Source organism: Kitasatospora sp. cg17-2 (genome assembly GCF_054031055.1).
In genome coordinates, this window is sequence record NZ_CM132923.1 from 6,790,189 (window position 1) to 7,251,561 (window position 461,373).

General features: G+C 73.6%; 357 protein-coding genes, 1 tRNA gene, 6 rRNA genes, 4 pseudogenes and 1 riboswitch (1 of these 369 only partly in view). Of the genes and pseudogenes, 215 read left to right on the plus strand and 153 right to left on the minus strand.

What is annotated here, in order from left to right:
- The 3 genes from ACW14Y_RS28645 to ACW14Y_RS28655 form a co-directional block, all read right to left on the minus strand.
- Window positions 1-115, minus strand: partial view of an ABC transporter substrate-binding protein gene (locus ACW14Y_RS28645; RefSeq protein WP_380300490.1) — the 5' portion only. 1,247 nt of this gene lie to the left of the window's left edge; only the first 115 of its 1,362 coding nucleotides appear in the window; the start codon lies at window positions 113-115; the stop codon falls past the left edge of the window.
- Window positions 116-237: 122 nt separating this feature from the next.
- Window positions 238-1,425 (minus strand): ROK family transcriptional regulator, encoded by a 1,188-nt coding sequence (locus tag ACW14Y_RS28650; protein ID WP_380300491.1) that lies wholly within the window; start codon window positions 1,423-1,425, stop codon window positions 238-240.
- 260 nt (window positions 1,426-1,685) lie between these two features.
- The gene (locus ACW14Y_RS28655; RefSeq protein ID WP_380390056.1) at window positions 1,686-2,900 is read right to left on the minus strand and encodes a mechanosensitive ion channel family protein; all 1,215 of its coding nucleotides are present in this window, start codon (window positions 2,898-2,900) and stop codon (window positions 1,686-1,688) included.
- Window positions 2,901-3,379: 479 nt separating this feature from the next.
- On the opposite strand from ACW14Y_RS28655, the gene ACW14Y_RS28660 reads away from it, so the two are divergent.
- Window positions 3,380-4,024: an HNH endonuclease gene (locus ACW14Y_RS28660; RefSeq protein ID WP_340634232.1), complete on the plus strand. Its 645-nt coding sequence runs from the start codon at window positions 3,380-3,382 to the stop codon at window positions 4,022-4,024.
- Between the two features lie 112 nt (window positions 4,025-4,136).
- Here ACW14Y_RS28660 and ACW14Y_RS28665 read toward each other — a convergent pair whose 3' ends face one another.
- Window positions 4,137-8,258 carry a beta-N-acetylglucosaminidase domain-containing protein gene (locus ACW14Y_RS28665; RefSeq protein ID WP_456983810.1) on the minus strand — a complete coding sequence of 1,374 codons (4,122 nt, stop codon included), beginning with the start codon at window positions 8,256-8,258 and terminating at the stop codon, window positions 4,137-4,139.
- A 624-nt stretch (window positions 8,259-8,882) separates the two neighbouring features.
- On the opposite strand from ACW14Y_RS28665, the gene malQ reads away from it, so the two are divergent.
- On the plus strand, window positions 8,883-11,069 hold the full coding sequence (gene malQ / locus ACW14Y_RS28670; protein WP_380300494.1) for a 4-alpha-glucanotransferase: 2,187 nt from the start codon (window positions 8,883-8,885) through the stop codon (window positions 11,067-11,069).
- A gap of 20 nt (window positions 11,070-11,089) precedes the next feature.
- The gene (locus ACW14Y_RS28675; RefSeq protein WP_030395011.1) at window positions 11,090-11,320 is read left to right on the plus strand and encodes a hypothetical protein; all 231 of its coding nucleotides are present in this window, start codon (window positions 11,090-11,092) and stop codon (window positions 11,318-11,320) included.
- 150 nt (window positions 11,321-11,470) lie between these two features.
- Here the strand turns inward: ACW14Y_RS28675 and pepN are convergent, their stop codons facing one another.
- Entirely contained in the window at window positions 11,471-14,050 is a 2,580-nt protein-coding gene (gene pepN / locus ACW14Y_RS28680; RefSeq protein WP_380300495.1) for an aminopeptidase N, read from the minus strand.
- A gap of 138 nt (window positions 14,051-14,188) precedes the next feature.
- Window positions 14,189-15,964, minus strand: coding sequence for an outer membrane protein assembly factor BamB family protein (locus ACW14Y_RS28685; RefSeq protein ID WP_456983812.1), 1,776 nt, complete (start codon window positions 15,962-15,964; stop codon window positions 14,189-14,191).
- A gap of 623 nt (window positions 15,965-16,587) precedes the next feature.
- Here ACW14Y_RS28685 and ACW14Y_RS28690 point away from each other — a divergent pair.
- The 3 genes from ACW14Y_RS28690 to ACW14Y_RS28700 all read left to right on the plus strand — a co-directional run bounded on the left by ACW14Y_RS28690 (window position 16,588) and on the right by ACW14Y_RS28700 (window position 21,621).
- The gene (locus tag ACW14Y_RS28690; protein ID WP_266274211.1) at window positions 16,588-17,772 is read left to right on the plus strand and encodes an ROK family transcriptional regulator; all 1,185 of its coding nucleotides are present in this window, start codon (window positions 16,588-16,590) and stop codon (window positions 17,770-17,772) included.
- Window positions 17,773-18,003: 231 nt separating this feature from the next.
- Entirely contained in the window at window positions 18,004-19,923 is a 1,920-nt protein-coding gene (dxs, locus tag ACW14Y_RS28695) for a 1-deoxy-D-xylulose-5-phosphate synthase (RefSeq protein WP_380300497.1), read from the plus strand.
- Window positions 19,924-20,067: 144 nt separating this feature from the next.
- Window positions 20,068-21,621, plus strand: a complete 1,554-nt coding sequence (locus tag ACW14Y_RS28700) for an ArnT family glycosyltransferase (protein ID WP_456983814.1) — start codon at window positions 20,068-20,070, stop codon at window positions 21,619-21,621.
- Window positions 21,622-21,732: 111 nt separating this feature from the next.
- Here ACW14Y_RS28700 and ACW14Y_RS28705 read toward each other — a convergent pair whose 3' ends face one another.
- The 5 genes from ACW14Y_RS28705 to ACW14Y_RS28725 form a co-directional block, all read right to left on the minus strand.
- The gene (locus tag ACW14Y_RS28705; RefSeq protein WP_380300499.1) at window positions 21,733-23,862 is read right to left on the minus strand and encodes a 3-hydroxyacyl-CoA dehydrogenase NAD-binding domain-containing protein; all 2,130 of its coding nucleotides are present in this window, start codon (window positions 23,860-23,862) and stop codon (window positions 21,733-21,735) included.
- Between the two features lie 2 nt (window positions 23,863-23,864).
- Window positions 23,865-25,082 (minus strand): thiolase family protein, encoded by a 1,218-nt coding sequence (locus ACW14Y_RS28710; RefSeq protein WP_030395004.1) that lies wholly within the window; start codon window positions 25,080-25,082, stop codon window positions 23,865-23,867.
- Window positions 25,083-25,488: 406 nt separating this feature from the next.
- The gene (locus tag ACW14Y_RS28715) at window positions 25,489-26,766 is read right to left on the minus strand and encodes a ribonuclease D (RefSeq protein WP_380300501.1); all 1,278 of its coding nucleotides are present in this window, start codon (window positions 26,764-26,766) and stop codon (window positions 25,489-25,491) included.
- 170 nt (window positions 26,767-26,936) lie between these two features.
- Window positions 26,937-27,656, minus strand: a complete 720-nt coding sequence (locus tag ACW14Y_RS28720; RefSeq protein ID WP_266274206.1) for a response regulator transcription factor — start codon at window positions 27,654-27,656, stop codon at window positions 26,937-26,939.
- A gap of 317 nt (window positions 27,657-27,973) precedes the next feature.
- The gene (locus tag ACW14Y_RS28725) at window positions 27,974-28,636 is read right to left on the minus strand and encodes a DUF3000 domain-containing protein (protein WP_380300502.1); all 663 of its coding nucleotides are present in this window, start codon (window positions 28,634-28,636) and stop codon (window positions 27,974-27,976) included.
- A 327-nt stretch (window positions 28,637-28,963) separates the two neighbouring features.
- On the opposite strand from ACW14Y_RS28725, the gene hemE reads away from it, so the two are divergent.
- Window positions 28,964-29,977, plus strand: coding sequence for a uroporphyrinogen decarboxylase (gene hemE / locus ACW14Y_RS28730; protein WP_380300525.1), 1,014 nt, complete (start codon window positions 28,964-28,966; stop codon window positions 29,975-29,977).
- 52 nt (window positions 29,978-30,029) lie between these two features.
- On the opposite strand, the gene ACW14Y_RS28735 is transcribed toward hemE, so the two are convergent.
- Window positions 30,030-31,052, minus strand: coding sequence for a DUF4349 domain-containing protein (locus ACW14Y_RS28735; RefSeq protein ID WP_456983816.1), 1,023 nt, complete (start codon window positions 31,050-31,052; stop codon window positions 30,030-30,032).
- 136 nt (window positions 31,053-31,188) lie between these two features.
- Window positions 31,189-31,629, minus strand: a complete 441-nt coding sequence (locus ACW14Y_RS28740) for a DUF523 domain-containing protein (protein ID WP_456983817.1) — start codon at window positions 31,627-31,629, stop codon at window positions 31,189-31,191.
- Between the two features lie 89 nt (window positions 31,630-31,718).
- Between ACW14Y_RS28740 and ACW14Y_RS28745 the strand changes: the two genes are divergently transcribed.
- From ACW14Y_RS28745 to hemQ, 3 genes are all read left to right on the plus strand, one after another.
- Entirely contained in the window at window positions 31,719-34,091 is a 2,373-nt protein-coding gene (locus tag ACW14Y_RS28745; protein WP_456983819.1) for a hypothetical protein, read from the plus strand.
- A 90-nt stretch (window positions 34,092-34,181) separates the two neighbouring features.
- The gene (hemG, locus tag ACW14Y_RS28750; RefSeq protein ID WP_456983821.1) at window positions 34,182-35,618 is read left to right on the plus strand and encodes a protoporphyrinogen oxidase; all 1,437 of its coding nucleotides are present in this window, start codon (window positions 34,182-34,184) and stop codon (window positions 35,616-35,618) included.
- Complete coding sequence (gene hemQ / locus ACW14Y_RS28755; RefSeq protein WP_053648820.1) at window positions 35,615-36,340, plus strand: hydrogen peroxide-dependent heme synthase; 726 nt, start codon at window positions 35,615-35,617, stop codon at window positions 36,338-36,340. The genes hemG and hemQ overlap by 4 nt, the downstream gene beginning before the upstream one ends.
- Window positions 36,341-36,412: 72 nt before the next feature.
- On the opposite strand, the gene ACW14Y_RS28760 is transcribed toward hemQ, so the two are convergent.
- The 3 genes and pseudogenes from ACW14Y_RS28760 to ACW14Y_RS28770 form a co-directional block, all read right to left on the minus strand.
- Window positions 36,413-37,189, minus strand: coding sequence for a TIGR04222 domain-containing membrane protein (locus tag ACW14Y_RS28760; protein WP_380300507.1), 777 nt, complete (start codon window positions 37,187-37,189; stop codon window positions 36,413-36,415).
- 100 nt (window positions 37,190-37,289) lie between these two features.
- Window positions 37,290-38,357: a TIGR04222 domain-containing membrane protein gene (locus tag ACW14Y_RS28765; RefSeq protein ID WP_456983823.1), complete on the minus strand. Its 1,068-nt coding sequence runs from the start codon at window positions 38,355-38,357 to the stop codon at window positions 37,290-37,292.
- 198 nt (window positions 38,358-38,555) lie between these two features.
- Window positions 38,556-39,841, minus strand: a pseudogene (locus ACW14Y_RS28770) (DUF692 domain-containing protein).
- Window positions 39,842-40,281: 440 nt separating this feature from the next.
- Between ACW14Y_RS28770 and ACW14Y_RS28775 the strand changes: the two are divergent.
- From ACW14Y_RS28775 to ACW14Y_RS28810, 8 genes are all read left to right on the plus strand, one after another.
- The gene (locus tag ACW14Y_RS28775; protein WP_380386934.1) at window positions 40,282-41,202 is read left to right on the plus strand and encodes a GNAT family N-acetyltransferase; all 921 of its coding nucleotides are present in this window, start codon (window positions 40,282-40,284) and stop codon (window positions 41,200-41,202) included.
- Between the two features lie 300 nt (window positions 41,203-41,502).
- On the plus strand, window positions 41,503-42,249 hold the full coding sequence (locus ACW14Y_RS28780; protein WP_380300510.1) for a hypothetical protein: 747 nt from the start codon (window positions 41,503-41,505) through the stop codon (window positions 42,247-42,249).
- A 221-nt stretch (window positions 42,250-42,470) separates the two neighbouring features.
- Window positions 42,471-43,493 carry an MBL fold metallo-hydrolase gene (locus ACW14Y_RS28785; protein ID WP_380300511.1) on the plus strand — a complete coding sequence of 341 codons (1,023 nt, stop codon included), beginning with the start codon at window positions 42,471-42,473 and terminating at the stop codon, window positions 43,491-43,493.
- A 137-nt stretch (window positions 43,494-43,630) separates the two neighbouring features.
- Window positions 43,631-45,544 carry an ATP-binding protein gene (locus ACW14Y_RS28790; protein WP_456983825.1) on the plus strand — a complete coding sequence of 638 codons (1,914 nt, stop codon included), beginning with the start codon at window positions 43,631-43,633 and terminating at the stop codon, window positions 45,542-45,544.
- A 98-nt stretch (window positions 45,545-45,642) separates the two neighbouring features.
- Window positions 45,643-46,035, plus strand: coding sequence for a roadblock/LC7 domain-containing protein (locus ACW14Y_RS28795; RefSeq protein WP_030394988.1), 393 nt, complete (start codon window positions 45,643-45,645; stop codon window positions 46,033-46,035).
- Window positions 46,032-46,394, plus strand: coding sequence for a DUF742 domain-containing protein (locus tag ACW14Y_RS28800; RefSeq protein ID WP_380300513.1), 363 nt, complete (start codon window positions 46,032-46,034; stop codon window positions 46,392-46,394). The genes ACW14Y_RS28795 and ACW14Y_RS28800 overlap by 4 nt, the downstream gene beginning before the upstream one ends.
- Window positions 46,372-47,007: a GTP-binding protein gene (locus ACW14Y_RS28805; RefSeq protein ID WP_380300514.1), complete on the plus strand. Its 636-nt coding sequence runs from the start codon at window positions 46,372-46,374 to the stop codon at window positions 47,005-47,007. Before ACW14Y_RS28800 ends, ACW14Y_RS28805 begins: the two co-directional genes overlap by 23 nt.
- Complete coding sequence (locus tag ACW14Y_RS28810; protein ID WP_456983827.1) at window positions 47,004-48,242, plus strand: cytochrome P450; 1,239 nt, start codon at window positions 47,004-47,006, stop codon at window positions 48,240-48,242. Before ACW14Y_RS28805 ends, ACW14Y_RS28810 begins: the two co-directional genes overlap by 4 nt.
- 95 nt (window positions 48,243-48,337) lie before the next feature.
- Here ACW14Y_RS28810 and msrB read toward each other — a convergent pair whose 3' ends face one another.
- From msrB to ACW14Y_RS28830, 4 genes are all read right to left on the minus strand, one after another.
- Window positions 48,338-48,742 carry a peptide-methionine (R)-S-oxide reductase MsrB gene (gene msrB / locus ACW14Y_RS28815; protein ID WP_266274191.1) on the minus strand — a complete coding sequence of 135 codons (405 nt, stop codon included), beginning with the start codon at window positions 48,740-48,742 and terminating at the stop codon, window positions 48,338-48,340.
- A gap of 21 nt (window positions 48,743-48,763) precedes the next feature.
- Window positions 48,764-50,167, minus strand: coding sequence for a UDP-N-acetylmuramate--L-alanine ligase (murC, locus tag ACW14Y_RS28820; protein ID WP_456983828.1), 1,404 nt, complete (start codon window positions 50,165-50,167; stop codon window positions 48,764-48,766).
- Window positions 50,168-50,312: 145 nt separating this feature from the next.
- Entirely contained in the window at window positions 50,313-50,774 is a 462-nt protein-coding gene (locus ACW14Y_RS28825; protein ID WP_380300516.1) for an indole-3-glycerol phosphate synthase, read from the minus strand.
- Window positions 50,775-50,915: 141 nt separating this feature from the next.
- Window positions 50,916-51,683 carry a pyrimidine reductase family protein gene (locus ACW14Y_RS28830; protein ID WP_456983830.1) on the minus strand — a complete coding sequence of 256 codons (768 nt, stop codon included), beginning with the start codon at window positions 51,681-51,683 and terminating at the stop codon, window positions 50,916-50,918.
- A gap of 62 nt (window positions 51,684-51,745) precedes the next feature.
- Between ACW14Y_RS28830 and zapE the strand changes: the two genes are divergently transcribed.
- The 6 genes from zapE (at window position 51,746) to ACW14Y_RS28860 (ending at window position 58,006) form a co-directional block, all read left to right on the plus strand.
- Complete coding sequence (gene zapE, locus ACW14Y_RS28835) at window positions 51,746-52,825, plus strand: cell division protein ZapE (RefSeq protein ID WP_456983831.1); 1,080 nt, start codon at window positions 51,746-51,748, stop codon at window positions 52,823-52,825.
- A gap of 69 nt (window positions 52,826-52,894) precedes the next feature.
- Window positions 52,895-53,269, plus strand: a complete 375-nt coding sequence (locus tag ACW14Y_RS28840; RefSeq protein ID WP_380300519.1) for a type II toxin-antitoxin system RelE/ParE family toxin — start codon at window positions 52,895-52,897, stop codon at window positions 53,267-53,269.
- A complete protein-coding gene (locus tag ACW14Y_RS28845) occupies window positions 53,266-53,574 on the plus strand; it encodes a helix-turn-helix domain-containing protein (RefSeq protein WP_320441052.1) in 309 nt (102 codons plus the stop codon). The genes ACW14Y_RS28840 and ACW14Y_RS28845 overlap by 4 nt, the downstream gene beginning before the upstream one ends.
- A gap of 44 nt (window positions 53,575-53,618) precedes the next feature.
- The gene (gene uvrB / locus ACW14Y_RS28850; protein ID WP_380386946.1) at window positions 53,619-55,721 is read left to right on the plus strand and encodes an excinuclease ABC subunit UvrB; all 2,103 of its coding nucleotides are present in this window, start codon (window positions 53,619-53,621) and stop codon (window positions 55,719-55,721) included.
- A 468-nt stretch (window positions 55,722-56,189) separates the two neighbouring features.
- Window positions 56,190-56,771: a TerD family protein gene (locus ACW14Y_RS28855; RefSeq protein WP_380300521.1), complete on the plus strand. Its 582-nt coding sequence runs from the start codon at window positions 56,190-56,192 to the stop codon at window positions 56,769-56,771.
- A gap of 224 nt (window positions 56,772-56,995) precedes the next feature.
- The gene (locus ACW14Y_RS28860; protein WP_456983833.1) at window positions 56,996-58,006 is read left to right on the plus strand and encodes a TerC family protein; all 1,011 of its coding nucleotides are present in this window, start codon (window positions 56,996-56,998) and stop codon (window positions 58,004-58,006) included.
- 74 nt (window positions 58,007-58,080) lie between these two features.
- On the opposite strand, the gene ACW14Y_RS28865 is transcribed toward ACW14Y_RS28860, so the two are convergent.
- Both ACW14Y_RS28865 and ACW14Y_RS28870 read right to left on the minus strand, forming a co-directional pair.
- Window positions 58,081-58,734: an MBL fold metallo-hydrolase gene (locus ACW14Y_RS28865; protein ID WP_093860106.1), complete on the minus strand. Its 654-nt coding sequence runs from the start codon at window positions 58,732-58,734 to the stop codon at window positions 58,081-58,083.
- Window positions 58,735-58,791: 57 nt separating this feature from the next.
- Window positions 58,792-59,553: a maleylpyruvate isomerase family mycothiol-dependent enzyme gene (locus ACW14Y_RS28870; protein ID WP_456983835.1), complete on the minus strand. Its 762-nt coding sequence runs from the start codon at window positions 59,551-59,553 to the stop codon at window positions 58,792-58,794.
- Between the two features lie 268 nt (window positions 59,554-59,821).
- Here ACW14Y_RS28870 and uvrA point away from each other — a divergent pair, with 268 nt between their 5' ends.
- From uvrA to ACW14Y_RS28925, 11 genes are all read left to right on the plus strand, one after another.
- The gene (gene uvrA / locus ACW14Y_RS28875; protein WP_340634209.1) at window positions 59,822-62,734 is read left to right on the plus strand and encodes an excinuclease ABC subunit UvrA; all 2,913 of its coding nucleotides are present in this window, start codon (window positions 59,822-59,824) and stop codon (window positions 62,732-62,734) included.
- A gap of 135 nt (window positions 62,735-62,869) precedes the next feature.
- Window positions 62,870-63,304, plus strand: a complete 435-nt coding sequence (locus tag ACW14Y_RS28880; RefSeq protein WP_380308046.1) for a Rieske (2Fe-2S) protein — start codon at window positions 62,870-62,872, stop codon at window positions 63,302-63,304.
- A 51-nt stretch (window positions 63,305-63,355) separates the two neighbouring features.
- Window positions 63,356-65,446 carry an excinuclease ABC subunit UvrC gene (gene uvrC / locus ACW14Y_RS28885; RefSeq protein WP_380308048.1) on the plus strand — a complete coding sequence of 697 codons (2,091 nt, stop codon included), beginning with the start codon at window positions 63,356-63,358 and terminating at the stop codon, window positions 65,444-65,446.
- A gap of 118 nt (window positions 65,447-65,564) precedes the next feature.
- Complete coding sequence (gene rapZ / locus ACW14Y_RS28890; RefSeq protein WP_266274180.1) at window positions 65,565-66,476, plus strand: RNase adapter RapZ; 912 nt, start codon at window positions 65,565-65,567, stop codon at window positions 66,474-66,476.
- Window positions 66,477-66,542: 66 nt separating this feature from the next.
- Window positions 66,543-67,673 (plus strand): gluconeogenesis factor YvcK family protein, encoded by a 1,131-nt coding sequence (locus ACW14Y_RS28895; protein WP_380308051.1) that lies wholly within the window; start codon window positions 66,543-66,545, stop codon window positions 67,671-67,673.
- On the plus strand, window positions 67,664-68,644 hold the full coding sequence (gene whiA, locus ACW14Y_RS28900) for a DNA-binding protein WhiA (RefSeq protein ID WP_030394969.1): 981 nt from the start codon (window positions 67,664-67,666) through the stop codon (window positions 68,642-68,644). Before ACW14Y_RS28895 ends, whiA begins: the two co-directional genes overlap by 10 nt.
- A gap of 334 nt (window positions 68,645-68,978) precedes the next feature.
- Window positions 68,979-69,983 carry a type I glyceraldehyde-3-phosphate dehydrogenase gene (gene gap, locus ACW14Y_RS28905; protein ID WP_266274178.1) on the plus strand — a complete coding sequence of 335 codons (1,005 nt, stop codon included), beginning with the start codon at window positions 68,979-68,981 and terminating at the stop codon, window positions 69,981-69,983.
- 151 nt (window positions 69,984-70,134) lie between these two features.
- Window positions 70,135-71,340: a phosphoglycerate kinase gene (locus tag ACW14Y_RS28910; RefSeq protein WP_456983838.1), complete on the plus strand. Its 1,206-nt coding sequence runs from the start codon at window positions 70,135-70,137 to the stop codon at window positions 71,338-71,340.
- Between the two features lie 7 nt (window positions 71,341-71,347).
- Window positions 71,348-72,133, plus strand: a complete 786-nt coding sequence (gene tpiA / locus ACW14Y_RS28915; protein WP_266274175.1) for a triose-phosphate isomerase — start codon at window positions 71,348-71,350, stop codon at window positions 72,131-72,133.
- Between the two features lie 87 nt (window positions 72,134-72,220).
- Entirely contained in the window at window positions 72,221-72,457 is a 237-nt protein-coding gene (gene secG, locus ACW14Y_RS28920) for a preprotein translocase subunit SecG (RefSeq protein WP_030394965.1), read from the plus strand.
- Between the two features lie 205 nt (window positions 72,458-72,662).
- Window positions 72,663-72,950, plus strand: coding sequence for an RNA polymerase-binding protein RbpA (locus ACW14Y_RS28925; RefSeq protein ID WP_030308030.1), 288 nt, complete (start codon window positions 72,663-72,665; stop codon window positions 72,948-72,950).
- A gap of 80 nt (window positions 72,951-73,030) precedes the next feature.
- Here the strand turns inward: ACW14Y_RS28925 and pgl are convergent, their stop codons facing one another.
- The 5 genes from pgl to tkt form a co-directional block, all read right to left on the minus strand.
- Entirely contained in the window at window positions 73,031-73,819 is a 789-nt protein-coding gene (gene pgl / locus ACW14Y_RS28930) for a 6-phosphogluconolactonase (RefSeq protein ID WP_456983841.1), read from the minus strand.
- Entirely contained in the window at window positions 73,816-74,901 is a 1,086-nt protein-coding gene (opcA, locus tag ACW14Y_RS28935; RefSeq protein ID WP_380308057.1) for a glucose-6-phosphate dehydrogenase assembly protein OpcA, read from the minus strand. The genes pgl and opcA overlap by 4 nt, the downstream gene beginning before the upstream one ends.
- Window positions 74,898-76,445: a glucose-6-phosphate dehydrogenase gene (gene zwf, locus ACW14Y_RS28940; protein ID WP_380308069.1), complete on the minus strand. Its 1,548-nt coding sequence runs from the start codon at window positions 76,443-76,445 to the stop codon at window positions 74,898-74,900. Before zwf ends, opcA begins: the two co-directional genes overlap by 4 nt.
- 67 nt (window positions 76,446-76,512) lie before the next feature.
- Window positions 76,513-77,652, minus strand: a complete 1,140-nt coding sequence (gene tal / locus ACW14Y_RS28945; protein WP_375979951.1) for a transaldolase — start codon at window positions 77,650-77,652, stop codon at window positions 76,513-76,515.
- Between the two features lie 90 nt (window positions 77,653-77,742).
- Entirely contained in the window at window positions 77,743-79,839 is a 2,097-nt protein-coding gene (gene tkt / locus ACW14Y_RS28950; protein ID WP_380308059.1) for a transketolase, read from the minus strand.
- A gap of 508 nt (window positions 79,840-80,347) precedes the next feature.
- Here tkt and ACW14Y_RS28955 point away from each other — a divergent pair.
- A complete protein-coding gene (locus ACW14Y_RS28955; RefSeq protein WP_380308061.1) occupies window positions 80,348-81,289 on the plus strand; it encodes a heme o synthase in 942 nt (313 codons plus the stop codon).
- Window positions 81,290-81,370: 81 nt separating this feature from the next.
- Here the strand turns inward: ACW14Y_RS28955 and ACW14Y_RS28960 are convergent, their stop codons facing one another.
- On the minus strand, window positions 81,371-82,012 hold the full coding sequence (locus tag ACW14Y_RS28960) for a DUF2461 domain-containing protein (RefSeq protein WP_456983844.1): 642 nt from the start codon (window positions 82,010-82,012) through the stop codon (window positions 81,371-81,373).
- Between the two features lie 72 nt (window positions 82,013-82,084).
- Here ACW14Y_RS28960 and ACW14Y_RS28965 point away from each other — a divergent pair, with 72 nt between their 5' ends.
- Window positions 82,085-82,423 (plus strand): hypothetical protein, encoded by a 339-nt coding sequence (locus ACW14Y_RS28965; protein ID WP_327074319.1) that lies wholly within the window; start codon window positions 82,085-82,087, stop codon window positions 82,421-82,423.
- 86 nt (window positions 82,424-82,509) lie between these two features.
- Here ACW14Y_RS28965 and ACW14Y_RS28970 read toward each other — a convergent pair whose 3' ends face one another.
- Window positions 82,510-83,496 (minus strand): COX15/CtaA family protein, encoded by a 987-nt coding sequence (locus ACW14Y_RS28970; RefSeq protein WP_456983846.1) that lies wholly within the window; start codon window positions 83,494-83,496, stop codon window positions 82,510-82,512.
- Window positions 83,497-83,770: 274 nt separating this feature from the next.
- Here ACW14Y_RS28970 and ACW14Y_RS28975 point away from each other — a divergent pair, with 274 nt between their 5' ends.
- Together ACW14Y_RS28975 and ACW14Y_RS28980 are read left to right on the plus strand one after the other, a co-directional pair.
- On the plus strand, window positions 83,771-85,171 hold the full coding sequence (locus tag ACW14Y_RS28975; protein ID WP_456983847.1) for a choice-of-anchor A family protein: 1,401 nt from the start codon (window positions 83,771-83,773) through the stop codon (window positions 85,169-85,171).
- A 333-nt stretch (window positions 85,172-85,504) separates the two neighbouring features.
- A complete protein-coding gene (locus ACW14Y_RS28980; protein ID WP_380308067.1) occupies window positions 85,505-86,260 on the plus strand; it encodes an LAETG motif-containing sortase-dependent surface protein in 756 nt (251 codons plus the stop codon).
- Between the two features lie 99 nt (window positions 86,261-86,359).
- Here the strand turns inward: ACW14Y_RS28980 and ACW14Y_RS28985 are convergent, their stop codons facing one another.
- The gene (locus tag ACW14Y_RS28985; RefSeq protein WP_266315769.1) at window positions 86,360-87,079 is read right to left on the minus strand and encodes an ABC transporter permease; all 720 of its coding nucleotides are present in this window, start codon (window positions 87,077-87,079) and stop codon (window positions 86,360-86,362) included.
- Between the two features lie 41 nt (window positions 87,080-87,120).
- Window positions 87,121-88,047, minus strand: coding sequence for an ABC transporter ATP-binding protein (locus tag ACW14Y_RS28990; RefSeq protein ID WP_380311986.1), 927 nt, complete (start codon window positions 88,045-88,047; stop codon window positions 87,121-87,123).
- Between the two features lie 164 nt (window positions 88,048-88,211).
- On the opposite strand from ACW14Y_RS28990, the gene ACW14Y_RS28995 reads away from it, so the two are divergent.
- From ACW14Y_RS28995 to ACW14Y_RS29030, 8 genes are all read left to right on the plus strand, one after another.
- A complete protein-coding gene (locus tag ACW14Y_RS28995) occupies window positions 88,212-89,057 on the plus strand; it encodes a helix-turn-helix transcriptional regulator (protein ID WP_380311984.1) in 846 nt (281 codons plus the stop codon).
- A 9-nt stretch (window positions 89,058-89,066) separates the two neighbouring features.
- A complete protein-coding gene (gene sufB, locus ACW14Y_RS29000) occupies window positions 89,067-90,482 on the plus strand; it encodes a Fe-S cluster assembly protein SufB (protein WP_380311981.1) in 1,416 nt (471 codons plus the stop codon).
- A gap of 61 nt (window positions 90,483-90,543) precedes the next feature.
- The gene (gene sufD, locus ACW14Y_RS29005) at window positions 90,544-91,776 is read left to right on the plus strand and encodes a Fe-S cluster assembly protein SufD (RefSeq protein ID WP_380311979.1); all 1,233 of its coding nucleotides are present in this window, start codon (window positions 90,544-90,546) and stop codon (window positions 91,774-91,776) included.
- Between the two features lie 5 nt (window positions 91,777-91,781).
- Entirely contained in the window at window positions 91,782-92,099 is a 318-nt protein-coding gene (locus ACW14Y_RS29010) for a bifunctional 3-phenylpropionate/cinnamic acid dioxygenase ferredoxin subunit (protein ID WP_030394948.1), read from the plus strand.
- 6 nt (window positions 92,100-92,105) lie between these two features.
- Entirely contained in the window at window positions 92,106-92,870 is a 765-nt protein-coding gene (gene sufC, locus ACW14Y_RS29015; RefSeq protein ID WP_030394947.1) for a Fe-S cluster assembly ATPase SufC, read from the plus strand.
- 26 nt (window positions 92,871-92,896) lie between these two features.
- Window positions 92,897-94,144: a cysteine desulfurase gene (locus tag ACW14Y_RS29020; RefSeq protein ID WP_380311988.1), complete on the plus strand. Its 1,248-nt coding sequence runs from the start codon at window positions 92,897-92,899 to the stop codon at window positions 94,142-94,144.
- Between the two features lie 17 nt (window positions 94,145-94,161).
- A complete protein-coding gene (gene sufU, locus ACW14Y_RS29025) occupies window positions 94,162-94,611 on the plus strand; it encodes a Fe-S cluster assembly sulfur transfer protein SufU (protein ID WP_030394945.1) in 450 nt (149 codons plus the stop codon).
- Window positions 94,612-94,634: 23 nt separating this feature from the next.
- Complete coding sequence (locus ACW14Y_RS29030) at window positions 94,635-95,012, plus strand: metal-sulfur cluster assembly factor (RefSeq protein ID WP_360016362.1); 378 nt, start codon at window positions 94,635-94,637, stop codon at window positions 95,010-95,012.
- 226 nt (window positions 95,013-95,238) lie between these two features.
- Here ACW14Y_RS29030 and ACW14Y_RS29035 read toward each other — a convergent pair whose 3' ends face one another.
- A complete protein-coding gene (locus ACW14Y_RS29035; protein ID WP_380386971.1) occupies window positions 95,239-96,102 on the minus strand; it encodes a hypothetical protein in 864 nt (287 codons plus the stop codon).
- Window positions 96,103-96,264: 162 nt separating this feature from the next.
- Window positions 96,265-96,696, minus strand: a complete 432-nt coding sequence (locus tag ACW14Y_RS29040; RefSeq protein ID WP_380308879.1) for an NUDIX hydrolase — start codon at window positions 96,694-96,696, stop codon at window positions 96,265-96,267.
- Window positions 96,697-97,058: 362 nt separating this feature from the next.
- Between ACW14Y_RS29040 and hemC the strand changes: the two genes are divergently transcribed.
- Complete coding sequence (gene hemC, locus ACW14Y_RS29045) at window positions 97,059-98,021, plus strand: hydroxymethylbilane synthase (protein ID WP_456983852.1); 963 nt, start codon at window positions 97,059-97,061, stop codon at window positions 98,019-98,021.
- On the opposite strand, the gene ACW14Y_RS29050 is transcribed toward hemC, so the two are convergent.
- Both ACW14Y_RS29050 and ACW14Y_RS29055 read right to left on the minus strand, forming a co-directional pair.
- The gene (locus ACW14Y_RS29050) at window positions 97,982-98,953 is read right to left on the minus strand and encodes a hypothetical protein (RefSeq protein ID WP_380386974.1); all 972 of its coding nucleotides are present in this window, start codon (window positions 98,951-98,953) and stop codon (window positions 97,982-97,984) included. The two genes, hemC and ACW14Y_RS29050, sit on opposite strands and share 40 nt — an antisense overlap.
- Window positions 98,954-98,984: 31 nt before the next feature.
- On the minus strand, window positions 98,985-99,509 hold the full coding sequence (locus tag ACW14Y_RS29055) for an ATP-binding protein (RefSeq protein ID WP_456983854.1): 525 nt from the start codon (window positions 99,507-99,509) through the stop codon (window positions 98,985-98,987).
- Between the two features lie 221 nt (window positions 99,510-99,730).
- On the opposite strand from ACW14Y_RS29055, the gene ACW14Y_RS29060 reads away from it, so the two are divergent.
- Window positions 99,731-101,005, plus strand: coding sequence for a helix-turn-helix domain-containing protein (locus ACW14Y_RS29060; protein WP_380308871.1), 1,275 nt, complete (start codon window positions 99,731-99,733; stop codon window positions 101,003-101,005).
- Between the two features lie 157 nt (window positions 101,006-101,162).
- A complete protein-coding gene (locus tag ACW14Y_RS29065) occupies window positions 101,163-101,810 on the plus strand; it encodes a Uma2 family endonuclease (RefSeq protein WP_456983856.1) in 648 nt (215 codons plus the stop codon).
- 255 nt (window positions 101,811-102,065) lie between these two features.
- On the opposite strand, the gene ACW14Y_RS29070 is transcribed toward ACW14Y_RS29065, so the two are convergent.
- Window positions 102,066-103,400: an MFS transporter gene (locus ACW14Y_RS29070; RefSeq protein ID WP_380392633.1), complete on the minus strand. Its 1,335-nt coding sequence runs from the start codon at window positions 103,398-103,400 to the stop codon at window positions 102,066-102,068.
- Window positions 103,401-103,756: 356 nt separating this feature from the next.
- Between ACW14Y_RS29070 and ACW14Y_RS29075 the strand changes: the two genes are divergently transcribed.
- Window positions 103,757-105,385 (plus strand): hypothetical protein, encoded by a 1,629-nt coding sequence (locus ACW14Y_RS29075; protein ID WP_456983858.1) that lies wholly within the window; start codon window positions 103,757-103,759, stop codon window positions 105,383-105,385.
- Between the two features lie 48 nt (window positions 105,386-105,433).
- Here ACW14Y_RS29075 and ACW14Y_RS29080 read toward each other — a convergent pair whose 3' ends face one another.
- Window positions 105,434-105,880, minus strand: coding sequence for a VOC family protein (locus ACW14Y_RS29080; protein ID WP_380308863.1), 447 nt, complete (start codon window positions 105,878-105,880; stop codon window positions 105,434-105,436).
- A 272-nt stretch (window positions 105,881-106,152) separates the two neighbouring features.
- On the opposite strand from ACW14Y_RS29080, the gene ACW14Y_RS29085 reads away from it, so the two are divergent.
- Complete coding sequence (locus ACW14Y_RS29085) at window positions 106,153-107,343, plus strand: hypothetical protein (protein WP_380392637.1); 1,191 nt, start codon at window positions 106,153-106,155, stop codon at window positions 107,341-107,343.
- Window positions 107,344-107,621: 278 nt separating this feature from the next.
- Window positions 107,622-109,106, plus strand: coding sequence for an alkaline phosphatase PhoX (locus ACW14Y_RS29090; protein ID WP_380308860.1), 1,485 nt, complete (start codon window positions 107,622-107,624; stop codon window positions 109,104-109,106).
- A gap of 99 nt (window positions 109,107-109,205) precedes the next feature.
- Here ACW14Y_RS29090 and ACW14Y_RS29095 read toward each other — a convergent pair whose 3' ends face one another.
- A complete protein-coding gene (locus tag ACW14Y_RS29095; protein WP_380392639.1) occupies window positions 109,206-110,807 on the minus strand; it encodes a PucR family transcriptional regulator in 1,602 nt (533 codons plus the stop codon).
- A gap of 312 nt (window positions 110,808-111,119) precedes the next feature.
- On the opposite strand from ACW14Y_RS29095, the gene pruA reads away from it, so the two are divergent.
- From pruA to ACW14Y_RS29110, 3 genes are all read left to right on the plus strand, one after another.
- Window positions 111,120-112,748, plus strand: coding sequence for an L-glutamate gamma-semialdehyde dehydrogenase (gene pruA / locus ACW14Y_RS29100; protein ID WP_380392641.1), 1,629 nt, complete (start codon window positions 111,120-111,122; stop codon window positions 112,746-112,748).
- Window positions 112,749-112,895: 147 nt separating this feature from the next.
- Window positions 112,896-113,825, plus strand: a complete 930-nt coding sequence (locus tag ACW14Y_RS29105; protein WP_328954647.1) for a proline dehydrogenase family protein — start codon at window positions 112,896-112,898, stop codon at window positions 113,823-113,825.
- Between the two features lie 185 nt (window positions 113,826-114,010).
- Window positions 114,011-114,706 (plus strand): RraA family protein, encoded by a 696-nt coding sequence (locus ACW14Y_RS29110; protein ID WP_456983860.1) that lies wholly within the window; start codon window positions 114,011-114,013, stop codon window positions 114,704-114,706.
- Window positions 114,707-114,723: 17 nt separating this feature from the next.
- On the opposite strand, the gene ACW14Y_RS29115 is transcribed toward ACW14Y_RS29110, so the two are convergent.
- From ACW14Y_RS29115 to ACW14Y_RS29125, 3 genes are all read right to left on the minus strand, one after another.
- On the minus strand, window positions 114,724-115,215 hold the full coding sequence (locus tag ACW14Y_RS29115; protein WP_456983862.1) for an N-acetyltransferase family protein: 492 nt from the start codon (window positions 115,213-115,215) through the stop codon (window positions 114,724-114,726).
- A 64-nt stretch (window positions 115,216-115,279) separates the two neighbouring features.
- On the minus strand, window positions 115,280-116,536 hold the full coding sequence (locus ACW14Y_RS29120; RefSeq protein WP_456983863.1) for a TerD family protein: 1,257 nt from the start codon (window positions 116,534-116,536) through the stop codon (window positions 115,280-115,282).
- Between the two features lie 172 nt (window positions 116,537-116,708).
- Window positions 116,709-118,214, minus strand: coding sequence for a hypothetical protein (locus ACW14Y_RS29125; protein ID WP_456983864.1), 1,506 nt, complete (start codon window positions 118,212-118,214; stop codon window positions 116,709-116,711).
- A 462-nt stretch (window positions 118,215-118,676) separates the two neighbouring features.
- Here ACW14Y_RS29125 and ACW14Y_RS29130 point away from each other — a divergent pair, with 462 nt between their 5' ends.
- Complete coding sequence (locus ACW14Y_RS29130; protein ID WP_266274146.1) at window positions 118,677-119,180, plus strand: SsgA family sporulation/cell division regulator; 504 nt, start codon at window positions 118,677-118,679, stop codon at window positions 119,178-119,180.
- Between the two features lie 154 nt (window positions 119,181-119,334).
- Here the strand turns inward: ACW14Y_RS29130 and ACW14Y_RS29135 are convergent, their stop codons facing one another.
- Complete coding sequence (locus ACW14Y_RS29135) at window positions 119,335-120,855, minus strand: GAF domain-containing protein (RefSeq protein ID WP_456983867.1); 1,521 nt, start codon at window positions 120,853-120,855, stop codon at window positions 119,335-119,337.
- Window positions 120,856-121,349: 494 nt separating this feature from the next.
- On the opposite strand from ACW14Y_RS29135, the gene ACW14Y_RS29140 reads away from it, so the two are divergent.
- The 4 genes from ACW14Y_RS29140 to ACW14Y_RS29155 all read left to right on the plus strand — a co-directional run bounded on the left by ACW14Y_RS29140 (window position 121,350) and on the right by ACW14Y_RS29155 (window position 124,840).
- Entirely contained in the window at window positions 121,350-122,111 is a 762-nt protein-coding gene (locus tag ACW14Y_RS29140) for a phosphatase PAP2 family protein (protein WP_456983869.1), read from the plus strand.
- Window positions 122,112-122,347: 236 nt separating this feature from the next.
- Complete coding sequence (locus ACW14Y_RS29145) at window positions 122,348-122,860, plus strand: pyridoxamine 5'-phosphate oxidase family protein (RefSeq protein ID WP_380307551.1); 513 nt, start codon at window positions 122,348-122,350, stop codon at window positions 122,858-122,860.
- A gap of 138 nt (window positions 122,861-122,998) precedes the next feature.
- Complete coding sequence (locus ACW14Y_RS29150) at window positions 122,999-124,120, plus strand: TIGR03364 family FAD-dependent oxidoreductase (protein ID WP_380438277.1); 1,122 nt, start codon at window positions 122,999-123,001, stop codon at window positions 124,118-124,120.
- Window positions 124,121-124,156: 36 nt separating this feature from the next.
- A complete protein-coding gene (locus tag ACW14Y_RS29155) occupies window positions 124,157-124,840 on the plus strand; it encodes a phosphonatase-like hydrolase (protein WP_266313410.1) in 684 nt (227 codons plus the stop codon).
- A 151-nt stretch (window positions 124,841-124,991) separates the two neighbouring features.
- Here ACW14Y_RS29155 and ACW14Y_RS29160 read toward each other — a convergent pair whose 3' ends face one another.
- Window positions 124,992-125,657 carry an HAD family hydrolase gene (locus tag ACW14Y_RS29160; protein ID WP_456983872.1) on the minus strand — a complete coding sequence of 222 codons (666 nt, stop codon included), beginning with the start codon at window positions 125,655-125,657 and terminating at the stop codon, window positions 124,992-124,994.
- Between the two features lie 497 nt (window positions 125,658-126,154).
- On the opposite strand from ACW14Y_RS29160, the gene ACW14Y_RS29165 reads away from it, so the two are divergent.
- Window positions 126,155-127,582 (plus strand): sulfatase family protein, encoded by a 1,428-nt coding sequence (locus ACW14Y_RS29165; protein ID WP_456983874.1) that lies wholly within the window; start codon window positions 126,155-126,157, stop codon window positions 127,580-127,582.
- Between the two features lie 85 nt (window positions 127,583-127,667).
- Window positions 127,668-128,648: a formylglycine-generating enzyme family protein gene (locus tag ACW14Y_RS29170; RefSeq protein ID WP_456983876.1), complete on the plus strand. Its 981-nt coding sequence runs from the start codon at window positions 127,668-127,670 to the stop codon at window positions 128,646-128,648.
- A gap of 32 nt (window positions 128,649-128,680) precedes the next feature.
- Here the strand turns inward: ACW14Y_RS29170 and ACW14Y_RS29175 are convergent, their stop codons facing one another.
- From ACW14Y_RS29175 to ACW14Y_RS29200, 6 genes are all read right to left on the minus strand, one after another.
- Window positions 128,681-129,001, minus strand: coding sequence for a DMT family transporter (locus ACW14Y_RS29175; RefSeq protein ID WP_266274140.1), 321 nt, complete (start codon window positions 128,999-129,001; stop codon window positions 128,681-128,683).
- Between the two features lie 6 nt (window positions 129,002-129,007).
- Complete coding sequence (locus ACW14Y_RS29180; RefSeq protein WP_266313414.1) at window positions 129,008-129,682, minus strand: HAD family hydrolase; 675 nt, start codon at window positions 129,680-129,682, stop codon at window positions 129,008-129,010.
- Window positions 129,683-129,805: 123 nt separating this feature from the next.
- The gene (locus ACW14Y_RS29185; protein WP_380307563.1) at window positions 129,806-130,891 is read right to left on the minus strand and encodes an ABC transporter ATP-binding protein; all 1,086 of its coding nucleotides are present in this window, start codon (window positions 130,889-130,891) and stop codon (window positions 129,806-129,808) included.
- A 23-nt stretch (window positions 130,892-130,914) separates the two neighbouring features.
- On the minus strand, window positions 130,915-131,775 hold the full coding sequence (locus tag ACW14Y_RS29190; protein ID WP_380307565.1) for an ABC transporter permease: 861 nt from the start codon (window positions 131,773-131,775) through the stop codon (window positions 130,915-130,917).
- Window positions 131,763-132,731 (minus strand): ABC transporter permease, encoded by a 969-nt coding sequence (locus tag ACW14Y_RS29195; protein ID WP_266274136.1) that lies wholly within the window; start codon window positions 132,729-132,731, stop codon window positions 131,763-131,765. The genes ACW14Y_RS29190 and ACW14Y_RS29195 overlap by 13 nt, the downstream gene beginning before the upstream one ends.
- 65 nt (window positions 132,732-132,796) lie before the next feature.
- Window positions 132,797-133,966, minus strand: a complete 1,170-nt coding sequence (locus tag ACW14Y_RS29200) for an ABC transporter substrate-binding protein (RefSeq protein ID WP_380307567.1) — start codon at window positions 133,964-133,966, stop codon at window positions 132,797-132,799.
- Between the two features lie 340 nt (window positions 133,967-134,306).
- Here ACW14Y_RS29200 and ACW14Y_RS29205 point away from each other — a divergent pair, with 340 nt between their 5' ends.
- A complete protein-coding gene (locus ACW14Y_RS29205; RefSeq protein WP_266274665.1) occupies window positions 134,307-135,113 on the plus strand; it encodes a GntR family transcriptional regulator in 807 nt (268 codons plus the stop codon).
- 103 nt (window positions 135,114-135,216) lie between these two features.
- Here ACW14Y_RS29205 and tmpA read toward each other — a convergent pair whose 3' ends face one another.
- Together tmpA and ACW14Y_RS29215 are read right to left on the minus strand one after the other, a co-directional pair.
- Window positions 135,217-136,887 (minus strand): 2-trimethylaminoethylphosphonate dioxygenase, encoded by a 1,671-nt coding sequence (gene tmpA / locus ACW14Y_RS29210; RefSeq protein WP_456988277.1) that lies wholly within the window; start codon window positions 136,885-136,887, stop codon window positions 135,217-135,219.
- 118 nt (window positions 136,888-137,005) lie between these two features.
- The gene (locus ACW14Y_RS29215; RefSeq protein WP_380438265.1) at window positions 137,006-138,106 is read right to left on the minus strand and encodes a pyridoxal-phosphate-dependent aminotransferase family protein; all 1,101 of its coding nucleotides are present in this window, start codon (window positions 138,104-138,106) and stop codon (window positions 137,006-137,008) included.
- A 99-nt stretch (window positions 138,107-138,205) separates the two neighbouring features.
- Between ACW14Y_RS29215 and ACW14Y_RS29220 the strand changes: the two genes are divergently transcribed.
- The 4 genes from ACW14Y_RS29220 (at window position 138,206) to glnII (ending at window position 142,608) form a co-directional block, all read left to right on the plus strand.
- Window positions 138,206-139,327 carry an amidohydrolase family protein gene (locus ACW14Y_RS29220; RefSeq protein WP_380307573.1) on the plus strand — a complete coding sequence of 374 codons (1,122 nt, stop codon included), beginning with the start codon at window positions 138,206-138,208 and terminating at the stop codon, window positions 139,325-139,327.
- A gap of 84 nt (window positions 139,328-139,411) precedes the next feature.
- Window positions 139,412-140,089, plus strand: a complete 678-nt coding sequence (locus ACW14Y_RS29225) for a uracil-DNA glycosylase (RefSeq protein ID WP_380307575.1) — start codon at window positions 139,412-139,414, stop codon at window positions 140,087-140,089.
- A gap of 198 nt (window positions 140,090-140,287) precedes the next feature.
- Entirely contained in the window at window positions 140,288-141,415 is a 1,128-nt protein-coding gene (locus ACW14Y_RS29230) for an SCO1860 family LAETG-anchored protein (protein WP_456983880.1), read from the plus strand.
- 170 nt (window positions 141,416-141,585) lie between these two features.
- Window positions 141,586-142,608, plus strand: a complete 1,023-nt coding sequence (glnII, locus tag ACW14Y_RS29235) for a glutamine synthetase GlnII (RefSeq protein ID WP_340634169.1) — start codon at window positions 141,586-141,588, stop codon at window positions 142,606-142,608.
- Between the two features lie 105 nt (window positions 142,609-142,713).
- On the opposite strand, the gene ACW14Y_RS29240 is transcribed toward glnII, so the two are convergent.
- Together ACW14Y_RS29240 and ACW14Y_RS29245 are read right to left on the minus strand one after the other, a co-directional pair.
- A complete protein-coding gene (locus ACW14Y_RS29240) occupies window positions 142,714-143,145 on the minus strand; it encodes a GNAT family N-acetyltransferase (protein WP_380302905.1) in 432 nt (143 codons plus the stop codon).
- Between the two features lie 81 nt (window positions 143,146-143,226).
- Window positions 143,227-143,874 (minus strand): hypothetical protein, encoded by a 648-nt coding sequence (locus tag ACW14Y_RS29245; RefSeq protein WP_456983882.1) that lies wholly within the window; start codon window positions 143,872-143,874, stop codon window positions 143,227-143,229.
- Between the two features lie 179 nt (window positions 143,875-144,053).
- Between ACW14Y_RS29245 and ACW14Y_RS29250 the strand changes: the two genes are divergently transcribed.
- From ACW14Y_RS29250 to ACW14Y_RS29260, 3 genes are all read left to right on the plus strand, one after another.
- A complete protein-coding gene (locus ACW14Y_RS29250; RefSeq protein ID WP_380302910.1) occupies window positions 144,054-144,596 on the plus strand; it encodes a hypothetical protein in 543 nt (180 codons plus the stop codon).
- A complete protein-coding gene (locus tag ACW14Y_RS29255; protein WP_380302912.1) occupies window positions 144,569-145,417 on the plus strand; it encodes an MOSC N-terminal beta barrel domain-containing protein in 849 nt (282 codons plus the stop codon). The genes ACW14Y_RS29250 and ACW14Y_RS29255 overlap by 28 nt, the downstream gene beginning before the upstream one ends.
- Before the next feature lie 98 nt (window positions 145,418-145,515).
- Window positions 145,516-145,884, plus strand: coding sequence for a hypothetical protein (locus tag ACW14Y_RS29260; protein WP_456983885.1), 369 nt, complete (start codon window positions 145,516-145,518; stop codon window positions 145,882-145,884).
- 10 nt (window positions 145,885-145,894) lie between these two features.
- Here ACW14Y_RS29260 and cobC read toward each other — a convergent pair whose 3' ends face one another.
- Together cobC and ACW14Y_RS29270 are read right to left on the minus strand one after the other, a co-directional pair.
- The gene (gene cobC, locus ACW14Y_RS29265; RefSeq protein ID WP_456988279.1) at window positions 145,895-146,920 is read right to left on the minus strand and encodes an Rv2231c family pyridoxal phosphate-dependent protein CobC; all 1,026 of its coding nucleotides are present in this window, start codon (window positions 146,918-146,920) and stop codon (window positions 145,895-145,897) included.
- A 104-nt stretch (window positions 146,921-147,024) separates the two neighbouring features.
- A complete protein-coding gene (locus ACW14Y_RS29270; RefSeq protein ID WP_456983887.1) occupies window positions 147,025-147,519 on the minus strand; it encodes a cobalamin biosynthesis protein in 495 nt (164 codons plus the stop codon).
- Between the two features lie 483 nt (window positions 147,520-148,002).
- Here ACW14Y_RS29270 and ACW14Y_RS29275 point away from each other — a divergent pair, with 483 nt between their 5' ends.
- The 7 genes from ACW14Y_RS29275 (at window position 148,003) to ACW14Y_RS29305 (ending at window position 154,604) form a co-directional block, all read left to right on the plus strand.
- The gene (locus ACW14Y_RS29275) at window positions 148,003-148,914 is read left to right on the plus strand and encodes an alkaline phosphatase family protein (RefSeq protein WP_380302918.1); all 912 of its coding nucleotides are present in this window, start codon (window positions 148,003-148,005) and stop codon (window positions 148,912-148,914) included.
- Between the two features lie 5 nt (window positions 148,915-148,919).
- A complete protein-coding gene (locus tag ACW14Y_RS29280) occupies window positions 148,920-150,377 on the plus strand; it encodes an MFS transporter (protein WP_456983889.1) in 1,458 nt (485 codons plus the stop codon).
- Window positions 150,374-151,411, plus strand: a complete 1,038-nt coding sequence (locus tag ACW14Y_RS29285) for a TolB family protein (RefSeq protein ID WP_380302922.1) — start codon at window positions 150,374-150,376, stop codon at window positions 151,409-151,411. Before ACW14Y_RS29280 ends, ACW14Y_RS29285 begins: the two co-directional genes overlap by 4 nt.
- Before the next feature lie 134 nt (window positions 151,412-151,545).
- A complete protein-coding gene (locus ACW14Y_RS29290) occupies window positions 151,546-152,424 on the plus strand; it encodes a hypothetical protein (protein WP_456983891.1) in 879 nt (292 codons plus the stop codon).
- Window positions 152,405-153,004 carry a Uma2 family endonuclease gene (locus tag ACW14Y_RS29295; RefSeq protein WP_456983892.1) on the plus strand — a complete coding sequence of 200 codons (600 nt, stop codon included), beginning with the start codon at window positions 152,405-152,407 and terminating at the stop codon, window positions 153,002-153,004. The genes ACW14Y_RS29290 and ACW14Y_RS29295 overlap by 20 nt, the downstream gene beginning before the upstream one ends.
- A 48-nt stretch (window positions 153,005-153,052) precedes the next feature.
- Window positions 153,053-153,961 carry a hypothetical protein gene (locus tag ACW14Y_RS29300; protein WP_456983893.1) on the plus strand — a complete coding sequence of 303 codons (909 nt, stop codon included), beginning with the start codon at window positions 153,053-153,055 and terminating at the stop codon, window positions 153,959-153,961.
- 103 nt (window positions 153,962-154,064) lie between these two features.
- On the plus strand, window positions 154,065-154,604 hold the full coding sequence (locus ACW14Y_RS29305; RefSeq protein WP_380302930.1) for a hypothetical protein: 540 nt from the start codon (window positions 154,065-154,067) through the stop codon (window positions 154,602-154,604).
- 54 nt (window positions 154,605-154,658) lie between these two features.
- Here ACW14Y_RS29305 and ACW14Y_RS29310 read toward each other — a convergent pair whose 3' ends face one another.
- Together ACW14Y_RS29310 and ACW14Y_RS29315 are read right to left on the minus strand one after the other, a co-directional pair.
- Entirely contained in the window at window positions 154,659-155,276 is a 618-nt protein-coding gene (locus ACW14Y_RS29310) for a TOPRIM nucleotidyl transferase/hydrolase domain-containing protein (protein ID WP_402723623.1), read from the minus strand.
- A 71-nt stretch (window positions 155,277-155,347) separates the two neighbouring features.
- The gene (locus ACW14Y_RS29315) at window positions 155,348-155,677 is read right to left on the minus strand and encodes a hypothetical protein (RefSeq protein WP_380393131.1); all 330 of its coding nucleotides are present in this window, start codon (window positions 155,675-155,677) and stop codon (window positions 155,348-155,350) included.
- Window positions 155,678-155,805: 128 nt separating this feature from the next.
- On the opposite strand from ACW14Y_RS29315, the gene ACW14Y_RS29320 reads away from it, so the two are divergent.
- Both ACW14Y_RS29320 and ACW14Y_RS29325 read left to right on the plus strand, forming a co-directional pair.
- On the plus strand, window positions 155,806-156,162 hold the full coding sequence (locus tag ACW14Y_RS29320) for a hypothetical protein (protein ID WP_456983896.1): 357 nt from the start codon (window positions 155,806-155,808) through the stop codon (window positions 156,160-156,162).
- A gap of 127 nt (window positions 156,163-156,289) precedes the next feature.
- Complete coding sequence (locus ACW14Y_RS29325) at window positions 156,290-156,820, plus strand: hypothetical protein (protein ID WP_456983897.1); 531 nt, start codon at window positions 156,290-156,292, stop codon at window positions 156,818-156,820.
- Window positions 156,821-156,846: 26 nt separating this feature from the next.
- Here the strand turns inward: ACW14Y_RS29325 and ACW14Y_RS29330 are convergent, their stop codons facing one another.
- The 5 genes from ACW14Y_RS29330 to ACW14Y_RS29350 form a co-directional block, all read right to left on the minus strand.
- Window positions 156,847-157,305 (minus strand): hypothetical protein, encoded by a 459-nt coding sequence (locus tag ACW14Y_RS29330; protein ID WP_456983899.1) that lies wholly within the window; start codon window positions 157,303-157,305, stop codon window positions 156,847-156,849.
- Between the two features lie 71 nt (window positions 157,306-157,376).
- On the minus strand, window positions 157,377-158,159 hold the full coding sequence (locus ACW14Y_RS29335) for an HNH endonuclease (RefSeq protein WP_456983900.1): 783 nt from the start codon (window positions 158,157-158,159) through the stop codon (window positions 157,377-157,379).
- Between the two features lie 109 nt (window positions 158,160-158,268).
- Window positions 158,269-159,384: a hypothetical protein gene (locus tag ACW14Y_RS29340; protein ID WP_456983902.1), complete on the minus strand. Its 1,116-nt coding sequence runs from the start codon at window positions 159,382-159,384 to the stop codon at window positions 158,269-158,271.
- A gap of 65 nt (window positions 159,385-159,449) precedes the next feature.
- On the minus strand, window positions 159,450-160,001 hold the full coding sequence (locus ACW14Y_RS29345; protein WP_380302944.1) for a hypothetical protein: 552 nt from the start codon (window positions 159,999-160,001) through the stop codon (window positions 159,450-159,452).
- A 120-nt stretch (window positions 160,002-160,121) separates the two neighbouring features.
- Window positions 160,122-160,529, minus strand: a complete 408-nt coding sequence (locus ACW14Y_RS29350) for a RidA family protein (RefSeq protein ID WP_380302946.1) — start codon at window positions 160,527-160,529, stop codon at window positions 160,122-160,124.
- Between the two features lie 155 nt (window positions 160,530-160,684).
- On the opposite strand from ACW14Y_RS29350, the gene ACW14Y_RS29355 reads away from it, so the two are divergent.
- Window positions 160,685-161,047, plus strand: coding sequence for a winged helix-turn-helix transcriptional regulator (locus ACW14Y_RS29355; protein ID WP_380303007.1), 363 nt, complete (start codon window positions 160,685-160,687; stop codon window positions 161,045-161,047).
- Window positions 161,048-161,107: 60 nt separating this feature from the next.
- Here the strand turns inward: ACW14Y_RS29355 and ACW14Y_RS29360 are convergent, their stop codons facing one another.
- The 3 genes from ACW14Y_RS29360 to ACW14Y_RS29370 all read right to left on the minus strand — a co-directional run bounded on the left by ACW14Y_RS29360 (window position 161,108) and on the right by ACW14Y_RS29370 (window position 163,075).
- The gene (locus ACW14Y_RS29360; RefSeq protein WP_456983904.1) at window positions 161,108-161,959 is read right to left on the minus strand and encodes an SDR family oxidoreductase; all 852 of its coding nucleotides are present in this window, start codon (window positions 161,957-161,959) and stop codon (window positions 161,108-161,110) included.
- 102 nt (window positions 161,960-162,061) lie between these two features.
- The gene (locus ACW14Y_RS29365) at window positions 162,062-162,823 is read right to left on the minus strand and encodes an NUDIX hydrolase (RefSeq protein WP_456983905.1); all 762 of its coding nucleotides are present in this window, start codon (window positions 162,821-162,823) and stop codon (window positions 162,062-162,064) included.
- A 66-nt stretch (window positions 162,824-162,889) separates the two neighbouring features.
- The gene (locus tag ACW14Y_RS29370; RefSeq protein WP_375978825.1) at window positions 162,890-163,075 is read right to left on the minus strand and encodes a DUF397 domain-containing protein; all 186 of its coding nucleotides are present in this window, start codon (window positions 163,073-163,075) and stop codon (window positions 162,890-162,892) included.
- Window positions 163,076-163,168: 93 nt separating this feature from the next.
- Here ACW14Y_RS29370 and ACW14Y_RS29375 point away from each other — a divergent pair, with 93 nt between their 5' ends.
- Window positions 163,169-163,828 (plus strand): hypothetical protein, encoded by a 660-nt coding sequence (locus ACW14Y_RS29375; protein ID WP_456983906.1) that lies wholly within the window; start codon window positions 163,169-163,171, stop codon window positions 163,826-163,828.
- Between the two features lie 23 nt (window positions 163,829-163,851).
- Here the strand turns inward: ACW14Y_RS29375 and ACW14Y_RS29380 are convergent, their stop codons facing one another.
- Window positions 163,852-164,058, minus strand: coding sequence for a DUF397 domain-containing protein (locus ACW14Y_RS29380; protein WP_456983907.1), 207 nt, complete (start codon window positions 164,056-164,058; stop codon window positions 163,852-163,854).
- Window positions 164,048-164,887 (minus strand): helix-turn-helix domain-containing protein, encoded by an 840-nt coding sequence (locus tag ACW14Y_RS29385; RefSeq protein ID WP_456983909.1) that lies wholly within the window; start codon window positions 164,885-164,887, stop codon window positions 164,048-164,050. The genes ACW14Y_RS29380 and ACW14Y_RS29385 overlap by 11 nt, the downstream gene beginning before the upstream one ends.
- A 123-nt stretch (window positions 164,888-165,010) precedes the next feature.
- On the opposite strand from ACW14Y_RS29385, the gene ACW14Y_RS29390 reads away from it, so the two are divergent.
- Genes ACW14Y_RS29390 through ACW14Y_RS29400 form a run of 3 tightly spaced genes read left to right on the plus strand, consistent with a single transcriptional unit; the run spans window position 165,011 to window position 165,956 of the window.
- Window positions 165,011-165,247 (plus strand): hypothetical protein, encoded by a 237-nt coding sequence (locus tag ACW14Y_RS29390; protein ID WP_456983910.1) that lies wholly within the window; start codon window positions 165,011-165,013, stop codon window positions 165,245-165,247.
- Window positions 165,244-165,447, plus strand: a complete 204-nt coding sequence (locus ACW14Y_RS29395) for a hypothetical protein (protein ID WP_456983912.1) — start codon at window positions 165,244-165,246, stop codon at window positions 165,445-165,447. Before ACW14Y_RS29390 ends, ACW14Y_RS29395 begins: the two co-directional genes overlap by 4 nt.
- Before the next feature lie 20 nt (window positions 165,448-165,467).
- Complete coding sequence (locus ACW14Y_RS29400; protein ID WP_456983913.1) at window positions 165,468-165,956, plus strand: NUDIX domain-containing protein; 489 nt, start codon at window positions 165,468-165,470, stop codon at window positions 165,954-165,956.
- 462 nt (window positions 165,957-166,418) lie between these two features.
- On the opposite strand, the gene ACW14Y_RS29405 is transcribed toward ACW14Y_RS29400, so the two are convergent.
- The 9 genes and pseudogenes from ACW14Y_RS29405 to ACW14Y_RS29445 form a co-directional block, all read right to left on the minus strand.
- Window positions 166,419-166,637 carry a hypothetical protein gene (locus ACW14Y_RS29405; protein WP_456988425.1) on the minus strand — a complete coding sequence of 73 codons (219 nt, stop codon included), beginning with the start codon at window positions 166,635-166,637 and terminating at the stop codon, window positions 166,419-166,421.
- A gap of 121 nt (window positions 166,638-166,758) precedes the next feature.
- Entirely contained in the window at window positions 166,759-167,133 is a 375-nt protein-coding gene (locus tag ACW14Y_RS29410; protein ID WP_456983914.1) for a hypothetical protein, read from the minus strand.
- Complete coding sequence (locus ACW14Y_RS29415; protein WP_456983916.1) at window positions 167,130-171,449, minus strand: CHAT domain-containing protein; 4,320 nt, start codon at window positions 171,447-171,449, stop codon at window positions 167,130-167,132. Before ACW14Y_RS29415 ends, ACW14Y_RS29410 begins: the two co-directional genes overlap by 4 nt.
- A gap of 281 nt (window positions 171,450-171,730) precedes the next feature.
- Window positions 171,731-171,850, minus strand: a pseudogene (locus ACW14Y_RS29420) (transcriptional regulator); the annotation flags it as partial.
- A gap of 177 nt (window positions 171,851-172,027) precedes the next feature.
- Complete coding sequence (locus tag ACW14Y_RS29425) at window positions 172,028-172,948, minus strand: serine hydrolase (RefSeq protein WP_456983917.1); 921 nt, start codon at window positions 172,946-172,948, stop codon at window positions 172,028-172,030.
- 162 nt (window positions 172,949-173,110) lie between these two features.
- Entirely contained in the window at window positions 173,111-174,103 is a 993-nt protein-coding gene (locus ACW14Y_RS29430; RefSeq protein ID WP_456983919.1) for a hypothetical protein, read from the minus strand.
- The gene (locus ACW14Y_RS29435) at window positions 174,100-174,585 is read right to left on the minus strand and encodes a SigE family RNA polymerase sigma factor (RefSeq protein ID WP_456983920.1); all 486 of its coding nucleotides are present in this window, start codon (window positions 174,583-174,585) and stop codon (window positions 174,100-174,102) included. The genes ACW14Y_RS29430 and ACW14Y_RS29435 overlap by 4 nt, the downstream gene beginning before the upstream one ends.
- 323 nt (window positions 174,586-174,908) lie before the next feature.
- A complete protein-coding gene (locus tag ACW14Y_RS29440; protein WP_456983922.1) occupies window positions 174,909-176,804 on the minus strand; it encodes a CocE/NonD family hydrolase in 1,896 nt (631 codons plus the stop codon).
- A 554-nt stretch (window positions 176,805-177,358) separates the two neighbouring features.
- Window positions 177,359-177,916, minus strand: coding sequence for an RICIN domain-containing protein (locus ACW14Y_RS29445; protein WP_380391489.1), 558 nt, complete (start codon window positions 177,914-177,916; stop codon window positions 177,359-177,361).
- A 368-nt stretch (window positions 177,917-178,284) separates the two neighbouring features.
- On the opposite strand from ACW14Y_RS29445, the gene ACW14Y_RS29450 reads away from it, so the two are divergent.
- Complete coding sequence (locus tag ACW14Y_RS29450) at window positions 178,285-179,592, plus strand: outer membrane protein assembly factor BamB family protein (protein ID WP_456983924.1); 1,308 nt, start codon at window positions 178,285-178,287, stop codon at window positions 179,590-179,592.
- 37 nt (window positions 179,593-179,629) lie between these two features.
- On the opposite strand, the gene sigJ is transcribed toward ACW14Y_RS29450, so the two are convergent.
- Window positions 179,630-180,553, minus strand: a complete 924-nt coding sequence (gene sigJ / locus ACW14Y_RS29455; protein WP_380391495.1) for an RNA polymerase sigma factor SigJ — start codon at window positions 180,551-180,553, stop codon at window positions 179,630-179,632.
- Between the two features lie 109 nt (window positions 180,554-180,662).
- On the opposite strand from sigJ, the gene ACW14Y_RS29460 reads away from it, so the two are divergent.
- Together ACW14Y_RS29460 and ACW14Y_RS29465 are read left to right on the plus strand one after the other, a co-directional pair.
- Entirely contained in the window at window positions 180,663-181,061 is a 399-nt protein-coding gene (locus ACW14Y_RS29460; protein WP_380391498.1) for a hypothetical protein, read from the plus strand.
- A 58-nt stretch (window positions 181,062-181,119) separates the two neighbouring features.
- Complete coding sequence (locus ACW14Y_RS29465) at window positions 181,120-182,757, plus strand: serine protease (protein WP_456983926.1); 1,638 nt, start codon at window positions 181,120-181,122, stop codon at window positions 182,755-182,757.
- Between the two features lie 27 nt (window positions 182,758-182,784).
- Here ACW14Y_RS29465 and ACW14Y_RS29470 read toward each other — a convergent pair whose 3' ends face one another.
- Both ACW14Y_RS29470 and ACW14Y_RS29475 read right to left on the minus strand, forming a co-directional pair.
- The gene (locus tag ACW14Y_RS29470) at window positions 182,785-183,657 is read right to left on the minus strand and encodes an arylamine N-acetyltransferase family protein (protein WP_456983927.1); all 873 of its coding nucleotides are present in this window, start codon (window positions 183,655-183,657) and stop codon (window positions 182,785-182,787) included.
- A 133-nt stretch (window positions 183,658-183,790) separates the two neighbouring features.
- Window positions 183,791-184,396 (minus strand): GNAT family N-acetyltransferase, encoded by a 606-nt coding sequence (locus ACW14Y_RS29475; RefSeq protein WP_380391507.1) that lies wholly within the window; start codon window positions 184,394-184,396, stop codon window positions 183,791-183,793.
- 223 nt (window positions 184,397-184,619) lie between these two features.
- On the opposite strand from ACW14Y_RS29475, the gene ACW14Y_RS29480 reads away from it, so the two are divergent.
- From ACW14Y_RS29480 to ACW14Y_RS29500, 5 genes are all read left to right on the plus strand, one after another.
- Window positions 184,620-185,168: a sortase-dependent protein gene (locus ACW14Y_RS29480; protein ID WP_456983929.1), complete on the plus strand. Its 549-nt coding sequence runs from the start codon at window positions 184,620-184,622 to the stop codon at window positions 185,166-185,168.
- The gene (locus tag ACW14Y_RS29485; protein ID WP_402723645.1) at window positions 185,155-185,988 is read left to right on the plus strand and encodes a class F sortase; all 834 of its coding nucleotides are present in this window, start codon (window positions 185,155-185,157) and stop codon (window positions 185,986-185,988) included. Before ACW14Y_RS29480 ends, ACW14Y_RS29485 begins: the two co-directional genes overlap by 14 nt.
- A gap of 158 nt (window positions 185,989-186,146) precedes the next feature.
- Window positions 186,147-187,127: a hypothetical protein gene (locus tag ACW14Y_RS29490; protein WP_456983931.1), complete on the plus strand. Its 981-nt coding sequence runs from the start codon at window positions 186,147-186,149 to the stop codon at window positions 187,125-187,127.
- Window positions 187,124-187,936 (plus strand): response regulator, encoded by an 813-nt coding sequence (locus ACW14Y_RS29495; protein ID WP_456983933.1) that lies wholly within the window; start codon window positions 187,124-187,126, stop codon window positions 187,934-187,936. Before ACW14Y_RS29490 ends, ACW14Y_RS29495 begins: the two co-directional genes overlap by 4 nt.
- Complete coding sequence (locus ACW14Y_RS29500; RefSeq protein WP_456983935.1) at window positions 187,933-189,222, plus strand: sensor histidine kinase; 1,290 nt, start codon at window positions 187,933-187,935, stop codon at window positions 189,220-189,222. Before ACW14Y_RS29495 ends, ACW14Y_RS29500 begins: the two co-directional genes overlap by 4 nt.
- 211 nt (window positions 189,223-189,433) lie before the next feature.
- On the opposite strand, the gene ACW14Y_RS29505 is transcribed toward ACW14Y_RS29500, so the two are convergent.
- From ACW14Y_RS29505 to ACW14Y_RS29530, 6 genes are all read right to left on the minus strand, one after another.
- On the minus strand, window positions 189,434-190,927 hold the full coding sequence (locus tag ACW14Y_RS29505) for a M6 family metalloprotease domain-containing protein (RefSeq protein ID WP_380310006.1): 1,494 nt from the start codon (window positions 190,925-190,927) through the stop codon (window positions 189,434-189,436).
- A gap of 237 nt (window positions 190,928-191,164) precedes the next feature.
- Entirely contained in the window at window positions 191,165-192,556 is a 1,392-nt protein-coding gene (locus ACW14Y_RS29510; RefSeq protein ID WP_456983937.1) for a cobyrinate a,c-diamide synthase, read from the minus strand.
- A 65-nt stretch (window positions 192,557-192,621) separates the two neighbouring features.
- Window positions 192,622-193,227, minus strand: coding sequence for a cob(I)yrinic acid a,c-diamide adenosyltransferase (cobO, locus tag ACW14Y_RS29515; RefSeq protein WP_266274082.1), 606 nt, complete (start codon window positions 193,225-193,227; stop codon window positions 192,622-192,624).
- A 6-nt stretch (window positions 193,228-193,233) separates the two neighbouring features.
- Window positions 193,234-195,390, minus strand: a complete 2,157-nt coding sequence (locus ACW14Y_RS29520; protein WP_456983940.1) for a putative cobaltochelatase — start codon at window positions 195,388-195,390, stop codon at window positions 193,234-193,236.
- On the minus strand, window positions 195,387-196,901 hold the full coding sequence (locus tag ACW14Y_RS29525) for a cobyric acid synthase (protein ID WP_380310012.1): 1,515 nt from the start codon (window positions 196,899-196,901) through the stop codon (window positions 195,387-195,389). Before ACW14Y_RS29525 ends, ACW14Y_RS29520 begins: the two co-directional genes overlap by 4 nt.
- Window positions 196,898-197,869 (minus strand): cobalamin biosynthesis protein, encoded by a 972-nt coding sequence (locus ACW14Y_RS29530; protein WP_456983942.1) that lies wholly within the window; start codon window positions 197,867-197,869, stop codon window positions 196,898-196,900. The genes ACW14Y_RS29525 and ACW14Y_RS29530 overlap by 4 nt, the downstream gene beginning before the upstream one ends.
- Window positions 197,870-197,972: 103 nt before the next feature.
- A riboswitch (cobalamin riboswitch) is annotated at window positions 197,973-198,171 on the minus strand.
- A 274-nt stretch (window positions 198,172-198,445) separates the two neighbouring features.
- Between ACW14Y_RS29530 and ACW14Y_RS29535 the strand changes: the two genes are divergently transcribed.
- The 3 genes from ACW14Y_RS29535 to ACW14Y_RS29545 all read left to right on the plus strand — a co-directional run bounded on the left by ACW14Y_RS29535 (window position 198,446) and on the right by ACW14Y_RS29545 (window position 202,299).
- Window positions 198,446-199,192, plus strand: coding sequence for a helix-turn-helix domain-containing protein (locus tag ACW14Y_RS29535; protein WP_456983944.1), 747 nt, complete (start codon window positions 198,446-198,448; stop codon window positions 199,190-199,192).
- Window positions 199,193-199,361: 169 nt separating this feature from the next.
- Window positions 199,362-200,477 carry an alpha/beta hydrolase family protein gene (locus ACW14Y_RS29540; protein ID WP_380310018.1) on the plus strand — a complete coding sequence of 372 codons (1,116 nt, stop codon included), beginning with the start codon at window positions 199,362-199,364 and terminating at the stop codon, window positions 200,475-200,477.
- A gap of 385 nt (window positions 200,478-200,862) precedes the next feature.
- Entirely contained in the window at window positions 200,863-202,299 is a 1,437-nt protein-coding gene (locus tag ACW14Y_RS29545) for a hypothetical protein (RefSeq protein WP_419932775.1), read from the plus strand.
- Between the two features lie 112 nt (window positions 202,300-202,411).
- On the opposite strand, the gene ACW14Y_RS29550 is transcribed toward ACW14Y_RS29545, so the two are convergent.
- From ACW14Y_RS29550 to ACW14Y_RS29590, 9 genes are all read right to left on the minus strand, one after another.
- Window positions 202,412-203,290 carry a CDP-alcohol phosphatidyltransferase family protein gene (locus ACW14Y_RS29550; protein WP_380310022.1) on the minus strand — a complete coding sequence of 293 codons (879 nt, stop codon included), beginning with the start codon at window positions 203,288-203,290 and terminating at the stop codon, window positions 202,412-202,414.
- Window positions 203,277-203,969 (minus strand): phosphatidylserine decarboxylase, encoded by a 693-nt coding sequence (locus ACW14Y_RS29555; RefSeq protein ID WP_030398303.1) that lies wholly within the window; start codon window positions 203,967-203,969, stop codon window positions 203,277-203,279. Before ACW14Y_RS29555 ends, ACW14Y_RS29550 begins: the two co-directional genes overlap by 14 nt.
- A 468-nt stretch (window positions 203,970-204,437) precedes the next feature.
- Entirely contained in the window at window positions 204,438-205,640 is a 1,203-nt protein-coding gene (locus ACW14Y_RS29560) for an acyl-CoA dehydrogenase family protein (protein ID WP_266274075.1), read from the minus strand.
- A gap of 161 nt (window positions 205,641-205,801) precedes the next feature.
- Window positions 205,802-206,305, minus strand: a complete 504-nt coding sequence (locus ACW14Y_RS29565) for a MaoC family dehydratase (protein ID WP_375978747.1) — start codon at window positions 206,303-206,305, stop codon at window positions 205,802-205,804.
- A gap of 23 nt (window positions 206,306-206,328) precedes the next feature.
- Window positions 206,329-207,288, minus strand: a complete 960-nt coding sequence (locus tag ACW14Y_RS29570) for an HpcH/HpaI aldolase/citrate lyase family protein (RefSeq protein ID WP_340636237.1) — start codon at window positions 207,286-207,288, stop codon at window positions 206,329-206,331.
- 20 nt (window positions 207,289-207,308) lie between these two features.
- A complete protein-coding gene (locus ACW14Y_RS29575; RefSeq protein ID WP_456983948.1) occupies window positions 207,309-209,336 on the minus strand; it encodes a protein meaA in 2,028 nt (675 codons plus the stop codon).
- A gap of 9 nt (window positions 209,337-209,345) precedes the next feature.
- Complete coding sequence (gene ccrA, locus ACW14Y_RS29580; RefSeq protein WP_380310554.1) at window positions 209,346-210,683, minus strand: crotonyl-CoA carboxylase/reductase; 1,338 nt, start codon at window positions 210,681-210,683, stop codon at window positions 209,346-209,348.
- 409 nt (window positions 210,684-211,092) lie between these two features.
- Window positions 211,093-212,013 (minus strand): TetR family transcriptional regulator, encoded by a 921-nt coding sequence (locus ACW14Y_RS29585; RefSeq protein ID WP_380388311.1) that lies wholly within the window; start codon window positions 212,011-212,013, stop codon window positions 211,093-211,095.
- Between the two features lie 179 nt (window positions 212,014-212,192).
- Window positions 212,193-213,968 carry a 3-hydroxyacyl-CoA dehydrogenase family protein gene (locus ACW14Y_RS29590; RefSeq protein WP_380438177.1) on the minus strand — a complete coding sequence of 592 codons (1,776 nt, stop codon included), beginning with the start codon at window positions 213,966-213,968 and terminating at the stop codon, window positions 212,193-212,195.
- A gap of 518 nt (window positions 213,969-214,486) precedes the next feature.
- On the opposite strand from ACW14Y_RS29590, the gene ACW14Y_RS29595 reads away from it, so the two are divergent.
- The 3 genes from ACW14Y_RS29595 (at window position 214,487) to ACW14Y_RS29605 (ending at window position 218,884) form a co-directional block, all read left to right on the plus strand.
- Window positions 214,487-215,959, plus strand: coding sequence for a glutamine synthetase (locus tag ACW14Y_RS29595; protein WP_456983950.1), 1,473 nt, complete (start codon window positions 214,487-214,489; stop codon window positions 215,957-215,959).
- A gap of 4 nt (window positions 215,960-215,963) precedes the next feature.
- The gene (locus tag ACW14Y_RS29600) at window positions 215,964-217,094 is read left to right on the plus strand and encodes an amidohydrolase family protein (protein WP_456983952.1); all 1,131 of its coding nucleotides are present in this window, start codon (window positions 215,964-215,966) and stop codon (window positions 217,092-217,094) included.
- A gap of 302 nt (window positions 217,095-217,396) precedes the next feature.
- Complete coding sequence (locus ACW14Y_RS29605; RefSeq protein WP_380310565.1) at window positions 217,397-218,884, plus strand: S8 family peptidase; 1,488 nt, start codon at window positions 217,397-217,399, stop codon at window positions 218,882-218,884.
- A gap of 112 nt (window positions 218,885-218,996) precedes the next feature.
- Here ACW14Y_RS29605 and ACW14Y_RS29610 read toward each other — a convergent pair whose 3' ends face one another.
- The gene (locus ACW14Y_RS29610) at window positions 218,997-219,890 is read right to left on the minus strand and encodes a HipA family kinase (protein ID WP_380310567.1); all 894 of its coding nucleotides are present in this window, start codon (window positions 219,888-219,890) and stop codon (window positions 218,997-218,999) included.
- Between the two features lie 301 nt (window positions 219,891-220,191).
- Here ACW14Y_RS29610 and ACW14Y_RS29615 point away from each other — a divergent pair, with 301 nt between their 5' ends.
- From ACW14Y_RS29615 to ACW14Y_RS29655, 9 genes are all read left to right on the plus strand, one after another.
- Window positions 220,192-220,632 (plus strand): SRPBCC family protein, encoded by a 441-nt coding sequence (locus ACW14Y_RS29615; protein ID WP_030398291.1) that lies wholly within the window; start codon window positions 220,192-220,194, stop codon window positions 220,630-220,632.
- Window positions 220,633-220,817: 185 nt separating this feature from the next.
- On the plus strand, window positions 220,818-221,972 hold the full coding sequence (locus tag ACW14Y_RS29620; protein ID WP_380305368.1) for a glycosyltransferase: 1,155 nt from the start codon (window positions 220,818-220,820) through the stop codon (window positions 221,970-221,972).
- Window positions 221,973-222,306: 334 nt separating this feature from the next.
- A complete protein-coding gene (locus ACW14Y_RS29625; protein WP_380305370.1) occupies window positions 222,307-223,830 on the plus strand; it encodes an exopolysaccharide biosynthesis polyprenyl glycosylphosphotransferase in 1,524 nt (507 codons plus the stop codon).
- Between the two features lie 8 nt (window positions 223,831-223,838).
- Window positions 223,839-225,164: an O-antigen ligase family protein gene (locus tag ACW14Y_RS29630; protein WP_380438168.1), complete on the plus strand. Its 1,326-nt coding sequence runs from the start codon at window positions 223,839-223,841 to the stop codon at window positions 225,162-225,164.
- The gene (locus ACW14Y_RS29635; protein WP_380388294.1) at window positions 225,161-226,891 is read left to right on the plus strand and encodes a lipid II flippase MurJ; all 1,731 of its coding nucleotides are present in this window, start codon (window positions 225,161-225,163) and stop codon (window positions 226,889-226,891) included. The genes ACW14Y_RS29630 and ACW14Y_RS29635 overlap by 4 nt, the downstream gene beginning before the upstream one ends.
- Window positions 226,881-227,879 carry a polysaccharide deacetylase family protein gene (locus ACW14Y_RS29640; RefSeq protein WP_380388292.1) on the plus strand — a complete coding sequence of 333 codons (999 nt, stop codon included), beginning with the start codon at window positions 226,881-226,883 and terminating at the stop codon, window positions 227,877-227,879. Before ACW14Y_RS29635 ends, ACW14Y_RS29640 begins: the two co-directional genes overlap by 11 nt.
- The gene (locus ACW14Y_RS29645; RefSeq protein ID WP_380438166.1) at window positions 227,876-228,991 is read left to right on the plus strand and encodes a glycosyltransferase; all 1,116 of its coding nucleotides are present in this window, start codon (window positions 227,876-227,878) and stop codon (window positions 228,989-228,991) included. The genes ACW14Y_RS29640 and ACW14Y_RS29645 overlap by 4 nt, the downstream gene beginning before the upstream one ends.
- Window positions 228,992-229,055: 64 nt before the next feature.
- Window positions 229,056-229,913, plus strand: coding sequence for a hypothetical protein (locus ACW14Y_RS29650; RefSeq protein WP_456983958.1), 858 nt, complete (start codon window positions 229,056-229,058; stop codon window positions 229,911-229,913).
- Window positions 229,910-231,076: a GNAT family N-acetyltransferase gene (locus tag ACW14Y_RS29655; protein ID WP_402723660.1), complete on the plus strand. Its 1,167-nt coding sequence runs from the start codon at window positions 229,910-229,912 to the stop codon at window positions 231,074-231,076. Before ACW14Y_RS29650 ends, ACW14Y_RS29655 begins: the two co-directional genes overlap by 4 nt.
- 12 nt (window positions 231,077-231,088) lie before the next feature.
- Here the strand turns inward: ACW14Y_RS29655 and ACW14Y_RS29660 are convergent, their stop codons facing one another.
- A complete protein-coding gene (locus tag ACW14Y_RS29660) occupies window positions 231,089-232,402 on the minus strand; it encodes a glycoside hydrolase family 26 protein (RefSeq protein WP_380305384.1) in 1,314 nt (437 codons plus the stop codon).
- Window positions 232,403-232,780: 378 nt separating this feature from the next.
- On the opposite strand from ACW14Y_RS29660, the gene ACW14Y_RS29665 reads away from it, so the two are divergent.
- From ACW14Y_RS29665 to ACW14Y_RS29710, 10 genes are all read left to right on the plus strand, one after another.
- On the plus strand, window positions 232,781-233,713 hold the full coding sequence (locus ACW14Y_RS29665; protein WP_456983960.1) for a hypothetical protein: 933 nt from the start codon (window positions 232,781-232,783) through the stop codon (window positions 233,711-233,713).
- A gap of 240 nt (window positions 233,714-233,953) precedes the next feature.
- Window positions 233,954-235,552, plus strand: coding sequence for an ABC-F family ATP-binding cassette domain-containing protein (locus tag ACW14Y_RS29670; RefSeq protein ID WP_266313500.1), 1,599 nt, complete (start codon window positions 233,954-233,956; stop codon window positions 235,550-235,552).
- Window positions 235,553-235,940: 388 nt separating this feature from the next.
- Entirely contained in the window at window positions 235,941-236,174 is a 234-nt protein-coding gene (locus ACW14Y_RS29675) for a helix-turn-helix domain-containing protein (protein ID WP_030398279.1), read from the plus strand.
- 232 nt (window positions 236,175-236,406) lie between these two features.
- Window positions 236,407-237,213, plus strand: coding sequence for an enoyl-CoA hydratase/isomerase family protein (locus tag ACW14Y_RS29680; RefSeq protein ID WP_380305388.1), 807 nt, complete (start codon window positions 236,407-236,409; stop codon window positions 237,211-237,213).
- A 197-nt stretch (window positions 237,214-237,410) separates the two neighbouring features.
- The gene (locus ACW14Y_RS29685; protein ID WP_043478613.1) at window positions 237,411-237,917 is read left to right on the plus strand and encodes an Asp23/Gls24 family envelope stress response protein; all 507 of its coding nucleotides are present in this window, start codon (window positions 237,411-237,413) and stop codon (window positions 237,915-237,917) included.
- Window positions 237,918-237,974: 57 nt separating this feature from the next.
- Window positions 237,975-238,166 (plus strand): hypothetical protein, encoded by a 192-nt coding sequence (locus tag ACW14Y_RS29690; protein WP_030398276.1) that lies wholly within the window; start codon window positions 237,975-237,977, stop codon window positions 238,164-238,166.
- The gene (locus tag ACW14Y_RS29695; protein WP_380388282.1) at window positions 238,166-238,525 is read left to right on the plus strand and encodes a hypothetical protein; all 360 of its coding nucleotides are present in this window, start codon (window positions 238,166-238,168) and stop codon (window positions 238,523-238,525) included. The genes ACW14Y_RS29690 and ACW14Y_RS29695 overlap by 1 nt, the downstream gene beginning before the upstream one ends.
- Window positions 238,522-238,740 (plus strand): hypothetical protein, encoded by a 219-nt coding sequence (locus tag ACW14Y_RS29700; RefSeq protein WP_380305392.1) that lies wholly within the window; start codon window positions 238,522-238,524, stop codon window positions 238,738-238,740. Before ACW14Y_RS29695 ends, ACW14Y_RS29700 begins: the two co-directional genes overlap by 4 nt.
- The gene (locus tag ACW14Y_RS29705; RefSeq protein WP_380438154.1) at window positions 238,737-239,498 is read left to right on the plus strand and encodes a DUF6286 domain-containing protein; all 762 of its coding nucleotides are present in this window, start codon (window positions 238,737-238,739) and stop codon (window positions 239,496-239,498) included. Before ACW14Y_RS29700 ends, ACW14Y_RS29705 begins: the two co-directional genes overlap by 4 nt.
- Complete coding sequence (locus ACW14Y_RS29710) at window positions 239,495-240,136, plus strand: alkaline shock response membrane anchor protein AmaP (RefSeq protein WP_380388278.1); 642 nt, start codon at window positions 239,495-239,497, stop codon at window positions 240,134-240,136. The genes ACW14Y_RS29705 and ACW14Y_RS29710 overlap by 4 nt, the downstream gene beginning before the upstream one ends.
- Window positions 240,137-240,165: 29 nt before the next feature.
- Here ACW14Y_RS29710 and ACW14Y_RS29715 read toward each other — a convergent pair whose 3' ends face one another.
- Window positions 240,166-240,939, minus strand: a complete 774-nt coding sequence (locus ACW14Y_RS29715; RefSeq protein ID WP_380305398.1) for an SDR family oxidoreductase — start codon at window positions 240,937-240,939, stop codon at window positions 240,166-240,168.
- Between the two features lie 179 nt (window positions 240,940-241,118).
- Between ACW14Y_RS29715 and ACW14Y_RS29720 the strand changes: the two genes are divergently transcribed.
- Entirely contained in the window at window positions 241,119-241,562 is a 444-nt protein-coding gene (locus tag ACW14Y_RS29720) for a MerR family transcriptional regulator (RefSeq protein ID WP_380388276.1), read from the plus strand.
- A gap of 3 nt (window positions 241,563-241,565) precedes the next feature.
- Window positions 241,566-241,898: a thioredoxin gene (trxA, locus tag ACW14Y_RS29725; protein WP_323182228.1), complete on the plus strand. Its 333-nt coding sequence runs from the start codon at window positions 241,566-241,568 to the stop codon at window positions 241,896-241,898.
- A gap of 19 nt (window positions 241,899-241,917) precedes the next feature.
- Here trxA and ACW14Y_RS29730 read toward each other — a convergent pair whose 3' ends face one another.
- Window positions 241,918-242,715: an SURF1 family cytochrome oxidase biogenesis protein gene (locus ACW14Y_RS29730; protein WP_380388274.1), complete on the minus strand. Its 798-nt coding sequence runs from the start codon at window positions 242,713-242,715 to the stop codon at window positions 241,918-241,920.
- A gap of 31 nt (window positions 242,716-242,746) precedes the next feature.
- On the minus strand, window positions 242,747-243,745 hold the full coding sequence (locus ACW14Y_RS29735; RefSeq protein WP_380388272.1) for a DEDDh family exonuclease: 999 nt from the start codon (window positions 243,743-243,745) through the stop codon (window positions 242,747-242,749).
- 193 nt (window positions 243,746-243,938) lie between these two features.
- On the opposite strand from ACW14Y_RS29735, the gene ACW14Y_RS29740 reads away from it, so the two are divergent.
- From ACW14Y_RS29740 to moaA, 4 genes are all read left to right on the plus strand, one after another.
- A complete protein-coding gene (locus tag ACW14Y_RS29740; RefSeq protein ID WP_380305409.1) occupies window positions 243,939-244,982 on the plus strand; it encodes a zinc-dependent alcohol dehydrogenase family protein in 1,044 nt (347 codons plus the stop codon).
- 277 nt (window positions 244,983-245,259) lie between these two features.
- Entirely contained in the window at window positions 245,260-245,616 is a 357-nt protein-coding gene (locus ACW14Y_RS29745; protein WP_266274043.1) for a DUF485 domain-containing protein, read from the plus strand.
- Window positions 245,613-247,223 (plus strand): solute symporter family protein, encoded by a 1,611-nt coding sequence (locus ACW14Y_RS29750; RefSeq protein ID WP_380388269.1) that lies wholly within the window; start codon window positions 245,613-245,615, stop codon window positions 247,221-247,223. The genes ACW14Y_RS29745 and ACW14Y_RS29750 overlap by 4 nt, the downstream gene beginning before the upstream one ends.
- Before the next feature lie 92 nt (window positions 247,224-247,315).
- Window positions 247,316-248,305 (plus strand): GTP 3',8-cyclase MoaA, encoded by a 990-nt coding sequence (gene moaA, locus ACW14Y_RS29755; RefSeq protein ID WP_456983968.1) that lies wholly within the window; start codon window positions 247,316-247,318, stop codon window positions 248,303-248,305.
- An 18-nt stretch (window positions 248,306-248,323) separates the two neighbouring features.
- Here the strand turns inward: moaA and ACW14Y_RS29760 are convergent, their stop codons facing one another.
- The 6 genes from ACW14Y_RS29760 to ACW14Y_RS29785 all read right to left on the minus strand — a co-directional run bounded on the left by ACW14Y_RS29760 (window position 248,324) and on the right by ACW14Y_RS29785 (window position 254,279).
- A complete protein-coding gene (locus ACW14Y_RS29760) occupies window positions 248,324-248,557 on the minus strand; it encodes a hypothetical protein (protein ID WP_030398262.1) in 234 nt (77 codons plus the stop codon).
- A gap of 335 nt (window positions 248,558-248,892) precedes the next feature.
- Complete coding sequence (locus tag ACW14Y_RS29765) at window positions 248,893-249,282, minus strand: DUF3099 domain-containing protein (protein WP_380305416.1); 390 nt, start codon at window positions 249,280-249,282, stop codon at window positions 248,893-248,895.
- A gap of 102 nt (window positions 249,283-249,384) precedes the next feature.
- Window positions 249,385-249,933: an RNA 2'-phosphotransferase gene (locus tag ACW14Y_RS29770; RefSeq protein ID WP_380388264.1), complete on the minus strand. Its 549-nt coding sequence runs from the start codon at window positions 249,931-249,933 to the stop codon at window positions 249,385-249,387.
- Between the two features lie 33 nt (window positions 249,934-249,966).
- The gene (locus tag ACW14Y_RS29775) at window positions 249,967-251,370 is read right to left on the minus strand and encodes a metallopeptidase TldD-related protein (RefSeq protein WP_380388262.1); all 1,404 of its coding nucleotides are present in this window, start codon (window positions 251,368-251,370) and stop codon (window positions 249,967-249,969) included.
- Complete coding sequence (locus tag ACW14Y_RS29780) at window positions 251,370-252,932, minus strand: TldD/PmbA family protein (protein ID WP_456988282.1); 1,563 nt, start codon at window positions 252,930-252,932, stop codon at window positions 251,370-251,372. Before ACW14Y_RS29780 ends, ACW14Y_RS29775 begins: the two co-directional genes overlap by 1 nt.
- 201 nt (window positions 252,933-253,133) lie before the next feature.
- Window positions 253,134-254,279: an MBL fold metallo-hydrolase gene (locus ACW14Y_RS29785; RefSeq protein ID WP_380388260.1), complete on the minus strand. Its 1,146-nt coding sequence runs from the start codon at window positions 254,277-254,279 to the stop codon at window positions 253,134-253,136.
- A 374-nt stretch (window positions 254,280-254,653) separates the two neighbouring features.
- On the opposite strand from ACW14Y_RS29785, the gene fabG reads away from it, so the two are divergent.
- Window positions 254,654-255,376, plus strand: coding sequence for a 3-oxoacyl-[acyl-carrier-protein] reductase (gene fabG / locus ACW14Y_RS29790; protein ID WP_380305424.1), 723 nt, complete (start codon window positions 254,654-254,656; stop codon window positions 255,374-255,376).
- A 3-nt stretch (window positions 255,377-255,379) separates the two neighbouring features.
- Window positions 255,380-256,147, plus strand: coding sequence for an enoyl-ACP reductase FabI (gene fabI, locus ACW14Y_RS29795; RefSeq protein WP_030398255.1), 768 nt, complete (start codon window positions 255,380-255,382; stop codon window positions 256,145-256,147).
- 78 nt (window positions 256,148-256,225) lie between these two features.
- On the opposite strand, the gene ACW14Y_RS29800 is transcribed toward fabI, so the two are convergent.
- The 4 genes from ACW14Y_RS29800 to ACW14Y_RS29815 form a co-directional block, all read right to left on the minus strand.
- The gene (locus tag ACW14Y_RS29800; RefSeq protein ID WP_456983972.1) at window positions 256,226-257,281 is read right to left on the minus strand and encodes a hypothetical protein; all 1,056 of its coding nucleotides are present in this window, start codon (window positions 257,279-257,281) and stop codon (window positions 256,226-256,228) included.
- Window positions 257,278-259,446 (minus strand): DUF6571 family protein, encoded by a 2,169-nt coding sequence (locus tag ACW14Y_RS29805; RefSeq protein ID WP_456983973.1) that lies wholly within the window; start codon window positions 259,444-259,446, stop codon window positions 257,278-257,280. Before ACW14Y_RS29805 ends, ACW14Y_RS29800 begins: the two co-directional genes overlap by 4 nt.
- Window positions 259,443-259,811, minus strand: coding sequence for a WXG100 family type VII secretion target (locus tag ACW14Y_RS29810; RefSeq protein WP_380312350.1), 369 nt, complete (start codon window positions 259,809-259,811; stop codon window positions 259,443-259,445). The genes ACW14Y_RS29805 and ACW14Y_RS29810 overlap by 4 nt, the downstream gene beginning before the upstream one ends.
- Before the next feature lie 119 nt (window positions 259,812-259,930).
- Window positions 259,931-260,602, minus strand: coding sequence for a FadR/GntR family transcriptional regulator (locus tag ACW14Y_RS29815; protein ID WP_456983974.1), 672 nt, complete (start codon window positions 260,600-260,602; stop codon window positions 259,931-259,933).
- Window positions 260,603-260,687: 85 nt separating this feature from the next.
- Between ACW14Y_RS29815 and ACW14Y_RS29820 the strand changes: the two genes are divergently transcribed.
- The 3 genes from ACW14Y_RS29820 to ACW14Y_RS29830 all read left to right on the plus strand — a co-directional run bounded on the left by ACW14Y_RS29820 (window position 260,688) and on the right by ACW14Y_RS29830 (window position 262,858).
- On the plus strand, window positions 260,688-262,016 hold the full coding sequence (locus tag ACW14Y_RS29820) for a CynX/NimT family MFS transporter (protein ID WP_456983976.1): 1,329 nt from the start codon (window positions 260,688-260,690) through the stop codon (window positions 262,014-262,016).
- A 79-nt stretch (window positions 262,017-262,095) separates the two neighbouring features.
- Window positions 262,096-262,218 (plus strand): SGM_5486 family transporter-associated protein, encoded by a 123-nt coding sequence (locus ACW14Y_RS29825; RefSeq protein WP_266274030.1) that lies wholly within the window; start codon window positions 262,096-262,098, stop codon window positions 262,216-262,218.
- A 112-nt stretch (window positions 262,219-262,330) separates the two neighbouring features.
- Window positions 262,331-262,858 (plus strand): SixA phosphatase family protein, encoded by a 528-nt coding sequence (locus ACW14Y_RS29830; protein ID WP_380312358.1) that lies wholly within the window; start codon window positions 262,331-262,333, stop codon window positions 262,856-262,858.
- 115 nt (window positions 262,859-262,973) lie between these two features.
- Here the strand turns inward: ACW14Y_RS29830 and serB are convergent, their stop codons facing one another.
- Window positions 262,974-264,248, minus strand: coding sequence for a phosphoserine phosphatase SerB (serB, locus tag ACW14Y_RS29835; protein WP_380310214.1), 1,275 nt, complete (start codon window positions 264,246-264,248; stop codon window positions 262,974-262,976).
- A 275-nt stretch (window positions 264,249-264,523) separates the two neighbouring features.
- Between serB and ACW14Y_RS29840 the strand changes: the two genes are divergently transcribed.
- The 3 genes from ACW14Y_RS29840 (at window position 264,524) to ACW14Y_RS29850 (ending at window position 269,194) form a co-directional block, all read left to right on the plus strand.
- Window positions 264,524-267,082, plus strand: coding sequence for an FHA domain-containing protein (locus ACW14Y_RS29840; protein WP_456983979.1), 2,559 nt, complete (start codon window positions 264,524-264,526; stop codon window positions 267,080-267,082).
- A gap of 347 nt (window positions 267,083-267,429) precedes the next feature.
- A complete protein-coding gene (locus tag ACW14Y_RS29845; protein ID WP_380310230.1) occupies window positions 267,430-268,551 on the plus strand; it encodes a GAF domain-containing sensor histidine kinase in 1,122 nt (373 codons plus the stop codon).
- Window positions 268,544-269,194, plus strand: a complete 651-nt coding sequence (locus tag ACW14Y_RS29850) for a response regulator (RefSeq protein WP_173862035.1) — start codon at window positions 268,544-268,546, stop codon at window positions 269,192-269,194. Before ACW14Y_RS29845 ends, ACW14Y_RS29850 begins: the two co-directional genes overlap by 8 nt.
- Before the next feature lie 42 nt (window positions 269,195-269,236).
- Here the strand turns inward: ACW14Y_RS29850 and ACW14Y_RS29855 are convergent, their stop codons facing one another.
- Complete coding sequence (locus ACW14Y_RS29855) at window positions 269,237-270,037, minus strand: hypothetical protein (protein ID WP_380310219.1); 801 nt, start codon at window positions 270,035-270,037, stop codon at window positions 269,237-269,239.
- A gap of 147 nt (window positions 270,038-270,184) precedes the next feature.
- Between ACW14Y_RS29855 and ACW14Y_RS29860 the strand changes: the two genes are divergently transcribed.
- The 7 genes from ACW14Y_RS29860 to ACW14Y_RS29890 all read left to right on the plus strand — a co-directional run bounded on the left by ACW14Y_RS29860 (window position 270,185) and on the right by ACW14Y_RS29890 (window position 276,164).
- Window positions 270,185-270,976, plus strand: coding sequence for an ABC transporter ATP-binding protein (locus ACW14Y_RS29860; protein WP_030398243.1), 792 nt, complete (start codon window positions 270,185-270,187; stop codon window positions 270,974-270,976).
- Window positions 270,977-271,169: 193 nt separating this feature from the next.
- Window positions 271,170-271,592, plus strand: coding sequence for an NfeD family protein (locus ACW14Y_RS29865; RefSeq protein ID WP_030398242.1), 423 nt, complete (start codon window positions 271,170-271,172; stop codon window positions 271,590-271,592).
- Window positions 271,593-271,602: 10 nt separating this feature from the next.
- Complete coding sequence (locus tag ACW14Y_RS29870; protein ID WP_380310221.1) at window positions 271,603-272,661, plus strand: SPFH domain-containing protein; 1,059 nt, start codon at window positions 271,603-271,605, stop codon at window positions 272,659-272,661.
- Between the two features lie 173 nt (window positions 272,662-272,834).
- Window positions 272,835-273,593 (plus strand): sulfite exporter TauE/SafE family protein, encoded by a 759-nt coding sequence (locus tag ACW14Y_RS29875; RefSeq protein ID WP_043478652.1) that lies wholly within the window; start codon window positions 272,835-272,837, stop codon window positions 273,591-273,593.
- Between the two features lie 88 nt (window positions 273,594-273,681).
- Window positions 273,682-273,837, plus strand: a complete 156-nt coding sequence (locus ACW14Y_RS29880; RefSeq protein ID WP_456988284.1) for a DUF1272 domain-containing protein — start codon at window positions 273,682-273,684, stop codon at window positions 273,835-273,837.
- A complete protein-coding gene (locus tag ACW14Y_RS29885) occupies window positions 273,827-274,129 on the plus strand; it encodes a 4a-hydroxytetrahydrobiopterin dehydratase (protein ID WP_380310225.1) in 303 nt (100 codons plus the stop codon). Before ACW14Y_RS29880 ends, ACW14Y_RS29885 begins: the two co-directional genes overlap by 11 nt.
- A 118-nt stretch (window positions 274,130-274,247) precedes the next feature.
- On the plus strand, window positions 274,248-276,164 hold the full coding sequence (locus ACW14Y_RS29890) for an outer membrane protein assembly factor BamB family protein (RefSeq protein ID WP_456983982.1): 1,917 nt from the start codon (window positions 274,248-274,250) through the stop codon (window positions 276,162-276,164).
- Between the two features lie 81 nt (window positions 276,165-276,245).
- On the opposite strand, the gene ACW14Y_RS29895 is transcribed toward ACW14Y_RS29890, so the two are convergent.
- On the minus strand, window positions 276,246-276,782 hold the full coding sequence (locus tag ACW14Y_RS29895) for an HNH endonuclease (RefSeq protein WP_380310228.1): 537 nt from the start codon (window positions 276,780-276,782) through the stop codon (window positions 276,246-276,248).
- 342 nt (window positions 276,783-277,124) lie between these two features.
- Between ACW14Y_RS29895 and tyrS the strand changes: the two genes are divergently transcribed.
- From tyrS to ACW14Y_RS29925, 6 genes are all read left to right on the plus strand, one after another.
- The gene (gene tyrS, locus ACW14Y_RS29900; protein WP_380310231.1) at window positions 277,125-278,387 is read left to right on the plus strand and encodes a tyrosine--tRNA ligase; all 1,263 of its coding nucleotides are present in this window, start codon (window positions 277,125-277,127) and stop codon (window positions 278,385-278,387) included.
- 529 nt (window positions 278,388-278,916) lie between these two features.
- Window positions 278,917-280,440: ribosomal RNA gene (locus ACW14Y_RS29905) — 16S ribosomal RNA — on the plus strand.
- Window positions 280,441-280,718: 278 nt separating this feature from the next.
- Window positions 280,719-283,838 (plus strand): 23S ribosomal RNA (locus tag ACW14Y_RS29910).
- 109 nt (window positions 283,839-283,947) lie between these two features.
- Window positions 283,948-284,064: ribosomal RNA gene (gene rrf / locus ACW14Y_RS29915) — 5S ribosomal RNA — on the plus strand.
- The 16S, 23S and 5S rRNA genes sit together here, the layout of an rRNA operon.
- 128 nt (window positions 284,065-284,192) lie before the next feature.
- On the plus strand, window positions 284,193-286,043 hold the full coding sequence (locus ACW14Y_RS29920; RefSeq protein ID WP_456988427.1) for a hypothetical protein: 1,851 nt from the start codon (window positions 284,193-284,195) through the stop codon (window positions 286,041-286,043).
- Entirely contained in the window at window positions 285,935-286,807 is an 873-nt protein-coding gene (locus ACW14Y_RS29925) for a tetratricopeptide repeat protein (protein ID WP_266274652.1), read from the plus strand. Before ACW14Y_RS29920 ends, ACW14Y_RS29925 begins: the two co-directional genes overlap by 109 nt.
- 119 nt (window positions 286,808-286,926) lie before the next feature.
- On the opposite strand, the gene ACW14Y_RS29930 is transcribed toward ACW14Y_RS29925, so the two are convergent.
- Entirely contained in the window at window positions 286,927-288,297 is a 1,371-nt protein-coding gene (locus ACW14Y_RS29930; protein WP_380310476.1) for a DUF1015 family protein, read from the minus strand.
- 93 nt (window positions 288,298-288,390) lie between these two features.
- Here ACW14Y_RS29930 and ACW14Y_RS29935 point away from each other — a divergent pair, with 93 nt between their 5' ends.
- Together ACW14Y_RS29935 and ACW14Y_RS29940 are read left to right on the plus strand one after the other, a co-directional pair.
- On the plus strand, window positions 288,391-289,005 hold the full coding sequence (locus tag ACW14Y_RS29935; protein ID WP_380310478.1) for a tetratricopeptide repeat protein: 615 nt from the start codon (window positions 288,391-288,393) through the stop codon (window positions 289,003-289,005).
- A gap of 92 nt (window positions 289,006-289,097) precedes the next feature.
- Window positions 289,098-290,141 carry an HAD-IIA family hydrolase gene (locus ACW14Y_RS29940; protein ID WP_456983984.1) on the plus strand — a complete coding sequence of 348 codons (1,044 nt, stop codon included), beginning with the start codon at window positions 289,098-289,100 and terminating at the stop codon, window positions 290,139-290,141.
- 52 nt (window positions 290,142-290,193) lie between these two features.
- Here ACW14Y_RS29940 and ACW14Y_RS29945 read toward each other — a convergent pair whose 3' ends face one another.
- Window positions 290,194-290,541: an SCP2 sterol-binding domain-containing protein gene (locus tag ACW14Y_RS29945; RefSeq protein ID WP_030396083.1), complete on the minus strand. Its 348-nt coding sequence runs from the start codon at window positions 290,539-290,541 to the stop codon at window positions 290,194-290,196.
- A 186-nt stretch (window positions 290,542-290,727) separates the two neighbouring features.
- On the opposite strand from ACW14Y_RS29945, the gene ACW14Y_RS29950 reads away from it, so the two are divergent.
- From ACW14Y_RS29950 to ACW14Y_RS29965, 4 genes are all read left to right on the plus strand, one after another.
- Window positions 290,728-291,579, plus strand: coding sequence for a hypothetical protein (locus tag ACW14Y_RS29950; protein WP_456983985.1), 852 nt, complete (start codon window positions 290,728-290,730; stop codon window positions 291,577-291,579).
- Window positions 291,572-291,787 (plus strand): hypothetical protein, encoded by a 216-nt coding sequence (locus ACW14Y_RS29955; RefSeq protein ID WP_456983986.1) that lies wholly within the window; start codon window positions 291,572-291,574, stop codon window positions 291,785-291,787. Before ACW14Y_RS29950 ends, ACW14Y_RS29955 begins: the two co-directional genes overlap by 8 nt.
- A gap of 45 nt (window positions 291,788-291,832) precedes the next feature.
- On the plus strand, window positions 291,833-292,639 hold the full coding sequence (locus tag ACW14Y_RS29960) for a TlyA family RNA methyltransferase (protein ID WP_456988287.1): 807 nt from the start codon (window positions 291,833-291,835) through the stop codon (window positions 292,637-292,639).
- A 92-nt stretch (window positions 292,640-292,731) separates the two neighbouring features.
- Window positions 292,732-293,634, plus strand: coding sequence for an NAD kinase (locus ACW14Y_RS29965; RefSeq protein ID WP_340636286.1), 903 nt, complete (start codon window positions 292,732-292,734; stop codon window positions 293,632-293,634).
- A gap of 54 nt (window positions 293,635-293,688) precedes the next feature.
- On the opposite strand, the gene yczR is transcribed toward ACW14Y_RS29965, so the two are convergent.
- Window positions 293,689-295,212, minus strand: coding sequence for a MocR-like transcription factor YczR (yczR, locus tag ACW14Y_RS29970; protein WP_456983987.1), 1,524 nt, complete (start codon window positions 295,210-295,212; stop codon window positions 293,689-293,691).
- Between the two features lie 135 nt (window positions 295,213-295,347).
- Between yczR and yczE the strand changes: the two genes are divergently transcribed.
- The 3 genes from yczE (at window position 295,348) to ACW14Y_RS29985 (ending at window position 299,394) form a co-directional block, all read left to right on the plus strand.
- On the plus strand, window positions 295,348-296,121 hold the full coding sequence (gene yczE / locus ACW14Y_RS29975; protein ID WP_380310490.1) for a membrane protein YczE: 774 nt from the start codon (window positions 295,348-295,350) through the stop codon (window positions 296,119-296,121).
- Between the two features lie 191 nt (window positions 296,122-296,312).
- Window positions 296,313-298,046 carry a DNA repair protein RecN gene (gene recN, locus ACW14Y_RS29980; protein ID WP_380391438.1) on the plus strand — a complete coding sequence of 578 codons (1,734 nt, stop codon included), beginning with the start codon at window positions 296,313-296,315 and terminating at the stop codon, window positions 298,044-298,046.
- Window positions 298,047-298,224: 178 nt separating this feature from the next.
- On the plus strand, window positions 298,225-299,394 hold the full coding sequence (locus ACW14Y_RS29985) for a glycosyltransferase family 4 protein (protein ID WP_380391424.1): 1,170 nt from the start codon (window positions 298,225-298,227) through the stop codon (window positions 299,392-299,394).
- A gap of 19 nt (window positions 299,395-299,413) precedes the next feature.
- On the opposite strand, the gene ACW14Y_RS29990 is transcribed toward ACW14Y_RS29985, so the two are convergent.
- Window positions 299,414-301,429, minus strand: a complete 2,016-nt coding sequence (locus ACW14Y_RS29990) for a glycoside hydrolase family 15 protein (RefSeq protein WP_380391422.1) — start codon at window positions 301,427-301,429, stop codon at window positions 299,414-299,416.
- Window positions 301,430-302,244: 815 nt separating this feature from the next.
- Between ACW14Y_RS29990 and ACW14Y_RS29995 the strand changes: the two genes are divergently transcribed.
- The 10 genes from ACW14Y_RS29995 to ACW14Y_RS30040 all read left to right on the plus strand — a co-directional run bounded on the left by ACW14Y_RS29995 (window position 302,245) and on the right by ACW14Y_RS30040 (window position 315,703).
- Complete coding sequence (locus ACW14Y_RS29995; RefSeq protein WP_380437307.1) at window positions 302,245-303,888, plus strand: CTP synthase; 1,644 nt, start codon at window positions 302,245-302,247, stop codon at window positions 303,886-303,888.
- Between the two features lie 94 nt (window positions 303,889-303,982).
- The gene (locus ACW14Y_RS30000; protein WP_456983989.1) at window positions 303,983-304,627 is read left to right on the plus strand and encodes an NUDIX domain-containing protein; all 645 of its coding nucleotides are present in this window, start codon (window positions 303,983-303,985) and stop codon (window positions 304,625-304,627) included.
- 600 nt (window positions 304,628-305,227) lie between these two features.
- Entirely contained in the window at window positions 305,228-307,291 is a 2,064-nt protein-coding gene (locus tag ACW14Y_RS30005; RefSeq protein WP_456983990.1) for an AAA family ATPase, read from the plus strand.
- Between the two features lie 261 nt (window positions 307,292-307,552).
- A complete protein-coding gene (gene ald / locus ACW14Y_RS30010) occupies window positions 307,553-308,668 on the plus strand; it encodes an alanine dehydrogenase (RefSeq protein ID WP_030396096.1) in 1,116 nt (371 codons plus the stop codon).
- Between the two features lie 471 nt (window positions 308,669-309,139).
- Complete coding sequence (locus ACW14Y_RS30015; protein WP_380299711.1) at window positions 309,140-310,207, plus strand: ParA family protein; 1,068 nt, start codon at window positions 309,140-309,142, stop codon at window positions 310,205-310,207.
- 41 nt (window positions 310,208-310,248) lie between these two features.
- Entirely contained in the window at window positions 310,249-310,842 is a 594-nt protein-coding gene (locus ACW14Y_RS30020; RefSeq protein WP_380299777.1) for a hypothetical protein, read from the plus strand.
- Between the two features lie 301 nt (window positions 310,843-311,143).
- Entirely contained in the window at window positions 311,144-312,088 is a 945-nt protein-coding gene (locus tag ACW14Y_RS30025; RefSeq protein ID WP_380391417.1) for a segregation and condensation protein A, read from the plus strand.
- A gap of 368 nt (window positions 312,089-312,456) precedes the next feature.
- The gene (gene scpB / locus ACW14Y_RS30030; RefSeq protein WP_231978738.1) at window positions 312,457-313,050 is read left to right on the plus strand and encodes an SMC-Scp complex subunit ScpB; all 594 of its coding nucleotides are present in this window, start codon (window positions 312,457-312,459) and stop codon (window positions 313,048-313,050) included.
- Between the two features lie 63 nt (window positions 313,051-313,113).
- Complete coding sequence (locus ACW14Y_RS30035; protein ID WP_380391415.1) at window positions 313,114-314,499, plus strand: pseudouridine synthase; 1,386 nt, start codon at window positions 313,114-313,116, stop codon at window positions 314,497-314,499.
- Window positions 314,500-314,719: 220 nt separating this feature from the next.
- Window positions 314,720-315,703 (plus strand): helix-turn-helix domain-containing protein, encoded by a 984-nt coding sequence (locus ACW14Y_RS30040; protein WP_266274002.1) that lies wholly within the window; start codon window positions 314,720-314,722, stop codon window positions 315,701-315,703.
- Between the two features lie 102 nt (window positions 315,704-315,805).
- Here ACW14Y_RS30040 and ACW14Y_RS30045 read toward each other — a convergent pair whose 3' ends face one another.
- From ACW14Y_RS30045 to ACW14Y_RS30055, 3 genes are read right to left on the minus strand one after another with little or no spacing between them, the layout of a single operon-like run.
- The gene (locus ACW14Y_RS30045) at window positions 315,806-316,168 is read right to left on the minus strand and encodes a DUF952 domain-containing protein (protein ID WP_266274001.1); all 363 of its coding nucleotides are present in this window, start codon (window positions 316,166-316,168) and stop codon (window positions 315,806-315,808) included.
- 55 nt (window positions 316,169-316,223) lie between these two features.
- Window positions 316,224-317,849 carry a DUF4139 domain-containing protein gene (locus tag ACW14Y_RS30050; RefSeq protein WP_380299714.1) on the minus strand — a complete coding sequence of 542 codons (1,626 nt, stop codon included), beginning with the start codon at window positions 317,847-317,849 and terminating at the stop codon, window positions 316,224-316,226.
- Window positions 317,850-317,852: 3 nt separating this feature from the next.
- Window positions 317,853-320,225: a DUF4139 domain-containing protein gene (locus ACW14Y_RS30055; protein ID WP_456983994.1), complete on the minus strand. Its 2,373-nt coding sequence runs from the start codon at window positions 320,223-320,225 to the stop codon at window positions 317,853-317,855.
- A gap of 358 nt (window positions 320,226-320,583) precedes the next feature.
- Between ACW14Y_RS30055 and ACW14Y_RS30060 the strand changes: the two genes are divergently transcribed.
- From ACW14Y_RS30060 to der, 3 genes are all read left to right on the plus strand, one after another.
- Entirely contained in the window at window positions 320,584-321,669 is a 1,086-nt protein-coding gene (locus ACW14Y_RS30060) for a prephenate dehydrogenase (RefSeq protein WP_380299716.1), read from the plus strand.
- 235 nt (window positions 321,670-321,904) lie between these two features.
- Window positions 321,905-322,624: a (d)CMP kinase gene (gene cmk / locus ACW14Y_RS30065; RefSeq protein WP_456983995.1), complete on the plus strand. Its 720-nt coding sequence runs from the start codon at window positions 321,905-321,907 to the stop codon at window positions 322,622-322,624.
- 219 nt (window positions 322,625-322,843) lie between these two features.
- Window positions 322,844-324,301, plus strand: a complete 1,458-nt coding sequence (der, locus tag ACW14Y_RS30070) for a ribosome biogenesis GTPase Der (protein ID WP_380299718.1) — start codon at window positions 322,844-322,846, stop codon at window positions 324,299-324,301.
- A gap of 236 nt (window positions 324,302-324,537) precedes the next feature.
- Here the strand turns inward: der and ACW14Y_RS30075 are convergent, their stop codons facing one another.
- Both ACW14Y_RS30075 and ACW14Y_RS30080 read right to left on the minus strand, forming a co-directional pair.
- The gene (locus ACW14Y_RS30075; protein WP_456983997.1) at window positions 324,538-325,347 is read right to left on the minus strand and encodes a hypothetical protein; all 810 of its coding nucleotides are present in this window, start codon (window positions 325,345-325,347) and stop codon (window positions 324,538-324,540) included.
- A gap of 363 nt (window positions 325,348-325,710) precedes the next feature.
- Complete coding sequence (locus ACW14Y_RS30080; RefSeq protein WP_380299720.1) at window positions 325,711-326,583, minus strand: hypothetical protein; 873 nt, start codon at window positions 326,581-326,583, stop codon at window positions 325,711-325,713.
- A gap of 680 nt (window positions 326,584-327,263) precedes the next feature.
- On the opposite strand from ACW14Y_RS30080, the gene ACW14Y_RS30085 reads away from it, so the two are divergent.
- The 8 genes from ACW14Y_RS30085 (at window position 327,264) to ACW14Y_RS30120 (ending at window position 334,735) form a co-directional block, all read left to right on the plus strand.
- Window positions 327,264-328,079, plus strand: a complete 816-nt coding sequence (locus ACW14Y_RS30085; RefSeq protein WP_456983998.1) for a transglycosylase family protein — start codon at window positions 327,264-327,266, stop codon at window positions 328,077-328,079.
- A gap of 236 nt (window positions 328,080-328,315) precedes the next feature.
- On the plus strand, window positions 328,316-329,062 hold the full coding sequence (locus ACW14Y_RS30090) for an alpha-ketoglutarate-dependent dioxygenase AlkB family protein (protein ID WP_456984000.1): 747 nt from the start codon (window positions 328,316-328,318) through the stop codon (window positions 329,060-329,062).
- A gap of 210 nt (window positions 329,063-329,272) precedes the next feature.
- On the plus strand, window positions 329,273-330,133 hold the full coding sequence (locus ACW14Y_RS30095; RefSeq protein WP_375982148.1) for an acyl-CoA thioesterase: 861 nt from the start codon (window positions 329,273-329,275) through the stop codon (window positions 330,131-330,133).
- 234 nt (window positions 330,134-330,367) lie between these two features.
- Window positions 330,368-331,174, plus strand: a complete 807-nt coding sequence (locus ACW14Y_RS30100; RefSeq protein ID WP_380299723.1) for a DUF1684 domain-containing protein — start codon at window positions 330,368-330,370, stop codon at window positions 331,172-331,174.
- Window positions 331,175-331,361: 187 nt separating this feature from the next.
- Window positions 331,362-332,678 carry an MFS transporter gene (locus ACW14Y_RS30105; RefSeq protein WP_456984002.1) on the plus strand — a complete coding sequence of 439 codons (1,317 nt, stop codon included), beginning with the start codon at window positions 331,362-331,364 and terminating at the stop codon, window positions 332,676-332,678.
- 145 nt (window positions 332,679-332,823) lie between these two features.
- Window positions 332,824-332,900, plus strand: a tRNA-Pro gene (locus ACW14Y_RS30110).
- Between the two features lie 660 nt (window positions 332,901-333,560).
- On the plus strand, window positions 333,561-334,091 hold the full coding sequence (locus ACW14Y_RS30115; RefSeq protein WP_266273861.1) for a SigE family RNA polymerase sigma factor: 531 nt from the start codon (window positions 333,561-333,563) through the stop codon (window positions 334,089-334,091).
- The gene (locus tag ACW14Y_RS30120; RefSeq protein WP_456984003.1) at window positions 334,088-334,735 is read left to right on the plus strand and encodes a hypothetical protein; all 648 of its coding nucleotides are present in this window, start codon (window positions 334,088-334,090) and stop codon (window positions 334,733-334,735) included. Before ACW14Y_RS30115 ends, ACW14Y_RS30120 begins: the two co-directional genes overlap by 4 nt.
- Window positions 334,736-334,774: 39 nt before the next feature.
- Here ACW14Y_RS30120 and ACW14Y_RS30125 read toward each other — a convergent pair whose 3' ends face one another.
- On the minus strand, window positions 334,775-335,380 hold the full coding sequence (locus tag ACW14Y_RS30125) for a matrixin family metalloprotease (protein ID WP_380388057.1): 606 nt from the start codon (window positions 335,378-335,380) through the stop codon (window positions 334,775-334,777).
- Between the two features lie 620 nt (window positions 335,381-336,000).
- On the opposite strand from ACW14Y_RS30125, the gene ACW14Y_RS30130 reads away from it, so the two are divergent.
- Both ACW14Y_RS30130 and ACW14Y_RS30135 read left to right on the plus strand, forming a co-directional pair.
- Entirely contained in the window at window positions 336,001-337,602 is a 1,602-nt protein-coding gene (locus ACW14Y_RS30130) for an endonuclease NucS domain-containing protein (RefSeq protein WP_456984004.1), read from the plus strand.
- Complete coding sequence (locus ACW14Y_RS30135) at window positions 337,602-338,291, plus strand: 8-oxoguanine DNA glycosylase OGG fold protein (protein WP_456984005.1); 690 nt, start codon at window positions 337,602-337,604, stop codon at window positions 338,289-338,291. Before ACW14Y_RS30130 ends, ACW14Y_RS30135 begins: the two co-directional genes overlap by 1 nt.
- 57 nt (window positions 338,292-338,348) lie before the next feature.
- On the opposite strand, the gene ACW14Y_RS30140 is transcribed toward ACW14Y_RS30135, so the two are convergent.
- From ACW14Y_RS30140 to ACW14Y_RS30155, 4 genes are read right to left on the minus strand one after another with little or no spacing between them, the layout of a single operon-like run.
- Complete coding sequence (locus ACW14Y_RS30140; RefSeq protein WP_456984006.1) at window positions 338,349-339,158, minus strand: shikimate dehydrogenase family protein; 810 nt, start codon at window positions 339,156-339,158, stop codon at window positions 338,349-338,351.
- 1 nt (window position 339,159) lies between these two features.
- Window positions 339,160-340,242: a 3-dehydroquinate synthase family protein gene (locus ACW14Y_RS30145; protein WP_456984007.1), complete on the minus strand. Its 1,083-nt coding sequence runs from the start codon at window positions 340,240-340,242 to the stop codon at window positions 339,160-339,162.
- A 47-nt stretch (window positions 340,243-340,289) separates the two neighbouring features.
- A complete protein-coding gene (locus ACW14Y_RS30150) occupies window positions 340,290-341,288 on the minus strand; it encodes an ROK family protein (protein ID WP_456984009.1) in 999 nt (332 codons plus the stop codon).
- Window positions 341,288-341,728, minus strand: a complete 441-nt coding sequence (locus ACW14Y_RS30155) for a type II 3-dehydroquinate dehydratase (protein WP_030397945.1) — start codon at window positions 341,726-341,728, stop codon at window positions 341,288-341,290. The genes ACW14Y_RS30150 and ACW14Y_RS30155 overlap by 1 nt, the downstream gene beginning before the upstream one ends.
- Before the next feature lie 162 nt (window positions 341,729-341,890).
- On the opposite strand from ACW14Y_RS30155, the gene ACW14Y_RS30160 reads away from it, so the two are divergent.
- The 8 genes and pseudogenes from ACW14Y_RS30160 (at window position 341,891) to mhpA (ending at window position 370,577) form a co-directional block, all read left to right on the plus strand.
- Window positions 341,891-343,057, plus strand: coding sequence for a DegT/DnrJ/EryC1/StrS family aminotransferase (locus ACW14Y_RS30160; RefSeq protein ID WP_380437265.1), 1,167 nt, complete (start codon window positions 341,891-341,893; stop codon window positions 343,055-343,057).
- Between the two features lie 8 nt (window positions 343,058-343,065).
- Window positions 343,066-344,181, plus strand: coding sequence for a Gfo/Idh/MocA family protein (locus ACW14Y_RS30165; RefSeq protein WP_456984012.1), 1,116 nt, complete (start codon window positions 343,066-343,068; stop codon window positions 344,179-344,181).
- Window positions 344,182-344,448: 267 nt separating this feature from the next.
- Window positions 344,449-345,174, plus strand: a complete 726-nt coding sequence (locus tag ACW14Y_RS30170) for an HAD-IA family hydrolase (protein ID WP_380306392.1) — start codon at window positions 344,449-344,451, stop codon at window positions 345,172-345,174.
- A 537-nt stretch (window positions 345,175-345,711) separates the two neighbouring features.
- The gene (locus ACW14Y_RS30175) at window positions 345,712-359,424 is read left to right on the plus strand and encodes an SDR family NAD(P)-dependent oxidoreductase (protein ID WP_456984014.1); all 13,713 of its coding nucleotides are present in this window, start codon (window positions 345,712-345,714) and stop codon (window positions 359,422-359,424) included.
- A gap of 41 nt (window positions 359,425-359,465) precedes the next feature.
- A pseudogene (locus ACW14Y_RS30180) lies at window positions 359,466-363,047 on the plus strand (type I polyketide synthase); the annotation flags it as partial.
- A 528-nt stretch (window positions 363,048-363,575) separates the two neighbouring features.
- Window positions 363,576-368,017 (plus strand): annotated as a pseudogene (locus tag ACW14Y_RS30185) (type I polyketide synthase); the annotation flags it as partial.
- Between the two features lie 134 nt (window positions 368,018-368,151).
- Window positions 368,152-368,940, plus strand: a complete 789-nt coding sequence (locus ACW14Y_RS30190) for an arylamine N-acetyltransferase family protein (protein ID WP_380306875.1) — start codon at window positions 368,152-368,154, stop codon at window positions 368,938-368,940.
- Entirely contained in the window at window positions 368,937-370,577 is a 1,641-nt protein-coding gene (gene mhpA, locus ACW14Y_RS30195; RefSeq protein ID WP_456984017.1) for a bifunctional 3-(3-hydroxy-phenyl)propionate/3-hydroxycinnamic acid hydroxylase MhpA, read from the plus strand. The genes ACW14Y_RS30190 and mhpA overlap by 4 nt, the downstream gene beginning before the upstream one ends.
- Window positions 370,578-370,678: 101 nt before the next feature.
- On the opposite strand, the gene ACW14Y_RS30200 is transcribed toward mhpA, so the two are convergent.
- Together ACW14Y_RS30200 and ACW14Y_RS30205 are read right to left on the minus strand one after the other, a co-directional pair.
- Window positions 370,679-371,920, minus strand: a complete 1,242-nt coding sequence (locus ACW14Y_RS30200) for a 3-deoxy-7-phosphoheptulonate synthase (protein ID WP_380394740.1) — start codon at window positions 371,918-371,920, stop codon at window positions 370,679-370,681.
- Window positions 371,917-374,814 (minus strand): AAA family ATPase, encoded by a 2,898-nt coding sequence (locus ACW14Y_RS30205; RefSeq protein ID WP_456984018.1) that lies wholly within the window; start codon window positions 374,812-374,814, stop codon window positions 371,917-371,919. The genes ACW14Y_RS30200 and ACW14Y_RS30205 overlap by 4 nt, the downstream gene beginning before the upstream one ends.
- 517 nt (window positions 374,815-375,331) lie before the next feature.
- Between ACW14Y_RS30205 and ACW14Y_RS30210 the strand changes: the two genes are divergently transcribed.
- On the plus strand, window positions 375,332-378,160 hold the full coding sequence (locus ACW14Y_RS30210) for a BTAD domain-containing putative transcriptional regulator (RefSeq protein ID WP_456988290.1): 2,829 nt from the start codon (window positions 375,332-375,334) through the stop codon (window positions 378,158-378,160).
- Here ACW14Y_RS30210 and ACW14Y_RS30215 read toward each other — a convergent pair.
- From ACW14Y_RS30215 to ACW14Y_RS30245, 7 genes are all read right to left on the minus strand, one after another.
- Window positions 378,150-379,187: an LLM class flavin-dependent oxidoreductase gene (locus tag ACW14Y_RS30215; RefSeq protein ID WP_380311711.1), complete on the minus strand. Its 1,038-nt coding sequence runs from the start codon at window positions 379,185-379,187 to the stop codon at window positions 378,150-378,152. The genes ACW14Y_RS30210 and ACW14Y_RS30215 overlap by 11 nt on opposite strands.
- 25 nt (window positions 379,188-379,212) lie before the next feature.
- Window positions 379,213-380,403, minus strand: a complete 1,191-nt coding sequence (locus ACW14Y_RS30220; RefSeq protein WP_380311713.1) for an acyl-CoA dehydrogenase family protein — start codon at window positions 380,401-380,403, stop codon at window positions 379,213-379,215.
- A complete protein-coding gene (locus ACW14Y_RS30225) occupies window positions 380,400-382,247 on the minus strand; it encodes a dipeptide ABC transporter ATP-binding protein (RefSeq protein WP_456984020.1) in 1,848 nt (615 codons plus the stop codon). The genes ACW14Y_RS30220 and ACW14Y_RS30225 overlap by 4 nt, the downstream gene beginning before the upstream one ends.
- A gap of 2 nt (window positions 382,248-382,249) precedes the next feature.
- The gene (locus ACW14Y_RS30230) at window positions 382,250-383,107 is read right to left on the minus strand and encodes an ABC transporter permease (RefSeq protein ID WP_456984022.1); all 858 of its coding nucleotides are present in this window, start codon (window positions 383,105-383,107) and stop codon (window positions 382,250-382,252) included.
- Entirely contained in the window at window positions 383,104-384,081 is a 978-nt protein-coding gene (locus tag ACW14Y_RS30235) for an ABC transporter permease (RefSeq protein ID WP_380389332.1), read from the minus strand. The genes ACW14Y_RS30230 and ACW14Y_RS30235 overlap by 4 nt, the downstream gene beginning before the upstream one ends.
- 1 nt (window position 384,082) lies before the next feature.
- Entirely contained in the window at window positions 384,083-385,729 is a 1,647-nt protein-coding gene (locus ACW14Y_RS30240) for an ABC transporter substrate-binding protein (RefSeq protein ID WP_456984024.1), read from the minus strand.
- A gap of 289 nt (window positions 385,730-386,018) precedes the next feature.
- Window positions 386,019-387,455, minus strand: coding sequence for an MFS transporter (locus ACW14Y_RS30245; protein WP_456984025.1), 1,437 nt, complete (start codon window positions 387,453-387,455; stop codon window positions 386,019-386,021).
- Window positions 387,456-387,629: 174 nt separating this feature from the next.
- Between ACW14Y_RS30245 and ACW14Y_RS30250 the strand changes: the two genes are divergently transcribed.
- Entirely contained in the window at window positions 387,630-388,064 is a 435-nt protein-coding gene (locus ACW14Y_RS30250; protein ID WP_380306797.1) for a winged helix-turn-helix transcriptional regulator, read from the plus strand.
- Window positions 388,065-388,188: 124 nt separating this feature from the next.
- Complete coding sequence (locus ACW14Y_RS30255) at window positions 388,189-388,419, plus strand: DUF5302 domain-containing protein (protein ID WP_456984027.1); 231 nt, start codon at window positions 388,189-388,191, stop codon at window positions 388,417-388,419.
- 210 nt (window positions 388,420-388,629) lie between these two features.
- On the opposite strand, the gene ACW14Y_RS30260 is transcribed toward ACW14Y_RS30255, so the two are convergent.
- Window positions 388,630-388,824 carry a hypothetical protein gene (locus ACW14Y_RS30260; RefSeq protein WP_456984029.1) on the minus strand — a complete coding sequence of 65 codons (195 nt, stop codon included), beginning with the start codon at window positions 388,822-388,824 and terminating at the stop codon, window positions 388,630-388,632.
- Window positions 388,825-389,018: 194 nt separating this feature from the next.
- Window positions 389,019-389,324, minus strand: coding sequence for a hypothetical protein (locus tag ACW14Y_RS30265; protein ID WP_456984031.1), 306 nt, complete (start codon window positions 389,322-389,324; stop codon window positions 389,019-389,021).
- 204 nt (window positions 389,325-389,528) lie between these two features.
- Between ACW14Y_RS30265 and ACW14Y_RS30270 the strand changes: the two genes are divergently transcribed.
- Complete coding sequence (locus tag ACW14Y_RS30270; protein ID WP_456984032.1) at window positions 389,529-390,254, plus strand: esterase/lipase family protein; 726 nt, start codon at window positions 389,529-389,531, stop codon at window positions 390,252-390,254.
- Window positions 390,255-390,549: 295 nt separating this feature from the next.
- Here ACW14Y_RS30270 and ACW14Y_RS30275 read toward each other — a convergent pair whose 3' ends face one another.
- The 4 genes from ACW14Y_RS30275 to ACW14Y_RS30290 form a co-directional block, all read right to left on the minus strand.
- Window positions 390,550-391,158 carry a hypothetical protein gene (locus ACW14Y_RS30275; protein WP_456984034.1) on the minus strand — a complete coding sequence of 203 codons (609 nt, stop codon included), beginning with the start codon at window positions 391,156-391,158 and terminating at the stop codon, window positions 390,550-390,552.
- A gap of 12 nt (window positions 391,159-391,170) precedes the next feature.
- Window positions 391,171-392,940, minus strand: coding sequence for a DEAD/DEAH box helicase family protein (locus ACW14Y_RS30280; RefSeq protein WP_456984035.1), 1,770 nt, complete (start codon window positions 392,938-392,940; stop codon window positions 391,171-391,173).
- Window positions 392,937-395,462 (minus strand): ATP-binding protein, encoded by a 2,526-nt coding sequence (locus tag ACW14Y_RS30285; protein ID WP_456984036.1) that lies wholly within the window; start codon window positions 395,460-395,462, stop codon window positions 392,937-392,939. Before ACW14Y_RS30285 ends, ACW14Y_RS30280 begins: the two co-directional genes overlap by 4 nt.
- 89 nt (window positions 395,463-395,551) lie before the next feature.
- Window positions 395,552-396,967 carry a PIN-like domain-containing protein gene (locus tag ACW14Y_RS30290; protein WP_456984038.1) on the minus strand — a complete coding sequence of 472 codons (1,416 nt, stop codon included), beginning with the start codon at window positions 396,965-396,967 and terminating at the stop codon, window positions 395,552-395,554.
- 427 nt (window positions 396,968-397,394) lie between these two features.
- Between ACW14Y_RS30290 and ACW14Y_RS30295 the strand changes: the two genes are divergently transcribed.
- Window positions 397,395-398,732, plus strand: a complete 1,338-nt coding sequence (locus ACW14Y_RS30295) for a DNA cytosine methyltransferase (protein WP_456984040.1) — start codon at window positions 397,395-397,397, stop codon at window positions 398,730-398,732.
- Here ACW14Y_RS30295 and ACW14Y_RS30300 read toward each other — a convergent pair.
- Both ACW14Y_RS30300 and ACW14Y_RS30305 read right to left on the minus strand, forming a co-directional pair.
- Entirely contained in the window at window positions 398,725-399,222 is a 498-nt protein-coding gene (locus ACW14Y_RS30300) for a very short patch repair endonuclease (RefSeq protein ID WP_456984041.1), read from the minus strand. The two genes, ACW14Y_RS30295 and ACW14Y_RS30300, sit on opposite strands and share 8 nt — an antisense overlap.
- A 492-nt stretch (window positions 399,223-399,714) precedes the next feature.
- Entirely contained in the window at window positions 399,715-400,602 is an 888-nt protein-coding gene (locus tag ACW14Y_RS30305) for an NAD(P)-dependent oxidoreductase (protein WP_380389326.1), read from the minus strand.
- A 53-nt stretch (window positions 400,603-400,655) separates the two neighbouring features.
- Between ACW14Y_RS30305 and ACW14Y_RS30310 the strand changes: the two genes are divergently transcribed.
- Window positions 400,656-401,033 (plus strand): winged helix-turn-helix transcriptional regulator, encoded by a 378-nt coding sequence (locus ACW14Y_RS30310; protein WP_380306801.1) that lies wholly within the window; start codon window positions 400,656-400,658, stop codon window positions 401,031-401,033.
- Between the two features lie 192 nt (window positions 401,034-401,225).
- Here the strand turns inward: ACW14Y_RS30310 and ACW14Y_RS30315 are convergent, their stop codons facing one another.
- From ACW14Y_RS30315 to ACW14Y_RS30350, 8 genes are all read right to left on the minus strand, one after another.
- A complete protein-coding gene (locus tag ACW14Y_RS30315) occupies window positions 401,226-402,218 on the minus strand; it encodes an LLM class flavin-dependent oxidoreductase (RefSeq protein ID WP_380389324.1) in 993 nt (330 codons plus the stop codon).
- Between the two features lie 58 nt (window positions 402,219-402,276).
- The gene (locus ACW14Y_RS30320) at window positions 402,277-403,839 is read right to left on the minus strand and encodes an AMP-binding protein (RefSeq protein ID WP_456984042.1); all 1,563 of its coding nucleotides are present in this window, start codon (window positions 403,837-403,839) and stop codon (window positions 402,277-402,279) included.
- 44 nt (window positions 403,840-403,883) lie between these two features.
- Entirely contained in the window at window positions 403,884-406,646 is a 2,763-nt protein-coding gene (locus tag ACW14Y_RS30325) for a non-ribosomal peptide synthetase (protein ID WP_456984044.1), read from the minus strand.
- A complete protein-coding gene (locus ACW14Y_RS30330; protein ID WP_456984046.1) occupies window positions 406,643-411,826 on the minus strand; it encodes an amino acid adenylation domain-containing protein in 5,184 nt (1,727 codons plus the stop codon). Before ACW14Y_RS30330 ends, ACW14Y_RS30325 begins: the two co-directional genes overlap by 4 nt.
- Window positions 411,823-413,553, minus strand: a complete 1,731-nt coding sequence (locus tag ACW14Y_RS30335; RefSeq protein WP_456984048.1) for a hypothetical protein — start codon at window positions 413,551-413,553, stop codon at window positions 411,823-411,825. The genes ACW14Y_RS30330 and ACW14Y_RS30335 overlap by 4 nt, the downstream gene beginning before the upstream one ends.
- Window positions 413,554-413,717: 164 nt before the next feature.
- On the minus strand, window positions 413,718-414,038 hold the full coding sequence (locus tag ACW14Y_RS30340; RefSeq protein WP_456984049.1) for an acyl carrier protein: 321 nt from the start codon (window positions 414,036-414,038) through the stop codon (window positions 413,718-413,720).
- Window positions 414,039-414,172: 134 nt separating this feature from the next.
- Window positions 414,173-420,952 (minus strand): condensation domain-containing protein, encoded by a 6,780-nt coding sequence (locus ACW14Y_RS30345; protein WP_456984051.1) that lies wholly within the window; start codon window positions 420,950-420,952, stop codon window positions 414,173-414,175.
- The gene (locus ACW14Y_RS30350; protein ID WP_456984052.1) at window positions 420,949-424,221 is read right to left on the minus strand and encodes a type I polyketide synthase; all 3,273 of its coding nucleotides are present in this window, start codon (window positions 424,219-424,221) and stop codon (window positions 420,949-420,951) included. The genes ACW14Y_RS30345 and ACW14Y_RS30350 overlap by 4 nt, the downstream gene beginning before the upstream one ends.
- Window positions 424,222-424,781: 560 nt before the next feature.
- On the opposite strand from ACW14Y_RS30350, the gene ACW14Y_RS30355 reads away from it, so the two are divergent.
- The 12 genes from ACW14Y_RS30355 to ACW14Y_RS30410 all read left to right on the plus strand — a co-directional run bounded on the left by ACW14Y_RS30355 (window position 424,782) and on the right by ACW14Y_RS30410 (window position 440,500).
- Window positions 424,782-426,065, plus strand: coding sequence for a hypothetical protein (locus ACW14Y_RS30355; protein WP_456984053.1), 1,284 nt, complete (start codon window positions 424,782-424,784; stop codon window positions 426,063-426,065).
- Window positions 426,065-427,600 carry a class I adenylate-forming enzyme family protein gene (locus tag ACW14Y_RS30360; protein ID WP_380309039.1) on the plus strand — a complete coding sequence of 512 codons (1,536 nt, stop codon included), beginning with the start codon at window positions 426,065-426,067 and terminating at the stop codon, window positions 427,598-427,600. The genes ACW14Y_RS30355 and ACW14Y_RS30360 overlap by 1 nt, the downstream gene beginning before the upstream one ends.
- On the plus strand, window positions 427,587-428,924 hold the full coding sequence (locus ACW14Y_RS30365; protein ID WP_456984054.1) for a type III PLP-dependent enzyme: 1,338 nt from the start codon (window positions 427,587-427,589) through the stop codon (window positions 428,922-428,924). Before ACW14Y_RS30360 ends, ACW14Y_RS30365 begins: the two co-directional genes overlap by 14 nt.
- Window positions 428,921-429,178, plus strand: a complete 258-nt coding sequence (locus tag ACW14Y_RS30370; protein ID WP_380309043.1) for a phosphopantetheine-binding protein — start codon at window positions 428,921-428,923, stop codon at window positions 429,176-429,178. Before ACW14Y_RS30365 ends, ACW14Y_RS30370 begins: the two co-directional genes overlap by 4 nt.
- Window positions 429,175-430,419 carry an acyl-CoA dehydrogenase family protein gene (locus ACW14Y_RS30375; RefSeq protein ID WP_456984055.1) on the plus strand — a complete coding sequence of 415 codons (1,245 nt, stop codon included), beginning with the start codon at window positions 429,175-429,177 and terminating at the stop codon, window positions 430,417-430,419. Before ACW14Y_RS30370 ends, ACW14Y_RS30375 begins: the two co-directional genes overlap by 4 nt.
- Window positions 430,412-431,596, plus strand: coding sequence for an acyl-CoA dehydrogenase family protein (locus ACW14Y_RS30380; protein WP_456984057.1), 1,185 nt, complete (start codon window positions 430,412-430,414; stop codon window positions 431,594-431,596). Before ACW14Y_RS30375 ends, ACW14Y_RS30380 begins: the two co-directional genes overlap by 8 nt.
- The gene (locus ACW14Y_RS30385; RefSeq protein ID WP_456984058.1) at window positions 431,593-432,381 is read left to right on the plus strand and encodes a 4'-phosphopantetheinyl transferase family protein; all 789 of its coding nucleotides are present in this window, start codon (window positions 431,593-431,595) and stop codon (window positions 432,379-432,381) included. The genes ACW14Y_RS30380 and ACW14Y_RS30385 overlap by 4 nt, the downstream gene beginning before the upstream one ends.
- 1 nt (window position 432,382) lies before the next feature.
- Complete coding sequence (locus ACW14Y_RS30390) at window positions 432,383-433,396, plus strand: hypothetical protein (RefSeq protein WP_456984060.1); 1,014 nt, start codon at window positions 432,383-432,385, stop codon at window positions 433,394-433,396.
- Entirely contained in the window at window positions 433,393-434,949 is a 1,557-nt protein-coding gene (locus ACW14Y_RS30395) for an amino acid adenylation domain-containing protein (RefSeq protein WP_380389298.1), read from the plus strand. Before ACW14Y_RS30390 ends, ACW14Y_RS30395 begins: the two co-directional genes overlap by 4 nt.
- Before the next feature lie 66 nt (window positions 434,950-435,015).
- A complete protein-coding gene (locus tag ACW14Y_RS30400) occupies window positions 435,016-435,531 on the plus strand; it encodes a flavin reductase family protein (RefSeq protein ID WP_380309055.1) in 516 nt (171 codons plus the stop codon).
- A gap of 98 nt (window positions 435,532-435,629) precedes the next feature.
- Window positions 435,630-436,934: an MFS transporter gene (locus tag ACW14Y_RS30405; RefSeq protein WP_380389296.1), complete on the plus strand. Its 1,305-nt coding sequence runs from the start codon at window positions 435,630-435,632 to the stop codon at window positions 436,932-436,934.
- A 278-nt stretch (window positions 436,935-437,212) separates the two neighbouring features.
- Window positions 437,213-440,500 (plus strand): AfsR/SARP family transcriptional regulator, encoded by a 3,288-nt coding sequence (locus ACW14Y_RS30410; RefSeq protein WP_456984063.1) that lies wholly within the window; start codon window positions 437,213-437,215, stop codon window positions 440,498-440,500.
- 73 nt (window positions 440,501-440,573) lie between these two features.
- Here the strand turns inward: ACW14Y_RS30410 and ACW14Y_RS30415 are convergent, their stop codons facing one another.
- Window positions 440,574-441,140, minus strand: coding sequence for a PadR family transcriptional regulator (locus ACW14Y_RS30415; RefSeq protein ID WP_380309061.1), 567 nt, complete (start codon window positions 441,138-441,140; stop codon window positions 440,574-440,576).
- A 122-nt stretch (window positions 441,141-441,262) separates the two neighbouring features.
- On the opposite strand from ACW14Y_RS30415, the gene ACW14Y_RS30420 reads away from it, so the two are divergent.
- From ACW14Y_RS30420 to ACW14Y_RS30465, 10 genes are all read left to right on the plus strand, one after another.
- Window positions 441,263-441,697 carry a nuclear transport factor 2 family protein gene (locus ACW14Y_RS30420; RefSeq protein ID WP_380309063.1) on the plus strand — a complete coding sequence of 145 codons (435 nt, stop codon included), beginning with the start codon at window positions 441,263-441,265 and terminating at the stop codon, window positions 441,695-441,697.
- Complete coding sequence (locus ACW14Y_RS30425; RefSeq protein WP_380309065.1) at window positions 441,694-443,181, plus strand: phytoene desaturase family protein; 1,488 nt, start codon at window positions 441,694-441,696, stop codon at window positions 443,179-443,181. The genes ACW14Y_RS30420 and ACW14Y_RS30425 overlap by 4 nt, the downstream gene beginning before the upstream one ends.
- Window positions 443,182-443,243: 62 nt before the next feature.
- The gene (locus tag ACW14Y_RS30430) at window positions 443,244-444,377 is read left to right on the plus strand and encodes an FAD-binding oxidoreductase (RefSeq protein WP_456984066.1); all 1,134 of its coding nucleotides are present in this window, start codon (window positions 443,244-443,246) and stop codon (window positions 444,375-444,377) included.
- Between the two features lie 64 nt (window positions 444,378-444,441).
- Entirely contained in the window at window positions 444,442-445,341 is a 900-nt protein-coding gene (locus ACW14Y_RS30435; protein WP_456984068.1) for an alpha/beta fold hydrolase, read from the plus strand.
- A gap of 591 nt (window positions 445,342-445,932) precedes the next feature.
- Window positions 445,933-447,456: ribosomal RNA gene (locus tag ACW14Y_RS30440) — 16S ribosomal RNA — on the plus strand.
- A 278-nt stretch (window positions 447,457-447,734) separates the two neighbouring features.
- A 23S ribosomal RNA gene (locus ACW14Y_RS30445) occupies window positions 447,735-450,853 on the plus strand.
- Window positions 450,854-450,938: 85 nt separating this feature from the next.
- Window positions 450,939-451,055, plus strand: a 5S ribosomal RNA gene (rrf, locus tag ACW14Y_RS30450).
- Between the two features lie 168 nt (window positions 451,056-451,223).
- Window positions 451,224-452,681, plus strand: coding sequence for a glyceraldehyde-3-phosphate dehydrogenase (locus tag ACW14Y_RS30455; protein ID WP_327074554.1), 1,458 nt, complete (start codon window positions 451,224-451,226; stop codon window positions 452,679-452,681).
- 302 nt (window positions 452,682-452,983) lie between these two features.
- A complete protein-coding gene (locus ACW14Y_RS30460; RefSeq protein WP_456984070.1) occupies window positions 452,984-454,744 on the plus strand; it encodes a glycosyltransferase family 2 protein in 1,761 nt (586 codons plus the stop codon).
- A gap of 283 nt (window positions 454,745-455,027) precedes the next feature.
- A complete protein-coding gene (locus ACW14Y_RS30465) occupies window positions 455,028-457,919 on the plus strand; it encodes an SGNH hydrolase domain-containing protein (protein ID WP_456988292.1) in 2,892 nt (963 codons plus the stop codon).
- Between the two features lie 173 nt (window positions 457,920-458,092).
- Here the strand turns inward: ACW14Y_RS30465 and ACW14Y_RS30470 are convergent, their stop codons facing one another.
- Window positions 458,093-459,340, minus strand: a complete 1,248-nt coding sequence (locus tag ACW14Y_RS30470; protein ID WP_456984072.1) for a serine hydrolase domain-containing protein — start codon at window positions 459,338-459,340, stop codon at window positions 458,093-458,095.
- Window positions 459,341-459,756: 416 nt separating this feature from the next.
- Here ACW14Y_RS30470 and ACW14Y_RS30475 point away from each other — a divergent pair, with 416 nt between their 5' ends.
- Window positions 459,757-460,515, plus strand: coding sequence for a DUF5995 family protein (locus ACW14Y_RS30475; protein WP_456984074.1), 759 nt, complete (start codon window positions 459,757-459,759; stop codon window positions 460,513-460,515).
- Window positions 460,516-460,612: 97 nt separating this feature from the next.
- A complete protein-coding gene (locus ACW14Y_RS30480) occupies window positions 460,613-461,329 on the plus strand; it encodes a flavodoxin family protein (RefSeq protein WP_380301651.1) in 717 nt (238 codons plus the stop codon).
- Window positions 461,330-461,373: the final 44 nt, after the last annotated feature.

Genomic DNA, 461,373 nt, shown 5'->3' on the forward strand with positions numbered 1-461,373 from the left:
CGCCGCCGTCGCTGCTGCCGGTGCAGGCGGTGGCGAGCAGGGCGAGGACGGCGCTGCCGGTGACGGCGGCGAGCGTCCGGCGGCTTCTGCGGGCGGGGGAGGTGGTGGATTGCACTTCGAGGTCCTCCTGGGGGTGCCGCGGGCAGGCGTCATTGCCTCGGGTCCCGCGTTCGGGATGGGGAGAGGTGGGTGCAGGGTCGAGCGGTGCGGGCTGTGCGTGAGGCGGTGGGTCGGGTGTCAGTGGGTGGAGAAGACCGCCTCGCGGGCGGCGGCCAGCGCGCGGGCCAGCGCGCCGATCAGGACGGGCGAGCCGGTCAGCGCGCTGCCGCGGACCTCGGGCCGGGCGGGCGAGATCCTGGCCAGCTCCTCCTGGACCAGCGCCCGCAGCCGTTCGCCGCCGGCGGTCGGGACCCCGCCGGAGAGCACCACCAGCCGGGGGTCGACGACGGCGACGATCACGGCCAGGCCGACGGCCAGCCGGGCGGCCAGTTCGGTGAGGAAGGCGTCCCCGGCCCCCGGGGCGGCGAGGGCCCGGGCGACCGCCTCCTCGGCGGTCGGCGCGGCGATCCCGTGCTCCTTGGCCAGGGCCCGGACGGCGGGGGCGCCGACCAGCTCCTGGAACCCGCCGGAGTTGCGCCGGCGGACGTCCCGGACCGGCGAGCCGGGGACCGGCATGTAGCCGACCTCCCCGGCGCCGCCGGTGAAGCCGCGGTGCAGCCGGCCGGCGATCACGATCGCGGCGCCGGTGCCCTCGCCCGCCCACAGCAGCACGAAGTCCTCGAAGCCGCCCGCCGCGCCGGAGGACTGCTCCGCGACGGCGGCGAGGTTCACGTCGTTCTCGATCGTCACCGGCGCGCCGATCGCCTCGGCCAGCCCCTCGGCCAGCCGCGGCGCGTGCCAGCCGGGCAGGTGCGAGGCGTACCGCAGCTTGCCGGTGACCGGGTCGGGCGCGCCGCCGACGCCGATCACCACGGTGTGCAGCGCGTCCTCGGCGAGCCCGGCGGCGCGGACCGCCTCGGCCACCGCGTCGGCCACCCGGGGCACGGTCGCGGCGGCCTGCCAGCCCTTGGTGGGGACGACGTGCTCGGAGAGCGTGGTGCCGCTGATGTCGGCGACCGCGACCCGGACGTGGCTGTTGGTGACGTCCAGCCCGGCGACGTACCCGGCGGCGGGATTCACCTGGTACAGCTGCGCGTTGGGCCCCGGTCCGCCGGCCGTGGTGCCCACCGGCAGCACCAGCCCGGCCGCTTCCAGCCGGGCCAGCAGCTGCGAGGCGGTCGGCTTGGACAGCCCGGTGAGGGTGCCGATCTGCGTGCGGGAGAGCGGTCCGTTCGCCAGCAGCAGTTCGAGCGCGGCGCGGTCGTTGATGGCCCGCAGCAGGCTGGGGGTGCCCGCGAGGGGAGTCTTGGTGTGGCTTCTGGTCACGTGACGATCCTCCTCCTCGGGGCGGCCGGCATTCCGGTCGGGCCAGGCGCGAACTGTTAGGAAACTTTCCAGTCGCTTGGGACAGGACCGTACGGGCCCCGTCAGCGGAGTGTCAATGGCCCTTCGCACGGAGGATGCCGACTCGTTACCGGACGGCCCCCGAACACCCCGGAACCCGCTCCCCCGACGACCTCGGGACGGCACGGAGCCCCGCCTCCGCGCGCTGCGGAAGCGGGGCTCCGTGAGCCTGTGCCGGTGGGTCAGGGGGTCCTGGTCGGGTCGGCCGGGGCGGGTGGCGGGGACGGTATCGGTGTGGCCGCCTTGTAGCCGGCCGAGGACGGGTCGGCCAGTGCGGACGGCGGGGCCGGGTCGGTGCCCGGGGCCGGGGCCGCGGCGGCGCTCAGCACCATCGCGGCGGCCGTCCCGGCGGCCGCGCCCGCGGCGGCGGCCGGCGCGACCTCCTCCTTGACCTTGATCCCGGCCTCGTCGAAGACCTCCTTGAGCCGCTGGCGCAGCGCCCGCCCCACGCTCAGGGACTTGCCGGGGGCGGTCCGCGCCTCGATCCGCAGCACCACCGAGTCCGCCGCGACCGACTCCACGCCCAGCACCGAGAACGGCGCCCAGACCAGCTCGTCGAACGGCGACTCCTTGGCCAGCGCCTCCGCGGTGTCCTTGATCAGCGCCTCGACCCGCTCCAGGTCCTCCTTGTAGCCGACCTGGACGTCCACCGAGGCGGTCGACCAGCCCTGGCTCATATTGGCGATGCGCTTCACCTCGCCGTTGCGGATGTACCAGATCTCGCCACCCGCGCCGCGCAGCTTGGTCACCCGCAGGCCGACCTCCAGCACCGTGCCGGTGGCCACCCCGGTGTCGATCTCGTCGCCGACGCCGTACTGGTCCTCCATGATCATGAAGACCCCGGAGAGGAAGTCGGTGACCAGGTTGCGGGCGCCGAAACCGATCGCCACACCGGCCACACCGGCGCTCGCCAGCAGCGGCGCCAGGTTCACCCCCAGCGCCGACAGCACCATCAGCGCCGCGGTGCCCAGGATCGAGAACGACGCGACGCTGCGCAGCACCGAGCCGATCGCCTCGGCCCGCTGCTGGCGCCGCTCGGGGTTGACCACCCCGGTGTTGGCCAGCAGCCCGCCCAGCCGGCTGGGCTCGTCCTCGCTCTCGCCGGGCCGCACCATCCGCGTTATCAGCTGGGTGATCACCTTGCGCACCATCGCCCGCAGCACCAGGGCCAGCACGATGATGAAGACGATCCGGACGCCGCTCGCCAGCCAGTCCTGCCAGTGCGAGTCGAACCAGCTGGCGGCCTGCCGGGTGGTGTCGGAGACCTCCTGCGCGCTGGTCGGGATTCTGAGGTCCGGCAACTCCGGGGCCGTGGGAGTCGGGGACGGCGCGGGCGTCGAGGCCGGCGTCGTCGTGGACGCGTCGGCGAGGAGGCCGGCGGCACCGGAGCGGAACACGTGCGGGACCTTCCTGCAGGGGTCGTGACCCGGTCCGCCGCCGCGGTGCCCACCCGGGGTTGGCACGCCCCTGGCCTGCGGACCGTCCGCCTACCCTAGCCGCCGTCGGGTCGGCGGCCCGACACGCCGAGGCCACGCCGAACGGGCCGGGCCGGTCCGCCGCAGGGCGCGCACACCCGTCCGGACGCCCCGTCAACGCCCCCGCACGCCGCGTTCCGCGCTGCTCCGCCCGGCCCAGCGACACCCCGACGGGCCCCCGGCGACACCCCGGCGGGGCACCGGAGTGCAACCCGCGCTTCCCCCGGGCATACCGGGTATGACAGAACCCACACCCGGAGTTCACATCGGGTCCGTTACACAGGAGTGGTGGCGCCGTACAAAGGCGTAAGGCGACACTGGGGTGGATCACGCACCCGTTGCGTGATCCAACCGCTCGTCCCGGCGCGAGCCACGCGCCGCAGGCGTCCAAGGAGGCATCCGTGCCGCATGTCCTGGTCCTCAACGCGTCCTACGAGCCACTCGGCGTCGTATCGATGCGCCGCGCACTCATCCTCGTCCTCAATCACAAGGCGGTCAGCCTGGAGGACTCGGGGGTCACTCTGCACAGCGCCACCAGCGCCCTTCCGGCGCCGTCAGTCGTCCGTCTGACCCGCTTCGTCCGGGTCCCGTTCTGCGGGCCGGTCCCGCTCACCCGCCGGGCGCTGTTCGCCCGCGACCACGGTCGTTGTGTCTACTGCGGGGCCGCCGCCACCAGCGTCGACCACGTCATCCCGCGCAGCCGGGGAGGCCAGCACCGCTGGGACAACGTGGTGGCGGCCTGCCGCCGCTGCAACCACACCAAGGCCGACCGCCATCTCACCGAACTCGGCTGGCGGATGAAACGACCACCCGCGCCGCCCAGCGGCCTGGCCTGGCGGATCATCGGCACCGGGATCAAGGACCCGCGCTGGCGGCCCTACCTGGAGCCGTACGGCGGGAACGACCAGCTGCGCGCCCCGCAGTGGGGCGAGTACGAACACCACGACCATATCGACCCGGCCCACCCGGTCCCACTCGGCCGGGCCCACGCCGGTCACCCCGCCCCCGTCCGCCGCGGTGAGCAGCCGGAACCGCTCTCCGCCTGAGTCCGCACCACAAGGGCTTGCCCGTCGTCATTCCCGGTACGCCTCATGGGCCGCCGCGCACCCCGCACCGGGGAGCACGGCGGCCCGCCGTTTGCGCCTCCTCGGGAGGGCCCTAGGGCTTCGGCCGCGAGGTGGTCGGACTGCCGCTCGGCGTGCCGCCACCGGCACCGGCACCCGGCCCCGTGGTGGTCGGGGAGGGCGTCGGCCCGGTCGGGGAGGCCGAGGGCGTCGGCACGGCCGGCGGCGTGGTCGCCGTCCCGCCCCCCGGGACCCCGGTCTGGCCGCCCGGCTGCCCGGTCGGCGGTGTCACCGGCGGCGTCACGGGCGGGGTGACCGGAGGCGTCACCGGAGGCGTCACCTGGCCGTCCGCGGGGGCGACGGCGTACAGCTCGACGCCCCAGAGCGAGTAGCCGTACTTGGTCGCCCTGGCCACGCCCTGGATCCGCAGGAACTTCGCGCCCGGCGCGTCGAAACGCACCGTCTCGTTGCCGCCCCTGCCGTCCCCCACGGTCGCGACCGTGGTCCAGGACCGCCCGTCCGCCGAGGACTGGATCTTGTACGCGGCGGCGTACGCGGCCTGCCAGTGCAGCACCGCCGAGCCCAGATGGGTCGCCCTCGGCAGCTCCAGCTGCACCCAGGCGTCGTCCGCCGCCGGCGAGGACCAGCGGCTCTTCGGGTCCTGGTCGGCCACCGCCGAGGCCGGGAAGTTCGCGGTCTCGTCGCCCGAGGAGGTGGCCACCGCGGTGATCGCCAGGTCGGGACCGCCGGTCGGCGGCACGACGTGCACCTGGAGCACCTGGCGGACCGTGGTCTGGCCGGCCACGAACACCACCGGCACCTGGTACGTCCCGGACGGCGTCTCCGGCCCGGCCGTGACCAGCAGCGGTACGCCGACCTTGCCGCCGCGCGGCACGCTCACCCCGGTCACCGGCGCCACGGTCAGCCCCTTGGCGACGGCCGGCACCTCGGTGCGCAGCTCCCCGGTGACCCCCTCCGGCCGTCCGGCCTCGACGGTGACCCGGGCCTGCACCGGCACGGCCTCCCCGGTCACCGCGTCCACCGAGGCGTCGGCCAGGCTCAGCCGGGCCGCCGGGGCGTCCGCGTACCAGGGGATCACCTGGTTGACCACGGGCGGCTCCCCGCCCGGCTTCCAGGCCAGCCGGAACGCGTCGGCGGGCTGACCGCCGGCCGCGAGCTCGTTCCACCCCGGCTGCACGGTGCCGATCTCGGTCCAGGTGCCGTCCGGGTGCCGCACCGCGACGGCGGCCGAGGCCCGCACCCCCGGGTCGGTGAGCACGGTCAGCCGGTCCAGCGGCCGGGCGGCGCCCAGCTCGACCGTCAGCGGCTCGTCCTGCGCGGTCGGCGCGGTGGCCGCCCGGTAGGCGGTGTCCGGGTTGCCGTCCAGCACGGCGGAGGCCGAGGAGCCGGGCAGCGCGGCCGGGCCGCCGGAGACACTGGCCGGCAGCTCGTCCGGCGCGGTCACCGAGAACTCGCGCACCGCGACCGCGGTCTTCTGCGCGGCGGTGGCCCGCAGCCGCACCGCCCGGACCACCGTCCCGGCCGGCACCTGGGCGGAGACGGACTTCTGGTTCTTCACCGAGGCCAGCTTCTTCCAGCCGCCCTCCCCGGTGGAGTACTCCAGCACGCCGTCCCGGATGTAGTCGTCCAGCGCGCTCTGCCCGTCCGGGCCGCTGCCCCAGGAGCCCATCAGCACGGTGACGCTGCCGACCGGGCGCCCGCCGCCGAGGTCCAGGCCGACCGAGTCGCCCTGCTGCGGCGGCGCCGAGCTCCAGTAGAAGGTGTCGGCGACGCCGTCGGCCATCAGCGCCGGCAGGTGGTCGTGCGCGGTGCCCAGGGTGGTGGTCGCGGTGATGCCGCCGCCCTGCACGCCGGCCCAGGTGTCGGCCGCCTGCAGCGCCCGCTCCAGGAACGGGCCGAGCACGCCCGCGCCGACCGTCGCCGGGCTCTGGCCGAGCTGCTCGCGCAACTTGGTCAGCTCCACCCGGGCCTTCCAGGCGGCCCCGCCGTCGCCGCCGCGCTGGGCCAGCAGCATGTCCAGGGCGGACTGCCCGGCGAGCCCGAAGTCGCGCAGCGGCGCCAGCCAGGGCGCGGCCTCGGCGGCCAGCGGGGCGGTGGCCTGGGCGGCGGCCAGGGTCTGCTGGGCGCCGGCCATCGCCGTGAACGCCTCCCGCAGCGGCGCGGCCGACTCGATCAGCCTCGCCACGTCCGGCGCCGCCCCCGAGGTCGGCTCGGCGGACGCCCAGAACCGGTCCATCAGCGGGAGCAGATAGCCGGACTCCTGCTTGGTCAGCGGCGAGGACACGCTGTTCCCGGCCAGCGCGGTGACCGCGGCCAGGGAGTCCCCGGTCGGCGTGGCCGTCGCGCCGGTCGGTCCGGCCAGCGAGCGCAGCGCCGCCCGCCAGGAGTCCTCCGGCTTGTAGGCGGAAGGGTTCCAGGCGAAGTCGCCGGCCGTGGAGAGCGCGATCCGGGAGGCCACCGGCTGCCGCATCGCGCCGGTCAGCATGACGGCCGACCGGCTCGCCACCTCGCTGTCCCGGCCGGTGTAGGCGCCCAGGAAGAGCCGGTCCGGGGTGGCGTCGTTGACCGGGTAGTTGTCCATGGTGACCAGCGGGTGCCCGTACAGGTCGCCGGTGTCCGTGACCTGGGTGCCGGTGATCCGCTCCGGGATCACCCCGACGCCGCTCCAGGCCACCTGCACACCGGAGGGCAGCGCGGCGGCCAGCGCCGTCCGGTACGGGCTGGAACCCTGCTGGTGGTACTCGGTGGGGACGACCGACAGCGGTGCCAGGCCCGGGTTCCGCGCGATCAGCCGGTCCTGCACCTTCGCCGCCAGCTCCGCCTGCGCCCGCGCGGCCGCGGCCGGGCCGGTGCCGTACTTGGACCGGTCGTCGGAGCAGTGCCACTCCTCGTAGGACACGTCCAGGAACTGCAGCTGGAACGCCGAGAAGCCGAGCCGGCGCAGCCCGTCCAGCTTGGCGACCAGCGCGTCCGCGTCCTTCCCGGAACTGAAGCAGAAGGACTGCCCGGGGTCGATCGCGTAACCGAGCGTGACGTGGTCGCGCGCGGCGCGGACGCCCAGCGCGCGCAGGTCGTTCTCGCGCTCCCGCGGGTAGGCGTCCCGCCACCGGGCCAGCCGGTACGGGTCGTCGCCCGGCGCGTAGAGGTAGAAGTTCTGCTTCGACCGGCCGAGGAAGTCCAGCTGGTCGAGCCGCTGCTGCTGCGTCCACGGGGTGCCGTAGAACGCCTCGGCGGTGCCGCGCACCGGCGCGCCGGACGGCCAGTCGCGCAGCACGATCCCGGGCAGTCCGAGACCGGCCGCGCCGGGCAGCTGGCCCTGGTCCGCCGGGACGGCCGCCAGCAGCTGGCGCAGCGACTGCGCGGCGTAGAAGGTGCCGGCCGCGTCGACGCCGGCCAGCACGACCGCGCCGTAGCTGCCGCCACCGGCCACCGGCAGCTGACCGGCCGCCAGCACATGGCCGCCGGACGGCATCCCGGCGGTGGTGGGCGCGGCGGTGTCCTTGCCGCCGGCCGCGACGGTGAGCTCGCGCAGGATCCGGTCGGTGGCGCCGCCCGCGCCCTCGGCGGGTCCGCCGACGTACACCACGAGCGAGCCGGCCACCGGCGGACCCGGCTCCGGCAGCGGGGTCACGGCGGTCGCGCCGGCGATGCCGAGCACCTCCCGCACCGCGGTCACCGCGCCGGGATCCGCGTTCGGCGCGGTGACCAGGGTGACGGCGCCCGGCACGGTGACCGGCTTCCCGGTCACGCGCTGCTCCTGCGGACGCGGGAACACCTGGGGGTCGCCCAGACTGCCGAGCGGCGTCTGCGGAGTGCCGCTCGCGGTGCTCACCACGTCCGGACCCGGCGTGTACCCGGGACCGAAGGCGTACGCGGCCGGTCCGCTCACCAGCAGGCCGCCGACCACGGCGGCCGCCGACAGGGTGGCCGCCACCTGGAGGGTCCGCCGGCTCGGCGCCCCCGGGCGGGCGGCCCGGGCGCGCTCGGCCCGGACCGAAGGCAGCAGCGGCGAGGTGCCCTTGAGGTCGGCGATCAGCCGATCGGCCGTCCTGGGCGCCAGTTGACGGCACGTCCGTGCGGTGGCCCGACGGGCCGCGAGCGCCGTCGGGTGCTGGAGCACCTCGCGCAGGGCAGCGCTCTGCTCCAGCTGCTGACGGAACCGCCGGCCGGCCACCTCGGACACTCGGGCTTGCACAGGAGCCTCCTAGCCAGGCCGGAACCACATCGCGGCACAGCCCACCAGCTCTGTTTGACGGTGTCAACGTCGTCGACGGGTATGCCGACTTTGTCCGATTTACCCGCGACTGCAACCCTTCGCGCACCCTCTTTTTTGGGGCTCGGCTCGCCTCCGGGGCGCTCTTGTCCGGTGCCGACGGTCGGCGCTCCAACGCCGCTCCTTCGTCACGTCGTCCTCGCTCCTCCCTTTCGGCACCGGCGCGCCCCTTCGGCTCGCTCACCCCTTTTTCGGGCTCGGCTCGCCTCCGGGGCGCTCTGGTCCGGCGCCGACGGTCGGCGCTCCCTCGCTCCTTCGTCGCTCCCTCGCGCTCTCCCTTTCGGCACCGGCGCGCCCCTTCGGCTCGCTCGCGGGTCGTGCCGGGCCGGGGTCAAAGACTCACCCGTGGGTGGTGCGGTGGGACTCACCCGTGGGTGGTGCCGGGGGACTTGGCAGTGCGTGGTGCCCTTGCGTCCGTGCACTCGCGGTGCCCTGTCGGTTCCCGGTTCCGTTCCCCCTCGTGTCGCGCCGGGTCACCGGGTCGTCACCCGGGTAGGACTGTGCCTGTCCTGACTGGGCGTTGCCGAGACATCGCAGGAGCCGCGAGTGGCCGCTTATCTCGACCGTGACGGAGCCGACGCACTGGAGGTGCCGGCCCAGGACGCGCCCCCGCCGCCGCCCGAGCTGGTGGCGCTGGCGCAGGCCCACGGGGTGGACACCCGCCAGGGCCCCGGCGGGGTGCCGACCGGCGCCCGCACCCTGGTCGCCGTGCTCGCCGCACTCGGCGTGGCCGCGGCCACCCCCGACGCCGCCCGCGAGGCCCTCGCCCGCCACCGGGAGGAGCAGCGCGTCCGACTGCTGCCCCCGACCGTGGTCGCCCGGGCCGGCCGCCGCACCGCGCTCGACCTCCCCGCCGACACCGGGCTCACCGTCGTCCTGGAGCGGGGCGAGCGGTGGCGGCTGCCGAACGGCCACGCCCACTGGCTGCCCGCCGACCTCCCGCCCGGCCGGCACACCCTGCTCGCCGAGGCCGGGGACCGCACCGCCACCGCGCACCTGATCGTCGCCCCCGACCGCCTCCCCGCCCTCCCCGGCCGGGGCTGGGGCTTCCTCGCCCAGCTGTACTCCGTCCTCTCCGACCGCTCCTGGGGCATGGGCGACCTCGCCGACCTCGCCGACCTGGCCACCTGGGCGGGCTCCCTCGGCGCTGGCTTCGTCCAGATCAACCCGCTGCACGCGGCCCTGCCCTCGAAGCCCTCCGACCCGTCCCCCTACCGCCCCTCCTCCCGGCGCTTCGCCGACCCGGTCCACCTGCGGATCGAGGAGGTGCCCGAGTACGCCTACCTGGCGGGCGAGGAGCGGGCCGAGGCCGACGAGCTGCTCTCCCGCGCCGCCCGGCTGCGCGCCGAGGTGCTGGTCCACGACGGCCTGATCGACCGCGACGAGGTCTGGGCCCTCAAGCGCCGCGCCCTGGAGCTGCTGCACGCCGCGTACCGCCGGTACGCGGACGGGCACGGCACCGTCCGCACGGCCGCGTTCGACGCCTACCTGGCCCGCGAGGGCGAGTGGCTGGAGCGGTACGCGGTCTGGAACGCCCTGGCCGAGCGCCACGGCGCCGACCACCACCACTGGCCGAAGGGCCTGCGCCACCCCGACTCCCCGCACGTCCGGCACGAGGCCGCCGAACTGGCCGACCGGGTCGCCTTCCACCGCTGGCTCGCCTGGCAGGTCGACCGCCAGCTCGGCCGCGCCCAGCAGGCGGCCCGCACCGCGGGCATGCCGGTCGGCCTGGTGCACGACCTCGCGGTCGGCGTCCACCCGGACGGCGCCGACGCCTGGGCGCTCCAGGACGTCCTGGCCGCCGGGATCTCGGTCGGCGCGCCGCCGGACGCCTTCAACGCCCACGGCCAGGACTGGGGCCTGCCGCCCTGGCGCCCGGACGCGCTGGCCGCCGTCGGCTACGCGCCCTTCGCCGAGCTGATCCGCTCCGCCGCCCGGCACGCCGGCGCGCTGCGGATCGACCATGTGATGGGCCTGTTCCGGCTCTGGTGGGTGCCGGCCGGGCACGCCCCGACCGAGGGCGTCTACGTCCGCTACGACGCGGAGGCGATGCTCGCGGTGCTGGCCCTGGAGGCCCACCGGGCCGGCGCCGCCGTGGTCGGCGAGGACCTCGGCACCGTCGAGCCGGGGGTGCGCGAGGAACTGGCGGAGCGCGGCGTGCTGGGCACCTCGGTGCTCTGGTTCGAGCGGGACTGGCAGGGCGGGGGCGCGATCCTGCCCCCGGGGCGCTGGCGCCCGGGCAGCCTGGCCACCCTGACCACGCACGACCTGCCGTCCACCGCGGCCCGCCTCTCCGGCGAGCACGTCGAGCTGCGGCACCGGCTCGGCCTGCTCTCCCGCGCGCTCGGCGAGGAGCAGGCGGAGGCGGCCGCCGAGCTGGCCGACTGGCGGGCCGAGCTGCTCCGGCTGGGCCTGCTGGCCGAGGACGAGCCGCTGTCGGCGGCCGCGCTCTACCGGTTCCTGGCCGACACCCCGGCCGAGCTGGTCGGCGTCTGGCTGCCGGACGTGGTCGGCGACCCGCGCCCGCAGAACCTGCCCGGCACCTGGGACCAGTACCCGAACTGGCGGCTGCCGGTCGCGGACGGCAACGGGCGCCCGGTCACCCTGGACGGCCTGGCCGCCGCCCCGGACGCGCGGACCATCGCCGACCTGCTGCGCTCCGTGGGCACCCGACCGCCCGCAGGCCCCGGACCGGCTCCCGAAAGGCCGACCCCGCCGAGCGGCCCGGCATAAGTCACGGGTAAGTTGGCACCGTGGACAAGAGGAACGCTTTGCGAGCCGGCGCGGTCACCGCCACGGTCACGCTGATGATGCTGCTGTCGTCGCCCGCCATGGCCCTCACCCGGGACGACGGCGACGACCCGGGTAGCGGCCTGAGCGTCGCCCAGACCCTCGGCCTGTACGTGCTGCTCCCGATCGCGGCCTTCGTGATCATCGGCGGCCTGGCCGCGATGCCGTACGGCAACAAGGACAAGAAGAAGTAGCCGAGGGCCCTCCACCACGGCCCAGCACAGAGCCCGAGGGGGCGCCGGACGAGGTCCGGCGCCCCCTCGGGCGTTTCCGTTCGGTGCGGGGTGCGACCCGGTGCGGGGCGCGTCCCCCTCCGCGCGGGAGGGGGACGCACCCCGCCGGTGTCAGCGCTCCCCGGCGGCCCGGTCGACGGCCTGCGCCCTGAGCGCCCGCTCCACCCCGGCCCGCGCCTCGACGATCTGACGGCGCAGCGCCGGCGACGGCTCCGCGGCGGTCAGCCAGGCGTCGGTGGCGTCCAGGGTGCCCTGCTCGACCAGCAGCGCCGGGTACAGACCGGTGATGATCTGCTGCGAGATCTCGTGGCTGCGGCTCTCCCAGACGCCCTTCACCGCGGCGAAGTACTTCTCCGCGTACGGCGCCAGCAGCTCGCGCTGGTCGGCCTGCTGGAAGCCGCCGATCACCGCCGCCTGCACGTAGTTGGTCAGCTCGTCCGAGTCGACCACGGAGGCCCAGGCCGCCGCCTTGGCCTCGGCCGTCGGGCGGGCCGCCCGGCAGCTGGCCGCGTGCTCCTGGCCGGCCGCGGTGTTGTCGCGGGCGAGCTCGGCCCCGATCGCGGCCTCGTCGGCCCGGCCGGTCGCGGCGAGGCGGCCCAGCAGGGCCCAGCGCAGCTCGGTGTCCACGGCCAGGCCGGGGATCACGGTACCGCCGTCCAGCAGCCCGGCCAGCAGGTCGAGCTGAGCGTCGGTCCGGGCGACGGAGCCGAGCACCCGGGCCCAGGCCAGCTGGTGGTCGCTGCCCGGCTCGGCGTCGCGCAGTGCCTGCTCGGCGGCCTCGGCCCAGCGGGCCAGGCCCTGCTCGCGCCAGTTCGGGTCGGCGTAGACGTCGAGCGCCAGCTTGACCTGGCGCTGCACCGACTGGACGACGCCGATGTCGCTCTCCCGGGGCAGGCCGGAGAGGGCGAGCGTCAGGTAGTCGCGGGCGGCCAGCTCGCCGTCGCGGGTCATGTCCCAGGCGGAGGCCCAGCACAGCGCGCGCGGCAGCGCCTCGGTGAAGCCGCCGAGGTTCTCGGTGACGACGGCCAGCGAGTCCTCGTCGAGGCGGACCTTGGCGTAGGTGAGGTCGTCGTCGTTGAGCAGGATCACCGCGGGGCGGTGGCGGCCGACCAGCTCCGGCACCTCGGTGCGCGGGCCGTTGACGTCCAGCTCGATCCGGTCGGTGCGCACCAGCGCGCCGTCGTTGAGCTCGTACAGGCCGACGGCGATCCGGTGCGGGCGCAGCACGGCCTCGCCCTTGGCGCCGGCCGGGAGCGCCGGGGCGGTCTGCAGCACGGCGAAGGACTCGATCTCGCCGTCCGTGTTGAGGGTCAGCGCGGGGCGCAGCACGTTGATGCCGGCGGTCTCCAGCCAGGCGGCGGACCAGGACTTGAGGTCGCGGCCGCTGGCCTTCTCCAGCGCGCCGAGCAGGTCGCCGAGGCGGGTGTTGCCCCAGGCGTGCTGCTTGAAGTAGGCGCGCACGCCCTCGAAGAAGGCGTCCTGGCCGACGTACGCCACCAGCTGCTTGAGCACCGAGGCGCCCTTGGCGTAGGTGATGCCGTCGAAGTTGACCTGGACGTCCTCCAGGTCGTTGATCTCGGCCATGATCGGGTGGGTGGACGGCAGCTGGTCCTGCCGGTACGCCCAGGTCTTCATCTGGTTGGCGAAGGTGGTCCAGGAGTTGGGCCACCGGGAGCCGGGCGCCTCGGCCTGGCAGACCGCCTCGGCGTAGGTGGCGAACGACTCGTTCAGCCAGAGGTCGTTCCACCACTCCATGGTGACGAGGTCGCCGAACCACATGTGGGCGAGCTCGTGCAGGATCGTCGCGGCGCGGGCCTCGTACGCGGCGTCGGTCACCTTGGACCGGAACACGTACTGGTCGCGCAGGGTGACGGCGCCCGCGTTCTCCATCGCGCCGGCGTTGAACTCCGGGACGAAGAGCTGGTCGTACTTGGCGAACGGGTAGGGGAAGTCGAACTTCTCCTGGAAGTAGTCGAAGCCCTGCTTGGTGACCTCGAAGATCGCCTCGGGGTCCAGGAACTCGCGCAGCGAGGGCCGGCAGTAGATGCCCAGCGGCACCTTCTGCTCGCCGTTCTCGTAGCTGTCGAAGACCCCGACGTAGGGGCCGGCGACGAGCGCGGTGATGTACGAGGAGATCCGGCCGGTCGGCGCGAAGTGCCAGACCCGGGTGTCGCCCTCGCCCTGCGGCTCGGGGGTGGGCGAGTTGGAGACCACGACCCAGTTGGCGGGCGCGGTCACGGTGAAGGTGAACGCGGCCTTGAGGTCGGGCTGCTCGAAGGAGGCGAAGACCCGGCGGGCGTCCGGCACCTCGAACTGGGTGTACAGGTAGGTCTCGCCGTCGACCGGGTCGACGAACAGGTGCAGGCCCTCACCGGTGTTGGTGTAGGCGCAGTCGGCGACCACCCGCAGCTCGTTCTCGGCGGCGAGGTCCGGCAGCGCGATCCGGCTGTCGGCGAAGGCGCTGTTGTCGAGCCGTACGCCGTTGAGGACGATCTCCTCGACGCTCGGGGCGACGAGGTCGATGAAGGTGGCCGCGCCCGGGGTGGCGGCGGTGAACCGGACCACGGTCGTGGACCGGAACGTGCCCCCCTCTCGGGCCGAGCTCAGGTCGAGCTCGATCTCGTACGCGTCCACGTGCAGGAGGTCGGCCCGGGTGCGGGCCTCGTCACGGGTCAGGTTGGTGCCGGGCACTCGCAGGACTCCTTCGTCGGGCTGATGCCTGGCATCCTGCCATGTCCGTCCGCGGGCTCCGAGGGGATATCCCCGGGGACGCCGCGGGCGGGGCGGTACGGGCCGGTCGGGCCCGCACCACCCCGCCCGGGGGTGCCGCTACTTCTTGACGAACTTGAACACCGGCGCGTCGATGCTGCTGCGGGAGAACCCGTAGAGCGCGCCGTCCGAGTTCAGCACGAACTCGTTGCTGCTCAGGCTGATGCTGAAGGAGGACGAGGAGTCCTTGCCGAGCGCGATGGTGCCGAGCTCGCTGACGGCGCCGTCGGCGGGGGCGAGCGAGGCCAGCTTGGCGTCGGTGCCGTAGCCCATGTCCATGATGACCCGGACCTTGCCGTCCTTGTCGGTGCCGGAGACCAGCCGCAGGCCGTCCTTGGCCTTGCCGTCGGTCGACCAGAGCCGCTTGCCGGTGTTCAGGTCGTAGGCGTTCACCGCGGGCTTGGTCGGGTTGGTCTGCACGTACAGGGTGGTGCCGCTGACCACGCTCTGGGTGATGGCGTCGCCCAGGCCGCTGAGCCGCAGGCTGTCGTAGCCGGGCTCCTTGACGGGCATCTGGGTGCCGGGCTTGTTGGTCTTGTCGAACGGCAGCACGTAGTCGCCGTTCGCGCCGCTGGACATCGAGACCACGAGCGGCTGCTCGGAGAGCACCTTGTCGACCCGCTCGATGCTGCCGGTCAGGGTGATCGGCGCGGGGGAGGCGACCTTGCCGGTGTCCGTCTCGACGATCACCAGCTGCGACTTGACGGTGGTGTTGAGGCCGTAGCAGCGGTCGGTGACCACGATCTGGGCGCCGGCGACGGTGCCGTAGACGCTGCAGTCCTTCTCGCGCGGCTGGAACGACCAGGCCGCGGAGCCGTCGGCGATGTTGACCGCGGCGGCCGTGTTGGCGCCGATGCCGACCACCTTGTCGGTGACGGTCAGGGTGGGGGAGGTCATCCGGCTCTGCCCGACCTTGACGGTCCAGCTCAGCTTGCCGGTGGTGAGGTCGACCGCGGCGATGGTGGAGCAGTCGCTGTCACCGGTGTTCAGCGCGATCGCGGCGATGTGCTTGGAGTTGGCGCTGTACGAGGCGGAGCAGAACTCCTTGGCGCCGGAGGGCACCGGGATGTTCCACGCCTCCTTGCCGTCCGAGGTGTTGACGGCGCGGATGCCGGTGGTGTCGGCGCGCACCGCGACCTTCTCGGCGCCCCAGATGGCGAGCATCCGGGTCGAGCCGCTGACCGAGCTGGCCGGCTTGTCGGCCGCCCAGGCCGGGTTGTAGGCGCCGGCCTTGCCGCCGCCACCGCCGCCCGTGCCGCCGGTGGCGCCGCCGGTGGCCGGCGCGGTGACCGTCCCGCCGGTGGCGGTGACGTCCCCGCTGGGTCCGCCGGTGACCTGGCCGGTGGTGCCGCCGGAGGCGGTCGGCTGGTCGTCCTTCTTCTTCTTGTCGTCGGTGAACAGCACGATCAGCGCGGCGACGATGGCGATCGCCAGCACGCCGCCGATGATGCCGCCCCAGACCATCACCGGGTTGCGCTTCGGCGGGGCGACGGGCGCCGGGGCGCCCGGGTAGCCGTAGCCGCCGCCCTGCTGCGGGTAGCCGTAGCCGGCCGCGCCGCCGTCGGCGGGCGGGGCGGTGTAGCCGTACTGCTGGCCCGCGACCGGGGCGCCGAACTGCGGCTGGCCGGCGGAGGGGTCGTACGGGCCCACCGGCGGGGCCTGCGGCGGGGCTCCCGCCGGGCCCTGCGAGGGGAAGGCGGGGGCGGTGGGCGCGTAGGCGTACGCCCCGGCGGCCCCCGGAGCCCCGGCCGGCGGCGCGGGCGGCGCGGCCGGGGCCGGCGGTGCGGCCTGACCGGGGACCGCGGCCCCGTCGAGCTGTGTCTGCTGGTCGGCCACGGCCGCCGGGTCGACGCCGCCCGCCGGGCGTCCGAGCGATACGCCCCGGTTGTCCGGACCGCCGCCGGAAGCTTCGCCAGCCCCCGGTGTAGGGTTGTCCCCTGCCATCTGATGCCCCGTCATGTCTGGAATCGTCCCGGGAGCGGCGCGCATCCGCGGCCGCCGGGACGGGTGAGATTGGGCACCATCGTACGGGGGGCCGGTTTTCGGACCCGCGTCGGAACCTGCGCTCCCGGCCGCGCCCGCGCCGACCTGCGGCGCTGTCAGTCCCCGGCCCGCCCCGCCGACCTGGGCCGGGGCCGGTCCGCCGGCCCGCCCGCACCCCCTCGCGGGCCTTCCGCCCTCACCACCTCTTCGCCCACTCTCCCCCGTGCCTTCACCGGGACTCAGGCCTCAGGGCCTGTCTCTTGGATCCTTGCCGGGGTCGCGGCGCCGGGGCACGCACCTCGCCGCGTTGTCGTCGGTCGCCAATGCTCCGCAGTGGCTCCCTCCTCCGCCTTGCGATGCACGCACCCCAGCGCCGCGACCTCACCCGACAAAATCCAAGAGACAGGCCCTAGGCTTCAGGAGTTGAAAGGGGACACCCGGCGGAGGGGTCCCCGGCCCCCTTGGGAGGGTGGATCATGTCGACGGACACTCCGGGCTCGCAGTCCTCGCTGCACCGGGCCAACCTGGAGCGGGTGCTCCGCGCGGTGCGGATGGCCGGCTCGCTGACCCAGGCCGAGATCGCCCGCGGGACCGGACTCTCGGCGGCCACGGTGTCCAACATCGTGCGAGAACTGAAGGAGAGCGGCACCGTCGTGGTGGCCGACACCTCCTCCGGCGGACGGCGCGCCCGCAGCGTCTCGCTCAGCGGTGACGCCGGCATCGTGGTGGGGATCGATTTCGGCCACACCCACCTGCGGGTCGCGGTCGGCAACCTCGCCCACCGGGTCCTCGCCGAGGAGAGCGCCCCGATGGACGTCGACGTCTCGGCCGCGCAGGGCTTCGACCGGGCCGAGGCCCTGGTCGAGCGGCTGCTCGCGGAGGCCGGCTTCCGGCCGGACAAGGTGATCGGCGTCGGCCTGGGCGTGCCCGGCCCGATCGACGTGGAGACCGGGGCACTGGGCTCCACCGCGATCCTGCCCGGCTGGACCGGCATCGCCCCCGGCCGCGAGCTGGCCGAGCGCCTCGGCATGCCGGTGCACGTCGACAACGACGCCAACCTCGGCGCGCTCGGCGAACTGGTCTGGGGCGCCGGCCGCGGCCTGAGCGACCTCGCCTACATCAAGGTGGCCAGCGGCGTCGGCGCGGGCCTGGTGGTCAACGGGCAGATCTACCGGGGCCCGGGCGGCACCGCCGGCGAGATCGGCCACATCACCCTGGACGAGGCCGGCCCGGTCTGCCGCTGCGGCAACCGGGGCTGCCTGGAGACCTTCGTCGGCTCCCGCTACCTGCTGAACCTGCTCACCCCGACCCTCGGCGCCGAGCTCAGCCTGACCCGGGTGGTCGAGCTGGCCCACCAGGGCGACCTCGGCTGCCGCCGGGTGATCGCCGACGCCGGCCGGCAGATCGGCACCGGTGTGGCCACCCTCTGCAACCTGCTGAACCCGCGCCGGGTGATCCTCGGCGGCGACCTCGCGGACGCCGGCGAGCTGGTGCTCGCACCGATCCGCGACTCGGTGGCCCGCTACGCGATCCCCAGTGCCGCCCGCCAGCTGTCGGTGGTCCCCGGTACCCTGGGCGGCCGGGCCGAGGTCCTGGGCGCGCTCGCCCTGGTCATGAGCGAGGCGGGGGACTCCAGCGCGCTCGCCGTCGCCCGCCACTGATCCCCGTCGTCCGCCACCGGGCCCCGGGTTCCGCCCCGGCCGGGTGCAACGACACGCCGGTTTTCCGCGTTCACCCGAAAGAGTGACCGCCGAGGTGGCTGGCGCGTACCGGCCGTCGGCACCGGACGCCCCGCCCGGCGTCCGGTGGGCGGACATTAGACTCGACCGGTCGACACCGGGCAGCGACGCCCGTCGGACCTCCGGTCCGCGAATACGAACGAGGAGGAACGGGTGGCCCTGCTGACCCGCATTCGGGGACCGCGCGATCTCGACCGGCTCACGCCCGGACAGCTGGCCGCACTGGCCCAGGAGATCCGGACCTTCCTGGTGACCGAGGTCTCCAAGACGGGCGGCCACCTGGGCCCGAACCTCGGCGTGGTGGAGCTCACCATCGCGCTGCACAAGGTGTTCGACTCCCCGCGCGACCGCATCCTGTTCGACACCGGCCACCAGAGCTACGTGCACAAGCTGCTCACCGGCCGCCAGGACTTCTCGGGGCTGCGGACGAAGGGCGGCCTGTCCGGCTACCCCTCGCGCACCGAGTCCGAGCACGACGTGATCGAGAACTCGCACGCCTCCACCGTGCTCTCCTACGCCGACGGCCTGGCCAAGGCCAACCAGCTGCTGGGCAAGCACGACCCGGTGGTCGCGGTGATCGGCGACGGCGCGCTCACCGGCGGCATGGCCTGGGAGGCGCTCAACAACATCGCCGACGCCAAGGACCGCCCGGTCGTCATCGTCGTCAACGACAACGAGCGCTCCTACTCGCCGACCATCGGCGGCATGGCCAACCACCTCGCCACCCTGCGCACCACCCAGGGCTACGAGCGCTTCCTCTCCTGGGGCAAGGGCACCCTGCAGCGCACCCCGGTGGTCGGCCAGCAGCTGTTCGAGACCCTGCACGGCGCCAAGAAGGGCCTGAAGGACTTCATCGCCCCGCAGGGCATGTTCGAGGACCTCGGCCTCAAGTACATCGGCCCGATCGACGGCCACGACCTCACCGCCCTGGAGTCCGCGCTCACCAAGGCGCGCGGCTTCGGCGGCCCGGTGATCGTGCACTGCCTCACCGAGAAGGGCCGCGGCTACCACGCCGCCGAGAACAACGACGAGGACCGCTTCCACGCGGTCGGCGTGATCCACCCGGAGACCGGCCTGCCGATCAAGAGCTCCGGCAAGGACTGGACCTCGGTCTTCGCCGAGGAGATGGTGGCGCTCGGCCACGAGCGCGAGGACATCGTCGGCATCACCGCCGCCATGCTCCACCCGGTGGGCCTGGCCCCGTTCGCCGAGGCCTTCCCGGACCGGATCTTCGACGTGGGCATCGCCGAGCAGCACGCCGTCACCAGCGCGGCCGGCCTGGCCACCGGCGGACTCCACCCGGTCTTCGCGGTCTACGCGACCTTCCTGAACCGCGCCTTCGACCAGGTGCTGATGGACGTCGCCCTGCACAAGCTGGGCGTCACCTTCGTGCTGGACCGCTCCGGCGTCACCGGCACCGACGGCGCCTCGCACAACGGCATGTGGGACATGTCGATCCTCCAGGTCGTCCCCGGCCTGCGGCTCGCCGCCCCGCGCGACGCCGACCAGGTCCGCGCCCAGCTGCGCGAGGCCGTCGAGGTCAAGGACGCCCCGACGGTGGTCCGCTACTCCAAGGGCTCGGTCGGCGAGGCCGTCCCCGCGGTCGCCACGGTCGGCGGCATGGACGTCCTGCGCGCCGCCGTGCCCGACTCCCTCGGCGGGGCCGAGGACGGCCGCCGGGCCGATGTGCTGATCGTCTCGGTCGGCGCGCTCGCCCCGATGTGCCTGGAGGTGGCCGACCTGCTGGCCGCCCAGGGCATCAGCTCCACCGTGGTGGACCCGCGCTGGGTCAAGCCGGTCGACCCGGCGCTGCCCGGCCTGGCCGCCGAGCACCGGGCGGTCGTCACGGTCGAGGACAACGGCCGGGTCGGCGGCGTCGGCGCGGCGATCGCCCAGGCGCTGCGGGACGCGGACGTGGACGTGCCGCTGCGCGACTTCGGCATCCCGCAGCAGTTCCTGGACCACGCCTCGCGCCCGGAGATCCTCGCCGAGATCGGCCTCACCGCCCCGGACATCGCCCGGCAGGTGACCGCCCTGGTCTCCCGGCTGGACGTCGCCACCGTCGAGGCCTGACCGCCTCCGAGGGAGTACCGCCGTCCGGGGAGCGCCCCGGACGGCGGCCGTCCGCCCCGGCTCTGCGACAGCTCTGCAACAGTGAGGCCGATAATCGCACCAAAGGCGGGACCGGCGCTGCCCGTGCCGATTCCGCCCGGTAGGTTGTCATCCGTGCCGACCCCCACCCGAACCCGCTCGACCGCGCTCACCGAGCGCCTGCCCCTGGGGGTACCCTCGGCCAACGGCTGGGAGCGGGTGAAGACCGGTTACTGGTCGCGTCTGGTGCCGCTGCTGGCCCTGGTCGCCCTGCTCACCCACCTGCCGTCCTTCGTCCGCCCGGTCTGGAGTCCCGACGAGGGCTTCCTGGCCACCCAGGCGCGGATGCTCGCCGACGGCGGCGTGCTCTACGACACCGTGGTGGACCGCAAGCCCCCGCTGCTGCCCTGGCTCTACCAGGCCTGCTTCACGGTCTTCGGCTCCGCCTCGCTCTGGCCGCTGCGCACCCTCGCGGTGGCCGCCCACCTGGTCACCGCGATCCTGCTGGCCTCGATCGCCCGCGGCCGCTGGGGCAACCGGCCGCGGCTTGCCGGCGCCGGACTGCTCTACCTGCTGGTCTCGATCGGGCTCTCCCCGGAGGACACCCAGGCGGCGACCTTCGAGGTCTTCATGCTGCCCGCGATGGTGGCCGCCTTCCGCTACGCCGAACGCCGCCGCTGGCTGGCCGCCGGCATCGCGGTGGCGCTCTGCTCACTGACCAAGCAGACCGGCGGCGCGGTGCTGCTGCCGGTGCTCTGGATGCTCCTCCAGGACGCCCGGCAGCGCGGCGTGCGCTGGATCCCCGCCCTGTTCAAGATCGGCTTCGGCTTCACCCTGCCGATAGCGCTGGTCGCGGTGATCCTGACCAAACCCAAGGGCTTCCTGTTCTGGGTGGTCACCGGCAGCGGCGACTACGCCACCTCCGGCGGCGCCTGGCTGCAGATGCTCGGGCGGGCGCTCGGCAACTCGGCGATCCTGATCGGCGCCGGGCTCGGCTTCCTGCTGCCGGTCGGCCGGCGGCTGTGGCTGAAGTACCGGCACCGCCCGCTGCCGGTGGCCGGCGAGGAGCACGGCTCCACCACCGACCTGTGGATGTGGCTGCTGTCCTCGGTCGTCGCGGTCAGCGTCGGCTTCCACTTCTTCGGCCACTACTACCTCCAGCTGATGCCCCCGCTGGTGCTGCTGGGCACCGGGGCGGTCGCCACCTCGGCGGTCCGCTGGAAGCCGGTGCTGGTGTACACCACGGCCGCCGCCACCGTCTTCTGGGGCCTGGCGCTGGCCTGGCCGGGGGAGCGGCTGGACCGCACCACCGAGGTCGCCACCGCCGTCGCCGCGCAGACCACGCCCAAGGACACCGTGCTGGTCTGGGGCATGCACCCGGAGCTGTACTGGCTCGCCGACCGCAAGCCCGCCACCCGGTACCTCACGGCCGGCTTCCTGACCAACTACAGCGGCGGCAAGGACGGCAGCCCCAACGTCGGCGAGCAGTTCTCGATGGCCAACGCCTGGCAGACCTTCGACCAGGAGATCGCCAAGGGCCTGCCCGAGGTGGTCGTCGACGACTCCGGCCTCGCGCCGTACCAGCCGGGCATGATCCCGAAGATCGAGAACCTGCTGGACACCCACTACGAGATGGTCGGCGTCTTCGCCGACACCGTCGTCTACCGCCTCAAGCGCTGACGACGCGCCCGGTACCCGCCGGGAGGCCCGCGACGGCCCCGTACGGGCCGCGGGAGAACGACGGAGGGCCCCGGTGACCGTCAAGGTCGCCGGGGCCCTCCGCGTTCATCCTCAGGCGGGCACGGAGGCCAGGCCCGGGGCGAGGAAGCGCTTGCCGTTCACGCGCTCCGAGATGCCCTCACGGTCCAGGTACGGGGTGATCCCGCCCAGGTGGAAGGGCCAGCCGGCGCCGGTGATCATGCAGAGGTCGATGTCCTGCGCCTCGGCGACGACACCCTCCTCCAGCATCAGACCGATCTCCTGGGCGACGGCCTCCAGGGCGCGGCCGAGCACCTGCTCCTCGGTCAGCACGGTGTCGCCGAAGGTGAGCAGCTCCAGCACCTCGGGGTCGAGGACCTGCTGGCCGTCCACCCAGGTGTAGAAGCCGCGCTTGCCGGCCTTGACCACCTTGCCGAGGTTCTCGGAGACGGTGAACCGCTCCGGGAACGCGCCGTGCAGGGTCTCCGAGACGTGCAGGGCGATGGCCGGGCCGACCAGCTCCAGCAGCACGATCGGGGACATCGGCAGGCCGAGCGGCTCGACGCCCTTCTCGACGGTGGCGATCGGGGTGCCCTCGTCGATGATGCCCTGGATCTCGCCCATGAAGCGGGTCAGGATCCGGTTCACCACGAACGCCGGGGCGTCCTTGCAGAGCACCGCGGTCTTCTTCAGCTTCTTCGAGACGCCGAAGGCGGTGGCCAGCGAGACGTCGTCGGTCTTCTCGCCGCGGACGATCTCCAGCAGCGGCAGGATCGCGACCGGGTTGAAGAAGTGGAAGCCGACGACCCGCTCGGGGTGCTTCAGCTTCGAGGCCATCTCGGTGACCGAGAGCGAGGAGGTGTTGGTCGCCAGCACACAGGTCGGCGAGACCACGTTCTCCAGGTCCGCGAAGACGGTCTGCTTGACGCCCATCTCCTCGAACACGGCCTCGATCACGAAGTCCGCGTCACCGAAGGCGGCGGCCTTGTCGAGCGAGCCGGAGACCAGGCCCTTGAGACGGTTGGCCTTGTCCTTGCCGATGCGGCCCTTGTCGAGCAGCTTGTCGATCTCGGCGTGGACGTAGCCGACGCCCTTGTCGACGCGCTCCTGGTCGATGTCGGTGAGGACCACCGGCACCTCCAGCCGGCGCGCGAACAGCAGCGCCAGCTGCGAGGCCATCAGACCGGCGCCGACGACGCCGACCTTGGAGACCGGGCGGGCCAGCGACTTGTCCGGCGCGCCGACCGGGCGCTTGGCCCGACGCTGCACCAGGTTGAAGGCGTAGATGCCGCTGCGCAGCTCGCCGCCCATGATGAGGTCGGCCAGGGCCGCGTCCTCGGCGTCGAAGCCGGCCTGCAGGTCCTGGTCCTTGACCTGGGCGATGATGTCCAGCGCCCGGTACGCGGCCGGGGCCGCCCCGTGCACCTTGGCGTCGGCGACCAGCCGGCCCCAGGCGACGGCGTCGTCCCAGGCCTTGCCGCGGTCGATCGCCTCGCGCTCGACGGCCACGTCGCCCTTGAGGACCTTGGCCGCCCAGAGCAGCGACTGCTCCAGGAAGTCGGCCGGCTCGAAGATCGCGTCGGCGATCCCCAGCTCGAACACGTCCTTGCCCTTGAGCTGCTTGTTCTGCGCCATCGAGTTCTCGATGATCACCTTGACGGCCTTGGCCGGGCCGATCAGGTTCGGCAGGATGCTGCAGCCGCCCCAGCCGGGGACGAGGCCGAGGAAGACCTCGGGCAGCGAGAACGCCGGGACGCCCGCCGACACCGTGCGGTAGTCGCAGTGCAGGCCGACCTCGACGCCGCCGCCCATCGCCGCGCCGTTGTAGAAGGCGAAGGTCGGGACGGGCAGCGCGGCGATCCGCTTGAAGACCTCGTGGCCGCCCTTGCCGATGGCGAGCGCGTCCGCGTGCTGCTGGAGCAGCTCGACGCCCTTGAGGTCGGCGCCGACCGCGAAGATGAACGGCTTGCCGGTGATCGCGGCGCCGACGATCGTGCCCTCGGCGGCCTCGGCCTCGACCTGGTCCAGCGCCTCGCTCAGCTTGAGCAGCGAGCCCGGGCCGAAGGTGGTCGGCTTGGTGTGGTCGAAGCCGTTGTCCAGGGTGATCAGGGCCAGCCGGCCGGCCTGCAGCGGCAGGTCCAGGTGGCGGACGTGCGCGGTCGTGACGACCTCGCCGGGGAAGAGCTCGGCGCCGCGGGTCAGCAGCTCAGTCGTGGTGCTCATGCTCACTTACCACCCTCGAAGTGCGGGTTCTCCCAGACGATGGTGGCGCCCATGCCGAAGCCGATGCACATCGTGGTGAGGCCGTAGCGGACGTCCGGGCGCTGCTCGAAGCGGCGGGCCAGCTGGTTCATCAGGCGCACGCCCGAGGAGGCCAGCGGGTGGCCGAAGGCGATCGCGCCGCCGAACGGGTTGACGCGCTCGTCGTCGTCGGCGATGCCGTAGTGGTCCAGGAACGCCAGGACCTGCACGGCGAAGGCCTCGTTGACCTCGAACGCGCCGATGTCGTCGATGGTCAGACCGGCCTTGGCCAGCGCCTTCTCGGTGGCCGGCACCGGGCCGATGCCCATGACCTCGGGCTCGACGCCGACGAAGGCGTAGGAGACCAGGCGCATCCGGACCGGGAGGCCGAGCTCCTCGGCGACGTCCTCGGCGGCCAGCAGCGAGGCGGTGGCACCGTCGTTCAGACCGGCCGAGTTGCCCGCGGTGATGTTGCCGTGCGGGCGGAACGGGGTCTTCAGACCGGCCAGGCTCTCCATCGTGGTGCCCGGGCGCATCGGCTCGTCCGCGGTGGCCAGGCCCCAGCCGGTCTCGCCGACCTCGGGGTTGGTGTTGCGGATCGAGATCGGCACCAGGTCGGGCTGGATGTCGCCGTTGGCGTACGCCTTGGCGGCCTTCTCCTGCGAGCGCACGGCGTAGGCGTCGCAGCGCTCCTTGGTGATGTGCGGGAACCGGTCGTGCAGGTTCTCCGCGGTCATCCCCATGAACAGGGCGGACTCGTCGACGAGCTTCTCGGAGACGAAGCGCGGGTTCGGGTCGACGCCCTCGCCCATCGGGTGGCGGCCCATGTGCTCGACGCCACCGGCCACGACCACGTCGTAGGCGCCGAAGGCGATGCCGCCGGCGGTGGTGGTCACGGCGGTCAGCGCGCCGGCGCACATGCGGTCGATCGCGTAGCCGGGGACGGACTTCGGCAGGCCCGACAGCAGTGCTGCGGTGCGGCCGATCGTCAGACCCTGGTCGCCGATCTGCGTGGTGGCCGCGATCGCGACCTCGTCGATGCGCTCGACGGGCAGGTTCGGGTTACGACGCACGAGCTCCCGGATGCACTTGACGACGAGGTCGTCGGCACGGGTCTCGTGGTAGATGCCCTTCGGGCCTGCCTTGCCGAACGGGGTGCGGACGCCATCGACGAAGACGACGTCCCTCGCGGTACGAGGCACGGGGGCTCTCCTCCCAGGGACCAACGGTTCAGTGGGCAGGCTGCCGCGAGCCGTCGCAGGAATCGACGCGGGCGGCGCCGCCCACGGCCATGCTACCCGCCGGTAACCACCCTGCCCAGGCCCGGAAGCCGCAACACCGGATGTGTTGTCGCCCACTCTGTGATTCACCCGCTCGCCTCCGGGCGCTCCGGTCCGGTGCCGACGGTCGGCGCTCCGATGCCGCCCGTACCTCGCGGCCTCCTCGCGCTCTCCCTTTCGGCACCGGCGCGCCCCTTCGGCTCGGGGCCGGCCGGTGCCGGCCGGGGCCGAGGCGGGTTCGGGGTCGGCTCGGGGTCCGGGGCGGCCGAGTACGACGAAGGGGACGCCGCCCGCTCCGGGCGACATCCCCTTCTCCGTTCCTCCCCGCTCAGCCCTGCTGCGCGCCCGTGCCGGCCTTGGCCTCGGCGCCGGCCTTCGCCGCCTCGACGAAGGCGGCGGCCAGGACCGGCGCGACCAGGTCCACCTGCCACTGCCGGGCCCCGAGCCGCCGCAGCACGGCGGCCACGTTGGCGGCCGAGGCGTCGGCGGGCGGCTCCCAGGACACCCGGCGGACCAGGTCCGGGGTGATCAGGTTCTCGGCCGGCAGGTGGTGCCGCTCGGCCAGCTCGCCGACCGCGGCGCGCGCGCCGCTCAGCCGGGCGGCCGCCACCGGGTCCTTCTCGGCCCAGGCGCGCGGCGGCGGCGGGCCGTCGTGCGGCGCGGCGGCCGGCGGCAGCTGGTTCTCCGGCACCTCCCGCCCGCGCTGGACGGCGGCCAGCCACTGCTCCAGCTGGCGCCGGTGCACCCGGGGCCCGAAGCCCTGGACGCCCTGCAGCGCGGCGATGTTCAGCGGCATGGCCAGCGCGGCGTTGACGATCGCGGCGTCCGAGAGCACCCGGCCCGGCGAGACGTCCCGCTCCTGCGCCGTCCGGTCGCGGGCCAGCCACAGTTCGCGCACCACGGCCAGTTGGCGCCGCCGGCGGACCTTGTGCAGCTGCGAGGTGCGGCGCCACGGGTCGGTCCGCGGGGCCGGGCGGGGGGCGGCGGCGATCGCCGCGAACTCCTCCAGGGCCCAGTCCAGCTTGCCCTGGGCGTCCAGCTCCTGTTCGAGTGCGTCGCGCAGCTCGACCAGCACCTCGACGTCCAGGGCGGCGTAGCGCAGCCACGGCTCGGGCAGCGGACGGGTGGACCAGTCCACCGCCGAGTGCTCCTTGGCGAGGCTCAGTCCGAGCACGCTCTCGGTCATCGGTCCGAGGCCGACCCGGGCGAAGCCGGCGATCCGGCCGGCCAGCTCGGTGTCGAACAGTCGCTGGGGTCTCATGCCGACCTCGGCCAGGCAGGGCAGGTCCTGGGTGGCGGCGTGCACCACCCATTCCGTGTCCGCGAGGGCCGCGCCCAGCCCGCTGAGGTCGGGGCAGGCGATCGGGTCGATCAGCGCGGACCCGGCGCCCGCGCGGCGTAGCTGGATGAGGTACGCCCGCTGGCCGTAGCGGTAGCCGGAGGCCCGCTCGGCGTCGACGGCGACCGGTCCGGATCCCGCGGCGAAGGCGGCGACGGTGTCGGCCAGCGCCCGCTCGTCCGCCACGACCGGAGGGATCCCCTCCTTCGGTTCGAGGAGCGGGACCGGGGCTGCTTCTTCTGGGATGGCTGCTACGGCGTCGGTCACCTACCAAGGGTACGACGGACCCCGCGACCGGGAGTGTTGTCGGACTGGTCAGACCGATGAAGGGGCCCGCCCGAGGCTCTCCGGACGGGCCCCGCAGGGCGTTCGCGGCCGCGGTGCGCGGCGGCCCGGGAGGAAACGTTCCTCCTGGGCCGCCGCAGCGGCACCGGGGCTCAGTGGATGATGCCGGTGCGCAGCGCGACCGCGACCATGCCGGCGCGGTCGCCGGTGCCGAGCTTGCGGGCGATCCGGGCGAGGTGGCTCTTCACGGTGAGCGCCGAGAGGCCCATCGCCACGCCGATCGCCTTGTTGGACTGGCCCTCGGCGACCAGCCGCAGCACCTCGACCTCACGGCCGGACAGCTCGCGGTAGGCGGTCTGCTGGGCGCCCGGCGCGCCGTGGGCACCGGGAGCGCCGCCGGGAGCCCCGGCCGCGCCCGGCATGCCGGGCATCCCGGGGCGCCGCATCCGGCCGGCCAGCCCGGCGGCGCCGAGCGGCATGCCGGGCCTGCCCGGCATGGCGACATTGGTGCGGGTGCCGGTCACGACGTAACCCTTGACCCCGCCCGCGAGCGCGCTGCGGACGGCGCCGATGTCGTCGGCGGCGGAGAGCGCCAGCCCGTTGGGCCAGCCGGCCGCGCGGGTCTCGGCGAGGATGGTCAGCCCCGAGCCGTCGGGGAGGTGGACGTCGGCGACGCAGATGTCGCGCGGCGTGGAGACCCGGGGGCGGGCCTCGGCGATCGAGGACACCTCGATCACGTCCCGGACGCCGAGCGCCCAGAGGTGACGGGTGACGGTGTTTCGGACGCGGGGATCGGCGATGACCACCATGGCGGTGGGCTTGGTCGGGCGGTAGGCGACCACGTTTGCGGGGTGCTCAAGAAGGACCGACACCAGGCCTCCTGCGGGAGTGGCGGACGGAACCCCGAGGGGGCGGTCGGAGTGTTCCGCGTTCGGAAAGGGTCACAGTCTGCTTCGGCAGCAACCGTGCCCGGCTTTAGCGAAAGATCACGATCCAGTGAGTAACAATACGGACAAATCGCGCAGGTGACTGATTACGACATGCCTGGAATTCGCACAAAATCGATCAGGATCGACACGAAGCAGTCGGATTCGACCGGATTGTTGACGGAGAGCCGCACCGAAGTCACACTCCGTCAGCCCTGGGGGTGGCGGCGCGTCCGGTGATGACGACGCGGCGGCGCCACTCCTCAGTGCGAGCGCGGACGTCGCCTGGCGGGCATCGGGACCACTCCACCGAGTGACGTGACGTCGGCGGGCGCGTGCGGCGCCGCGGCCGCGGGCGGCAGGCCCGCGCTGATGCAGAGCAGGTCCCCCCAGGCCGACAGGTGCCGCTCGAAACGGCCGTCGGCCGGCGTCCAGGACGCCCTGATCTCGATCTCGGTGGTCGACGCGCGCTCCGCCAGCCCGCCGAAGTACTGCGAGGCGCAGAGCGACACCGTGCCCGACGGCTCCGTGTACCCGGCGCCGTGCGCCTGCAGCGCGTCCAGCAGCCAGGCCCAGCCGACCTCGGAGAGCATCGGGTCGCCGGCCATCTCCGGCTCCAGCTCCGCCCGGGTCATGGTGACCACGCGGAAGTCCCCGTTCCAGGCTTCCTGCCCGGCCGGGTCGTGCAGCAGCACCAGTCGGCCGTCGGCCAGCTCCTCGCCGTCGACCTCGACGGTGGCGGTCAGCGCGAAGGAGTGCGGCGCCAGCCGGCGCGGGGCCGGGGCGGGGGAGAGGACGAGCTCGGGGCGCAGCCGGGCGCCGGAGAACGCCTCCACGGCGGCCCGGAACTCGCTCGGCGCCGCCTCCCGACCCGTTCCGCCACCTGCTCCGCCACCCTGTGCGGGGTGCCCTCCGACCGCTGCCATGACCCGAAGACTAGGTCGAAAACCCGGGTAATCGCCGTAACTTCTGCCCGCGCGGCGCGCCGGGGCGGCAATCCGGCCAGATCTCCGGCCGGATCCCCGCCCGGGGCCGCGCCCGGTTCCCCGGTCGGACCCCCGTTCGATTCGCGTTCGGATCGTGTTCGGGTCCCGTCGGGTCCTGGAGGAACCGACGGGACCGCCGGGACGGGCGGGTCCGGGCCGCGTGCGAAGATTTGGAGCGTGAGCGAGACGACGGCAGTCCCCCCGACCGGCGCCACCCCCGGTCAGCAGCCCGACGCGCGCCGCGGCGCCGCGTACGACTCGGCGTTCCTGCGCGCCTGCCGGCACGAGCCGGTACCGCACACCCCGGTGTGGTTCATGCGTCAGGCGGGCCGCTCGCTGCCCGAGTACCTGAAGGTCCGCGAGGGCATCCCCATGCTGGAGTCCTGCATGCGGCCCGAGCTGGTCAAGGAGATCACCCTCCAGCCGGTGCGCCGGCACAAGGTGGACGCGGCGATCTTCTTCAGCGACATCGTGGTCCCGCTCCGGGCGGTCGGCATCGACGTCGACATCAAGCCCGGCATCGGCCCGGTCATCGCCGACCCGATCCGCAGCTTCGCCGACCTGGAGCGGCTGCGCCCGCTGGAGCCGGACGACGTCCCCTACATCACCGAGGCGGTCGGCCTGCTCGTCGACGAGCTGGGCACGACCCCGCTGATCGGCTTCGCCGGCGCCCCCTACACCCTCGCCAGCTACCTGATCGAGGGCGGGCCGTCCAAGAACCACGAGAACACCAAGGCCATGATGTACGGCGCGCCCGACCTGTGGGCCGCCCTGCTCGACCGGCTGGCCGGGATCACCGCCGCCTTCCTCAAGGTGCAGATCGAGGCCGGTGCCTCGGCGATCCAGCTGTTCGACTCCTGGGTCGGCGCGCTCGCGCCGGACGACTACCGCCGCTCGGTGATGCCGGCCAGCACCAAGGTGTTCGACGCGGTGGCCGGGTACGGCGTGCCGCGGATCCACTTCGGCGTCGGCACCGGTGAGCTGCTGGGCCTCATGGGCCAGGCCGGCGCGGACGTGGTCGGCGTCGACTGGCGGGTGCCGCTGGACGTCGCCGCCGAGCGGGTCGGCCCCGGCAAGGGCCTCCAGGGCAACCTCGACCCGGCGGTGCTGTTCGCGCCCACCAGCGCCGTGGAGACCAAGGCCCGCGAGGTGCTGGACGCCGCGCAGGCGCTCGGCGGCAGCGGCCACATCTTCAACCTCGGCCACGGCGTCATGCCCAGCATGGACCCGGACGCGCTCAGCCGCCTGGTCGCCTTCGTGCACGAGGCCAGCGCCCGCTGACCCGTCGTCCGGTGGCGGCCCCTCCGCGGGGGCCGCCACCGGCGGGTCCGGATCAGTGCGCGGGTTCCTCCTCCGCCGCCTGCGCCTCGTCCTCCTGCTCCGCCGGAGCCGGAGCCGGAGCCGGGGCCGGAACCGGGGCCGGGGCCGGGGCCGGCTTCCGTCGGCGGCGCAGCACCCACACCACCGCCGCCACCGGCGCGGCCACCAGCAGGAACGGCAGCACGGCGGCCACCGTCACGGCGACCCCGCGCACGATCGCGCCCAGCAGGTGCCAGCCGCCGCCGAGCGCCGAGCCGACCGAGGCCCAGAACCCCTTGTCCTTCGGCGCGTCCGGCACGTCCTGGACCGGGCCGGCCTTCTGCCGCACGTCCAGCGTGACGGTGGACAGCGAGGTCCGCGCCGACAGCTCCTTCACCTGCTTCTGCAGCGATTCCAGGTCCGCCTCCCGGCGGCTCAGCTCGCTCTCCAGACTGACGATCTCGGCCAGCGTCTTCGCCTGCGCCATCAGCGCGCGCACCCGGTCCACGCTCACCTGCTGGCTCTGCATCCGGCTGTTGACGTCCGCGACCTGCTGGGTCAGGTCCTCGGCCTGGCTGCGCCGGGAGAGCACCTCGCCGAGCCCGGCCAGCTGGTCCAGCGTCGGCTGGAACGCCGCCGAGGGCACCTTCACCGTGATCTGCCCGCTCTGCGGGCCGCCGTCCCCGCCGGAGCTCCCGGTCTCGCTCGCCACATAGCCGCCCGCCGCGACGGCCAGGTTCCGGGCCTTCGCCAGCGCCGTGTCCACCTGCGCCGTCCGGACCGTCAGCTGCGCCGAGTACGCGATCTGCCGGGAGTCCACCGCCGGCGTCACGCCCGGCTGCCCGGGCGGCGCCTTGGGCGCCGCCGAGGCCACCCCCGGCGCCCCGACGGCGGCGTCCGCCTTGGCCGCCTCCCCGGCGGCGGCCTGCGCCGGGGCGACCGCCGACATGTCCTTGCTCGCGCCGTCCCCGCTCGCCGAGCACCCCGCCGCCAGCACCGCCGCCGCGGCCACCGCCGCCAGCGCCCCCGCTCTCCGCCGCCCTCGTCCTCGTCCCACGATCGAGCCCTCCCCGTCCTCGGTACCGGCACCCCCTCCCGGGGCACCCACACCATTTCGACGGACCCCGCCCCACTCCGGACCCACCCGGGAGGTCGCAGCTCGATCACGTCTCGGCTGCGGAGCGGACAAGGCGTCAGACCGCCTCCACCGTGATCCCCGCCCGCCGCAGCAGCGCCGCCGTCACCCCGTCACCCGGCCGCAGCTCCCCGGTGAACGTGCCGTCGTAGATCCGGCCGCACCCGCAGGACGGGCTTCGTGCCATCAGCAGCGCCCGCCGCGCCCCGGCGGCCTCGGCCGCGGCCAGCGCCTGCCGGGCGCCGGCCAGGAACGCCTCGGTGCAGTCCGCCCCGGTCGCGTCCACCACCCGGGCCCGCCCGTCCAGCACGTCCGCGCCGTCCCCGCCGACGATCTCGGCCGGCGGCCGCGGCGTCGGCAATCCGCCCGCCCCCTCCGGGCAGACCACCACCGCCCGCCCCGCCGCGAGCGGCCCGAGCACCTGCGGCGAGTCCTTCGACCGCCCGTCGTACCGACACGGCACACCGGCCAGACACGCGCTCACCAGGATCTTCTCCATGCCGGGAGCCTACGGGCGGACTCGTCGGCGTACGTGCCCGCCGGCCGGGCGTATGCTGCCGCCGTTCAGCACACGGGAGAGGGGGCCCGGTGGGGGTCGAGAACGGGGTCGCGGGGCGCGTCGACCGGGTGCGCAACGAACTGGCCGGGTCGACGGTGCACGGGCACGTCGTCCAGGCGGGTGACGCCCACATCACCGTGAACCTCCCGGGACCGCCGGGCGCCGCGGTGCCGCGCGGGCCCCTGGGACGGCCGATCGGCGGCTGGGACCCCCACGACCTGGAGGTCCACCCCGCCGACGTCGCCGGAACGGCGCGGGTGCTGCCCGGCTACGTCCGCCGCCGCCACGACGAGGTGGCCGCCGAGGTGGTCCGGGACGCCGCGGCCGGCCGCAGCGGGCTGCTGGTCCTGGTCGGCTCGTCGTCCACGGGCAAGACCCGGGCCTGCTGGGAGGCCGTCCAGCCGCTCGCCGCCGAGGGCTGGCGACTGTGGCACCCCTTCGACCCGACCCGCGCCGAGGCCGCGCTGGCCGACCTGGAGCACGTCGGGCCGAGAACGGTGGTGTGGCTCAACGAGGCCCAGCACTACCTCGGCCACCCCCGGGAGGGCGAGCGGATCGCGGCCGCCCTGCACACCCTGCTCACCCGGCCCGAGCGCGGACCGGTCCTGGTACTGGGCACGCTGTGGCCGGAGTACGAGGCGCAGTACACCGCCCTGCCCCGGGCCTCCGGGCCCGATCCGCACAGCCGGGTCCGCGAACTGCTCGCCGGGCGCACGGTGACGGTGCCGGACGCCTTCGACGAGCGCGCGCTGCGCGAGGCCGACGCCCTGGCGGCCTCCGGCGACCGGCTGATGGCCGACGCGCTCGTCCGGGCCCGCTCGCACGGGCGGGTCGCCCAGGACCTCGCGGGCGCGCTCGAACTGCTGCGCCGCTACGAGCGCGGCACCCCGGCCGTCCGGGCGCTGCTGGAGGCCGCGACGGACGCCCGCCGCCTCGGGGTCGGGCTCCACCTTCCGCAGGCCTTCCTCGTCGACGCCGCCGCCGACTACTTCGGCGACCGCGACTGGGACCGACTGGCGGACGACTGGGCCGAGGCCGCCTTCGCCGACCTCGGCCGCCCGGTCCACGGCAAGGAGGCCCCGCTGGGCCGGACCAGTCCGCGCCCGGTGCGCAGGCCACCGGGTACCCCGGCACCCGCCGCCCCGCCCACGGCGGCAGCCGGGCCGCTGTTCCGCCTGGCCGACTACCTCGAACAGCACGGCCGCACCGCCCGCCGCCGGCTCTGCCCGCCCGCCTCCTTCTGGCAGTCCGCCCTCGCCCACCTCACCGACCCGGGCGACCTCGACGCCCTGGCGTCGGCGGCCGAGCGGAGGCACCGGCTGCAGTGGGCGCACCACCTGCGCCTCCGGGCCGCGGACAGCGGGGATCCGGACGCGCTGATGGAGCTGGCCCGGAGTCTGGAGGAGGCCGGCGACGCGGCGGCGGCCGAGGCCCTCGCCTGGCGGGTGGTCGAGGCCGGTGACGTTCACGCGGTGATCGAGCTGGGGCACATGCGCGACGAGATCGGGGACAAGGAGGGGGCGGCCGCCCTGTACCGGCAGGCCGCCGCCGCCGGGCACCCCGTCGCCGTGACGGACCTGGCGTGGCTGCGGGAGCAGGACGGTGACCAGGAGGGAGCCGAGGCCCTCTATCTGCGAGGTGCGGCGGAGGGCGACGACTACTGCCTGATCCAGCTGACCCGTCGGCGTGCGGCGGCGGGGGACCTGGTCGGCGCCGAGGAGTTCGCCCGCAGGTCGGCTGCCGACGGTGAATTCGACGCGCTGATCGAGTTGGCCGAGTTGCTGGAGAAGAGCGGTGACCTCGCGGGGGCCGAAGCCCTCCATCGCCGCGCCGTCGGTGCCGGCCACACTTACGCCCTGCTCCACCTGGGGGAGATCAGGGAGAAGGCGGGGGATCCGGAGGGTGCCGAGGCCTGCTACCGCGAGGCCGTCGGCGCGGGGCACACCTTCGGCTTCACCGCCCTGATGCGGATGAGGGAGGGAAGCGGCGACCGGGAGGGGGCCGAGGACCTCGCCCGGCTGGCCACCGATGCCGGGAACGTCTACACCCTGACGGAGCTGGTGCGGTCGCGGGAGGAGGCCGGCGACCGGACGAGCGCCGAAGCGCTCTGCGTCTGGGCCGCCGCCCGGGGCGACAACCAGGTCCTGTCCGATCTGGTGCGGATGCGCGAGGAGGCCGGGGACCGGGCCACGGCCGAGGCCCTTGCCTGGCAGGCCGCGGACGCCGGGCTCTTCTCCGCCGCGGGCACCCTGGCGTACCTGTGGGAACGCGCGGGGGACCGGGCCGCGGCCGAGGCCCTGCGCCGCCGGCTCACCGACGCCGGTGGAGCGGCGTACGTCGCCACGACGACGTGGCCGCACGGGCTGGACCCGGACGGGTCGCCCAGCGCCCCGTGGCGCTGACACGGGAGGCGGGACAGCCCCGGACCCGCCCGCAAGGGGCAGAAGCGGGCGGATTGAGGCAAAGGTGTAAAGCCTGCGAGACTTCGGGGCATGGCGCAAGCACATGTCGTGGTGATCGGCGGCGGGATCGCGGGGCTGACCGCGGCCGCCGTGGCCGGTGGGGGTGCGGGGGAACCGGCCCGGGCGCGGGTGACGCTGCTGGAGGCGTCGGAGCGGCTGGGCGGGAAGCTGTGGGGCGGTGAGGTCGGCGGGGTCCGGGTGGACCTCGGGGCGGAGTCGATGCTCGCCCGGCGGCCGGAGGCGGTCGAGCTGGCGCGGGCCGTCGGGCTCGCGGAGCAACTGGAGCCGCCGACCACCGCCAGGGCCGCGATCTGGACCAGGGGCGCGCTGCGACCGCTGCCCGGCGGACAGGTGATGGGCGTCCCCGGCGACCTCGCCGCGCTGGCGGACTCCGGTGTGCTGAGCCCCGAGGGGCTGGAGCGGGCCCGGAACGAGGTGGTGGGGGAGGCGGTCGCGGACGATGTCGCGATCGGCCGCTACGTCGCCGACCGGCTCGGCCGCGAGGTCGTCGACCGGCTGGTGGAACCGCTGCTCGGCGGCGTCTACGCCGGGCACAGCGACGAGATCTCGCTGCGCGCCGCGGTGCCCGCGCTGCTGCCGGTCGCCCGCGGCGGCGGATCGCTGATCGAGGGCGTGCACGGCTTGGCCACCCGCCCGACGACGGTCGGCACCCCCGTGTTCCAGGGCCTGCGCGGCGGTCTCGGCACCCTGCCGGAGGCGGTCGCCGCGGCCTGCGCCGCGGCCGGCGTCGACCTGCGCACCCGCACCGCGGTGACGGAGCTGCGCCGCACCCCCGACGGCTGGCGGGTGACCACCGGCGACGGCGAGGTGCTCGCCGCGGACGCCGTCGTGCTGGCCGTGCCCGCGCCGGCCGCCGCCCGGCTGCTGCGCGCCGACGTGCCCGCCGCGGCCGCCGAACTGGACACCGTGGAGTACGCCGGGATGGCGCTGGTCACCCTGGCCTTCCGCCGCGCCGACCTGACCCGCACACCGGTCGGCAGCGGCTTCCTCGTCCCGCCCGTGGACGGCCGCCGGATCAAGGCGTCCACCTTCTCCTCCAACAAGTGGGGCTGGCTGGAGCGGTCCGCGCCGGACTCCTTCGTGCTGCGCACCTCGCTGGGGCGGCTGCGCGAGGAGGAGCCGTTGGAGCTGGCGGACGAGGAACTGGTCGCCCGCTCGCTGGCCGACCTGGGCGAGGCGATCGGTCTGACCGCCCGTCCGTACGACACCGCCGTGACCCGGTGGCGGGCCGGACTGCCGCAGTACCCGGTCGGCCACCTGGACCGGGTGGCCCGGATCCGGGCGGCGGCGGACCGGGCGGGAGCACTGGCCCTGTGCGGGGCCGCGTACGACGGCGTGGGCATCCCGGCGTGCGTCGCGAGCGCCCGGGCGGCCGTCGCCGCGCTCGACCGAGTACTGACCCCGCTGGCCGGGGCGAACGTCACCGAGAGGACAATGGGCGCATGACTGAGACCGCTGAGCAGCAGGCCGCCGAGCAGCCCGCCAAGTTGAAGGCGCGGGACCTGAACCAGGTCATCCGCTACACCATGTGGTCGGTGTTCAAGCTCAAGGGCGCGCTGCCCGAGGACCGCACCGGCCTGGTCACCGAGGTCGAGGAGCTGTTCGCCCAGCTGGACGCCAAGGACGTCACGGTGCGCGGCACCTACGACGTGTCCGGTCTGCGCGCGGACGCCGACATCCTGGTGTGGTGGCACGCCGCCGACTCGGACGACCTCCAGGAGGCGTACAACCGCTTCCGCCGCACCGGCCTGGGCCGGCAGCTGGAGCCGGTCTGGTCGAACATGGCGCTGCACCGCCCGGCGGAGTTCAACAAGTCGCACATCCCGGCGTTCCTCGCCGACGAGCGCCCGCGCGACTACGTCTGCGTGTACCCGTTCGTGCGCTCCTACGAGTGGTACCTGCTGCCGGACGCCGAGCGGCGCGCGATGCTCGCCGAGCACGGCCAGATGGCGCGCGGCTACCCCGACGTGCGGGCCAACACGGTCGCCTCGTTCGCGCTGGGCGACTACGAGTGGCTGCTCGCCTTCGAGGCGGACGAGCTGCACCGGATCGTGGACCTGATGCGCGACCTGCGCCCGTCCCGGGCCCGGCTGCACGTCCGCGAGGAGGTGCCGTTCTTCACCGGGCGCCGCAAGCCGGTCGCCGAGCTGCTCAACGGCCTGGTCTGAGCAAGCCCGCGTCCTGACACCCCGAAGGGCCCGTCCGCCGGAGAACTCCGCGCGGACGGGCCCTTCGGGGTGTCAGTGGCGGCGCAGGGCGGCGCGCAGCCGGGCGTCCTGGAGGGCGGCGGGGCCGTTCATCGCGACGGCGGTGAGCAGTTCGCGCTCCTCGTCGTCGGTGAGGCCGTGCTGGCGCGCCGGGCGGACCTCGCGCAGCACCTCCTGGCCGATCGGTGAGGCCCAGCGGGTGTACGGGTAGACGTCGACCCGGGCCATCAGCAGGGTGCCCGAGGTGAGCACCAGCGGCAGCGAGAACCAGGCCAGCGGGGTCAGCGCGTCACCGTCGACCAGGCCGCCGACGACCAGCGCCGCGGCCAGCAGGACCACGGAGAGCAGCAGCGCCTGCCGGACCTGCCGGACCACCAGCACGGTGTGCCGCCGCACGGTCGCCGGGGTGGCCAGCCCGGCGAGCGAGAGCCGGCTGCCGATCTCCAGCACGGTGGGGTGCGCGGCCATCGCCGCCCGCAGGTCGTCGGTGCGGCACTGGCCCTCGGGGCCGACGGTGGCGATCACCGCGCGCTCCAGCCGGCTGCGGCCGCGCGGGTCGACGACCGTGGTCCAGCCGGTGTGGGCGAGGTGCAGCCGCCCCCGGGAGGCCATCAGGACGAGCGCCAGCTCGACCACCCGGTCCGGTCCGCCGGCCAGGTAGGCCGTCTCGTACAGCCCGATCCCGACCGCCTCGGACGGCCGGGGGCCCTCCTGACCGGACAGCGCGTCGGCGGTGGCGGTCGTCCGGACGAGCCGGATGCAGGAGAGCACCGCGGCGACGCAGGCCGGGAGGAGGAAGAGCAACCACATGGGGTTGTTGTAGTCCCGGCCGCGCCGCGCGCGGAACGTCTTCCCGGACCGCGATACCGAACTGTGACGTCCGGTGCGTCCTCGGCTCCGGGCCGGGGGCTCAGGACCCGCAGCCCCCGCCGCCTCCGCAGCTGGAGCCGCCGCCGCAGCTGGAGCCCGAGGAGGAACCGCAGGAGGAGCCCGAGGAGCAGCTGGAGGAGCTGCCGCAGCCCGAACCCGAGGATCCGCAGGAACCGGAGGAACCGGAGGAGTCCGAGGAGGAGCCGCACCAGGTGGCCGGGCCGGTGGCGCAGGAGGAGCCGGAGGAACCGGAGGAACCGGAGGACGAGGAGCCGGTGCCGCCGGCGGCGGCGAAGGCCCGGGCCGACTGGTCGCCGGCCGCCGCGGCGAGCATCGCCTCGTGCAGTTCCGCGTCGCCGAGTCCGTCGGCGCCGAGCAGGGCCAGGCCGCCCATCGCGACGGCGCCGAGCAGGACGGCGTCGGCGCCGCTCACGAACACGCCGTGGTGCGGGTGCCAGGGCTTGCCGGTGTCCATCAGCCCGAGCTGGCGGCGCCCGGCCGGGGTGACCCGGCCCTTGGGCGGACGGGTGACCAGCAGCGAGACCAGGCCGAGGAGGAGCAGCACCAGCGGGATCCAGAGCGAGGGGCCGTCGCTGCCCGGCTCGTCGGAGGTCAGCAGCAGGGCGGCGACGGCGAACGCCAGGGTGACCGCCTGGGCGAGCCAGATGCTCCGGTTCGCGGTCCGGGCCCGGCGCAGCCGCTCCGGGTTGCGCAGCAGGCCGCGGGCGGCCAGGGCGTCGCCGACGGCCTGGACGGCGGGCGCGCGCATCACCGCGACGCGCAGCGAGTCGAGGTCCCGGCTGCGGGACGGGCCGATCGCGTCGACGATCGCGCCGTCGACCTCGTCGACGGGCTCGGTCGCGGTCAGCGTGACCAGTCGGGAGCGGCTGACCACGACGTGGCCGCGCCGGTGCATCCGGACCAGGGCGGTGTCGAAGACCCGGCCGGGGCCACCGGACAGGAAGGCGGCCTCCAGCAGGGCGATGCCGCGACCGGGCAGGCCCTTGGGGTCGCTGACGCGCCGCGCGGCCTGCTTGGCCTGCCAGGCGTAGAGGACGGTGGCGGCCAGCAGGACGCCGGGCACGAGGTAGAAGGCGTTGTGCCACATGAGTGGTTCCCCCGGGTGGTGAGACATGGTTCGGGCGCGCGTGGCGCCGTCGTGGGGCGGTGGTGGGGCGTCGGTGGGGCGCTGTCCGCGCTGTCCGCGCGGTGCCGGGTGCGGTCCGGACGGACGCGCGGCCCGGGTGGGCGGTGGCGTCGGGGCGGACTCGGCACGGGTGCCGCGGGAGCGGCGCCGGTGCGGGGCTCAGGCCTCCCGGCCGGACCGCAGGGCGCGGCGCAGGCGGGCGAGCGGGCCGGGCCGACGTTCGGAGCGGTCCTCGGGCGCCGGGTGGAGCCAGCGTTCCAGGTCCCGCCGCTGGTCAGCGGACGGTTCGGGGCGCCCGGTGAGCGCCCAGGCGGCGAAGGCCCGGGCGTCGGCGCGGTAGCCGCCGGTCTGCGGATTGCCGCGGGCGTAGGCGAGGAACAGCGGCCCGTACTGCGCGCCGAGCAGGCGGGGCAGGTCCGGGGCCACCTTGGCGGTGGTGTCGCGCCGCTTGGCGGCCAGGCCGATCGCCTGGGCGCGCACCTGCGCCGGGTCGAAGCCGGGCGGCACCGGGCCGCCGGCCACCAGGGCGGTGAGCAGTTCGGTCTGCCGGGCCGCCAGCCGGGCCCGCGCGGCGTCGGTGGCGGAAGCGTTGTCGCTGTCGGTGTCGGACGTGCGGCCGGTGGTGGAGACGGTGTCGGTGCCGGGCGCGGAAGCCGCGTCCGGGCCGAGGGCGGCGGTCACCGGCCGCCCTCCAGCACCCGCCGGACGGCGTCGAGTTCGGCCGCCAGCTCGGCCGGCGGCGGGAACGCGGCATCGCGCTCCAGCAGCACCCCGGGCGGCGCGACCCGGGCGCACAGCTCGGCCAGCACCTCCAGCACCGGTTCGGTGACCGGGTGGGCGTGGGTGTCGTGCCAGACCCCGTCGACCATGGTGCCGCCCGCGACGTGCACGTAGGCGAGCGCCTCCAGCGGCAGCCGGTCCAGTTCGGCGGCCGGGTCGATACCGAGGTTGACCCGGTTGGTGTGCAGATTGGCGACGTCGATCAGCAGTCGGACCCCGGTCCGCTCGACCAGCTCGGCCAGGAACTGCCCCTCGGTCAGCTCGTCGTCCGGCCACGCCAGCTGGGCGGCGATGTTCTCCAGGGCCAGCGGCACCGGCAGCTGGTCCTGGGCGATCCGCACGTTCTCGGCGACCACCCGCAGGGCGTCGCGCGAGCGCGGCACCGGCAGCAGGTGGCCGGCCTCCAGGCCGCCGGCCCGGACGAACGCCAGGTGCTCGGTGACCACCGGGGAGCCGAGCAGCGCGGCCGTCCCGGCGAGCCTGGCCAGCCGGTCCGGGTCGGGCCGGTCGGCGCCGCCGAGGCCGAGTCCGACGCCGTGCGGGACCACGGTGAGGCCCCGGTCGAGCAGGATCCGCAGGGAGGCGGGGAGGTGGTCGTCGCAGATGTTCTCGGCGACGACCTCGACCCAGTCCAGGCCGGGCTGCCGCTCGACCACGGTGTCGATCTCGCTGCGCCAGCCGAGGCCGACGCCGAGCCGGCGCGCGGTGCCGGTGCCCGCGGTGCCGTTGCCCGCGGTGTCGGTGGTGCTGGTGGTCGTGCGGCCGGTGGTGGTGGTGCTGCCGGTGGTGCCCGTCGTCGTTGCGGGCGGCTGCGGAGCGGTCCGCAGGGTGGGGGAGGTCATCGGTGCGCCCCCTTCGGAGGGCTGGGTGGAAAGCCGTCGGTCGGCGCGGGCCTCGTCGCCAGGGCCGCCGGGCTGTGGTGCTGAGCATGTCCCCGGACCGAGCGGCTGCCAAGCCTCGGCCGGTCATCTCAGAGCATTACTTGAGCTTGGCGTTGAGTCAATCCGCGATCTCGGCCCGAATTTCCCGCATCACCGCTGGTGGGGACGGCTCCGGTGGAAAACGGGTTCGCGGACGGACCGACGGTGGCTACTGTGACGCAGCTATGACACCGCTGACGATTCGTGCCTTCCGCCCCGAGGACGCCGAGGCCGTGGCGGCCGCCCACCGGGCCGGGCGTGAACACCTGGTCGAGGCACCCGAGATGTTCGTCTGGCTGAACTCCCAGCAGACCAAGGGCCATTACCGCACCTTCGTCGCGGAGCTGGACGGCCGGGTGGTCGGCTCGGTCCGCTGCGGGGTGGTGACCGGGACCAGTACCACCGGCGTCGGCCACGCCAACGGCAGCGTGCTGCCCGAGTACCGGCGACGCGGCGCCTTCACCGCCCTGCTGGCCGCCGCCGAGCGGCACCTGGCCGGGCACGGCGTGGTCGAACTGCACAGCTGGGTGGACGAGGAGCCCGGTCCGCGCGCCTTCGCCGCGGCCCGGGGCTTCGCCGAGGGGCGGATCGCCCACTTCGGTGCCCGGGACCTCGCCCGTCCGCTGCCGGAGGCCCCGCCGCTGCCGGCCGGCGTCGAGCTGCGCCCGGCGCGCGACTGGGCGGCCGACCCGCACCCGGTGTTCCTGGTCGAGGCGGACGCGATCCGGGACGAGCCGGGCGAGGTCGTGATGGACGCCGCCGACTACGAGGAGTGGCTGGCGGGGGAGTGGCACCGCCCGGCCTTCGACGCCGGCCTGAGCGTCGTGGCCGCGGTCGACGGCCGGCCGGCCGCGTTCACCGCCGTGCACACGGACGGCGCGGACCGGTACTGGTCGGCGTTCACCGCCTGCCGCCGGGACTTCCGGGGCCGGGGGCTGGCCAAGCTCGCCAAGCTGGAGTCGTTGCGCCTGGCCCGGGAGGCCGGTCTGCGGCACGCGTACACCTCGAACGACGCGACCAACGCGCCGATGCTGGCGATCAACGCCTGGCTGGGTTACGAACGCTGCGCGAGCGAGCGGAAGTTCATCAAGCGCCTGGGCGGCTGACGGGCCCCGGCCCGGTCGGGCGGGCTCCGTTCCGCCCGGGGCCGGACCGCCCGGGCCGGACCGCTCGGGGTAGGACCGCTCGCGGCGGGACCGCCCGGGGCAGGGTCCGTCCCGGCCGGTCATGACGGAGCGTGACACCCGTCGGCCCGACGGGCGGGCCGGCGGACTGAGCCGGACGGGTGAATCGGGCGCGCGGAGGGGCGTGGCGGCCGTGTGTCGGCCCGGCAGGGGAGTTCCCGGGGTTCTACGGGGCATCACATCGGCGCAGACAGTTCGTGCCCGAGTGATCACGGGGGTGTCGTGGAGATCCTGCTCCAGATCCTGATCGGGTTCGTTCCGGCGGTGATCGGCTTTCTCGCGGCGCGGTCGCTCGCCCGGACCCGCCTCTTCCTGCGCTACGGCTTCCTGCGCGCGCTGCTCGGTCCGTACGGCCGGGTGCAGATAGTCACCCCGAGTATCGAGGTGGGCGAGTTCGCCTACGCCAAGGACGGCTGCCGGCTCACCAGCCGGGGTCCCCGGAACGTGCTGTTCATGCCGATGGCCGAGGCGCGGGCCATCGCCGAACTCACCGACCTGCTGCGGAAGATCAACCGCAAGGCCACCATCGAGCTGGTCACCGCGGGCGCGCAGGACCCGCGGATGCCGACCTTCTCGGTCGGCGGGCCGAGCGTGAACGCCTACTCGGCGGGCGTCCTGGCCACCGCCTTCCCGGACTTCCGGCTGGAGCACCCGCAGGCGGCCCGGGCCCGCTGGGGCGGGATGGCCTTCGAGGCGCAGTACAACGCGGCCGACGAACTCGTCCGCGACCACGGCTTCGTGTTCGTCACCCGGACGTCCCGGCAGGCGCCCTGCGTGGTGCTGTGCGGGGTCTTCGCCTTCGGTTCGGCGATGGCGGTGGAGGCGCTCGCGGCGGCCGGGCGGCAGTCCGCGCTGGCCGGGCTGTTCCGCTCGGGGGAGAAGGGGTTCGTCGCCGTCGAGGGCCGGGTGATCGGCCTGGACACCGTCGACGTGACGGTGGAGGTCTGCCGCGTCCTGCCGTCCGGCTGACCGGGCGTCTGCCGATCCGGTGCCTGCTGACCGGACGGCGGCTGACCGGGTGTCTGTCGATCCGGTGCCTGCTGACCGGACGGCGGCTGACCGGATCCTGGAACGGCGGCGGGCGGCGAACCGGGAGGAATGGGGCGGGACGGGAGAGTCCGGGGCGGGGAATGGCCGAAAACGCCAGGGTTCCGCTCCACCGCTGTCACATCATCGGCATAATCGCGGCCATGACGATCAACCGTGCGAACGTGAGCGCGATTGCCGAGGACCTGTACGTCTGGCTCCCGCCGAAGCGGGGCTGGGGCCTGGCCAACTGCGGACTGCTCGCCGGGCAACGCACCGCGTTGTGGATCGACACCCCCTACGACCCCTCGCTGGCCGCCGAGTTCCTCGCCGAGAGCCGCAAGCGGCTGGCCGACGGCGTCGACGTCGACCGGATCGTCGTCACCCACGCCAACGGCGACCACCTCTGGGGCGCGGGCGTGCTGCCGGACGCCGAGGTGATCGCCACCCGCGAGGCACTGGAGCACATCCACTGGGAGCCGACGCCCCAGCAGACCCACGCGCTGGTCACCGGGAGCGACCCGGACTCGCCGCTCGGCGACTACCTCCGGCGCCACTTCGGGCAGTTCGACTGGTCCGGGACCGAGCCGGTCCACCCGGACACCGTCTTCCAGGGCGAACTGGAACTGCGGGTGGGGGAGTACCCGGTGCAGATCACCGGCCTGCCCGCCGCCCACACCGGCGGCGACCTCATCGTCCACCTCCCGCACCAGCGCGCGGTGTTCACCGGCGACGTGATCTTCGGCTCGACCGCCGCCCAGCCCGGTGACCACCCCTCGCACTGGGCCGGTCCGCTGGAGAACGTCATCGCCGCCTGCGAGCGGATCCTCGCCACCGGCGCCCGGATCATCGTGCCCGGCCACGGGCCGGTGCTCGACCGGCCGGGCGTGCACGAGCACATCGCCTACCTCGGCCACGTCCGCGAGCGCACCCACGCCCTGCACACCGCCGGGCTCACCGCGCTGGACGCGGCCCGCCGGATCATCGCCGAGCAGCGGTACCCCGAACTCGGCCTGCCCGAGCGGCTGGTGCTCACCGTCGCGGCCGAGTACCGGCACCTGGACGGCAGCGAGGTGCCGAACATCCTGGCGGCGATGAACCAGGTGGCGCTGGTGGCCCGTGAGATCGACGAGGACACTCGCGGCCGGACGCCCCGTCCGCGCGCGGACGGCCGCGCCACGGCCTGAGCCCTCGGCCCGCGGCACCCGTTCCACCGCACCTGTTCCACCGCACGCGTTCCACGGCACCTGTTCCACCGCACCCGCCCGCCGCCGCCCCTCCCGACCGAGCCCGCTCTTCGTACAAGGAAACTCCGAGGACGTCGATGACGCAGTTCCTGGTACCGGCCCTGGCGCTGATCGCGCTCGCCGCGCTCGTGGCCGCCGCGCTCCTGGCGCGCGGCCGCTCGCGCGCGTCGGCCCGGGCCGAGGCCGCCGAGGCCGCCTCGGGCCTGGCCGCCGAACGCGCCCGCGCCGCCGAGGGGCAGACCGCCCGGGCCGAGCAGCAGGCCCGCGAGGCCGTGGCCGAGTCACGGCAGGCGGCCGTGGAGGCCAGTGCCGCGGCCGACCGCGCGCTGGCCGCCGAGGACCGCGCCCACCGGGCGGAGAACCGGGCCGCCGAGGCCGGACAGCGCACGGCCGAGGCCGACCACCGGGCGGCCGCCGCCGACCAGCGGGCCGACACCGCCGAGCGGCGCGCCGCGGCGGCCGAGGCCGACGTCGCCGCCCTGCTGGCCGAGATCGGCCACCTCGCCACCGAGCGGGTGGCCGCCGCCGCCCTGCGACTGAGCCACCCCAACGCGCCGATCGCCGGACCGCTCGACGCCGCCGCCGTCGGCCCGGCCGCCGTGCAGGCCCTGCAGGCCGTCCTGGACGCGGCCTCCGCCGCCGTCACCGACGAGCGGGAGCGCGTCGACGCCGCCGCCCGCTCCGCGATGCGCGGCGCCACCTCCAAGATCCAGACGCTGCTCTACCAGATCCAGAGCCTGGTCCAGCAGCTCCAGGACGACAACGACGACCCCCGGCTGCTGGAGGTCGACTTCCGCAACGAGGTCGCGCTGCGCCGGATCCAGACCGTCGCCGTGCTGTGCGAGGCCTGGCCGGGCCTGGCCCGCACCGACTCGCCGCTCGCCGAGGTGGTGGTCGGCGCACTCTCCCGGGTGCCCGGCTACGCCCGCATCAAGGTGGCCAACCACCTGCGCGAGGGCCGACTGGCCGTGGTGGCCCGGGCCGCCGAGCCGGTGGCCATCGCGGTCGCCGAACTGCTCGCCAACGCCACCGCCTACTCGCACCCCGAGACGGACGTGCCGGTCACCCTCCAGCAGGGCGGCCGGGGCGCGCTGGTGATCGTCGACGACAGCGGCATCGGGATGGAGGAGGACCAGCTCCGCCGGGCCCGCCGACTGCTGGCCGGCCCGTCCGACGTGCTGCTCACCGAACTGGGCAACCCGCCCCGGACCGGGTTCGCGGTGGTCGGCAAGCTGGCCCGGCAGTACGGCTTCTCCTGCCACGTCGAGCCCTCCCCGTACGGGGGGATGCGCGCCCTGGTCCGGATCCCGGCCGGGCTGCTGACAGTGGTGGACGAGCAGCAGCCGTTGTCGGTGCTCACCCCGCTGCCGCTGCGGGCCGGATCCGGTCCGGCCGGTCCGGCGCCCGCCCCGGGCGGACGCGCCCGCGAGGGTGTCCCGGCGATCCACGTCGTCCCCCCGGTGGCGGACCTGCCGGACGCGGCGGGCCCGTCCGACCCGCCGCGCCCGTCCGACGGAGCGCCGGTGCACGCCGTCCCGCCGGTGCGGGCGGTGCCGGACGAGCCCGCCGCGCCGGACGACGGCACCGGACTGCCCAGCCGCCGCCGACGCCGGCCGGTGCCCGCGCAGCCCTCGCCCGCCGACGGTGCCGCGGCACCCGTGCCCGGCGCCGTCCGCCCGGTGCGGACGCCCGAGCAGGCGGCCGCCCGCTGGCAGGCGCTCCAGCACGGCACCGGCTCCGGCCGCGCCGCCGTCGCGGAAGCGGAGGCGGAGGCCGTCACCGCGGAAGCCCCGGAAGCCGCCGAGGTCACCGAGGCCGCCGAGGTCACCGAGGCCGCTGAGGCCGCCGCCCCCCAGAGCCCCCACTCCCCGTCCCCCGAGGCGACCGGCCCCGCCGGCGCCGACCGGGCGGCCCCGCCCCGCCCCGACGCCGCCCACACCGGCGCCGGCCCTGCGGCGGCGTCCGGCCGCCGGAGCACCCAGACCTCCTGAGGAGCCGCGCCGTGAGCAGCACGTCCAGCCCCAGCACCGCCACCCCCGCACCCGCCGGCGCGCCCACCGGCGGCGCCCCGGCCGTCGCCGCCGAAGGGATCGGGTGGGTGCTGAGCCCGCTCCTGGAGCTGCCGGGCGTCGTCCACGCGGTGATCGCCACCGGCGACGGCCTGGTCGAGGCCGCCTCGGCCGGCCTCGGCCGCGCCTCCGCCGAGCGGGTCGCCGCGATGACCGCCACCGTCCACGCGGCCGCCCGCGCGTTCACCACCGCCTTCACCGACACCGAGCAGCCCCGGCTGGCGCAGACCGTGGTCGAGTCCGAGCTGGGCTTCGCCGTCGTCGTCCCGGCCGGGGAGAACACCTCGCTCGCGGTGTTCACCACGCCCGAGGCCCAACTCGGCAACGTCGCCTACCAGATGCAGGTCCAGGTGGCCGCCCTCGGCCGCGCCCTGGCCAGCCCGGCCAGGCGGCAGGACGCCCCGCGGTCATGACCGCCGTCCCCCGCAGGCGGATGGTGCCCGCCTACCTGGCCACCGGCGGCCGGGCCCGCGCCGGCGCCGACGGATTCGAACGGCTCACCGTGCTGTTCGCGACCGCCGCCGAGCAGCCGGAGGCGCTCGCCGAGCTGGAGGCCGAGCACCGGCGCCTCTGGGAGCTGCTGCGGCCCGGCGCGCTCACCGTCGTCGAGGCCGCCGCGCACCTGCGGCTCCCGGTCAGCGCGACCGTCTTCCTCGCGGCCGACCTGGTCGAGGCGGGCTGCCTGCACGCCCGCGCGCCGATCCCCCGCGCCCAGCAGACCGACCGCTCCCTCGTCGAGAGGCTCCTCGTTGGACTCCGCACTCTCCGGTAGGCCGCCCGGTCCGGGGCGCCCGGACCGGGTGGGCTACCTGCCCGACCCCGAACAGACGCTGATGAAGCTCGTGGTCGCCGGCCCCTTCGGCGTCGGCAAGACGACCTTCATCCGCACCCTCTCGGAGATCCCCACCCTGCACACCGAGGAGGCGATGACCGAGACCGGCGCCCCCGTCGACGACCTGGCCGGCCTCCCCGGCAAGACGACCACCACGGTCGCGGTCGACTTCGGGCGGCTCACCCTGCCCGGCGAGGTGGTGCTGTACATGTTCGGCACCCCCGGCCAGCGGCGGTTCTTCCCGCTCTGGCAGGACATCGCGCGCGGCGCCCTCGGTGCCCTGGTCCTGGCGGACACCCGCCGGCTCGCCGACTCCTTCGAGATCATGGACATGGTCGAGGAGCAGGGCCTGCCGTACGCGGTCGCCGTCAACCGCTTCCCCGAATCGCCGCCGCACCCGCCCGAGGTCCTCCGCGCCCACCTCGACCTGCACCCCGCCACCCCGCTGGTGCTCTGCGACGCCCGTGAGCGCGGCTCCAGCCTGGACGCCCTGATCGCCCTCACCGAACACGTCCTGCGCGGCCTGCCGCCCTCCGCCCCGGAGCAGTCATGACCACCCCCACCGCGCACCCCCCGACCGACCGGCCCCCGACCGACCGGACCCCGATCGCCCTGCACGGTCCGGCCTTCGCCGCCGACCCGCAGACCGTCTACGAGCGGCTGCGACGACAGGGCCCGGTCGCCCCGGTGGAGATCGCGCCCGGCGTCGAAGCCCTGCTGGTCACCGACTACCAGGCCGCGCTGGACCTGCTGCGCGACACCGACACCTACTCCAAGGACTCCCGGGCCTGGCAGCAGACCGTCCCCCCGGACTCCCCGCTGCTGCCCGTGCTCGGCTACCGGCCGACCGCGCTGTTCAGCGACGGGGAGACGCACGCCCGCTACCGGCAGGTGATCACCGACGGCCTCGCGCTGCTGGAGCCGCACCTGCTGCAGCGCCGGGTCGCCGAGGTCGCCCACCGGCTGATCGGCACCTTCGGGGCCACCGGCTCCGCCGACCTCATCGCCGACTACGCCCGCCGGCTGCCCGTCCACGTGGTCACCACCTGGTTCGGCGTGCCCGACGAGCACCGGGAGCGACTGGTGGCCGGCATCGTCGGCATGATCGAGTCCACCCGGCAGGCGGTGACCGCGTACGCGGACCTCGTCGCCGTGGTCACCGCGATGGTCGCCGAGCGCCGCGAACGCCCCCGGCACGACCTGACCTCGTGGTTCCTCACCCACCCGGCGGGGCTCGACAACGACGAGGTGGTCCGGCAGATCACCCTGACCATGATCGCCGGGAACGAGCCGACCACCAACCTCATCGGCAACGCCCTGCGCCGCCTGCTCACCGACGCCCGCTACGCCGGCTCGCTGTTCGGCGGCGCGATGACCGCGCACCAGGCGATCGACGAAGTGCTCTGGCACGAGCCGCCGCTGGCCAACCTCTCCGCCCACTACCCGCGCTGCGACACCGTCCTGCACGGCCGGGCGATCCCGGCCGGCTCGCTCGTCCTGGTCTCCTACGCCGCCGCCAACTCCGAGGCCGCCCCGCCGGCCGACGGCCCCGACACGGCCGGGCTGCCCAGCGGCGAATCGGCGCACCTGGCCTGGGCGGCCGGCCCGCACGCCTGCCCGGCCCGCGACCCGGCGCTGCTGATCGCGATCACCGCCGTCGAGCAGCTGACCAGCCGGATCGGCGACCTCGAACTCGCCGAGCCCGCCGACACCCTGCGCTGGCGCCCGGGCCCCTTCCACCGCGCCCTGGTCCGCCTCCCGGTCCGCTTCACCCCGCTGGAGGGCTAGGTCCGGACAGCGGCAGGCCCGACCGCGGTGGGTCGGACAGCAGCGGGCCCGGCACCCCGCCTGGGGTACCGGGCCCGTGGCCGAGGCCGTCGCCCCTACTCGGCCGGCTTCAGCGTCAGCGAAACGCTGTTGATGCAGTACCGCTGGTCCGTCGGCGTGCCGTAGCCCTCGCCCTCGAAGACATGGCCCAGGTGGCCGCCGCAGCGGGCGCAGCGCACCTCGACCCGGCGCATGCCGAGGGTGGTGTCCTCGATGTACTGGACGCGGTCGCCGGCCAGCGGCGCGTAGTAGGACGGCCAGCCGCAGTGGCTGTCGAACTTGGTCTCCGAGCTGAACAGCTCGGCCCCGCAGGCCCGGCAGCCGTAGACGCCGACGGTCTTGGTGTCGGTGTACTCGCCGGTGAACGGGCGCTCGGTGCCGGCCTCCCGGAGGACGTGGTACTCCTCCGGCGAGAGCTGGTCACGCCACTCGGCGTCGGTCTTCTCGATCTCGTAGCTCATGACGGCTCCAGGTCGGGGGACTCAGACGTTGGTGGAAACGTTCGCGAGGTGCTCCAGGATTTCCGGACCGAGGTTGGTGACGTCCCCGGCACCCATGGTGAGCAGCAGGTCGCCCGGGCGGGCCAGGCCGGCCAGCAGGGCCGGGGCGGCGGCGAAGTCGTGCTCGGCGGTGACCTCGGCACCGGCCCGGCGGGCGGCGTCGAGGATCAGCTCGCTGGTGACACCGGGGATCGGGTCCTCGCGGGCCGGGTAGATGTCCAGCACCACGGAGGCGTCGGCGAGCGCCAGCGCGGCGCCCATCTCCTCGGCGAGCTGCTGGGTGCGGCTGAACAGGTGCGGCTGGAACACCACCAGCACCCGGCCCTCGGTGGCCTCCCGGATCGCCTCCAGGTCGGCGGTCATCTCGGTCGGGTGGTGGGCGTAGGAGTCGATCACCTGGACGCCGCCCGCCTCGCCCTTGAGCTGGAGCCGGCGGCGCACGCCGGTGTAGGCGCCGAGGGCCTTGGCCAGGTCCGCGGCCGGGACGCCCAGCGCGACGCCGGCGGCCAGCGCGGCGACCGCGTTGTGGGCGTAGTGCCGGCCGGGCACCGAGACGGTGAAGCCCAGCTCCTCGCCGCCCAGCAGCACGGTGACCTCGCTGGTCATGCCGCGCGCGACGACCGACAGCACCCGCAGGTCGGCGTCCTCGGCGGCGCCGACGGTGACCACGTTCAGGCCCTCGCGGCCGGCCACCCGGGCGGTCAGCTCGCGGGCGCCGTCGTGGTCGGCGGAGACCACCAGGGTGCCGCCGGGGGTGATCCGGGCGACGAAGGTCTCGAAGGACTCGTGGATCTCGTCGATCGAGGCGTAGTTGGCGTGGTGGTCCAGCTCCACGTTCAGCACGATCGCCACCTCGGGCGCGTACTTGTGGAAGCTGCGGTCGCTCTCGTCGGCCTCGGCGACGAAGATCTCGCCAGTGCCGTGGTGGGCGTTGGAACCGGGGGCGTCGAGGTCGCCGCCGATCGCGTAGGACGGGTCCAGGCCCAGTTCGCCGAGGGCGACGGCGAGCATGCTGGTGGTGGTGGTCTTGCCGTGGGTGCCGGCCACCGCCAGCGCCCGGCGGCCGCCCATCAGCGCGGCGAGCGCGTCGGAGCGGTGCACCACCGGGATGCCGCGCTCGCGGGCCGCGACCAGCTCCGGGTTGTCGGCGCGGATGGCGCTGGAGACCACGATGCTGCTGGCGCCGTCCGGCACGTGCTCGGCGGCGTGGCCGATGTGGACGCCGGCGCCGAGGGCGCGCAGCGCGAGGACGGTCTCGGACTCCTTGGAGTCGCTGCCGGAGACGCTGGCCCCGCGCACCGCGAGGATCTTCGCCAGGCCGGACATGCCGGCGCCGCCGATGCCGATGAAGTGCGGGGCGTGCAGGTCGTGCGCGGCGTCGTTCAAGGCGGGGCTCCGTACGGGGCGGGGACGGGGGAGGTGCGGACGACGGTCGTTTCGTCCTCGCGGCCGGGGCGCGCCGGACCGCAAGGACGATTCTGCACCACGACGGCGTCCGGACCCCGCCCCGCCCGACCCGGGAAGGGCGGGGTCAGGAGTCGCTGGCGAACAGCCGCAGCACGGGGACGCCCACCTTGTGGCGGGCCTGGGAGGCCCAGTCGCGGTGGAAGAACTCCTCCACGAAGTGCGGGGACGTGAGCACCACCACCTCGTCGGCCCGGTGCTCCTCCACCACGGCGCGCAGCCGGTCCAGCGGCTTCTCCTCGACCAGTTCGCCGACCGCCTCGGCGCCGGCCCGGCGCAGGTGGCGCAGGCTGTGCTCCAGCGACTCGGTGGCGACCGTGGGCCCGCTCTCGGACTCGTCGTGCTCGTGCACCACCTTGTCGAGGTGGCCGAGGGCGACGTCGTCCAGCGCCCGCAGCAGCTCGTCCTGCTTGCCGCGCGGCTGCATCAGGACGACGAAGGACACCTTCTCCTCGCTGTGCAGCGTGGTGACGAGCTCCACGTCGGCGTCGGAGAGCGCCTTTTCGATCATCAGTACCGTCTTGAACACGTGAGTCCCTTCCAGACACCGGCCCCCGGGCCCCGGCCACGCATCCCATACTGCCCGGCGGAAGCTTTCCGCACGCTGCTCACCCGGCACACGGGCCACGCGGAGGAAGTCCCGGAAGGGAGCGGGATCACGGTGCGGAGGTCATGGGGTCGGCGGACGCAGGTAACGGGTGAAGAGGAATCCTTTCTGCTCGATCAATGAGACCAGCCGCATCCGTCGCACGTCAGGCATTTCCGCATCGTGGATGATGCGCGGCGCGTCGCCGCCGGTGATCAGCGGGGCCAGCGACAGGCACAGCTCGTCCAGCAGGTCCGCGGCGGCCAGCTGCCCCAGCAGCCGGGGGCCGCCCTCGGTCAGCAGCCGGGTCCAGCCCCGGTCCGCCAGCGTCGCGACCGCCGCCCGCAGGTCCACCGAACCCCGGCCGACCGCGATCACCTCGGCCACCTCGGCCACCGCCGCCAGCTCGCGCGCCGGAGCGTCCTCGGTGGTGACCACCACCGTGCGCACCAGCGGCTCGGTGAACAGCGGCGCCGCGAGGTCCAGGCCCAGCGAGCGGCTGACGACCGCGATCACCGGGGCCGGCGCCTGCCCGGCCGCCCGGCGCGCCCCGGCGAACCCGGCCGGCGCCGCGGCCGGGCCGTACCCCTCGGCGCGCACCGTCTCGGCGCCCACCATCACCACGTCCGACAGTGCCCGCAGCACCCCGAAGATCCGCTTGTCGGCCGGGCTCGACAGGCCCTCCGAGAGCCCGTCCAGCCGGGCCCCGCCGTCCAGGCCGGCCACCATGTTGGCGCGCAGCCACGGCCGGCCGTGATTCACCTGCCCGGGGTACGCGTACACGGCGGCGAGCGCCTCCGACGACTCCGGATCCTCGAACGCCGCACCCGGCGGACCGATCAGCTGCTGCATGCCCCCAGTCTCGCAGCGGCCGGGGTCGGAGTCCGCGCCGAGCGGGCGTACCCTTGACCACCGTGCCCGCACCCTCCAGCCCCGACACCGCGACCGAGCCGATAGCCGGCGCCACCGGTTCGCCGATCGCCCTCACCGACCGCCGTCCGGTCGTGCCCGCCGAGCGCCTGGTCGCCGAGATGGTGCCGCCGCCGCGCTTCTCCGACGTGAGCTTCGGGACGTACCTCCCGGACCCGGGCCAGCCCAGCCAGTACGAGGCCGTGCAGGTCCTGGAGCAGTTCGCGGGCGCGCTCAACGGCGCGAGCGGCGCCGCGCCCAAGCGCGGCTGGTTCCGCCGCGGCACCCCGGCCCCGGCCGGCCCGTCCGGCATCTACCTCGACGGCGGCTACGGCGTCGGCAAGACCCACCTGCTCGCCTCGCTCTGGCACGCCGTCCCCGGCCCCAAGGCCTTCGGCACCTTCGTCGAGCTGACCAACCTGGTCGGCGCGCTCGGCTTCCAGCAGGCCGTGCGGACCCTGTCCGACCACCGCCTGCTGTGCATCGACGAGTTCGAGCTGGACGACCCGGGCGACACCGTCCTGGTCTCCACCCTGCTCGGTCGCCTGGTCGAGAACGGCGTCAAGCTGTGCGCCACCTCGAACACCCTGCCGGAGAAGCTGGGCGAGGGCCGGTTCGCCGCCGCCGACTTCCTGCGCGAGATCCAGGGCCTGTCGGCGCACTTCCGCCCGATGCGGATCGACGGCCAGGACTACCGCCACCGCGGCCTGCCCGACGCCCCGCCCCCGTACCGGGACACCGAGGTCGACGCGGTCGCCGCCCGCACCCCCGGCGCCTCCCTGGACGACTTCGACACCCTGCTCGCCCACCTCCCCGCCGTCCACCCCAGCCGCTACGGCGCCCTCCTGGACGACGTCACCGCCGTCTGCCTGCGCGGCGTCCGCCAGGTCGACGACCAGTCCACCGCCCTGCGCCTGGTCGTCCTCGCCGACCGCATGTACGACCGCGAACTCCCCATCACCGCCTCCGGCCTCCCCTTCGACCAGGTCTTCCCTGAGGAGATGCTCCGCGGCGGCTACCGCAAGAAGTACCTCCGCGCCGTCTCCCGCCTCGTCGCCCTCGCCCGGGACAGCGCCAAGAACTGACAGCGTGACCTCCGGCCCCGTCCGGCGTTGCTCCCTGCGGAACGAAGGGGGAGACGGAGAGGGGTGCAGGTGACCGGGGACCGGGCGGTCCGGACGATCGAGATCGAGCCCGAGGTGCGGGCATGGCTGCGTACCTGCTCGACCGCCGAGTACCGGGCGGTCGAGCGTGCCGCCGACCGGCTGGCCGAGGACGGCGAGATGCTTCCTTTCCCGCTTGCCAGCCATCTCGGGGGTCCGCTGAGGGAGCTGCGGATCGGTCCGAGGCGGGTCACCTACTGGCTCGCCCCCGGCCGACGGGCTGTGCTGCTGACGGTCTTCCGCAAGACTAGGAGCCGCGAGACCGACGAGGTCGAGCGGGCGCACCGGGCGCAGAAGGCGTGCGAGGCCGAGCACGGGCCCGCCGGCGAGCACGAGGTCTACGACAGGGACGAGGAGGAGCGATGAGCGGCGGCTACCACACCCGCTGGGTCGTGCCACCGGAACACCGGGAGACCGAGGAGTACCGGGCCGCAGGTCGGCGGATGGCCCTGGCCGAGGCGGTCCATGCCCGCCGTTCGGCTCTCGGCTGGACTCTCGCCGAGCTCGCCGAACGGACCGGCCTGGACGAGGAGACCGTCGAGAGTATCGAGGAGAGCGGCGTCGACCCCACGCTGCCGCTGATCGAGCGGCTCGCCGCCGCCTTCGACTCGGCGGTCCGGATCGACCCCGCGGCGGAGCCCGCCATCACCTTCGAGGCGCATGCGGCCTGAGTGAACGGGCTCCGGTTGTCGGTGGTGGGTCGTACGGTGGTGGCGTGCGACCCATCACGAGTATTGAGCGGTCAGTGGCGCCCTTCGAGGTCGTCAGTCCCTACCAGCCCAACGGTGACCAGCCGGCGGCGATCGCCGAGCTGGAGCGGCGGATCCGCGGCGGGGAGAAGGACGTCGTCCTGCTCGGTGCCACCGGTACCGGCAAGTCGGCCACCACGGCCTGGATGATCGAGAAGCTGCAGCGGCCCACCCTGGTGATGGCGCCGAACAAGACGCTGGCGGCGCAGCTGGCGAACGAGTTCCGCGAACTGCTGCCCAACAACGCGGTCGAGTACTTCGTCTCGTACTACGACTACTACCAGCCCGAGGCGTACGTCCCGCAGACGGACACCTACATCGAGAAGGACTCCTCGATCAACGAGGAGGTCGAGCGGCTGCGCCACTCGGCGACCAACTCGCTGCTGACCCGCCGGGACGTGGTCGTGGTCGCGTCGGTGTCCTGCATCTACGGCCTCGGCACCCCGCAGGAGTACGTGGACCGGATGGTGCGGCTGAAGGTCGGCGAGGAGATCGACCGGGACGTGCTGCTGCGCCGCTTCGTCGACATCCAGTACACCCGCAACGACCTGGCCTTCAGTCGCGGCACCTTCCGGGTCCGCGGCGACACCATCGAGATCTTCCCGGTCTACGAGGAGCTGGCCGTCCGGATCGAGATGTTCGGCGACGAGATCGAGGCGCTGTACACGCTGCACCCGCTCACCGGCGAGATCATCAGCCAGGACGACTCCGTGCACGTCTTCCCGGCCTCGCACTACGTGGCCGGTCCGGAGCGGATGGAGCGCGCGGTCACCGACATCGAGAAGGAGCTGGAGCAGACCCTCGCCAGGATGGAGAAGCAGGGCAAGCTGCTGGAGGCCCAGCGGCTGCGCATGCGCACCACCTACGACCTCGAGATGCTGCGCCAGATCGGCACCTGCTCCGGGGTCGAGAACTACTCGATGCACTTCGACGGCCGTGAGCCCGGCTCCCCGCCGAACACCCTGCTGGACTACTTCCCGGAGGACTTCCTCCTGGTCATCGACGAGTCGCACGTCACGGTGCCGCAGATCGGCGCCATGTACGAGGGCGACGCCTCGCGCAAGCGGACCCTGGTCGAGCACGGCTTCCGGCTGCCCTCGGCGATGGACAACCGCCCGCTGAAGTGGGAGGAGTTCCTGGAGCGGATCGGCCAGACCGTCTACCTGTCGGCGACCCCGGGCAAGTTCGAGCTCTCCCGGGGCGACAGCCCGGTCGAGCAGATCATCCGCCCGACCGGCCTGATCGACCCCGAGGTGATCGTCAAGCCGACCGAGGGCCAGATCGACGACCTGGTGCACGAGGTCCGCAAGCGGGTGGAGAAGGACGAGCGGGTCCTGGTCACCACCCTCACCAAGAAGATGTCCGAGGACCTCACCGACTACATGCTCGGTCTGGACATCCGGGTCCGGTACCTGCACAGCGACATCGACACCCTGCGCCGGGTCGAGCTGCTGCGCGAGCTGCGGGCCGGCGAGTACGACGTGCTGGTGGGCATCAACCTGCTCCGTGAGGGCCTGGACCTGCCCGAGGTGTCGCTGGTGGCGATCCTGGACGCGGACAAGGAGGGCTTCCTGCGCTCCGGCACCTCGCTGATCCAGACCATCGGCCGCGCGGCCCGCAACGTCTCCGGCCAGGTCCACATGTACGCGGACCGGATCACCCCGGCGATGGAGAAGGCCATCGACGAGACCAACCGCCGCCGGGAGGTCCAGCAGGCGTACAACAAGAAGCACGGGATCGACCCGCAGCCGCTGCGCAAGAAGATCGGCGACATCCTGGACACCCTCGCCCGCGAGGACGTGGACACCGACGAGCTGCTCTCCACCGGGTACCGCGCGCCCGGCGGCAAGGGGGCCAAGGGCAAGGCGCCGGTGCCGGCCCTGGGCGCCGACCGCAAGCCGGCGAAGTCGATGCCGGCCGCGGAGCTGGCGGATCTGATCCAGTCGATGACCGACCGGATGCACGCCGCCGCGACCGACCTCCAGTTCGAGGTGGCGGCCCGGCTGCGCGACGAGGTCAAGGAGCTGAAGCGGGAGCTCCGGCAGATGCGCGAGGCCGGTATCGCGTAGCACCGGCCCCGACTGCCCACCGGGCGTGGCCGGTTCTCCCCCCGGCCGCGCCCGCCGGTGCGTCACGGCCCCGGCGAAGGGGTACACGGCGGGAAAGGCGTTCGACGGCAGGGCTCAGGCCCTGTCTCTTGGATTTTGTCGGATCAGGCCGCGGCGTCGGGGTGCGTGCATCGCAAGGCGGAGGAGGGAGCCACTGCGGTGGGGGCACCTCCCGGCCGGAGGCTGGGGGCCATTGGCGACCGACGACAACGCGGCGTGGGGGTACCCCCGGCCGAAGGCTGGGGGAGTGCGTGCCCCGACGTCGAGGCCCCGGCAAGGATCCAAGAGACAGGGCCTAGGCTGGCCTGCGGTGCCGTCCTTGTCGGGCGGCCGGTAAAGAGGGGGCCTCAGCCGGGGGACGGCAACGGGGTGTTCCACCGTGGAGCCGGCGCGGGGATCCCGTGCGGCTGGGCAGAGAGGACAACCGCCGTGTCGGTGAACCTGGCCAAGGGACAGCGGGTCAGTCTGCAGAAGGGCCCGGGGGAGACGCTCACCGTGGTCCGGATGGGCCTGGGCTGGCGGGCGGCGCCCCGGCGGGGCCTGTTCGGCAGCCGGACCCGGCAGATCGACCTGGACGCCTCGGCGCTGCTGTACGCCGAGCACACTCCGTCCGACGTGGTCTTCTTCCAGCACCTGGAGAGCTCCGACGGCTCGGTCCGGCACACCGGGGACAACCTGGTCGGCGGCTCCGGGGCGGGGGAGGACGACGAGGCGATCCTGGTCGACCTGGCGCACGTGCCGCCGCACATCACCCAGGTGGTGTTCACGGTCAGCTCCTACACCGGGCAGACCTTCGCCGAGGTGCAGAACGCGCACTGCCGGCTGGTGGACGAGTCGACCGGGCTGGAGCTGGCCCGCTACGACCTGACCGGCGGCGGTCCGCACACCGGGCAGATCATGGCGAAGGTGTTCCGGGACGGCGCCGGGGGCTGGGAGATGCAGGCCATCGGCGCCCCGGCGAAGGGCCGCTCCTTCCAGGACCTGCTGCCGGCCATCGAGCCGTTCCTCTGACCGCTCCTCTGACGGTTCTTTACCTTCTTTACCTTTCCTTGGGAGTGCTGTTACCCTTCTTGCAGCGGAGGGGAGTATTCCCTCGCAGTCGTCCCCGTCATCACGGGTGCCCGTCGCGGCATCCCGGGGCGCTGGTCCACGGTCGCGCAGCCGCGCGTCCGACGGGCGGAAGAGACCTCCGGCAGTGACGATGACTGTCTCGCCTACCTGCCGGAGGAGCAGTAGTGGACGTTTCCGTAAGTTTGTGGGTCGGCACGATCGTGGTGCTTCTGGCACTGGTCGTCGCCGATTTCTTCATCGGTGGTCGCAAGCCGCACGAGGTCTCGATCAAGGAAGCCGGCGTCTGGACCACGGTCTGGGTCGTGCTGGCGGCGATCTTCGGCGGTTTCCTCTGGTGGCACTCCGGCGCGACGCCGGCCGGTGAGTTCTTCGCCGGTTACATCACCGAGAAGTCGCTCAGTGTCGACAACCTGTTCGTCTTCATCCTGATCATGGGCAAGTTCGCGGTGCCGCGGATCTACCAGCAGCGCGTGCTGATGTTCGGTGTGATCATCGCCCTGGTGCTGCGCGCGGTCTTCATCGCCGGCGGTGCCGCGCTGGTCGCCCAGTTCTCCTGGGTGTTCTTCATCTTCGGCGGCTTCCTGATCTGGACGGCCTGGAAGCTGATCAAGGAGGCGCGGGCCGACGAGGAGGACGAGGAGTTCGAGGAGAACCGCCTGCTCAAGTCGATCGAGCGGCGCTTCCCGTCGACCGACAAGTACCACGGCACCAAGCTCTTCGTCCGGGAGAACGGCCGCCGGCTGATGACCCCGATGCTGATCGTCATGATCGCGATCGGCACCACCGACGTCCTGTTCGCGCTGGACTCGATCCCGGCGATCTTCGGCCTGACCCAGGACCCGTACATCGTCTTCACCGCCAACGCCTTCGCCCTGATGGGTCTGCGCCAGCTGTACTTCCTGATCGGCGGCCTGCTGAAGAAGCTGGTCCACCTGTCGTACGGCCTGTCGATCATCCTGGGCTTCATCGGGGTGAAGCTGGTGCTGCACGCGCTGCACGAGCAGGGTGTGCACGTGCCGGAGATCGGCATCCCGTTCTCGCTGGGCTTCATCGTGGTGGTGCTCGCCGTCACCGCCGTGACCAGCCTGATGGCCTCCAAGAAGGCCGCCCTGGCCGAGCAGGCCGAGCAGGGCGGACAGGGCGGGCAGGGCGAGCCGGAGAAGCTGGACGCCTGACGCACCCCCTCCCCGAACCGGGCGGGCCCGCGACCGAGCAGTGGTCGCGGGCCCGCCCGTTCGGCTGTCGGCGGCTACCAGCCGCGCTCGCGCCACTCCGCGAGGTGCGGGCGCTCCGCCCCGAGGGTGGTGTCGTCGCCGTGGCCGGGGTAGACCCAGGCCTCGTCCGGCAGCACGTCGAAGATCTTCCCGGTGACGTCCCGGAAGAGGCTCGCGAAGGCGTCCTTGTCGCCCCAGGTGTTGCCGATGCCGCCTGGGAAGAGGCAGTCGCCGGTGAACACGTGCTGGTGGCCCACCGGGTCGTCGTAGACCAGCACGATCGCGCCGGGGGTGTGGCCGACCAGGTGCCGGACGGTCAGCTCGCAGCGGCCCACCGCGAGGGTGTCGCCGTCCGCGAGCGGCAGCGCGGTGGGGACGTCGATGCCCTCGGCGTCGTGCTCGCCCGCCGCGGTCCGCGCGCCGGTGGCGGCGACCACCTCGGCCAGCGCCCCCCAGTGGTCGTGGTGGCGGTGGGTGGTGACCACGGTGGCCAGCCGCTCGCCGACCGTCTCCAGCAGCACCGGCGCCTCGGCCGCCGCGTCGATCAGCAGCTGCTCGTCGGTGTCGCGGCAGCGCAGCAGATAGGCGTTGTTGTCGTGGGGGCCGACCGCCACCTTGGTGATGATCAGGTGCGCCAGCTCGCGCACGTCCGGCGGCCCGCCGACCTTGACCGCTCCGTGGTACGTCATACGTCCGCTCCTTGTCGGGCTACAGGGTCAGGGCCATCCTCGCGCCTGCGAGGGGGCTCAGCCCAACGGGGGGAGGACCGGCAGGCCGGTGCCGGGGGTGCGGCGCAGCTCGGCGCCGTCGGACCGGCCGGAGAGCCAGGCGAGCAGGGCGCGGACGGGGCCCTCGACGGTCAGCGCGGGGGTGCCGGCGCCGATCACGGCGCGTTCGGCGGTGTCCTCGGCCAGCAGCTCGACGGCGGGCAGTCCGGCGCCGGCCGGCCCGGCCAGCTTCTCGGCGAGCTGCCGGAACTCGACGGTGGCGAACTCCTCCGGCCAGTGCGCGGGGGTGTAGCCGGCGTCCAGGTCGACGTGGTGGTACTCGACCTCCGCCAGCCGCCGCCAGGGGATCTCCGCGGCCGGGAAGACGATGCCGCTGCGGTGCTTGACCTCCGCGGCCCAGGCCCCGTCCGGCAGCAGGGCGGCCGCCGCTCCGAAGCGGGCGTGGGAGGCGCGCAGGTCGGCGAGCTGCTCGTCCGCCGGGCGGGGCGCGCCCGCCTCGATGTCCCGGTCCCGGACCTCCTGGTTCGGGTACTGCGGGATGTCGGTGCCGGTGCGGGCGCCGTCCAGCAGGTTGACCAGCGAGTCGGCGTTGCGGGCGAGGTGGGTGAGGACGTGGCCGCGGGTCCAGCCGGGCAGCGCGGAGGGCCCGGCGACGGCCTCCGCCCCGATCCCGGCGACGGTCCGCAGCAGCAGGCGGGTGCTCTCCTCGACCTCGGCCAGGCGCCGGGCGGCGACGGCGGGCAGGGGGGTGGTGGCGGGGTCGGTCCGCGGGTCGGTCATCGATTCGGCCTTCGGTGGGAGACGGCGCGTTGCCCCGAGGGGGCTTCGCTCGTTGACCAGGTGACGCTACCGCCGTTGCCCGCCGCCGAGCAGGGACTTTTCGGTCCGCGCGTCAAGACTCCGCGCGCCGTCCTCACTCGTTCGGGTGGACCCGGCTGGACGAGCTCGATAATCGAACGCGTGAGCTAGTAGGCTGGCTGCCGCATCCTGGTAGAAGTACATCCCTCGAAACCCAGCCCTCTCGCCCCGGAGAAAGGCGCCAGAAGCAGTGGCCGACCGCCTCATCGTGCGCGGTGCTCGCGAGCACAACCTCAAGAACGTCTCGCTCGACCTGCCCCGCGACTCCCTCATCGTCTTCACGGGCCTCTCCGGCTCCGGCAAGTCCTCGCTGGCCTTCGACACCATCTTCGCGGAGGGCCAGCGCCGCTACGTCGAGTCGCTGTCCTCCTACGCCCGGCAGTTCCTGGGCCAGATGGACAAGCCCGACGTCGACTTCATCGAGGGCCTCTCCCCGGCCGTCTCGATCGACCAGAAGTCCACCAACCGCAACCCCCGCTCGACCGTCGGCACCATCACCGAGGTCTACGACTACCTCCGGCTGCTGTTCGCCCGGATCGGCAAGCCGCACTGCCCGCACTGCGGCCGCCCGATCGCCAAGCAGTCCCCGCAGGCCATCGTCGACAAGGTGCTGGAGCTCGCCGAGGGCACCCGCTTCCAGGTCCTCAGCCCGGTGGTGCGCGAGCGCAAGGGCGAGTTCGCCGACCTCTTCGCCGACCTCCAGTCCAAGGGCTACGCCCGGGCCCGGGTGGACGGCGAGACGGTCCAGCTCGCCGAGCCGCCCAAGCTGAAGAAGCAGGAGAAGCACACCGTCGAGGTGGTCGTCGACCGCCTCACCGTCAAGGACAGCGCCAAGCGCCGGCTGACCGACTCGGTGGAGACGGCCCTGCGGCTGAGCGGCGGCATGGTCGTGCTCGACTTCGTCGACCTCCCGGAGGACGACCCCGAGCGCGAGCGGATGTACTCCGAGCACCTCTACTGCCCGTACGACGACGTGTCGTTCGAGGAGCTGGAGCCGCGCTCGTTCTCCTTCAACTCGCCGTTCGGCGCCTGCCCGGACTGCTCCGGCCTCGGCAACCGGATGGAGGTGGACCCGGAGCTGGTGGTGCCCGACGACGAGCGCTCGCTGGACGAGGGCGCCATCCACCCCTGGTCCGGCGGCCACACCAAGGAGTACTTCCAGCGGCTGATCGACGCCCTCTCCGGCGAGCTGGGCTTCCGCACCGACATCCCCTGGGCCGGGCTCCCGGCCCGCGCCAAGAAGGCGCTGCTGTACGGCCACAAGCACCAGGTCGAGGTCCGCTACCGCAACCGCTACGGGCGCGACCGCTCCTACACCACCGGCTTCGAGGGCGCGGTGCCCTTCATCCAGCGCCGCCACCAGGAGGCCGAGAGCGACTCCAGCCGTGAGCGCTTCGAGGGCTACATGCGCGAGGTGCCCTGCCCGACCTGCCAGGGCAGCCGGCTCAAGCCGGTGGTGCTGGCGGTCACCGTCGAGGGCCGCTCGATCGCGGACGTCTCCTCGATGTCGATCAGCGACTGCTCCGACTTCCTCGGCGCGATGAAGCTGAACGCCCGGGACAAGCAGATCGCCGAGCGGGTCCTCAAGGAGGTCAACGAGCGGCTGCGGTTCCTGGTCGACGTCGGTCTGGACTACCTCTCGCTGGACCGCGCGGCCGGCACCCTCTCCGGCGGCGAGGCCCAGCGGATCCGGCTCGCCACCCAGATCGGCTCCGGCCTGGTCGGCGTGCTCTACGTGCTGGACGAGCCGTCCATCGGCCTGCACCAGCGCGACAACCACCGGCTGATCGAGACCCTGGTCCGGCTGCGCGACATCGGCAACACCCTGATCGTCGTCGAGCACGACGAGGACACCATCAAGATGGCCGACTGGGTGGTCGACATCGGCCCCGGCGCCGGCGAGCACGGCGGCAAGGTGGTGCACTCCGGCTCGCTGAAGCAGCTGCTCGCCAACAAGGAGTCCCTCACCGGCCAGTACCTGTCCGGCAAGCGGAGCATCCCGATCCCGGCCGCCCGCCGCGCCCGGGACAAGAAGCGCCAGCTCACCGTGCACGGCGCCCGCGAGCACAACCTCAAGGACGTCACGGTCGGCTTCCCGCTCGGCACCTTCACCGCGATCACCGGTGTCTCCGGCTCGGGCAAGTCCACCCTGGTCAACGACATCCTCTACACCCACCTCGCCCGGGAGCTGAACGGCGCCCGCACGGTGCCCGGCCGGCACACCCGGATCACCGGCACCGACCTGGTGGACAAGGTCGTGCACGTCGACCAGTCGCCGATCGGCCGCACCCCGCGCTCCAACCCGGCCACCTACACCGGCGTCTTCGACCACGTCCGGCGGCTGTTCGCGGAGACCCAGGAGGCCAAGGTCCGCGGCTACCTGCCCGGCCGCTTCTCGTTCAACGTCAAGGGCGGCCGCTGCGAGAACTGCTCCGGCGACGGCACCATCAAGATCGAGATGAACTTCCTGCCGGACGTCTACGTGCCGTGCGAGGTCTGCCACGGCGCCCGCTACAACCGGGAGACGCTGGAGGTCCACTACAAGGGCCGGTCCATCGCCGAGGTGCTGGACATGCCGATCGAGGAGGCCCTCGACTTCTTCGAGGCCGTCCCGGCGATCGCCCGGCACCTGCGCACCCTCAACGACGTCGGCCTCGGCTACGTCCGGCTCGGCCAGTCCGCGCCGACCCTCTCCGGCGGCGAGGCCCAGCGGGTGAAGCTCGCCTCCGAGCTGCAGAAGCGCTCCACCGGCCGGACGGTCTACGTACTGGACGAGCCCACCACCGGCCTCCACTTCGAGGACATCAGCAAGCTGATCAAGGTCCTCTCCGGCCTGGTGGACAAGGGCAACACGGTCATCGTCATCGAGCACAACCTCGATGTCATCAAGACCGCGGACTGGATCGTCGACATGGGCCCCGAGGGCGGCTCCGGCGGCGGCAGCGTGGTCGCCGAGGGCACCCCCGAGGAGATCGCGGCCGTCTCCGAGAGCCACACCGGCAAGTTCCTCCGGGACATCCTGCCGGGCGGCTTCGAGGAGGCCCCGGCCGCGCCCGCCAAGGCCAAGGCCCCCCGCAAGCGCGCCGCGGCGGCGCGCAAGTAGCGGACGGGCGTCGCCGCCCACCCCCGCCCGCCCCCGGCACCCCGGGGGCGGGCGGAGGCGCGGCGCATAGAATTCCGGGCGGCCCGCAGCCGCGAAGCCGCCGCCGAACGCCGCCGCCGAACCAGGAGCACCCTCATGTCCGAGGCCCCCGAGAGCCCCACCCCCTCCCGCCGCACCCTGCTCTGCGGGGCCGCGGCCGTCCTCGCCGCCGGCGGCACCGTCGCCGTCACCGGCTGCTCCTCGACCTCCTCCGGCTCCGACTCCGCCGCCAAGACCCCGGTCGACCTCGGCCCGGCCTCCGGCGTCCCGGTCGGCGGCGGCACCGTGTTCCGCGAGAAGAAGATCGTCGTCACCCAGCCCGCCGAGGGCCAGTACAAGGCGTTCAGCGCCAAGTGCACCCACGCCGGCTGCATCGTCGACCAGGTCAAGAACCAGAAGATCCAATGCCCCTGTCACGGCAGCATGTTCGGCATCACCGACGGCGCCGTGCAGGACGGCCCGGCCCCGACCCCGCTGCCCGCGTACGACGTGGTGGTCGAGGGCGGCAACCTCAAGGTGACCCCGCGCTGAAGCAGTTGATCTCCCGCACGCGCCCCCGGCCCGAGTCGGTACGGTGGACCCATGGCTGACCCGTCCACCTACCGTCCGGCGCCGGGTGCGATCCCGACCTCGCCCGGTGTCTACAAGTTCCGCGACGCCCACGGGCGGGTCATCTACGTCGGCAAGGCCAAGAGCCTCCGGCCCCGGCTGTCCTCCTACTTCCAGGACCTCGCCGGGCTGCACCCCCGCACCGCCACCATGGTCACCACCGCCGCCTCGGTGGAGTGGACCGTCGTCGCCACCGAGGTCGAGGCGCTCCAGCTGGAGTACTCCTGGATCAAGGAGTTCGACCCCCGGTTCAACGTCAAGTACCGGGACGACAAGAGCTATCCGGAGCTCGCGGTCACCCTCAACGAGGAGTTCCCGCGGGTCCAGGTGATGCGCGGCTCGCACCGCAAGGGCGTGCGCTACTTCGGCCCCTACGGCCACGCCTGGGCGATCCGCGAGACCGTCGACCTGCTGCTGCGCGTCTTCCCCGTCCGCACCTGCTCCAACGGCGTCTTCAAGCGCGCCGCCCAGGTCGGCCGCCCCTGCCTGCTCGGCTACATCGGCAAGTGCGCCGCGCCCTGCGTGGGCCGGATCACGCCCGAGGACCACCGGGCGCTGGCCGAGGACTTCTGCGACTTCATGGCCGGGCGCACCGGCAACTACCTGCGCCGGCTGGAGACCGAGATGCAGGAGGCGGCCGCCGACCTGGAGTACGAGAAGGCCGCCCGGCTGCGCGACGACATCGGCGCCCTCAAGCGGGCCATGGAGAAGAACGCGATCGTCCTCGCCGACGCCACCGACGCCGACCTGCTGGCCGTCGCCGAGGACGAACTGGAGGCGGCCGTCCAGATCTTCCACGTCCGCGGCGGCCGGGTCCGGGGCCAGCGCGGCTGGATCACCGACAAGGTCGAGGACGTCGACACCGCCGGGCTGGTCGAGCACGCCCTCCAGCAGCTCTACGGCGGCGTCGGCGGCGGCGCCGAGGACCGCGGCGAGGCCGTCCCGCGCGAGGTGCTCGTGCCCGCGCTGCCCGACCCGGCCGAGCCGGTGCGGGAGTGGCTGGGCGGGCTGCGCGGCGCCCAGGTCGACCTGCGCATCCCGCAGCGCGGCGACAAGAAGGACCTCATGGCCACCGTGCAGCGCAACGCCCAACAGGCGCTCGCCCTGCACAAGACCAAGCGCGCCTCCGACCTCACCACCCGCAGCCGCGCCCTGCAGGAGATCACCGACGCCCTGGAGCTGGACAGCGTCCCGCTGCGGATCGAGTGCTTCGACATCTCCCACCTCCAGGGCGAGGACGTGGTCGCCTCGATGGTGGTCTTCGAGGACGGCCTGGCCCGCAAGAGCGAGTACCGGCGCTTCGAGATCAAGGGCTTCGAGGGCCAGGACGACGTCCGCTCGATGCACGAGGTGATCAGCCGCCGGTTCCGCCGCTACCTCCAGGAGCGCGAGCGCACCGGCGAGTGGGCCGTGCCCGAGGAGGGCCCCGAGGACACCGCCGACGCCGCCGCCGAGGCCGTCGGCACCGCCGTCGACGGCACCGGCACCCGGGCCGAGGACGGCCGCCCCCGGCGCTTCGCCTACCCCCCGCAGCTGCTGGTCGTCGACGGCGGGCAGCCGCAGGTCGCCGCCGCCCGGCGGGCCCTGGACGAACTCGGCATCGACGACGTCGCGCTGTGCGGCCTGGCCAAGCGCCTGGAGGAGGTCTGGCTGCCCGGCGAGGACGACCCGGTGGTGCTCCCGCGCAGCAGCGAGGGCCTCTACCTGCTCCAGCGGGTCCGCGACGAGGCCCACCGCTTCGCCATCGGCTACCAGCGCGGCAAGCGTTCCAAGCGACTCACCGCCGGAGAACTGGACTCCGTCCCCGGCCTCGGCGAGACTCGCCGTCAGGCGCTGCTCAAGCACTTCGGCTCGCTGAAGAAGCTTCGGGCGGCCACCGTCGACGAACTCTGCGCGGTCCCCGGCATCGGCCGGCGGACGGCGGAGACCGTTGCGGCGGCGTTGTCGTCCCGTACACCTGCCGCACCAGCGGTGAACACCGCCACGGGCGAGATCATCGAGGACGGCGCCGACGAGCCGGCGCCCGCGGCGCCCGAGACCGCACCCATCCAGGAGACGCCATGACGGCCGACGCCGCCCGTCAGTCGGCGTGCCCCGCGCCCACTCGTCCGAGTGAGGCCGGGAAGCATGCCCGCGCGACGCGCGTTCTCCACAGCAGAACCACCGAGAGCGGGGAACCGAAGTGACCGTGTCCGATTACGGGGGCACCGCCCGGCCGGAGGCCGGCGGCGAGAACACCCCGGAGCTGGTGATCATCTCCGGCATGTCCGGGGCGGGCCGCTCCACCGCCGCCAAGTGCCTGGAGGACCTGGGCTGGTTCGTCGTCGACAACCTGCCGCCGGCCCTCATCCCGACCATGGTCGACCTCGGAGCCCGCTCCCAGGGCAACGTCGCCCGGATCGGCGCCGTGGTGGACGTCCGGGGCCGGCAGTTCTTCGACGACCTGCTGACCTCGCTGGACGAGCTGGAGAAGCGCGGCGTGCGGCTGCGCGTCGTCTTCCTCGACTCCTCCGACGACGCCCTGGTCCGCCGCTTCGAGAGCGTGCGCCGCCCGCACCCGCTCCAGGGCGACGGCCGGATCGTCGACGGCATCGCCCAGGAGCGCGAGCTGCTGCGCGAGCTCCGCGGCGAGGCCGATCTGGTGATCGACACCTCCAACCTCAACGTCCACCAGCTCCGGGCCAAGCTCGACGCCCAGTTCGCCGACCACGACGAGCCCGAGCTGCGCGCCACCGTGATGTCCTTCGGCTTCAAGTACGGCCTGCCGGTCGACGCCGACCTCGTGGTGGACTGCCGCTTCCTGCCGAACCCGCACTGGGTGCCCGAGCTGCGGGCCAGGACCGGCACCGACGCGGACGTCGCCGACTACGTGTTCCAGCAGCCCGGGGCCAACGAGTTCCTCAACGGCTACGCCGAGCTGCTGCGCATTGTCACCGAGGGCTATCGCCGCGAGGGGAAGCGTTACATGACCCTTGCCGTAGGCTGCACCGGTGGCAAGCACCGCAGTGTCGCGATGTCCGAGCGGCTGACGAAGCGTCTGATCTCGGACGGCGTGGAAACGGTGCTCGTCCACCGTGACATGGGACGGGAGTAGCCGCCGCACCCCTTGCCGGGCCGCCGGCGGAGGTCGGCGGCCCGGCAAGAGGAACGCGAGGTAGGTGTGACGGGATACGTGCCCGGGCGGCAGCTGCAGAACAAGACCGCCGACCGGAGCGGGAGCACGGTCAGGTCCATCCTGACCGGCCGGTCCCGCACCGGGGCGGCCCGCACCGGCCCGGCCCGTCCCCACCAGGCGCCCAGGAGCAGTCAGGCCCCGCGGATCACCGCGCTCGGCGGCGGCCAGGGCCTGTCGGCCTCGCTCTCCGCGCTGCGCCGGCTCACCACCGACCTCACCGCGGTGGTGACGGTCGCCGACGACGGCGGCTCCAGCGGCCGGCTCCGCGAGGAGCTCGGGGTCCTGCCCCCCGGCGACCTCCGCAAGGCGCTCGCCGCGCTCTGCGGGGACGACGACTGGGGCCGCACCTGGTCCGAGGTGATCCAGCAGCGCTTCACCGGCACCGGTGAGCTGGGCGGCCACGCGGTCGGCAATCTGCTGATCGTCGCGCTCTGGGAGAAGCTCGGGGACCCGGTGGCGGCCCTGGACTGGGTCGGCCGGCTGCTCAACGTCCAGGGCCGGGTACTGCCGATGTCGGCGGTCCCGCTGGACATCGAGGCGATAGTCCGGGGGCACGATCCGGCCTTCCCCACCGAGCTGGGCGCCGTCCGCGGCCAAGCCAGCGTGGCGGTCACTCCCGGCACCGTGCAGTCCGTCCGGCTCGTCCCGGACGAGCCGCCCGCCGTGCCGGAGGCGGTCACCGCGGTGCGGGAGGCGGACTGGGTCGTGCTCGGCCCCGGTTCCTGGTTCACCAGCGTGCTGCCGCACCTGCTGGTGCCCGAGCTGGTGAAGGCCCTGGTGGAGACCCGCGCCCGCCGCCTGCTCACGCTGAACCTCGCCCCGCAGCCCGGCGAGACCGAGGGCTTCACCCCGCAGCGTCATCTGGACGTCATCGCCGACCACGCCCCCGCACTCGCGGTGGATGCGATCCTGGTGGACGAGCGCGCCGTCACCGGCGGCGCCTTCGGCCAGGCCGACCTGGCCGGCCTGGAGAAGGCCGCCGAGCGGATGGGCGCCGCACTGGTGCTCGGACGGGTCGCCCGTACCGACGGCACGCCGCGACACGACCCGGAGCTCTTGGCCGCCGCGTACGACCGGATTTTCCGGACACATGGAAGGATCGGGCCATGGCGATGACTCCAGCGGTGAAGGACGAAATCAGCCGGCTCCCGGTCACCCGGGCCTGCTGCCGCAAGGCGGAGGTGTCGGCGATCCTGCGTTTCGCGGGCGGGCTGCACATCGTGAGCGGCCGCATCGTGATCGAGGCGGAGCTCGACACCGGAGCCGCCGCCCGGCGCCTGCGCAAGGACCTGCTGGAGATCTTCGGACACTCCTCGGACCTGGTCGTGATGGCCCCCGGCGGCCTGCGGCGCGGCAGCCGCTACGTGGTCCGGGTGGTCAAGGACGGCGAGCTGCTCGCCCGCCAGACCGGGCTGGTCGACGGCCGCGGTCGCCCGATCCGGGGTCTGCCCCCGGCCGTCGTCTCCGGCGCCACCTGCGACGCCGAGGCGGCCTGGCGCGGCGCCTTCCTGGCCCACGGCTCGCTCACCGAGCCCGGCCGCTCGTCCTCGCTGGAGATCACCTGCCCCGGTTCGGAGGCCGCCCTCGCCCTGGTCGGCGCCGCCCGCCGGCTCGGTATCCCCGCCAAGGCCCGCGAGGTGCGCGGCGTGGACCGGGTGGTGATCCGCGACGGCGACGCGATCGGCGCGCTGCTCACCCGGCTCGGCGCGCACGAGTCGGTGCTGGCCTGGGAGGAGCGCCGGATGCGGCGCGAGGTGCGGGCCACCGCCAACCGGCTCGCCAACTTCGACGACGCCAACCTGCGCCGCTCGGCCCGGGCCGCGGTCGCGGCCGGCGCCCGGGTGGCCCGCGCGCTGGAGATCCTCGGCGAGGAGGTGCCCGAGCACCTGGCCGCCGCGGGCCAGCTGCGGATGCAGCACAAGCAGGCCTCGCTGGAGGAGCTGGGCGCGCTCGCCGACCCGCCGCTGACCAAGGACGCGGTGGCCGGCCGGATCCGCCGACTGCTGGCGATGGCCGACAAGCGCGCCTCCGAGCTCGGACTGCCGAGCACCGAGGCCAATCTCACCGACGAGATGGCGCTCAGCTGACGCCTCCCGCCGACCGGGTCCGGCCGGGGTCTTGACGATCGCACCCGGAGATGATCCACGCGCCGGTGTCCGCCATGCGGGCACCGGCGCTGTCGTGTCCGGGGGCAGGGACGGGCCGCCGCCGGGGGCCTTCGCGAGGGTCGGGACCAACTGCCCGGACGGGCAAGGCCGGACGGCCCGAAATCGGTGGGAACACGCGCCACGCCAGGGGTTGCGCAATCGCCTGATGTGCTCCACCCGGCCTCGGAGGGGTAGGGTCATAGGCGGTCGGGGACATCCCAAAATTCCACCCCGTCGGCATAGCGTCCGGCGTACCTAACGAGGAGATCGGTTCGTGACGATCCGGGTAGGCATCAACGGATTCGGCCGCATCGGCCGCAACTTCTTCCGTGCGGTTAAGTCCCAGGGCGCGGACATCGAGATCGTCGGCGTCAATGACCTGACCGACACCAAGACCCTGGCGCACCTGCTCAAGTACGACTCGATCCTGGGCACCTTCCCGGGCGAGGTGTCCCACACCGCGGACAGCATCACCGTCGACGGCACGACCTTCAAGGTCATCGCCGAGCGCGACCCGGCCAACCTCCCCTGGGGCGAGCTGGGTGTCGACATCGTCATCGAGTCGACCGGTATCTTCACCAAGGCCGAGGCTGCGAAGAAGCACGTCACGGCCGGCGCGAAGAAGGTCATCATCTCGGCGCCCGCCACCGACGAGGACATCACCATCGTCATGGGCGTCAACGACGAGAAGTACGACGCCGCCAAGCACACCGTCATCTCCAACGCCTCCTGCACCACCAACTGTGTGGCGCCGCTGGCCAAGGTGCTGAACGAGAACTTCGGCATCGTCAAGGGTCTGATGACCACGGTGCACGCGTACACCAACGACCAGGTCACCCTGGACTTCCCGCACAAGGACCTGCGTCGCGCCCGCGCCGCGGCCCTCAACATCATCCCGACCTCGACGGGTGCCGCCAAGGCCACCGCCCTGGTCCTCCCGGAGCTCAAGGGCAAGCTGGACGGCACCTCGCTGCGCGTCCCGGTCCCGACCGGCTCGATCACCGACCTGGTGGTCACCCTGGAGCGCGACGTCACCGTCGCTGAGGTCAACGAGGCTTTCCAGAAGGCCTCCGAGACCACCCTCAAGGGCATCCTGCAGTACACCGAGGACCCGATCGTCTCCTCCGACATCGTGAACTCGCCGTTCTCCACGATCTTCGACTCGCTGATGACCATGGTCCAGGGCAACCAGGTCAAGGTCTTCGGCTGGTACGACAACGAGTGGGGCTACTCGAACCGCCTCGTCAACCTGACCACCCTCGTCGGTGCCGGGATCTGACGCAGCGGGAGCTGACGTGAAGTAGGGGGGAGGGCCCGGAAGGCATGTGCGAAGCCGACCGGGCCCTCCGTCTGCGCACCCTCAACTCCCCTTTGACGGCCCGCTGTTGTGCCGTCGCCTGCTCCACCATCTCGCCAGGAGACCGAAGACCGTGAAGACCATCGAAGATCTGGACGTCGCCGGCCGGCGCGTGTTCGTGCGCGCGGACCTGAACGTCCCGCTGTCCGGCGGCACGATCACCGACGACGGCCGGATCCGCGCCGTCGCCCCGACCATCGCCAAGCTCGTCGAGCGCGGCGCGAGGGTCGTCGTCGCCTCCCACCTCGGCCGCCCCAAGGGCGCGCCGGACCCGCAGTTCTCCCTCGCGCCGGTGGCCGCCCGCCTCGGCGAGATCCTCGGCCGGCCGGTCGCGTTCGCGACCGACACCGTGGGCGAGAGCGCGAAGGCCACCGTCGCCGCCCTGGCCGACGGCGAGGTCACGCTGCTCGAGAACCTGCGCTTCAACGCGGGTGAGACCAGCAAGGACGACGCCGAGCGCGGCGCCTTCGCCGACGAGCTGGCCGGCCTCGCCGACCTCTACGTCGGTGACGGCTTCGGTGCGGTGCACCGCAAGCACGCCTCGGTGTTCGACCTGCCGGCCCGCCTGCCGCACGCGGTCGGCGACCTGATCGCCACCGAGGTCGGCGTCCTCAAGCGCCTCACCGAGGAGGTCGAGCGCCCGTACGTGGTGGTGCTCGGCGGCTCCAAGGTCTCCGACAAGGTCGGCGTGATCGACAACCTGCTCGGCAAGGCCGACCGCATCCTGATCGGCGGCGGCATGGCGTTCACCTTCCTCAAGGCCAAGGGCTACGAGGTCGGCAGCTCGCTGCTGCAGGAGGACCAGATCCCGACGGTGCTGGACTACCTCAAGCGCGGTGAGGAGAACGGCGTCGAGTTCGTGCTGCCGGTGGACGTCGCGGTCTCCGGGTCGTTCCCGGACGTCAAGACGCAGGCGCCGGTCGAGGACTTCGCCGTCGTCGCCGACGACGCCATTCCGGCGGGCACGCTGGGCCTGGACATCGGCCCCCGCTCCGGCGCGCTGTTCGCGGAGAAGCTGGCCGACGCGAAGACGGTGTTCTGGAACGGCCCGATGGGCGTCTTCGAGCACCCGGCCTTCGCCGACGGCACCCGGGCCGTCACCCAGGCCCTGATCGACAGCGACGGGTTCACCGTGGTCGGTGGCGGCGACTCCGCCGCGGCCGTCCGCATCCTGGGCTTCGACGAGACGAAGTTCGGACACATCTCGACCGGCGGTGGCGCGAGCCTCGAATACCTGGAGGGCAAGACCCTCCCCGGTCTCGCCGCACTGGAAGGCTGAATCACGCATGACTGAGCGTCTCCCGCTGATGGCGGGCAACTGGAAGATGAACCTCAACCACCTCGAGGCCATCCAGCACACCCAGAAGCTGGCCTTCGCGCTGGCCGACAAGGACTACGAGGCGGTCGAGGTGGCCGTCCTCGTGCCGTTCACCGACCTGCGTTCGGTGCAGACCCTGGTCGACGGCGACAAGCTGAAGATCAAGTTCGGCTCGCAGGACATCTCGCAGTACGACGGCGGGGCCTACACCGGCGAGATCTCCGGCCCGATGCTGTCCAAGCTGAAGTGCACCTACGCGGTGATCGGCCACTCCGAGCGCCGCGAGTACCACGACGAGACCGACGAACTGGTCAACGCCAAGGTCAAGGCCGCCTACCGGAACGGGATCACCCCGATCCTGTGCATCGGCGAGCCGCTGGAGATCCGCAAGGCCGGCACCCACGTCGAGTACACGCTGGCCCAGCTCGACGGCGGTCTGAAGGACGTCCCGGCCGACCAGGCCGAGTCCGTCGTCGTCGCCTACGAGCCGGTCTGGGCGATCGGCACCGGCGAGGTGGCGACCCCCGAGGACGCCCAGGAGGTCTGCGCCGCCATCCGTGCCCGGATCGCCGAGCTGTACTCCGCCGAGCTCGCGGACAAGGTCCGGGTGCTGTACGGCGGTTCGGTCAAGTCGTCGAGCGCGGCCGGTCTGATGGCCAAGCCGGACATCGACGGCGGCCTGGTCGGCGGTGCCTCGCTGGACGCCGAGGAGTTCGTCAAGATCGTGCGGTACCGTGAGCAGGCAGTAGGCTAACGCCGCCGCAGCAACGTAGGCTTTGGGGCCGGACCACCCGACGTGGTCCGGCCCCTTCGCCGAAGATACGAGAGAGTTGGTCCCGCCGTGGTTCTCGGGTTCTCGATTGCCCTGATCGTCTTCAGCCTGCTGATGATCCTCCTGGTGCTGCTGCACAAGGGAAAGGGCGGCGGCCTGTCGGACATGTTCGGTGGCGGCGCGATGTCCACCGGCGGTGGCTCCGCGGTCGCCGAGCGCAACCTCGACCGCATCACGATCGTGGTCGGTCTGGGCTGGTTCGCCTCGCTGTTCGTACTCAGCATGGTCCTGAAGTACAAGAGCTGACATACCTCTGACGCCCCGTCGCCCCGCGGCCTATCCTGGAAGGGTCCGGGGCGGAGCCGGTGGTGGCGCATCCTTAACTCCTGCTTACACTAGGACGACTTTCGCCACCGACGCGCATCGCGGCGCGTCGGCGCACCAGCACGCAGGGAGTCAGACCGTGGCAAGTGGCAACGCCATCCGTGGCAGCAGGGTCGGAGCCGGCCCGATGGGTGAGGCGGAGCGCGGCGAATCCGCCCCCCGCAACCGGATCTCCTTCTGGTGTGCCAACAAGCACGAGACCCGGCCGAGCTTCGCGGCCGAGGCGGTCATCCCGGACACCTGGGACTGCCCGCGCTGCGGCTTCCCGGCCGGGCAGGACGAGCACAACCCGCCCGCGCCGTCCCGCAACGAGCCGTACAAGACGCACCTGGCGTACGTCCGCGAGCGGCGCACCGACGCCGACGGCGAGGCGATCCTCGCCGAGGCGCTGGCCAAGCTCCGCGGCGAGATCTGAGCAGGCGAACACCGAAGGGCGCCACCCGTGACGGGTGGCGCCCTTCGGTGTTCCCGAGTGTTCCCGGGTGTTCCCGGGCCTCAGGCGGAGGCCGGGGGGTACAGCTGGGGCGGCAGCCGGTCCGCGGCGGCGCGGTCCAGCAGCCACAGCGTGCGGCCGGTGCCGTGCGCGCCGGAGGCGGGCGCCTGCAGCTCGCCCGGGCCGGACAGGGCCAGCGCGACCGCGTCCGCCTTGTCCTCGCCGGCCGCCAGCAGCCAGACCTCGCGGGCGGCCCGGATCGCCGGCAGGGTGAGCGAGATCCGGGTCGGCGGAGGCTTCGGCGCGCCGCGCACGCCGATCACCGTCAGCTCGGTCTCCCGCACCCCGGGGTGCTCCGGGAACAGCGAGGCGACATGGGTGTCCGGGCCGACGCCGAGCAGCAGCACGTCGAAGGCGGGCACCCGGAGCCGGCCGGCCGGGCCGGCCGCCTTCGCCAGCTCCTCCGCGTAGCGGGCCGCCGCGGCGTCCACGTCCGAGCCGTCGACGCCGTCCGAGGCGGGCATCTCGTGCACCCGCGCCGGGTCGAGCGGTACGGCGTCCAGCAGCTCGGCGCGGGCCTGGACGGCGTTGCGCTCCGGGTCGCCGGAGGGCAGGAACCGCTCGTCGCCCCACCAGAGGTCCAGCCGCGCCCAGTCGATCGCGTCGCGCGCCGGGGAGGCGGCGATCGCGGCCAGCAGGGCGTTGCCGTTGCGTCCGCCGGTGAGCACCACCGAGGCGGCGCCGCGGGCGGCCTGGGCGTCCACGATCCGGGTGATCAGCCGGGCCGCGGCCGCCTGGGCCATCAGCTCCTTGTCCCGGTGGACGACCAGCTGCGGGGTGGCCGAGGTCATGCGCCCGCCTTCTTGGCGGCGCGCTTGGCGGAGCCCTTGCGGGCCCCGCCGTCGGCCTCCCCGGCCGGGGCGGTGGCGGCGGCCGTCTCCTCGGCCACGGCCTCCTCGACGGCCACGCCGGCGGTCGCGGTCACGGCCGCCGGCTCGGTGGTGGCCGGCTCCTTGAGCCGCTCCACCGGGGTGCGGACGGCCGTCGCGTAGATGTCGTCCGGGTCGAGCCGGCGGAGCTCCTCGGCGATCAGCTCCGAGGTCTCGCGCCGCTTGAGCGCCACCTGGCGGTCCGGCGAGCGGGGCATCGAGAGCGTGCCCAGCAGGCCGTCCGGGCGGTCCAGGGTGATGTCCCCGTCCGTGGTGCGCAGGTGCACCGCGGTGATGCCCGGGCCGTTGGTGACGACCCGCTCGACCGGCACGTGCAGCCGGTTGTGCAGCCACAGGCCGAGCAGTTCCACGCTGGGGTTGTACGACTCGCCCTCGACCACCGCGGAGGTGATCGCGGACGGCCGCTGGTCCAGCGCGGCGGCCAGCATCGAGCGCCAGCCGGTGATCCGGGTCCAGGCCAGGTCGGTGTCGCCCGGGGTGTAGCTCTGGGCCCGCTGGGCGAGCTGGCCGACCGGGGACTCGGCGGTGACCGCGTCCGTGATCCGGCGCTGGGCGAGCGCGCCGAGCGGGTCCTGCGCCGGGTGCAGCGGCGCGTTCTCCGGCCACCAGACCACGACCGGGGCGTCCGGCAGCAGCAGCGGCAGGACGACCGACTGGGCGTGCGCGGCGAGTTCGCCGTGCATGCGCAGGACGACCGTCTCGCCGGAGCCGGCGTCGGAGCCGACCAGGATCTCGGCGTCCAGACGGGTCTCGGCGCGGGCCCGGGGCGAGCGCCCGGCGCGCTTGATGACCGCCAGGGTGCGCGAGGGGTGCTCGCGGGAGGCGTCGTTGGCGGCCCTGAGGGCGTCGTAGGCGCTGCCCTCGTCGGTCACGATCACCAGGGTGAGCACCATGCCGGCGGCCGTCGAGCCGCTGGCCCGGCGCGCCTCCATGAGCGCTGCGTTGATCTTGCTGGACGTGGTGTCCGTGAGGTCGGTCTTCATGGCCGGCGCCAGCTCCTGCCGTCTCGTGCGAGCATCTCGTCCGCCTCGGCCGGGCCCCAGGTACCGGCCGCGTACTCGGCGGGCTTGCCGTGGGCGTCCCAGTACTTCTCGATCGGGTCGAGGATCTGCCAGGAGAGCTCGACCTCCTGGTGACGGGGGAAGAGGTTGGCGTCGCCGAGCAGCACATCGAGGATGAGCCGCTCGTACGCCTCCGGGGAGGACTCGGTGAAGGACTCGCCGTAGGCGAAGTCCATCGTGACGTCCCGGACCTCGAAGGAGGTGCCCGGCACCTTGGAGCCGAACCGCACGGTGACGCCCTCGTCCGGCTGCACCCGGATGACCAGGGCGTTCTGCCCCAGCTCCTCGGTCGCGTAGGAGTCGAACGGCAGGTACGGGGCGCGCTGGAAGACCACCGCGATCTCGGTGACCCGGCGGCCCAGCCGCTTGCCGGTGCGCAGGTAGAACGGCACCCCGGCCCAGCGGCGGTTGTTGATCTCCAGCTTGATGGCCGCGTAGGTGTCGGTCTTGGAGTCCGGGTTGATGCCGTCCTCGTCGAGGTAGCCGCCGACCTCCTCGCCGCCCTGCCAGCCGGCCGTGTACTGGGCGCGCACGGTGTGCTCGCCCAGGTCGGCCGGGAGCTTGACGGCGCTGAGCACCTTGAGCTTCTCGGCCACCAGCGCCTTCGGGTGGAAGGACGCCGGCTCCTCGATGGCGGTGAGCGCCATCAGCTGGAGCAGGTGGTTCTGGATGACGTCACGGGCGGAGCCGATGCCGTCGTAGTAGCCGGCCCGGCCGCCGATGCCGATGTCCTCGGCCATCGTGATCTGCACGTGGTCGACGTACGACCGGTTCCAGATCGGCTCGAACATCTGGTTGGCGAAGCGGAGCGCCAGGATGTTCTGGACGGTCTCCTTGCCCAGGTAGTGGTCGATCCGGAAGACCTCGTCCCGGGGGAAGACCTCGTGGACGATCCGGTTCAGCTCCTGGGCGGACTCCAGGTTGTGGCCGAAGGGCTTCTCGATGACGGCGCGGCGCCAGGACCCGCTCGGCGGATCGGCCAGCCCGTGCTTCTTCAGCTGCTGGACGACGGTCGGGAAGAACTTCGGCGGCACGGACAGGTAGAAGGCGAAGTTGCCGCCGGTGCCCTGGGCCTGGTCCAGCTCCTCGATGGTCTCGCGGAGCTTGTCGAAGGCGTCGTCGTCGCCGAAGTCGCCCTGGACGAAGCGCATGCCCTTGGCGAGCTGCTGCCAGACCTCCTCGCGGAAGGTGGTGCGGGCGTGCTCCTTGACCGCGTCGTGGACCTCCTTGGCGAAGTCCTCGTCCTCCCACTCGCGGCGGGCGAAGCCGACGAGCGAGAAGCCCGGCGGCAGCAGGCCGCGGTTGGCCAGGTCGTAGATGGCCGGCATGAGCTTCTTGCGGGAGAGGTCGCCGGTGACCCCGAAGATGACCAGGCCGGACGGCCCCGCGATGCGCGGGAGCCGCCGGTCCGAGGGGTCGCGAAGCGGGTTGACGGGTGCCGGCGGGAGGTCGTCCGCGTCCTGCACCGGGGTCAACTCGGGGAAATCAGTGCTCACTTGATGGGCTCCGCTTTCGTGCGCCGTTCGCAGGGGGTCACTTCTCGTCGGCGAAGGAGGCGAGCGAGGCGGTGACGGTGTCGAGCAGCTCGTTCCAGGACTGCTCGAACTTCTCGACGCCCTCGTCCTCCAGCACCTGGACGACGTCGTCGTAGTCGACGCCCGCGGCGGCGATGGCGTCCATCACGGCCTTGGCATCGGCGTAGTTGGGGACGATGGTGCCGCCGGTGACCACGCCGTGGTCGTCGGTGGCGTCCAGGGTGGCCTCGGGCATCGTGTTGACGGTGCCGGGGGCGACCAGCTCGGTGACGTAGAGGGTGTCCGGCAGCGCCGGGTCCTTGACGCCGGTGGAGGCCCAGAGCGGACGCTGCGGCTTGGCGCCGGCGGCCTCCAGGGCGACCCAGCGGGCGTTGCCGGCGCTCTTGCCGTCCACGCTGCCGAAGACCTCCTCGTACGCCTGGTAGGCGAGGCGGGCGTTGGCCAGCGCGGCCTTGGAGCGGAGGTCCTTGGCGTCGCCGCCGATCTTCTCCAGGCGCTTGTCGATCTCGGTGTCCACGCGGGACACGAAGAAGGAGGCGACCGACTCGATCTGGGAGAGGTCCAGGCCCTTGGCCTTGGCGGCCTCCAGGCCGGTCAGGTAGGCGTCCATGACGGCCTTGTAGCGCTCCAGCGAGAAGATCAGCGTGACGTTGACGCTGATGCCCTTGCCGATGACCTCGGCGATCGCGGGCAGACCGGCCTTGGTGGCGGGGATCTTGATGAAGACGTTCGGGCGGTCGACCAGCCACCACAGCTGCTTGGCCTCGGCCACCGTGGCGGCGGTCTCGTGGGCCAGCCGCGGGTCGACCTCGATCGACACCCGGCCGTCGCGGCCGTTGGAGGCGTCGTAGACCGGGCGCAGCACGTCGGCGGCGTCCCGGACGTCCGAGGTGGTGATCATGCGGACGGCCTCGTCCGTGGTGACCTTGCGGACGGCGAGGTCCTTCAGCTGGCCGTCGTAGGAGCTGTCGCCGCCGCCGATGGCCTTCTGGAAGATGGTGGGGTTGGTGGTCACGCCCACCACGTGCTTGTGCTGCACCAGCTCGGCGAGGTTGCCGCTGTTCAGCCGCTTGCGGCTGAGGTCGTCCAGCCAGATCGCCACGCCTTCGTCGCTGAGGCGCTTCAGTGCGTCGGTCATGGTGCTTCAGTCCTTACGTCTTTTGCTGCTGTGGGGTGTGTGGGGCGGGCCGGGGAGCCGATGTGCGGTCGGCGCCCCGGCCCGGTACCGCTAGCGGTTGACGGCCTCGAGCGAACGCAGGGCGTTGTGGGCCTCGGCGACGACGCGCTCGGCGGTGATGCCGAACTCCTCGAACAGCACCTGGTAGTCGGCGGAGGCGCCGAAGTGCTCCAGCGAGACGATCCGGCCGTGGTCGCCGACCAGCTCGCGCCAGCCCTGGGCGATGCCGGCCTCGACCGAGACGCGGGCCTTGACCGACGGCGGCAGCACGCTGTCGCGGTAGGCCTGGTCCTGCTCCTGGAACCACTCGAAGGACGGGATCGAGACGACGCGGGTGGCGATGCCCTCGGCCTCCAGGACCTCGCGGGCCTTGACGGCCAGCTGGACCTCGGAGCCGGTGCCGAGCAGGATCACCTGCGGGGTGCCGCTGGAGGCCTCGGCCAGGATGTAGCCGCCCTTCGCGGTGCCCTCGGCGGAGCCGTACACCGTGCGGTCGAAGGTCGGGACGTTCTGGCGGGTGAGCGCCAGGCCGACCGGGCCGGGGTGGGTGGTCTGGCGCTCCAGGACGGTGCGCCAGGCGACGGCGGTCTCGTTGGCGTCGGCCGGGCGGACCATGGCCAGGCCCGGGATGGCGCGCAGCGAGGCCAGGTGCTCGACCGGCTGGTGGGTCGGGCCGTCCTCGCCGAGGCCGATGGAGTCGTGCGTCCACACGTAGGTGACCGGCAGCTTCATCAGGGCGGCCAGGCGGACGGCGGGGCGCATGTAGTCGGCGAAGACCAGGAAGGTGCCGCCGAAGACGCGGGTCTTCCCGTGCAGCGCGATGCCGTTCATGGTGGAGCCCATGGCGTGCTCGCGGATGCCGAAGTGGATGGTCCGGCCGTAGGGGCCGGCCGACTTCAGCGGGTTGCCCTCGGGGAGGAAGGAGCTGTCCTCCTCGATGGTGGTGAGGTTGGACTCGGCGAGGTCGGCCGAGCCGCCCCACAGCTCCGGGATCACCGCGCCGAGGGCCTTCAGGGTCTCGCCGCTGGCCTTGCGGGTGGCGACGGCCTTGCCGGCCTCGAAGACCGGGACGGCCTTCTTCCAGCCCTCGGGCAGCTCGCCGGCCGTGATGCGGTCGAACTCGGCGGCGCGGTGCGGGTTGGCGGCGCGCCAGGCGTCGAAGGACTTCTCCCACTCGCCGCGGGCGGCCTTGCCGCGCTTGACGACCAGTCGGGCGTGCTCGATGACCTGGTCGCTGACCTCGAAGGACTTCTCCGGGTCGAAGCCCAGGACCTTCTTGGTGGCGGCGATCTCGGCGGCGCCGAGCGCGGAGCCGTGGGCCTTGGCGGTGTTCTGGGCGTCCGGGGCCGGCCAGGCGATGATCGTGCGCATAGCGATCATCGACGGGCGGGAGGTCTCGGCCTTGGCCGCGGCCAGGGCCTCGGCGAGCGCCGCGACGTCGATGTCGCCGTTGGACTTCGGCGTCACGCGCTGGACGTGCCAGCCGTACGCCTCGTAGCGCTTGAGGACGTCCTCGGAGAAGGCGGTCTCGGTGTCGCCCTCGATCGAGATGTGGTTGTCGTCGTAGAGCGCGACCAGGTTGCCGAGCTTCTGGTGGCCGGCGAGCGAGGAGGCCTCGGCGGAGATGCCCTCCTCCAGGTCGCCGTCGGAGACGATGGCCCAGACTGTGTGGTCGAACGGCGACTCGCCGGCCGCGGCGTCCGGGTCGAACAGGCCGCGCTCGTAGCGGGCGGCCATCGCCATGCCCACGGCGTTGGCGATGCCCTGGCCGAGCGGGCCGGTGGTGGTCTCGACGCCGGCGGTGTGGCCGTGCTCGGGGTGACCGGGGGTACGGCTGCCGGCGACCCGGAAGGCCTTGAGGTCGTCGAGCTCCAGGCCGTAGCCGGAGAAGTAGAGCTGGGTGTAGAGCGTCAGACTGGTGTGCCCGGGGGAGAGGACGAACCGGTCACGGCCGGCCCAGGCCGGGTCGGTCGGGTCGTGGCGCAGGAAGCGCTGGAAGATCAGGTAGGCGGCGGGGGCCAGCGACATGGCCGTCCCCGGGTGTCCGTTGCCGACCTTCTGAACCGCGTCCATCGCCAGGACCCGGGCCGTGTCGACGGTCCGGTCGTCGAGGTCCGACCACTCGAATGCATTCGGCGTCGTGCTCACCCTGTCTCAGGGCTCCTTCCATGTTGAAGAGTGACCCCGTGAGGGACCGGGTCGGCCACGTCGCTGGGGCCGGACGCTGGGTGGTGCCGGTCACGGAGGGTAGATCCCGCTTCTGTGGGCGAGCCTACCGTCCGGCCTGGGGCTCACCCTCCGTGGTGGGAGAACCCTGGCATGTTGGCAGTCATTCCCCGGACATTTCGTGGACGACCGTGCGACCTGAGGTCCGGTCCCTTTGTCCACCCTCGCCCGGATCCGTCCGGTTCGCCTCTCCGGCGCGCGGGACGGGGGACCGGGGGTCCGGGTGGGTCCGGGAGCGGCGTCGGGGACAACGTTCCTGGTCGGGGCGGCGGGGGTTCACCCGGGGGTGTGCGTTCCGCCCCGCCGGGGCACCCCGGGGCCGGTGGGGAGATATGGAGCGTCTAAGGTGGCGTGGTACGCGCAGAGCGGACGATTCGGGAACAACGTTCCGGTGGCCGCCTGTGAGGATTCATCTTCAGTTGGGGTGTTAGTGACCGCCGTCGAATCCCGTCCCGCCGGGGTCACCGGGGCGACGCCTGCGCACCGGCCGTTCGGGGCCCGTGTCGGCGCCTTCGTCGCACTGACCAAACCGCGGATCATCGAGCTGCTGCTGATCACCACGGTGCCGGTGATGTTCCTGGCGGAGCGCGGGGTGCCGAACCTCCTGCTGGTGCTGGAGGTGGTCATCGGCGGTTACCTCTCGGCGGGTGGCGCCAACGCCCTCAACATGTACATCGACCGCGACATCGACGCGGTGATGTCCCGCACCGAGCGCCGGCCGATCGTCACCGGCATGGTGTCGCCGCGCGAGGCGCTGGTGTTCGGCATCGCGCTCGGCGTCCTGTCGACGGTCTGGCTGGGCGTCCTGGTCAACTGGCTGTCCTCGGCGCTGGCGCTGGGCGCGCTCCTCTTCTATGTGTTCGTCTACACGCTGGGGCTGAAGCGCCGCACCGCGCAGAACATCGTCTGGGGCGGCATCGCCGGCTGCATGCCGGTCTTCGTCGGCTGGGCGGCGATCACCAATTCGCTCTCCTGGTCGGCGCTGGTGCTGTTCCTGGTGATCTTCTTCTGGACGCCGCCGCACTACTGGCCGCTGTCGATGAAGGTCCGTGAGGACTACGCCCGGGCCGGGGTGCCGATGCTGCCGGTGATCAAGGGCAACCTGGCGGTGGCCAAGCAGATCGTCGCCTACTCCTGGGTGATGGTGGCGGTCTCGATGCTGCTGTGGCCGCTGGCCGACACCAGCTGGCTGTACCCGACCGCCGCGGTGGTGCTGGGCGCGTTCTGGCTGAAGGAGGCGCACGCGCTGTACGGGCGGGCGAAGTCCGGTGTGGTCGGCGCCAAGCTGAAGGAGATGCGGCTGTTCCACTGGTCGATCACCTATCTGACGCTGCTGTTCGTGGTGATCGCGGTGGACCCGTTCGTGAAGTGACGCGGTGACGCAGACGTGAGGAAGGGCCCCGGTCGAGTCGACCGGGGCCCTTCGCGTTCCTGGCGGCGGGGCGGACAGGCCCTAGCGGTCGGGCAGCTCGGAGGGGCCGACATGGCCGTCCAGCCAGTCCTTGAGCGGCTGCGAGGCGCGCAGGAAGCCGGTGATCCGCTCGTACGCGGCGCGGGTGCCCAGCCAGGGCTCGGGGGCCCACTCCTGCCAGGCGATCAGGCCCTTGTGGCGGAGCAGTTCGATCCGCGGGTGGTCCTTGGGGTAGCCGCGCGGGGCGGACTTCAGGGAGTCCCGGCCGACCACCTCGGGGCCGGCCCGGCGGACCCGGGCGGCCACCCGCTCCAGCTCGGCGCCGGAGACGTCCTCGGCGACCGAGGCCCGGTAGCGGTCCAGCTGGTCGGGCGCGAGCCGGTACAGCCCGTTGCCGCAGGCCAGGCCGTCGGCGGAGAGCTGGACGTAGCCGCCGGCCGCCAGATGGGCGCCGATGTGCGTCTTGTACGGGGACTTGTCGGCGCTGAACCGCACGTCGCGGTTGGGCCGGAAGATCCTGCCCGGCCCGAACTCGGGCTCCAGCTCGTCCAGCAGCCGTTCCATCGGCTCCCGGACGGCCTGCTCGTACCGGTCCTTGTGGGACTGCCAGAAGGTCTTGGAGTTGTCGGCCTCGAGGTGCTCGTAGAAGTCGAGCGCCTCGGCCGGCCAGCCGTCGAAGGTCACCCCACCAGTATGTGGCCCGGTGCACACGGCGCTCCCGTCGCCAGCCCTCCTACCGCTCGGTAGCATGCGGGCATGAGCAGCGCAGAGACCGCCACCCCCGCCGCGCCGGACGCCCGTGCCGAGCGCCGTGCCAAGCGCATCGCCAAGCACCTGACCGCCTTCGCCGCGGCGCACGGCGGCAGCGCCGACGGCGTCGTCGAGTACGTCGGCGCGGTCGCCACCCGGATCGTCGTGGTCGGCGCCGACGGCGCCTGGGGCGACCAGGTCGCGCCCAGCTACGCGGTCGGCCGCCGGGCCGCCGAACTGGCCGGGGTCACCCTGCACGACAACTTCGAGGGCGAACTCGGCCTGAAGGTGCGCACCGGCGCGTACGAGTGGAAGCGGATGGCCGGCATCCAGATCGGCGGCTGACCCCGCCGCGTCGCAGACGGTCAGGGCCCCGGTCTCCAGGAGACCGGGGCCCTGCTGCGTGCTGCGTGGCTCGCGGGGTGCCGGGGTCAGGCGGTCGCGGGCTGGGGGGTCCGGGTGGGGGGCGCGGCCGGGGCCGGGGTGTCCTCGCGGGTGCGGAGGGCGAGCGGGATGCGCAGGGCGGCGATCCAGATCAGGGTGGCGCCCAGCATGTGCAGGCCGACCAGGAGCTCCGGGACGTCGGTGAAGTACTGGACGAAGCCGATCACGCCCTGGAGCAGCAGGCCGACCAGCAGCTCGCGGGCCCGGGCCCGGGCGGCCGGCGGGGCCTTGACGGCGGCGAACACGAAGACCACCGCGATCGAGAGGCCGATCGAGAGGAACGCCAGGTCGGCGTGGGCCTGGGCGAGGCGGTCGTAGTCCAGCGGGATCCGCGGGACCATCTTGTTGTCCTTGGGGGTCCCGGGGTGGTGGCCGGCGCCGGTGACCAGGGTGCCGACGGCCACCAGCAGGCCGATCACGCCGACCAGGGCGTAGGAGAGCCGCTTGATCGGCTCGGCCACCAGCGGGCGGGCCGGGCCGTCGCCCTCCTTGGACCGCTCCCACATCTGGGTCGCGACCCAGACCAGGGCCATCGCGGCGATCAGGTGCAGTGCCACCGTGTACGGGTTGAGGCCGGTCAGCACGGTGATGCCGCCGAGCACGGCGTTGCTCATCACCAGCCAGAACTGGGCCCAGCCGAGCTTGGTCAGGCCGCGCCGACGGGGCCGGGCGCAGCGCGCGGCGACGATCGCCCAGCCGACGGCGGCGCTCAGCACGTAGGTGAGCATCCGGTTGGTGAACTCCACGACGCCGTGGAAGCCCATCTCGGCGGTCGGGGTGAGGCTCTCGTCGGTGCACCTCGGCCAGGTGGTGCAGCCGAGGCCGGAGGCGGTGAGGCGGACGGCACCGCCGGTGACGACGATCACCACGCTCATCACCAGCGCGGCGAACGCGGCGCGCTTGACCATGGCGGCGGAGGGCTGCCAGCGCTCGGCGAGCAGGGAGAAGGGGGTGGTGTTAGGCACGGCGTCCATGGTATGCGGCCTTACAGCCGATCTTGGGGCGGGGGCTCGGGCGTCGGTCGGACGGGTGTCGGCGGGCCTTCGCGGGTGTCGGTGGGTGCCCGCCGGGCGGCCGGTGTCGACTTGGCGGCAAAACCACCGAGGGCATGGCGGGGCAAAGCGGATCATTCGGGCAATGCAGTCATTGGTCTTGACCAATTGCCTACATGGCCGAAAGAGTGCGGTTTGGTCCATACCTTTTTCAGGACCCCTCCCACACCCCCGCACGCAAGCGGAGATCCTGCACATGCGCATATCCGTTCCCGCCGCAGCGCTCGCGCTCGGCGGATCGCTCGTTCTGGCCGGGCTCGTCGCCCCGGCCGCCGCCCAAGCCGCCCCGAACCAGTGCCTGAGCCTCGGGGTCGCCAACCTCTACGGGGAGTTCGTCGAGGGCGACGACACCCACACGCCGGACGCCGAGGGTGCGGTGGCGGTCGGCGGCAACGCCGACTTCACCGGCGGCTTCTCGGTCGGACAGGAGCTGACCCCCGAGCAGGTGAAGGCGCTGCCGGGCGGCAACGCCCTGGTCGTCGCCGGCAAGATCACCGGCCACAACACCCAGGTGATGAAGGGCAACGGCGTCTACGGCTCGAAGGCCGAGGGCGCCGTGGTCCAGGCCCACCAGGGCACGATCGCCCAGGGCAAGTCGCCGATCGACTTCGCCGCCGAGTTCGCCCGGGCGCGCGCCGTCTCCACCACGCTCGCGGGTCAGCCGCAGACCGCCGGTGCCACGGTCGAGGCCAAGGGCAAGGGGCTCTACCTCACCGGTGGCGACGCCGCCTTCAACAGCTTCACCGTCTCCGCCGCCGTCCTCCAGGGCGCCACCGAGATCTATGTGAAGGTGCCGGCCGGCTCGGTCACCGTGGTCACCGTCACCGGCGACTCCTACGACATGGCGGCCGCGAAGACCACCGGCTTCTTCCTCTGGGACGAGGGCAAGAAGGCCTACGTCCTGGACGACAAGCTGCAGAGCGCGCACGGCGGGGCGGTCCGCTCCAAGCTGCTCTGGAACTTCCCGACCGCCACCAAGGTGGTCAAGAGCAGCCTGGCCGCCTGGTCCGGCACCGTGCTGGCGCCGAACGCGGCGCTCGACCTCGGTTCGGCGGCCCCGGTGAACGGCTCCGTCATCGTCAAGTCGCTGACCGGCAAGGGCGGTGCGGAGACGCACCACTACCCGTTCACCGGCTGCCTGCCGACCACGCCGCCCACCACGCCCCCGACGACGCCGCCGGTGACGCCGAGCACCCCGCCCACCACGCCGCCGGTGGTGCCGCCGACCGGTACGCCGTCGGCGAGCGTCACCCCGAGCACGCCGGGCTCCACCGGGACCCCGAGCACGCCGCCGACCACCCCCGGCACGACCGGCACCCCGGCGCCCTCGGTGACCCCGAGCGCCTCGGGCAGCCCGTCCGTTCCGGCCACCGCCAGGCCGAGCGGGTCGGCGAGCCCGTCCGCGAGCGCGTCCGCCACGGCGGCCGTGCCGGGCGCCTCGGCGTCCCCGTCGGCCGGTGCCGTCACCGAGGGCGGCCTCGCCCACACCGGTTCCGGTCCGGTCGTGCCGCTGACGATCGCCGGTGCCCTGGCCCTCGCCGCCGGTGGCGCGCTGGTCCTGGTGGCGCGTCGGCGCAAGGCGGCCGGCCTGGTCTGACCCGTCGCGGTCCGCTTCGCACCATTGGAAGGCGCGTGACCCGTTCTGCTCCTTCAGGCACCCCTGATGATCGAAAATGATCATCAGGGGTGCAGTCTTTCGGCCACCCTGACGGTGTCCATTCGGGTCGGCAGCAGCGGCGTCGCCCGAGCTGACGGGCCTGCGGGGCCGCCGAAGCACATCCGAATGTCACCGGAAAGTCGAAATCCGGACGTGCAGCGGGGTGTGGAGCGACAGGGGGCTGCCGGTAGAGTCCCCCGGACAGTCGTGGCGGGCCACCGCTGTTCCACTCAATGCGCCTGCTGCACAAGACCGTTCGGAGGGAACTACGAAATGGCGCGACAGCGGCGGCAGATAGGCCTCGGCAGTGCGGCGATCGCGGGAACGGCCGTGGCGGCCGTCCTGCTGCCGGTGGCGCTGGCGACCAGTGCCTCGGCCCACGTCCCGACCTGGCAGGTCACCTGCGACAAGATCGTGATCGACCTCGCCAACTACAGCGACAAGACCGGCGTCAAGAACGCCGTCAGCCTGACCGTCGACGGCGAGAAGGTGCTGGACCAGAAGGAGTTCGGCAAGACCTTCAAGCAGACCTTCCCGGTGAAGGACCACAGCGCGCCGATCAAGGCCACGCTCGTGGTGACCACCACCGAGGACCCGAAGAACCAGGACTGGAACAAGACGGAGACGAAGACGATCGAGGTCTGCGCGACCCCGACGCCCACTCCGACGCCCACTCCGACCGTCACCCCGACGCCCACGCCGACCCCCACGGCGACGGTGACGCCCACCCCGACGCCCACCGCGACGGTGACGCCGACGCCGAGCCCCACCGCCACGGTGACGCCGACCCCGCCCCCGGTCACCCCGACCGTGACGCCGAGCCGGCCGGCCACGCCCACGTCCAGCCCGTCGACCGCGGCGCCCGTTCCGCCCAAGACCTCCTCGCCGACCCCGGCCGGCCCGGCGCTCGCCGCGACCGGTAGCAGCGACGCCACCCCGGTCATCGCGGCCGTCGGCGGAGGTGTCGTGCTCCTCGGCGGCGCGCTCGTCCTGCTCGCCCGCCGCCGTCGCGGCAGCGACCAGGGCTGAGGTACGGCGCTGCGCGCACCCAGGCGGTAGTGACGCCGACGGCCCCCGGTTCAGCTGAACCGGGGGGCCGTCGGCGTTGTGTCGCGTGGCCGGGCGGGCCTACTCCCAGCGGAAGAAGCGCGCGGCGGCGGCGAGGCCGAGGACGGCCCAGCCGCCCAGCAGGCCGAGGTCGGCCCACGGCACCCCGGCGCCGTCCTGGAGCACCGAGCGCAGGCCGTCCGAGAGCGCGGCGATCGGCAGCAGCTCCAGGACGGACTGCGCCGCCGCCGGGAACTTCGACAGCGGCACGACCACCCCGCCCGCGAGCAGCAGCAGGACGAAGACCAGGTTGGCGGCCGCCAGCGTGGCCTCCGCCTTCAGCGTGCCGGCCATCAGCAGGCCGAGCCCGGAGAAGGCGGCGGTACCGAGCACCAGCAGGGCGGCCACGGTGAGCGGGTTGCCGTGCGGCGACCAGCCGAGGGCGAGCGCGATTACCGACAGCAGCGCCACCTGGAGCGCCTCGGTGACCAGGACGCAGCCGGTCTTGGCGGTCAGCAGCGCCCAGCGCGGCAGCGGGCTGGCGCCCAGCCGCTTCAGCACGCCGTAGCGGCGTTCGAATCCGGTGGCGATGGCCTGCCCGGTGAAGGCGGTCGACATCACGGCGAGCGCGAGCAGTCCCGGCGCGAGGAAGTCGACCCGCTTTCCGGGCCCCTCGACGGCGACGATGTCCACCGCGGAGAAGAGCACCAGCAGCACCGTCGGGATGACCACGGTGAGCAGCAGCTGCTCGCCGTTGCGCAGCAGCATCCGGGTCTCGAACGCCGTCTGGGCGAGCAGCATCCGGCCGACCGGCGCCGCTCCGGGACGGGGGGAGTAGTCGGTCACGAGCGCAGGTCCCGTCCGGTCAGGTCGAGGAAGACGTCTTCGAGGCTGCGGCGCTGCACCGCGAGCCGCTCCGGGAGGATGCCGGAGGCCGCGCACCAGGCGGTGACGGCGGCGAGCAGCTGCGGGTCGACCGGGGCCTCGACGCGGTAGCTGCCGGGGGAGGGCTCGGCGGCGGTGGCGCCCTCGGGCAGCTCCTTGAGCAGGGTGGTGAGGTCGAGGCCGGGCGGGGCGTCGAAGCGCACGCTCGACTCGGCGCCGCCGCGGCACAGCTCCTCCGGGGTGCCGCCGGCGATCACCCGGCCGCGGTCGACGATCGCGACCCGGTCGGCGAGCTGCTCGGCCTCGTCCATGTGGTGGGTGGTGACGACCACGGTGACGCCGTCCCGGCGCAGGTCGCGGACCAGCTCCCAGGTGGCGCGGCGGGCCTGCGGGTCGAGGCCGGCGGTGGGCTCGTCCAGGAAGACCAGTTCGGGGCGGCCGACCACGGCCATCGCCAGGGCGAGCCGCTGCTGCTGGCCGCCGGAGAGCCGGCGGTAGGTGGTGCGGCCGCAGGAGCCCAGGCCGAGCCGTTCGACCAGCGCGTCCACGTCCAGCGGGTCGGCGTGCAGCTTCGCGGTGTGCCGGAGCATCTCGACGGCGCGGGCGCCCGCGTACACGCCGCCGGACTGGAGCATCACGCCGATCCGGGGGCGCAGCTCGGCGTTCTGCGCGACCGGGTCGAGGCCGAGGACCCGGACGGTGCCGGCGTCGGGGCGGCGGTAGCCCTCGCAGGTCTCGACGGTGGTGGTCTTGCCGGCGCCGTTCGGGCCGAGCACGGCGGTGACGGTGCCCCGGTCGATGCGCAGGTCGAGACCGTCCACCGCGGTCTTCTCGCCGTAGCGCTTGACCAGCCCGGTGATCTGGACCGCGGGTTCGGATTGCATGCCTGTGAGTCTAAGAGGGGCCAACGGATGGCCCCGACACCGGGTTTGGTGATCATTTCCGCAGGTCAGGTAAGGCTAACCTGCGTGACAGATGCCACGGGTGAGGTGTGGGTCACGGCTTGTCCTGCCGGAAGTAATTACGCAACACTGGTGTTGTGAAAAACATGCGCGAGCACTCCACGCAGCAGGAGGCCGAGTCGGCCCCCGGCTGTGCCGTGCCCGCGACGGCGGCAGAGGTGCTGCTGGAGGGCCATCGGGCCACCCGGGACCGGGTCGCCCGGTCGATCCTGGACCACGGCCCCTCCTCCGCCGCCGACCTGGCCAGCAGGCTCGGTCTGACCACCGCCGCCGTCCGCCGTCACCTGGACGGCCTGACGGCCGCCGGTCTGGTCGAGTCCCGCGAGCAGCGGGTCTACGGCAGCCGCGGCCGGGGCCGCCCGGCCAAGGTCTTCGCCCTGACCGACGGCGGTCGCGACGCCTTCTACCAGGCGTACGACCAGCTCGCCGCCGACGCCCTGCGCTGGATCTCCGACGCGGTCGGCGGCGGCAAGGCCGGGGAGGAGGCGGTCGCCGCCTTCGCCCGGGCCCGGTTCGGCCGGCAGGCGGAGAAGTACGGGGAGGCCCTCAGCTCCGCCGGAGCGGGCGAGCGCACCGAGGCACTGGCCCAGGCGCTCAGTGCCGACGGGTACGCTGCCACGGTGCGGCGGGTCCCGTCGGCCGCGGCCCAGGCCCCGGCGGGCGCGCAGCTCTGCCAGCACCACTGCCCGGTCGCGCACATCGCCGAGCAGTTCCCGCAGCTCTGCGAGGCGGAGACCGAGGTCTTCTCCCAGTTGCTGGGCACCCATGTGCAACGGCTGGCCACCATCGCCCACGGCGACGGGGTCTGCACGACCTATGTGCCGGCACCCGGTGCCGCATCGTCGCCCGCCCTGCGCACCGCCGCGGGCCGGGACACCGATGCCGCGCCGACTGCCGGTACGTCCACCGATGATTCAGCGTCCGCGCGTTAGGAAGCTCGCATGACTGACACCGTTTCGCACCCCGAGCTCGACGGCCTGGGCAACTACGAGTACGGCTGGGCCGACCCGGACGTCGCCGGCGCCGGGGCCAAGCGTGGGCTCAGCGAGGACGTGGTCCGCGACATCTCGGCGAAGAAGAACGAGTCCGAGTGGATGCTGAACCTGCGTCTCAAGGGCCTGAAGCTGTTCGGCAAGAAGCCCATGCCGACCTGGGGCTCCGACCTCTCCGGCATCGACTTCGACAACATCAAGTACTTCGTCCGCTCCACCGAGAAGCAGGCGGAGTCCTGGGAGGACCTGCCGGCGGACATCAAGGCCACCTACGACAAGCTGGGCATCCCGGAGGCGGAGAAGCAGCGCCTGGTCGCCGGTGTCGCCGCCCAGTACGAGTCCGAGGTCGTCTACCACCAGATCCGCGAGGACCTGGAGGAGCAGGGTGTCATCTTCCTGGACACGGACACCGCGCTCAAGGAGCACCCGGACCTGTTCCACGAGTACTTCGGCACCGTCATCCCGACCGGTGACAACAAGTTCGCCGCGCTGAACACGGCCGTGTGGTCCGGCGGCTCCTTCATCTACGTGCCGAAGGGTGTCCACGTCGACATCCCGCTCCAGGCCTACTTCCGGATCAACACCGAGAACATGGGCCAGTTCGAGCGGACGCTGATCATCGTCGACGAGGACGCCTACGTCCACTACGTCGAGGGCTGCACCGCGCCGATCTACTCCTCGGACTCGCTGCACTCCGCGGTCGTGGAGATCATCGTCAAGAAGGGCGGCCGCTGCCGCTACACGACCATCCAGAACTGGTCGAACAACGTCTACAACCTGGTCACCAAGCGCGCCGTGGCGTACGAGGGCGCGACCATGGAGTGGGTGGACGGCAACATCGGCTCCAAGGTCACCATGAAGTACCCGGCCGTCTACCTGATGGGCGAGCACGCCAAGGGCGAGACCCTGTCGATCGCCTTCGCGGGCGAGGGCCAGCACCAGGACGCCGGCGCCAAGATGGTGCACATGGCGCCGAACACCTCCTCCAACATCGTCTCCAAGTCGGTGGCGCGCGGCGGCGGCCGGACCTCCTACCGGGGTCTGATCGAGATCGGCGAGGGCTCCAAGGGCGCCAAGTCCAACGTGCTCTGCGACGCGCTGCTGGTCGACACCATCTCCCGCTCGGACACCTACCCCTACGTGGACGTCCGCGAGGACGACGTGTCCATGGGCCACGAGGCGACCGTCTCCAAGGTCAGCGAGGACCAGCTCTTCTACCTGATGAGCCGCGGCATGACCGAGTTCGAGGCCATGGCGATGATCGTCCGCGGCTTCGTCGAGCCGATCGCGCGCGAGCTGCCGATGGAGTACGCGCTGGAGCTGAACCGGCTGATCGAGCTGCAGATGGAGGGCTCCGTCGGCTGACCCGCCGACCGCCCGCCGTCCATCGACCATTTTTTTGAGGAAGAGAGCACAACGAACAGCCATGGCTGACGTCCAGAACAACTCCGGCTCCACCACCGCCGGTTCGATCGAGGTCGGCACCGCCGGTGCCGGCGCCCAGCTCGCCGGTCCCGGCACCGGCCGGGACAGTGTCCGCCAGCCGATCGACGCGCGCGTCGCGGTGGCGCCGTCCTTCGACGTCGCGGACTTCCCGGTGCCCACCGGCCGCGAGGAGGACTGGCGGTTCACCCCGATGCACCGCCTCGGCGGCCTGCACGACGGAACCGCCGCCACCGCCGACAAGGGCGAGGACAAGGTCGAGCTGAGCCTGCCCGAGGGGGTCACCGCCGAGACCGTCGGCCGTGACGACGCCCGCCTCGGCAAGGCCGGCAAGCCGGTCGACCGGGTCGTCGCGCAGGCGTTCAGCGCCTTCGAGCAGGCGCTCGTGGTCACCGTCCCCAAGGAGACGGTGCTCACCGAACCGGTGCGGATCGACGTGCACGGCGAGGGCGGCACCCGCTTCGCGCACGTGGTCGTCGACGTCAAGCCGTTCGCCGAGGCCGTCGTGGTGATCAACCACACCGGCACCGGCACCCGGGCCGCCAACGTCGAGCTGCTGGTCGGGGACGGCGCCAAGCTGACCTTCGTCTCGGTCCAGGACTGGGACCGCGACGCGGTGCACGTGGCCCAGCAGACCGCGCTGATCGGCCGCGACGCCTCGCTGAAGTCCGTCGTCGTCACCTTCGGCGGCGACGTGGTCCGGATCCACCCGCGGGTCAACTACGCCGCTCCCGGGGGCGAGGCCGAGCTGCTCGGCCTCTACTTCGCCGACGCCGGCCAGCACCTGGAGCACCGTCTGGTCATCGACCACGACACCCCGCACTGCCGCTCCAACGTCGTCTACAAGGGCGCGCTGCAGGGCAAGGACGCGCACGCGGTGTGGATCGGCGACGTGCTGATCCGCGCCGCCGCCGAGGGCACCGACACCTACGAGCTCAACCGCAACCTGGTGCTCACCGACGGTGCCCGGGTCGACTCGGTGCCGAACCTGGAGATCGAGACCGGCGAGATCGTCGGCGCCGGCCACGCCTCCGCCACCGGCCGCTTCGACGACGAGCAGCTCTTCTACCTGCGCTCCCGCGGCATCCCGGCCGACGAGGCCCGCCGCCTGGTGGTGCGCGGCTTCTTCGCCGAGCTGGTCCAGCAGATCGGTGTCACCGAGATCCAGGACCACCTCATGGAGAAGATCGAGGCCGAGCTGGAAGCGGCGGTCTGACACCCATGAGCTTCCTTCGCGCCTGTGCGCTGAGCGAACTGGCTGAGGACGTGCCCAAGCGCGTCGACCTCAACGGCGTACCGGTCGCCGTCGTCCGCACCGACGAGGGGGTGTTCGCGGTCAACGACATCTGCTCGCACGCGAACGTCTCGCTGTCCGAGGGCGAGGTCGAGGACTGCATGATCGAGTGCTGGCTGCACGGCTCCAGCTTCGACCTGCGCACCGGCAAGCCCTCCGGCCTGCCCGCCACCCGGCCGGTCGCTGTCTACCCCGTAAAGATCGAAGGGGACGATGTGCTCGTCTCCGTCAACCAGGAGTCCTGAGTACACATGGCTACCCTTGAAATCCGCGACCTGCACGTCTCCGTCGAGGCCGAGAACGGTCCCCGGGAGATCCTGAAGGGCGTCGACCTGACCGTGAAGCAGGGCGAGACCCACGCCATCATGGGTCCGAACGGCTCCGGCAAGTCCACCCTGGCCTACTCCCTGGCCGGTCACCCCAAGTACACCGTCACCGGCGGCTCGGTGCTGCTGGACGGCGAGGACGTCCTGGAGATGTCCGTCGACGAGCGCGCCCGGGCCGGCGTCTTCCTGGCCATGCAGTACCCGGTCGAGGTCCCCGGCGTCTCGGTCTCCAACTTCCTGCGCACCGCCGCCACCGCCGTCCGCGGCGAGGCCCCCAAGCTGCGGCTGTGGGTGAAGGAGGTCAAGGAGGCGATGGCCGCCCTCCAGATGGACCCGGCGTTCGCCGAGCGCAACGTCAACGAGGGCTTCTCCGGCGGCGAGAAGAAGCGCCACGAGATCCTCCAGCTGGAGCTGCTCAAGCCCAAGGTCGCGATCCTCGACGAGACCGACTCCGGCCTGGACGTCGACGCGCTGCGGGTCGTCTCCGAGGGCATCAACCGGGTCCGTTCCACCGGGGAGGTGGGCACCCTCCTGGTCACCCACTACACCCGCATCCTGCGGTACATCAAGCCCGACCACGTCCACGTCTTCGCGGGCGGCCGCATCGTCGAGTCCGGCGGCGCCGAGCTGGCCGACAAGCTGGAGGCGGAGGGCTACGAGGCCTATGTGAAGGGTGGCGCGTCCGAGTGACCTCTTCCACGCACGAGTCGGCGGTCCTGTCGGGCCTGCTCGACACCGACGCGATCCGCAAGGACTTCCCGGTCCTGCAGCGGCTGCTGCACGACGGCAAGCCGCTGGTCTACCTGGACAACGCGGCCACCTCGCAGAAGCCCCGCCAGGTGCTCGACGCCCTGAACGCCTACTACGAGCGGCACAACGCCAACGTCCACCGCGGCGTGCACGTGCTCGCCGAGGAGGCCACGGCGCTGTACGAGGGCGCCCGGGACAAGGTCGCGGCGTTCGTCAACGCGCCGAGCCGCAACGAGGTGGTGTTCACCAAGAACGCCTCCGAGTCGCTCAACCTGGTCGCCAACATGCTGACCTGGGCGGACGAGCCGTACCGGGTGGACGCCGAGTCCGAGATCGTCATCACGGAGATGGAGCACCACTCCAACATCGTCCCGTGGCAGCTGCTCTCGCAGCGCACCGGCGCGAAGCTGAAGTGGTTCGGGCTGACCGACGAGGGCCGGCTCGACCTGTCCAACATCGACGAGCTGATCACCGAGAAGACCAAGGTGGTCTCCTTCACCCTGGTCTCCAACCTGCTGGGCACCGTCAACCCGGTCGAAGCGATCGTGCGCAAGGCCCAGTCGGTCGGCGCCCTGGTCGTGATCGACGCCTCGCAGGCCGCCCCGCACATGGTGCTGGACGTCCAGGCGCTGGAGGCCGACTTCGTCGCCTTCACCGGCCACAAGATGCTGGCGCCGACCGGCATCGGCGTGCTCTGGGGCCGCCAGGAGCTGCTGGAGGACCTCCCGCCGTTCCTCGGCGGCGGCGAGATGATCGAGACCGTCACCATGGGCTCGTCCACCTACGCCCCGGCGCCGCACAAGTTCGAGGCCGGCACCCCGCCGATCGCCCAGGCGGTCGGGCTGGGCGCGGCCGTCGACTACCTGACCGGTATCGGCATGGAGCGGATCGCCGCCCACGAGCACGCCATCACCGAGTACGCGATCGAGCGCCTGCTGGAGGTCCCGGACCTGCGGATCATCGGCCCGCGCACGGCCGTCGACCGCGGTGCGGCGATCTCGTTCACGCTGGGCGACATCCACCCGCACGACGTGGGCCAGGTGCTGGACGAGCAGGGCATCGCCGTGCGCGTCGGCCACCACTGCGCGCGGCCGGTCTGCCTGCGGTACGGAATTCCCGCGACCACGCGGGCGTCGTTCTACCTGTACTCGACTCCGGGTGAGGTCGACGCGCTCGTGGAGGGCCTCCACCACGTCCGGAACTTCTTCGGCTGAGGACGGGGCACGCGACCATGAAGCTCGACTCGATGTACCAGGACATCATCCTGGACCACTACCGCAACCCGCACGGCAAGGGGCTGCGGGACGGTGACGCCGAGGTGCACCACGTCAACCCGACGTGCGGCGACGAGATCACCCTGCGGGTGAAGCTCGACGGCTCCACCGTGGTGGACGTCTCCTACGAGTCCCAGGGCTGCTCGATCAGCCAGGCCAGCGCCTCGGTGCTGAACGACCTGGTGGTCGGCAAGACCGTGGGCGAGGCCCAGGCGGTCCAGGAGGCGTTCCTGGAGCTGATGCAGAGCAAGGGCCAGGGCGAGGGCGACGAGGAGGTGCTGGAGGACGCGGTCGCGTTCGCCGGCGTCTCCAAGTACCCGGCCCGGGTCAAGTGCGCCCTGCTCAGCTGGATGGCCTGGAAGGACGCCACCGCCAAGGCCCTCGCCGAGCACCCCGCCACCGACTGACACCGCAGAGGAGGACACCCGCCATGACCGAAGAGACCACCTCCCCCGCGGAGGAGACCGCCCCGACCGGCCCGGTCGGCACCAGCGCCGGCACCGTCTCCGTCGAGGACCTCACCGAGGCCCTGATGGACGTCGTCGACCCCGAACTGGGCATCGACGTCGTCAACCTGGGCCTGATCTACGGCGTCCACATCGACGACGCCGACGTGGCCACCATCGACATGACCCTCACCTCGGCGGCCTGCCCGCTGACCGACGTGATCGAGGACCAGGCCAGGACCGCCACCGACGGCCTGGTCAAGGACCTGCGGATCAACTGGGTCTGGATGCCGCCGTGGGGCCCCGACAAGATCACCGACGAGGGCCGCGACCAGCTCCGCGCCCTGGGCTTCAACGTCTGACCCGACCTGGGCCATTCGTTGACTCGCCTGCCGCTGCCGCGCGAACCGCAAGGTTCGCGCGGCAGCGGTGTTTTCGGGGGGCACCCGCGTGGGATGTCCGGCGTTGAGCAGCTCTACCGCCGTTCCCCACCGTCCACCCCCCACCCGCCTCCCGGCGGGTGCCCACCCCCGGCCCGGCCGCGTGCCGCCCGGCCGGGCGGCACGCGGTGCTGAGGGGTCGCGTATCTCAGGCGGCGATGTGTGCGGGCCGTCCGCCGGTCATCGCGGAGCGCAGGGCGGTTCGGACTCGGGCGGCGCCTGCGGTTGCCACCTCTGCCCCCTTGCCGATCGTGAGGGCGCCGGTTGTCAGACCGGCGCACGGGCGGCAGATGCCCGGCCGGGGCACTGGGTCGTGGCACTTGGCGCACTCGGCGTACCGGGCCGGTGGCCGTGCGGCGGACTGGGCGGGCGGCATCTTGTGCTCCAGCCGGTAGCGGATGACGGCCGCCGCCGAGTGCATCGGGGTGGGCAGGCCCGGCAGCAGGGCCTGAGCGAGGTCGGCCGGGGTGCTGCCGCGCTCCAGCCACTGTGCGACCAGGGGCGCGAGTTCGGCGGCCTCGGCCTCGCCCAGGCGCAGGCGTGGTTCGGGCCGGATCACGCGGAACAGGGTGGCCACGGCTTCGCGGACCTCTTCGGCCTTGCTGTCGTCGGCCGAACTCGCGGGGAGGGAGGGTTCTTTGCGCCGGTTCTTAGGAGGAGGGCTGTCAGTGTGCCCGGCACCCGCTCCACCGGATGCCGGACGGGTGGCATCCGGCGAGGACCAAGGCGTGTCGTACACGTGGGTCTCGGTGCGGATGGTGCCGTCCGGCATCCGGATCTTCTCGACGCGGTAGTAGCCCGCGTCGGTCAGCTCCTTCAGGGCCTTGCGGATCGCGCCGCGCCCCTGCGGGCTGCTGTCGGCCATGTGCCGGCCGTCCTCCCGCCAGCCGTCGGGGCGGGAGAGGAGGTCCGCGAGCAGGCCGCGGGCGGTGTAGGAGAGCCGTCGGTACTGCAGGACGGCGTTGGGCAGCACGGTGAAGTTGCGCACGTGGGCGCTACGATGGACTCGCATCGGGAGTGATGGCTCCTGTTGCCGGACCCCGGAGCGTTGGCGCGCTGCCGGGGTCGCCTTTTTCTCTTTGAGTACGGAACGTACCACGGTATTTGACGCACCGTGAGGCGCTTTTGACACCCAGTGAGAGTCTGGCGTACGGACGCGGCGACCGGTCGGCGGCTACCCGGCGGCGAGGAGTTCACCGCGTTCGACGGCCGCGCGGAGAACCGCGGCGATCTCCTGGGGCAGGAGGTTGATCGCGTCGATGGCTTCGGTGGTGAGGGGGATCTCCTCCAGGAGGTAATCACCTCGGCCCTCCTCGCTGAACTCGGGCCCGGTGCGGTCCTCGAAGCTCCACTTCTCGATGGTGGCGAGGTAGAAGTCCTCGTGGTCGGTGTCGGTTTCGATGGTGCGGAGGTGGCGGACGATCCGCGGCTCGCCGGCGATCTCCTCGCGGACCTCGCGCAGCAGAGCCTGCTCGGGGCTGGTGTCGGTCGGCTCGATCTTGCCGCCGACGATCACCCAGTACGGGTCGACGCCGGGGCGGATGCGCTTGATCAGCAGCGTGGTGTTGTTCGGGGTGACGAGGACGGCGCGGACGCGGTGCTGCACGGTGGTCTCTTCCTGTTCGGTGGCGTGGGGCGGTGAGCGGAGAAGCTTGCCATACGTGCAAGGACCGGCCGATATTGAAGGACGCGCTGCACGCGGCCGTGCGCCGAGCTCACCCGCGTTGTCGGTCGTGACACCCGGCGGTCGAGCACGGCCGAGATCGCCCGCTCGTGGACGAAGCCGGTCCGGCCGGCGCGTTCAATCTGCGATGGCGTCGATCAGGTCGCGGGCGCCGATGCGGATCGTGCTGCGGTTGGGCGGCATTCGATCTCTCCAATCACGACTCCGACAAACCGTCGGAAAAAGGTGGGCCGGTGTTCGAGTAGCATCCGGTCAACATCTCTTCAGGTGCCGGGAGTTCGGGAATGCGGAAGCTGATTGTCGGATCGCGGGCCAGTCACCTCGCGCGAGCGCAGGTCAAGGAGTTCCTGGCGCCGCTGCGGGAGCGCTTCCCCGACGTCGAGTTCCGCCACCAGGTGATCCTCGAAGGCGGTGACCGGGACCGGAAGACGGCCTTGTCGCAGGTGTCGGCCCTGTCCGGTGGCTCCGCGTTCTCCACTGAGCAGGAAGCCGCGCTGGTGCGGGGCGAGGTGGACGTGATCGTCCACTCGCTGAAGGACCTGCCGACCAGCAGCCCGCCCGGCCTGGTGCTGCTGCCCCCGCCCGGCCGCGAGGACGTGCGGGACGCCCTGTGCGGCTCGACGCTGGCCGGCCTGCCGCAGGGCGCCCGGGTCGGCACCTCTGCGGCCCGCCGGATCGCCCAGTTGCTGCACGTCCGCCCGGACCTGGTCTTCGTGCCGATCCGCGGAAACGTGCCGCCTCGGCTGAACAAGCTCAAGACGATGAACCTCGACGGCGTCGTGCTGGCAGCGGCCGGGCTGGTGCGACTCGGTCTGGACGACGCGATCGGCGAGCTGCTGGGGCTGGACCAGTTCCCCCCGAGCCCCGGCCAGGGGGCGCTCGGGATTCAGATCCGCGAGGACAACGGGCTGGCTCAAGAGATCCTGGCCGACACCGGCGACCCGGTGGTGGACGCGGAGGTTCGGGCCGAGCGTGCGATGCTCGGCGAGCTGCACGGCGGGTGCTCGGTGCCGGTCGGTGCCTACGCGAAGGCCGACGGCGAGACGCTGTCGCTGCACGCGCAGGTCACCTCCCTGGACGGGACGAAGCAGGTCGAGGCCCGCTTCTCCGGCCCCGTCTCGGAGCCGGAGAAGTTGGGCATCCAGGTGGCCGGCATTCTCCTGGGCCAGGGCGCCGAGGCGATCCTGTCGGAGATTCGCCCGGCCGCTCAGCCAGTCAGCAGCCGCGCGAGGTCGGCAGCGGCATAGGTGATGATCCGCTCGGCGCCCGAGCGCTTGAGCATCGTGAACAGCTCCAGCAACGGACGGAAGTCCCGCCGCCCGGTGCCCGGATCGACGGGCGCGAGCCGGGTGTACTCGCCGGAGACGGAGAACGGCATCAGCGGCGCCGACGTCTTCTGCTTGAGGGTGGTGAGCACGTCCACCGAGAGCATCCCCGGCTCCAGCAGCAGCATGTCCGCCCCCTCGCCGACGAAGGCGAGGCCGGTGTCCACCGCGGTCTCCGGCTGGCGCGGGCTGATCTGGAACGGCCGGTGGACACCGGAAGCGGGGGTGGCTCGCATGGTGACCCGGTAGCCCTCGTAGAGGGCGGAGTCGAAGATCAGGTGCGGCATGGTCGCCACGTCGCGGTGGCCGTTCTCGTCCAGAGCCGCTCGCACGCAGGCGGTGGTGCCCCGGATCATCGCGGCCGGTCCCACGATGTCGGCGCCGGCTCGGGCCTGGAGGACGGCCTGGGCGGCGATCATCGCCGCTGTGCGGTCCAGGTCGATTCGGCCACTGCTGGTCAGGTGGCACTCGCCGGTGTCGGTGTGGCCGCACAGGCAGTTCTCGGTCATCACCGCGATGCCCGGTTCGGCGCCCTTGGCGGCGTGGATGGCTCGGACCATCAGGCTGTCCGGTGCGACGGCGCCGGACGCCCCGGCGTCGCGGTGCAAGCTGTTGGCGAACACCTTCACCGAGCGGATCCCCAGGGCGGCGAGGTCTCGCACCGTCTGCGGGATCTCGGCCACCGTGACGGTCGGCATCGGCCGGTCGGAGTCCTCGCTGTCCTCGCGGACGAGCAGGACCATCGACAGGTCGGCCGCTGTGAGCGACGGGCCGTCCAGGAAGCTGCGGACGGCGGCCCGGCCGTGGAGCCGGGCGGTGTCCGTGAGCGCGGCGTGGTGCTGGGTGGTGGTCATGTCGTCCTCTCGATCGCTACGGGCGCCCGGGTCAGCGGGCGCGGGAGGCAGCCGGGGCGGGCGGGTGTATCGGTGGGCGGCGCGGGCCGGACAGGCGGCGGGCCACCGCGCGGGCCGCCCGGCGGGGGTGGACGAGTAGCCGACGCCGGGTGAGCGGCTGCTCGGGCAGGGAGACCTCGGCCCAGACCTTCTTGCCCCGTGCGGTGTGCTCGGCCCCGTGGCTGAGGGCCAGGCGCTCGATCAGGAACATGCCCCGGCCGGTCTCCTCGTCCGGGCCGGACACCTGGTGGCGGGGCAGGTCCTGCGAGCCGTCGTAGACCTCGATGATCAGGCGCCGCAGGTCGAGGTTGGCGCGCACCCCGACGGTGAGCATCGCTCCGGTGGTGTGTCGCACCGCATTGGTGACGAGTTCCGAGATCACGGTGTTCATGGCCAGGCTGCTGTCGTCGTCCGTGCGGACGCCCCACTGTTCGATCAGCCGTCCGAGCCGCTGGCGGCTGATGGGGGCGGAGGCGGGGTCGCGGACCAGGAAGAAGCTGCTGCTGCACACGCGCATGTCGAAGGAACCCTTCGGGGCGTCAGAACGGAGCTGGGGGCTTGGGGGTGCCATGCGGAGGGAAGAACGGATCTCGCCCGGCCGTCCGCTTGACTGGTACACAGTCAACTACGTTCCGTAGTGCAACCGGTGGTGCCGGCAGGGGGTGCATTTCTCGCACGGGGGGCCGCTTCGGGGGGCCAGGATCGGGCACCAGTCAGTCAAAGGCTTGGGGGACCGGCATGATGGCACCGAACGGCATCGGCGCCGCGCTGAGGCGGATCCGGGAGACTGCCGAACTCACCCGCGAGGAGCAGGCCCTGCTCTTGCAGGACGCTCAAGGCGGTACGTGGTTCGACCCGGAGAACCTGAAGCGCTGGGAGACCGAGCGGCGCCTGCCGACCCCGAGGTGGCACCAGCTGCTGGCCGACGGGTACGGGCTCTCGGTGGAGGAGGTCGCCCGAGCGGTGGCCGCCTCGCGGCGCTGGCGCAAGCTCCACCAGCAGCCGGTCGACGACGGAGGAGAGGAGGGTGCGGCGGTGAATCGACGACAGTTTCTCGGCGCGGCGGCACTGGCGACAGGGGTCGCCGCGCTGCCCGGCATCGCGGAGGCACGACAGGGGATCGACGCCGGCCTGTCCGGCTCCGACGCCGGCGATCTCGCCTACCTCGACGGGGCGTTCGAACGCCATCGCGGCGGCTATCGCGGTCGGGCACCGGGCGTCGTGCTGGCTCAGATGCGCCAGGACCTCGGCCTCCTGCAAGCCGTCCTCAGCCGCCCGCACCCTGCCGGTACCCGCACCGACCTGGCCCGCACCGCAGCCGGGATCACCGGACTGGTCGCGATCATCCAGCACGACCGAGGCGACCAGCGCGACTCCCACGGCTGGTTCGCCACCGCCGAGAAGGCTGCCCGCGAATCCGGCGACCAGCACATGCTCGCCTGGGTCCTGGCCCGGCATGCGATGGTCCCGCTCAACTACGGCGCCCCGAACGCCGCCGCGAACCTGGCGATCAGCGCCCGCCGTGAGGCAGGCCGAACCCCCACGGCCGCCGCGGCCCTGGCCGCCGCCGTCACCGCGCGCGCCCTGGCCTCCATCGGTGACGACCGAGGAGCCCTCCGTGCGGTCGCGGACGCCCGCAACATCGCCGAACACCTCACCACCGCGCAGGCCGCCGACACCTGGTTCGGCTACCCGCTCCAGAAGCACCACGTCCACCTGTCCCAGGCGTTCACGCTGATGGGCCGCACCCGTGAAGCAAACGCCGAACAGGAAGCAGCCCTCGCCCTCACCAAATCGCCGTCCGTCATGACCAGGGCCCTGCTGACCATGGACGCCGCGACCTGCCTGAGCATGGACGGCGACCCGGTCGCGGCCGCTGACATGGCCGTTGGGGTTTGGCAGCAGCTCCCGGCGGGGTTCCGGGACGGGCTGGTCCGCTCCCGCGCCGAGGCCCTTCACCGCACCCTCGCCGGATCGGCTCACACACGGCTCGGAGAGGCCCTGGTTGGTTGAGGCGGCTCGGACGTAGCGGGGGTGGGGTCCGGAATTCGATCAGCCGCCGACTGGGTAGAACGGCCGAAGGTCAATCCGCTGCCTCCCAAGCCGCTCCTTCGGGGGAAATGGCTTGAGGAAACTGCTCTGTCCGGGACCGGGCGGCCAGGCTGGGGGCATGTCGTCCGTTGTTGCCACCGGGCAGTGGGTCCTGCCCGAGTCGCCGTATGCGCTCTGGGTCCGGGGCGAACTCGACGGGCATCTCGGGCTGCCTGAGCGGCTCCGGGTAGAAGTAATCAGTGGAGAGTTCGTTGTGACACCGTATCCACCGGTGGTTCACGCCCTCATCCTTTCTGACCTGCATGAGTGGCTGTTCCGCGCCGAGTCCAGGGACGAAGGCTTCCCGTGGCAGGTGTTGCAGCACGTTGGTGTCGATCTTGCCGAAGTCGGGGACGGCTACTGTTCCGACCTCGTTCTGGTGAGCGCTGAGGCGGATCTGCTGGAAAACGCGGAGGACCGGTATCTCCGCCCGGACGAGATCAGCCTGGTCGCCGAGGTCACGGCGTATCCCGGCGCACACAACGACCGGAGCCCTGTGTCCGGCAAGCCCACCAAGTGGAGCGGATACGCGCGGAATGGGGTGCCCTACTACCTGCTGGTGGATCGGGATCCGCGGCAGTCGGGCATCACCTTGTTCGGCGAGCCGAACAGGGCTGAGGCTGCGTACCGAACACTGGGCGAGTGGAAGTTCGGCGAGGCCGTTCGGCTGCCGGGGCCGTTCGACGTCGAGATCGACACCGGTGCCTGGAAGCCCTGGAGCGAGTAGGCGTGGTGGAACGCCGCCGCCCGCCTGAGTACCTCGCCGCCCTGCTGCGTCCGCGCCTGCGCGCCGCTTGGCGGCGCGCGGGCGGGGCTGGGGCGGGCGCCCGCCGCTGGGCGGGTGGGGGGTGGACGGTGGGGAACGGTGGGAGAGCTCTCCAGCGAAGCGGGTGATGCGCGGGTGTTCACCCGATGTGCGGAAACGCCGCTGCCCGGGACTTCGGCGGAAGTCCCGGGCAGCGGCGTTCGGTGTGCGTGGCGGTCAGGCCGCCGGCTTGGGCTTGCGGGCGACGGCGACGGCCAGGGCGGCGCAGAGGGTGGCCGCGAGGACGGCGAAGCCGCTGACGGCGGGGAGCAGGCCGTAGGACTGGACGAGGGCGCCGACGGCGACGATGGGGAGGGAGGAGCCGAGGTAGACGATGACCCAGAGGGAGGAGAGCTCGGAGCCCCTCCGTTCGGGGTTCATCGCGCCGACGGCGGTGGTGAACAGGGAGCGGAAGGCGATGCCCTGGCAGGCGCCGCCGAGGACGCTGCCGATGAAGAGCAGCGCCGGGGTGCCGGTGTACCCGGCGGTGACGACCAGGGCCAGGCCGGTGGCCAGGCCGGTCATGCCGAGCGCGATGACGACGCGGTCGGCGGTCGGCGGGACGAGCAGCTGGGCCAGCGCCGAGGAGCCGAGCAGCAGGGCCGCGACCACGGCGCCGATCAGCTTGGAGTCGGTGTGCAGCAGCTTGGTGGCGAAGGCCGGGGCCAGGCTGAGGTAGACGCCGAAGACCGCGTAGGAGATGAACCCGGCCATGGCGGCGAGCAGGAACTCGCGGCGGCCGGTGCGCGGCAGCCGCAGGCGCTGCGGGAGCAGGTGGGCCGGGGTGGTGATCCGGGGCGGGTCGGCCGGCGGGCGGTTGCGGCCGGGCATCCGCGGGTGGACCAGGGCCAGCGGCACGCAGAGCGCCAGCAGGGCGATGGCGTGCAGCAGGAACGGGCTGAGCAGCGGGTCGGCGCCCCCGGCCAGCAGGGCGCCCACCACGGGGCCGAGTGCGACGCCGCCCGCCGAACACGCCAGGGTGATCTTGGCGGCCAGGGTCGGCCGGTCGGGCAGCAGGTCGCCCAGGGCGGCACCGGCGGCGCCGGTGGTCAGGCCGACGGCTATGCCCTGGACGGCGCGGCCGGCGGCGAGCTGCCAGAAGCTGCCCGAGGTGGCGAACACGACGTCGCCGACGGCGGACAGCGCCACGGCGGGCAGGATCAGGGCGCGGCGGCCCAGGTGGTCGGACCAGTGGCCGACCACGGCCAGCACCGGGACGAGTGCGAACACGTAGATCGCGAAGAGGACGGTGGTGTCCAGCGCGGTCAGGTGCAGCTGTTGCTGGAGCAGTGAGTAGATCGGCGTCGCCAGATTGGCGCCGATCAGCATGAGGAGCAGCGCGCCGGCGACGAGGCCGACGCGGACACCGCGCAGCGCGTTCCAGCGGCTGATCGCGGCGAGCCGGAGCTGGGCGCGGGGCGCGAGCTCCAGGGGAAGCAGGGCCTCCGACAGTCGGCGTCCGTCGAGCTGCGCGGTGCGCAGGCCGGAGCCGGCGGGGGAGAGGTCCGCCATGGCAGGGGTCTCCTGTGGCCGGGCACCACGCGGGTCGGCGGGGTGTGCCGGCGCGCCCGTCCTGGGCGCTGTGGTGGTGGCCTCGGTGCGGGCTCCCTGGTGGTGCAGGTGAGCGAGAGCGGGGCTACGTTGCCCGTCGGTGCGCGCGGGGTTGTGCGCGGTACCGACTTCGAAGGATAAGGGGTGGGCGCGCGCGCGGCGCGCGCCCCTGGAGGCCGGGCGTCGGGGGTGCCCGGCCTATACGCTGAGGTAGTGGGCCGGTACGCGGAGGTGATCTCCGCGGCCCCGGCCCGGCTGACCGTTCGGTGCAGCCCGATGGTGCTCGGTGAAGCTCGGTGTAGGGAGAACGCGCAACGATGGCCGCACGACGTCGCAGGAACGCCGGCCCCTCGGCGGCGGGGACCCCGGGCGAGGGCGCGGTGCTGCCCGCCGACCTGGAGCTGCAGGATCTGTACGGCGCGTTCGCCGCGCACGGACTGGACGACGAGGACCTCGACGACGCGGCGGTGCTGGTGCCGCCGGTCCGGCTGCCGGCCGAACCGGAGCTGGCCGCGCTGGCGAAGGCCGTCCCGATGTTCGACTGGGCGCTGCGGCTGTCCCGCTGGGCGGCCCCGCACCGGGCGGTGGACGAGTTCGGCGACCTCACCGCCCCGGACCGGGTCCCGGCCGCCCGGCTGCTCGGCCTCGCCCCCGAGGAGGGGGAGGCCCCGGAGGAGGCGGTGGTCGAGGCGATGCGCGCCTGGTCGCTGGCCTGCGACCTGGACCTCGTCGAGATCGGCACCACGGCGGCCGGTGAGCACGTCGCCGTCCCGGGCCCGGACCTGGAGCCGGCCGAGGAGGGCGACCCCGAGACCGTCCTGGAGCTGTGGCTGACGGCCGCCGGCATCGTCCGCGAGCTGGCGGTGGAGGCGGACTCCCAGGACCTGGAGCGGGAGGACGACGGGGACGCCGAGGCGGAGGAGGACGAGGAGGGCCTGGGCGAGGTCGAGGACGCCCGGGACGAGGCCGCCGAGCTGCTCGACGAGGCGCTGCAGGTGCTGTACGAGACCACGGCCTTCGCCGAGCCGGGCACCGAGACGGTGCCGCTGGGCGTGCTGGCGGCGCTGCTGGTCGTCCCCGAGGGCGAGGAGCCGAGCGACGAGCTGCTGGGCGACATCACCGATGTGATGGTGGCCCTGGACCCGATGCTCGCCGACCTCTCCGAGCTGGGCCTGCTGGACTACCGGCCGATCGACCCCGAGCTCTTCGACGAGGAGGAGGGCGAGGAGACCGCCGGGGCCGGCCCGGACGGCGGGCCGGCGGAGCTGGACGAGGCGGAGTCGGCCCGGTTCGGGCTGGTCCGGCTCACCCCGCTCGGCCAGTACGGGATCCGCCAGTGGCTGCTGGAGGACGGCTACGACGCGCCGCTGGTCGGCGATCTGGCCCGGGGGGACGCCGCCGAGCTGCTCCGCGGGGTCAGCGAGGCCGCCAATGTGCTGCCCGAGGAGGAGCTGAACGTCTGGATCGAGGGGCGGGACCCGGTGGCGGCGGCGCGCGAGCTGCTGGAGGCGGCGCGCGGCAACGACGCGTACGCCCCGATGCGGCGGATGCTCTGCCACTCGGCGCTGACCCTGCTCGGCGCGCCCGCCGAACCGGCCGTGCGGGAGGTGCTGGGCGATCCGGAGCTGGGCGGCGGCGCGGCGGCCTGGCTGGTCGCGCTCGGCGCGGCGGACGTGCCCGCGCCGGACCGCGCGACGGCGCTGTGGACGGTCGTCGACGCCTTCGCGGCCCAGCTGCTGGACACCGGCGGCGATCCGGACCAGCTGCGCGAGCTGGTGGCGGAGCTGCCGGTGACGGAGGAGCCGGCGGACTACCTCGGTGAGCTGTGGCGGGTCGAGCACCCGTACACGGCGGACGTGCTGGAGGCGGTCGGCGAGATGCACCCGGACCGGGCGGTGGCGAAGGAGGCCCGCAAGGCGGCGTTCAAGGCGCGCTCCAAGGGCTGAGGCGGCGAGCCCCCGCCCCCGCCGGTGCCCGGTGCGGCGGGTGGGGGCTCAGCGGGGCAGGTCGAGCGAGCCGTCCTCGGTGAACGGGAAGAACGGGTTGTGGGCCAGCTCCCAGAGGTGGCCGTCCGGGTCCTCGAAGTAGCAGGAGTAGCCGCCCCAGCCGGTCGGTGCCGGCGGCTTGACCACCCCGGCGCCGGCCTCCACGGCCGTCGCCAGCGCGGCGTCGACCAGGGCCGGGGACTCCAGGTTCACCGCGAGGGTGACGCCCCGGAAGGCCGGCTCGCCCGCGGACGGCACGCCCGCGTCGGCGGCCAGCTCGTCGTGCGGGTAGAGGCCGAGCACCGAGTCGGCGGTGCGGAACCAGACGATCTCCGGGCTGGAGGCGGCGGACCGGTGCCAGCCGAGCGCCTCGTAGAAGCGGGCGCTGCGGTCGAGGTCGGTCACGCCGAGGGTGACGATGCTGAGCCGGGCCGGGAAGTCCGTGGTTGCTGTCATGCCGCCAGCGTAGGGAGGGGGACCGACAGCGGCGCCCCGGGCAGGGCCGTCCGGCGGGACGGGGACGGGCCGGGACGGTGCGGGGTCGGACGGGACGGGAAGGTGCGGATCGGCCGGGTGCGCAAAGGGCCTGATGACCCGGCAGGTCGGGCCACGTATCGTTGCCGGGGTCTACGGCACGGCGGGAACGGCGAGGACAGGGGGTGCGGCGCGGGATGACGCGGGCGAGCGGAGGCGGTCGGAGCGGTCGGTACGGGGACGGTGCGGGCACGGTGGACCCGTGCGGCCGCCCGGGGGACTGTCCGCGCGAGTGCCGGGTCGGTGACCTGGAGGAGTTCCTCGGCGGTCAGGAGGACCTCGCCCGCCGGACCCTCGACGCGGCCGACTTCCCGTTGTACGGCGTGGTCCCCGCGGCCGGACCGGGCGGTCCCGTCGCGCTGGTCGCGTTCGGCGGCGGCGCGGATCCCGTTCCCGGCTGGGTCGAGGTCGGCACCGGCGACTGGACCTCGGCGGCCGGCCCCTACGTCACCGTTCGCACCCACCGGCCGGGCGCCGACCGGTACGAGCCGCTGCCCGAGCTGGAGGACGTGGTCGAGGACGAGCGCGACCGGGTCTACGAGCAGCTCGGCGTCGACGAGGGCGACACCCCGGGCCGGGTCAGGGCGCTGCGCGAGTGGATCACCGTCGACGGCCGGGCGCACGCCGTCGAGGTGCACGAGGACCGGCGCGGCCTGTGGTCCGGCACGCCGCTGCCCGGCTGCTGCCCGATGGGCGGCGCCGAGCCGGTCTGGGCGGGCCGGTTCCGGGTGGACGGGCTGACCGTGACGGTCTGCGGGCGCGGGGTGCCGCCGGGCGGCGTGGAGCTGGCCCGGATCCAGGACCCCGAGAGCTGTCTGCGCGGCCGTACCGCGCTGCTGCGCGAGCTGGCCGGCCGGCGCGGCCGGTGCCTGCCGGTGGAGCGGCGCGAGCTGGCCCCGGTCAGCGGTCTGGAGGCGCACCGGGAGGTGATCGCGCACGGCATCAGCGAGGCCGCCGCGGTCGAGGCCCGGCTGCGCTCCGGGCGGCCGCCGCGGCCGCTGCGGGGGGCGCGCGCGGAGGCGGGCGCGCTGCGGTGGGAGTCGGCGGTGCGCCAGCAGATGCGGCTCGGCTCGGAGACCAGGGCGGAGGCGGCGGAGGCGGTGGCCGCGCTGGTCGAGCAGCTCCGGCGGCTCTCCCAGCTGACGCACTGGGTGGTGGGTACGCCGGAGGGCGACGCCGCGGTCGAGGAGTCGATCCGGTACTCGGTGTTCGCCAGCGAGGTGGCGAGCCTGCCGGCGCAGCGGGCCTGGCAGCGGGTGCGGAGCGGGGAGCAACTGCGGAGCGGGGAGTGGGGGGAGAGCGGGGAACAGGGGGAGCAGCGGATGGCCGAGCAGCTGTGGCTGGCGGCCTGGGAGCAGTGGCGGGTGGCGCGGGCCGGCCGCTGAGGCGGCCGGGCGGCGGGCCCGGTTGAACAGTGACCCTCCCGGGGGCCGAACGGGGGGTGGCCGGGGCCCGGCCGGTGGTGTGACCTGTGGGGACATGGCAAAAGTTGAGTCATGGGTTCGAATACGGTCGGCAAATGGCCGCTCTGACGCGGTGTCCCCTTTACCGGGCGTTCACCGGACGGGCGGAGTCTGCTGGGCGTCGACGACCATTCTCGACACCTCGCACGCCGCGCACCGGGTCCGCCCGGTCGGCTCCCCAGCCTTCAGGAGTGACTGCCATGTCGCTGTCCCGTCGGGACTTCGTCAACCGTTCCACCCTCGTCGGGGCCGGCGTACTGATCGCCGGCAGCGCGGAGGCCCTGGCCACCGCCCCGGGTGCGATCGCAGCTCCGGTCGGTGGCGAGGCTCCGGCCGCCGAGGCCGCCGAGGCCGAGCGCCTCGCGGTGGGCTACGGCCCGCTGGTCGCCGACACCCAGGGCGGCCTGCTCGCCCTGCCCAAGGGCTTCAAGTACAAGGTCGTGAACCGCGCCGGCGTCACCAAGCTGCGCACCGGTGAGTTCACCCCGAGCAACCACGACGGCACCTCGGCGTTCGAGGACGAGCGCGGCGGCAACCTGCTGGTCGTCAACCACGAGCTGGGCGGCGCCCGCGCCAACTGGCCCAACCCGGTCCCGCTGACCGAGGGCCACGTCTACGACCCGGGCGCGGCCGGCGGCTGCACCATCGTGCACGCCAAGGCCAACGGCACGGTCGAGCAGTGGGTCGGCATCGCCGGCACCGCCACCAACTGCGCCGGTGGCGTCACCCCGTGGGGCACCTGGCTGTCCGGCGAGGAGACCGAGGACAAGGCCGGCAAGAACGGCTTCACCAAGGACCACGGCTACATCTTCGAGGTCGACCCGTTCGACGACGACTACAACCGCGACCCGCAGCCGGTGAAGGCCTTCGGCCGCTACGCCCACGAGGCCGTCGTCGTCGACCCGAAGCGCGGCCACGTCTTCCTGACCGAGGATGCCTCGAACCCCAACGGCCTGCTCTTCCGCTGGACCCCGCCGGCCGGCTTCAAGCACGGCCGCTACCAGCTGCGCAAGCTCGCCGCCGACGCCGGTGTGCTGGAGGCCTTCAAGGTCTTCGACGCCCAGGGCAAGTTCATCGACGACCTGTCCCGCGCCACCAAGGTCGGCACCACCTACGGCGTGGACTGGGTCAAGGTCCAGGACCGCGACGCCAAGACCGTCTCCGTCCGCAAGCAGTTCAAGGACGGCGAGGTCACCCGCGCCCGCAAGCTGGAGGGCATGTGGTGGGGTGACGGCGGCTTCTACTTCGTCTCCAGCTTCGCCCGCTCGGAGAGCCCGCTGCAGCACGACGGCCAGGTCTGGTTCTACAGCCCGGTCCGCCGCACCATCACCCTGAAGGTCCTGCTGGGCGTCAACACCGACGTCTGGGGCGACCACGACAACTTCGACGGCCCGGACAACATCACCGTCTCGCCCTACGGCGGCATCGTGATCGCCGAGGACGGCGAGGGTGTCTCGCACCTGTTCGGCGCCACCGAGGACGGCCTGACCTTCCCGATCGCCCGCAACGAGCTGAACATCGGCACCGCCGAGAAGCCCGAGTTCAGCGAGTTCACCGGCGTCACCTTCTCGGACGACGGCAAGACCCTCTTCGCCAACATCCAGACCCCGGGCATCCAGCTGGCCATCACCGGCCCGTGGCACCGCCTGAACGAGCACAAGCGCGGCCAGGGCTACGGCCAGTGAGCTGACCGCGAGTGAGTGATCGGGGCCCGCTTCGGCGGGCCCCTTTCGCGTGCCCGGGAACGTACGGGCCCCGGGGCCGACCGCGGAGGGCGTGCGCCGTCAGGAGTCGGTCGGCAGCCGCAGCTGGAGCATCGCCAGCAGCCGCTGCTGCGGCTGCGCCAGGTCGATCCCGGTCAGCTGCTCGGCCCGGCGGACCCGGTACCGCAGGGTGTTCGGGTGGATGTGCAGGGCGTCCGCCGCGACCCGGACCTCGCCCAGCGCGTCCAGCCAGGCCAGCACCGACTCGGCGAGCCTGGTCCCGTGCCGGCGGTCGTAGGAGGTCAGCGCGGTGAGCCTGGGGTCGCGCAGGCCGCCGCGCTCCTGGAGCAGCGCCAGCACCTCGCTGACCAGCACCTCCGCCTGGACGTCGATCAGCGCCGCGACCTCCAGGTCGACGCCGCCCCGGCCCATCGCGTCCAGGATCCGGTCCGCCTGCGCGCGCGAGTCGGGCACCTGGGCGAGGCCCTCCACGGTCGAACCGAGCGCCGCCCGCAGCGGGACGCCCAGATGGTCCCTGGCCGCCTCGACCACCTCCTGCGCCCAGCCGCGCACGGTGGCCATCGGCAGATTGGCGGGCAGGTCGGGCAGCAGCACGTACACCCGGGACTCGATCGGCGCGAGCAGCGCGGCCCGGTGCCGGGCCGCCGTGTGCACCGAGATGAGGCCGGTCACCTCGGCCCTGGTGAGCTGCTCGGTGGTGCCCGCGCTGTACGCCAGCACGGTGGCCGGGCGCCGCACGTCGAGGCCGAGGTGGGTGGCCAGCGACTGCGGGCCGGTGGAGCCCTCCAGCAGGCCGGTGACCAGGGTCCGGGTGAGCCGGACGTCCGCGGACAGCTCCCGGCGGCGGCGCACCAGCTGGGCCGCGGCGACCCGGGCCGCGCCGACCAGCGCCTGTTCGGCCAGCGGCGCGAGCGGCCGGGAGCCCTCCTGCACCCAGATGGTGCCGAGCGGCTGCGCGCCGGTCCTGATGCCGATCGCGAGCCGGCGGCGCAGGCCGAGCTCCGGGTGCGGGTCGACCGCGATCACGGTGTCCGAGGTGCGCAGGTGCTGGAAGACGCCCCACTCGCGGAGCTTGGAGAGGTACGGCTCGGGGCCCTGCCAGCCGAGGATGGAGAGCCGGCGCAGGTCGTCGACCTCGTCGGAGTCGGAGGAGCGCGAGTAGGCGAGCACCCGGCTGGAGGTGTCCTCGATCGAGACGATGCCGTTGGTGAGCACGGCGACGGTCTGGGCGAGCGAGAACAGGTCGCCGGCGTTGTGCTCGGGGGAGCCGGGCGCGTCCGGGGTGTCCGGGCCGGCGATGATCGCCCGGGCCAGTGAGTCGAGGTGCTCCCAGCGGGTCTCCCGGCGCACCGAGAGCAGCGCCACGCCGGCCTCGGTGGCCGCCTCGCGCAGCGCGTCGGCCTGGCCGGGGGCATCGAGTTTGACGGCGACCGCGGCGGCCCCGGCCCGGCCGGCCGCGCGCAGCGCCGGGAGGGCGGCCCGGCCCCGGGCGCCGATGGCGAGCACGAGCTCGCCCGGGGCGGCGGTGGGCGGGTCCTCGGGGTCGAGGATGGCCACGTCGCGGACCGGGACGTCGAGGCCGTGCGGGGCGGTCTGGAGCTCGACCAGCGGCTCGCCCAGGGACATCAGCAGCTGCCGGAGCGGGAGGCCGGGGGTGGTCATCGGGCCTCCTCAAGGGTGTCCGACGGGTGGGGCGGGGGCGCCCGCCGGGGCAGTCGCGGGGGCGGCCGGTGGCGGGTCGGTGGCGGGGCGGGAGTGAGCCGGGAGTGGGGCGGAGGTGGGACGGGAGTGGCCGGCGGGTGGCCGAAGGGTGGCTTTCGTCCGAATCCTTCATCCGGTCGGACAACGCCGTCCGGATGATTTTAGCCGTCCGGCCAATCAAGCGGGCCCTGATGCAGGAATAGCGTTCGTCATGTGGCCGTCGTGCGATCCGCGTCGGCATCCCCCGCAAGGAACGAAGGAGAGCGTGCGCTCATGGATGCTGTGACCCAGGTCCCCGCGCCGGTGAACGAGCCGGTCCACAGCTACGCCCCCGGCAGCCCGGAACGGGCCCGCCTGGAGGCGAAGCTGAAGGAGCTGGGCGGCCAGGAGCCGGTCCAGCTGACCATGACGATCAACGGTGAGCGCCGCATGGGCGGCGGCACCGAGTTCCACGTCGTCCAGCCGCACAACCACGCGGCGAGGCTCGGAACCCTGCGCAACGCCACCCAGGCGGACGCGCAGGAGGCCATCGACACTGCCCTGGCCGCGGCCCCGGCCTGGCAGGCGCTCTCCTTCGACTCCCGCGCCGCGATCTTCCTGCGCGCCGCCGACCTGCTGGCCGGCCCCTGGCGCGAGACCCTGGCCGCCGCCACCATGCTCGGCCAGTCCAAGACCGCGCAGCAGGCCGAGATCGACACCCCCTGCGAGCTGGTCGACTTCCTGCGCTTCAACGTGCACTTCGCCCGCCAGATCATGGCCGAGCAGCCGATCTCCTCGGACGGCGTGTGGAACCGCAGCGACCACCGCCCGCTGGAGGGCTTCGTCTACGCGATCACCCCGTTCAACTTCACCGCCATCGCCGGCAACCTGCCGACCGCGCCGGCGCTGATGGGCAACGTGGTGCTGTGGAAGCCCTCGCCGACCCAGCAGTTCTCCGCGCACCTGCTGATGCAGCTGCTGGAGGCGGCCGGCCTGCCCAAGGGCGTCATCAACATGGTGACCGGCGACGGCCTGGACGTCTCCGCCGTCGCGCTGAAGCACCCGGCGCTGGCCGGCATCCACTTCACCGGCTCCACCGCCACCTTCCAGCACCTGTGGCGCGAGGTCGGCACCAACATCTCCGGCTACCGCACCTACCCGCGGATCGTCGGCGAGACCGGCGGCAAGGACTTCCTGGTCGCCCACCCGTCCGCCGACCGGGCCGTGCTGAAGACCGCCATGACCCGCGGCGCCTTCGAGTTCCAGGGCCAGAAGTGTTCGGCGCTCTCCCGTGCCTACGTCCCGGCCTCGATCTGGGCCGAGCTGAAGGACGAGTTCCGCGCCGAGGTCGACGGCCTGACCATGGGCGACGTCACCGACCTGTCGAACTTCATGTCCGCCGTCATCGACGACCGCGCCTTCGCCAAGAACAAGGCCGCGATCGACCGCGCCCAGGCCGACCCGCAGGTCGAGGTCCTGGCCGGCGGCACCTACGACGACAGCGTGGGCTGGTTCGTCCGGCCGACCGTGCTGGTCTGCCAGGACCCGGCCTCGGAGTACTTCCGCGACGAGTACTTCGGCCCGGTCCTCGCCGTGTACGTCTACGAGGACGACAAGTACGACGAGATGCTGACCCAGATGGAGTCGGTCTCGGACTACGCCCTGACCGGCGCGATCATCTCGCAGGACCGCGAGGCCGTTCAGCACGCGATGCTCAAGCTGCGCAACGCGGCCGGCAACTTCTACATCAACGACAAGCCGACCGGCGCGGTCGTCGGCCAGCAGCCGTTCGGCGGCGCCCGTGCCTCGGGCACCAACGACAAGGCCGGCGCCAAGCAGAACCTCGCGCGGTGGACCTCGACCCGCTCGGTCAAGGAGACCTTCGTCCCGCCGACGGACTACCGCTACCCGCACATGGGCTGACCGTCCCACCGGGACCCGTTCGCGGTCCCCTGACGCCCCCGGCCCCGCAGCCGGGCGGCGTCCCCACGGGCGGCGAGCCCACCACCCCCCTGGGCTCGCCGCCCGTCCTTTCTGCCACCCCAAGAAACACTCGCTCCAGGAGTCACGATGCTCCGTTCCGCCCTCCTCGCCGCCTCCCGCTCGGCCCAGGTCCGCACCGTCGTCGAGAAGTTCCCGCCGACCCACGCGATAGTCGAGCGCTTCGTCGCCGGCGAGGCCCTCGACGACGCCGTCACCGCCTGCGACGACCTCGTCGCGACCGGCCGCAAGGTCACCCTGGACCACCTCGGCGAGGACACCCGCGACGCCGCCCAGGCCGCCGGCACCGCCGAGGCCTACGAGCACCTGCTCAAGGCGCTCAAGGAGACCGGCCTGGCCGCCGGCGCCGAGGTCTCGGTCAAGCTCTCGGCCGTCGGCCAGTTCCTCCCGGTGGACGGCGAGAAGATCGCCCTGGAGAACGCCCGCCGCATCTGCGAGGCCGCCGCCGACGCCGGCACCACGGTGACCCTCGACATGGAGGACCACACCACCACCGACTCCACCCTCGCCATCGCCCGCGAGCTGCGCCAGGACTTCCCCTGGCTGGGCGTCGTGCTCCAGGCCTACCTGCGCCGCACCGAGGCCGACTGCCGCGAGTTCTCCGGCCCCGGCTCCCGGGTGCGCCTGTGCAAGGGCGCCTACAAGGAGCCCGAGTCGGTCGCCTTCCAGGGCAAGCACCAGGTCGACCTCGCGTACGTCCGCGCGCTCAAGGTCCTGATGGCCGGCGAGGGCTACCCGATGATCGCCTCGCACGACCCCAACATGATCAAGATCGCCGGCCAGCTGGCCCAGTGGAACGGCCGCAAGCGGGACTCCTTCGAGTACCAGATGCTCTTCGGCATCCGCCCCGAGGAGCAGCTCCGCCTCGCCGGCGAGGGCAACACCATGCGCGTGTACCTCCCGTACGGCGAGGAGTGGTACGGCTACTTCATGCGCCGCCTCGCCGAGCGCCCGGCCAACCTCACCTTCTTCCTGCGCGCCATGGCCACCCGCGGCTGACCCCCGCGGCACCCGCCCGGCCCGGGTCCCCCTTCCGCGATGGGGGGACCCGGGCCGTCGTGCGTCCGGGGGTGCCCCGTGCGAGGGCTGGGCCGGGTGTGGCGGGATTTCACTCGATGGGGGGAGGGGGGATCGGCGTAGGATCTTCGTGCTGGTGAACTCTGGCGTGCGAGCGAGGAGTTGGCATGGTGCTGAAGCGGTTCGCGGAGCTGTCCACGCCGTTGGTGGCGGATGCGTGCATGCGGGTGGGGGTGGGGTTGCGGGTGGCGCCGGCCGGGGTGGTGGGGGTGGTGCCGGGGGGCCGGGTCGCCGGGCGGGTGCTGCCGGTGCGGCACTACGGGAGTGTGGACGTGTTCCTGGAGGCGTACGGCGCGGCCGAGCCGGGGGACGTGCTGGTGATCGACAACGGCGGGCGGACCGACGAGGCGTGCGTCGGGGACCTCGCGGTGCTGGAGGCGCGGGCCGCCGGGATCGCCGGGGTGGTGGTGTGGGGGCTGCACCGGGACACGCCGGAGCTGGTGGAGATCGGGCTGCCGGTGTTCAGCTACGGCAGTCTGCCGCTCGGGCCGCTGCGGCTGGACGGGCGGGAGCCGGAGGCGCTGGCCACGGCGAGGTTCGGGCCGCACCTGGTGAGCGCGGCGGACGCGGTGTTCGCGGACGCGGACGGCGTGCTGTTCGTGCCGGGCGCGCGGCTGGACGAGGTGCTGGAGACGGCGGCCGGGATCGCCCGGACCGAGCGGGCGCAGGCGGAGCGGATCAGCTCCGGCGACACGCTGCGGCGGCAGACGTCGTTCGACGAGTTCCTGGAGCGCCGGGCCGCCGACCCGGGGTACAGCTTCCGGCAGCACCTGCGGCGGGTCGGCGGGGCGATCGAGGAGTAGGCGGAGGCCCGGGGGCCTCAGAGCGCCAGATGCATGACGTGCAGGGCGACGTAGCCGTCCACCGGGTGGTGGAAGGCCTCCGGGACGGTGCCGACGACGGTGAAGCCGAGCGACTCGTAGAGCTTCACCGCGTGCTTGTTGGACGCGACCACGGCGTTGAACTGGATCGCGCGGTAGCCGGACCGGCGGGCCCAGTCGATGCTGTCGAGGACGAGCGCCCGGCCGATGCCCCGGCCGCCGTGCGCCGGGTCCACCATGTAGCTGGCGCTGGCGACGTGGCCGCCGTTGCCCATCTGGTTGCGGTTCGTCTTGGCGGTGCCGAGCACCGCGCCGGTGGCCTCGTCGACGGCGACCACGGTGCGGTACGGCTCGGGCAGCAGCCACCACTCCCGGCCCTGCTCGAACCCGAGGTCGAGCGGGTAGGTGAAGGTCTCGCCGGCGGCGACGATGGACTGGAAGAACGGCCAGATGCCCGGCCAGTCCTCGGTGGTGGCTTCCCTGATCAGCATCCGGACATGATGCGCGGCGGGCGGCGGGAGGTCCAGTCGTTTTCTCCCGCCGCCCGACCGGTCGTCAGAGCATCGAGGAGGCCGGCTTGACCATCGCGCGGGCGGTCTTGGCGTCGACGTACTCGCCGATCGCGGTCATCACCCATTCGCCCGAGTACTGGCGGACCAGCTTGCACATCACCACGCCGGTGCGGGCCTCGGACTGGGTGAGGTCGAAGCGGACCAACTCCTGGTTGGTACCGGCGTCGACCAGTCGGCAGTAGGCGTTCTTGACCTCGGTGAACTTCTGGCCGGAGAAGGAGTTCACCACGAACACCAGGCCGCACACCTCCGGCGGCAGGCCGTCGAGGTGGACGGTGATCGACTCGTCGTCACCGCCGCCCTCGCCGGTCAGGTTGTCGCCCGAGTGGGTGATCGCGCCGTTGAAGATGCCCAGCTTCATGAACCAGGCGGTGTCCAGCTTCTCGCGCTTGGCGTCGAAGGCGAGGCAGGAGGCGTCGAGGTCGATGTTGCGGCCGCGGCCGGCGGGCTCCCAGCCGAGGCCCATCCGGATCGAGGAGAGGAAGGGCTTGCCGTTCTTCTCCAGCGAGACCGAGCCGCCCTTGGTGAGGCTGACCCGGCCCTTGTCCAGGGTGACCTTGGTGAGGGAGGGCGCGGTCGCCGCGGCGGGCGGGGCCGGGGGCATCGGGGGCGCGCCCTGCGGCATCGGCGGGGCCGAGGCCATGGCGAGCCGGGGGTCGACCGGACCGGCGGCCGGCGGCGGGGTGGGCGCGGCGGGGGCCGGGGCGGGCGCGGGCGGCGCCACCGGGGCGGGCGGCTCCTCGACCGAGACGCCGAAGTCGGTGGCGATGCCGGCCAGGCCGTTCGCGTAGCCCTGGCCGACCGCGCGGACCTTCCAGGCGCCGTTGCGCTGGTAGACCTCGACCACGATCAGCGCGGTCTCCCGGCCGAGCGCCGGCGAGGTGAAGGTGACCAGCACCTCGCCGCTGGCGGCGTCGCGGACGGTCGCGGTCGGCTCGATGCCCGCGAAGGTGGCGCCGGCCTCGTCGGGGCTGGCGGTCACCACGATCTTGCTGATCCCGGCCGGGACGGCGGCGGTGTCGACGATGATGGCGTCCGGGCTGCCCGCGGCGGCCGGGCGGTGCGTCACCCCGGGGCCGTTGGGGGCGTTGTAGAAGACGAAGTCGTCGTCCGAACGGACCTTGCCGGCATCGGTCAGCAGCAGGCCCGAGACGTCCAGCGCCTTGGGTGCGGTGACCTCGACGGTCACCCGCGCGGCGGTCAACGGGGCGTTGCCGCCTTGGGTCAGGACCGTGGACACGAACTCCTCCTGGGAATGACGTGGTGCGGGGCCGGCCCCGGCGGTGGGGCGGCTGTGCCGACTGGCGACCACAGTAACGAACGAGGTCGGCCGGATGAGCCCGAACGGGCCGCTGACCTGTCGGGTTGTCCGACCGGAGCGGACGGGCGCGCCCGGGCCGGATCGGGGCCGCTCAGCGGGCGGGTACGGGTGTGGGTGTGGGTGCGGACGCCGATGCCGGTACCGGTGCTGACGTCGGCGCTGCGGGACCGGGACCGCGACCGGGCCGGGCGTCGGTGCCGTTCGGTGCCGCGAAGGTGCCGAGGGCGGCGACGGCGCGCGGCCGGTCGATCCCGAAGGCGCCGGCCTTCCAGGACTCGGTGGTCCGGGGCGCGGCGCGGCGCGGTGCGGGCGGCCGGACGCCGAGCACGGCGAAGGTGTACCGGCCAGGGCGGACGTCGGTGCCGGCCGGGGTGGTGAAGCGGTACACCGCCGCGCCGCGCTCCTGGTGGGCGGTGATCACGGCGCCGGCCAGGTCCGTCCAGACGGTGCCGGCCCCGGGGGCCAGCGCGCCCGGGGCGAGCCGGAACTCGGCCTGGAGCGCGGTGAGCGGCTCGGTGACGGTCAGTGCGAGCAGGTGGCGGGTCCCGTCGCGACCGAGCTGCTGGACCAGGGCCGCGCCGGTGAGCGCCAGGTCGTCGGCGCTGTCGGTGCCGGTGTCGCCCTTGACGCCCTTCCCACCCTTGTCGCCGGTGCCGGTGGTGCCCCCGGTGCCGGTGGTGCCGCCCTTCTCGCCGACCGGGTCGGTGCCGGTGCCGCTGCCGGGGTCGGTGAGGGTCTCGCCGGTCCAGGCGGGCGGGGGCGGCGTCGGGGTGCCCGGGGCGGGGGCGAGCGGGCGGGGCGCGGTCGGTGAGGGGGAGGGCGCGGGGGTGGCCGGGGCCGTCGCGGTGGGCGCCGGCTCCTCGGCGGGTCGGTCGGCGGTCGACCGGTCGGCGTTGCGGGAGGCGAGCTGCTCCTCGGCGGGCTGACCGGCGGCGAGGGTGTCCTGGCCGCCGCCGGCGGTGCCCGTACCGGTACCGGTGCCTCCCCCGGCGGGTTCGCCGGTCACGCCGTGCCGGGGCGGCGGGCCCTCGGCGAGCGGTACGCCGGTGGGGGAGCCGCCGCGGGGCGCGGCCGGGGTGGTGGACCTCGGGCCGGGGGTGGCCCCCGGGGCCCGGGGACCGGTGGTCGGGCCGCTCGGGTCGTCCGGATCGTTCGGCCTGTCGGCGTCGGCGGGCCGGTCGGGACCGGTCCGGCCGGGCAGGGGGACGGCCGGGGTGGCCGGGGCACGGCCCGCGGTGGCGGCCGAGGCGTCGGCCTCCTGGTCGGCCGTGGTGCCGGAGGCAGGCCCGGAAGTGCGGCCGGAGGCGGTGCCCGAGCCGCTGTCGGGGCTGACGGCCGGGCTGGGCGGCGGGGCGCTGGAGCCGACCCGGGCGACCCCGGCGCGGCGGCCCACGCCCTGCTGCTCGTTGAGTAGCAGCGTGGTGGCGATGCTGATGCCCACGACGGTGGACATCGCCATCGCGGCGCCGGAGAACCGCAGGGTGGGCAGTCGCAGGCGGCCGCCGAACGGGCCGGGCCGTCCGTGCCGGCCGTGCCTGGTGCGGTAACGGTCGTGCGGGTACGCCGCGTCCTGCCCGGTGTCCTCGGACGGACCCACCGGACCCCTCCCTCCCCTGAAGTCACCGTTGCGGTCGCGGCATTCTCCCACGTACCGACGGCGGTGCCGGTGCCGCCGACCGGGCGGACGGCCGCCGGCCGGTCCTGGGACGGCCGGTCCGACCGGGATCCGGTCGGGGAGCGTCGTCCGGGACGCGTCCGGGCCCGGCCCGAGTGCCCCCCGGGGCCGCGCGTGCGGAGTCCGCCGGGTGCGCGCGCGGGCGTGCGCCGGCAGGGGGTCGAGCGTAGCAGCGGGTACCCGGGTGCTGGCCAGAGCCCGGACCGAATGGATCAAATCCGTGGACAACCCTTTGACCAGCGGAAGTTGACGGTCCGTCTGACAAGGGCGGTAAGGGACCCCGGTCGCGTTCGGGGATTATTGCAACCCCCTTGCAACCCTTGCCGGTGTGTCGCGCGGTGGCGCAGTCTGGAGGGCATTCCACGCCGTCCCGGAGAGACCGTCATGCCGCCCGACCCGCTGCCAGCACCCTCCAGTGCCCCTCTCGCCGCTACCCCCACGGGCGGCGAAGAGGCAGGCTCCACCGCCGCTCCGGCGGCGGTGGAGGAGGTGCTGTCCCTGCGGATCTCGCTGGGCGAGGAGGTGGTCGGAGAGGTCCGTACGCGGTTCCGGTTCGACGCCGCGCGCCCGTACGAGGTGCTGCTGACGTTCCATTTGGGGCGGCCGGACGAGGCCGACTGGGTGTTCTCGCGCGAACTGCTGCGCGACGGCCTGCGCTCGTTGAGCGGTCAGGGCGACGTCAAGCTGTGGCCGGCCTACTGTCCGTGCCACGGCTCGACGTTGCACCTGGCGCTGGAATCCCCGCACGGCAGCGCCCTGCTGGAGGTCTCCAAGCCGAAGGTCCGGGCCTGGCTGGACCGGACGTACGCGCTGGTCTCGGAGGAGGCGGAGCGGGCCCACGGGCCGAGCGACGCCGAGCTGACCGAGCTGCTGTCCGGCGGCCGCTGAGCCCGGAGCGGGTGACCCGGGCCGACGGACGGTGCCCGCCCGGGCGGACGGCTCCCGGACGGACGGCTCCCGGGCGGACGGCTCCCGCCGGGAGGGACGGCGCCCGGGCCGGTGGCGCGTGCAGGCCGGTGGCGCGTGCAGGCCGGTGGCGCGTTCAGGGCGGTGGCAGCGCGACCCGGCCGGTTCGCGGACCCGGCAGCTGGCCCGGTAAGGGCGGGGGGCCGGGGAGTCGGACGGTGCCGCCGGCCAGTCCCGCGCGGAGCCTGCGCACGGCCGGGCCCGAGGAGGACGGCAGCAGGTCGTAGGGGTCCTCCGGTCCGGCCACACTGACCAGGACCGATTCGGCGAAGCGGTACGGCCGGTGGGCCAGCAGGCCGCCCAGGTGGCGGCGGAGCCGGGACAGCTCGGCCCGCACCGTCACCGTCCTGGCCGGGTCCCCGAACAGCGCGTCGGCCAGCTGGGCCGCGCTGAGGCCGTTCCGTTCGGTGGCGAGCAGGAGCAGCAGTTCGGCGTGGCGGGGGCTGAGCGCGTGCGACCAGCTGCCGGCCGCGCCGTGCACCGACAGCGCCGGGCTGCCCGGCCGGCGCAGGTCGAGCCGGACCCGGGCGCCCTCGGCCTGTTCGGCGAGCAGTCCGCCGAGGCCGCCGAGCCCGTCGCGGGCCGCGGGGCCGCCGGGTCCGTCGGGGCCGCCGAGGTCGTCGGGGTCCCCGGCCGGGGCCGGAACGGTGCTGCGGAGCGGGACGGGGCGGACCAGCCAGCCGTCGGCGAGCGGCTCGATCACGCACTCGCCCAGGCTGGGCAGCCAGTGCACGGCGGTGGCGCTCCAGCCCTCGGCGGGCAGTCGCAGCCGGGCCGGTGGCGGCAGGCCGGCCGCGGCGGCCGTCCAGCCGGCCGCGTCGACGACCAGGGCGGGCCCGTTCACCCGGGCCAGCATCGGGGCGGCGAGGGTGCGCAGGTGGTGCAGTGATTCGAGGCGGCGGGCGCGCAGCTCGGTCTCGGCGAGCTTGGCGGCGGTGGCGGTCAGCTGGAGCAGGTAGGGGCGGACGGAGTGGGCCGGGCCGCTGAGGTTGATGGCGCCGATCAGCCGGCCGGTGCCGGGGTCGTGCACGGGGGCGGCGACGCACGTCCAGGAGTGGTGGCTGCGCAGGTAGTGCTCGGCGGAGTGGACCTGCATCGGGCGCTGGGCGCGCAGGGCGGCGGCGATCCCGTTGGTGCCGACGCTCTCCTCGATCCACCGGGCGCCGGTGAGGAAGCCGATCCGGTCGGCGCTGCGGCGCAGGCCGCGCTCGCCCTCCTGCCAGAGGATGTGGCCGTCCGCGTCGGCGATGGCGAGGATCAGCGGCGGCTGGCCGGACTGTTCGAGCAGGGTGCCGCGCAGGACGGGGAGCAGCGGGTCGAGGCCGCTGGTGCGGCGGCGGTGCTCGATCTCGGCGGGGCCGAGGTGGACGGCGGCGGCGCCCGCGTCCGGGTCGAGGCCGAGGCGGCGCAGGCGCTCCCAGGAGTCGCCGATCTCGGGGCGGGGCTGGGACAGGGGCGGGTCGTCGGGGGTGGTGTCGCGGGCGGCGGCGCGGGCGGCGGCCTCGGCGAGGGCGCGCTCGTGGACCTTGGCGAGCTCCGCCGCGGTCTGCGGCGTACGACGTTCGGGTCGTCGGGTCTGCCGTCCTGGCTGCCGCACTCGGTTCGCTCCTCGCCGCCGTCCGAGGGCGCGCCGGGGCCGACGCGCTGACGAAAGAGTACGGGCGCCACCCGTTCCTGGGGATGGGGTCTGCCAACTCGGAATACCCGACGGTATGCGAGTGGACATGCCAATGACCGGGAGTGTCCGACCGGGGGTGGGGAGGGGTGTGACGAGGGGCCGGGAGCCATGGGCAGGCGCCCGGTTCCGGGGCGGTCGGGGCGGGCGGCCGCAAGCGGGCGCGCGGGGCCTGCGGGGTGCGCGCCCGGCGCACGGGTGCGTGGCAGGGGCGCGTGTCCGGATGCTGGTCACGGTGACCGGTGCGGGGGCGGGCGGCCGGGCGGGCGGCGGTCCGGTACGGGCGCGCCCGGTATCGACCGTTGTCCGGTGCTCATCGTCGTTCTGGTAGTAGTTGTCCTTATGCTCCCGATTGTTTGCAAAGTGTTCGGTGACCGGCCGGTCCGCCGTCACGCCGGTGCCGACCGGTGACGGCCATGGCCCCGGTGCACGAGGCGGTGGTGCACGAGGCGGTGGTGCACGAGGCGGCGGTGCACGAGGCAGCGGTGCACGAGACGGTGGCGCACGGCCTGCCGGTGCACGCACTGGCCGTGTACGACGGCAGCGGCGTCTCCGGCGGCCTGTACAGCCGGGTGGTCGGCTGGGCGGACGCCGCGCCGCACTGGCTCGACCGGCTGGTCGCGCTCTGGTCGCTGCTCGGCCTCGGGCTCTTCGCGCTGCTGATGCTCGCCGCCTGGTGGCGGGCGCGCGACGGCGGGCCGGCGATGATGGCCCGGGTGCTGGCCTCGGCGCCGGTCGTGCTGGTCGCCTACGTGGTGAACTCCGGCTTCAAGGGCGTGGTGGAGGAGGTCCGGCCGTGCGCGCAACTGCGGGTGCGGGACACCCTGGAGAGCTGCCCCGGGCCCGGTGACTGGTCCTTCCCGAGCAACCACACCGTGATCGCCTTCGCGGCGGCCGCCGCGCTGTTCCTCGTCGACCGGCGGATCGGCGCGGTCGCCGCCGTGGCCGCCGTGCTGATGGGCGCCTCCCGGGTCTGGGTCGGGGTGCACTATCCGCACGACGTGCTGGTGGGGGCGGTGGTCGGCGTCCTGGTGGCGGTGCCGCTGGTGCTCGCGGCCGGCCGGGCCGGGCCGCTGGTGGCGCACGCCCGCACCGGTCCGCTGCGGCCGCTGCTGGGCGCGGGGGCCGCGGCGGCGGTCGTCGGCGCAGGCCGGCCGGTCGGCGCGCGGCGGGACTGAGCGGGGCCGAGCGGGACTGAGCGGGACCGGGCGGCACTGAGCGGGACCGGGCGGGACCGGGTGGCGCCGGGCGGTCCGGAACCGGCAGGTTGGACGCTGTCCCGACCCTTGTGCGGCAGGGGTACCGGGGAAGAGCATGTGAGCCGGGCGTGGCGGCCCCCGACGGGGGCACCCGCCCGGCTCAGTCGTGCCAGGGCGCCGCGCGCCGGGCGTGTCAGTGGAGGGAAGTGCTGCCCATGCCGTACCGACTCGACATCACCCAGGGGGACTGGCCGGCCGAGGAGATCGGCAAGGGCGTCGAGGGACTGCTGGCCGAGGCGATGGTGCTCACCCTGGCGACGGCCGGCCACGAGCACGGCCCGCACGCCAACCTCGCCTTCTTCGCCTACGACGAGGACCTCGTCCTCTACTTCGTCAGCGAGCGCTCCACCCGGCACAGCCACCACCTGGCCGAGGAGGCCAGGGCGTCGGCCACCGTGTTCCTGCCGCCGCCGGTCTTCGGCGAGCAGCTGCGCGGCCTCCAGCTGACCGGCAGCGCGGGCGAGGCGTGGGGGCGGCAGGCCGAGTCGGCGCTGGCCGCGTACCAGGGGCGGTACCCGGCCTTCGCGCAGGACGAGGAGGTGCGGCGGCAGTTCCTGACCGGTGGCGGGGCGGCGGCGCTGTACCGGTTCCAGGTGGAGGGGCTGACGGCGGTGGACGAGCCGAAGTTCGGCCGGCGGAACTACCTGCGGGCGGCCGTGCGGCGCTGACCCGGGGCCGGGGCGCCCGTCCGGCGGTGGTCGCGGGGTCCGGCGGGCGCCATGTTGGCTGTACAACTTTTCGGTTGGTTCATCTGCGGTCCGCCACTCGGACTCCCCTCGGACACCTGACGGCATCAGCCTGGCCGCATGAGAGTCATCGTCGTAGGAGCAGGCGTGCTCGGCACCATGCACGCCTGGCAGGCCGTCGAACGCGGCCACGAGGTCGTCCACCTGGAGCGCGAGGCCGAGGCGCGCGGCGCCTCGGTGCGCAACTTCGGCCTGGTCTGGGTCAGCGGCCGCGCGCAGGGCGAGGAACTGGACACCGCGCTGCGGGCCCGCGAACTGTGGGAGCGGATCGGCGGGCAGGTCCCCGACCTCGGCTTCCGCGCCAACGGCTCGCTCACCGCGATCCGCACCGAGGCCGAACTCGCCGTCGCCGAGCAGGCGCTGACCCTGCCCGACGCCGCCGCGCGCGGCTACCGGCTGCTCGACGCCGAGCAGACCCGGGCCGCCAACCCCGCCCTGCGCGGCAAGCTGCTCGGCGCCCTGTGGTGCGAGCGGGACGCCGCGGTCGAGCCGCGCACCGCCCAGCCCGCGCTGCGCGCCGCCCTGACCGCCACCGGCCGGTACACCTTCCTGCCCGGGCGCGAGGTCCGCGACGTCGTCGGCGAGCACGCCGTCCGCGACGACCACGGCGACGTCCACACCGGTGACCTGGTGATCCTCTGCACCGGCGCCTGGCTGGGCGGCCTGGTCCGCGAGCTGGCGCCCGAACTGCCGGTCCGCAAGGTGCGGCTGCAGATGATGCAGACCGACCCGCTGGACGAGCCGCTGACCACCTCGGTCGCCGACGGCGACTCCTTCCGCTACTACCCGGCCTTCGCCGGCCACGCCCTGGACCACCTCCGCGAGGTCCAGCCGCAGCCGCCGGTCGCCGCCGAGCACAAGATGCAGCTGCTGATGGTCCAGCGCCGGGACGGCGGTCTGACCATCGGGGACACCCATGAGTACGACCACCCCTTCGGCTTCGACGTGGTCGAGGACCCGTACGACCACCTGGTCGGCGTGGCCGAGGACCTGCTGGGCCGTCCGCTGCCCCGGGTCCGCCGCCGCTGGGCCGGCGTCTACGCGCAGTGCGTCGACACCACCCGGGTGGTCCACCGCGAGCGCGTCCGCGACGGCGTCTGGCTGGTCACCGGCCCCGGCGGCCGGGGCATGACCTGCTCGCCCGCGATCGCCGAGACCACCGCCGAACTCGCCAACCTGTAACTCCGCCCACCTGCAATCCTGTCGAAGGAACTGAACATGTCGAACGACATCCGCCTGGTCGTCCTGGACATGGCCGGCACCACCGTGGCCGACGACGGCCTGGTCGAGCGGGCCTTCGGGGCCGCCGCCGGCTCGCTCGGGGTCGAGACCGGCAGCGCCGAGCACGCCACCATGCTGGAGCACGTCCGCGCCACCATGGGCGAGTCCAAGATCTCGGTCTTCCGCCACCTGTTCGGCGAGGAGGAGAAGGCCCAGCGGGCCAACACCGCCTTCGAGGCCGCGTACCACGACCTCGTCGACGCCGGCCACTGCGCGGCGCTGCCCGGCGCGGCCGAGGCCATCGCCGAACTCCGCGGCCAGGGCCGCAAGGTGGTCCTCACCACCGGCTTCTCCCGGTCCACCCAGGACCGCATCCTGGCCGCCCTCGGCTGGCAGGACATCGCCGACCTCACCCTCTGCCCGGCCGAGGCCGGCCGGGGCCGCCCCTACCCGGACCTCGCGCTCGCCGCGCTGCTGCGCACCGGCACCGACTCCGTCCGGCAGATCGCGGTGGCCGGTGACACCGGCTACGACATGCTGACCGGCGTCCGGGCCGGGGCCTCGGTGGTCGCGGGCGTCCTCACCGGCGCCCACGACGAGCAGCGGCTGCGGGCCGACGGCGCGACCCACGTGCTGAAGTCCGTCGCCGAGCTGCCGGCCCTGCTGGGACCGGTCGGCTGAGCCGGACTCCGGGCGGGGTGCGACGCGAGGCGCGCCCCGCCCGGTACCGGGTCGTGTCGTTCGGGCCCAGCAGGGGCCTGCACTCCCCGGCCTTCGGTCGTGGGGGTGCCCCCGTCCGACGGGACCCGAACGGCACCACCTGCTCCCTGTCCTACCGGCCGACCGAGGCCAGGAGGGCGGGGAGTTCGCGCATGTCCTCGAAGACCACCGTGTCCGGGCCGGCCAGCCGGGCGGCGGGGGTGAGGCCGCCCGCGTAGCCGAAGGCGCGCATGCCGGCCGCGCGCGCGGCCAGCACGCCCGGGGCGCTGTCCTCGACGACGGCGCAGGCCGACGGCGGCACGCCCATCCGCCGCGCCGCGTGCAGGAAGAGGTCGGGGGCCGGCTTGCCCCGGGCGACCTCGGTGGCGCTGAAGATCCGGCCGGCGAAGCGGTGGTGCAGCCCGGTCCGGCCCAGGGTGTGCGCCATCTTCTCGTGCGAGCCGCTGGACGCCACACAGGTCGGCAGGACGATCGCGTCGAGCGCCTCCGGCAGGCCGTCGACCGGCTCCAGCCCGGCGTCCACCTGCTCGGCGTGCCGGCGCACGAACTCCGCCCACCAGCGGTCGGCGGTCTCCCGGCCGAGCCGCTCGGCGACCTGCTCGTCGATCGAGGCCATCGAGCGGCCGATGAAGCGCTCCACCACCTCCTCCTCGGTGAGCGGCCAGCCGAGTTCGGCGCCGAGGCCGATCTGCACCCGGGCCGCGATCCGCTCGCTGTCCACCAGGACGCCGTCGCAGTCGAAGATGACGAGCCGCACCGGCTCCGCAGGAATGATCATCGTCGGAGGATAGCCGCGAGGGCCCCGGAGTTGGCGAGGGGAAACCTGCGGCCGGATCTCCGAAACGGTGCCGACACAAAAGCGCGCGGGTATTGCCAGTACTTGCCGGGAACTCCTAAAGTCGCACGCATGGCAGCTGGAGAGTTCCTGGCTGCTCGTCGGCACGTCGATTTCGGACGGCTCGCGAGCGCCCTCTGTACGGCCGCTCCGGCGTGAGCCGGCGGCGGTCCCCGGGCGGGTGGACGGGGACCGGCCGCAGCGCGTCGGACCTACCCGGGGTGGCTCGCACCCGCACCGTTCGTGCAGGTCGGTGAGGTTCCCCGAGGTGTTCGCCGCGGATCTCCGGCGAGTCTCCGTACCCGTGAATTCAGTCCGGGGCACGGGTGCGACGTCGCCTCGACCGGTGGTCCGCCTCCCGTGAACGAATTCCGGTGGCACCTGCGGGGAATTCCCCCGACCGGTGTTCCGGAATCATCGACCAGTATGGAGGCAAGGCAATGAGCGAAATCGGTGATTCGGAGCCGAACGGTAATTCCGCGATCGGCCGGCGGGGCTTCCTCGCCGGTGCCGCGGCCGTGGCAGCCACCGCCGCCGCCCCGGCGGCGGTCCAGCTCGCGGCCGCCGCCCCGGCCGCCGCGGCCGGCGGCACCCGGCCGAACATCCTGCTGATCGTCACCGACGACCAGCCCAAGCAGACCGAGTGGGCCACCCCGCAGACCGTGGACTGGATCGCCGGCCACGGCGTCCGCTTCACCCACGGCCACGTCACCACGCCGCTCTGCGCGCCCTCGCGGTCCTCGGTGTTCTCCGGCCGCTACGCCCACAACCACGGCGTGCGCAACAACGGCGCCTCGCACAGCCTGGACCAGCACACCACCGTCCAGCGCTACCTCAGGGAGGCCGGCTACCGCACCGGACTGTTCGGCAAGTACCTCAACTCCTGGACCCTGGCGGACAATCCGCCGCACTTCGAGGAGTGGGCGCTGCTCCAGCCCGCCTACAACGACGCCAGCTGGAACGTCAACGGCACCGTCCAGACCCTCCCCGGCTACACCACCAACATCGTCAGGAACCGCACCCTGGCCTTCCTCGACAAGGCCGCCACCGACTCCCGCCCGTGGTTCGCCTACGTCACCCCGTACGCCTCGCACGCGCCCAACGTGCCCGCCCCCAAGTACGCGGACACCGTCGTCCCGCCGTGGAACGGACGCCCCTCGGTGCCCGAGGCCGACCGCAGCGACAAGCCCGGTTACATCCAGAGCGCCACCGCCACCCTCGCCGACGGCCAGGCCGTACGGACCAAGCAGCTGCGCACCCTGCTCTCCGTCGACGACGCCGTGCAGGCGATCCACGACAAGCTGGTGGCCCTCGGGCAGCTGGACAACACCCTGGTCATCTACCTCGGCGACAACGGCTACACCTGGGCCGACCACGGCTGGCTCAAGAAGTCGGTGCCCTACTCCCCGGCGCACGAGGTGCCGTTCTACCTGTCCTGGCCGGCCGGCGGGCTCGGCGCGGGCACCAGCGACCACCGGATCGTCGCCAACATCGACGTCGCCCCGACGATCCTGGACGCCGCCGGGATCACCCCCGACACCCCGCAGGACGGCCACTCGCTGCTCACCGCGTACAGCAGGAACCACCTGCTGGTGGAGTGGTGGAAGCAGGGCACGGCGGCGGGCGGACCGCCCACTTGGTCCTCGTACGTGGCGGCGGACAAGCAGTACACCGAGTACTACGCGCTGCACACCGACGCCAACGGCACGGTGTCCGGGACGGGCGAGGTGAAGTTCCGCGAGTACTACGACCTGGCCGCCGACCCGTACCAGCTGACCAATCTGCTGTACCAGGCCACGCCGCAGCAGGAACAGGCGCTCGGTGTACCGGCGCTGGCGGCGCAGCTGGCGACCGACCGGGCCGCCTGACCCGGCGCGCCCCCGCAGCCCGCACCCCACCGCGCCCGGGGCGGCGGCCGTCCGCCGCCCCGGGCCCCGACGGACGAGGACCCCCGTGTCGACCACCAAGCCCTGCTGCATCCCCGGCCGCGACGCCGCCGCCCCGGCCCCCGTCGCGCTGCTCCCCGTCGCGCCGGCGCTCGCCGCCCCGCCCCGGACCTCGCGGGTCGCCCGGCAGCTGACCGGCCTGCCCGGCGGGCGCTTCCTGATGGGCACGGACGACCGGACCGGCTACCCGGCCGACGGCGAAGGGCCGGTCCGGGCGGTCGAGTTGAGCCCGTTCCGGATCGCGACGACCACGGTCACCAACGCCGCCTTCGCCACCTTCGTCAAGGCCACCGGCCACCGCACCGAGGCCGAGAGCTTCGGCTTCTCGTACGTCTTCGAGGGCTTCCTGGAGCCCGGACTCGCCGCCGCCTCACCGGCGGTGGCCGCCGTGCCGTGGTGGCGGGCGGTCGCCGGGGCGAGCTGGCGGGCGCCCGAGGGACCGGGCTCCTCGGTCACCACCCGCCAGAACCATCCGGTGGTGCACGTCTCCTGGCACGACGCGCAGGCGTACTGCGCCTGGTCGGGCACCCGGCTGCCGACCGAGGCCGAGTGGGAGTACGCGGCCCGCGGCGGGCTGGAGCAGGCCCGCTACCCGTGGGGCGACGAACTCACCCCGGGCGGACGGCACCTGTGCAACATCTGGCAGGGCGTGTTCCCCACCCTGAACACGGCGGCCGACGGCCACCGGGGGACGGCCCCGGTGACGGCCTTCCGGCCGAACGGCTTCGGGCTCCACAACACCGTCGGCAATGTGTGGGAGTGGTGCGCCGACTGGTTCAGCCCGGACTTCCACCGCACCGGCCCGGGGCGGGAGCACCGCCGCGACCCGCTCGGCCCGCCGGACGGCACGGCGCGGGTGATGCGCGGCGGCTCCCACATGTGCCACGAGTCCTACTGCAACCGCTACCGGGTGGCGGCGCGCAGCTCGAACACGCCGGACAGCTCGGCGGGCAACATCGGCTTCCGGGTGGCCGCCGACGCGGGGTGAGCCCGAGGGCCCGAGGGCCCGGGGGCCCGGGGTCAGTGCCCGCCCTTGAGGTTGAGCACGACCACGCCGACGATGACCAGGCCGAGGCCGAGCCACTGCATCCGGCCCAGCGACTCGCCGAAGGCGACGACGCCGATGCCGGCCACGGCGGCGGTGCCGGCGCCCGACCAGACGGCGTAGGCGACCGAGACCGGTATGTGCTTGAGGGCGCGGCCGAGCAGGGCGAAGGACAGGACGTAGCCGATCGCCACGCCCACGCTCGGCCAGAGCCGGCTGAAGCCCTCGGTCAGCTTGAGGCAGCTGGTGGCACAGACTTCACTGATGATCGCCAGGGCGAGGAGTACGTAGGGCACGGAGCATTAAACCCCGGGCACGGCGGTGAGCCGTCCGAGGAGGTCCAGGTCCGCGTGCTCCAGGCTGTCCAGCAGGGTGATCCGGGAGCCGTTCGGGATCGCGGTGCCGGTGGACGGGACGGCGAGCACGGCGCAGCCTGCGGCGGAGGCGGAGGCGACCCCGGTCGGGGTGTCCTCGACGGCGACGCAGGTGGCCGGGTCCAGGCCGAGCCGGGCCGCGGCCGCGAGGTACGGGTCCGGGGCGGGCTTGGTGCGCGGGGTGTCCTCGGCGGCCAGGGTGACCGCGAACCAGTCCCGGCCGATGGTGCCCAGCACCATGTCGACCACCCGGCGGGGCGAGGCGGAGACCAGCGCGGTGGGCACCCGGGCGTCGCGCAGCTCGGCCAGCAGGGCGAGCGCGCCGGGGCGGGGGACGGTCTCGGCGGCGACCTTGCCGGCGAAGGAGTCGCCGAGCCGGTCGGCCAGCTCGGCCGCGCTGAGGGTGGTGCCGCTGACCCGGTGGAGGTGGGCGGCGGTGTGCTCGATCGCCTGGCCGAGCACCTCGGGGGCGTCGGCCTCGGTGAGCGGGTGGCGCAGTTCGTCGGCGAGTTCGGCGGCGGCTTCCCACCAGAGGTGCTCGGTGTCGACGAGGGTGCCGTCCATGTCGAAGAGGACGGCGGCGGGTGGGGGAGTTTCAGGCATGGCGGTACCTTCGGTGGTGCACGCGGAGGGTGGACGGGTCGGGCCGTGCGGCCCTGGCCGTGTGGGTCGGCTCAAGGCGGGCCGGGTGGGCCGGGTTCGGTTCGGTTTCGGTTCGGGTGCGGCTCAGACGCTACGCCGGTCGACCAGGACCGGGCGCTCCGGCAGGGTCAGCGCGGCGCGCGAGCCGACCGGCAGGCCGGCGGCGGCCTCGGTGGGCAGGTCGGCCTTGACGTCGGTGCCGTCGTTCAGGCGGACGGTGAGGCGGGTGACCGCGCCCAGGAAGGACGCCGAGACGACCAGCGCCACGCCGTGCTCGTCCGGGGTCAGCCGGACGTTCTCCGGGCGGACCAGCACCTGGAGCGAGCCGTCGGCGGGCAGCGCGCCGTCCACGGCGTGGCGGCGGCCGAGGACCTCGACGCCCTCGCCGGAGCGCTCGCAGGGGATGCGGCTCATGGTGCCGACGAACTCGGCGACGAACGCGGTGGCCGGACGGGCGTACAGCTCGGCGGGGGCGGCGCACTGCTCCAGCCGGCCGGACCGCAGGACGGCGACGCGGTCGGCCATCGACAGCGCCTCCTCCTGGTCGTGGGTGACGAACAGGGTGGTGATCCCCAGTTCCTGCTGGAGGCGGCGGATCTCCTCGCGCAGCGACAGCCGCACCTTGGCGTCCAGCGCGGACAGCGGCTCGTCCAGCAGCAGGACGCGCGGCTGGAGGGCGAGCGCGCGGGCGAGCGCGATGCGCTGCTGCTGGCCGCCGGACATCTGGTGCGGGTAGCGGCCGGCGTGCTGCGGCAGGCCGACCAGCTCCAGCAGTTCCTTGGCGCGCTTGGTCCGCTCGGCCTTGCCGGCGCCGCGCATCCGCAGGCCGAAGGCGACGTTGTCGGCGGCGGTCAGGTGCGGGAACAGGCTGTAGGACTGGAATACCATGCCGGCGTCGCGCTTGTGCGCGGGGATCGCGGTGATGTCCTTGCCGTCGACCAGGACCTGGCCCGAGTCGTGCTGCTCGAAGCCGGCCAGGATGCGCAGCGCGGTGGTCTTGCCGCAGCCGGACGGGCCGAGCAGGGCGAGCAGCTCACCGGGCCGGACGGTCAGGTCGAGGCCGTCCAGCGCGGTGGTGGCGCCGAAGGTGCGGCGCAGCGAGCGGAACTCGACGGTCGCGCTGCCGGAGGCGGTGGTGGTGCCGGTGACGGGGGAGATGGCCGTGGTCATGATGGGTGACTCCGGGGGTGGTTTCAGGAGGTGGCGGTCTTGGAGCCGCGCTGACGGCTGAGGCCGGCCAGCAGGAGCAGCAGCAGCCAGGTGAGCAGCAGGCTGAGGATGGAGACCGCGACCGACATGTGGGCCTGGCTGTTTCCGACCGAGTAGATCCAGACCGGGAAGGGCTGGTACCCGAGGATCGAGGCGGCGGTGAACTCGCCGAGCACGAGGGCCAGGGTCAGGAAGGAGGCGTTGAGCAGCGCGCCGCGCAGGTTCGGCAGGACCACGGTGAACACCGCGCGCGGCCAGCTCGCGCCGCAGTTGCGGGCGGCCTCGACCAGGGTGCGGACGTCCACCGCGCGCAGGCCGGCGTCCAGGGAGCGGTAGGCGAGCGGCAGGGCCATCAGCACGTAGGCGATGACCAGCACCAGCGGGAAGTCCGGGTCCTGGATGAACACGAAGGTCTGGAAGAACGGGGTGTCCATCAGGTAGTCCGGGCCCCAGCGGAGCACGCCGATCGTGCCGGCGGTCAGGGCGACCGGGGGGACGACCAGCGGCAGGGTGCAGAGCACGTCGATCACCGGGCGCAGCCGGGGCGCGCCGAGCCGGACCGCGATCAGCGCCGGGACCAGCAGGAGCAGCAGCACCAGCACGGTGACGAGGGCGAGGCCGAGGGTCAGCCAGAGGCTGTCCAGGAAGCCGGGCGCGGAGAGCAGCCCGGTGTAGGCCTCGAAGGAGATGCCCTTGGGCTCGTCGATCGAGAACCAGGCGGAGGCCGCGAGCGGGATCACGAAGTACACGCCGGCGATCAGCAGCACGGCGCCGCGCCACCAGCGCACCTTGGGCCGGCGGGTGGCCTGGCGGTGGGTGCGGGCGGGGGAGGTCAGCTGAGCCATCGGGCGCTCCGGCGCTGGAGGGGGAGGTACACGGCCATCACCAGGACGGCCACCACGATCATGTTGAGGCTGAGCGCGAGGGCGAGGTTGCCCTGGCCGACCAGCACGTTGCCGGAGAGCGCGTCCGCGATCGAGCGGCTGACCAGCGGGACGGTCGCGCCGACCATGGCGGCGGCCGTGGCGTAGGCGGCGAAGGCGCTGCCGAAGAGCAGGACGAAGCCGCCGAGCAGCGAGGGCAGCAGGATCGGCAGGGCGACGTGGCGCCAGTACTGGTAGGTGGTGGCGCGGTTGTTCTGCGCCGCCTCGCGCCACTGGACGCGCAGGCCGTCCAGGGCCGGGGTGATGGTGAGCACCATCAGCGGGATCAGGAAGTACAGGTAGACGATCGTCAGGCCGGTGAAGGTGTACAGCGACCAGCCGTGGTCGGTCAGGTGCAGCAGCCTGGTGATCTCGCCGGCGTTGCCGAGGGTGGCGACGAACGCGAAGGCGAGCGGCAGGCCGCCGAAGTTGGCGAGCACACCGGAGGCGGTGAGCACCGCCTGGCGCAGCCAGCCGCGGTTGGAGGTGACGACCGCCTGGGCGAGCGGCAGGCCGATCAGGGTGGCGAGCAGGGCGGTCAGCGCGGAGAGCTTGAGGCTGCTCAGCATCGCGGTGAGGTAGGCGCCCTGGACGGAGGCCGTCACATTGTCGAAGGTGAACTGCCCGGCACCGGTCTCCGCGTCGCTGGAGGTGGTGAACGCGCCGATCACGATGGCGACGGCGGGGAGTCCGAAGCCGATCACGAAGAACAGCAGCAGCGGCAGGGTGGCGAGCCACGCGCCGCCGAGGCGGGCGAGCGGGCCGCGCCGCCGGGTGGGGGCGGGGGTGGTGCGTGCGGCGGTGGTCGACGCCCCCGCGCCGCCACCGGGTTCGGTGGCGGCGGGGGTGGTCGGCACCGGGGTGGGAGCCGTGGTCATGAGTGCCTTGTCTCAGCCGGATGAGTGGTGTCTCAGCCCGATGGGTGGTGCGTGGCCGGGGTGGGTCAGCCCGCGATGGCCTTGGTCCAGTTCTCGGTGACGACCTTCTTGGCCGCGTTGATCTGGTCCACGGTCGGGAAGTTGGTGAACGGCTTCTCGACGGCCGGCAGCTTGGCGGCCGCGGTGGCGTCCAGGGTGCCGTCCTTCTTCAGGGCCTCGAAGGTGGACGGGGTGGCGTAGCCGCCGAGGAAGAGGTTCTGGCCCTCGGCGCTGAAGAGGTACTCCTGCCACAGGCGCGCGGCGGCCGGGTGCGGGGCCCACTTGTTGATCGCCTGGTTGTAGAACTGGGCGTAGGAGCCGTCGACCGGGATGGAGACCTTCCAGTCGACACCCTTGTCCTTGAACTGGTCGCTGTAACCGGCGTTCAGGTAGGACCAGTCGATCGAGATCGGGGTCTCGCCCTTCTCGATGGTCGCCGGGGTCGACTCGACCGGGTTGAAGTTGCCCGACTGCTTCAGCTTGCCGAAGAAGTCGATGCCGGGCTGGATGTTGTCCAGCGAACCGCCGTTGGCGAGCGCGGCCGCGTAGACGCCGCCGAAGGCCGAGCCGGACTTGGTCGGGTTGCCGTTGAGGGCGACCTGGCCCTTGTACTCCGGCTTGAGCAGGTCGGCGAAGGTCTTCGGGCAGTTGGCGATCTTCTTGGCGTCGCAGCCGATGGAGATGTAGCCGCCGTAGTCGTTGACGCGGGCGCCGGTCGCGTCCTTCATGCTCTCCGGCACCTTGTCGAAGGTGGCCACCTTGTAGGGGGCGAGGATGCCGTCCTTGACCGCCTGCAGGGCGAAGGCGCTGCCCAGGTCGACCACGTCGGGGGCGCGGTCCTGGCCCTTGCGGGAGTTGATCGCGTTGATCTCGTCCTGGCTGGAGCCGTCCGGGTTCTCCTCCTCGACCTCCAGGCCGTACTTGGCCTTGAAGCCGTCGATGATCTTGCCGTAGTTCGCCCAGTCCCGGGGGAGCGTGATGACGTGCAGCTTCCCCTCCTTCTTGGCGGCGGCGACCAGGCCGTCCAGACCGCCGAAGTCGGCGGCGGAGGTGGCGTCCTTGGCGTCCTTGGTACCGGCCTTGGCGGCGTCGCCGGCCTTGGCGGTCGAACCGGCGGAGCCGCAGGCGGTCAGGGAGAGCGCGGCGGCGGTCAGTACGGCCGCGAAGGCGGCGGCGCGGGCGCGGTGCACGGTCACGGGGAAGTCTCCTGTAAAGGGGGCGTACTGCGAGGGGGCGTTCGCGGGGGGTCCGCGGGCCTGCGTCTCGCGAAGGGCGGCGGGCCGGCCGGGTGAGAGGCCGATCGCGTCGTCCGAGTTGACTAGCCAACTTCGCTGACGGGGGTAAGTACGCCGGAGTCCGATGACGGGAAGGTGAACGGATGGCCCAGAACCGGGGTCGGCTGCGGGAACGGTCGAATCAGATCGCCGGCGGATGATCGCCGGAGTGCGATGCTTCGGAAGCGCAGCGGGATATGGTCGGGCTGTCCGCGCCGGTACGGGCTGCGCAGGACACCGCCCAGGAGGGACATTGACTGACGTGGCACTGGAGCCGGGGCGCCCCGAGAGCCGCCCGACCGGCGCCGCCGGGGCCGAGCGCACGTCCGGTTCGCTCTACCGCAAGGTCGCCGCCGACCTGCGCGAGGCGATCACCACCGGAGCGTTCGGCGAGGCCGGCCGGCTGCCCGCGGAGGGCGCGCTCGCCGAGCAGTACGGCGTCTCGCGCGGCACCGTCCGGCAGGCCCTCGCGGTGCTGCGCTCGGACGGACTGGTCACCTCGCGCCGGGGCACCCGTCGCGTCGTGCTCGGCACGGCCCGGGTGCAGAGCTTCTCCGAACTGCTCAGCTTCACGCACTGGGCCTACTCGATGGGCGAGGAGCCCGGCGGCATCCTGGACTCGCTGGTCCGCCGCCCGGCCGACGCCGCCGAGCGCGACCAGCTGCGCCTCGAACCGGGCGACGAGGTCTATGTGACGGTCCGGCTGCGCACCCTCTCCGGGAAGCCGGTGATGGTCGAGCGGACCATCTACCCGCCCCGGGTGGGCGAGATCGTCGCGGAGCTGCCGCCGGACGTCGTCTCGCACACCGAGGTGCTGCGCGAGCACGGCATCCTGTTCACCGACGCCGATCACACGATCGACATAGTCGCGGCCAACGCGGACGACGCCCGGCTGCTGGGCTGCCGGCGCGGCGGTCCGCTGCTGCGCGAGCGGCGCCGGACCACGGACCCGACCGGCACGCCGGTGGAGTGGTCCCAGGACCGCTACCTGCCGGGCACGGTGGCCTTCAGCATCCACAACTCGCTGGCCGCGTCGGCGCTTTCGCGGCACGCGCGGGAGAGTGACTGACGCCGGGGGCGTCGCCCGCACCGCTGCACCGCTGCACCGCTGCACCGCCGCACCGCCGCACCGCTTCGACGGCGGTGCGGCGGTGCGTGGTTGACGGCGCGGGTCAGCGCATCAGCGCGGCCAGCAGCGGCCGGAAGTGCGTGAAGTCCGGCGTCACCGCGTCCGCCTCCTTCGCCTCGTCGTCCCAGCGGCGGACCGCCACCGCGTCCTCGGCGCCCGGGTGGGCGGCGAAGGCGGCGGCCTCCTCCTCGGACATCGGCCCGCCCTGCACCTGGAGGGTGTACTCCGAGGCCTCGGACAGCCGGGCCCGGTACTCCGGCTCGGCCGCGCACAGGTAGCGCTTGGCGGCCACGTGCAGCCGGACCGGCTCGGTGACCTCCGGGCCGAACCAGCGGGCCAGCCAGTCCGCGCCGGTGTGGCTGTGCCGGTTGTCCCGGCCCGCCATCAGGTCCCGCCCGTGCAGGGCCCCGTGGCTGTGCTTGTCGAGCGAGAGATGGCCGACGTCGTGCAGCAGCGCCGCCGCGACCAGGTGCGGGCCCGCGCCCGCCGCCTCGGCCAGCGCACCGGCCTGCAGCATGTGCTCGGCCATGGTGACCGCCTCGCCCAGGTACTCCCCGGCGCCCTCGCCCTCGAACAGCGCGGCCAGTTCGTCCAGCGCCGCCGAACGGCGCTCCAGCACGGCCAGGCTGGAGGACAGCGAGTCCAGGTCGGCGTAGCAGCCCTGGAGGTGGCGGTAGCCGTCCTGGGCGAAGGCCGTCCGGGCGTGCAGCAGCCGGACGTTGTCGAAGATCAGGCAGTCCCCGGGGTCGAGCCGGAACTCCAGCTGCAGCGCCGGGCGCAGGGTGATCGCGGCGAACGCCCGGTAGGCGGCGTAGAAGGCGTCCAGCTCCGCCGCCGGACCGCGCAGGGTCGCGATCGAGCGGTTGTTGAACCGCACCTCGCGGATCCGCCCCAGCGGGTCCACCTCGATCAGCGGCCGGTCGGCGCGCAGTTCGGTGCCCCGGTCGCGGAACACGAACGGCACCGGGGTGCGGGTCAGCACCGCGAAGTGCTCCGGCGCCTCCGCGCGCAGCAGTGCCGCCGCGTGGAAGCCGTCCACCAGGCCGGAGTCGCCGCCGGTGGCCGAGTTCTCCAGGCAGTGCAGCAGTTGGAGGGTGGGCACCGGGTCCCGGTACGGGTTGTCGGTGTGCGGGGTGATCGCGGCGCTGGTGAAGGCGAGGTTGTTCGGGTCCGGCTCGACCCGGACGTCGAACAGCGCGCCGTAGTTGGTGATCCGCACGTACCCGAAGGTCTCCGCGACGGCCAGCACCTGCCGCTCCACCGCCGGGACGCCGCGCAGCACCGCGAAGCCGGAGCGGCGGACGGCGGTCAGCACGGCGGCCCGTTCGGCCGGGTCGGCCAGGTAGGTGTCCCAGTTCGCCTCCGGGATGCCGCGGGCGAAGTCGGCGGCCGCCCAGAGCCGCTTGTCGGCCTCCGTCCGGCCGTCGCCGTCCTCGCTCCGGGTGAGCCACTCGGACGGGTAGCGCGAGCGGTGCCCGTCCGACCAGAGCACCTCCAGGTGGCCGTCCAGCTCGGCCCGCGCGGCGATCGCCAGATCGTCCGGCAGGTCGGTGATCTGGAACAGCTTCTGCCCGTTGCGCGGGTCGCGGCACTCGGCACAGGGGCAGTTGTCGCGCAGCCAGTACGGCGACAGCTCGGTGGTGGTCATGGTGTTCTCCTCGGCGGCCCGGCGGTGGGGGGTCGAAGTTGTACAGACAACTTCTCCGTCGCGCAGGAGCCTGCCCCGGGCCGGTGAGGTCCCGGTGCCGGGGGAGTGAACGGCTCGGGAACGCTCGGGAACACCGCCGACGGCCGGGAGCGCGCGCCCCCGGCCGTCGGTCCTCCGCCGGGTGCTACCGCCCGGCGGTGAGCGCCTGCTCCCAGGCGGTGTCCGCCGCGGTGAGGGCGGGGGCGGGGTCCGCGCCGGTCGCGGTGGCGAGGGCGGTGAGGGTGGCGCGGACGGTGCCGAGGTCCGCGGCGGTGCCGTAGTGGTTCACCCGCAGCATCGTGGCGGCCAGCGCGCCGCCGCCGGCCTGGACCGGGAGCGAGGGGTCCAGCCGCAGCAGTTCGCGGGCGAGGCCGGTGGCGTCCAGGCCGTCCGGGGTGCGCAGGGTGGTGGCGACCGGCGCGGCGTGCGCGTCGTCCGGGACGAAGGGGGCGAGCGTGCCGAGCGCCCGGACGCCCGCGCGGACGGCGGCCGCGGCCGCGCGGTGGCGGGCGATCACGGTGTCCAGGCCGTCCGCCGCGATCCGGTCCAGGCAGGCGCCGAGCGCCAGCATCTCCAACTGCGCGGGCGCGTGCGGCAGGGCGGTGCGGCCGGCGTCCGTCCAGCGCTCCTTCCAGTCCAGCAGCGAGAGGTAGGAGCGGCGCGGGGCGGCCGGGTTGGCGGCGATCCGCTCCCAGGCCCGCGCGGAGACCGAGACCGCCGAGACGCCGGCCGGGCCGCCCATGGCCTTCTGCCCGCCGATCACGCACAGGTCCACGCCCCAGGCGTCGGTCAGCAGCGGCTCGGCGGCCACCGAGGCGACCGCGTCCACCATCAGCAGCGCGCCGTGCTCGCGCACCGCGGCGGCGATCTCCGCGACCGGGTTGGTGTTGCCGGTGGCGGCCTCGGCGTGCACCAGCGAGACGAAGTCGATCGCCGGCTCGGCCGCCAGGGCCTCGGCGACCTGCTCGGCGCTCACCGCGGTCTCGAACGGCACGGCCAGGTCGACCACCTTGGCGCCGCAGTCGCGCAGCCAGTTGCCGAAGGTCTGGCCGTAGGGGCCGGTGACGATGTTGAGCGCGGTCGAGCCCGGGTGCGCGGCGCCGCGGATCGCCGCCTCCAGCGGCAGCAGCGCCTCGCCCTGGGTGACGACGACATCGGCGGTGGTGTGCAGCAGCGCGGCGACCTTGTCCTCGATCGCCGCGAACTCGGCGGCGGTGAGCGGGGGAAGGTCGAGGAAGGGGCTCACGGTCTCGGGGCCTTTCGCGGGGAGGGGCGGTGCCGGTCCGAACGAGTCTGCCTCACATTCGCCGCTCGCAGGGCGCGGCGCCGTCGGTAGAGTGCCGCCATGAGCGATGGCGCGGTGCTGCACGTCCGTGGTCGGGTGCTGGTGGGGCCGGAGGACGTCCGGGACGAACTCTGGGTGGTCGACGGCCGGGTGACCTTCTCCCGGCCGACCGCCGTCGGGTCCGACCCGGGCCCCGGGTCCGGGTCCCGGGACGTCCGGACGGTCGAGGGCTGGGTGCTGCCGGGCCTGGTGGACGCGCACTGCCACGTCGGCCTGGACGCGCACGGCGCGGTCGACGCCGCCACCAGCGAGAAGCAGGCGATCACCGACCGCGACACCGGGACCCTGCTGCTCCGCGACGCCGGCTCGGCCGCGGACACCCGCTGGATCGACGAGCGGGAGGACCTGCCGCGGATCGTCCGGGCCGGCCGGCACATCGCCCGCACCCGCCGCTACATCCGCAACTACGCGCACGAGATCGAGCCCGGCGACCTCGCCGCCTACGTCCGGGCCGAGGCCCGGCGCGGCGACGGCTGGGTGAAGCTGGTCGGCGACTGGATCGACCGGGAGCAGGGCGACCTCACCGCCTGCTGGCCCGGCGACGCGCTCACCGAGGCGATCGCGGCGGCGCACGAGGAGGGCGCGCGGGTCACCGCGCACTGCTTCGCCGCCGAGTCGCTGCCGGACCTGCTGGCGGCCGGCATCGACTGCGTCGAGCACGCCACCGGGCTGACCGAGGAGCTGATCCCGGTGTTCGCCGAGCGCGGGGTCGCGATCGTCCCGACGCTCGTCAACATCGCCACCTTCCCGCAGCTGGCGTCCGGCGGCGAGGCCAAGTTCCCGGCCTGGGCCGCCCACATGCGCCGGCTGCACGAGCGCCGCTACGACACGGTGGGCGCCGCGCACGACGCGGGCATCCCGATCTACGTGGGCACGGACGCGGGCGGCTCGCTGGCCCACGGCCTGGTCGCGGAGGAGGTCGCCGAGCTGGTGAAGGCCGGACTCGACCCGGCCGAGGCGCTCTCGGCGGCGAGCTGGGGCGCGCGGGCCTGGCTGGGGCGGCCCGGTCTGGAGGAGGGCGCCCCGGCGGACTTCGTGGTGTACGCGGAGGACCCGCGCGCCGATGTCCGGGTGCTGGCCGATCCGCGGCTGGTGGTGCTGCGCGGCCGCCCGGTGGCCTGAGCGGGGGCGGTGCCCCGTACGCCGGTGCCCGGGTCGGCGGTCGTGGTGGCAGGGCTGTCCGAGTAGGCCGATAGGGTTACGCCCATGGCACCGCGTCCACTGAATGAGATCGTCGAGCCCGGGTGGGCCACCGCGCTGGAGCCGGTGGCCGGGCGGGTCGCCGCGATGGGCGACTTCCTCCGCGCCGAGCTGGCCGCAGGCCGCACCTATCTGCCCTCCGGACCGAATGTGCTGCGTGCCTTCCAGCAGCCCTTCGCCGACGTCCGGGTGCTGATCGTCGGCCAGGACCCGTACCCGACGCCCGGTCACGCCGTCGGCCTCAGCTTCTCGGTGGGGGAGGACGTCCGTCCGATCCCGGCCAGTCTGATCAACATCTTCCAGGAGTACGGCAGTGACCTCGGCCTGCCGCAGCCGTCCAACGGCGACCTCACCCCGTGGACGCGGCAGGGCGTGCTGCTGCTGAACCGTGCCCTGACCACCGCCCCGCGCAAGCCCGCCGCGCACCGGGGCAAGGGCTGGGAGGAGGTCACCGAGCAGGCGATCCGCGCCCTGACGGCGCGCGGCGGCCCGCTGGTGGCGATCCTCTGGGGCCGGGACGCGCGCAACCTGCGGCCGCTGCTGGGGCAGATCCCGGCGATCGAGTCCGCGCACCCGAGCCCGTACTCGGCGAGCGGCGGCTTCTTCGGCTCCCGGCCGTTCAGCCGGGCCAACGAACTGCTGGTCCAGCAGGGCGCCCAGCCCGTCGACTGGCGGCTGCCCTAGCTCCAGCAGGCCCGGCTTCAGCAGGCGCGGCTCCAGCAGAACCGGCTCCAGCGGACCCAGCTTTAGCAGACCCGCGTCACCCATGAGCGTCAACATCACCCCAACGGGTGAAATGACTCTCTGTATGACTCGTATGACGGATCGTTTGAGAAGACTGGCGGCTCATCCAATTCCTGTCGTTGGTCGTGGGGTACCGCCATGTCTTCTCGCTCGTACCGCTCCTCCCGTTCCCACCGTTCTTCCCGTTCCGCTCGACGAATCGTTTCCGCAAGCGCCGCCGTCGCGGTCTGCACACTGCTCACCGTTCCGACCGCCATGGCGGCCCCGGGCGCCCCGGGTGGTCCGGGCACCGGGACCGCCGCTCCCGGCTCGCCGGGCAAGGCGCGCGCCGTCACCGCCGAACTCGACCTGGACGTCCGCCTGTTGAACAACGCCGTGGACGTCCCGGTGAACGTCTCGCTCAACAAGGTGGAGTCCCCGGCGCAGCGCGACGGCACCGTGCTCACCGCCAAGGTCGACGGCGTCGACCAGTCCGGACCGGTCACCCTGGTCAAGGCCGACGTCGGCAAGTCGGTGACCAGGACGGACGCCAAGGGCGCCACCGCCTCCGTCACCCTGGCCGACGCCGATGTGCACGCCCCCGGCCTGCCCGGGACCACCCTGCTGGGCCTGGAGGCGCTCACCGCCACCGCCACCTGTCCGGTCGACGGGCAGCCGACCGCCGACGTGGTGGCCCCGGCCAAGCTCACCGTGCTCGGCAAGTCCGTCACCGTCAGCCTCTACGGGCCGACCAAGGTGGACGTGCCGCTGGTCGGCAGCGTGTCGGTGGAGTTCTCCAAGAAGACCACCACCTCGACCACGGCCGCCGCCTCGGCGCTGGAGGTCCAGGTGGCGGTGGACCCGCTCAACCTCAATGTCGCCAAGGTGACCGGCACCATCAGGATCGCCTCGGTGAGCTGCGAGAAGCCGGTGCCGGCCGCGCCGACCGCCACCCCCACCTCGACGCCGTCGGACGCCGCCCCGAGCGTGACCCCGGCCGCCCAGCCCGTCGCGGACGTCACCCCGTCCGGAGCTCCCTCCGGAGCCCCGTCCGCCCCCGGCACCGCCCGCGCCGCCGCCCCGCAGACGGCCGGCACGACCCCCGCCGCCCGCCGGACCGGCACCGGCACGTCCTCCGCCGCGCCGGACCACCTGGCGTCCACCGGCGGCAACGACGCCACCGCCCCGCTCGCCGCCGGAGCCGCGGCCCTGGTGGCCGGCGGCGCCTTCGCCCTCTGGGGCACCCGCCGCCGCCGCGCGGTCGCGGCCCACGCCCGCCGCCACTGAGCCCTGGTCCCCCTCGGGTGCGGGAGTGCCACCTGCGGCACTCCCGCACCGTGACCGTGCCAATGCGGACGGTTGGTTCACATGCGCGTTACATGAGAGGAACAACCGGGAAACGGCGCCTTGCAACGCTACGCGGGCACCCACCACCCAGTTATGCGAGGTACACCGCCGTGGCAATCAAGGCCGAGTACATCTGGATCGACGGCACCAAGCCGACCGCCAAGCTCCGCTCCAAGACTCGTGTCCTGCCGAACGCCGAGAAGATCCCCACCTGGGGCTTCGACGGTTCCTCGACCAACCAGGCCGAGGGTCACGCCTCGGACCGCGTGCTGGAGCCGGTCCGGGTCGTCAAGGACCCGATCCGCGGCGGCGACAACATCCTCGTCCTCTGCGAGGTCAACGAGACCGACGGTACCCCGCACGAGTCCAACACCCGTGCCCTGCTGCGCGGTGTCGCCGAGCAGTACGAGGCGCAGGAGTCGATCTTCGGCATCGAGCAGGAGTACACCTTCTTCAAGGGCTCCCGCCCGCTCGGCTTCCCCGAGGGCGGCTTCCCGGCCCCGCAGGGCGGCTACTACTGCGGTGTCGGCGCCGAGGAGGTCTTCGGCCGCGAGATCGTCGAGCTGCACCTCGACCGCTGCATCGACGCCGGCCTCGCCATCTGCGGCATCAACGCCGAGGTCATGCCCGGCCAGTGGGAGTTCCAGATCGGCCCGGTCGACGCCCTGACCGTCTCCGACGACATGTGGATCGCCCGCTACCTGCTCTACCGCACCGCCGAGGAGTTCGGCATCGACGCCACCCTCGACGCCAAGCCGGCCCGCGGCGACTGGAACGGTGCGGGCGCGCACACCAACTTCTCCACCAAGGCGATGCGCGAGGGCTACGACGCGATCATCACCGCCTGCGAGTCGCTCGGCGCCTCCCAGGAGCTGGTCCTGGAGCACGTCACCCAGTACGGCGCCGACATCGAGTCGCGCCTGACCGGCAAGCACGAGACCGCCCCGTGGAACGTCTACTCCTACGGCGTCTCGGACCGCGGCGCCTCGGTCCGCATCCCGTGGCAGGTCGAGGTCGAGCAGAAGGGTTACATCGAGGACCGTCGGCCGAACGCCAACGTCGACCCCTACGTCGTCACCCGCCTGCTGATCAACACCTGCTGCGCCGCCCTGGAGAAGGCCGGCCAGGTCTGATCCACGGCTCTCCGCCGGTAGCGACACGTACGCCCGCAGGGCCTCCCCGTACGACGGGGAGGCCCTGCGGGCGTTTCCGGGGCGCCGTTCCACCGCGCACGGGCGTCACTGCTGGCCGAGGACCATCCACTTCTCCGGCTTCGCCATCGGCTCGAAGCCGACCTTGGCGTAGACGGGGTGGGCGTCGGCCGTGGCGAGCAGCAGGCGGCGCAGGCCGTGGGGCGCGAGGTGGTCGCGGACGGCGGCGGCGAGGGCGGTGCCGAGGCCCCGGCCGCGGGCGGCCGGGGCGATGTAGACGTCGCAGAGCCAGGCGAAGGTGGCGAAGTCGGTGACCACCCGGGCGTAACCGAGCTGGGCGCCGGAAGCGCGCTCGTAGACACCGAAGTTGAGCGAGCCGGCGATGGCGAGGTCCTGCTTCTCGCGGCTGCGGCCGAGTGCCCAGTAGGCGTCCTCGGACAGCCACCGGTGGATCAGCGCGGCGTCGAGGCGCGCGGGGTCGGTGGAGATCTCGTAGCCGTCCGGCAGTTCCGTGGTCATGGCCGGATCCAAGCAGAGCGGCCGCCGCCGGACCAGCGATTACCGGTCCGGCGGCGGCCCGACGGGCGCGGGCCGGTCCGGTCAGTGGATCGGCACGGCCTCCGCGGGCCGGGTGTGCCAGTTGGTGACGATCGGCTTGTCCACGTTGGTCGGGCCGATCGGCAGGCTGACCGGGTCGGGGTCCGGGTCGTTGACGCCGACGATGACGTCGCTGAACTGGATCGCCTGGTTGTCCTTGGTGGTCTTGGTCATGACGCCCGCGTAGGCGCCGTCCGACCCGCTGAGCTTGATCGGCTGGGCGGCGGTCTGCTCGGCCTTGGCCGCCTCGATGCCGCCCGAGCCGAAGGCGATCACGGGGCGGCGGGCGGCCAGGGTGCAGGTGACACCGGGCTTGGCCTTGACGGTGATCAGGATGTAGCCGCCCGCCTGGGACTCGGCCTTGGCGGTGAGGACGACGTCCTTGGTGGCGCAGGTGCCGGCGGCCGGGGCGGAGGCGGAGGGCTTCCCGGTGGTGGGCGCGGCGGCCGGTGCGGACGTGGGCGCGCCGGCCGGGGCGGAGGTCGGTGCGGCCGGAGCGGCCGGGGCCGTGGTGGCGGGGGCGGCGGCGGCCGAGGTGGCCGGGCCGGACGCGGAGGTGGCGGGGTCGCTGTTCTCCGGACCGCACGCGCTCGCGGTGGCGGCGAGGGCCGCGACGGCGACGGCGGTGAGAACGAGACGGCGCGGGCGCATGGCGGATCCCCCAGGGTTGTGACTGCCGGTGTCGCTCACCGGCGCAGCACGACCGTACGCCGGGGTCGTTCACGGTCCGGTGCGGGAATGATCCCGATTCTGTTCCGGACCGCCCCGGGCCCTCCCGGCCGTCGCAAAAAAGATGGTCAAGAAGCGCACCGCGCGGGACCATTCGCATCATGACCACCCTCCCGCTGCTCCTCCTCGACGTCGACGGCCCGCTGAACCCGTTCGCCGCCCAGCCGTCGGAACAGCCCACCGGATACGGCACCCACCACGTCCGCCCGGACTTCCTGCTGGCGCGCTTCCCCGGGAAGCCGGTCGAGGAGGTCGAGCCGATCCGGCTCTGGATCAACCCCGACCACGGCCCCCGGCTGCTCGGCCTGCCCTTCGAACTGGTCTGGGCGACAGCCTGGAAGGGCGAGGCCAACACCTGGATCGGCCCGCTCGTCGGCCTGCCCGAACTCCCCTTCATCGCCTGGCCGAAGATGTTCCACGAGGACCCGGACGGCCTGCACTGGAAGACCAGGGTCCTGGTCGAGTGGGCGGCCGGGCGTCCCTTCGTCTGGGTGGACGACGAACTGGGCCCGCAGGACACCGAGTGGATAGCCGCCAACCACCCGGGCCCGGCGGCGACGTACCGGATCCACCCCGGGGTCGGCCTGCGGGCCGAGGACTTCGACACTCTGCGGGAGTGGGCCCGGACCGAGCTGGGGGCCTGAGCGCGGTGCTGGTGGCCACGGTGGAGCGGCTGTGCCGGTACCCGGTGAAGTCGATGCTCGGCGAGGACCTCCGGGAGGCGGAGGTGTCGGAGCGCGGCATCGCCGGCGACCGCGGGTGGGCGCTGCTGGACGCCGACAGCGGACGGGTGGTGAGCGCCAAGAACCCCCGGCTGTGGGCGGGCGTGCTCGGGTTCACGGCGGTCACCGGTCCGGGCGGCCGGGTGGCCGTCCTCGGTCCGGACGGCGGGGCCGTCGACGAGGGCGGGCTCTCGGAGCGGCTCGGCCGCAAGGTCCGGCTGGTGGACGTGCCGCCGCCGGGCGCGAGCGTCGAACGGTCCGTCCCGGAGGAGGTCCTGGCACGCGGTGTGCGCGCCGAGGTCGGCTTCACCGTCAGCGAGTTGGGACGCGGCGCGCCGTCCGGCACCTTCTTCGACTTCGCGCCGCTCCACCTGCTCACCACCGCCGCCCTCGCCGCCGCGGACGCGCCCGCGGCGGCGGCCGGGCGGTACCGCCCCAACCTGGTGCTGCGGACTCCCGACGGTGTCTCCGGTTTCGTCGAGAACGACTGGGTGGAGGGGGAGTTGGCGGTCGGGCCGGAGCTGCGCCTGCACGTCGTGGCGGCGACGCCGCGCTGCGCCGTCCCCACCCTCGCGCACGGGCCGGGGCTGCCGCGCTCGGCGGCGGCGCTGCGGGTGCCCGCGGAGCGCAACCGGGTGGTGCCGCTGCCGGGCATGTCGGCGCTGCCCTGCCTGGGTGTGTACGCCCGGGTGCTGCGGCCGGGGCGGGTGCGGGTCGGGGACCGGGTCGGGCCGGTGGCCTGAGGGTTGCCCGGAGGGGCTGCCCGGAGGGGTTCTCCCGAGGGCTTTTCCCGAGGGCTTTTCCCGGGGAGGCGGAACCGGTTGCCGCTCCAGGAGGTCCCATGAGTACCAGCACCGAGTCCGGGGAGGCGACCGGGATGGGCGGCGGGCACCGGCAGTTCGAGGACGTGGCGGGCGTGGGCACGGACGGCGAGGGTACGGCGGGCGTGGGCACGGACGGGAGCGCGGGCGGACGGACGGCGCGGTGGGCGCGCTGGGCGGTGGTCGCGATGGCCGGGGCGACCCTGGCGGTGGTGCTCCTGACCTCGGGGGACGGCGGCTCGGGCGGGCGCTCGGCGCCGATCACGGTGACGGTGACGACGCCCTCGGGCACGCCGACGCTCACCGTCCCGGGGCCGGGACCGGGGGCGGGGTCGGGAGCGCTGCCGTTCGCGACCTCCGCCGCCCTGGGGCGGCCCGCCGTCCCCTGACTCCGACCCGCTAGGCCAGGGCCTCGGCGAGCGCGGCGAGGAACGCGTCCGTGGTGCCCTCGTCCCGGACGGCGATGCGCAGCCAGTCCGGGCCGAGGCCGGGGAAGGTGTCGCCCCGGCGGACGGCGAAGCCGCGTGCGCGCAGCCGGTCGCGCACGGTGTCCGCGCCGGGCAGCTCGACCAGCACGAAGGACGCCGCCGGTTCGCCGTGCACCCGGACCTCGGGGAGGGCGGCCAGTCCCTTCAGCAGGTGGTCGCGCCGGAGCCCGAGCTCGTGGGCGGCCCGCTCGGCCTCGTCGAGCGCGGCCGGGGCCGAGCAGGCCTCGGCGGCGACCAGGGCCGGGGTGGAGACCGGCCAGAGCGGCTGGGCGGCGGCGAGTCCGGCGATCAGCGGGGCGGGGCCGAGCACGTAGCCGATCCGCAGCCCGGCCAGCCCCCAGGTCTTGGTGAGGCTGCGCAGGACCACCACCCGGCCAGGCAGCTCCCGGGCAGCGGCCAGGGACTCGCTCTCCCCGGGCACGGTGTCCATGAACGCCTCGTCGATCACCAGGGTGCGGCCGGGCCGGGCCAGGGCGGCGACGGCGGCGGCCGGGTGGAGCACGGAGGTGGGGTTGGTGGGGTTGCCGAGCACCACCAGGTCGGACTCCTCCGGCACGGCGCCGGCGGTCAGCCGGAAGCCCTCGGCGGGGGAGAGCAGGGCACGGTGCACGGGGTGTCCGGCGTCCCGCAGGGCGGCCTCGGGCTCGGTGAACTGCGGGTGTACCACCGTGATGTGACGCGGCCTCAGTACGCGGGCGAGCAGGACGAACGCCTCGGCGGCGCCGGAGGTGAGCAGCACCTCGTCCACCGGGCGGCCGTGCCGGGCGGCGACGGCGGCGCGGGCGGCGGTCCCGTCGGGGTACGCGGCGAGGTCGGCGAGGGTCGCGGCGAGGCGGGTGCGCAGCCAGTCCGGGGGTGTGCCGGTGCGGACGTTGACGGCGAGGTCGACCAGGTCGGCGCCGTCGGCGCGGACCTCGGCGTCCCCGTGGTGGCGCAGGTCCGGCTCGTGCGGCTGGCGCGGCTGGCGCGGCTGGTGCGGCTGGTGCGGCTCGTGCGCGCCGGGTCCGGCGGGTCCGGCGGGTTCGGCGGGGGAGTGGGGGGTCACGGGCGCTCTCCTGCGTTCCGGTGGTGGGGGGTGCGGGCGACGGCGGCCGTCGCGGACGCGGTCTTCTGTTTGGGGACGAGGAGTTCGCCGCCGCCCGTCGCCGCCAGGGCCGCCGCCTCGGCCACGCTGACCGTCCCGACCGCCTCGCCGACGGTGCCGGAGGGGTTCGGCACCCGGACGGCGGCCAGCGCCCCGGCCGGGTACTCGGCCACGGGGACGCCGAGCGCCGCCGCGGCGGCCCGGACGGCGGGGTGGCCGCCCTTGCCGGTGAGCGTCGCGAGTGCGCGGACGGCGTCGGCGGGCAGTCCGGCTCCGTCGAGGGCCCGCAGGACCAGCTCCAGCAGTTCCGTCTCCGCGGCGGTGGCACGCACGCCGACGCCGACGACGAGGCCCTCGGTGACGAAGGGCCGGTCGTCGCCGTCGAGCCGGTCGCCGCCGACGACGAGGCCCTCGCCGACGAGGGGCCGGCCCTCGCCGTCCGGATTCCTCACCCCGTACTCACCGTCCGCTCACGTCCAGCTCCTCCACGTCACCCGCCCGACACCTGCCCGAGGGCCGGACGCCGGTCGGCCCGCACCGGCCGCCGCCGGGGGCCACCGGGAGCGGCCGAAATCCGCCGGTCGCCGCCCGGGCGGAATGCCGCAGGTCAGGGCGATACCGGGCGTCGGGGGCCGCCGGAAATCCCACCACGCCCGCGACGGACGGGTCAATCGGGTCGATTGTGACGTTCCCCGGCATCCGTCCGGCGGCGAAGCTCGGCCACCGATCCCTGTTCGCCAGTTCTTCACCTCTCCGCCGAGGCCCCCGCCACCGGGCCGCTCCTACTGTTTGCGGCGCTCCGAAACCGCCGGTGCCCCGACCGGCGGTCCTCTCCCACCCGGCAGTACCCGGCGGCCGGGTGAGCCTGCCCTGCCCGCCGCCGGCCCCGACGCGACACGGAGGACACCATGCCCGAAACTCCGGACACTGTTGACATGAGCGCCACCACCCCGAGTGCCGGGGGTGCCGCCCCGAGCCGCCCCCGCCGCCGCACGCTCACCGCCTCGGCCGCCGGGCTCGGCCTCGTCGCCGGCTCGCTCGGCCTCTGGGCCGCCACCGGCACCACCGCCTCGGCCGCCGCCCTGCCGACCCCCGACCACGTGGTCGTCGTCGTCCTGGAGAACCACGCCTACACCCAGGTCATCGGCAGCTCCAGCGCCCCGTACATCAACAACACCCTCGCGGCCGGCGGCGCCACCCTCACCCAGTCGTTCGGGCTCACCCACCCCAGCGAGCCCAACTACTACCAGCTGTTCTCCGGCTCCAACCAGGGCCGCACCGACGACAGCTGCGTCTCCGTCGGCTCGATCAACAAGCCGAACCTGGCCTCCGAGCTGATCGCCGCCGGCCAGACCTGGGGCAGCTACAACGAGGGCCTGCCGAGCCAGGGCTCGACCGTGTGTTCCAGCGGCAAGTACGCGCAGAAGCACAACCCGTGGTTCGGCTTCTCCAACGTGCCGACCAACACCGCGTACACCATGACGCAGTTCCCGACGAACTACGCCACCCTGCCGAAGGTCTCCTTCGTCGTCCCCGACCTGTGCAACGACATGCACGACTGCTCGGTCGGCACCGGCGACACCTGGATCAAGAACAAGCTCGGCGCCTACGCCACCTGGGCCAAGGCCAACAACAGCCTCCTCGTGGTCACCTTCGACGAGGACAACCGCCTCGCCGGCAACCGCATCCCCACCGTCTTCTACGGCGCCCACGTCACCCCGGGCTCCACCACCGCCACCACCTACAACCACTACAACGTGCTGCGCACCCTGGAGGACCTCGCCGGCCTGACCAGCCACGCGGGCAACGCCGCCACCGCCGCCACCGTCACCGGCATCTGGAACTGACGCCCGTGTACGTCGCGGACTCCCGCAGCTCCAAGGCCCCCGTCGCCCCGGCCGAGACCCGGCCGGGGCGGCGGGAGGCCGCCGACGGAGCCGGCCCGGCCGACGGGCCCCGCACCGGCGACGGACCGCGCGCCGCCGGACGCCGCACCGCCGTCCGGGCGGCCGTCCCCGGCACCGTGGTGGCCCTGGGCGTGGTCAGCCTGGTCACCGACGTCTCGTCCGAGATGGTCAGCGCCGTCCTGCCGCTCTACCTGCTCACCGGCCTCGGCCTGTCCCCGCTCGGCTTCGGCCTGCTCGACGGCATCCAGAACGGCTTCAGCGCCCTCGTCCGTCTGCTCGGCGGCCACCTCGCCGACCGCCGGGGGCGCGACGGGGCGCCCCGGCACAAGGCCGTCGCCGCCGTCGGCTACGGACTGTCCGCGCTCTGCAAGCCGCTGCTGCTGCTCGTCCACACGGTGCCGCTGATCGGCGCCGTGGTCGCCGTCGACCGCACCGGCAAGGGCCTGCGCACCGCCCCGCGGGACGCGATGATCTCGCTCGCCACCGAACCGGCCCACCGCGGCCGGGCGTTCGGCGTCCACCGGGCGATGGACACGGCGGGCGCGCTGCTCGGCCCGCTCACCGCCTTCCTCGTCCTGCGGCTGGCCGGCGGCCCGATGCTCGCCGACGGCGGCCAGCAGCAGGGCTACCACGCGGTGTTCGCGGTCAGCGGGTGCGTCGCGGTGCTCGGCGTGCTCGTCCTGCTGCTGTTCGTGCCGAACCGGCTCCACGACGTCGGGCCGTCCTCCGGCGCCGCACCCTCCGACGCCCGCCCCCGGCTGCGGGACGGCCTCGCGCTGCTGCGCGTCCCCGGCCTGCGCCGGCTCACCGTGTGCGCGGTGCTGCTCGGCCTCACCACCGTCAGCGATTCCTTCCTCTACCTGCTGGTGCAGCGCCGGCTCGGCCTCGCCGTCGAGTACTTCCCGCTGCTGCCGCTCGGCACCGCGGGCGCTTTCCTGCTGCTCGCCGTGCCGCTCGGCGCGCTCGCCGACCGGATCGGCCGCCGTCGGCTGTTCCTGGCCGGGCACGGCGTCCTGCTGCTCGCCTACGGCCTGCTGCTGTCGCCGCTGGACGGCCCGGCCGCCGTGGTCTGCGTCCTGCTGCTGCACGGCTCCTTCTACGCCGCCACGGACGGTGTGCTCGCCGCCGCCGCGGCCGACACCGTCCCCGCCGAGCGGCGCGGCGCCGGTCTTGCCCTGGTCGGCACCGGGCAGGCGCTGGCCCGGTTCGCCTGCTCGCTGGCGTTCGGCGCGCTGTGGAGCGCGGTCGGCGGCACCACCGCGCTGACCTGGTCGGCGCTGGCGCTGGCCGGCTGCGTCACCGGGGCGGCGTTCGTCCTGCGCGAGCCCGCCGCCGCTGCCGCTCCCGTCGCGGCTCCCGGTGGGCCCGCTCCCACGACCGACGACTCCGAGGTGCCCTCGTGACCACCGCCACCCTCTCCAACCGCACCCGGGTGCTGATCCTGCTGGTCGCCGTCGTCCTGCTCGGCGCGGTCGGCACCGGCGCCGTCCTGTGGGCCTCGGACCGCTCCGCCGAACGCGACCGCACCCAGGCCGGCGGCCCGGTCGTCACCCGGGGCGAGGTCACCCTCAAGGATCCGGCCGCCCGGCAGTTGGTCTTCCGCAACATGGCCTGGGGCCCGCACCGCGACGAGGTCGTCACCGTCCCCGCCGGCCACCCCGACGGCCCGCGCACCTCCTCCGGCGTCCAGTGCCTGCGCTTCTACGCCGCCGCCGGCACCGGCATCTGCCTGCGGGCCGACCGGGGCGCCCTCCAGGACACCTACCGGGCCGTCGTCCTCGACGACCACCTGCGCGAACTGCGCTCCTTCCCGGCCGCCGGCATCCCCACTCGCTCCCGGGTCTCGCCCTCCGGCCACCTCGCCGCCTGGACCGTCTTCGTCAGCGGCGACTCCTACGCGGGCACCGACTTCTCCACCCGCACCTCGATCGTGGACGTCCGCGACTGGAACCTCCGGGAGAACCTGGAGGAGTTCGACGTGGTCAAGGACGGCAAGCCGTACCGGGCGCCGGACGTCAACGTCTGGGGCGTGACCTTCGCCGACGACAACACCTTCTACGCCACCGTCGCCACCGGCGGCCAGACCTACCTGGTCCGCGGCGACCTCGCCGCCCGCACCCTCACCACCCTGCACCAGAACGTCGAGTGCCCGTCCCTCTCCCCGGACGGCACCCGGATCGCCTACAAGAAGCGGGTGCCCGGCGCCTCCGCCGACGCCCCCTGGCGGCTGTACGTCCTCGACCTCGCCACCATGACCGAGACCGCCACCGCCGAGCAGCGCAGCATCGACGACCAGGCCGTCTGGTCCGACGACCGCACCCTGCTCTACGCCATGCCCGGCGACTTCGGCGCCGACCTGTGGACCGTCCCCGCCGACGGCAGCGGCGCGGCCGGGCGGCTGCTGGAGGCCGCCGTCGCGCCCGCGTACCTGGGCTGAGCGGAGGGGCGCACGAGGCTGATCGGGGTGGTTGGTCCCATTCGGAACTCGGAGCGTAGGGTCCAGGACGAGTACTACGAAGGGCCGCGCCCCCTACCGGGCGACCACGACGACGGACCGGGGGAACGGGAACAGTGAGGCAACGAGGGCCCGACGGCGGATCGCCGCCCGAGCGTGCGACCAGCGAATCCTGGCCGGCCCTGCACGGCCGGCCGGTGCTGCGCCGCACCGTCGCGATCGGTCTGGTGGTCTTCGTGTCGGTACTGGCGGCCCTCGCCGTCCGGGGCGTCAACGCGCTCACCATCGGCCGGGGCGCCATCGAGACCGACCGCGACCGCGCCGAACTGCTGGCCGGGCTCCACCCGTCCCAGCACCCGGGCGCGGGCCGCTACTACGTCCCGGTCGGCGCCGTCTACACGCGCGGGGCGGACGGCCTGCCGGTCGCCTACCTGCACTACCGGCTGGCGGGCGGGCGCGAGGTCGGCATCGGCGACTTCCTGCGCACGTACGACCTGCCCGCCCCCGGCGCCGTCGCCCCGCTGCCCGCCGACCTGACCGAGGCACTGGGCGGCGACGAGCCGGCCTCGGCCCCGGAGCTGGGCGCGCCGCTGCCGGCCTCGGCCTCGCCGTCGCCGTCGGCTTCCCCCTCGGCGCTTGCCGACGCCGCGCCGTCCACTTCCGCGCTGCCCGACGCGGTGCCCGACGCGGTGCCCGACGCGCTGCCCGACGGGGAGCCCACCGACGGTCCGGCCCCCGACGCCGACGCGGTCCCCGCCGACCCGGCGGAGGCCACCGAGCCCGCCGGCGAGACCGCCGACCCGGAACCCGCGGAGCACATCGCCCCCGCCGCCGACCCGGCCGCCGACCCCGGCCCCAGCCCCACCCCGACACCCGAGGGCACCGAGGAACCCGTCACCGACCCCACCCGCAACCGGGCCCGGCGCATCTACGTCGCCCCCGACCCGGCCGGTCTCCCCGGCGCCGCCGACATCTATGTCCGCGCCACCGGCTGACCGGGTCGGGCTGCGGTTCGACGCCTTCGAGGCCATCGCCGCGACCGCCGCCCGCCACGACGTCGTACTGGAGCTCGTCGGCGGCGAGCTCGCGGTCCGGCCCGCGCCCGACGGCGACCACGGTCAGATCCTCGCGTGGCTCCAGCGGGCCTGCGCGGAGCGGCGGCCGGACCTCTGGCTCTTCCGTCGGCAGGGCCTGCGCCTCCTCCCGCCCCACCGGGCCGGTGCCGCCCAGCAGCCGGGTGCCGCCCGCCCGGACGGCACTCTGGCGCCCGCCGAGTACTTTGCCGGGCAGGGCGAGTGGGCCGACTCCCGTGGTGTGCTGCTGGTCGCGGAGGTCACCTCCTTCGACCGGCGGGCCGACGAGCGGGACCGGGTCGAGAAGCCCCGGGCGTACGCGGAGGGCGGCATCCCGCTCCATCTGCTGGTCGACCGGGACAACGACACCGTCACCGTCCACAGTGAGCCGGTCAAGGGCAGCTACCGCGGGACCCGGACCTACGACTACGGCGAGCGGGTCGAACTTCCCGGTCTCGACATGGTCCTGGACACCGAGGAGCTCAAGGACTACGGCCGCTGACCCAACCCTCCTGCCGGTGTTGTCGGTTGGCCGTGCTGTACTCCCGCCATGACGCTTGAGAACAGCACGCCGCCGCCCGGCCGCTCCGCGGAGTGGGAGGCCACCCTGGCCGAGGCTTTCGGGGAGGTGCTCGGCCGGCCGCTCGCCGAGCACGGGGACGCGGACGCCCGTTACGGGGCCTATTACGGCGGCAACTTCCTCGACGAGGCCGAGCTCGACCACGACCCGGTGTGGGTCGGCCGGGCGGCGCTCGCGGGGGAGCAGACGATCGGCCCCGGTGACCTGCTGCTGACCCCGCCCGGTGACACCGCCGAGACCGAGTTGGTGTTCGACGCGAGCCGGTCGCTGTTCTGGGTCGACCCGCGCGAACTGCCCGACACGCTGGCCGCGTTCGGCGCCGATCTCGCCGCCGCCGTCGCGGCGTCCGAGGGCGGGCAGTGGCGCGGCGCCCTGCTGGGCGCGGAGTTGGGCCGGATAGCCGGGCACCACGGCGTCGACCTCGCCTCGGCCGACCTGTCCCGGGAGCTGTGGACGCTCTGGCAGGGCCGGATCGCCTCCGGCGACACCCTGCTCGACGCCCTCCGCGCCGCGACCGGCCTGACCGACGCCACCTCGCCCGAGCTGGTCCCGGCCGGCCTCGGCGACAGCGCCGACGAGGTGGCGGAGGAGGCCCACGAGCTGGTGGCCGGTGTGGCCGATCCGGCCCTGCGGGACTACCTGGCGGCCTTCTGCGACGAGGAGTCCCACGACCTCGCCCTCGTGCGCTTCGCCCCGGCCGACGTCGACGTCGACGTCGACGAGGACGAGGGGGACGACTTCCCCGACGAGGACTACGACGACGACTACGACGCTGACGACTTCGACGACTACGACGAGTCGCAGGGCGGAACCGTCGTCGTCCGCTGGGACGGCGCGGTCGACCAGTACGAGGTCACCGTCCGCCGCGTGATCGCCTGACCCCCCGACGGTTCGCCCCGGGCCCTCCCGCGCGGAGGGCCCGGCACCCGGGGGACGAACCCAGGGGATAAAGTCGCGGGGCGAACCGATCTGCGGTGCGCGCGTGGACCCGAAGGAGCAGACCGTGGGCGAGGCCGTCTCCCCCGAGACCGGTGCCGACACCGTGGACCCCCGCCGGGGTGCGGAGCTCGCGGCGCGCTGGTGGAAGTGGGCACTGTCGGCCCCGGCGGAGCGCAGCCCCGTCGGTGACACCACCGGCGAGTTCGCCAACTGGCGCCAGCCCTCGGACGTCTGGTTCCTGGCCGGCACCTACGGCGGCCGCGTGGTGCGCCGTTGCCCCATCCCCGCCGGGAAGCCGGTCTTCTTCCCGGTCTTCAACACCCAGCGCTTCGCCTTCGGCCTGTCCGCCGCGCCGTGGCGGGTCGAGACCTCCCGGGCGGAGGCGACGCTGAACGGTGTGCCGCTGCGGGTGCAGGAGTTCGCGTCCAGGCGGTTCCTGGTGATGGGCATCCCGCGCGTCGCCTGGGGCCAGTGGTGCGCCCTGGACCCGCTGGCGCCCGGTCAGTACGTGCTCTCCATCAAGGCGAGGGCCGGCGAGTTCTCGGTCGACACCACCTACCACCTGGACGCCGTCGAGTACTGACGGTCGCGTTCCGGCCGTCCCGTTCCGGCCGTCCCGTTCCGCTGTCCCGTCGGCTCAGACGGCGGCGAGCAGGTCGCGCAGCGGGGCCGGCTCCTGCCCGGGGGTCAGGGCCTGCACCAGCAGATGCCCGTAGCGGATCTTGCGGCCCTTCTTGGTGCCGAGGAAGCGCCGCAACTGCCCCTCGGCCGGGCGGCCCTGGTGGGCGGGCTGGCGGACGAAGGTCTGCCACGCCGGGAGGTCCCCCTCGTCCCGGACGATCTCCACCACCCTGGCCACGCCCAGCGCGCGGATCAACTCCTCCTCCAGGTCCGCCACACAGACGAAGAAGTCCTCGCGCGGCGCCCCCGCCCGGTCGAGTCCGCGCTCGTAGAAGCCCTGCTCGTTCGCGTCGCACAGCCCGGTGAGGCGCAGCCCCAGCCCCGGCGGCCCGAGCAGTTCGGCGTAGCGGGCTACGTTCATCGCCCCGCCCATGGAGACGACGCACACCCCGTCCCCGGCCAGGTCCCGGCCGTGGCGCGCGGCCAGCGTCCCGACGGCGGCCAGGTCGCTCGGCCCCTCCACCAGCACCGCCGTCCGCGCCCCCACCCGCCCGGCCAGTTCCCCCGCCGGCCCACCGGGTCCGCCCGCCGCCCAAGCCGTGATCGCGTCCCGGAACGCTGCCATGTCCGCCATGCTGCGCATTCTGCTCCGCCGGGGCGCGCGGAGCCCGCCATTTTCGCCGCGTCGGCTTCCTTCGGTCTGCGCTACAGCACGGCCACGCAAGAACTCAGGTCGGGGGTCAGGAACACCAGGTGCGAGTCCTCGCCCATTCCCACCTGCCTCATGGCAACGAGGGCGTCTCCGGCACGCCAGAGGTGGGGCAGTCCCTGTTCGAAGTCCTTACAGGTGAGGATGCCCTCCTTCGCCATGCATGCGGCCCGCCAGGTCCAGATGTCGAGAATCTCGCCGACCGGCACCGTCGTTCCGGCGAACCCCACCCGGAACGAAGTCCCGGCGCGCAGGGCTTGCGCAGCACGGTCTGCCCCCTCGGTCCCGTGCCGTTCGAGGGCGGCGATCAGCTCTTCGCGATCCATGACAGGCAGTATGACGTTCGGCGGATGCCAAGGGCTCGTCGGCCCGCTGAGCCGACAGCGGAGCCGGTCGGGAAGCCCCGGGGATCGATCATCCGATGGTGACGCCCGAGGTCACGTACGGTGTGGCCATGACCGAGGGCCTTCCCCCCGATGTGGCCGACGTGCTCGATGCCCTCCTCGACGCCGATGATCCGGTTCATGCTGCGCTCCGCGCCCAGGTGTCCCACCTGAGCGTCTCGGGGCGGTGCACCTGCGGCTGCGGCACGGCCTACTTCGACCTCGACCGGTCCGCAGTCCGGCCGGCCGCCTTCGGGCCGGGCACGGTGGTGGCCGCCGAAGCCCAGATCCTGACCGAGGCCGGCGACTGCCTGGGCGAAGTCCTGGCCTTCGCCGAGTCCGGCCACCTCTCCTGGCTGGAGGTCTGCTCCTGGAGCGACACGGTCGAGGTCACCCTTGCCCTGGCCCGGCGAACGCTGCGCCGCTGATGCCGGTGTGCCCTTGCGTGGGAAGTCGGTCGGTCCGACTTCCCACCCCCTCTCCCTCTCCAGGAGCGGTCATCGTCCGCCGAATTCCGATGGCTGCTCGGGTGGACGCCGGGCAGACTCCCCTTCCATGAGGATGGGGATCACCGGCTACGAGCCGTCGTTCGTGTTCGGCATCGAGGCGGTTCGGGAGGCGTACGGGGCACGACTGGCGGCGCTCGTCGGTCGGCGGCTGACCGGCTTTGCGGTGGTGCGCTTCGTGGAGGACGGGAGCTGGTTCGCCGACTGTCCGGTGGTGCTGGACTTCGAGGGTGTCCGGGTGGAGGTGAGTCATTGCTACCTCGACCGGCTCTCGATCGGCTGGAACGACATCGACACGACGGTCGCGATCGCGAACTGGGAGTGGTTCGAGTTCACACCCGAGTGGTCCGGCCAGGACGAGCGCCTGGCCCCCTTCGTAGGCCGGGAGTTGTGGGAGGTGGCCCTGCTGGAGTGGTCCCCGCCCGAGCACGTCCGCGACATGGCCAGGGGCATGGTGGCCGTGGAGTTCGTGTTCGACGACGGCCACCTGCGGATCGCCAACGGCCTGGATGAGAACACCGTCGAACTCGACCCGGCCGCACCGGAGTACGTCCGGCACCGCCTCCCCGCCCCGGAGTAGGAAGTCGGCCGGGCCGACTTCCTGCGTCAGACGAAGGGGCCGTCCAGGACCTCGAACGAGCAGCGCTCCGATACGACGTACTGCTTGGACCAACTGCTGGCAACGTCGTGAATCGCCCGGGGCGACCACGCATCCGGTCCCGGATCCAGGTCCAGCACGAAGAACCATTCCGAGCAGCCGAGCTTCAGCCCGTCCGTGAGGACCTGCAAGGGGTACGGGCGGCTCTCGGAGAGCCGGTACTCGTCGATGCCCCGCATCGCGATCCGCACCAGCTTCCACCCGTGCAGCCTGCTGTTCGGCGAGTCGTCCCCCGGGGTGGTGCGGTCCATCGCCTGGATCTCCACCTCGATCGTTCGGCGGGCGCGATCGCCGCGCGGAAGGGCGATCGAGATTCCGGTGATGACACCGTCCTCGAATCCCAAGAATCGTTCGAGGAAGTCGGGAACGGACTCCTCGGAAAGATCTGCCTGCATTCCTTGACCCATCTCTGCGGTCGATGGTGACGGTGAGCCGTCGAGGCCCTGCGGCGACCCGGGCCCTTCCGGTCGCGCTGTGCTCAGGCCCCCGTCATGGCGGCCTCGTGCCGCTGCCGGGCGATTCCCGCCAGCAGCTTCCGCAGTTCGGCGACCTCGGCGTCCCGCCCCCGGGTCTTCACGGCATGGCAGTTGGGGCAGAGCACCACCATGTTGGCCGGGTGGTCCGGGCCGCCCTCCCCCAGGCCGTGGACGTGGTCGACCTCGACGACGGGCATGTCGTTGCGGCCGATCACATGGAAGCCGGGGTGGCCGCAGCCGGGATTCTCGCAGCGGCCTCCGGCCCGTTCCAGGACCAGCGAGCGGAACACGGCCGAGCGCACCGCCTCGGTCGTCAGCGCCGTGCTCGTGGCGGGACGGGCGAGCTGCGCGGCTTCCTCCGCCTCGACGCGCTGCCGGTAGGTCGGCGCGGCGGGAGGTTCGGGTGTCGGTTCCGGTGTCGGCGCCGCGCACCAGGCCGGTACGGGCACGGCGTGGATCCTGGCCAGGTCGAAGCCGCGCTCGGTCAGACGGAATTCGGCCTGCTCGATCTCCTCGTAGGTGAACAGGTGGTCCCTGAACCACGGAAGACACACAGCGAACTCGACACTCGAATCGAGCATCTCCTTCATCCACAGGGTGGTCAGGCCGGTGGACGGCTTGCCCTGGGCCAGGAGCTGCTTGGCGGTGGTCACCCCACCGGACGTGCTGACCATCCTCTGGAACTCGTAGGGGGTGTACCCCGCCTTCCGCAGCGCGGGTATGCCGTCGAGGAGATACTCCGCGAACCGCTTCCCACGCTCGCCGTACCCGTCGTCACGCACCATCCCGCGCACACCTCCCCCGGCGTGCGCGCTCCTCACCCACGCCGCCGCCGATCCTAGCCAGGCCCGCATCGGGGCGTCTGGTGACCGGGAAGTCGGCCGGGCCGACTTCCTACTCCGCAGGCTCCGCCGCCGCCGCGATCATGCGGTGCAGGACCGCTGCCGGTACCGCCGGGTTGGCGGCGGCTTCCGCGGCGGTGGCCGGGTCCTGGAGCAGGGTGACCAGCAGCGCCGGGGGCAGGGCCGGGTGGCGGTGGGCGAGGCGGCGGACGTTGGGGGACGGGTCGGTGGTGAGGGCGACGACTGTGGCGGGGGCGAGGCGGGGGTCCTCGGCCGCGCGGGACCGGACCTCGGGGTCGGGGTCGTGGGCGAGTCGTTCGGCGAGGGCGGCGGGGGCTGCCGGGTCGTCGAGGGCGAGCATCCGCAGGCGCGGGTGGGGGTCGTCGGCGAAGCGCAGCAGGTCGGCGCGCGGGAAGTTGGGGTGGTTGCGCGGGCGGCCGGGGAAGGAGAAGGTGCCGTTCCAGCCGTCCGCCCAGAGGTCGAGCAGCAGCCAGGACGGGGCGTCGTCGCAGGATTCGGTGAGGAACAGCCGGACGGCGAAGTCCTCGTCACGGGCGAGGAGTTCCACCACATCGGCGGGCAGTCGGGGCGCGCGGGCGACGCTGCGGCGGATCCAGAGGCGGGGGGAACCGGCCAACTGCCGCATGGCGGCCGGGTCGTCGAACAGGGCGGCGACCCACCACAGGGCGCTGGTTGGCACCGGGGGATCGGTGTCCGGGACGGCGTCGGCCAGTGCCGCGATCTCCGCAGGAGTCGCGGGCGGCCGGGCGTCGGTCTCGGGGGCGGGCTCGATGCCCCGCGGCCGGGGCACCCGCTCGCGGTGGGCGGCCGCGTCCGCCGCCAGTTCCGTCAGCAGGGTGTGCTCCGGTTGCCCGGCCCGCGCGGTGAGCAGGCGTTCCCACTGGGCGGCCGAGAGTTGCCCGCTGTCGACGGCCTGCCCCCAGACCCGCCGGTGCGGGCTGGCCACGACGGCGTCCAGGACGGCCGGGGGCAGGTTCGTGCGCATCAGGAATGTGGAGTGCCAGTGCCCGGCGTCGAGAAGGGCGAGCAGTACGTCCTCCGGCGCGGCCGCGCTGAGCCCGATCCCGTGCAGCCATTCCCGCCCGAGCCGCGCGGACGGCACGGGAGGGTGGAGGAGCGCCGCCCACGGGTCCTGCTGATGATCCATTCCCGCAGGGTAGTACGCGTGGGAAGTCGGCGGGCCCGACTGCCCACGCCAGGGGGAGGGCGGGGTCAGGAGCCGCCCTCCCCCGCGGCGCTCAGGGCCGCCGCAAGGTGGCTGTACTCGGGCAGGCTCGCCCCGACGGCCTTCTCGTACCGCACGGCGTCGGCGATCCCGAGCTTCTCGCCGGTGGGGAGGGCCCGGTTCGACGTCCACAGGAGCAGCCGCAGTTCCTCGTTCTCGACGGCGAGGAGCGGGGCGGAGGACTCCAACGGCGCTCCGTTGTGCAGTCTCCACTCGGCGACGTCGTTCCAGAAGTCGGTCAGGGTGTCCCAGCAGATCGCGCTCCGGGGGCCGAGCAGCGGGCGGATGTCCTCGGGGGAGCGGAACTCGTCGAGGCCGTGGGAGGTGAGGTTCTGGAGGTTCTCCAGGACGCGCACGGCGAACGCGTACCCGGCCTCGTCCACCAGCGCCTCCTCACCGACTGCCAGGATCTCCGCGGTCGAGGGGTGGTCCCGTTGGGCGGCCCGGTAGGCGATCCGGCGGGCGAGGTGCAGCTCGTCGCCGGTGTCGTCCGGTGCGGGCAGGGGAGCGGTGGGGCGGCGGCGCCAGGGGAATCGCACGGTCGTTCTTTCGGTGGGCATCGGTGGCGATCATGATCTCCCACCCCCGGCACCCCGGCGCACCGGTCCCGCCCGCGCGGGAAGTCGGCGGGTCCGACTTCCCGCGCAGGGCTCTGCGGCTCAGGAGAGGACGGCCACGGCCTCGACCTCCACCAGGTGCTCGGGCACGTCCAGGGCCGCCACGCCGAGCAGGGTGGCCGGCGGGGTGGCGGTCGTCCCGAGCTTCGCGGTGGCGCGCCGGACGCCCTCCAGGAGCGCGGGCATCAGCTCGGGCGTCCAGTCGACGACGTGGACGGTCAGCTTCGCCACGTCGTCGAAGGTCGCGCCCGCTCCGGCCAGGGCGGTGGCGACGTTGAGGTAGCACTGCTCGACCTGGGCGGCGAGGTCACCCGCGCCGACGGTGGCACCGTCGGCGTCCCAGGAGACCTGTCCGGCGACGTACACCGTCCGCGAGCCGGTGGTGACCGCCACCTGGTGGTAGACGTCGATCGTGGGCAGCCCGTCGGGGTTCAGCAGGGTGATGGCCATGGCGGCTTCCGTCTCCTCGTGCTCTCTTGTGGTGACTCGGTCACCGTAGGAGAGTGGTCGCCGACGTGGAAGAACGCACTTTTCGGTGACTGGGGAACCTCAAGGTGAGCAAGCAGGTCAACGGCTCGGCGACGGCGACGGCGACGGTGACGGTGATGGCGACGGACCGGGCGGACGCGATGCGGGCGGACTCGCTGGCGCGGGAGATCTTCTCGGACATCGCCAACAAGTGGGCGCTGCTCATCGTCGAAGCGATCGGCGACGACACCCTGCGCTTCACCGAGCTGCGCAAGGAGGTCGACGGCATCAGCCACAAGATGCTCACCCAGAACCTGCGCCTGCTGGAGCGCAACGGCCTGGTCGAGCGCACGGTGCACCCGACGGTGCCGCCGCGCGTCGAGTACACCCTCACCGAGCCCGGCCGGGCCCTGCGCGCCACGGTGGGGGCCATGTGCGACTGGACGCACCGCCACCTGGATGCGATCGAGGAGGCCCGCCGGCGCTTCGGCGCCGTCTGAACGGCGTCCTGAACGGCGTGCTGAGCGGCGTTCTGAACGGCGCGCTGAACGGCGCCCCGCTCAGCGGAAGTCCGCCGCGTGGTCCACCGCCCACTCCCGGAAGGCCCTCGCCGGGATTCCCGTGATCCGCTCCACCGCGTCGTTGACGGGCTCCGGGCGGTCGAGCATGGCCGTCTGGGCCGGGAGCACGGCCGCCACCAGCTCCGCCGGCCAGCCCGCGGCCCTCATCCGCTCGGCAGCCTCGGCCGGTGCGATCTCCTCGAACCGCAGCGGCCGTCCGACCGCCTCGCCGATCAGCGCCACCTGCTGTTCCTGGGTGACCAGTTCGGGGCCGGTGAGCAGGGGGCGGGCGCCGAGCAGGGTGTCCGTCGTCAGTGCCTGAACGGCGACGGCGGCGATGTCGGCCTCGTGGATCAACGGGCGGGCCAGCTGCGCCAACGGCGCCCGGACCGCGCCGGTCGTGCGGAGTTCCTCCGCCCAACCCAGCGTGTTGCTCGCGAAGCCGGTCGGCCGCAGCGCCGTCCATGCGAGGCCCGAGTGCTCGATCAGCCGCTCCAGTTCCGTGTGGAACGCGGTGATCGGGTCACCCGGCGCGTCCTTCCCGTCCCCGACCCCGGCGGACGACAGGTAGACCACCCGTCGGGCGTGCTTCCCGATCGCGTCGATCACCTCCGCCGCGCCCTCGGCGCCCAGGAACGGCCACACCAGGAACACCGCGTCGACGCCCTCCAGGGCCGCGCCCAGGGACGCGGGGTCGCCGAGGTCGCCCCGCACCGCCCGCACGCCCTCCGGGAAGTCCGCCTCCCCCCTCACCAGGGCCCGCACGGGTACGCCCGCCGCGTGCAGTTGGGCCACCACCGAACCGCCGACCCGTCCGGTCGCGCCGGTCACCAGGATCGTGGGCTGTGTCATCGGAGTCTCCTCGTCTCGCCGTTCGATGGCACGACCCTCGTACATCAACCGAGGTTCAGGTCAAGCGGCTGTCGGCTGCCGGCGGCCGGATGTCCCGACCGGTCAGGGCATCTGCCGCCGCCCCGGCTGTCGGCGGGCGAGGTGGCGGAGGACCGGGGTGAGGTAGTCGGCGTGAGGGCCGGGCAGGCCGGGGAGGTCGGCGGGGGAGCGGACGAAGGCCAGCTCGACCAGTTCCCGTTCCGGCGGCGCGAGGGCGGTGAAGTGCTCGCGCAGGGCCGCTTCGGGGAGGGGCGGGGCGAGGAAGAGCACACCGACGCTGCCGTACTGGCCCCGGGTGACGGCCCGGAGCTCCAACTCGGCCGGGGTGGTGGTGACTCCGGTCTCCTCGGCCAGTTCGCGGACGGCGTTGCGGCGCAGCGCGGCGAGGTCGAGGCGCTCGCCGTCGGGCGGGGGTTCGACGGAGCCGCCGGGGAACTGCCAGCGCCCGGGGGCGGCGGTGGTGGGGGACATCCGGCCGACGAGCAGGCGGCCGTCGTCGGTGGTCTGGAGGACGCTGACGGAGAGCGAGGCGGTGGGGGCGGTGGCGGAGGGGACGCGGCGCAGGGCGTAGTGGCGGTAGGTCACCCGGGACCAGGAGACGTGGAGTTCGCCGGGTCTTGGCCACGAGGTGTCCGCGCAGGCCACCGCGGGCCCGTCGAAGAGGGTGGGATTGGCCAGGACCATGGTCGCCCAGAGCTGGTCCCGGGCGCGCCGCTCCTCGGCGGTGAGGCGAGGAGCGGCGACCTCGGCGAGCCGGATCCGGCGCACACCGAGGACCTCGGCGAGCGGTGGTGGTGGGGGAGTTGGGGCGGCTGCTTCACGCATCCGCCCATCGAAGCAGTCGGAGGGGGTGCGGGTCAGCCGGACGCGGCGGGGGGAGGGGGCCCGGGTTCAGAGAATGTCGAACTCGTCGTGCTTGACGGCGGTGACGAAGGCGCGCCAGGCGTCGGCGGGGAAGAGCAGGGCGGGGCCGGCGGGGTCCTGGGAGTGCCGGACGGGGACGAGGCCGGGGTGGTGGTCGGCGACCTCGACGCAGTCGCCGCCTTGGCCGCAGTGAGTGCTCTTACGCCACGACATGGTCCAGGAGTTCCCTTCTGTAGGCCTGCGATCCACGGTAGGGGAAGGAAAACCCGGGGGACAGAGGGCGTACAGGCGGGGTAGGACTGCCTGGTGGAGTTGAGGACGACGGTCCACCGGGTGCGGCACGGTGGCGAGGAGTACCGGGTGGTGAGGGCCGTCCCTCGGTCGGGGCGGACGGTGCTGTTCCGGAAGGAATGGTCGCTGGACATGTTCGTGGACCTGGAGGGGGCCCGGAACGTGGCGGCGGCGTGGGGGTTGGCGGCGCGGTCGCGGCGGTCGCTGGTGTACCTGCCGTTGCGGGCCGAGCGGGAGGGACCGGGTGCGCTGCCGGGGTGGTTCCAGTCGCCGGTGGTGGACCTGGTGCTGGTGCAGGGCGGGTTGGGGTTTCCGGTGTCGCGGTGGAAGGCGGTGCGGGGGAGGCTGGGGGCGGGGCAGTCGCAGGTGATGGAGATCCCGGAGACGGACTTCTCGGGGGAGACGGAGCCGGAGGAGTGGCGGCGGGACGAGTTGAGGTTCGGGTTCGCGGCCGAGACGTTGTTCCTGACCGGGAGCGCGGCGGCGTTCCGGTGGACCGGGGCGCGGGTGCATTCGCTGGTGCGGGACGGTCCGGCGCGGGTGTTGGCTGGGGCGCCGTGGTCGCCGTACGACAGCGTGATGTTGCACCACGCGGGGGACCTGACGGCGAAGGGGCCGGTGAAGGGCCCGGGAGTGCTGAGCATCGAGTACGCGCACGGGTGGAGAGCGGGATGAGCCCGACCGGTGGTTCAGAGAGTTCAGATAGCGCCGAACTCGCCGTCCTGGACGGCGGTGACGAAGGCGCGCCAGGCGTCGGCGGGGAAGAGGAGGGAGGGGCCTTGCGGATCCTTGGAGTCTCGAACCGGCATGGCGCCTGCGTGACCGTCGGAGACTTCGACGCACCCGCCCTGACCGTTGCTGTAGGTGCTCTTGCGCCAGTGGGCACCGCTGAGGTCAACGGACATGATCCTCGAAGTCCTTCCGTACTTTGCGGATGAAGGTCAGTGACGCTCCTCGCGAGAGCGATTCGACCTGCAGCCGATCGTAGTTGCTCACCCATCCCGCCACTGTCTCGGCATCGCGTTCAAGATACCCACGCTGGAGGGTCTCGGTGTAGCCCATCATGCGACGGTCGGGAAGTGTGAGCAGAACGAGCGGATGGTTCAGCGGTCTGTCCTCGCCGAGTTCCAACGGGGCGATCTGGAGCACATTTGTGGGTCTTTCGGCCAACGTCTCCAGATGTGAGAGCTGTTCGATCATCACAGCGGGGCCACCGATCGGCCTGAGCAGGCAGGTGGCATCGAGCACGGCCTGAAGGCTCGGGGGACGGCTCGCGGACAGTCTGCTCTGCCTGGTGCGGAGGAAGGCCAGCCGTTCGGCCGCCCGTTCCGTGGTCGAGACGCCTTGTCGCACTGCGGCCATCTCGTAGGCCGTGGCATAGGACTGAACCTGGAGCAGTCCAGGAACGACAGCGATCTCGAACAGCCTTATGGCGGTGGCTCGGGCCTCCTGTTCGGCGAACTCCGGGAAACCTTCGATGAGCAGGCTGTGTTTGAGCTGATCGAGCATCAGTTCAAGTGTTCCGCCGGTGTCGAGCGCACGATCGGCCTCCTGGGCGAGCCTGAGACTTGGAGGCTCCACGCCCCGTTCAATTCGCGAGATGTAGGACGCAGAGAAGTTGATGATTCGACCAAGTTCGGTCTGGGTCAGCCCTCGCGCGTTACGTGACCTGCGAAGTTGAACGCCAAGTGCAGCACTCGGGGATGACGAGGAGTCAAGTTCACGCTGGTTCATGGTGGCCTCAATTGAACGCAAATCAATTCGCCAGTTCTGCGGCTTTCGATCGTAGCCCCGACCCCCCCACTATGGATACGGGTCGTAGTGATCCAGACGCACAGCGCAACCAGTGGAGCCCCCATGCCCGTCTACACCCCTGCCGTCGGCGAGGTCGTCCGCGACCTCGCGCACCTCGACACCTCCGGCAAGCCCCTCGAAGCCGTCTACATGGACACCCTCGCCGGGCTCGTCTACCTCCGCCACGAGGCCGGCGGCTGCGAGTGGACCACCAAGCCCAACCGCATCCAGGCCCTGCCCAACCCCCGCTTCCTCACCGTCCAGCACCCCAGCCGGCCCCGCATCTCCGACGTGGCGTGAACCGCTCCCTCCGGCTCGTCACCGCCGCCCTCGTCGTCCCCACCCTCAGCGCCCTCGCCGCAGCCCTCGTCTGCTGGCCCATCCACGACGGACCCCTCGGACCCCAACTCCTCATCTTCGGCCTCATCCTCGCCACCGGCATCAGCGCCGGACTCCCCGCCTGCCTCACCTGGCTCACCCCCAAGAACCCCGACGACTGACCACCCTCGGGAGCCCCGCCGTGCTGCACCACCTCCCCACCCTCCTCGCCACCCCGCCCCGCCGACGCCACCACCACCACGCCCTGATCCTCAACCGCGACGGCGCCCTCCTCGCCATCGGCACCACCCACCAGTCCGGCCTCGTCCTGCCCGGCGGACCCGCCGAAGCGAACGAACTCCCCCACCACGCCGCCCGCCGCCACACCGACACCCAGACCGGCCTCGTCCTCCCCCTCCTCACGATCCTCGCCACCGACCACACCCCCAGCAGACTCCTCCCCGAAGCCCTCCACCTCGTCCACTGGGGCGGACGCCTCACCCCCGCCCAGGAATCCACCGTCGCCCGCCACCGACCCCCGCACACCGTCACCGCCGTCCACTGGCTCCACCGCGCCCAACTTGCCGACACCATGCACCCCGACCACCACCGCCGCACCACCCACGCCCTCGACGCCCTCACCCGAGGCACCCACCTCCCCCTCCTCCTCCACGGCACCCCCGCCGAATAGCCCCGGAACGCGAGAAAGCCCCGGACCGACACCCGGGGCTTCCGCCCGACAACTGTCGGGCTGCGAACAATCCCTCCCGAACGGTCGGAAGCCTTTGTCCTTCCGGTCTTGATGGCTGTGCTTTCGCTGGTCCGGCACAGGTTCAGCGGCGCTGCGGCGGTGGCGACGTGTCGTGTCGTCCCTCGGGTGGAGGTTGGGGATGCCGTCGGTAGTGGGGGTGCTGGAACGGCGTGAGCTCACCGCTCGCCGCCGGGTGGACGAGCTGCGGGAGGAGGCCGATCGCATCCACGCCGAGCTGATTGTGGCTGGGCGTGAGTGGAACGAGTGGGCCGTCGCCCGCTCGCGCGTGGGCGAGGTGCTGGCCCCGGACGACGGCTCCGCCGCCTCCCAGGGCCGACGCCGTCCCGAGAGGGAGGCGGCTGGCGGCCCGGGGCCGGCTGGTCGGGTCGGCGCCGGGCCGGTTCACGCTTGCGAAGGGCGTGGCCGGGCAGGACGGCGGGTCATGAGCGTCGTCATCGACCAGCGGACCATTGCCTCCGCGCTGCTGGTGGAGCGCTCATAGCCATGCACGAGGCGGCGGCTTCGCATCAGGTGGGCGAAGAACCTTCCCACGATCCACCGCTTCGGCAGCACGACGAAGCCGTGCATGGTGTCGCTGCGTTTGACGATGGCCAGGACCACGGCGAGCTTGCCGACGTGCCCCGGCGCCCGACCGTCCGATGAGCCCCCTCCGCCTGGCAGTGGCTACGGCTGTGGGAAAGCTGCGAGGTCGGCCGCGGCCCGGGGTGTCGGTTCCCGGGGTTCAGTCCGTCGGGGGCTCGTCGGCGATGAGGTCCAGGAGCTGGTCGGGGGTGAGGGTGGCGAGGTCGACGGAGCGGTCCACGCGGACGAGCCGTGCCGTCGTCTGCTCGGTGGACAGCTGCCGGGCTCGTTCGATGAGTTCGCCCGCGCGGCGCCGCTTGCGGATCCGATCGGCGATGTCCGCGACCGCGAGCACGGCGGAGGGCACGGACAGGAGCAGTGACATCACCGCCACGGGGTCGACGCCCTTGGTGCCCGGGCCGGTCACCGTTGCGGTCGACGGAACGGTGTCGGCGGGGTGGCCCCAGTCGGCGGCGACCGCCGCAATGTTCTCCCGGGCAGCTTCGGCTCCAGGGCCGACAATCTCGATGATCATGATTCCTCGTCTTCGTCGCCGATGGTTTCCATGAGCTCGTCAGCCAGGGACACGATGTCTGCTGCGTCGATCACAGCGGCAGCGGCCCGGCACGCCTGGAGCACTTGTCGGGCCTGAGCCCGTGCACCTGAGGCCAGCATCACCTGCCCCAGAGTGATCCCGACGACCGCGATACCGTCCGGCCGTTGTAGTTCCAGGAAGTGCTGGAACGAGGTGACCAGCCTCGGCACCGCTGCGTGGAGGTCCCCACCGTCCAGGTCGATTCTGGCCAGGTCCCAGTTCGCTGCTGCGATGCCGTCGATATCGCCGAGCCGTTCATTGACTTCCAAGCGCTTCAGCTGCAGCTCAACGGCTTCGTCGACCTGACCGCGCTGCTGCAGGATGTGCGCGATCTTTCCCCAGGTGATCGCTGTGGAGCGGGTGTCGCCGATCCGTTCGAAGGCCGGCAGTTCGACCTCGTGGCGGATCCGCAGGGCCTCGTCGACTTCCCCGCGCTGCTGCAGGGCGTCCGCGATCTTTCCCCAGGTGATCGCTGTGGAGCGGGTGTCGCCGATCCGTTCGAAGGCCGGCAGTTCGACCTCGTGGCGGATCCGCAGGGCCTCGTCGACTTCCCCGCGCTGCTGCAGGGCGTCCGCGATCTTTCCCCAGGTGACTGCTGTGGAGCGGGTGTCGCCGATCCGTTCGAAGGCCGGCAGTTCGACCTCGTGGCGGATCCGCAGGGCCTCGTCGACTTCCCCGCGCTGCTGCAGGATGTCCGCGATCTGCCCCCAGGTGACTGCTGTGGAGCGGGTGTCGCCGACCCGCTGGTACGCCGGCAGTTCGATCTCGCGGCGGATCCGAAGAGCCTCCTCCACCTCCCCGCGCTGCTGCAGGATGTCCGCGATCTGCCCCCAGGTGGCCGCGGTGGAGCGGGTGTCGCCGATCCGTTCGAAGGCCGGCAGTTGGACCTCGCGGTGGATCCGCAGGGCCTCGTCGACTTCCCCGCGCTGCTGCAGGGCGTCCGCGATCTTTCCCCAGGTGATCGCGGCTTCGCGGGTGTCGCCGATCCGTTCGAAGGCCGGCAGTTGAACCTCGTGGCGGATCCGCAGGGCCTCGTCGACTTCCCCGCGCTGCTGCAGGGCGTCCGCGATCTTTCCCCAGGTGATCGCGGTGGAGCGGGTGTCGCCGATCCGTTCGAAGGCCGGCAGTTCGATCTCGTGGCGGATCCGCAGGGCCTCGTCGACTTCCCCGCGCTGCTGCAGGGCGTCCGCGATCTTTCCCCAGGTGATCGCGGTGGAGCGGGTGTCGCCGATCCGTTCGAAGGCCGGCAGTTCGATCTCGTGGCGGATCCGCAGGGCCTCGTCGACTTCCCCGCGCTGCTGCAGGATGTCCGCGATCTGCCCCCAGGTGACTGCTGTGGAGCGGGTGTCGCCGACCCGCTGGTACGCCGGCAGTTCGATCTCGCGGCGGATCCGAAGAGCCTCCTCCACCTCCCCGCGCTGCTGCAGGATGTCCGCGATCTGCCCCCAGACGAATGCGGTGGAGTGGGTGTCGCCGAGGTCGGTGAACAGTTGCAGGGCCTGGTGCAGCAGGGTCTCGGCTTGTGCGGTTTCACCCCGGGTGATCAGGCGGTTGGCGTGGTCGTGGAGGACTGCCGCGTGCTCTGCCGGGTCGGTGTGCTGGGCGTCGGTCTGGATCTGCTGGACGGCGCGGTGCAGGAGGGTGTCGGCACGTTCGCCCTCGCCCCTGGTGACAGCCGCGAGGGCGACGACACGCAGCAGGGTCAGGGGGACGGGGTGGTGGCGGTCGAGGAGGGCGATCGCGTGGTGGCCGAGTGCGGCGGCGGCGGAGGCCGGGCCCCGGCGCAGGGCGGCCACGGCCGCGGCGGCGCAGTCGGCGGTGACGGCGGGGTGGTCGGCGTCCAGGGCGAGGCGGGTCAGCTGGAGGTCGAGGTCGTTGCTGCGGCGAGGGCGGGGTGCGGGTCCGCCCCATCGGGTGTGGAGGGGTTCGACGGCGAGGGCGGCCAGGGTGTTGCGTTCGTCGGCGCTGAGGGGGGTCAGGTGTCCGGCGGCCAGGGCGTTGACGGCCACGGCGGTCGTGGGCCGGTGGTACTCGTCCGGGTAGGCGTCCAGGAGGCCCAGGCCGCGCAGGCGGGTCGCCGATCCGCCGATCGCTTCGGCGAGGGTGTCGACGACGGGTTGCGGGACGGGGAGGGTGAACAGGGTGCAGGCCCGCAGCAGGTCCCGGTGGGCGGGGCCGGCCTGCTGGAGGAGGGTGTCCAGGGCCAGGTTCTCCAGGAACGCGGCCAGGTCGGGATCGCCGGCGGGGTCGCCCTGGCTCAGGTAGGCCTCCATCGCGGTGATGGCGGCCTCGGCGCGGGCCGGGTCGACCTGTGCGCCGTAGACCAGGCGCAGCACGATCAGGTCCTGGAGTCCGGGGTTGCCGCGGCTGACTTCCATGGCACGTCGGGCCAGGTCGGTCCGCCGCGCGGGTTCGGTGTCCGGGAGGCGGTTCTCGGTGGTGGCGAGGTCCTGTTGGCGGCGGCGGAGCTTGTGTTGGGCGGCTGGGGAGAGCGGTTGGAGCTGGACCGCCTCCAGGCGGCTCTCCAGGCCGTCGAGGGTGAAGGTGTAGCGGCTGGTGAGCAGGAGTCGGCTGTCGGTGGTGGCCGGGTCGAAGGCGGAGATGACGTCGGCGAGCACCTCGCTGTGTGCGTTGTCGACCTGGTGCAGGCCGTCGGTGTTGGGGGTCAGGATCTGTTCGAGGTCGTCGACGACCAGCAGGAGGGGCCGGCGGGTTCCCTGCGTCTGGGCGCACGGCCCGGTCAGCAGGTCGACCAGGAGCGCTCGGAAGCGGTCCGGGTGCTCGCGGACGTCGGCGCGCCCGTCCCTGAGCAGGGCACGGGCGTCGGGAAACGGTTCCACGGCTCTCTCGACGGCGTCGAGGATCGCCGCCCGGGTGTAGTCGCCGAACACGACCGCGACCGCCCGGTCGGGCAGGCGGTCGGCGATCCGGGCGGCCAGGCTCGACTTGCCCAGCCTGCCCTGCCCGTGGAGCAGCACGCCCCCGTGCCGCCGGCCGCGCAGGGCCCGCAGTGCCTGCTGGAGTTCCGGGCGTCGGCCGACGAACATCCCCGCTGCCGCGACCGGTACGTCGTGCTTGCTGCCCAGGAATGTCGTGGTCGCGTGGTGTGCGGGCGCCATCCGGCGCTTGACGGTTCCCGCGACCAGCGGGCCGCCGCCCGCGGGCCCCAGCCACAGCCGTGCCAGGTGCCAGTCCGCGCGCACGTGCTCGTCGGGGCACTGCAGCAGTCGGCGGCGGGCGGCGGCCACGGCCGCGGCCACCCCGGCACGGAGGCCGAGCTGGGAGTAGAGGTGTTCGGCGAACAGGGTGGCGGCCCGGTCGCTGACCGAGCCGTCCCAGCCGATGACCGCGGGAATCCCGGCGGCCACCAGTTCCGTGGCCAGCGAGTGCGCCACCGCAGCCCCCGGCCCGGCGGCCGGGGCGCCCCGGCGCCCGGCGCCCGCGGGAAGGTGTCCGGCGACATCCGCGCCGGTGGCCGTCAGGCAGGCCGACACGAACGCCAGCCGGGGTGGGGGCGTCAGCAGGCCCACCAGCTCCTTCGCGCTGGTCGGACGCCCCTGCCCCAGATCGTCCTCCAGCAGCAGGACCGGCGTGGCAGGCGCCCCGGGGCTCTCGCGCCAGTTGTGCAGCCCGTGGCACGACAGGTGGACCACCGGCATCCCGCCCAGCTCCGCCAGCCGCGCCCCCAGCCGCTCCGGGTTGCCCGAGTCCTCGACCACCAGGTCCAGGCCCGTCTCTCCGACAGCCCCGAGGATCGCCAACTCCTCCGCCTCGTAGTCGAGCTCGTTCTGCCCCCGGGGGGACGAGGCCATGAACGCGACCCCCAGCCGCCGGTCGTCCAGGGAATCCGCCGGGCCCCGGCGGCCGAGCCGCCGCACCACTGCGAACTGCTCGGGCTCCTCCACGAGGAACCCGCCCCCGTCAGCGGCCAGCAGCTCGAAGGGGGCCCGCAGCAGCGCCCACTCCGCAGCGGACGGCCTCCTCGGCCCACGGACCTCGAACAACACCGGTACCGGAGCCTCGTCCATCAACCGCGCCAACCAGTGGCGGTCCCCGTCCAGCCACCCGTACAACTCCCGCCCCAGCGCGAGCAGGACCTCCCGCCGGGAGCCACCGCGCACCGCGTCCACGTACCGACCCGCGACCGCGGTCAACCAGGCCACGTCGGAGTCCCGCAGCAACCTGCGCGGACCGAGCCCCTCCCCGCCGACGACCAGCTCGAACCCGCCGTCCTCCATGACCAGCCCAGTGATCATCTTGCCCCCCTGACGTCGCACCCGGCCCGCACCCCCGTGCATAGTGCCACTCAGGTACGCGAGTTGGGTGCCGGACGCACTTTCTTCCAGCTGGACCGAGCCCCAGAAACAGCGTGAGAAACCCCGCTCCTGCTGGGCTCGGGCCCTGTCCACAAGGGGTCGACCCCACGGCCGACAGGCAGCTCGCCCTATGCAGGACGTCAGTTCGATCGAGGTCCCTCAAGAGCGGAACAACCACTCAATCCGGACAACTCGCGGCGCTCTCCATGAGACGAGCGCGTGATCTGACTGGGCCGGGTGAGCGTCGAGGCCGCGTTCAGGGTGTCCGCATGGACACTGCTGTTGTCGAAGACGGTGAACGTCTGCATGGGCCACACGGTCCGCTGCGTCGCGAACGGAAGTGCGCGCCGTCGACTGGGCTTTCCCCGCCCCCGGTGCTGCATGGGCCGACACCGCGTACCTGGTCGTCCGGTTGAACCCCGGGCGCGCCGTGGGGACACGCTCAGCGCCCACGGGCTGGCCTGGCTGCGGCACCGTCTCGGGTAGTGCCCCGGGGCGGCCATGGGGCAAGGGAGCGCTCAGGGCGTTCGCACCAGGGCGTCGACCGCAGCTGCCGCGACCCGCTCGACGAGGGTGATGCCGGCCTCCTGGGTGGGCTGGCCGTCGGTGAGGACGACGACGAGCAGGCTGTGGCCGGCGCGTTCGACGATGCCCACGCTGTTGACGACCCACAGCCGAGTCGTCCCGTCCGGGAGCCAGCCGTTCTTGAGCACGGGCGGGGTGCCGGGTGATCCCGCTGCGCCGACGCCCCAGTTCTGTCCCTTGTCGACGGTGCCCATGAGGGTCCGCAGGTACGACCGGGAGGCGGCGTTCAAGGGGGAGTTCTGGGTGAACACGGCCTTCAGGAGGGCGATCTGGTCACCGGCCGTGGTCCGGGTCAGGCCCCAGGGCACCCTTTGCCCGGCGTGTGCCGAGGAGAGTCCGAGTCGGGCGTTGGCGGCGTCCAGACCTTGGCGCCCGCCTATCTCGCCCCAGAGCTTCTGCGCCGCGTCGTTGTCGCTGGCGCGGATCATGTCGGAGGCCAGTTGCCGCTGGGCGGAGCTGAGTTGATCGCCGCGGTCCTGTGCCCGGAGCAGCAGGGCGGCCAGGATGTCGACCTTGACGATGCTCGCGGAGGTGAAGGTCTCGGTGGGCGACGTGGGTGAACCGTAGGCGGCCGAGCGGCCCGAGGTGAGGTCCTCGACGGCGAGGGCGTACCGGCCGCGGTGCGCCCCGAGTCCGTCGAGCGCGAGGCGCACGGCCTGCTCCGGCGTGGTCGTGGTCGTGGTGGAAGGCGCCGGTTCGGAGAGCAGGGCCGGCGCCGACGGGCTTGCCCGTGCGGCCGTCGGCGGCGGGCCGGAAGGGGCGCCATCGGCGGGGCCCGGGGTCGGGACCAGGACGTGGGCCACCAGGGCGGCGCCCACGAGTACGGGAATGGCGAGGGCTGTCCGGTGCTTCATGCGGTACTCGCTCTCCGATGTCCGGGCATGCGGACATCGCCTGTTGGCCGCCGAGGGCGGTCACGGGCGGCCAAGAGTGGTCAAGGGCGTGCGGGGGTTGCCGGACGCGCCGCCGTGCGGGCGCGGTCCGGTGTCGTCGGCCTCAGAGGCGGCCGGTGCGGCTCACTTGCCGCAGGAAGTGGCGATCTTCGCGTTCTCGTCGATCTCGATCGGGAACGCGTACGGGCCGCCGAGGTTCACGGTCCATCCGTGAGTGAGGGTTCCGGACGAGGGGTTGTCGGCGAGCCAGAACGGGGTGGTGGTGGAGGAACAGGTCCCGGCGGTCGGGCCCTGGACGGAGCGGAGGTTCGCGGTCACGAACTGTCTTCCGAGCCTCGACATCGCCGTGGAGTCACCGGACTTGGCGGCCGCCACCAGCCCGCCGTAGAAGCCGGAAACCGTGGGGTCGCCGCCGCCCTTGCTGCCTCCGGCGACCGTTCGGCAGGTCAGGTCGGTCACCTTCCCGGTGGACCCGTCGAAGGTCGGGGAGGGGGCCCGGTCGAGCCGTTCGACCCCCTGGTACAGCAGGACCTCGCCCGCCACCAGCACGCCGTCGACCGAGGAACCGCAGGTCACGCCGGTGGAGTCGGCGCCCCAGATCCGTTGGTACGTCGACTCGTCGGCGAACAGGGCCGCTACCGCCGCCGGGTCCACCTGGGAGCGGGCGGCCGGGTTCTGGTAGCGCAGGGCGGCGAGGAGCAGGGTGCTCGTCGTCCGGGCCGGGTCGGCCGGTTTCGAGGCCGAATCCGAGGTCGAGGCTGAGAACGAGGCCGAATCCGGCACCGAATCCGGCTCAGAAGCGGAGGCCGAAGCCGAAGCCGAGGGCGAGGGTGAGGCCGAGGGTGGCTCGACGGGCGGGGGAGAGGGCGGCAGCACGGCACTCGGCGCGGTCGGTGCCTGGACGGGCAGCGAGACGCGGTCGTGATCGGCGCGGGACAGGAAGCCCGCGCCCAGGGCCACGATCGCCACGGCCGCCGCCGCACCGGCCTGCAGACGCCGACGGCGCCGCCGTACCGACCTGACGAGGCCGTCGACGTCGTAGCTGTACGGCGGTTCCTGCCGTGAACGGTCGAGCATGGCCGCGGCCAGCTCCTGCTCCAGGTCGTAGTCCTTCATGCCACCCCTCCGGAACGTGAGTGCACTGGCCGGGCGTCGACGGTCGACCGGAGTTTCGACAGGCCCCGGGCGATCTGGGACCGGACCGAGCCGGCCGAGATGTTCATCAGGTGGCCGATCTCCGCGTCGTCGAGATCCTCGAAGTACCGCAGCACCAGGACGGTGCGCATACCGATCGGCAGGGACTGCAGCTCGCGCATCAACGCGTCGCGGACCACGAGCCCTTTGTACGGATCGACGTGCCCGTCCCCGATCCCGTCGTCCAGGGGTACTTCCTCGTGCCCGCGCAGCTTGCGCCAGCGGTCGTTGGCGAGGTTCACCAGGATCCGGCGCGCGTAGGCCTCCGGTGCGTCGGCGGAGCGGACCCGGCGCCAGTTCCGACAGACCTGCTCCAACGTGGACTGCACCAGGTCGTCGGCCAGATGACGCTCGCCGGTGAGCAGCAGCGCGGTCCTGAAGAGGGCCGAGGAGCGTGCATGCACGAATGCCGTGAAGGCGGGGACGTCAGCGCTTCGCATGGTCACCCGGCTGATCTCTGTTGAACATCTTCGTCTCCCCCCGAAGCCCCCCTGGCTCCCCCGCCGAACCTGACGGAGCTCGGCTCGCGGCTGCTGCACGCGATCTTCGGTCGTGACACAAGCGTTACGTTCGCGACGGGCTTCCGCGCCCGCGGCCGGGGGCGACCGGTCGTGGCCGAAGCAGGCCGAAGCAGGCCGACGCAGGCCGGACGGGCCGCCGGCGCGATGTGCGTCGGCGGCCCGAGGCCGGATGCGGTGCGGTGCGGCGCCCGCCGGGGCGCGGGTGCTCAGCCGACCACCGGCAGGTCGACGTAGGAGGGCCGGACGGTGCCGTGGCCGATGGTGTAGGCGGCCCTGCCGTCGGCGGGCCGGAGTTCGAACGAGTCGGGGTTGGCGGCGGCGACGGTGAGCCGGATCCGGTCGCCGGCCTTGAAGAGGACCGAGGTCGGCTGGAGGTCGAGGGTGACCCGCTGGGGCGTGCCCTGCGGGAACGGGGTGGAGTCGGCGGCCGCGAAGGTGCGCGGGGTGCGCAGCCGGCGCCAGTCGGGGTTGCTCCACCGGGAGGCCACCGCCCCTTCGGCGAGGGCGAGTTGGCCTTCGGTGATGTAGGTGACGCGGCCGTCCGGGGCGACGTCCTCCAGGTAGACGTGCAACGCGCCGTCGCTCGCGCCGCTGACGCCGGTCACGTCGAGGGTCACCCGGCCGAGGCCGGTGACCCTGGTGTCCTGCTGGACGGGCGGGCCGGTGTAGCTGAGCAACTCGCGGTCGACGGCGGCCCGGTCGGGGTAACTGACCGGGTCGCCGCTGAGGTTGGTGTTCCAGCGGTCGAGCGGGCCGGTGCCGGCGGTGGGGGCGAGGGTCAGCGGGTCGCTGTCGGGCCGGCCGGGGGCCGGTGGCTGCGGTTTCCGGTCGAGGGTGTTGCCGTCGGCGAGGTAGAGCCGCCGGTTCGCCGTCCCGGGGACCGGCCAGCGGTCGGTGGTCCGCCAGGTGCCCTCGTTGAGGGTGTAGTAGTGCACGAGCCGCTCGCCGTCGGGGCGTTCGTGGTACCTGACGTAGCGGTCGAAGAACGCGACGGTGCGCTCGCCGATCTCCCGGCGTTCGGCTCCGGTGAGCGGGCGGCTGGGCAGGAACGGGTCGGCGAGGTAACCCTGACCGTGGTTCCAGGGGCCGATCCAGCTCTCCTGGGTGTTCGACAGGCCGGTGAACTGGGACAGCACGCCGTTGGGCGTGCCGGCGTCGAGCCAGCCGGCGTCGGTCAGGACCGGGACGCCGCCCGCCTCGATGGCGCCGCTCCGGGGTGCCACGCCGGTGACCTTCCAGCTCTGCGGGCCGCTGGCGTAGTCCCGGTGCGTGCCGTTGCGGGCGAAGTCGACGAGGTTGGCGTTCCCGGCGTGCTCGGCGCGGGCGGCGGCGCGCAGCGCGGGGCCGTCCGGACCGTCGACGGGCTTCGGCGCGGTGCCGGTCAGCCCGTACTCGTCGCAGAGCCGCCGGGTCTCGTCGCTGGTCGCGCAGGTGGTGCCGCCGGTCCGGTCGAGGATCCGCAGCAGCAGGCCGTAGACGGCGACCCGCGGCTCGATCAGCAGCCCGCCGGGGCGGATCAGATCCTCGTAGGGGTCGAAGTCGTAGGAGTTCGGCGCGGCGGCGGTGATGTGGTGGTTGCGCAGGCCGAGGGCGAGCATCGCGGTGTCTCCGCCGTAGGAGACGCCCGTCGTCCCGACCCGGCCGTTGGACCACGGCTGGGCGGCGATCCAGTCGGCGAGCGAGCCGCTGTCGTTGATCAGCGTGGTGCCGAGTTCGGCGGTGAGCGTGCCGAACGAGGCTCCGGTACCGCGCAGGTCGGTCACGACGTAGGCGTAGCCGCGGTCGTTCCAGCCGCCGGCCTTCCCGGCCCGGGGGTCGTTCTCGGGCCCGCCGGGGTGCTCGCGGGAGCGCCAGTACCGTTCGGTCTCCAGGACGGTGGGCAGTCGCTGGCCGGGGGTGGTGCCGGCCGGCAGCCAGACGTCGACGGCGATCCGGACGCCGTCCGGCATCGCGACGTACAGCGAGCGCAGCCGCGGCAGTTCGGCGGCGGCGGAGGTCGGCCCGGGAGCGGCCGCGGCGGCCGGGGCGATCGCGCACGTGAGCGCGGCGACCGCCGCCAGCAGTGCGGTCAGTGGACGGCGGGCGAAGCGGGGTGGTGGCACGGGGTCCTCCTTCTGGTGGCGACGTGCCGGGACCCGTTCCGCGCGGAGACGGCGTTCCGGAACGTCGGGCGCCAGTACGCCGGAGCCGGATCGTCCGCCAATGTGCGTACTGCGCAAGGATGTTGATGCTCCATCAGTGAACGTCCGGCGCTTCCGAAGTGTTGCTGCGGGAACGGGGCGGACCTGCCGTCCCGCCCGGCCCCGTGGCCGGTTTCGGGCGCCGCACGCCGAATCCTCGCAACGCCGCTCGGTGGGGCGACATCCCATACTGATGGGGGGTGAATCGGCCCATGAGAGGTACCCCGAACCCCTGAGCTCCGGGTCCGTTCGTCCATGCGGACGGTTTGCGCGCCGATGGGCGGGCTGCCGGAACTCCGGGGCTCCCCGGCTCGTCGACCTGCCGGGACGGGCGGGACGGGCGGGACGCTGTCGCGTTCAACACCAACGCCGACTGGTTCACCGGCGAACGGAAGCTCGCCGAGGCCGAGTTCTGCGGCTGACCCGACGACCTCCCACGGCCGCCGGGCGGGAACGGCCGGGCCCGTTCCTGTTGGTCAGTTGAACAACCAGTACTGGTTGGCCTGGCTGCCGCAGTCCCACAGCATGACCACCGAGCCGCGGCCCCAGTCGTAGATGTCCGCGCACTGGCCGGGGAAGGCGATGCTTTCGAGGTGGGTCGGGCCGACGGCGGACTCGATCTTCCAGGACTGCCCCAGGCCGTTGCCGCAGACGTTCTGGATCAGCTGCTCCCCGTGGCCGAGGGAGCCGTCGGCGCAGTACTGGCTGGCCTCGTTGCGGATGTTCCAGCCCCCGCTGGCGCTGTTCCAGGAGAGGGTCCAGGACTGGTTGCTGCCGCCGTGGCACGCCCACATCTGGACCCACGGCCCCCTGCCCCAGTCGTAGGCGTCCAGGCACTTGCCGGCGGCCTCCGGGCTGGCGCTGGTGGCCGTGTAGGTCCGGTCGAGCTGCACCGCCGCTCCGGTCGCTCCGGCCGCTCCCGCCGGAGACGCCGCGGGCTGTCCGCCCGCAGCGGCGGCGGCCGGCGCGGCGCACAGCACCAGCGCGGCCCCGGCGGCCCCGAGGATCGGGCCGAGTCGCTGGGAAACGTTCACGTGTGGACTCCCGAGGTCGGACGGCGTCGGTCCCCCGACGCTAGGACAGCGCCGGAGTCCGTGCACAGACGAGTACCGGCCGTTCGTGACGGCGCCCGGACGCCGCCGCCCCAGGGCGGTCCGGGCCGGGCCCGCCCCGCGCCACGCCGCGGCCACCCGGCCTCGGTAGAGTGCCCGGACTTCAGTCGACGATCACCGGGGGCGGGTTCATGGAGCGGCGCGGGGCGAGACGGCGACTGGTCTGCGGGGGCCTCGGGGGAGCGGTGGTCGGGGCGGCGGCCGTGGGATACGTCATGGGAGGGGCGGCGCTGTCCGAGGCAGGCGGCTGCGGCAGCGTCACGGGGCCCTGCCCGCCGGGGATGCCGGCCATGCTGGCGACCGGCTTCGTCGGCACCGTCGCCGCGATCGTCCTGCTCACCGCCGCCTTCCTGTCCGAGGGGCCGAAGACGGGCCGTCTGATCGCGGCGGTCCTCTGCTGCGCGCTGGCGGTGCCCGGCAGCGCGCTGGCGTTCGGCCGCCTGCAGGGGCCGCCGCCCGTGCGCCCCGCCTGGTCGGCTCCGGCGGACCAGCCCGCCCAGACCGTGGCGGTGGCCGTCTGGCAGGACGGCGAGACCGTCGTCCGGGTGCGCGCCGACCGCTTCGACGCCTACCGCGCGCGGACGGGCGAGTCCGCCTGGACGCTGGACGCACCTCCCCGGAAGTCGGTCTGCGCGGTCTCGCCCGCCGTCGACGGGCTGGCCGCCGTCGGCTACGGCAGCGCCCCCGCGCCGTGCGACCAGCTCGCCGCCGTCGATCTGCGCACCGGGCGCGAGCTGTGGCGCAAGGACGGCGTCCGGTCCTCGGCGATCGAACTCGTCGGCCCCGCCACCCTGGTGGCCCTGGACGGCGAGCAGCTCGCCGCCTTCGGCCTGCGGGACGGCGCCCCGGCCTGGACGGCGGCGCCCACCGCCGGGTGCGGCTTCCGCGCGCTGTCCGCCTCGGCCGCCCGCGTCGTGGCCGTCGAGTACTGCGCGACCGCGGACCCGGCGACGGGGACGGGGACCACCTGGCTGCGCGCCTTCGCCCCGACCGGCGCGGCCCAGTGGCGGACGAACCTCGGCGCGGAGAACGAACCCGCCACCGCGGCCGTGCTCGCCGTCGACCCGCCCACCGTCCGCCTGACCGAGCGCGGCAACCGGGGCCTCGACGCCGTCCTCTCCTTCGCGGCCGTTGACGGAGCGCCCCGGGCGACGATCCCGGTCTCCTCGGCCGACTACGAGCTGACGTCCCTCCAGAAGCCCTCCGCCTCGTTCCGCCTCCGCCCGGTCCGCCCGGTGGCGGTGGTCGGCGACCTGCTGGTCGTCGCTGCCGCCCGGCCCGGCGAGCTGAAGAGCACGTTCGTCGTCGCCCACTCGCTGACGGACGGCTCCCGGGCCTGGGTACGGAAGGTGGACGGCCAGGTGCGGGCCGTCACCGCCGCGCCGGACGGCCCGCTGGTGGCCGTCGAACGGGGCCGCAACCTCGACGTCGTGCACCGCCTCGCCGGGGCGGACGGCCGCACCGTCGAACGGACCGACGTCCGGAAGGCGTCCCTGTACGGCACCCCCTGGCTGGGCCGCACCGACGACCGCTACGTGTTCGTGCAGGAGAACGGCACCACGTACACCCGGCCGGCGCTGGGCGTCCCGCGCCACTGAGCCGCCGGGGCGCCGGGCCGCCGCACCGTTCCGATCGTCAGGTCGCCGTCCAGAGGCCGAGCTTCTCCGGGTTGCGGACCGCCCAGATGCGGGTGATCCGGCCGTCCGCCACGTCCAGGGCCGCCACCGTGGCCGTGGCGCCGTCGCGTCGGGCGACCAGGCCGGGGCGGCCGTTGACGGTGCGCTCCAGCAGGACCAGGCCCGGGGCCCACTCCGCCATCTGCGCCAGGTACTGGGCGATCCGCTCGCCGCCCTCGACCGGCCGGACCACCGCGCTCACCAGTCCGCCGCCGTCCGCGACCATGACGGCGGACGGATCGAGGAGGCCGACCAGGGCGCCGATGTCCTTGGCCTCCCAGGCCTGTCTGAACTCCCGCACCACGACGGCGCTGCCGGCCGCCGGGGCGGGGGCGGCGCCGACCCGGCGGCGGGCCGAGGTGGCCAGCTGGCGGCAGGCGGCGGGGGTCCGGTCGACGATCGCGGCGATCTCGGGGAACGGGTAGCGGAAGACGTCGTGCAGCACGAACACCACCCGCTCGGCCGGGGTCATCGACTCCAGCACCACCAGGAACGCCATGCCCACCGACTCGTCCAGGGTGATCCGGTCGGCCGGATCGGCCGCCCTGCCCGCCCCGACCGCCCACTCCGCCGTGTCCGGCAGCGGCTCCGGCAGCCACTCGCCGACGTAGCTCTCGCGCCGGACCCGGGCCGAGCCCAGCACGTCCAGGCAGACCCGGCTCAGCACCGTCGTCAGCCAGGCGCCGGGCGAGGCGATCGCCGCCCGCCGCTCCGGCGCCTGCGCGTACCAGCGGGCGTAGGCCTCCTGCACGGCGTCCTCCGCCTCGGCCACCGAGCCGAGCATCCGGTAGGCGAGGCCGACCAGGTGCCGCCGCTCGCCGACGGCCGCGTCGGCCCCGTGCCCGAACCCCGTCCCCCGGTCGAACCTCGTGCCCGTGCCCATCGCGCCGCCCCCGTTCCTCGCCGCCCGCCTCACACTTCGCGGACCTGTTTCGTCGAACCAGCGGGACACTACCGACCCACCGCCGCGAGGCAGGAAGAGGGACCGCACCATGGCCACCACGACGACGACCCCGCCCGCACGCCGCAGCCTCACGCTCCTCCGCGCCGGCATCGCCGCGCAGACCGTGGCGATCTTCTACCAGGCCGCCACCGCCGGCCTGTTGCTCTCCACCTCCTACGGCGAGACGCTGCACAGCGTGGGCGCCCGGGTGATGTACGGCGCCTCGATGGTCTACCTGCTCGCCGCGGTCCTGGCCTGGCGGCCCGGCGGCGGCCCGGCCCGGCCGATCCTGTACGCGACCGGCTTCCTCGTCCTCGCCTCCGTCCAGGTGGTCCTGGGCGTCACCCACCACCCGGCGCTGCACGTGCCGCTGGGCGTGCTGATGTTCGGCCTGAGCCTGCTCGACCTGGGCCGCAGCCTGACCGCCGGGGCGCGCGGCGCCCGCTGACTCCCGCAGCGCGACCCGGGGCACGGGAACTCCGTCGCTCCGGCGGACAGGAGAGGGCATGACCACTACGTCCCTCCTGCCGCGCCGGAGCGTCCTCCGGGTCCTGACCGGCGCCGCCGCCCTGGGCGGTGCGGCGGCCGCCTCCCTCCGTGTCCCCGGTTCCGCCGCCTTCGCCGCCGAGCCGGGGACCGAGCCGGAGGCCGAGCGGGCGACCGAGCCCGAGACGTACACCCTGACGATCCGCCACCTCGGCCGGGACGGCCGGGTGCCGACGCGCTACCGGACCTCCGTCACCGGGATCTCCGGCCCCGGCGCCGGCCGGTCCGAGCAGCCCCACGACGCCTCCGGCACCGCCTCCGTGCGGCTGCCCGGGGGCCGCTACCTGCTGGAGAGCAGCCTCTGGACGGACCGGGTGCCGGACGGCACCGACTGGATCGTCCAGCCGCGGCTCGACCTCGACCGCGACACCACCGTCACCGTCGACGCCCGGACCACCGCCCCCGTCGACGTCACGCCGCCGGACGCCGCCGCGGCCTTCCTCACCGGCGGCATGTTCATCGAGGTCACGCACGGGGGAGCGACCAGGATGGCCAGCATCGTCAAGGCGACGCCGACCCTGCGCACCGCCCATCTCGGGCCCGAGGCCGAGGCCGGTTCGGTCCGGCAGTGGTACGACTCCTACTGGCGGACCCGCACCGGCGGCTACGCCCTCGGCCGGACCTTCTCCGGCACCCGCGCGCTGACCGGGCTCACCCACCACTACGCGACGGCGGAGCTGGCCGCCCTGGAACTCCGCGCCCTCGCCCGGCCGGACCGCGACGGAGCGCCGGCCGGGACCGCGGGCATCGACCTGTCGCCGACGCTGGGCCCGGCCGCCGGGCCCAGCGTCGGGGCCTCCTGGTCCGTGCCGGTACCGGGGACGGCCACCCTGTTCGTCACGCCCCTGCGCGGCGCCTGGGACCTCGTGTACACGGCCCCCGCGGCGCCCGGCACCCGCCCGAACCGCTACTTCGTCGACGGCCTCGCCGTCCGGGCCGGAAGCACCACCACCCACACCTTCGACGGTCCGGTGACCGGCCCCGCGCTCACCGGCCGCGCCGGCGTCGAACGGGACGGCGACGTCCTCACCGTCGATCTCCCGCTGCTCGCCGACGGCGACGGCCATGTGCCGACGGCGCCGTCCTTCGACACGGCCTGGGCCGGGCTCCACCGCGACGGCGTGCTGCTCCACGCGCGGTCCGGCCTGCTCGACCGCGCGACGTTCACCGTGCCGCCCGGCCCGGCCCCGTACCGGCTGGCCGCCACGGTGGCCCGCCGGGGTGCGACCGGCGCGACCACCCGGGTCAACGTGTCCTGGACCTTCCGCTCGGCCACGACGGCCGGACCGGCGCCGGTGCCGGTGAGCGTGGTCCGGTTCTCGCCCGGGCTCGGCCCGGACGGCACCGCGGCGGCCGGGAGCCCGATGCGGGTGCCGGTCACCGTGCAGGGCGCCGCCGCGGGCGGCCGGGTCCGCTCGCTGACGGTCTCGATGTCCGCGGACGGCGGCCGCTCGTGGACGGTGCTGCCCGTCCACGAGGGCGCCGTCACGGTGCCGAACCCGGCGGCGGGCAGCACGGTCTCGCTGCGGGCGGAGCTCACCGACACCGACGGCAACACCCTCGACCAGACCCTCGTGGACGCCTACCGCACCGGGTGAGCCGTACCGAGGAGGCCGTTGCCCCGGTCAGCGCTCCGGGCGGACGCCGGGCGGCGGGGTGATGCCGAACTCGGACTCCAGCAGCTCCCGCAGCGCCTCCGGGCCGTCGACCCGCTCCACCGTCACCGTGCCGTCCCGCGCGGTCCGGGTGAGCGTGCTGCCGTCCAGGGCCAAGTGCCCGTCGGCGTGCGTCCGTTGCACGAACAGTCGGCGGAACGGCGAGCGCGGGTGGGTGGACACGTGCCAGTTGGCGACGCCGATGTCGGGCAGCGGCGCGGCGTCCAGGGTGAAGGACACCAGCTCGATCCAGGTGTCCCCGGGCCGGGCCGCCTGGAGCACCCACACCGGTGCCGGGCCGTCGGCCTCCTCCAGCACCAGCCGGTGCCGGCGGCCCCGCCCCTCCCGGACCAGCCCGGGGATCATCGGCAGCGGCTCCAGCAGGGCGTCGGTCGACCCGAAACCGACGTCGACCAGGTACCGCCCGTCGACCAGGTACCGCCCGCCGCCCGCGGTGCCGGGCCCCTCGCCGCCCCCGGGCCCCTCGCCGCCCCCGGGCACCTCGACTCCCAGCACCAGGTGGGTGCGGGGCCGGATCTCCCCGGGGCGGGCGCCGACCCGCACCCGTCCGGTGTACCGGGTGACGCCGTAGCCGAGCTGTTCGAGCACGTCGGCGAAGAGGGTGTTCTGCTCGAAGCAGTACCCGCCGCGCGAACCGGCGACGAGCTTGGCCTCCAGATCGGTGAGGTCCAGCGAGGGCACGGTGCCGACCACCACGTCGATGTTCTCGAACGGGATGCCCAGCACATGCGCGTGTTGCAGTGATCGGAGCGTGTCGAGGGTGGGAGCGCGTCCGCCGTCCCATCCGATGCGTGCGAAGTACTTGTCGAGATCGACGCTCATACCGCCACCGTACGGACCGGACGCCGCCCGGGCCTCCGGCTGCGGTTCGGGTCGCCCTGGACCCTCCGACCTAGGTCCGTTCCGTGCCGTCGGTCGAGACGGAACAGGATCGGTCGGAAGCGTTCGTCCCTGCTCAGAGCTCCCAGGACCGGGGCCGCGCCAGCGCCTCCCACTCGGGCCGGAGCAGGGACAGCACCGCGGCGTCGTACCGGCGGCCCCGGTGCAGGCAGGCCGAGCGCCGCACGCCCTCCTGGACGAAGCCCGCGCCGGCCAGCACCGCGAGCGCCGGGGCGTTGCCGGTGTGGGTGACGGCCTGGAGGCGGTGCAGGGGCAGTTCCCCGAAGGCGAGGTCGACCAGCGCGTCCAGCGCGGCCGGGCCGTGGCCCCCGCCCCGGTGCCGCTCGTCCAGGAGCAGCGAGACCTCCGCCGTGCCGTCGGCGAGGTCCTGGTCGAAGAGGGCGATGTGGCCGATCGGCGTGCCGTCCGGGAGCAGGACCAGGAAGTCGTCCCGCTCGCTGTCGTCCCGCTGGCGCTCCAGCCGCTCCCGCAGGGCGGACAGGGCGCGCGGCCAGTAGCCGATCTGGTGCACGGCCACGGGATCGGAGCGCCAGCGCTGCAGCAGTTCGGCGTCGTCGACGTCGACCACCGCGAACCCGACGCCGCGGCCCCGCCAGCACACCTCCCGGTCCGCCGCCTCGATGCCGTCCTCGGTCCCGGGTGCGTTCTCACTGTCGGTCACGCGTGGATGCTACGAGCCCCGCACCGGCCGCCACCAGCGAATTTCCCGTCCCCGGCACGGGTGTCACGGCCTCCCCGCCGGACCGCCGGGCGAACGTTACACAGCCGATGGAGCGCTGTGACACGACCGGCCGGGGACCGCGACACGGGCTTCCTAACGTCAGTCCCGACGCACCGGCCACAGGGTGCCGGAGCCCGCGTCACCACCATGAAGGAGAGCTCGCATGGCTCTGCGTACGACCACGAACCGCGCCCGGCGGTCGGCCGCCGTCTCCCGGCTGACGGCCGTCTGCGCCCTGACCGGCGCCGCCCTGATGGCGACCGTCACCGGTGGTCAGGCCTGGGCCGACGGCGGCGCGCCGGCCGCCCCCAGCGCGGCCGCCGCGCCCGCCACGCCCACCGCCACGCCCTCCGCCGCGCCGGCTGCCCCCTCCGCCGGTGCGGGCAGCGGCCCCGCCGTCAAGGCGCCCCAGCAGCCGGAGCGGCCCCCGACGGCCCAGGCCGTCCCGCCCACCGTCGAGCAGGGCAAGGAGCAGGCGAAGACCGCCACGCCGACCGCGCAGCCCGAGGGCGTCCAGCCCAAGCCGCAGGCGCCCACCGACGCCAAGCCGCAGGTGCGCGAGGTGCCCAAGGGTGCCGCCCAGGCCGGTGACGGCTCCGGGGCCGGCGACTCCTCCGGCCTCGAGCTGGTCGGCGGCGGCGCCGTCGCCGCCGTCGGCGCCGGTGCCCTGGGCTTCGCCGTGCTGCGCCGGCGTTCCGGTGCGCGGGGCTGACAACGCCCCCGGGTCCTCCCCGCACCCCGTCGCCGCCGGTCCGGACGGCGGCGACGGGGTGCGGGCGGCGCGGGGCAGCCGGGCCCGGGACGCTTCGCGGCACGGCCGCCACGGGCGCCGGGCCGGATTCGGGGCGGGGCTGAACCGGAGCGTCTTCGGCGCGGCCGGGCTGCTCTGCCTGGCGATCGGTGCGACCGTCGCGGTCTCCGGCCGCGCGGAGCCGCCGGTGGTCCGGGTGGAGACCTCGGCCCGGCAGGCCCCCGACGCCACCGCCCCGGCGGCGCCGGCCCCGTCGTCACCCGCCCCGTCGACGGCGCGGACCGGCAGCGGGTCGGAGACGCCCGCCGCCCCCCGCGCCCTGGCGGCCTCGGTCCCGACCCGGCTGCTGATCCCCTCGGCCGGCGTGGACGCCCCGGTCACCGGTCTCGGCCTGAACGCCGACGGCACGGTCGAGGTGCCGGCCGCGGACCGCGCCGACGAGGTCGGCTGGTACCGCAACGGCCCGACGCCCGGGGAGACCGGGCCCGCCGTCCTGATCGGGCACTACGACACCGCGCACGGCCCGGCGGTGTTCCACCACGTGCCGAAGCTGAAGCCGGGCGACCTGATCCAGGTCCGGCGGGAGGACGGCGGCACGGTCGACTTCCGGGTCCGCGCCCTGCTCCAGTACGCCAAGGGCGAGTTCCCCACCGAGACGGTGTACGGGAACACGAAGGGGCCCGAGCTGCGTCTGATCACCTGCGGCGGCCGGATCGGGGCCGACGGCCACTGGACGGACAACATCGTCGTCCTGGCCGATCCGGCGGCGCCCGTAGGCTGACGGGGGTCGAACGGCGCCCGGCGGTGTCCCCGCCGGGCGCCCGCCACGTCGGCCGGGGCGCGATCGGACCGGCACCGCGCTCGTAGCAGGACCCGCGCACGTACCAGGACCCGCGCACGTAGCAGGACCCGCGCACAGGACAGGAAAGGACCCGGAGGATGAGTACCGCACCTCGCCGTGCCGTCCCGCGCCGCGCCGTACCTCGCCGTGCCGCCCCCCGCCGCTCCGCCCCCCGCCGCACCGCCGCACGGTCCCGCCCCGCCCTCCTGCTCCCCGTCCTCCTCGCCGCCGCGGCGCTCGCGCTCCCGGTCGGCTGCGCCGCCCCCGGCGAACTGCGCGACCACGGCGCGGTCGCGCCCGTCACACCCTCCCCGGCCCGGGTGCCGCTCTGGCCGAGCGCGCCCACCGCCCCCTCGCCGACGCCGCTGGAGCCCACCGGGAGCCGCAGCCCGGAGCCCGCGCCGCAGCCGGTCCCCGACCTCGCCGTCCCCGGCCAGGACGTCACCGCCGTGGACGTCCGCGCCCTGGTCACCAAGGACCCCGGCGTCACCCAGGACGAACGGCGGGTCCTCGAACCGTGCCCCGGCTGCGAGCTGCGCGCCCCCGAGTACCGCGACCTCACCGGGGACGGCCGGCCCGAGCTGCTGCTCGCCGTCGTCCTCGCCGACACCGTCGTGCTGCACGTCTACACCGCCTCCGCCGACCGGCTGCTGCCGATCCACCGGGTCACCCTGCTGAAGGAGTTCGGCGCCGAGACGGTCGGCACCGACCTCTGGCTGTACGAGCCGACCGGCTCCTTCCGGACCGGCCGCCTCTACCGCTGGGACGGGGTGCGGCTGGCCCTGGCCGACCAGAAGGTGGAGGGCATCGGGCCGACCCCGGAGCCCGAGCCGACGCCGCCGACCGCCGAGAAGCCGACGGTGGAGAAACCGCCCGGCACCGGCCCGACCGCCACGTCCGGAGGAGGGGCCGGAGGCGTGGCCGTCAAGCCCTCGGCCCCCTCCCGGCCCACCAGCACCCCGTCCGCCGGCGCGGGCTCGGACGCGGCCGTCGGCAAGCAGCCGCAGCCCAACCCCGCTCGTCCTGCGGCGCCCAGCGCCACGCCCACCGCCGTTCCCCTCCCGGAGACGAAGCCATGAGCCCCACGGCCGCCGGCCACCCGAGCATCCTGATCGTCGAGGACGACGAGGTGATCCGGGAGGCGACCAGGATGGCGCTGGAACGCTACGGCTTCCCGGTCGCCACGGCCGCCGACGGGCTGGAGGGGCTGGAGATGTTCCACGCCGTGCGGCCCGACCTGGTCCTGCTGGACGTGATGCTGCCGCTGCTCGACGGGGTCGGGCTGTGCCGCCGGATCCGGGAGGAGAGCCAGCTGCCGATCCTGATGATGTCGGCCCGCACCGATCCGGTGGACGTGGTGTCCGGGCTGGAGGCGGGCGCGGACGACTACGTGGTCAAGCCGTTCGAGAGCGCCGTGCTGGTCGCCCGGATCCGCACGGTGCTCCGCCGCGTCCGCGTCGTCCCGGCCGAGGCCGCGCCCTTGCCCGAGCCTCGGCCCCAGCCCGCGTCCGCCTCCGTTGCCGTGCCCGCCGACCCGCCGGTTCCCCCGGTCCCGCCGCTCCCCCCGGTTCCTCCGGTCGCCCCCGCCCCCCGCACCCCCGTCCGCAGCTTCGACGGCCTGGAGGTCGACACCGACTCCATGGAGGTCCGGGTGCACGGCGCCCTCGTCCCGCTCACCCCGACCGAACTGCGCCTCCTGCTGGAGTTCACCGCCGCCCCCGGCATCGTGCTGGAGCGCGCCGTCCTGCTGGAACGCGTCTGGGACTACGAGTGGGGCGCCGACACCCGCGTGGTCGACGTCCACGTCCAGCGGCTGCGCGCCAAGATCGGTGCCGGCCGGATCGAGACCGTCCGGGGCTTCGGCTACAAGCTCAGGCGGGCCGAATGACCCTGCGCCGCCAGATCGCCACCGCCGTCGCCGCCATCTCCGTCCTGGTCGCGGTCGCGGTCGGGCTGCTGGTCCACCAGGCGATGGTCCGCCAGCACGTCGACCAGGCCCGGGACTCCGCCGTCACCGCCCTGGACGCGGCGCTCGGCTCCTACGAGCGCAACGAGGAACTCACCGGCGGCGGCCGTCGGCACGCCGTCCTGGACGACCCGGAACTGCCGGCCCGGCTGCGCGCCCTGGCCGCCGGGGGGCGGCGCGGGTCGCTGCTGGCCCAGGGGCCCGAGGGCGAGTCGGTCTGGGCGGCGGCGCCGGTCCGGGGCCGCGGCGAGGTGCTGTCCGTCCGGATCGGCTTCGCCCAGGACCGGCAGGCCATCGCGGACCTGGACCGGATCATCCTGCTCGCCGTCGTCGCCTCCGTCTTCATCACGGTGCTGGCGGGGGTGCTGGTCGCCGACCGGATCAGCCGCCGGCTGCGGACGGCGGCGACCGCCGCCCGGGCGATCGCCGCCGGGGGCACCGACACCCGGATCGGCGAACTCGTCGACGGACGGGACGAGGTGGCCGACCTCGCGGCGGCGGTCGACCTCATGTCGCGGGAGTTGCACCGGCGGCTGGAGGACGAGCAGCGGTTCACGGCGGACGTCGCGCACGAGCTGCGCACCCCGCTGACCGGGCTGGTCACGGCGGCCGAACTGCTCCCGCCGGGTCGGCCCACCCAACTGGTGCAGAACCGCGTCCAGGCCCTGCGCGCCCTGGTCGAGGACCTCCTGGAGGTGTCCCGGCTGGACGCCGACGTCGAACTGCCCGACCTCTCGGCGGTGCCGCTGGAGCGCGCGGTGCGCCGCACGGTGGCGCTGACCGGCCTGGAGGTCGAGGTGGAGATGGCGGCGGACGCCTCGGTCCGCACCGACCTGCGCCGCCTGGACCGCATCCTCGGCAACCTGCTCCTCAACGCCGACCGCCACGGCGGCGGCCCGATCTTCCTGCACGTCGACGGCCACCGGCTCACCGTCCGCGACCACGGCCCCGGCTTCCCCGCCGAACTCCTCCGCGACGGCCCGCAGCGCTTCCGCACCAGCGTCCGCGAACGCGGCCGCGGCCACGGCCTCGGCCTCACCATCGCCCAGGGCCACACCCGCGTCATCGGCGCCGCCCTGACCTTCACCAACCACCCCACCGGCGGCGCCGTCGCCACCCTGCTCCTCCCGGAGGCCCCCGACCCCGCGGCCGACCCCGCGGCCGACCTCGGCGCCGACCTGGCCCCCGACGAAGACCCGTCCCCCTGATCCGGCCCGGACGCGGGACGGATCAGGGGGACGGGACCGCCGCCGCTGCCCGGGCCGGCCTCTCGGTCCGTACCGGAGCGGCGACGCCGGAGCCACCGGCGGGGCCGCTGCCCGGAACGGCGGGCGGGGCGGCGGTCGTCCCGGTCCGCTCCGGGGCGGCCCACGGTCGTTCGGACGCTCCCGGAACGGAGCGGGTGGTGTGTTCGGTGCCTCACTCGACGGTCACGCTGACCTCCATCCGGTCGTCCCCCGGGGTGCCGGCGACCTCGATGGTGACGCCGCTCCAGTGGCCGTCCGGTTCGTTCAGCGGCGGGTTGCTGTGCTCGCCGAGGAGGTTGTTGCCGAGCGACGGGTAGAGGTCGTCCTTGTCGCCGCGGTTGGGCACGACGGCGTCCGCCAGGTCGCGGCGGCCGTCGGCCTGCAGCAGCTCGATGGCGAGGTGGTTCTCGTCGTTGACGTTGTCGATGGACTCGTCCACCGCGTAGACGGCGATGCCCTGGTCCGGCAGGAAGGCGTCCTGGCCGCTCTGCCGACGGTACTCGACCACGATGTACTGCTTGGGCTGCATCCGCTGGCTGCGGACGACCAGGATGTCGCCGCCCTCGGAGACCGGGCGCAGCACGATGTCCTTGACGGTGCTGGTGATCTTCTGCGGCTGGGTCCAGTCGTGGAACATCCGGAGCATGCCGTTCGGGTACACCGGCCGGTCGCCGGCGTGCTGCCGGTCCGGGCCGCCCCAGGAGCCGGAGGCCATCAGGCAGTAGTCGCCGAGGCCGCTGGAGACCGCCTCCACGTTCGGGTTCCCGGTGTCGTAGAAGTCGGCCCAGCGGGCGGCGAGATGGCCCCACTCGTGGGAGCAGACGCCGACCCGGCAGTCCTCGGGGACGGTGAGGAAGGTCTGGACGGTCAGGCTCGAATCGGTCGGGAAGCCGGGGGTGAAGCTCCACTTGGCGCTCCACAGGGCCCCCGGCCGCTGGACCTTCGGGACCGCCTCGGCGCCGCGGCCGGCGTGCACGATGAACAGCGCGGTGACGATGCCCTCGCCCAGCACGTCCAGCTCCTCCGGGAACTTCACGCCCTGCTGGCGGGCGATCTTCAGGGTGTCGGCGGCCATGCCCACTTCGTTCTTGGGGAAGTGGGCGGAGTCCTGGCCGGACAGGCCGTTGGCGTAGAACGAGAGCGGGTGCGGCAGGCGGAACCAGCCGTGCACCTCGCCCTGGACGTCGATGCCGCCGTTGGCGGGAGCGGCGGGGTCGAAGCCGCTGACGCCGTGGTAGTAGTCGCGCATCGAGCCGGTCGGGAACGTTCCGGAGCTGAACAGCAACTGTTCGAAGTGCTCGACGGTGTGGGCGGGGTCGTGCGGCTGGTCGGGGAAGTCCACCAGCAGTACCAGGGTGGGGACGACGCCCTTGAGCTTCTCCGACGGGTGGTCGATGAGCTGGGCGTCGCTGCGCGGACCCGGGCGGAGGGCGCCGTCGTCGAGGCCGACGACGTTCTCGCCGCGCCACTGGGTGCGCAGGACACGGTAGTACTGGCCGAAGGAGATGCCGTCCGGGAGGCGCCGGGACGCGACCAGGTCCCGGTACTCGTCATGGAGCTCGTCCAGCGCGGCCGGTGACAGCGGGACGGGGCAGGAGTGCGGACGGTCGTGGGGGAGGTCGACGGGGGAGGGACGGTGATGCAGCGGGGTTAAGGTGTGACGCATGGTGACGGCTCCTTCGAGCCCGTTCACCCCGCCGGGGCGTGTACGGCGCCGCGGGGACGTGTTCGGCGCCCCGTCGAGTAGGCGGTCGCCGGCAATCGGTCGGCTCGCCGAAAGGCGGTCGGGTCTGGCCGGTACCGGTTGCGAAAAGGGCGATATGCGGTTGTTTGTCCCTATTCTGACGCTCCGGACGGCCAAAAGACCAGACCCGAGGGGTCGTCGGATCCGCCGTCGGCCCGCTCAGCCGGTCCGGTGCGCGGCGGCCGCCGCGGTGAAGGCGGCGGCGAGCTGCGGGTATCCCGCCCAGTGCAGATGCAGATACGAAGCGTGAACATTCTTGGCGCCCGCCGTGCCCGCGAATCCTTCGAAGTGCAGACCGGTCGGCAGCCGCCAGCCCCAGGCGGGCCGTTCGCCGTGCTCCGGCTCGCAGACCGTCCGGTGGAACTCGTGCCCGCGCAGCCGGGCCCCGCCGGGCAGCAGCGTCGAGTCCTCCAGCGCGACCGCCTCCCGGTACCCGAGCGTCAGCCGCTCGGTCATCCGGGCCGAGGTGTCCAGCACCCCGCACATCGGCAGGCCGTCCAGCTCCCGCCCGAGGTAGAGCAGCCCGGCGCACTCGGCCGCCACCGGTCCGCCCGAGGCGGCGAACGCGGCGATCGCCGCCCGCAGTTGCCCGTTCGCGCTGAGTTCCCGGACGTACAGCTCGGGGAAGCCGCCGCCGATCACCAGGCCCGCCGTGCCCTCCGGCAGGGCGTCGGCGTGCAGCGGGTCGAAGGGCACCACCTCGGCGCCGGCGGCGGTCAGCAGCTCGGTGTTCTCGGCGTACGAGAAGGAGAACGCCGCGCCCCCGGCCACCGCGATCCTCGGCCGGGCCGCACCGGGGGCGGTGGCGAGCGGGGCCACCTCGTCGGCCGGGTCCCACGGCTCCGCCGTCAGCGGCGGGGCGGTGCGGGCCAGTGCCAGCACCTCGTCCAGGTCCACCGAGGCGGCGACCAGTTCGCCCATGTCGGCCACCGCCCGCAGGGCCTCCGCCGAGCGTTCGACGGCCGGGATCAGCCCCAGGTGCCGGGACGGTGTGGCGACCGCCGCCGAGCGCCGCACCGAGCCCAGCACCGGCACCCCGGAGCCCTCCTCCAGGGCCTGGCGCAGCAGCCGTTCGTGCCGGTCGGAGGCGACCCGGTTGAGGATCACCCCGGCCAGCCGGACCTCCGGGTCCCAGGAGGCGAAGCCGTGCACCAGCGCCGCCACCGACCGGGACTGCGAGGAGGCGTCCACCACCAGCACCACCGGCGCCCGCAGCAGCTTCGACACGTGCGCGGTGGACGCCAGCTCGCCGCGCCCGGAGGCGCCGTCGAACAGCCCCATCACGCCCTCGACCACCGCCACGTCCGCCCCGGCCGCGCCGTGCAGGAAGAGCGGCGCGATCCGCTCCGGCCCGCACATGAAGGCGTCCAGGTTGCGGCCCGGACGGCCGGCGGCCAAGCCGTGGTAGCCCGGGTCGATGTAGTCCGGGCCGACCTTGTGCGGCGAGACGGCCAGCCCGCGGGCGGCGAGCGCGGCGATCAGGCCGGTGGCGATCGTGGTCTTGCCGGCGCCCGAGGAGGGCGCCGCGACGACGAGACGGGGGATGTTCACGGTGCTGCTGCTTCTTCTCTCGCTGTACTACCAGGACGTCCGGCGGGTTCGACCGACCCGGCGGGCTACCACTCGATGCCGCGCTGGCCCTTGCGTCCGGCGTCCATCGGGTGCTTCACCTTGGTCATCTCGGTGACCAGGTCGGCCGCGTCGGTCAGCAGCTCCGGCGCGTAGCGGCCGGTGATGACGACGTGCTGGCTGCCCGGGCGGTCCTTGAGCACGGCCACCACCTCCGCCGGGTCGATCCAGCCCCAGTGCATCGGGTAGGTGAACTCGTCCAGCACGTAGAAGCGGTAGGTCTCGGCGGCGAGGTCGCGCTTGACCTGCTCCCAGCCCTCCTTGGCCGCCGCCTCGCTGTCCAGCTCCATCGCGTCGGTGCGCTGGATCCAGGACCATCCGGAGCCCATCTTGTGCCAGTCGACGGTGCCGCCCTCGCCGGAGGCGCCGAGCACGCGCAGCGCGTTCTCCTCGCCGACCTTCCACTTGGCGGACTTCACGAACTGGAACACCCCGACCGACCAGCCCTGGTTCCAGGCCCGCAGGGCCATGCCGAAGGCGGCGGTGGACTTGCCCTTGCCGGGCCCGGTGTGCACGGCGGTGATCGGCTGGGTACGGCGCTGACGGGTCGTCAGGCCGTCCTCGGGGACGCTCTCGGGGACACCCTTGGGCATGTCGGCTCAGGCCGCCTTTCGCGAAGCAGAAGCACTGGAAGAAGCAGAGGCAGAAGCAGGGACGCCCGGACGGCGCTCGCCCCGGCTGTCGCGGACGAGCGAGGCGACGCCGTCGGCGCGCAGCTCGTCCAGGGTCACGGCGGTGGCCCGCAGCCGGTCGGCCAGCGTGCGGGCCAGGCCGAGCCGGACCGGGCCGGACTCGCAGTCCAGCACCACGCTCGCCACGCCCTGACCGGCCAGCAGCCCGGCCGCCCGGTGCGACTGCGCGACGGCGTCCCGCGCGCCGGTGGCCCGGCCGTCGGTCACCACGACCAGCAGCGGGCGGCGGTCCGGGTCGCGCAGCCGCTCGACCCGCAGCACCTCGTGCGCCCGCAGCAGCCCGGCCGCCAGCGGGGTGCGGCCGCCGGTGGGCAGCGACTCCAGCCGGGTCGCGCCGACCTCCACCGAGGAGGTCGGCGGCAGCGCCAGCTCGGCGCCCGCGCCCCGGAAGGTGATCATGCCGATCTTGTCCCGGCGCTGGTAGGCGTCCATCAGCAGCGACAGCACCGCGCCCTTGACGGCGGTCATCCGCTGCCGGGCCGCCATCGAGCCGGAGGCGTCCACCACGAACAGCACCAGGTTGGACTCCCGTCCCTGGCGCACCTGCTCGCGGAAGTCGTCCTTGTGCAGCACCAGGGCCCGCGAGGACCGCCCGCGCGCCAGCTGGTGCGGGGCGGCGGCGCGCAGGGTGGCGCTCAGGTGCAGCCGGGCCAGGCGGCCGCGCGGGCGGCGGGCCCTGATGGTGTGGCCGCTGTCGGTCTCGGCGGGGGAGCGGCGGCCCTGGGCGCCGCGCCCGGTGCCGTCCACGGCGAACAGCCGGGTCCGGTACGGGTCGCCGGCCGCCACCGGGGCCGTCTCCCGGGCGGGGGACGGCGGCTGGAGCGGGACGGGCTGCGGGGCCGGGGCGTCGTCCTGGGCCGGGGCGTCCGTCGCCTCGGCCGGCGGGCCGTCGGGGCCGTCCTGGCCGGACGGCTCGGGCGCGCCGCCACCGCCGCCGTCGGGGCCGCCGTCCTGCGGGCCGTCACCCTCGGGACCGTCGCCCTCGGGGCCGCCCTCCGGGTCCGGGTCCTCCTCCGGCTCCTGCGGCTGCTGCGGCTCCTCGGGCTCCGGCTCGGCGTGCTCCTCCAGGATCCGGTCCAACTGCTCCTCGTCCAGCCCGGGGGCGTCGAACGGGTTGCGCCGCCGCCGGTGCGGCAGCGCCAGCTGGGCGGCCTTGCGGACGTCCTCCGCCAGCACCTCGGTGCGGCCCGCCCAGGCGGCCAGGGCGACGGCGGTCCGGGCCATCACGATGTCCGCGCGCAGCCCGTCCACCTCGAACGCCGCGCAGACGGCGGTGATCTGGCGCAGCGCCGCGTCGGTCAGCTCCACCTGCGGCAGCAGCTCGCGGGCGGCGGTGATCCGGTCCGCCAGCGCCCGCTCCTCCGCGGCGAAGCGGTCGGCGAAGACGGCCGGGTCGGCGTCGTAGGAGAGCCGGCGGCGGACCACCTCGGCGCGCTCCACCGGCTCCCGGGTGGCGGCGATCTCCACCGTCAGGCCGAACCGGTCGAGCAGCTGCGGCCGCAGCTCGCCCTCCTCCGGGTTCATCGTCCCGACCAGCAGGAAGCGCGCCGCGTGCCGCACCGACACGCCCTCGCGCTCCACGTAGGAGCGGCCCATCGCGGCGGCGTCCAGCAGCAGGTCCACCACGTGGTCCTGGAGCAGGTTGACCTCGTCGATGTAGAGCACGCCGCGGTGCGCCCGGGCCAGCAGCCCCGGCTCGTACGCCTTGACGCCCTCGGAGAGCGCGCGCTCCAGGTCCAGCGAGCCGACGATCCGGTCCTCGGAGACGCCGACCGGCAGCTCGACCAGCTCGGCCGGGCGCCGCGAGGACGCCCCGCCGTCGTGCGCGCCGTCCGGGCACTGCGGGTCCGGGCCGGCCGGGTCGCAGGCGAAACGGCAGCCGTCGACGGTCGCGATGGACGGCAGCAGCCCGGCCAGCGCGCGCACCATGGTCGACTTGGCGGTGCCCTTCTCGCCGCGCACCAGCACCCCGCCGACCGCCGGGGAGACCGCGTTCAGCAGCAGGCCGAGCCGCAGGTCGGCCATGCCGACGATCGCGGTGAACGGGTATCGGACGTCACTCATGCATGCTCCCCAGGGGCTCCGGGCGGAAGGAACGGCAGCGATCCGGCCGCCGGCACCCCGCCCTCGATCAGCTTCCACAGCGCGTCGGTGTCGGCGTGTTCCTCGATCAGTTCGCCCAGCCGGTCCAGCCGGGCCTCCCGTGCGTCGGCGAAGGAGGTGTCCGGCGCGGGGACGAACGCCCGGCCGGCCGCCGCCGCGACCTCGCGCAGCAGCGCGCGCCGGAAGCCGTCGTTCTCCAGCGCGCCGTGCCAGGTGGTGCCCAGGACGGAACCGACCCGGCACCCGTCGAGGAACGGATCCCCGCCCTCCACGGTGACGATCCCGTGGTGGATCTCGTAGCCCTCGACCCGCTCGCCGAAGGCCTCGCCGACGGGCCGTCCGAGCACCTTCTCCACCCCGAACCGCACCCGGGTCGGCAGCAGTCCGAGGCCCTCCACCGGGCCCGCCTTCGACTCGACCTCGTCCACGATCGGGCCGGCCAGCATCTGGTAGCCGCCGCAGACGCCGAGCACCGGCAGTCCGGCCGCCGCCCGGGCCCTCAGCACCGGCTCGAAGCCGCGCTCGCGCAGCCAGCCGAGGTCGGCGACGGTGGCCCGGGTGCCGGGCAGCACCACCAGGTCGGCGTCGGCCAGCTCCTCCGGCCGGGTGGCCCAGCGGACCAGCACGCCGGGCTCCTGGGCGAGCGCGTCCAGGTCGGTGAAGTTCGACAGCCGGGGGAAGCGGAGCACCGCCACCCGCAGGACGTCGGCGCCCAGCGGGCCGCGCGCGGCGGTCCGGTCGACGACGGTGGACAGGTCGAGCGAGTCCTCGGCGTCCAGCCACAGGTCCGGCAGCATCGGCAGGGTGCCGAGCACCGGACGCCCGGTCAGTTCGCGCAGCATCTCCAGCCCGGGGGCCAGCAGCCGCGCGTCGCCGCGGAACTTGTTGACGAACCAGCCGGCCACGTGCCGCTGGTCCTCCGCCGACAGCAGCGCCAGCGTCCCGTACATCGCCGCGAACACGCCGCCCCGGTCGATGTCCCCGACCACGACGACCGGCAGTCCGGCCGCGGTGGCCAGGCCCATGTTGGCGATGTCCCGGTCCCGCAGGTTGATCTCGGCGGGCGAGCCCGCGCCCTCGCAGACCACCACGTCGAAGCGGGCGCGCAGGTCCGCCAGGCACTCCAGGGCCCGTTCCAGCAGCAGCGGCTTGCGCTCGCGGTAGTCCAGCGCGCCGACCTCGGCGACCGGGCGGCCCAGCAGCACCACCTGGCTGCGGCCGTCCGCGCCGGGCTTGAGCAGCACCGGGTTCATCGCCGCCTCCGGCTCGACCCGGGCGGCCTGCGCCTGCATCGCCTGGGCGCGGCCGATCTCGGCGCCGTCGGCGGTGACGAAGGAGTTCAGCGACATGTTCTGCGCCTTGAACGGCGCGACCGCGACCCCCTGGCGCGCCAGCCAGCGGCAGATGCCCGCCGTGACCACGCTCTTGCCGGCGTCCGAGGTCGTCCCGGCGACCAGCAGTGCCTTGCTCATGCCCGGTTCCTCCGCTTCCCGATCAGTACCGCCCGCAGCAGCAGGTGCCCGGCGACCGTCGTACCCAGGGCCAGCGCGCCCACCCGTCGCGAGAGCACGCAGGCCCGCTCGATGTCGTCCACCCCGACCGGCCGCAGTCCCTCGCCCAGCACCGGCCGGTGCTCGGTGCGTTCGCCGTACTGGAGCGTCCCGCCCAGCCGGACGCCGACCGCGCCGGCGAAGGCCGACTCGGCCTGGCCGGCGTTGGGGCTGGGGTGCGCGGAGCCGTCCCGCCGCCAGACCCGCCAGGCGGTGCGCGGCTCGGGGGCGGCGGCCACCGTCAGCAGCGCGGTCAGCCGGGCGCCCGGCCAGCCCGCCACGTCGTCCAGCCGGGCCGAGGCCCAGCCGAACCGGGCGTAGCGCGGCGAGCGGTGACCGACCATCGCGTCCAGGGTGTTCACCGCACGGAACGCCAGCAGCCCCGGGGTGCCGGCCAGACCGCCCCAGACCAGGGCGTTGACCACGGCGTCGGCGGTGTTCTCGGCCACCGACTCGACCACCGCGCGGGCGATCTGCTGCTCGTCCAGGGCGCTCGGGTCGCGTCCGCACAGGTGCGGCAGCCGTTCCCGGGCGGCCGTCAGGTCACCGGCCGTCAGCGCGCGGCCGACAGTGCGGGCCTCCCGGGTCAGCGAGGTGCCGCCGAGCACCGTCCAGGTCGCGGCGGCGGCGAGCGCGGCCCGGCCGAGCGGACGGCGGCCGAGCAGCCGGTCGGCGGCCACCGCGCCGGCCGCGACGGTGCCCACGCACAGCGCGGTGAAGGCGGTGCCGGCCGCGCGGTCGTCGCGCCACAGCAGCCGCTCCAGCCGGCCGGCGGCGCCGCCGAAGCCGGCCACCGGGTGGCCGCGGCGCGGATCGCCGAACCGGGCGTCGGCCAGGTACCCGGCGACGGCGCCCGCGCCGAACGCGGCGGCCCGGGTCAGCGGGCGCAAGGGAAGGCGGGTGGCGTGGTCGGCGGAGTGCTCGGCGGGACGTCCCGGCCCGGCGGGGCAGCCTGCATCGCGTGCGTGTCCTCACTCAGGGTCCGCGCCCTGGATCGACGTACCGGGGGTGAGAGTCTCCTGGCTCCCGGGTCGGACGCGCTCCCGGGCCTTCCGGCGGCCGCGAACGGCCCTCCGTGGCTTACCTCCGGTCGTGCTCCCCGGTGACAGTGGCGGGACCGCGCCGGACTCGCACCGGCTTCCTCTGCTTGCCTCCGTAATGGCTGAAGGATCCCATCACGGGCCCGAAGGGGGAGTCAACCGAGGTCGCGGAGGGGTTGGTCACACGCCGGAGCCCTGCCGGAGCCCTGCCGGCACCCGCCCCGGCAGCCGTCCGGCCGCCCGCCCCGGCACCCGTCCCGTGCCCGCCCCCGCCGCCCGCGTTCCCCGTCGCTACCTCCGAGCCCGCCCGCCGCCGGACCGCGCCCCGCTGTGCGATCCTCCACCCCCGCCGGGCGGCGCGCCCGGCCCGCTTCGTGCGTTCGTCGGCTGGGGCACCACCCGGCGCCGCGCCTACCGTCGGGACCCATGCGACCCCAGCGCCCCCACCTCTTCGCCCGCCCGGCCCGGTCGGCCCCGCCCGCCCCGCCGCCCCCGGTACCGTTCTCGCCCGCCGCCGTCCGCGCCCACCGCGCCGCCCTCGGCCTGACCCCGGAACAGGTCGCCGAGGGCATGGCCGCGCACGGCGTCCGGCTGCTCCCGGCCCACGTCCTCGGCTGGGAGAACGGCGGGCCGCCCCCCGGCGAGGAGGAGTTCCTGGCGCTGGCCCGGGCGCTGTGGTGCCCGCCCGAGCGGCTGATGGGCGTGCGCCCGGCGAGCCTGCGGGACTTCCGGCTCGCCCGCGAGCTGAGCCCGGACGGCGCGGCCCGCCGGATCGGCGTCCCCGCCGAGGAGTACCGGCACGCCGAGGCCACCGGTCAGTGGGACGGCGACGCCGGGCCGACGGCCGCGCTCGCGCACGTGCTGGGCCTGACCCTCCGGGAGCTGGTCGCCGCCACCGGCCGCCGGGAGGAGCTGGACCGGCGGCTGCGGCGCTGCGTCGAGGGCCGCTGGCAGGCGCAGGCCGGCGCGATCGTCCGGATCGTGCCGGTGGACCGGGCGGACCTCGACGCCGTGCTGCCCGTGCTCCAGGAGGAGCGGCAGGTGCCCGCGCACTGGGGGTCCGGCGGCTGGGGCCCCGCCGAGGGGGCGGCCGCGCCGTCCGACGCGACGGTCCCGCCGGCCGGGCGCTTCTGGGAGCTGCTCGCCCGACGGGAGCCCGCGATCCCCGTGTGAGGACCCGTCCGTTCTGGCAGTCTCGTTCCGACGGACCCGGTGCGACCTTCCTCACGGGGCAACCCGTACGGCCGTGTCCTGCTGGCCCGGCCGGGTCCCGGCCAGTGGACTGGGCTGTGACGTGGGTCCGGACACCGGTCGGCCCAGAACCGAGCAGCGGGGAGCGAGTATGCGTTGGGGAATCGCGGCCACCGTGGCGGCCGCCGCGGTCGGCACCGGGGCGGCCGTCCTGGTGATCGGCCGCCGGGCCTCGGAGCGGATGGTCCGCCCGGCCGGGGCCGCCCGGGAGCGGACCGGTCCGGTCGTGGTGCAGAGCCTGGGCGCCGGGCGGATCACCTTCACCCGGAGCGCGGCGAGCGAGCGCCCCGGCCGCTGGGCCGTCGAGTGGGGCGAGGACGGGCACGCCGTCGTCGAGGAGGTCCTGCACCGCGACGAGCAGGGCGTCACCCGCCGACTGGCCCGCGCCGACCGGGGCACCCTCACGGCCGGTACCGAGGTCCGCTTCACCCCCCGGGTGTACCTCGGCGACCCGGCCTCGGCGCTGGGCCTGACCTTCGGCGAGACCGCCGTCGAGGGCGAGCTGGGCGCGATGCCCGCCTGGTGGCTCGACGGCAAGCGCGGCACCTGGGTGATCCTGGTGCACGGCCCGGGCGCCGACCGGAGCCAGGTGCTGCCCGTGCTGCCCGTCCTGGAGCGGCTCGGCCTGCCCGCGCTGGCGGTCAGCTACCGGGGCGACGCGGGCGCGCCGGCCTCCCCGGACGGCCTGGGCCACTTCGGCGAGACGGAGTGGCGGGACGTCGAGGCGGCGATCCGGCTGGCGCTGGACGGCGGCGCGGGCCGGGTGGTCCTGTACGGCTGGTCGCTCGGCGCCACGATGGCCCTGCAGGCCGCCGCCCGGTCCGACTTCGCCTCCTCGATCAGCAGCCTGGTCCTGGACTCCCCGGTGCTGGACTGGCCGGCCACCGCCCGCCGGGACGCGGCCAGGGCCGGGTACCGCGGCGCGGCCGCCGAACTCGGCGCGCTGGCCGCCCAGGGCCGCACCGGCGTGGATCTGGCCGACTTCGCCCGCCTCGCCGAGGGCGCGGACCTCCGGGTGCCCACCCTGGTGCTGCACGGACCCGACGATCCGGTGGCGCCGTTCCGGGCCGCCGAGCGGCTGGCGGCCGGCCGTCCGTCGCTGGTGAACCTCCAGGCCTTCCCGGGCGGCGACCACGCCGCGCTGTGGAACACGGACCCGGACCGCTACTCCGAGACCCTGCGCCGCTGGCTCACGCCCTTCTGCTGAGCCGCCGCCACCGGCCCCCGGCCCCGGGCTCTCCGCCCCCGCCCCGCCGCGCGCTCCCCGCCGCGCCGCGCGGGGCCGGGGAGCCGGGTGCACCGGGTGCGCGCCGACCGGGCGGCGGTCGGCGCACGGGCCGACCGGGACCCCGCCCGGACCACCGGCCCCGCCCACCCCTCCGACCTGGCATGCACCCGCCACAAAGATCAAGCCAGTCGGTTTGGGCTCTGTTGCCCGATCTTGTCGATCCCCCCGAACCCCCGCCCCGCCCTGCGCGGACAACCGGATGTGACAGAAGGCCGGTACAAGGGGAAGACTGCTCGACGTGACGTCTCGGAATCCGCGCGACCGTGATGCCCCGCTCCCGCCGACCAACGGTTCCGGTGCGACGGTGACCCGTCTCCCCGGAACGGCCCACCGCCCCGCCGGCGCCAGGCCGGGAAGCCAGGGCGTACCCCGCCGACGAGGCCCCGCCCCCGCCCCCGGCCGAGGCCGGGTCCCCGTACCGGAGGGCTTCCCCGCACCCGCCGAGCTGGCCCCGCTGGCCCGCCGGATGCTGGTCGACGCCGTCCGGATCGCCCGCTGGGCCGGCGACCTCGACGAGGTCGACAAGCGCGGCGAACTGCTCCCGGAGGACGCCCGCGCGGCCGGCCGCGCCCTCGCCATGACGGTGGGCGCCGCCGCCAAGGCCTGGGGCCAGGCCCTGCTGGTCGGCCTGGTCGAGCCCCGCGACGGCGGCGCCGTCCCCGGCTGGCGCCTGCACGCCTGGGAGCACGACGACGAGGCGGTGATCCGCGGCTGGTCGACCCTGTTCGACGCCTGGACCCTGCTCGCCCCGGTGCCGCCCGCCGCCCTGCGCGGCGTGTTCGCCGTCCTCGCCGGGCAGGCCGTCGACCAGGCACCCCAACTGCTCTCCTTCCTGCACCTGGTGGACGGCCCGGTCGCCGACATCGAGCTGCTGGAGCTGCTCCGGCGCGGCCTGGACGAGCGCCGGGTCGGCGGCGGCGAGGGCGCCTTCGGCCTCTCGCCCGTCCCGCACGCGGCCTCCGCCGTCTCCGCCGTCCGCGGCACCTGCCGCGAGCCGCAGATCGACACCCCGGCCTCGCCCGCCGACGTCGCCGCCGTCCTGGACTGGATGCTCGACGGCCTGGCCGCCGTCGGCGCGCTGGTCCGCGAGGACAACGCGGCCGAGCTCTCCCCGCTCGGGCACTGGGCGGTGCGGGCCAAGCTGGAGGAGATCTGCACCGTCGCGCAGACCGCCGCCGGCCACATCGAGCAGAGCGCGATGGAACTGCTCAGCGCCTGCGCCGACTACTCGCCGGGCCCCGCCCGCGCCGAGTACCGGGCCTGGCTGGCCGCCCGCCCCGCCGACCGGGCGGTGGCCGAGCTGCTGGAGGCCGCGCAGGGCGAGGACGCCCTGGTGCGCGGCCTGGCCTTCGAGGCGCTGCGGGTGGCCGGATCCACCGCCGAGCAGGCCGTGCGGGCCGCCGTCGACGAGGCGGTGCTGCGCCCGTACGCGCTGCTGTGGCTGGCCGAGCGCTCGGACGAGGGGGTCTCCCCGGCCGATGTGCTGGGCGCGGAGGACGCCGCCTGGCTCTGGGTGGACACCGCCGCGGCCGTGCTGGACCACGGGGAAACGGAACTTCTGGTGGGCCATGTCGAGGGTGCCTCGGCCGGCGACCCGGTGCGGCTGTTCGCCCGGGCCCGGCAGTCCGGGCACCCCCGGGCGGCCTCGGTGCTGACGGCGGTCTCCGGCGTCCACCCGGACCCGGCGGTGGCCAGGGCGGCCCGCCGCTCGGCGTTCAGCGTCCACCGCGGCGGCGCTTGAGCCGTCGGCGGCACCCCCGTACCGGACACGCGTCCGGACACGCGTCCGGACATACGGAAGGGCCCGGCTCCCCTCGGGGAGCCGGGCCCTTCCGTTCGTCCTTCGGCGGTCGTCAGCCGATCCGCGACTCCGCGCGGCGGGCCCGCACGTCGCCGACCTTCTGGCCGACCTTGCGGCGGATCACCAGCAGCGGCGCCATCGCGGCGAGCGCGATCTGCGCGAACGCGCCGATGTGCAGCAGGGTGTCGCCGCCGGGGGCGCCGGTCGCCCAGGCCGCGAGGCAGCCGATCGAGAGCACGATCCAGCACAGCGTGGCGGTGGCCAGCAGCCCCTGCGGCTTCGGGTACTCGATCCGGCTGACCATGAGGTACGCGACGGCGAAGATCGCCAGCAGACCGGGCAGGAACGGCGGGTCGAGCAGCACGATGGCGATCACCGTCATCGCGCCCATCGGGCAGGGCATGCCCTGGAAGACCCCCGGCCGCATCTTCACGGTGGAGAACCGGGCGAGCCGCAGCACCACCGCCAGCAGCACGGTCAGCGCGATCAGCGCCGACAGCCGGCTGTTGGAGCCGGGCGAGACCATGCCCCAGACCGCGACGAAGTAGGCCGGCGCGATGCCGAAGCTGATCAGGTCGGCCAGGTTGTCCAGTTCGGCGCCGAGCGCGGAGGAGCGCAGCTTGCGCGCCACCAGGCCGTCGAACAGGTCGCACATCGAGCCGATCAGCAGCAGCGTGACCGCGGTGGCGGCGCTGTGCTTGTCCGGCGCGGCGTCCGGGTTGGTGATGTGCGGGACGAGCACCCCGGTGGTGATCGAGTAGATCGCCAGGAAGCCGCAGACGGCGTTCCCCAGGGTGAGGAAGTCGGCGGTGGACAGGTGCTGCGGAGAGCGCGGCGCGCGCAGCTCGCGGTCGCGGGCCCAGCGACGACGGCGCAGGGCCGTCTCCTCGTCGTCCAGGCCGACGATCGTCTCAGGATCAGTCACGGTCAAGGCGCGTCACCCCGGCGGTGGTCTTCTGGCCGACCTCGACGCCGACCTCGACGCCGGCCGGCAGGTAGGTGTCGACCCGGGACCCGAAGCGGATCAGACCGATCCGCTCGCCCTGCTCGACCTTGGTACCGGCGTCCACGTACGGCACGATGCGGCGCGCCACGGCGCCCGCGATCTGGACCATCTCGATGTCGCCGAGCTCGGTGTCGAAGTGCCAGACGACCCGCTCGTTCTGGTCGCTGTCCTTGTTGAACGCGGGCACGAAGCCACCGGGCACGTGCTCGACGGAGGTCACCGTGCCGGGCAGGGGCGCCCGGTTGACGTGGACGTTGAGCGGGCTCATGAAGATCGCCACGCGGGTCCGGCCGTCCGGCCACGCGTCGATGCTCTGGACCACGCCGTCGGCGGGGGAGATCACTCTGCCCGTGCCGATCTCACGCTCGGGGTCGCGGAAGAACCACAGCATGCCGGCGCCGAGCGCACAGGCGGGTACCGCCGCGAGGGCCCACTTGCCACTGCGCCGCGTGAGCGCGGTGGTCACGGCGGCCGTGGCGAGGGTGGGGACGAACCAGGGGGTGGCTCCGCGCGCGATGGTCACGCGGGGTCGCCGGCCGGCCGTCGTGGCAGCGAGGGCATCGCGGTCCGTGACGGAGGTGTGAGGGGACGGGCTGATGGGCATCGAAGACCTTTGTCGCGGGGGATCATGGCCGCTGGACGGGGGCCACCGCGGGATCGGGTAATAGAGGGACGTCTGCTGTCCCGGTGGATGCTATCGGGAGCACACGGTGGGTGGGCAACCCGCCTGCTCGTTCATGTGACCTGCGGGAGGCGCCGGTGCGCCCCCTTGTATACGACCGTAGCTCGACCCGGTCCGGTTCCCAAGGGACCCGGCGAAGCTGGTGACTCTTGTCTCAACCCTGCCCGGTCGGCCCCGCGGAACTGCCCGTCGGGGGCGCGGGACGGTATGCCGGAGCGGCCGCAGGGCGTGTGACAGCAGCTGTACGCCCTGCGGCCGCTCCGGAGCGCCGGTGTCGGCCCCGGGGCGGACCAGGCCACCGGGGCGGGACACGGCGCGGCGCCGGGACGGGCCCGCACGCCCGTCGTCCGGCGGTCTCGCGGGTCGGCCGCGAGCCCCGCGGCGGGCCGGTCAGCCCGCGATGCGGTACTCCTCCAGCAGCCGGCGCCCGATGATCATCTTCTGGATCTCCGCAGTACCTTCACCGATCAGCAGCATCGGGGCCTCCCGGTAGAGCCGCTCGATCTCGTACTCCTTGGAGAAGCCGTAGCCGCCGTGGATGCGGAAGGCGTCCTCGACGACCTCCTTGCAGTACTCGGAGGCGAGGTACTTCGCCATCCCCGCCTCCAGGTCGTTGCGCTCGCCGCTGTCCTTCTTGCGGGCGGCCATCACCATCATCTGGTGCGCGGCCTCGACCTTGGTGGCCATCTCGGCGAGCTTGAACTGGATCGCCTGGTGCTCGGCGATCTTCTTGCCGAAGGTGGAGCGCTGCTGGGCGTAGGAGATGCCCAGCTCGAAGGCGCGGCGGGCGACGCCGCAGCCGCGCGCGGCCACGTTGACGCGGCCGACCTCGACGCCGTCCATCATCTGGTAGAAGCCCCGGCCGGGGACGCCGCCGAGGATCCGGTCGGCGGGGATCCGGACGTCCTGGAGCACCAGCTCGGTGGTGTCGACGCCCTTGTAGCCCATCTTCTCGATCTTCCCGGGCACGGTCAGGCCGGGGACGGTCGGGTTGGCGCCGAAGCCCGGCGTCTTCTCGATCAGGAAGGTGGTCATGTTCTTGTAGGGCGTGGAGCCGCCCTCGTCCGTCTTGCAGAGGACCGCGACCAGGCTGGAGGTGCCGCCGTTGGTCAGCCACATCTTCTGGCCGTTGAGGACGTAGAAGTCTCCGTCCTTGACGCCCTTGGTGCTGATCGCGGCGACGTCGGAGCCGAGGCCCGGCTCGGACATCGAGAAGGCGCCGCGGATCTCGCCGGCCGCCATCCGGGGCAGGAAGTGGTCCTTCTGCTCCTGGGTGCCGTGCGCGTTGATCATGTGCGCGACGATGAAGTGGGTGTTGACGATGCCGGAGACGGACATCCAGCCGCGGGCGATCTCCTCGACCACCAGCGCGTAGGTCAGCAGCGACTCGCCGAGGCCGCCGTACTCCTCGGGGATGGTCAGGCCGAAGAGGCCGAGCTGCTTCATGCCCTCGACGATCGCCGCGGGGTACTCGTCCTTGTGCTCCAGCTCGGTCGCGACCGGGATGATCTCCTTGTCGACGAACTCGCGCACGGTGGCGAGGATGTCCCGCTGGATCTCGGTGAGGCCGTCGGTCTGTGCGAGGCGTCCCATCGTGCGGCTCCTGTCATGCCTGGAAAAACGAGGGTGGGGGAGAGTGGACGGGGGCTCCGCGGGCGTGGCTCCGCGGAGCCCCCGTGAACCGGTGCGGGGCTCGGCCGATGACGGCGGCCGGGCCCGTCCGGGGTCCTGGGGTGGTGGGGCTTCGGAAGGGCTCAGGCGAGCGGCGTGGGCCGGGCGGGCTGCTCGCCGCCGCGCGCCTCGATGTACGTCGCGGTCGGCACCATCACCTTGCGGCGGAAGACGCAGACGACCGTGCCGTCCTGCTTGTAGCCCTTGGTCTCGACGTACACGATGCCGCGGTCGTCCTTGGACTTGGACGGCCACTTGTCGAGCACGGTGGTCTCGCCGTAGATCGTGTCGCCGTGGAAGGTCGGCGCGATGTGCCGCAGCGACTCGATCTCCAGGTTGGCGATCGCCTTGCCGGAGACGTCCGGGACGGACATGCCGAGCAGCAGCGAGTAGATGTAGTTGCCCACCACCACGTTCTTGCCGAAGTCGGTGGTCCGCTCCGCGTAGTTGGTGTCCATGTGGAGCGGGTGGTGGTTCATGGTGAGCAGACAGAAGAGGTGGTCGTCGTACTCGGTGACCGTCTTGCCGGGCCAGTGCCGGTAGACGGCGCCGACCTCGAACTCCTCGTAGGTGCGTCCGAACTGCATGGGTCGATGGCTCCTGACCGGTCTCAGGCCTGCGGGGGCTCGAACGTGGAGGTGCGCTTCATACCGGCCGCGCGGCCCTTGCCGGAGACGACCAGCGCCATCTTGCGGCTGGCCTCGTCGATCATCTCGTCGCCGAGCATCGCCGAGCCCTTGAAGCCGCCGGCCTCGGAGGTGCACCAGTCGTAGGCGTCGAGGATCATCTCGGCGTGGTCGTAGTCCTCCTGGGAGGGCGAGAAGATCTCGTTGGCGGCGCCGATCTGGTCCGGGTGCAGCACCCACTTGCCGTCGAAGCCCAGCGCGGCGGCGCGGCCGGCCACCTCGCGGTAGCCCTCCTGGTTGCGGATCTGGAGGTAGGGGCCGTCGATCGCCTGGAGGTCGTTGGCGCGGGCGGCCATCAGGATGCGCATCAGGATGTAGTGGTAGGCGTCGGCCGAGTAGCCGGGCGGCTGCTCGCCGACCACCAGCGACTTCATGTTGATCGAGGCCATGAAGTCGGCCGGGCCGAAGATGATGGTCTCCAGCCGGGGCGAGGCCTGGGCGATGGTGTCGACGTTGATGAGGCCCTTGGCGTTCTCGATCTGCGCCTCGATGCCGATCCGGCCGACCTCGAAGCCCATGGTCTTCTCGATCTGGGTGAGCAGCAGGTCGAGCGCCTTCACCTGCTCGGCGTCCTGGACCTTCGGCAGCATGATGCAGTCGAGGTTCGGGCCGGCGCCCTCGACCACGGTGATCACGTCGCGGTAGGTCCAGTGGGTGGTCCAGTCGTTGACGCGCACGACCCGGGTCTTGCCGGTCCAGTCGCCGGTGTTCAGGGCGTCGACGACGGTGTGGCGGGCGCTCTCCTTGACCAGGGGGGCGCAGGCGTCCTCCAGGTCGAGGAAGACCTGGTCGGCCTGGAGGCCCTGGGCCTTCTCCAGGAAGCGCGGGTTGGAGCCCGGCACGGCGAGGCAGGAACGGCGCGGGCGGAGGCGGTTCTGGGACAAGAGGGTGGTTCCTTCCGGGGTCAGCTGGTCGTCGTGGCCGGGGCCGGCGTCCAGGGCTGGAGCCTGTTGGCCAGCCGGATCTCGTCCACGATCCGGCCGATGATGGTCGTGATGCCGAAGTCCTTCGGGGTGAACACGGCGGCGACGCCGGCGGCCCTGAGGGCCTCGCCGTCCGCTGCCGGGATGATGCCACCCACGATCACCGGGACATCCTCCACCCCGGCCCGGCGCAGCCGGTGCAGCACGTCCGGCACCAGCTCGGAGTGGGCGCCGGAGAGGATCGACAGGCCCACGCAGTGGACGTCCTCGGCGACGGCGGCCGAGACGATCTGCTCGGGGGTGAGCCGGATGCCCTGGTAGACCACCTCGAACCCGGCGTCGCGGGCCCGGACGGCGATCTGCTCGGCCCCGTTGGAGTGCCCGTCCAGGCCGGGCTTGCCGACCAGCAGCCGCAACTTGCCGGCGCCGAGCTCGGCGGCGGTCGCGGCGACCGCCTCGCGGACGGCGGCCAGCTCGCCGCCGGGCTCGGCCGGGACGGCGACCGGGGCGCCGCCGACGCCGGTGGGCGCCCGGTACTCGCCGAACACCTCGCGCAGGGCGAAGGCCCACTCGCCGGTGGTGACCCCGGCCCGGGCGCAGGCCAGGGTGGCCGGCACCAGGTTCGCGGTGGTGCCGGCGACGGCCTTGAGCTCCTCCAGGGCGCGCAGCGCGGCGGCCTCGTCGCGCTGCCCGCGCCAGGCCTCCAGCGCGGTCAGCACGGACTGCTCGGAGGCCGGGTCGACGACCATGATCGCGGTGTCGAGGTCGGCCGTGAGCGGGCTCTCCTCGGTGGTGTCGAAGCAGTTGACCCCGATGATCTTGTCCTCGCCGGACTCGATCCGGGCCCGGCGGGCGGCGTGCGAGGAGACCAGGTTGGACTTCAGGTAGCCGGACTCGACGGCCGGGATGACCCCGCCCATCGCCAGCACCTTGGCGATCTCGGCCTCGGCGCCGGCCAGCAGGTCGGCGGTCTTGGCCTCGACGACCTCGGAGCCGTTGAAGAGGTCCCCGTACTCCAGCAGGTCGGACTCGAAGGCGAGCACCTGCTGGATCCGCAGCGACCACTGCTGGTCCCACGGGCGGGGCAGGCCGAGCGCCTCGTTCCAGGCGGGCAGCTGGACGGCGCGGGCGCGGGCGTCCTTGGAGAGCGTGACGGCGAGCATCTCCAGCACGATCCGCTGGACGTTGTTCTCCGGCTGGGCCTCGGTCAGGCCGAGCGAGTTGACCTGCACGCCGTAGCGGAACCGGCGCTGCTTCGGGTCCTCGATGCCGTACCGCTCCCGGGTGACCTTCTCCCAGAGCCGGCCGAAGGCCCGCATCTTGCACATCTCCTCGACGAACCGCACCCCGGCGTTGACGAAGAAGGAGATCCGGGCCACCACCTCGCCCATCCGCTCGGCCGGCACCTGGCCGGAGTCGCGGACGGCGTCCAGCACCTCGATCGCGGTGCACATCGCGTAGGCGATCTCCTGGACCGGGGTGGCCCCGGCCTCCTGGAGGTGGTAGCTGCAGATGTTGATCGGGTTCCACTTCGGGATGTTCCCGACCGTGTACGCGATCATGTCGGTGATCAGGCGCACCGAGGGGCCGGGCGGGAAGACGTGCGTCCCGCGCGACAGGTACTCCTTGACGATGTCGTTCTGGGTGGTGCCGGTGAGCCTGGCGATGTCCGCGCCCTGCTCCTCGGCGACCACCTGGTAGAGCGCCAGCATCCACATCGCGGTGGCGTTGATCGTCATGGAGGTGTTGGTCTGTTCGAGCGGGATGCCGTCGAACAGGGTGCGCATGTCGCCGACGTGGCCCACCGGCACCCCGACCCGGCCGACCTCGCCGCGGGCGAGGATGTGGTCGGAGTCGTAGCCGGTCTGGGTCGGCAGGTCGAACGCCACCGAGAGGCCGGTCTGCCCCTTGGCGAGGTTCCGCCGGTACAGCGCGTTGGAGTCCTCGGCCGTCGAGTGCCCGGCGTAGGTGCGCATGAGCCAGGGCCGGTCGCGCTTCTGGTCGGTCATCGGGTCGCCTTAGATGTCGCGGAAGCGGTTGATCGCGGGCAGGTGGCGGGCGCGCAGTTCGGCGTCGCGCACGCCCAGGCCCTCCTCGGGGGCGAGGCAGAGCACGCCGACCTTGCCCTGGTGGCGGTTCTGGTGGACGTCGAGCGAGGCCTGCCCGGTCTGCTCCAGGGTGTAGACCTTGGACACGGTGGGGTGGATCTTGCCCTTGGCCACCAGGCGGTTGGCCTCCCAGGCCTCGCGGTAGTTGGCGAAGTGCGAGCCGACGATCTTCTTGAGCGACATCCACAGGTAGCGGTTGTCGTACTGGTGCATGTAGCCCGAGGTGGAGGCGCAGGTGACGATGGTGCCGCCCTTGCGGGTGACGTAGACGCTGGCGCCGAAGGTCTCCCGGCCGGGGTGCTCGAAGACGATGTCGACGTCCTCGCCGCCGGTCAGCTCGCGGATCCGGCCGCCGAAGCGCTTCCACTCGCGCGGGTCCTGGTTCTGCTCGTCCTTCCAGAACCTGTAGCCCTCGGCGGAGCGGTCGATGATCGCCTCGGCGCCCATCGCCCGGCAGATGTCGGCCTTCTCCGGGCTGGAGACCACGCAGATCGGGGTGGCGCCGCCGGCCAGCGCGTACTGGGTGGCGTACGAGCCGAGGCCGCCGCTGGCGCCCCAGATCAGCACGTTGTCGCCCTGCTTCATGCCCGCGCCGTTCTGCGAGACCAGCTGGCGGTAGGCGGTGGAGTTGACCAGGCCGGGGGAGGCGGCCTCCTCCCAGGTCAGGTGGGCGGGCTTGGGCATCAGCTGGTTGGTCTTCACCAGCGCCAGCTGGGCCAGGCCGCCGAAGTTGGTCTCGAAGCCCCAGATCCGCTGCTCCGGGTCCATCATCGTGTCGTTGTGGCCGTCCGAGGACTCCAGCTCGACGGACAGGCAGTGGGCGACCACCTCGTCGCCCGGCTTCCAGGCGTTGACCCCGGCGCCGGTGCGCAGCACCACGCCCGCCAGGTCGGAGCCGAGCACGTGGTACGGCAGGTCGTGGCGCTTGGTGAGCGGGGAGAGCCGGCCGTAGCGCTCCAGGAAGCCGAAGGTGGAGACCGGCTCGAAGATCGAGCTCCACACGGTGTTGTAGTTCACCGCGCTCGCCATCACCGCGACCAGGGCCTCGCCCGGGCCCAGTTCGGGCAGCGGGACGTCGTCGAGGTGGAGGGACTTGCGCGGGTCCTTGTCGCGGCTGGCGAGGCCCGCGAACATCTGCTCCTCGTCCTTGTGGAGCGTCACCGCCCGGTAGGACTCCGGCAGCTTCACGTTGGCGAAGTCCGCCGAGGTGCTGTCGGAGCTGAGGATCGCGTCGAGGATTTCCTTCATGGCTGCCTCCGAAGGCGTACCTGTGTGAGGGCACAGGGCGTCTGGGGGAGCCGGGAGCGGACACCGGCTTCGCTGAACGGGGTGGTGGGTGTGGGTGGCTGGTGGGCCGAGGTGGCTGTCGGGCCGGTGGCCGGTGGGCCGGGACGGCTGTCGGGCCGGGTGCTGCGGTGGGTCGCCCCCGGGATCGGGGGGCGCCGGTACGACGGCGCGCCAGGTGGGGAGCCGCGGCGCCGCGACTGGTGGGTAACAAGGTAGTGGCACCCTGTGCCACTCGTAAAGACACGCGGTGCCATCAATTCGGGCGACCCGGAGGTGCCTCCCAGGGGCCCGCGAAGGGCATGGAAAGGGCCCGTGCCGACACTCCGGCACGGGCCCGTGAACCCCTTGCGACCTGCGAGAACTCCTGCGGTCAGGCCTGCTTGACGCCCTCCAGGGCGGCCCGCACGGCATCCACCACCAGCTCCAGCGGGGCGTCCGTCCGGGTGACTGTGATGAGCACCTCACCTCCGGAGGTGGCACTCGGTGCGCGCAGGGTCGAGGCCTCCGCCTCCGTCCCACTGGCACCCGGTGCCACCACGGCACCGCGCCGTCGCGCCCCCGGTGCGCTGGAGCCCCAGAAGGTCTGCCGGATCACCTCGAAGGAGTGGTCCAGCTGTGCCTCCACATCGCCCCGTCCGCCCGCCCGCAGCCAGCGCCGCAGCACGTGGTTGTGGGCCGCGACCACCGCCGCCGCCGACACCTCGGCCAGCATCGAGTCGTCCTCGCCACCGTGCTGCCAGCCCTCGGGGATCTCCCCGGCGGTGTCGAACCGGCCCAGCAGGTAGCGGGTGAACAGCCGCTCGTAGCGGGCCACCACGGCGATCTCCCGCTCCCGCAGCGTCGGCACCTGGCGGATCAGCTGGTACCTGGCCACCGAGACCCCGGGCGTGGAGGCGTACATCCGCAGCACCTCCTTGATGCCCCGGCAGACCACGTCCAGCGGGTGCTCCTCCGGCTCGGCGCTGGCCAGCAGGTCGGCGACCCGCACCAGGGTGTCGTCGTGGTCCGGGAAGATCGCCTCCTCCTTGGACCGGAAGTACCGGAAGAAGGTCCGCCGGGCGACCCCGGCCGCCGCGGCGATCTGGTCGACCGTGGTCTCCTCGTAGCCCTGCGAGGCGAACAGCTCCATCGCGGCGGTGGCCAGGTCCTGGCGCATCTGCTGGCGCTGGGCCGCCGCCCGGCGGCTGCCCTGGCCCCCCTCGGCGCCCGTCCCGGCCGACCGGCCGTCACGCGCCGGGGCGGACTGCTGCGGGGCGGATTGCTGCGGGGAGACTGACTGAACCCGATCCATGCCCGGAACGCTACACGTCCCCGGCGCCGGAGCAGGGGGCCTTGCCCGGCGCACCGGGGCGACCGGCCCGCCCACCGCAGGTCTCGGCCAGTGCGCGGACACCGAACCCGCCCCCCAGCCGGCCCGTTCCGCGCGGAACGGCGGCCGGTCGGACGCTCCCCCGTAGGACGGCGGCGTGGTCATCGGCGCGCGTGGTCGCGGAAACCGCGGCCGGTCTTGCGGCCCAGGCAGCCCGCCGCCACCAGGTGCTCCAGCAGCGGCGCCGCGGCCAGGCCCGGCTCCCGGAACTCCTGGTGCAGCACCTGCTCGATGGTCAGCGAGACATCCAGGCCGACCACGTCCAGCAGCTCGAACGGGCCCATCGGGTAGCCGCAGCCGAGCTTCATCGCGGTGTCGATGTCGTCCACCGTCGCGTAGTGCTCCTGGAGCATCCGCACCGCGTCGTTGAGATAGGGGAAGAGCAGCGCGTTCACGATGAAGCCGGCCCGGTCCCCGCACTCCACCGGGTGCTTGCGGACCTTCGCGCACAGCTCCAGCACGGTCGCGGTGACGTCCGGCGCGGTCAGCACCGTGGAGACCACCTCGACCAGCCGCATCGCCGGCGCCGGGTTGAAGAAGTGCATGCCGACCACGTCCTGCGGCCGCCCGGTGGCCGAGGCGCAGGCCACCACCGGCAGCGAGGAGGTGGTGGTGGCCAGCACCGCGCCCGGCTTGACGATCGCGTCCAGCGCGGTGAACAGCTCGCGCTTCACCCCGAGGTCCTCGGCCACCGCCTCGACCACCAGGTCCACGTCCGCCAGCTCGCCGTACTGCCCGACCGGCGTCACCAGGCCCAGGGCGGCGTCCCGCTGCTCCTCGGTCAGCCGGCCCTTCGCCACCGAGCGCTCCAGCGACCTCGCCAGCTGCGCCTTGGCCCGCTCGGCCTTCTCCAGGCTGCGGGCGGCCAGCAGCACCGGGTACCCGGCCTTGGCGAACACCTCGACGATGCCGGTCGCCATGGTGCCCGAGCCGCAGACGCCGATGCTGCGCACCTCCCGCCCGGTCACCCCCGGCCGGGCCGGGCCGGCGGCGGCGCCGACGACCTTGGAGGAGCCGGGCGCCTCGTAGGTGTAGAAGCCGCGGCCGGTCTTGCGGCCCAGCAGCCCGGCCGAGACCAGCTGGCCGAGGATCGGCGCCGGCGCGTGCAGCCGGTCCCTGGACTGCTCGTACATCGCCTCCAGGACGGTCCTCGCGGTGTCCACGCCGATCAGGTCGAGCAGCGCCAGCGGCCCCATCGGCAGGCCGCAGCCGAGCCGCATCGCGGCGTCGATGTCCTCCCGGGTGGCGTACTTGGACTCGTACATCGCGGCGGCCTGGTTCAGGTACGCGAAGAGCAGGCCGTTGACCACGAAGCCGGCCCGGTCGCCGGCCGCCACCGGCTCCTTGCCGAGGTCCCGGGCCAGCGCCGCGGCGTCCTCGGCGACCTGCGGGGCGGTGAGCACGGTGCGCACCACCTCGACCAGCTTCATGGTGTGCACCGGGTTGAAGAAGTGCAGGCCGAGCACCCGGTCCGGGCGGGCGGTGGCGGCGGCGATCCGGGTCACCGAGAGCGCGGTGGTGCCGGTGGCGAACACCGTGCCGGCCGGGCAGATCCGGTCCAGCTCGGCGAAGACCTGCCGCTTCAGCTCCAGCTGCTCGGGGACCTCCTCGATCACCAGGTCCGCCTCGGCGGCCGCGGCCAGGCGGTGGCCGACGGTGAGCCGGGCGAGCAGCCCGGCCCGCTCCTCGGCGGTGAGCCGCTCGCGGTCCACCGCGTGCGCGGTGGACTCCTCGATCCGGGCCAGGGCCCGGGCGGCGGAGCTCTCGTCGGCCTCGATGCCGATCACCCGGCGGCCGCTCCTGGCGACCGCGACGGCGACTCCGGTGCCCATCGTGCCGAGTCCGACCACGGCGACCGTGGGAAAGGGACGCTCCATCTGTCCTGACTCCTTGTCATGGAAGGCCCGCGCGCGCTCCGGAGGGCACGCCCCCGGAAGGAGGGCGCGCCTTCGGAGGAGGGTCCGCGCGCGGTGCGGGGGGATGACGGTTGCGGCCACCGCGCAGCCGCCGGTCCGCTCCGGCGGTGCTGCGGGTGTGCCGTGGTACTCAGGCGCTCGGGGTGAAGGAAGCGGCTCTGAACACAGAGGAGAGAAATCCGGCTCCGGCCGCGATCCGCGGCACCGGCCGGTGAACGAACGCACCGTCGTCCGCCGTCGGCCCCGCGGTTCCCGGCGCGGCGGACGGCGCCCCGCCGGTGCGGCTCCCGAAGCCCGGCAGTGGTGCGTGCGGACACTGTAGCGAAGTTACCGATCAGTAGGAAGGGGGTGGGGGGTGGCAGTTTCGCTGCTCACGGCCGGGGTGATCACCCGTGCGGGTGAGGGAGGTGGACGGACGTCCGTTCGGACCACCCGATAGGGGAGTTACGCGCCCCGGCGGCGCCGGGAAGCATGGGGGCATGACCACTGGAACCGTTGCCACGGACCGACCCGAGCCCGCCGCCGGGTCCGCCGCGGGGCCCGCCCCCGGCCCGGCCGGGCCCGCCGCCACCGGCGCCGTGCTGCCGCCGCGGGCGGACCGGGCCGAGCGCGGCGAGCGCGCGCAGGCCGCCGTCGACCGGCTGCGGGGCTCCGGGGTCGAGGCGGTCGCCGTCACCTGGGTGGACAACGCCGGCATCGCCCGGGTCAAGGCGGTGCCGCTCGGCGGACTGGTGCACGCGGCGCAGTGGGGCGTCGGCGCGGCCCCCTGCTTCGACGTCTTCCTCGCCGACGACTCGATCGTCACCAGCCGGCTGATCGGCGGCCCCACCGGCGACCTCCGGCTCTACCCCGACGTCGAGCGGATCGTCCCGCTCGCCGCCCAGCCCGGCTGGGCCTGGGCCCCGGGGGACCGCTACACCCAGGGCGGTGCCCCGCACCCCGGGTGCCAGCGGCTCTTCGCCCGCCGGGCGGTGGCCGCCGCGGCCGAGCAGGGCCTGGCCCTCAAGGCCGGGATCGAGATCGAGTGGGTGGTCGCGCTGGCCGGCCCGGAGGGGGAGGAGCCCCGCTACCCGACGGCCGGCCCGGCCTACGGCATGCAGCGCCTCACCGACCTCTCCGACTACCTGCGCGACGTGCTCCGGGCCCTCGGCGAGCAGGGCCTGACCGTGCTCCAGATCCACCCCGAGTACGCGCCCGGGCAGTTCGAGGTCTCGGTCGCCCCGGAGGGCCCGGTGGAGGCCGCCGACACCTCGGTGCTGGTCCGGCACACCGTCCGGGCCGTCTCCGCCCGGCACGGCCTGCGGGCCTCCTTCGCCCCGGCGGTAGAGGCGGGCGGGGTCGGCAACGGCGGCCACCTCCACCTCAGCCTCTGGCGCGAGGGGCGCAACCTCGCGCACGGCGGCCCCGGTCCGCACGGGCTGACCGCCGAGGCGGAGGGCTTCCTGGCCGGGGTGCTCGGCGCGCTGCCCGAGCTGCTGGTGCTCGGCTGCTCCAGCCCGGCCGGCTATCTGCGGCTGGTCCCCTCGCACTGGGCCGGGGCCTACCAGTGCTGGGGCCTGGAGAACCGCGAGGCCGCGCTCCGCCTGGTCACCGGCTCCACCGGCGAGCGGTCCTCCGCGGCCAACGCCGAGATCAAGTGCTTCGACGCCACCGCCAACCCCTATCTGGCGGTCGGCGCGGTGATCGCCGCCGGCCTCGCCGGGCGGGAGCAGCGGCTCGCGCTGCCACCGGAGTCCACCGGGGACCCTTCCCTGGCCGAGCCCGGCACCGTCCCCCGGCTGCCGACCGGCCCGGCCGAGGCGCTCGCCGCCTACCGGGGCTCCGCCGTGCTCCGGGAGGCGCTCGGCGAGCCGCTGTTCGAAGCGGTGCTGGCCGTCCGCCAGGCCGAGGCCGAGCAGTACGCCGGCGCGTCGCCCGAGCGGCTGGCCGCCGTCACCCGCTGGCGGTACTAGGGGCGTGTCCTACTCTGTGCCCCCGGTCGACGTCCCCGCGCTGGTCGACCACCACTGCCACAGCGTGGTGACGGCCGAGCTCGACGACGACGCCCTGGCGGGGCTGCTCACCGAGTCCGACCGCCCGCCCGCGCCCGGCACCTCGCCCTTCGACAGCGCGCTCGGCCTCGCCGTCCGCCGCTGGTGCCCGCCCGCGCTGGGGCTGCCCGCGCACGCGCCCGCCGAGGAGTACCTCGCCCGGCGGCGCGAGCTGGGCGCCCCGGAGGCCACCCGCCGACTGCTGGCCGCCGCGGGCCTGGACACCTGCCTGGTGGACACCGGGCTGACCGGCGCCGCCGGCTTCCCGCTGCTGCCGCTCGACGGGTTCGCCTCGGCCTCCGGCGCCCGGGTGCGCGAGGTGGTCCGGCTGGAGCCGGTCGCCGAGGCCGTCACCGCGTCGCCCGGCGGCTGGGCGCGGGCGGTGCGCGAGGCGCTGGCCGCCGCGGCCGCCGGCGCCGTCGCGCTCAAGTCGGTGGTCGCCTACCGGGCCGGGCTCGCGGTGCCCGCGCGGCGGCCCTCCCCGGCCGAGGTGACGGCGGCCGCCGCCGCCCGGCAGCGTGCCGGGGGCGGCCGGCTGACCGACCCGGTCCTGCTGCACGAGCTGCTGCACACCGCCCTGGAGGTCTGCGCCGGGCTGCGGCTGCCGCTCCAGCTGCACACCGGCTTCGGCGATCCCGACGTCACCCTGCACCGGGCCGACCCGTCGCTGCTCGCCGACTTCGTCCGGGCCGCCGAGCCGTCGGGCGTCCCGCTGGTGCTGCTGCACGGCTACCCCTACCACCGGCAGGCCGCCTGGCTGGCCCAGGCCTTCCCGCTGGTGTACACCGACCTCGGGCTGACCACCTCCTACGTCGGCCCGAGGGCGGCGGCGGTGCTCGGCGAGATGCTGGAGCTGGCGCCGTTCGGCAAGCTGCTGTTCTCCACCGACGGCTACGGCCTGCCGGAGCTCCACCTGGTGGGCGCGGCGCAGTTCCGCCACGGCCTGGGCACCCTGCTCGACGGCTGGCGGGCCGACGGCGCCTGCACCCCGGCCGACGCCGAGCGGCTGGCCCGTCTGGTGGCGGCGGAGAACGCGCGCCGACTGTACGCGATCTGAGCGTCGGCCCGCCGCCACTGGCGAGCATTCGCCACTGGCCGCTTTCGGCCGTTACGAATGCCTGTCGCCCCCTAGGTCCGGGTTACTAGGATCACCCGCCAGTGAGCTCTGTGCTCGTCCGATCGTCAGATCGCCGCCCCTGCCCAGCAGGAGCGGAGTCATACCTTCCGTCGGTGGATGACTTGTGACGATTAGATGACTACCTCTTGCGGATTGCAACACTTGTTCACTAGCGTCCCGATCATTCCAAGCGCATCTGCCAACCGCAGCTGCAGCATGACGACTCGGGAGGGCCAACCCCTATGAGTGTTCCTCGGATCAGCCGGACCCGGATCGCGGCGGTCGGCGTTGTGCTCGCCACCGCCGGAGCCCTCGCGCTCCCGGCCGGCAGCGCCTTCGCCGCCGGGGCGGAGACGACCACCGGTCCGCTGCTCAGCTACGTCGTCAACACCAAGGCCAACCACGGTCAGGTGCAGAAGGTCGAGACCGCGGTCAAGGCCCTCGGCGGCACCGTCGTCTACTCCTACGAGCAGATCGGCGTGGTGATCGCCCGCTCGACCGACACCCAGTTCGCCGCCAAGCTGCGCAAGGCGAAGGCCGTCGAGTCGGTCGGCGCCAGCCGCACCAAGGGCATCACCGCCTCCGAGGACAAGGTCGCCGAGGTCGCCGCCGCCCCGACCGCCGCCCCCGCCGCCGGCGAGGAGCCCTACTGGGCCAACCAGTGGGACATGCGTCAGATCGGTGTCGACAAGGCCCACAAGCTGTCCCTCGGCAGCAACAAGGTCACCGTCGGCGTCCTGGACTCCGGCATCGACGGCAAGCACGAGGACCTCGCCGCCAACATCGACGCCTCGCAGTCGGTCTCCTGCATCGACGGCGGCAAGCCGAACACCGCCTGGGACGCGTGGCAGCCGGGCGTCGACGGCGCCCACGGCACCCACGTGGCCGGCACCATCGCCGCCGCCAAGAACGGCAAGGGCATCGAGGGCATCGCCCCGAACGTCAAGCTCGCCGCGGTGAAGGTCGTCGACGACGGCGGCTTCATCTACCCCGAGTACGCCATCTGCGGCTTCGTCTGGGCCGGCGAGCACAAGTTCAAGGTCACGAACAACAGCTACTTCGTCGACCCGTGGATGTTCAACTGCCAGAACGACGCGGACCAGGCGGCGATCACCACCGCCGTCCGCCGCGCCGTCGAGTTCTCGCAGCGCAAGGGCGTCCTCAACGTCGCCGCCGCGGGCAACGAGAACATCGACCTGGCCCACAAGACCAAGGACGTCGCCAGCCCGGACGACACCACCCCGGTCGAGCGCCCGATCACCCAGGACTGCCTGAACCTGCCGACCGAGCTGGACGGCGTCGTCGCGGTCTCCTCGGTGGGTGTCAACGGCGACAAGTCGTACTACTCCAGCTACGGCAAGGGCAAGGTCACCGTGGCCGCCCCCGGTGGCGACCGCCGCTACCAGATCCCGGACACCCCGGACAAGAACGGCCGTACGCTGTCGACCATCCCGGGCGGCCAGTACGGCTACATGCAGGGCACCTCGATGGCCTCCCCGCACGCCGCCGGTGTGCTCGCCCTGCTGGCCAGCACCTTCCCGTGGGCCAGCCCGGAGGAGCTGACCGAGCTGCTCACCAACCAGGCCGAGTCGCACGCCTGCCCGTCGGGCCCGTACAACCCGGGCGGCACCGGCGAGTTCGCGGCCACCTGCGAGGGCGGCGCGGACGACAACGGCTTCTACGGCGCGGGCATCATCAACGCCGAGAAGGCGGTCCAGTGGTGGCGCTGAGCCACGGCTGACCGGCTGCTGAACCCCTGAGTCGCCGAACGGGGGCGGGACACGAGTCCCGCCCCCGTTCGCATGCCCTTCTCCGTGCCCCCGGCCGCCTCCGGCCGGCGGGTCACTCGACGTGCTGCTCCCACACCGTCTCCACCGACGGCTTGCCGTGCAGGTCCGGCACCTCCCGCAGCCAGTCCGGCCGCCCGGCCCTGGTCCGCGCGGCCCGCCGCCGCTCCGCGTCGAGCAGCTGCTCTGGGGTCGAGAACCCCTCCGGCAGCCATTCGGCCGAGCGGGCCGCCCGCTCCGCCAGGTGCTCCACGTAGGCCCGGCGCAGCGCCCCGACCGAGTCGAAGCCCGGCTCGTCGGCGAGCCAGGCGTCCGGCACCAGCGCCACCACCTGCTCCAGCAGTCCGGCGGTGACCAGCGGCCCGAGCTCCTCGTCCGCCAGCGCCACGTCCGGGCGGTACCCGCCGAGCGCGTGGGCGCTCAGGTCGTACCGCTTGCCGACCGAGGCCCCGGCCGCGGACCAGCGGTGGTGGAAGATCAGCGCGGCGCCGTTGTCGATCAGCCAGAGCCGGCCGTGCCAGACCATGAGGTTGGGGTTGTGCACCGTCCGGTCGACGTTGCCGGTGAGCGCGTCCAGCCACACCACCCGGCCGGCCTCGGCCGGTCCGACGTCGATCATGCCGGGCCGGAAGTCGCGGGCGCCGGGCAGCAGGTCCATCCCGAGGTTGACGCCGCGGCTGGCCCGCAGGATGTCCTGGATCTCGGCGTCCGGCTCGTCCTCGGCCACCGCCGGGTCGAAGTCCACCAGTCGCAGCTCCGGCACCCGCAGGCCGAGCCGCCGGGCCAGCTCGCCGACGATCACCTCCGCGACCAGCGCCTTGCGGCCCTGGGCGGCCCCGGTGAACTTCACCACATAGGTGCCCAGGTCGTCGGTCTCCACGACGCCGGGCACGGAACCGCCGGCCCGCAGCGGGTCGACGTAGCGCACTGCTGTCACCTGTTCGAGCACAACCGCCACTCTAGGGCCTCTCTTTCGGATCACGCCGGGCGGTCGCCGCCGGAGCACGCACCTCGCCGGCTTGTCGTCGGTCGCCGATGCTCCGCATGGACTCCCTCCTCCGCACCGCCGAGGCACGCACTCCAACAACGCCCGCTCATCCGACGTGATCCGAAAGAGAGGCCCTGGGGGTCGTCCGTCCGGACCGGAGGCCGCCGCCCGGCGCACCCCGTTCGCTGTGATTTGCTGGCCGGTGAGCGTGACCGGCCGGACGGAACCCGGCGCCGGACGACCGACGAAGGAGAGCAGGACCATGGGACAGGTGCAGGCCACCACGGAGCGGGTCTACGACGCGGCCCCCGAGCGGGTGTACGAGGCCCTGGCCGACTACCAGGTGATCCGCCCCAAGCTGCTGCCCGCGCAGTACAGCGAGTACGAGGTCCGGGTCGGCGGCACCGGCGCGGGCACCCAGGTGCACTGGAAGCTCCAGGCCACCGAGAAGCGGGTCCGCGACTGCCTGCTCACCGTCTCGGCGCCGCGCCCGGACCAGCTGGTGGAGAAGGACGCCAACTCCAGCATGGTGGTCACCTGGACCGTCGCGGCGGCCGGTGAGGGCCGGACCAGGGTCACCGTCACGGCCACCTGGCAGGGCGCGACCGGCATCGGCGGCTTCTTCGAGCGGACCTTCGCGCCCAAGGGCCTGAACCGGATCCACGACGAGGTGCTCGCCAACCTGGCCGCCGAGGTGCGCTGAGCCGGAGCGCCCGCGGCGCGGTCGGGGCCCGGTCCCGGGTCGGGCCGCCCCGTCGACCCGGCCAGGAATTCGAGGAGTTCGTCCACCCGTACGAGCGGCGCGCCGTACGGGTGGACGCCCCGCCACCTCCGGGTGACGGGGGCCCCTCGGCACGGTGCGGCCACCCTAGGCTCGCCGCCGTGCATATGACGATCCTTCACATTTCCCAACCCGTCGACGGCGGAGTGGCCCGCGTCGTGGTCGACCTGGTCCGGGGTCAGCGCGAGGCCGGCCACCGGGTGCTGGTCGCCTGCCCGCGCGGCGGCCGGCTGGCCGAGGAGGCCGCGGCCGTCGGCGCGCTGGTCCAGGACTGGCCCGCCGGCCGCTCGCCCGGCCCGGCCACCGCGGCGGAGGCCTGGCGACTGCGCCGGATCGTCCGGGCCGCCGCACCCGACATGCTCCATCTGCACAGCGCCAAGGCCGGGTTGGCCGGCCGGCTGGCCGTCCGGGGCGCGGTGCCCACGGTCTTCCAGCCGCACGCCTGGTCCTTCGCCGCCGTGGACGGCGCGCTGGCCGCCGCCACCCTGCGCTGGGAGCGGTACGCGACCCGCTGGGCGCACCGGCTGCTCTGCGTCTCGGTCCAGGAGCGGACCGACGGCATCGCGGCCGGACTGCACGCCGACTGGGCGGTGGTGCCCAACGGCGTGGACGTGCGCCACTACGCGCCCTCCGACCGCCGCGCCGCCCGGATCGCGCTCGGCCTGGAGCTCGACGCCCCGCTCGCGGTCTGCGTGGGCCGGCTCTGCCGCCAGAAGGGCCAGGACGTGCTGCTCGCCGCCTGGCCGGAGGTGCGCCGCCGGGTGCCGGCCGCCCGGCTGGCGCTGGTCGGCGGCGGGCCGGAGGAGGCCCGGCTGGCCGCGACGGTCCGGGAGGGCGCCGATCCGTCCCGGGTCCGGCTGGTGGGGGACGTCGCGGACCCCCGGCCGTGGCTGGCCGCGGCCGACCTGGTGGTACTGCCCTCGCGCTGGGAGGGCATGGCGCTGGCCCCGCTGGAGGCGATGGCCTCCGGGCGTCCGGTGCTGCTGACCGACGTGCCGGGAGCGCGGGAGTGCCTGCCGCCGGTCGAACGCGCGTCCGCCGTGGTCCCGCCCGGCGACGTGGACGCGCTCGTCACCCGAATGGCCGAGGCGCTGTCCGATCCGATCGAGTGCGAGCGGCGCGGTCTGCGCCTGCGCGAACACGCCGCGGCCCGCCACGATGTTCGCTCCGTGGTCGAACAGGTGGACGCGCTCTACCGCGACCTGCTGGGGGCCGGTCCGGCGGCCGGACGACGCCGCGCCCGTGTCCCGCAGCGGATCTGATCGTTTCACATGCCGTGAATGCGCCGCCGGTCCGACGCCGTCGTATTCGCACCCTCAACCGGTTGTGGATGAGGGGTGAAATCAGAAATACCTATTAATGGGCGGCTGGAATGAAACGGCAAGTCAACTTCCAGCATTCAAGCCAGCGTTCGGTAACGTCTGATTTTGCCTGCTTCGTTTCGATTTCACGCCGGCAATTCGCGAGGAATTCGAAAGCCGCCAGCGGCAGCAGGTGCTGTCAGGACCGCGCCCACCGGGCCGGGACGGCCGCTCCGGGCCAACCGGTGCCGGGCCGCCGTCACCCCGGGCACACAGCAGGGGAGTTCGTGCGCTGATGACCATTGACCACGACAGCGTGCCAAGGCCCGGGCGGTCCCTGTCAGGCCCGCCCCGGCCCGCCACCGGGCTGCTCGACCGCCCGGAGCGCGCCGCCCAGACCCGCAGCGCCGCCCCGTCCCGCCGGCACCGCCGCCCGGTCCGCGCCCGGCTCGCCCTGCCCGTCACCCTGGTCGCCGTCGATGCCCTCGCCCTCTGCACCGCCACCGGGGTCGCCAACCGCGCCCTCGACCCCGCCGTCCGGGTCGCACCCCTGCTCGGCGTCGCCGCCCTGCTGCCCCTGCTCCTCCTGCTCAACCTGGCCGGCGGCCTCTACCGCACCCGCCTCACCCTCTCCGTCCTCGACGAGCTGCCCGCCCTCACCGCGCGGGCGCTCGTCGCCTCCGCCTTCGCGATCAGCCTGGCCGGCTGCCTCGAAGGCCACTGGCCCGACACCGGCCCCGCCACCCCCGCCCGGCTGATCGTCCTCCTCGGCACCCAACTGCTGCTCGCCGTCTGCGGCCGCGCCCTGCTCTACCACCTGGTGCGCCGCATCCGCCGCAGCCGCCCCAGCCCCGTCCTGGTCCTCGGCGCCGGCCGCCTCGGCCGCCGCGTCGCCGCCGCCCTCAACGAACGCGGCGAGTACGGGATGCGCCCCATCGGCTTCCTCGACGCCGACCCGCCGCTGCTCGCCGGCGACACCGACCTGCCCGTGCTCGGCGGCCGCGAAGTCCTGGAACGCGAAGTCCGCCGCCACCGCGTCCACCACGTCGTCGCCACCGCCGGCGCCGCCGACGAGGCGGAGACCGCCGCCGCCCTGCGCGACGCCGCCCGCCTCGGCTGCCAGGTCTGGCTGGTCCCGGCCCTGCGCGAGTACGGCTCCCTCGCCGCAGGGCGCCTCACCGGCGCCGACCACCTCTGGGGCTACCCCTGCCTCCGGGTCGGCCGCGCCGCCACCCGCCGCCCCGGCTGGGCCGCCAAGCGCACCCTCGACGTCACCGCCGCCGCGACCGGCCTGCTGCTGCTCTCCCCGGTCCTCGCCCTCTGCGCGCTCGCCGTCCGCTTCGACACCGGCCCCGGCGTCCTCTTCCGCCAGCAGCGCACCGGTCTCGACGGCCGGGTCTTCACCGTCCTCAAGTTCCGCACCCTGCGGCCCAGCAACGAACACGAGTCCGCCACCCGCTGGAACATCTCCCAGGACCACCGGATGGGCGCCGTCGGCCGCCTGATGCGCCGCAGCTCCCTCGACGAACTCCCGCAGCTGTGGAACGTGCTCCGCGGCGACATGAGCCTCGTCGGACCCCGCCCCGAACGCCCCTACTTCGTCATGCGGTTCAGCCAGGCCTACCCCGAGTACGCGGACCGCCACCGCGTCCCCGTCGGCCTCACCGGCCTCGCCCAGGTCAACGGCCTGCGCGGAGACACCTCCATCGAGGACCGGGCCCGCTTCGACAACCGCTACATCGAGAGCTGGAGCCTCTGGCAGGACGTCAAGATCCTGTGCCGCACCGCGGCCCTCATGCTCCACCCGGACGGGAGCTGAACAACGCCGTGGCCCTGACCCTCGCCGCACCACCGCACCCTGCCCGGCTGTTACGGCGTGCGGGCGGCGTCCTCCAGGAACGCCCCGGCCTGCTGGCCGCCGCCACCGTGCTGCTGGTCTGCGTCCCCACCGGGGAGAAGGACGTCGCCGCCGCCGTCCACATCACCGCCGCCGACCTCGCCTCGCTCGCCCTGGTCGCCCTCACCGCCGTCAACCTGCTGCGCGGCCGCACCCCCGCGCTCGGCCGCGCCGACGCCGTCCGCTTCGGCGCGATCGTCACCGCCGCCGCCGTCGCCACCGTCGGCTCCATCGACCCGGCCACCAGCCTCACCGGCTTCGTCCGGCTCACCCAGGTGTTCGTCCTCGTCCCCGCCGCCGTGCTCTGCTCCCTGCGCGACCGCACCGACCAGCGCCTCGTGCTCGGCTCCTTCGTCGTCGCCGCCCTGATCCAGGGCGTCGTCGGCGTCCACCAGTTCCTCACCGGCACCGGCGCCTCCTACACCGGGCGCCCCATCCGCGCCGTCGGCACCTTCGGCGCCCTCGACATCATGGCGATGTCCACCGTCGTCGCCTACGGCCTGCTCGCCGCCCTCGCCCTCGCCCTCGGCGAACGCGGACCCGACGGCAACCCCCGGCTGCGCCGGGCCCTGTTCGCCGCCGCGGCCTTCCTCGCCCTCCCGCTCGCCGTCTCCTTCAGCCGCGGCAGCTGGATCGCCACCGCCGCCGCCGCCACCGTCCTGCTGCTGCGCGCCGACGCCCGGCTCGCCGTCCGCGGCGCCCTGCTCACCGCGGCGGCCGCCGTCGTCCTCGTCGGCGGCCTCGGCCTCGGCGGCTCCGGCGTCACCGACCGGATCAGCTCCATCGGCTCCGTCTCGGCCGCCCCCGACCAGTCCGTCTCCGACCGCTACGACCTGTGGGCCACCGCCGGCCGGATCTGGCAGGACCACCCCGTCACCGGCGCCGGTCCCAAGGCCTTCCAGCAACTGCGCGACAGCCACGCCCCGCTCCGGCTCTCCTCCGGCAGCGACGCCGCCGACGCCACCATCGGCTTCCAGCGCGAACCACTGCTCTCCCCGCACAACATGTACTTCCTGGTCCTCAGCGAACAGGGCCTGATCGGCATCGTCGCCTACGGCCTGCTGTTCCTCGGCCTCCTCCTCGGCTGCCTGCGCCACGCCCGCGGCCGGGGCCCCGCCCTCGCCGCCCTCGCCCTGCTCACCTGGGTCCTGATCGACTTCCTCTACGCCGACATCGGCGGCACCACCACCGTGCTGACCTCGATCGTCCTCGGCCTCGCCGCCCGCGCGGCCCGACCCCCGGCGGGCACGCCATGACGACCGACCGACCGACGGTCGCCCCCACCACCCTGCCGGCCCCCCGCCCCGCCCCGCCCGGACCGGGACCGGCCGCCGCCCCGCGCAGCCGCGTCCTCGCCAGGGCCTTCGGCGTCACGGCCGTGCTCAGCGCCGCCGGCTCCGCCCTCGGACTGCTGCGCGACCTCCTGCTCGCCCGCTACTTCGGCGCCAACCAGGGCACCGACGCCTTCCTCGTCGCCTGGACCGTCCCCGAGACCGCGGCACCCCTGCTGATCGAGGACGCCATGTCCTTCCTCATGGTGCCCGCCTTCGCCCTCGCCCTCGTCCTGCGCGAGGAACGCCCCGACGGCCCCGACCCGGTCCGCCAGGTCGTCCGCGCCACCCTGCCCTGGCTGCTGCTCGCCCTCACCACCCTCTCCCTCGGCGCCGCCCTCGGCGCCCCCCAGCTCGTCGACCTGCTCGCCCCCGGCCTCGCCGACCCCCGCCTCGCCGTCACCTGCACCCGGATCACCGCGATCACCGTGCTGCCGTTCGGCGTCGCCGGCTACCTCGCCGCCGCCCTGCGCGCCCACCACCGCTTCACCGCCCCCGCCGGCATCTACGTCGCCTACAACCTCGGCATCCTGGGCGTCCTGCTCAGCTGCCACGCCCTGTGGGGCGTGCGCTCCGCCGCGATCGGCGTCGCCCTCGGCAGCCTCCTCATGGCCGGCCTGCTGATCGGCCCGTTCCTGCGCGCCCTGCGCACCGGCCCCGGCCGAGCCGCCCGCGCCCGCCGCTCCCGCAACGCCCTCGTCCTGATCCCGCTCGCCCTGCTCCCCGTCGGCGCGTTCACCCTCACCCGCCAGGCCCAGGTCTTCATCGAGCGCTACCTCGGCTCCGGACTGCCGCCCGGCACCATCTCCCACCTCAACTACGCCGCCAAGGTCTCCCAGCTCGCCATGACCGCCGGGATCCTGATCTGCACCGTCACCTTCCCCCTGGTCGCGCGGGCCCTCGCCGCCGGAGACCTCACCGCTGCCCGCGACCGGGTCGAGAAGGACCTCGGCCAGGCCGCCGCCGTCGTCCTCCTCGGCACCGCCTTCCTGATGGCCTGCGCCCCCTCCGTCGTCGCCCTGCTCTTCGAACGCGGCGCCTTCGGCCCCCGGGACACCGCCGCCACCGCCGCCGTCATCCGCGTCTACAGCTTCGGCCTGCTCGCCCAGGCGCTGATCGGCGTGATGATCCGCCCCTACTTCTCGCTGCGCCCGGCCGTCCGCCGGGCCGGCGACCCCAGCCCCGACGACGGCGGCCGCCGACTGCTCGACTGGTACCCGGCCGCCGCGATGGCCCTCGGCCTCGTCGTCACCGTCACCGTCGGACTGCTCGCCACCCCCCGCTTCGGCGCCCTCGGCCTGGCCGCCGGCAACGCCGCCGGCATCACCGCCGCCGCCGCGCTGCTGCTCCGCGGCCTCGTCCTGCGCGGCATCCCGCTGCGCCTGCGACGCGTCCTCGGCGGCCAGGCCCGGCTGCTCGCCGCCGCCGCGGGCGCCGCCGCCCTGGGCGCGCCGGTGGCCGGCCTCACCGCCGACCCGCTGCTCTCCACCGTCCTCGGCGGCCTCACCGTCGCGCTGGCCTTCGCCGCGCTGGGCACCGGTCTCGGCGCCCACGAGGTGCGCGGCCCGGTCCGCGCCGCCGTCCGGGTCCTGGGACCGGTCCCCGACCCGTCACCTGTCGCCGATGAAGGGAACCCTCCTCATGGACGCTGAACGGGGAACCGTCCGGTCGGCCCCGTCGGGCGTGCGCCGCCCGGCCGCGCCGACGGCCGGCGGCCGGCGCACCGACGCGCCGCACACCGCGACCCCGCGCGCCGGTGTGCCGCTCACCGAGACCCAGCGCGCCGACGCGCCGCACACCGACCCGCCGCACCCCGGCGCCCGTCGGCCCCCGGCCCGGCTGCCCAGGAGCCGGCGCCCGCTCGCCGACCTCCCCAGCGCCGAGACCACCTCGCCGTGGATCCTGATGTACCACTCGGTGGCCGTCGAGAAGGAGGACCCGTACCGGCTCACGGTCAGCCCCGAACGCTTCGCCGAGCAGATCGCCTGGCTGCACCGGCGCGGCAAGCGCGGCGTCTCCGTCCGCGAACTGATGCGGGCCCGCGCCGCCGGCCGGGCCGACCGGCTGGTCGGCCTGAGCTTCGACGACGGCTACGCCGACTTCGCCCGCCACGCCGTACCGATCCTCCAGGCCTACGGCTTCACCGCCACCGCCTACGTCGTCGCCGACCTGCTCGGCCGCGCCAACGACTGGGACGCCGAAGGCCCCCGCAAGACCCTGCTCACCGTGCAGGAGGTCACCGACCTCGCCGCCGCCGGCTGGGAGATCGGCTCGCACGGCCTCGGCCACCAGGCCCTGCCCGGACTGCCCGCCGACGTCCTGACCGCCCAGACCCGCGACAGCCGACGGCTCCTCGAAGAGGTCGTCGGCGGCCCCGTCACCGGCTTCTGCTACCCCTACGGAGCCGTCGACCTGGCCGCCACCCTGGCCGTCCGCGACGCCGGCTACGACTACGCCTGCGCCATCGCGCACTCCCCGCTCACCGGCCGCTACGCGCTGCCCCGCTGCTACGTCGGCGACCGCGACGGCGCCTGGCGGCTGCGCGCCAAACGCGGCCGCCACCGCCTGCGCGACACCGTCACCGAACTCCGCCGCCACCGCCTCGCCGCCCGCGCCGGACGCCTCCGGAGGGTGCCGTGAGGATCCTGCACATCGTCACCGGCCTCGCCTCCGGCGGCGCCGAACGCCAGCTCCAGCTGCTGCTCCGGCACCTGCCGGCCCACCAGCAGTGCGAGGTCCTCGCGCTGACCAACCCCGGCACCGTGGCCGCCGCGCTGCGCGCCGACGGCGTCACCGTCCACCACCTCGGCATGCGCGGCAACCGCGACCTCGGCGCGCTGCCCCGGCTGGCCCGCCTGGTCCGGGCCGGCCGTTACGACATCGTGCACACCCACCTCTACCGGGCCGGACTCTACGGCCGGCTCGCCGCCCGGCTGGCCGGCGTCCGGGCGGTGGTCGCCACCGAGCACTCGCTGCACGCCGGAGTGATCGAGGGCCGCCCGGTCACCCGCGGCGTCAAGGGCCTCTACCTGGCCGCCGAACGCCTCGGCACCACCACCGTCGCGGTGTCCCGGCAGGTCGCCCAGACCCTGCACGCCTGGGGCGTTCCCCCGGCCAGGGTCGAACTGATCCCGAACGGCATCGACGCCGCCCGCTACCACCACCCGCCCGCCGACCGGGCCGGCACCCGCGCCCGGCTGCGCGCCGAACTCGGCCTCCCGCAGGACGCCTGGGTGATCGGCGGGATCGGCCGGCTCGTCCCCGGCAAACGCTTCGCCGTCCTGCTGGAGGCACTCGCCGACCTGGACGCCGCCGCCCGCCTGGTGCTGATCGGCGAGGGCCCCGAACGCGCCGCCCTGGAGCGTCGGGCCGACGAACTCGGCGTCCGCGACCGCCTGGTGCTCACCGGCGAACGCGACGACGTCCCCGACCTGCTCACCGCGCTGGACGTGCTCGCCGCGCCCTCCACCGAGGAGACCTTCGGCCTCGGCGTACTGGAAGGGCTCGCGGCCGGCCTGCCGGTGCGCCACAGCGCCTGCCCGGCCCTGGACGAACTGCCGCCCGGCGCCGCCCCGCAGGCCCGCCGGATCCCCTCCGGGGCGGCCGCCTACACGGCCGCGCTGCGCGACCTGCGCCACCTCGACGACCTGGGCGCCGACCCGCTGCCCAGGCCGCCGGCGGTCGGCCACTACGACATCGTCCGGGTGGCCGCCGACCTCGGCGCGCTCTACGACCGGCTGGCCCGGGCTTGAGCCGGCCGCACCCCCGCAGACACCGGGCCGCCGGCCGGGCGGCCCTCATAGCCAAGGAGTCCCCATGAGCGAATCGCGCCGTAGCGCCCGTCGGCTCGTCGGCCGATGGTGGCCGGTGGCCCTCGCGGTGCCGCTGGGCGCCGCCGCCGGCGCCGGGTACGCCGTCGTCGCCCACCCCTCGTACGCCGCCAACTCCTATGTGATCGTGGTGCCCGACGCCCAGGGCCAGGCCGCCACCGCGGTCAACTTCGCCCAGGCGTACGGACGGCTGGCCGGCCAGCCGCAGGTCCTCGCGGCGGCCGCCGCCGAGACCGGGCACAGCCGCGGCGAACTGGAGAGCCTGGTGCACGGCACCACCTCGCCGGACGCCCCGATGATCGAGATCACCGGCACCGGCGCCGAGCCGGGGGAGGCCGTCCGGGCGGCCGACGCGGTGGCCCGCTCGCTGGTCGCGTTCGCCAACGGCAGCAGCAAGGAGACCGGCGTCCGCCTGGTCCCGCTGGCGGGCGCCGCCGAGCCCGACAAGCCGACCACGCCCTCCGGCAAGCTGGACGTCGCGGTCGGCGGCGCGGCCGGGGTGCTGATCGGCGCGCTGGTGATGATGACCCGCCGCCGGGGCACCGGGACCGCCGCCGAGGAGGCGCCCGCCGCGCCCGGTCCCGCGACCACCCCGCGCCCGCGCGCCGCCGAACCGGACCCCGACCCCGTCGGCCCGGCCGGGGCGGCGAGGACCGGGTCCGCGAAGCCCGAGGCCGACGTGCCCGAGGCCGCCGAGCCCGAGGGCGCGAAGCCCGACGCGAGGAAGCCCGAGGCCGCGAAGGCCGGGACGGCGAAGGCCGAGCCCGCCGGGGCGCGGACCGGACCCGGGAACGGCGCCCGGGGCGACGCCCGGGCCGAGGCGACGGCAGGGGGCGGACGATGAGCACCGAGGCCGTCACCCCCACCGCGGGCCTCCCCGCCCAGGCCCGCTCGCCCCGCTGGACCACCGAGCTGCGCCGCGAGGACGACGCCCTCGACGCCCTCGCCGAGGAGTGGGACGACCTGGCCGCCCGCTGCCGCACGGCCACCACCTTCCAGACCTCCGCCTGGCAGCGCTCCTGGTGGCGCCACTACGGCCGCCCCGGCGCCCTGGTGGTCGTGCTGGTGCGCCGCGAGGGGCTGCTCGTCGGCGCGGGCGCCTTCCGCCGCCGCGGCGGCCCGCTCGGCGGACTGACCGGCCTCGGCGCCGGACTGGTCGACTTCACCGACATCCTGCTCGACGACGCCTGCGCCGACCGGGCCGCCGCCGAGTTCGCCGCCGCCCTCCCGCTCACCCGCCCCTGGCACAGCCTGGAACTGCGCGAGGTCCACCCCGAGGCGGCCGTCCAGCGGGTCTTCGAGCAGTGGCGCGGCCGGCGCCACCGGTTCGCCGACTCGCTCTGCCAGTACCTGCCCGCCGTCCCGATGGACCAGCTGCTCAAGCGGCTACCGGGGAAGACCGCCCAGCGCAGCCGGGTCAAGCAGCGCAAGATCGCCGAATCCGGCGTCGAGGTGCGGTCGACGAGCCCGGAGGAGGTCCCGGAGGCGCTGGAGGCCCTGCTGCGGCTGCACTTCGTCCAGTGGGAGGAGCGCGGCGTGACGCCGGAGCACCGCACCGAGCGGTTCTCCCGGCACCTCACCGAGTCCACCGCGGCGCTGGTCGCCACCGGCGGCGCCGCCGTCCACCGGTTCTGGCTGGACGGCGAGCTGCTGGCGGTCAACCTGGTGCTGCTCTGCCCCGCCTACAGCGGCCTCTACCTGTACGGGGCGCACCCCCGGCTGCGGGAGCGGCTGGACATCGCCGGCCTGCTGTTCGGCGCCGCCCTGGACGAGACGCTGGCGGCGGGGATCCCGGTGATAAGCCTGCTGCGCGGCCAGGAGGCGTACAAGCAGCGCTGGCGCCCGGACGGACTGCCGAACCAGCGGCTGCTGTTCGGCCCGCGCGGTCCGGCCCCGGCGGCCGCGGCCCGGGGCGGCGCGGTCCGCGCCCGGCGGGCGACGGTGCACCTGCTCACCACCCGGATGCCGCGGCTCAAGGAGGCGCTGGCCGCCCGCCGCCGCGGCTGACCGCCCGCCCCGCTACCACCAGGGCCACCAGTGCCACCCCGGCCGGGCGGTCGGCGCGGGGGAGGGCACCGCGGACGGCGACGCCGGAACCGCCGGAGCCGTCGGGGACGCCGGGGCGGTCGGACTCGTCGGGGCCGCCGACGGCGACGGCTCGCCCGGCCCCCCGGGGCTCGGCGGGGCCGTCGGGGTCGCGGACGGCGAGGCCGGGGCCGTCGGCACACCGGGCTGCGCCGGAACGCTGGGCGCCACCGGTACGACGGGGGCCGCCGGCGGCGTCGGCGCCGCCGGGGCGCCCTTGGAGCCGGCCATCAGCTGCTTGAACCGGGCCCCGGCCCGCGGGTTCCGGTCGCACTGCCAGAACCCGTGCGGGCAGTAGTCGGTGACGGTCTGGTACGCGGTGTCGTGGGTGCGGATCCACTCCACCATCCGCTGCACGAACTCCGGGTTGTCCCCGTTCCGGAACAGCCCCCACTCCGGGTACGAGACCGGCTTGCCGCGCTTGGCCGCGAACTCCACCTGGTCCTGCAGCCCGTACGGCTCGCGCACGTAGTCGTCGAAGGTGCCGCCGGCCGGCTGGTCGTAGCTGTCCATGCCCAGGATGTCGACCACGTCGTCCCCCGGGTAGCACTTCGTCCACGGGATCGCGTCCAGCCCCCGGTTCGGCGTGAAGTCGAAACGGAAGCGCTGCCCCGGCACCGAGCGCATCACCGTGACGATCCGCCGCCAGTACGTCTTCCAGGCGGCCGGGTCGGGCTTGCAGCGGTGGGTGTAGGTGACGCCGTTCATCTCCCAGCCGAGGGTGAGCACGGTGTCCGCGCCACCGAGCGCCACCAGACGCCGGGCCAGCTTCAGGAAGTGCCGGTCGAAGTCGCCGCGCGCGCCCTGGGCCAGCAGCCGGGCCACCTCGCCGTCCGGCACGTTCGCCTCGTTCGGCACCAGCATCGGCACACCGAGGATCAGCATCCGGGACGGGTCCGCCAGCCTCCACTGCGACCACATGCCGAGCACCACCGGCTCGCCCTCGACGTCCGCCCAGCCGTTGCCCGCCAGATAGGTGTGCCCGACCTGGAGGTTCGCGTTGCCCAGCCACTGCGAGTACCGGCCGATCTGCGGGATGTACTTGTCCCAGGAGCCGACGAAGGCCCCGAACGGCGGCTCGTGCGGCGGACGCTGCACCACCGGACGCGGCGCGGCCCCGCGCGGCGAGATCCCGTCGGAGGAGAGCGCGTGCCGCTCCGTCTGGCTCAGCGGCGTCCCGGCCGGAACGCCGGCCGTGGTGAGCAGCAGCAGGGTGGCGGCGGCCAGCGCCAGGCGGCCGAATCGCATGGTCTCTCCTCGGGCGGTTCCCCGGACGGTGCCACGCGCGGGGCGGAGCAGGCTGGGCGGAGGCGGGCAGGGACACGCACAGTGGTGCCCCGATTGCCGACAGTAGGGCCGCCCGGCCGGGGAAAAGCCGAATGTCACCCTAAAGTGGGCGATATTCGAACGCCGTCCGGCGGTGTGCCGTGTATCACCTCCGTAACAGTCCTGACGGCCCCGGAGGCCCTACCGCCCGGCCCCGCCCGGGGCCCCGCAGGGCCCGACGGCGCAGGTCGCCGGGCGGGTGCGGGAGGACCGCGCCCGGCCGCCGCGAGGGCCTGCGCCGTTCGGCCGTACTCCGAATCGCGGCTGACTCGCGCGGGCGCCGAAAGGTACGCTCCGCCCGTGTCCTGGAAGTCGCGCGCCCTCAGCCCCCGATCGATCCTGCCTGCCCTGGCGGTGCTGCTGGTCCTTGTGGCGGGTGCTGCCGCGCACGCCAACAAGCCGGTCCCGTTCGGCGACCGGGTGGCCGCGCGGAGCGCCACGGACCCGAGCACGGACGCCACCGCGACCCTCGACGCCGCCGACCTCGACCTGCGGGTCGGCCCCGGCCTGGAGGCCTACCACCGGGCCACCGGCGAGCACGCCTGGTCCTACCAGCGGGAGGGCGCCACCGCGCTCTACCTCGCCATGGCCGCCGAGAACGCCGTCGTGATCTGGGACGACGGCCTCGTCACCTCGGTGCGCCCCGGCGACCAGCAGGTCCGCTGGCACCGCGCGGTACCCGGGCTCGCGGACTGGCTGCGCGCCGCCGGCGAACCGGGCGCCGACAAGCGGACCGAGGAGCAGCGCAAGCAGCAGGCCACCGAGCGGGCCTCGGCCGCACTGCGCACCGTCCAGCAGTCCACCCCCTGGGTGGCGGTCGTCACACCCCAGCTCACCATGGGCTTCCGGGACGCCGACGGCGACCTGCGCTACAACTCCAAGCCCGCCGGCAACTGCGTCTACGACCCGGAGCGCACGGTCGCCACCGACTACGCGGTGCTGGTCCCGCGCAGCTGCGCCAACAGCACCGGGCAGCAGGTCTCCGGCGGCATCTCCGGCTACCGGCTGGACAGCACCGGCTGGCAGCTGAACGCCGGCCCCGGCGTCTCGATGAAGGCGCTGGACGGCCGCCGGGTGCTGATCTCGGACGGTCCGATCGTCACCCCGCGGGTCTTCGACACCTGGGCCGCCGCCCCCGAGGCCGCCTGCGGCAGCGCGGCCGAGCCGTTCGCCGCCGTCCCCCCGGCGGGCGGCTGCGCGGTCCCGGACCCGGACAGCCCGCAGGCGCGCTAGGTCCTCTGGCGCGGGCCGCGCGGCCCCGGGCCGCCCGCCGGGTACCCCGGGCGGGTAGCTCTTCCCGGGCCGCGCGCGCGGCCCGGTAGACTTGCCGCCATGGCTGTTCTCTCCGGGCACTAGCGGGTGCGCGGCACCGCCCCGAGCGGTCCGCCGAACCCCGTCGACGACGCCCCTTCCCGCCGCCCCGGCCCGAGTTCGTCCGGTCGCCCGCCCACGTCCCAGGAGTAGTGCCCAGCCATGATTTCCGTCAACGGCCTCGAACTGCGCGCCGGCGCCCGGATCCTGATCGAGTCCGCGAACTTCAAGGTCGCCGCCGGCGACCGGATCGGCCTGGTCGGGCGCAACGGCGCCGGCAAGACCACGCTGACCAAGGTGCTGGCCGGCGACGGCATCCCCGCGGCCGGCAGCGTGATCCGCTCCGGCGAGGTCGGCTACCTGCCGCAGGACCCGCGCACCGGCGACCTCGACGTCCTGGCCAAGGACCGCATCCTCTCCGCCCGGGGCCTCGACACCGTGCTGAAGAAGATGCGCGAGAACGAGGACCGGATGGCGAACGGCAAGGGCGCCACCCAGGAGAACGCGATGAAGAAGTACGCGCGCCTGGAGACCGAGTTCCTCACCAAGGGCGGTTACGCCGCCGAGGCCGAGGCCGCGACCATCGCCGCCGCGCTGGGCCTGCCGGACCGCATCCTCAACCAGCCGCTGCACACCCTCTCCGGTGGCCAGCGCCGCCGCGTCGAGCTCGCCCGGATCCTGTTCTCCGACTCGGACGTGCTGCTCCTCGACGAGCCCACCAACCACCTCGACGCCGACTCGATCGTCTGGCTGCGGGACTTCCTGAAGACCTACAAGGGCGGCTTCATCGTCATCTCGCACGATGTCGAGCTGGTCGAGACGGTCGTCAACAAGGTCTTCTACCTGGACGCCAACCGCTCCGCGATCGACGTCTACAACATGGGCTGGAAGCAGTACCAGCAGCAGCGCGAGGACGACGAGAAGCGCCGCAAGCGCGAGCGGGCCAACGCCGAGAAGAAGGCCGCGACGCTCAACGCCCAGGCCGACAAGATGCGGGCCAAGGCCACCAAGACCGTCGCCGCGCAGAACATGGCCCGCCGCGCCGACAAGCTGCTCTCCGGCCTGGAGCAGGTCCGGATGAACGACAAGGTCGCCAAGCTGCGCTTCCCGGACCCGGCCCCGTGCGGCAAGACCCCGCTGACCGCCAGCGGGCTGTCCAAGTCCTACGGCTCGCTGGAGATCTTCACCGACGTCGACCTGGCCATCGACCGGGGCTCCCGGGTCGTCGTGCTGGGCTTCAACGGCGCCGGCAAGACCACCCTGCTGCGGATGCTCGCCGGGGTGGAGAAGCCGGACACCGGCGAGGTGATCCCGGGCCACGGCCTGAAGATCGGCTACTACGCCCAGGAGCACGAGACCCTGGACCCGGAGCGCACGGTGCTGGAGAACATGCGCTCCTCGGCCCCGGACACCGACCTGGTGCAGATCCGCAAGATCCTCGGCTCGTTCCTGTTCTCCGGCGACGACGTCGACAAGCCGGCCGGGGTGCTCTCCGGCGGTGAGAAGACCCGGCTCGCGCTGGCCTCGCTGGTGGTCTCCAGCGCCAATGTGCTGCTGCTCGACGAGCCGACCAACAACCTGGACCCGGCCAGCCGCGAGGAGATCCTCGGCGCGCTGCGCGAGTTCAGCGGAGCGGTCGTGCTGGTCACCCACGACGAGGGCGCGGTCGACGCGCTCCAGCCGGAGCGGATCATCCTGCTCCCCGACGGCGTCGAGGACCTCTGGAGCCCGGCCTACGCCGACCTGGTCTCGCTGGCCTGATTCCGCCACGTCAGGGCCCGGTCGTCCGTACGGACGACCGGGCCTTCGTGTTCCCGTCCGGCCGGCCGTAGACGCTTCCTCCCTTGTCTGCGCCAGAAAAACTACTCCTTCCGGCGTGTCCGGGAATGAAGGGGTCGCGCATTCCGTTTGAGGAGCTTCCGTCAGCCAACCACTCGATCGTGGTCGGGCCCACGCTGCTGATCAGCCCATTCGCACCGAACGGCGGTAGACCTCCGGGGGCGTGCACTCAGCGTGAGCGCCCTTGTGCGCTCGGATCACCACCGCAGGACCGCCCATTCCAGACATGGACCTTGTCGAATGGGTGGCCAGGACGCGGTGGATGGGTGATCATGGGAATCTGACCGAGCAACGCTACGAGGAGGCACGGGTGGCCGAGACTCTGAAAAAGGGCAGCCGGGTAACCGGTGCCGCGCGTGAGAAGCTCGCGGCCGATCTCAAGAAGAAGTACGACTCCGGGGCGAGCATTCGTGCCCTCGCGGAGGAGACCGGTCGCTCGTACGGCTTCGTGCACCGAATGCTGAGCGAATCCGGAGTGATCCTCCGGGGCCGCGGCGGTGCTACGCGGGGCAAGAACAAAGCCGCAGCCGGGGCCGGTTCCTGACGCCCCGTCAATTCATCGGACGGATGACTCGGCGGCAGGGCGCCGACCGGGAGGGCGACCGTCGATCGCCAGCCCCCGGCCAGAGCGAACCGGCCGCCGATCGTCATGTCGCGGCCCGGCCGTGACCCGGTCGCGAGCCGCCTCACGACGATCGCCGGTGGGCCCCTGCCGCTGCGCCGTCAGTTTTGTTACTCTCCGGTAGCCAAGCACCCTCGCCACCGGAGGTCCCCCCATGACCGCTCCCGCCACCGATCCGCAGACCCCGAGCCGGGAGCAGGACGGCGTTCGCCTGGAGCTCGACGGCGACCTCGCCGTCGTCACCCTCTGTCAGCCCGCGCGGCGCAATGCGCAGTCCCCCGCGATGTGGCGAGCCCTTGCCGCCTTCGGCCGCGAGCTGCCCGGGAACGTCCGGGTGGTGCTGCTCCGCGCCGAGGGCGTCTCCTTCTCCGCCGGCCTGGACCGCGCGATGTTCAGCCCCGAGGGCATCCCCGGCGAGCCCAGCTTCCTCCAGCTGGCCGCCGCCGAGGACAAGGAGCTCGACGCGACCATCGCCGGTTACCAGGAGGCCTTCACCTGGTGGCGCCGCCCCGACCTGGTCACCCTCGCCGCCGTCCAGGGCCACGCCGTCGGCGCCGGCTTCCAGCTCGCCCTCGGCTGCGACCTGCGGGTGGTCGCCGAGGACGTCCAGTTCTCCATGAAGGAGACCTCGCTCGGCCTCGTCCCCGACCTCGGCGGCACCAAGCCGCTGACCGACCTGGTCGGCTACGCCCGGGCGCTGGAGATCTGCGCCACCGGCCGCTGGGTCGGCGCCGACGAGGCCACCACGATCGGCCTGGCCAACCTCGCCGTCCCGGCCGCCGAACTGGACGCCGCCGCCCGCGACCTCGCCGCCGCCCTGCTCGCCGCGCCGCGCAACGCGGTCATCGAGACCAAGGCCCTGCTCCAGGGCGCCGCCGCCCGCTCCTACGACGAGCAGCGGTCCGCCGAACGGGCGGCGCAGGCCCGCCGCCTGCGCGACCTGGCGGGCCTCGGCGACTGACCGGCTCCCCGCCCGAACGGCTGATCCGGGGCCCGGCCCCGTGGGACCTCCCACGGGGCCGGGCCTCTTCGTGTGTCCGTCCGGACGCTCATCCACCGGTCCGGCCGTCCGGCTGCTCCGGGGGCGGGAACCGTGGCGAAATGCCAGAGTTGGAGCGATTTGCGATATAGCTGGAGCCGCACAACGGGAGATGAGCCATGCCTGACACTCCGACGCCCGCCACCCTGCACAAGAACCCCTCGGCCGGCGCCGCCGCGTCCTCGACGGGCGCCGACGGCGCGACAGCGGTCGCCGAGCGCGGCCGCACCGCGCTGGCCGTCGGCGTGGTCGAGAAGATCGCCGGGATGGCCGCGCGCGAGGTCAGCGGAATCCACGCCCTCGGCTCCGGCCTCGCCCGCACCTTCGGCGCGATGCGGGACCGGGTCCCCGGCGGGCGCAGCAGCATCGGGCGCGGCATCAAGGCCGAGGTGGGGGAGAAGCAGACCGCCATCGACATCGCGCTGGTCGTCGAGTACGGCGTCGTCATCCCCGAACTGGCCCGCCAGGTGCGGGAGAACATCGTCGACGCGGTCGAGCGGATGACCGGTCTGGAGGTCGTCGAGGTGAACATCGCCGTCAACGACGTCCACCTGCCCGACGAGCCCGATGTCGTGGAGGAGGAAGAGGAGCCCCCCTCCTCCGGCCAGCGCCCCAAGCTGAAGTAGTCCCGAGCTGAAGCAGTCCCCGGCTGAAGTTGCCCCGCGGAAGACGAGGTGGAACGCATGAACCTGGCCATCGTCGGCCTGGTGGTGGGAATGGCCCTGGGCTTCGCCGGATACTTCGGCGGGTTCGCGGCCTTCCTGCTGGTGGCCGCGCTGGGGGTGGTCGGATTCGTGGTCGGCCGTCTGCTGGAGGGCGACATCGAGCTCGGCGAGCTCGGTGACCTGCTGCGCAGTCGCGACCGGCGCCGCTGATGGCGGCCCTCGTCCCCGCGCCCGCGCACGGGGACCCCGGCACGCGCGGCCGGCTGCGGATCGCCGACCGGGTCTACGCCCGGATCGCCGCCAGGGCCGCCCGGGAGGCGCTCGACGGGGCCTGGCAGGGCCGGACCGCGCGCGGCGCACCGCCCACGGTCTCGGTGAACACCCCGTCCGCGCCGGGCGCCCCGGTCACCGTGCGGGTCGCCGTCGATCTGCCCTTCCCCGCCGATCTCACCGCTCTGGCCCGGGCCGTCAAGGACCGGATCGGCGCCGACGTCCGCGCCCTGACGGCCACCCGGGTGGCCGAGGTGGTCGTGGTGGTCGAGCACCTGGTGCCGGAGGCGGCGGGATGAGCACCTGGCGCAGCGCCGGGGTGGGACGGCGGGAGGTCTGGGCCACCGGCGGCGGCCGCTGCGGCGGCACCGGGCCGGGCTGGGGCCGGGGCCGTCCCGGCCCGGGCGGCGGGCCGGCCTGCCACGGCGGCTGCTGGATGACCGGGCCCGCCGTGCGGCGGGCGGACCTCGTCGTGCGCCGGCCGGGCCGGCCGGGCCAGGAGGGGCGGGCATGAGCGGAGGGGGCGGCGAGCCGCCGGCCGGGGACGCCCCGGAGGAGCCGGCCGCCGGAGCGGCGCCGAAGGTGCCCCGGCTGCGCGCGCCGCGCACCACGGCCGCCGTCGTGGTGGCCACCGTGCTGCTGGTGCTGGCCGTGGCGCTGCTGTACGACGTGCTGGCCGTCCGGGCCGGGCAGCCGGCCCGGCAGTGGCGTACGGACCTCGCCGACGAGCTGGCCGCCCGGCACGTGGACGATCTCGCGGTCCTGCTCGGCGCCGGGGCGGTCACCCTGCTGGGCGGCTGGCTGCTGTGGCTGGCGCTCGCCCCCGGCCTCGGCCGCTGGCTGCCGCTGCGCCCGCACGGGGACACCGCGGCGGCCATCGACCGGTCCGGTGTGGCCGCCCTGCTGGCCGACCGGGCGGCGGGGCTGCCGGGTGTGGAGCACCTCAAGGTGCGGGTCGACCGGCGCCGGGTGCGGATCGCGCTGGTCGGGCCGGCCGATCCGGCCTCGGTGCAGCGGCAGCTGCGCGCGGAGCTGGCGGCGGTCACCCTGGCCGGGCCGCTGCGGCTGGACGTGCGGACGGCGGGCCGGGGGCGGCGGGCCGGGGCCGCTCCGGTGACGGAGGAGGAGCCGGTGACGGAGGAAGGGCCGGTGCCGGACGAGGAGCCGGTGCCGGACGGGCGGCCGGTGCGGCAGGAGGAGCCGGTGCGGGAGGGTGGTGCGGCAGAGGGCAGCGTGCCCGAGGGGCCGACGCGGGGCGGTGGTGGCGGATGAGCCGGACCGCGGTCAACCGGGTGCTGCTGGGGGTGGTCGGGGCGGTGCTGCTGGTGGTCGGGCTGCTGGTGCTGCTCGGCGGGCTCGACCTGTACCGGCGTCTCGGTGTGGATCCGCCGTCCCGCTGGCCGCTCGCCTCGCCCGACCGGCCGGTGCTCGGTGTCCGGGCGCGCACCCGCTGGGCGGACCGGTCCTGGTGGTGGCCGGTGGTGATCGGGGGCCTCTCGCTGGTGGTCCTGGGCACCGGCTGGTGGCTGCTGGCGCAGTTGCGCCGCAGCGGCCCGGCGACCGTCCTGCTGCCGACGCCGGGGGTGTCCGGGCTGCGGCTGCGGTTGCGGACCAGGGCCCTGGAGGAGGCGGTGGAGAGCGGTGCGGTCACCCTGCCGGAGGTCGAGCGGGTGGGCGTCCGGCTGGTGCGCGGGCGGCGGCACCCCCGCCTGCGGGCGGCCGTGCGGATGACCCCGGGCGGTGATCCGGCCGCGCTCGCCGAGCACTTCGAGACCGGCCCGCGCACCGGGGCGCGGGCCAGTCTGGGGCTGCCGGAGCTGCCGGCGGAGTTGCGGATCCGGGTGGTCGCGGCCCGGCCGGAGGTCACCGGGCGCCAGCACCGCCGGGGCAAGCGGCCGCGCGTGGTCTGAGCGCCCGGGGACGTCCGCCCGGCGGCGGCTCAGAGGCCGCGCAGGGCGCCGCCGTCGACCGGGACCATCACCCCGGTGAGGTACGAGGCGGCGGGGGAGAGCAGGAACGCGGCGACCTTGCCGAACTCCTCCGGGGTGCCGTAGCGGCCGAGCGGGATCGCGGCGCTGTGGTGGGCGCGGGAGGCCTCCGGGTCGCCGCCGAGCGCGTCGAGCTCGCGGACCCGGTCGGTGTCGATCCGGGCCGGGAGCAGGCCCACCACCCGGATGCCGCGCGGTCCGAGCTCGTCGGCCAGTGACTTGGCGGCCATCGCCAGGCCCGGGCGCAGCCCGTTGGAGATGCCGAGGCCGGGGATGGGCTGGCGGACCGAGCCGGAGAGCACGAAGCCGATCACCCCGCCCTCGCCGAGGGTCGCGGCGGCGGCGCGGGCGATCCGCAGGGCGCCGAGGAAGACCGATTCGAAGGCGTCCCGCCAGGCTTCCTCGGGGGCGGTGGCGACCGGTCCGGCCTGCGGTCCGCCGACGCTGATCAGGATGCCGTCGAGGCGGCCGAAGTGCTCGACGGCCGTGGCGACCAGCCGTTCGGCGGTGCCGGGGTCGGCGTTGTCGGCGACCAGTCCGTGCACCGCGTCGGGCCCGTCGCCGAGGGCGGCGAGTTCGGCCACGGCGGCGTCGACGGCCTCCGCGCCGCGGCCGGTGACCAGTACCCGGGCGCCGTCGGCGGCGAGTTCGCGGGCGGTGGCCAGGCCCAGGCCCCGGGTCGCCCCGGTGACCACGTACACCTTGTGCTGCAGTCCAAGATCCATGGGGACATCCTGCCGGGTGGGCCCGGGCCGGAGGTAGCGGGCGCGGCGGGGCGGGCTGTCACCGCGAACCCCACCGCGGACCCCACCGCGAACGCCGCCGCTGGCGTTGACGTCGGCGTCAAGGTCTACCGTCGGTCCCGGCGGCGTTCGGACGGCTGCCGGAAGGGCAGGGTCCGGACATGCGGATCGGTGAACTGGCGAAGCGGGCGGGCACGACCACCCGGGCACTGCGGTACTACGAGCAGCTCGGGCTGCTCCCGGCCCGTCGGGCCGGCAACGGGTACCGCGCGTACGGGGAGGAGGACGTGCGGCTGCTCCGGCAGATCCGCACCCTCCAGGACTTCGGCTTCGGGCTGGAGGAGACCAGGCCGTTCGTCGAGTGCCTGCAGGCGGGGCATCCGCACGGCGACTCCTGCCCGGCCTCGCTGGAGGTCTACCGGAAGAAGCTGTCCGAGCTGGACGAGTGCATCGCCCGGCTGCAGGAGGTCCGCTCCCAGGTGTCCGAGCAGTTCGTCCGGGCCGAGCGGGAGCGCGACGCGCTGGCGGCCGGGGCCGCCGCGGAGCCGCCGCAGTGCGAGTGGGCCGCGTCCGCGGCCCCCGACCGGAACACAGGGGAGAGCTAGAGCATGATGCGGATCGCGGGAGTGACGACGGTGACGGACGAGACCTTCGCCGCCGAGGTGCTGGCCGCCGAGGGGCCGGTGCTGGTGGACTTCACGGCGGACTGGTGCCCGCCGTGCCGCCAGATGGCGCCCGTCCTGGCGGACATCGCCCGGGAGGAGGCGCACCGGCTGACGGTGGTCAGCCTGGACGTGGACCACAATCCGGAGACCCAGGCGGCCTACGGCGTGCTGTCGATGCCGACGCTGATGGTGTTCCGGGGCGGTGAGCCGGTGAAGTCGGTGGTCGGCGCGCGGGCCAAGGCCCGGCTGCTGCGCGACCTGGAGGACGTGATCTGACGGGTGACGGCCCGGGGGCTCAGGCCGGGACGGCGACCGCCAGGCCCTCGGTCCCGGCGGCCTCCTTGCGGCGGTCCTTGGCCTCGCGCCGCGCCATCACCACGAACCCGACCGGGATCAGCGCGGTGAACAGCCACCACTGGATCGCGTAGGCCATGTGCGGCCCGATGTCGGAGTGGTTGGGCTCGGGCAGCAGCTCGGGCTGGTCGGCCGGGGCGGGCTGGGTGGCGGTGAGCTCCAGGTAGCCGCCGAGCAGGGCGGCGCCGGTGTCCTTGGCCTGCTGGGTGGAGCTGATCAGGTTGAACTGCCGGTCGGGCAGTCCGGCCCGGTCCTTGATGCTGCCGCCGGCGGCCTCGTCGGCGCGCAGTCGGCCGGTCAGGGAGACCTGGCCGGCCGGCACGGCCGGGACGGCGGGGTACTCGACGGCGGAGTTGCCGGAGGCCACCCAGCCCCGGTTCACCAGGACGGTGCCCGCGCCGTCGGCGAGCACCAGCGGGGTGATCACGAAGTAGCCGATCTTGTCGCCGCTGGAGTCGGTCCGCTTGCGGACCACGAACTCGTGCGCCGGGTCGTACTGCCCGGTGGCCGTCACGGTCCGCCAGGTGAGGTCCTTGGGGACGGCGAAGCCGGGCGCCGCCGAGAGGGTGTCGAACGGCACGGGCGGGTCGGTGAGGGACCGGGCGATCAGCTCGTTGCGGTCCACCCGCGCCTCGTGGCGGTGCAGCTGCCAGAACCCCAGCCGGACGGTCGCGGGGATCAGCAGCAGGGCGATCAGCAGGGTGATCAGCCAGCGCCGGGAGAGCAGAAAACGGTACACATGGGCACGGTACGCCCTGTTCACAACGGGCTCACGCACCGGGGTGCGGGGCGACCTCGCGGAGCAGTTGGAGGAAGGCGTCCTCGCCGACGACGGGGGTGCCGAGCTCGCGGGCCCGGCGGGCCTTGCCGCTCCAGCTGCCCGGTTCGTTGGTCACCAGCAGGCTGGTGAGGCGGCTGACCGAGGTGGCGATGTGCAGGCCGGCCTCGACGGCGCGGTCCTCCAGCAGTTCCCGGTCGGTGGCGGTGTCGCCGGTGAAGGCCACCCGCATGCCCTGGACCAGCGGACTGCCGTCCTCCCAGCGCCCCGGGTTGGGGTAGGGGCACGGCGGGCGCTTCTTGGCCTGGCGGTAGGCCGCGCCGGTCCAGGAGGCCCGGGAGGGGGAGGCGGGGGCGTCCTCGCCGAGGTCGGTGACCGCGACGCAGGCCTGGAGCGGCAGCGGGACGCCGCCGGAGCGGGCCAGGTGCAGGCTGGGGCGGAAGGCCTCGGCGAGGACCCGGGCGTCGTCGAGCGCGTTGTGCGCCTGGCGCTGCTGGACGCCGAAGTACTGGGCGAGCGAGGAGAGCTTGCCGTTGGGCAGCGGCAGCCGCAGGTCGCGGGCCAGCACCATGGTGCACAGCCGCTGGTCGACCGGGGCGTGCAGGCCGGCCCGGGAGAACTCGCGGGAGATCATGTTCCAGTCGAAGAGCGCGTTGTGGGCGACCAGCACCCGGTCGCGCAGCCGCTCGGCGAACTCGCCGGCGATCTCCGGGAAGGTGGGGGCGCCGGCCAGCTGGTCGTTGGTGAGGCCGTGGATCCAGACCGGGCCGGGGTCCCGCTCGGGGTTGACCAGGGTGTACCAGTGGTCGGTGACCTCGCCCTCCTCGTCCAGCTGGTAGACGCCCGCCGAGATGACGCGGTCCGTCCGGCCGAGGCCGGTGGTCTCGACGTCCACCACCGCGAAGCCGGCGGCGGGCGCGGTGGACCGCTGGGCCGGGAGGGGGGCGGTCCGCGGAGCTGCGCCGGGGGTCTCGGGCTGGATCGCGTACATGGTGCAACAGAATACGGCCCGTCGGCGGTCGCGGAGGGCGGTCCGGCGAGGTGGGCCCCGGTCCGGGGCTGTCCGGAATGTTGCCCGGGACCGGCCGGAATAGAGTGGGCGGTGCAGTCGTCGTACACCTGGTCGATTGTTTTCCGGTCGTCCGCGCCACCCCTGCGGACACCTCTGCGAAGGACGAACCCTCATGCGCGCCACGGTCATCCACGGTCCCAACGACATCCGGATCGAGCAGGTGCCGGACCCGGTCGTCCAGCAGCCGACCGACGTCGTGGTGCGGGTGGTGAACGCCTGCATCTGCGGCAGCGACCTCTGGGCGTACCGGGGTGTCGCCTCGCGGGTGGCCGGGCAGCGGATCGGGCACGAGTTCCTGGGCGTGGTCGAGGAGGCCGGCGCCGAGGTCCGCGACTTCCGCCGGGGCGACCTGGTGGTGGCGCCGTTCGTCTGGTCGGACGGCACGTGTGATTTCTGTCGCGAGGGGCTGCAGACCTCCTGCCCGCACGGCGGCTTCTGGGGCGAGGTCGGCTCGGACGGCGGGCAGGGCGAGGCGGTGCGCGTCCCGTTCGCGGACGGCACCCTGGTGAAGCTGCCCAAGGAGGCGCTGGGCGACGAGAAGCTGCTGCCGGGCCTGCTGGCGCTGTCGGACGTGATGGCGACCGGTCACCACGCGGCGGTCTCGGCGCGGGTCCGGGAGGGCTCCACGGTGGCGGTGGTCGGGGACGGCGCGGTCGGCCTGTGCGGGGTGCTGGCCGCGCACCGGCTGGGCGCCGGGCGGATCATCGCGCTGGGCCGGCACACCGCCCGGACCGACCTGGCCCGCCGGTTCGGCGCGACCGACGTGGTCGCCGAGCGCGGCGAGGCGGCGATCGAGGCGGTGCGCGAGCTGACCGGCGGGCAGGGCGCGCACGCCGTGCTGGAGGCGGTCGGCACCGAGGAGTCGATGCGCACCGCGGTGTCGATCGCCCGGGACGGCGGCGCGGTCGGTTACGTGGGTGTGCCGCACGGCGGCAGCGCGGGCGTGGACATCGGTCAGATGTTCGGCCGAAACGTTTCGCTCAACGGCGGCGTCGCGCCGGCCCGCGCCTACATCCCCGAGCTGCTCGCGGACGTCCTGTCCGGCGCGATCGAGCCGGGCCTGGTCTTCGACCGCACGGTCGACCTGGACGGCGTTCCGGACGGCTACCGGGCGATGACCGACCGCTCCGCACTGAAGGTGCGGATCGAGTTCTGATCGGACACCTCTTGGCGGGGCTTGTCGCGAAGAGGTCCTGACGGGTGATCGGGGCGGTACCGAATGGCCGGTGCCGCCCCTTCCGTTTGCCCGGATACGGTGGTTTTCGGCCAATCGGTTAGTGCAGAGGGGTGAACGTCTGGCTGGTCACGGTCAAACACTTTCGGCTTACGCGCCACCCTCCTAGCATTGCGCGGCGCGCATCCGGACTGTGACGCCGCTCACGTCCGATCGTTCCACTGGTGCGACCACTACGCCGAACGAGTGAGGAGTCAGAGTGGAATCGCCGCCGATCGACACCACCGTCACCGAAACCCAACTCATCGAGGAGAGCGCCGAGTTCCGCGACCTCCGGTCCTCGTTCCGGAGCTACGCGTTTCCGGTCACCATCGGATTCGTGCTCTGGTACCTGCTCTACGTCCTGCTCTCCAGCTACGCCCCCGGCCTGATGGGCACCCGGGTCGTCGGACACATCAACGTCGCCCTCGTCCTCGGGCTGCTCCAGTTCGTCACCACCTTCGCCATCGCGGCCTGGTACGCGCGCTACGCCGCCCGGAGGCTGGACCCGCCCGCGGCCGCCATCCGCGAGGCGCGCGGCGCCGTCGTCCACGCCCCCCGGGAGGCCGCCGAATGAACCTGCTCGCCACATCCGCCACCGACCACCGCGGCCTCACGATGACCCTGTTCGGGATCTTCGTGCTCGCCACCCTCGGCATCACCGTCTGGGCCGGCCGCCAGACCAAGGACGCCGCCGACTTCTACGCCGGCGGCCGGAGCTTCTCCGGCTTCCAGAACGGCCTCGCCATCTCCGGCGACTACATGTCCGCGGCCTCGTTCCTCGGCATCGCCGGAGCCATCGCGCTGTTCGGCTACGACGGCTTCCTGTACTCGATCGGCTTCCTGGTCGCCTGGCTCGTCGCCCTGCTGCTGGTCGCCGAGCCGCTGCGCAACTCCGGCCGCTACACCATGGCCGACGTGCTGGCCTTCCGGATGCGCCAGCGCCCGGTGCGCACCGCCGCGGGCATCTCCACCATCGTGGTGTCGATCTTCTACCTGCTCGCCCAGATGGTCGGCGCCGGCTCCCTGGTCGCCCTGCTCCTCGGGGTCAGCGGGGACGGCGCCAAGCGCTGGACCATCGTCGCGGTCGGCGCGCTGATGGTCCTCTACGTCGCCATAGGGGGTATGAAGGGCACCACCTGGGTGCAGATCGTCAAGGCCGTGCTGCTGATCGCCGGCACCGCGCTGATGACCGTCCTGGTGCTCGCCAAGTACCACTTCAACATCTCCAGCCTGCTCGGCGCCGCCGCCGACGCCAGCGGCAAGGCCAACGCCTTCCTGGAGCCCGGGCTGAAGTACGGGGCCACCGGCACCAGCAAGCTCGACTTCCTCAGCCTCGGCCTCGCGCTGGTCCTGGGCACCGCCGGCCTGCCGCACATCCTGGTCCGCTTCTACACCGTGCCCACCGCCAAGGCGGCCCGGAAGTCCGTGCTCTGGGCGATCGGCATCATCGGCGGCTTCTACCTGATGACCCTCGCGCTCGGCTTCGGCGCCGCCGCGCTGGTCGGCCCGAAGACCATCAAGGCCTCCAACGCGGCGGGCAACACCGCGGCCCCGCTGCTCGCCGAGAACCTGGGCGGCGGCGCGGGCACCACCGGCGGCGCCGTGCTGCTCGCGGTGATCTCCGCGGTCGCCTTCGCCACCATCCTCGCCGTGGTCGCCGGGCTGACCCTCGCCTCCTCGGCCTCCTTCGCCCACGATCTGTACGCCAACGTCATCCGGCGCGGCAAGGTCTCCGAGCGCCAGGAGGTGCACGTGGCCAAGTGGGCCGCCGCCGGCATCGGCGCGGTGGCGATCACGCTCAGCCTGTTCGCCGACAAGCTCAACACCGCCGCCCTGGTCGCCCTGGCCTTCGCGGTCGCCGCCTCGGCGAACCTGCCCACCCTGCTGTTCTCGCTCTTCTGGAAGAGGTTCAACACGGTCGGCGCGGTCAGCTCCGTCTACGCCGGACTGGTCAGCTCGGTGCTGCTGGTGCTCTTCTCGCCGGTGGTGTCGGGCGGCAAGAACTCGCTCTTCCCGCACTCCGACTTCCACTGGTTCCCGCTGGAGAACCCCGGCCTGGTCTCGATCCCGGTCGGCTTCCTCGCGGGCTGGCTCGGCACCGTGCTCTCCCGCGAGCAGGCCGACCCGGCGAAGTACGCTGAACTGGAGGTCCGCTCGCTGACCGGGCTGGGCGCCCACTGACGAACAGCCGGTGACTAAGCTGGCCCGGCCCCGCCGCGACGGTGGCCGGGCCGGCCGCACCCAGGCGGCACCTCACTCGGGAAGGGACCGCCGTGCTGCTCGACACCTTCGGCCGCCGCGCCGTCGACCTCCGGGTCTCCCTGACCGACCGGTGCAATCTGCGCTGCACCTACTGCATGCCGGAGCAGGGCCTCCAGTGGCTGGCCAAGCCCGAACTGCTCACCGACGAGGAGATCGTCCGGCTGGTGACGGTCGCGGTCCGCGACCTCGGCGTCCAGGAGGTCCGCTTCACCGGCGGCGAGCCGCTGCTGCGCCCCGGACTGGTCGGCATCGTCCAGGCCTGCGCCGCCCTCGACCCGCGCCCCGAGCTCTCCCTCACCACCAACGGCATCGGCCTCGCCCGCACCGCGACGGCGCTGCGCGCGGCCGGTCTGGACCGGGTCAACGTCTCGCTGGACACCCTCGACCCGGACACCTTCCACACCCTCACCCGGCGCCACCGCCACCAGGACGTCCTGGACGGCCTGGCCGCCGCCGAGGCCGCCGGGCTCACCCCGGTCAAGCTCAACGCGGTGCTGATGCGCGGGGTCAACGAGGACGAGGCGCCCGCGCTGCTCGCCTGGTGCCTGGAGCGCGGCTACGAGCTGCGGTTCATCGAGCAGATGCCGCTGGACGCCCAGCACGGCTGGGACCGGTCCTCGATGATCACCGCCGAGGAGATCCTGGACCGGCTGTCCGCCCGCTTCGACCTCACCCCCGAGCCCTCGACGAGCCGGGGCGCGGCCCCCGCCGAACGCTGGCTGGTGGACGGCGGCCCCGGCCGGGTCGGGGTGATCGCCTCGGTGACCCGCCCGTTCTGCCGCGCCTGCGACCGCACCCGGCTCACCGCCGACGGCCAGGTCCGCGACTGCCTGTTCGCCACCGGCGAGACCGATCTGCGCTCGGCCCTGCGCTCCGGCGCCGACGACGCCGAACTGGCCGCCCTGTGGCGTACGGCGATGTGGGGCAAGAAGGCCGGCGCCGGGATCGACAGCCCGGAGTTCCACCAGCCGGACCGCCCGATGTCGGCGATCGGCGGCTAGCGCGGGGTCTCCGGGGGCTCAGCCCGCGTCGGGGGTCCACCCGGCGAAGGGGAGGACCTCCTTGAGGAAGCCGCGGACGCCCAGGAACTGGGAGAGGTGCTCGCGGTGCTCGTCGCAGGCGAGCCAGGTCTTGCGGCGGTCCGGGGTGTGCAGCTTGGGGTTGTTCCACACCAGGACCCAGACGGCGTCCGCGCGGCAGCCCTTGGCGGAGCAGATCGGGGTCTGCGGCTGAGGTGCGTCGGGGAGCAGCATCGGAGTCGTCCTCGGGGCGGTCGGCGGCGGATCGGCGCGTGATCGCCGGGTGGTCCGCGGGCGATCGGCGGGGATGGTCACCGCCAGTCTGTCACGCTCCGGAGCCGTTCCTCCGGGAGGAGGCGGGGGAGCCGGACCCGGAGAACACATGGCGACGCCGGGCAGCCACGGGGGGAGCCGCCCGGCGTCGGTCCGTCGCTCCGACGGGGGATGCGGAGCGCGTACGCAGTATGTCACGGTAGGAGCCGGGTATGGGGAGGTCTTGCATGATTAATCTGAGCTTCTTCTGAGCTTTCCGCTCAGGCAAAGGATGGAAAGTCGGTCAAAACGGGCGCTCAGCTCTGATTCTGTGAAGGATCGGTGGGCACACGGTCCGCCCCATCGGCACCGTGAGTCACATTCGCCCCTCGGCCGCCGGTGCCCCCGGGGCCCAGCATCAGCGGAGTCTCCGGCGGCACGTCGAAGGTGGACGGCAGCCCCGGCGCGCGCTCCCGGCCCGCGTTGGCGAGCAGCACCGCGAAGTACGGCAGCAGCACCCCGCCCGCCAGCGCCACGAGCGCCAGCCACCGCTCCACGTCCCACAGCACCACCGCGAGCAGGACGCAGACCGTCCGCAGCAGCATCGACGCCACATAGCGGCGCTGGCGGCCCCGGACGTCCTCGGTGAGGCTGCTGCGGGCCCCCGTGATCCGGTGGACCTGTCCGGCCCCGGTGCTCTTGCCCATGTCCCTACCGCCCTCGTCCGCGCTCCCGCGCGCCTCGCCGCACGGCCACCTCACGGTACGCCCGGAGGGGTCCGGCGACGAGACCGGGTCGGCGGACACGCCTCAAAGACGCCGGGAGAGGTACTCCGGCGGCACCCCGTCCGTCAGCCAGACCCCGTTGGCGCTCACCCGGAACTCGTGGCCCGCGGCGGCCATCGCGGCCGCGTCCACCAGCAGCACCACCGGGCGGCCGTGCCGGGAGCCCACCCGGGTCGCGGTCTCGGAGTCCGCGGACAGGTGGACGTCCTGCCGGGCCATCGGGCGCAGCCCCTCCTGGAGGATCGCCCCCAGGCTCCGGGTCGCGGTGCCGTGGAACAGCACCGGCGGGGGCTCGGTGGCGGCCAGACCGAGGTCGACCGCCACCGTGTGCCCCTGGCTGGCCCGGATCGAGAGGCCGTCCGGCGAGTAGGCGAAGCGGCGCTTGTTGTTGGTCGCCACCACGTGGTCCAGCTCGGCCCTGGTCAGCCGGGTGCCCCGGGCCGCCAGCGCGGTGAGCAGGACGTCCACCCGCACCCAGCCGGCCGGGTCCAGGGCGACCCCGACCCGTTCCGGCTCGTGCCGCAGGATCCGCGACAGCATCTTGCTCGTCCTGACCGTGCGCTTCTCGTCCATCACCGTCGTCCCCCCCAAAAAACGGTTGCCCGGCTACGAGGCCTGGCTGACCGAACTCATGTTGAATCCCGTGATCCGGACCGGCGGCATCGCCGTCCGGGTGAACCAGTCGCTCCACTCGCGCGGCAGGCAGCGCTCGGTCCGGCCCACCTCGGTGATCCGGCCGAGCAGGTCCACCGGCGACTCGTTGAAGCGGAAGTTGTTGACCGCCCCGACCACCTCGCCGTTCTCGACCAGGTAGACGCCGTCCCGGGTCAGACCGGTCAGCAGCAGCGTCGCCGGGTCCACCTCGCGGATGTACCAGAGGCAGGTCAGCAGCAGGCCGCGCTCGGTGCGGGCGATCATCTCCTCCAGGGTCGGCGCGGACTCCTGGCCGCCCGCCTCCAGGACGAGGTTGTCGACCGCGGGCCGCGCCGGCAGGCCGCCCAGCGCGGCCGAGTGGCGGCTGGTGACCAGCGAGGCCAGCTCGCCGTCGCGGATCCAGTCGGTGGCGCTCAGCGGCAGGCCGTTGTCGAACACCGAGGACTCGTCCTCGCTGGCGTGCGCCAGCACGAACGGCGCGCACTCCAGGCCCGGTTCGGCCGGGTCGGAGCGCAGGGTCAGCGGCAGCCCGGCCAGCTTGTCGCCGATCCGGGTGCCTCCGCCGGGACGGGAGAACACCGTCCGGCCCTCGACGGCGTCCCGGCCGCCGGACGACCAGTTCAGCTGGATCATCAGGTCGGCGACGGCGGACGGCGGCAGCAGTGTCTCGTACCGGCCGGCCGGCAGGTCGATCCGCCGGGCGCCCCAGCCGAGCCGCCGGGTCGCCTCGGCGTGCAGTGCCGTGATGTCGACGTCGGTGAAGTCCCGGGTGGCGGCGCCGACCCAGGCCGAGTCGGACAGGTCGGCGGCCTTGGCGTTCAGCTCGACCATGCCGGTCGGCTGGTCGTGCCGCAGCCGCAGGCCGGTGGAGGTGCCCAGGTAGCTGCTGACCAGCTCGTGCCGGGCGAAGCCGTACAGCAGCTCGCCCCGTCCGGCCGCGTCGGCGAAGGCCCGGCCGAGGGCGGGCCCGAACCGCGCGAACACCTCGATCGAGGTCTCCGCCGGCGGCGCGGTGAAGTCCGGTGAGGGCGTCTGCTCGGCGGTGGTGACCAGCGGCCGGGCGTCCTCGGCCGGTCCGGCCGCGCGGGCGGCCTCCTCGGCGGCCAGCACCAGCGCGGCCACCTCCTCCGGGACGACGGCCTCGCGGGAGACCGCGCCGGAGGCGGTGCCCTCGGCGCCGTCCACCGTGGCGATCACGGTGAGCCGCCGGCCCCGGGTGACGCCGTTGGTGGTGAGGGCGTTGCCGGCCCAGCGCAGGTTGGCGGTCGACTCCTCGTCGGCGATCACCACGCAGCCGTCGGCGCGGGAGAGGCCGAGCGCGAGCTCGACGAGTTCGTGGGGCTGCGTCGCGGCCATCAGTGACCCGCCTCCTGCTGGGTGTTGAGCACATTGACGTTCCGGAACAGCGCCGACGGGCAGCCGTGGCTGACGGCGGCGACCTGACCGGGCTGCGCCTTGCCGCAGTTGAAGGCGCCGCCCAGGACGTAGGTCTGCGGGCCGCCGACGGCCGTCATCGAGCCCCAGAAGTCGGTGGTCGTCGCCTGGTAGGCGAAGTCCTTGACCTGGCCCGCGAGTTCGCCGTTGCGGATGGCGTACGCGCGCTGGCCGGTGAACTGGAAGTTGTACCGCTGCATGTCGATCGACCAGGAGCGGTCGCCGACGATGTACAGGCCGTTCTCGACGCCCGTGAACAGGCCCTCGGTGGACGGGCCGTCGGCGGCGGGCTGCAGCGAGACGTTCGCCATCCGCTGCACCGGGACGTGCGCGGGGGAGTCGGCGAAGGCGCAGCCGTTGGAGCGCCCGAGGCCCTTGAGCGCGGCCATCGCCCGGTCGAGCTGGTAGCCGACCAGCACCCCGTCCTTGACCAGGTCCCAGGACTGCGCGGCCACGCCCTCGTCGTCGTAGCCGACGGTGGACAGGCCGTGCTCGGCGGTGCGGTCGCCGGTGACGTGCATCAGCTCGGAGCCGTACTTCAGCGAGCCGAGCTTGTCGTAGGTGGCGAAGGAGGTGCCGGCGTAGGCGGCCTCGTAGCCGAGCGCGCGGTCCAGCTCGGTGGCGTGGCCGATCGACTCGTGGATGGTCAGCCACAGGTTGGACGGGTCGATCACCAGGTCGTAGCGGCCCGCCTCGACGCTCGGTGCCCGCATCTTCTCGGCCAGCAGGACCGGCAGTTCGGCGAGTTCGGCGTCCCAGTCCCAGCCGGTGCCGGTCAGGTACTCGAAGCCGCGGCCGACCGGCGGGGCGAGGGTGCGCATCGACTCGAAGGCGCCGGTGCGCCCGTCCACCGAGGTGGCCTCCAGCTCCGGGTGCAGCCGGATCCGCTGCTGGGTGGTGACGGTGCCGGCGGTGTCCGCGTAGAACTTGTTCTCCTGCACGGTCAGCAGGGTCGCCTGGACGTGCGAGACGCCCTGGGCGGCCAGCAGCCGGGAGCTCCACCCGGCGAGCAGCGCCGTCTTCTCGGCGTCCGGCACCTCGAAGGGGTTCACGTCGTACGCGGACACCCAGGTGACGTCCGGGTGCACCGGCTCCGCGGCCAGCTCCACCCGCTCCTTCGACCCCGCCGCGCGGCTGATCCCGCCGGACAGCCGGGCCACCGCGACGGCCTGCTCGGCCACCCGCGCCGCCGCGTCCGGGGTGAGGTCCACCCCGGCGGCGAAGCCCCAGGCGCCGTCCAGCAGCACCCGGACGGCGAAGCCGAGCTGGACGCTGTCGGAGGTGCCGGCCGGGCGGGCGTCGCGCAGCCGCCAGGAGGCGCTGCGGACCCGCTCCAGGCGGAAGTCGGCGTGCTCGGCGCCGAGTTCGCGGGCCCGGGTGAGGGCGGCGTCGGCCAGGGCGCGCAGCGGCAGGCCGAGGAAGAGCGGGTCGACGGTGCGCGGGGCGGCGCCGCCGGGGGCCGGGGGCGTGCTGGTCGGGGGCAGCGGAGGCAATCGGGCTCCCTGGTCGGGGGGACGGTGGTGCAGGACCCCCGGGTGAACGGGGGTACCCGCACGGCATCATGGCCCGTCACAGGGGTTTCGGCCAGCGCATTCCCTCCGGCGTGGCCCCGGCGGCCCGGTCCCTCGGCGCGGCCGGGCCCCGCCCGGTGCGGTCCGGTCCCGACCCGCCCGGTCCCGTCCGGCTCAGGCGACGCCCTCCCACCAGCCGTCCGGCTCCGGCGGGTTGTCGACGTCCACCCGCTCGCCCGGGCGCGGCACCGCCAGCGGCACGCCCTGCTCCTTGGCCGCCACCAGCAGCCGCTCGATCGGCTCCGCCCACGGGTGCAGGCCCAGGTTGAAGGTGCACCAGTGCACCGGGACCAGCAGCCCGGCGTCCAGCTCGCGGTGCGCGAGCACGGCGTCCTCCGGCGTCATGTGGATGTCGGCCCACGCCGGGTCGTACGCGCCGACCTGCACCAGCGCGGCGTCGAACGGGCCGTGCTGGGCGCCGATCCGCGCGTAGCCCTCGAAGTAGCCGGAGTCGCCGGTGTAGTAGACTCGGCGGTTCGGGCCGGCGATCACCCAGGAGCCCCACAGCGTGGTGTTGCGGGTCAGGCCCCGGCCGGAGAAGTGGTGGGCTGCGGTCAGCGTGACCGTGAGCTCGCCCAGCGTGCAGGTCTCGTTCCAGTCCAGCTCGATGATCCGGTGCTCGGGCACGCCCCAGCGGCGCAGGTGGGCGCCGATGCCGAGCGGCACCGCGAACGGCGCGGACTGGCTGCGCACCAGCCGCCGGACGGTCGCCATGTCCAGGTGGTCGTAGTGGTCGTGCGAGATCAGCACCGCGTCCACCTGCGGCAGCTCCTCCAGCTCCACCGGCACCGGGTGCAGCCGGCGCGGGCCGACCTGCGCGGCGGGGGAGCAGCGGTCGCTCCAGATCGGGTCGAGCAGCACCCGCGCGCCCTCGACCTCGACCAGCGCCGAGGCGTGCCCGTACCAGGTGACCGCCACGCCCTCGGCGGCCGGCCCGGCGCCCTCGGCGGGGCGGACGGTCGGCACCGGGTGGCTCGGCGTGCGGCCGTCGCGCTGGAACAGCGCCCGGCGCACCGTCTCCACGTCGATCCCGGCCTGGGCGGCCGGCCGGGCCAGCTCGGAGGGCGCGTTGTGGAAGACGCCGTCGCGGTACTGCGGGGAGTTGCGCAGCCGCTCCTCCCGCTCGCCGTCCGGCCGCCGGCCGAACGCCGCCGGCAGGTCGCGCAGCGCCCAGGCGACCGCTCCCGCGCCGGCCGCCAGTGCGACCAGGGCCGCCAGTCGTCCGCGCCGGTGGGTCGTCCCGGCCTGTGCCTCGCTCATTCCGCGCTCCGCATCGTCGTCGCCGGGGCCCGTGTCCGGCCGTGGGCCCGGGTCGGCCCCCGGTGCGGCGGCCCCGGCTCGTGCCGCACCAGGGGGCACAACGGGCGTGCCCCGCCGCCGGGTTCCCGGACGTGCGGCTCAGTGGACACGACAATACGGCCCCACCACATGGGGGAATGGCGGGAAATCCGCCCCGGGCCGGATTGTCGGATACCGACAGTTCCACCGGTGCTGCGCTGTGGGAGCCCGATTCGTCGCCGCGCCGGGCCGACCGATAGCGTCGCACCGCGTACATCGTTTCGACGTGCGCGGACATCATCACGGAGTGGTACGCGGACACACGGCGTGCGCACACAACGGAGAGAGGTGGATCGTTGAGCCGCTCGGTTCTCGTCACCGGAGGCAACCGGGGCATCGGCCTCGCGATCGCTCTGGCCTTCGCCGAGGCGGGCGACAAGGTCGCCATCACCAGCCGCTCGGGTGAGGTCCCCGAGGCGCTGGCCAAGTACGGCGTGCTCGCGGTGCGCTGCGACATCACCGACAGTGCCCAGGTCGACGCCGCCCTGACCGAGATCGAGGCCGCGCACGGCGGCGCGGTCGAGGTGCTGGTCGCCAACGCCGGCATCACCAACGACACCCTGCTGCTGCGGATGTCCGAGGAGGCCTTCACCTCCGTCCTGGACACCAACCTCACCGGCACCTTCCGCGTGGTGAAGCGCGCGTCCAAGCTGATGATGCGCGCCCGCAAGGGCCGGATCGTGCTGATCTCCTCGGTCGTGGGCCTCTCCGGCTCCCCGGGCCAGGCCAACTACGCCGCCTCCAAGGCCGGCCTGGTCGGCTTCGCCCGTTCGCTGGCGCGCGAGCTGGGCCCGCGCAACATCACCGTCAACGTGGTCGCCCCCGGCTTCGTGGACACCGACATGACCGCGGTGCTCACCGACGAGCGCCGCGCGGAGATCGTCGCCGGCGTGCCCCTGGGCCGTTACGCGGCGCCCGCCGAGGTCGCTTCCACCGTGCGGTTCCTCGGTTCGGACGAGGCCGCGTACATCACCGGAGCCGTCATTCCCGTGGACGGCGGATTGGGCATGGGTCACTGAGTCATGAGCGGAATCCTTGAGGGCAAGCGCATTCTGATCACGGGTGTGCTGATGGAGTCCTCCATCGCCTTCCACACCGCCAAGCTGGCCCAGGAGCAGGGTGCCGAGATCATTCTCACCGCCTTCCCGCGGCCGAGCCTGACCGAGCGCATCGCCAAGAAGCTGCCGAACCCGGTCAAGGTGCTGGAGCTGGACGTCTCCAGCCCCGAGCAGCTGGCCGGCATCGCCGACCAGGTGCGCGAGCACCTGCCGACCCTGGACGGCATCGTCCACTCGATCGGCTTCGCCCCGCAGGACGCCCTGGGCGGCAACTTCCTGAACACGCCGTGGGAGTCCGTGGCCACCGCCATGCACGTCTCGGCGTACTCGCTGAAGTCGCTCACCACGGCGCTGCTGCCGCTGATGCAGGACGGCGGCGCGGTCGTCGGCCTCACCTTCGACGCCCAGTACGCCTGGCCGCAGTACGACTGGATGGGCCCGGCCAAGGCCGCCCTGGAGTCGACCAACCGCTACCTGGCGCGCTACCTGGGCGAGCGGAACATCCGCTGCAACCTGGTCTCGGCCGGCCCGATCGGCTCGATGGCCGCCAAGTCCATCCCGGGCTTCGGCGACCTCGCCGCCACCTGGGAGGACCGCTCCCCGCTGAAGTGGGACCTGAGCGACCCGGAGCCGGCCGGCCGGGGCGTCGTCGCCCTGCTGTCGGACTGGTTCCCGAAGACCACCGGCGAGATCGTCCACGTCGACGGCGGCCTGCACGCCATCGGCGCCTGACGCCTCGGGTACGTTCGAACGCCGCTGCCCGGCACCCCTTTCGTAGGAGGGGGGTGCCGGGCAGCGGCGTTCTCGGGGTTACTCGGGGGCGACCGGCTCGCAGCCGTACTTGGCGGCCATGGCGTTGGCCCAGGCGCGGAAGGCGGTGGCTTGGATGGACAGGGAATTGGGGAGCGCGGACCCGAAGGCCTGCAGGGTGAGAGTGCCACTCGCGCAGGGAGCGACCACCATGCTGCCGTTACCGGTGCCCCGCCAGCCGTCCGGCAGTGCTGCCGGCGGCTTGTCGTCGAGCTGGACGGCGAAGGCCGGGTAGCGGGTGTCCAGGGTGGCGGTGAACTCGTAGAGCGGCTGCTGCCGGATACCGGAGTGGACCCAGCAGCTCTGGACCGGTGCCGCGCCGCTGCTGATGTCCTGCCGGGTCCCGGGCGGGAGCTTGGTGACGGGACTGGCCCCCGGGACCCCGCAGAGCGGTCCGTCGTCGATCGGCTGTCCGATCTGTTCGCCGCCGGTCAGGTGGACGTCGGGGACCGCTGCCGATCCGCAGCCGGAGCGGCGGGCGACCGCTGCGGCGAAGTCGGCGGCAAGCCGGGCCAGGTCCTGCCGTGCCTCGGGCGACGCGGTCCGGTCGGCGCGGGCGAAACGGTAGGGGTCGGCCTCCTTGTCGCGGACCACGTCCACGGCGACCGCGTCGGCGTCCCGCTTCGGGTAGTTGTTGGTGTCCTTGGTGTCCAGCCGGCAGCCCGGCTCCATCAGCAGCCAGCCGCGGGTGTTGCCGAACGCGCCGACCGGCCCCCGGTCCGGCTGGGACATCGTCGGGTCGGCCCGCAGGGAAGGCTCGGCGATCTCGGCCGCCCTGGTGCGCAGGTGGATCTCGGCGACGTACTTGCCGCCGCGCTCGAGGCTGATCGCGCAGTAGGCGTCCGGGTCGTTGCGGTTGGTCGACACGTTGCTGGCGGCGACCACGATCTTGCCGCTGCCGAGGATCCGTTCGGCGTCCTTCGCCGCGACGACGCCGTCGCAGAGACGGTCCGGGAGGAACAGGTTGGTGTACTGCCAGGTCGCGAAGCCGCCCGCGCCGAGGGCGAGGACCAGGACGCCCACGACGACGAACCAGGTCCGTCGGGAGAGCCTCACTGCTGACCGTTCCTTCCGAGGGCGCTCATCGCGTTCGCGTGGCCGCTGGTGTGGCCGAGCGCGATGTTGGAGTAGACCAGGTCGGTCTGCCGGCCGGTGGTGTCGCCGTTGGCCTGCCCCCAGCCCCTGGCCATTTCCTTGCTCTGGTTCAGGGCGGCGAAGTGCGCGTCCGAGGCCTCCTTGTTGCCCGCGTCCTGGGCGTCCTTCTTGACGTCGTCCGCCCACTTCTCGATACCCAGGTCCACCAGGCTGCCCGCGACATCGCCGACCTCCGGGATGAAGCCGGTGACGGGGCCGGCGGCCGCCGAGGCGAGCGAGCTGGTCTTGTCGGCCCACTCCATCCGGTCGTCCTTGTTGTCGAGGATGACGTCGGTGCGGATCGCGTCGTAGGCGCCGAGCGCCGTGCCGATGCGCTGGGCCGGGAGGTCGACGGCGCTGCGGTCCGCGTGCGGGTCGGCGGGCAGGCCACCGATGAGTTCGGCGGTCTTGGCCCGTTCGGAGCTGTAGAGCAGGGCGTAGGCCTCGGGCTCGTCCGAGACGCCGCGCAGGACGCGGGTGAGGCTGTCGGCGCCGCCGTTGAGGTGGCCGGCGCCGTTCTCCTCGCGGATTCCGCCGCCACCGCTGCCGACGTGGTCGCTGAGGATCTGGTGCGTGTCGTCCACGTAGTCCGACAGTGCGTTGGCCAGCGGCATCTTCAGGTCGTCGTGGATCTCGCTGCCCTTGCCGTCCCCGTCCAGCGCGTCGATCGCGCCCTGCATCACCCGGGCCTGGGCCGGGGTGTGCGGCCCGCCGGTGTGGGTGCCGTCGCCGGGGACGTCGCCGGTGGCGGCGGCCTCCAGGGCGGCGGCGAGGCCGTCCTGGTGGGTGGTCTTGTCGGTGATCGGCGCGCTGTACAGCGTGTTGGTGTACGTGGTGGGCCACTCGCGGTCGCGCAGCAGGTACTTGAGGCGGTCCTCGGCCCCGGGCGACTTCGGGTCCAGGAACATGGTGGCGGCGTCCGGGTTCTGGCCCATCAGCTTGAGCACGCCGTCCACGGGGTCGTACACCAGGTCCGGGCGCGGGCCGTTGAACTGGTGCGCCGACCAGCGGTTCTTGTCGGCGCGCTCGGCGGCGAGGACGTCGGTGCCGAGGTCGTTCAGGAACTCCTTGCCGTACCCGGCGTTGCCGTGCTGGAGCAGGGTGGCGAGGGTCTGGTAGCCGTAGATCGGTTCGGTCTTGCCGCCGAAGTGCCGGGCGTTGATGTTCTTGACGCCGGCTTCCTGGAGGCCCTTGCGGAAGTCCTGGTAGAACTTCGTGTTCGGGTCCCTGGTGGCGCCGGCGATGGTGTTGGCGAGGTTGGTCTGCAGCTCGCCGTACTCGCCCTTGAGCTTGCCGTCCCGGTCGTTGAGCCGGACCTCCAGCTCGTCGGCGAGCAGCAGGGTGCCCTCGGGCCCGAGGGCGTTGAGCAGGGTCTGGCCGTAGACGGGGCTGCCGGAGTCGGCCTTCATCAGGTTGTTGAGCTCGGCGAGCTCCTCCGGGCTGAGGGTCTTGCCGTCCTTGAGCCGGGCCGCGAGTTCGGCGGCGCGCCTGCCGTCCGCCTCGTCGCCGCCGCCGACCGCCTGGCCGTTGAACTGGTCCAGCGGGTCGCCCACCTTGGCGGCGCGGCGCAGTTGGAGGGCGGCGCGCTGGTCGGCGGCGGTCGCCTCCTCCAGGAAGATCGTGATCTTCCGCGACCACTGGCCGGCGGCCTCGTGCCGGGACTGCTGGTAGTCCGGGTCGTGGTGGTAGTAGTCGCGCTCCTCCTTGGAGAGGGCGCCGACGTCGAACAGGACGTTGCCGGTGCCGGTCACCTTCATGCCGTCGGCCTGGGCGTCGGTGACGGCCTGCTTCAGCTTCTTCTGCGCCGACTCGAAGTCGCCCTGGGCGTCCTTGATGATCGAGGCGACGGCCTTGGCCTCGGTCTGCGCGTCGACGCTCTGCTGCCGGGTCATGCTGATGTGCAGGTTGGCCGCGGAGGCGGTCGAGCCGAACCACAGGTTCTGGCCGCCGGTGACCGGGAGCACCTCGGTCTCCAGCCGCTGCTGGACGCCCTGGTACTTGCGGGCCATCTCGGTCCAGTCGGCGACGGCCTTGGCCATCGCGGACGGGTCCGCCTTCATCACGTCCTCGAAGCCGAGCAGGCTCATCCGACCGCACCGTTCCCGGCGAACGGCGTGCCGTTCCCGCCGAACGACGAGGCGATGCCGTGTTCGACGTTCAGGTAGTTGGTGTGGGTCTGCCGCATCATCCCGGCCTCCTGGTTGAGGCGGCCGTTGAGCTGCGACACCTGCTCGTGCCATTCCTTGACCGCGCCGCGCAGGGCGGCGGCGGTGTCCCAGCCGCTCAGCTTGCCGGCGGCGGCCTCGGTCGACTCGTCGGCGGTCTTCCCGGCCGCGGTGCTGTCGGTCGCGATGCCGTCGAGCGCGGTGGCCGCTTTGTCCAGCGCGCCCGTCGACACCTTGGTGGGCCCCCCGCCCGGTCCCTGGCCCAGCTTCAGGTCCGGATCCGCCATCACTTCTCCCCGTTGTGGTCCACCGCGGCCGGAGACCGGCCGTTCGCGAATTTTCACGGGACGTTAGCACGCCAAATCCCGCCGCCCGCAAGGCGCGAGCGGCCGCGACCGCCCCCCGGTCAGCCCTCCTGGTCGCAGGCGCCGATGGCGCGGCCGGCCTCCTGCGAGGCGCGCTGGGCGTCGTGGGCGCGGATGGCGTCGACGATGCCGTCGTGGCCGACGTAGCGCTCGGGGACGATCTCGGGGCCGACGTCGTGGCGCAGCAGGGCGCGGGTGACCTCGCCGAGGTCGGCGTAGAGGGCGTCGAGCACGTCGTTGTGGGCGACGGCGACCACGGTCTGGTGGAAGGCGGCGTCGGCCTGGACGAAGTCCTCGGCGTTGCCGGAGTGCCAGGCGTCGTCGCGGCGGGCCAGGGCGGCGTCGAGGAGGTCGAGGTCGCGGTCGGTGCGGCGGCCGGCGGCGAGGCCGGCGGCGGCGGTCTCCAGGGCGGTGCGCAGTTCGGCGACCTGGGCCCGGTCGGCGTCGGCGAAGCGGCGGTGCATCACTCCGGCGAGTTCGCTGGCGGCGAGGACGTAGGTGCCGGAGCCCTGGCGGATGTCGAGCAGTCCGTTGTGGGCGAGGGCGCGGACGGCCTCGCGCACGGTGTTGCGGGCCACGCCCAGCTGTTCGACCAGGGCGGCCTCGGTGGGGATGCGCGAGCCGACGGGCCACTCCCCGGAGGTGATCTGCGCGCGGAGCTGGTCGATCACCTGGTCGGACAGCGGGGTGCGCCTCGGCGAGGACAGCGCCACGGGGGACTCCTTGGGTCGGGTGGGTCGGGCCATCATGCCAATTCGAGGATGCGCTAATTCATCCCATCATTCTATGATGGCCCGCATGTCGTCCGCAGCAGACACCGCAGATCCCGTCACCGCTTCCTCCCGGGTCGACCCCCGGGCCGACCCCCGGGCCGGCGCCAGGCCGCAGACCGAGCGGCCCGCTCCGCCCAGAAGTCGCCACCTCGGCTGGCTGTTCGCCCTCGCGATCGCCGCCGCCGCGTTCAACCTCCGCCCGGTGGTCACCAGCCTCGGGCCGCTGCTGGACCAGGTCCGCACCGACCTCGGGATGAGCCCGACCGTCGCGGGCCTGCTCACGGCCGTCCCCTCGCTCTGCTTCGCCCTGTTCGGCTTCGCCGCGCCCGGGCTGGCCCGGCGGCTCGGCCCGGTCGCGGTGGTCACCGCGGGCATGGGCGCGATCACCGCGGGCGTGCTGGCCCGCTCCTTCGCCGGGAGCACGGCGGTCTTCCTGCTGCTCACCGCGCTCGCGCTGGCCGGTGTGGCGGTCTCCAACGTGCTGATCCCGGTGGTGATCAAGCGGTACTTCCCGGAGAAGGTCGGGCCGATGATCGGCCTCTACTCGATGGCGCTCTCGGCCGGCACCGCGCTGGCCGCCGCCGTCACCGTCCCGCTGACCAAGGGGCTCGGCGGCGACTGGCGGCTCGGCCTCGGGGTCTGGGCCGGGCTCGGCGCCGTCGCCCTGCTGCTCTGGATCCCGGTGCTGCTGGGCCGGCGGCGTGAGTCCGCCGGCGCGGCGGCCGGCGCGCCGGACACCGTGCGGCTGCCGATCACCCGCAGCCGCACCGCCTGGGCGCTGGCGATCTTCTTCGGCTTCCAGGCCACCGGCGCGTACGTGGTGATGGGCTGGCTGCCGACGATCTTCCAGGACGCCGGCGTCTCCTCGGGCACCTCGGGAGTGCTGCTGGCGCTGACCATGGTGATCGGCGTGCCGGTCTCCTTCGTGCTGCCCAACCTGGCCGCCCGGCGCGGTGACCAGCGGCTCTTCGTGGTGGTCCTGGCGGCCTTCGGCATCGCCGGCTACACCGGGCTGGCGCTGGCCCCGGCCGGCGCGCCGTGGCTGTGGGCGGTCCTGGTGGGCCTGTCGAACTGCGCCTTCCCGCTGGTGCTGACCATGATCGGCCTGCGGGCCAGGACGGCCGGCGGGGTGGCCCAGCTGTCGGCCTTCGCCCAGGGGGTCGGCTACCTGATCTCGATCCCCGGCCCGATCCTGATCGGCCGGCTCTACCAGGCCACCGGCGAGTGGTACCTGCCGCTCGGCTTCCTGGCGGTGCTGCTGGTGCCGCAGATGCTGTTCGGCCTGCGGGCGGCCCGGGCCCGGCACATCGAGGACGAGGCGGTGGCGACGGCCTCCGGGGGCGTCGCGGCCTGACGCCGGGAGAGAGCGGGGCCGGCGGGGGAGAACGGGTCCCGGTGGGGGACGGGTGTGTCCGGGGTGGGAGAATCCGGGCATGCCCGTTCTCGAACCGAACCCCACCGACGGCCACAAGAAGCTCGGCCAGCTCGCCGCGATCATCGGCGGCATCGTCGTCCTGCTGGTGATCGTCGCGATCGTCGCCCGGAACATCGGCTGACCGCCGGGGGACACCTCGGTGAACCCCGCATGATGGCACTCCCCGACGCCGGGGGTGGCGCCATCGGGCAGCATCGCGCCCGCGGCCGGCTTTTCTGCCAAGCTTGCTGGGTATGAGCGCAGACACGCCCCGCAGGATCATCGTTCTCCGCCATGCCAAGGCCGACTGGCCGGACGGCGTCGACGACCACGAGCGGCCGCTGGCCGACCGGGGCCGCCACCAGGCCCCGGAATCCGGCCGCTGGCTCGCCGATTCCGGCATCAACCCCGACTACGTGCTCTGCTCCACCGCCCTGCGCACCCGGGAGACGTGGAAGCTCGCCGCGCACGAGCTGCCGAAGCGGGCCTGGCGGACCGTCTACGAGGACCGGGTCTACGACGCCAGCCCCGGCGAGATCATCACCGTCCTCCAGGAGACCCCGGAGGAGTACGCCGACCTGGTCCTGGTGGGCCACAACCCGGGGGTGCTGGGCCTGACCCAGGTGCTGGCCGGCGACGAGGGCGACCGGGAGGCGCTGGAGCGGCTGCGGCTGGGCGGCTTCCCGACCGCGGCCGTCGCGGTGCTCAGCTTCTCCGGCTCGTGGAAGAACGTCGAACCGGGTGTGGCGCGGCTGGTCTCGTACTTCACGCCGCAGGACTGAGCGGCAGCGGCCCGGACCGACGACGAGGGGCGCGCGGACCAGGTCCGCGCGCCCCTCGGTGCGTCCGGTCGGCCCCGCGCGCTGCAGTACCTCGCGCGCGCCGGCTTCCGGGCGGTCAGTCCCGCGCGCCGGCCTCCGGGCGGTCCAGGACGTCCACCACGTCGGCCGCCTCGACCTCCTCGCGGGTGATCCCGAGCAGGTACAGCACGGTGTCCAGGAACGGCACGTTCACCGCGGTGTCCGCCGCCTCCCGCACCACCGGCTTGGCGTTGAACGCCACGCCCAGCCCGGCCGCGTTCAGCATGTCCAGGTCGTTGGCACCGTCGCCGATCGCCACCGTCTGCTCCAGCGGCACCTTGGCCTGCTCGGCGAACCGCTTCAGCCAGCGCGCCTTGCCCGCCCGGTCGACGATCTCGCCGACCACCCGGCCGGTGAACTTCCCGTCCACCACCTCCAGGGTGTTCGCCGCCGCGTAGTCCAGGCCCAGCTGCTCCACCAGGTGGTCGGTGACCTGGGTGAAGCCGCCGGACACCACCGCGACCTGGAAGCCCAGCCGCTGCAGGGTGCGGATCAGGGTGCGGGCGCCCGGCGTGAACCGGACCTCCGCGCGCACCTTCTCGGTCACCGCGGCGTCCAGCCCGGCCAGCAGCGCCACCCGGGCGTGCAGCGACTCCGCGAAGTCCAGCTCGCCGCGCATCGCCGCGGCCGTCACCTCGGCGACCTCCTGCTCGCAGCCCGCGTGGGCGGCGAACAGCTCGATCACCTCGTCCTGGATCAGCGTCGAGTCGACGTCCATGACGATCAGCCGCTTGGCCCGCCGCTCCAGCCCGGCCGCCACCACCGCGACGTCCACCCGCTGGGTGGCCGCCTCCTGGGCCAGCTCGGCCCGCAGCCGGTCGGTGGCCACACCGGAGACGGCCAGTTCGACGGCGGTCACCGGGTACTTGGCGAGCCGGAAGACCCGGTCGATGTTGCCGTCCGCGGCCGTGATCCGCGCGGTGAGCGCGGCGACGGCGGAGGCGGTCAGCGGGTGGCCCAGCACGGTGACGTGGGAGCGGCCCTCGCGGCGCGGCCGGTTGTCGCCGATCCCGGAGATGATCTCGGCCTGGAGCTTCTGCTCCTCGGCCCAGCGGTGCACCACGGCCCGCAGGTCGCCCTCGGCGCCCCGCACGGCGGGGGCGGACACCAGGGCGCACAGCGTTATCCGGCCACGGGTGACCACCTGCTCGATGTCGACGACCTCGACGCCGAACCCGGCCAGGGTGGCGAAGAGCCCGGCGGTGATGCCGGGGCGGTCCTTGCCGAACACCTTGACGAGCAGGGTGCGCCCGTCCTCGGTCCGGGGCTGCGGGGCGGGGAACGGCTCGGCGGCCAAGGGCGATGCGTTCATGGTGCGTCCCACGCTACCCGGAGCCGGAGGCCGCGACGGCACCCGTCCGGTTCGTGGACGAGCCCGCCGGTCCTTCGTGGACGAGCCCGCCGTCCGGCCGGACCGGGTCGTACAAGGGCGGTCCGTGATTCGTTGCCGCCTGGTCACAGTCCGCGGGGGCGGCTTTCACCCGCGGCCGACGGGCTGGAATGATTCCCCCGTCAGATTCACGATCATTTCGCCCCACCTGGCCGGGGCGCACCATCGGGGGAACCGAGAGAGCGGGGCAGGCGAGAGTGCCGCAACTCGTCATCGAGATCAACGGACAGCAGCGGGTCATGGAACCCGGGCGGTCCTACACCATCGGTCGCAATCCGCAGTCGGACTTCCAGTTCGACGACGCGCGGGTGTCCTGGCAGCACGCCACCATCTCCTTCAACGGGGCGGGTTGGCAGCTGGACGACCACGGCAGCACCAACGGCACGTACACGGGCGGTGCCCGCACCATGCAGGCCCAGCTGTTCCCGGGGGCCGTGGTCAACCTCGGCAACGCCGAGAACGGCCCCCGGCTCGCGTTCTCCGCGCCGGCCGCCCAGCAGGCCGCCCAGCCGGCCTGGCACGAGGCCGCGACCAGCCGGAGCGCCGCCCCGCAGCAGCAGTGGCAGCCCCCGGCGGCGCAGCAGCAGCCCTACCCGCAGCAGCAGCAGTGGCAGCCGCAGGACCAGCCGCAGCCGCAGGTCCAGCCGCAGCACTTCCCGCAGCAGCAGGGCTTCCCGGGGCAGCACGCCCCGCAGGGGTTCCCGCAGCAGGCGCCCGCCCCCCACGACGGCGGCCCGCAGCCGACGGTCATCCGCAACCTGACCGCCGGCATGAACACCATGCGGATCGGTCGTGCGCTGGACAACGACATCGTCGTCTCCGACCTCCAGGTCTCCCGCCACCACGCCGAGCTGCGCCAGCTGCCCGACGGCCGGTACGAGATCGTCGACCTCGGCAGCCACAACGGCATCTTCCTCAACGGCCTGCGGGTCGAGCGCCAGCTGATCGGTCCGCAGGACCGGCTGACGGTCGGCCACTCCAGCTTCGTGCTGGTCGGCGACCAGCTGCAGGAGTTCGTCGACACCGGCGCCGTCTCCTTCTCCGCCCGCCACCTGACCGTCGAGGTCGACTTCAAGGGCGGCAAGAAGGTCCTGCTCAACGACGTCAGCTTCGGCGTCCCGGAGAAGTCCCTGGTCGCCGTCATCGGCCCGTCCGGCTCCGGCAAGTCGACCCTGCTGCGCGCCCTCACCGGCTACCGCCCGGCCGACCGCGGCGACGTCCTCTACGACGGCCGCAACCTCTACAAGCAGTTCGCCGAGCTGCGCTCGCGCATCGGCCTGGTGCCGCAGTCGGAGATCCTGCACAAGGAACTGACCGTCCGCACCGGCCTCAAGTACGCGGCCCGGCTGCGCTTCCCCGGCGACACCGAGCCGCGCGAGCGCGAGGCGCGGATCGACGAGGTGCTCTACGAGCTGCGGCTCGACAAGCGCGCGGACAACCGGATCACCGCGCTCTCCGGCGGCCAGCAGAAGCGCGTCTCGGTGGCGCTGGAGCTGCTCACCAAGCCCTCGCTGATCTTCCTGGACGAGCCCACCTCGGGCCTCGACCCGGGCATGGACCGCGAGGTCATGCAGATGCTGCGCGGCCTCGCCGACGACGGCCGCACGATCCTGGTCGTCACCCACTCGGTGGCCGAACTCGCGCTCTGCGACCGGCTGCTGGTGATGGCGCCGGGCGGTTCGGTGGCCTACTTCGGCCCGCCGGACGAGGCGCTGCACTTCTTCGGGTACGAGACCTGGGCCGATGTCTTCCAGGCCTTCGAGAACTACCCGGACCACGACTGGGCCGGCCGCTACCGCAGCTCGGTGCACCACCAGCAGTACTCGGCGGACGTGGAGTCCGGCGCCGTGCAGTCCGCGCAGATCGTCCAGGAGGCGGTCCGCCCGCCGAAGCCGCAGAGCTGGGGCTCGCAGCTGTGGACGCTGATCCGCCGCTACGCCTCGGTGCTCGCCTCCGACCGGGGCTTCCTGGCGCTGTCGGTGCTGCTGCCGGCGGTGCTCGGCGCGGTCAGCGTGCTGATCCCCAACGAACCGGGGCTGGCGCCGAACCCCAAGTCGCAGCTCGGCCTCAACAGCGGCGCCGCGACGATCATGCTGATCCTGGCGATCGGCGCCTGTTTCTCCGGCGCGGCGAACTCGGTCCGCGAGCTGATCAAGGAACGGGCGATCTACGAACGGGAACGGGCCACCGGCCTGTCCCGCTCGGCGTACATGATGTCCAAGATCATCGTGCTGGGCTTCTTCAGCGTGATCCAGGGCGCGATCATCTCCGCGGTCGGCTTCCTGCCGCGCAAGCTGCCCGCGCACGGACTGGTGATCAAGGACCTGCCGATCCTGGAGATGAGCTTCGGCCTGATCCTGCTGAGCTTCGCCTCGATGATGTTCGGCCTGGTGATCTCCGCGCTGGTCAAGACCGCCGAGAAGACCATGCCGCTGCTGGTGATGTTCGCGATCATCCAGGTCGTCTTCACCGGCTGCCTGTTCCAGATCTTCTCCAAGCCCGGCCTGGAGCAGTTCGCCTGGCTGATGCCGGCCCGCTGGGGCACCGGCATGGTCGCCACCACGCTCGACCTGTCGCACCTGCTCGGACCCTGGAACAAGGACTTCCAGAACCCCGAGTACGACGCGCTCTGGGGCCACAACTCGGGCCAGTTCTGGGTCGACGCCGGGGTGCTGATCCTGATGTCCGTCGTCCTCGGCATCATCGTCACCCGCCTCCAGCGTCGTCACGAGCCCGAGGTCATGCAGAAGGGCTGACGCCCGGCACCGCCACCAGCACGGGGGCGGCCCACCCCGACCGGGGAGGGCCGCCCCCGCGGCGTTCCCCGCCCCTGTTCCCGGCCCCGTCCGGTGGCCCTCGTCCGGCGCGGTCCGCAGGGCACGACCTAGGTCGCTGGACCTGCGTCCCGCCCGGCCGGGGACCGACGCGCGGGCCCCGCGGACGGCGGTAGGTTGGCGTCATGCCCACCGTGCCAAGCGACCACCGGCACGCCGGACTGCTGCCCGCCGACCGGATCCCGGTCGGCCCGCCGCCGGACGGCACCCTGCCCGCCTGCGAACCCTGCCTGGCCGGCATCGAGGCCGTCAGCCAGGCCCTGCTCGGGATGAGCCGCCACCTGGAGGTCCGTGAGGTCCTGCGCCGGATCACCGCCTCCGCCCGCCGGCTGCTCGGCGCCGAGTACGCCGCCCTCGGGGTCCCCGACGACCACGGCGGCTTCGCCCAGTTCGTCGTCGACGGTGTCACCGACGAGCAGTGGCGGGCGATCGGACCGCTGCCCCGCCAGCACGGCGTGCTCGCCGCGATGCTCCACGAGACCGGCCCGATCAGGCTCGACGACGTCCGCCGCGCCCCCGCCTTCGGCGGCTGGCCCGAGGCCCACCCCCAACTCGGCGCCTTCCTCGGCATGCCCATCGTCGACGCCGACGCCGACGAGGACCGCGACGAGGACGAGGACGAGGACGGACCCGAGGTGCTCGGCGTCATCTACCTCGCCAACAAGCGCGGCGGCGGCGGCTTCACCGACCACGACGAGGAACTGCTGCGGATACTGGCCGCGCACGCCGCGCTGGCCCTCACCAACGCCCGCCTCTACGAGCGCAGCCGCGAACTCACCCTGGCCGGCGAGCGCGCCCGGATCGCCCACGACCTGCACGACGCCGTCTCGCAGAAGCTCTTCTCGCTGCGCCTCACCGCCAAGGCCGCCGCCAAGCTCGTCGACCGCGACCCGGCCCGCGCCCGCGCCGAACTCGCCGAGGTCGCCCGGCTCGCCGCCGAGGCCGCCGACGAACTGCGCGCCGTCGTCGTCGAACTGCGCCCCGCCGCGCTGGAGGAGGACGGCCTGAGCGCCACCCTGGCCTCCCAGGTGCAGGTCCTCGACCGCGCCCACACCGCCGACATCGCCTTCGCCGCCGACCGCGTCCGCGCCCTCCCGCAGGCCCAGGAGGCCGCCCTGCTGCGGGTCGCCCAGGAGGCCCTGCACAACGCGCTGCGCCACTCCGGCGCCGGCCGCGTCACCGTCACCCTGGCCGGAACGCCCGAACGCGGCGCCGTGCTGCGGATCAGCGACAACGGCCGGGGCTTCGACCCCGGCGCCGTCCGACGGGCCGGCCGCCACCTCGGCCTGGCCTCGATGCGCGACCGCGCCGCCGCCGTCGGCGGCCGGCTCACCCTGGACTCGGCCCCCGGAACGGGCACGATCGTCGAGATGGAGGTCCCCGGTGCCTGACACCCTGTCCGCGATCCGCGTCCTGCTGGTCGACGACCACCAGGTCGTCCGCCGCGGCCTGCGCACCTTCCTGGAGGTGCAGGACGACATCGAGGTGGTCGGCGAGGCCGCCGACGGCGCCGAAGGCGTCGAGCGGGCCCGGGCGCTCGACCCCGACGTGGTCCTGATGGACCTCAAGATGCCCGGCGTCGACGGCATCGAGGCGCTGCGCACGCTCAAGGAGGAGGGCAGCCGGGCCCGGATCCTCATCGTCACCAGCTTCACCGAGCACCGCACCATGGTCCCCGCGCTGCGGGCCGGGGCCGCCGGCTACGTCTACAAGGACGTCGACCCGGAGGCACTGGCCGGGGCGATCCGCTCGGTCCACGCCGGCCATGTGCTGCTCCAGCCGGAGCTGGCCGAGGCACTGCTCGCCGACGACGGCCCCCGCCCCCCGCAGGGCCGCGGCGGCACCCTCACCGAGCGCGAGCGCGAGGTGCTCGGCCACATCTCCGACGGCCGCTCCAACCGGGAGATCGCGCGCAGTCTGCACCTGTCCGAGAAGACGGTGAAGACCCACGTCTCCAACATCCTGATGAAGCTGGACCTCGCCGACCGCACCCAGGCCGCGCTCTGGGCCGTCCGGCACGGCGAGACCCGCTAGTCCGGAGCCGCGGCTCCCGCCGTGTCACGGCTCCCGCCCGCGTTACGGCTCCCGCTCGTCCACCAGCGCGTTGTACGCCGCCACCTGGGCCCGGCGGGCGGTGCGCCACAGCGGCGCCAGCGCCTCCTGCCGGGCCGCCATCTCGGAGGCGCTCACCGCCGCGCCGTGGCCGCCCGAGGCGATCGACAGCAGCGCCGCCACCTGCCGGGCCGACTCCAGCACCCGCACCGCGCGCGGGGGGTAACCGGGCGCGAGCAGCTCGGCGTGCCCGCGCCGCCGGTACGCCTCCAGGGCCCGCAGCGCCTCCGGTCCGGCCCCGGCCACGTCCAGCCGGGTCAGCAGCACGGTGGCCCGGCGCAGCCCGTCGGCCAGCTCGAACTCGGCCTCGTGCAGCGAGGGCACGTCGGCCGGCGGCGCGTCGTTCACCTCGGCGCAGCGCCACAGCACGGTCGCCGACCGGTCCCCGGGCGGGCCGAACACCTCCACCTCGGGCACCAGCCCCAGCGGCACCCCCACCGCCAGCACGGCCTCCCCGGCCGCCAGCGCGCGGGTGTTGAACGGCGCCGGGCCGGTCAGGCCCAGCGGGTGCCCGGCCGACGGCAGGGCGAGCCGCAGGCCCTTCACCCCGAGCACCCGCAGCCGTCCCAGCGCCCAGGTGAGCCCGTGCCGCTCGTCCGGGGCGTCCCCGGGCAGACCGGTCACCCGGTGGCTCTCGTCGGCCCCCAGGACCGCCGCGGCGGCGTTGTCGGGCGGCACCAGTCCGGCCAGCAGAGCGTTGCCCCAGGCGGCCAGCCGCCCCGAACGGGGCTCTTCGTACGGATTGTCGGCAGGTGTGGCGAGCATCCGGCCAGCCTACGGAATCGGCGGACACCCGGGTGGCGTAGGTTTGCCCATGCGCGTGCGCCGCACCCGTTCCGTGCCCACCGGCCGCAGGGACGGGACGCCGCCCGCACCGACGGCCGTATATCTGTTTTTGGGGAAGGCATAGGCATGAGCGACGTGCTGGAGCTGGTGGACGTTTCCGTGGTCCGGGAGGGGCGCGCGCTGGTCGACCAGGTCTCGTGGTCCATCTCCGAGGGCGAGCGCTGGGTCATCCTCGGCCCGAACGGCGCGGGCAAGACCACCCTGCTGCAGATCGCCTCCTCGTACCTGTTCCCGACCTCCGGCAAGGTCAGCGTCCTCGGCGAGAAGCTCGGCGAGATCGACGTCTTCGAGCTCCGCTCGCGGATCGGCCTGGCCGGCGCGGCCATGTTCGACAAGCTGCCCGCCGAGCAGACCGTGCTGCAGACGGTGCTCACCGCCGCGTACGGCATGACCGTCACCTGGCAGGAGTCCTACGAGCAGTTCGACGAGTCCCGCGCGCTCGCCCTGCTCGACCGCCTCGGCATGGCCGGGATGACCGACCGCCGCTTCGGCACCCTCTCCGAGGGCGAGCGCAAGCGCACCCTGATCGCCCGCGCCCTGATGACCGACCCCGAGCTGCTGCTGCTCGACGAGCCCGCCGCCGGCCTGGACCTCGGCGGCCGCGAGGACCTCGTCCGCCGCCTCGGCGCCCTGGCCCAGGACGAGTTCGCGCCGGCCATGGCGATGGTCACCCACCACGTCGAGGAGATCGCCCCCGGCTTCACCCACGTCCTGATGATCCGCCAGGGCAAGGTGCTCACTGCCGGACCGATCGACACCGAGCTCACGGCCCGCAACCTCTCCAAGTGCTTCGGCCTGCCGCTGACCCTGGAGCGCCACGGCGACCGCTGGTCCGCCCAGGGCCTGCCGCTCGGCTGAACCGGCCCGGACCGGCACCGGTCCGGGCGGGTCCGCGTCGGCCCGGGCGGGTCCTTCCGGGGTCCGGCCGGGACGCCACTGAACTCCGCTGAACTCGGCCGAACCGGAACCGGTCGCACGTGCGACCGGTTTCCGCCCCTCCACCTGCGGGAACTGACCGCCCCATAGGCCCTTTCCTCCCTAGGATGGACACGTGGACAGCTGGATCTGGTGGCTCCTGGTCGCCGTCGGCCTCGGCATACCGTTGGTGATCACCACGATGCCGGAGCTCGCGATGTTCGCCGTCGGCGCGCTCTTCGCGGCCGGCGTCGCCGGTCTGGGTGCCGACGTGGTGTGGCAGGTGCTGACCTTCGTCGCGGTCTCGGTCGCGCAACTGGTCGTCGTCCGCCCGATCGCCTACCGGGCACTGCGGAAGGGCCCGCAGATCAGAATGGGCATCGAGGCGCTCAAGGGCGCCACCGCGGTCGTCGCGGAGAAGGTCGACGGGGAGGGCGGTCGGATCAAGCTCAACGGTGAGATCTGGTCGGCCCGCGCGCTCCACCCCGAGCAGGTGTACCAGCCGGGTGAGCAGGTCGACGTCGTCGAAATCCAGGGCGCGACCGCCCTGGTCGTCTAGGGGAGAGTCAGTGGAACCCGTCCTTATCGTCCTGGTCGTCCTGGTCGTGGTGGCCTTCATCGCGCTGATCAAGACGATTCAGGTCATCCCGCAGGCCAGCGCCGCGATCGTGGAGCGCTTCGGCCGCTACACCCGGACGCTCAACGCCGGCCTGAACATCGTGGTCCCGTTCATCGACCGGGTCCGCAACCGGATCGACCTGCGCGAGCAGGTCGTGCCGTTCCCGCCGCAGCCGGTGATCACCCAGGACAACCTGGTGGTCAACATCGACACGGTGATCTACTACCAGGTCACCGACGCGCGGGCGGCCACCTACGAGGTCGCCAGCTACATCCAGGCGATCGAGCAGCTCACCGTCACCACGCTGCGCAACATCATCGGCTCGATGGACCTCGAATCCACCCTGACCTCGCGCGAGGTCATCAACGCCGGCCTGCGCGGCGTCCTCGACGAGGCCACCGGCAAGTGGGGCATCCGCGTCAACCGCGTCGAGCTGAAGGCCATCGAGCCGCCGACCTCCATCCAGGACTCGATGGAGAAGCAGATGCGCGCCGAGCGGGACAAGCGCGCCGCGATCCTCACCGCCGAGGGCAACCGGCAGTCCCAGATCCTGCGCGCCGAGGGCGAGAAGCAGGCCGAGGTCCTCAAGGCCGAGGGTGAGGCCCAGGCCGCCGTGCTCCGCGCCGACGGTGAGGCCGCCGCCATCCGGACCGTCTTCGAGGCGATCCACGAGGGCGACGCGGACCAGAAGCTGCTGGCCTACCAGTACCTGCAGACCCTGCCCGAGCTGGCCAAGGGCGACGCCAACAAGCTCTGGATCATCCCGAGCGAGATCGGTGACGCGCTCAAGGGCATCGGCGGCGCCTTCACCGGGGTGACCGGCAACGGCGGTGCCAATGGCAGCGCGATGGCCGTCCCCACCGGGGCCCCGGCCGCCCCGCCCGCCGCCACCCAGGTGCCGATCGACCCGGCCGCCGGCCCGCGCCCGCTGGACACCGACACCAAGGGTTCCGCCCGCCCCCGGATCGACCCGCTCCGGGAGTACCGCAAGAACGACCCCGAGCAGTAGGCCGCCGAGCCTCCCGGCTCCACCGAGGGCCCGCCTCCCGTACCGCACGGGGGCGGGCCCTCGGGCGTGTTCGCGCCCGGTGTGTCCTACGTCCCGAATCCTGGGCGAGGCTGGTACCGGTGCCCGTCCGTCCGGCATGATCACGGCGACAGGACCCCAACGGGAGGTGGCTCATGACGGTCTGGGAGGCGATCGCCGTCCTGGTGGCGGGCGTCGGCGCGGGGATGATCAATGTGATCGTCGGCTCCGGCACCCTCATCACCTTCCCCGTGCTGCTCGCCGTCGGCCTCCCGCCGGTCACCGCCAACGTCTCCAACTCCTTCGGCCTGGTCCCCGGTTCGGCCAGCGGTGTGCTCGGCTACCGGCGCGAGCTGGTCGGCCAGGGCGCCCGGCTCGCCCGCTTCGGCACCGCCTCCCTGCTCGGCGGCGTCCTCGGCGCCTACCTGCTGATCGAACTGCCCAGCGCCGCCTTCGACGCGATCGTCCCGGTGCTGATCCTGCTCGCCCTGGTCCTCGTGGTGCTGCAACCCCGGGTCGCCAAGGCGGTCGCGGCCCGCCGCCGCCCCGACGGCGACCCGCACGGCGGCCCGCTGCTGCTCGTCGGCATCTTCCTCACCGGTGTCTACGGCGGCTACTTCGGCGCGGCGCAGGGCGTCCTGCTGCTGGCCCTGATGGGCATGATGCTCCAGGAGGACCTGCAGCGGATCAACGGGGTGAAGAACGCCCTCGCGATGATCGTCAACGGTGTCGCGGCGCTGTTCTTCCTCTTCACCTCGACCGTGAACTGGACCGCCGCCGGACTGATCGCGGTCGGCTCGCTGGTCGGCGGCATGGTCGGCGCCAAGGTGGGCCGCCGCCTCCCGCCGCAGGCGCTGCGCGCCGTCATCGTCGTCGTCGGCCTGGCGGCGATCGTCAAGCTGCTCGCCACCTGATCCGGAGGGACCCCCGGCACGGCCCCGGAAATGCGCCCGATCTGCGAGCGCTGCGAGGTGTCGCCGACCCCGGACGGTCCGGCCTTCTATATGTTCCTGGGAGTGCGCGTCCTGCGGGCCGTGCACCGAGGAGATGGCCGGCGCCGGCCCGAACCGCGGCGGCGAGCCGGTCGCCCGTCCCCGACGGACGGGAGGACGACCGACCGGCCGCCGGCGACAGGACAGGAGAGCCGATGAGCCGTGAACGGCTGACCGAGGACGCGATCACCGCCGGACTGGCGGGACTGCCGCACTGGACGCGCGAGGGCGACAGCATCGTCCGGACCGCCGACGCCCCCGACTTCCCGGCCGGGATCCGGGTCGTGGCGGCGGTGGCGGAGGCGGCCGAGGCGATGGACCACCACCCGGACATCGACATCCGCTGGCGCACCCTGCGCTTCGTCCTCTCCACCCACAGCGCCGGGGGCCTCACCGCCCTCGACCTCGACCTCGCCGCCCGGATCGACGCCGCGCTCGCCGCCGAGTCCGCCCGGTAGGCCGGAACCACGGTGCGGTCGGGCCCGTCCGACCGCACCGGAATCGTCCGCTCCGCCCCGCTCCGGGGCCGTGAGATGCTGACTGCCGCATTGCAGGCGGTCGGGAGGGACGGAACGGATGGCTCAGGATCCCCTCGGCGACGGCCACCAGCAGTGGTACCCGCAGCAGACGCCCCTGGAGTGGCCCGCCGGGCACCCGGAGCACCCGGTACACCTGGAGCCCGCCGAGTACCCGGCGCAGCAGGCGTGGCCGGGGGAGTACGGGCAGCAGGCCTACGGAGCACAGGCCTACGGGCAGCAGGGGTACGTGGAGCAGGGGTACGGACCACAGGGGTACGGACCGCAGGGGCACGTCGGCTACGACCCCCATGCCTCCCGGGCCGGGTACGGCCACACCCCGCAGCAGACCTGGCCCCACGGGGCCGTCGACGCACCGGACCAGCAGCAGTACGCGCCCTACGTGGTCGTCCCGCAGCAGCCGAGCGGCGGGGAGCTCTACGCCCCCGCCGGCGCCGAGTACTCCGCCGACGGCTATCTGCGGCTGGAGCCGGAGCCCGTCACCGAGCCGGAGCCCGAGCCCGAGTCGAAGCCGAAGCCGAAGCCGGAACCCGAGTCCGAGCCCGAGGCCGCGCCCGTGGCGCCCTCCTCGCGGCGGGCGGACCGCGCCGCCGGCCGGTCCGGCCTCGCCGCCAGGGCCAGGGCCGCCGCGGACGCCGTCGTCGACGCCGAGCACACCCCCGGCCGCCGGGCCCTGCTGGTGCGCACCGGCGCCGGGGTCGCCGCCCTCGGCGTCCTGGTCGCGGCCGGCCTCATGGTCGGCCTGGAGGGCGGCGGCTCCGCCGACAACGCCACCGGCGGTGAGCCGGGCTTCACCGTCGCGCACACCCGGACCTGGGCCGCCGGTGCCGCCGCCCAGCCCGGCGGTGACGACACCCTGGTCGGCAGTTGGCTGCTGGGCGGCGCCGTGGTCCGCGCCGATGCCACCGGCGTCCGCGCCTACGACCTGACGGACGGCCGTCCGACCTGGTCGATGGAGCCGCCGGCCGCGGGTGCCGTGCCCTGCGGCCTGTCCCCGACCGTCAATCTGACCGGCCTCGGTGCCGTGCTGTTCCGGCCCCGGGCCGACCCCAAGAGCCCCTGCTCCCTGGTCGCGGCCGTCGACAGCGGCACCGGCCGGACGGCCTGGACCAAGTCGCTCTCCGACGCCAAGGGCGCCTACGGAGCGAGCGTCGGGGTCACCGACGACAAGGTGATAGCCGTCGGCGACAGTCACGCCGTCGCCTGGGAGGCCACCGGCGGCAACGATCTCTGGCAGTACACCGGGCAGGGGAAGTTCTGCACCCTCTCCGGCGGGGCGTCCGGCGGTACCGTCCTGGTCGCCAGCTCCTGCGCCGACTCCACCCCCGTGGACCAGGCCGTCGCGCTGAACGCCGTCGACGGCAAGGTCACCTGGTCGCGCCCCCTGAACAACAAACCGAGGACCTCGACGGTGCTCTCCGTCGAGCCGCCGGTCGTGCTCACCACCGGCGAGAAGCCCGAGGACGACCGGGTCCTCGCCTGGGGTGCCAACGGCGACCCCGCCACCGAGATCCCGGTCGCCGGCTCCGGGGGCCGACTCGACGTCGCCCACGGGATGTTCTCGGCCACTCCCGGGGCCTTCTTCCAGGACCGCACGATGATCACCACGGTCGCCCCGGCGAACGGCGCCGGCGGCTCCGTCGCGGTGGTCGGCTACGACCTCGACAGCGGCAAGCAGCGCTGGCGGACCACCGCGCGGGAGAAGGGCGCGGCCCGGGCGGTCGCGGTGGACGGCGGCGCCCTGGTGCTCGCGGTGGACGAGCGCCTCGACCAGCCGGCCCACCTCAGCCGCTTCGCCCTGGCCGACGGACGCCAGACGGTCGGCGGGAACTTCCCGCCCGGGACCGGCTCGCTGCTGGTCTCCGGACGGGTGCTGATCGGCGGCGGCCGGGTCGTCGCCGTCCCCGAGCACTCGACCAACTTCGGCACCGCGACCGGCTACCGGGCGCAGGAGTAGTCGCGCCCGGCCGCACACCGACTTCCCCCGTCGATGCGCGGCCGAGCTTCCCCCCGCTTCCCCCCTGGTCCGGGTACCGCGTCAGGCGGCGGCCGACGCGGCCGACGCGACCACCTGGGCCGGCAGCCAGGCGGCCAGGTCGCGGACGTCCGCGCCGCGCAGGCCCAGCGCCATCATCAGCGTGGCCTGCGGCGTCGGCACGAACGGCCGGCGGAGCAGCTTCATCCCCGCCTGTTCCGGCGTCCGGTCGGCCTTGCGCTGGTTGTCCTCGGAGCAGGCGGCCACCGTGTTCATCCAGGTGTCCGTACCCCCGCGCGACCTGGGCTGCAGGTGGTCCACCGTGGTGGCCCGCCGACCGCAGTAGGCGCACAGGTGCTGGTCCCGGACGAGCACCCCGCGGCGGGACCACGGAGCCTGTTGTCGGAACGGCACCCGGACGTACCGCTGGAGTCTGATCACCCGCGGCACCGGTACGGTCACCCCCGTCCCGCGCATGGTGCGCAGTGGGTGGGCCTGCTCGACCACGGCCTTGTCCTGGAGCACCAGGACCACGGCACGCTGGAGCGACACCGTCGTCAGCGGCTCGTAGCTTGCGTTCAGAACCAGCGTGCTGCGCACCTCGGCCACCCTTCCGCGGGCGTGCCACGGCGGCACGACCGTCTCCACACACGTCACTGCCGCCGCGCGGCGGTGGGACCACTCTGAAGGGGCACAGGGCCGTCGAACAACGGAATTTCCGGTGTCGCCGAGGGGCACGGTCACGACGGACCGACGGGAATCGGATCCGACCGGAATCGCAGGAGCCGGGAATCCGACCCGTCCGGCGCGTCCATGCCAGTGCGGAGAAAACTCGTTGGCCGGGACCGCGTAGGCTCTACAACGCTGGAGTCGTCCCGCATCCGGGCCCGGAGGAACCGGGCCCGCACCGGGCGGGCGCCCGATCGAAGGAGAAGCGTGACCGTGACGGACATCGTCGACGAGCTGCGGTGGCGTGGGCTGATCGCCCTGTCCACCGACGAGGACGCACTGCGCAAGGCGTTCGCGGACGGCCCGGTCACGTTCTATTGCGGCTTCGACCCGACGGCCCCCAGCCTGCACCTCGGCAACCTGGTCCAGATCCTCACCATGCGCCGCATCCAGCAGGCGGGGAACCTCCCGCTCGGCCTGGTCGGCGGCGCCACCGGTCTGATCGGTGACCCGAAGCCCACCGCCGAGCGCGTGCTCAACGACCCTCAGACGGTGGCCGCCTGGGTCGACCGCCTGCGCGGCCAGATCTCGCGGTTCCTCGACTTCGAGGGCCCGTACGCGGCGCGCATGGTCAACAACCTGGACTGGACCTCCGGGATGTCCGCGATCAGCCTGCTCCGCGACGTGGGCAAGTACTTCCGCGTCAACAACATGATCGCCAAGGAGGCCGTCTCCCGACGGCTGAACTCCGACGCGGGCATCAGCTACACCGAGTTCAGCTACCAGATCCTCCAGGGCATGGACTACCTGGAGCTGAACCGCCGCTACGGCTGCAGCCTGCAGACCGGCGGCAGCGACCAGTGGGGCAACCTCACGGCCGGTACGGACCTGATCCGCAAGGCCGACGGCAAGTCCGTGCACGCGCTGGCCACGCCGCTGATCGTCAAGGCTGACGGCACCAAGTTCGGCAAGACGGAGTCCGGCACGGTCTGGCTCGACCCCGAGCTGACCACCCCGTACGCCTTCTACCAGTTCTGGCTGAACGCGGACGACCGGGACGTCCCCAACTTCCTGCGGATCTTCAGCTTCCGCTCGAAGGAGGAGGTCGAGGAGCTGGAGCGCGAGACCACCGAGCGCCCGGCCGCCCGCCTTGCCCAGCGCGCGCTGGCCGAGGAGCTGACCACGCTGGTGCACGGCGCCGAGCAGTACGAGCGCGCGGTCGCCGCCTCCAAGGCGCTGTTCGGCCAGGGCGACCTCGCCGACCTGGAGGCCCCGACCCTGGCGGCGGCCCTGGCCGAGGTCCCCAAGGCCGAGGTCACCGAGCTCCAGTCGATCGTCGACCTGCTGGTCGCCGTCGGTCTCTCCCCGAGCCGTTCGGCCGCGCGCCGGACGATCAAGGAGGGCGGTGCCTACCTCAACAACGTCAAGGTGACGGACGAGGAGGCGGTGCCGGCCGAGGCCGATCTGCTGCACGGCCGCTGGCTGGTCCTGCGCCGCGGGAAGCGGAACCTGGCCGCCGCCGAGCTGGCCAAGTGACCGAAACCCGACGCCGCTGACCTGCGGCTTCGACTCTCAGGGGCGGGATCCAGCCGGATCCCGCCCCTGATGTTTGACGGTGTCCGCCAGGTGGACTAGTGTTGAACGAGTCGCTGAAACGGCCATCCCATCGAGTGCTTGTCGCTCGGAGCATGAATTTCGAGTAACTCTCGGAATGCGCTAATGTGGAGGACGTCGCAAGAAAGCGACCCGACCAGTTCGGGAAATCCGATGAATGAAACTCCGGAAAACGGAGCGGAAAACGTCTGATAAGCTGGGAACACGAAAGAACGAAGCGCCCGGAGGGCCGGTGTGAAAGCCGCCTGAAGGAAGTGTCCGTTCCTTGAGAACTCAACAGCGTGCCAAAAGTCAACGCCAGATATGTTGACATCCCCGGCCTCGGACTTGTTCTGGGGTTGGAGATTCCTTTTGAAGTAAAACACTAGCGAGGACGCAGTGCGCGGGATCACCCTATTCCGGTGGTTGCCGTGCCGCTCGACGCGAGTGCTGACCGGATTACCGGTAATCATTCACGGAGAGTTTGATCCTGGCTCAGGACGAACGCTGGCGGCGTGCTTAACACATGCAAGTCGAACGGTGAAGCCCTTCGGGGTGGATCAGTGGCGAACGGGTGAGTAACACGTGGGCAATCTGCCCTGCACTCTGGGACAAGCCCTGGAAACGGGGTCTAATACCGGATATGACCTGGGACCGCATGGTCCCGGGTGTAAAGCTCCGGCGGTGCAGGATGAGCCCGCGGCCTATCAGCTTGTTGGTGGGGTAATGGCCTACCAAGGCGACGACGGGTAGCCGGCCTGAGAGGGCGACCGGCCACACTGGGACTGAGACACGGCCCAGACTCCTACGGGAGGCAGCAGTGGGGAATATTGCACAATGGGCGAAAGCCTGATGCAGCGACGCCGCGTGAGGGATGACGGCCTTCGGGTTGTAAACCTCTTTCAGCAGGGAAGAAGCGCAAGTGACGGTACCTGCAGAAGAAGCACCGGCTAACTACGTGCCAGCAGCCGCGGTAATACGTAGGGTGCGAGCGTTGTCCGGAATTATTGGGCGTAAAGAGCTCGTAGGCGGCCTGTCGCGTCGGATGTGAAAGCCCGGGGCTCAACCCCGGGTCTGCATTCGATACGGGCAGGCTAGAGTGTGGTAGGGGAGATCGGAATTCCTGGTGTAGCGGTGAAATGCGCAGATATCAGGAGGAACACCGGTGGCGAAGGCGGATCTCTGGGCCATTACTGACGCTGAGGAGCGAAAGCGTGGGGAGCGAACAGGATTAGATACCCTGGTAGTCCACGCCGTAAACGTTGGGAACTAGGTGTTGGCGACATTCCACGTCGTCGGTGCCGCAGCTAACGCATTAAGTTCCCCGCCTGGGGAGTACGGCCGCAAGGCTAAAACTCAAAGGAATTGACGGGGGCCCGCACAAGCAGCGGAGCATGTGGCTTAATTCGACGCAACGCGAAGAACCTTACCAAGGCTTGACATATACCGGAAACGGCTAGAGATAGTCGCCCCCTTGTGGTCGGTATACAGGTGGTGCATGGTTGTCGTCAGCTCGTGTCGTGAGATGTTGGGTTAAGTCCCGCAACGAGCGCAACCCTTGTTCTGTGTTGCCAGCATGCCTTTCGGGGTGATGGGGACTCACAGGAGACTGCCGGGGTCAACTCGGAGGAAGGTGGGGACGACGTCAAATCATCATGCCCCTTATGTCTTGGGCTGCACACGTGCTACAATGGTCGGTACAAAGGGCTGCGATGCCGCGAGGCGGAGCGAATCCCAAAAAGCCGGCCTCAGTTCGGATTGGGGTCTGCAACTCGACCCCATGAAGTTGGAGTTGCTAGTAATCGCAGATCAGCATGCTGCGGTGAATACGTTCCCGGGCCTTGTACACACCGCCCGTCACGTCACGAAAGTCGGTAACACCCGAAGCCGGTGGCCTAACCCGTAAGGGGAGGAGCCGTCGAAGGTGGGACCAGCGATTGGGACGAAGTCGTAACAAGGTAGCCGTACCGGAAGGTGCGGCTGGATCACCTCCTTTCTAAGGAGCAATATGCCGCTTGCAGGCGAATGTCCTGCACGGTTGCTCATGGGTGGAACGTTGACTATTCGGCACAGGAAGAGACCAGGGGCTAGTACTGCTTCGGCGTGGAACGCGTTCTGGGATTGACTGTGTCGGGCACGTTGTTGGGTCCTGAGGGAACGGCCGTATGGTCTGTTGCTTCAGAGATGCCGGTCTCATGCGAGGTGGTCTTCGGGCTGCTGAGTGTGGGTGTCTGGTCGTTGTTTGAGAACTGCACAGTGGACGCGAGCATCTGTGGCCAAGTTTTTAAGGGCGCACGGTGGATGCCTTGGCACCAGGAACCGATGAAGGACGTGGGAGGCCACGATAGTCCCCGGGGAGCCGTCAACCAGGCTTTGATCCGGGGGTTTCCGAATGGGGAAACCCGGCAGTCGTCATGGGCTGTCACCCATACCTGAACACATAGGGTATGTGGAGGGAACGCGGGGAAGTGAAACATCTCAGTACCCGCAGGAAGAGAAAACAACCGTGATTCCGGGAGTAGTGGCGAGCGAAACCGGATGAGGCTAAACCATGAGCGTGTGAGACCCGGCAGGGGTTGCGCTCATGGGGTCGTGGGATTTTTCTTGACCGGTCTGTTACCGGTCGGCGAGTCAGAAACCGTACAGGTAGTCGAAGGACATGCGAAAGGTCCGGCGTAGAGGGTAAGACCCCCGTAGGCGAAATCTGTACGGCTCGTTTGAAGAACTCCCAAGTAGCACGGGGCCCGAGAAATCCCGTGTGAATCTGGCGGGACCACCCGCTAAGCCTAAATATTCCCTGGTGACCGATAGCGGATAGTACCGTGAGGGAATGGTGAAAAGTACCGCGGGAGCGGAGTGAAATAGTACCTGAAACCGTGTGCCTACAAGCCGTGGGAGCGTCGGACATGCAGCTTGCTGTGTGTCTCGTGACTGCGTGCCTTTTGAAGAATGAGCCTGCGAGTTTGCGGTGTGTAGCGAGGTTAACCCGTGTGGGGTAGCCGTAGCGAAAGCGAGTCCGAACAGGGCGATACAGTTGCATGCCCAAGACCCGAAGCGGAGTGATCTAGCCATGGGCAGGTTGAAGCGGAGGTAAGACTTCGTGGAGGACCGAACCCACCAGGGTTGAAAACCTGGGGGATGACCTGTGGTTAGGGGTGAAAGGCCAATCAAACTCCGTGATAGCTGGTTCTCCCCGAAATGCATTTAGGTGCAGCGTCACGTGTTTCTTGCCGGAGGTAGAGCACTGGATAGGCGATGGGCCTCACCGGGTTACTGACCTTAGCCAAACTCCGAATGCCGGTAAGTGAGAGCGTGGCAGTGAGACTGTGGGGGATAAGCTCCATGGTCGAGAGGGAAACAGCCCAGAACACCGACTAAGGTCCCTAAGCGTGTGCTAAGTGGGAAAGGATGTGGAGTCGCAGAGACAACCAGGAGGTTGGCTTAGAAGCAGCCACCCTTGAAAGAGTGCGTAATAGCTCACTGGTCAAGTGATTCCGCGCCGACAATGTAGCGGGGCTCAAGCACATCACCGAAGTCGTGTCATTGCAGCATGAAGGGCCAACGCCTGCTGTGATGGGTAGGGGAGCGTCGTGTGCCGGGTGAAGCGGCGGTGGAAACCAGTCGTGGACGGTACACGAGTGAGAATGCAGGCATGAGTAGCGATACAAGAGTGGGAAACTCTTGCGCCGATTGACCAAGGGTTCCTGGGTCAAGCTGATCTGCCCAGGGTAAGTCGGGACCTAAGGCGAGGCCGACAGGCGTAGTCGATGGACAACGGGTTGATATTCCCGTACCCGCTTTGAAGCGCCAACGCTGAACCAGGTGATGCTAAAGCCGTGAAGTAGCCCGGAGTCTTCGGACAAAGGGACGTGGTGGAGCCGCTGAACCAAGTCTGTACTAGGTGAGCGATGGGGTGACGCAGGAAGGTAGTCCAGCCCGGGCGGTGGTTGTCCCGGGGTAAGGGTGTAGGGCGTTGTGTAGGCAAATCCGCACAACAATAGCCTGAGACCTGATGCCGAGCCGATTGTGGTGAAGTGGATGATCCTATGCTGTCGAGAAAAGCCTCTAGCGAGTTTCATGGCGGCCCGTACCCCAAACCGACTCAGGTGGTCAGGTAGAGAATACCGAGGCGTTCGGGTGAACTATGGTTAAGGAACTCGGCAAAATGCCCCCGTAACTTCGGGAGAAGGGGGGCCATTCCTGGTGACGGCACTTGCTGCCAGAGCTGGGGGTGGCCGCAGAGACCAGCGAGAAGCGACTGTTTACTAAAAACACAGGTCCGTGCGAAGCCGTAAGGCGATGTATACGGACTGACGCCTGCCCGGTGCTGGAACGTTAAGGGGACCGGTTAGCTCTGATTCGTCGGGGCGAAGCTGAGAACTTAAGCGCCAGTAAACGGCGGTGGTAACTATAACCATCCTAAGGTAGCGAAATTCCTTGTCGGGTAAGTTCCGACCTGCACGAATGGCGTAACGACTTCTCGACTGTCTCAACCATAGGCCCGGTGAAATTGCATTACGAGTAAAGATGCTCGTTTCGCGCAGCAGGACGGAAAGACCCCGGGACCTTTACTATAGCTTGATATTGGTGTTCGGTTCGGCTTGTGTAGGATAGGTGGGAGACTTTGAAGCCATGACGCCAGTCATGGTGGAGTCGTCGTTGAAATACCACTCTGGTCGTGCTGGATGTCTAACCTGGGTCCGTGATCCGGATCAGGGACAGTGTCTGGTGGGTAGTTTAACTGGGGCGGTTGCCTCCTAAAGAGTAACGGAGGCGCCCAAAGGTTCCCTCAGCCTGGTTGGCAATCAGGTGTTGAGTGTAAGTGCACAAGGGAGCTTGACTGTGAGACTGACGGGTCGAGCAGGGACGAAAGTCGGGACTAGTGATCCGGCGGTGGCTTGTGGAAGCGCCGTCGCTCAACGGATAAAAGGTACCCCGGGGATAACAGGCTGATCTTCCCCAAGAGTCCATATCGACGGGATGGTTTGGCACCTCGATGTCGGCTCGTCGCATCCTGGGGCTGGAGTAGGTCCCAAGGGTTGGGCTGTTCGCCCATTAAAGCGGTACGCGAGCTGGGTTTAGAACGTCGTGAGACAGTTCGGTCCCTATCCGCTGTGCGCGTAGGAGTGTTGAGAAGGGCTGTCCCTAGTACGAGAGGACCGGGACGGACGAACCTCTGGTGTGCCAGTTGTCCTGCCAAGGGCATGGCTGGTTGGCTACGTTCGGGAGGGATAACCGCTGAAAGCATCTAAGCGGGAAGCCTGCTTCGAGATGAGCACTCCCACCTCCTTGAGAGGGTAAGGCTCCCAGTAGACGACTGGGTTGATAGGCCGGATATGGAAGCCCTGTGAGGGGTGGAGTTGACCGGTACTAATAGGCCGAGGGCTTGTCCTCAGACGCTCGCGTTCACTGTGTGGTTCCCGGGTAGCGAACAGCTATCGCCGGCGAACACAAGAAACACTTATCAACTAAAAAGTGTGTTTCGCTGAATACCCGATAGGGTTTCGGTGGTCATAGCGTGAGGGAAACGCCCGGTTACATTCCGAACCCGGAAGCTAAGCCTCACAGCGCCGATGGTACTGCAGGGGGGACCCTGTGGGAGAGTAGGACGCCGCCGAACAATTATTCAAAGCCGCGGCCCCCAGCGAATCGCTGGGGGCCGCGGCTTTTTTGCGTTGTGCGTTTGTGTGTACGACCGGCAGAACAGGGACTTCCGCCCGGACGCGGGGTGCCCCTGGATGTCGGACAATGGAGAAGGTGTACGGCCAGGAGGCCGGCACCGAGCCGTGCGAGGGCAGTGGTGCTGCCCGATGCGCGGTGGAGATGAAGAAGCAGAAGGAGTCACCACGATGGCGAACGAGCCCCAGGACCGTCCCGAGCGTCGATCGGACGACGGCCGCGGCTACGAGCCCCGGTCTCGCGGGAGCTGGTCCAACGACCGTGCTCCGCGACGCGACGACCGCAGCGACGACCGTGGCGGCTTCCGCCGCGACGACCGCGGCGGCCGTCCCGCCGGCGGTGGCTACGGCGGTGGCTACGGCGGTGGCCGTGACGACCGAGGCGGCGACCGTGGCGGCTTCCGCCGCGACGACCGTGGTGGCGACCGCCCCTACAGCGGCGGTGGTGGCGGCGGTTTCCGTCGTGACGACCGTGGTGACCGTCCGACCGGTGGTGGCGGCGGTTTCCGTCGTGACGACCGTGGTGACCGTCCGACCGGTGGTGGCGGCGGTTTCCGTCGTGACGACCGTGGTGGCGACCGCCCGTCCGGCGGTGGCTTCCGCCGTGACGACCGTGGCGACCGTCCCACCGGTGGTGGCTTCCGTCGTGACGACCGCCCGGGTGGCTTCGGTGGTGGCCGTGACGACCGTGGCGGCGACCGTGGCGGCTTCCGCCGCGATGACCGTGGTGACCGTCCGACCGGCGGTGGCGGCGGTTTCCGTCGCGACGACCGTGGTGGCGACCGCCCGTCCGGCGGTGGCTTCCGCCGTGACGACCGCGGCGACCGTCCCACCGGTGGTGGCTTCCGCCGTGACGACCGCCCGGGTGGCTTCGGTGGTGGCCGTGACGACCGTGGCGGCGACCGTGGCGGCTTCCGCCGCGATGACCGTGGTGACCGTCCGACCGGTGGGGGCGGCGGTTTCCGTCGTGACGACCGTGGTGGCGACCGCCCGTCCGGCGGTGGCTTCCGCCGTGACGACCGTGGCGACCGTCCCACCGGTGGTGGCTTCCGCCGTGACGACCGCCCGAGCGGCTTCCGTCGCGACGACCGTGGTGACCGCCCCTCCGGCGGTGGCTTCGGTGGTGGCCGTGACGACCGTGGCGGCGACCGCGGTGGCTTCCGTCGTGACGACCGCGGCGACCGCCCCTCCGGCGGCGGCTTCGGTGGTGGCCGTGACGACCGTGGTGGCGACCGCGGCGGTTTCCGTCGCGATGACCGTGGCGACCGTCCCACCGGTGGTGGCTTCCGTCGTGACGACCGCCCGGGTGGCTTCGGTGGTGGCCGTGACGACCGTGGCGGCGACCGTGGCGGCTTCCGTCGCGATGACCGTGGTGACCGTCCGACCGGTGGTGGCGGCGGTTTCCGTCGCGACGACCGCGGCGACCGCCCGTCCGGCGGTGGCTTCCGCCGCGACGACCGTGGTGACCGCCCGACCGGCGGTGGCTTCCGCCGCGACGACCGCCCGAGCGGCTTCCGACGTGACGACCGTGGCGACCGCCCCTCCGGCGGTGGCTTCGGTGGCGGCCGTGACGACCGTGGCGGCGACCGTGGCGGCTTCCGCCGCGACGACCGTGGTGGCGACCGCCCCTACGGCGGTGGTGGCGGCGGCTTCCGTCGTGACGACCGCGGCGACCGCGGCGACCGCCCCTCGGGCGGCGGCTACGGCCGTGACCGCGACGACCGCGGCGGCTACCGGGGCGGCCGCGACGAGCGCGGCGGCGGCCGGGACTACCAGGACGACCGCCGGGGCAACTACGAGCCGGTCAAGCGCCTGCCGATCCCCGAGGACGTCACCGGCTTCGAGATCGACGCGGACGTGCGCCAGGAGCTCAAGAGCCTGCCCAAGACGCTCGCGGACGACGTCGCCCGCAACCTGGTGATGGTCGCCCGGCTGCTCGACGACGAGCCGGAGGAGGCCTACCAGTACTCGCGCGTCGCGCTGCGGCTGGCCTCCCGCGTCGCCGCCGTCCGTGAGGCGGCCGGTTTCGCCTCGTACGTGACCCAGCGCTACTCGGAGGCGCTGACCGAGTTCCGCGCCGCCCGTCGGATGACCGGTCGCGCGGACCTGTGGCCGGTGATGGCCGACTGCGAGCGCGGTCTGGGCCGCCCGGAGAAGGCGCTGGCGATGGCCGGCGAGCCCGAGGTGAAGCAGCTGGACAAGGCCGGCCAGGTCGAGATGCGTCTCGTCGCGGCCGGTGCGCGCGGTGACATGGAGCAGTTCGACGCCGCCGTCGTCACCCTGCAGAGCTCCGAGCTGGCCTCGTCCGCGGTGCACCCGTGGACCGCGCGCCTGCGCTACGCCTACGCCGAGGCGCTGATCGCGGCCGGCCGCGGCGACGAGGCCCGCGACTGGTTCGCCAAGGCTGTCGAGGCCGACACCGACGGCACCACCAACGCCGCCGAGCGTCTCGCCGAGATCGACGGTGTGGAGTTCATCGACGCCCTCGACCCGGAGCTCGCCGAGGAGGAGGCCGAGCAGGCCGCCGAGCCGGCCGCCCGCAAGGGTGGCGAGTCCTCGGACGAGCGGGTCATCTTCGAGGACGAGGAGGACGTCGAGGAGTTCTACGACGAGGACGACCTCGAGATCGACGAGGAGTTCGACGGCGTGGTGCCGGAGCGTTCCGCCGAGCGCGACGACAAGTAGTCGACGGCCCCGACCGCCGGCGGGCGCCGGCGGTCGGGCGCGTCACGAGTGAGGCCCTGCCGCACCCCGGGAGATCCGGAGTGCGGCAGGGCCTCACTGCGTTCGGAGCCGCTGCGGCGTCAGCCCAGCTCCAGGTTGCGCAGCACCAGACCGGTGGCCGGCTTCGGGCCGAAGGAGGTGGACTTCCGCGGCATGGTGACGCCCTGTTCGGCGAGCCGGCGGACCACGCTCTCCCGCACCGGGTGCAGCAGCACGGCCGTGCCGCCGCTGCGGGCGGCCTCGCGCTCGGCGGCGACCGCGGTGTGCAGGTAGCCGATGTCGTCCGGGCCGTCCGGGACCCGCCAGGTGTGGTCGAGCAGGGTGGCGTGCAGGACGGTGGCGTCCAGGTGACGCCACTCCTCGGGCTTGTCCTGCGGCACGGTGGCGTCGAGCAGGGCCTCGTCGGGGTCGGTGACGAGGTGGTAGACGCCGTCCCCGCCGGTGAGCAGGAAGCCGCTGCCGCCGTGGCGTTTCTGCTCGGAGAGTGCCTGCAGCGCGCCGTCCAGCGGGCCGGGGACCTCCTTGACCTGCCACTGGCCGCCGAGCCGGGCCAGGGCCTCCTCGACCGGCAGCCGGTAGAGCACCCGGTGGATGGCCCGCACCCGCAGCGGATAGCGGGCGGTGTCGACCAGCAGCACCAGGCCCCGGTCCCAGGGGCTGCGGGGCAGGTGCCGGTGCTCGCGCTGGAGGCGCAGGTACATCTCCCAGCGGTGGTGGCCGTCGGCGATGAGGGCGCGGCAGGTCGCCAGGTCGCGACCGATCTCGGCGATCTCGGCCGGGTCGGTGACCGCCCACAGCCGGTGGTGGGTGCCGTCGGTGGTGGTCGTGGTGAGCAGCGGCTCGGCGCGGACGGCGCGTTCGATCACGTCGGACGCCCCGCCGCTGCCCCGGTAGGTGAGCAGCAGCGGTTCGAGGTTGGCCCGGGTGGTGCGCATCAGGCCGACCCGGTCGGCGACCGGTCGGGGCATCACGTCCTCGTGGGGGAGGACCACGCCGGCCTCGCTGCCGCTGACGGCGAGGGCGCCGATGAGTCCGCGCTGGAGGACCTCCGCGCTGCCGTCGGCGGCGGGGACGCGCTGCTCGTAGACGTAGAGGGCCGGCTCGGGGTCGGCGGCCAGGACGCCCTCGCGCTGCCACTCGCGCAGCAGCCTGGCGGCGTGCCGGTAGCGGGTGTCGCGGTCGGGGCGGTCGCCGGTGTCCTCGGGCTCGGGGCGCGGGAGGATCAGCCGGACCACGTTGTGCGGGTCGGCGGTCTCCAGGTCGAGCCTTCGGCCGGGGTCGACGACGTCGTACGGCGGTGAGGTGACGGCGGCCAGGGCGCCGACCCGGTCGGGGTCGTAGCGGAGGCCGCGGAACGGGGACAGGGACAGGCCTGCGGTGGCGACGTGGCCGGGATTGCCGGGGCCGCCCTGCGGAGACTCCACTCCGCTTTCTGCACTGGGTGTGCTCATTCTGGGCATCGTAACCGGGTACGCGTTGTTCAGAGATCGGAACACCCGTGCCGGACCGGTGGCCGGGTGTCGTGACCGAGGGCGAGGTTCGGGGTGGACGAGCGCGACGAGCGGGTGGACGACGGCGCTGGTGGCGGTGCGGACACCGGTGGTGGGGGGACGGTTTCGTCGGGCCAGCAGCAGCGGTCCGGTGAGCCCGAGGGGGACGTCTACGAGTGGTTCCGCCGGGGTGCGCGGCTGCTCGCGCAGGGGAACCCGGCGGCGGCCGAGCAGCTGCTGGCCCGGGCGGCCTCGGCCGAGCCGGACTCGCGCAGTATTCGGGAGGCGCTGGCCCGGGCGCAGTTCGACGCGGGGTCGTACGCGGCGGCGCTGGAGAACTTCCGGACCGTGGCGCTGGCCGATCCGTCGGACGACTACGCTCAGTTCGGGTGGGGTGTGGCGGCGGCCCGGCTGGGCGACTTCGAGGCCTCCGCCGAGCATCTGGCGCTGGCCGTGGCGATGCGGCCGGAGAACGACCACTACCGGGCGGCGCTGCGGCAGACCCGGGCGACGCTGACGGCCCGGGCCGGGGGGTTCGGTCCGCTGCTGCCGGGGGCGCCGGGCTACCTGGAGCCGCCGGCCGGGGCGGACGGTCCGGGAACCGGGTCGGGTCCGGGAACCACGGCGGGTCCGGAGCCGACCGGTGATCGGGACCGGCAGGACGGTTGAGCCGGTGCGGTGCCTGACGGGTGCGGTTCCGGCCGCCGCGGGGACTCCCGGCGGACGAGTACGACTGACGCGATGAGTGAGGTAGAGCAGGCATGACCGAAACGGCCACCACCGTGCGACGGACCGCCCCGGGCGGCAGCGAGCTGCCGCTGACCGAGGCGTACGACACGGCACTGCTGGACCTCGACGGCGTGGTGTACGCCGGCCCGAACGCGATCGAGTACGCCGTGGAGTCGCTCGACGCGGCCCGCGCCGCCGGGATGCGGCTGGCGTACGTGACCAACAACGCCTCCCGGCCGCCCCGGGTGGTCGCCGAGCACCTGACCGAGCTGGGGGTGCCGGCCGAGGCGGCGGACGTGATCAATTCCGCCCAGGCCGCCGCCCGGGTGCTCGCCGAGAAGCTGCCGGCCGGTGCGAAGGTGCTGGTGGTCGGCGGGCTCGGGCTGGAGGAGGCGCTGGCCGAGCGCGGCCTGGTCGCGGTCCGGACCCTGGCCGAGGAGCCGCTGGCGGTGGTGCAGGGCTTCGACGCCTCGGTGGGGTGGACGCATCTGGCGGAGGCCTCCTACGCGGTGCAGTCCGGGCTGCCGTGGGTGGCGTCCAACACCGATGTGACGGTGCCGACCGCGCGCGGGATCGCGCCGGGCAACGGGATGCTGGTGGCGGCGGTGCGGGCGGCGACCGGGGTGGAGCCGGAGGTGGCGGGCAAGCCGCTGCCGCCGATGCACCGCGAGACGGTGCTGCGGACCGGGGCGAAGCGGCCGCTGGTGGTCGGTGACCGGCTGGACACCGACATCGAGGGCGCGTTCAACGGCGGGGTGGACAGCCTGCTGGTGTTCACCGGGGTGACGACGGCGGCGCAGCTGCTGGCGGCCCCGGTCGAGCACCGGCCGACGTACCTGGCGGAGGACCTGCGGGGTCTGCTGACCGCGCACGCGCCGGTCACGCCCGGGGCGGGCGGCGGGTTCGGCTGCGGCGGCTTCGTCGCGGTGGCGCAGGGCGGCGTGCTGCGGCTGGAGGGTGTCGGGGCGGACCGCTGGGACGGTCTGCGGGCGCTGTGCGCGGCGGCCTGGACGGCGCTGGACGCGGACGGCGAGCCGGTGGACGGGCGGAAGGCGCTGGCCGAGCTGGGCTTCTGAGCCCGGGGCCGCTCCTGGGCGGTGGCCGGTCGGTGGCCGGTCGGTGGCCGGGTCAGAGCAGGGTGCGCAGCCGCAGCAGGTCGCGGAAGCCTGCCTCCAGCTTGACCCGGCCGCCGACCCAGGCCGAGGCGAAGTTGAGCCGGCCGCCGACCAGGGCGAGCAGGTCGTCGCTGCTCATGGTGAGTCGGATGTCCGCCTTCGCGGTCGGGCTGCCGGGGTGCTGCTCGACGTCCTGGATGCTCCCGGCGCGCAGCTGCCCGGTGAAGGTCAGGTCGAGGTCGGTGATCCGGCAGCTCAGCGAGCGGTCGAGGCCGGCCGCCGTGCGGACGTCGCCGGTGGCCTTGGCAAGGTTGCGGCTGAGCTGCTCCAGCGCCTCGCGGCACTCCTCGGCGTTGGCCATGGCGGTGGATCCCCTCCCCGGACGGGCCGCCGCGTCCCCGGCGGGTGCCGGGGTCCGGTGGCGGCCGACTGCCGGGCCACGCTACCGCAGGAGGGTTTTGGCGGTAGCGTCGTCGGTGGGATGCCCGGATCCGTCCGGGCGCCGTGGCGACGGAGCGATGCGCGCAGGCGAATGGGAGGCACCCGGATGCTGCCGAAGACGGTACGAGGAGCGGTGGCGGCCGCGGCCGTACTGGTGGAGGAGGTCGGCAAGCGGGTCGTCGGAACGGCGGCCGGTCTGCTGGAGAAGGGCGGGATCGACGTCACGGAGGTGGAGCGCCGCTTCGGCGGGCAGTTCCCTCCGTCGGCGCAGTCCTTGCAGACGCTCGCCGAGGAGGCGGTGACCGCCGGGCGGGCCGGGGTGGACCTGGCCGTCGGGGTGGCGCGCGGCGAGGTCGAGAAGGTCTTCGAGAAGGTCGGCGACCAGGTGACCAAGGTGGGCGTGGTGCTGGCCTACCTGGAGAGCAAGCTGCGCGAGGTCGAGGAGGAGGACGAGGGGGCGTCGCCGGAGCAGGCCGGGCCGCCGCCCGCGCCCCGGGCCGGCGGGCTGTTCGAGGACGGCTGGGAGCAGGAGACGAGGGGTTCGGCGGGGGCCGAGCGGATAGTGGTGGACGAGCCGGTCGAGGTCGACCCGCCGGTGCCGCCGAACGGGACGGCGGTGGCGGCCCCCTCGGCGAAGGCCGCCGCGACGACCGACGCGAAGACCGCGGAGCAGACCCCGGGGCAGATCGCGGAGCAGGCCCCGGAGAAGACCGTCGCGAAGAAGGCGGCGGCGCGGAAGCCCGCCGCGGCGAAGAAGGCCGCGCCGGCCGCGAAGAAGGCGGCGGCCAAGAAGACGGCGGTGAAGAAGACCGCCGTCAAGAAGACCTCGACCGCGAAGGGGGCGACGGCCGCCAAGAAGCCGGCCGAGGCCGGGGCCGAGCAGCCGCCCGCCAAGCGCACCGCCACCCGGAAGACCACGGTCCGCCGGACCAGCACCACGAAGAAGCCCGATGCCTGAACCGGAGAGCCGGACCGTCCCCGTCCCCGCCCCCGGTGAGCCGCTGCCGCTCGGCGTCGAGCTCGCGTCCACCGGGCACCCGGCGGTGGACGCCGGGCTGGCCCGGCTGGCGGCGCTGGACGGGGTGCCGACCGACGCACACGTCGCGGTGTACGAAGATGTCCATCAGCGGCTCGCCGACACGCTGGCCGCGCTCGACCGGGACTGACCGGGGCGAGCGGGAACCACCGTAGGAGCTGAAACACCAGTGGCAGTGGCACGACGCCGACTCGACGCGGAGCTGGTCCGCCGCAAGCTGGCCCGGTCCCGGGAGCACGCCTCCGAGCTGATCGCGGCCGGCCGGGTGACCGTCGGCGGGACCACCGCGACCAAGCCGGCCACCCAGGTGGAGACCGCGGCGGCGGTCGTGGTGGCCGCGGACGACAACGATCCCGACTACGTGTCGCGCGGCGGCCACAAGCTCGCCGGGGCGTTCGCGGCGTTCGTGCCGCAGGGTCTGGTGGTCGAGGGCCGCCGGGCGCTGGACGCGGGCGCGTCCACCGGCGGGTTCACCGATGTGCTGCTGCGGGCGGGCGCCGCCCACGTGCTGGCGGTGGACGTCGGCTACGGGCAGCTGGCCTGGTCGCTGCAGAGCGACGACCGGGTGACCGTGATGGACCGCACCAACGTCCGGGAGCTGACCCCGGAGACGATCGGCGGCACCCCGGTCGACCTGGTGGTGGGGGACCTCTCCTTCATCTCGCTGGGCCTGGTGCTGCCCGCGCTGGCCGGCTGCGCCGCCCCGGACGCGGACCTGGTGCTGATGGTCAAGCCGCAGTTCGAGATCGGCAAGGAGCGCCTCGGCAGCGGCGGCGTGGTGCGCAGCCCGCAGCTGCGCGCCGAGATGGTGCGCCAGGTGGCCGGGCAGGCCTGGCAGCTCGGGCTGGGTGTGCGGGCGGTGACCGCGAGCCCCCTGCCGGGGCCGTCGGGCAATGTCGAGTACTTCCTCTGGATGCGCCGGGACGCACCGCAGCTGGACCCCGCGGAGGCGGACCGGGCTGTCGCCGAAGGCCCCCGATAGGGTGCTCTGCGGACGTCCGGTCCGTCATGCTGGGTGGCGCGGCCGTACCGGGCCGACGACGACCCGGCCGGCGTAGGGAGAGGGCAGCGGGCATGAGTGATGAACGTACGGTCTTCCTGATCGCGCACACGGGCCGCGAGGCGGCGCTGCGCAGTGTCGAGGGACTGGTGCACGGCCTGCTGAAGGCGGGGATCCGGATCAGACTGCTGGCTGCCGAGGCGGTCGACCTGGACCTGCCGGACGGCGTGGAGACGGTGGCCGGGGGGCCGGGCGCGGCCGACGGCTGCGAGCTGATCCTGGTCGCCGGCGGGGACGGGACCCTGCTGCGCGGGGCGGAGTTGGCGCGCGAGCACGGGCTGCCGATGCTCGGCATCAACCTGGGCCGGGTCGGTTTCCTGGCCGAGGCGGAGCGGGACGACCTGGCGGTGGTGGTCGAGCGGGTGGTCGACGCCGACTACGAGGTCGAGGAGCGGATGACCCTCGATGTGATCGTCCGGACCAACGGTGACGTGGTGCACCACGACTGGGCGCTGAACGAGGCCTCGATCGAGAAGGCGGCCAGGGAGCGGATGCTCGAGGTGGTGACCGAGGTCGACGGCCGCCCGGTCTCCAACTTCGGCTGCGACGGCGTGGTGTGCGCGACGCCGACCGGCTCGACGGCGTACGCGTTCTCCGGCGGCGGGCCGGTGGTCTGGCCCGAGGTGGAGGCCCTGCTGATGGTGCCGATCAGCGCGCACGCGCTGTTCGCCCGGCCGCTGGTGGCCTCGCCGGACTCGGTGCTGGCGGTGGAGGTGCAGCCGAAGACCCCGCACGGGGTGCTGTGGTGCGACGGCCGGCGTTCGGTCGAACTGCCCGCCGGGGCGCGGGTGGAGGTGCGCCGGGGGCAGACGCCGGTGCGGCTGGCCAGGCTGCACCGGGCGCCGTTCACCGACCGGCTGGTGGCCAAGTTCGCGCTGCCGGTGACCGGTTGGCGCGGCCGGGCGGACACCGCCTGAGTTCCGCGGAGCGGGCGGACCGGGTGACTCGGCGTCGCCCGGTCCACCGCTCCGTCAGACCGCGAGCGGCTGGTTGTCGTCGGTGCCCCGCCATCCGCCGTCGTCCTCGGCGCGGGCGGCGGTCTCCGCCAGCCGACGGACCGCGGCCGGCACGGCCGGGGCGGGCACGGTGAGCGGGATCCGGATGTGGTGCTCGAAGGCGCCGTCGGAGCCGAACCGGTTGCCGGCCGCGAGCCGGACCCCGGAGCGTTCGCCGGCCCGGGCCAGCGCCGTGCCCGACACCCCGCCGGTGGCGACCCAGAACGACAGCCCGCCGGGCGGCACGGTGAAGCGCCAGTGCGGCAGCTGCTCGCGCAGGGCGGTGGCGAACGCCTCGGCGGTGTCCCGCAGCCGGGTCAGCTGGTGGGCGCGGACGGCCGGCAGGTCCTCGGCCAGCAGCTCGGCGGCGATCAGCTGGTCCAGTACGGGGGCGCCGACGTCGCTGTAGACCCGGGTGGTGGCCAGTCGGCGGACCAGCGCGGGGGCGGCGCGCACCCAGCCGATCCGCAGGCCGCCCCAGAGCAGCTTCCCGGCCGAGCCGACGGTGACCACCTGGGCGGCGCGGTCCAGCGCGGCGGTCGGGCGGGGGAGCGGTACGTCCGCGGGCACGCCCCAGCCGAGTTCGGCGGTGGTCTCGTCGACCAGCACCACGGCGCCGGCGGACCGGGCGGCGGCGAGCAGGTCGCGCCGCTGTTCCTCGTCGATCAGCGCGCCGGTGGGGTTGTGGAAGTCGGGGATCACGTAGACGGCCTTCGGCGCGGCCCCGCCCAGCACCCGCCGCCACTCGGCGAGGTCCCAGCGCGGTCCGTCCGCGCGGTCCGCCCCCGGGGGCGGACCGACGAGGGGGACGGGGACCGGTCGGGCCTCGCTGAGCCGCAGCGCCTGGAGGGTGTGGGCGTAGCTGGGGGCCTCGACGGCCACCCGGTCGCCCCGGCCGAGCAGGGCCTGCCGGACCAGGTGCAGGGCGCCCATCGCGCCGATGGTGATCAGGATCTGGTCCGGGGTGGTCGGCAGGCCGCGCTCGGTGTAGCGGCGGGCCACGGCCTCGCGCAGCACCGGGACGCCGGTCGGGTAGTGGCCGTGGTCGGCGGCGTAGGCGGGCAGCTGTTCGACGGCGCGGGCCGCGGCGGCGGAGAGGAAGGGCTGCGGGGCGGGCAGCGCGGCGACGCCGAGGTCCAGGATGTTGCCCTGCTCGTCCGGCGGGACGGGGTGCAGGGCGTCGCTGGGCGGGGCGGAGCCCTCGGGCAGGGCGGTCCAGCTGCCGGCGCCGCGTCGGCTGTGCAGGTAGCCCTCGGCGCGCAGGGCCTCGTAGGCGGTGGCGACGGTGGTGCGGCTGAGCCCGAGGGCCAGGGCGAGTTCGCGTTCGGCGGGCAGTCGGGCGCCGACCGGCAGCCGGCCCTCGGAGACCAGCAGCCGGATCCGGGCGGCGAGCGCGCGGTAGGCGGGGCGCCGGGCGGCGCCGGGCGGTTCGGGCAGTCGGGCGGTGGCGAGCAGCCGGGCGAGCGCGGGGGGAGCGACGGTGGTCTGCCAGTCGGCCAAGGTGATCAGTCCACTTACTCGTGATTGGCCCTGTCGTGGGCCGTATTGGCTTGGCCATCATGGCAGGGCGGCTGTAGAGACCGCCACCGTCGGGCCGGTCCGCCGGCGGTGCAGCACCACCTGTCCGGAGATCCCATGGCCACCACGAGCGCCCTCCCGTCCCCGTCCCCGTCCGAGTGCCCGGCCGGGCCCGCGTCGCCGTCCCCCGCCGCCGGTGCGGCCGGTGCCGCCCCCGCCGGTGCGGCCGCCCGGCCCGGTCCGCTGCTGCGGCTGCTGGGCGACACCCACGCCCTGGGCCGCCGCCTGCCGCAGCTGGTGGTCGGCCTCGCCCTCTACGGCGGCAGCATGGGCCTGATGCTCCGCTCCGGCCTCGGGCTCGACCCGTGGGACGTGTTCCACCAGGGGCTCCAGGGCAGCTTCGGCCTCTCGGTGGGGGCCTGGGTCACCATCTGCGGGGCCCTGGTGCTGCTGCTGTGGATCCCGCTGCGCCAGCTGCCCGGGGTCGGCACGGTCGCCAACGTGCTGCTGATCGGCGCCGCGATGGACCTCACCCTGCGCTTCGTCGGCACGCCGGGGGCGCTTCCGGTCCGGATCGTGCTGATGGTGACCGCGATCGTGCTCAACGGCCTGGCCACCGGGCTCTACATCGGCGCCCGGCTGGGCCCGGGGCCGCGGGACGGGCTGATGACCGGGCTGCACCGGCGCACCGGGGGCTCGCTGCGGCTGATCCGCACGGGGATCGAGCTGGTGGTGCTGGCGGTGGGCGTCCTGCTCGGCGGCACGGCCGGGGTCGGCACCGTCGCGTACGCGCTGGCGATCGGCCCGCTCGCGCAGTTCTTCCTGCCCTGGTTCACCGTGCCCACCGCCGAGCAGGCCGGAACGGCCGGAAAGTCCGGTCCGGGCGCGTAACCGGTCGCCCGGCCCGTCCCCGGGCGGGTCGGCCGGTGGGGCGGACACGGAGGACCGCCCCGGCTCCCGGCGCGGCCCGTCCGGAAACGCCCGGAACGGATGAACTTGGGGGCACGGAGTTGCCGCGCGTCGTTGCCGCTCGTCGCGCGGCGGGTGCGGAACCTCGTAAGGTCGTCTCCGTGTTGGACGAGATGCGGATACGGGATCTCGGGGTCATCGACGACGCTGTCGTCGAGCTGGCCCCCGGCTTCACAGCGGTGACCGGGGAGACCGGAGCCGGCAAGACGATGGTGGTGACCAGCCTCGGCCTGCTGCTCGGCGGCCGGGCCGACCCGGGCCTGGTGCGCAACGGCAGCGAGCGCGCGGTCGTCGAGGGGCGCCTCCAACTGCCGCCCGGCTCGCCGGTGGCGGCCCGCGCCGTCGAGGCCGGTGCCGAGCTGGACGACGGCGCGCTGCTGATCAGCCGGACCGTCTCCGCCGAGGGCCGCTCCCGCGCCCACGTCGGCGGCCGGTCCGTCCCGGTCGGCCTGCTCACCGAGCTCGGCGAGGACCTCGTCGCCGTGCACGGTCAGACCGACCAGCAGCGGCTGCTGCGCCCGGCCCGCCAGCGCGGCGCCCTGGACCGGTACGCGGGCGAGTCGGTGGCCGAGCCGCTGGCCCGCTACCGCGAGGTGTACCGCCGGCTGCGCGAGGTCTCCTCGACGCTGGAGGAGCTGACCACCCGGGCCCGCGAGCGGGCCCAGGAGGCCGACCTGCTGCGGTTCGGCCTCGACGAGGTCGCCGCCGCCGAACCGGTCGCGGGCGAGGACGAGGGACTGTCCGCCGAGGCCGAGCGGCTCGGCCACGCCGACGCGCTCTCCTCCGCCGCGACCCTCGCCCACGCCGCCCTGGCCGGCGACCCGGCCGACCCGGAGGCGCTGGACGCGGGCACCCTGCTCGCCCAGTCCCGCCGCGCGCTGGACGCCGTCCGGCACCACGACGAGCGGCTCGCCGCCCTCGCCGACCGGCTCAACGAGGTCGGCTACCTGCTCGCCGACGTGGCCGGCGACCTGGCCGGCTACGCCGACGACCTGGACGCCGACCCGGTCCGGCTGGCCGCCGTCGAGGACCGCCGGGCCGTGCTGTCCCAGCTGCTGCGCAAGTACGGCGGCCCGGAGAATTCGCTGGCCGAGGTGATCGCCTGGGCCGAGTCCGGCTCCGCCCGGCTCTCCGAGCTCGACGGCGACGACGACCGGATCGACGAGCTCGGCGCCCGGGAGACCGAGCTGCGCGGCGAGCTGGCCGAACTCGCGGCCGAGGTCTCGGCCGCCCGGCAGGCCGCCGCCGGACGCTTCGCGGCGGCCGTCTCCGCCGAGCTCGCCGAACTGGCCATGCCGCACGCCCGGGTCACCTTCGCGATCAGCCAGGTCGACGACCTGTCCGGGATCGAGGTCGAGGGCCGGACCGTCGCCTACGGCCCGCACGGCGTGGACGAGGTCGAGGTACTGCTGGCCCCGCACCCCGGCGCCCAGCCCCGGCCGATCGCCAAGGGCGCCTCGGGCGGCGAGCTGTCCCGGGTGATGCTCGCCGTCGAGGTGGTCTTCGCCGGCGCCGACCCCGTCCCCACCTATCTGTTCGACGAGGTGGACGCGGGCGTCGGCGGCAAGGCGGCGGTGGAGATCGGCCGCCGGCTCGCCAAGCTCGCCGAGAGCGCCCAGGTCGTCGTCGTCACCCACCTGCCGCAGGTGGCGGCCTTCGCCGACCGCCACCTGGTGGTCGAGAAGACCAACGACGGCACCGTGACCCGAAGCGGCGTCAAGGTGCTGACCGACGAGGAGCGGGTCCGCGAGCTCTCCCGGATGCTGGCCGGCCTGGAGGACTCCGAACTCGGTCGGGCGCACGCGGAGGAGTTGCTCGCCGCGGCCCGCGCCCCCCGTCACCGCTGAACCCGGGCGGCCCCGGCGGACCGGCGACGACGCGCCCCGCCGGGGGCGCCGACTGTCCAAGAGGGCCGCCGACCTGGCATGGTGGCGGCTGGACACTGGCCCTTCCTGTCCCGAGCGCCACCGGCGGGCAACCCCCGCCCGGGGCGCGCGTAGCTGATCGAGTCGGATGCGAGACGACGTGGACCATTCCGCAGCCCGGGCAGCCGCGGCCACCCCCGAACCGGGGCAGCTGCACGCGGTGCTCGTCCTGGCCGCCAGTAGCGGCGGCATCGGTGCGCACGTGCGCTCCTTGGCCCAGGGCCTGGTCGCACACGGAGTGACCGTCACGGTGTGCGCCCCCGCCGGCGCGGACGCGCTGTTCGGCTTCTCCCGCACCGGTGCGCGGTTCCACCTGGTCGACATCACCCCGACCGCGGGCGCCCGCAGCGACGCCACCGCGATCGGCGAGCTGCGCCGGGCCTTCACCGGCGCCGACGTGGTGCACGCCCACGGTCTGCGCGCGGGCCTGCTGTCCGACCTCGCGCTGCGCACCGCGGGCCGCTTCCCGGGCCTGCGCCCGGAGACGCCGCTGGTGGTCACCTCGCACCACGCGCTGGACGCCACCGGCATGGAGCGCCGCCTCCAGCGGCTGATGGAGCGCCGGGTGGCGCGCGCCGCCGACCTCGTCCTGGGCGCCTCCTCCGACCTGGTGGCCCGGGCCCGCGAACTCGGTGCCACCGACGCCCGGCTGGGCCCGGTCGCGGCCCCGCCGATGCCCGAGGCACGGCTGCCCAGGGCCGGGGCCAGGGCGGCCCTGCTCGGCGGCGGCCCGGACCGCCCGCTCGTCCTCGCGGTGGGCCGGCTCGTCCCGCAGAAGGCCTTCGGACTGCTGCTGGACGCGGCCCGCGACCTCGCCGTGCTGACGCCCGAGCCGCTGGTGCTGCTGGCCGGGGACGGCCCGGAGGCCGCCGGGCTGCGCGAGCGGGTGGCCGCCGAGAAGCTGCCGGTGCGGCTGCTCGGCTACCGCACCGATGTGTCCGACCTGCTGGCCGCCGCCGACGTGCTGGTGCTCCCCAGCCGCTGGGAGGCCCGCTCGCTGGTGGTGCAGGAGGCGATGCGGGCCGGCGTGCCGGTGGTCGCCACCGCCGTCGGCGGCATCCCCGAACTGGTCGGCGACGCCGCCGTGCTGGTCCCGCCCGGCGACCCGGCGGCCCTCGGCCGGGCGGTGCGGGAACTGCTGGCCGACCCGGAGCGCCGCGAGCGCCTGGTGGCGGCCGGCCGGCAGCAGGCGGAGACCTGGCCGGACGAGGCCGCCACCGTCGCCCAGGTGCTCAGCACCTACGACGAGCTGGTGCAGCGCAACGGGTGAGCGCGACGGTGGCGGCGGGTCAGACGGTGGCCTGCTCGCCGGCCCGTTCGGCGGCCGGGCCGTCCGGCTGGGCCGACAGGTAGGCGCCGCCGCAGGCGGTGAGCCGCAGCGCGGTGTCGATCAGCGGGACGTGGCTGAAGGCCTGCGGGAAGTTGCCGACCTGGCGCTTGAGCCGCGGGTCCCACTCCTCGGCGAGCAGCCCGAGGTCGTTGCGCAGCGACAGCAGCCGGTCGAACAGCTCCCGCGCCTCCTGCACCCGGCCGATCATGGCGAGGTCGTCGGCCAGCCAGAACGAGCAGGCCAGGAAGGCGCCCTCGTGGCCGGAGAGGCCGTCGACGTTGTTCCCCGACTCGTCGTGGGTCGGGTAGCGGAGCACGAAGCCGTCCTCGGTGGACAGCTCGCGCTGGATCGCCTCGATGGTGCCGATCACCCGCTTGTCGTCCGGCGGCAGGAAGCCGACCTGCGGGATGAGCAGCAGCGAGGCGTCCAGCTCCTTGCCGCCGTAGTACTGGGTGAAGGTGTTGCGGCCGGGGTCGTAGCCCCGCTCGCAGACGTCCCGGTGGATGGTGTCGCGCAGCTCCCGCCAGCGCTCCAGCTGGCCGCCGGCCGGGGCGTCCTCGGGGGTCTGCTCCAGCAGCTTGATGGTGCGGTCCACCGCCACCCAGGCCATCACCTTGGAGTGGACGAAGTGCCGGCGCGGTCCGCGGACCTCCCAGATGCCCTCGTCCGGCTCGGTCCAGTGGTCCTCCAGGTACTCGATCAGCCGCAGCTGGAGGTGGTGGGCGTGGTCGTTGCGGACCAGCCCGGTCATGTGGGCCAGGTGCAGGGCCTCGACCACCTCGCCGTAGACGTCCAGCTGGAGCTGGCCGGCCGCGCCGTTGCCGACCCGTACCGGCTGCGAGCCCTCGTAGCCGGGCAGCCAGTCCAGCGCGGACTCGGTGAGCTCGCGCTCGCCGGCGATGCCGTACATGATCTGGAGGTTCTCCGGGTCGCCCGCGACCGCGCGCAGCAGCCACTCGCGCCAGGCCTTGGCCTCGTCGCGGTAGCCGGTGCGGAGCAGCGAGGAGAGGGTGATCGCGGCGTCCCTGAGCCAGGTGTAGCGGTAGTCCCAGTTGCGCTCGCCGCCGATGTCCTCGGGCAGCGAGGTGGTGGGCGCGGCCACGATCCCGCCGGTGGGGGCGTAGGTGAGGCCCTTGAGGGTGATCAGCGAGCGGACCACGGCCTCCCGGTAGGGGCCCTGGTAGGTGCACTGGCCGACCCAGTCGAGCCAGAAGTCGGCGGTGGCGTCGAGCAGTCCCTCGGCGTCCGGCGGGGTCGGCTGCTCCAGGTGGGAGGCCTGCCAGGTGAGCGCGAAGGCGATCCGTTCGCCGGCCCGGACGGTGAAGTCGGCATAGGTGGTGAGGTTGCGCCCGTAGGTGTCGGCCTCGCCGTCCAGCCAGACCGAGTCCGGCCCGGCCACGGCGACGGTGCGGTGACCGCCGTCGGGCTGCTCCACCCGGTGCACCCAGGGGACGACCCGGCCGTAGCTGAAGCGCATCCGCAGCGCGGAGCGCATCCGGACGGTGCCGGCCACGCCCTCGACGATCCGGATCACCTGCGGCACGGCGTCCTTCCCGGCCAGCGGGCGGGGCGGCATGAAGTCGATGACCCGGACGGTGCCGCCCTGGGCGTCCCACTCCTGTTCCAGGATCAGCGAGTCGCCCCGGTAGCGGCGGCGGTCGGCGGGCACGGCGGGGGCGGCCGCGGTGGGCGGCGGGACCCTCAGGTCGCCGGTGTCGGCGAGCCTCGGCGGCACGGCCGGGGGACCGGCCGGTTCGGCGGCGGGCGCGGTGGCCGGGTGCGGCAGTGCGGTGGCCACCGCCTCGGCGGGGCCGATCCGCCAGAAGCCGTGTTCGTCGGTGCCGAGCAGGCCGGCGAACACCGCCGGCGAGTCGAACCGGGGCAGACAGAGCCAGTCGACCGCTCCGTCCCTGCTGACGAGGGCGGCGGTCTGCATGTCCCCGATGAGTGCGTAGTCCTCGATACGGCCGGCCACGTGATCTCCAGTTCGCAATGTGGTCACGACGCATCGGCGATCCGAGGGGGAGCCAGCGGGACCGCGGGACCGGGGCCACCCTGGGACGTCCGGCCCTCCGGGGTGGTGGCGGGCTTTGCCGGAGGATCCGCGAGGGCTCGGTCGAGCCTCTGGGTGGGAGGGAGGAGCGGCACTGCGGGGAGGTCCGGTCGCGCATCGGGGACCGAGAGGTTCCTGACCCTCCCACGCCCTCCGCGAGCTCGTGTTGTCGGCGATGCGTCCGAGCAGCTTACGACGGACGAAAGGGGCGAAGCACGCGGGCGCAGCGCGATGTGGCGCCGCATTTCGGCGGAAATACCGCGCATCGCGGGAGCGGCCGTCAGGATGGCTCGGAAGGATCAGCTCCGGATGGCACGAAGTGGGGATCAGCCGATGGCCCGGCCGAGGGCTCCGGACCGCCCCCGGGTGGCCCGGACGGGCGGGTGGTGCGACGGATGTGACGGTTGCGCCGGAAGGTGCGCCGGTGGTGCGCCTGGCGTGCGCCCCGGGAGCGCCCCCGCGGCTTCCCGACCGGAAACCGGGGCCCCGGGGCCCGCCGACGGCGGGCCGGAACGCGTCCGGGCCGGGTCACTGATACCCTGGTATCCCGTGGACCGGTGGGATCAAACGCCCCGGACCGGCCGAACCGACGACCCTCAGGGCCCCGTGCGCAGCACCGCCCTCCCCCGTCGCGACGGCGAGCCGCGAGCCTCCCACCACGTCACCTTCGACACGCGACCCACGGGAGCCCCCTCTTGGCACAGCCCCATTCCGGCAAGGCATCGAACGGCCGCGCCGTGACGACCAAGCACCTCTTCGTCACCGGGGGTGTCGCCTCGTCGCTCGGCAAGGGCCTCACCGCCTCCAGCCTCGGTGCCCTGCTCAAGGCCCGCGGCCTGCGCGTGACGATGCAGAAGCTCGACCCGTACCTCAACGTGGACCCGGGCACCATGAACCCGTTCCAGCACGGTGAGGTCTTCGTCACCGACGACGGCGCCGAGACCGACCTCGACATCGGTCACTACGAGCGGTTCCTCGACACCAACCTGCACGGGTCGGCCAACGTCACCACCGGCCAGGTGTACTCGACCGTCATCGCCAAGGAGCGCCGCGGCGAGTACCTGGGCGACACCGTCCAGGTCATCCCGCACATCACCAACGAGATCAAGTCCCGGATCCGCCGGATGGCGACCGAGGACGTCGACGTGGTGATCACCGAGGTCGGCGGGACCGTCGGCGACATCGAGTCGCTGCCGTTCCTGGAGGCCGTCCGCCAGGTCCGCCACGAGGTCGGCCGGGACAACGTCTTCTTCGTGCACGTCTCGCTGCTCCCCTACATCGGCCCCTCGGGCGAGCTCAAGACCAAGCCGACCCAGCACTCCGTCGCCGCGCTGCGCAACATCGGCATCCAGCCCGACGCCATCGTGCTGCGCGCCGACCGCGAGGTCCCGCAGGCCATCAAGCGCAAGATCTCGCTGATGTGCGACGTCGACGAGGAGGCCGTGGTCGCGGCCATCGACGCCAAGTCGATCTACGACATCCCCAAGGTGCTGCACGGCGAGGGCCTGGACGCCTACGTCGTCCGCCGCCTGGACCTGCCGTTCCGCGACGTGGACTGGACCACCTGGGACGACCTGCTGCGCCGCGTCCACGAGCCGCAGCACATCGTCAAGGTCGCCCTGGTCGGCAAGTACATCGACCTCCCGGACGCCTACCTGTCGGTGACCGAGGCGCTGCGCGCCGGCGGCTTCGCCAACAACGCCCGGGTCGAGATCAAGTGGGTCACCTCGGACGACTGCGAGACCCCCGAGGGTGCCCGCGAGCAGCTCGGCGACGTGGACGCGATCTGCATCCCCGGCGGCTTCGGCGACCGAGGCGTCAACGGCAAGGTCGGCGCGATCACCTTCGCCCGCGAGAACAAGGTGCCGCTGCTCGGCCTCTGCCTGGGCCTGCAGTGCGTCGTCATCGAGGCCGCCCGCAACCTGGCCGGCCTGCCCGAGGCCAACTCGACCGAGTTCGACGCCGCCGCCAAGCACCCGGTCGTCTCCACCATGGCCGAGCAGCTGGCCATCGTCGACGGCAAGGGCGACCTGGGCGGCACCATGCGTCTGGGCCTCTACCCGGCCAAGCTCGCCGAGGGCTCGATCGTGCGCGAGGTCTACGCCGGCGAGCAGTACGTCGAGGAGCGCCACCGCCACCGCTACGAGGTCAACAACGCGTACCGCGCGGACCTGGAGAAGACCGGCCTGCAGTTCTCCGGCCTCTCCCCGAAGGGCGACCTGGTCGAGTACGTCGAGTACCCGCGCGAGGTGCACCCCTACCTGGTGGCCACCCAGGCCCACCCGGAGCTGAAGTCCCGGCCGACCCGCCCGCACCCGCTGTTCGCGGGTCTGGTCAAGGCCGCGATCGAGATCAAGACGGCCCCGGCCGACGCCGAGTAGTCCCGGTCCGTTCCCCGGACGGCGGTCCCGCAATTCCTGCGGGGCCGCCGTTCGGCGTTAGATTGTGTCGTACTGACGAAAAGGGGAGAGCGTGATGGACGACCGCAGCACCGCCGATGTCGCCGACGTGGCCGAGGAGTGGGAGATCCGGGGGAGCACCACCCCCTTCCAGGGCCGGGTCACCGGGGTGCGGACCGAGGAGGTCCTGATGCCCGACGGCAGCTGGGCCCGCCGGGACTACCAGACCCACCCCGGATCGGTCTCCGTCCTCGCCCTGGACGAGCGGCAGCGGGTGCTGATCCTGCGCCAGTACCGCCACCCCGTCCGCCAGCGCCTCTGGGAGCTGCCGGCCGGACTGCTCGACGTGCCCGGCGAGAACCCGCTGCACGCCGCCCAGCGCGAGCTGTACGAGGAGGCGCACTGCAAGGCCGGGGAATGGCGGGTGCTGGTCGACTTCTACACCTCTCCCGGCGGCACCGACGAGACACTGCGGCTCTTCCTCGCCACCGACCTGTCCGAGGCCGAGGGGGAGCGGTACGAGGCGCACGGGGAGGAGCTGGAGCTTGAGTCCGCCCGGGTACCGGTCGAGGAACTGGTCCGGCTGATCCACGCCGGCGAGCTGCACAACCCGACCCTGATCACCGGGACCCTGGCCGTGTACGCGGCCCTGCACGGGCCCGGGGGGCTGGACGCGCTGCGGGCGGCGGACTCGCCGTGGCCCGCGAGGCCCTTTTCTTAGGGCTCGGCTCGCCTCCGGGGCGCTCTTGTCCGGTGCCGACGGTCGGCGCTCCAACGCCGCTCCTTCGTCGCGTCGTCCTCGCTTCTCCCTTTCGGCACCGGCGCGCCCCTTCGGCTCGCTCGCGGTCCGTGCTTGGCGGGGGTCACGGCGGGTGGGTGGGGGTCCGGGGTGCGGGGGTCGGTGACCGGTCGGCGGGCCTTTTCGGCTCGTTCGTGGTCCCGGGCCCGGTGGGTGGGGGTCCGGGGTGCGGGGGTCGGTGACCGGTCGGCGGGTCTTTTCGGCTCGTTCGTGGTCCCGGGCCCGGTGGGTGGGGGTCCGGGGTGCGGGGGTCGGTGACCGGTCGGCGGGCCTTTTCGGCGCGCTCGCGGCTCCGGGCCCGGTGGGTGGGGTTTCGGGACCGGCGGTGGGTGCTTCCGTGGTGTCCGGGCGGGGGTGCCAGGGGTGAGTTCTGGCGGGCTTGGGGCCGGGGGGGTGATTTACCGGTTCGTACGACCGGATGTCACCTCGGTCGGGGCGGACGGCCGAACTACGCTTCGCAGACGGGGCGTCCGTCTGCGGGCGGCCGCCGGTCGGTGCTGGGTGACGTCGGGAGTGGCGCGGGTGGCGAGGAAGACGGCGACCATGGAGGCCGGGACCGGCGCGCCCGCCGAGCGTGTTCCCGGGCTGGACCGGCTGCCCGCCGGCCCCGCCCTGTTCGTCGGCCGGCGCACCGAGCTGGCCGCGCTCCGGGCCGCCGCCGTGCGTCCGGCCGAGGGCCGCAGTCCGGTGCTGGTGCTGGCCGGGCGGCCCGGTTCGGGCCGTACCGCGCTGGCCGTCCGGTTCGCGGTCACCGTCGCCGGCCAGTACCCCGACGGTGTGCTGTTCGCCCGGCTGTCCGCCCCCGACGGCGGCCGGGTGCCGCCCGCCAGGGCCGCCCGCCGGCTGCTGGAGCAGCTCGGCGCGGACACCGCCGAGGTCCCGCTGCCCGGCGCCGCCGGGGACGGCCGGGACGACCCGGCGTGCGTCGCGCTGCGCGCCGCGCTGGCCGGGCGGCGGGTGCTGCTGGTGCTGGACGACGTCCGGGACGCCGGACAGCTGTGGCCGCTGCTCGCGGACGAGCCCGGCTGCCTGGTGCTCGCCACCACGGCCGGGCCGCTCACCGGGATCGAGGACATCGATCCGGTCATCCTCGGCGGGCTCGACCGGACGGCCGCCGCCGAACTGCTCGGCGACCTGGTCGGCGGCACCAGGATCGGCTGCGACCCGGTCGGCGCGGCGGACCTGGCGGAGGCCTGCGGCTCCCAGCCGGCGGCGCTGCGGCTGATGGCCGGGCGGCTGCGCGGCAAGCCGGAGCTGGCGGTGACGGAGGCGGCGAAGGAGCTGCTGCGGGCCGTCGCCGAGGCCGGGAAGGCGGAGCCGGAGGGCGTGAAGGAGCCGGCGGAGGCCGTGGACCCGCCGGCGTCGAACGGGAAGGGCAAGGGGGAGCGGGGCAAGGGGCGGCGCGGGGCGGCCGTGACCAGGTCGGAGCCCGCCGCCGCGGTGGACCCGCCGGCGGAGCCGGCCCGCGACCCGGCCGCCTGGGTCCGGCCCGGGCCGGAGCCCGCCGAACCCGTCCCGGTGCCCGACAACGACCCGCTGGTGGGCGCCTTCACCCTGGCCTACGCCGGTCTGACCGCCGCGCAGGCCCGGATGCTGCGCGCGCTCACCCTGGCCCCCGCCCAGTCCGCGGACCCGCGCACCGCCTCCGCGCTGGTCGGCTGTCCGGCCCCGGAGGCCGCGACGACCCTGGCCGCGCTCGCCGAGCGGGAGCTGCTGGCCGAGGAGCCGCCGGCCGCCGACGGCACCGCCCGCTACCGCGTCCCCGGCCGGCTCCACCCCCGGCTGGTCCGGCTGCGCGAGCGGGACGACCGGCCCGCCGAGATCGAGCTGGCCCGGGCCCGGCTGCTGGAGCGGCTGGTCCGGCTCACCGAGTCGGCCCGCTCGCTGCTCGACCCGTCCGAGGGCGCCGGGCCCGATCCGCTGCCCGGCCCGCTGCGGCTGAAGTCCGCCGCCCATGCCCGGGAGTGGCTGCTCGGCGAGCGGGACCCGCTGCTCGGCGCGGTCGCCGACGCGATCGGCCAGGGCGACCTGGACGGTTCGGCGGGCCGGCTGGTCACCGCGCTGCTCCGGTCGCTGCCGCTGACCGGCGCCGCCGCCCCGGCCGACCTGCACCAGCTGCACGAGCTGGTGCTGACGGTGGCCGAGCGCCACGGCCGGCCGCGCCGGGCCTCGGCCGCGCTGCTCAACCTGGGCGACCTCCAGGCCGCAGCGGGCCGCTGGGAGCAGGCCTCCGGGCACTACCGGGCCGCCCTGGAGCACGCCAGGACCGCCGACGACGAGGCGCTCTGTGCCCGCGCGCTGGAGGGCGCGGCGGGCTGCCACCGGGCGCTCGGCGATGCCGTGCGCGCCGCCGATTGGTACGGCCGGGCGCTGGGTGTCCGGCAGTCGATGGGGGACCAGGCCGCCGAGGCCCGGCTGCTGGCCAGGGTGGCCGAGGCGCACGCGGCCCAGCGCCGGTTCGACGAGGCCGAGCGGGAGTACCGGGCCTCCCTCTCGGTGCTGCGCCGGATCGGTGACGAACGGGGCCGGGAGGCCGTCGCCGCCGCCCTCGCCGAGCTGCGGGAACGGGTCTCCACCGGGTGGTAGGTCCCGGTTCAGGAGTATTGTCGAATATGCCTGGTCGGCACGGCTTTGGCAGGAAGATCGCGATGGAAGCCTACGAACCTGCCAATGAGCTCGACAGATTTATTCACTTTGGAAGGCTGACAGGCCGCCTGGGCTTCATTACACTCGTACTCAGTCGCGCAGCGAGCCGTGCCCCGGTGCCATCCGGAGGCTTCCCCCCGTGCGCGTCGCCCGCCGGTCTTCTCCGGTAGGGACCCCCATGGCAAGAGGACGTGTTTAGCCGTGAAGGTCGGCATCCCCCGCGAGGTCAAGAACCACGAGTACCGCGTGGCCATCACGCCCGCCGGCGTGCATGAGCTCGTCCGCAACGGGCACGAGGTCTACATCGAGGACAACGCCGGTGTCGGCTCCTCGATCCCGAACGAGGAGTACGTGGCCGCCGGCGCCACCATCCTCCCCACCGCCGACGAGGTGTGGGCCACCGCCGACCTGCTGCTGAAGGTCAAGGAGCCCATCGCGCAGGAGTACCACCGCCTGCGCAAGGGCCAGACGGTCTTCACGTACCTCCACCTGGCGGCCGACCGCGCCGGCACCGACGCGCTGGTCGCCTCCGGCACCACCGCCATCGCGTACGAGACCGTGCAGACCGCCAACGGCGCCCTGCCGCTGCTCGCCCCGATGTCCGAGGTCGCGGGCCGGCTGGCCCCGCAGGTCGGCTCGTACCACCTGATGCGCCCGGCCGGCGGCCGCGGCACCCTCCCGGGCGGCGTCCCCGGCACCCACCCGGCCAAGGCCGTCGTCATCGGTGGCGGCGTCTCCGGCTGGCACGCGGCCACCATCGCCATCGGCATGGGCTACGACGTGACCCTGCTGGACCGCGACATCAACAAGCTGCGCGAGGCCGACAAGATCTTCGGCACGAAGATCAAGGCCATCATGTCCAACTCCTTCGAGCTGGAGAAGGCCGTCATCGAGGCCGACCTGGTCATCGGCGCGGTGCTGATCCCGGGTGCCAAGGCCCCGAAGCTCGTCACCAACGAGCTGGTCTCCCGCATGAAGCCGGGCTCCGTGCTCGTCGACATCGCCATCGACCAGGGCGGCTGCTTCGAGGACTCGCACGCCACCACGCACGCCGAGCCGACCTTCCAGGTCCACAACTCGGTCTTCTACTGCGTGGCCAACATGCCGGGCGCCGTCCCGAACACCTCCACCTACGCGCTGACCAACGCGACGCTGCCGTACGTCGTCGAGCTGGCCAACCGGGGCTGGAAGGAGGCGCTGCGCCGCGACGCCGCGCTCGCCAAGGGTCTGAACGTCCACGAGGGCCAGATCACCTTCGCCGCCGTCGCCGAGGCGTTCGGCCTGGAGTCGGTCTCCCTGGAGTCCGTGCTCGCCTAGTACGACCCCGCGTCGCCCCCGACCCGATGTCCTCGGGTCGGGGGCTTCGCCGTGCCCGTCCGCGGGGTCACGCTGCGTCCCCGCGGAGGGTGTGAACGACGGGTGAACCCGGTGACGACTTCGGGGGCGGAACGGGTGGGTCGCTCTGTCGTCAATTTCTGTGGGTCGTGTCACCCCACCGCAGAAACGTTAGGGTCAAGGGCCCTCGCATCCCTTGACAGAGGGTTGCCCGATAGTCGACACATCCTGCCCACTACCGTGGATTGTGTTGCTGCGAACGCCTTGAACGGCCTAGAGTCGCAAACCGTCGGCATGCTGCCACGCTGACGAATCGACATAGAGTCCTGGATGCCCAAGGAGGTAAGACGACTTGTGAATGAGTCGACATTTGCTCCCGGGGGTGGTCAGCCAGGACTGGCGGAGCACACCGCCGGCCAGCCGAGTGGGGAGTCCGGGGCCAGGCAGGCCTCCGTGGGCTCGGCCGAGGTCGGCTCGGTCGCTCTCCGTACTTTCGAAGCACGCCAGAACACAGCACAGGTGACCACGGTGACCGACTACGACGCCGAACTGCCGGCCCACGGCCTGGCCTACGGAGAGTTCGCCTACGGCGCCTACGACGACCCCGACGCCGAGTACGAGCCGGACCCGGAGTACGCGGCCACGCTCGCCCCCGACGCCGCGCGTCAGCGCCGCGAGCGGATCGGCCCGACCGGACGTCCGCTGCCGTACTTCCCGATCCCGGCGCCGGTGGCCGAGCACGGCCCCGCCCAGATCATCGCGATGTGCAACCAGAAGGGCGGCGTCGGCAAGACCACGTCGACCATCAACCTGGGTGCCGCGCTCGCCGAGTACGGCCGCCGGGTGCTGCTCGTCGACTTCGACCCGCAGGGCGCCCTCTCCGTCGGACTCGGCGTCAACCCGATGGAACTCGACGTCACCGTCTACAACCTGCTCATGGAGCGCGGGCTGACGGCCGATGAGGTGCTGCTGAAGACGGCCGTGCCGGGCATGGACCTGCTGCCGTCCAACATCGACCTCTCCGCCGCCGAGGTGCAGCTGGTCAGCGAGGTGGCCCGGGAGTCCGCGCTGGCGCGCGCCCTGAAGCCGCTGCTGCCCGACTACGACTTCGTCATCATCGACTGCCAGCCCTCGCTGGGCCTGCTGACGGTCAATGCGCTGACGGCCGCTCACAGCGTGATCGTGCCGCTGGAGTGCGAGTTCTTCGCGCTGCGCGGTGTCGCGCTGCTCACCGAGACCATCGAGAAGGTCTGCGAGCGGCTCAACCCGGAGCTGCGGCTGGACGGCATCCTCGCCACCATGTACGACTCGCGCACCGTGCACAGCCGCGAGGTGCTGGCACGCGTCGTCGAGGCGTTCGGCGAGCACGTCTTCCACACCGTCATCGGGCGGACCGTGCGCTTCCCGGAGACCACCGTCGCCGGCGAACCGATCACGACGTACGCGACCAATTCGGTCGGTGCCGCCGCCTACCGCCAGCTCGCCAGGGAGGTGCTCGACCGGTGCCGCCCCGCCGAGTGAGTCTCCCGGGGGCCGACGAGCTGTTCCGAACCACCGGCGGGATGGCGCTCTCGCCGTCCCTCGCGTCGCGTTCGGCCGTCGAGGCACCCAGACCGGAGACCGCCCGGGCGGTCAACGGCGCCGGTGACCCGGACGGCGCCGAGGGCGCCGACGAGGTCGCCGCAGCCGGTGGCGTCGGCCCGGCCGACGGCGGTGAGGGGCCGGAGCGCGCCGGGAACGGCGCGGACCGGGACGGGGACCAGGCGGGCGGCCGACGGAGCGCGCGCCGCGAGACCGGTGCGGCGGGCGCCTCCGTGCCCGCCCCCGCGCAGCCGGGCGGCCGGACCTCGGCCCCGGCGCCGCGCCAGCACGCCGGCGCGGTCGAGGACCAGACGGGTGCCGCGGGGCGGCCCCGTCCGCGTGGCCGTGCCCCCCGCCGCCCCAGCGGGCGCGAGCGGCACGACGAGAAGATCACCGTGTACGTGTCCGCCGAGGAGCTGATGGACCTCGAACACACCCGGCTGGTGCTCCGCGGCGAGCACGGCCTGGCGGTGGACCGGGGCCGGATCGTGCGGGAGGCCATCGCGGTCGTCCTGGCGGACCTGGAGCAGCGCGGCGAGGCCAGCATCCTGGTGCGGCGGTTGCGCGGGCGCTGAGCCCGTGCCTCGGGGCCGCGGGGGGTCCGGGGCGGGTCGTGGTTCGCGCGTCGGCAGGCGTTCGGGAGGGCTCGCGGTCGTCCTGGCGGGTCGCGGGGCGGCGAGGCGGGGCCGCCGGGCCCCGGAACGGCGGCTGTGCGGGCGCTGAGCGCCCGCCTCGGGGCCGCGGGGGGCCGGGGCAGGCCCGGGGTGGGTCCGGGGCCTTACGGCGGCCGTGCGGGCGGCTGCGGGGCCGGAGGGACCGGCGTGTCGGCGGCCCCGGTGCGGGGTGACCGGCGCGGCCGGGTGAAGATGGACCGTTATGCCGAGCACGTCCGAGAGCCCCGTCGTCGCCCAGGCCGCCGCCGTCGCTGCGGCGGAGCCCGGCGCGTCGGCCGCCGTGGGCGCGGTGGGTGCCGGTGGCGGGGGCGGAGCGGGCGCCGAGGGGCCGCAGGGCGGCTTCCGGGTCCGGCTGGACAACTTCGAGGGCCCGTTCGACCTCCTGCTGAGCCTGATCGCCAAGCACCGGATGGACGTCACCGAGGTGGCCCTGGCGACGGTCACCGACGAGTTCCTCGCCCACACCAGGGCGATGGGGCCGGACTGGGACCTGGACGCGGCGACCGAGTTCCTGGTGGTCGCCGCCACCCTCCTCGACCTCAAGGCGGCCCGGCTGCTGCCCGCCGCCGAGGTCGAGGACGAGGAGGACCTCGCCCTGCTGGAGGCACGCGACCTGCTCTTCGCCCGGCTGCTCCAGTACCGGGCCTACAAGCGGGCGGCGGCGCTGTTCGGCGAGCGCTGGGCCGCCGAACTGCTCCGGCGGCCGCGCAGCGTCGGCCTGGAGCCCCGGCACGCGGCGCTGCTGCCCGAGGTCGTGATCAGCATCGGCACCGAGCGCTTCGCGCAGCTCGCCGCCCGGGCGATGACGCCCAAGCCCCCGCCGGTCGTCTACGTCGACCACATCCACAGCCCGCCGGTGAGCGTGCGCGAGCAGGCCGGTCTGGTGGTCGACCTGTTGGCCGAGCTGGGCGAGGCCACCTTCCAGCGGCTGGTCGCGGACGCCCCGGACACCATGGTGGTGGTCGCCCGCTTCCTGGCCCTGCTGGAGCTGTACCGGGAGCGGGTGCTCGCCTTCGAGCAGCCGGACGCGCTCGGCGAGCTGGTGGTGCGCTGGGTGGCCGAGGCGGACCGGGGCGCGGTCGAGGTGACGGACGAGTTCGACCGGCCGGCGGACGAGGCGGCGGCGAGGAGTGAGGACGGGCGATGACGGTCGGGAACGGCGAGGCGGGCGGTGGACGGCCGGCCAGGCGGGCGCTGGGGGTCCCGGGGCAGCCGAGGGCCGAGGAGTGGCAGGAACCGGCGCCGAGCGTCCTGGAGGACGGTACGGTGACGGTTCCCGGGGCCGTCCCCGCGGTGACGGCTGCGGTGGCGGCCGTGGCCGCCGTCGCGGTCGAGGCGGTCGCGGCGGTCGAGGTGGCCGGGGCGGTGCCGGTGGAGGTGGTGCACCAGAAGTCGGCTCCGTCGACTTCTCCGGTGGAACTCCCGGAGGAGCCTCCCGAAGACTTTTCCGTGGATCTTCCCGGCCTCCCCGTCGAGGACGGGCCGGGACTGCGGGCCGAGCTGGAGGCGATCCTGATGATCGTCGACGAGCCGGCCGCCGAGGCCCACCTGGCCGCCGTACTGGAGCGCCCGCGGGCGGAGGTGGCCTCGGCCCTGCGCGGACTGTCCGCCGAGTACACCGCCCAGGGGCGCGGCTTCGACCTCCGGCAGGTGGCCGGCGGCTGGCGTTTCCACAGCCGCGCCACCTGCGCCCCGGCCGTCGACCGCTTCGTCCTGGACGGCCAGCAGGCCCGTCTGACCCAGGCGGCACTGGAGACCCTGGCGGTGGTCGCCTACCGGCAACCGGTGTCCAGATCGCGGGTCTCTGCCGTCCGCGGTGTGAACTGTGACGGCGTGATGCGTACCCTGGTACAGCGAGGACTGGTGGAAGAGGCCGGATCCGAGCCCGAAACAGGTGCGATCCTGTATCGGACGACGAACTACTTCCTGGAACGGATGGGGCTCCGCGGCCTGGACGAGCTGCCGGAGCTCGCCCCGTTCCTGCCCGAGGTCGACGACGTGGAAGCGGAGTCCCTGGAGGGCACGATGATCGCGGAGGCGGTCGCCGCCGCTGCCGCGAAGGCTGCGGACGGCAGTGGCGAGGCCGGTCGGGCTGCGCCTGATCGGTAGGGGGCGGTGAGGTCGGCCGAAACGACCGCACAGCCCAGACGGTAACGACGTACGGACACTTTGATGCGTAGCAGTGGCAACGGCAGGAACAGCAGCGGCGGCGGCAGCGGCAGCTCTCGCGGCGGACAGGGCGGGGGCCGGGGCGGCTCCTACGGGGGCGGCGCGAGCCGCGGCGGCTCGGGTGAGCGCGGGGGTTCGTACGGCGGTGGCGGCGGGAGCCGCGGCGGCTCGGGTGAGCGTGGCGGTTCGTACGGCGGTGGCGGCGGGAGCCGCGGCGGTTCGGGCGAGCGTGGCGGTTCGTACGGCGGTGGCTCCGGCGCGGGCCGTGGCGGCTCCGGCGCGCCCCGCGGTGGCTCCGGTGCGGGTCGTCCGGGCTCCGGCTCCGGTTCGTACGGTCGCCGTGACGACCGACGGGACGACCGGCGCGACGACCGCCGTGACGACCGCCGTGACGACCGTCGCTTCCCGGACCGCCCGCTGCGGCCCGAGGAGCGCAGGTACGACCGCCCCGAGTTCGGCGGTGGCCCCAACGCCACCCCGGCCCGCGGCAGCTACACCGGGCGTCGGCCCGGCCCGGCCCCGCGGCCGCGCCGCGAGGGCGCGCCCGCCCCGGGCGACCCGCGCCGCCAGCCGCAGCGTTCGCGCGAGCTGCAGGCCCGGATCGAGGACGCGGTGCTGGCCCGGCACGACAAGCCGGCCGTGAAGCTGCCGAAGACCTTCGGCGAGCCCGAGGGCGAGCGACTGCAGAAGGTGCTGGCCCGGGCCGGCATCGGCAGCCGCCGCGCCTGCGAGGAGCTGATCGAGCAGGGCCGCGTCGACGTCAACGGCAAGCGCGTCACCGAGCAGGGCAAGCGGGTCGACGCGGAGAAGGACGAGATCAAGGTGGACGGCCTGACCGTCGCCACCCAGTCCTTCCTGTTCTTCGCGCTGAACAAGCCGGCCGGCGTGGTCTCCACCATGGAGGACCCGGACGGCCGCCAGTGCCTCGGCGACTACGTGACCAACCGGGAGACCCGGCTGTTCCACGTCGGTCGTCTGGACACCGAGACCGAGGGCATCATCCTGCTCACCAACCACGGCGAGCTGGCCCACCGCCTCACCCACCCCCGGTACGGCGTGACCAAGACCTACCTGGCCGCCATCCAGGGCCCGATCCCGCGCGACCTGGGCAAGCAGCTCGCCAAGGGCATCGAGCTGGAGGACGGCTACGCCCGCGCCGACAGCTTCAAGGTGGTCTCGAACGTCGGCAAGAACTACCTGGTCGAGGTGACCCTGCACGAGGGTCGCAAGCACATCGTCCGCCGGATGCTGTCCGAGGCGGGCTTCCCGGTCGAGAAGCTGGTGCGCACCCACTTCGGGCCGATCGCGCTCGGCGACCAGAAGTCCGGCTGGCTGCGCCGGCTGACCAACCCCGAGGTCGGTCAGCTGATGCGCGAGGTCGGGCTGTAACACCCCGACCCCCAGGGTCTCAGGAGGGCCTCCCCGCCGATCGGCGGGGAGGCCCTCCGTCGTTCGGCTGATCCGTTGTGAAGCGGACCGCATCGTGGGCTGATCACCTTGTCAGCCCGGTGATCCGTGGCCGAGGATTGCCACCTGACCGCGACCCGCCGGGTGGCGGGAGTGCGCCATCCCCGTGCGGGGGGCGACAGGCGAACGGGGGAGCGACGCCGTGTCCGATGCACCACTCAGCGCTCTGGGACTGGCCGGACCGGACGGGCGGGTCTACGCGGCGCTGGTGGCCAACCCGCAGTCCACCGCCGAGGACCTCGCCGGGCTCTGCGAACTGACCCCCCAGCAGAGCCTGCGGGCCCTGGACCGGCTCGCCCAGCAGGGCATGGCGACCCGGGCCCCGGTGGACCGCCAGCGCTTCCTGCCGGTCGCCCCGGACGTGGCGATCGGCACCCTGATCGGCCACCGGGAGTCCGAACTGCGGCACGCCCGCGCCGAGATGCACCGGCTGATGGACGCCTTCCGGGAGGCGTCCCGGTACACCGACCCGGCGCACTCGGTCGAGGTGCTGACCGGCGGCGAGGCGATAGCCCAGCGGCTGGAGCACATCACCGGGACCAGCCAGTACCAGATCCGCGGCTTCGACTGCCCGCCCTACATCCAGGACCCGGTCGCCAACATCCCGCTGCAGCGGCAGCGGCTGGGCGAGGGGGTGCGGTTCCGGACCATCTACGACCGGGAGGCGGTGGCCTGGCCGGGCCGGCTGGAGAAGAACATCCTGGCCGGCGTCGCCGACGGGGAGGAGGCCAGGGTCAGGCCGGTGCTCCCGATGAAGATGGTGATGTCGGACGACCGGATGGCGATCATCCCGATCAGCGTCGGCGACAGCGTCCTCGACGCCGCCTATGTGATCCACCCCTCGGCCCTGCTCCAGGCCCTGGACACGCTCTTCGAGGCGGAGTGGGAGCGGGCCGTCCAGCTGCAGGCCGCGATCGGGACCGGGGACGGGGCGCTGGAGCCGGAGGCCGACCACCGCAAGCTGCTGGGCCTGCTGGCGGCCGGCCTCACCGACGAGTCGATCGCCCGCTCGCTGGGCTGGAGCGCCCGGACCACCCAGCGCCGGCTCCAGTCGCTGATGCGCGAGCTGGGTGCCACCACCCGCTTCCAGGCCGGGATGGCGGCCCGGGAGCGGGGCTGGCTGTAGGGCGGGCGCCCCTCGGATCCCGCCGGGCGGGAGCGGGCCCGAGGACGCGTCCCCGGATCCGCGGGCGCGGCCGGGCGGGGCCGCGCGCGGCCGGGCGGGGCGTCAGCTCCAGGGGGAGAGGGACGCCCAGCGGCCGTCCGGGCCCCGCTCGACCTTCTCCAGCCCGACCACGGCCGTGCGGTTCAGCCGCCCGTAGATGTGCGGGAACAGCACCCCCGGGGTGGCCCCGGACGGCGGTGCGCCGTTCGGGGCCTCCCACTTGACCATCGGTTCCACCAGCGACTCCTCGATCAGCAGCACCATCAGGGGTCCGCGGGTGTCGGCGAAGAAGGCGTTGGCCACGGCCAGCGCGGTCGGCTCGTCCGCCGAGCAGTGGATGAACCCGTCGGTGAGCAGCGAGGCGGTCGCGTACGGCCGCCCGGGGTCGGCCAGCCAGTCGTCCAGGGGAGCGAGGTGCAGGATCATGCTCCTGTTGTACCCGTTCCGGCCGGGCCCGGACGGGCGCCCGGGCCGCCGCCGCTCACAGGCCCGCCACCTTCGAGGAGGCGGAGATCTCGTACACCAGGGTCAGCGTGCGGCGGGCGCCCGGGCCGAGCGGGACGTCCCAGCGCACGATGCCCTCGGCGTCGAAGGCGTCCGGCAGGGGTGAGCACTCCTCCTTGCGCAGCCGCACCTCCACCGCCGCCACCTCGGAGACCGGCACCCGTTCGCGCACCGCGACCAGCTGCTCGTCCCGCTCCTCCGGGCCGGAGAACCGGGACAGGTGCAGCCGCACCGTGCGGGTGGTCACCGAACGCTGGCTCAGGCCCGCGGTGGACCGGCGCTCCTCGGTCTCCCGCACCACCCGGTAGCCGTCCGAGCTGCCGAAGGACAGCTCGGTGTCGGCTCCCGCCGCGGTGAACGGCAGCCGTCCGCGCCCGGTGAACCCGCTGCCGCGGACCAGCTCCACCGGCCCGGCGAGCAGCGGGTGGCCGGCCGTGTTGCGGAACCGGACCACCTGGGTCACCAGCGGCGACAGCTCCGGCGCGCAGGTGAACTCGCTGCGCGCCGGACCGTCGAAGGAGGCCAGCGGCACCCGGTGCGCCTTGCCGTCGGACGGCACGGTGGCCGGGGCCGGGGCGTTCAGCACCCGCACCTCGCCGCCGTCGTCCACGCCCGGCACCACGCCGTCCGGACCGAGTTCGGAGATCGCCTCCTCGCGCAGCTCGACCTCGACGGCGCGCTTCTCCTCGCTGGTGCGCTCGCGCAGGACCAGGACGTCGTCGACCAGCGCCGGCGGCTCGGTGGCCAGCGCCGACCGGGCGGTGGAGAAGGTCAGCCGGACTCCGTCCCAGCTCTCGCCGGTGCGCTGCCAGACCACCGCCTCGGACTCCAGCCGCAGCACGCCGTCGGCCAGGGTGGCGCGGTAGGACGGCCGCCACAGGGCGCACGGCACCAGGTGGTGCACGGTGAGCCGGGCCGGACCGGCGGTGGCGGCCTCGACGGTGAGTTCGAGGTGGGCGACCAGTTCGGCGGGCCGCTCCTCGGACTCCTCCAGGGCGCCGAGCGCCGCGGCGCGGTCCACCTCCAGCCGGCGCAGCCGGACCCGGGCGGCGCGCAGTTCCTCGCCGTGCTGCTCGCGGCCGGCGTCGACCCGGTCCAGCTCGCGGTGCCAGCGGGTGCGTTCGACCTCGCCGGCGCCGGCGCCCTCGCCGACCTCCCGCAGCAGATCGGTGCTGAGCTGGGCGAGCAGGGCCAGCCGGGCCTCCAGCCGGTCGGTCAGCCGCTCCTCCTCGCGGATCCGGACCTCCAGCGCGTGCAGCCGGTGGCGCAGCTCGGAGTCCTCCGGGCCGGGCGGCAGGGGGGCGCGGGGGGTCCAGGCGCGGGTGATCCGGGCGTCCAGGACGCGGACGCCCGGGGTGTCCGACTCGGCGCGCAGGGTGCGGTCGACGGCGAGGGCGGTGAGCGGGCCGAGCCGCAGCCGCTGGACGCCGGCGGCGAGGTCCGGGGTGGCGGTGCGGCCGATCCGGGCGCGGTCCTCCAGGCAGGTGACGGTGGTGACGGGGAGGGTCGTCACGGGGTGCGGGGCGGTGGTTCCTGCGGGGCGTGGGGTGTCCGGCCCCGGGGCGCCCGCGCTCGCGGCGCCGGGGAGGGGGGTGACGGTCATCGTTCAGTTCCTCCGGTTTCCGCCGACGATGGCCTTTCCGGCCGGGATTCTGATCTGGTAGCCGCCGTCCAGCTCGGCCCGGCCGCCCGGCGGCAGGTCGACCCGTCGGAGCCGGGTGCCGGGCGGGCACTCGGGGGACGGTTCCTCCGGTGCGTGCCAGCCGGGCCGTTCCTCGATCCGGACATCGGCGTCGGAGCTGACCGGTACCCGTTCGCGGACCTCGACGGTGACCGGGCGGCCGAGCCGGTTGGCCAGTTCGACGCGCACCCGGTGGTCGAGCACGGTGCTGCTGTTCAGCATGCCCGCGGTGGACTCGTGCAGCTCGGTACGGCGCGTCACCTCGACCGACTCGGCGACACCGATGCCCAGTCGGCGCACACCGCCGGGGGCGAGGGTGGGCAGGGCCCCGGTGAGCAGGAACTCGTCGTCGACGGTCACCTCGACCGGGCCGGCGAGCACGGCGCGGGCGGTGCCGTTGGTGAGCACCAGGGTCGCGTAGACCCGCTCCTCGACCGAGGGCACGGCGACGTACTCGGGCCGCACGCTGACCGCGATGTCGTCGATCGTGACGGTGTGCCAGGTGCCGTCGGACGGGATGTCGGCGGGCGCGGCGGCGTCGAAGCGGTGGTCGAAGGAACCGGCCGAGACCCGCGGCGGCACCGCGTACGGCGGCATCGGGAGGCGCTGCAGCCGGGCGCCGTAGGGGCCGACCGCGGTTCTGATGCCGGCGCCCGGACGGAACGCCCGCTGCAGGGTGCCGCGCCGCTCGGTGTCGCCGTCCGGGCCGAGCAGTTCGAGCACGGGGTAGTCGAGCAGCCGTTCGTCCGGGACCGGGGGTCCGGTCGGGGGAGCGAACGGGGCGGGCGCGCCGGCGAGGAGGAAGTCGGCCTCCTCGGCGAATCCGCCGGGGCCGCCGGCTCCTGCAGCTCCTGCGGCTTCGGTGGGGAAGGCGGCGCGGACGCGGCGGGCCTCGGGGGGCAGCGGCACCCCGCCGTAGCCGCCGAACCCGGACGGCTCGTCGGCCGCGCGCATGCCGCCCTGGGCGCCGCCGCGGGCTCCGGGGCCGGCGGGTCGTCGGCCGAAGCCGCCCGGGGCCTGGGGGGCCGGGGGCGGGAAGGAGCCCGGGGCGGGGAACGAGGCCGCCACGGGGGCCGGGGGCGGGGGCGGCACGGCCCCGGTCGGGGCGACCGGGGCGGGCGGAGCGATCGGGGTCGACACCGCGAGCGGCGCCCCGGCGGAGCGGAGCGGACGGTCCGGGACCGGGCGCGGGCCGACCGCGTCGTAGGCCGAGAACAGGTCGGACAGCCCGGTCGGGGGTTCGCGCCAGCCGGAGGGCGGCGGGGCCGGCTGGCTGCGGCCGATCCGCAGCGAACGCAGTTCGGGCAGTTCGGTGCGGCGTTCCAGGTCGGCGGTGGAGAGGGCGAGGCGGACGCCGGTCCAGTCCTCGTCGGTCTGCTGGGCGACGGAGGCGCGCAGGACCAGTTGGCCGGTGTCCTCGCCCTGGCGGTAGGACAGCCGGTAGGAGGGCACCCAGCGGGCGGCCTGGACGGTGTACTCCAGCTCGATGTCCAGCTCGGGGGCGGTGCCGCCGGTGCTCTCGGTGCTGTCGGTGCTGTCGGTGTCCTCGGTGGTGCTCTCGGTGGTGTTCTCGGTGGGGGTGGTGGTGAGGGTGAGGAGGGCGGTGGTCGCGGTCGTGATCGCCTCCTGCGGGTCGGCGGTGGTCGCGCGGGCGATCCGGTCGGCGAGCAACTCGGTCTCGTGCTCGGCGAGTTCGATGTCCCGGGTGAGCAGTTCGGCGCGCCCGTGGAGCCGTTCGAGGCGTTCGTCGACGAAGTCGGCCAGTTCGAGCCAGGCGTCGGCCGGAGTGCGGCGCAGAGCCTCGTCGCGGCGGCGGGACGGCGGGACGGCGCGCAGCGCGGTGGTCTCGGCGACGGCGGCGAGCACCAGCCGGAGGCGTTCCCGCAGGGTGCTCTCGTGCTCCCTGGCCGCGTCCAGCCGCAGGCGCAGTTCGGGCAGCTCGGAGGGGTCGCGGAGTTCGGCGACGGCCTCCAGCCGGGCCCCGGTGACCGCGGTGCCGGCCGGACCGGAGAGGACCCGGGCGCGCAGCGAGCGTTCGTCGAGTCTTCCGGGCAGGCCGGTCAGCCGGACCCGCCCGTCCGGGGGCAGGGCCACCCGGGCCCGGCGGCGGCAGACCGCGCCGGCGGCGTGGACGACGACGGACTCCAGGACCGAGGGGGCGGTCGGGACGGTGGTACCGCCTCCGGTTGCTCCTCCCGGTCCTTCGCCGGCTGCTCCTGCGGTGTCCCCCGTGGTGGAACCGGTGGTGGTGCGGTGGTCCTGCGGTTGATGCTGGTCGCTGCTGTGCTGATCGTTCACCCGGCCAACCCCTTCGTCGCGTACCTTCGGCGCCGAGCGCGCGCCGAGCCTTCTCCCGGGCGGCCCATCCTGCCGTGTGCCCGTTCCCGCGTCCCCGGTTTTCCGTCGTGCGTGGCGTGCGGGCGGCCGCGCTCGGTCGGCGGCGTCCGGACGGTGCGGCGGGTGGAGGGGCGGTGCCGTGGCGGGTGGTGCGGGTCCGTGTGAGTGGGGACGGCCGCGGGGCCCGGCGCGGTTGCGGGTGGCGGCCGCGTGGGCGGTGGCGATGGGGGAGGATAAGGCGGACCCGGTCCGCAGTGCTGGTCCTCGTCGTCCCGTGCTGTTCCGTGCTGTTCCGTTCTGTGAGGAGAGCCACCCCGCCATGCGCACAGCTGTCGTCGTCGGTACCGGACTCATCGGCACCTCCGCCGCGCTCGCCCTCACCGGACGGGGTCTGACCGTCCATCTGGAGGACGCCGACCCGGACGCCGCCCGCACCGCCGCCTCGCTGGGCGCCGGCACCACCGAGCCGGCCGACGGCCCGGTGGACCTGGCGATCATCGCCGTCCCGCCCGCGCTGGTCGGCAAGGTGCTCGCCGACTGCCAGCGCCGCGGCCTGGCGCAGTACTACACCGACGTCGCCAGCGTGAAGGACGGCCCGCGGGCCGAGATCGCCGCGCTCGGCTGCGACACCGTCCACTACCTCGGCAGCCACCCGATGGCCGGGCGGGAGCGGTCCGGTCCGCTGGCCGCCCGGGCCGACCTGTTCGAGGGCCGGCCGTGGGTGCTCACCCCCACCCCCGACACCGACACCGGGACGCTGAACGCCGTCCTGGAACTGGTCGCGCTCTGCGGGGCCATGCCGATCGTCATGGACGCCGCGGCCCACGACCGCGCGGTCGCCCTGGTCTCGCACGCCCCCCAGCTGCTCTCCTCGCTGGTCGCCGCCCGGCTGGAGCACGCCGACGAGACCGCCATAAGGCTCTCCGGCCAGGGGGTCCGGGACGTCACCCGGATCGCCGCCTCCAACCCCGCGATGTGGGTGGACATCCTCTCCGCCAACGCGGGCGCGGTGGCGGACGTGCTGGCGGAGTTCGCCGCCGACCTCGGCGAGACCGTCACCGCGCTGCGCGCCCTGCAGGCCGCCGAGGAGGCCGAGCGGCAGGGCGGCACGGCGGGCATCGAGGCGGTCATGCGGCGCGGGAACACCGGCCAGGCCCGGATCCCGGGCAAGCACGGCGCACCGCCCACCCGCTACGAGACCGTCGCCGTCGTGCTCGGCGACCAGCCCGGCGAGCTGGGCCGGCTGTTCGGCGAGGTCGGTGCGGCCGGAGTCAACATCGAGGACGTCGTGATCGAACATTCGAGCGGCCAGCAGGTGGGCTTCGTCCAGCTCGCGGTGGCGCCGGGGGCGGTCCGGGCGCTGACGGCGGCGCTGCGGTCGAGCGGGTGGAGCGTCCGGGACTGAGGGCCCCGAGGGCCCGGCAACCGTCCGGGTCCGGGACCGATTGCCGGGTCCGGGCCGGGGTGGGCGCGGAGGGGTCGGCCGGGGCGGCTGCGGAGCGCTGGGCACCGGCGGGGCCGGGTCGGGCGCCGGTCCATTAACCTTGAGGGAGACAATCCCCGGCTGCCCCGTAGATCCGGGTCGCCATGCTCAGGGATCGGGCAGCACAGATCCGAGCTTCAGAGAGAGGTTCCCCGCCGTGGACACTGCCGACCGAGCGCACGCCCCGGTCGTCGTCGCCATCGACGGACCCTCCGGCTCCGGCAAGTCGACCGTCTCCCGGGCGGTCGCCGCCCGGCTGGGCCTGAGCTTCCTGGACACCGGTGCCATGTACCGGGCGATGACCTGGTGGATGCTGGCCAACGACATCGACGTGGCCGACCCGGAGGCGGTGACGGTCGCCTGCGGCAAGCCGGTGATCGTGTCCGGTACGGACGCGGACGGCCCGACCATCACGGTCGACGGCCGCGACGTCTCCGGCCCGATCCGCGGCCCCGAGGTGACCGCGCAGGTCAGCGCCGTCTCCGCGGTGCCGGCGGTGCGTGCCCGGCTGGTCGAGCTGCAGCGCGGCTGCGCCGGTGTCGCCGAGCGCGGCATCGTGGCCGAGGGCCGGGACATGGGGAGCGTGGTCTTCCCGACCGCCACCGTCAAGGTCTTCCTGACCGCGTCGGAGACGGCCCGGGCCGAGCGCCGGGCGGCCGAGCTGCGGGCCAAGGGCCTGGACGAGACGACCATCACCGCGATGGCCGCGGACCTGGCCCGCCGGGACGCGGCGGACTCCTCGCGGGCGACCGCGCCGCTCACCCAGGCCGCGGACGCCGTGCTGGTGGACACCAGCGAGCTCACCCTGGAGCAGGTGATCGACCGGATCACGACGCTGGTCGAGCAGCGGGCCGGAGCCGCGCTGTCGACCGTCTGAGACCGGCCGGACCGGCCGGACCGTTCGGTGCGGCTCCTCGACTTCTCGACTCCTTGACTCCTTGACTCCTTGAATGATCGACCGGGACTTCCGGCAAGAACCTTCTGACAACAACGGGGTGCCGCGGTGGCACCCGAACCCATTCGCGCTGCCCCGGAGGGGCAGGTACGCACGGCGCGCCCCTGGGAAGGGCCGCACCGGGAAACGGACAGTACGAACATGACCGCAGAGCACACCTCCACCGGCCCCGGCGAGCTGGACGCCGCCGACTACGCCGAGTTCATGGCGCTCGCCGCCGAGGAGGGCTTCGACCTCGACGACCTCGACGGCCTCGGCGACGGCAGCCACGCCCCGCTGCCGGTGCTGGCCATCGTCGGCCGCCCGAACGTCGGCAAGTCGACCCTGGTCAACCGCATCATCGGCCGCCGCGAGGCCGTCGTCGAGGACAAGCCCGGCGTCACCCGCGACCGCGTCAGCTACGAGGCCAACTGGAACGGCCGCCGCTTCAAGGTCGTCGACACCGGCGGCTGGGAGATCGACGTCCTCGGCCTCGACGCCATGGTCGCCGCCCAGGCCGAGCTGGGGATCGAGCAGGCCGACGCGGTGCTGTTCGTGGTCGACGCCACCGTCGGTGCCACCGACACCGACGAAGCCCTGATCAAGATCATCCGCCGGTCCGGCAAGCCGACCGTGCTCTGCGCCAACAAGGTCGACGGCCAGTCCACCGAGGCCGAGGCCGCCTACCTGTGGTCGCTCGGCCTGGGCGAGCCCTACCCGGTCTCCGCCCTGCACGGCCGCGGCTCCGGCGACCTGCTGGACGCCGTGATGGCCGCCCTGCCCGACGCCCCGCCGCAGACCTTCGGCGACGCCGCCCCCGGCGGCCCGCGCCGGGTCGCGCTGATCGGCCGCCCGAACGTCGGCAAGTCCAGCCTGCTGAACAAGGTCGCCGGCGAGGACCGCGTCGTCGTCAACGAGCTGGCCGGCACCACCCGTGACCCGGTCGACGAGATGATCGAGCTCGGCGGCAAGACCTGGAAGTTCGTCGACACCGCCGGCATCCGTCGCCGGGTCCACATGACCGCCGGCGCCGACTTCTACGCCTCCCTGCGCACCTCCGCCGCGCTGGAGAAGGCGGAGGTCGCCGTCGTCCTGATCGACTGCAGCGAGACCATCGCCGAGCAGGACACCCGGATCATCACGATGGCCGTCGAGGCCGGTCGTGCCGTCGTCATCGCCTACAACAAGTGGGACCAGCTCGACGAGGAGCGCCGCTTCTACCTGGAGCGCGAGATCGAGCGCGACCTCGTCCAGGTGCAGTGGGCGCCGCGGGTCAACGTCTCGGCGAAGACCGGCCGGCACATGGAGAAGCTCGTCCCGGCGATCGAGACCGCGCTGCAGGGCTGGGAGACCCGGATCCCGACCGCCCGGCTGAACGCGTTCCTCGGTGAGCTGGTGGCCGCCCACCCGCACCCGATCCGCGGTGGCAAGCAGCCGCGCGTCCTGTTCGGCACCCAGGCGGGCACCCGGCCGCCGCGGTTCGTGCTGTTCGCCTCGGGCTTCCTGGAGGCGGGCTACCGGCGCTTCATCGAGCGCCGGCTGCGCGAGGAGTTCGGCTTCGTCGGGACGCCGATCTCGATCTCGGTGCGGGTGCGGGAGAAGCGCAGCAGGAAGAAGTGACGCGTGGGTGGGTGGACGCTCCGGTGGGGCCGCTGAGGCGGTGAGCCGGGCGGAAGCCCTGGGGAAGGGCCCTGCCGGCCGGTCTTCGGACCGGGTGGCGGGGCCCTTCGTCGTGTCCGGCGGGGTGCGGTGGGGCGTGCGTGTGAGTGCGGGTGCGGGCGCGCGCGGTGGGACGGGGGTGCGGGGGGACGGGGCGTGCGGGCGTGCGGGGGTGCGGGGGTGCGGGGCGTGCGGGGTCAGCGGTGGTCGCCGCTGCGGCCCGGGGGGAGGGAGAGCAGGCTGCGGTGGCGGCCGCCGGTGGCCGCGCCCGGGCCGCCGCCGGGACCGTAGGCGGTGCCCACGGTCGGCACGGGGGCCGGGACCGGGACCGTCACCGGGACGGGCGCGGGCAGGTGCGTCGCCATCGGGTGCGGGACGGCGCCGAGGTAGCCGGCCGCCACCCAGCCCTGGCCGGTGCCGAACTGGGCCGGGGCCTGGGCCTGGGCCTGGGCGTGCGGGTGGGGGTGGGCCGGGGCGGCGACGGGGTGGAAGCCGGTCGCGTACGGGCTCGGCGCGTGGCCGGGGTGGCCTCCGTGGGTGTGGCCCTGGTTCTGGCCCTGGCCCTGGTTCTGGTCATGTGCGTGGAGCTGGGCCGGGAGGGCGGGGAGGTTGCTGTGGCTGTGCGGGCCCTGGTGACCGGTGCTGCTGTGGTGGCCGGTGTGGTGGCCGGTGTGGCCGTGCTGCTCGGCCGGGCCGGTGGGGTCGGGGTTGCCCGGCTGGTTCGGCATGAACTGGGGGAGGCCGAGCGCCTGGCCGGCGTAGGTCTGGAACGCCTGGTGCTGGGGCGGGTAGCCGCGGTGGTCGGTCCGGTGATCCGTCCGGTGGTCGGTCCGGTGGTCGGCGCGCCCCGGGCCGGTGTCGCGGACGGCGAAGCCCGCGAAGGCGAGGTCCTCCTCACCGGAGCGGTCACCGGGCAGGGCGCGGAAGAGGCGCCGGTACTCGGAGTACAGCTCGTCGTAGATCGGCGTCGCCGAGTGCGGGTGCTCGGCGTCGTACGACGGGCGCATGCCCGGGATCGCGCGGGAGGCGGCGGACCGCCGGGGGGCTGCGGGGACGTCGTAGCTGTACACGCAGGGCCCAACGAGTGAGGACGCCGGGGGATGCGGGGTGCGGCGGCGGGGTGGCGGGGCCGGGTGCTGGGGGTGCGGCGGGGGGTGCGCGGGGGGCGCGGCGGGGGTGCCGTTGCCCCGGGCCGGCGCCGGTGGAGGCCGCGTGCGGGCAGCGGCCTCCACCGGAGGGGTCCCACCGACGGGGCTCCACCGGTGGAGGCTTCACCGGCGGGCGGTTCGGTCGGTGTTCCGGCCGGCGGTCCGGCCGACATCCGGTTGCGCGGGGCGCTCGGCGCCCCGGCCTGCGGTCCCGGGCGTGACTCAGGTCCCCGCGAGCGGGAGGGAGGCGGACACCACCTGGCCCAGCGCCACCGCGCGCTCCAGCGCCTGGCGCAGCAGGTCCTCGCGCGGCTGGCGCCCGACCGTCCCGGCCGGGACGGCGTACATGGTCACCTCGCCGAGCTGGTTGGCGGCGAACCGCCAGGCGTCGGTCACCTGGAGCGGCTGGTGGGCCTGCCACCAGCCGGTGCTGCCCCCGGCCGCGGCCGGCTGGAGGATCGCGTGCAGCTTGCCCATCGCGACCAGCACCGACCAGCCGGGCAGCTGGTCCGGCGTCTTGTCGAGGTCGGCGACCGGCTGGAAGCCCGCGTCCTGGAGCAGGTCGAGGAACTCGTCCTCGCCGGTGGTGTTGCCGGGGCGGCCGACCGGCCCGGTCGGCTCGACCACCAGCGAGGCGTGGCCGGTGTCGCCGTGCAGCACCAGTCCGCAGGTGATGCCGAGGATCGCGGCCTGGCCGGGGGCGCCCGTCCGGCCGGCCGGGTCCGACGCCGGGGCGGGGGCGGGGACGGCGGGGGTGGGCAGGGCCTGGGCGGGGAGGGACGGCTGCAGCCGGGCGGCGTCGGCGGACACGTCGCTCTGGGCCTGGCTGATGCTGCGGACGGCGCCGGCCAGCTGCTCCTCGGCGACCGGGACGACCTGGGACGGGATGCAACGGGCGTGGGCGAAGGCGAGCACGGCTGTCTCGTCGCCGACGAAGAGCACGGTGCTGGTCGGCTCCAGAAGGGCGTCGCCGGGGGTGCGGCAGGAGGTGCATTCGTAGTTGTCGGGTGCGTGGGCGCCGCCGAGCAGGCGGTCGGCCTCGTCGTCGCCGATCTCGGATCGGACCTCGTCGCTGACGTCGAGCATGCGCGGCACTGGGTCTCCTCGGTGCGGGGTCGGAAATACCGGTTGGGGGCTGTCGGGACCGGCGCCCGGGGTCTCGGGGCCGGCCCCCGGGGTCGAACGCGGTGGAGCCGGAGGGTCGGGTCTGTTCGAGCCGGGAGGCGGCGGCGGCCCGGCCGCCCTTACCAACGGGCCCTTGTGGCAGGGGTCACGGGTGGGGGGTAGGGGTGACGGGAATTGCCTCTGATCCGATCGCGGAGGGTGTTCTCGGCGTCGCAATCTGTCGATCTCGATGACGGGACTGCCGGAATGAAACGGTGAGGTGAGTCACGGCTCGTCGATGTTTGATCTAGGAAATGACGGTTAAAACGGACAAATTGGACACATTTACATGGTCGTTACCGCCGGTAACCCCGTGCTGAGCTGGGGAGACCTCCGGCTGTTTGAACCCCGGCCGCCCGCCTCGTAGCTTCATTGGCGGTGCAACGAGCACCACCCGGGTTCACCCCCGACGCACAGCCCGCCGGTTCGTACCGGCGCCGGCAGTGCCCGCCGAAGCGACCGCTCGAACAGGTCGCCGGTGTGTGGTGGGTGGCCGGGGCGGCACGGAACGTCCGACACGTCTCCGGCCGCCCGACGGACGCGGCGAGCGATTTCCAGACCCTTCAGGGCTTGGTTCCGCATGCCCTCCCGGGGCTGTCGAGAGGAACCTCATGACCTTCCGTAACGAGATCGCCGCTGCCACCACCACCGCCACCAAGCGCAACCGCGTCCGGATGGCTGTTGTGGCGGGCGCCGCTGTCGCGGCCCTGCCGGTGGCCGGCCTCGTCACGGCCACCTCGGCCTCGGCCGCCTCCGTCTCCACCTGGGACGCTGTCGCCCAGTGCGAGAGCGGTGGCAACTGGGCCATCAACACCGGCAACGGTTTCTACGGCGGTCTGCAGTTCACCTCCAGCACCTGGGCCGCCTTCGGTGGCACCGCCTACGCCTCGCAGGCCAACCTGGCCACCAAGGCGCAGCAGATCGCCGTCGCCGAGAAGGTCCTCGCCTCGCAGGGCCCGGGCGCCTGGCCCGTCTGCTCCGTCAAGGCCGGTCTGACCAAGGGCGGCGCCGCCGCTGCGGTCGACACCTCCACCCCGAAGGCCACCGAGGCCCCGAAGCCGGCCGCCCCCAAGGCGACCGAGGCCCCGAAGGCCGCCGCGCCGAAGGCCGCTGAGGCCCCGAAGGCCGCGCCGAAGGCCGCTGAGGCCCCCAAGGCCGTCGAGGCCCCGAAGGCCGTCGAGGCTCCCAAGGCCGCGCCGAAGACCGACGCCGCGCCGAAGGCCGACAAGGCCGCGAAGTCCGGCAAGTCCTGGACCTCGAACGACGCCAAGCAGGTCAACGGCACCTACACCGTCAAGGCCGGCGACACCCTGAGCAGCATCGCCGCCGCCAAGGGCCTCGACTGGCACGCCCTGTACGACAACAACGCCACGGTCATCGGTGCCAACCCGGACCTGATCCTCCCGGGCCAGACCCTCACCGTCTGATCCGACGCCGGTTGATCCGGCGGTTGATCCACGCCTCCACGGCCGCCCTCCCGCACCACGGGAGGGCGGCCGTCGGGGTTTCCGGCGGTTGGCGGGGCCGACGGCCCGCCGGGGTGGGTGGGTCGCCGCCGAGGTGGGTGGGTTCCGCCGGGCCGGGTGGGTGGGCTGCCGGGGTCGGTCGCCGGGGTCGGTCGCCGGCTCCGCCCGTTGTCGGAGGGGTGCGCGAGGATGGGAACGTGACCCAGGGCGATTTGTTCGGCGGACTCTTCGAGGCCTCCCCCGAGCGCGGACGGTCCGAGCCGGCTCCGGGGGCGGTGCTGCTCCCCGGCTGGCTCGACACCGCTGCCCAACTGCGTCTGGTCGCCGCCTGCCGGGAGTGGGCGCGACCGCCCGCGGGGATGCACACCGTCCGGATGCCCACCGGCGGGACGATGTCCGTCCGGATGGTCAGCCTCGGCCTTCATTGGTACCCGTACGGTTATCGGCGCGTGACGGAGGACGGCACCCCGGTCAAGCCCTTCCCGCCCGAGCTCGGCGCGCTCGCCCGGCGGGCGGTGGCCGAGGCGTACGGGGCGACGGACGGCGGTGGCGGTGGCGGCGGTGCTGGAGCTGGCGACGGTGCCGGTGCCGGCGGCGGTGTCGACGGCATCGCCGGGGCCGGCGGCTACGAGCCGGACGTCGCGATCGTCAACCACTACCCGTACGGGGCCCGGATGGGCCTGCACCAGGACCGCGACGAGCGCGCCGACGCCCCGGTGGTCTCGCTGTCGCTCGGCGACACCTGCGTCTTCCGGCTCGGCAACACGGAGACCAGGACCAGGCCGTGGACCGATCTGGAGCTGCGCGGCGGCGACCTGCTGGTGTTCGGCGGCCCGGCCCGGTTCGCGTACCACGGTGTGGTGCGGACCCTGTCCGGGACGGCGGACCCGGCGCTGGGGCTGACCGGGCGGCTGAACATCACCGTCCGGCAGTCGGGCCTGTGAGCGGTGCCGGCCGCTCCCACCTGCGGTGACGTTCCGCGCAGGGGCTACTGTTCGAACTCGTTCGAGTGAATTGGCGCGGTCGGCCCGGGGGAGGGGAATGTCCCGGCTCGCTGAGGAATTCGATTGAGCTGGAGAATTCGAGAGAACGGGTTGCCGACGGCGGGGCGGAAGACCTCCGGCCCGGGTGGCGGCCCGGAGAGGACGTGTCCCATGGCTACCCCCGTCGACGATCTCGTCGCACTGCTGGACCTCGAGCAGATCGAGCTGAACATCTTCCGCGGGCGCAGCCCCGAGGAGGCACTGCAGCGCACGTTCGGCGGGCAGGTGGCCGGCCAGGCGCTGGTGGCGGCGGGGCGCACCGTGGACGACGACCGCCCGGTCCACTCGCTGCACGCGTACTTCCTGCGGCCCGGTGTGCCGGGGGTGCCGATCGTCTACCAGGTGGACCGGCTGCGGGACGGCCGCTCGTTCACCACCCGCCGGGTGCTGGCGATCCAGGGCGGGCGGTCGATCTTCGCGCTGACCGCCGACTTCCACGCCCCGGAGCCCGACAGCATCGAGCACCAGTACCCGATGCCGGACGTGCCCGGCCCGGAGAAGCTGCCGAGCGCGCTGGACGAGGTCGGCTCCCGGCTCGGCGAGCTGCCCCCGTTCATCAGCCGACGCCAGCCCTTCGACATCCGCTACGTCGACCGGCTGCGCTGGAGCACCGAGGAGCTGGCCGGGGTCGAGGCGCGCAGCGGCGTCTGGCTGCGCACCAACGGGGCGCTGCCGGACAACCCGCTGATCCACGTCTGCGCGCTCACCTACGCGAGCGACATGACGCTGCTGGACGCCGTCCGGGCCCCGGTCGAGCCGCTCTGGGGCACCCGGCACTTCGACATGGCCTCGCTGGACCACGCGATGTGGTTCCACCGGCCGTTCCGCACCGACGACTGGCTGCTCTACCAGCAGGAGTCCCCGATCGCCCACGGCGCCCGGGGCCTGGCGCGCGGGCAGATCTTCGACCGCAGCGGGCAACTGGTGGTGTCGGTGGTGCAGGAGGGCCTGTTCCGCCGGATCAAGGCGTGACCGGTGTGTTGACGCGTGTTGACGCGTGTTGACGCGTATTGACGCACGTTGACCGGTGGGACCGCGCTGTGGCCCGCGTGACGGCCGTGTGACCGGCGTGACGGCAGTGCGACGACCGTGTGGCGTTGTCCCGGGCCGGGAATGCCCCGCCCGGGTGCCGGACGTTCGATGGGGTAACGGAGAACGGACGGCCCGCCCCCCGCGGGCCCTTGACCGGATTGGGAGGGCGAGCCGATGACCGCGACGGCCGCGGAGGAATGGCAGCACTGGAGCGACGGACGGGCGGCGACCGTCAGCGCGCCGCACGGCCAGCTGGCGCTCACCGGTACGCACTGGCTGGAGCCGGAGCCGGCGGAGATCGCCGGCCTGCCCGGGGTCTGGTGGGCGGACGCGGAGGGCGTGCGGCTGCGGGCGGCGGCGGCCGACGGCGTCACCGTCGCGGGGGCGGGCACCCCCGTGGACGGCGAGGTGCTGCTGCGCCCGGACACCGACCCGGCGGCGGACACCGCCGCGCTCGGCGAGGTGCTGCTGGTGCCGATCGAGCGCGAGGGCGAGCCGGCCCTGCGGGTCTTCGACCCGAATTCCCCCGGGCGGGCGTCGTTCGCCGGGATCTCGGCCTACCCCTACGCGCCGGAGTGGGCCGTCCCGGCCGTCTTCACCCCCTTCGAGGGCGGCGGCGAGGAGGGCACCGGGCGGACGGTGCTGGTCCCGAACGCCGACGGCAAGGAGCGCCCGCTCGCGGTGACCGGGCAGATCGCGTTCACCGTGGCCGGTGAGCACCGCACCCTGACGGTCAGCCGCTCGGGCGACGGCCGCCTGAGCGGGGTGATCGCGGACGCGACCAGCGGCCGGGACACCTACCGCTTCCGGTTCGTCACCCTCCCCGCCCCGGACCAGGACGGCCGCACGGTGCTGGACCTCAACCGCGCCTACCTGCCGCCCTGCGCCTTCGCGGACCACTTCATCTGCCCCTTCCCGCCGCCCGGCAACCGGCTGGACTTCGCGGTGGAGGCGGGCGAGAAGCAGGTCCTGACCCGATAGGCGACCGGCACCCCCCGGGCCGGTGCGGCCCGGGGGCGTGGCCGCAGGGCCCCGGTGTCGGGCGTCGGGGCGGGCGGGGCGACGATGGGGCACTGTGTCGACCAATCATCCTGCCAATTCACCGGCCGACGGAGACGCGCCGCCGGTCCCCGTCCCGGTCCCCGTCCCGGTCCCCGTCCCGGCCCCCGTGCAGCCCTCCGTTCCGACCTCCGCCCAGTCCTCTGCCCAGTCCTCTGCCCAGTCCTCCGCGCCGCCGCGGTCCCGCTACCGGCGGCTGGCCCGGGGAGCCTTCGCCGACCTCAGCCCGTTGCGCTACCACGCCGACTACCGGCGGGTGTGGTTCGGCCAGTCCATCTCCTCCGTAGGCCAGCAGATGACGGCCGTCGCCGTCTCCGTCCAGGTCTATGACCTGACGGGCTCCACCTTCGCCACCGGCCTGGTCGGCCTCTTCTCGCTGGTCCCGCTGATCGCCTTCGGCCTCTACGGCGGCGCCATCGCCGACACCGCCGACCGCCGCCGCCTCGGCCTGATCGGCTCGGCCGGCCTCGCCGTCGTCTCCACCGTCCTGGCCGCCCAGGCGATCGCGGGCCTCGGCCTCGTCGCGGTCCTCTACGCCGCGGTGGCCCTCCAGGCCGCCTTCTTCGCGCTCGCCTCGCCCGCCCGTTCGGCGATGATCCCGCGCCTCGTCCCCGCCGAGCGGCTCCCCGCCGCCAACGCCCTGAACACCGTCAGCATGAACCTCGGCCTCACCGTCGGCCCCATGATCGGCGGCGTCCTCATCGGCGCCTACGGGGTCCAGGCCGCCTACCTGGTCGACACCGTCGCCTTCGGCGCCACCCTCTACGCGATGTGGCGCCTGCCCGCCATGCGCCCGCTCGGCGAACGCAAGGGCCGTGCCTCCGTCCTCGACGGCCTCCGCTTCCTGCGCGAGCAGCCCAACCTGCGCACCAGCTTCCTCGCCGACCTCGCCGCGATGATCTTCGGCATGCCGCGCGCCCTCTTCCCGGCCCTCGCCGTCACCTTCTACGGCGGCGACGCCCGCACCGTCGGCCTGCTCGCCGCGGCCCCCGCCGTCGGCGCCCTGGCCGGCGCCCTCTTCTCCGGCTGGGTCGGCCGCATCCACCGCCAGGGCGCCGCCGTCATGACCGCCGTCGCCGCCTGGGGCCTCGCCATCGCCGCCTTCGGCCTGGCCCGCAACCTCTGGCTCGGCCTCCTCCTGCTCGCCGCCGCCGGCTGCGCCGACACCATCAGCATGATCTTCCGCAACACGATGATGCAGGTCGCCGCCCCCGACGAGATGCGCGGCCGCCTCCAGGGCGTCTTCATCGTGATCGTCGCCGGCGGCCCCCGCCTCGGCGACTTCGAGTCCGGCGCCGTCGCCTCCCTCACCAGCCCGACCGTCTCCGTCGTGAGCGGCGGCCTCGCCTGCGTCGCCGCCATCCTCCTCCTCGCCGCCCGCCGCCCCGCCTTCCTCCGCTACGACGCCCGCCACCCCACCCCCTGACCCCCACCCCACTCACCCCGCGACAACCCTGCAGCGAGCACCCCCCGACGTGCTGTATTGTTTTCCACGTCGCCGGGAGAACCGGCCGACAAGGTCGAGAAACCCGAAGCCGAGCCCCCCAGGCTCAGCCCGGGCCACGAGACCACGGGACGTGGCGCAGCTTGGTAGCGCACTTGACTGGGGGTCAAGGGGTCGCAGGTTCAAATCCTGTCGTCCCGACCAGCGTTTACGCAGGTCGGAGGCCGTTCTCATCGAAATGATGAGGACGGTCTTTTCCTTTGGTGGCCGCAAGGTGGTCGTGAACGCTCGTTCACGTCACTTTGCTGAGCGCGTTTCCGCAGGTCTGGCCCCTCCGATCCGGTTGTGACGGGGCATTTGTTCATTGGTCCGGGAATCCGCATGCCCCCGATCGTTGGCCGGTCGGCACTTCGGGGCGTGAGCGGGATCGGTTCTGTGGGCAGCGGGCGTACTGGTGGGGACCTGCTGGGTCATCTGTCGCGACGGGCCGCGATTGGCGGGTGCCGGCTGTGAGCCGGGAGGCTCGGTTGCTTGTCGGCCACGGTGGCCGGAGCGGTTCGGAATGCCGACGGCCGGCTGCTGGGCGGTAGTCCGTGGCCCGGTACGGACCAGGGGCTCGTCTCCGCAGCCGTCGACGGACCGGGCAGCAGGCAGGTGCAAGGGCGGCGATGGAACGCCCCCTGCCCACAGCCCGTACGCGGCACCGGGCTCGTGGAGGCCCCTCGGCGACGGGAGTCCCCTTGTTGCTGCGGCCCGTCTTCCCGCCCCGGCTCGGGCGGTCAGTTCTCCTGTCGGGCGGAGGGAACCTGCTCGGACTCCCAGGTTGTCCAGTAGAACGACATGACGACACGACCTGCGGGAGGGATGCCAGTGCGGGACTCGCCTTCCGAACGGGAAGCGGACTTCAGCCGTTTCGCCCACGATGTCCATCCGGCGATGCTGCGCACCGCCAGGCTGCTGACCGGGGACCCGCACGCCGCACAGGACTTGGCTCAGAGCGCCCTGCTGCGGATCTACATGTCCTGGGGGCGTTCCGGTACGTGGGACAACCCGGCGGCCTACGCCCGCAGGACCCTTGTCAACGTCCATGCCACGTGGCGTCGGAGGCACTGGTACCGAGAGATTCCCCACCGCAGTCCCCGGGAGCAGGGGCAGGCCCAGGACCCCGCACAGCGTTGGGGAGACCTGGTGGATCTGGAGCGCGCTCTTGCCGCGCTGCCCGCCGCGCAGCGCACGGTTCTGGTCCTCAGGTTCTACGAGGATCTGAGTGTGGAGCAGGTCGCGCAGTTGCTGGGGTGTTCGGTGGGGACGGTCAAATCCAGGACGAGCAGGGCGCTGGACCGGATCCGCGGACGGGTGGAACTGTCCGGACGCGCAAGGAGGGACCAGGAATGAACGACTTCGAGGGCCGGGAGCAGGAAGAACTCCGTTCGGGTCTAAGGGGGTTGGCGGACCAGCAGGTTCCGGTGCCGGCGCCGGTGCGCGAGGTGGTGGAGCGTGGGCGGCGCCGTCGTCGGGTGCGGGTGGTCGGTGCGGTCACGGCCGTCGTGGCGTGTGCGGTGGTGGTGGGCGTACTGTCCGGGTCTCGGTCCGCGCCGGACGAACGCCGACCGGTGCCGGCGGCTGCGGACCCAGCGGCCTCGGTTGCAGTCGCAGAACCGACGGCCTCGGCGGTGGCCTCTGCCTCCGCCTCCGCCTCCGCCTCCGCACCGGCAGCGGCGCTGGTCCGCCGCGAGGTGGATACCGCCGGTCCGCCGGCCCAGCCCGGTAGTCCGGTGCTGGGCCAGGCGTATCCGTTCGACTGGGGCGTCCATTGCGGGGCGCGGTACCTGTGGTTCTCGGGGAGGGTCTGGCAGGCGCAGGGCGAGGTGCTACTGCCACCGGGGCTGCCGGGAGTCCACGGGCCGAACTCCGCTCCACTGGTGGTGCCCGGCTATGTGACGGTCACGGGGGCGGACACGGCCCGGTTCGAGGCGCCCGGCTACCTTGGAGAGCCGGCCGCGTTGCGGGCCGTGGCCGACGCACCGCTCTGCGCGTGAACCTGGGGCGGTGCCCGGCGGGCACCGCCCCAGGGGGCGTCAACGGGGGTAGAGCTGGTGCACGACCTCGTTGTAGTCGTCGTTGTTGGGCCAGGTGGCCTGGGGGTCCTGCCAGTACAGGCAGCTGCCCGTCGAGTCGTTGTGGCCCATGCCGAAGGCGTGGCCGGTCTCGTGGCAGGCCACGGCCTGGTGGTTGGACGTGTAGGAGTCGTTGTACTGGATCGAGACCGAGCCGTCGACGAAGTGGCTGTTCCCGTCCCAGTTGTAGGTGGTCAGGGCCAGCCATCCGTTCGTACCGTAGTAGTCCTCGGACACGTCCACGCAGTGGGTGCCGCTGTAGCCCGGGCAGCCTCCGGTCGCCCGGGCGACATGGATGTTCGGGGACTGGTTCCACTCGGTGATGACCGTGCCCACGGGCCAGCCGGCACCGGTGCGGTCGTTGTAGTAGATCTGCGGGTTGGTGTATCCGTTGCGTGCCCAGGTCAGGGGCGGGCACGTGGCGGCGATGTTGCTGGCGGTCCCGTACCCGCAGGACCCGCTTGCGACCAGGGAGGGACTCGCGGCGGCCGTGCTGACCGTGCTGGGGTCGATCAGGCCCTTGACGCCTGTGGCCTTCAGCTGCTTGTACAGCTGATCGGCGCTCACGCCCGGTGCGGCCAGGTAGTTCGCACCGTGGGTGACGCCGTCCGCGGTCCGGTACTCGACGTGTACCTCCGTCGGGACGCCCGGAGTCGGGGGCCCGGGAGCAGGCGTCGGCGCGGCGGGAGTTACGGGGCGCGGCCCCGGCGCGGGCCCCTCCCCTGCGAAGGCGCTCTGAGCGGGTGACAGGACGACAGTGGCGGCCGCCAGTACTGTTGCGGCTGCCGTGACGAGAGTCCGTTTGACAGGCATAAGTCCCCCTTTGTGTCCGAACATGTGTTCAGACTGAGAGGGATCTTTGCACGCACAGATCGCAGTGCCGGGGGCTGTTCGGCAACTTGGCCGCTTCTCGAAGTGCAGGGGTGTACGCAACGGCGTCGCACATTTGACGAAGGCCCAGCTCGCGGCTCCGGCCGACAAGCGCCTTGCCAGCCATATCCGTTTATAGGGATGCAGCTCGGTGTGTCTTCACCGTGATCGCGTTTCGGCCAGACTCGCGGTGGACGCGGTGGACCCGCCCTTGGTTCTCGTCACCGCGCGTCGCGGGGTGGGGGCTGGACATGCTCGACAGACGCGCCACCTGTCCCCGCCGTACTGTGTCGGTGCGCATCGCTACTGTTCCGCTGGTGACGTCGTTACTCGAAAGTGAGCTCAGGGACCTCCTGGCAACCCGACTGGAAGTTCTGGAGCCGGGATTGAGCCTGGTCCGATGCGAGTTCTCGCTGCGCGACGCCCCACTCGGGACGAGGGGCCGGATCGACATCCTCGCTCGTGATCGGCACGGGCTCTGGGTGATCATCGAGTTGAAGCGCGAGAGGTCCAGTTCGCGTCAGGCGCTGCACGAGATCGCGAAGTACGCGGAGCTGCTCCAGCGGGACAAGCAGCTCGCCCCGGACCGGATCCGCGCCCTCGTCGTTTCGACCGACTGGTCGGAGCTGCTCGTGCCGGTGAGCAACATGGCCCGTGACTGGAGCCATGACCTTCGCGGCTACGAGCTCCACGTGGGTGTCGACGGTCGGCTCAGTGCCGACCGTGTCGCGCTCCTGCCCGAGTCGCCCGAGCGGTACATCACGCCCGTGCACGGCATCTACCTCTACGCGAGTCCCCGGGAACGCGACCGAGGATGGCGGCAGATCCGGCAGATCGCCGCTGAGGTCGGTGCAACCAACCTGCTGGCTGCGGACTTCGACCGTGTGGGCGCCCTGAACGCCGTTGTCGCGCACTACGGGCTGTATCTGGGCATCGGTACGGTGGAGCCGGCGGACGTCGACCTGGAGCCGGCAGAGGACGAGTGCTCCTCGGACCCCTGCGCGACGGGGCACCCCGCCGAGTACCGGGCGCTGTGTGGGATCAATGCGCGCGTTCGCTGCGTGGATGTGGAGTCGGCTTACCCCGGGCTGCTGGGCAATCTGCTGGCCGACCCCGACTGGGAGGTCACCGGCTACCGGGGCACTGGAGCGTTCGCCGGGACCAACGGGGTGCACGAGGAACGCGACTGGTTGCGCATGCTGTCGGGCAACGATCGTGGTGACGGTCAGGTCACGTTCGTCGGGTCCGCCAACCCGCGGATCGCCACCCGTTGGCGAAGCTTCGTGGAGCAGGCCATGAACAGCCTCGGCGGCAATCCGGAGTGGGAGACGCTCGTGCGAGCATGGCTCGAGCGGGTTGCGCGGCAGCCGGGCGACGTCGATGTCACGCTGCGCGTCTACAACCCGTGTGATCTGGTGCAGACCATCGTGCACGGCTGGCCGGACGAGCTGGACCGGTGGCAGCCGGGTGTCATTGCCACTGCCGAGTTCGCCGACGGCACCCGTTCTGTGGTCCAGGGCATGTTGTGCGCGGACGGTTACGGGGCTCCGGGTCTTCTCGACATGGTCCATGTGGTGTACCGGGACCCGATCAAGTGGATGACGACTCGGTACGGCGGTGTCACCTGGGAGTACGACCAGGGCTTGCTCGGTCTCCTGGGCTTGCGTCACGTGCTGCTTGAGATTGTTGGTGACGGCCCGGAATTCCCGGCTCCCGAGGACGAACGCGGACTCTGGCTGGTCGAGGACGGGCAGTCGATGCGCGTTTCGTCCGACGATCCGGAGAAGTTCACTGCCGCTTGGCAGAGCCTCTGCTACAACGGGAACCTCATGACTCTCCGAGGTTTTCTCGCCGCGCATCGCCACGAAGTCGATGCGCTCCGTGTCGAGTACCTCAGCTGCATGGATGTACGGCGTTGATGGTGGGCAGTGCGAAGGTGTTGCCGGACGACTTCCCGGTCCCGGGTCTCGACGCGGTGCTCGGCCAGGCGATCCCCTTCGACCGGGACCGCTGGATCCCCCTGCTCCCCGACGCCGCATGGTGGCCGGCCGAACTGGACGAATGCCCGCGGGTGGGGCGATGGCCGCGTGTCGACCGGCGGACCGTCTTCTCCATCGCCGGCCGGGCTGCGACGGCCGAGACCGACCGGCACCTGCTCGTTGCCGCATTGGTGTGGGGCACGGGCACCAAGGTCCGTGAGGTCCGGCGCCGCGGTCGGATCTTCGCCCACACCTCCGCTGCGGAGTTGGACGCGCGACTCGGCGCGGCACTGACGGCACTTCGCGAGAAGGGAGCGGCGGAGGCGTACTGGGCGTTCAACAACGACCACAGGATCCCGCATCTGGGGCCGGCGTTCTTCACCAAGGTGCTGTACTTCGCTGGTGACGACGCCGTGCCGGGGCCTCACCGTCCGCTCATCCTCGACAGGGTCGCCTCGACGGGGCTCAAGGAGCTCGGGATCGTCGATCAGGGGTGGCCCGTGAGCGGCTGGAGGACGGACCAGTACAGGCAGTACCTCGGTGCCGTTCACAGCCTCGCACGGCAACGAGGCGTTCGGCCCGACCAGATCGAGGCGGCTCTCTTCCGTCACGGCAAGCAAGCATCCTGACGGTCACCGGTGGCTGTGCGCGCGACGGTCGGCGGCGGTCGGGCTGTTCGGTGGGGCTCACTCCGGGAGGCGGAAGAAGGTGCGGTAGAGGGGGAGTTGCTCGGTGAGCATGGGGAGGCCGGGGTGGGTGGGGAGGCCGAGGGTGGTGGCGGTGCGGAGGAGGGGGGTTTCGGCGGGGGTCATGATGATGTCGGCGACCAGGGTGCCGGGGGCCAGGGGGGTGGGGTCGAAGGGGAGGGGGTCGGTCGGGGTCAGGCCCAGGGGGGTGGCGTTGACGGCGAGGTCGGTGTCGGTGGGTGGGCGGGGGGCGGTGGTCACGCGGCCGGGCCAGTGGGGGCCGAGTCGGTCCAGGAGGGCGTCGACCCGGGTGCGGTCGGGGTCGGTGACGGTGAGGGCGGCGGCTCCTTCGGTGAGGAGGGCGGCGGCGATGGCGAGGCCCGCGCCACCGGCGCCGGCCAGGGCGACGCGGAGGCCGGCCGGGGGGTGGCCCGCGGCGGTCAGGCCGCGGACGAAGCCGGCGCCGTCGAAGTTGTCGCCGTACCAGCGGCCGTCCGGTTCGCGGCGCAGGGCGTTGGTGCTGCCCAGCAGGGCGGCGGCGGCGCTGAGTTCGTCGGCGTGCCCGCACATCGCCAGTTTGTGCGGGACGGTGACCAGCAGGCCGTCCAGGTTGGCGACGGCCTTCAGCCCTCGCACGATCTCGTCCAGCCGGTCCGCCGGGGCGTGCACGGGGACGAGCACGGCGTCCACGCCGCTCGCCGCGAACAGCGGGTTGAGCAGGGCGGGGGCCTTGGCCTGGGCGATCGGGTCGCCGAGTACCGCGAACAGTCGGGTGCGGCCGGAGACAGGAAGGTGGGGGGGAAGGGGCATCTCAGGCCTGCCCGGCGGTGGCGCGCGGCATGGTGTCCAGGGTGCGGGCGACCACTGACTCGGGGACGTCGCTGACGAGTTCGGCGCCGCGCGGGCCGTCCAGGACGAAGGAGAGCCCGTCGACGGCCTTCTTGTCCAGCCGCATCAGGGCGATCAGTGCCCCGGTGCCGGCCTCCGGCGGCAGCGCGGTCGGCAGCCCGTAGTGGGCGACCACCTCGTGGTGCTCGGCGACCCGCTCGGGGCCGATCCGGCCGAGCGCGCCCGCCAGTCGGCCGGCGAAGACCGTGCCGATGCCGACCGCCTCGCCGTGGCGCAGCCGGAAGTCGGTGGCGCGTTCCAGCGCGTGGCCCAGGGTGTGGCCGTAGTTGAGGATGTGCCGCAGCCCGGCATCGCGCTCGTCGGCGGCCACCACGGCGGCCTTGCGGGCGACGCTCGCGGCGATCTGCTCGGGCAGCGGCAGGTGACGGAGGTCCCCGGCGCCGATGAAGTGGCAGCGGGCGATCTCCCCGTAGCCGTTGACGCGCTCGCGCGGCGGGAGGGTGCTGAGGTAGTCGGTGTCGCAGAGCACGGCGGACGGCTGCCAGTACGCGCCCACCAGGTTCTTGCCCTCCGGGAGGTTCACCGCCGTCTTGCCGCCGACGCTCGCGTCGACCTGGGCCAGCAGGGAGGTGGGCAGGTGCACCACGGGCACCCCCCGGTGGTACAGCGCGGCGGCGAGGCCGACCGCGTCGGTGGTGGTGCCGCCGCCGACGGAGACCACGGCGTCCGCCCGGCCCAGGCCGAACGCGGTGAAGCGGCTGCACAGTTCGGCCACCCAGGCGAGGGACTTGCCCTCCTCGCCGTCCTTCGCCTCCACCACCAGGGTGTCGAGGCCGGTGTCGGGCAGCCACTCTGCGGGCCGGGCGCTGACCACCGCGACCCGGCGGGCGCCGATCCCGGCGAGCACCCCGGCCAGCCGGTGGCGGGCGCCGGGGCCGATCAGCACCGGGTAGCCGCGATCGCCCAGTTCCACGTCGATGCGTCGCAGCCCGCCGTCCGTGCGGACGGGGGTCGCGGAAGGGGCGGGGGTTTCGGTCGTGGTCAACTCGGCTCCCAGGGGTGGTCGGTGTGGTGACGCTCGGTGGAGTGGCGTCAGGGCGCGGACTGCAGTCGCGCCAGCGCGAGGGCGCCGTGCAGCGAGGAGAGCCCGCCGAGCACGGCCGGCCGGATCGCGAGGGCCGGGCCGCCGGGCCGGGCCAGCGCGGCGGCGTGGGCCTCCACCCGGGCCGTGAAGCCGGGCAGCCCGTCGGCGAACCCGCCGCCCAGTACGGTCAGTTCGGGGTGGAACAGTTCGCCGAACGAGACGGCCGCCGCCGCCAGCGCGGCACAGGTCTCCTCGACGGCCTCCACCGCCCACGGTGCGCCCTCGGCCAGCCCGGTCCGCAGCTCCGCGTACTCGACCGGCGCGCCGCGCAGCAGTTCCGCGCGCCGCAGGGTCGCCGGACCGGAGGCGGTGGCCTGCAGGCAGCCGCGCCGCCCGCAGTCGCAGACCGGGCCCCGGCGGTCGACGATCAGGTGTCCGGCCTCGCAGGAGCCGCGTCCCGGGCCCGGCAGCGGCGCGCCCTCGTGCACGACACCGCCGCCGACGCCCGTCCCGACACCCAGGTAGACCACATGTCCGGACCCGGCGTGCACCGCCTCGGCGAGTGCGGCGAGATCGCCGTCGTCCGCCCAGGCCAGCGCCGCGGTGGGGAAGAGCCGCCGCAGTGCCGGGACGAGGTCGAAGCCGCGCCAGCCGGGGCGGCCCGGCCAGGCGAGCACCCGGCCGTCCGGGCCGACGGTCGCGGGCACGGCCACCCCGACCGCCGCGAAGTCGCCCTCCCAGCGCTCGCGCAGGTCGGCGACGGTGCCGGCCAGCGCCGTCCAGTCGGCGTAGGCGCCGGCCACTCGGGCGCCGGGCCAGCGCAGCACGGCTTCCTCGGCGCGGACCGGTCCGCCGGGCGGGCCGTCCTCGGCGCGCAGCGCCACCTTGGTGCCGCCGATGTCGATGCCGAGCACGCCCCGGGCGGCCGTCGGGGCCTGGGCCTGGGCCACGACCGGGGCCTGGGCCGTGGCTTGAGGCGTGGAGCCCTGCGCCGTCGCGAGGCCCATCAGGACGCCGGGACCTTCGCCAGCAGCGCCTGCGCGGCCAGCCGGTAGCCGAGCGCGCCGAGCCCGACGATCACGCCCGAGGCGAGCGGCGCCAGTACCGACTCGTGCCGGAAGGACTCGCGCGCCCAGACGTTGGAGAGGTGCACCTCGACGAACGGCCGCGGATAGGCGGCGAGCGCGTCACGCAGTCCCCAGCCGGCGATCATCAGCGCGCCCGGGTTCACGATCGCCCCGACGGAGCCGTCCCAGGCGTCCTGCACGGCCTCGATCAGCTGACCCTCGGACTCGCGCTGGACCGAGACCACCTTCCAGCCCCGGCCGGCCACCTCGGCGGCGACCGCGGCCTCGATGTCGGCCAGGGTGTCGGTGCCGTAGACCTCCGGTTCGCGGCGGCCGAGAATTCCGAGATTGGGACCGTTCAGCAATAGCAGTTCGCTCATATTCCGGTTATAGCAGCGAGTTCCCCGGGCGAACCCCGGAGATGGGTGCCGAACTGCAGGACAAGGGCCTTCTAGGGGGGTGCGTAGGGGAGGTGACGGGCCGAATTTCCTGGGTTAGCGTGCCGTTCCACGGTCCCCCTACAGGAAAGGCAACGCGGAATCATGAGTGCCCAAGGACGTCAGGCCCCGGAGTTCCCGGTCTGGCCGCAGTACGACGAGGCCGAGCGCGATGGACTGCTCAGGGCGCTGGAGCAGGGCCAGTGGTGGCGGATGGGCGGCAAGGAGGTCGAGACCTTCGAGCAGGAGTTCGCCGACTACCACGGCGCCCCCAAGGCGCTCGCCGTGACCAACGGTACCCACGCGCTGGAGATCGCCCTCCAGCTGCTCGGTGTCGGCCCGGGCACCGAGGTCATCGTGCCCGCGTTCACGTTCATCTCCTCCTCCCAGGCCGCCCAGCGGCTCGGCGCCACCGCGGTGCCGGTCGACGTCGACCTCCACACCTACAACCTGAGCCCCGAGGCGGCGGCCGCCGCGATCACCCCGCGGACCCGCGCGATCATGCCGGTCCACATCGCCGGCCAGATCGCCGACCTGGACGCCCTCGACAAGCTCGCCGCCGACTCCGGCGTCTCGATCGTGCAGGACGCCGCGCACGCCCACGGCGCCCGCTGGCGCGGCCGCCGGGTCGGCGAGCTCGGCTCGATCGCCGCGTTCAGCTTCCAGAACGGCAAGCTGATGACGGCCGGCGAGGGCGGCGCCGTCACCTTCCCGGAGACCGCCCAGTACGACGAGGCGTTCCTGCGGCACAGCTGCGGCCGCCCGCCGACGGACCGGAAGTACTACCACCAGACCTCCGGTTCCAACTTCCGCCTCAACGAGTTCTCCGCGAGCGTGCTGCGCGCCCAGCTCGCCCGCCTGGACAGCCAGATCAGCGTCCGCGAGGAGCGCTCCAAGCAGCTCAAGAGCCTGCTGACGGAGATCCCCGGCGTGGTGCCGCAGGGCCACGACGAGCGGGCCGACCGCGTCCCGCACTACATGGCGATGTTCCGGATCCCCGGCCTCGGCGAGGACCGGCGCAACGCCCTGGTCGACGACCTGATCGCGCGCGGCCTGCCCGCGTTCGTGGTCTTCCGCGCCATCTACCGCTCGGACGGCTTCTGGGAGTCGGCCGCGCCCGACACCACCGTCGACGCGCTGGCGAAGGCCTGCCCCAACAGCGAGGCGCTCACCGCCGACGGCATCTGGCTGCACCACCGCACCCTCCTCGCGAGCGAGCAGGCGATCGAGGACACCGCGCAGATCATCGCCGACGCCCTGGCCGCGGTGTGAACGCGCGGGTGAGCACCGCCGGACGGGGGCCGGACGGTCCGGCCGCCCCGGTGCGGGTGGCCGTCGTCGGACTCGGCTGGGCGGGCCGCACCATCTGGCTGCCCCGTCTGACGGCCCACCCGGCCTACCGGGTCACCGCCGTCGTGGAGCCCGGCCCCGGCGCCGCGGAGCACGTGCCGCCCGGCGCCGCTCTCCTCGCCGAGGCCGACCTGCTCGGCCCCGACATCGACCTCGCGGTGGTCGCGGTGCCCAACCACCTGCACACCCCCGTGGCGGAGCGGCTGCTCGCCCGCGGCATCCCGGTGTTCCTGGAGAAGCCGGTCTGCCTCAGCGCCGCCGAGGCGGACCGGCTGGCCGCCGCCGAACGCGCCGGCGGGACCGTTCTGCTGGCGGGCAGCGCCGCCCGCTACCGGCCGGACGTCGCCGCCCTCACCGAACTGGCGGCGGACCTCGGCCCGATCCGCCACGTCGACCTCGCCTGGGTCCGTGCCAGCGGTGTCCCCGACGCCGGCGGGTGGTTCACCAGCCGCCGGCTCTCCGGCGGCGGCGCCCTGGTCGACCTCGGCTGGCACCTGCTGGACACGGCCCAGGCCGTGCTCGGCGGCGACGTCCGGTTCCCGTCGGTGCTCGGCTCGCTCTCCGCCGACTTCGTCAACGACGGCAGGCGCGGCGCCGGCTGGCGCGGCACCGAGGGGCCGGACGGCGCGGGCGACGTCGAGGACACCGCCCGCGGCTTCCTGCTCACCGACACCGGCGTCTCGGTGGCGGTGCGGGCGAGCTGGGCCTCCCACGAGCCCGTCGACACCACCCGGATCACGGTGGAGGGCGCCACCGGTTCCGCGACCCTGGAGTGCACCTTCGGCTTCAGCCCGAACCGTCGGGTCCCGCGCCTCACCCGGACCCGCGACGGCGTCACCACCGAGGTCCCGCTGCCCGGGGAGGGGGTCGGCACCGAGTACGTGCGCCAGCTCGACGAACTGCCCGCCCTGCTCGCCGACCCGGCCTCGCGCGGCGCCGCCGTGAACCGCGCCCACCACACCATCTCGGTCATCGAGCGGCTCTACGCGGCGGCCCGCTCGCCGCGGCCCCGGCTCGCCGACGAGGCCGCGGCGCTCGTCGTCTGACCGTCGTCGTCGTCCGACCGACCGCCGTTTCCAGCCGCTCTCCGTTGTCCGTTGTCCCCTCGCCCGCCGCCCGCCGTTCCTAGTCGCTCACCGCCGTTCCCAGCCGCTCTCCGCCGCTCCCCGCCGTCCGACCGCTGCTCCCGGCCGAGCCGCGGCGAGACCCGAGCCGCCCCGCGCCCCGGCCCCGGAGGCCGTGCCCATCCCGTCGGCCCCGGGGCGTCAGGCCCGGTCACCCGTCCGGGCAGCCCCTCGTCCCATGGAGATCCCATGCCGATCGACCAGCCCGCAGCCACCGCCCCGACCACCGGGCCCGACGGCCACGCGCTCGCCGCCTTCCTCCCCCTGCGCGCCGTGGTCTTCGACCTCGACGGCGTCATCGTCGACAGCTTCGACGTGATGCGCCGGGCGTTCCTCACCGCCTACGAGGAGGTGGTCGGCGACGGCAACCCGCCGTTCGAGGAGTACAGCCGCCACCTGGGCCGCTACTTCCCGGACATCATGCGGATCATGGGGCTGCCGCTCGCCCTGGAGGAGCCCTTCGTCCGGGAGAGCTATCGCCTCGCCCCCGAGGTCACCGTGCACGCCGGGGCGCGGGAACTGCTCACCGAGCTCAACCGGCGCGGCATCCGGCTGGCCGTGGCCACCGGCAAGAGCGGCCCCCGGGCCCGCTCGCTGCTCGACCAGCTCGGCCTGCTGCACCACTTCGACCAGGTGCTCGGCTCCGACGAGGTCCCCCGGGCCAAGCCCGCGCCCGACATCGTGCTGCGAGCCCTGGAACTGCTCGACGTGCCGGCCGAACGGACCGTCATGGTCGGCGACGCCGTCACGGACCTGGCGAGCGCCCGGGGCGCCGGGGTCGGCGCGATCGCCGCGCTGTGGGGCGAGACCGACGAGGCGGCGCTGCTCGCCGAACGGCCCGATGCGGTGCTGCGCCGACCCGCCGACCTGCTCGACCTGCTCGCCCTGCTGCCCGAACCCGTCCCGGCCCACTGACCGGCCGCGAGTCCGGACCGCCCGCTCCGCCCCACCGGCCGGGCCGGTCCGCCCTGCTGCCCTCCCCGCCCCGCCGCGCTCACGCCCGGCGGGGCGGTGTGGTTCCCGCCCGTCGGCGCGTGGCCCGTCCCGCGCCGGGCCCGCCTCTCGCGCCGGTTCCGCCCCTCGTGCCGGCCACCCCCGCGCCCGTCGCCCCCGGACCCCGTCCTCCGTGAATTAGGGCCCGTATAGGGGGTCGGATAGGGGCGGCCCGGAGCTCCCGCCGCACGAGACTGTGACCGGCGGGAATTCGCGTACGGCCGCTCCGGAAAGGCCGCCCGGCAATATGCCGGTCCGGTGCCGCGAAATCCGGCCCGGAAATGGAATCCCCATTGCGTCGCCGCCGACCCCCGGCGTCGGACGGAAAACGAATGCCCCCGCTCCAGGCCGAACCGAGCGGAACCGACCCGAGCAGAACCGGGCCGAACTGAACCGACCCGAGCAGAACCGACCCGAGCAGAACCGGGCCGACCCGAACCGACCCAAGGAAGTGACGGTATGTTGCGCACCGAGCTGATCCGGCCGCTGCCCGAACTGCTGGCCGAGCACGCCCGCGACAGCTCGGACAAGACCGCGTTCCGCGACGCCGTCCGCGGCGTGACCTACGCCGAGCTCCACGCCCGCACCGGCCGGCTCGCCGGCCACCTCGCCGACCTGCGCCTCCAGCCCGGCGACCGGGCCGCGATCCTGCTGGGCAACAGCGTCGAGGTGGTGGAGTCCTACTTCGGCATCCTGCGCGCCGGCGCCATCGGCGTGCCGCTCAACCCGCACGCCACCGAGGCCGAACTCACCCATCTGCTGGACGACAGCGGCGCCCGCGTCGTCATCACCGACGCCGCCCGCGCCGCCGGCCTGGACGCCCTCGCCCGCGCCCGGGCCGACCTGAGGGTGATCGTCACCGGCGAGGCCCCCGTCCCGGTCGGCACCCTCTCCTTCGAGACCCTGACCACCACCGAGCCCGCCACCCCCGCGCGCGACGACCTCGGCCTCGACGACCCCGCCTGGATGCTCTACACCTCCGGCACCACCGGCCGGCCCAAGGGCGTGCTGTCCACCCAGCGCAACTGCCTCTGGTCGGTCGCCGCCTGCTACGTGCCGGTGCCCGGCCTGAGCGCCGAGGACCGGGTGGTCTGGCCGCTGCCGCTGTTCCACAGCCTCTCCCACATCGCCTGCGTGCTGAGCGTCACCGCCGTCGGCGCCACCGCCCGCATCCTCGACGGCTTCGCCGCGGCGGACGTCCTGGAGGCCGTCCGCGAGGAGTCCGCGACCTTCCTGGCCGGCGTGCCCACCATGTACCAGCAACTGGTGCGCGCCGCCCGGGAGGACGGCTTCAGCGCGCCGGCCCTGCGGATGTGCCTGGTCGGCGGCGCCATGACCACCGCCGCGCTGCGGCGCTCCTTCGAGGAGGCGTTCGGCGCGACGCTCATCGACGCCTACGGCTCCACCGAGACCTGCGGCTCGATCACCGTCAACTGGCCCACCGGCGCCCGCGTCGAGGGCTCCTGCGGCCTGCCCGTCCCGGGCCTGGGCGTGCGCCTGGTCGACGTCGCGACCGGCCTGGACGTCGCCGACGGCGAGGAGGGCGAGGTCTGGGTGCGCGGCCCGAGCGTGATGCTCGGCTACCACAACCAGCCCGAGGCCACCGAGCAGGCGCTGCGCGGCGGTTGGTACCACACCGGCGACCTCGCCCGGCGCGACGGCTCCGGCTACTTCACCATCACCGGCCGGATCAAGGAACTCATCATCCGCGGCGGGGAGAACATCCACCCGGCCGAGGTCGAGGAGGTGCTGCGCGGCGTGCCCGGCGTCGCGGACGTCGCCGTCGTCGGCAAGCCCCACGAGGTGCTCGGCGAGGTGCCGGTGGCCTTCCTGGTGCCCGGCCCCGGCGGCCTCGACCCGGAGGCCCTGCTGGCCGCCTGCCGGGAACGGCTCTCCTACTTCAAGGTCCCCGAGGAGCTGTACGAGACGGAGCGCATCCCGCGCACCGCCTCCGGCAAGATCACCCGGCATGTGCTGCTCGACGCGCCCGCCCGGCTGCGGGCCGCCGGCGGCAGCCACTACGAGCACCTGTTCCGCGTCGACTGGCTGCCGCTCTCCTCCGTCCCCGGCGCCCGCCCCGCCGCCGGCACCTGGGCGGTGCTCGGCGCGGACGCCTTCGGCCTCGCCGACGCCCTCGGCGCCGCCGCCCACCCCGACCCGGCCGCGCTGGCCGGGGCCGGCCCGCTGCCCGATGCCGCCGTGCTCGGCGTCGGCGGCGGCCTGCGCACCCCCGGACCGCTCGCCGCCGACGTCGAGGACGCCGTGCGCGCCCTCGACGGGCAGCTCACCGCCTGGCTCGCCGAGGAACGGCTCGCGGACACCGCGCTGGTCGTCGTCACCCGGGGCGCCGCCGGACCCGGCGGCGCCACCGACCTCGTCCAGGCCGCGCTGCGCGGCGTGGTCCGCGCCGCCCGGGTGGCGAACCCCGGCCGCTTCCTGCTGGTCGACCTCGACGCGGAGGAGAACGCCGCCGACGCGCTGGCCACCGCCGTCGCCTCCGGCGAACCCGAGCTCGTCGTCCGCTCCGGCGTGGCGCTGCGCCCGCGCGCCGCCCGGGTGTCCGCCGCGCTCGCCCACGGCGAGCCCGGCGCCCGCTTCGACCCGCGCCGCGCCGTCCTGGTCACCGGCGCCGACGGGCCGGCCGCCGCCGCCGTCGCCCACCACCTGGTGGCCGGCCGCGGCGTGCGCCGGATCCTGCTCACCAGCCCCCACGGCCCGGCCGACCGGGCCGCCGCCGAACTCGCCGAACGGCTCACCGCCGCCGGCGCCGAGACCACCCTCAGCGCCCTCGACCTCGCCGACCGCGACGCCCTCGCCGACTGGCTGGCCGGCCCGGGCACCCGCTTCAACGCCGTCGTCCACACCCCCGGCGCGGCCTTCCCCGGCCTCGGCGCGGCCCTCGCCGCCGCCGTCAACCTGCACGAACTGACCGTCGGCACCGAGCTGTCCGCCTTCGTCGTGCACACCCCCACCGTCGGACCGCTCGGCACCCCCGGCGCCCCCGGGGAGGCCGCCGCGGCGGCGTTCCTCGACGCCCTCGCCCACCACCGCAGCCGCCACGGCCTGCCCGGCCTCGCCCTCATCACCGGCCCCGCCGACGGGGACGGACGCCCCGTGCCGCCCGGCCTCGGCCGGCTCACCGCCCAGGAGAGCGCCGCCGCGTTCGACGCCGCCCACCTGGCCGACCACACCTCCCTGCTGCTGCTCCGGCTCGACCCCGAAGGGCTGGACACCCTCGCCCCGCAGGACGTCCCGGCCCTGCTGCGCGACCTCATCGACACCCCGGCCGGGCCGAGCGCCCCGGACACCGCGACCGCCGCCGCCCTGCGCCGCCGTCTGGCCGGCCGCCCGGCCGCCGACCGGCAGCGCGAGCTGCTCGACCTCGTCCTCGCGGAGACCGCCGGGCTGGCCGGCGACGGCCCCGACCCGATCCGCCCCGACGGCCCGTTCAAGGACCTCGGCTTCACCTCCGCCACCGCCGTCGAACTGCGCGGCCGCCTCACCGCCGCCACCGGCCTGCGGCTGCCCGCCACCCTCGCCTTCGACCACCCCAACCCGACCGCCGTCGCGGCCTTCCTGGTGAACGCGCTGACCGGCCGTCCGGCCGCCGCCGCCCGGCCCGCGCCGGTGCCGCGCGCCGTGCCGCCCGCCGAGGACCCCGTCGTGATCGTCGGCGCCGCCTGCCGCCTGCCCGGCGGCGTCGCCTCCCCGGCCGACCTGTGGCGGCTGGTCGCCGAGGGCACCGACGCGATCACCCCCTTCCCCGCCGACCGGGGCTGGGACCTCGACGCCCTCTACGACCCGGACCCGACCGTCCCCGGCACCTCCTACGCCCGCCACGGCGGATTCCTGCACGACGCCGCCGACTTCGACGCCGCCTTCTTCGGCATCTCCCCGCGCGAGGCACTGGCCACGGACCCGCAGCAGCGGCTGCTGCTGGAGACCTCCTGGGAACTGCTGGAGCGCGCGGGCATCGACCCGACCTCGCTCAAGGGGCAGCCGGTCGGCGTCTACGCGGGCCTGATGTACCACGACTACGCCACCGACCTCGCGGAGGTCCCGGACGGCCTGGAGGGCTACCTCGGCACCGGCAACGCCGGCTCGGTCGCCTCCGGCCGCATCTCCTACACCCTCGGCCTCGAAGGCCCGTCGGTGACGGTGGACACCGCCTGCTCCTCCTCGCTGGTGGCCCTGCACCTGGCCGCCCAGGCGCTGCGCGACGGCGAGGCCACGCTCGCCCTGGCCGGCGGCGCCGCGATCATGGCCCGGCCCACCTCCTTCGTCGAGTTCTCCCGTCAGCGCGCGCTCTCCGCCGACGGCCGCGCCCGGGCCTACGCGGACGGTGCCGACGGCACCGCCTGGGCCGAGGGCGTGGGCCTGGTGCTGCTGGAGCGGCTGTCGGACGCGCGGCGGCTGGGGCACGAGGTGCTGGCGGTGGTCCGGGGTTCGGCCGTGAACCAGGACGGTGCGTCCAACGGTCTGACCGCTCCGAACGGTCCCTCGCAGGAGCGGGTGATCCGGGCCGCGCTCGCCAACGCCGGGTTGACGCCCGCGGACGTCGACGCGGTGGAGGGGCACGGGACGGGGACCTCGCTGGGCGACCCGATCGAGGCGCAGGCGGTGCTGGCCACCTACGGTCAGGGCCGTCCGGCCGAACAGCCGCTGTGGCTGGGGTCGTTGAAGTCCAACCTCGGCCACGCCCAGGCCGCGGCCGGTGTCGCCGGTGTGATCAAGATGGTGGAGGCGCTGCGGCACGGAGTGCTCCCGAAGAGCCTGCACATCGACGCGCCCAGCACCAAGGTGGACTGGGAGTCCGGCGCGGTCGCCCTGCTCACCGAGGAACGGGCCTGGCCGGAGGTCGACCGGCCGCGCCGGGCCGCCGTCTCCTCGTTCGGCGTCAGCGGCACCAACGCCCACGTCATCCTGGAGCAGGCCCCCGCCCAGGAGCCGGCGGACCGGGCGGAGCCCGCCGGACTCGACGGCGGACCCGACGACGGCTCCGGCACCCCGGTGCCCTGGCTGCTCTCCGCCCGTTCCCCCGAGGCCCTGCGCGAACAGGCCGAACAGCTCGCCGAGTTCACCGAATCCAGGCCCGACGCCGAGGCGCCGGCCGTCGCCCGCGCGCTCGCCGGCTCCCGGGCCGCGCTGGAACGGCGGGCCGTCGTGGTCGCCGCCGACCGGGCGCGGGCGCTGAGCGGGTTGCGCGCGCTGGCCGACGGCGAGGCGGCGGCCGGGCTGGTGTCCGGTCGGGCGGAGGTGAGTGGTCGGTCGGTGTTCGTCTTCCCGGGGCAGGGGTCCCAGTGGGTGGGGATGGGGCGTCGGCTGCTCGCCGAGTCGGCGGTGTTCGCGCGGGCCCTGGAGGAGGCCGCGGAGGCCCTGGAGCCCTATACCGACTGGTCGTTGCTGGATGTGGTGAACCAGGTGCCGGGTGCCGCCTCGCTGGAGCGGGTGGACGTGGTGCAACCGGTGTCCTTCGCCGTGAACGTCGGTCTCGCGCGGCTGTGGGCGTCGCTGGGGGTCGTGCCGGACGCGGTGGTGGGCCACTCGCAGGGGGAGATCGCGGCGGCGCACGTCGCGGGGATCCTCTCGCTGGAGGACGCGGCGGCGGTGGTGGCGCTGCGCTCGCAGGCCATCGCCCGGGGCCTGGCGGGACGCGGCGGCATGGTGTCGCTCGGGCTGCCGCTCGCCGAGGTGACCGGTGCACTGCCCGACGGTGTGGAGGTCGCGGCCGTGAACGGTCCGTCCTCGGTCGTGGTGGCCGGTGACCCGGCCGGGCTGGACACCGTGGTGGCCGCCTTCGAGGAGCGCGGCGTCCGGGTGCGCCGGATCCCCGTCGACTACGCCTCGCACACCTCGCACGTGGAGTCGATCGAGGCCGAACTCGCCGTGCTGCTGGGCGCCGTGAAGCCGCAGCCGGCCGTTGTCCCCTTCCTGTCGACGGTCGAGAACCGTTGGGTGGAGGGTCCGGAGCTGGACGCCGGGTACTGGTACCGCAATCTGCGGCAGACCGTGCGCTTCGCCGAGGCCGTCGACACCCTGGCGGGCGAGGGCTTCCGGGCCTTCGTCGAGGTCAGCGCCCACCCCGTGCTCGCGCACGCCGTCGTGGAGGCGCTGGAGGAGGCCGTCGAGGCGCCGACCGTCGTCACCGGGACGCTGCGCCGTGAGGACGGCGGCTGGGACCGCGTCCTGCTCGCCGCCGCCGAGCTCCACGTGCGCGGCATTGCCGTCGACTGGTCCACGGCCCACAGCGGGTCCGGCACCGTCCGTCCCTCCGAACTGCCCACCTACCCCTTCCAACGCCAGCGCTACTGGCTGGAGCCGGGCCGCGCCGCGGGCGACCTCGCCGCCGTCGGCCTGGACAAGGCCGGTCACCCGCTGCTGGAGGCCGAACTGCTGCTCGGCACCGAGGAAGGCGCCGTCTTCACCGGCCGGGTCACCGAACGCACCCTGCCCTGGCTGGCCGACCACCGGGTCGGCGGCGTGACGCTGCTGCCCGGCACCGCGCTGCTCGACGCCCTCGCCCACGTCGGCCGCCGCCTCGGCGCGCCCACGGTCGAGGAACTGACCGTCTCCGCCCCGCTCGTCGTCCCGGACGGCGGCGGCCTCGACCTCCAGGTCCACGTCGGCGAGGCCGAGGACGGCCGCCGCACCTTCCGGCTGCTCACCCGCACCGGCACCGGCCTGCCCTGGCACGCCAACGCCACCGGAACGCTCGCCCCGGAGGGCCCGGAGCCCGCCGCCGCCGACGACCTGACGGTCTGGCCGCCCGCCGGAGCCCGCCCGCTCGACCTCGACGGCCTCTACGACCGGCTCACCGTCGCCTACGGCCCCGCGTTCCACGCCGTCGAGGCCGCCTGGCTCGCCGACGGCCGCCTCTACGCCCAGCTCCGCCTTCCCGGGGCCGGCTCGGACGCCGCCGCCTACGGCCTGCACCCCGCCCTGCTGGACGCGGCCCTCCACCCGCTCGGCGAGGCCGGCTTCTTCCCGGGCGCCGACGTGCCCAGGCTCGCCTTCTCCTGGGCCGGCGTCCGCCTGCACGCCGCCGGCGCCGAGGCGCTGCGCGTGGTCGTCACCCTCGCCGGCCCCGACACCCTCACCGTCCGGGCCGCCGACGACACCGGCGCCCCCGTCGTGGACGTCGAGGCCCTCACCGTGCGGCCGGTGGACCCGCGCGGCCTCACCGCCGGTCCGGCGGACGACGCGGCCCTGTTCGAGGTCGACTGGGTCCCCGCACCCGAGACCGACCAGGTCCTCGACGCCGCCGCCGACCGTTCGCCCGCCGACTGGACCCTGCACGGCGAGCTGCCCGAGGACGGCGCCCTGCCGCCCCTCGTGGTCCTGCCCGCCGGTGTCGGCGCGCCCTCCGCCACCGTGCCCGAGCGCGCCCACGCCGTCGGCCACGACGTCCTGCGGGCGCTCCAGGCCTGGCTGGCCGACGAGCGGACGGCCGACTCCCGGCTCGTCGTCGTCACCCGGCGCGGCGAACTCGTCCAGGAACCCGTCCGGGGCCTGGTGCGCACCGCCCAGTCGGAGAACCCCGGCCGCTTCGTGCTCGTCGAGGCCGACGACCCGGCCGACGCCGCCCGCGCGGTGGCCGCCGCGCCGGTCGACGAACCGCAGCTGGCGCTGCGCGACGGGCGCCCGCTGGTCGCCCGCCTGCGCCGCCCGGCCGCCCGGCCCGCCCCCGCGGCGGGCGCGCCGTCCCCGCTGGCGGGCGGCACCGTCCTGGTCACCGGCGCCAACGGCGGCCTCGGCCGCCTGGTGGCCCGTCACCTCGCGGCGGTCCACCGCGTCGCGGAACTCGTGCTCCTCTCCCGCTCCGCCGTGCCCGCCGACCTGCTCGAAGAACTCGCCGCGCACGGCACCCTGGTCCGCGCCGAGGCCGTCGACACCGCCGACCGCACCGCGCTGGCCGCCGTCGTCGACACCCTCGCCGACCGCCTGACCGGCGTCGTCCACGTCGCCGGGATCGTCGACGACGGCGTGATCGAGGCCCTGGACGCCGCCAAGTGGCACAGCGTGCTGCGCCCGAAGGTCGACGCCGCCTGGCACCTGCACGAGCTCACCGCCGGCCTCGACCTGGCCGCCTTCGCGCTCTACTCCTCCGCCTCCGGCGTCCTCGGCGGCTCCGGCCAGGGCAACTACGCGGCCGGCAACGCCTTCCTCGACGGCCTGGCCGCCCACCGGCGCTCGCTCGGACTGCCCGCCGTGTCGCTCGCCTGGGGCCTGTGGGCCGAGGCCGCCGGCATGGGCGGCCGGCTGAGCGACACCGACCTCGCCCGGATGGCCCGGGTCGGCACCCGCCCCCTCTCCGCCGACCAGGGCCTCGCCCTGCTGGACGCCGCCCTCACCGGCGGGCCCGCGGCCGTGGTGCCGATCCGGCTCGACGTCACCGGCGTCCGGACCGAGGACCTCCCGCCGCTGCTGCGCGACCTGGCACCCGCCGCCCGCGCGCCCCGCGCCCTGCGCCGGGCCGCCGCCCGCACCGCCGCGGACGGGGCCGGCGCCCTGGCCCGGCGGCTCGGCGGACTCTCCGCCGCCGACCGCGACGAACTGCTGACCGCCCTGGTCCGCGACACCGCCGCCGCCGTCCTCGGCCACGGCTCGGCCGCGGCGCTGGACGTCGACAAGGCGTTCAAGGAACTCGGCATCGACTCGCTCACCGCCGTCGAACTCCGCAACGCCCTCGGCACCGCCACCGGCCTGCGCCTGCCCGCCACCCTGGTGTTCAACTACCCGACGCCCAAGGCCCTCGCCGCCCACCTCGCGACCGAACTCGTCGGCGAGGAACCGGCCCCCGCCGCCCCCGCCGCCCCTGCGGCACCGGCCGCCGGGACCGAGGACGAGCCGATCGCGATCGTCGCCGTCGGCTGCCGCTTCCCCGGCGGTCTCGACTCCGGCGAGGACCTCTGGCGCTTCGTCGCCGGCGGCGGCGACGCCGTCACCGGCCTGCCCACCGACCGGGGCTGGGACCTCGACGGCAGCTACGACCCCGACCCCGACGCCCCCGGCCGCACCTATGTGCGCGGCGGCGGATTCCTGCCCGGCATCGCCGACTTCGACGCCGCCTTCTTCGGCATCAACCCGCGCGAGGCCCTGGCGATGGACCCGCAGCAGCGGCTGCTGCTCGAAGTCGCCTGGGAGACCCTGGAGCGCGCCGGACTCGACCCCACCTCGCTGCGCGCCACCCCGACCGGTGTCTTCATCGGCACCCACGGCCAGGACTACGGCACCCAGGGCACCGGCGGCGCCGCCGACGAGGGCTACCTGGTCACCGGCAACGCGGGCAGCGTGCTCTCCGGCCGCCTCTCCTACGCCCTCGGCCTGGAGGGGCCCGCGATCACCGTCGACACCGCCTGCTCCTCCTCGCTGGTCGCCCTGCACCTCGCCGCCCAGGCGCTCCGCGCCGGGGAGTGCACGCTCGCCCTGGCCGGCGGCGCCTCGGTGATGTCCACGCTCGAAGGCCTGGTCGGCTTCTCCCGGCAGCGCGGCCTCGCCACCGACGGCCGGAGCAAGGCCTTCGCCGACGCCGCCGACGGGTTCGGGATGTCCGAGGGCGTGGGCCTGCTGCTGCTGGAGCGGCTGTCGGACGCGCGGCGGCTGGGGCACGAGGTGCTGGCGGTGGTCCGGGGTTCGGCCGTGAACCAGGACGGCGCGTCCAACGGCCTCACCGCCCCGAACGGTCCCTCGCAGGAGCGGGTGATCCGGGCCGCGCTCGCCAACGCCCGCCTCACGGCCGCCGACGTCGACGCCGTCGAGGCGCACGGCACCGGCACCCCGCTGGGCGACCCGATCGAGGCGCACGCCCTGCTCGCGACCTACGGCAAGGGCCGTCCGGCCGAACAGCCGCTCTGGCTGGGGTCGGTGAAGTCCAACATCGGCCACACCCAGGCCGCCGCCGGTGCGGCCGGTGTGATCAAGATGGTCGAGGCGCTGCGCCACGGCGTGCTGCCGCAGACCCTCCACATCGACGCGCCCAGCTCGCACATCGACTGGTCCTCGGGCGGGATCGCCCTGCTCACCGAGCAGCGGGCCTGGCCGGAGGTCGGCCGTCCGCGCCGGGCCGGCGTCTCGGCGTTCGGTGTCAGCGGGACCAACGCGCACGTGATTCTTGAGCAGGCCGAGCCGGTGGATCCGGCGCCCGCGACCGTCGAGGCAGACGGGGACGGGGCCGGCGCGGTGGCCTGGGTGGTCTCCGGCACCTCGGAGGCGGCCCTGCGCGAGCAGGCCGCGCGGCTCGCGGCCCACGCCCAGGGGCAGCCCGCGCCGGACCTCGCCGCCACCGCCCGTGCTCTCGTCACCGCGCGCACCCGGTTCCCCGAGCGGGCCGTCGCCGTCGGAGCCGACCGGGCCGCGCTCGTCGACACCCTGAAGGCGTTGGCCGACGGCGAGGCCGCGGCCGGGCTGGTGTCCGGTCGGGCGGAGGTGTCCGGTCGGTCGGTGTTCGTCTTCCCGGGGCAGGGTTCGCAGTGGGTGGGGATGGGGCGTCGGCTGCTGGCCGAGTCGGTGGTGTTCGCGGAGGCTCTGGGTGAGGTCGGTAAGGCTCTGGAGCCCTATGTCGACTGGTCGTTGCTGGATGTGGTGAACCAGGTGCCGGGTGCCGCCTCGCTGGAGCGGGTGGACGTGGTGCAGCCGGTGTCGTTCGCGGTGAACGTCGGTCTGGCCCGTCTGTGGGCGTCGCTGGGTGTCGTCCCGGACGCGGTGGTGGGCCACTCGCAGGGGGAGATCGCGGCGGCGCACGTCGCGGGGATCCTGTCGCTGGAGGATGCCGCGGCGGTGGTGGCGCTGCGTTCGCAGGCCATCGCTCGCGGTCTGGCGGGACGCGGGGGCATGGTGTCGGTGGCCCGGCCGTTCGCCGAGGTGACCGGTGCACTGCCCGAGGGCGTGGAGGTCGCGGCCGTGAACGGTCCGTCCTCGGTCGTGGTGGCCGGTGACCCGGCCGGGCTGGACGCCCTGGTGGCCGCGTACGAGGAGCAGGGCGTCCGGGTGCGGCGCATCGCCGTGGACTACGCCTCCCACACCTCGCACGTGGAGTCGATCGAGGCCGAACTCGCCGAGCTGCTGGGTGCCGTGAAGCCGCAGCCGGCCGTTGTCCCCTTCCTGTCGACGGTCGAGAACCGCTGGCTGGAGGGTCCGGAGCTGGACGCCGGGTACTGGTACCGCAATCTGCGGCAGACCGTGCGCTTCGCCGAGGCCGTCGACACGCTGGCGGGCGAGGGCTTCCGGGCCTTCGTGGAGATCAGCGCGCACCCGGTGCTCGCGAACGCCGTGGTCGAGGCGCTGGAGGAGGCCGTCCAGGCGCCGACCGTCGTCACCGGGACCCTGCGCCGTGAGGACGGCGGCTGGGACCGCGTCCTGCTCGCCGCCGCCGAACTCCACGTGCGCGGCATTGCCGTCGACTGGTCCACCGCCCACACCGGGGCCGGCACCGTCCGCCCCTCCGAACTGCCCACCTACGCCTTCCAGCACCAGCGCTTCTGGCTGGAGCCCGTCGCCTCCACCGGTGACGTGACCGCCTTCGGGGTCGCCGCCGCCGAGCACCCGCTGCTCGGAACCCTGGTCGAACTGCCCGACGGGGGAACGGTGTTCACCGGGCGGCTGTCGATCCGCTCGCACCCGTGGCTGGCCGGTCACGCCGTCTCCGGGACGGTCCTGCTGCCCGGCGCGGCCTTCCTCGAACTCGCCCTGCGCGCGGGGGAGCAGACCGGCCTCGGCCGTCTGGAGGAACTGGTCGTCGAAGCCCCCGGGATCCTGCCCGAGCGCGGCGGCCTCCAGGTCCGCGTCACGGTCGATCCGGCCGCCGACGACGACCGCCGGGCCGTCCACGTGCACTCGCGTCCCGAGGAGGCCGAGGGCGGCGCCTGGACCAGGCACGCCACCGGCTTCCTGGCGGCCGAGGCCGCACCGGAGTTCGGCTACGAGTCGTGGCCGCCGGCCGGTGCGGAGCCGGTCGCGGTGGACGGCTTCTACGAGCGGCTGGCGGAGGCCGGTTACGAGTACGGCGACGCCTTCCGGGGCCTGCGGGCTGCCTGGCGGTCGGGCGAGGAGGTGTTCGCCGAGGTGACCCTGCCGGAGGAGCTGGCCGACTCCGCCGGGCGGTTCGGACTGCACCCGGCCCTGCTGGACGCCGCCCTGCAGTCCGCCAACCTGGGCGCGGCGCCGGTCGCCGGACCGGGGGAGGTGCTGCTGCCGTTCGCCTGGAACGACGTGGCCCTGTTCGCGTCCGGGGCCACCGCGCTGCGGGTGCGCTCCCGCCGGGAGGGCCCGGACAGCGTCTCCTTCGCGCTGACCGACCCGGTCGGCCGACCCGTCGGTGCCGTCGGGGCCCTGGTCCTGCGGCCGGTGGCGCCCGAGCGGCTGTCCACCGTCCGCGACGCCGCCGCCGAGCACCTGTACCGCCTCGACTGGGCGCCGGCCGACCTCCCGAGGGCGGTGGACCGGGCCGCCGAGGAGGACGTGCTCGACCTGACCCGCGTCGCCGAGGGGCTGTCCGCACCGCAGGCGGCCCGTGCGCTGGCCGGCGCCGCGCTCGGCGGGATCCAGGAGCACCTGGCCGGTGACTCCGCCCGCCCGCTCGCCGTCCTGACCGCGAACGCGGCCTCGGACCCGGCGGCCTCCGCCGTCCGGGGTCTGGTCCGCACCGCGCAGCTCGAACACCCGGGCCGGATCGTCCTGGTGGACACCGACGGCTCGACGGCGCCCGCCTCGTTGGTGGCCGACGCGCTCGCGTCCGGCGAACCCCAGGTGGCGTGGCGCGCCGGGGGAGCGGTGGTGCCGCGCCTGGCGCGCGCCGAGGTGCCGTCCGGTACCGCTCCGGTGCTGGATCCGGCGGGGACGGTGCTGGTGACCGGCGGCACGGGGACGCTGGGCGGGCTGGTGGCCCGGCGCCTGGTGGAGTCGCACGGGGTGCGGCACCTGCTGCTGGTGAGCCGTCGCGGTGCGCAGGCGCCGGGTGCGGCGGAGCTGGTCGCGGGGCTCCAGGCGCTCGGTGCCTCGGTGGAGGTGCTGGCGGCCGATGTGTCGGAGCGCTCGGCGGTGGACGCGCTGGTGGCCGGGGTGCCGACGGAGCATCCGCTGACGGCGGTGGTGCACACGGCCGGTGCGCTGGCCGACGGCGTCTTCGAGGCACAGTCCGCCGAGCGGCTGGACGAGGTGTTCGCCCCGAAGGCGGACGCGGCCTGGCACCTGCACGAGGCGACCGAGGACCTCGGCCTCACCGCCTTCGTCCTCTTCTCCTCCGGCGCCGGTGTGTTCGGCAGCGCCGGACAGAGCCTCTACGGGTCGGCGAACGGCTTCCTGGACGGGTTGGCCGGGTGGCGCCGTGAGCGGGGCCTGCCGGCGGTCTCGCTGGCCTGGGGCCTGTGGGCGCAGGCCAGCGGCCTGACCGGGCACTTGGACGGGGCCGACCGGGCCCGGCTGGCCCGCGGCGGCCTGGCGGCCATGCCCACGGAGGAGGCGCTGGCGCTGTTCGACGCCGCGCTGCGTTCTCCGGAGGCACTGCTGGTGCCGACCCGGCTGGACCGGGAGGCGCTGCGCAAGCAGGCGGCCGGCGGCGAGCTGAACCCGCTGCTGCGCGGTCTGGTCCGCAGCCCCCGCCGCACCGCCGCCAACGGCGCGCCCGCCGCCGACGGCCGTGAGGTCCTGCTCCGCCGGCTCTCCGCGGTGGGCGAGGCCGAGCAGCTCCGGCTGCTCCTGGACCTGGTCCGGGCCAGTGCGGCCAAGGTGCTCGGCCAGAGCATCGACGAGACGGTGAAGCCCGCGCAGGCGTTCAAGGACGTCGGGTTCGACTCGCTGACCTCGCTGCGGATCCGCGGCAGCCTCACCGAGGCCACCGGCGTCCGGCTCCCGGCGACCCTGGTCTTCGACCACCCGACCCCGGCCGCCGTCGCCGAGTACCTGCGGGACCGGCTGGGCCTGGCGGGATCGGCGGCCGTGCCGCCCGTCCTGCTCGAACTCGACCGGCTGGAGCAGGCCTTGGCGGCCACGGTCGGGACGGCCGGCGCGTTCGGGGCGCCCGACGGGCTGCGCGCCCAGGTGGCGGCCCGGCTGGAGGCCCTCACCGCCCGCTGGGCGGAGTCGGGCGAGGAGCCCGAGACGGAGGGCGTCGACCTGGGCGAGGCCTCGGACGACGAGCTCTTCGACCTGATCGACAACGAACTCGGCCTTTCCTGATGACGGATACGAGGAAGAACCCCATGTCGAACGACGACAAGCTGCGCGACTACCTCAAGCGCGTCACGGCCGACCTCCAGCAGACCAAGCGCCGCCTGCGCGACGTCGAGGCCCGGCGCACCGAGCCGATCGCCATCGTCGGGATGGCCTGCCGGCTGCCCGGCGGCGTCGCCTCCCCGGCCGACCTGTGGCGCCTGGTCCACGACGGCACCGACGCCATGGCCCCGTTCCCCCGTGACCGGGGGTGGGACGTGGACGGCCTGTACGACGCCGACCCGGACGCCGCCGGGAAGACCTACGCCGAGGAGGGCGGTTTCCTCGCCGACCCGGGCGGCTTCGACGCCGCGCTGTTCGGGATCTCCCCGCGCGAGGCGCTGGCGACGGACCCGCAGCAGCGGCTGCTGCTGGAGACCTCCTGGGAGGCCCTGGAGCGGGCCGGCATCGACCCGGCCTCGCTCAAGGGGCAGCCGGTCGGCGTCTACGCGGGGCTGATGTACCACGACTACGCGCACCACGTGCTCAACCTCCCGGAGGGCCTGGAGGGGTACTTCGGGATCGGCAACTCGGGCTCGGTCGCCTCCGGCCGGGTCTCCTACACCCTCGGTCTCGAAGGCCCGTCGGTGACGGTGGACACCGCCTGCTCCTCCTCCCTGGTCGCCGTCCACCTGGCCGCGCAGGCGCTGCGCGACGGCGAGTGCACGCTCGCCCTGGCCGGTGGGGTCGCCGTGATGGCCACGCCGGAGGTGTTCGTCGACTTCGCCACCCAGCGCGGCCTGGCGCGCGACAGCCGCTGCAAGGCGTACGCGGACGGTGCCGACGGGACCGGCCTGGCCGAGGGCGTGGGCCTGGTGCTGCTGGAGCGGCTGTCGGACGCGCGGCGGCTGGGGCACGAGGTGCTGGCGGTGGTCCGGGGTTCGGCCGTGAACCAGGACGGTGCGTCCAACGGCCTCACCGCCCCGAACGGTCCCTCGCAGGAGCGGGTGATCCGGGCCGCTCTCGCCAATGCCCGGCTGACGGCGGCGGACGTCGACGCGGTGGAGGGGCACGGGACGGGGACCTCGCTGGGCGACCCGATCGAGGCGCAGGCGGTGCTGGCCACCTACGGTCAGGGCCGTCCGGCCGAACAGCCGCTGTGGCTGGGGTCGTTGAAGTCCAACCTCGGGCACACCCAGGCCGCGGCCGGTGTCGCCGGTGTGATCAAGATGGTGGAGGCGCTGCGGCACGGAGTGCTCCCGAAGAGCCTGCACATCGACACACCCACCTCGAAGGTGGACTGGGACTCGGGCGCGGTCGCGCTCCTCACCGAACGCCGCGACTGGCCGGAGGTCGACCGGCCGCGCCGGGCCGCCGTCTCCTCGTTCGGCGTCAGCGGCACCAACGCCCACGTCATCCTGGAGCAGGCCCCGGCCGGGGACGAAGCGCCGCGGCCGGACGCCGAACCCGCCTTCGCGGCAACGCCGTTGGTCCTGTCGGCCGCCTCCGAGGACGCGCTGCGCGCCCAGGCCGGCGCCTGGGGCCGGCTCCTGGCCGAGCAGCCGGACACCGGCCTGGCCCGTACGGCTCGCACCCTCGTCACCGCGCGGGCCGCGCTGGAGCAGCGCGCGGTGGTGGTGGCCGCCGACCGCGCGGACGCGGCGGCGGCGCTGGACGCGGTGGCACGGGGGGAGGAGGCGGCGGGTGTCGTCTCCGGTCGGGCGGAGGTGAGTGGTCGGTCGGTGTTCGTCTTCCCGGGGCAGGGTTCGCAGTGGGTGGGGATGGGTCGGCGGTTGCTGGCCGAGTCGGCGGTGTTCGCGGAGGCTCTGGGTGAGGTCGGTAAGGCTCTGGAGCCTTATGTCGACTGGTCGTTGCTGGATGTGGTGAACCAGGTGCCGGGTGCCGCCTCGCTGGAGCGGGTGGACGTGGTGCAGCCGGTGTCGTTCGCGGTGAACGTCGGTCTGGCCCGTCTGTGGGCGTCGCTGGGGGTCGTGCCGGACGCGGTGGTGGGCCACTCGCAGGGGGAGATCGCGGCGGCGCACGTCGCGGGGATCCTCTCGCTGGAGGACGCGGCGGCGGTGGTGGCGCTGCGCTCGCAGGCCATCGCTCGCGGTCTGGCGGGACGCGGGGGCATGGTGTCGGTCGGGCTGCCGCTCGCGCAGGTGAGTGGCGTGCTCCCCGCCGGGGTGGAGGTCGCGGCCGTGAACGGCCCCACTTCGGTGGTCGTCGCCGGCGACCCGGCGGGCCTGGACACTCTGGTGGCCGCGTACGAGGAGCAGGGCGTTCGGGTGCGCCGGATCCCGGTGGACTACGCCTCGCACACCGCCCATGTGGAGTCGATCGAGGCCGAACTCGCGGAGCTGCTGGGTGCCGTGAAGCCGCAGCCGGCCGTTGTCCCCTTCCTGTCGACGGTCGAGAACCGTTGGGTGGAGGGTCCGGAGCTGGACGCCGGGTACTGGTACCGCAATCTGCGACAGACCGTGCGCTTCGCCGAGGCCGTCGACACGCTGGCGGGCGAGGGCTTCCGGGCCTTCGTGGAGGTCAGCGCGCACCCGGTGCTCGCGCATGCCGTCGTGGAGGCGCTGGAGGAGGCGGTCGAGGCGCCGACCGTCGTCACCGGGACCCTGCGGCGCGAGGACGGGGGCTGGGACCGCGTCCTGCTCGCCGCCGCCGAACTCCACGTCCACGGCGTCGCCGTCGACTGGTCCCCGGCCTTCCCGGACACCGCCCCCCTGCCCGCCTCCGAACTGCCCACCTACCCCTTCCAGCACCGGCGCTACTGGCTGGAGACCCGCCCCGCCACCGACGTGGGCGCCGCCGGGCTGGCGCCCGTCGGGCACCCGCTGCTGGGCGCGGTGGTGCAGCTGCCCGAGGGCGGGACGCTCCTCACCGGACGGCTCGACCCGAAGGACCACCCGTGGCTCGCGGACCACGCCGTCGCCGGCACCGTCCTCGCCCCGGGGGCCGCGCTGCTGGAGCTGGCCTCGCGGGCCGGCGACGAGGCGGGCACGCCCGCCGTCGAGGAGCTGGTGATCGAGGCCCCGCTGCTCGTCCCCGGGCGCGGCGCCCTGCAGCTGCACCTGCGGGTCGACGTGCCGGAGGACGACGCCCCCGACAGCCGTCGGCCGTTCGCCCTGTACTCGCGTCCCGAGGACGGCGAGGGCGGCGCCTGGACCAGGCACGCCACCGGTTTCCTGGGCGGTGAGCGGGCGCCGGACACCGTCGCCCCCGGCGCGTGGCCGCCGGCCGGCGCGGAGCCGGTCGCCCTGGACGGCTTCTACGAGCGGCTGGCCGACCGGGGCTTCGGCTACGGACCGGCGTTCCAAGGACTGCGGGCCGTCTGGCGGTCGGGCGAGGAGGTGCACGCCGAGGTGACCCTGCCCGCGGGCCGGGCCGCCGAGGACTTCGGCATCCACCCGGTGCTGTGGGACGCCGCTCTGCAGGCCACCAACTTCCTGGGCATCGCCGAGCCGGAGCCGGGTCACGTCCTGCTGCCGTTCGCCTGGAACGACGTGGCGGTCTTCGCCACGCGCCCCACCGCCCTGCGGGTGCACGCCCGGCAGACCGGCCCGCACGCGTTCTCGCTCGTCCTCACCGACCCGACCGGCGGACCGGTGGCCTCGGTCGGCTCCCTGTCGCTGCGGCAGGTGCCGGTCGACCGGCTCGCCGGCCTCGGCGGGGCCGCCGCCGACCTCCTCTACCAGGTGGACTGGACGCCTCTGGCCCTGCCCGCCGACGCCGCCGGTGCCGTCGCCCCGGCGGTGCTGGACCTGACCGCCGACCCGGCCGAGGGGCCCGAGGACGCCCGGGCGCTGGTCGGCCGGGTCTCGGAGTTCCTGCACCGGGGACTCACCGATCCCGCCCGGAGCGGGGAGCCGCTGGCCGTCGTGACCGGGCTCCCGGACGCGGATCCGGCGGTCAACGCGGTGTGGGGGCTGGTCCGTTCGGTCCAGCACGAGCAGCCCGGCCGGGTCGTGCTCCTCGGTGGCGAAGGGACGGGCTTCCCCGCCGCGGCGGTGGACCCGTCGGTGCTGGGCGGCCTGCTGGCCTCGGGCGAGACCCAGGCGCTCTGGCGCGACGGGATCGTCGCGGTGCCGCGCCTGGTGCGTGCCGAGGTGCGTGCCGAGGTGCCTGCCGAACCGTCCGCCGAACTGCCCGCCGGTACCGCTCCGGTGCTGGATCCGGCGGGGACGGTGCTGGTGACCGGGGGGACGGGGACGCTGGGCGGGCTGGTGGCCCGGCATCTGGTGGAGTCGCACGGGGTGCGGCATCTGCTGCTGGTGAGCCGTCGGGGTGCGCAGGCGCCGGGTGCGGCGGAGCTGGTCGCGGGGATCGAGGCGCTGGGTGCGTCGGTGGAGGTGCTGGCGGCCGATGTGTCGGAGCGCTCCGTGGTCGACGAGCTGGTGCGTCGGGTCCCGGCGGAGCATCCGCTGACGGCGGTGGTGCACACGGCCGGTGCGCTGGCCGACGGCGTCTTCGAGGGGCGGTCCGCCGAGCGGCTGGGGGAGGTGTTCGCCCCGAAGGCGGAGGCGGCCTGGCACCTGCACGAGGCGACCAGGGGCCTGGGTCTGGCGGCGTTCGTCCTCTTCTCCTCGGGCGCGAGTGTGTTCGGCAGCGCCGGACAGAGTCTGTACGGGTCGGCGAACGGCTTCCTGGACGGGTTGGCCGGGTGGCGCAGGGCGCAGGGTCTGCCGGCGGTCTCGCTGGCCTGGGGTCTGTGGGCGCAGGCCAGCGGTCTGACCGGCCACCTGGGCGAGGCCGACCGGGCCCGGCTGGCCCGGGGCGGTCTCAAGGCCCTGGCGACGGAGGAGGCGCTGGCGCTGTTCGACGCCGCGCTGCGTTCCCCGGAGGCGCTGCTGGTGCCGACCCGGCTGGACCGGGAGGCGCTGCGCAAGCAGGCGGCGGGCGGCGAGCTGAACCCGCTGCTGCGCGGTCTGGTCCGCACTCCCCGCCGCACCGCCGCCACCGGCGCGCCCGCCGACGACGCGGCGGACTTCGCCGCCCGGCTGGCCGCGCTGCCGGAGCGCGAGCAGCACCGCGAGGTCCTCGACCTGGTGCGCTCCGCCGCCGCCGCCGTTCTTGGGCACCCGTCCAAGGACGCCGTCGCCGCCGCCCAGGCCTTCAAGGAGACCGGGTTCGACTCGCTCGGCGCGGTGCAACTGCGCAACCGGCTGGCCCGGGCGACGGGCGTCCGGCTCCCGGCGACCCTGGTCTTCGACCACCCGACCCCGCTCGCGCTCGCCCGCCATCTGCGGTCCGAGCTGCTGCCGGAGCCGGCGGCGGGTCCGGCGGCCTTGACCCCCGGGCCGCGTCCGGCCGGGCCGGACGCGGGACCCGTGCCCGTGGAGGGGCCCGCCATCGCGGACCTGGACATCGACGGCCTCGTCGCCCGCGCCCTGCGCGGCCGGGGCTGAGACCGCCCACCCGACCGCGCTCACCGACCCACGCCCGTTCGTCCGCGCTCGGCGCCCGGCGTACCTTTCGAAAGGCTGACATGACGACCACCAACGACGGCGCGGCCGCCACCGACCAGACGGCGAGGCTGGTCGCGGCACTGCGGGCCGCGCTCCAGGACAATGAACAACTCGCGGCGGAGAAGGCCGCGTTGGAGGCGGCTGCCAACGAGCCGATCGCCATCGTCGGGATGGCCTGCCGGCTGCCGGGCGACGTCGCCTCCCCGGCCGACCTGTGGCAGCTGGTCGCCGACGGACGCGACGGTGTGGGCGAGTTCCCCGAGGACCGGGGCTGGGACCTCGACGGACTCTTCGACCCAGACCCGGACCGGGCCGGCCGCTCCTACGTCCGCGAGGGCGGATTCCTGCACGGCGCAGCCGACTTCGACGCCGCCTTCTTCGGGATCTCGCCGCGCGAGGCGCTCGCCATGGACCCGCAGCAGCGGCTGCTGCTGGAGACCTCCTGGGAGGCCCTGGAGCGGGCCGGACTGGACCCGGCCGGCCTGCGCGGCACGGCGGTCGGCGTGTTCTCCGGCGTCATGTACCACGACTACGCCACCGGCCCGGGAAGCGTGCCCGCCGGCCTCGAAGGCTTCCTCGCCACCGGCACCTCCGGCTCCGTGGCCTCGGGCCGGGTCTCCTACACCCTCGGCCTGGAGGGGCCCGCGATCACCGTGGACACCGCCTGCTCCTCCTCGCTGGTCGCCGTGCACCTGGCCGCCCAGTCGCTGCGCGGCGGCGAGTCGACGCTGGCGCTGGCCGGCGGTGTCGCGGTGATGTCCCAGCCCTCGCCGTTCGTGGAGTTCTCCCGGCAGCGCGGTCTGGCGACCGACGGGCGCTGCAAGGCCTTCGCGGACGCCGCCGACGGCACCGGCTGGGCGGAGGGCGTGGCGGTCCTCGTCCTGGAACGGCTGTCGGACGCGCGGCGGCTGGGGCACGAGGTGCTGGCCGTGGTCCGGGGCTCGGCCGTCAACCAGGACGGCGCGTCCAACGGCCTCACCGCGCCCAACGGGCCCGCCCAGCAGCGGGTGATCCGGGCGGCTCTCGCCAACGCCCGGCTGACGGCCGCCGACGTCGACGCCGTCGAGGCGCACGGCACCGGCACCCCGTTGGGCGACCCGATCGAGGCGCAGGCGGTGCTGGCCACCTACGGTCAGGGCCGTCCGGCCGAACAGCCGCTGTGGCTGGGGTCGTTGAAGTCCAACCTCGGGCACACCCAGGCCGCGGCCGGTGCGGCCGGTGTGATCAAGATGGTCGAGGCGCTGCGGCACGGCGTGCTGCCGCGGACCCTCCACGTGGACGCGCCGACCACCCAGGTCGACTGGTCGGCCGGGGAGGTGCGGCTGCTGACGGAGGCCCGGCCGTGGCCGGCGGCCGACCGCCCGCGCCGGGCCGCGGTGTCGGCCTTCGGGGTGAGCGGCACCAACGCCCACATCATCCTGGAGGAGGCGCCCGCCGCCGAGCCCGCCGCCGAGTCCACTTCCGAGCCCGCCGCCCCCGAGCCCGTCGCCGTCCCCTGGCTGCTGTCCGCCGCTTCCGCCGGCGCCCTGCGGGCCCAGGCGGAGCGGCTGCTCGACTACACCGAGGCACGCGGCCCGGCACCCGCCGACGCGGCCCGCACGCTGGCCGAGGCCCGGACACTGCTGGCGCACCGCGCCGTCGTGGTGGCGGACGCGCTCGACGGTCACCGCACCGGCCTGGCCGCCCTCGCGGGCGACGCCGCCTCGCCCGCCCTGGTCACCGGCGCGGCGGACGTCGCCGGGCAGACCGTCCTCGTCTTCCCGGGGCAGGGTTCGCAGTGGGTGGGGATGGGGCAGCGGCTGCTGGCCGAGTCGGCGGTGTTCGCGGAGGCTCTGGGTGAGGTCGGCAAGGCTCTGGAGCCTTATACCGACTGGTCGTTGCTGGATGTGGTGAACCAGGTGCCGGGGTCCGCTTCGTTGGAGCGGGTGGATGTGGTGCAGCCGGTGTCGTTCGCGGTGAACGTCGGTCTGGCCCGTCTGTGGGCGTCGCTGGGTGTGGTGCCGGACGCGGTGGTCGGTCACTCGCAGGGGGAGATCGCGGCGGCGCACGTCGCCGGGATCCTCTCGCTGGAGGACGCGGCGGCGGTGGTGGCGCTGCGCTCGCAGGCCATCGCCCGCGGTCTGGCGGGACGCGGGGGCATGGTGTCGCTCGGGCTGCCGCTCGCCCGGGTGGTCGACCGGCTTCCCGCCGGGGTGGAGGTCGCGGCCGTGAACGGCCCCACTTCGGTGGTCGTCGCCGGCGACCCGGCGGGCCTGGACACTCTGGTGACCGCCTTCGAGGAGCAGGGCGTTCGGGTGCGCCGGATCCCGGTGGACTACGCCTCGCACTCCTCGCACGTGGAGTCGATCGAGGCCGAACTCGCCGAGCTGCTGGTTTCGGTGAGGCCGCAGCCGGCCGCCGTCCCCTTCCTGTCCACGGTCGAGAACCGTTGGGTGGAGGGTCCGGAGCTGGACGCCGGCTACTGGTATCGCAATCTGCGGCAGACCGTGCGCTTCGCCGAGGCCGTCGAGACCCTCGCCGCCGCCGAGTACCGGGCGTTCGTCGAGGTCAGTGCCCACCCCGTGCTCGCGCACGGCCTCGTCGAGGCCCTGGAGGCGGCCTCCGTGCGCGACGCGGCCGTCACCGGCACCCTGCGCCGCGACGAGGGCGGCTGGGACCGCGTCCTGCTGTCGGCCGCCGCGCTGCACGTCCGCGGCGTGGAGGTCGACTGGTCGGCCTCCTACGCGGGCGCCGGCACCCTCCCCGCCTCCGAGCTTCCGACCTACCCCTTCCAACACCGGCACTACTGGCTGGAGTCGGTGCCCGTGACGACCACCCCCGCAGGAGATTCCCCGATGGCCACCGAGACCGAGCCCGACACTGTCGTCGAGGAGGCGCCCGGCGCCGCCCTCGCCCGCCGACTGGCGGACGCCGCCCCGGAGGAGCGCCAGGCCGTGCTGGTCGACGTGATCCGGACGGAGGTCGCGTCCGTCCTCGGGCACGAGGACACCGGTGAGATCGGGGCGGACGCCGTCTTCTTCGACATCGGCTTCGTCTCGCTGACCGCCGTCGAACTGCGCAACCGCCTCCAGAACGTCACCGGGCTCGAACTGCCCGCCCTGCTCGCCTTCGACCAGCCCACCCCGGAGCGGCTCGCCGGCCACCTCCTCGCCCTGTTCGACGAGTCCGGGGCCGACGAGGCCGGGGACGGCGAGGCCGGGGACGGCGAGGCCGGGGCCGATGTGACCGTGCCCGCCGACACCGTGCCCGCCGAGCAGCGGACCGAAGGGAAGTGACCGCCGTGTTCGACACCACCGCCTACCTCAAGGCCCTCGACTACGACGGCCCGCTCGACCCCACCGCCGACACCCTGCGCGAGCTGCACCGGCGCCACCTGATCGCGATCCCGTACGACTCCTCGCTCAACACCGCGCGCGGCGAGTCCCTCTGGGCGGGCGTCGACATCGACCTCGACGCCGTGTTCGACGCCGTCGTGCTCGGCGGCCGGGGCGGCGTCTGCTACGAACTGAACGGGCTCTTCCTCGCGCTGCTGCGCGAACTCGGTTACGAGACCGGGCTGTTCTCGGCCGGGATCCGCCAGGTGGACGACACCTTCGGCCCGGACCTGGAGCACGTCCTCGGCTTCGTCCGGCTGGACGGCGACCTCTGGCTGGTCGACGTCGGCTTCGTCGGCCCGTCCTACCTGGAGCCGCTGCGGGTGGTGCCCGACGAGGTGCAGCCGCAGTTCGGCACCGACTTCCGCGTCGTGCGCGCGGACACCGGCCACCACGTGGTGCAGCGCCGGGGCAAGGTCGGCGACTGGCGCGCCGTCTACCGGTTCCACTCCCGGCCGCGCGCCTTCGCGGAGTGGCTGGTCCCCTCGCCGGAGCTGGACCGGTTCGCCCGGGCCCTGGCCGGCTCCGGCATCGTGGTGCGCGGCCGGGCCTTCGAGGGCGGCCAGCGGATCCTGATCGGCACCCGGCTGGTCGTCGTCGAGGACGGCACCGAGCGGCTGCGCGGCCTCGCCGACCCGGCGGAGCACGCCCGGGTGCTCGCCGAGATCCTGCGGAAGGACGCGGCCACCGCATGAGCGCTCCCGTCCGCACCGACACCGACACCGACACCGCCGCCGCGAACAACGGCAACGGCGACGGCCCCGACACCGACGTCGCGATCGTCGGCTACGGGCCGGTCGGCCAGACCGCCGCCCTGCTGCTGGCCGCCCGCGGCCACCGGGTCACCGTCCTGGAGCGCTTCGCCCGGCCCTACCCGATGCCGCGGGCGGTCTCCTTCGACGGCGAGTCCGCCCGCATCCTCGCCGCCACCGGCGTGGGCGCGGCCCTGGACGAGCACGTCGAGTCCTCCCGGGACTACGTCTGGCACAACGCCGACGGGCAGAGCCTCTTCCGGGTGGACGTCGAGGACACCGGCCGCTCCGGCTGGCCCGACTCCAGCGCCGTCTACCAGCCGGGCCTGGAGGCCGCGCTGGCCGCCCACGGCGAGCGGTACCCGACGCTGCGCGTCCTGCGCGGCCACCGGGTGACGGCGCTCGCCGACCGGGGCGACACGGTCGCGCTCACGGTCGAAGGACCGACGACCGGCCCGTCGGGCGGCCCGCTCACCGCCCGCTGGGTGATCGGCTGCGACGGCGCCAACAGCGTGGTGCGCGAGGAGGCCGGGCTGACCGCCACCGACTTCGCGTTCTTCAACGACTGGCTGACCTGCGACGTCGTCCCGCACGACGGCCGGGAGTTCGTCCCCAACAACCTCCAGGTCTGCGACCCGGCCCGGCCGCGCACCGCCGTCTCCGCCGGGCCGGGCCACCGGCGCTGGGAGTTCATGCGGCTCGACCACGAGTCGCCGGAGGAGTTCGGCAGCGAGGCCAACGTCTGGAAGCTGCTCTCGCTGTTCGACATCGACCCCGGCAACGCCACCCTGCTGCGGCACGCCGTCTACACCTTCCAGGCACGCTACGCGGACCAGTGGCGGCGCGGCCGGGTGCTGATCGCCGGGGACGCCGCCCACCTGATGCCGCCGTTCGCGGGGCAGGGCATGTGCTCGGGCTTCCGGGACGCCGCCAACCTCGCCTGGAAGCTGGACCTGGTGCTCACCGGCCGGGCCGGCGACGGGCTGCTCGACAGCTACACCGCCGAGCGGCGCGAGCACGTGCGGCACGCGCTCACCATGTCGATGGACCTGGGCCGGGTCATCTGCCAGACCGACCCGGCCGCGGCCCGCGACCGCGACACGGTCATGCTGGCCGCCCAGGAGCGCGCCCGGCAAGGCGCGGCGGTCGGCGCGGCCCGGCCGCGCACCCCGGTCCAGCCGCTCACGGCGGGCCTGCGGTACGGCGGCGGGCCGGCCGGCGACCTGGTCGTGCAGGGGCGGGTGACGGCGGCCGGCCGGCCCGCCGGGCTCTTCGACGACGTGGTGGGGCGGGGCTTCGTGCTGCTCACCACCGAGCCGCCGGAGAGCCTGCTCACCGCCGGGGACCGCGCCTGGCTGGCCGACCTCGGCGGTCACGCGGTGAGGGTGCTCGCCGCCACCGACGAGGAGCCCCCGGCGGGCGCGGTGGGTGACACCGACGGGGTGTACCTGCCGTACCTGGCCGGGGCCGGGGCGGTCGCGGTACTTGTCCGGCCCGACTTCTACGTCTACGGCGCGGCGGCGGACCGGACGGAGCTGGCCGCGCTGCTCGGGGCGCTCCGCACCGACCTCGCCGCCTGACGGCCCGCCCCGCTCCCGCCCTCTACCGCCCCCGCACGTGCTGACGGCCCGCTCCCCTCCGCGAGGGAGGAGCGGGCCGTCGGTCCTGTGGTGGGCGGTCCTCAGACCGCCGCGGGTGCCCGCCGGGCGGAGTGCTCCAGCAGGATCTCCGCCACGACGCGCGCCAGGTCGAGCGTCTGGCGCCCGTTCAGCCGCGGGTCGCAGCCGGTCAGGTAGCGCTCGGGGAGCTGCTCCTCGCGCAGGTCCTCGCGACCGCCGAGGCACTCGGTCACGTCGTCGCCGGTCAGCTCCAGGTGCAGGCCGCCGGGGTGGCTGCCGAGCGCCCGGTGCACGGCGAAGTAGCCGCTCACCTCGGCGGCGATCCGGTCGAAGCGGCGGGTCTTCAGCCCGCCGGCCGCCGTCTCGGTGTTGCCGTGCATCGGGTCGCAGAGCCAGACCACCGGGTGCCCCGCGTCCGCCACCGCCTCCACCAGCGGCGGCAGCACGTCGGACACCCGGTCCGCGCCCATCCGGCTGATCAACGTCAGCCGGCCGGGGACACGGTCCGGGTCCAGCGCCTCGGCGTAGGCGACGGCCTGCTCCGGGGTGGTGGACGGGCCCAGCTTGAGGCCCAGCGGGTTGGCGATCCGGCGGGCCAGGGCGACGTGCGCGCCGTCGAGCTCGCGGGTCCGCTCGCCGATCCACAGGAAGTGGCCGGACAGCGCGTACCCGTCGCGCACCAGCGGCACCTCGTAGTCGAGCAGCAGGGCCTCGTGACCGGCGAACAGTTCGCTGCGGGTCGCCCCGGCCACCGAGTCCAGCACGTCGAGCGCGGCGCCGGCGCCGTCGTAGGCGGTGAGCATCCGCCGCGGGTCCGGTGTGCGGGCCTCGGCCGTCGCCGCGAGGCCGTTGACGATGTCGCCCCGGTAGGAGGGCAGCCCGTCCGGGCCGGTCGGGCTGGAGCGCGGCTTGGCGTACTGCCCGGCGACGCGTCCGACCGGCACCACCGGCAGGCCGGAGGCGACCTCGAACAGGGTCGCGCAGTGCAGCAGGGCGTGCAGGTTGGCGCGCACGTGCTCGGGGGTGTTGCCGGCGAAGGTCTCGGCGCAGTCCCCGCCCTGGACGACCAGGGCCCGGCCGAGCGCGGCCTCGGCCAGACGCTCCCGGAGCCGGTCGACGGCGGCGGGCTCGACCAGGGGCGGCAGGGCGCCGAGCGCGGCGCGCACCTCGCGCACCCGTTCCTGATCGGGCCACTGCGGTTGCTGGCCGGCGGTCAGGCCCGCGAGGGCCCGGGCGAGGTCGGGCCCGGTGCCGTCGTGCGGCGTCGGGGTCGTGGCGGTCGGCGTGGTCATCGGAGTGGTCATCCCGTCTTCCTCAGGCCGGCCCGCAGATCGGCCGGCAGGTCCTTGCGTCGGCGTACCCCGAGCTTGCGGTAGACCCGGGTGAGGTGCTGTTCCACGGTGCTGGCCGTGACGTAGAGGCGTCCGGCGATCTCGCGGTTGGTGTAACCGAGCACGGCGAGCGAGGCGACCCGCCGCTCGGACTCGGTGAGCGCGCCGAACCCGCCCGGCTCCCGCGGCTCGTCGGCGGCCGGGCCGCTCTCGCCGAGGTCCGCCGAGACCGACAGCAGCTCCTGGGCGAGCGGCTTCAGGCCGCACATGGTCGCCAGGTGCAGGGCCTGGCGCAGCAGCAGCCGGGCCCGGCGCTTGTTGCCGGCGGCCTGGTGCACCCGGCTCAGGTCGGTGAGCACCCGCACCTGCTCGTAGCGGTCGCCGGAGGCCTCGGTGAGGTCGACCGCCTCGGTGAGCAGGGGGCCGCGCCGCCCGGCCGGCCCGGCCGCGGCGAGCAGCCGCAGCGCCGGGCCCCGGTGGTGCGGCAGGTCGGCGTCGGCCCGGCTGAGCTGTTCGTGGATCAGCCGCCAGGCGCGGTCCCGGTTGTCGAGCCGCAGCCAGGCGTCGGCGGCCTGGGTGCGCCAGGGCACCACCCCCGCGCCGTCCAGGCCCCAGGTGCGCAGCAGTTCGCCGCAGGACAGGAAGTCGGCGAGCGCCGCGTGGCCGTGCCGGGTCGCCAGGTAGTGCTCGCCCCGGGCGAACAGGTAGTGCAGCCCGTACAGGCTCTGGAACATCGCCTCGCCGACGGCGTGGGTGAGGTGCTTGGCCGCCGAGCGGTGCTCGCCCGTGCGGCTCTCGGCGACGATCAGCGTGCCCAGCGGCAGGCCCACCGCGATGCCCCAGGCGGTGGGGCTGAGGTGGGTCAGCGCGGCCCGGGCGTGCTCGGCCGCCGTGGTCGGCTCGCCGAGCCGCAGGGCCGCCTCGGCGTGCGCCGCCGAGTACAGGGCCGTCGCGGTCGGGACCTCGCGGCGCGCGGCGGTGCCGAGCAGCCGTTGGCTCCAGACCGCCGCGGTGTCGGCGTGCCCGGCTTCGAGCAGCACCCGCAGCGCGAGCAGCGCGGCCTCCTCGGCCCACGGGGTGCGGCCGTGCAGGTGGGCGTCGTGCAGCACCTGCCGGGCGCGGTCGACGGCCTCCGCGGCCCGGCCCCGGGTGAGCGCCCCGGCGAGCGCGGCGGCGGCCCGCAGCTGCGGGTCGACGTCCGGGGCGACCGCGTGCCGCAGGTCGGCGGGCAGCGCCGGGACGCGGCGGCCCCGGGCCAGGCCCGGGTGGGTGTGGGCGAGCCAGGTCTCGACGTCGCGCAGCGCGCCGGTCTCGGCGGGGGAGGCCGGTCGGGTCCGGGCGCGCAGCAGGTCCAGGACGGCCAGCGCCTCCTCGCTCCGGCCGTGCCACAGCAGGTACCGGACGAGGACGAGCGCCTCGGCGAGCCCGAGGTGCCCGGCCCGGACCGCGGCGGTGAGCGGCACCAGGTGCCGGGCCGCCGCCGAGGGGTTGAGCTGCCACTCGGCCTGCGTCAGCCGGTGCCGGAGCACCGCCCGGTCGCTCTCCTCGGCGGCCTCCTTGTGGGCCAGGCGCAGGCAGGCGACGGCGGTGCGGTGGCGGTGGTCGAGCAGGGCGTGCTCGGCCGCCTCGGTCAGCGCGGCGACCGCCCACGGCGCGGGCGCCCGCCCGGCCTCGACCAGGTGCCGGGCCACCTCGGCGGCGGGGCTGCCCGTCTCGTGGGCCAGCTGGGCGGCCCGCAGCCGCAGTTCGGTGCGCTCGTGCGGGGCGAGGTCCTCCAGGACGGCGGTGCGGGCGGCCTCGGTGCGCAGCCGTCCCTCGCCGTCCAGCAGTCCGGCGGCGGTGAGCGTGGCGCGGATCCGGGCGACCGCGTCGGCGCTCTCCCGTTCGCCCAGCAGCCTGGCCACGTCCTCGGCCGGGGCCTCCTCGCCGAGCACGGCCTGGGCCTGGACGACCCGCAGGACGCCGGGGCCGGCCCGGTGGAGGCAGCTCAGCAGGGCCGGGCCGTAGCGCGGTTCGGGTTCGTCGGCGCGGTCGAGGTGCTCGTCGACGAGGGCGTGCAGCAGCAGCGGGTTGCCGCCGGCCACGTCCACCAGGCCGGGCCCGCGGTGACGGGCGTCCTCCTCGCCGAGGCCCTCGGTGACCAGGCGCAGCGCGCCGGCCCGGGACAGCGGGGCCAGCGTCAGGCGGTGGGCGTGCGGGTGGCGCAGCAGTTCGGCGTGCAGCCGGCGCCGCGCGGGCCACGGGGTGCTGCCGTCGGTGAGGACCAGCAGCACCCGGCTCTGCGGCAGGTGGCGGACGAGGTGGCGCAGGAAGTGCAGGGACGCCTCGTCGGCGTGGCCGATGTCCTCGACGCAGAGCAGCACCGGGGTGTCGGCGGCGGCCGCGAGCAGAGCGGTGGTGAGGTCGCGGCAGGCGCGCAGCAGCGCGGGCGACGGCGGGCCGGCCGGGTCGCCGGCCGGGCCGGTGCCGTGGAGGCCGGTGGCGTGGAGGGCGGAGCCGTCGAGGCCGCCGCCGTCGGGAACGGCGCCGTCGGGGGCGGTGCCGCCGGCGCGCTCGGCCGGGTCGGCGAGGACGGCCGGTTCGGCCAGCGCGGCCAGCCGCTCGGCGTGCCCGGCGGGCCAGCCGGGGGAGCGGGCGATCCGGTCGGCGATGCCGAAGGGCAGGTCCCGCTCCTGGGCGGAACAGCCCGCGCCCACGACCAGGACTCCGCGTTCGGCGGCCCGGGCGGCGAACACCCGCAGCAGCTCGCTCTTGCCGCTGCCGAGGGGTCCGTCGACCAGTGCCACCCGGCCCGCGCGGCCGAGACACTCGGCGAGCAGGTGGTCGAGTCTGTCGATGTGCGCATCACGTTCCAGCAGGGAAGGCACCGGGTACCCCCGACCTCGTCTCTTGTAGGCGTCCGGCCGCCGGTCCCCCGGCGGCCCGCCCGGGGCGGTGGCGACGGCCACCCGCTCCCGGTCGGACCCATCATGGGGACACCCCGCCCATTGCCCGGGAACTGACCGCCCATGGGCGGGCCACTGCCGCCGCTGCCGCCGGGCGGTGGCGGCGCAATGCCGCGGGGAAAACCGGCGGGGGGGTTGCCGGTGGTATCACGGATCAGAATTGACGCGCAGTCAATGGAAGGCCCGGGTCGAACTGATGTAGCATCGGGCACATTCGGAATGGCATCGTCTGGAATCGCCGGGAATCGAGGGGGTAGGGGTGCGATTCAACGTTCTGGGGCCGCTCGAAGTGCTCTCCGACGGCACTGACGTACCCATTCGGGGCCTGCAGCAGAGGGCCCTGCTCGGTGTTCTCCTGCTCCGCGCGAATAGCGTGGTGAGTATCAACGAGATAGTCGCCGCACTGTGGGGCGATGACCGTCCGTCCACGGCACGGAAAATGGTGCAGAACTCGGTGGCCGGGCTGCGCCGTGCATTCCAGGCGGTCGGGGAGCCGGCCGACGGGAAGGCCGTGCTGAATACCACTGTGCCCGGATACGTGCTCAGAATCGAGCCGGAACAGCTCGATCTCACGGAATTTCATGAGCTTGTCACAATGGGCCGGGCCCGACTGGCGGCCGGCGACTGGGCGCAGGCCTCCGAACTGCTGCGCCGCGCCCTCGGCCTGTGGCGCGGCCCGGTGCTCGCCGACGTGAGCGACGCCGGGCTCACCTGGCCCGAGCTGGCCGCCCTCCAGGGCCTCCGGCTCGCCGTCCACGAGGACTGCATCCAGGCCGAGCTGGCGATGGGTCGGGACCGCGAGCTGATCGGTGAACTGGAGTCCCTGCTGGAGGCCGAGCCGACCCGGGAACGCCTGGTCGCCCAGCTGATGGTCGTCCTCTACAACTGCGGGCGCCAGCCCGAGGCGCTGGACCGCTACCGGCGCACCCGGGACCTGCTCGCCGACCGCTTCGGCCTGGAGCCGGGCCGCGACCTGCGACGCCTCCAGCGCGCGATCCTCAGCCACGACCCAGCCCTGGCGCTGCGGCTCACCGCCGCCCCGGGCGGCCCGGCGGAGTTCCCCTCCCCGGCCGGAGCTCGGCCCGAGGCCGCCGCCCAGCAGCCGCCGCGCCCCCGGCCGGTCCCCGCCGCGCCCGCGCGCGCCGACGGCCGTGCCGACGACCGCGCCGGCGGCCGGGGCGCCGGGAGCACCGGCGCCCCGGCCGTCGAGCACGCCTTCCGCGCGCCCTGGGAGAGGGTCGAGCGGCGCCCGGCCAGCGTCGTCATGGTCCGCGCCCGGTGGACGGCCGACAGCGGCACCCTCGCCCCCGAGCACGTCGACCACGCCGTCAAGGAGCTGACCGCCGGCATCCGGCGCGAGATGGCGCCCTTCGGCGGACTCGTGCGCCGGGCCTTCGGCTCGGTGTGGCTGGTCGTCTTCGGCGTCCCCCGGGCCCACGAGGACGACGCCGAGCGGGCCCTGCGCGCCGCCCTCGCCCTGCGCCGCCACTTCGAGGAGCCCGGACCGGAGCCCGGCACCGCGGCCGCCGCCCGGCCGGTGGCCCACCTCGTGGTCGGCACCGGCGAGGTGGTGGTCACCTACGACGACAGCGCGCCCGAGCCCGTGGAGGTCACCGGCCAGGTCCTGGACGCCTGTCAGCACCTGCTGCCGCAGGTCCCCCGCGGGGAACTGTGGGCCGCCGACTCCGTCGTCGAGGCGGGCGGCGCAGGCCTCGGCTTCGCCCCGGTCCCCGGTGTCCCCGGCGTCCAACGCCCCGCGCCCTCCCGCCCCGACGGCCGGGGGCCGGCCGGGCACCCCGCCGAACCGCCGTTCCTGGAGCGCACCCACGAGCTGAACCTGCTGTGCGGCGCCTACCGGGACACCGTCCGCCGCCAACTGCCGCACCTGGTCACGGTGCTGGGCGAGCCCGGTATCGGCAAGACCCGGCTGATCGGGGAGTTCGCCGCCTCGCTGCGCGACGGCGCCGGACCGCCGGCGCCCCGGGTGCTCCACGCGGGCACCCCCGCCTTCGACGCCCACACCCCCTACGAGCCACTGGCCGGCGTGGTCCGCGCCTACACGGGCATCCGCGCCGGCGCGCCGGCGGCCGTCGTCCTGCCCGCGCTGACCGCCGTCGTGCGCGGGCTCTTCCCGCACGACGCCACCGGACCGATCGTCACCGCGCTCGCCGCCTGTCTCGGCCTGCCCGCCCCGGCCGCCGCCGCCCAGGGGCCGGACGGCGGCGCCGTGCCGCGGGAGGAAGTCCTCGACGCGCTGCGGCAGTTCCTGGAGGAGGCGGCCGCCGACCGCCCGCTGGTGGTCGTCCTGGACGACCTCCACCGCGCCGCCGACTTCGTCCGCTCCTTCGTCGAGGACCTGACCGTCCGGCTCGGCCCGGTCGCCCTGCTGCTGATCGCCGGCGCCCGCTCCGAACTGCTCCACACCAGACCCTCCTGGGGGTGCGCCAAGCGCCGCTCGGTCCTGCTGCACGTCGCGCCGCTGTCCACCGCGGCCACCGCCACCGTGATCGGCGCCGCCGCCGGCCGCCGCCACCCGACGCCCGCCGACGACCGCCGCGCGGCCCTCGCCGACGGCAACCCGCTGTTCGCCCAGGCCTACGCGCGGGCGGCGGACGTCGGGGTCGACCCGGCCGCCGCCCACCCGCCGGCCGTCCTCGCCGTCGCCGCCGCCCAGATCGACGGCCTCGACCGCACCGCCCGCTCGGTGCTGCGCGACGCCGCCGTCGTCGGCGGCACCCTGTGGCGCGGCGCGGTCGCCGCCGTCAGCCGGCGCGACCCCGAGGAGGTCGGCCGCGGCCTGGAGCTCCTGGAGTCGCGCGAACTGCTGCGCCGGGTGCGCCGCAGCGGCGTGCCCGGGGACGTCGAGTACGTCTTCCGGTACGCCGTCAGCCGGTATGTCGCGCTCGCCCAGCTGCCCGGCCGGGTCCTGGTCGAACGCCATCTGCGGGCGGCCGACTGGGCCGCCCTGCTGGACGTGCCCCGCCCCGGGCTGCTGGCCTTCCACTACGACCGCGCCATCGCGCTCGCCGAGGCGGACGGCACCCCGGTGGAGACTATGGAGCGCCGGGCCTGGGAGGCCCTGGTGGGGGCGTCCGCCCGGGCCGCCGCCGCGGGCGACGACGCGCTCGCGGTCAGCTGCCTCGACCACGCCCTGGACCGCTGTCCGCCCGGGGAGCCCGAGCGGGTCTGGCTGGTCACCCACCACCGCCGCATCCGCGACAGCCTCGGCACCCGCGACCGTCACAGCCGCCCGGCCGTTACCGGCTGACCCCGGCGGGGACGGGCAGCGCCGGGGCGAGCTCCCGCACGCGTTCCAGCGAACGGATCTTCTCCTCGACGTCGGTGACGTTGTTGGTCACCATCAGCTCGTCCGCGCCGGTGCGCTCCAGCAGGTCCGCCAGCGCCCGGCGGACCTCCTCGGCGTCACCGACCGCCTGGGTGCTGAGCAGCGCGTCGGCGGCGGCCCGCTCGGCCTCCGTCCACGGGTACGCGGCGGCCTCCTCGACGGTGGGCAGCGGCGCGATCGGCGAGGCGCCGTTCAGCCGCAGCACCGGGAACAGCGCCGGCGCCGCCAGCCGGCGCGCCTGCTCCGAGGTCTCCCCGCACACGGTGTAGGCGGTGACGATGGTGTGCGGCCGCTCGGCCCGGGCCGAGGGCCGGAAGCTCTCCCGGTACGCCCGCAGCGCCTCCTCGGTGCCGCGGGAGTTGAAGAAGTGGTGGGCGAACGCGTACGGCAGCCCGCGCCGGCCCGCGTCCACGGCGCTGCGCACACTGGCGCCCAGCAGCCACGGCCGGGGCGGCAGCGGCGGCTCCGGCAGGGCCTCCAGCCGCTGGTAGACGTGCCCGTCCGGGAAGCCGCCGTCGACGAAGGCGAGCAGTTCCTCCAGGGCCGCCGGGAAGTCCTCGTCGGGCGCCCGGCGCAGCGCGTGCGAGAGCACCGGGTCCGCGCCCGAGCGGCCGATGCCCAGGTCCACCCGGTCGGGGAACAGCGCGGCCAGCGTCCGGAAGGACTCCGCGACGGCGTACGGCGGGTGGTTGGGCAGGATCACCCCGCCCGCGCCGATCCGGATCCGGCTGGTCCGTTCGCCGAGCGCGGCCAGCAGGACGGCCGGGACGGACCCGGCGATCCCGCGCGAGTTGTGGTGCTCGGCCACCCAGAACCGGGTGTAGCCCAGCTCGTCGGCGGCCGCCACCAGCCGGCGGGTGCCGACCAGGGTGTCGGCGGGGCGGCCGGCGGAGTCGATGGACGAGATGTCGAGGACGGACAGCGGGACGGTCGGGGAACTGCTGGTCATGCGGGGGTGCTCCTTACTCGGGGTGTCACGCGTACCAGGTGGGGCGGGGGACTTCGCCGTGCAGGAGGTGGCGCCCGACCACCCGGGCGCGGCCCGGGTCGTCCTCGTGCACCCGCCGCGCCCTGGTGTCCCGCCAGTAGCGGTCCAGCCCGGCCGAGGCCTCGGCGCCGCCGGGGCCGGCCGCCCCGAGCGCGCCGACGGTGACCGCGTCGGCGGCCGCGCCGGCCTGCGCGGCCAGCGCCGCGACCCGGACGGCGTGCCGGCCGCGGTCCTCCTCGGTCACCGTGCGGCGGCGGGCGTGCAGGGCGTCCGCCTCGGCGCCGACGGCGTCGGCGAACGCCTCCACGGCCCACAGCGCGGAGGCCAGGGTGCCGTAGTGCCGGGCCGCGTCCGCGGCGGCGGCCTCGGTCAGCGGCGCCTGCGACCACTGCTCGCGGGCATGCCGGGCGGCGGCGTCCAGCGCGCCCCGGGCCGCGCCGATCAGCGCGTTGGCCTGGGCGAGCTGGAAGGCCGGGGTGAGGAAGGTGTTGTAGACCCGGGGCACGAAGGTCTTGTCGACGTGGCCGAGCGCCCCGGTCCAGGGGATGTTCGCGCCCTCGGCGACCACGGTCCCGGCGGCCAGCGACCGCAGCCCGAACTCCTCGGCGCCGGGCTCGAAGGACAGCCCCACGTGCTCGCTCATCGCGAGCGCGCTGATCGGGGTGTCGCCGTCCTCCGGGAAGCCCTCCAGGATGGTGATGTCCGACACCGGGTGGCCCAGGGCACGCTCCAGCCGCCCGTGGAACAGCATCTCCAGGCCGGTGTCCTCGATCACCAGGGGCGCCGAACGGGGCTTCGAGGACCCGCTGAAGAACCACCGGGCCCGGGCCGACACCTCGCCGATGTGCTGGATCTTCTCCTCGGTGCCGATGAACTCGGCGATCGACACCCACACGTAGTGGTGGGCCAGCAGCTCGCCGACCGAGGCGTCGGCCGCCGCGACGGTGCGCACCACCCGGAACGCGGTGGACCAGTCCTGGCCGCCCCCGCCGTACTCGACCGGCCCCAGCAGGGTCACCAGGCCGGTGTCCTTCAGCAGCTGGATCTCCCGCGCCGGCGGGGTGCCCTCGCGGTCGCGCCGGGCGGCGCCGGCCGCGAGTCGCGCCGCGACCTCCTCGGCCCGCCGCAGCCACACCTCGGCGGCCTCGGGGGCGGCGTCCGTCGTCGTGTCAGTCATGTCTCCCACTTCGTGACGTGCTCGCCGTCCTGCCCGGCGGCGTGTTCGGTGTCCTGCTCCGGGGCGTCGCGGCCGGTGACCTCCGCGCCGTCCGTCCTGCCCGCGCTGTCCGGCTTGCCTGCACTGCCCGCGCTGCCTGCACTGCCCGCGTTGTCCGAGCCCTCCGCGCTGCCCGCACCGTCCGTGCTGCCCGCACCGTCCGCGTCCGGCAGCCGCAGGACGGCGTCCAGCAGGGCCCGGGTGTACGGGTGGGCGGGGGCCTCGAAGATCCGCTCGGTCCCGCCCTCCTCGACGACCGACCCGCCGCGCATGATCAGCACCCGGTCGGCGACCTGCCGCACCACGGCCAGGTCGTGGGTGATGAACAGCAGGGCGATGCCCCGCTCGCGCCGCAGCCGGTCCAGCAGCTCCAGCACCTGCGCCTGGACCGAGACGTCCAGCGCCGAGACCGGCTCGTCGCAGACCAGCACCTCCGGACGGCCCGCCAGCGCCCGGGCGATGGCGACCCGCTGGCGCTGACCGCCGGACAGCTGGTGCGGCCGGCGGGAGAGCAGCTCGGCCGACAGACCGACCTGGTCGAGGAGTTCCTCGCACTGCCGGGCCCGCTCGGCGCGCCGCAGTCCCGGCAGCGCCTCGCCGATGATCCGCGCCACGGTGAACCGGGGGTCCGCCGAGGCGTACGGGTCCTGCTGGACGAACCGGATCGCCGAGCGCTCGGCCCGGCGCCGCCGCTCCGGCAGCGCCGACCAGGGCCGCCCGTGCAGCAGCACCTCCCCGGCGTCGGGACGGGACAGACCCATCACGATCCGCGCCAGCGTGGTCTTGCCCGAGCCGGACTCGCCGACCACGCCCAGCGCCTCGCCCGCCCGCAGGGTGAACCCGACCTCGTCGAGGGCCCTCGGCCCGCCCGGGGCGAAGGACTTGACCAGCCCGCGCCCGGTCAGCACCGGGGGCCCTTCCTCGGCGCTCGGCACCTCCGGCGAGGACGGGACGGGACGGGCCGGCGGGCGGCCCGAGGGCACCGCGTCCAGCAGCATCCGGGTGTACGGGTGCTCCGGGGCGGTCAGCACCCGGCCGACCGGACCGCTCTCCACCACCTCGCCCCGCCGCAGCACCAGCACCCGGTCCGCCAACTGGGCCACCACCGCCAGGTCGTGACTGACCAGCAGCAGCCCCCGGCCCTCGGCCTTGAGTCGGCCGAGCAGCGCCAGGATCTGCGCCTGGACGATCGCGTCCAGCGCCGTGGTCGGCTCGTCGGCGATCAGCAGCGGGGCGTCGGCGGCCAGCGCCGAGGCGATCAGCGCGCGCTGGCGCAGCCCGCCGGAGAGCTGGTGCGGGTACTGGGTGCGCCGGGCCTCCGGCTCCGGCACGCCCACCGCCGTGAGCAGCTCCACCACCCGGGCCTCGCGGTCCGGGCCGGCGGTGCCGCCGAGGCGGGCCGCCTCGCCGATCTCGGCGCCGACGGTGCGCAGCGGGTCCAGCGCGGTCAGCGCGTCCTGGAAGACCATGGCGACCCGCCGGCCGCGCACCGTGCGCCACTGCCGCTCGCCGAAGCCGGCGGTGTCCGCCCCGCCCACCTCCAGGGTCCGGGCGGAGACCCGGGCCCGGGCGCCCGCCAGTCCGACCAGGGAGCGGGAGGTGACCGACTTGCCCGAGCCGGACTCGCCGACCAGCGCCACGCACTCCCCGGCGCCGATGGCCAGCGACACCCCGTCCACCGCGGGCCGGGGCGCGCCGGGGAACGAGACCCGCAGCCCCTCCACCCGCACCAGCGGCACCGGCGCACCGGTGTCCCCGGCCGCCGCCTTCGCCGCCGCCGCCGCTTCCGTTGTCGTCGTCGTCATCGTCATCGCACCGCCCTCGACTGCAGTGAACGGCCGATCAGCGTGGTGCAGACCACCACGACCGAGACGGCCAGGCCGGGTGCGATCGAGATCCACCAGGCCGTCTGGAGGAAGTCCTTGCCGTCGGCGACCATCGAGCCCCAGTCGGCGTCCGGCGGGACCGGGCCCAGGCCGAGCACGCTGAGTCCGGAGCCCGAGATGATGGCGGAGCCCAGCCCGATGGAGGCCAGCACCACCAGGGGGCCGCCGACGTTCGGCAGCACGTGCCGCAGCACCGACCGCCAGGCCGGCACCCCCAGCACCCGCGCCGCCTCCACGTACTCCGAGCGCAGCACCAGCCGTGCCTGGCCGCGCACCAGCCGGGCGTAGTGGGGCACCCCGGCGACGCCGATGGCGATCGCCACGTTGACCGTGCCGCCGCCCAGCAGCGCCACCACCACCAGCGCGAGCAGCAGTTCGGGGAAGCCCAGCAGCACGTCCACCACCCGCATCAGGGCGAAGTCGACCTGCCGTCCGCCGCAGCCGGCGACCAGGCCGAGCAGCGCGCCGCCGCCCACCCCGATCAGCGTCGCGCCGACGGCGATCAGCAGCGACAGCCGGGTGCCGTGCACGAGCCGCGACCAGACGTCCCGGCCGAGCTGGTCGGTGCCCAGCCAGTGCTCGGCACCGGGCGGGCGCAGCGCCGAGGCGACGTCCGTCGCCTCGGGGGCGTGGGTGGCGAACAGCCCGGGGAAGACCAGGACGAGCGCCACCGCGGTCAGCAGGACCAGCGGGGCCAGCCCGGCCGGCGAGCGCAGCAGCCCGCCCCGGCGGGCGGCGGCCGGGGCCGGCCGGTCGACGAGGGCGGTCACGGTGCTCATGCCGGGCCTCCCTCGCGCAGCCGGGGGTCGATCAGCGGGTGGAGCACGTCCACCAGGGTGTTGATGACCACGAACGCCGCGCTGGAGATGACCACCAGGGCGCTGACCACCGGCAGGTCGCGCGAGCCGACCGCGTTGGCCAGCACCCGGCCCAGGCCCGGCCGGGTGAAGATGTTCTCCACCAGCACCGCGCCGCCGAACAGGCTGCCCAGCACGAAGCCGCCCAGCGTGGTCAGCGGCAGCAGGGCGTGCCGCAGGGTGTGCCGCAGCAGCACCGCCGTCTCGCCCAGGCCGCGCGAGCGCGCGGTCAGCACGAACGGGCGGCCGTCGGTGCTCTCCAGCTCCTGGCGGATCACCTGGGCGAGTACTCCGGCCAGCGGCAGTGCCAGCGCCAGCGTCGGCAGCACCAGCGCCGCCGGCCCGTCCGCCCCGATCGAGGGCAGCGCGTGCAGCCGGTAGGAGAACACCGTCAGCAGGATGATGCCGAGCCAGAACGACGGCATCGACACCATCAGCAGCTCGGTCAGACCGGCGGCACCGCGCACCGCCCGGCCCCGGCCGGCCGTCAGGGCGGCGGCCAGCACCGCCAGCACCAGCGCGGTGACCAGCGCGGACACCGCCAGCTCGACGGTCGGACCGAGCTGGCTGCCGAGCAGCCGCTCGATCGGCTCGTTGAGCTGGTACGACCAGCCGAGGCCGCCGCTCGCCAACTGGCCGAGCTGGCGGCCGTACTGGAGGAGCAGTGGGTCGTCCAGGCCGTTCTCGGCGATGACCTGGCCGCGCAGGGCCGGGGTCGCGGCGGCGCCCGGCCCGATCAGTCCGTCCACGATGTCGCCGGGGGCGAGGTGGAGGGCGAAGAACGTCACCGTGAGCGTCCCCCACACCACCACCAGTCCCGCCGCGAGCCGCCGGGCGACGAACCTGGCCCAGGGCGGCACGTGCCGTCGCGGCGCGAGCCGGGCGCGGTCGGACACCTCAGGCCACCTCGATGCCGTAGAAGTCCGTGTTGGCGTCGACGTCCAGGACCAGCCCGTTCACCTTGCCGTGCCGGGCGACGTCCATGGTGGCGATGTAGGCCGGGAAGGAGTACGCCTGCTCGACGATCTTCCGCTGGACCTTGCGGTACAGCTCGGTGCGCTGCGCGGCGTCCACGGTCGCCTCGGCCTGGTCCAGCCAGCCGTCGATCTCGGCGTCCTTGACCCGGCTGCCGTTCGCCCCGCCGCCCCCGAACTGGGACTTGGAGTGGTAGAGGTTGCCCAGCAGGCTCGGGTCGGAGCCCTGCCAGGCGAAGGCGAACACGTCGTAGTCGCCCTTGCCGGTGCGCCCGATGGAGCCCGCGGAGTCCAGCGGCACCAGCTTCAGTTCGATGCCGACCTGCTTCAGCGCGTCCTGCACGCCCACGTCGAAGGTGTGGTTCTGGGCCGAGACGAAGGTCTGCACGTACGGCTGCTCGGCGGTGAGGCGCTTGCCGTCCTTGGTGCGGTAGCCCTCGGCGTCCTTCCCGGTCCAGCCGGCCTCGTCCAGCAGCTTCTCCGCCTTCTCCTTGCTGTACTCCCAGGCCGGCTTGGCGAACGACGGCTCGGTGCCGGGGGTGGAGGGCGCCAGCGGCCCCCAGGCCTGCTCGTACTCGCCCTGGAAGATGCCCTTGACGATCCCGGCGAAGTCGATGGCGTGCCGGACGGCCTGCCGGGTGCGCGGGTCGTCGAACGGCGCGCGGGCGGTGTTGAGGTAGTAGGTGTAGGGGACGCCGGGGACCGCCTTGCGGACCACCTGGACGCCGTTCTGGCCGCGCAGGCCGGCCAGCCGGTTGGCCGGTATCAGCTCGGCGGCGTCGACCTGGCCGGACGTCAGCGCGCCGACCCGGGAGGCGTCCTCCTTCAGCAGCAGGACGACGATGCTCTCCAGCTTCGCCTGCCCCTGGTGGGCGGCGGTCGACGGGGCCCAGTTGTAGTCGGGCCGGCGCTTGAACACCGCCTGCTGACCCGGCGTCACCGACTCGAAGGTGAAGGGGCCGGTGCCGACGACGAACGCGCCGCCGGAGGAGAGGTCGCCCGCGTGGTCGCGCAGCGCGACGGGGGAGTGGAAGCCGAGGAAGGTGCTGCCCGTCGAGGCGAGGAACGAGGAGTGCGGGGCGGTCAGGTGGACGGCCACCGTGCGCGGGTCGACCACCTCGGTCTCCTTGTAGGGGCCGAGCAGGCCGGCCGCCCGCTTGGACGCCGTCTTCGCCGCCGTGACGTGGTCGAAGTTCGCCTTCACGGCCGCCGCGTCGAACGGGGTGCCGTCGCTGAAGGTCACGCCGGCCCGCAGGGTGAAGGTGTAGGTGAGTCCGTCGGGCGAGACCGTCCACGCGTCGGCCAGCCACGGCTTGACGGTCCCGTCCGGAGCGATCGCGACCAGCGACTCCAGCACCGGGCGCAGCAGTCGCCCGGTGACGGCGGTGGACGCCGCGTGCGGGTCCCAGCTGTCGGGTTCGACGGCGGCGCCGTAGCGCAGGGTGCCGCCGCCCTTCTTCGCGGAGGGCGGGGCGGAGGAGTCGGAGCAGGCCGTGAGGACGGCGGGGCCGAGGACGGCGGCGGCGGTCAGGGTGACCGGGAAACGGAGGAAACGGCGTCTGGTGTACATGGGTTCTTTCTCGATCCTGCGCGAGGCGGCGGAACGGTGGGCGGCGCCAGGCCCGCCCACCCCGAGGGGGAGGCACTGATGGCCCCGGCCACGGACGATGCGACGAGTCTGCTGGCTCCGTCCGGATCCGAACCCCCTGACCGTCCCCCTATGCGGGCCCTCTTCCGGGGCCCGCGGGTTTGGCGGCCGGACCCTCGCGGGTGTGCGCCGCCGGGGTGGTGCCGGTGCGCGACGTCGAAGTGGTGCGGCCGTTCCGGGGGAGCCCTCCGGAACGGCCGCACCGGGACCGTCAGATCTGCGGCACGGGGGAGTCCGCGGACTTGAGGTCCGGCTCGGGGGCGCTCTCGGCGGCGGCCGAGGGGCTGCGCAGGACGAAGGCGGCCACCAGGACGCCGATCGCCACGAACACGGCGCTGAGCCCGTAGGAGAGGTGGAAGCCGCCGGTGAGCGCGGCCACCTTGCTGTCGCCCTCGCCCAGCAGCGTCGCGGTGCGGGAGGCGGCCACCGTGGCGAGCACGGCGGTGCCGATCGAGGCGCCGACCTGCTGGGTGGTGTTCACCAGGCCGGAGGCGATGCCGGCGTCGTTGGGCGAGGTGACCGACATGGCCTGGCCGATCAGCGCGGGCATGGCCGCGCCGAAGCCGAGGCCGAGCAGGACGAACGGCGGCACGATGTCGACGAGGAAGCTTCCGTCGCTCGGCACCCGGGCCAGCAGCGCGAGCGCCGCGGCCACCAGCAGCAGGCCGACGACCAGCACCCGGCGGGGCCCGAACCTCTGGTTCAGCTTGACCGCGAAGCCCAGCGAGACGATCGCGATGGTGACCGGCGCGGGCAGGAAGGCGAGCCCGGTCTTCAGCGCGTCGTAGCCCAGCACGTTCTGGAAGTACAGCGCGGTGCAGAACTGGTAGCCGAACAGGCCGGCGACCATCAGGACCATGATGCCGTTGGCGCCGGAGACCGCCCGGGAGCGGAAGATGTGCAGCGGCAGCAGCGGCTTGGCCGCGTACGCCTGGCGGACCACGAAGCCGGCCAGCAGCGCCAGCGAGCCGGCCAGCAGGCCCAGCGTGCGGCCGTCGCCCCAGGTGTACTCCTCGGCCTTGATGATCGTGTAGACCAGCAGCATCAGACCGCCGGTGGCGAGCACCGAGCCGACCAGGTCGGCGCCCTCGCGCAGCCCCGCTCCCTTCCCGCCGGGCACCACGCTCTGCGTCAGCACGAGCGCCACCAGGCCGATCGGCACGTTGACGTAGAACACCCACGGCCAGCTGAAGCTCTGCGTCAGCACGCCGCCCAGGATCAGGCCCAGCGAGGCGCCGGCCGCGGAGACGAACGCGTACGCCGCCAGGGCCTTGCCGCGCTCGCCGGCGTCGGGGAACAGGGTGATGATCATGCCCAGGACGACGGCCGAGGCGAGCGCCCCGCCGACCCCCTGGACGAACCGGAACACCACCAGCGCCGTCGAGGAGGAGGACAGGCCGCAGGCCAGCGAGGCCACGGTGAACAGGCCCAGGCCCGCGCTGAAGACGCGGCGGCCGCCGAGCAGGTCGCCCAGCCGGCCGGAGAGCAGCAGCAGCCCGGCGAACGCGATCAGGTAGGCGTTGACCACCCAGGCCAGGCCGGACTGGGTGAAGCCGAGGTCGGTCTGGATGGTCGGGAGGGCGACGGTCACGATCGAACCGTCGAGGATGATCATCAGGTTGCCGGTGCAGAGGACCCCCAGTGCCAACCAGCGTGACCTGGAAGGCTGGAGGGACGGCGGGGCTTGCGAGGTCATCGGAGGAGTCCTTCGGGGGAATGGCCGGGGAGGGGCGCCCGGTGGCGCCCGCGCTCCCTGAGGGCACTTCTTGTTACAGCGACCATCCTGTGTGACCATCAAGTCCCACCGTAAGGAGGCACTTTCATGTTCCTGGGGAACAGCGATGTGATCGACGACCTCGACGAGGCCGGTGACCTCGACGACCCGGCTCCGGTCCGCGAGGCGTGCACCGTCCTGGAGGCGCTCAACCGGATCAGCGGCAAGTGGGCGATCGGGATCCTGCTCAACCTCAGCCACGGCCCGGTCCGCTTCACCGAACTCGAACGGTCCGTACCCGGAATCAGCCGCCGCATGCTCACCCTGACGCTGCGCAACCTCGAACGCGACGGACTGATCCGGCGCACCGTCTACGCGACCGTGCCGCCCAAGGTGGAGTACCGCGGCACCGAGATGGCCGACGAGCTCTACGCCTCCCTCAAGGGCCTCACCGCCTGGGCGGAGCGCCACCGCGACGCCATCGCCCGCTCGCGCGACTCCTACGACCGCGAGCAGGAGGCGGCGGGCACCGGGGGCCTCTGAGCCCCGGCCCTTCACCCGTCCGCTTCCGTGCGCGATCGGTGCCACCCGCAGATGGGAAGCTTGGACATGGCATGGTGTGCGTGAAGTCATCGAACGCCACTGCCCCTGAAGGAAGAGGTTGTGCATGAGCAGCGACTCGGAGTCATCTGAGAACCCGGAGGCCCCCGAGGTCGTGGAGGCTGCCGCAGCCCCTGCCCAGGGCGACGTGAAGGCCCGGTTCCTCGCCGCTCTGGAGCGCAAGCACGGTGCCAGGTCCAGTGGCGAGGCCGGCGGCCCGAACGGCAACTCGAAGATCCACGCCGCTCACGGCGCGGCGAGTGGCAAGCGCAACTTCCGCCGCAAGAGCGGCGGGTGATGATTGATCCTGGTGCACGCCGGTGATCGCCAGGTCCGGGTGCTGACCGGGCGGCCGTAACTGCGCTGCCACGCCGCATCGCCGCATCGCCGCGCCGTCGGTCACCACGGCGCCCGTGCATCTCCCCTCCCCGGCAGGTGGTCCCGGACGGCCCCGAGGGGCTCCGGGTACGTCCGGTACTCCTCAGGGTGTGGTGGTGCCGGGTGGCTGTTAGCCGGTGAAGGTCACGCCCCAGTGGCTGCCCTCGTTGGCGTAGATGTTGCCGGAGGGGCCGCTGTAGAGAGTGGCGCCGTCGCTGCGGCCGCCGCAGTTGCCCGAGGAGGACCAGGTGGTGCCTGCGGAGGAGAGCAGGGAGGCGGCCTGGGGCTGGCCGTCGTGGTTTTCGGCCTCGTCGAGGACCACCACAGCCGCGCCATGTGCGTGACCCAGGCTTCACGACGTCCGGGCAGTGGAGACTCCGTCGGTGCGCGGGACCTGCGAAGCAACGCCCTCTGTGCGGAGGGCGTCAGCCAGCCGCTGAAGCAGTTGGTCCGCTTGCTCGTCCCCCAAGGCCGTTCCGGACGTGGGCCCACCACTGGAGGGCGAGCCGCGGACACCGATCACGAGCCGGACGGCCTGCCTTGCTCGCGAGCGGCGAGCTGGGACAGCGGGATGATGACATTGCCGACACAGGCCAGCCGATCCTCGGCCTCGTCCAGCGCGTCGATAGCCACATTGACGGGCCGAGCGGTGTCGGAAGCCCGGGCGGACAGGAGGCCGAGCAGGCTCTGCAGCGGCAGCTCGCCATTGCCCGGAGCGCCGCCTAGCACGGCCAGCAGTTCTTTCACGACCACCTGGGCCGACTTGTTCCGGGCCAGGACGGCCACATCGACTGCTCCGGGTTCCGGTCGCAGCTCGTCAGCCACGCCCGCCACCACGGCCGCGTATCTCGGGTCCGCGGCGAACCCAGTGTCCGCCAGGTCACCAGTCGAGCCAGAAGGGGCCGACTTCCCGTACCCGGCAGCTCCGGTGACGACAAGGACACCCGTACCGTCTCGGACGAAGGAGACCATGCGCGCGATAATGCGCCGGCCGCAGCCTCGGTCGGTGTCCCCCGGGTTACCGTGACCGTGCCCTCGTACCAGTCGGTCTTTCCCCCGACGCCCACCCGCTTCATCCGGCTCGGCAGGACGGAGGCGGGCCCCGTCTCCCCGGACGGGCCCATTGGCGAGGAGGAAGAGGCCTTCATCCTCTCGGCGCTGGCAGCCTATGCCCCGTCAGCTGTGGAGGACGAGTTGCCCGAGGCTGGCCTGACACTTGGGGAGAATGCCCTCACACCACGGATCGTGCGCAGGATCCAGGCTGTGGACCGGAAGGTGGGCAGGGGAGTTGCGGGCCGCCCCCTGTGGTTCGTCCGTGAGGCCCATGCCTATCTGGGCCACGAGGAGATGGCCGACGCCGTGCGCGCAGAAGTCGCCGGGGTCCTGGCAGCGACAGGTGCTCGTACGGTCGTCGCCCACTCCCTCGGGAGCGTCGTGGTCTACGACTTGCTCAGCCGCGGTGAGGCCCCGGGCGTGGCACAGCTGGTCATGTGCGGGTCCCCGCTCAGCTGGCTCGCGGGCCGCAAGGGAATCCACTCGGAGGGAGAACCGCTCGCAGTCCCTGCCGGAGTGGAGTGGACGAACCTGTACGCGTCGAAGGACTTCGTGACCGGGTGCGCCGGCCTGTCCCGCCTTGCCATCGGCATCACGGACATCGAGGTGAACAACGGCAGCTTCCCCGCCTCCCACGATGTCCACCGTTACCTCGGCACGCCGGACCTGGCCAGTCTCATCCTCAAGAGTTGCACCGCCTGAGCTGCCAGGGGGCGGGCAGGCCCGGTCGACCCGGTTCCCCAGCGACCAGCCGTTCCTGGGTTCCGGCCGACGACAGGCCCTGCCACTCGCACCAGCATGTGTGGCCTGCCCCTGCCGTCCCGGAGGTGGACACTGCCGATCTCGGCACCCGCTTCGGACAAGGGAAGCAGCCACGACCCGCGCCCCGGTGCAGGGGCCACACCTGTGCCGGGGCGCGGGCCGACGCGTCGTCCAGGCCGAGCAGCTCGGCACTGCCGCCGTCGGCGCGCAGCAGGCCGAACCGGATGCCGGGCGATCAGTCGGCCTGCTGCGAGAGGACGGCCGCTGCTGCCTTCTTCTCGGGCTCGGACGCCTTCTTGTCCCTGAGGTTATTGGTGATGATCTTAGGGATCAGCGAGGTGTTGAGCTCGAGCGACCTCAAGGTGTAGACGTCGCTCCCGCCCTCATGGCCGGTGACGATGTCGAGGCCGAGTTCCCGCAGTTCCCGGGTGCGGCGCTCGGCGTGGACAGAGTCCCTGGTGACCACGCGCAGGAGGGCCGCACTCACTGGCCGCCCGAGCCTCCGCAGAAGCATCGAGAACAGTTCCTCGTGGGTGCGGCTGCCGTAGGGCACGGTGAGATAGCGCTCCGGGATCCGCTCCCCGTACTCCTCCGTCATCCGCGCGGCGAGCTGCGCACGGAGGTCCTTGAAGGTGTCGCACTCTGCGGGCAGGCTGGTCCGTACGAGCGCCTGCATGGACTCGGCCAGCAGACGCTTCGCGTACAGGTAGGCGTCGAGGAGGTTCTGGGGATCGGCCTCGGCATCGTCCTTCTCCAGCAGGGCCAGGACGCCCCCGACCGCATGGGCGGTGTCCGGCTTGAGCCGGTACCAGTCGGCGGTGGGGTCGGAGTGGTCGTCGGTCACGTTCAGGAAGTCCTATCGTTTCGCCGCAGCCGTGATCGAGCTGTCGGGTGGGTAGCGGAGGATGTGCATATCCTCCCCGGCGTCCTCGACCGCTTCGAGGTCGTCGAGCCATTCACGGAGGAACTGCTCGCCCTCCTGGTCCGCGCGGTTGGCCCGCATGAACCTGACCTCGCTGCCGATCGTCACCCTGGGGTCGTGAGCAGCGCGGCCCCGGGTGCTGAGCGAGTCCTGCAGGCTCAGGCCTGCGGCGAACCGGCGGATGTCGGAGACGAAGTCGAGGACGACAACCTTCTCCTTGCCGGGGGCCAGGCGGAGTCCGCGGCCGAGTTGCTGGACGAAGATCCGGCGGCTGTGGGTGACCCGCTGGAAGACCACGATGTTGACGTCCGGGACATCCACGCCCTCGTTGAGGATGTCGACAGCGCACAGGATGCCGGTGCGGCCGTCGGCGAAGTCCCATAGGAGGCGGTTCCGGGCGGCTGCGCCTACCGCCCTGCCCTCCGCTGTCCGGGAGGCGATCACCTCAGCGCTGGTGAACCCGAGCGCGTTGATCCGGCCAGCCATCCGCTCGGCGTGGTCGATGGTCCCGCAGAAGACGATGCCCCGCGGGTTCGGCTGGTCGGCCCAAGCCTCGGCCAGGCGGTCGACGACCGCGTCGTCCCACTCGTCGATGAAGACGGTCCGGTTGATCCCCCGGGGGGTAAGCGCGGGGGCGGCCCCGGCGAGCCCGGCTGCCAGCGCGTCCCAGTCGATGTTGTCGGTGAACATCCGGTAGTCGACATTGGCGAGGTAGCCCTCGCGGAGTCCGCGCACCATGTCGATGTCCACGACGGGGAAGTCGAACCAGGCGTGCAGGGGCTTCCCGTCGGGCCGCCAGGGTGTCGCGGTCATTCCGAGAAGGAACGCGCCGCCCTCGGCTGCCGACAGCTCGCCGAGTACGGCATTGTAGGCGGTGATTCCGAGGTGGTGGCACTCGTCGACGACGACCAGGCCGAACTCAGGCAGGTCGCGCCCGGCTTCCACGGCGGTGGCGACACTGTCCACGCAGGCGAACACGACGTCCAGGTCGTTGAGCGCCTCCTTGTCCGGGCGCTCGTAGCCGTTCCACACTCCGGTCGCTGCTGAGGCCGGCAGCAAGGGCCAGAACGCACGCTCGAGCTGGTAAACGAGCTCGTTCCGGTGTGCGAGGACCAGCGTCTTCGTCCCAGGCCGCAGAGCGCGAGCCCGCCGGTGGAATTCGGCGGCTACGAAGGTCTTGCCGAGTCCGGTCGCGAGGACGACGAGTGCGCTCCGGGAACCGTTCACCAGCTCGTTCATCAGCCCGTCCACAGCCCGCTCCTGGTAGGAGCGGAGCTGGAAGCGGTCCGGGTCCTGCAGTGCCGGCGGCGTGTCCGGGACGCGCTGCGCTTGCTTCCGGAGTGTGTGCCGGTCCCACAGCTGCAGAGGTATCCCCCTCACAGCAAGCTGCTCCTGCTGGGCCCGGACCGAGGCCTCGAAGCCGTTCAGGCTGACGACGACCGGGATTTCCGCGTCGTAGCGCCGACAGGCATCGATGGTCTGGGCGACGACCTCGGGCCCTACCGGAGACCGCCACCGCTTCATCTGGAACAGCCAGCGTCGGCCGTTGAGGCTGCCGATCACGTCCGCTCCACCGTCGCCGGTGGCTCCTGCCAGCTGTACCCCGGAGTACCCGCGCGCCATGATGAGGCGCTGCACGGTCCGCTCGAAGGACTGCCAGCCCGTCCCGGCCAGGTTGAGGTCGGTGACGATGCGCTGGGTCATGCGAGCTTCCCGACCAGGAAGTCGACGGCGGCCCGCGCACGGACGACGATGAGCCGCTCGGGCTGGTCGTAGCGGAGGTATGAGGCGCAGTCCTCGAGGCAGCGCAGGTACTTGACGCGGAGGTCCTCCTGGAGCTTTCGCGCGATCAGGGGACCCGCCTCGCTCTCACTGGGCCACGGGTCCTCCCAGACCAGTCCGTTGAACCAGCCCTCGGCGTGGCGGCCGAAGAAGGCGCTGACCGTGTCGCGGTCGCAGTAGCGGAGGTAGCCACCGGTGGCCTTGAGACGTCCGAGCTCCGCAAGGTCGGCACCGGACTTGATCATCGACTCGGCGAGTGAAAGCTGCTGCTGCTCGTCGAGCTCGTCGTAGAAGCGGTCCGCGTGAGGCGCCTTGAGGATCCGCTCCGTGATCTGGTCGAACAGCGACTTGATGTCGTTCCGGACGCCGTCGGCGCTGTCCGTCACTGCGTCCCCCCAGCCCTTCTTGAGGACTTCCGCAGTCAGCACTGCGGCAGTGTGCCCGGGCCGGCCCTGGAGGTTGCGGTGGAGGGAGTGGAGGAACTGGGCGACCTCGGTAGCGACCAGGAACTCCGGCCGCAGCCCCATCGCCGTGAACACCGCGTGGGTCGGGTCGATGTAGACGGTGATCTGCCGGGTGTCCGCACTGGTGACGAGCGGAACCCCGGTCTGCCCGAAGGCCGGGAGGATCGGCCGGTGCGTCGCACGTACCCGGATGTCCAGCGGGCTGCTCGTCCTCCCGTCCGCCAGCACGACAGCCAACTGGTCCGCGCTGAGCTCCTCGGCGTCTGCTGATGCGGAGCTCAGGGCTGCGGGGCTGGCCGGGTGGGGCGCGTCTTTGACGTGCCCGCACCTCTCGCAGCGCTCCGTCCCCGCCTTGTTCTCCTGGGTGCAGAACGTGCACTTCCAAGGAAGCTGGACTTTGGGCACCTGGGATGTACCACAGTGCGGGCACACCGTGGCGGAGCGCAGGATCTGCTTGCCGCACCCGGCGTCCAGGCACGGCTTTCCGTCGAGCACTTCACCGCAGCCCCCGCACTCCTCGGCCGTCGGCGTGTTCTGGAAGGCGCACTCCTGGCACTCGGGAAGAACCTGGATCGGCGGCTCCGCAGCCGTCTCGACGAGCTCCCACCACTTCGCGTCGTCGTAGTAGCCCGGTGCGCGGTTGAGGAAGCGCTGGTAGTACTCCTCCTCGACATTTCGGGGGATCCGGTCGGCTTTGCCCTTGGCCGGGTTGTACTTCCCCATGTACAGGTCGCCGCGGCCGAAGTTGCGAACCTTCCGGTAGCCCTGGAAGAGCAGCGACACCGGCGAGTCGTTCACCTGGCCATCGGTCCAGTTGTTAGGCAGCAGCGAACCCCCGCGCAGGAACCCGATGGCCTCCTGCCACTCGTCGGAGGCCAGCTGGAAGTGCTGCTTCTGAAAGTCGACCGGTACCTGGTCGAGGTGGACCTCGCCGACGATCCGGCCGTACTGCTGGTCCACCGGGTACTCGCGCTCGACGCGCCCGGTGGTCTCGTCGGAGAACTCGAAGAACGCTGCCTTCTCCGCCTGGCGGATGGCCCGTCCGTTCCGGATCAGGTCGATCCCGAAGTCGTTCTGGTCGTCGAAGCGCTGGATCCCTACCCAGCCGTGCACTCGGTGGCTTATCTCTCGGCTCTCCCTGCCACCGCACCGGGGGCAGGCGTCGTGCTCGCCGAAGTCAGTGCCGTCGTGGAGACAGCGCCGCGCACTGCTGATGACCTGGTCGAATCTGATCTGGGCGGGGATCTTGCCGTATGCCTTCCGCTCGACGAAGCGATCCCCCGACCACACGCAGTGCTCGAAGGCCTGGCAGCGGTCGTTGTTGACCGTGATCACCACCGGGTTGGCCGCGCCCGGCCGCAGCAGGGTGGCGTACCGCCGTCCCAGTCGGCTGCGAAGCGTCTTCTTCGGCATTCTCGCGAGTTCGCGGATGAAGCCGCTGTTGGCGTCCCCGTCCGGCCACCAGTCCCGGATCTCCACGACTGTCCCGTGGCGCAGGCCCTGCGGCTTCTCTATCTGCTCGGCCCGCGCGGTGAAGGTCTGGGACTGCATGAGCTCAGGCAGGTCGAGCGTGACCTGGACCGCGTGGCCGTCCTCTTCGCGCGCGGAGATCACCCGTGTGATGCGCCCGAGCTTTCCGGTGGCGATGTTGAATCCCATGCCGAACAGGCCCAGGGTGTCGTAGTGGTTCTTGGAGGTGTAGCCGGCTCGCATCGAATCGGCGATCTGCTCCTCGGTGAGGCCCGGCCCGGTGTCCCGGACGCGGATCATCCCCTCACCCCGCGCGACCTCGGCGGACCCCGGGACCTCGATGATCACCTGGCGGACCACGGAGGGGGAACCCGAGATGGCAGCGGTCCGGAAGGAGTCGACGGCATTGTCGATGAGCTCGCTGAGCGCGTCGATCGGAAGGATCGGGGTGCGTGTGAGCGCCACGAGTACCTTGGGGTCGGGGGTGATGTCGATCGGCTTGTGCGCCATCTCTGGTCGGCTCCGTGTCCAAAATTCGAGTAGGGTCCGCCTCGTCGGCGAATCGGCCCTCGACGGGCCGTTCGCACGGGAACCAGCGGTCAGGCCTTCGGCTGCACCTGGCGCGCGGCAAGCCGTTGCAGCGGCAGACGGTCGGTCTCGCCGGCATCCTGCACCAGCTGGACGAACCAGGGAGCCACCCAGGTATCGCTACGGTACGGCCACTCGCCCTGGGTGAGCGCGGTCCCCGGATGCCACTCCGGAGCGGGCCTGACCTCTGACCGGACTGCGGCGCAGAGCTCCACGACGGGCTCGTCATCATCGGGCACACGGAATCCGAGCTCGGCAGTCACTCCGATCAGCCACCACTGGAAGTGCCGACGCCGTTCCGACTCCGCGAGCTGCCTCACCGTACGGGTCGTGAGGCCCGCCGCGCGGTAGGCCGCCAAGGCCAAGCCGTCAGGCGGTGTGATGACGTGGGCGTTGTCATCCGTCACCGAAGAGTCCTTCTCGGCGCTGCGCTGCGCCACTGCGCCCGCCGCCCGGTCGATCTCGTCGTAGGTGGCGGTGGTGAGCTCCGTGCCCAGGGCGAGGAACTCATCGATGCCCTTGAAGAACTGTCCCGGCTGTTCAATGCGGAGCTCGGCGCCTGTCCGCTGCCGCAGCTCCTCGAAGAGCTGCGGCCACGGGCGCTTCCCGCCCTTGCCGTCGAGCTCCTCGTACCAGTCCTTCTTCGAGTCAGCGGACACCAGCAGTACCCGTTCCACCTTCGGGTCGACCGCCTTGTCCAGGATTTCGGCCCAGATGAGGTAGTCGCCGACCCGGTCCAGGGGCTTCCCCTTCTTCCCGTCGTCGGCGAATCCTGGGGGGATCTCGTTCGGGAACCGGAAGGACAGGGCCTCCTCCAGTCGACGCCGCACCACCGCGTATTCCGTCGGCGGGGCAAGGCGGTCCCCGAAGAGTGCCGCCACCTCCGGCAGGACGGGATCGTCCGACTCGACAGCAGCAGGCAGGAGGTCGTGGCCGGACTTCAGCTGCTTGGCATGGTGCTTCAGGAGGACTTGCCATTCGGCCAGCAACGCCTTGACGGTCGCCTGGTTTATCGTCTCGTCCAGACCGCTCTGTGCAGCGTCGTCATTGGCGTACTTCTTCAGAAGCTGCTTGACGTGCGCGCTGGCAGCCAGCACCGATTTGTAGGCCTGCTGCAAGTGGCGGTCGATGACGACCGGTGCATCGCCGAGCTCCTTGCTCCGCTCGATAATCACGCGGCGCCGACCCCGTACAAACTCCTGCCCGACCTGGTAGGGCAGCCATAGGCGCTCGGAGATCTGTGACAGGACCGACAGGACCTGGTTTCGTACGGCTGGGTTGTACTCGTACAGGCTCAGGAGCACGTTGGTGTCGAGCACGACGAGAGCGTCCTCGAAGAACGCCTTCCGGTCCGCTGCTCCCACACCGCCGTCGGGGAGGATCCAGGATCGGAACTGCTCCACCAGCGGCAGGTCTGCCTGGCCCACGATTCCTTGCTCCCTCCCCAGCTCCGGGCTCACCATCCTGTCGAGGCCAGCGGAACCCGTCAAGGCGCAATTACGGAGCGGAGTCGCCAAAACAGTCCTTGCCCGTCCCACACCCATGTGCGGCGGGTCCTCTGCACCCAGTGCGGCTTCGCCCCGGAAGCACCGGACCGGGCGCCGAGCCTCGGCTCGGCGCCCGGCATTGACCTGGAGCGCCTGAGTGCGGCGTTTTGGGTTGTGTCAGTGGTGTCGCCTACGCTTCTGGTTCTGTCGGCGACATCTGCCGCAGGGCGCCCGCAAGCACCCGGCCCGAATACCGGGCGCGTGCCGACGGGGTGTCGCCAGAAGCGGCTGCAAAGTAGACGGCGGCCGCTGGCAGAGGAACACGTCGGCGTCTGCTTCGACTGCGGCGCCACCGAGAGGAGGTCTCATGGCACCTGAGCGCCTTGAGGTGGTAGAGATCTGCGCCGGCGCGGGCGGGCAGTCCCTCGGCCTGCACAATGCCGGATTCACGCACAGGCTCGCCCTGGAGCTCGACCAGAACGCCGCGACAACCCTCCGCCACAACCTCGCCCGGCTCCTGGAAGCCGAGGGAATGAGTCGCGAGGAGGCCGAGCTCGAGGTGGCGGCCGTCGTCAAGGTCGGGGACGTTGCAGATCCGTCGCTCTGGGACCCCAGTGCGCACAAGGACGTCGACCTTCTCGCCGGGGGTGTGCCCTGCCCGCCCTTCAGTATCGCCGGCAACCAGCTGGGTGCGACGGACGAGCGGGACCTGTTCGCTTGGGCAGTGCACCTCTGCAGGGACATCCGGCCGAAGGCGTTGCTCCTGGAGAACGTCAAGGGCCTGAGCGGCAACCGGTTCTCCGCCTACCGCCAGCACATCCTCGAACTCCTCCACGAAGCCGGGTACGTCGGCGAATGGCGCCTGCTGGAGGCCCACCAGTTCGGCGTCTCCCAGCTTCGGCCGAGGTTCGTCCTGGTAGCCCTGCAGAAGGAGTTCGCCGAGTACTTCCACTGGCCCGAGTCCGCCAAGGACTCGGCCCCCACCGTGGGCGAGCTGCTCAAGGACCTCATGGGAGCCAACGGCTGGGCCGAAGAGCACGTGGAGGCGTGGGCGAAGAAGGCCTCTGCCATTGCGCCCACTATCGTCGGAGGCTCCAAGAAGCATGGTGGGGCCGACCTCGGCCCCACCCGGGCCAAGGCTGCCTGGCGTGAGCTGGGGGTCGACGCAATGGGCGTCGCGGATTCTGCTCCGGGCCCCGACACGGACGGCGACCACCTCCCGAAACTCACCACCGCCATGGTTGCCCGCATCCAGGGCTGGTACGGCACGGACTACTACTGGGAGTTCCAGGGCCGTAAGACCACCGTCTACCGCCAGATCGGCAACGCCTTCCCGCCGCCCGTCGCGGAGGCGCTCGGCAGGGCGATCTCCAGTGCCCTGCACAAGGAGAAGAAGCGCCCCGACTCGGTCGAATGGGACCGCCCGGACCTCGATCCGGTCTACCTGCTGCTCCGGCACCACCCGGACAAGGCCCTCACCGCCCAGAAGATTGCCGACCTCATCGCCAAGTCCGGCAGGAAGAAGCTCCCGCTGCCCGAGATCGAGCGGCGCATCGCCCACATCGAGCGTGACTTCCACGTGGAGAAGACGGCCCGGAGCAACGGAGAGCTGGCGTACCAGCTCGGTGAGTTCAAGGCCTTCATCGGCCAGCAGGAGCACTCCCGCCACGACTACTTCGCCCAGCACCGCGGGAAGGTCAGCTGACAATCCTGCCTGCGCGCCGCTGCTGGACCTGGTCCACAACCGTCGGTGCGCAGGCTTCTGCGGACTCGTGCTCCCAGAAACGCAGCACGAGCCAGCCCTCGGCCGCGAGCCGAGCGTCGGTGTCCCGGTCCCGCTGGACGTTGCGGCCGATTTTCTCCCGCCAGTAGTCCGGGTTCGTCTTGGGCGGGACGAAGTGATCCGGGCACCCGTGCCAGAAGCAGCCGTCGACGAACACGGCGACCTGGGTCGGCCGGAACACTAGGTCGGCACTGCGTCGCATGCCCTGCAGGGGCTTCGCGGCTACGCGGTACCGAAGTCCAGCCGCATGGACGAGTCGCCGCAGAGCGAGCTCCGGCCGGGTGTCCCGGCTGCGGTTCCCCACCATGCTTCGCCGGTTGGCCGCCGACGACGCCCAGGACCCAGGCGGTGGGGTCCATTCCTGCGGCATCTCCTCTGGCGTGCCACTGGCCACGACACTGGCTCCTGTCATTCGGGAGGACCGGCACGTCCGCCATCGACGCGACGCCGCCAGAGTCCCCGCCATTGCTCCTCTGTCAGACGGCAACCAGCCTAGTAGGGCTTGGCCGGCTCGACATGTGATGCAGTCCTTGGCAGCGTTTTGCAGGCCTCTCAGTGGCGCCCGCAACTGCGTGCAGTGGGCCCGTGCGGTGGGCGGCTCGGCCGACTGGCTGTTCGACCTCTTCTGCGGACCGCACTTCGCCCTGCTGGGCGTCGACTGTCCCCTGCCGCCGGCCCCTGCGGAGGTGCGGCCGGGCGGATCCAGGACCGCACCACCCGCGAACGGTACGGCCGGGGAATGTTCCTGGCCCGCCCGGACGGGTACATCGGTCTGGCCATGTACGACCCGGCCGACGTGGGCACCTACGGCGACGGTGGGAGCCACGACGCTCGATCGTCTGCGGGTTCCCGCCGGTCGGTGATCGCGCCGGAGGAGCCGCAGGTGAGCCGGGGCGCGCCGGGTTCAGCGGCGGCCCAGCACCTCGGCGAGGCGGCTGACCCCGTCCGCGCCGTGGCCGAGGGCGACGGTCCGGCGGACCAGGCCCTCGGCCGCGCGCATCACCCCGGACTCGATGCCGTGCGACTCCGCGGTGTGCACGACGTGGGCCATGCTGGAGACCGCCGAGGTGAGCGGGTTGACCGCGCCCGAGTAGCTGCCGCTGTCGAAGTCCTCGGCGAACTCGGTGAACAGCGGGGGCAGGATCGCGCCGATCCCCTGGGCGAACGGCGCCAGCTCCCGCCCGCTGATCCCCTCCGCACCGGCCAGCGCCAGCGCGTGCACGTACCCGGCCATCGCGGTCCAGAAGATGTCCAGCAGCGCGAGGTCGAAGCCGGCCGCCCGGCCGATCTCCTCGCCGAGGTGGGTGTGGGTGCCGCCGAGCAGCGCCAGCACCGGCGCGAACCGCCCGTAGAGCTCGGCCGGCCCGCTGTGCAGGAAGACCGCCGCCGGTGTGCCGATGCTCGGGGCCGGCGTCATGACGGCGCCGTCCAGGTACTCGACGCCGTGCTCCGCCGCCCACGCGGCCGTGGACCGGGCCCGGTCCGGCGAGTCGGCGGTCAGGTTGACCACCGCCCGGCCCTTGAGCGCGGCCTCGACCTCCGCACGGCGCAGGACGGCGTCCGAGGCGTCGTAGTTCACCACGCAGACGACCGTCAGCGCGCTCGCGGCCACGGCCTCCTCGGCGGTGGCCGCGCTCACCGCGCCCCGGGCGACCAGCGCCGCGTCCCGGCCCGGGGTGCGGTTCCAGACCGTGGTGCGGACACCGGCGTCCACGAAGGCGCCGGCCAGGGCGCGTCCCATCGGCCCGAGGCCGAGCACGGTGACGGTCGGGAGGGGGTGGTTGGTGGGCATACGGCATCTCCTGTAGACATGGTGGTGGACAACGACGAGCCCGGGGGGAACGCATGACGCGCGGTCAGGCGGCGAAGCTGAACGTGTGCGGGGTGACCGCCGTCGTCGCCGTGATCGACGGCAAGTGGAAGACGTCCCTGCTCTGGCTGCTGGAGGCCGGCCCGCACCGCCCGGCCGAGCTCCGCCGACGCCTTCCCGGCCTCAGCGAGAAGGTCCTCACCCAGGCCCTGCGCGAGATGGAGTCCGACGGCCTGGTGCACCGCGAGGTGCACGACGTCCTTCCGCTGAAGACGGTCTACTCCCTGACCGACTTCGGCCGCCGGCTCTCCGTCGCCCTCGGCCCGGTCTCCGACCTGGGCCACGAGCGCCTCGACCGCATGGCGGCCGAGCAGGCCGAGCAGGCCGGCCGGGTCGAGCCGTCGGCCTCCTGATCCGCTGTTCTTCCCTCCCGTGCTCCGGGTGCCAAGTCTCGTCGCGCCGCACGCCGTTGCCCAGTACGCACAAAAAGGTGGCTACCGCGTCGGCGGGCGGCCGCGCCCACCGATCGGGAACGAGGGACCGTGAACGGTCCGCCGAACGACGGGGTGCGCCGGGTGCCGGGGCCCGGGCCTCCGCCGGTGCGGTCAGCCGGCCTCCGCGTGGGCGTGCTCCAGGGCGAGCGCGGTGTGGTGCAGGTCCTCGTGCTCGACCACCTCGTCCAGGATCACGGTGGTCACGCCGAGCGCGAGGTAGCGGCGGAGCATCGCGCCGACCTCGGCGTAGGTGCCGACCAGGTACGGGCAGAAGGTGCGGTAGGCCCGGAACGGGTAGAGCCAGTAGACGCCGTTCGGCTGGTGGGAGCGGAGGGCGTCGCGGGAGAGCTTCAGGTGCCAGTGCGACTCGATCCGGCCGACGGCCCACTCGTGGAGCTTCTCGCCGGAGGCGTCGGAGGGGAAGCGCTCGTCGGCGATCCGCCAGGCCTCGGCGGCGTCGTCGCGGGCGATGACACCGAGGCGTATGCCGCAGCCGGCGAGCGGCCGGTCGCCCTGGTAGCTGTCGATCTGGTGGGGGTAGGACAGCCGGCCGACGTCGAGCACCCGGGCGGCGTCGCGGCAGTCGTCGGAGGCCCCGGAGACGAAGAGGCCCGGGGCCAGGGCCGGATCGGCCGGCGGGCTGAGGGTGGCGGCGTCCAGGGCGTAGTACTTGCCGGTGTACGTCACCGCCGTCGGGGCCGCCGTCAGCTGCCTGATGACCTCGCCGTACTCGACCAGCCGGTCGTAGCGCTCCCGGTGCCCCAGCTCGCAGCCCAGCTCGCTCAGGTGCTTGGAGAACCCGCCGGTGACCAGGTTCAGGTCGACCTGCCGCCCGTAGAGGAACGCCAGGGTGCTGATCGTCTTGGCGACCGCGAACGGGTGGGTGTCCAGCGGGTTGACGGCGACCAGGGGGACGAAGCGCTCGGTGTTGTCGACGGCGATCTGCGCCGCCGCCCAGGCGTCGACGAGGGTGTTGTCGGTGTAGATCAGTGCGCCCCGGAAGCCCGCCTGCTCCGTCCAGCGGGCCACGTCGACGACCCGGCGGCGGTACTCCTGCGGTGTGCGGTCGTGCCAGGAGGGCATCGTGGTGTAGACGGTCAGCACGGTTGGTGTCCTCTCTCGGACGGTCGGGGGGCCAGGGCGTTCGGGGCGTTCAGGGTGCTCAGGGCCGGGTGAGCGCGGCGTGCTCGGCGACGAGCTTCGCCACGACGGCGCGGTCGGTCTTGCCGTTCGGGTTGAGCGGCAGGGACTCCAGGTGCAGGAACACGTTCGGCACCAGGTGGACCGGCAGGCCCGCGGCGAGGGTGCGGCGGAGGTCGGCCTCGCGGGCCGGCTCGCCGGTGTAGCAGGCCATCAGCTCGGTGCTGTCGCCCTGCCGGACCGGTACCACGACGGCCTCCCGGATGCCGGGGCGGCGGCGCAGCAGGGTCTCGAACTCGCCGAGCTCGACCCGGTAGCCGCGGATCTTGACCTGGTTGTCGAGGCGGCCGAGGTGGACCAGGGTGCCGTCGTCCTCGGTGCGGACCCGGTCGCCGGTCCGGTAGTAGCGCTCCTCGCCCGGCGCGCCGTCGTTCGCGCCGTCGTCCGCGCCGTCGCCCGCCCCGAGGAAGCGGTCGGTGTCGTCGCGCGGGTCCAGGTAGCCGTCGAAGCGCTGCGGACCCCGGACGCACAGCTCGCCGTCCTCGGTGACGGTGTGGTCCAGGCCCGGGAAGAGGGTGCCGATCGGCACCGTGTCGTTCACCGTCTCCGGCCAGTCCCCGCGCTCGGCCGGCAGCCGGAACTCCGTGCACGCCAGGGTCAGTTCGGTCGGGCCGTAGATGTTCGTCAGGACCGATCCGGGGGCGAACGCGTGCCACTCCTCGGCCTGCGCGTAGGTGAACTGCTCGCCGCAGAACACGCTGTGGCGCAGCCCGGCGCCCCGGCCGTCGGGCAGCCCGCCGAGCCCGGCGGCGGCCGAGACCGCGGACGGCACCGAGAACCAGTGCGTGAGCCTCCTGTTGACCGCGTACTCGACGGGGCTCAGCAGTTCGGCCGCGTCGGGCACCACCAGCGTCGCACCGCCGGCCCAGGTGACGAAGAGGTCGTACACCGAGAGGTCGAAGGTCAGGTCGAAGGTGTGCGAGGTGCGGCAGCCCGGACCGACCTCGAAGCGGGGGACGGCGTGCTCCAGGAAGGCCAGGACGTTGCGGTGCCGGATCGGCACACCCTTGGGCCGCCCGGTGGAGCCGGAGGTGAACAGCAGGTAGGCGATGTCCTCGGGGTCGGTGGACGGCGCCGGCAGCGAGCCGTCCGGGCGGGCGGCCAGGAGCTCCCGGTCGGTGAGCGCCAGCACGGGCCGGACCGGCCGGGTGCCGGCGGGGCAGTGTTCGAGCCACTGCTGCCCGGCCGCGTCCGCGATGATCACATCGACGTCGGCCAGCTCGCAGATGGCGGTGTTGCGCCGGGGCGGGTACTTGAGGTTCAGCGGCACGACCTGCGCGCCCAGGCGCTGCGCCGCGAGGTAGCCGCCGTAGGCGACCCCGCTGCGCGAGGCCAGCAGGGCCACCGAGCGGACCCGGCCGTGTTCGGCGGTGAGGCGCTCGGCCAGGGCCTCGGCCGCGCGCTCCAGTTCGGCGTAGCCGATCGAGGAGGTGGCCAGTTCGACGGCCGGCAGCTCGGGGTGGCGCCGCGCGGTGGCGGCGAAGACCTCGTGGAGGGTGCGGGGGGTACGGGTGCGGTCTTCCATGTCGGCCTTCCGGGTCGGGAGGTGCTCGGGGGTGGGGGTCGGGCTCAGGCTTCGTAGGCGAGGAGCAGCCGCGCGATGCCGGCCAGGCGGCCGTCGTTGGCGGCGTCGCGGGCGGTGAACCAGGCGGCCTGCCCGGCCGCGGTCGGGCGGTCGAAGAGCATGCTCGGCGGGACGGTCAGCCGGAAGACCTCGGTCAGCTGCGAGGCGACCTTCATCGCCGTGACCGATTCGGCGCCGAGGGCGAACACGTCGGTGTGGACGCCGATGGTGTCGCGGGCCAGGGCGTCGGCCCAGAGTTCGACCAGCAGCTCCGCGAACGGCGCGGCGGCGGAGTCGAGGGCGGCGGAGGAGTCGGGGGTGACGGCGGGGGCGGGGTCGCGCTCCCGGAGCACGGCCGCGTACGCGGCGTCGAGGTCCTGCGGCAGCGGCCGCCCGGCCAGCGTGAGCCGGTCGACCTTGCCGCTGGGGGTCAGCGGCAGGGTGGTGACGGCGACGCAGGCGAACGGCACCATGTACCCGGGCAGGGTCCGCGCCAGCTCGGCGCGCAGCGTCCGCGGCGGGACGTCGTGGCCCTCGGCGAGCCGGTAGTAGGCGACGAGCTGCTTCTCTGTCGCCCCGTCCCGCACCACGACGACGGCGTCGGCCAGCCCCTCCTGGGCCAGCACCTGCGCCTCGACCTCGCCGAGCTCGACCCGGAAGCCGCGGACCTTGATCTGCCCGTCCCGGCGGCCGAAGTAGTGGATCCGGCCGTCCGGCAGCCGGGTTCCGAAGTCGCCGGTGCGGTAGACCCGGTCGGGGGCGGTCCCGGCTCCGGCCGGGTCGCGGACCACGAAGCGTTCGGCGGTCAGGTCGGGCCGGCCCAGGTAGCCGTCGGCCAGCGGCACGCCGGAGACGCAGATCTCGCCGGGCACACCGTCCGGAAGGGGTTGCAGCCGGGCGTCGAGGATCTCCACCACCGAGCGGTCGATCGGGTGTCCGATCGCGGGCAGCTCGGGCCAGTCGGCCGGGTCGGCGGGCAGGCGCTCGGCCGTGACGACATGGGTCTCGGAGGGGCCGTACTGGTTCTCCAGCGACGCGCCGGTGTGCCGGAAGAACTCGCGCACCAGGGGGCTGACGAGCAGTTGCTCCCCCGCCGTGATGACCTCGCGCAGGGCCGAGGGGTAGCGGCCGAGGCGCGAGGACGCCTCGGCGAGCTGCTGGAGGGCGACGAAGGGCAGGACCAGCCGGTGCACGTTCCGCTCGCCCAGCCAGTCGACCAGTCGGTCCGGGTCGCGGCGGACGTCGTCGGTGATCAGCACCAGGGTGCCGCCGGTGCCCCAGGTGGCGAACATCTCCTGGAAGGCGCCGTCGAAGCTGAAGGCCGCGAACTGGAGGGTGTTCCAGCCGGGGCCGGCCTCCGAGTGCCGGGACTGCCAGTCCAGCAGGGCCGCCAGCGGCCGGTGCGGCATGGCGACGCCCTTGGGCACCCCGGTCGAGCCGGAGGTGTAGATGACGTAGCAGAGGTCCGCGGTGCTGCCCGCGGCGCGCGGCACGACCGGGTGGGACGGCAGCGCCGGTGCGTCGACCGGCGTCCCGTACAGGTCGATCACCCGGACGCCCTCGGGGACGCTGAGCGTGCCCTCGATCCCGGCCGGGCCGATCAGGACCTCGGCGCCGCTGTCGGCGAGCATGTGGTCCAGCCGCTCGCGGGGGTAGGCCGCGTCGAGCGGTACGTAGCCGGCGCCGCTCTTGAGGATCCCCAGCAGGGCGACGATCAGCTCGGGGCAGCGCGGTCCGGAGAGCGCGACCACCCGGGCGGTGCCGATCCGGTCGGCGTACCGGTCGGCGGCGGCCCTCAGCTCCGCGTAGGTCATCTCGCCGCCGTCCCAGCGCAGTGCCGGGGCGTCGGGGTACCGGGCGGCGGTGCGGTCGAACAGCCCGTGCGCGGTGATGTCCCACCCGTCGGCGTCGGCCCCGGACGCGGCCCCGGACGTGGCCCGGGCCTCGGCCCCGGACGCGGCCGGGTCGGGAGCCGGGGCGGTCCGGGCCGGTACCAGGGGCAGCAGGCCGATCGGTGTCCGCGGGTCGCGGACCGCCGCCCGCAGCAGCTCCAGGTAGGCCGCGACGATGCGTCCGGCCGTGCCGGGCCCGTGGCGCAGGCCGTCGTACGTCAGCGAGCCGCGGCGGTCGTGCTCCGGGTCGAGGGCGAACACGAGGTCCAGCGGGAGGTCCCCGCCGCCGCCGAGCAGGACCGCCGCCCGGCAGCAGTCCTCGACGGCGGTGCCGACCGGCTCGCCGATCGCGAACTCGCCGCCGGCCGAGGCCCGCAGCTCCGCGGCGGCCCGCGAGGCGACGTCCGCGAACGCGAGGTCCGCGAACGTGGTGTCCGGGGAGGAGGTGTCCGGGGAGGAGGTGCCCGAGAACGAGGCGCCCGGGTCGAGCGGGCCCCGCAGCGGGGCCCAGGAGCCGTCCGCCCCGGCACCGACCACGACCTCCCCGACCCCGGTGTTCTCCCAGGGCGAGGCGACCCGGTACAGCAGCGTCCGCAGCCCGGCGGCCAGGATCGCGAGCACCGGGACGCCCTGCTCCCGGGCGGCGGCCGCGAGGCCCTCGGCGAGGTCGTCCGGGATCCCGAACTCCAGCCTCGGACGCCGCTGTTCGGTCGGCGGCTCCGACCGGCCCCGCTCGGCGGGCCAGCCGGTGGCGGACGGTGCGCCCCGGAGCCGGTCGAGCAGTGCGGCGCGCGCGGCGGCGGAGGCCGGCGGCGCCGGGGCCGGGTCGAACGGCGTGGTCCTCGACGGTGCGGCCGTCGACGGTGTGGTGGTCATCGGGTCCCGTTCCCTTCGTTGTCGCGGCCGGCGGTGGCGCGTCGCGACCTCGCCAGCAGGGCGCTCCGCGCGCCGGACGGCCGTGCCGCGACGGCCGGCGCCGCCGGTGCCGCCGGGGCCGGGGCCGTGGGCGGGTCCGCGGAGAGTGCGGTGGCCAGGTCGTGCACGGTCGGATGGGTGAAGAGCAGCAGCGCGGCGACGGGCCGCTCCAGCACCTGGGTCAGCCGGGTCCTGGCCCGGGCCAGCAGCAGCGAGTCGCCGCCGATCTCGAAGAAGTTGTCGTGGGTGCCGACGGCGTCGAGGCCGAGCAGGTCGCACCAGACGGCCGCGATCTCCCGTTCCAGTCGCGACACCGGGGCGACCCGGGCCGCGCCGGCGTTCCGGTCGCGCGGCGGCTCCGGCAGCTTCAGATGGTCGATCTTGCCGTTGCCGTTGAGCGGCAGCGCGGCCAGCGGCACGATCACCGCCGGAACCATGAACTCCGGCAGGACCTCGGCCAGTCGGCGCCGCAGCGCGGACGGGTCCAGCTCGTCGGCGGTGAGCGGCGCGGCGGGCTCGACGTAGCCGACCAGGCGCAGCGGCCCGGGCCCGGGATCGCTGCGGCGCGCCGTGACGACGCCCCGGCCGACGCCGGGCAGCCGTTCCAGCCGGGCCTCGATCTCGGGCAGCTCGATCCGGTGGCCGCGCACCTTCACCTGGCGGTCGATCCGGCCGAGGTAGTCCAGGGTGCCGTCGGGCAGCCGGCGCACGAGGTCGCCGGTGCGGTAGAGGCGGGCGCCGGGCCTGGTGGTGAACGGGTCGGGCAGGAACTTCTGCTCCGTCAGCTCGGGGCGGCGCAGATAGCCCAGCCCCACCCCGAGGCCGCCGACGAACAGCTCGCCGGGCACGCCGACCGGTACGGGGTGCAGCCGCTCGTCCAGGACGTGCGAGGTGGTACCGGCGACCGAGGTGCCGATGGTCGGCCGGCGCTCGCCGTCCAGGCGGACGTGGGTGCACCAGATGGTGATCTCGGTGGGGCCGTAGATGTTGAAGAGCCGGCGGTTCGGCGCCCACAGCGGGCCCAGCTCCGGCGGGAACGCCTCGCCGCCGACCAGGACGGTGCGCAGTCCCGGCACGTCCTCCGGCCGGGTCACCGCGAGCGCCGACGGCGGCAGGAACGCCATCGTCACGCCGTAGCGGCGGACGGTCTCGGCCAGGTCGGAGCCGGGCAGCATCCGGTCGCGGGGCACCACGCACAGCCGGCCGCCGTGCGCGAGGGCGAGCGTGAAGTCCAGCACCGAGCCGTCGAAGCTCGGCGAGGAGAACTGGATCACCGTGTCCGGCGCCTCCGGGTCGACGAACTCCAGCTCGGCGTTGGCCGAGTTGACCACGCCGCGGTGGTGCAGCACGACGCCCTTGGGCCGGCCGGTGGAGCCGGAGGTGAAGACGATGTAGGCCGGGTCGGCCGGTCCGGTGCTCCGGGCGGGCCGGGTGTCGGGGTACCGGCCGAGCGGGTCCTCGGGGCCGCCCAGGCGGACCACGGGCAGCCCGTCGGCGCCGGGCGGGTCGGTCCGGCCGGCCCGGGTGACCAGGGCCTTGATCCCGGTGTCCTCGATCATCAGGGCCAGCCGTTCGGCCGGGTAGGCGGTGTCCAGCGGCACGTAGGCCGCCCCGGCCTTGAGCACGCCGAGGAAGGCGACCGGCAGGTCCTGGCAGCGGTCGAGCGCGACACCCACGGCGCTGCCGGGGCCGACCCCGATCGCGGCGAGGTGGTGGGCGAGCCGGTTGGCCCGGGCTTCGAGGGCGGCGTAGCTGAGTTCGCCCTCGGCGCCGACCACGGCGAGCCGCTCGGGCTCCCGGTCCGCCCAACGCTCGAACAGGGCCGGGACGTCCGCGGCCAGCGGCTCGGGCAGGCCGGTGTCGTTCCAGCGGTCGAGCTGGGCGAGTTCCCCGGCGGTCATCAGCTCCAGGTCGGCGACGGCGGTGTCCGGCTCGGCCAGCGCGGCCCGGAGCAGGGTGCCCAGATGGCCGAGGAAGCGGCTCACGGTGTCCGCGCCGTAGAGGCCGGTGTTGAACTCGGCGGTGCCCCGGTAGCCGCCGCCGGCATCGGCCCCGGCGTGTTCGAGGATGACGGACAGGTCCTGGATCGCGCCCCCGCCGTGCACGGGCAGCGGGGTGAGGTCCGCGCCCGGCAGGCCGAGGGCGGTCTCGACGTCCTGGAGGACGAACAGCAGCTGGACGACGGGGTCGTGGCTGGGGTCCCGGTCCGGGCGCAGCAGCGTCACGAGGTCCTCGAACGGGAAGTCCTGGTGCTCCTGCGCCTGGCTGATGGTGCGGTGGGCGGCGCGGGCCAGGTCGAGGAACGTGGTGTCCGCGCCGACGCGCAGGCGCAGCGGCACCAGGTTGACGAAGCAGCCGACGGTCCTGGCGAACTCCGGGCGGACGCGGTTGGCGACGGGCGAGCCGATGATCATGTCGTCGCGGCCGGTGTGCCGGTGGACGACCGAGGCGAACGCGGCCAGCAGGGTCGCGTAGGCGGTGACGCCGTGCCGCCGGGTGAACTCGGTGACCCGCTGCTCGACCTCGGCGGGCCAGGCGAAGGCGAGTTCGGCCCCGTCCGGCCGGCGCTGCGCGGGCCTGGTCCGGTCGGTGGGGAGGTCCAGCAGGGTGGGGGCGCCGTCGAGTTCGCCGCGCCAGTAGTCGGCGAGCCGCTCGCGGCGGGCGCCGGTCAGCTGCTCGGACTGCCAGGCGGCGAAGTCCAGGAACTGGACCTCGGGCGCCGGCGTGGTGGCGGGGCGGTTCTCGGTGCGGGCGGTGTACGCCTCGGCCAGTTCGGCGAACAGCTGCTCCAGGCTCCAGCCGTCGCAGACGATGTGGTGCACGGTCAGTACGAGCGCGGCCGACGGGGTGCCCGGGGCGATCAGGCGCGCCCGCAGAAGCGGGCCGGCGGACAGGTCGAAGGGCGCCCGGGCCTCGGCGTCGACCCGCGCGGCGGCCCAGGCCGGCAGGTCGGCGGGGGCGGTGGGTCCGGCGGCGGCGTCCTCGGGCCGTTCGACGGCCAGCCGCACGGCGAGCGCGGGCAGCACCCGCTGCCGGGGCTGCTCCTCGTGCACGTCGACGACGGTGCGCAGGGCCTCGTGGCGGGCGACGAGGTCGCCCAGCGCCGCTTCGAGCACGGCGGCGTCGAGCTCGCCGCCGACCCGGAAGGCGTAGGACAGGTTGTAGACGGCGTTGTCGGGGTGGAGCTGCGACAGCAGCCACATCCGCCGCTGGGTCGCCGACAGCGGCGCGCCCGCCTCGGTGCGCCGGACCAGCGGGACGGGCGCGGTCGCGGCCGGTCCGTCCGGGCCCGGCACGTCGGTGCGCCCGGCGGCGGCGGTGGCGGCGGCCCAGCCGTCGAGGAAGGCGGACAGCAGGGCGACGGTCGGGTGGTCGAACAGGGCCCGGGCGGTGATCGGCAGCCGGAACTCGGCGGCCAGCAGGGAGGCGGCCCGGACGGCGCTGAGCGAGTGGCCGCCGACGGCGAAGAAGTCGTCGTCGACGCCGGGCGGCGCCTGCTCCAGGACGGTCCGCCAGATCTCGGCGACGCGCGGCTGGGTGGGGCCGGACGGCTGCCGGCGGGGGGCGTCGGAGCGGCCCGGGGCCACCGGGGCCCGGCGGTCGTCGGCCGGGACGGTCGAGGCGGATGCGGACGCGGACGCGGAGACGGCGGCTGCGGCCTCGGCCCTGGCGGCCTCGACGGCGGCGGCGAGTTCGGCCGGCCACGGCGCGTCGGCCGTCGGGCTGTCGGGGGAGGAGGTCAGGTCTTCGAGCAGGCCGACGAAACCGGCCGCGACGGCGGCGGCGGTGTCGGCGTCCAGCACACCCGTCCGGTGGCGCAGCCAGCCCCGCATGCCGGTGGGCAGGTCGGCGAGCTGGATCTCGACCTCGTACAGCGAGCGGCGGGGGAGCGGCTCGCTCGCCTCGACCAGCAGCGGGCCGACGGCGGTCGGCGGGTCGAGCGGCTGGATGCCGCCCAGCAGCACCTGGAACAGCGGGTGCGTCTCGGGCCGACGGGCCGGGGCCAGCCGCTCGACCACCTGGCGGAACGGAAGGTCGGCGTCGTCGAAGGCCGACAGCGTCGCCTCGCGGGCCACCCGCAGGGCGTCGCGCCAGGTCACCGCGGCGGACAGCCGCACGCGCAGCGCGGCCTGGTTGGCGAGGAAGCCCGCGGTGTCGCGGGAGTCGGCGTCCCGGCGGCCGACGACGGTGCCGACGACCGCGTCCCCGTGGCCCGAGGCGCGCTGCAGCAGGACGGACAGCGCGGTGAGCCAGACCATGAACGGGGTGGCGCGCTCCTCCGCCGCGAGGGCGCGGACGGCTTCGGCCAGCCGGGCCGGCACCTCGACCGGGAGCACCGCCGCGGCGTAGGGGTCGCCCTGGACGGGGCGCCCGAAGGACGGCCAGCGGTCGGCGGCGGCCGGCAGCCCGGCCAGCTCGGCGGCCCGGAGGTCCAGTCGACGGGCCGCGTCGGGCCCGTCGGCGGCGGCGCGGTTCCGGTCGGCCGCCGCGGCCAGCGAGGGCGGCGGGGTCGGCAGGTCCTCGCCGCGCAGCGCCGCCACCAGGTCGGCGTGGAACAGCTGGAAGGTCCGGCCGTCGGCGACGATGTGGTGCACGACGGCCAGCAGCCGGTGCCGCTGTCCGGCCACCCGGGCCAGCGTGAAGCGGGCCGGCGGGCCGTGCTCCAGGTCGAACGGCCGGTGGGTCTCGCGGTCGGCGAGCTCCTCCCAGCGCTGCTCGGCGCCGGGCCCGGGCACGGTGGCGTCCGGGTCCGTACCGGGGTCGGTCAGATCGACCAGGTCGAGCGTCCCGGTGAACTCGGGCTCGACCACCAGGACCGGCGTACCGGCGGGCCCGGCCGGGAAGCGGGCGCGCAGCGCCTCGTGGCGGCGGCCGAGGGCCCGGACGGCGTGCGCCGCGGTGTCCGGGTCGAGCGGCCCGGTCAGATCGACGACCAGGGCGAGCTGGTGGACCCGGGCCTCGGGCGTGGTGAGGTCGAACAGCCAGATGTCCTCCTGCCCGGCGTCCGGCCGGTCGGTCCGGGTCGCGGCCGCCGGAGCGGCGTCGAGCGGGGCGAGTCCGGCCTCCTGGTGGACGCGCCGGAGGCTCTCGGCGGAGAACCGGCCGGCGCGGGCGCCCGGCCGAGTGTGCAGCTCGGTCATGAGGTGATCACGGCTCCGATCTCGGAGGTCTCGGGGGTCCCGGGGGTTCCGGCGGTCCCGGCGGTCTCGGTGCTCCCGGCGCTGTCGGCGTGCAGGAGGACGTCCAGGGGCGCGCCGTCGGGCGACCCGGTGCTGCCGCCCGCCGCGGGCGAACGGAGGAAGTCGACGGCCGCGTGGTTGCGGCCGGTGTCGCGGTAGCCGAAGACGATCCGGTCGGCCCCCATGGCCCGCGCGTGCGCGGCGATCTCACGCATCGCCTGGACCTCGACACCCTTGCCCATGGCCGGGCAGGAGATGACGAACGCCTCGACGACGCAGTCCTGGCCGTCCTTGGCCAGCGCCAGCACGACGCTGGGGCCGAGGTCGCCGAGGCGGTCCCGGACCCGGCCGAGCCGCAGCACCCGGTCGCCGCCGGCGGCCGCCGCGTCCACCTCGGCGGGCGTCATCGGCACTCCGAGGGTGAACTCCTTGGAGGCCACCAGCATGTCGTTGACCTTGGCGAGTTCGGCGCCCCGGGGCGGCCGGAAGTCGGTCTCGACGCCCAGCCCGGCGATGAAGGAGGCCAGCGACAGGGTGCCGGCGGGCTGCTCGGGCGCGCCCCCGTCGGGGCCGTCCTCCTGGGGCCGGGCCGTCCGGGCCGGCGCGCCGGGCACCGGCAGCCGGTCGAAGACGCCGGCGGCGGCCAGCAGCGACGGCCAGGCCGCCGCCTCCGGGCCCAGGTCCACCGTCTCGTCGGGGCCGCCGCCGACCGGCCGCACGGTGACGGTCAGCCGGTCCTCCCGGCGTCGCAGCAGGGCGATGTCCCGTGCGGCCAGGCCGAGTCCGGCGGCCAGGTCGCGCACCTGGCGGTCGGGCCCGAGCTCGTCGAACCGCCAGTCCGCCAGCAGGGCCGGAACCGCCGGATCGGCGGCGACGAGCTCCCGCCACGCCGCGACCGCGTCCGGACCGCCGAGCACGTGCGAGGGCACTCCGGCGGCCGACAGCCACCGCAGCACGCCGCCGAGCCCGTCGACGTCCTCGGCGTCGACGAGGCCGTCCAGGTCCAGCGCCGCCGCGTGGCAGGTGTCGCCCGCCCGCAGCCGCAGCACGTGGGCGATCCGCGCCCCGAGGTGGTGGAAGACCTCCTCGCGGTAGGGGACCTTCGCGTACTGGTACAGCGCCGGGTGGTGCGCCCTGGCGGTGCCGAGCGAGCGCAGCACCGCTTCGAGGTCGACCAGGTGGACGTTGGGCCGGTCGGCCAGCGCGGCCCGCACGGCCTCGCGGGCGGCCGAGGCGGCCGCGGTGCGGCCGTCGGACCAGCAGTCGCCCGCCACGCCCAGCGGATCGGCCGCCGGCAGTCCGGGGAGCACCACGACCAGCGTCGCGCCCCAGCGGGTCGCCGCCTCGTACGCGACCCCGGTGACGGCCGGCAGCCCGGTGGCCCAGGCGCCGTCCTCCAGCTCCTCCAGGCGCTGCGCGACCACCAGCACGTCCAGACCGGCCCGGGCGGAGCCGCTCTCCGGGTCCAGGCACTCCTGGACGATCCGGTTGTACGGCGCGACGTGGACGTCCGGGCGCCCGTAGGCCCCGGTGAGCGCGGTGGCGAGATAGGGCACGAGCGGGTCGGCCGTGTAGCTGGCCATGATCCCGACGCGCGGTCCGCCGGGCGGCCCGGTGCGCTCGGCCGCCTGGTGGGCGGCCCGCAGCGCACGCAGGTCGACCGGGACGTCGATGAGGGGCAAAGGCATGATCGTCCTTCCGTCGGCGCCCGGACCCGGCCGGGATGCCGGTGGTCTCCAGGGCCTGCTTGACCTCGGCGAGGGAACGGACCGCCGTCAGGGAGTGGGGGAACGGTGGCCGCGGGAGGCCGTGGGGGTGGTGCGCGTCAGTGGCGGTACCCGGCGGGCGGCGCTCACGGGGCCGACCCCGCGGCCCCCTTGGCGGCCAGGAGTCCGCGCAGCGCGCCGACGCTGGTGTGGCCCTTGATCTCCCGGCTGCTGAAGGCCACACCGAAGTGCTCCTCCAGCACGACCACGACCTCGATGTGCTTCAGGCTCGTCCAGGCGGCGTGGGCGCCGGGGCCGGAGTCCTCGGACAGCTCGGTCCCCGGCACCCCCAGGACCTCGGCGACCAGACCGATCAGCCGGCCGGTCAGTCGGTCGGTCCGCTGCTCGCTCGACTGCTCGGTCGACGGCTCGGTCGACGGCTGGGTCGACTGCTCGGCGGCGCTCATCGGCGGGCCGCCCGTCGGGTGCGCGGGGCCGGGGACGACGCGGCGTCGGGACGCGTGGGTCGGGAGGGCATGGTCGGATCCACCTCTCATCGGGACTCGGATGTCGCGGGACGGGGGAACGGGAGCGGCCCCGGTCACCGGGCGAGGGCGCGGAACCGGTCGGCGATCCGCTCGCCGAGCGCCTGCACGGTGGCGGCGTCGTGGATGCTGCGCCGGTAGTAGATCTGCAGGACCAGCGCGCCGTCGACGATGGCCGGCATCAGGTCGAGCAGGTAGGGCCAGGTGCAGGCGCCGTCCTGGCACGGGCCGACCGGGTCGGGGCAGTGCCCGAACAGGGTGGTGTGCGCGGAGGTCTGCTCGAAGCCGGACTCGCCCATGTAGTTGAAGGTGAACTGCGGCTGCTCGCCCCCGGCCAGCGCGGCCCGCAGTTCGGGGTCGGCGTGCTGGTGGACCAGCACCGAGTAGCCGAGGCCGGCGTCGGGGACGACCGACAGCTGGCGGTGCACCGACTGCACCAGGGCGACGCCCTCGGTGTCGCCGACGTCGATGCCGATCGGGAAGTAGATCTGGAACCAGCCCACCGTCCGGACCAGGTCGAGGTCCGGGAAGCGCTGGGGCCGTCCGTGACCGGCGACCGCGAACCGGCAGGAGTCGGCGCCGGTCCACTCGCTCAGGACCGCGGCCGAGGCGGCGAAGACGGCGTCCGAGAGGCTGGCCCGCGCCGCGACGGCGAGCCGCTGCACCGCGGCCGTCTCCTCGGCGCTCACCCGCACCTCGGCGGTCTCCATGTAGGCCATCTCCCGGGAGCCGCCCTCGTGGTCGACCGGTACGACCGGCCTGCGGGCGCCCTCCGGGAAGGGGGCGACCTGCTCCAGCCAGAACGGCACCTCGGTGAGCAGCTCCTCGCCGGCCGCGTACTCCTCGATCCGGTCGGTCCAGTCGCGGAACGACGTGGTCTTCGGCGGCAGTCGCAGCGGCTGCCCGGCGAGGGCCTGCTCGGTGAGGGTGGTGAGGTCCTCCAGCACCAGGCCCCGGGACATGCCGTCCACGACCAGGTGGTGGCACATGATCAGCAGCCGGTCCGGCTCGCCGTCGGTGTGCAGGTGCAGCACCCGCAGCGAAGGCCCGTGCTCCAGGTCGAGGCTGCCCTGCAGCGCGGTGGCCAGCTCCTCGGCCCGCGCGGCGCGCTCCCCGGCCGGGATCCCGGTCAGGTCGACGCGTTCGAACGGCACCTCCATGCCGGTGGGCTCCGACCACTGCCGCCACGTGCCGTCCGCGCCGCGGGCGAAGCGCAGCCGGAGCGCGTCGTGGTGGTCCACCAGGACGCGCAGCGCACGCTCCAGGTGGTCGGCGGAAACACCCTGACGGACCGTCAAGTAGTAGGGGTGGTTGTAGTAGTCGGGGTCGCCGGTGGTGCCGACCGGGTTGTTGAAGAACCAGTGCTGGGCCGGGGCCAGGGCGACCGGTCCGACCACCGGACCCTGGTCGGCGACGACCACCGGGGCCGCGTCGGCCTCGGCCAGCTCGGCGACCGACGCCGCCTCCAGGACGGCCCGGGGCGACAGGCTGATGCCGTGCCGGGCGGCCTGGGAGACGACCTGGATCGCGGTCATCGAGTCGCCGCCGAGCGCCAGGAAGTTGTCGGAGAGACCGACCCGGTCGGTGCCGAGCAGTCGGGCGAGGATCTCGGTCAGCTGCCGTTCGCGGTCGGAGCGCGGCTCGACGTACTCGCCCCGGGAGACGCGCCAGCGGGCCCGGTCCACGGCCGCGTGGATGCCGGCCGCGTCCGACAGTTCGGCCAGGATGCGCAGCCCGGCGGCGGCGCCGACGACCGGCGCGGCGGCGTCGCGGGCGCTGTCGGGGTCGGCCTCGGAGTTCCGTTCCACCGGGAACAGCGGCTCGTCGAGGGCCCACAGGTGGTCCAGGACCTGGCGCGCGCCCTCCGCGTCCCGGGGGACGGCGACCGCGAGCACGCCCGGGAAGCGGGAGTCGAGCCGCCCGCAGAGTCCGGCGTCCGGGTCCAGCACGAGGCAGTCGGCCGGGTCGACGGTCCCGTCGGCGACCGCCTCCGCGAACCGGGTCTCCAGATCCGTAGCCGGTTCCTCGGTGGAGTCCCCGGTGGAGCCTCCGGCGAGCCAGGAGGCCGCGTCCGGGTCGGGCAGCAGGTCCGGACGGGCGGCGAGCGCGGCCCGAACGGCGGGCCCGGCGCCGGCGAACACCAGCGACCGGCCCCGGGCGGCCGCCCGCCGCAGCGCCCGGGCGACGAGCGCGGCGGAGTCGTGGCCCTCGGCCCGGTCGTCCCTGCCGAGCCCCAGCAGGCGGTCCGGGGCCACCAGGACGGTGCCGCGCGGTTCGGTGCTCAGGACGGCGCGGGCCAGCACCGTGGCCAGCACGGTGGTGAACTCCGGGGTGTACGGCATGTGCGCGAGCCGGTCGGCGTGCTCGTCGTCGCGCCGGTCCACCGGGTACCGGTCGGCGAGCAGTGCGACATCGAGCACGCGCACCTCGGGCAGGGACGCGGCGAGCCGGGTGAGCCGTGCGGTCAGTCCGCGCCCCAGGGCGGCCCACGGCTCCGCCGACCAGCCGGGCGAGGCCGGGCAGACGGCTATCAGGAGCGGTGTCCGGGACCAGGCGCGGTGGCCGAGCAGGGCGGCGTGCAGATCGGCGAAGGCCGTTTCGAGGTCGCGCACGACGGCGTCGAAGCGGGTGGGACCGTCCGCGCGGGCCGGAGCATCGGTACGGGCCGGAGCGTCGGCGGCCCCGGCGAGGGCCCGCGGGTCGTGGCCGAGGTGGCGGACCGAGTCCTCCCAGCGCAGCAGCACGGTGTTCACCGGCGCCCCGGCCGTGCCGAAGGCGGCGTTCGGGTCGAGCAGTTGCTGCACGACCTGCGCGTACGGCGCGAAGGGCACCTTGGCCGGCCGGCCGAACAGGTCCAGCCAGAAGCCGAGCGCCGGGCCGCCCGACTCGGCGGTGAAGCTGGCCGCGACGGCGGTGCGCGGGGCGGCGGCGGGGCCGGACTCCGGTTCGGCCCCGGTGCCCGGCGGGATCTCCGGGATCCGGCAGTCCTCGGGGAAGGCGAGGTCGCCGCTGCGGGCCCCGGCGTCCTCGGCGATCGCCGCCAGCAGGCCGGCGTAGGCGTCCAGCAGCGCCGCGGCCCCGGCGGGCGAGTACAGCCCGGTCTGGTAGTCCAGGGTGATCAGGAGCTCGTCGCCCTCGGCGTCGATGCTGAACAGCAGCTCGAACTCGGTCCCGGCCCGGAGCCAGGTCAGCTGGGTCGGGGTGAAGCCGTCGAAGGCGGGCAGGCTGTCGTCGCCGTCGACGAAGTTGAACAGCGTCTGGAACAGCGGCTGGCGGCCGGGGGCGCGGGCGGCGCGGACCGCCGAGACGATGTTCTCGAACGGCAGCCGCTGGACGGAGCGGGCGTCCAGGATCGCCCGGTGGGTGGCCGCGACCCGGTCGGCGACGGTCAGTTCGCCGCTCCCGGACAGCCGGATCGGCACCAGGTCGGCGAAGTCGCCCACGATGTCGGACAGTCCGGGGTACTCGCGGTTGGCGTTGAGGGTGCCGACCACGAACTCGTCGCGGCCGCCGGCGCGGGCGGCCAGCAGGTGGAACGCGGTGAGCGCGAGGCTGAACAGCGGCACCTCCAGCCGGCGTCCGGCGGCGCGCAGCCGGGCGGCCGGACCGGCGTCGAGGCGCCGGGTCACCACGCCGCTGTCCGAACCGATGTCCCCGGTGTGCGGGAAGTCGGTCGGCAGCGAGGAGACCGCCGGGGCGTCCCGCAGGATCTCCCGCCAGCGGGTCTCGTGCTCGCGTCCGCCCGGCCCGGCCAGCCAGTCCTGCTGCCAGTGCGCGTAGTCGGCGAACTGCACCCGCAGCTCCGGCAGTTCCGGGGTGCCGCCGGAGCGGGCGGCCCGGTAGAGCTCGGCCAGGTCGCGCACGACGACGGCCCAGGAGCGGTTGTCGGTGACCGCGTGGTGCATGGCCATCGACAGGTAGTGGGTGCTCGGCCCGGCCGCGAACAGCCGGAACCTGGTCAGCGGGCCCCGGTCGAGCTCGAAGGTCTCCTCGGCGGCGTCGCGCAGCAGGCGCTCGGCCTCGGCGGCCCGGTCGGGACCCTCGGGGACGGTCACCGTCGGCGGGAACACCTCGCTGTCCCACGCGGCCGCGTCGGGCACGATGCGCAGCACCGGCACGCCCTCGCCGCCCTCGACGATCGTGGTCCGCAGCGACTCGTGGCGCCGGACGAGCGCCGCGACGGCCGTGCGCAGCGCCGCCTCGTCGAGCTCGCCGTCGAGCCGCAGCGGGAAGGCGCTGTTGTGGAGCAGCCCGGCGCCGTGCACCTGGGCCAGCGTCCACAGCCGGCGCTGGGTGGAGGAGGGTTCGAGCACCCGGTCGCGCGGCACCGGCACCGGGCCGTCGTCGCGCACTCCGGGCGCCGCGGCGTCGACGAGGTGGGCGAGGTGGCCGAGGGTCGGTCCGCGGAAGAGCTCGAACGGCTCCACCGAGCGGTCGAACTCGGTCTTGATGCGGGTCAGCAGCTCGATGGCGAGGAAGGAGTGGCCGCCGAGGGCGAAGAAGCTGTCGTCCAGGCCGACGCGGTCGACCTTGAGGGTCTGCTGCCACATCGCGGCCAGCCGGCGTTCGGTGTCGGTGGCGGGCTCGCGGAATCCGCCCGCGCCCGGCAGTCCGGCCCCGGCGGCCGGTCCGCCGTCGGCGGGGCCGGACGCCTCGGCGACGTCGACCGGTCCGGCGGCCCCGGCGGCCAGCCGGGAGGGCCAGACCGGGGTGAGCTCGACCGGTCGGCCGTCCTCGTCGCGGACGGTCAGCGGCAGCAGCTCGCGCACCACGGAGGCGCCGAGCAGGGCGTAGAACCCGGCCCCGGCGTAGGGGACGGCGTCCAGTCCGTCGAGGAAGTCCGCGTCCTCCTGGTCCTCGTCGAAGCCGCCGGTCCCCGCGTCGCCGTCGGTCTTCGGTGCCTCGGCCCGCGCGGTGCGGATCCGGACGTCGGACCAGCGCCGGCAGGCCTCCGCCAGCCGGCGGGCCGCCCCGTCGAAGACCTCGGTGCCCTGCCAGCGGGCCCAGGTCGCGGACGGCGGGCAGAGCACGATCGTCAGCGGGTCCTCGGACCAGGCCCGGTAGGCGGACAGGGCGTCGCAGAGCTCGACCAGGCCCCGGTCCAGGGCCGCGCCGACCTCCTCGGGATCGCGCCGGTCCCGCACCGCACCGGCCTTGACGAGGTCCTCCCAGCGCAGCAGCGCGACGTGCGCGGCGCCGGGGTTCAGGCCGAACACGCCGTTCAGCGCGCGCAGTCGGCCGGCCAGCGGGCCGGGCTCGGAGGACACCTCGAAGTCCGGTCCGAGGCCCGCGTGCCGGGCCCAGGCGCGGAGCACCGGGACCACCGGCTCGACCGGGAACGAGGCCGCCAGCGCGACCCGTCCGGAGCGGGCCGGGGCGAGCCGGGTCCACGGCGTGTCGGGGGCGGCGGCGACGGCGCGCGCCACGTCGGCGAACCGGCCGGTCAGGTCGGCGATCGCCTCGGCGGTGAACAGGTCGGTGTTGTAGCGGAGTTCGCCTTCGAAGCAGCCGTCGGCGCGGCGTTCCATGTTCAGGAACAGGTCGAAGTCGGTGACGCCGTTGTCGCGGGTCTCCACGGTGAACGCCGGGACGGCGTCGTCGAAGCGGGCCGGGACGACCTCGTGGAAGCCGAACATGACCTGGAACAGCGGGTTGCGGGACGGGTCGCGCGGCGGGGCGAGCACTTCGACGACCTTGGCGTACGGGACCTCCTGGTCCCCGTAGGCCCGGCCGGCCTCCTCGTGCGCCGCGCGCAGCAGGTCGCGGTAGGTGGCCGAGGCCGCCGGGGCCATCCGCAGCACCTGGATGTCGGCGAAGCAGCCGATCATCGGCTCCAGTTCGGGGCGGGTGCGCCCCGCCACCGGGGAGCCGACGACCAGTTCGGCGTCCTGCGAGGCGCGGGAGAGCAGGATCGTCAGGACGCCGAGCAGGGCGACGAAGGGCGTGGTGCCCTCGGCCCGGGCCAGGGCGGCGAGGTCCCCGCTGGTCCCGGCGTCCAGGACGAGGGGCGTCAGGGCGCCGTTGTGGGTCTGGAGCGCCGGCCGGGGCCGGTCGGCGGGCAGGTCGAGGACGAACGGGGCGCCGGTGAGGCGGTCGCGGACCGAGGCGAGGGCGCGCTCCCGGCGTTCCCCGGCGGCCCGCTCGCGCGCCCACAGCGAGAAGTCCGGGTACTGGACCGGCAGGGCGTCGAGCTTCGCCGGACGGTCCCCGGTGTCGGCGCGGTAGGCCTCGACGAGTTCGCCCACGAGGACGGAGGTGGACCAGCCGTCGAAGGCGATGTGGTGGACGACGACCTGGAGCAGCCGCTCCTCGTCGCCGACCGGGAACAGCGCGGCGGACAGCAGCCGTCCGGTGACCAGGTCGAGCCTGGTGCGGGCGTGCCGGAGCAGGGCCGCGTCGAGCTCCGGCGCGGCCCCGGCGGCACCGTTCTCCGCGGCACCGTCCTCCAGGGCGCCGTCCTCGACGGACACCGTGACCGGCCCGGCGGGGACGACGCGCTGGCGCGGTCCCTCGGGCCCGGCCACGAAGGCGGTGCGCAGCGCCTCGTGGCGGTCCACGACCACGGCCAGCGCGCGTTCCAGGGCCGGGTGGTCCACGGCGCCGCGGATCCGGATCGAGACGGTGATGTTGAGCGCCGGGTTGCCCGGGTCGAGCTGGTCCTGGAAGTAGAGGCGCTCCTGCGCCGGGCTGAGCGGGACCAGCTCCAGGCCGGGGTCGCGGGGGCGCAGCCGGCCGGCCGCGTTCGCGGCGAGCTTCTCGGCGCGCAGTCGGGCGAGGAGCGCGGCGCGGGTGTCCGCCGACATCTCCTGGGCGGGCTCACGGACGGTCTCGGTCATCGGACACCCTCGTTCCGGGGGTCGGCCGAAGCATCGGCGGCGGGCTGTGACGGGGACGGGGAAGGGGACGGTGACTGGCTGTCGAGATAGGCGTTCATCAGCTCCTCGTCGGCGTAGTCGCACAGCGCGGCCACGGTCGGCGCCTTCATCACGGCGCCGAGCGGGAGTTCGACGCCGAGGACGTCGAGCAGCCGGGACACCACCCGGGTGGCCAGCAGGGAGTGGCCGCCGAGCTCGAAGAAGTCGTCGTGGACGCCGATGTCGGCGATGCCGAGCAGGTCGCCCCAGATCTGTGCGACGGCCTCCTCCCGCTCGTCGCGGGGCGCGACGAAGGGGGTGGCCAGCTGCCGGGGGTGCGCGGCCGGGGCCGGGGCGGCGGTTCCGGTGAGCGGCTCGGACGGCAGCGGGGCGGCCGCGGCGCCGGCCGTGGGCGGAGCCGGCCGGGCGGACGGCGCCTCGACCCAGTAGCGGCCGCGTTCGAACGGGTAGGTGGGCAACTCGGCCCGACCGCGCGGGTCGTGGCGCCAGTAACCGGTCCAGTCCGGCTCCGTCCCGGTGAGCCACAGCCGGGCCAGGGCCTCGGCGGCGGTCCGGTCGGCCGGGTCGGGGCGGCCGGGCGCGGGCAGGCTGTTGACCACGAGGTTCCCCGCCAGCCCGGGGTGCTGCCGGGCCAGGGTGGTCAGGGCGGTGCCCGGTCCGACCTCGACCAGCGCCAGCGGTCCGGTCTCGGCCAGGGTCGCCAGGCCCTCGCCGAAGCGGACCCGCCCGCGCAGGTGCCGCACCCAGTAGTCGGGCGAGGTGGCCTGCTCGCCGGTGATCCACGTCCCGGACAGGTTGGAGACGAACGGCAGCTCCGGCTCCGCGAGCGGGACGGCGGCCACCAGGGCGCGGAAGTCCGCCAGGACCGGGTCCATCGCGGGGGAGTGGAAGGCGTGCGAGGTGTGCAGCGGACGGACCGCGACCCCCTCGGCGGCCAGCGTCCGTTCGACGGCGTCCAGCGCCTCGGCCGGTCCGGACAGCACGGTGAGGGACGGGGCGTTGGACGCGGCGATCGCCACCTCGCCCCCGGTGAAGCGCTCGGCCTGCTCGGCCGGCAGCGCGACCGACAGCATCCGGCCCGGCGGCAGCGCCTGCATCAGACGCCCGCGCAGGGCGACCAGGCGCAGCGCGTCCGGGAGCCGCATGGTGCCGGCCAGGCAGGCGGCCACGTACTCGCCGACGCTGTGTCCGATCATCGCCGCGGGCCGGACGCCCCAGGACTCCCAGAGCCGGGCGAGGGCGTACTCGACCGCGAACAGGGCGGGCTGGGCGAACTCGGTCCGGCGCAGCGGCTCGGCGTCGGCGGCGTCGGTGGGGTCGGCCGCGGCGTCACCGAGGACGAGGTCGCGCAGGTCCCGGCCGAGGGTCGGCCGGAGCAGGTCCGCGCAGGTGTCGAAGGTCTCGCGGTACACGGGTTCGGTGCGGTAGAGCCCCGCGCCCATGCCGAGGTGCTGGGCACCCTGGCCGGAGAACATGAACACCAGGTCGCGGCGCCCGGTCCCGGCCCGGCCGGCCAGCGCCGTCGGCGATCCGGGGGCGAGCGCGGCGGCCGCCGCAGCGGTGGAGTCCGCGGTCACGGCCAGCCGGTGCGCGAAGGCGGTCCGGCCGAGCTGGAGGGTGAACGCGGTGTCGGCGAGCCCGGCGGCGTCCGCTTCGGCCTGCGCCTCCGTTCCGGCGTCCGCTTCCGTTCCGGTACCCGCCCCGGCGAGCAGCCGCTCGCGCAGCCGCTCCCTGGCGGTGTCCAGCGCGCTCGCGGTGCGGGCCGAGAGCAGGATCAGCTGCCGCTCGCGGACCGGCGCACCGGCCGGGGCCGGGTCGGGCGCCTCCTGGAGGATGACGTGCGCGTTGGTGCCGCCCATGCCGAAGCCGCTCACCGCCCCCAGCCGCCGTCCGCCGCGCGGCCGCTCCCAGACCCGCTCGGCGGTCGGCACCTCGAACGGGCTGCCGGCCAGGTCGATACCGGGGTTCGGCTCGCCGAAGTACGGACTCGGCGGCACCACGGCGTGCTTCAGGGCCAGCACCACCTTGAGGAACCCGGTGATGCCGGCGGCCGCGTCCAGATGCCCGGTCAGGGCCTTGACCGAGCCCAGGGCGCACCGCCCGTCGCGCTCGGGGTCGCGCCCGGCGAAGGCCTCGGCGAGCGCCGCGAACTCGATCGGGTCGCCCAGCGGCGTGGCGGTGCCGTGCGCCTCCAGGTAGCCGATGTCGGCCGGGTGGACGCCGGCGAGGTCCTGGGCGGCCCGCAGCACGGCGGACTGGCCCTGCACGCTGGGCGCGGTGAACCCGACCTTGCGGCGGCCGTCGTTGTTGAGGGCAGTGGCCTTGATCACGGCGTGCACCTTGTCGCCGTCCGCGAGCGCGGCGGCCAGCGGCTTGAGCACCGCCGCGCCGACGCCGTTGCCGCTCACGGTGCCCGCGCTCCGGGCGTCGAAGGGCAGGCACTCGCCGTCGGGGGAGAGGATGCCGTTCCCGCGCCCGTCGTGGAGGGACAGCTGCGGCAGGCGCACCGAGGCGCCCCCGGCCACCGCGATCTCGCAGTCGCCGGCGAGCAGGGCCTGACAGGCGAGGTGGATCGCGACCAGGGAGGTCGAGCAGGCGGTCTGCACCGACAGCGCCGGACCGGAGAGGTCCAGGTGGTAGGCCACCCGGGTGGCCAGGGTGTCGGTCATGTTGCCGAGCAGCTGCTCCTCGCGCAGCTCGGCCAGGCCCGGATCGGGCAGCAGATGGCGGATCAGATAGGTGCTCAGACTGGCCCCGGCGTAGACGCCGGTGACCGGCCGCCCGACCGGGGAGCCGTATCCGGCCCCCTCCAGGGCGGTCCAGGCGCACTCCAGGAAGACCCGCTGCTGGGGGTCGAGCAGCTCGGCCTCGCGGGGGCTGTAGCCGAAGAACGCCGCGTCGAAGAGCTCGGCCCCGTCCAGCACCCCGCCGGCGAGCACGGCGGCCGGGGCGGCCGGTGCGGTCGGGGTGCCGGGGGCCGAACCGGCGGCGCCGGGTCCGGGGACCGGTTCGGTCCGCACGGTTCGCCGTCCGGCCCGGACGACGGACCAGAACCGGTCCAGATCGGGCGCCCCGGGAAAGGAGCCCGCCATGCCGATCACCGCGATGTCGAGGTCACCGGCTCCGTGGGCTTCGGCACCGGTGCCGGAATTGTCGTTCGCATCGGAGTTGTCGGCTCCACCGTTCCCGTAAAGGCCGTCGTCGCTCGTGCCTGATGCCTCGTGGCGCACCGCCGTCCCCTCCCTCGTGGATTGGTCTGTGGCTCGCCGAGGAAGCTATCCGAGCGCTTTGATATCGCCGCCATTCGTGCGCCATACGTGCGGCATGAGTTCCCTCCGCGACGAATGCGCCGGCCTCGGCGGGCTTCTCCGGTATCCCGCGCCGACGGCCGGTCGGCCGTGCGCGGCGGGGGGATCCGCGCCGATCGACCGAAAGCCGCTCGGGGGGGCGATTCACGCTCCGCCGAGGCCGGAACGGCCTCGTGGAACGGCTGTTCGGGCCCCGGACGTCACCTCGGCGGCCCCGCTGTGACCGTCCGGGAAATCCGGTCGACGAACCGTCGGAACATCGCCGTAAGCCACTCAAAACGTCACCGGCAAGGTCGCCGAGAGGGTCCTGCATAGCGGGCGCATGGCGCACGGATGGCGGCGATATCAAGGCGTTCCGATAGCTTCCTCGGCGAGCCGCGAACACCCCTGCTTTCCCGGTGCGCCCCCTGTGGCACCTCGATATCCCTCCGATCCGGATCCCGGCCACCACTCCTCCCGATTCCCCTGCGAAGGAATGCCGTATGGACACTGGACTTGATCCTGGCGCCGTCGTCGGCCCGGTCGCCCGAGGTGCTCGGCGCGGGAGTCCCGGTACGACGCGGACCCTGCCGCCCGCCCTCCCGTACGAACTCTTCGACTGCCTCCAGGTGAACCTGGCCGTGCTCGCCGACCGGTGGCACGGCGCGGGGACGCACCTGGGCCTCGGCGCGGTGCTGCGCTTCGCCCCCGTGACCGGGGCCGACGGGCTGCCGACCGTCGCCCGGACCGTCGAGCAGCACCTCGCCGACGCGCGGAGTGCGCTCGGGATCGAGGTGCGCTCGCTGCACCGGACGTCCGGGGCGGCCGGTATCCCCCCGACCGAGGGGTGCTACGTGGTGGCGGACGCCTACCACCTGCCGTGGGTGCCCTACTTCCGGCAGCGCCACCTGGACCACAGCTTCCTGGCCGAGGCCGCCGGCCAGGACAGCCAGGACGGTCAGGACGGCCCGGACGGTGTGAGCGTGGTGGACGGCTACCACAACGAGACCCCGTGGGGCAGCGCCCGTCCCGGGCAGTGGTCCCTGTCCGCCGCGGACCTCCTCGCCGCCGTGCCCGGCCCGGCCCTGGTCGCCGAGCTGGCGCCCGCGGCCGGCGGGCCGGGCACGGTGACCGCCACCGCGGACCTCGCGGGCCCCGGGGCCGTGGACGCGTACGTCGACGCCTACGCCCGGCACCCCGACCGGAACGCGGCCCTCGGCCGGCTCACCCTGGAGACCTGGTTCCTCGCCCGGTCCCGCCGACTGCACGCCGCCTTCCTGGCGGCCTCGGGAGCGGCACCCGACAGCGCCGTCGACGCCCATCTGCGCGTCTGGGGCGCCCTCACCGAACAGACCTACCTGGCCGCGCGCCGGGTCGAGCGCGGCCGCACGGAGCCCCCGGGGCTGCTGCCCCGCCTCCGCGAGCAGCTGCACGCGGACGGCGCGCTCCTCGGCACGGCCCTCGCCGCCGCCCCGGCCGCCGGCGCCGCCGCCGGGCCGCCCGCCGCGGTGGGCGCCGAACTGCGCGGCGCCGTCGCCGCCGTGGCCGCGGCGGTGCTCGGCACGCCGGTCGGGCCGTTGCTGGCCGGCCGGTCCCTCGGCGAGGTACCGCAGTTCAGCTCCTTCCGGATCGTGGAGATCATCGAGCGCCTGGAGGAGGAGCTGCGGTTCGAGTTCGACGCCGCCGACCTGGTGCCCGAGAACCTGCACGACATCGACGCCATCTGCGCGATCGTGCGGCGGTCCCCGTCCGCCGGGCCCGCGCTCGCCCGCCTCGGAGAGTCCTGATGACCGATCGACCCGCCACCCCGCCGCGGCCCGACCTGCTGCACGAACTGCTGGACGAGGCGGCGGAGCGCTGGCCCGACCGCCCGGCCGTGACCTGCCACGGTCTCACCGTCACCTACCGGGAACTGGCCGACGCCAGCCGCCGGGTCGCGACCTGGCTGGGCGAGCTCGGCCTGCGGCGCGGGCAGCGGCTGCTGGTCAGCGCCCCGTCGTCCACCACCGTGCCCGCCCTGGTCCACGCCGCCTCGCGGCTGGGCGTGGCCTTCTCGCTGCTGCACGAGCAGGTCCAGGGCAAGCAGCTGGAGCACGTGCTCCGGGACAGCGAGCCCACGCTCGTCATCAGCGACTCCGTGCTCAACCAGGCCACCGCGGAGCAGCACTGCGTCGGCGCCGAGGACCTCGCGACCGCGACCGCCCGCGCCTTCGACCCCGAGGGCCCGCAGGGGCCGATCCCGACCGCGCCGCTCCCGGTGGACCCGGTCTGCCTGATCTACACCTCCGGCACCACCTCGCTCCCCAAGGCCGTCGTCAGCACCCACCAGCAGCTGGTCTTCTCGGTCCGGGCGATCCAGCAGGTGCTGGGCTACCGGCCGGACGACGTGGTCTACAGCCCGCTCCCGCTCTCCTTCGACTACGGCCTCTACCAGCTCTTCCTGGGCGCCCGCAGCGGAGCCCACGTCTGGCTGGGGCGTCCCGCCGAGGTGGGGCCGCCGCTGCTGACCAACCTGCTGGCCGCGCGCGCCACCGTGCTCCCGGCGGTCCCGGCGGTCGCCGACGCCCTGGGGCGGCTGCTGAGGCGCGCCGGGGACCGCCGGCCCCCCTTGCGGATGCTGACCAACACCGGCGCCGCCATGCCGCAGGACGCGCTGGCCGTGCTCCGCGCGCACCTGCCCGGGCTGGACGTCCATCTGATGTTCGGGCTCACCGAGTGCAAGCGCGGCACCATCATGCCCGCCAACGGTGACCTGGCCAGGCCGGGTTCCAGCGGCCTGGCCCTGCCCGGCACCGAGGTCTTCGTCGTCGACGAGGAGGGGAAGCGCCTGCCGGCCGGCGAGCACGGCGAGATCGCGGTCCGGGGCCCGAACGTCATGTCCGGCTACTGGCGGCAGCCCGAACTCACCGCCCAGCGCTACCCCAGGACCGAGGGGCTGTTCCCCGAACTGCGCACCGGCGACTACGGCCGGGTCGACGAGGACGGCTACCTGTACGTCGAGGGCCGGCGCGACGACGTCTACAAGGAGAACGGCTTCCGGGTCAGCGCGGTCGAGGTGGAGGCGGCGGCCCGCCGGCTCCCGGCCGTCGCCTCGGCGGCGGTGCTGGCCCCGGACGGCTCCGCGCCCACCCGCCTGTTCGTGACCGTCACCGACGGATCGACCGGCGCCGACGTGCTCCAGGCGATGCGCCAGGTGATCGAGGAGTTCAAGATCCCGCGCGTCTGCGTCGTGCTGCCGGCCCTCCCGCTCACCGGCAACGGGAAGGTCGACCGCAAGGCGCTGGCCGCCCTGGCGAACGAGGTGTCCCGTGCCCGTAGTTGAGCAGCACACCGGTGTGCTGCCGGTCCCGCTGGCCGACCTGGCGGGCGTCCCGATGCCCGCGTACGTCTACGACACGGCGGAGGTGCGCCGCAACCACGCACTGCTGCGCGCGGCCCTGCCGGAGCGCACCGGCCTCTACTACTCGCTGAAGGCGAACCCGCACCCGGCGCTGCTGACGACCCTGCGCGGGTGCGGCACCCGGCCGGAGGTCTGCTCGACCGGCGAGCTGCACGCGGCGCTCGACGCCGGCTGGGATCCCGCCGACGTCCTGTACACCGGGCCCGGCAAGTCCGACGACGAGCTCCGCGAGGCCCTGGCCCGCGGCGTGCGGCTGTTCTCCGTCGACTCGCCCTACGCGATCGAGCAGGTGGACCGGATCGCCGCCGGGTCCGGGGCCACCGCCGAGTGCCTGCTGCGGATCAACGACGACCAGCCGGTCCCCGGCCAAGGCCTGGTCATGACCGGGGTCGCCTCGCAGTTCGGCGCGGACACCGGCTGGGTGACGGGCGAGCCGGAGCGGTTCCGGGACCGGCCGCGGGCGGCGGTCGTCGGACTGCACCTGTACATGGGCACCAACCTCACCGAGGTCGACGCCCTGTACGGCCAGTTCCGGCGCTCCCTGGACACCGCCCGGCAGCTGACCGAGCTGCTGGCCGGCCAGGGTTCGCGGCTGCGGACCCTGGACCTCGGGGGCGGATTCGGCGCGCCGTTCGCCAAGGAGGGCGCGGCCGTCGACCTCACCGCGCTCCGCCCCCGCCTGGAACGGCTCTTCGACGAGGAGCTGTCCGGCTGGCGCGACGGGGCGCCGGAGGTGGTGTTCGAGTCCGGCCGCTACCTGGTCGGCACCGCCGGCACGCTGGTGACCCCCGTCCTGGACGTGAAGCGCTCCCGGGACCGGGACGTCGTCGTCCTCGCCTCCGGCATCCACCACCTCGGCGGGATGTCCGGCCTGCGCCGGCTCCCGCCGCTCACCCCGCAGGTCGTCCGCGCCGCCGGCGGCCCCGACGCCGCCCCCGAGCTGGACGCCATCGTGGCGGGCCCGCTCTGCACTCCGCTCGACACCTGGGCGCGCAGCGCGAAGCTGCCGGCCCTCGCCCCGGGCGACCTGGTCGCCGTGCCCAACGTCGGCGCCTACGGACTCCACGCCAGCCTGATCGGCTTCCTCGGCCACCCGCTGCCGGCGGAGGCCGTGGTCGACAGCGACCGTCCCGGCGCCGCCCCGGTCACGACCCGGGTGTCACTGACCCGCAGCCCCGTTCCCGCCGCGTCCGGCCCCACCCCTGGAATCCCTGGAACCCCTGGAACCCCTGGAGCGAACCGATGAGTGCACCGCTGGACCCCCGTTTCACCGAACTGCTCACGCCCTTCCTCAAGTTCCTCGGCGATCAGGAGATCACCGCCGGGACCGCGCTGCGGGAACAGGGGCTGGACTCGATGCAGGCCATCGAGCTCCTCTTCGCCATCGAGGACACCTTCGACGTGGCCCTGCCCGACGAGGACATGAACGACGCCACCTTCGCCACCGCCGGCACGCTCTGGGGCGTCATCAGCGCGGCCTCGGAAGCGGGCCCGGCGTGAGCGCGGCCGTGGCCGGGCCCGAGGTCCTCACCGGACCCGTGCCCGCGGCTGTCGCCGAGTCCGAGCCCGGGGCCGTCGCCGGACCGACGCCCGAGCGGCTGGCCGAGCTGACCGCCCGGGTCGCCGCCGTCACCGCCGAGCACCTGGACCGGACCGACCGCGACGCCGTCTTCCCCGTCGAGGCGCTGGCGGAGCTGCGCCGCACCGGGCTGCTCGGCCTGCTCGTCCCGGCCGAGTACGGCGGGCTCGGCGGCAGCACCCGGGACATGGTCGAGGCGTCCGTCACCCTCGGGCGCGCCGACATGTCCGTGGCGATGATCTTCGCGATGCACTGCCAGCAGGTCGCGGCGGTGGTCCGCCACGGCAACGAGCGCCTGCGCGGCGAACTGCTGCCCGGCGTCGCCGAGGGCCGGACCTACCTCGCCTCGGTCACCACCGAGGCGGGCAAGGGCGGCCACCTGCTCACCGCCGAGGCGGCCCTCGACACCGCCGGCGACGAGCTGGACGTGGACCGGTTCGCGCCCATCGTCACCGGCGGCGCGCACGCCGACGGCTTCCTGGTGACGATGCTGGCGCCGGGCGCCACCTCGCCGAACCAGGTGTCGCTGGTCTACGCGCACCGCGACCGGCTCACCGTCGAGGAGACCGGCGACTGGCAGCCGCTGGGCATGCGGGCCAGCCACAGCGTCGCGCTGCGCCTGCGCGGCCGGGTTCCGAGCCACCACGTGGTCGGCGAACAGGGCGGCTTCCGGACCGTCGTCACCTCGGTCTTCGGCCCGATGGCGCACCTGGGCTGGTCCGCCGCCTGGCTCGGCACCGCGGCCGGCGCGCTCTCCCGGGTGCTGCGGATGCTGCGCTCGCGGGAGAACCGCAACCGGGTCGACCTCGACTCCGAGCTGCTCCTGACCAGGATCTCCGAGGCCCGTCGCCGCCTGGACACCGTGCACGCCCTGCTCCTGCGGACCGAGCGGACCGTCGCCGGGAGCGCCGATCTGAGCCTGCCGAGGATCCAGCTGCAGCTGAACGCGCTCAAGATCACGGCCGCCGAGGAGTGCTTCGCGGTGGTCGACGGTCTGATCGAGGCGGTCGGCATGCGGCACGGCTACCTCAAGGGCTCCCCGACCCGCCTCGAACAGGCGCTGCGGGACCTGCGCTCGGCGTCCCTGAACTACAGCAACGACCGGCTGCACCTGACGGACGGCAAGCTCGCCCTCCTCGACCCCGAGGTGCGTTTTGTCTGAGCTCGCAGCGGCGGACCCCGGCCTCGCGCCCGCGGACGGGGAGGTGCCACCGGACGACTGGCGGCGACTGCTCGCCCGGGCGCTGGCCGGTGTTCCGGCCGGCGCGCCGGCGCCCGCCGTGTGGCGGGCGCTCGGGGAGGCCGGCGTCCTGCGCGGGCTGTACCGGGACGGCAACGCCCTGGGGCCGGTCGTGGACCCGGCCCGGCTGGGCGACCTGCTCCGGACGGTCGACGCCCGCGGCGACAACGGGGCGACGCTCAGCGTGCTGGTGCAGGCGGCCAGCGCGCTGCCGATCCTCGGCTCCGGCCGCTCCCGCACCGCCGCGGCGGCGCCCTCCCCGGTCACCGCCGCCCAGGAGCGGGTCCTGACCGGGAGCGCGCAGGTGGCGCTCGCCGCCACCGACGAGGCGGCGCCCGGCTCCGACCTCAGCGGGCTCGGCACCGAGCTGCGCTTCGAGGACGGCGGGCTCGTGGTCCACGGCGGCAAGCGCTGGGTGACCAACGCCCGCGGTGCCGAGTTCCTGCTGGTCCTGGCCCGGCGCCGGCCCGGCCGGCACTTCACCGACTTCAGCTGGGTCCTGGTGCCGGCCGCGGCGCCGGGCGTCACCGTGCGGCCCGCGGCGACCGGCCTGCTCGCGAACGCGGCGACCGGGCACGTCACCCTCGACTCGGTGCGCCTGCCGGCCGACCACCTGGTCGGCGCGAACGGCCGCGGCCTGGCCGTCTTCGCCCGCCACATGAGCACCGAGCGGCTCGCCGGGGCGCAGTGGGCCGTCGCCCTCACCGGCCGGGTGCTCGCCGACACCCGCGAGCGCCTGCGCGGCCGGACCGTCGACGGGCAGCCGCTGTGGCAGAACCCGGTCGTCCGACGGGACTTCGCCGAGTGCCTGGTGCGCGTCGCCCAGCTGCGCGCACTGTGCGAGGACCTCGCCGGGACGGCCGCGAAGGGGCAGAACCTGTCGGCCGGCGCCCTGCTGAAGTCGGCCGTCGGCCTGACCGCCGACGCCGTGCTCGCCCGGTGCGCCCAGCTCCAGGGCGCGGACGGCTTCGCCGCGGGCGGCGCCCAGACCGTCCGGGCGGAGGCCGCCGTCCTCGGCATCGGCGGCGGCGTGACCGAGCTGATGCTCGACAGCGTGGCCGACCAGTCCGAACAGCTCCTGGCGGAGTGGCGGACATGACGGCGGCGGGGGGCACCGGGGCGCCCGGCGGCCGGTACGAGGTCGCGGACGGGGTCTGGGTCATGTACCGCGCCGACCGGACGGCGACGGACCCGGCGCGGCCCGGCCGCGACCGTCCCGGCCACGCCGACCACCCCGACCGCCCCGACCGCCCCGACCGCCACGGCCACCCCGGCCACCGCGACCACGAGGACCTCGACCCCGACGACCTCGCCCAGGCCCGGGGCCTCCCGCCCTGGCGGGCCGAGCAGTTCCTGACCGGCCGCGCCACCCTGCGCCGGCTCCTCCGCGAGGTGCGCCCCGACCTCGCGGCCGCGCCGGTCCGCCCGGACCCGCGCGGCCGCCCCGGCCTGCTCGGGCATCCGGACGTCGGCGTGAGCATCTCCCACGACGGCGGCCTCAGCGCCGCCGCCGTGGCGCCCGGCCGCCGGGTCGGCGTCGATCTGCAACTCCCCTCCGGCGAGCCGTCCGCGGGCATGCTCCGGCGCTGCCTGAGGGAGCACGCCGCCCGGATCGAAGAGCTGCCCGCACCGGAGCGGGCCCGCGAGTTCGCCTGGGTCTGGACCGTCCAGGAGTCCTGCGTCAAGGCGGCGGGCACCGGCCTGGCCGGCCGCCCCTGGGCCGTCGCCGTGACCCCCGGCCACCGGCACGGCCGCTGGGGCCGCTACCGGTGGATCAGCCTGCGCGACGCCTCCCCGGTCCCGCTCAGCTGCGCCTTCACCTCCCTCGCGGACCCCGGAGCCGGGGACCGCGACCACGCCCCGTCCGCCGACCCGGAGTACTGATGTGCCTGACGCCCTGACCACCACGCCCCAGCTGAGCTGCTACACCACCAACCTGGTCCACTACCTGGCGGCCGAGGACCCCGCCGTGCCCCACCGGTTCGCCGAGGTGACCCGCCTGGCGGTGCGCACCGACCTGCCCGCCGGAGAGCTGGCCTTCTCGCACCACGCCCGGATCGACCTCACCCCGGACGGCGGTGGGCTGGCCTACCGGGGCGCCGCCGACTGGAGCGCCGCCCGGGAGCTGCTGCGCGCCGAACTGGCCGCCAGCGGCTCGGTGCTGGCCGCCGCCAGTACCGAGCGGCTCAGCTGGGCGCCCGGGTACGGCCGGGCCGCGGCCCCGCACTGGATCCTGGTGCGCGGTGAGCGCGACGGTTCCTGGGAGGTGGCCGACCACTTCGCGGCGCTCACCCCGCACGGCGAACAGGAGCCGTTCCTGGGCCGGCTGGACGACGCCGAACTCGCGCTCGCCCTGGCGCCGTTGGCGGAGCCCGGGCCCGAGATGCTCCGCCGGGACGCGATGGCCCTCGGCTCGGCCACGGCCGTCCCCGCCGGGCGCCAGTACCGCTGGCTGGTGCGCACCCGGGACGCCTCCGCGTCCGCCCGGGACCCGCACCCCGGCGCGGCGGACGACGGGCGGTGGCTGCTCGAACCGGCGGCGGCGCTGTCCCACGTCCTCGCGGCGCTCCTGGCGGACCCGGCGGCGATCGCCCGCCACGCGGACGACCTGTGGGCCGCCGCCCGCCACTACGCCTACCGGAACGAGGTCCTGGTCGCGGACGGCCTGCTGGACCCGGAGCGGGCCGCCGCCGAGACCGAGGCCTGGCAGGAGGTCCCCAGGGTCCTCCGGATCGCCGCCATGTCCGCGGCGCGCGGCCGGCCCCGGCCCGGTCTGGTCGCGGAGGCGTTCACCGAACTGATCGCCGCCGTCGAGAAGTCCGCCGTCGAGAAGTCCGCCGTCGAGACGTCGGCCGTCGAGAGGTCCGCCGCCGCCACTCCTGTTCGGGGACGGCCGTGAAGCAGAACCTCTACGAGTGGTTCGCCGCCTCCGTCGCGGAGTTCCCGGACCGCACGGCCCTGGAGATCGGGGCGGAGCGCCTCACCTACCGGGAGCTCGACGACGCGGCCGGGCGGATCGCGGCGCGGCTGCTCACCGCGACCGGCGGGGTGCCGCGCCGGGTCGGCCTGCTGGCCGAACGCAGCGTCGTCGCCTACGCCGGCTATCTCGCGGTGCAGCTCCTGGGCGCCACGGTCGTGCCGCTCAACCCGGCCTTCCCGGCCGCCCGGCACGCCGCGATCGTGACCGCGGGCGGGCTCGACCTCGTCCTCGCGGAACCGGTCGAGGGGAAGGCCGACGGGGAGGCTGGCGCCCCGGAGCTGCCGGTCCCCGTGCTGACCCTCGCGCACCCGCCGACGGCGGCGGACGGGTACCAGCCTCCCCGGCGCGGGCAGGCCGGGCCCGGGTCCACCGCCTACGTGCTGTTCACCTCCGGCTCGACGGGCGCGCCCAAGGGGGTGCCGATCCGGCACGGCAACGTCGGCGCCTACCTGGAGCACGTCGTGGCGCGCTACGAGCTGGGGCCCGGGAGCCGGCTGTCGCAGACCTTCGACCTCACCTTCGACCTGTCCGTGTTCGACCTGTTCGCCGCCTGGGGGAGCGGCGCCACCCTGGTCGTCCCCACCCGGCGCGATCTGCTGGCGCCGGTGCGGTGGGCGGCGGAGGCGGAGCTCACGCACTGGTTCTCCGTCCCGTCCATGGTGTCCTACGCGCGCCGGATGCGGGCCCTGCGGCCGGGGTCCCTGCCGACCCTGCGGTGGAGCCTGTTCTGCGGCGAGCCGCTGACGCTGCAGCAGGCGGAGGCCTGGGCCGCGGCGGCACCGCACAGCACCCTGGAGAACCTCTACGGGCCGACCGAACTCACCATCAGCTGCGCGGAGTTCCGCCTCCCCCGGGAGCCCGCGTCGTGGCCCCGTCCCGCCAACGGAACGGTCCCGATCGGGGCGCTGTACCCGGGGCTGGAGCATCTGCTGCTGGACCCGGAGGGGCGACCGGCCGAGGAGGGCGAACTCGTCGTCCGGGGCCCCCAGCGCTTCCCCGGCTACCTGGACCCGCTGAACGACGCGGGCCGCTTCCTGCTGCACGACGCCGCCACCGGCACCTCGGTCCCGCACACCGGGGACGGTCCGCCGACCCCCGAGCACTGGTACCGCACCGGCGACCGGGTGGCCCGGCGGGACGGGCTGCTGGTCCACCTGGGGCGGACGGACCAGCAGGTGAAGGTGCGCGGCTACCGGATCGAACTCGGCGAGATCGAGGCCCTGCTGCGCGCCCGGCCGGGTGTCCGCGACGCGGTCGTGCTCGCCGTCCCGGACCCGCGCGCCGGGCTGTCCCTGGAGGCGGTCTGCACCGGCCGGGACCTGCGGCCGGAGCTGATCATGGCGGACCTGCGCTCCCGCCTGCCCGAGTACATGCTGCCCCGGCGCATCGCCGTGCTCGACGAGCTGCCCCTGAACACCAACGGAAAGATCGACCGACAGGCCGCGGCCGCCATGATCGCCGACCGGCGCTAGGGGTGGTCGGACACCCCCTGGCCACCGCCCGGTGCGACCGGCCCGCCGCAGGCCGAAAGGAGCGTCATGAGGACCGAGGACCGCGTACCGAGCCGGCTGAGCGTCTCCGCCGAGGAATACCGGCATGCCATCTCCCGGCTGCCGACCGCTGTCGCCGTGATCACCTCGGCCGGACCCGTCGGGTGCACGGCCAACGCGGTCATGTCCCTGTCCCTGGACCCGCCCAGCGTGCTGCTGTCCCTCGCCACCACGAGCCGGACGCTGGCGCAGATCCGGGCCGAGGGGTGCTTCGCGGTGAACGTCCTGTCCTGGTCGGACCGGCGGCTGGTCGCGCAGTTCGCCACCGGCACCCCGGCGGAGCGCTTCGCCGACGTGCCCTGGTACCCGGTGGACGGGGTGCCCGTACTGACGGAGGCGTCGGTCGCCATGGTCTGCACCGTGCGGGAGACGGTGCAGCTCCTGGACCACACGCTGATCGCGGGCACGGTGACGTGGGCACGGGCCGACGACACACCGACGACCGTCCTGTTCGCGAAGCAGCAGTACGCCGTGGGCCCCGGCACGACGGGCGACGTCCGTTGACGACGCCCCCGCACCGTCCGCCGGGGCCGCGGCAGGCCCGCGAAACCCCCTTACCCAGAAAGCAGGGCTAACCTGTGCCCATCCCCTTGCCAAAGTCGTTGAGCATCCTGCGGGACCGCCCCTTCCGGCTCCTGTGGACCGCTCGCAGCGTCTCCGCGCTGGGCAACGCCCTGATGCCGGTGACGGTGGTCTTCGCCATCCTCCACTCGGGCGGCACCGCCGTGGACGTCGGCATCGTGCTGACCTGTCAGGCGGTCGGCCAGGTGGTGATGCTGCCGGTGGGCGGGGTCTGGTCGGACCGGCTGTCGCGCAAGCTCGTCCTGATGGCGACCGACGCCGTGCAGGCGGTCTGCTACGGCCTGCTCGCCGCGATGGTCTTCCTGGACCACGCGGCGGTCTGGCAGTTCGGCGTCACCTACACCGTCGCCGGCATGGCCTTCGCCTTCTTCACCCCGGCCTCCCGGGCGGTCGTGCCCGAGCTCGTCGAGTCCGGGAAGCTGCAGCCGGCGAACGCCCTGCTCGGCCTGACCGACCACAGCACCAAGGTGCTCGGCCCGGCCGTCGCCGCGCTGCTGCTGGCGGTCTCCACCCCGGGCATCGCGCTCCTGATCGACTCCCTCAGCTTCCTGCTCAGCTTCGTCCTGGTCTCCCGGATGCACCTGAGCAAGCCGCTGGAACGGCCCGAGCAGCAGCACTTCTTCACCGAGCTGCGCGAGGGCTGGGCGATCGTGGCCGAACGCCGCTGGTACCTGGCCAATCTCTTCGCCTGGGGCGTCTGGAACTTCGGGCTCGCGTTCTTCTTCGTCCTGGGCCCGGTCGTGATGGAGAACGGCCACGGCGGCGCCACCGGCTGGAGCATCGTCCTGATGACCGGCGCGGTGGGCTCCATCCTCGGCGGGCTGGCCGCGCTGCGCTACCTGCCGCGGCGCCCCCTGGTCACCACCAACGTCCTCGCCCTGGTCGGCATCGTCCCGCTGGCCCTGCTCGCTCCCCCCGCCCCGGTCCTCGTCGTCGCCGTCGGTGTGGCCCTGACCTTCGCCACGACCGCGCTCGGCGGGGAGGTCCTCGCGACCACCCAGCAGCAGCTGTTCCCCAAGGAGATGCTGGCCCGGGTCAGTTCGCTGGACTGGATGATCTCGCTGATCGCCATGCCCGCCGGCTACGCCGCCGCCGGCCCGGTCTCCGAGCTCCTCGGGCTGCGCACCACCCTGCTGGTGATCGCGGCGATCATCGGTACGCCGTGCGTGCTGCTGAACCTGTCGCGCGGCGTGCGCTCGGTCCAGCGCCTCGCCGACGGCACCATCGGCATCGTCGGCGAGCGGGACGCCGCCGCCGCGCCCGGGGGCTCCCCGGTCCCCGCTCCGGCGGCCCCGGCCGAGGCGGCCGGCCCGTCGGGCAGGTGAACGGGCCGACCGCGTCGACCGATTGACGGTCCTTCCGACCTCCCCCGTCGCGGTCCGTTCTCCCTTGACACCGACCATGCACACGCCATGGTCGGCGTCAAGGGAAAAACGGATCAAGCCAATAAAATTGTATACACCTGTCGGCTCAAGTACCGTTCCCCGTGCGACTGCTGGCCAGTACAGGGAAGACGGGGGGTGACGACGGACGCGTGGTCGACCGCCCGGAGTGACGGGGGATACGGACGGCTATGCGCTACACATTGCTAGGACCGGTCGGGATGGACTACCAGGGCACGACGGTGGCGATAGGACGCCCCCGCTGCCGGGCCGTCCTGGCCTATCTGCTGCTGCACGCCAACCACGTGGTGTCCACGGGGCAGCTGATCGACGCCCTGTGGGGCGGCTCGGAACCGCAGACGGCCCGGTCGCAGATCCAGGCCGACATCGCGTCACTGCGCAGGGCCTGCCGCGACGCCGGGGCCGAGATCCCGATCGAGAGCCGGGCCCCCGGCTACTCGATCGCCGTCGACGACGGCGAACTCGACCTGGACGTCTTCCGCGACGGCATGGCCCGGGCCCGCCAGGAGGCCGCGCGCGGCGACAGCTGCTCGGCGGTGCGCCGGATCCGCGAGGCGCTCGCGCTGTGGCAGGGCATGCCGCTGGCCGACATCGCGGTCAGCTACGCCGAGTCCGCGCAGACCCAGCTCACCAGTCTGCGCCTGACCGCCTACGAGGACCTGGCGGACCTGGAACTCGCCGCCGGGCACTACGGCGCGCTCATCGACGACCTGATGCCGCTGGTCGCGGCGCACCCCCTGCACGAGACACTGCGGGGGAAGCTGATGCTCGCCCTGTACCACTCGGGCCGCCAGTCCGCGGCGCTGGAACAGGCCCGCGAACTGCGCTCGTTGCTGGCCGAGCAGCAGGGGCTCACCCCGAGCCGCAGGTTCACCGACACCGAGCAGGCGATCCTGCGCGCCGACCCCGCCCTGGACACCGTGCCGCCCGCCCGGCCGGCCCGGGCACCGTCCGCGCCCGCCGGGGACGAACCGGCCCCCGTGCCCGCGCCGCCGGTGGACGGCGCGGCCCCCGAGGCCGCGGAGGCGCCGCCGGCACCACCGGTGCCGATGGAGCTGCCGTCGGCGCCACCGTTCGTGGGCCGCCGCGGCCTGCTCGACCAGCTCGACGACTTCCTGACCGGGAGCCTGGCCGACCGAGGGATCGCGCGCACGGTCGCGGTGGTCGGTCCCGCCGGAGTGGGCAAGACGACGCTGGCCGTGCACTGGGGCCGCACGGTGGCCGACCTCTTCCCCGACGGCCAGCTGTACATCGACCTGCGCGGCCACGACACGCGGCCCGCGATGACCCCGGCGCAGACGATCGCCCGGGCGCTCCGCTCCCTGGGGCTGCCCCAGGACGCCATCCCGGTGGAGGCCGACGAGCTCGTCGGCCTGTACCGCTCGACGGTCGCCGACAAGCGCCTGCTGGTCCTGCTCGACAACGCCCGGTCGGTCGACCAGGTCCGCCCGCTGCTGACCACCGGGCCGGGCTCGACCACCCTGATCACCAGCCGGGTCCGGCTGACCGGCCTGGTCGTCCGCGAAGGGGCGAGCCAGGTGACGGTCGAACCGATGCCGCCGCAGGAGGCCGAGCAGCTGCTCGAACGCATCCTCGGCGCCGAGCGCCTGCGGGCCGAACCGGGCGCGGCCCGCAGACTGGCCGAGGCGTGCGGACGCCTGCCGCTGGCGCTGAGCATCGCGGCCGCCAACATCGCCAACCACCCGCTGGCGTCGATCGCCGACCACATCGGCGCCCTGCTCCAGGGCAACCGCCTGGCCGCGCTGCAGACCCCCGGCGACAGCGACAGCACCATGCAGACCGTCCTCGGACAGTCCTACGACGCCCTGGACCCCGACACCGGGCGGCTGTTCCGCCGCCTCGGCCTGCTCCCGGGCCCGGACTTCACGATCGCGGCGGCCTCGGTCCTGGCCGGCCTCACCCGGGGCGAGACCGCCCGGCTGGTGGACCGCCTGCTGGACGCCCACCTGATCGGCGAATCCGCGGCGCACCGCTTCGTCCTCCACGACCTCACCCGGCTGTACGCCCGGGCGCGCGCCGAGGCCGAGGACCCCCGGTCCGACCGCGAGACCGCGCGCGGGCGGCTCACCGACTGGTACCTGAGACGGACCCTCGCCGCCCAGGCGGTGGCCTTCCCCGCCTACACCCGGATGTCCGGCGCCGAGCACTCCCCCGACGGGGAGTTCGACACCGCGGCCGAGGCCCTGGCCTGGTTCGACAGCGAGATCCAGAACCTGATCGCCACCCTGCACGACGACCCCGTCGGGCCGCACGTCTGGCAGATGGTCGACGGACTGCACCCCTACTTCGCGACCCAGATGAACGTCGGCGACTGGATCGACGCCGCCAACGCCGCCGTCATGGCCGCCGAACGCCTGGGCGACGCCAAGGGCCGGTTCAGCGGCCGGTACAGCCTGGCGCACGCGGACATGAGCGTGAGCGACTACCCGAAGGCGATGGACGGCTTCCGGACGGCCCTGTCGATCGCGCGCTCCATCGACCACCGCCACGGCATCGACGGCTGCGAGAACTTCATCGCGCAGATCCTCGCGCTCACCGGCCACCTGGAGGAGGCCGCCGACCGGCTGGAGTCGGCGATGTCCGAGGCGAGGACCGCCCTCAGCGCCTCCAGCACGGTGATCACCCTCTCCCGGCTCGGCGAGGTCTACTTCGAGTCGGGCCGCCTGGCCGACTCGCTGCACTTCCGCCGGCAGGCGCTGGAGCTGGTCACCAAGTCCGGCGCCCGCGACCAGGAGCCGTACGTCCTGGTCAATCTGGCCATGGTGAAGCACGCCCTGGGCGGGCTGGAGGAGGCCGAGGCGCTGTACACCCGGGCCCTGGTCGGCCTCCGGGAGTTCGGCGACGCGGACGTGGAGTCGGTGGCCCTGAGCGAACTCGCGACGGTCCACCTGACCGCCGGACGGCCGGAGGCGGCCCGGGCGTGCGCGGAACACGCCTGGCGCCTGGCCCGGGAGCTGGAGGCGCCGCGCTGGAGCTGGCTGGCGCGCGGCGTCCTGGCGACGGTCGACCGGGATCCGGAGGGCCACCGGTCGGCGGTCGCCCTGGCGGCGGCCTCGGGGAACCCGGGCTGGCACAGCCGGGCCCTGGTGGCGGCCGCCGCCACGGCCGAGGCGCTGGGACGCCCCGAGGCCGCCCGCGACTGCGCGCTCCAGGCGCTGCGCCTGGCGGAGACCTACGGCTTCCGGCTGTGCGAGGCCGACAGCCTGCTGATCCTGGCCCGGACCCAGAGCGCCCGGGGCGCCTCGGCCCACGACTTCGCCCGCCGCGCGCTGACCATCCACCAGCAGAACGGGCACCGGCTCGGCGAACGCCAGGCGCTGGCCCTGCTGGAGGAGTGGGGGGCGGTCGTGATGCCCAACCGCCTGACCGCCCTGATCCCCGGCCCCGCCCGGCACCCGGCACCCTCCGCCGGCGTCCGCGTCCCGCGCCGCAGGGCCCCCGGTCTGCGCCTGGGTGAGGCGTCCTGACCGCTGTCCGCGCCCGTCCCACCGCCCGTCCGCACCGCTCGCCCCCCGGTCCGCCGGGGGACGGGCGGTGCGGTCAGCCGTGGAAGGCGGTGCGGGCGGCGAGGACCCGGAGGGCGGTCTCGGACCAGCGGATGTTCTCGCGTTCGAACGCCATCCCGCGCAGCAGGGTGAGGTAGGGGCCGACGCGCTCGGCCTCGGCCAGGTGCTGCTCCTCGGTCCGGCCGTCGAGGAGCTTGGCCTGCAGGCGCTCGTAGCGGGCGAGCTTGGCGCGGGCCCACTCCAGGCGTTCGGCCACGGCGGCGCGCACCGCGCCGGCGTCACCGGCGTCCACGCTCTGGACCTTGACCATCAGCTCGTCGCGGATGGTGGTCGGCTTGTTCGAGTGCTCGGCGGTGTAGGCGTGCACGGCGGCGAGCCCCGCCTCGGTGAGGGAGAAGAGCCGCTTGTTGGGGCGCCGCTCCTGCTCGACGACCCGGGCGGAGATGAGGCCGGCGGCCTCCATCCGGTCCAGCTCGCGGTAGAGCTGCTGCGGGGTGGCCATCCAGAAGTTCGCCACCGAGGCGTCGAAGCCCTTGGAGAGGTCGTAGCCGGAGGCCTCGCCCTCCAGGAGGGCGGCCATCACCGCGTGCCGCAGAGCCATGCGGTCACGCTAGCAGCCACTAGTCAACAAGGCGACTAATGGCTATGGACAGTGCGCTCCCGACCGCTCCATACTCGCCGGTACACCTACTCAATTCGATGACTAGGGACCGGAGACCTCCCATGCACCCGTTCCGCAAGGCGGTCGAGGACCGCGACGCCCAGGCCATGACCGATCTGCTCGCCGAGAACGTCGTGTTCACCAGCCCCGTCGCGTTCAAGCCCTACCCCGGCAAGGCGATCACCGGCGCGATCCTGCGCGGCGTGCTGCGCGTCTTCGAGGACTTCGCCTACGTCCGCGAGATCGGCGACCCCGACGGCCGGGACCACGCTCTCGTGTTCACCGCCACCGTGGGCGGCAAGCGGCTCCAGGGATGCGACTTCCTCCACCTCGACGAGGACGGGAGGATCGACGAGCTCACCGTGATGGTCCGCCCGCTCTCCGCCGCGCAGGCGCTCGCCGCCGCGATGGCCGCCGAGTTCGACCGGATCGCCGCCGAGGCGGCGGAGGCCGCAGCGGCCGATGCCACCGACGCCACCGGGGCGGCCGACCGGTGAGCGACTTCGACGCCGTCGTCATCGGCGCCGGCAACGCCGGGCTCACCGCCGCCACCAGCCTCCAGCTCGCCGGCCTGCGCACCCTGCTGGTCGAGCGGCACAACCTGCCCGGCGGCTGCGCCACCTCCTACCGCCGGGGCCGCTTCGAGTTCGAGGTCGCCCTGCACCAGCTCTCCGGCGTCGGCGCCGAGGGGCAGCCCTTCACCCTCCGCGGCCTCTTCGACCGGCTCGGCGTCAGCGACAAGCTGGAGTTCGTCGAGGAGCACGACCTCTACCGGGCCGTCGTCCCCGGCCGCTACGACGTCACCCTGCCCGCCGACTGGCAGGGCACCACCGACGCCCTGGCCGCCGCCTTCCCCGGCAACCGGGACCGGATCGAGCGCTTCCTCCAGCTGGTCAGGGACGTCACCTTCTGGCAGATCGCGGCCATCCGCGGCATGCCGCCCGAGCAGGTCGACCCGGTGCTGTTCCGGTACGGGCTGCGCCCGGTCAAGGACGTCCTCGACGAGTTCTTCGACGACCCCGGCCCCAAGTCGGTGCTCGGCACCTACTGGACCTACCTCGGCCAGCCGCCCTCCCGGCTCGCCTTCCAGGACCTCGCGCTCACCCTCTACGCCTACCTGGAGTACAAGCCCTGGCACCTCGTGGGCGGATCCCAGGCGCTGTCCACCGCGATCCTCGACTCCTTCCTCGGCGCCGGCGGACAGGTGCGCTTCAACACGGCCGCCACGGCCCTGCTCACCGAGCACGGCCGGGTGACCGGCGTCCGGCTGGACGACGGCGAGGAGGTCACCGCCCGCGACGTCGTCTCCAACGCCTCGCTCCCGGTCACCTACGCGATGCTCGGCGCGGACGCCGTCCCCGCCGCCGTCCGCGAGGACCTCGCCACCCGCCGGACCGGCGTCTCCGGCGTCGTCCTGCACATGGGCCTCGCCGCCACGCCCGCCGAGCTCGGCTTCACCACCAGCACCACCTTCGTCCACGCCGACGAGGACGAGGAGCGCACCTACGCGGCCACCCGCACCCTGGAACCCGCCCGCGGCATCTGCGTCACCTCCTACGACGTGGCCCCGATCGGCTTCGCCCCGTCCGGCGCCACCCACGTCAGCCTGATGACCCTCCAGTACGGGGACCACTGGGCGAAGATCCCGCCCGCCGACTACGCCCGGACCAAGTTCGCCTACGCGCAGACCCTGCTCGACCGGGTCGAGGCGGTCGCCCCCGGCATCCGCGACGCGATCGAGGAGGTCGACGTCGCCACCCCGCTCACCCTGGCCCGCTACCTCGGCCACCCCGGCGGCGCGATCTACGGCTACGACCAGGACCGCACCGAGGGCTGGCTCTTCCGCGACAGCGAACGCCGCAGCCACGTCCCCGGACTGCACCTGGCCGGCTCCTGGGCCGGACCGGGCGGCTTCCAGCCCACCCTCGAAGCCGGCGCCCGCGTCGCCCGGCGACTGCTCCGCGCCAGGGACGCGGCCTGAGCCCGGCCCCGGTCCCGCTTGCCCGCCCGCCCCAGGTGCCCGCCCCAGGTTGGAGAACGCCCGTGAGCCACCCCATCGCCTCCCGCTTCGACGACCACGACGCGGTGCGGGCCGATCTCGAAGCCCGCCCGCGCCACGCCACCGACCCCGCCGCGAGCGCCGCCGCCGTCGACGCCCACCACCCCCGGCAGCTGCGCCTCACGGTGGCCGAGGTCGTCACCGAGACCGTCAGCACCAGCACCTTCCGCCTCCGCCGCCCCGACGGCGGCGACCTGCCGCCCTTCCTCGCCGGCCAGTACGTCGGGGTGTTCGCCGACGGCACCAGCCGCCCCTACGCCATCGCGTCCAGTCCCGCCCGCACCGACCACTGGGACCTGACCGTGCGCCGGGTGCCCGGCGGGCGGATCAGCAACCACCTGATCGACACCCTCGCGCCCGGCGACACCCTCACCACCACCGGCCCCACCGGGACCTTCCACCACAACCCGCTCTTCCACGGCGAGGACGTCGTCTTCCTCGCCGGCGGCTCCGGCGTCGTCCCGGCGATGAGCATGGTCCGCGAGATCGCCGACCGGGGCCTGACCCGCCGCTTCCACCTGCTGTACGGCTCGCGCAGCGCCGAGGACATCGTCTTCCGCTCCGAACTCGACGCCCTCGCCGCCACCCACCCCGGCATCCACGTCCACCACGTCGTCCAGCACGCCCCCGCCGACCGGACCGGACCCACCGGCCTGCTCACCGGGCCCCTGGTCGAATCCCTCGCCGGACCGCTGGCCGGCCGCACCGTCTACGTCTGCGGACCGCAGGCCCTCTACCCCTACGCCCTGCGCCAGCTCGCGGCCCTGGGCCACCCCCGCCGCCGGATCCGCTTCGAGGCCAACGGCGCCCCCGCCGACCCCACCGCCCAGCCCCACTGGCCGACCGGCACCGACCCGGCGACCGAGGTCGCCGTCACCGCCCGGGGCCGCACCTTCCGCACTCGCCGGGACCGGCCCCTGCTCGACGCCCTGGAGGACGCCGGCATCCGCCCCGAGGCCGCCTGCCGCTCCGGCGAATGCGGCCTCTGCCGGATCCGGGTCGTCAAGGGCCACGTCCACACCGCCACCGAGGCCCGCCTCCGCCTGTCCGACGAACGCTTCGGCTACACCCACTCCTGCGTCGCCTACCCGATCACGGACACCGAACTCGACCTCTGACGGAGCGCCGCGCACGACGGGAAAACCGGGGGAGACCGACGCCCGGCCGTGCCAGGATCGCACGATGGCCTTCTCATCATCAGGACGGGTTGCGACCCAAGTACTGGACATCGGCTACGAGTTCGCCGGCGAACCCGGCGCCGCCGGGACGGTGGTCCTGCTCCACGGCTTCCCCTACGACGTCAGGGCCTTCGACGGCGTCGCCGCACGCCTCGCGGACCGAGGCGCCCACGTGCTCGCACCGTATCTGCGCGGCTTCGGGCCGACCCGGTTCCGGGACCCCGCGACACCCCGCTCCGGACAGCAGGCGGCGCTCGCCCAGGACCTCGTCGACTTCATGGACGCGCTGGACATCGGGAGCGCCGTCCTCGCGGGCTACGACTGGGGCGGCCGGGCCGCCTGCCTCACCGCCGCGCTGCACCCCGAGCGCGTCCGCGGCCTGGTCACGGTCGACGGCTACAACGTCCAGGACCTCGCCCACGCCGGAGAGCCCGCCGCCCCGGCCTGGGAGAGCACCTACTGGTACCAGTACTACTTCCACTCCGAGCGCGGGCGCCTCGGTCTGGAACGCAACCGCGACGAGCTGTGCGAGCTGCTCTGGCGCTCCTGGTCGCCGACCTGGGCCGACGCGAGCGCGGCCTTCGCGGCCAGCCGCGCGAGCCTGCACAACCCCGACTTCGTCGATGTGGTGATCCACTCCTACCGCCACCGCTTCGGCCTGGCCGAGGGGGACCCGCGCTACCAGGGACTCGAAGACCTCATTGCCGCCCTGCCGCCGATCACCGTTCCCACCGTCGTCCTCGAAAGCGGAGCCGACGGCGTGGCCGGCCCGAGCGCGGCGGACGACCGGGACTGCTTCACCGGTCCGTACGAACACCGCCTCCTGCCGGGCGTGGGCCACAACGTCCCGCAGGAGAGCCCCGAGGCCTTCGCCGATGCCGTCGCCTCCCTTCTGACCCGTTGACCCGCCGAGTCTCGCCCCGGCCGGCCCGGGGCGATGCTCGGCGGCGACGACTTGCTCCGTCCGCGAGGGAGGGGTAGTGTTTTCTAGTCGCTCGACAGGGAGCACCGGACACGCAAACGCGCGGACGGTCCCGGGGCGAATAATCCTCTGGAAATACCAACGACACCCGGCTCCGGGTTTATTTGGCGTGTCCATTTATGGGGATTAGGGCCGGATTCGCTTTTCGGAGCGGGGGTCGGCTACAGTTCGGAACGTCGGACGGGGCGCAAGCCGCAGAAGACACCGGCGAGTCGGGCGAATGAAACTCCGGAAAACGGAGCGGAAAACATCTGATAAGCTGGGAAAACGAAAGAACGAAGCGCCCGGAGGGCCGGTGTGAAAGCCGCCTGAAGGAAGTGTCCGTTCCTTGAGAACTCAACAGCGTGCCAAAAGTCAACGCCAGATATGTTGACATCCCCGGCCTCGGATTCTTCCGGGGTTGGAGATTCCTTTTGAAGTAAAACACTAGCGAGGACGCAGTGCGCGGGATCACCCTATTCCGGTGGTTGCCGTGCCGCTCGACGCGAGTGCTGACCGGATTACCGGTAATCATTCACGGAGAGTTTGATCCTGGCTCAGGACGAACGCTGGCGGCGTGCTTAACACATGCAAGTCGAACGGTGAAGCCCTTCGGGGTGGATCAGTGGCGAACGGGTGAGTAACACGTGGGCAATCTGCCCTGCACTCTGGGACAAGCCCTGGAAACGGGGTCTAATACCGGATATGACCTGGGACCGCATGGTCCCGGGTGTAAAGCTCCGGCGGTGCAGGATGAGCCCGCGGCCTATCAGCTTGTTGGTGGGGTAATGGCTTACCAAGGCGACGACGGGTAGCCGGCCTGAGAGGGCGACCGGCCACACTGGGACTGAGACACGGCCCAGACTCCTACGGGAGGCAGCAGTGGGGAATATTGCACAATGGGCGAAAGCCTGATGCAGCGACGCCGCGTGAGGGATGACGGCCTTCGGGTTGTAAACCTCTTTCAGCAGGGAAGAAGCGCAAGTGACGGTACCTGCAGAAGAAGCACCGGCTAACTACGTGCCAGCAGCCGCGGTAATACGTAGGGTGCGAGCGTTGTCCGGAATTATTGGGCGTAAAGAGCTCGTAGGCGGCCTGTCGCGTCGGATGTGAAAGCCCGGGGCTCAACCCCGGGTCTGCATTCGATACGGGCAGGCTAGAGTGTGGTAGGGGAGATCGGAATTCCTGGTGTAGCGGTGAAATGCGCAGATATCAGGAGGAACACCGGTGGCGAAGGCGGATCTCTGGGCCATTACTGACGCTGAGGAGCGAAAGCGTGGGGAGCGAACAGGATTAGATACCCTGGTAGTCCACGCCGTAAACGTTGGGAACTAGGTGTTGGCGACATTCCACGTCGTCGGTGCCGCAGCTAACGCATTAAGTTCCCCGCCTGGGGAGTACGGCCGCAAGGCTAAAACTCAAAGGAATTGACGGGGGCCCGCACAAGCAGCGGAGCATGTGGCTTAATTCGACGCAACGCGAAGAACCTTACCAAGGCTTGACATATACCGGAAACGGCTAGAGATAGTCGCCCCCTTGTGGTCGGTATACAGGTGGTGCATGGTTGTCGTCAGCTCGTGTCGTGAGATGTTGGGTTAAGTCCCGCAACGAGCGCAACCCTTGTTCTGTGTTGCCAGCATGCCTTTCGGGGTGATGGGGACTCACAGGAGACTGCCGGGGTCAACTCGGAGGAAGGTGGGGACGACGTCAAATCATCATGCCCCTTATGTCTTGGGCTGCACACGTGCTACAATGGTCGGTACAAAGGGCTGCGATGCCGCGAGGCGGAGCGAATCCCAAAAAGCCGGCCTCAGTTCGGATTGGGGTCTGCAACTCGACCCCATGAAGTTGGAGTTGCTAGTAATCGCAGATCAGCATGCTGCGGTGAATACGTTCCCGGGCCTTGTACACACCGCCCGTCACGTCACGAAAGTCGGTAACACCCGAAGCCGGTGGCCTAACCCGTAAGGGGAGGAGCCGTCGAAGGTGGGACCAGCGATTGGGACGAAGTCGTAACAAGGTAGCCGTACCGGAAGGTGCGGCTGGATCACCTCCTTTCTAAGGAGCAATATGCCGCTTGCAGGCGAATGTCCTGCACGGTTGCTCATGGGTGGAACGTTGACTATTCGGCACAGGAAGAGACCAGGGGCTAGTACTGCTTCGGCGTGGAACGCGTTCTGGGATTGACTGTGTCGGGCACGTTGTTGGGTCCTGAGGGAACGGCCGTATGGTCTGTTGCTTCAGAGATGCCGGTCTCATGCGAGGTGGTCTTCGGATCGTCGAGTGTGGGTGTCTGGTCGTTGTTTGAGAACTGCACAGTGGACGCGAGCATCTGTGGCCAAGTTTTTAAGGGCGCACGGTGGATGCCTTGGCACCAGGAACCGATGAAGGACGTGGGAGGCCACGATAGTCCCCGGGGAGCCGTCAACCAGGCTTTGATCCGGGGGTTTCCGAATGGGGAAACCCGGCAGTCGTCATGGGCTGTCACCCATACCTGAACACATAGGGTATGTGGAGGGAACGCGGGGAAGTGAAACATCTCAGTACCCGCAGGAAGAGAAAACAACCGTGATTCCGGGAGTAGTGGCGAGCGAAACCGGATGAGGCTAAACCGTATTGGTGTGAGACCCGGCAGGGGTTGCCGATACGGGGTCGTGGGATTTTTCTTGACCGGTCTGCTTAGCCGGTCGGCGAGTCAGAAACCGTACAGGTAGTCGAAGGACATGCGAAAGGTCCGGCGTAGAGGGTAAGACCCCCGTAGGCGAAATCTGTACGGCTCGTTTGAAGAACTCCCAAGTAGCACGGGGCCCGAGAAATCCCGTGTGAATCTGGCGGGACCACCCGCTAAGCCTAAATATTCCCTGGTGACCGATAGCGGATAGTACCGTGAGGGAATGGTGAAAAGTACCGCGGGAGCGGAGTGAAATAGTACCTGAAACCGTGTGCCTACAAGCCGTGGGAGCGTCGGACATGCAGCTTGCTGTGTGTCTCGTGACTGCGTGCCTTTTGAAGAATGAGCCTGCGAGTTTGCGGTGTGTAGCGAGGTTAACCCGTGTGGGGTAGCCGTAGCGAAAGCGAGTCCGAACAGGGCGATACAGTTGCATGCCCAAGACCCGAAGCGGAGTGATCTAGCCATGGGCAGGTTGAAGCGGAGGTAAGACTTCGTGGAGGACCGAACCCACCAGGGTTGAAAACCTGGGGGATGACCTGTGGTTAGGGGTGAAAGGCCAATCAAACTCCGTGATAGCTGGTTCTCCCCGAAATGCATTTAGGTGCAGCGTCACGTGTTTCTTGCCGGAGGTAGAGCACTGGATAGGCGATGGGCCTCACCGGGTTACTGACCTTAGCCAAACTCCGAATGCCGGTAAGTGAGAGCGTGGCAGTGAGACTGTGGGGGATAAGCTCCATGGTCGAGAGGGAAACAGCCCAGAACACCGACTAAGGTCCCTAAGCGTGTGCTAAGTGGGAAAGGATGTGGAGTCGCAGAGACAACCAGGAGGTTGGCTTAGAAGCAGCCACCCTTGAAAGAGTGCGTAATAGCTCACTGGTCAAGTGATTCCGCGCCGACAATGTAGCGGGGCTCAAGCACATCACCGAAGTCGTGTCATTGCAGCATATAGGGCCAACGCCTGCTGTGATGGGTAGGGGAGCGTCGTGTGCCGGGTGAAGCGGCGGTGGAAACCAGTCGTGGACGGTACACGAGTGAGAATGCAGGCATGAGTAGCGATACAAGAGTGGGAAACTCTTGCGCCGATTGACCAAGGGTTCCTGGGTCAAGCTGATCTGCCCAGGGTAAGTCGGGACCTAAGGCGAGGCCGACAGGCGTAGTCGATGGACAACGGGTTGATATTCCCGTACCCGCTTTGAAGCGCCAACGCTGAACCAGGTGATGCTAAAGCCGTGAAGCCCGGAGTCTTCGGACAAAGGGACGTGGTGGAGCCGCTGGACCAAGTCTGTACTAGGTGAGCGATGGGGTGACGCAGGAAGGTAGTCCAGCCCGGGCGGTGGTTGTCCCGGGGTAAGGGTGTAGGCCGAGTGATAGGCAAATCCGTCACTCATCAAGGCTGAGACCTGATGCCGAGCCGATTGTGGTGAAGTGGATGATCCTATGCTGTCGAGAAAAGCCTCTAGCGAGTTTCATGGCGGCCCGTACCCCAAACCGACTCAGGTGGTCAGGTAGAGAATACCGAGGCGTTCGGGTGAACTATGGTTAAGGAACTCGGCAAAATGCCCCCGTAACTTCGGGAGAAGGGGGGCCATTCCTGGTGACGGCACTTGCTGCCAGAGCTGGGGGTGGCCGCAGAGACCAGCGAGAAGCGACTGTTTACTAAAAACACAGGTCCGTGCGAAGCCGTAAGGCGATGTATACGGACTGACGCCTGCCCGGTGCTGGAACGTTAAGGGGACCGGTTAGCTCTGATTCGTCGGGGCGAAGCTGAGAACTTAAGCGCCAGTAAACGGCGGTGGTAACTATAACCATCCTAAGGTAGCGAAATTCCTTGTCGGGTAAGTTCCGACCTGCACGAATGGCGTAACGACTTCTCGACTGTCTCAACCATAGGCCCGGTGAAATTGCATTACGAGTAAAGATGCTCGTTTCGCGCAGCAGGACGGAAAGACCCCGGGACCTTTACTATAGCTTGATATTGGTGTTCGGTTCGGCTTGTGTAGGATAGGTGGGAGACTTTGAAGCCGTGACGCCAGTCATGGTGGAGTCGTCGTTGAAATACCACTCTGGTCGTGCTGGATGTCTAACTGGGTCCGTGATCCGGATCAGGGACAGTGTCTGGTGGGTAGTTTAACTGGGGCGGTTGCCTCCTAAAGAGTAACGGAGGCGCCCAAAGGTTCCCTCAGCCTGGTTGGCAATCAGGTGTTGAGTGTAAGTGCACAAGGGAGCTTGACTGTGAGACTGACGGGTCGAGCAGGGACGAAAGTCGGGACTAGTGATCCGGCGGTGGCTTGTGGAAGCGCCGTCGCTCAACGGATAAAAGGTACCCCGGGGATAACAGGCTGATCTTCCCCAAGAGTCCATATCGACGGGATGGTTTGGCACCTCGATGTCGGCTCGTCGCATCCTGGGGCTGGAGTAGGTCCCAAGGGTTGGGCTGTTCGCCCATTAAAGCGGTACGCGAGCTGGGTTTAGAACGTCGTGAGACAGTTCGGTCCCTATCCGCTGTGCGCGTAGGAGTGTTGAGAAGGGCTGTCCCTAGTACGAGAGGACCGGGACGGACGAACCTCTGGTGTGCCAGTTGTCCTGCCAAGGGCATGGCTGGTTGGCTACGTTCGGGAGGGATAACCGCTGAAAGCATCTAAGCGGGAAGCCTGCTTCGAGATGAGCACTCCCACCTCCTTGAGAGGGTAAGGCTCCCAGTAGACGACTGGGTTGATAGGCCGGATATGGAAGCCCTGTGAGGGGTGGAGTTGACCGGTACTAATAGGCCGAGGGCTTGTCCTCAGTTGCTCGCGTCCACTGTGTTGTTCTGAAACAACGACCCCCATACCTGGTCACGGTGTGGGTGCGGTTGACAGTTTCATAGTGTTTCGGTGGTCATAGCGTGAGGGAAACGCCCGGTTACATTCCGAACCCGGAAGCTAAGCCTCACAGCGCCGATGGTACTGCAGGGGGGACCCTGTGGGAGAGTAGGACGCCGCCGAACAATCATTGTGAAGAACCCCCGCCGGGAAACCGGCGGGGGTTCTTTGCGTTCTGCCCTTTTTGTGACCCTGTGTGATTCTTGTCATGCGGGCCAGGGGGGGACCCGTTTCGGCTGGTGGGTGGGTCGCAGTTAGCATGTGAACACCCTCCTAGCTCGAAAGATGGACTTGTGACTGTCAACGACGACGTGTTCACGGACTGGAAGAACCGCGAGGAGATCGCGGAGTCGATGATTCCGATCATCGGCCGACTGCACCGGGAGCGGGACGTCACTGTCCTGCTGTACAGCCGCTCCCTGGTGAACAAGTCGGTGGTCAGCATCCTGAAGACCCACCGGTTCGCCCGCCAGATCGCCGGCGAGGAGCTCTCGGTCACCGAGACGCTGCCCTTCCTGCAGGCGCTGACCACCCTGGATCTCGGCCCCTCCCAGATCGACCTCGGCATGCTGGCCGCCACCTACCGCGCCGACAGCCGCGGTCTCTCGGTGGAGGAGTTCACCGCGGAGGCCGTCGCCGGCGCCACCGGTGCCAACAAGTTCGAGCGCCGCGAGTCGGGCCGTGACGTCGTGCTCTACGGCTTCGGCCGTATCGGCCGCCTGGTCGCCCGTCTGCTGATCGAGAAGGCCGGCTCCGGCAACGGCCTCCGGCTGCGGGCCATCGTCGTCCGTGGCGGTGGGGACCAGGACCTCGTGAAGCGCGCCTCGCTGCTTCGCCGTGACTCCATCCACGGGCAGTTCCAGGGCACCATCACGGTCGACGAGGCGAACAGCACGATCGTCGCCAACGGCACCGCGATCAAGGTCATCTACGCCAACGACCCGTCCGAGATCGACTACACGGTCCACGGCATCCGGGACGCCATCCTGATCGACAACACGGGCAAGTGGCGGGACCGCGAGGGCCTGTCGAACCACCTGCGCCCGGGCATCGAGAAGGTCGTCCTGACGGCCCCCGGCAAGGGCGACGTGCCCAACATCGTGCACGGCGTCAACCACGACACCATCAAGCCGGACGAGCAGGTCATCTCCTGCGCCTCCTGCACCACCAACGCGATCGTTCCGCCGCTGAAGGCGATGGACGACGAGTTCGGCGTGCTGCGCGGCCACGTGGAGACCGTCCACTCGTTCACCAATGACCAGAACCTCCTGGACAACTACCACAAGGCCGACCGTCGTGGCCGCTCGGCACCGCTGAACATGGTGATCACCGAGACCGGTGCCGCCTCGGCCGTCGCCAAGGCGCTGCCGGACCTCAAGGCGAAGATCACCGGCAGCTCGATCCGCGTCCCGGTGCCGGACGTCTCGATCGCCATCCTGAACCTCCAGCTGTCCCGCGAGACCAACCGCGAAGAGGTCCTGGACTACCTCCGCAACGTCTCGCTGACCTCGTCGCTGAAGCGCCAGATCGACTTCACCACCGCCCCCGACGCGGTGTCGAACGACTTCATCGGCTCGCGCCACGCGTCGATCGTCGACGCGGGTGCCACCAAGGTCGAGGGCGACAACGCCATTCTCTACCTGTGGTACGACAACGAGTTCGGCTACTCCTGCCAGGTCATCCGAGTCGTCCAGCACGTCTCGGGCGTCGAGTACCCGACCTACCCCGTTCCGGCGGTCCCGGCGGTCTGATCCGGACGGATCGGCGTTCGCGGGGCCCCTCGTAGGGGCGCGGACATGAACAGTGGGGCGGCAACCGGTGATCCGGTTGCCGCCCCACTGGCGTTTCCGGGGGTCGGGAGGTTCGGACGGGGCGCTTGTTGGAGGAGTGTTAACGCCCGCGTGACCTGCTGCTTCACGGGAGGGGGCGAGGTGGCGCGGAGGTGACGTCCGGCCGCCGGACGATGGACCAATGGTCTATACCAATGCGGTACTGTGGCCGTTGGAGCTGTCAGAAACACGGCTGTGGGGGCCATATGACTGTCCGACAAGTTATGTCCATTTCCTCTGGTTCATCCTCTTCCTCCTCTCCTCCGGCGCATCTGCCGCAACCGCCGGACGACCAGGAGCTCTACTGGTACTTCGGACCGCAGCGGCGGTGGGTGCTGGTCGCCAGTTCGGCGGCGTTCGTCTTCACCGCCGGGACGATGTTCACGTTCGCGCTGCGGACGCCCGCGCTGTGGGTGTTCCTCGCGGTGCTGGGACTCAATGTCGTCGCGCTGGCGCTGTCCTCGGTCAACAGCCTGCGGCAGCGGCGGCTCACCCGGCAGTCCCACGAGGTGCTGGTGCACGCGTGGGCGCCGGAGGAGCTGCCGACCGTCGATCTCTACCTGCCGACCTGCGGCGAGCCGCTGGACATCCTGGAGAACGCCTACCGGGCGGTGGCCGAGGTCGACTGGCCCGGTGCGCTGACCGTCTGGGTGCTCGACGACGCCGACCGGGCCGAGGTCGCCGACCTGGCGGCCGCGCACGGGTACCGGTACGTGGTGCGGCCCGACCGGGGGCACCTCAAGAAGGCCGGCAACCTCAACCACGCGCTCACGCTCAGCACCGGCGAGCTCATCGCCATCCTCGACGCGGACTTCGCGCCCCGGCCCGACTTCCTGCGCCACCTCGTCCCGTACTTCGCGGACCCGCGGATCGGCATCGTCCAGAGCCCGCAGTGCTTCGACACCGAAGAGTCGATGAGCTGGATCGAGCGCGCCGCCGGTGCCGCGCAGGAGTGGTTCTTCCGCTGGATCCAGCCCTCCCGCGACGCCAGTGACGCCGCCATCTGCTGCGGCAGCAACGCCGTCTACCGGCGGGTCGCGATCGACCGGGCCGGCGGGTTCGCCCGGCTCGACCACAGCGAGGACCTCTTCACCGGGCTCGGCCTGTACGCCCAGGGCTACCGGACGCTGTACGTCCCGGTGCTGGTCGCCAAGGGCACCTCGCCGGACAACCTGGCCTCGTACGTCAACCAGCAGTACCGCTGGGCGATGGGCAATCTGCACCTGCTGGGCTCGCCCGAGCTGAAGCGGATCGGCGCGCCCTGGCGGATGCGGCTCTGCTTCTACGAGGGCATCGTCGGCTACCTCGCCGCCGCCGTGAACATCTTCGTCGCGCCACTGCCGCCGCTGGTGATGATGTTCTGGTACCCGGAGCAGATCCGGCCCTGGCACGTGCTGCCGATGCTGGCGCCGCTCTGGCTCTGGCACGTGCTGCTGCCCCGGGTCAGCCGCACCCGCTGGCGGATCGAGGTGATCCGCTCCAACGTGCTGATGAGCGTCGCCGCCGGGGTCGCCTTCTGGCACACCCTGCGCGGGCGCAGCGCGGCCTGGGTGCCGACCGGCGCCGCCGGTGCGGCCGGGGCGGACGCGGCGGGGGCCACCGCGCCCGCGGTGCGGAGCAAGTCCCGCTCCGGCGGGATGGCGCGCAAGGTCGTCCTGGTCTCGCTGGCCTGGCTCTGCGGCTCGCTCGGGGCCGCGGCCCTCGGCCTGGGCCTGGCCGTCGCGCAGTACGGATGGGCCCCCAACTGGGGTCTCGGGCTCTACCTCGCGGTGCAGGCGCAGATCGGTCTGCCGCTGATCCGCGACCTCGTCGGCGAGGTGCGCGGCACCGCCCACCGCGACGACGTCACAGCCGGGCCGAAGGCGCCCCGGTCAGGCATGCTGCCCCGCCGCTGGCCGGAGGGGCTGGCCGCCACCGCCACGCTCGTGCTCACCGCTCTGCTCGCGTCCGGCTGGGTCCGGCCGATGCTGCCCTGGCTGGGTTGAAAGGTCGCCTTCTTCCATGTCGTCACCTCCCAAGTCATCACCTCCTGAGTCATCTCCTCCCGAGTCGTCACCGCCGGAAGCGTCGACCCTCGTGCCCGAGCTCGCGCCGGACGCCTTCACCATCCCGAGCCAGCGGACCGCCGCCGGCCGCACCGGTCAGGACGGTCGCGCAGGTCGCGGCGGCCGCTTCGGCCGCGCCCTCTCCCGGGGTTCCGATGCCCCGGGCCGGGCGCGCCACTCGGCCGGGTTCCGTCCCGACATCGAGGGCCTGCGCGCGCTGGCCGTGCTCTCCGTGCTCGCCTTCCACGCCGCCGTCCCCGGGCTGGCCGGCGGCTTCGTCGGGGTCGACGTCTTCCTCGTCGTCTCCGGCTACCTGATCACCGGCCTGCTGCTGCGCGAGGCCACCACCACCGGCCGGATCCGGCTCGGTGAGTTCTTCTCCCGCCGGGCCCGCCGGCTGCTGCCCTCGGCCGCGATCGTGCTCGGCGCGGTGGCCCTGTTCGGCGCCTGGCTGACGGTGCCGTTGCGCCGGGCCGACCTGGAGTACGACGTGCTCGCGGCGGCGTTCTCGGTCGGCAACTGGCGTTTCGTCGCCCAGCAGACCGACTACCTGGCCGCCGGGCGGGACGAGAGTCCGCTGCTGCACTTCTGGTCGCTCGCGGTGGAGGAGCAGTTCTACCTGGTGTGGGGCCCGCTGCTGGCCCTCACCGCCTACCTGGTGCTGCGGCTGGCGCGACGCGGCCGGACGGACGGGCGCGGGCGGTCGCTGCGGCCGGTCGCGGCGGCGCTCGCCGCCGTGCTGACCGTCGGCTCCTTCGCGCTCTCGCTGCGCTGGACGCACGACTCCGTCTCGCTCGCCTACCTCGGAACCCCGTCCAGGGTCTGGCAGTTCGGGGTCGGCGCGCTGCTGGCCCTGCTGCCCTGGCACCTGCTGCGCGGGCCGCGCCCGCTGCGGGCGGCGGTCGGCTGGGGCGGTGCGGCGGCCGTGGTGTGGTGCGTGCTGGCGTACGACAGCGGCACCCCGTACCCGGGCTGGGCCGCGCTGGTGCCGACCCTGGGCACGGCGGCCGTCCTCCTGGCCGGTACGCCGGGGCGGGAGGGGATCGCGGCCTCCGGCTACGGCGTGGACCGCGTCCTCGGCCTGCGCCTCCCGCGCGCGATCGGCCGGCTCTCCTACAACCTCTACCTGTGGCACTGGCCGGTGCTGGTCCTGGTCGGCGCGAAGTTCGGCCCGCTGGACTGGCCGGTGAAGGTGGCGCTCACCGCCGCCGCGGCCCTGCCCGCCGCGGCCGTCATGCGGTGGGTCGAGCAGCCGCTGCGGCACAGCCGCACCGTCTCCGAACTCCCGCGCCGGGGACTGTCCCTGGGGCTCGCCTCGGTGGTCATTCCGGTGGTGCTGGCGCTGGTCGTCGGCACCGGGACGCTGCGGCTGCTCGGTCCGGCGGCGCCGGTCGACCTCCAGGGGCTGCCGCCCGGTTCGCCGGACGGCACCTCGCTGCTGGTGCGCACCTCGGCCCCGCTCAAGAGCGGTCCGGCGGTGGTGCCGGACGCCGTCCAGGCACGCAAGGACTTCCCGCCGGACGGTGAGTGCGAGGTCGACCCGGCGGCCACCACCAGCCCCGACTGCCGCTTCGGCGTGGTCGGCAGCCCGGACCGGATCGTGCTGCTCGGCGACTCGCACGCCGGCCAGTGGTTCTCCTCGCTGCTCGCCCTCGCGGCCGAACGGCGCTGGGAGCTGGAGGAGTTGGTCAAGCAGGGTTGCCCGCTGCCGGAACTCTCGGTGGTGAACCCGCAGTTGGGCCGGACCTACCGCGAGTGCGACACCTGGCGGGCGAACGCCCTGACCAGGCTGGCCGCCGGGCCCAAGCCCCGGCTGATCGTGGTCTCCACCCTCAACCGGTACAGCGAGGACCGGGAGTCGGTGCTCCAGGGCTGGGCGAAGACGCTCGCCCCGCTGCGCGAACTCGGCGTCCCGATCGTCTACTTGCGTGACACCCCGATCCCCGGGACGGACGTGCCGGCCTGCGTCTCCGGTCACACCGAGGACCCGGCGGCCTGCGAGTTCCCGCGCGACAAGGCGCTCTGGGCGGACCCGCTCGCGGAGGAGATCGCGGCCGGCCGGATGCCGGGCGTGCGCTCGGTGTCGGTCAACGACGTCATCTGCCCCGGCAACGGCCGGAGTTGCCCGGCCGTGCTGGAGCGGATCCTGCTCTACCGCGACGACACGCACCTGACCAACGTCGCCGCCGTCGTCCTGACCCCGCGCCTGGAGCGGGTGCTGACGGACGCGGGTGCCCTGCCGCCGCGTGCCGGTGGTTCCGGTGGCACCGGTGGTGCCGCCCTGGCGCCCGACGCGTCCGGCTGGACCCAGCTGCTGCGCGACGACTTCGACGGCCCGGCCGGCAGCCGCCCGTCCGCCGTGGACTGGCAGTACGACCTCGGCACCTGCTACCCGGGCTGCCCGGCCGCGCAGTGGGGGACCGGCGAGGTCGAGACCATGACCGACTCGACCGACAACGTCCGGCTCGACGGCCGGGGCGCGCTGGAGATCGTGCCCACCCGGTCCGCGGACGGCCGCTGGTCCTCCGGCCGGATCGAGTCCCGCCGCGCCGACCTCGCCCCGCCGCCCGGCGGTGTGCTGCGGATCGAGGCCGGGATCGCCCTGCCCGACGTCACCGGTCCGGCCGCCGCCGGCTACTGGCCCGCCTTCTGGACCCTCGGCGGCGAGCTGCGCAACGGGTTCACCGGCTGGCCGGCCATCGGCGAGCTGGACATCATGGAGCAGGTCAACGGCCGGGACGCGGTCTTCGGCACGATGCACTGCGGTGTGCTGGACGGCGGACCGTGCCAGGAGCCGCGCGGCCTCGGCTCCGGCGACCAGCCCTGCGGCGCCGAGTGCCGCAGCGGCTTCCACCGCTACGCGGTCGAGGTCGACCTGAAGCCGGGCGCCGAGGAGGTCCGCTGGTACCTCGACGGCCGGGAGCACCACCGGGTCACGGCCGCGCAGATGGACCGCGCGACCTGGGACCGGGCCGTCGGCCGGGGGCTGTTCCTCATCCTCAACGTCGCCGTCGGCGGCAACCTCCCGGCGGCCTTCGGCGGCTCCGTCACCCCGGCCACCGAGCCGGGCCACCCGATGCGGGTGGACTACGTGTCGGTGGCCTCGAAGCGGTAGCCGGATCCGCCGGGCGGCCCGAACAGTGGCCCGCCCGGCGGCACGACCCGGCCCCGGCCGGGGAGCTCTCCTCGCTCCCCGGCCGGGGCCGTCGGCGTCCGGCCGGGGGCGGGCGGCGGCCGGTTCCGGGCGGCCCACCGCCGAGCAGTGGCCGACCGCCCAGGAGCGGCCGTTCAGCGGCCGCCGCAGAACGCCGTCTCCAGGTACGCCCGCATCGCCGCGAGCTGGGCCGCCTCGTCCTTGTCGTCGCCGCGGCCGGTGTAGGAGAGCGCGACCTGGCGGTCGGCGGTGCCCCAGAGCTGGGTGTCGAAGCCGAAGATCCCGCCGTTGTGGCCGAGCACCGGCCCGCACGAGAGCTGGTACCGGGCCAGGCCCAGGCCGTAGTCGAGCTGGTGCGCCCCGGGCTCGGTCGGCACCATGGAGGTCATCTCCCGCATCAGCCACGGCGGCAGCAACTGCCCGTTGAGCAAGGCCCGTTCGAAGCGGACCAGGTCGGCGGTGGTGGAGATCAGCTCCCCGGCGGCCCCGGCCCAGGAGGGGTTGTGCTCGGTGACGTCGACGTACGTCTTGCGGACCGGTCCCGTCTCGTCGACGATCGTCCAGTACCCGTGGGCGTGCCGGCCCGGAATCGTGCTCGCGGTACCGGGGAACAGGCTGTCGGTCATCCCGAGCGGGCGCAGGACCCGCCGGGTGATCTCCTGGCCGTACCCGCGCCCGGTGGTCTTCTCGATCAACAGGCCCAGCAGTGCGTAGTTGGTGTTGGAGTACTGCCACTCGGATCCCGGCGGGAAGTTCGGCGCGTGCGCCGCCGAGGCCGCGACCAGCTCGCGCGCGGTGACGGTGCGCCGCAGTCCCCCGTCGGCCACCCAGGCGCGGAAGACCGCCGGGTCGAACAGCTCGGGGAAGATCCCGCCGCTCTCGTTGGTCGGATCCCACAGGCCCGAGGTGTGGTTGAGCAGTTGGCGGACCGTGATGTGCGCGCCGTCGGGTATCAGGCCGGGCAGATGCTTCTCGACGGAGTCGTCCAGACCGATCCGGTGCTCGCCGACCAGTTGCAGCACGGTGGTGGCGACGAACACCTTGGTCACGCTGCCCGCCCGGAACCGGCCGTCGCCGCGCACGGGCGCGCCGGTCGCCAGGTCGGCGACTCCTGAGGCGCCTCGCCAGACGCCGCCGCGGTCGCGGATCTCGGCGATGGCGGAGACCGCTCCGGCGCCGGTCAGCGCCGCGAGGGCCCGCTGTCGCTGGCCGGCGGCAGTCCGGTCGGACCGGTCGCCACGGTCGTCGGACCCGGCCGTCCCGGTCGCGCCGGCCGCCTCGGCGGCGGACGGTGCGCCCGCCGCCGCCAGAGCGGGAGCCGCGGGCGTGGCCAGGGCGAGACAGACTGCTGCGGCCACGAGGTGGGCAAGGCGACGTTTCACGGGTTCCTCCCCGGCTGTGGGCGGACCGCGTCCGCCTCCGACCTCAGCCTTCCGGCTGCCCGCCGCCCGATCGTCGCCCTGACTGAGGACCGGCCTCTCGGCCCTCGGAGGTACTCGTGTACGCCGCCGGAAGGAGAACGCCCGCACGGCAGTTGTACCCCGGCGCCGGAGATCGGGGTCCCGGCCAGGACGGACCGGTCGACGTGTCGGCCGCGGAGTTCCTGCTGTGCGGGCCTCGCCCGGTCCCGGAAGCGCAAGAGCCTCGCCCCGACGGGGCGTCGAAGGACGGCACCGCCGGGCCGGGGGACTCATCGGATCGGGTGACGGTGCTGGGGCGTCCACCGGTGCGGCGGATCCCGGGCGGTGGCGGTGTGTATAGGTGACAGCCGGAGAACCGCGACGGAAGGACCGCCCCCATGACCCAGTCACACGCCAGGCCCGCGCAGAGTGCCGACGAGGTCGTCGAGCGGATGCGGGAGATCGGGGCGCGGCTGGACCCCGGGGACGGGATCGCCTGCTTCAACCGGATGCACCTGCGGGTGGCCGCGCTGGTGGAGCGGCGGATCGCGGCCGGCGAGGTCCGGGACCCGGCGTTCGTCGAGCGGCTCGGGGTGCTGCTGGCCAACCAGTACTTCGACGTGCTGGACGCCGCCGGGGCGGGCCGGGAGGTCGGCGACGCCTGGCGGCCGCTGGTCGACGCGCGGGACGACCGGAGGGTGTGGCCGGTGCAGTTCGCCTTCGCCGGGACCAACGCCCACCTCTGCCACGACCTGCCGCTGGCCGTCGTCGAGACCTGCATCGAGCGCCGCACCACGCCCGACACCCCGCCGGTGCAGGAGGACTACGTGCTGGTCGGCGAGCTGCTGGTGCGGGCGGAGGCGGAGGAGCGGGCCGGGTTCGAGCAGCGGATCGCCGGGGTCGCGGCCGGGGCGGCCGAGCCGCTGCGCCATCTGGTGGGGGCGTTCTCGACCGCCCGGGCCAGGGAGGCCGCCTGGGCCGCCACGCTGTCGCTCTGGCACCAGCGCAACATCCGGCCGCTGTTCGACGCGACCCTGGCCGCCGTCACGGCGGGCACCGCGCTGGCCGGGCGGCTGCTGGTCACCCCGGTCCCGGTCCCGAGTGCGGAGACGGAGGCGGAGGCGGGGACGGAGGCGGGGCCGTTCGGGAGAGCGTGAGGCGGGCCCGGTCGGCGGATCCCGGCGGGCGGTCGGCGCCGGCCCGGGGTGGAGTGGTGGGTGACCCGACCCGTCGAAGGACCTGGAAAGGCCGCCGATGTCCTCCTCGCCCACCCGGTACGACGATCTGACCGCCATGGTGGTCAACTGCACGCTCAAGCGCTCGCCCGAGCGCAGCCACACCCAGGGGCTGATCGACGTCAGCACCGGGATCCTGGAGCGCCAGGGCGTGCGGGTGGACGTGGTCCGCGCGGTCGACCACGACCTCGCCACCGGGGTCTGGCCGGACATGACCGAGCACGGCTGGGAGACCGACGACTGGCCGGTGCTCTACAGCCGGGTGATGGCCGCCGACATCCTGGTGCTGGCCGGGCCGGTCTGGCTCGGCGACAACTCCTCGGTGATGAAGCAGGTGATCGAACGGCTGTACTCCTGCTCGTCGATCCTGAACGAGCACGGCCAGTACGCGTACTACGGCCGGGTCGGCGGCTGTCTGATCACCGGGAACGAGGACGGGGCGAAGCACTGCGCGATGAACGTGCTGTACAGCCTCCAGCACCTGGGCTACGCGATCCCGCCGCAGGCCGACGCGGGGTGGGTGGGGGAGGCCGGGCCGGGGCCGTCGTACCTGGACGCGGGCTCGGGCGGGCCGGAGAACGACTTCACCAACCGCAACGCCACCTTCATGACCTGGAACCTGCTCCACCTCGCCCGGATGATCAAGGATGCGGGCGGCATCCCGGCCCACGGCAACCAGCGTTCCGAGTGGGACGCGGGCTGCCGCTTCGACTTCGAGAACCCCGAGCACCGCTGACCGTGACCGGGCGGACACCGGCCAGGAAGGGAACGGCTCACGGG

What these genes read in the sequence shown, in the direction of transcription:
- ACW14Y_RS28690 (WP_266274211.1), top strand. Translation starts at nt 16,588, where the DNA reads ATGTCGACGGACACTCCGGGCTCGCAGTCCTCGCTGCACCGGGCCAAC.
- ACW14Y_RS28705 (WP_380300499.1), bottom strand. Translation starts at nt 23,862, where the DNA reads ATGAGCACCACGACTGAGCTGCTGACCCGCGGCGCCGAGCTCTTCCCC.
- ACW14Y_RS28725 (WP_380300502.1), bottom strand. Translation starts at nt 28,636, where the DNA reads ATGGCAGCGGTCGGAGGGCACCCCGCACAGGGTGGCGGAGCAGGTGGC.
- ACW14Y_RS28740 (WP_456983817.1), bottom strand. Translation starts at nt 31,629, where the DNA reads ATGGAGAAGATCCTGGTGAGCGCGTGTCTGGCCGGTGTGCCGTGTCGG.
- hemG (WP_456983821.1), top strand. Translation starts at nt 34,182, where the DNA reads ATGGCGCAAGCACATGTCGTGGTGATCGGCGGCGGGATCGCGGGGCTG.
- hemQ (WP_053648820.1), top strand. Translation starts at nt 35,615, where the DNA reads ATGACTGAGACCGCTGAGCAGCAGGCCGCCGAGCAGCCCGCCAAGTTG.
- ACW14Y_RS28760 (WP_380300507.1), bottom strand. Translation starts at nt 37,189, where the DNA reads ATGTGGTTGCTCTTCCTCCTCCCGGCCTGCGTCGCCGCGGTGCTCTCC.
- ACW14Y_RS28765 (WP_456983823.1), bottom strand. Translation starts at nt 38,357, where the DNA reads ATGTGGCACAACGCCTTCTACCTCGTGCCCGGCGTCCTGCTGGCCGCC.
- ACW14Y_RS28775 (WP_380386934.1), top strand. Translation starts at nt 40,282, where the DNA reads ATGACACCGCTGACGATTCGTGCCTTCCGCCCCGAGGACGCCGAGGCC.
- ACW14Y_RS28785 (WP_380300511.1), top strand. Translation starts at nt 42,471, where the DNA reads ATGACGATCAACCGTGCGAACGTGAGCGCGATTGCCGAGGACCTGTAC.
- ACW14Y_RS28790 (WP_456983825.1), top strand. Translation starts at nt 43,631, where the DNA reads ATGACGCAGTTCCTGGTACCGGCCCTGGCGCTGATCGCGCTCGCCGCG.
- ACW14Y_RS28800 (WP_380300513.1), top strand. Translation starts at nt 46,032, where the DNA reads ATGACCGCCGTCCCCCGCAGGCGGATGGTGCCCGCCTACCTGGCCACC.
- ACW14Y_RS28810 (WP_456983827.1), top strand. Translation starts at nt 47,004, where the DNA reads ATGACCACCCCCACCGCGCACCCCCCGACCGACCGGCCCCCGACCGAC.
- msrB (WP_266274191.1), bottom strand. Translation starts at nt 48,742, where the DNA reads ATGAGCTACGAGATCGAGAAGACCGACGCCGAGTGGCGTGACCAGCTC.
- ACW14Y_RS28830 (WP_456983830.1), bottom strand. Translation starts at nt 51,683, where the DNA reads ATGCAGCAGCTGATCGGTCCGCCGGGTGCGGCGTTCGAGGATCCGGAG.
- ACW14Y_RS28845 (WP_320441052.1), top strand. Translation starts at nt 53,266, where the DNA reads ATGAGCGGCGGCTACCACACCCGCTGGGTCGTGCCACCGGAACACCGG.
- ACW14Y_RS28865 (WP_093860106.1), bottom strand. Translation starts at nt 58,734, where the DNA reads ATGACGTACCACGGAGCGGTCAAGGTCGGCGGGCCGCCGGACGTGCGC.
- ACW14Y_RS28870 (WP_456983835.1), bottom strand. Translation starts at nt 59,553, where the DNA reads ATGACCGACCCGCGGACCGACCCCGCCACCACCCCCCTGCCCGCCGTC.
- ACW14Y_RS28880 (WP_380308046.1), top strand. Translation starts at nt 62,870, where the DNA reads ATGTCCGAGGCCCCCGAGAGCCCCACCCCCTCCCGCCGCACCCTGCTC.
- uvrC (WP_380308048.1), top strand. Translation starts at nt 63,356, where the DNA reads ATGGCTGACCCGTCCACCTACCGTCCGGCGCCGGGTGCGATCCCGACC.
- whiA (WP_030394969.1), top strand. Translation starts at nt 67,664, where the DNA reads ATGGCGATGACTCCAGCGGTGAAGGACGAAATCAGCCGGCTCCCGGTC.
- tpiA (WP_266274175.1), top strand. Translation starts at nt 71,348, where the DNA reads ATGACTGAGCGTCTCCCGCTGATGGCGGGCAACTGGAAGATGAACCTC.
- ACW14Y_RS28925 (WP_030308030.1), top strand. Translation starts at nt 72,663, where the DNA reads ATGGGTGAGGCGGAGCGCGGCGAATCCGCCCCCCGCAACCGGATCTCC.
- pgl (WP_456983841.1), bottom strand. Translation starts at nt 73,819, where the DNA reads ATGACCTCGGCCACCCCGCAGCTGGTCGTCCACCGGGACAAGGAGCTG.
- opcA (WP_380308057.1), bottom strand. Translation starts at nt 74,901, where the DNA reads ATGAAGACCGACCTCACGGACACCACGTCCAGCAAGATCAACGCAGCG.
- tal (WP_375979951.1), bottom strand. Translation starts at nt 77,652, where the DNA reads ATGACCGACGCACTGAAGCGCCTCAGCGACGAAGGCGTGGCGATCTGG.
- ACW14Y_RS28965 (WP_327074319.1), top strand. Translation starts at nt 82,085, where the DNA reads ATGAGCAGCGCAGAGACCGCCACCCCCGCCGCGCCGGACGCCCGTGCC.
- ACW14Y_RS28970 (WP_456983846.1), bottom strand. Translation starts at nt 83,496, where the DNA reads ATGGACGCCGTGCCTAACACCACCCCCTTCTCCCTGCTCGCCGAGCGC.
- ACW14Y_RS28975 (WP_456983847.1), top strand. Translation starts at nt 83,771, where the DNA reads ATGCGCATATCCGTTCCCGCCGCAGCGCTCGCGCTCGGCGGATCGCTC.
- ACW14Y_RS28980 (WP_380308067.1), top strand. Translation starts at nt 85,505, where the DNA reads ATGGCGCGACAGCGGCGGCAGATAGGCCTCGGCAGTGCGGCGATCGCG.
- ACW14Y_RS28985 (WP_266315769.1), bottom strand. Translation starts at nt 87,079, where the DNA reads ATGCTGCTCGCCCAGACGGCGTTCGAGACCCGGATGCTGCTGCGCAAC.
- ACW14Y_RS28990 (WP_380311986.1), bottom strand. Translation starts at nt 88,047, where the DNA reads ATGCAATCCGAACCCGCGGTCCAGATCACCGGGCTGGTCAAGCGCTAC.
- ACW14Y_RS28995 (WP_380311984.1), top strand. Translation starts at nt 88,212, where the DNA reads ATGCGCGAGCACTCCACGCAGCAGGAGGCCGAGTCGGCCCCCGGCTGT.
- sufB (WP_380311981.1), top strand. Translation starts at nt 89,067, where the DNA reads ATGACTGACACCGTTTCGCACCCCGAGCTCGACGGCCTGGGCAACTAC.
- sufD (WP_380311979.1), top strand. Translation starts at nt 90,544, where the DNA reads ATGGCTGACGTCCAGAACAACTCCGGCTCCACCACCGCCGGTTCGATC.
- ACW14Y_RS29010 (WP_030394948.1), top strand. Translation starts at nt 91,782, where the DNA reads ATGAGCTTCCTTCGCGCCTGTGCGCTGAGCGAACTGGCTGAGGACGTG.
- sufC (WP_030394947.1), top strand. Translation starts at nt 92,106, where the DNA reads ATGGCTACCCTTGAAATCCGCGACCTGCACGTCTCCGTCGAGGCCGAG.
- sufU (WP_030394945.1), top strand. Translation starts at nt 94,162, where the DNA reads ATGAAGCTCGACTCGATGTACCAGGACATCATCCTGGACCACTACCGC.
- ACW14Y_RS29030 (WP_360016362.1), top strand. Translation starts at nt 94,635, where the DNA reads ATGACCGAAGAGACCACCTCCCCCGCGGAGGAGACCGCCCCGACCGGC.
- ACW14Y_RS29035 (WP_380386971.1), bottom strand. Translation starts at nt 96,102, where the DNA reads ATGCGAGTCCATCGTAGCGCCCACGTGCGCAACTTCACCGTGCTGCCC.
- hemC (WP_456983852.1), top strand. Translation starts at nt 97,059, where the DNA reads ATGCGGAAGCTGATTGTCGGATCGCGGGCCAGTCACCTCGCGCGAGCG.
- ACW14Y_RS29050 (WP_380386974.1), bottom strand. Translation starts at nt 98,953, where the DNA reads ATGACCACCACCCAGCACCACGCCGCGCTCACGGACACCGCCCGGCTC.
- ACW14Y_RS29055 (WP_456983854.1), bottom strand. Translation starts at nt 99,509, where the DNA reads ATGCGCGTGTGCAGCAGCAGCTTCTTCCTGGTCCGCGACCCCGCCTCC.
- ACW14Y_RS29060 (WP_380308871.1), top strand. Translation starts at nt 99,731, where the DNA reads ATGATGGCACCGAACGGCATCGGCGCCGCGCTGAGGCGGATCCGGGAG.
- ACW14Y_RS29065 (WP_456983856.1), top strand. Translation starts at nt 101,163, where the DNA reads ATGTCGTCCGTTGTTGCCACCGGGCAGTGGGTCCTGCCCGAGTCGCCG.
- ACW14Y_RS29070 (WP_380392633.1), bottom strand. Translation starts at nt 103,400, where the DNA reads ATGGCGGACCTCTCCCCCGCCGGCTCCGGCCTGCGCACCGCGCAGCTC.
- ACW14Y_RS29075 (WP_456983858.1), top strand. Translation starts at nt 103,757, where the DNA reads ATGGCCGCACGACGTCGCAGGAACGCCGGCCCCTCGGCGGCGGGGACC.
- ACW14Y_RS29080 (WP_380308863.1), bottom strand. Translation starts at nt 105,880, where the DNA reads ATGACAGCAACCACGGACTTCCCGGCCCGGCTCAGCATCGTCACCCTC.
- ACW14Y_RS29090 (WP_380308860.1), top strand. Translation starts at nt 107,622, where the DNA reads ATGTCGCTGTCCCGTCGGGACTTCGTCAACCGTTCCACCCTCGTCGGG.
- ACW14Y_RS29095 (WP_380392639.1), bottom strand. Translation starts at nt 110,807, where the DNA reads ATGACCACCCCCGGCCTCCCGCTCCGGCAGCTGCTGATGTCCCTGGGC.
- pruA (WP_380392641.1), top strand. Translation starts at nt 111,120, where the DNA reads ATGGATGCTGTGACCCAGGTCCCCGCGCCGGTGAACGAGCCGGTCCAC.
- ACW14Y_RS29105 (WP_328954647.1), top strand. Translation starts at nt 112,896, where the DNA reads ATGCTCCGTTCCGCCCTCCTCGCCGCCTCCCGCTCGGCCCAGGTCCGC.
- ACW14Y_RS29110 (WP_456983860.1), top strand. Translation starts at nt 114,011, where the DNA reads ATGGTGCTGAAGCGGTTCGCGGAGCTGTCCACGCCGTTGGTGGCGGAT.
- ACW14Y_RS29115 (WP_456983862.1), bottom strand. Translation starts at nt 115,215, where the DNA reads ATGCTGATCAGGGAAGCCACCACCGAGGACTGGCCGGGCATCTGGCCG.
- ACW14Y_RS29130 (WP_266274146.1), top strand. Translation starts at nt 118,677, where the DNA reads ATGCCGCCCGACCCGCTGCCAGCACCCTCCAGTGCCCCTCTCGCCGCT.
- ACW14Y_RS29140 (WP_456983869.1), top strand. Translation starts at nt 121,350, where the DNA reads ATGGCCCCGGTGCACGAGGCGGTGGTGCACGAGGCGGTGGTGCACGAG.
- ACW14Y_RS29145 (WP_380307551.1), top strand. Translation starts at nt 122,348, where the DNA reads ATGCCGTACCGACTCGACATCACCCAGGGGGACTGGCCGGCCGAGGAG.
- ACW14Y_RS29150 (WP_380438277.1), top strand. Translation starts at nt 122,999, where the DNA reads ATGAGAGTCATCGTCGTAGGAGCAGGCGTGCTCGGCACCATGCACGCC.
- ACW14Y_RS29155 (WP_266313410.1), top strand. Translation starts at nt 124,157, where the DNA reads ATGTCGAACGACATCCGCCTGGTCGTCCTGGACATGGCCGGCACCACC.
- ACW14Y_RS29160 (WP_456983872.1), bottom strand. Translation starts at nt 125,657, where the DNA reads ATGATCATTCCTGCGGAGCCGGTGCGGCTCGTCATCTTCGACTGCGAC.
- ACW14Y_RS29165 (WP_456983874.1), top strand. Translation starts at nt 126,155, where the DNA reads ATGAGCGAAATCGGTGATTCGGAGCCGAACGGTAATTCCGCGATCGGC.
- ACW14Y_RS29180 (WP_266313414.1), bottom strand. Translation starts at nt 129,682, where the DNA reads ATGCCTGAAACTCCCCCACCCGCCGCCGTCCTCTTCGACATGGACGGC.
- ACW14Y_RS29185 (WP_380307563.1), bottom strand. Translation starts at nt 130,891, where the DNA reads ATGACCACGGCCATCTCCCCCGTCACCGGCACCACCACCGCCTCCGGC.
- ACW14Y_RS29190 (WP_380307565.1), bottom strand. Translation starts at nt 131,775, where the DNA reads ATGGCTCAGCTGACCTCCCCCGCCCGCACCCACCGCCAGGCCACCCGC.
- ACW14Y_RS29195 (WP_266274136.1), bottom strand. Translation starts at nt 132,731, where the DNA reads ATGACCACGGCTCCCACCCCGGTGCCGACCACCCCCGCCGCCACCGAA.
- ACW14Y_RS29220 (WP_380307573.1), top strand. Translation starts at nt 138,206, where the DNA reads ATGAGCGATGGCGCGGTGCTGCACGTCCGTGGTCGGGTGCTGGTGGGG.
- ACW14Y_RS29225 (WP_380307575.1), top strand. Translation starts at nt 139,412, where the DNA reads ATGGCACCGCGTCCACTGAATGAGATCGTCGAGCCCGGGTGGGCCACC.
- ACW14Y_RS29230 (WP_456983880.1), top strand. Translation starts at nt 140,288, where the DNA reads ATGTCTTCTCGCTCGTACCGCTCCTCCCGTTCCCACCGTTCTTCCCGT.
- ACW14Y_RS29240 (WP_380302905.1), bottom strand. Translation starts at nt 143,145, where the DNA reads ATGACCACGGAACTGCCGGACGGCTACGAGATCTCCACCGACCCCGCG.
- ACW14Y_RS29245 (WP_456983882.1), bottom strand. Translation starts at nt 143,874, where the DNA reads ATGCGCCCGCGCCGTCTCGTTCTCACCGCCGTCGCCGTCGCGGCCCTC.
- ACW14Y_RS29250 (WP_380302910.1), top strand. Translation starts at nt 144,054, where the DNA reads ATGACCACCCTCCCGCTGCTCCTCCTCGACGTCGACGGCCCGCTGAAC.
- ACW14Y_RS29260 (WP_456983885.1), top strand. Translation starts at nt 145,516, where the DNA reads ATGAGTACCAGCACCGAGTCCGGGGAGGCGACCGGGATGGGCGGCGGG.
- ACW14Y_RS29275 (WP_380302918.1), top strand. Translation starts at nt 148,003, where the DNA reads ATGAGCGCCACCACCCCGAGTGCCGGGGGTGCCGCCCCGAGCCGCCCC.
- ACW14Y_RS29295 (WP_456983892.1), top strand. Translation starts at nt 152,405, where the DNA reads ATGTCCGCGCCACCGGCTGACCGGGTCGGGCTGCGGTTCGACGCCTTC.
- ACW14Y_RS29300 (WP_456983893.1), top strand. Translation starts at nt 153,053, where the DNA reads ATGACGCTTGAGAACAGCACGCCGCCGCCCGGCCGCTCCGCGGAGTGG.
- ACW14Y_RS29310 (WP_402723623.1), bottom strand. Translation starts at nt 155,276, where the DNA reads ATGGCGGACATGGCAGCGTTCCGGGACGCGATCACGGCTTGGGCGGCG.
- ACW14Y_RS29315 (WP_380393131.1), bottom strand. Translation starts at nt 155,677, where the DNA reads ATGGATCGCGAAGAGCTGATCGCCGCCCTCGAACGGCACGGGACCGAG.
- ACW14Y_RS29320 (WP_456983896.1), top strand. Translation starts at nt 155,806, where the DNA reads ATGACCGAGGGCCTTCCCCCCGATGTGGCCGACGTGCTCGATGCCCTC.
- ACW14Y_RS29325 (WP_456983897.1), top strand. Translation starts at nt 156,290, where the DNA reads ATGAGGATGGGGATCACCGGCTACGAGCCGTCGTTCGTGTTCGGCATC.
- ACW14Y_RS29330 (WP_456983899.1), bottom strand. Translation starts at nt 157,305, where the DNA reads ATGGGTCAAGGAATGCAGGCAGATCTTTCCGAGGAGTCCGTTCCCGAC.
- ACW14Y_RS29335 (WP_456983900.1), bottom strand. Translation starts at nt 158,159, where the DNA reads ATGGTGCGTGACGACGGGTACGGCGAGCGTGGGAAGCGGTTCGCGGAG.
- ACW14Y_RS29340 (WP_456983902.1), bottom strand. Translation starts at nt 159,384, where the DNA reads ATGGATCATCAGCAGGACCCGTGGGCGGCGCTCCTCCACCCTCCCGTG.
- ACW14Y_RS29350 (WP_380302946.1), bottom strand. Translation starts at nt 160,529, where the DNA reads ATGGCCATCACCCTGCTGAACCCCGACGGGCTGCCCACGATCGACGTC.
- ACW14Y_RS29355 (WP_380303007.1), top strand. Translation starts at nt 160,685, where the DNA reads ATGGCGACGGACCGGGCGGACGCGATGCGGGCGGACTCGCTGGCGCGG.
- ACW14Y_RS29360 (WP_456983904.1), bottom strand. Translation starts at nt 161,959, where the DNA reads ATGACACAGCCCACGATCCTGGTGACCGGCGCGACCGGACGGGTCGGC.
- ACW14Y_RS29365 (WP_456983905.1), bottom strand. Translation starts at nt 162,823, where the DNA reads ATGCGTGAAGCAGCCGCCCCAACTCCCCCACCACCACCGCTCGCCGAG.
- ACW14Y_RS29370 (WP_375978825.1), bottom strand. Translation starts at nt 163,075, where the DNA reads ATGTCGTGGCGTAAGAGCACTCACTGCGGCCAAGGCGGCGACTGCGTC.
- ACW14Y_RS29380 (WP_456983907.1), bottom strand. Translation starts at nt 164,058, where the DNA reads ATGTCCGTTGACCTCAGCGGTGCCCACTGGCGCAAGAGCACCTACAGC.
- ACW14Y_RS29385 (WP_456983909.1), bottom strand. Translation starts at nt 164,887, where the DNA reads ATGAACCAGCGTGAACTTGACTCCTCGTCATCCCCGAGTGCTGCACTT.
- ACW14Y_RS29390 (WP_456983910.1), top strand. Translation starts at nt 165,011, where the DNA reads ATGCCCGTCTACACCCCTGCCGTCGGCGAGGTCGTCCGCGACCTCGCG.
- ACW14Y_RS29410 (WP_456983914.1), bottom strand. Translation starts at nt 167,133, where the DNA reads ATGATCATCGAGATTGTCGGCCCTGGAGCCGAAGCTGCCCGGGAGAAC.
- ACW14Y_RS29415 (WP_456983916.1), bottom strand. Translation starts at nt 171,449, where the DNA reads ATGATCACTGGGCTGGTCATGGAGGACGGCGGGTTCGAGCTGGTCGTC.
- ACW14Y_RS29425 (WP_456983917.1), bottom strand. Translation starts at nt 172,948, where the DNA reads ATGAAGCACCGGACAGCCCTCGCCATTCCCGTACTCGTGGGCGCCGCC.
- ACW14Y_RS29430 (WP_456983919.1), bottom strand. Translation starts at nt 174,103, where the DNA reads ATGAAGGACTACGACCTGGAGCAGGAGCTGGCCGCGGCCATGCTCGAC.
- ACW14Y_RS29450 (WP_456983924.1), top strand. Translation starts at nt 178,285, where the DNA reads ATGCTGGCGACCGGCTTCGTCGGCACCGTCGCCGCGATCGTCCTGCTC.
- sigJ (WP_380391495.1), bottom strand. Translation starts at nt 180,553, where the DNA reads ATGGGCACGGGCACGAGGTTCGACCGGGGGACGGGGTTCGGGCACGGG.
- ACW14Y_RS29460 (WP_380391498.1), top strand. Translation starts at nt 180,663, where the DNA reads ATGGCCACCACGACGACGACCCCGCCCGCACGCCGCAGCCTCACGCTC.
- ACW14Y_RS29465 (WP_456983926.1), top strand. Translation starts at nt 181,120, where the DNA reads ATGACCACTACGTCCCTCCTGCCGCGCCGGAGCGTCCTCCGGGTCCTG.
- ACW14Y_RS29470 (WP_456983927.1), bottom strand. Translation starts at nt 183,657, where the DNA reads ATGAGCGTCGATCTCGACAAGTACTTCGCACGCATCGGATGGGACGGC.
- ACW14Y_RS29480 (WP_456983929.1), top strand. Translation starts at nt 184,620, where the DNA reads ATGGCTCTGCGTACGACCACGAACCGCGCCCGGCGGTCGGCCGCCGTC.
- ACW14Y_RS29490 (WP_456983931.1), top strand. Translation starts at nt 186,147, where the DNA reads ATGAGTACCGCACCTCGCCGTGCCGTCCCGCGCCGCGCCGTACCTCGC.
- ACW14Y_RS29495 (WP_456983933.1), top strand. Translation starts at nt 187,124, where the DNA reads ATGAGCCCCACGGCCGCCGGCCACCCGAGCATCCTGATCGTCGAGGAC.
- ACW14Y_RS29500 (WP_456983935.1), top strand. Translation starts at nt 187,933, where the DNA reads ATGACCCTGCGCCGCCAGATCGCCACCGCCGTCGCCGCCATCTCCGTC.
- ACW14Y_RS29505 (WP_380310006.1), bottom strand. Translation starts at nt 190,927, where the DNA reads ATGCGTCACACCTTAACCCCGCTGCATCACCGTCCCTCCCCCGTCGAC.
- cobO (WP_266274082.1), bottom strand. Translation starts at nt 193,227, where the DNA reads ATGCCCAAGGGTGTCCCCGAGAGCGTCCCCGAGGACGGCCTGACGACC.
- ACW14Y_RS29520 (WP_456983940.1), bottom strand. Translation starts at nt 195,390, where the DNA reads ATGAGTGACGTCCGATACCCGTTCACCGCGATCGTCGGCATGGCCGAC.
- ACW14Y_RS29525 (WP_380310012.1), bottom strand. Translation starts at nt 196,901, where the DNA reads ATGAGCAAGGCACTGCTGGTCGCCGGGACGACCTCGGACGCCGGCAAG.
- ACW14Y_RS29535 (WP_456983944.1), top strand. Translation starts at nt 198,446, where the DNA reads ATGCGACCCCAGCGCCCCCACCTCTTCGCCCGCCCGGCCCGGTCGGCC.
- ACW14Y_RS29540 (WP_380310018.1), top strand. Translation starts at nt 199,362, where the DNA reads ATGCGTTGGGGAATCGCGGCCACCGTGGCGGCCGCCGCGGTCGGCACC.
- ACW14Y_RS29555 (WP_030398303.1), bottom strand. Translation starts at nt 203,969, where the DNA reads ATGCCCATCAGCCCGTCCCCTCACACCTCCGTCACGGACCGCGATGCC.
- ACW14Y_RS29560 (WP_266274075.1), bottom strand. Translation starts at nt 205,640, where the DNA reads ATGGGACGCCTCGCACAGACCGACGGCCTCACCGAGATCCAGCGGGAC.
- ACW14Y_RS29565 (WP_375978747.1), bottom strand. Translation starts at nt 206,305, where the DNA reads ATGCAGTTCGGACGCACCTACGAGGAGTTCGAGGTCGGCGCCGTCTAC.
- ACW14Y_RS29575 (WP_456983948.1), bottom strand. Translation starts at nt 209,336, where the DNA reads ATGACCGACCAGAAGCGCGACCGGCCCTGGCTCATGCGCACCTACGCC.
- ccrA (WP_380310554.1), bottom strand. Translation starts at nt 210,683, where the DNA reads ATGAAGGAAATCCTCGACGCGATCCTCAGCTCCGACAGCACCTCGGCG.
- ACW14Y_RS29585 (WP_380388311.1), bottom strand. Translation starts at nt 212,013, where the DNA reads ATGGATCGGGTTCAGTCAGTCTCCCCGCAGCAATCCGCCCCGCAGCAG.
- ACW14Y_RS29590 (WP_380438177.1), bottom strand. Translation starts at nt 213,968, where the DNA reads ATGGAGCGTCCCTTTCCCACGGTCGCCGTGGTCGGACTCGGCACGATG.
- ACW14Y_RS29595 (WP_456983950.1), top strand. Translation starts at nt 214,487, where the DNA reads ATGACCACTGGAACCGTTGCCACGGACCGACCCGAGCCCGCCGCCGGG.
- ACW14Y_RS29605 (WP_380310565.1), top strand. Translation starts at nt 217,397, where the DNA reads ATGAGTGTTCCTCGGATCAGCCGGACCCGGATCGCGGCGGTCGGCGTT.
- ACW14Y_RS29615 (WP_030398291.1), top strand. Translation starts at nt 220,192, where the DNA reads ATGGGACAGGTGCAGGCCACCACGGAGCGGGTCTACGACGCGGCCCCC.
- ACW14Y_RS29620 (WP_380305368.1), top strand. Translation starts at nt 220,818, where the DNA reads ATGACGATCCTTCACATTTCCCAACCCGTCGACGGCGGAGTGGCCCGC.
- ACW14Y_RS29625 (WP_380305370.1), top strand. Translation starts at nt 222,307, where the DNA reads ATGACCATTGACCACGACAGCGTGCCAAGGCCCGGGCGGTCCCTGTCA.
- ACW14Y_RS29635 (WP_380388294.1), top strand. Translation starts at nt 225,161, where the DNA reads ATGACGACCGACCGACCGACGGTCGCCCCCACCACCCTGCCGGCCCCC.
- ACW14Y_RS29640 (WP_380388292.1), top strand. Translation starts at nt 226,881, where the DNA reads ATGGACGCTGAACGGGGAACCGTCCGGTCGGCCCCGTCGGGCGTGCGC.
- ACW14Y_RS29650 (WP_456983958.1), top strand. Translation starts at nt 229,056, where the DNA reads ATGAGCGAATCGCGCCGTAGCGCCCGTCGGCTCGTCGGCCGATGGTGG.
- ACW14Y_RS29655 (WP_402723660.1), top strand. Translation starts at nt 229,910, where the DNA reads ATGAGCACCGAGGCCGTCACCCCCACCGCGGGCCTCCCCGCCCAGGCC.
- ACW14Y_RS29660 (WP_380305384.1), bottom strand. Translation starts at nt 232,402, where the DNA reads ATGCGATTCGGCCGCCTGGCGCTGGCCGCCGCCACCCTGCTGCTGCTC.
- ACW14Y_RS29670 (WP_266313500.1), top strand. Translation starts at nt 233,954, where the DNA reads ATGATTTCCGTCAACGGCCTCGAACTGCGCGCCGGCGCCCGGATCCTG.
- ACW14Y_RS29680 (WP_380305388.1), top strand. Translation starts at nt 236,407, where the DNA reads ATGACCGCTCCCGCCACCGATCCGCAGACCCCGAGCCGGGAGCAGGAC.
- ACW14Y_RS29685 (WP_043478613.1), top strand. Translation starts at nt 237,411, where the DNA reads ATGCCTGACACTCCGACGCCCGCCACCCTGCACAAGAACCCCTCGGCC.
- ACW14Y_RS29690 (WP_030398276.1), top strand. Translation starts at nt 237,975, where the DNA reads ATGAACCTGGCCATCGTCGGCCTGGTGGTGGGAATGGCCCTGGGCTTC.
- ACW14Y_RS29695 (WP_380388282.1), top strand. Translation starts at nt 238,166, where the DNA reads ATGGCGGCCCTCGTCCCCGCGCCCGCGCACGGGGACCCCGGCACGCGC.
- ACW14Y_RS29700 (WP_380305392.1), top strand. Translation starts at nt 238,522, where the DNA reads ATGAGCACCTGGCGCAGCGCCGGGGTGGGACGGCGGGAGGTCTGGGCC.
- ACW14Y_RS29705 (WP_380438154.1), top strand. Translation starts at nt 238,737, where the DNA reads ATGAGCGGAGGGGGCGGCGAGCCGCCGGCCGGGGACGCCCCGGAGGAG.
- ACW14Y_RS29710 (WP_380388278.1), top strand. Translation starts at nt 239,495, where the DNA reads ATGAGCCGGACCGCGGTCAACCGGGTGCTGCTGGGGGTGGTCGGGGCG.
- ACW14Y_RS29715 (WP_380305398.1), bottom strand. Translation starts at nt 240,939, where the DNA reads ATGGATCTTGGACTGCAGCACAAGGTGTACGTGGTCACCGGGGCGACC.
- ACW14Y_RS29720 (WP_380388276.1), top strand. Translation starts at nt 241,119, where the DNA reads ATGCGGATCGGTGAACTGGCGAAGCGGGCGGGCACGACCACCCGGGCA.
- trxA (WP_323182228.1), top strand. Translation starts at nt 241,566, where the DNA reads ATGATGCGGATCGCGGGAGTGACGACGGTGACGGACGAGACCTTCGCC.
- ACW14Y_RS29735 (WP_380388272.1), bottom strand. Translation starts at nt 243,745, where the DNA reads ATGTACGCGATCCAGCCCGAGACCCCCGGCGCAGCTCCGCGGACCGCC.
- ACW14Y_RS29740 (WP_380305409.1), top strand. Translation starts at nt 243,939, where the DNA reads ATGCGCGCCACGGTCATCCACGGTCCCAACGACATCCGGATCGAGCAG.
- ACW14Y_RS29750 (WP_380388269.1), top strand. Translation starts at nt 245,613, where the DNA reads ATGAACCTGCTCGCCACATCCGCCACCGACCACCGCGGCCTCACGATG.
- ACW14Y_RS29760 (WP_030398262.1), bottom strand. Translation starts at nt 248,557, where the DNA reads ATGCTGCTCCCCGACGCACCTCAGCCGCAGACCCCGATCTGCTCCGCC.
- ACW14Y_RS29765 (WP_380305416.1), bottom strand. Translation starts at nt 249,282, where the DNA reads ATGGGCAAGAGCACCGGGGCCGGACAGGTCCACCGGATCACGGGGGCC.
- ACW14Y_RS29770 (WP_380388264.1), bottom strand. Translation starts at nt 249,933, where the DNA reads ATGGACGAGAAGCGCACGGTCAGGACGAGCAAGATGCTGTCGCGGATC.
- ACW14Y_RS29775 (WP_380388262.1), bottom strand. Translation starts at nt 251,370, where the DNA reads ATGGCCGCGACGCAGCCCCACGAACTCGTCGAGCTCGCGCTCGGCCTC.
- ACW14Y_RS29785 (WP_380388260.1), bottom strand. Translation starts at nt 254,279, where the DNA reads ATGAGCGAGGCACAGGCCGGGACGACCCACCGGCGCGGACGACTGGCG.
- fabI (WP_030398255.1), top strand. Translation starts at nt 255,380, where the DNA reads ATGAGCGGAATCCTTGAGGGCAAGCGCATTCTGATCACGGGTGTGCTG.
- ACW14Y_RS29805 (WP_456983973.1), bottom strand. Translation starts at nt 259,446, where the DNA reads ATGAGCCTGCTCGGCTTCGAGGACGTGATGAAGGCGGACCCGTCCGCG.
- ACW14Y_RS29810 (WP_380312350.1), bottom strand. Translation starts at nt 259,811, where the DNA reads ATGGCGGATCCGGACCTGAAGCTGGGCCAGGGACCGGGCGGGGGGCCC.
- ACW14Y_RS29820 (WP_456983976.1), top strand. Translation starts at nt 260,688, where the DNA reads ATGTCGTCCGCAGCAGACACCGCAGATCCCGTCACCGCTTCCTCCCGG.
- ACW14Y_RS29825 (WP_266274030.1), top strand. Translation starts at nt 262,096, where the DNA reads ATGCCCGTTCTCGAACCGAACCCCACCGACGGCCACAAGAAGCTCGGC.
- ACW14Y_RS29830 (WP_380312358.1), top strand. Translation starts at nt 262,331, where the DNA reads ATGAGCGCAGACACGCCCCGCAGGATCATCGTTCTCCGCCATGCCAAG.
- serB (WP_380310214.1), bottom strand. Translation starts at nt 264,248, where the DNA reads ATGAACGCATCGCCCTTGGCCGCCGAGCCGTTCCCCGCCCCGCAGCCC.
- ACW14Y_RS29845 (WP_380310230.1), top strand. Translation starts at nt 267,430, where the DNA reads ATGAGCCGCCACCTGGAGGTCCGTGAGGTCCTGCGCCGGATCACCGCC.
- ACW14Y_RS29855 (WP_380310219.1), bottom strand. Translation starts at nt 270,037, where the DNA reads ATGCTCGCCACACCTGCCGACAATCCGTACGAAGAGCCCCGTTCGGGG.
- ACW14Y_RS29860 (WP_030398243.1), top strand. Translation starts at nt 270,185, where the DNA reads ATGAGCGACGTGCTGGAGCTGGTGGACGTTTCCGTGGTCCGGGAGGGG.
- ACW14Y_RS29875 (WP_043478652.1), top strand. Translation starts at nt 272,835, where the DNA reads ATGACGGTCTGGGAGGCGATCGCCGTCCTGGTGGCGGGCGTCGGCGCG.
- ACW14Y_RS29885 (WP_380310225.1), top strand. Translation starts at nt 273,827, where the DNA reads ATGAGCCGTGAACGGCTGACCGAGGACGCGATCACCGCCGGACTGGCG.
- ACW14Y_RS29890 (WP_456983982.1), top strand. Translation starts at nt 274,248, where the DNA reads ATGGCTCAGGATCCCCTCGGCGACGGCCACCAGCAGTGGTACCCGCAG.
- ACW14Y_RS29920 (WP_456988427.1), top strand. Translation starts at nt 284,193, where the DNA reads ATGGAGAAGGTGTACGGCCAGGAGGCCGGCACCGAGCCGTGCGAGGGC.
- ACW14Y_RS29930 (WP_380310476.1), bottom strand. Translation starts at nt 288,297, where the DNA reads ATGAGCACACCCAGTGCAGAAAGCGGAGTGGAGTCTCCGCAGGGCGGC.
- ACW14Y_RS29940 (WP_456983984.1), top strand. Translation starts at nt 289,098, where the DNA reads ATGACCGAAACGGCCACCACCGTGCGACGGACCGCCCCGGGCGGCAGC.
- ACW14Y_RS29945 (WP_030396083.1), bottom strand. Translation starts at nt 290,541, where the DNA reads ATGGCCAACGCCGAGGAGTGCCGCGAGGCGCTGGAGCAGCTCAGCCGC.
- ACW14Y_RS29950 (WP_456983985.1), top strand. Translation starts at nt 290,728, where the DNA reads ATGCTGCCGAAGACGGTACGAGGAGCGGTGGCGGCCGCGGCCGTACTG.
- ACW14Y_RS29955 (WP_456983986.1), top strand. Translation starts at nt 291,572, where the DNA reads ATGCCTGAACCGGAGAGCCGGACCGTCCCCGTCCCCGCCCCCGGTGAG.
- ACW14Y_RS29965 (WP_340636286.1), top strand. Translation starts at nt 292,732, where the DNA reads ATGAGTGATGAACGTACGGTCTTCCTGATCGCGCACACGGGCCGCGAG.
- yczE (WP_380310490.1), top strand. Translation starts at nt 295,348, where the DNA reads ATGGCCACCACGAGCGCCCTCCCGTCCCCGTCCCCGTCCGAGTGCCCG.
- recN (WP_380391438.1), top strand. Translation starts at nt 296,313, where the DNA reads ATGCGGATACGGGATCTCGGGGTCATCGACGACGCTGTCGTCGAGCTG.
- ACW14Y_RS30000 (WP_456983989.1), top strand. Translation starts at nt 303,983, where the DNA reads ATGGACGACCGCAGCACCGCCGATGTCGCCGACGTGGCCGAGGAGTGG.
- ACW14Y_RS30020 (WP_380299777.1), top strand. Translation starts at nt 310,249, where the DNA reads ATGGCGCTCTCGCCGTCCCTCGCGTCGCGTTCGGCCGTCGAGGCACCC.
- ACW14Y_RS30025 (WP_380391417.1), top strand. Translation starts at nt 311,144, where the DNA reads ATGCCGAGCACGTCCGAGAGCCCCGTCGTCGCCCAGGCCGCCGCCGTC.
- scpB (WP_231978738.1), top strand. Translation starts at nt 312,457, where the DNA reads ATGATCGTCGACGAGCCGGCCGCCGAGGCCCACCTGGCCGCCGTACTG.
- ACW14Y_RS30035 (WP_380391415.1), top strand. Translation starts at nt 313,114, where the DNA reads ATGCGTAGCAGTGGCAACGGCAGGAACAGCAGCGGCGGCGGCAGCGGC.
- ACW14Y_RS30045 (WP_266274001.1), bottom strand. Translation starts at nt 316,168, where the DNA reads ATGATCCTGCACCTCGCTCCCCTGGACGACTGGCTGGCCGACCCCGGG.
- ACW14Y_RS30050 (WP_380299714.1), bottom strand. Translation starts at nt 317,849, where the DNA reads ATGACCGTCACCCCCCTCCCCGGCGCCGCGAGCGCGGGCGCCCCGGGG.
- ACW14Y_RS30060 (WP_380299716.1), top strand. Translation starts at nt 320,584, where the DNA reads ATGCGCACAGCTGTCGTCGTCGGTACCGGACTCATCGGCACCTCCGCC.
- der (WP_380299718.1), top strand. Translation starts at nt 322,844, where the DNA reads ATGACCGCAGAGCACACCTCCACCGGCCCCGGCGAGCTGGACGCCGCC.
- ACW14Y_RS30075 (WP_456983997.1), bottom strand. Translation starts at nt 325,347, where the DNA reads ATGCGCCCGTCGTACGACGCCGAGCACCCGCACTCGGCGACGCCGATC.
- ACW14Y_RS30085 (WP_456983998.1), top strand. Translation starts at nt 327,264, where the DNA reads ATGACCTTCCGTAACGAGATCGCCGCTGCCACCACCACCGCCACCAAG.
- ACW14Y_RS30095 (WP_375982148.1), top strand. Translation starts at nt 329,273, where the DNA reads ATGGCTACCCCCGTCGACGATCTCGTCGCACTGCTGGACCTCGAGCAG.
- ACW14Y_RS30100 (WP_380299723.1), top strand. Translation starts at nt 330,368, where the DNA reads ATGACCGCGACGGCCGCGGAGGAATGGCAGCACTGGAGCGACGGACGG.
- ACW14Y_RS30115 (WP_266273861.1), top strand. Translation starts at nt 333,561, where the DNA reads ATGCCAGTGCGGGACTCGCCTTCCGAACGGGAAGCGGACTTCAGCCGT.
- ACW14Y_RS30120 (WP_456984003.1), top strand. Translation starts at nt 334,088, where the DNA reads ATGAACGACTTCGAGGGCCGGGAGCAGGAAGAACTCCGTTCGGGTCTA.
- ACW14Y_RS30135 (WP_456984005.1), top strand. Translation starts at nt 337,602, where the DNA reads ATGGTGGGCAGTGCGAAGGTGTTGCCGGACGACTTCCCGGTCCCGGGT.
- ACW14Y_RS30140 (WP_456984006.1), bottom strand. Translation starts at nt 339,158, where the DNA reads ATGCCCCTTCCCCCCCACCTTCCTGTCTCCGGCCGCACCCGACTGTTC.
- ACW14Y_RS30150 (WP_456984009.1), bottom strand. Translation starts at nt 341,288, where the DNA reads ATGGGCCTCGCGACGGCGCAGGGCTCCACGCCTCAAGCCACGGCCCAG.
- ACW14Y_RS30155 (WP_030397945.1), bottom strand. Translation starts at nt 341,728, where the DNA reads ATGAGCGAACTGCTATTGCTGAACGGTCCCAATCTCGGAATTCTCGGC.
- ACW14Y_RS30160 (WP_380437265.1), top strand. Translation starts at nt 341,891, where the DNA reads ATGAGTGCCCAAGGACGTCAGGCCCCGGAGTTCCCGGTCTGGCCGCAG.
- ACW14Y_RS30170 (WP_380306392.1), top strand. Translation starts at nt 344,449, where the DNA reads ATGCCGATCGACCAGCCCGCAGCCACCGCCCCGACCACCGGGCCCGAC.
- ACW14Y_RS30175 (WP_456984014.1), top strand. Translation starts at nt 345,712, where the DNA reads ATGTTGCGCACCGAGCTGATCCGGCCGCTGCCCGAACTGCTGGCCGAG.
- mhpA (WP_456984017.1), top strand. Translation starts at nt 368,937, where the DNA reads ATGAGCGCTCCCGTCCGCACCGACACCGACACCGACACCGCCGCCGCG.
- ACW14Y_RS30200 (WP_380394740.1), bottom strand. Translation starts at nt 371,920, where the DNA reads ATGACCACTCCGATGACCACGCCGACCGCCACGACCCCGACGCCGCAC.
- ACW14Y_RS30210 (WP_456988290.1), top strand. Translation starts at nt 375,332, where the DNA reads ATGGTGCAGAACTCGGTGGCCGGGCTGCGCCGTGCATTCCAGGCGGTC.
- ACW14Y_RS30215 (WP_380311711.1), bottom strand. Translation starts at nt 379,187, where the DNA reads ATGACCAGCAGTTCCCCGACCGTCCCGCTGTCCGTCCTCGACATCTCG.
- ACW14Y_RS30220 (WP_380311713.1), bottom strand. Translation starts at nt 380,403, where the DNA reads ATGACTGACACGACGACGGACGCCGCCCCCGAGGCCGCCGAGGTGTGG.
- ACW14Y_RS30225 (WP_456984020.1), bottom strand. Translation starts at nt 382,247, where the DNA reads ATGACGACGACGACAACGGAAGCGGCGGCGGCGGCGAAGGCGGCGGCC.
- ACW14Y_RS30230 (WP_456984022.1), bottom strand. Translation starts at nt 383,107, where the DNA reads ATGAGCACCGTGACCGCCCTCGTCGACCGGCCGGCCCCGGCCGCCGCC.
- ACW14Y_RS30240 (WP_456984024.1), bottom strand. Translation starts at nt 385,729, where the DNA reads ATGTACACCAGACGCCGTTTCCTCCGTTTCCCGGTCACCCTGACCGCC.
- ACW14Y_RS30250 (WP_380306797.1), top strand. Translation starts at nt 387,630, where the DNA reads ATGTTCCTGGGGAACAGCGATGTGATCGACGACCTCGACGAGGCCGGT.
- ACW14Y_RS30255 (WP_456984027.1), top strand. Translation starts at nt 388,189, where the DNA reads ATGAGCAGCGACTCGGAGTCATCTGAGAACCCGGAGGCCCCCGAGGTC.
- ACW14Y_RS30280 (WP_456984035.1), bottom strand. Translation starts at nt 392,940, where the DNA reads ATGACCCAGCGCATCGTCACCGACCTCAACCTGGCCGGGACGGGCTGG.
- ACW14Y_RS30285 (WP_456984036.1), bottom strand. Translation starts at nt 395,462, where the DNA reads ATGGCGCACAAGCCGATCGACATCACCCCCGACCCCAAGGTACTCGTG.
- ACW14Y_RS30295 (WP_456984040.1), top strand. Translation starts at nt 397,395, where the DNA reads ATGGCACCTGAGCGCCTTGAGGTGGTAGAGATCTGCGCCGGCGCGGGC.
- ACW14Y_RS30300 (WP_456984041.1), bottom strand. Translation starts at nt 399,222, where the DNA reads ATGACAGGAGCCAGTGTCGTGGCCAGTGGCACGCCAGAGGAGATGCCG.
- ACW14Y_RS30305 (WP_380389326.1), bottom strand. Translation starts at nt 400,602, where the DNA reads ATGCCCACCAACCACCCCCTCCCGACCGTCACCGTGCTCGGCCTCGGG.
- ACW14Y_RS30310 (WP_380306801.1), top strand. Translation starts at nt 400,656, where the DNA reads ATGACGCGCGGTCAGGCGGCGAAGCTGAACGTGTGCGGGGTGACCGCC.
- ACW14Y_RS30320 (WP_456984042.1), bottom strand. Translation starts at nt 403,839, where the DNA reads ATGGAAGACCGCACCCGTACCCCCCGCACCCTCCACGAGGTCTTCGCC.
- ACW14Y_RS30325 (WP_456984044.1), bottom strand. Translation starts at nt 406,646, where the DNA reads ATGACCACCACACCGTCGACGGCCGCACCGTCGAGGACCACGCCGTTC.
- ACW14Y_RS30330 (WP_456984046.1), bottom strand. Translation starts at nt 411,826, where the DNA reads ATGACCGAGCTGCACACTCGGCCGGGCGCCCGCGCCGGCCGGTTCTCC.
- ACW14Y_RS30335 (WP_456984048.1), bottom strand. Translation starts at nt 413,553, where the DNA reads ATGCCTTTGCCCCTCATCGACGTCCCGGTCGACCTGCGTGCGCTGCGG.
- ACW14Y_RS30340 (WP_456984049.1), bottom strand. Translation starts at nt 414,038, where the DNA reads ATGAGCGCCGCCGAGCAGTCGACCCAGCCGTCGACCGAGCCGTCGACC.
- ACW14Y_RS30345 (WP_456984051.1), bottom strand. Translation starts at nt 420,952, where the DNA reads ATGACCGAGACCGTCCGTGAGCCCGCCCAGGAGATGTCGGCGGACACC.
- ACW14Y_RS30355 (WP_456984053.1), top strand. Translation starts at nt 424,782, where the DNA reads ATGGACACTGGACTTGATCCTGGCGCCGTCGTCGGCCCGGTCGCCCGA.
- ACW14Y_RS30360 (WP_380309039.1), top strand. Translation starts at nt 426,065, where the DNA reads ATGACCGATCGACCCGCCACCCCGCCGCGGCCCGACCTGCTGCACGAA.
- ACW14Y_RS30370 (WP_380309043.1), top strand. Translation starts at nt 428,921, where the DNA reads ATGAGTGCACCGCTGGACCCCCGTTTCACCGAACTGCTCACGCCCTTC.
- ACW14Y_RS30385 (WP_456984058.1), top strand. Translation starts at nt 431,593, where the DNA reads ATGACGGCGGCGGGGGGCACCGGGGCGCCCGGCGGCCGGTACGAGGTC.
- ACW14Y_RS30400 (WP_380309055.1), top strand. Translation starts at nt 435,016, where the DNA reads ATGAGGACCGAGGACCGCGTACCGAGCCGGCTGAGCGTCTCCGCCGAG.
- ACW14Y_RS30410 (WP_456984063.1), top strand. Translation starts at nt 437,213, where the DNA reads ATGGACTACCAGGGCACGACGGTGGCGATAGGACGCCCCCGCTGCCGG.
- ACW14Y_RS30415 (WP_380309061.1), bottom strand. Translation starts at nt 441,140, where the DNA reads ATGGCTCTGCGGCACGCGGTGATGGCCGCCCTCCTGGAGGGCGAGGCC.
- ACW14Y_RS30420 (WP_380309063.1), top strand. Translation starts at nt 441,263, where the DNA reads ATGCACCCGTTCCGCAAGGCGGTCGAGGACCGCGACGCCCAGGCCATG.
- ACW14Y_RS30435 (WP_456984068.1), top strand. Translation starts at nt 444,442, where the DNA reads ATGGCCTTCTCATCATCAGGACGGGTTGCGACCCAAGTACTGGACATC.
- ACW14Y_RS30460 (WP_456984070.1), top strand. Translation starts at nt 452,984, where the DNA reads ATGTCCATTTCCTCTGGTTCATCCTCTTCCTCCTCTCCTCCGGCGCAT.
- ACW14Y_RS30475 (WP_456984074.1), top strand. Translation starts at nt 459,757, where the DNA reads ATGACCCAGTCACACGCCAGGCCCGCGCAGAGTGCCGACGAGGTCGTC.
- ACW14Y_RS30480 (WP_380301651.1), top strand. Translation starts at nt 460,613, where the DNA reads ATGTCCTCCTCGCCCACCCGGTACGACGATCTGACCGCCATGGTGGTC.